The organism is Marinospirillum minutulum DSM 6287 (genome assembly GCF_000422325.1).
In the GTDB taxonomy this organism is placed as follows: Bacteria; Pseudomonadota; Gammaproteobacteria; order Pseudomonadales; family Halomonadaceae; genus Marinospirillum; species Marinospirillum minutulum.
In genome coordinates, this window is the sequence record NZ_KE383818.1 from 423,700 (window position 1) to 838,589 (window position 414,890).

Here is a 414,890-nt window from a genome sequence, read left to right on the forward strand (position 1 = left end):
TGAGTCCATTCGCACACTATCAAAACAAGTTCATCAGGGTGAAGCAACAACCCTATCCCTTAGCAAAATGCTAAATGATTTAGACGATGAAATGCTCTTACCTGTTGCGCGTGCATTTACTCAGTTTTTAAACCTAGCCAATGCTGCTGAACAGCATTACCGAGCGCGTGAACGCGTGGTAGAAGATTACCGTGCAGGTGAGCAGCCGGGCATGACGTTACTGCTAGATAAACTAAAAACAGCGGGCTTAGCACCTGATGTTATTTATAAATCCTTAACTGAACAACGTGTAGAGCTTGTTTTTACTGCCCACCCCACAGAAATTAGCCGCCGCACTCTAATTCAAAAGTACGATTTATTAGATGATTGCCTAACCGACTATGAAGCTAGTCCAAATGCAAAAGCTCGCCAAGTAGTAATAGAGCGTTTAGAGCAGTTAATTGCTCAAGCTTGGCATACGGATGAAATTCGTAGTCAACGGCCTACACCAGTAGATGAAGCTAAATGGGGTTTTGCTGTTATAGAAAACTCCCTTTGGGAAGCCGTACCTGCTTATTACCGTCAGCTAGATGAACAATTGATTTCTTTAACAGGTAAAACCCTACCCTTAGATGCTGCGCCTATTCGTTTTGCTTCTTGGATGGGTGGCGACCGTGATGGCAACCCACGAGTGACTTCAAGAGTTACTCAAGAGGTTTTATGGCTTTCACGCTGGATGGCAGCAGACCTTTACCACCGTGATATAGATCGTTTGCGTTCAGAGCTTTCTATGCATGAAGCCAGTGAAGCCTTAATTGAGCGTGTAGGCCCAGTGCGTGAGCCTTACCGTGTACTCTTAGGGCAAGTAAGAGAAAGGTTGCGAGCCACCCTAGACTGGTTAAAAGCCCAGCTAGACGGCAAGCCTTATGATGATGAGCGCATTCTTTTTGAAGTTGAAGGCCTGCGTGAGCCGCTAGTGCTTTGTTATGAATCTTTATGTGAAAAAGGAATGCGGGTAATTGCCGATGGTTTGCTCTTAGATGTACTCCGCCGTTTAGCAACTTTTGGCATGAATTTATTACGTTTAGATGTTCGTCAAGAAGCACCTCGTCATGCTCAAGCACTTGCGGAAGCAACCCGTTATTTGGGTTTGGGTGATTATGCCCAGTGGGATGAGCAGCGCAAGGTTGACTTTTTACTGCATGAATTAACTAACCCCCGTCCTTTATTACCTGAAAGCTGGCCATGCAGTGATGAAACACGTGAAGTATTAGATACCTGTAAGGTGGTTGCCCGTGAACGTGCCGATGCTTTAGGTGCTTACGTTATTTCTATGGCAGCTCAGCCTTCGGATGTGCTTGCGGTTGCTTTGTTATTAAAAACTGCAGGGCTAGAGCGCACCATGCGTATTGCGCCCTTGTTTGAAACCTTAGATGACCTAGAACGTGCGCCTAAAGTAATTGATGGCTTGTTGTCCTTGCCTTGGTATCAGCAATACACCAGTGGTCGCCAAGAAGTGATGATTGGTTATTCTGATTCTGCTAAAGATGCAGGTCAGCTAGCGGCTAGCTGGGCACAGTATAGGGCGCAAGAAGCGGTTACTCGTGTCTGTGCCGAGCACAAGGTTCACTTAACCTTGTTTCATGGCCGTGGGGGTACAGTTGGCCGTGGTGGTGGTCCTACCCAAGCAGCAATTTTGGCGCAGCCGCCAGGTTCGGTGCAGGGGCGTTTAAAAGTGACTGAACAAGGCGAGATGATTCGCTTTAAGTTTGGTTTACCAGCGTTAGCTGAACGTGCCCTAGAGGTTTATACCTGCGCTGTGTTAGAAGCAACGCTAGCACCGCCACCAGCCCCTAAGGATAATTGGCGCTTATTAATGGATAAACTCGCTAGCGATGCGGTGGAAGGCTACCGTGCTTTAGTAAAGGATAATGCTGATTTTGTTCGTTATTTCCGCCAGCTAACACCCGAGCAAGAACTGGCAAAACTACCCTTAGGTAGTCGCCCAGCCAAACGTAAAGGCAGTGGTGGAATTGAAAGCTTAAGGGCTATACCGTGGATTTTTGCTTGGACACAAGTGCGCCTAATGTTACCTGCCTGGTTAGGTAGTGACCTTGCTTTAGAGCGGGCGCAAGAAAGAGGCGAGGGTGATGCCTTGCGAGAAATGATTGATGGTTGGCCTTTTTTTGCCAGTAATATGAATATGCTGGAAATGGTACTGGCTAAGGCTGATTTATCGATAGTCGAAGAATACGAAAGCCTACTAGTGGAAGCAGGGTTGCGACCTTTGGGTGAGTTGTTGCGTGCTAGGCAAGAAGCTTTGGTTGTACGCCTTCTAGCCTTGCGTAAACAAAAAGCGCTTTTAGAACAAGTGCCTTTAACCCAGCAGGCAATTAGTGTTCGTAACCCTTATATTATTCCTCTGCATCAGTTGCAGTCAGAACTGTTAGCAAGGGTTAGAGCCTGCGAAGAACGGCAGGTTTGTAGCGCTAATCAAGACCTGTTGGAAAGGGCATTAATGGTTACTATGGCGGGTATTGCAGCAGGATTACGTAATACTGGCTAGTGCGCTAGGTGTTAATTTTCTGCTATCCTTGGGCGCTAATATTCAGTAAGAGTAATGTGTATGAGCGCCCAAGACGCTGTAATTTGGTTAACCGCCGCTATCGCCTTTATTATTCCTCTAGCAGGCTATGCCCTTCATCTACACTTTGAGGCTAAGCGCCAAGTCGTCTTAGCTGCCGAAACCCATGAACGTGAACGCCTTCAAGCACGCGCCAATGTTCTAGAAAACCTCTCTTTATTAGCCAAAGCCATTGAAGATCAGCAGGTAAACCCAACTGAAGGGTGTTTGCGTGTGCGGGTATTTTTAGACTTATTAGACGAAGGCATTCATGTACACAACCCAGATTTAGATGTGTTTGATAGGGTGTATCAACAAACTAAGCACCTAGCCACCCACAAAGAACGTTCAAAATTGGCTTCAGACCAAATTGCAAAACAAGACAAAGAGCGCGAAGCTGTTGAAGCTGAGTTTTCTTCACAAATTCAACAGGCAGCAATAAAACTGAGTGCTTTTTGTGAGGTGCAAACCAAACTAGGGGCTGAGCCGCTTTTTGTTAATGCTGCTGAGGGTAAGTAATTCATGCTACCCATTAATACCATGTTAAAAAACTTCCGCTCAGATCGCCAAAAAGGTCGGTCTACCAAAGCAGGAGGTTCTATTGGTAAAGATTCACCCAGCTTTAATGATCAATTAATGCAGCAAATTGCAACGGGTGGACGAGCAACACTTAAAGAAGAATTAGGAAAGCTACAAGAATTAATAGGTAAAGCGGGTGATCAATTAGAAAGCAACCCAACTATAGGTAACTTGGAAGTGTTTCGTGCACTTTTATCTAACCTAGTTAGTAAAGTAGTAAAAGCTGGTTTTCAGGTAGATAGTGTCGGGCCAGGCTGGCATCCAGCAGATAGGCATCAGGTTGTACGACGCATAGATGAAGAGTCGGAAAACTTAATGCAGTTGGTTATGAGCGAGCAGAAAGATCGCGTTGCTATTGCACGTAACCTAGTCAGTATTAAAGGTTTGGTCATCGACTTGGTGTCCTAACGTGAGAGTTCTATAAGTTTGTGAGGGCGTCATGAGTAAAGAATCTAGCCTATCCAAAACCTGGCCTAGTGTTGCAGATTTAGTAGGAAACACCCCCTTGGTGCGTTTGCAACGGTTAAATGCAGGGAAAAACAATACCCTCCTCGTTAAGCTGGAAGGCAATAATCCGGCCGGTTCTGTCAAAGACCGCCCTGCCTTTTCTATGCTACAGCGGGCAGAAGCTAGGGGCGATATAACCCTTGGCGATACCTTAATAGAAGCAACGTCAGGCAATACAGGCATTGCTCTAGCCATGGCTGCCGCTGTGATGGGTTATAAAATGATTTTAATTATGCCTGCTACAGCTTCTGATGAACGTAAATGGGCAATGCAGGCCTATGGTGCCGAGTTAATTCTAGTCAGCAAAGAAGAAGGCATGGAAGGTGCTAGAGATTTAGCCTTACAAATGGAACAAGACGGTAAGGGAAAAGTGCTTAACCAGTTTGGTAACCTAGATAACCCCTTGGCACATTACCAAACCACTGGCCCAGAAATTTGGCAGCAAACCTCGGGAAAAATTACCCACTTTGTTAGTTCTATGGGCACTACTGGCACCATTATGGGTACGGGTCGTTATTTAAAGGAACAAAATAAAAATATTCAGATTGTTGGTTTGCAACCTTCTGAAGGTGCCAGCATTCCCGGCATACGCCGTTGGCCAAGTGAATACCTACCCAGCATTTATGATGCTAGGGGGGTTGATACTGTCTTAGATATTACCCAGCAAGAAGCGGAAGTTACTATGCGGCGCTTGGCACTTGAAGAAGGCATTTTTGCAGGGGTTTCATCGGGTGGTGCTGTTGCTGGCGCATTGAAACTAGCAGCAGGTTTAGAAGATGCTGTGCTAGTTGCTATTATTTGCGACGGTGGCGACCGCTACCTTTCTACCGGCGTTTTTGCCGTTCCCGACCAGTAAAATAGCGAACAACTTATGGTTAAGGTAAGAGATGATCAGCCACTAAATGCCGATGGCAGTGTTAATTTAGATCAATGGATGGATCACCTACAGCTAGACGTTAAGTTAGTCGACCCTGCTCGAGTTAGAGCCGCAGCAGATTTAGCAGCAGCATTGGAAAAGCGAGCCGAAGCAGAAAATAGGCAATGGTATGAAGGGGCTAGTAACCTAAGAACCGGCTTAGAAATGGCGGATATTCTTGGTGAACTACGCATGGATGATGACACCCTAGTCGCGGCCATTCTTTACCGAGGCGTGCGTGAAGGTTTAGTTGGCCTAGAAGCAGTAGAAAAACAGTTTGGTAAGACAGTAGCAAAGCTGGTCGATGGCGTGCATCAAATGGCTAATATAAGTCAGATTACCACCAGTGATGCCCCTGCTTTTGGGCAACCACAAAACCAGTTAGAAAAGCTACGTAAAATGCTGGTTGCTGTAGTCGATGATGTGCGAGTTGCCCTAATTAAACTGGCTGAACGCACCTGTGCTTTACGGCAAATTAAAACAGCAACAAGTGAAAAACGCTTAAAAGTAGCGCGAGAAGTTTTTGATATCTATGCCCCCTTAGCACACCGCTTAGGCATAGGTCATATTAAATGGGAGTTAGAAGACCTTTCCTTCCGTTACCTTGAAGAAGATGCCTATAAATACATAGCGCGGCTTTTAGCTGAAAAGCGGATGGATAGAGCCGAGTACATCAAAAGGGTTATTCAAGAGTTAACCCTAGCAATTAAAGATCAGGGTATAGACGGCGCTGATTTACAAGGCAGAGCTAAGCATATTTATTCGATTTGGCGCAAAATGAAGCGCAAGAAGATCGACTTTTCCCAAGTTTACGATATACGTGCTGTGCGTGTACTCGTACCTGAAGTGCGTGATTGTTATGCCGTACTGGGTATCGTTCATTCCATGTACAAGCATATTCCTAACGAGTTTGATGATTATATAGCCACACCTAAAGAAAATGGTTACCGCTCTTTGCATACCGCCGTTATTACCGAAGGTGGCAAGGTTTTAGAAGTGCAAATTCGCACCTTTGCTATGCACGAAGAAGCGGAGCTAGGTGTTTGTGCTCACTGGCTTTACAAGGGCACTGATGCTGCTAATAAAAGCAATGCTTATGAAGAAAAGATTGCTTGGTTGCGTCAAGTGTTGGAATGGCAAGAAGAAGTGGGTGATCTGGCTGGGTTACGTGATGAACTCCAAGAAGATGTTGCACCTGATCGTATCTATGTATTTACCCCCGATGGGCATGTAATCGACCTGCCCCAGGGCGCTACCCCCATAGATTTTGCGTATCGTGTACACACAGAAATTGGTCATCGCTGCCGAGGTGCAAAAGTTAGTGGGCGCATAGTGCCGCTAAACTACACCCTTAAAACAGGCGAGCAGGTCGAAATTTTAACCACAGCGGGTGAAGGTGCGCCTAGTCGTGATTGGTTAAACCCTGCTTTGGGTTACGTGCAAACCCCACGCTGTAGAGCAAAAATTCAGCACTGGTTTAAGTTACAAGCCCGAGATAAAAACATTGAAGGTGGTCGCCAGCTTATTGAAAAAGAGTTCAAGCGTTTAAGCCTTGAAGGCTTGGATATGCTGGCCTTAGCTAAAGCCCACAACCTGCATAACGAAGATGACCTTTATGCCGCTTTAGGGGCGGGCGACTTACGCCCTGGGCAAGTTTTATCCATGGCACAACAGCTTTTTGGTGAAACCGAAGATGTCGATCAATTAGACAGGCTGCTAACCCGCCCTTCTAACCGTAAAGCAACAGCTAAGGATGATATTACTATTTTAGGTGTGGGCAACTTAATGACTCAAATGGCTAAGTGCTGCCAGCCTTTACCGGAAGATGAAATTATTGGCTATATCACACTAGGGCGGGGCGTAACCATTCACCGCCAAGACTGTTCTAATGTTAATCAGTTGCGGGCAGAAGACCCCAACCGTTTGGTTGATGTTGAATGGGGCAGTAAAAATGCTCAAATGTACCCTGTGGATATACGCATTAAAGCTTGGGATCGTTCAGGCTTATTAAGAGATATCACGGTTGTTTTAGCTAACGAAAAAGTTAATGTGGTTTCTTTTAACACCCTAACAGACGAAAAAGAAAACCTAGCAAATATTCTAGTTACCCTAGAAGTGTTAGGGCTAGAAGCACTAGGGCGGGTGCTAACTAAAATTAATCAGCTACCGAATGTTGTTGAAGTTCAGCGCTTCCGACAAAAATCTAAAAGCTCCAACTAGTTATCTAGAGGCGAAGTGTGGAAAGACCCTATTCTTTAAACGATTTACTTAATTTAATGGCTAGATTACGTGACCCTGAAACGGGTTGCCCTTGGGATTTAAAACAAACCCGAGAATCGCTAGTGCCTCATACACTTGAAGAAGTTTATGAGGTAGTGGAATGCATTGAACAAAAGGATGTAGACCACCTAAAAGAAGAATTGGGTGACCTACTCTTACAAATTATTTTTTATGCTCAGCTAGCTGATGAAGAAAAACAATACAACTTTGCTGATATTGTTGATGGTTTAACGAATAAATTAGTGACACGCCACCCGCATATTTTTCCTGAGGGTAAGCTTTATGGTGCTAGCAGTGCTGCAGTTGAAGCGCCCTCAAGTGCTGCTGAAGTAAGTCAGTTATGGGAAAAAGTAAAAGCAGCTGAACGCGAATCTAAAGGTGAACCACCAGCAGATTCTTTGTTAGCGGGTGTACCTTTGAACTTACCGGCTATGACACGTGCAGTAAAACTTCAAAAACGGGCAGCTAAAGTAGGTTTTGATTGGAAAGACCCCTTGATGGTTTTAGATAAAATAGAAGAAGAGTTAGCAGAAATACGTGAGGCCTTAGCCACGGGTAAACAAGCCGAGGTAGCAGAAGAAGTAGGCGATTTTATTTTTGCCACGGTTAACCTTGCTCGGCATTTAAAAGTAGACCCTGAAAGCGCAGTAAGGGCGACTAACCGTAAGTTTGAACGGCGTTTTAAAGTTATTGAAGAACTCTGTTTGTCTGAAGGCACACCCTTATCTTTAGAAAGACAGGCGAATCCTGATCAGCGTATTGATTTGCAGCAGTTAGACGCTTATTGGGAAGCTGCTAAATACCGCGAAAATCAGTAACCTACTAGCAAACAATAGGAAGCAAAGGATGCGTTTTTCTCTTAAAAACTGGATTATCTTTGGCTGCTTTTTACCGCTTTGGTTATTAACCTTGATTATGGGTGGTCTGCTGTTAAATGCCCACTTTAAATCTTTGGATGAGCAGCTATTAGAGCGCGGTCAGTTTATATTGAAAAACCTTAGTTCTAGGCTAGCGGTTAACCTAGATAAAGACGAATCGCTTGTAAGCATCCGAGTGATAGCTACAGAGCTGCTAGAAAATAGAAATGTACGTGCTCTCTCTTTATACGATTATCGGCAAATCAGCCTTTTGCATGCTGGGCCAAGTATGCAACCCCTGCTACTCAACCCTCATGCACGTTGGCAACTAAATTCCCAAGTAGCTAAAGAAGAAGAGTCCATTAGGTTTATTGAACCCATTTATGAGCCTCAATACATACAAGAAAGCGAAAGTAGCCTGCAACGCATAGAATCAAGAAAAAAGCTGCTTGGCTGGGTAGAGTTAGAGCTGAGTCTTACACCCTTGCTGCTCTACAAATACCGCTTTGTTCTATTAAGTGGTGGTCTGGTTGCTGTTTTATTTTTGCTCAGCCTAATGTTGACCCACCTATTAGTACGTTATTTACAAGAACATTTAGAAGCAACTCGCCTGTTATTAAAAAGCGCTGCGCGGGGTGATTATTCAGCTAGCTATAATTCTTCAAAAGTTGTTGAACTTGATAAGCTGCAATCAGATTCGATACGGCTTTTTAAGCAATTGGCGGAGCGTGAAGAAAGCTATCAACAAGCAATAGAAGAAGTGCGCGAAGACTCCTTGGGAAGCCTAGAAACCATTGAAATTAAAAACATTGAGCTAGACCAAGCGCGTAAAGATGCTCTGCAAGCTAGTAGAATTAAGTCTGAATTTTTAGCCAATATGAGTCATGAAATACGCACACCACTTAACGGCATTATTGGTTTTTCTAATCTTTTATCGCGCACGCAAATGGATTTACGCCAAAAAGAATACATTAATCATATTCTAGGCGCCTCAGAAACCATGTTGGGGATAATTAACGATATTCTCGACTTTTCTAAAATTGAAGCTGGCATGATGGCGTTAGAAGAAGCCCCCTTGAATTTACGCCACCACCTAGATGACTGCCTATCGATGTTTGCCCCTATGGCGCATCGACAAAACCTAAGCCTATTGGGAATGGTGTACGATGATGTACCGCTTAGAGTAAGCACAGACCCTTTAAGGCTAAGGCAGCTTATTAGTAATCTTTTAAGTAATGCGTTGAAGTTTACATCACAAGGTGAGGTGGTTTTACGTGTGATGCTAGATGATAGTGACAGCTTAGAAGAGTCAGAAGAATTACCTGTGCCAGAAGTGGGGCAACCCTGCTTTATTAAGTTCTCTGTTACGGATACCGGCATGGGGTTAAGCGAAGGTCAGCGGCAAAAGCTCTTTCATGCTTTTACACAAGCAGATACCACCCAAACACGCCAATTTGGTGGCACAGGTTTAGGTTTGGCTATTTGTAGGCAGCTAGTTCATCAAATGGGTGGGCAGATAGATTTAGAAAGTGTTGAAGGTGAAGGCTCTACTTTTTGGTTTACGCTACCCATGACAGTGCAAGAGACAGCACCCGAGCCAACGCCTTGGTTAATAGGCAAAACCTTGGGTGTATTAGAAAGCCACCGCTTGACGAATCAGGTTTGGTCTCACCAGTTAAGGGCTTGGGGAGCGCAGGTAGAATCTTGGTATTCACCAGAACAAATACCAGAAAAACTTTCCTCTAAAAATATAGCAGCTGTTTTAATCGGATTGGATGCTTTACAAGTTAAACAGCAGGTTTGGTTAAATTGTTTAACCCAGCTACGCACGCAAAAACTAGCCAACCTCTTGTTGGTTAATACTTCTGAACCAGAAACCCACGCTTATTTAAGGCGACAAAGTGCTGGTCAATTATTAACTAAGCCTTTGCCCATGCCACAGTTAAGGCAGGCAATACAGGAATTATTAGACCCAACGCTGCTACAAGCAAGCCAAGATGCTGTCGTTATAAACAATACCGCGCCTGTAATTTTGGTTGTTGATGACACCCCTTCTAACCTGTTGCTATTGGTTACTCTATTAAATGAATTAGGCTTTGCTACCCTAGAAGCGATAGATGGTGAACAAGCAGTGCTAAGTGTTAAGCAACAGAAGGTTGATCTGGTTTTAATGGATATTCACATGCCAGGTATTTCAGGTGTAGAAGCAACCCAGCAAATTCGTGCTTTAGGGCATCAGTACCGCACTCTACCCATAGTTGCCACTACAGCTCATGCTGCAGCTGAAGAACGCTCTGCTTGGTTGCAAGCGGGTATTAACGATGTGCTAATTAAGCCTATTAATGAAAAGCTATTAACCGACTTATTGCAGCGTTGGTTAGGTAGCCGTTTTTCGGTAGAACAAACGCAGGGGTTAATACCTGAAATTAGTCACAGCGAAGAATCTTGGCAAAGCTGCCCAGTTGATCATGAGATGGGTATAAAACTGGCGATAGGTAAAGCGGAGGTAGCAGATGAATTGTTAGATTTGCTTTTGGTTAGTCTTAATGAAAGTAGAGATAGCTTAGAGTTGGCTTTAAAAAATCAGGATGATAAGGCTTTATTAGAAGCAGTACACCGTTTGCATGGGGCAAGCCGTTATTGTGGTGTACCAGATTTAGCCCAAACCACTGAGGCCTTAGAAACCCAGTTAAAAGCAGGCCAACAGCGATTGGTTGCTAGTAGTTTAGAGCAGCTTTTTTATGAAATAGACCGGCTGCAAGATTGGTATGAGCGTGACTATACTGCAGATTGGCACCAGCAGAAGCAACTAAGTAGCTACTAGTCCTTAGCCTTTCCAGTAAAGTTAGGTTCTAAACAGCGAATCAAGCGAGACACTTTATCGAGTGTTTCTTGGTATTCTTGAGAGGCTTTAGAGTCTGCTACTAATCCTCCACCAGCAGAAATGTGTAGCTGGCCTTGGTAAGCAATAAAAGTGCGTATGGCTATATTAAAATCGATGCCACCACGCCTATCAAAATAACCGATAGACCCACAATAAACACTGCGCTGGCAGGGTTCGAGTTGATCAATAATTTGCATGGCACGTAGCTTAGGTGCGCCAGTAATGGAGCCACCTGGAAAACTGGCTTTTAATAAATCTAGGCTGTCTTTTCCTTTGGCAAGTTGCCCTGTAATGCGGCTAACTAAATGATGAACATTGGTGTAGCTTTCTAGCGTAAACAAGTTGGGTACTTGAATGCTACCTGGCTGACAAACCCGCCCCAAATCATTCCTTAACAAATCAACTATCATTAGGTTTTCAGCTTGGTCTTTCTTGCTGTTAAGCAGCGCTTCAGCCTGTTGTTGATCTTCTTGCTGAGTTTTCCCTCTAGGGCGAGTGCCTTTAATGGGTTTGGTTTCTACTTCACCTTTAGCCGTTGCTTGTAAAAACCTTTCTGGTGATAAAGATAAAATAGTAGCATCACCAAAATCCATAAAAGCAGAAAAGGGTGCAGCAATTTGTTCACGCAAGGCTTGCCAAGCTTGGTAAAGGTTTCCTTGGTAGCTGGCGGTAAAGCACTGAGCTAAGTTTACCTGGTAGGTATCACCGCTATGCAAGAAGTCTTGAACTTGATTAAAGCGACTAAGGTATTGGCTAGTACTTAAATTGCTGACAAAAGGTTGGGTTAATTTAAAGTTTGCTGGCGGCGGAGTGTTTTGAGTTGTTTGATTTATCACTTGGTTAAGGCGTTGGCTTAACTCCCTTGCAAGTTGCTTAGTGTATTCGCCCACTAGCCAAGTTTGTTCTAGTTGATGGTCAGTAACTAAGGCCCATTCATAGTAGCCCATACGAATTAACGGCAGTGCTATAGTTGGTGCTGCCTGTTGGGGCAAGGCTTCAAATAACCTGCCTGCATCGTAGCTCCAGTAACCTAGCCAACCACCAATAAAAGGCAGGTGATTAAAGGTGTCAGTTGATGGGTGTGTTTTATCCACCTGCCTAAGCTGTTCTAATTTAGCTAGGTCTTGGCGATTATTCACCTCTAGCTGTTTAGTGGGTGAAGCAACAGCAATAGAAAAACGTCCAGCCATTTCAGCGGGTGCGCCGCTATCTAATAAACAGGGCCAGCTTAGGTGCTTAATGGTTAAAAGCAGTTGAGTAGCGGTAGCTAGAGGTAGGCGAAGCGCCTTGATTGAAGCCAAGTTGTTGACACCTTGTGCTAAGTGTTGGTTTGTAAAGTTATTTTCTATAATAAAATTTCAGTAAAAACAGTGGGTTAAGAATTTATTAGGCATTTTAGACTAAGGTTTTAGTTGACCTAATCTCAAGGGTTGTCTACAGTGTTGCTTAATTCATAAATTGTCGACAATTGTATAAATGCGCCTTAACCCACAACCTTTAATCATAAACGATTCTGCTGAGAATGAGCAGCGCTGGTCAGTTGAATCAGCCGATGGGCAAACCTTAGCTGATCGTGTGTTTGAGGATATTCAAGAAGCCATAGTCACAGGCAGTATTGCTCCGGGCACTAAAATTACTGAGCCAGGTTTAGCTAAACAATATGGCATTTCACGTGGTCCTTTAAGAGAAGCCATGCGCCGTTTAGAAGGTCGCCATTTAGTTACGCGTATTCCTCATGTTGGAGCGCGAGTGGTTTCCTTAACCATTGCCGAACTATTAGAGCTTTATGAAGTGCGTGAAGCGATGGAGGGTATGGCTTGCCGTTTAGCAGCAAGGCAAATGCCACAAACTGAAATAGACAGTTTAAAAGCTTTATTACAAAAGCATGAAGAGCAGGCTGAGCTACAAGAGAATATTGCCTATTACCAAAAAGAAGGCGATTTAGATTTTCACTACCGTTTAGTACAGGGTAGCGGTAATAAAAAACTCATGGAGCTACTCTGTGGCGAACTTTATTACCTAGTACGTATGTACCGTTACCGTTTTAGTGCTACCAGTGGTCGTCCGCAACGTGCATTTACTGAACATTACCGCATAGTTGATGCCATAGAACAACGTGATGAAGAGCTTGCTGAAATGCTGATGCGCCGACACATTCGTGCCTCTAGAAACAACGTAGAGCAGCGTTTTCATGAAGCTGAAACCAAACAAAAGAACAGTTTATTAGCCCAAAATTGATAACCGAGGAAAACCAAAATGACTAAAAGATTAACCCCAGGCGGTCGTTTCCGCAAAGCCCTTGCCGAAAACAATCCTTTACAGATTGTTGGTGCAGTGAATGCTTACCACGCCATGATGGCTGAGCGTGTTGGTCACCAAGCTGTTTATTTATCCGGTGGTGGTGTTGCTAACGCTTCTTACGGTTTGCCTGACTTGGGTATGACCAGTTTGAATGATGTGTTAGAAGATGTGCGTCGTATTACCAGCGCTGTAGAAACCCCTTTGTTGGTTGATATCGACACAGGTTGGGGTGGTGCTTTTAATATCGGTCGTGCCATTCAACAAATGGAAAAAGCCGGTGCTGCGGCTGTTCACTTGGAAGACCAAGTAGCGCAGAAACGTTGTGGTCACCGTCCTAACAAAGAAATTGTTTCACTTCAAGAAATGGCTGACCGTGTTAAAGCGGCCGTTGATGCACGTACCGATGATGACTTCTTTATTATTGCCCGTACTGATGCTTTCCAAATGGAAGGTTTGGATGCTGCTGTTGAGCGTGCACAAGCCTGTTTAGAAGCGGGTGCTGACGGTATTTTTGCTGAAGCAGTTCACACCTTAGAAGATTACCAAGCCTTCTCTAAAGGTATTAATGGCGGTCACCTACTAGCCAACATTACTGAATTTGGTGCAACACCTTTATTCAACACTAAAGAACTAGCGGCTAATGGCGCAACCATGGTTCTTTATCCTTTATCTGCTTTCCGTGCTGCTAACAAGGCTGCATTGAATGTGTACCAACACCTATTAGATGATGGTGACCAGAAGGCAGTAGTTGATACTATGCAAACACGTATGGAACTCTACGATTTCCTTAACTACCACGATTTTGAGCAGAAGCTAGACCAGCTATTTGCTGAAGGTAAAAACAAGTAAGCACTTTTTTGATTGAGGAGAAAAGACTATGGCTGAAGCAAAAAAACTATCCGGTGCGGGCCTACGTGGTCAGTCTGCTGGTGAAACTGCACTTTGTACAGTAGGTCAAACGGGTTCTGGTTTAACCTACCGTGGTTACGATGTTAAAGATTTATCTGCAAACGCAACCTTTGAAGAAGTTGCTTACCTGCTTTTAAAAGGCAAGCTACCTAACCAAGCTGAACTAGATGCTTATAAAACTAAGTTGAAAGGCTTGCGTGATTTACCACAAGCACTGAAAGATGTTTTAGAGCGCATTCCTGCTGACGCTCACCCTATGGATGTGATGCGTACCGGTTGTTCTATGCTAGGTAACCTAGAAACTGAAAAGAGTTTTGATGAACAGCAAGAAGTAACTGATCGCTTGCTAGCTGTGTTCCCTGGTTTAATTAACTACTGGTATAACTTCAGCCATAACGGTAAGCGCATTAATGAAAATACCGATGCTGACACCCTTGCAGAACAGTTCTTGTGGACTCTGCACGATAAAAAGCCATCGGACTTACACGTTCAGGTTATGCAAGCGTCGTTAATTCTTTATGCTGAGCATGAGTTTAACGCTTCAACCTTTACCGCACGTGTGTGTGCTTCTACACTTTCTGATTTGCACAGCTGTATTACTGGTGCTATCGGTTCTTTACGTGGTCCTTTACATGGTGGTGCTAACGAAGCCGCTATGGATATGATTGAGAACTGGAAATCGCCAGAAGAAGCTGAAAAAGAAATTATGGGTATGCTAGAGCGTAAAGATAAAATCATGGGCTTTGGCCATGCTATTTATCGCACCTCTGACCCACGTAATGCCATTATTAAAGAGTGGTCTGAAAAACTGTCTAAAGACGTTGGCGATACGGTTCTTTACCCTGTATCAGCCAAAGTTGAAGAAGTTATGTGGCGTGAAAAGAAATTGTTCTGTAATGCTGACTTCTTCCATGCCAGTGCTTATCACTTTATGGGCATTCCCACTAAGTTATTCACACCTATCTTTGTTTGCTCACGCTTAACGGGTTGGGCAGCTCACGTATTTGAGCAGCGTGCTAACAACCGCATTATTCGCCCCAGTGCGGATTACACCGGTCCAGAACCACGTGAAGTAACACCGATTAGCGAGCGCGACTAAGCTCTGTGTTTACTAAGTCAGCCCTTCGGGGCTGACTTTCTTTATTTTAAGCTACCTATTGAGGGTTACTCAGATGAACAACACTGAATACCGTAAGCCCCTACCTGGTACTAAACTAGATTACTTCGACACCCAAGCAGCTGTTGAAGCGATTAAGCCAGGTTCCTATGCCACCCTTCCTTACACTTCACGCATCCTAGCTGAACAGCTAGTGCGCCGTTGTGACCCTGAAGATTTAACGGCTTCTTTAAACCAGTTGATTGAACGCAAACAAGATTTTGACTTTCCCTGGTACCCAGCCCGTGTCGTGTGTCACGACATTCTTGGCCAAACCGCTTTGGTTGATTTGGCTGGCTTGCGTGATGCCATTGCTGATATGGGCGGTGATCCTGCCAAGGTGAACCCAGTCGTCCCTACTCAGCTGATTGTTGACCACTCTTTGGCTGTTGAAGCGGCAGGTTTTGATCCTGATGCTTTTGAAAAAAACCGTGCCATTGAAGACCGTCGTAACGAAGACCGTTTCCACTTTATTGAGTGGACTAAAACAGCCTTTGAAAACGTAGATGTGATTCCTGCCGGTAACGGCATCATGCACCAGATTAACCTAGAGAAGATGTCGCCGGTTATTCAAGCGCGTGATGGCATTGCCTTCCCTGATACCTGCGTAGGTACAGACTCGCACACGCCTCACGTAGATGCGCTGGGTGTTTTAGCCATAGGTGTGGGTGGTTTGGAAGCTGAAACCGTGATGCTTGGTTTACCTTCTATGATGCGCCTACCCGATATTGTGGGTGTAGAGCTAGTGGGTAAGCGTCAGCCTGGCATTACTGCAACGGATATCGTTTTAGCCATTACAGAGTTCTTGCGTAAAGAGCGGGTAGTGGGTGCTTACTTAGAATTCTTTGGTGAAGGTGCTGATAGTTTAACTATTGGTGACCGTGCAACCATTTCTAATATGACCCCTGAATACGGTGCAACGGCTGGCATGTTCTACATTGACCAGCAAACCATTGATTACCTAAAACTAACCGGTCGTGAGCCTGAGCAAATTGCTTTGGTTGAAAACTACGCTAAAACGACCGGCCTTTGGGCAGACAGCTTAAAAGAGGTTGTTTACCCTCGTGTGTTGAAGTTTGATCTGTCTAGCGTTGTTCGTACCATGGCAGGCCCTTCTAACCCTCATGCACGCGTTTCTACAACTGATTTAGCAAGCAAAGGCATTGCTGGTGCTTGGGAAAAAGAAGAAGGCTTAATGCCCGATGGTGCGGTAATTATTGCGGCGATTACTAGCTGTACTAATACCTCTAACCCACGCAACGTAGTGGCGGCTGGCTTAATTGCTAAAAAAGCTAACGAGCTAGGTTTAACACGCAAGCCTTGGGTTAAGTCTTCTTTTGCGCCCGGTTCTAAAGTAGCACGCTTGTACCTAGAAGAAGCCAACCTAATGACCGAACTAGAACAGTTAGGTTTTGGCATAGTGGGTTACGCTTGTACGACTTGTAACGGTATGTCCGGTGCTTTAGACCCAGTGATTCAGCAAGAAATTATTGACCGTGACCTGTATGCCACGGCAGTGCTTTCAGGTAACCGTAACTTTGATGGCCGTATTCACCCCTACGCTAAGCAAGCTTTCCTAGCTTCGCCACCGCTAGTGGTTGCTTACGCCATTGCCGGTACCATTCGTTTTGATATTGAAAAAGACGCACTAGGTACGGACAAAGACGGTAACCCGATTACCCTAAAAGATATCTGGCCTTCGGATGAAGAAATTGATGCTTTGGTTAAATCCAGTGTTAAACCTGAGCAGTTTAATGAAGTTTACATTCCGATGTTTGACTTAGATAAAGGCGTGGCGGCGATTAGCCCACTTTATGACTGGCGTCCAAAATCTACTTATATTCGTCGCCCCCCTTATTGGGAAGGTGCTTTGGCAGGCGAGCGCACCATGAAGGGTATGCGTCCTTTAGCGCTTCTACCAGACAACATCACTACTGACCACCTATCGCCTTCTAACGCGATTATGATGGATTCAGCCGCTGGTGAATACCTGCACAAGATGGGCGTACCAGAGGAAGACTTTAACTCCTACGCAACGCACCGTGGCGACCACTTAACCGCCCAGCGTGCCACCTTTGCTAACCCTAAGCTGATTAACGAAATGGCGATAGTGGATGGCGAAGTTAAGCAGGGCTCGCTAGCGCGAGTTGAGCCAGAAGGCAAAGTGATGCGTATGTGGGAAGCCATTGAAACCTACATGGAACGCAAGCAGCCGCTGATTATTGTGGCAGGTGCTGACTATGGTCAGGGTTCTTCACGTGACTGGGCTGCCAAAGGTGTTCGCCTAGCCGGTGTTGAAGTTATCGCAGCAGAAGGGTTTGAGCGTATTCACCGCACTAACCTAATAGGTATGGGTGTTTTACCTTTGCAGTTTGAAGAAGGCACAACACGCAAAACTTTAGGCCTAGACGGTACTGAAACCTACGACGTTGAAGGCGAGCTAAAAGCGCGTGGTATGATGACTTTAGTGATTAATCGTAAAAATGGTGAGCAGGTGAAAGTACCTATGCATTGCCGTTTAGATACAGCCACTGAAGTTAGCGTTTATAAAGCTGGCGGTGTTCTACAACGTTTTGCACAAGACTTTTTAGCGACCGAAGCTTAAATGCTGATTAGTTAATGAATGTCGATAAAGGCAGGCTTAGTGCCTGCCTTTTTTATTTCTAAGCCAGTTTTTTTGAGGTGATTTATGAGTCAATCTAGTAACCCAGTTAAACAGATTAAAATTCCTGCCACTTATATGCGTGGTGGTACTTCTAAGGGTGTATTTTTTAAATTAAGCGACCTACCCGAAGCTGCCCAAGTACCTGGCGAAGCACGCGATAAAATTTTACTACGCGTAATTGGTAGTCCAGACCCTTACGGCCAACAAATAGATGGTATGGGTGCAGCAACTTCCAGTACCTCTAAAACGGTTATTTTAGATAAAAGCAGCCAGCCAGACCACGATGTTGATTATTTATTTGGTCAGGTAGCGATTGATAAAGCTTTTGTAGATTGGTCGGGTAACTGCGGTAACCTAACGGGTGCAGTGGGTGCATTTGCGATTACTAACGGTTTGGTGGATAAAAGCCGAGTACCAGATAACGGCGTTTGCATTGTTCGTATTTGGCAGAAAAACATTCAAAAAACCATAATTGCTCATGTGCCTATGCAAGATGGTGAAGTACAAGAGTTGGGTGATTTTGTGTTAGATGGTGTGGCTTTTCCTGCTGCCGAAGTGATTATTGAATTTCTAGACCCAGCCGATGGCGAAGGTTCTATGTTCCCTACCGGCAATTTGGTTGATGATTTAGAAGTGCCTGGTATTGGAACCTTTAAAGCCACCTTTATTAATGCAGGTATTCCAACCATCTTTTTAAATGCAGCAGATATTGGTTATACAGCCACGGAACTGCAAAAAGACATTAATGGTGATGCTGACAAGTTGGCTTGGTTTGAAACCGTGCGGGCACATGGCGCGGTTAAAATGGGTTTAATTAAAGACGTGAGCGAAGCCGCAGCACGCCAACACACGCCTAAAGTTGCCTTTATTGCTCCGGCACAGGGTTATACCACTTCTAGCGGTCGTGAACTAAAAGCTGAGGAAATTGATATCTGTGTACGTGCGCTTTCTATGGGTAAACTGCACCACGCTATGATGGGTACGGCTTCGGTTGCCATAGCAACAGCCGCTGCAGTACCGGGCACGCTAGTGAACCTGGCAGCTGGTGGTGGCGAACGTACTACACTAACTTTTGGGCATGCTTCTGGCACACTAAAAGTAGGCGCAGCCGCTAAATTAGTGGAAGGCGAATGGAAAGCAGAAAAAGCCATTATGAGCCGTAGTGCGCGTGTCATTATGGAAGGCTGGGTGAAAATACCGAGTGATACTTTTTAGTCAGAAGTTGGCAGTTAACTAAAGGGCGAGCAGTCTGGTGGTATTTCAGGCTGTCTGCCACATGGCATTTACTTGCTCCTTGCAGTAAATGCACTTCCACCCTCCTTGGTGGTCGGATGTGGCAGCCAGAGCTTACAGGGCAGTTTTATGCTCCTGCAAAAACTGCATTTCCGCCATCCTTGGCGGTCAGATGTGCTTGAACGGCCTGACGAAAACAGTTGCTAGGCTTGGAGTGCCACCAAACCTTACCTGACTTAGAGTATAAAGGAAGGCTATTTAGGGTCAGCGAGTTTGCGTAGGTAACGAAAAAGTTTACGTGAATTGGCTGGTGGTTTTTCTGCCGCTATTTCTTGGCGTGTATTACGAATAAGCTGGCGTACTAGCTGTACTTCACATTCAGGCCAAAGCTCTACAAATTCAGCCAAAGCAGTATCTTCGGCAATTAACCTATCACGCCAATACTCAAGGTTTTGGAAATGCTGCGCATGGGCGCTAGAGCTAGAATCATAAATATCCATAGCAGTCTGAATACTTTCGCTGTCGCGGCTACGCATCAGCTTACCTATACGCTGCAACTGACGCCGCCGTGCTTCATGTGACTTAATGCGCTTATGCTCGGCCAAAGCATCAAGCAACTCTTCATCAAGGTTAAGTGTTTTTAACTGAGTAGCAGTCAGATCTAATAGTTTTTTTCCTAACTCTTGCAAAGCCAACATCTGTCGCTTAAGTTCACTCTTGCTTGGTGGTAGGTCCTGCTCATCTTCTGCGTCGTAGTCGTACATGGCTTTAGTCTTCTTCATCAAAACGGTTAAGTACCAAAGCCTCTAAAGCTGCTAAGGCTTGGTGTTCATCTTCACCTTCAGCACGCAAAATTAACTCAGTGCCACAAGGGGCGGCAAGCATAAGTAATTGCATAATATTGCGTGCATTGGCGGTGCGCTCATTCAGGCAAACTTCAGTTTGAGCTTGGAACTGTTGGCTGGTTTGGACTAGACGTGTTGCAGCCCTAGCGTGTAAGCCGCGCTTATTAATTAGGGTGACTTTCTTTTCCTGCATTTAAATCTCTATGGCGAATTTGTACATCTGGCTGCTGTTGCATAAAGTGCTTACCTAAGCGCTCGGCAAGAAATACAGAGCGGTGGTGTCCACCTGTACAGCCTATGGCTACAGTAATGTAGCTGCGATTACTTTTTATGTAATGAGGTAACCAGCTCTCTATAAAGTTACTGATATCCTGAAACATTTTTTGAGGTAGGGGGTGTGCACTTAGAAAGTCGATAACTGCCTGATCTTGACCTGATTTTTCTCTTAGGCTGATATCCCAAAAAGGGTTGGGGAGGCAGCGCACATCATAAATTAGGTCTGCATCAAGGGGTACACCTTTTTTAAAGCCAAAAGATTGAAATAATAGGGTAGGTGCTTGTTGGGGTTTGCGTGCAACCTGTGTCGCTATGGTATCGCGCAACTCATGTACAGAAAGACGCGTGGTGTCTAGGTTGAGTTGTGCAAGGTTAGCTAAGGGGTTAAGTAAAGCTTGCTCTTCTTCTATGGCTTCGCTTAAAGATAGTCCACCGTGACGTGTTAAAGGGTGGCGTCTTCGCGTAGCGGAAAAACGCTCCATCAGTGTTTTAGCACTGGCATTGAGATAAACCACGAGCACTTCAACCCCTTCAGCAATGAGTTCCTGCATAATGGTAGGGAAGTGGTTTAAATCGTGCGATAGGTTGCGTGCGTCAATACTTACTGCAACTCGACTAAGGTTGTTTTGTATTGCTGCCTGTTGCGCTAGGGGAATAAGTAACCCCGCTGGTAGGTTGTCTATAGCGTAATAACCTAAATCTTCAAGTGCATGAAGTGCTGCACTTTTGCCGGATCCAGAGCGTCCACTAATAATGACAAGTTGCATACAGACCTCTTTGCTTACCTTGGGGTCAAGCATTGGTTGGGGTGCTAATGAGTTGATAGAGCAGCTCAGGTTGGTCGGTTTTACGTAATTCTTTGCGTAGTTCTTCATCTGAAAAACGCTCGGCTAGTAAAGCAAGAGTTTGCAGATGGGCTTCATTGGCTTCTTCTGGTACTAGAAGTAAAAAGATTAGATCTACGGGTTGTCCATCAATGGCATCAAAGTCAATTTTATCTCTTAGACGTATAAAAGTGCCAATAGCTTCAGTGCACTGGCTGCTGCGGCAATGAGGTAGTGCTACACCATCGCCTATACCGGTACTGCCCAAGCGCTCTCTTGCAATGAGCCTAGAAAAAATTTCCTCAGCATCTAGCTGAGGATTTTGTTGGGATATGAACCTACTGAAGTACTCAAGTACACGTTTTTTGCTGCCCCCAGGCACACCAAATAAGGTGCGCTCAAGGGTCAGAATTTCGTTAATCTGCATGTTGGACAGGTATGACCGTTCAGTGAGTGGCGCCTTGTTGGCGAGCCTGATTCTTTTCTTTATGTTTAATCAATTGACGCTCTAACTTGTCCATAAGTTGGTCAATGGAGGCATACATGTCTTCACTTTCAGACGAGGCGTGAATATCGCTGCCAGCAACTTTGATATCTGATTCAGCAATTTGGCGCAGTTTATCGACTGTTAGGGTAACTTGAATGCTGATGATTTGATCAAAGAAACGCTCTAACTTGGCGAATTTGTTTTCTACAAACTCACGCAGTGCTGGAGTTAATTCAACGTGGTGACCCGTAATGTTTATTTGCATGTTGCACTCCTTGGAATTGAGATATTACAAATTCATTGTAACGTTTTTTATCGTAAAGCAAACCCCTGATAAGGGGTGTTTGTAGCAAAATAACACTTGACATTCTATCATTAGCGAAGGCGCTTTCTTTCGCTGGAAGGTGGAATACTCATGGCTTCGCGGTACTTGGCAACGGTACGCCGAGCAATTTGTATTCCGCTTTCTGCTAGTAGATCAGCTAGTTTGCTATCGGATAGTGGTTTTCTTGGTGGTTCATCGGCAATGAGTTTTTTTAACATGGCGCGTATGGCTGTTGAAGAAGCTTCACCCCCTTCGCTAGTAGCAACATGGCTAGAGAAAAAATACTTCAATTCATAAATACCCCTTGGGGTATGGATGTATTTTTGGGTGGTTGCGCGTGACACTGTTGATTCGTGCATATCTATGGCATCCGCAATATCAGCTAAAACCATAGGCACCATAAACTCATCACCTTTTTCTAGGAATTCTTGTTGGCGCTCAACAATTTTACTGCCCACTTTAAGCAGGGTTTCACTGCGGCTTTGCAGGCTTTTAATTAGCCATTGCGCATCGCGGTGGTGGCCTTTAAGGTAATCTTTGGTAGCGGTTGAATCTGCTCGGTTAATTAAGTCGTGGTAGTTGGCTTGTACTCGTAGTTTAGGCTGGCTTTCTGGGTTGAGTTCTACTCGCCAGCCATTGGTTGTACGTGTTAGGAGTAGATCGGGAATAATATAGCTAGATGCTTCACTTTCTATGCTGTTCCCTGGGCGTGGGTTAAGCTGTTGAATTAGCGTAATTACTTGGTGTAACTCGTCTTCATTGGCTAGCTTTAAACGGCGCATTAAAAAACGGTAGTCTCGTGCAGCTAGAACTTCTAAATATTGGTCTACCAGTTTTTTTGCTGGGTTCAAATAGGGTGTTTCAACTGCTAGCTGCTCTAACTGTAAAGCTAGGCACTCTTTTAAGTCTCTGGCGCCGACACCGGGTGGGTCGAAGCGTTGAATCAGTTTTAAAACCGAGTGAACTTCTGCGGTGGTGAGTTCTGCTAGCTGGCTATTTTGTTTTTTGAGGCCTTCTGTTATGGCATCTAAATCATCACGCAAGTAGCCTTCCGCGTTAATGCTATCAATTAAGGCTTCACCAATTAAGTGATCGGTGGGGTTGTGAATGTTTAGGTTAAGCTGCCAGAGTAGATGATCTGAAAGCGTTGTTACTGCTGTATCGCGTGCATAGTCTTCGTAATCTTCTACACTGCCTCCGCTACTAGAGCTGGGGCTGTAGTCTTGGCTATAAACATCATCCCAGCCTGTATCAACGGCTAGTTCTTCTGGCAGGTTTTTTTCTTCCCACTGGCTCATTTCTGTGGGTGTTGCTTCTTGCTGTGCATCTGCCTTTTGAGCTTCACGTGTTGCGGTATCAAAGGGGTCTGTCGCTACTTGGGGTTCTTCTTCATTTTCTTCTAGTTCAAGTAGCGGGTTTGCTTCTAGGGCTTGCTGTATCTCTTGTTGTAAATCAAGCGTAGAAAGCTGTAACAGGTAAATAGCCTGTTGCAGCTGTGGTGTTATTACTAGGTTCTGTGAGACGTTCAGCCCTAGGCTGGGTTTCATAGACATAAGAATTTAGCCCATTGATGCGATCTAAGAAAGCAAGTTTTATGCCAGTATTTAGGAGAGGTTATATCTTAAATTGTTCACCGAGGTAAACCCTTCTAACGTCTGCATTAGCTAAAATTTGTTCTGCGTTACCTTGAGCAATAATTGCACCATCGCTCACTATGTAAGCTCTTTCACAAATTTCTAAGGTTTCACGGACATTGTGGTCGGTAATTAGTACACCGATATTTCTTTTTTGTAACTGACGAATAATCCCCATAATTTCTGCAACTGAAATAGGGTCGACGCCTGCAAAGGGTTCGTCTAATAGGATAAAGTCTGGCTCAGTCGCCAAGGCTCTTGCAATTTCTACTCTGCGTCTTTCACCACCTGAGAGGCTCATTCCCTTGCTTTTGCGTATGTGCGTAATTGAAAACTCGTTTAATAATTCTTCAAGTAGCTCTGTTCGCTGTGTTTTACTGAGCTCTTTGCGTAGTTCTAAAATAGCCATAAGGTTATTTTCTACGCTAAGTTTACGAAAAACTGAGGCTTCTTGTGGTAGATAGCCTAACCCTGCTCTAGCACGGCCATGCATGGGTAGTTTGGTAATATCTTTGCCATCTAAAAAAATACTACCAGCATCAGCTTTAACTAAACCAACCACCATATAAAAAGAGGTGGTCTTACCTGCGCCATTAGGACCAAGTAAACCGACTATTTCACCTTGGTTAATGGTTAAGCTGATGTCTTTAACTACCTTGCGTCCTTTATAACTTTTTTGCAAGTTATTGGCTTGTAAGCACTTACTCATTTGTCTGCTCCTTTAGGAGCGGGTGTTAAAATGACTTCAACCCTTGCATCACTGGATGATTTTTGTTCGGCTTGAATGTCTTGGGTTATTAGGTTGTAAGTGAGTTGGTGGCCAGTAAAACTGTCGGCACCCTGAATAAGCCGTGCTTTGCCGGTTAAAATAACTAAATCTTGCGAAGGCAGGTAATCAATAACCTCTCCCCAAGCCTCAACTTCTGGTTTTATTGGGTCTGGCAGATCACGCATATAGGCTTGGCCTTTGGGCGTTGTTGCAACAGCCTGTTTTAGTTCGCCAGTGGTTGTACGTAGTATTTTTAAGTTGGCTGCTTCTATGACTAGCTCGCCTTGATGCACTTCAACATCGCCTTGATAAGTTGCTTGTTGCTGTTGGTTATTCCATTGCATGCTTTGGGCTTTAACTTGCAGGGGTAGCTCCCGATCTTCTGGTAAGGCTTTAGCTTCAGTAACAATAAAAGCTAGGGCTAACAGTAAGAAGGAAGTAACTTTGCTAGCTTGATAAGCAGGTTTTGTCATGGTTCAGTGCCCTGTATGGCTGGTGAGGGTAGGTAACTGCCTTGAACTTCTTGAAGTATTTCTGCTAGCCCAGTATCCATGTTTAGCTGCAGTCCTTTGCCTGTGGTTTTACCGCTAGGGCTTATAAAGCTAACAGGGTCTTTTGTGTGAGCAATGTTGGTTTGTGTGTCTACCCATAGACGATCAGTAAAAAACTCGGGTAGGTAGGTAGAATCTGGATTTAACGGGGTAATAATGACTTCTTCTTCAAGATAGATGTCTTTCTTGGCTAAGTTTTCAGCCCGCTTAGCAACCACTCGCCATACCTGCCCTTGTTCACTGTAATGGTGCATTAAAGGGCTTTCAAATAGGGTTAGGTCTTTTTCTGGGTAATGGGTTGCTTGAACTGAATTGAGGGTTTGTAGGCGTTTACCTTCGGCATTAAAGCGAGTTAAGCGAGCGGCTTCAACATAGTAGTCTGGTTCACCGTATTGTTCCGGCAGGCTAGCATGAGGTGGTGGTAGGCTTAAATCTTGTATGCCTACCACTAGAATGCCGAGTGCAATGAGCGCTAAGAGGGCGCCTAGTTTGCGTAAGGATGGAAACCTACTCATTGGCTAGTTAATGAGCACGTAGGTTGTAGAGGTAGTGGTTGATGCAGTCTTGCCATGTGCCCTGTGCCTGCATAATTAAGTCGGTTATTTCTCTAACGGCGCCTTTACCACCTTCTCGCTGGGTGGTGAAGTCGCTGTACTGTTGTATATAGCTGGGGGCATTGGCAACACTGGCACCAAAACCAGCTTTGCGTATTGCGGCTAGGTCGGGTAAATCATCGCCACAATAGCCAACTTGAGACCAGTCTAAGCCGAGTTCATTTACTATTTCGCCAAGCGCAGTAATTTTATCTTCACGGCCTTGTAATACCTGCTCAATTTTTAATGCTTCTGCACGCAGGCTAACTACTTTAGAAATACGCCCTGTAATTATTGCAACCTGTACGCCGCTGGCTTGCAACAGTTTTATACCTTGGCCATCTTGGGTATTAAAAGCCTTACTTTCTTCGCCGCCTTGTGCATGAAAAAAAAGGCTGCCATCGGTTAGCACGCCATCTACATCTAAAACCATTAAGCGTATAGGGCGAAGTTTTTCTAATAAGTTTTCGGTGATTTCCATGGTGGCTCACTAACAAGGGGTATAAAAATGACTGTTTCTACTAGGGCAGCTACTATAGCAGATTAGCTAAAAATTAAATCACTCCAGCCTTAAGTAAATCATGCATGTTTAATGCTCCAATTACTCGCAAGTCTTTATCTATAACGGGTAGGGCGCTAATTTTATTCTCTTCCATTAAAAGAACTGCTTCGGCTGCGAGTAGATCGGCTTGGATCTGCTTGCTGCCTTGAGTCATGACATCGGCAACTTTTATATCACGTAAATCAAGGTTTTTATCTAGGGTGCGGCGCAAATCACCGTCGGTGTAGACACCAAGTAAATTGTGTTGTGTGTCTACAATGCAGGTAAAGCCTAGGCCTTTTTGAGTCATTTCTAGGAGGGCTTCTCGTAAGCTAGCGGTATCGAGTACTTTAGGTAGCGCATCACCTGTGTGCATGATATCGCTAACACGTAAAAGTAGTTTACGACCTAAGCTACCGCCTGGGTGAGAGAGGGCAAAATCATCTGGACCAAAACCTCTGGCTTGTAGAAGTGCTATAGCCAAAGCATCGCCTAAAACTAGGGCGGCCGTTGTGCTAGAAGTTGGTGCTAAATTTAAAGGACAGGCTTCACGGCTAATAGTTGCGTTAAGATGTATATTAGCTTCTTGTGCTAGAGTAGAGCTGGGTGCACCCGTTAGACCTATAATGGGAATGCCTAAGCGTTTTAGTAGTGGCAGTAAAGAGGTTACTTCGTTAGTCTCACCTGAATTAGATAAGGCTAAAACTAGGTCGCTACGGGTCACCATCCCTAAGTCACCATGACTGGCTTCACCTGGGTGCATAAAAAAAGATGGGGTTCCAGTACTGGCTAAGGTAGCAGCAATTTTATGGCCTATATGGCCAGATTTGCCCATGCCAGTAACTATAACGCGACCTTTGCAGCTTAAAATAAGCTCGCAAGCTGCAATAAAGCTTTGGTCTAATTGAGATGAAATTTCTTGCAATGCCTCTATTTCTAACTTAAGTGTACGGTGGGCTGATTCAAGGTAATCGGTAGTGACCATAAGTAACTGAGTGTCCGCGGGTATTTGCACTGGTGAATATGGGTGGCTAGCTTTAGCATTATAGCTTTTTTGAAGCTTACTTCTATGACTTCCGGCTGGAGAGTTTAATGCAAGATGATCTGGTTAAAGTTAATAACCTGCATTTTAGTCGTGGTGATAAGGCGATATTTTCTGGTGTTAACCTTAGTTTACGCAAAGGCAAGATAACGGCTATTTTAGGGCCTAGTGGTACGGGTAAAACAACCCTGCTGCACCTTATAGGAGGGCAGTTGCAGCCTGCTAGCGGCTCTGTTGAGGTTTTTGGTCAAGAAGTACCTAACTTAGGTCGCAAGGCATTATTTGAATTACGTAGTCGTATGGGTGTGCTGTTTCAGTCGGGTGCTTTGTTTACTGATATGACGGTGTTCGATAATGTCGCTTTTCCCTTACGTGTTCACACTAGCCTACCTGAAAGTATGATTAGAGACTTGGTATTAATTAAGCTTGAAGCTGTAGGTTTGCGGGGTGCGCGTAACTTGATGCCCGCTGAGCTTTCAGGAGGTATGGCTAGGCGAGTGGCTTTAGCTAGAGCCGTTGCCTTAGATCCTGAGTTATTAATGTACGATGAGCCTTTTGCTGGGCAAGATCCTATTTCTATGGGGGTTTTGGTACAGTTGGTTAAACGCTTAAATCAGGCTTTGGGTTTAACTTCGGTTATTGTTTCGCATGATTTAGCAGAAACGCTTTCCATTGCTGATTACGCCTATATTTTAGCTGATGGCAAAGTTATAGCAGAGGGTACACCTGCTGAGTTGGATGCGTCTATGCAAGATGAAGTGCGTCAGTTTATTGGTGGGCTACCTGATGGCCCCGTTGCTTTTAATTATCCAGCGGTTAGCTTTGCTGATGATTTATTTGCTCAAGAGGATTTAACTTATGCTTGATTGGCTTGCTCGTCTAGGGCGTCAAGGCCTGTTGCTTACTACTGCGCTTGGGCGGTCGAGTATCTTTCTTTTTCAATCTTTAGCTGGATTTCCTAAAAGTAGTGAAGCTTTAACTCTCTGGTTAAGGCAAGTTTATTCCGTGGGTGTTTTATCCTTAATCATTATTCTAGTATCAGGCTTGTTTATTGGTATGGTGCTAGCTTTGCAGGGTTATACCATCTTAGTTGATTTTGGTGCAGAACAAGCTTTAGGGCAGATGGTGGCGCTGAGTTTAACTCGTGAGCTAGCACCTGTAGTTGCAGCTTTGCTGTTTGCAGGGCGTGCAGGTTCAGCACTAACTGCTGAAATTGGTTTAATGAAAGCCACTGAGCAGCTATCGAGTTTAGAAATGATTGGTGTCGATCCTTTGCGTCGTATTATTGCACCTAGACTGTTGGCGGGGTTTGTAGCCTTACCGGTATTAACGATTATTTTTACCTTTGTGGGTGTTTGGGGTGGCTGGTTAGTTGGAGTTGATTGGCTGGGCGTTGATGAAGGTGCGTTTTGGAGCAATATGCAGTCATCGGTTTCTTTTCGAGAAGATGTGCTTAATGGGGTAATTAAAAGCTTGGTATTTGCTTTTGTTGTAACTTGGATAGCTGTGTTTCAAGGCTATGATTTAGTGCCAACATCTGAAGGTATCAGTCGTGCCACTACTCGAACGGTGGTTTATTCTTCTTTGGCTGTGTTAGGACTGGATTTTGTTTTAACTGCACTAATGTTTAGTAATTTATAAGTAGGTGGATTAAATAATGCGTAATCAACGTTGGGTAGAAGTGACTGTCGGTGCCTTTATGCTATTGGGTTTTGCCGCTTTATTATTTTTGGCTTTTAAAGTGAGTGGCTTAGCACAATCTTCTGAACAGGATGGTTTTGAGGTTGAAGCCTGCTTTGGCGATATAGGTGGGTTAAAACCAAGATCAAGAGTTACCCTAGCAGGTGTCACGGTTGGTCGTGTTGCTGCTATTGATTTAGATTTTCAGTGGTTTGAAGCCTGTGTAACCCTACAGCTTGATAAAAATTTAGCTAATAAACTAACGACTGATACTGCAGCTGCCATTCAAACAGCAGGCTTGCTAGGTGATAATTACATTAGCCTAACACCAGGTATTGATGAAACCTACCTTGCTGCTGGAGATAGCTTAAAAGATACCCAGTCAGCACTTATTTTAGAGCAGCTTGTTAACCAATTTATTTCTAACTCAAGCAAGGATTAGAGAAGAGTAATGAAGTCTTTTAGAATTATTTATATAAGTTTGCTATTTCTTGGGTTAATGACTAGCCAAGCTCAGGCTGAAGTTAGTAATTCATCGCAACAGGTGGTTAAGCAGGGCATTGCCGATTTAACCGAGGTTTTTGAGAGCAGTAAATCAATTTATGCAACTGATCCTCAGCAGCTTTATAACAAGCTAGATACCGCCTTGCAGCCTTATGTTGATTTTCGCTATATCAGTGCTCGAGTGATGGGTGGGCGTTATTTTCGTGCCGCCACACCAGCGCAACGTACTGAATTTGCGACTACCTTTCAAACAACACTGGTAAAAACTTTTGGACAGGGTTTGATGAATTTTGACTACCGAGAGTTTGATCTTCAGCTAGAAGAACGGGAGACTCGTTTTGAAGACCAAGATAATGTTGCTTTAGATGTGGTCGCTAAGGATGGAAAGCGCTACCCGCTAACTTTTACTCTGCGTTTAAGCGGGGGAGAGTGGAAGATTATTAACCTAATCGTTAATGGCGTTAATCTAGGGTTAACGTTTAACAGCCAATTTGATCGAGCCATGCGTGAAAATAATCGTGATTTTGATCTGGTTATTGCTAACTGGTCACCTGACCAAACCCTGGGAGAACTACAAAAGGGTGAGGTTGAATAATGGCTAAACTGCAGCAGTTAAGTTGCGGCAACTGGTCTTTAGTGGGCCAGGTTGAATTTGCCACTGCAGAAAAACTAGCTGAAGCGTTAAAAATAGAAGATAAAGCAAAAAAACTACAGGTTTCTTTAAAAGAAGCCAGTGGTGGCTCGGCTTTACTTCTAGTCTTGCTGGCTTGGCAACGCCGCTGCTTGGCTCTGGGTGCAGAACTCAGTTTAGTTGATGTGCCGCTACAGTTACAAAAAGTTGCTGAATTAAGCCATTTACAGAACCTACTACCCTTGGTGTTTAACACTAAAGTACTTAGCTAAGGTGCCCAAGCGCAGCCTTTTCAGTTATTATGCCTAAGATTAATAAGCTAAAAATATTTTAGGCAGCTGCTGTTTATTTATTAAGGAGTAACCATGCAAGCCCAGACCTTGAAAGAAATGTTAGAAAGCCGTATTCCCGAGTGTGAGTTTATAGTTAAGGGTGATGATGGGCGGCATTTTGAAGTAATCGCTGTTGGCGAAGTGTTTGCTAGTTTGCCTAGTCCTGTTAAAAAGCAGCAACTTGTTTTTTCTGCATTAAGTGAAGAGTTTGCGACAGACAAGCTTCATGCCATGGCATTAAAAACCTACACCCCAGAACAATGGGCAAAAGTTAAAGATTTACAGGCATTTTAAGGCCCTAATATAAGAATGGATAAACTACTAATTACTGGGGGACACCCCCTTGATGGCGAAGTGTGGATCTCAGGTGCCAAAAACTCAGCCTTGCCTATTTTAGCGGCAAGTCTATTAGTTGATGGGCCTGTATCTATCGGAAACCTGCCTCATTTACACGATATTACTACCATGATTGAACTCTTAGGTGGTATGGGCGTGCAGGCAGTAGTCGATGAAAAGATGTCCCTTGAATTAGACGCCAGTTACCTAGATAACTGCGTAGCACCCTATGAACTAGTTAAAACCATGCGTGCTTCTATTCTTGTGCTTGGGCCTTTAATGGCACGTTTTGGCAAGGCTGAAGTTTCTTTACCTGGTGGCTGTGCTATAGGAAGTCGCCCAGTGAATTTGCACCTTGATGGCTTAAAAAAGATGGGTGCTGAAATTCGTGTAGAAGAAGGCTACATTCGTGGCAAGGTTAGTGGGCGTTTACAAGGTGCACACATCTTATTTGATATGGTGACAGTGACAGGTACAGAAAACCTAATGATGGCTGCTGTGCTAGCTGAAGGTCGCACCATCTTAGAAAATGCCGCACGTGAACCAGAAGTAGTCGACTTGGCAGATTTCTTAAATGCCATGGGCGCAAAAATAACAGGTGAAGGCACAGATACAATAATTATTGATGGCGTAGATAAATTAAGTGGCTGTCATTTTAACGTGGTTGCTGACCGTATAGAGGCGGGAACTTTTCTAGTGGCTGGTGCTGCTACCCGTGGTCGAGTGAGAATTAAGCATACACGCGTTGATATTCTTGATGCTGTTTTAGCAAAATTGAAAGAAGCGGGCGCTGTTATTACCTCGGGTGATGATTGGATAGAATTAGATATGCAGGGTAAACGCCCTAAAGCAGTCAGCATTAGAACAGCACCCTATCCAGCCTTTCCTACCGATATGCAAGCTCAGTTTATGGCTTTAAATGCTATAGCCGAAGGTACAGGTACGGTTATAGAAACCATTTTTGAAAATCGGTTTATGCACGTACAAGAAATTCAACGTATGGGTGCAGATATTCAAGTTGAGGGCAATACAGCTATTATTCGTGGCGTAGACAAGCTAACCGGTGCACCCGTAATGGCCACCGATTTAAGAGCATCGGCCAGTTTGGTAATTGCTGCTTTAGTTGCTGAAGGTGATACGCTAGTTGATCGTATTTACCATATAGACCGTGGCTATGAGTGTATTGAAGAAAAGCTTATGTTACTAGGTGCTAAAATAAAGCGTATTGCTGCCTGATAAAAGATTAACGAGAGAAATAATGCCACTAAGTCTAACGCTAGCCCTTTCTAAAGGGCGAATTCTAGATGATACCCTGCCACTTCTAGCTGATGCTGGCATAGTGCCAGCAGAAGATATTAGTAAAAGCCGCAAACTAATATTTGATACTAACCTACCGGGTGTTCGTTTGCTGATTATCCGTGCTACCGATGTGCCTACCTATGTTGAGCTAGGTGCAGCAGACCTAGGTGTATCAGGTAAAGATGTGCTGATAGAGCATGGTGGTAGTGGTATGTATGAACCCTTAGATTTAAAAATTGCTGCTTGTAAGCTAATGACCGCAGCCATTAAAGGTTCAGTACAACCAGAAGGTCGTCGTCGTGTTGCCACTAAATTTGTGAATACGGCTAAGCGCTGGTATGCCGAACAAGGCATTCAAGTTGATTTAATTAAACTCTACGGTGGCATGGAATTAGCGCCCATTATGGGCTTGGCTGACGAAATCGTCGATATTGTTGATACGGGTAACACACTAAAAGCAAATGGTTTAGAGCCACGCGAATTTATTGCTGATATTTCTTCACGCTTGGTTGTTAACCGTGCTTCAATGAAAATGAAGTACCAGTTAATTCAACCGCTGCTAGATCGCTTACGTTTAGCAGTTGAAAAACGCTCAACTACTTCTACCTAATCAAATTTGTTGCTTGGAATTAAAAATGAGTTCGACTCTTGCTGTAAGAAGACTAAATGCAAATAATCCAGATTTTTCTACTACCTTAGATAAGTTACTTGCTTGGGAGGGGGTTTCCAATGCCAAGGTACAAGAACAGGTAGAGACAATTATTGCTGAGGTTCGTCAAAAAGGTGATGCCGCTGTCTTAGCCTTTACACAAAAGTTTGACCAGCATCCAGCAACCGAGTTTTCTCAGCTAGAAGTTTCTCAGCAGCAACTAAAAGCCGCTTATGAAAGCTTGCCTGCCAAAAGACGTGAAGCTTTAGAGGTAGCGGCTAAGCGTGTAACCAGCTATCACGAACATCAAAAACAACCCTCTTGGAACTACACCGAAGCAGACGGAACCCTGTTAGGCCAACAGGTAACACCACTCGACCGTGTTGGTGTTTATGTGCCCGGCGGTAAGGCAGCCTACCCTTCTTCCGTTTTAATGAATGTGCTGCCTGCAAAAGTAGCAGGTGTTAAAGAAATTATTATGGTGGCTCCAGCGCCCAAAGGTGAGTTAAACCCCTTGGTGTTAGGAGCAGCTTATTTGGCGGGTGCAACAAGGGTATTTGCACTAGGCGGTGCGCAAGCCGTTGCAGCCTTGGCTTATGGTACAGAAACCGTACCAGCCTGCGACAAAATAGTCGGTCCGGGTAATATTTATGTCGCCACTGCTAAGCGTGCTGTATTTGGCAAGGTTGGCATAGATATGATTGCTGGCCCCTCAGAGATTTTAGTGGTTGGTGATGGAGAAACAGATCCGGATTGGATAGCGATGGATTTATTCTCCCAAGCTGAACACGATGAAGATGCCCAATCTATTTTAATTAGTTGGAATGCTGCTTGGTTAGATAAAGTGGAAAAGAGTATTCGTAAACTACTACCCACCATGGAACGAGCAGAAATTATTAAGGCATCATTAGAAAATCGTGGTGCACTAATTCAGGTTGAAAATGAGGCACAAGCCGTTGAACTAATTAACCGCATTGCGCCAGAGCACCTAGAGTTATCGGTTGCCGACCCAGAGGCTTGGCTACCTAATATTCGTCATGCTGGCGCTATTTTTATGGGGCGTTACACGGCTGAGGCAATAGGTGATTACTGTGCTGGACCCAACCACGTTTTACCTACCTCAGGTACAGCGCGTTTTTCTTCACCACTGGGTGTGTATGATTTTCAAAAGCGTTCTTCACTTATTTTTTGCTCACCTGAAGGTGCTGCCACCTTAGGGCGCATTGCCAACGAGCTAGCAGAAGGTGAATCCCTGACTGCTCATGCTCGCTCAGCAGCTTACCGTATTAAAGACTAAAGCAAACTAGACCTTAACGCTGAGGGCTAGCAGGACGCTGGCCTATGGTTGCTGTTAACGCTTTACTGCGGCCATTACGGCTAAGGTTAAAGACAACTTGAGTGTTAGGTTTTAGTCCTGCTATGTAGTTAATGGCAGCTCTAGCGCCTTCTACCTTTCTATTGTTAATGTGAGTGATCACATCACCTGGTTTCAAACCTGCTTTATCGGCCGGGCCATTCCGTAACAACCCTGCTACTAGAATACCCTGAGTATCCTCTAGTTTAAGCGATTGTGCTAAAGCACTAGTCAACTCTTGCACCTCAATACCCATCCAACCACGTACTACAAAGCCTTCGTTAATTAAATCTAGCATGATCTGTTTGGCTAGATTAGAAGGAATAGCAAAGCCGATGCCTTGTGAACCACCTGAGCGAGTAAAGATAGCTGTATTAATACCTAATAATTGACCGTAAGGATTAACCAAAGCACCGCCTGAATTACCGGGGTTAATTGCTGCGTCGGTTTGAATAAAGTCTTCGTAAGTATTAATGCCTAAACTATTACGACCTAGCGCACTAATGATACCTTGGGTTACTGTTTGGCCCACGCCAAAAGGATTACCTATGGCTAGCACTACATCACCTACTTCTAAAGTGTCTGAAGAGGCAAGAGAAATCATGGGTAGGTTATCGAGTTCAATTTTGAGTACAGCTAAGTCTGATTCAGGGTCACTACCAATAATACGCGCAAAGGTTTCTCTACCATCCCTTAGCGCAACTCGAATTTCATCGGCATTATTAACAACATGGTGGTTGGTTAAAATATAACCTTCGCTACTCACTAAAACACCTGAGCCAAGGCTAGACTGCATACGTTTTTGAGTGGGTAGGTTTTCTTGTCCAAAAAAATGACGAAAGAAAGGGTCATTCATAAAGGGGTTGGTTTGTTGTGCTACTAGCTTGGTGGTATAGATATTAACTACAGCAGGTGCAGCCATACGTACCGCAGAAGCATAAGAAACTGGGCCTTCTTGGCGGGCAACTAGCAGTGGCTCGCTAGCATGAATTTCAGCTAAAGCTTGGTTGACTGCTGGTTGCCCCGTTAGGCTAGGAAAAGCTTGTAGCAATAAAGCGGCAAAAAGTAGACCGCTGATTAAGGGCCAGACAAGTTGTGGCTTTAAAAATTTCATGAATTAAAGTAACTCCAGCAAAGCTTAGGTAGACTAATTTTACCTGACTAATGAATGATTTGCTGAGTGAAATTGGGGCAAATTTTATATAAAACAAGTAACAGTAATTGAGGAAGAGGCATGACGGTTGAATTAAAAGTACTGATTACAGAACTAGATAACTATTTACAAATACAGGATTTTAAAGACTATTGCCCTAATGGTTTGCAAGTTGAAGGTAAAAGCCAAATCAAAAAAATTGTAACAGGTGTAACAGCATCCCAAGCACTAATTGAAAAAGCCCTAGCCAGTAAAGCCGATGCCTTGTTAGTACACCATGGTTATTTTTGGAAGGGTGAAGCGCAGCCGCTTGTTGGCATGAAAGGTAAGCGAGTAGCAACTTTAATGCGTAACGATATAAGTTTAATTGCTTACCATCTACCCTTAGATGCCCACCCAAAATTAGGCAATAACCAACAGCTAGCCGAGGTGATGGGTTGGAAAGTAACGGGGGTGATGGACTCGCCTAGCTGGCCTTTAGGTTTGGTTGGCGAGCTGGTTGAGCCCTTGGCAGCAAAAGATTTTTCTGAACAGCTAACAAAAACCTTGGGTCAGCAGCCACTCCACCTAGCCGGACATGAGCGGCCAATTAAAACCTTAGCTTGGTGTACTGGTTCAGCAGAAGGGGGTATTTATCGTGCTGCTGAATTAGGCGTAGATGCCTACATTAGTGGTGAGGTGAGTGAGCAAACACTGCATGCGGCTCAAGAGTTGGGTATAGATTATTTTGCCGCAGGGCATCATGCAACAGAGCGTTATGGTGTAAAAGCTTTAGGGGAGTGGATAGCAAGCAAGTGGCAGGTTGACTGTGAGTTTATTGATTTGCCTAACCCTGTTTAGCCAAGGTGGTTACCTACCTGTGCTAATAATTAAGTTCACAGGTAGGTTAAAGCTTATTTTGTTTTAGGTTCAAAAACTTCAGGCTTAAGGCCAAAGTCTTCAGCTAGTGTGCCGCCGGACTTATCTGCAGCGTAATCTCTAGGCGGTTCAAAGCTTGGTTGTTGGAAGTTTTCAGATAAAGTACCGCCTTCCTTATTAGAGGCATAGTCTCTAGGCGGCTGATAATCGTTAGCTGTCCATTGTTCTGCTGCTTGATCTAGCATTTTTTGATCTTCCGATTTGCCAGTTAAGCGTTTAACTATCCCTTCATCGCTGCAAAGCTGACTTGCATCGGTTGCTAGTTGATTTTCCATGTTTTGCAATTGTTTGCTAAGCGAAGAAATGCTATTAGCTGTACGTGAAAAATGATCATTTAAGCTTTCACGGACTTGGTTTAACTCTAGCTCCCGCTCAGTTAATTGGTGGCGAATTTTGGTGTTTTGCACAGCACTAGTATTCATCCTACGATAAACCAAAGCACCTATAGCCCCACCAACTAAAAAGGATGTAAGAAGATAAAACCATTGGATATCAGCAAAGTTCACGTGCAGCTCCTCAAATTGGTGGCGAGTAAATACCGCCCTACAGTTGTTACCGCACATTATATCGGTCAGATGTGACTAGAGGTCAAGCCTTGCTAGCTAGGTTCTAGGGTTTAATCGTCTCACAGGCTTTGGAAGAGCCTTCTAGCTAGCGTATAATCTGCCCGTTTTATGGTTAACCGTTTTAATTAGAAGGGTAAGGGTAAAAAGTACATGACTCCCATGGAGCGTTATCTACAAGATCTTAAGCGGGAAGGTTTTAAGTCTGATCCTGCCCAAAAGCTTGCCGTTGAGCACCTGCAAAGGCTACACGATGATTTAGTCAATTCTGAGCAGGCAACCTCTAGCGGAATTTTTTCACGGCTACTAAAAAAGAAAACAAGCCAACCCATTAAAGGCCTGTATTTTTGGGGCGGTGTAGGGCGTGGTAAAACTTATTTAGTTGATACCTTCTTTGAATGCCTACCTTTTAAGCAAAAGATGCGTAATCATTTTCATCGGTTTATGCAGAGGGTTCATGCAGATTTAAAAAAATACGATGGGCAGGCTAATCCACTTAAGTTAGTAGCCAAACAACTAGCCAGTGAAGTTAGAGTACTTTGTTTAGATGAGTTTTATGTAAAAGATATTACCGATGCGATGATACTTGGCAACCTAATGGAAGCCTTGTTTGAAGAAGGCGTAGTGCTGGTGACTACTTCCAATATTGTGCCTGATGAGTTGTATAAAAATGGTTTGCAGCGTTCACGTTTTTTACCTGCCATCGATTTGCTTAAACGTTTTACTGAAGTGGTTAACGTCGATAGCGGGGTTGATTACCGTTTACGTACTTTAACTCAAGCAGAGATATACCACTCACCCTTAGATGCCGCTGCGGATCAAAGTTTAAACAAAAGTTTTGATGCAATGGTAAGGGTTGAAGGGCTGAAAAATGAGCCTATAACGATTAATGGGCGTGCGATACTAGCCCGTCGGGTGCATGATGGTATTGCTTGGTTTGAATTTGATGAGTTGTGTGACGGGCCACGAAGTCAATATGACTATATTGAGTTATCTAAAATTTTTCATACTGTGTTTTTATCTGATGTACCTCAATTAGGTGTTGAAAAAGACGACCAAACTCGACGCTTTATCAATTTAATTGATGAGTTTTATGACCGCAGTGTGAAAGTAATTATTTCTGCAGCTGCCAGTATAGAAAACATCTATTCAGGTGGTAGTTTGGCTTTTGAAATGGATCGCACCAAAAGCCGTTTGTTGGAAATGCAGTCGCATGAATATTTGGCAAGAGAGCATAAGCCCTAGACTAAGTTAGCTAACTGGTATAAAATCCGCGCTCCTTAGAAAGGTGTTGTGTTTCTAAGGCAACTTGTTATCAGCTAGTTAGCTAGGTAACCAATAAAAATAGGTAATGATCAGTACGATCTGAAGTGTTAAGGACACCTCAAGTCGTGAAGATCCTACTAAGGTAGATAGTTAAATGAAAACCACTGTTTCTGCAAAACCAGAAAGCGTAAAACGCGACTGGTATGTGGTAGATGCCACAGATAAAACGCTAGGTCGTCTAGCTACTGAGTTAGCTCGTCGTCTACGCGGTAAGCATAAGCCTGAGTACACGCCTCACGTTGATACAGGTGACTACCTAGTTATCATCAACGCTGAAAAAGTACGTGTAACAGGTAACAAAGCTAAGGGTAAAATTTATTACCGTCACACAGGTTTCCCTGGCGGCATTAAAGAAATGTCCTTTGAAAAGCTGATTGACCATGCGCCTGAGCGTGTTATTCAGGGTGCTGTAAAAGGTATGCTTCCTAAAGGACCTTTAGGTCGTGCAATGTTTGCTAAGCTGAAAGTTTACGCCGGCGCGGAACATCCGCACGCTGCCCAGCAACCGCAAACTCTGAATATTTAACGGAAGGTCGTCATGTCTGCTAATCAAAACTACGGCACCGGCCGTCGCAAAACCTCTACTGCTCGTGTGTTTTTAAAGCCTGGTAGCGGTAAAATTTCTATTAATGGTGCTAGTCTGCAAGACTACTTTTGCCGTGAAACTGCGCAAATGATTGTTATGCAACCACTAGAGCTAACAGATAATGCCACTAAGTTTGATTTGAATATCACTGTTTCTGGTGGTGGTTCAAGTGGTCAAGCTGGGGCAATTCGTCACGGTATTACTCGTGCACTTATGGATTATGATGAGTCATTACGTGCTTCATTACGTACTGCTGGTTATGTAACCCGTGATGCGCGTATGGTTGAGCGTAAGAAAGTTGGTCTGCGTAAAGCGCGTAAGCGTCCGCAATACTCTAAGCGTTAAGACTCGGAGTTTTGGCTACGGCCAACCAAAGAAACGCCTGGCCGCTGTAGGTTGGGCGTTTTTTTTTGCGACATTAAATAGTTTTATAAAAAGGTTCTACCACTAAATCACTAGTGTTTATAAGGTTTCCTTTCTTGTGTTAGTGGGTGCTTTTTTTTAAGATTAACCATATTTAAAAAATGGTTCGGGTGACGAATAGCGCTCGGATGAAGTTTTGTCGATGGGGAGAACCTTTAATGAGTAATGATGGCGTAAACAAGGGGCGGCGACGTTTCCTTGTTGGTGCGACATCCGTCGTCGGGGCGGTGGGCGCAGTAGGGGTTGCGGTACCTTTCGTAGCCTCTTGGAATCCTAGTGCCAAGGCACGTGCTGCTGGTGCACCGGCTCGGGCTGATATTTCCAAATTAGAGTTTGGGCAGCAGATGACGGTTGAATGGCGTGGTAAGCCTGTATGGATTATTCGTCGTACACCAGAAATGCTGAAAAGCTTAGAAACTATTGAGGACCGTTTAGCGGATCCTAACTCAGATGTCATTAGTCAGCAGCCTGACTATGCCAAAAATCGTGAGCGCTCAATTAAACCTGAGTTTGCTGTGGTTATTGGTATTTGTACGCATTTAGGTTGCTCTCCAACCTATCGTCCTGAGGTGGCAGCTGCAGACTTAGGTAGTGATTGGGTGGGTGGTTTCTTCTGTCCTTGCCATGGTTCACGCTTCGACTTATCCGGTCGTGTTATGCGTAGCCAACCGGCACCAACTAACCTTGAAGTGCCGCCCCATAGTTACATTGATGACAACACAATAATAATTGGTGTCGATGAGGAGAACGCATAATGGCTGGTAACCGTAATAAGGGGAATCCAGGCCTAATGGGTTGGATTGATGATCGTTTCCCCGCAACAGCTATGTGGGAAGATCACCTAAGTAAATACTATGCGCCTAAAAACTTTAACTTTTGGTACTTTTTTGGCTCGCTAGCCCTATTAGTACTAGTTAACCAGATACTGACTGGTATTTGGCTAACCATGAGTTATAACCCTTCTGCGGAAGGTGCTTTTGCTTCCATGGAATACATCATGCGTGATGTGGAAATGGGTTGGCTTATTCGTTATATGCACTCAACGGGTGCTTCAGCCTTCTTCGTTGTTGTTTACCTGCACATGCTGCGCGGTATGATGTACGGCTCTTACCAAAAACCACGTGAACTAATCTGGATTTTTGGTATGGCTATTTACCTAGCGCTAATGGCTGAAGCCTTTATGGGTTACCTGCTACCTTGGGGACAAATGTCTTACTGGGGTGCTCAGGTTATTATTTCTCTATTTGGTGCTATCCCTGTTATTGGTGGTGACCTAGCCCAGTGGATACGTGGTGATTACCTAATTTCTGGTATTACCCTAAACCGTTTCTTTGCACTCCACGTAGCTGCACTGCCTATTGTTATTATTGCGTTGGTAGTACTGCACATTCTTGCACTACACGAGGTGGGTTCTAACAACCCAGACGGTGTTGAAATTAAGAATGAGTTAGATGAAAACGGCATTCCAAAAGATGGTATTCCTTTCCATCCCTACTACACAGTGAAAGATATAGTCGGTGTAGCGGTATTTGCCTTTGTATTTGCTTTAATTGTGTTCTACTTCCCAGAAATGGGTGGTTACTTTATTGAAGCACCTAACTTTGAGCCAGCTAACCCGCTGAAAACACCAGACCATATTGCACCTGTTTGGTATTTCACACCCTTCTACGCCATTCTACGTGCCATTACTTTCTCTATTTTTGGTTTAGAGGCTAAGTTCTTGGGTGTTATCTTCATGGGTGCGGCCATAGCAATTCTTTTTGTATTGCCTTGGTTAGATCGTAGCCCAGTCAAATCTATCCGTTATAAGGGTTGGATGAGTAAGTTGGCTCTAGTGCTTTTCTGTATTAGCTTTGTGGTTTTAGGTGTGTTGGGTGTTCTACCTTCTACGCCAGGCCGTACTACGCTAGCTCAGTTATGTACTGCAATTTACTTCTTGGTTTTCATTCTGATGCCTTTTTACACCAGAATTGAAAAATGCAAACCCGTTCCAGAGAGAGTGACAGGCTAATGAAAAAGCAATTACTAGCAGTTATATTTGCGCTGGTGCCTGCCCTTTCTATGGCTGCAGGTTCTCCAGCTAAGCTGGATGCAATGACTCCAGATTTGTACAACGTTGAATCTTTGCATAATGGTGCACGTTTATTCGTAAACTACTGCATGGGTTGTCACTCTGCTGAGCATCAGCGTTTTGCTCGTACTGCTGAAGACTTAGGTATTCCACAAGAAGTTATAGAAGAAAACCTAATTCTTAACCCGCAGACGGCTTATAACGACCAAATGCGTATCGCTATGACTAAAGCTGACTCAGCTGTATGGTTTGGTACACCACCACCAGACTTAAGCTTAATGGCTCGCTTGAAGAGTCCTGAGTATATCTATAGCTTCTTGCGTAGCTTCTACCTAGACAGCGGCAAGCCTTGGGGTGTAAACAACACAGTTTTTCCTGATGTGGGTATGCCTCACGTACTAGCAGATTTACAAGGAACTTACAGCCTGTCTTGTGACCCTAATGCGGTTGGAGCTGGCACTATCGACCCACTTAAAGGAAAGGTTGCTAATCCACGTGACTGTTTTAAAGAAGCCACGCCAGGTAGCCTTTCACCAGCGGAGTTCGACAAAGCCGTTTATGATTTAACTAACTTTATGGTCTATGTGGCTGAGCCAAGCAAGTATCAGGCTAATTCACTTGCCCCTAAAGTATTAATCTTTATTGTAATCTTCTTCTTCTTCGCTTACCTGTTGAAGAAAGAGTACTGGCGAGATGTCAAATCTTGATCCGTTTCGTAAAACGGTTGAAGGTGAATTGATGTAAAAGCTGGCAGGGGCGTACGGTTTCCGTGCGCCTTTTGCTATTTCAGGCCTAAAAGCGTTATAGTAGTTGGCTGAATGTATAATGAGGAATTATTAATGAGCGTTGCTACCAAGCGTTCTTCCATGACCTTTTTTTCCGATAGTGAAGATCACTACAGCCACCGTGTACGTGTTGTTCTTGCTGAAAAAGGCGTTACTTTCGATTTATTAGATATCGATCCTAACAAGAAACCGGAAGAGTTAGCGGATCTTAATCCCTATAATAGCCTCCCCACCTTGCTTGATAGAGACCTAGTGCTTTATGAGTCTAAGGTAATGATGGAATATTTGGATGAGCGGTTTCCCCACCCACCCTTGCTACCCGTTTTTCCTGTAGCGCGTGCACAAAGTCGTCTTTGGGTGTACCGCATTGAAAAAGAATGGAGCCCTTTGGTTGAGCAGTTAACCAATGAGCCTACTGGCAAGAAAGCCGACAAAGCACGTAAAGAGCTACGCGAAAGCATTATTGGTGTTGCACCTATTTTTGCTGATCGTCCCTTCTTTATGAGTGATGAGTTCAGTTTAGTTGATTGCTGCGTGTTGCCCATACTTTGGCGTTTAAAGCATTTGGGTATTGAGTTGCCTGAAAAACAAGTGAAGCCTTTGCTTGATTATATGGAACGTTGCTTCAGTCGTGATGGCTTTATTGATAGCCTGTCTGAAGTTGAACGAGAAATGCGTTAATAGGGAATTCTTATGTCTACTTCTAGCCGTCCTTATTTATTGAGAGCCATTTATGAATGGTTATTAGATAACAACTTAACGCCGCATATTGTTATTGCAGTTGATATGCCAGGTGTTGAAGTACCTTCCTCTCATGTTGAGAAAGGGCAGCTAGTCTTAAATATTTCACCTGATGCCTGCCGTGACTTATTGTTAGGTGATGAAGAATTAACTTTTAGTGCCCGTTTTAATGGTACGCCTAGGCAAATACGTTCGCCCATAGATGCTGTTATGGCCATTTATGCGCGAGAAAATAACCTAGGTATGGTTTTTGGCCAAGAGCCTCGGTTAGAACTTTTAGTAACTGAACCGACTCAAGTGCCTGAAGCTAGTTCACAAAAAGCTTCAGACACCAAAGTAACCAAAAAGCCTAGCAGTAAAAAAGCGTCTCACCTTACAGTGGTTAAATAAACCACTAACTTAATGGCCGCCAAAAAGCTGTTCATCTATTAAGTCGCATAAACAGTGGATGACTAGCAGGTGAACTTCTTGGATGCGTGCCGTTACGGTTGAAGGTACTCTAATTTCACAGTCCTCTGGCCCTAGCAGGGCTGCCATATTGCCGCCATCTTTTCCTGTTAAAGCAACCACACGCATATCCCGTTCATGAGCTGCTTGTATGGCTTGAATAACATTGGCTGAGTTACCACTGGTGGAAATAGCCAATAAAATATCACCGGGCTGACCTAAGGCTCTAATTTGCTTAGAGAAAATTTCATTGTAGCTATAGTCATTAGCAATGGATGTAATGGTGGATGTATCCGTACTTAAAGCCATGGCAGGCAGACTAGGTCTTTCACGTTCAAAACGGTTCAGCATTTCTGATGAAAAGTGTTGTGCGTCCCCTGCAGATCCACCGTTACCACAGCTAAGTACCTTGCCATCGTTTAAAATGGCTTCAACCATCATGCGGCTGCCATGTTCAATTAGCTCAGGTAAAACTTGGCTAGCTTGTACTTTGGTATCTATGCTGGCATGGAAGTGCTGCAGGATTCGATTATTAAAACTCATATTAACTCCCAGTTAATTTTTTGCTGACAGCTATTCAGAAAGCATTTTTAATCCAGTTTTCACAGATTAGCTGTTGGTTAGTATCTAAAGTCATAGCGACTACATCAAAGCGACAAGCGGGTTGATTTTGCCAGCGGCTAAGGTAGAAATTAGCTGCTCTTTGTAACTTTTGCTGTTTGGCTGGGGTAACGCTTGCTAGTGCGCCACCAAAAAGTTGGTTTTTTCTAAACCTAACCTCTACAAAAACTAATGTTTCTTGGTCTTTGAATATAAGGTCTAGCTCGCCGGTTTTACAGCTAAAGTTACGTTCAATTAGTACTAAACCCTGCTGCTGCAACATAGCTGCAGCGGCATCTTCTGCTTTTTGCCCAATTATTTGTTTTGCAGTTAAGTTTGTAGGTTTAGCAGGCATGTTTGCTAGTCCGCGGTTAGTTGATCTACTAGCTGTTCTTTATTTTCAAAAGCATTAGCTGCAAGGGGTTCAACACGACCTCTATTAAATTGTGCCCATTCTAATTCACGTATTATGCGGCGATTAGTATGACTTAAGCGCCCTGTTGCTCCTTCTATACGGCTTTCTGGTAGAGCATCAAATAAAGGCATACGTTGTGCTAATAAATAGGCATCGGCACCCATAGCATAAAGGCGACCATAACGGCTTATGTTCTCTGGCCAGGTTGATCTGATGGCGTTTTCTAAGGGGTTATCGGTTTGTAAATACCAGGGTATATCGCAAAAGGCTATACCATTCATGTCTTTGTCTTGGTTAGGGTTGCTGTTACCTGAATAGATAGATGAAGTTGCTAGTACGGGTAAGTTAGCTGCCCTTAAAAAACTTAATGCTGGTTTAATTTGTCTGGCAGTAGCGGGCGTTGCATGTATAAAAAGAAAGTCACTGTCTTCTCTAGGGCGGGGTGCAAAGTGAGGGCGTTGACCTAGCAGCCGAGTTAAGCGTTGGTGCCTTTGTTGGCTTAGTTGTACTTCGAGTAATTCACGTAAAGATTTATCTAGGGTTAAAGACTCGCCATATTGGCGGGAGTGGGTTACTTCACCCCCTAGTTTTTCCCAAGCAACAATAAAGCTTTCTTTGACTCGAGTTCCCCAACTGTTTTCAGGGGTGAGTATTAAGGCTCGTCTGAAGCCGCTTTGCCAAGCTTTTAAAGCTACCTGTACTGCTTCGTTTTCTGCTGAAAGCCCAAACTGATAAAGGCTTGTATTGCGGAAATTGATGTTGTTGCCATAGTTTAACGCTAGGGTTGGTAGGGGTAGCCTGCTACGATTTTCTATAAGGCCAACATTGGCTTTTGCCAGAGGCCCTATAACAACTTCTACACCTGCCGCTATTGCTTGAGTGTAGAGTTCATCTAAGGAAGCGCCTTGGGTATTAAAAAAGGTGATTTTGGGTGCAGGGTAGCCCTGTTTTAGTGCATCTAATTGCCGAGCAATTAATGCATCTCTTAGTACACTGGCTGGGTCAGCTAGTGGGCCAGTTTCAGGTAGAAAAACACCTAGATGTACTATTTGTTTTTCACTTAGCTTAACAAGTAATTGCATTTCTTCTGGCATAAAGGCTTGGGCAGGGTGGCGAGGCCAAGTGTTATGCCATTGATCTAGCCTTGCGACAAAAAGTTCAGGGTGGTCAACCACTGTTCTTCTAACCAAAGCTAAGTCTATCCAGCCTTGCAAAAGGGTTTGGCTTTGTTTTTGTAAGCTAAGCAGGGTTTCACTATTTATTTGCTGCATATTCAACCACAAAGCTTGGTAAGCAGCTTTTTGTTGCTGCTTGTTTAATGCAGCTCTGGCTTGGTTGTGACGATTTTCTAACGCATTGCTATAAAAGCCAGTTAATAAAAAAGCATCGGCACGGTAACCAAAGAGTTGGTATTGTTGCTGACGACTAAGGCTGGGTAGCGCTTGGCTAAAGTATTCAATTAAACGTAAAGCTTGCCAGCCGTTATCTAAGGCTAAGCTATTCGTTGCGGCTAGTTCAAGTGCCTGCCAATGGTACTTATTGGGTAGCAAGCCTAGTTGCAGTGTTTGTATTAGGTCGAGACTTTCCTGATGCCTTTGCTGCTGTGTTAAGATGTTTGCAGCATCTAATCTAACAAGCTGTGACTCAACCTCTGGGTTGGGGTGGGTTGTTCGCTGGCTTGTTACCTCTTGCTTAGGTGGTGCTTCAGTTACTTTTCCTGAGCAACCTGCAAGTGCCAAGAGCAGCAGACACACTAAGCCTAAGCGATAGAAGCCAAGCTGCAGAAAATAAGGCTTATTATAGGCTGATAACTTTAATATCACTCTGGTTGATCCTTTCATGACCCGTAAAACTCCAGTAATTGAGTCGGCTAACCTACAGGCTGATTGTTTACCTTCAAATAATGCTGCTGAGCATAGCAAAAAAATAGCTAGTTTGTATGTTGTTGCAACGCCAATTGGTAATCTTGACGACATCACTGCAAGGGCGTTGCTTATTCTACAACAGGTAGATTTAATTGCAGCAGAAGATACACGCCACAGTCGCCGTTTATTAGACCATTATCAAATTAAGAATCGACTCGTTTCTTTACACGATCACAATGAAGACTCACGAGCGCAACAAATTATTGACTTGTTGGCTAAAGGGCAATCGGTAGCACTTATTTCTGATGCGGGTACGCCATTAATATCCGACCCTGGCTACTCATTAGTTGCTAAGGTGCGTGAAGCGGGCTTTGCTGTTTTGCCTATTCCTGGTGTGAGTGCCTTAATTGCTGCTTTAAGTGTTGCTGGCTTGCCAACCGACCGTTTCTTTTTTGCAGGTTTTTTACCTGCTAAAGCGCAAGCACGAACTAAGGCTTTAGAAAATTTAATTCAGCAGCAAGGAACATTGATTTTTTATGAATCGCCGCATCGTTTGCTAGCAACACTAGAAACTATGATTGCAGTGCTAGGTGGCGAACGGCAAGCTTGTGTTGCCAGAGAAATTACTAAGCATTTTGAAACCTATTTAACTGCTAGTTTATCGGAGCTGTTAGCGCAGGTGACTGCCGACCCTAATCAACAAAAAGGCGAATTTGTTCTACTTGTTGAAGGGTTTAGTGGGCAAACACCTGATGCTGCTTGGAAAGAAGCTTGTCGTTGGTTAGAAGAATTAAAAGATGTTATGCCGCCCTCTAAAGCTAGTGCTTTAGTGGCGCGTATGACAGGAACAAAAAAGAAAGATTTATATCAATGGATGCTAGACAGAGGATTTGCTAGCAAAGCTTGAGTGCTAGGTCGTTTGTCTATATCCTTTTGCAGCGGAAGTCGGCTGGACAGTCGCCGCCACTGGTTACAGTGGGGGAGGAAAGTCCGGGCTCCACAGGGCAAGGTGCCAGGTAATGCCTGGGAGGCGCAAGCCTACGGAAAGTGCCGCAGAGAAGATACCGCCGATGGTTGCTTTCCTCGGAAAGCTTCACAGGTAAGGGTGAAAAGGTGCGGTAAGAGCGCACCGCACGGGTGGTAACACACCGTGGCAGGGTAAACCCCACTTGGAGCAAGACCAAATAGGAATCCATTAGGCGTGGCCCGCGCTGGATTCGGGTAGGTTGCTTGAGCCTTGGAGCGATCCAAGGCCTAGAGGAATGACTGTTCACGACAGAACCCGGCTTACAGGCCGGCTTCCGCCCTTAATTATGTATTTTTGCCTGTCTTTGAGTTCATTATGCCCACAAATATGCCAACGGCTGTACCTGATGTACATTTAACCGTACTTTTAGAGGAAGCCGTTGCTGCCTTAGTTACTGATCCTGCTGGCCAGTATGTTGATGGCACCTTTGGTCGGGGTGGTCATAGCCGTCATTTGTTAGAAGCATTAACACCCGAAGGCCGTTTATTGGGTATAGATAAAGACCCGCGTGCGCTAGAAACCGCAGCCCAACTTGCCCAAGAAGACAAGCGTTTTACGGTTTGTCATGGTTCTTTTATTCAGTTGGCAGAGTTTTTAGAAGAAAAAGGTTGGGCAGGTGTAAATGGCATTCTTTTAGACTTGGGCGTTTCTTCGCCCCAGTTAGACGATGCTAGCCGTGGTTTTAGCTTTATGAACGATGGCCCGCTAGATATGCGTATGGATACAAGTCGCGGCATAAGTGCAGCTGAATGGTTAGCTAAAGCAACTGAGGTTGAAATTAGTGATGTGCTTTACCATCTAGGTGAAGAACGCCATTCACGCCGTATGGCACGTGCTTTAGTGAAAGCCCGCCAAGAAGAACCCATTACCCGCACTAGCCAGCTAGCTGAAATTATTAAAGTGGCTAACCCTAGCTGGGAAAAACACAAGCACCCTGCTACCCGTGCCTTTCAAGCCATACGCATTCACATTAATCGTGAACTAGATGACTTAAAAGACTTGTTAGATCAGGCCATGGATTTGTTGCTGCCTGGTGGACGCTTGGTAGTTATTAGCTTCCATTCTTTAGAAGACCGTATCGTTAAGCGCTTTATGCGTGATGCAGCCCGTGGCGATGCGCATATTCCGCACAATATGCCTTTTCGTCAAGATGAGCTTAATATAACTTTAAAGTTGGTCGGTAAAGCGGTTAAACCTTCTGCTGAAGAAATTGCACGTAACCCTCGTTCACGTAGCGCTGTTATGCGTGTAGCCGAAAAACTTAATAACAAAAATTAAGTGAGGCAAGATGCTTTTTTCGACACTCAATAACTACTACCAATTAATAAAACAAGCCAAACCTTTAATTCAGCGTTACTGGTTTTTATTGGTGTTAGTTTTATGTTTGCTGGTGAGTGCGCATCTGCTTATACAAGTTACTCATCAATCAAGAAACCAACATGTGCGCTTACAAACCTTGGAGGGCGAAAGGGATGCTTTACAAGTTGAGTGGGGGCGATTGTTACTAGAAGAAAGTGCTTTGGTTTCCCCTGTGCGCCTAGAGCAATTAGCGCGTCAAAAGCTTGGCTTGCACCTTCCTGAAGGCAGTGATTTAAAGATTAAGCGAGTGACTCAACCATGAGTTCATCGGCTGCTTCTGCTTGGCGCTTGCGTTTAGTTGCCATTATTCTTATCCCGCTTTTGCTCCTATTAGTGGGGCGTATGATTCATCTGCATTTGTTGGATAGAGAGTTTCTTAAGCAGCAGGGTGATGTGCGTACCTTGCGTGTGGAACCTATTTCAGCGCATCGTGGCATGATTACTGACCGTCATGGCGAACCGCTTGCTATTAGCTCACCTGTAGCTACCTTGTGGGCTGATCCAAGTAAATTACCGCAAGATGGTGTGTTACTTAACGCCCTAGCTAGGGCGTTAAATGAAACGCCCCAAGACTTTTTTGCTCGTCTTAACCGCTATGCTGATCGAGAATTTGTTTATTTAAAACGCCAAGTAACCCCTGATATTGCCGAAGCCGTTAGGTCGTTAAAAATTCCGGGTGTTTATATTCTTGATGAATATAAGCGCTACTACCCTGCTGGCGAAGTAGCGGCTCATTTGGTTGGCTTTACTAATGTCGATGAACAGGGGCAGGAAGGCTTAGAACTTTCTTGGGATCATTGGCTTAAAGCAACACCCGGCAAAAAACGTGTTTTAAAGGATTTAAAAGGCCGTACTGTTCGCAATTTAGCTGTTCTACAAGCGCCTCATCCAGGCCAAACCTTAACGCTAAGTCTTGATATGCGCTTACAGTATTTAGCTTACCGTGAATTAAAAGCGGTTGTAGATCAGCATCAAGCAGTATCGGGTAGCATTATTTTACTCGATGCGCGCAGTGGCGAAGTGTTAGCTATGGTGAACCAGCCAGCTTTTAACCCTAATAACCGCAGTTATCTCGACCTTTCTCGTTTACGCAACCGTGCTTTGGTTGACTTGTTTGAACCCGGTTCGGTTATTAAGCCTTTAAGTGTGGCTGTGGCACTACAGTCAGGGATGTTTAAGTCTGATCAGTTAATTGATACTTCACCTGGGCGGCTTTATTTAGCTGGGCAAACCATTCGTGATTTTAAAAACTATGGTGATTTAACACCTGAGGGCATTATTGTTCACTCTAGTAACGTGGGTATTGCCCGCATGATTTTAGACTTACCTGAAACCATGTTGGTTGATTATTACAGTGAACTGGGATTTGGACGGCCTACAGGCACGGGTTTTCCAGGTGAGGCTTCCGGTGTTTTACCGGGCGGCTTTGGTATCAGTAAAATAAAGCGAGCCACTTTATCTTATGGCTATGGTTTGTCCATGACCTTAGGGCAGCTAGCGCAAGCCTATATGGTGCTGGCAGATAAAGGGCGCTTGCATCCTCTATCCTTGCTGAAGGTCAATGAACCAGTTACCTATCAGGTGTTTGATCCTCAAGTAGTGGCTGAAGTGTTAGAGATGATGGAAAAAGTTGTGCAGCCAGGCGGTACAGGAACGCGAGCGGCAATTAAAGGTTATCGGATTGCTGGAAAAACAGGCACAGTGCACAAGCTGGGTAGTGAAGGTTATGAGTCAGGTGACTACCTAGCTACTTTTGCTGGAATTGCACCAGTGAGTGACCCCCGTTTAGTGGCAGTTGTAATTATTGATAGTCCGCGAGGGCAGGAATACTTTGGTGGTGAGGTTGCAGCACCGGTATTTAGTCGAGTGGTGGGGCATGCATTAAGAATACTTGATGTGCCACCTGATGATCCGCAGCAGGTAGGGCAAGAGGTAAGCCAGTGAGTCTTTTAAAATTAGCTAAGCCAAAACAACTAACCGATTGGTGTGTTTTATGGCCAGAATTAGCGGCACTTTTGACTAACCACCCTCTAGCAACGACTCCTTTCTCTCGCCTAGTACACGATAGTCGCTTGGTTGAAGCAGGGGATGTGTTTTTTGCTTTAACCGGTACTCAACAACAAGGCTTGGCTTTTGTGGAGCAAGCTTGGCAAAAGGGTGCTTTGTTGGCAGTAACCGAAGGTGAGCTGGCTTTAGAAGCAAAGTCTACAGGCTGGTTACTTAAGCTACCTTTTTTGGCTGAACGTTTAGGTCAACTGCTTGCTTTAACTACCCAAGCACCGCTAGAAACAATTAAAACTCAGGCAGTGACAGGTACTAATGGTAAATCATCAGTAGCGCATTATTTGTGTCAAGTTTGGCAATTATTAGGTAAACGCTGTGCCTTGGTGGGCACACTAGGTACGGGTGAGTTAAATAACCTAGAAACAGCGACTCACACCACCCCTGATTTATTTACACTGCATCAGCTTTATGCTGATTGGGCAGCAGAGGGTATTCAGCAAGTGGCTTTAGAGGCTTCTTCTCATGCTTTAGATCAAGGGCGCTTGGCTGGTTTAATGATGACTAGTGGTATCTTCACTAATTTAAGTCGAGATCACCTAGACTATCACGGCAGCTTAGCTGCTTACGCCAGTGCTAAGCAGCAATTATTTTTACGTCCAGAATTACAGACCGCCATATTAAACCTAGACGATGCCATAGGTGCACAATGGTTAGCTAAGCTGCAAGCAGATGCTAAACCACCTAAGCAGGTGATTGGTTATAGTCTTAAACCACCTCAGGCCACTCCCAGTAGTTTAATCTCACTTAATGTGCTTCAAGCCAGTTATTCCCTTGCTGGTATTAATGCAAAGCTAGTTTATAAACAACAAACTTGGTCTTTGCACCTGCCTTTGTTGGGTGCTTTTAATTTGGCTAACGCTTTGGCTGTTATGGCTGCTTTACTCGCTGAAGGCGTTGCTATGCCAACCTTGTTGAAGGCTATGCAGCAATTAAAACCTGTGCCGGGACGAATGCAGCCACTCAGTCTTGCTACTTCTATAAATCAAGCTTTGCCACAATTGGTAGTAGATTATGCGCACACACCCGATGCTTTAGAGCAAGCACTCTTAGCCCTTAGAAAGCATTGTGAAGGCAAGCTTTGGTGTGTATTTGGTTGTGGTGGTAATCGTGATGCAGGCAAGCGGGCTTTAATGGGTGAAGTTGCCCAGCGTTTGGCAGATCAGGTGGTTATCACTGATGACAACCCTCGAAATGAAGACCCTGCAAGTATTCGCCAAGCCATTCTAATGGGTGCTGGCAGTACAGCTATAGAAGTAGCAGGTCGTCAAGAAGCAATTCAACAGGTAGTTAAACAAGCTGCTGCCAAAGATTGGGTCTTAATTGCAGGTAAGGGGCACGAAACTTGGCAAGAAATTGCTGGTGTGCGTATACATTTTAACGATGTTGAAGAGGCATTGGCTGCCTTGGAGTTAAGGGCTGAAACTAGCAGCCAAACGACTGAATGCTTGGATTTGCTGTCATGATACACCCCCTATCCCTTAAAGACTTAGCGACTTGTGTTGCAGGTGAGTTGAAAGGGTCGGCTAGCCGAGAGATTAGCAGCTTAGCAATTGATGCACGCCAAGTAGAAAGCGGTACTTTATTTGCCGCCCTAGTGGGGGAGCGAGTTGATGGGCATGATTTTTTAGACCAAGCCCAAGAAAATAAAGCCAGTGCAGCCTTGGTTGAATCTTGGCAAGCAAGTGGTTTGGCACAGATAAAAGTAAACTCAGTTATAGCTGCCATGGCTGCCTTGGCTAGTTATAATCGCCAAAACTTCACTGCGCCACTGGTTGCCGTGACAGGCAATAGCGGGAAAACAAGCGTTAAAGAAATTTTAGCAGCAATCTTAAATGCCCATTTGGGTGAGGTTTTAGCAACTCAAGGTAATTTGAATAATGAGTTGGGTGTACCTTTAACACTTACCCGCCTAAAGTCAGTACATAAGGCAGCAGTTGTTGAACTAGGCGCAAATCACTTAGGTGAAATAAATAAACTAGCCAGTATTGCCCAGCCAGATATAGGTATTATTACTAATGTCACAGGAGCCCACTTGGGTGAATTTGGCAGTAGGCAGGCAATTGCTCAGGCTAAAGCAGAAATAATCACTCACATTAAGCCTGAAGGTTATTTAATACTCAATGCTGATGATGCGTTTTATAGCTTTTGGCTGGAGCAAGCAAAAACTAAAGTGATTAGCTTTGGTTTTAAACAGGCCGATGTTTGTGCCACCCAAATAACTTTTAATAAACTGGGTGATTCCGAGTTTTGTGTGGTAACGCCTTGGGGCAAACAAAAAATTAGTTTGCAGTTACCGGGTAAGCACAATATTGCTAACGCACTTGCCGCTATAGCCGCAGCTGGCCAGTTAGGTGTGCCTTTAGCTTTGCAGGCCAAGGTGCTACAAAAAATTCAGCCAGTAAGTGGGCGTTTGGCAAGAGTAAAAGCTTGGGCCGATGCTCTATTGCTGGATGATAGTTACAATGCTAGTCCAGATGCGGTTAAGTCAGCTATCGACCTATTAGCAACACTTCCGGGTAAAAAGCTATTGGCGTTAGGTAGCTTGGCTGAGTTAGGTGATGCAACTAATGCTATTCACTCAGAGTTGGGTCGTTATGCTCGCTCGCAGGGTCTCGATGGTTTGTTTGCCCTAGAAGGTAAAGCAAGTTTAGCAGCCAAATCTTTTGGTGAGGGTGGTAAAATAGCAGCTAGTCATCAAGCCTTAGCTGAATTAATCAAACCAGAGCTAAATGCTGACACCTGTTTGCTGGTAAAAGGGTCGCGTAGCTCAGGTATGGATAAACTGGTTGCTTTACTTAGCAAAAAAGATACAAGTTAAAATACTATTTTCAAATTTTTCAGTTAAGGTTGTTTAACCTTAAAACTTTTAACCACTAAGATGAAATAACAAATGCTGCTCTGGCTCACCCAATACCTAGCACAGTTTAGTGCAATTTTTGAAGTGTTTAACTACCTTACCCTGCGTAGTATTTTGGGTGTTCTAACCTCCTTAGCCTTCTCCCTCTTATTTGGTCCTTGGATGATTCGTCGCTTAACTGAGCGGCAAATAGGTCAGGCTGTTCGTAGTGATGGGCCTGAGTCTCACTTTTCTAAAGCGGGTACACCTACGATGGGGGGAGCGCTTATATTGCTTTCTATTGCCCTAAGTACCTTGCTTTGGTCAGATTTAAGTAATCGTTTTGTGTGGTTAGTGCTTCTTGTTACGCTAAGCTTTGGCGCTATCGGCTGGGTAGATGATTGGCGTAAGGTAGTGGAAAAAAATCCGCGTGGTTTACCTGCTAGGTGGAAATATTTTTGGCAATCGGTGGTGGGCTTTATTGCAGCCTATGTATTATTTCAAACCGCTGCTGTGCCTGCAGAAACTCAGTTAATCTTCCCTTTCTTTAAAGGTGTTGCACTAGAGCTGGGCGTGTTTTTTATTTTGCTAACCTACTTGGTTATTGTTGGGTCAAGCAATGCCGTTAACCTAACCGATGGACTCGATGGCTTAGCTATTTTGCCAACAGTGATGGTGGCAGGTGCCTTGGGTATTTTTGCCTATGCCAGTGGTAATGTTAAATTTGCAAATTATTTATTAATTCCTTTTATACCTGGGTCGGGTGAGCTGGTTGTTTTTTGTACGGCAATTATTGGTGCTGGGTTAGGCTTTTTATGGTTTAACACCTATCCTGCCCAAGTATTTATGGGTGACGTGGGCTCTTTAGCCCTAGGTGCTGCGTTAGGTGTTGTGGCAGTTATAGTGCGCCAAGAAATTGTCTTATTTATTATGGGTGGGGTATTTGTGTTAGAAACCCTCTCAGTGATTATTCAAGTTGCATCTTTTAAAATGACGGGTAAACGGGTGTTTCGTATGGCACCTATCCACCACCATTTTGAATTGAAAGGTTGGCCAGAACCACGCGTAATTGTACGTTTTTGGATAATTACTGTGGTGCTGGTGTTAATCGGTTTATCCACTTTAAAACTACGTTAAATGGACTTATAGAACAATGAATTCTGCTTACCAAAACAAGGACGATTACCTAATTATTGGCTTGGGTAAGACAGGGCTTTCCGTTGCTAGGTATTTAACTGCAAGGGGTAAGCCTTTCTCTATTGCTGATACACGCCTTAACCCACCAGGTTTAGAAGCTTTTCGACAAGACTGGCCAGAGGTTTCTATTTGGCTAGGCCCTTTAGATATTGAGCTGACTTCATCGGTCAGCTGTTTGGTCGTAAGTCCAGGTATTAGCATTGCAGACCCAGCCATAGAAGCTGCTCAAAAGCTAGGTGTTGGTGTGGTGGGTGATGTAGAACTGTTTTGTCGTGAAGTAGAGCAACCAATTATTGCTATTACTGGTTCTAATGCTAAAAGTACGGTAACTAGCCTAGTGGGTGAAATGGCAGCTATAGCAGGCTTGCAGGTAGGGGTTGGAGGTAATATAGGCTTGCCCGTACTCGACCTTCTCGCTCAGGGTAAGCAAGACCTTTATGTGCTTGAGCTTTCTTCGTTTCAATTAGAAACCACCCAATCACTTAACGCCCTAGGTGCTGCATTGCTGAATATCAGTGAAGATCACCTAGACCGTTACACTGGGTTAGATGACTATGTTTTTGCTAAACAACGTATTTTTCACCGCTGTTCAACCGCTATTTTTAACCGAGATGATCCACTAACCCTGCCTATTCATGGTTTAAATGCAGCGAGACTCAGTTTTGGTTTGGCAGCCCCTAGTCAAACGAATGAACTAGGGCTGGTGATGCATAATAATGAGCGTTGGCTAATGAAGGGAGAAACGTCTTTAATGCCAGCGAGTGAGGTTTCTCTAGTGGGCGAGCATGGCCTAGCCAATGCCTTGGCTGCTTTTGCTTTAGGTTTTGCTGCAAAGCTACCTCTTGCAGCCATGCGCTCAGCCGTTACGCATTTTAAAGCCTTACCTCACCGGTGTGAACTTATTGCAGAGCGTAAAGGCGTTACCTTTTATAATGATTCAAAAGCAACCAATGTAGGTGCTATGTTAGCCGCAGTTAAGGGGTTAGCTAAACCAGAAGCACCTACTTGGGTAATTTTAGGTGGTGAAGGTAAAGGGCAGGACTTCTCTCCTTTAAAAACAGCCTTAGCTAAGAATATAGCTGGTGTAGCTTTAATTGGTAGAGATGCAGCAATTATTGCAGAACACCTACCAGAGGCATTGCTTCAAAAGAATTTTTCTCATTTGCAACAAGCAGTTGCTTGGCTAGCAGAAGAAGCAAAAATGGGTGAGCAGGTTCTCTTATCACCTGCCTGTGCGAGTTTTGATCAATTTAATAGTTTTGAACAGCGTGGTGAGGTATTTGCGCAGTGCGTATTCGACCTACCCAGCTAAAAAACTATTTACCTACCTTTTCTCTTCTTAAGAGGCAGAGCTACTTGCTACATCAAAGCTCTACTCATTTATTTGATGGCTGGCTAGTATTTAGTAGCCTCGCACTTTTAACACTTGGCTGGTTAATGGTTAGCTCTGCTTCAGTGGCTGTTGCAGAGTTCTGGACAGGTAATCCACAACACTTTGCTATCCGCCAAGGTGTTTTTGCTGTTTTAGCCTTATTTGCTGTTTTTGTTGTAAGCCAAATTTCTATGGCATTTAGCCAAAAAAATGGCCACTGGTTTTTATTACTAGCTTTTATACTGCTTGGTTTGGTATTGCTTATTGGACGTGAAGTTAACGGTAGCACCCGCTGGATTAACTTGGGGTTATTTAATTTACAAACCTCTGAAATAGCTAAAATTTGTTTAGCTATTTATATGGCTGGTTACTTAATGCGCCACCTCCGGCATGTGCGAGAAACGCTTACTGGTTTTGTTAAACCCTTGGCTCTAATGTTTGCCTATGGTGGTTTGCTTATTTTTCAACCCGATTTTGGCAGCCTAGTTGTTGTTATGGCGGCTGTAATGGGCATGGTGTTTTTGGCTGGTGTGCAGTTTAAGCACTTTTTTTTAGTTCTACTTATTGCCTTGGCTGGCTTGGCATTCCTTGCCATATTAGAGCCTTATCGGGTGCAACGTTTAACAACCTTTACAGACCCTTGGTCCCATCAGTTTAACTCAGGTTACCAGTTAACTCAGGCGCTTATTGCTTTTGGGCGAGGTCACTGGGTTGGCTTGGGTTTGGGTAACAGTGTTCAAAAACTTTTTTATTTACCTGAAGCGCATACTGACTTTATTTTTTCAATTATTGCTGAAGAGTTAGGCCTCATAGGTGGATTGTTCACCTTGGGGCTTTTTGTTTTATTTATTAGCCGTATCTTTCTTATAGCCCGTAAGTGTGAGCTGCTAGGTCAGTTTTTTTCAGCCTACCTTTGTTATGGGTTAGGTATTATTTTTGCTACACAAATACTGGTTAATTTGGGCGTTAATATGGGGGTTCTACCTACTAAGGGTTTAACCTTGCCCTTTATTAGTTATGGTGGTAGTAGCCTTATTTCTAGTGGAATTATGTTGGGTTTAATTTTTAGAGCTGATTATGAACGTCGTAAATTATTAGCTCAGGAGCAGGGCAATGAGTGAGTCTAAAGTTAAACCTACTTTGTTAATGGCAGGAGGGACAGGTGGCCATATTTTTCCTGCTTTGGCTGTAGCCAAACTATTAGAAGAAAAAGGCGAAAAAGTCGTTTGGCTGGGAAGTAAGAACAGTATGGAAGCTCAGCAAGTACCCGAGGCAGGGATTCCTTTTTTCGAGTTGGGTATTTCCGGTTTGCGCGGTAAAGGAGTTAAAACCTTAGTTTTAGCTCCTTTTAAGCTGGTGGCAAGTCTGTGGCAGGCAATCAAAATCTTGCGGCAGGTTAAACCGTCTCGTGTGATAGGTTTTGGTGGTTTTGCCAGTGGTCCAGGTGGCTTAGCTGCATGGTTATTAGGTATTCCTTTGTATGTGCATGAACAAAATGCATTGCCAGGAATGACTAACAAAAGCCTAGCCTTTTTAGCACAAAAGGTTTTTACCGCTTTTCCACAAGCTTTTGTTGGCAACAAAAAAGTTAGTTGTGTGGGTAACCCCGTACGTGCAAACCTTTTGAATTTACCACCTCCTGCACAGCGCTACGCTGAACGCAAAGGCCCTTTGCGCATTTTAGTTGTGGGTGGCAGCTTAGGTGCTCAAATACTCAATACAAGGCTTCCAGAGGCACTGAGTTTGCTTGCCAAAAATCAACTGCCTTTGGTGAAACACCAAACGGGTAAAAACCACCAAGAAACCACCCAAGCACTTTATGATAGCTACCCTGAAGTAGCTAAGCAGGTGGAGGTTACTCCTTTTATAGACGATATGGCTGCTGCTTTTAGTTGGGCAGATTTGGTTATTTGCCGTGCGGGAGCTTTAACTGTTGCTGAGTTGGCTGTTGTGGGCGTTGCTTCGGTTTTAGTGCCCTTTCCCTTTGCAGTCGATGACCATCAAACGCATAATGCCCAGTTTTTGGCTAATAAAAATGCAGCCTTACTTTTACCCCAACCAGAATTTACTGCTAAGGCCTTAGCAGAACTACTAACTAACCAACTAGCTGACCGTGATTGCTTAGCAAGCATGGCAGAAAAAGCCTTTCAACTTGCCTCTAGAAATGCTGGTCAGCAAATGCTTAATACAATTTTGAAGGATACCCAATGAAAGAACTTGCCTACCAAGTACCTACGATGCGCCGTATTCGGCATATTCATTTTGTTGGAATAGGTGGTTCTGGCATGTGTGGTATTGCCGAAGTGCTACTAACGCAAGGTTATAAAATTAGTGGATCAGACTTAAAAACAGGTCCAGTTGTAGAGCGCTTAGCAGAACTAGGAACTAAAATTTGCATAGGTCACCTTGCTGAACATATTGAGGGTGCCGATGTTGTGGTTGTATCTAGTGCTATTAATGAAAGCAACCCAGAAGTAAAGGCTGCTTTAGATGCACGTATTCCGGTCGTGCGTCGTGCAGAAATGCTGGCTGAGTTAATGCGTTTTCGTCATGGTATAGCGGTTGCGGGTACGCATGGTAAAACCACAACAACAAGTTTAATTGCTTCTATACTGGCTGAAGCGGGTCAAGACCCTACCTTTGTTATAGGTGGCAGACTAACTCAGGCAGGCACCAATGCTCGCTTGGGTGAATCACGCTACCTAGTAGCTGAAGCAGATGAGTCGGATGCGTCTTTTCTTCACCTGCAACCGGTTGTTTCTATAGTAACTAATATTGATGCTGACCATATGTCTACCTATGGCGGTGATTTTGAAAAGCTAAAACAAACTTTTTTAGAGTTTATACACAACCTGCCCTTTTATGGTTTAGCAGTGATGTGTACTGACGATGAGATAGTGACGGAAATAATGCCAAAAATTAGCCGCCCTATTATTACTTATGGCTTTAATGAGGCAGCAGATTACCGTGCTATCGATTTTAAGCAGGTGGGCCGTGAAATTAGCTTTACTGTTGTGCGTCCTGGGGAGTTACCCCCTTTGGCTATCAGCTTAAAAATACCCGGTCGGCACAATGTACTTAATGCTTTGGCAGCCATAGTGGTTGCAACGGATGAAGGGGTAGATGATCAAGCCATTATTGATGGTTTGGCAGGTTTTCAAGGGGTGGGCCGTCGTTTTCAATTAATGGGTAATTTCCCTGTAGGTGAGGGTGAAATTATGCTGGTAGATGATTATGGCCACCACCCTCGTGAAGTAGAAGCGGTTATTAAAGCAGTGCGTGAAGGTTGGCCAGAGCGTCGTTTGGTGATGGTGTATCAACCCCACCGTTTTTCACGTACACGTGACCTCTACGAAGATTTTGTTAAAGTGTTATCAAGTGTAGATACGCTCGTTCTTTTAGATGTTTTTGCAGCCGGAGAGCCAGCTATTCCGGGTGCGGATGGTCGAAGTTTAAGTGGCTCGATACGTCAGCGAGGTAAGCTAGATCCTATCTTTGTAGACAACAATGATGAGCTAGAAAACCTCTTAGCCAGTGTGTTGCGCCCGGGTGATTTATTGTTAACGCAAGGTGCGGGTGATGTGGGTGGTATAGCGCAACGTCTTACAGCAAGCAAGCTTGAATTTGTAATAGCTAACAAGGGTTAGAGGTGTTCATGAGCCTAAATAAAAAAGAGATACAAGCTTTTGGGCGTGTAGCTGTATTAATGGGTGGTTGTTCTGCCGAGCGTGAAGTGTCTTTGCGTAGTGGTAATGCAGTATTAGATTCTTTATTAAGGTCAGGCGTGAATGCTTTTGGCTTAGATTTAGGCGAACAAGCAGTTGCCCAATTAATAGCAGAAAAAATTGACCGAGCTTTTATTGCGCTGCATGGGCGGGGTGGAGAAGACGGTAGCATTCAAGGTGCATTAGAGTGGTTACGTATTCCTTATACTGGCAGTGATGTTCTGGCTTCCGCTTTAGGCATGGATAAGTTCAAATGCAAACAGGTGTGGCAAGGGCTTGGCTTACCTACACCCCCATCGAGTCTGCTTGAGCCGACAAGTAATCCTGATGAGTTAATTGCTAAACTAGGCTTGCCCTTAATGATTAAGCCTGCCCATGAAGGTTCAAGCATAGGGATGAGTAAAGTCACTTCAGCCGAACAGTTGTCAGCCGCCTATAAAGAAGCTAGCCGTTATGATACGCGCATTCTGGCTGAACGTTTTGTTAGTGGTCCTGAGTTCACGGTAAGTATTGTCGATGGTCAGGCTTTACCAGTCATAGGTTTAAAAACCAGTCATGACTTTTATGATTTTAATGCAAAATATAAAGCCACTGATACCCAGTACCTGCTGCCCTGTGGCTTAACAGTTGAGGAAGAGCAGGCAATACAGCAGCTAGCCTTAGAGGCTTACCATGCTGTTGGCTGTGAAAGTTGGGGTAGAGTCGACATTATGGTTGATGAAAATAAACAACCTTGGTTGCTTGAGGTGAATACTAGTCCTGGAATGACCGACCATAGTCTAGTGCCTCAGGCTGCTGCCTATGCAGGTATAACCTTCGATCAGCTGGTGTTAAACATTCTGGCAACGGCTAATCTAAAGGTATTCCGTGGCTAGGCTAGCATTTTGGGTTAAAGTTCTAGCTCCCTTAGGGCTACTGCTTTTACTGGTTGGTTTGTGGTTAAACTGGACTTTGGCAAGACCTGTTGGGCAGGTAGCTATTTATGGTGAAGTTCAATACACCGATTTAGAAAAGTTACAAAGCCGTTCGTTACCCTGGCTGGATGATGCCTTTTGGCGAGTAGACCTAAAAGGACTAAAAGCCAGTTTAGAGCAAGACCCTTGGTTGCGTGAGGTGCTAGTTCGTAGAGTTTGGCCAGATCAAATACGTTTAGAATTAATAGAAAGAGTGCCTTGGGCGCATTGGAATGAAAGTCACCTTATTGACGAACAAGGAAAGGGGTTTAACCCAGGCTTTGTTTATAGCAAGGAATTAGGGCGGCATATCTATTCAAAAAAGGATACACTTGCAGAAGCCGTGAAGTTTTGGCAAGATCTCGACGTTTTGTTACAAAAATCAGATTTAAAGCTTACAGAGCTTCGTCATGAACAGCGTGGAGCTTGGCAGTTAGAGTTAAACGCTAGTATTCGTGTACTCGTTGGTCGTGATAATATAACAAGTAGAATTAATCGTTTTTTATGGGCTTGGCAACATTGGTTAGCTTCTGAGGCTAGCAACCTTGCCAGCGTTGATTTGCGTTACCCTAATGGCCTGTCTGTAGCTTGGCAAAAAAGCTCGTTAATACATTTAAAGGAGTAGGACCTTATCATGGCTCTGCAGTCACATCGCGGTAACCTAGTTGTTGGCCTAGATATTGGTACATCCAAGGTGGTTGCCATTGTTGGTCAGCGCACTCCTGAAGGCAAGCTAGAGATTATAGGTCTAGGTTCTCACCCTTCTCGTGGCCTAAAAAAAGGCGTGGTCATCAATATTGACTCTACCGTCCAGTCGATTCGCCGTGCCGTAGAAGAAGCCGAGTTAATGGCTGGCTGCGAAATACATTCAGTTTATGTTGGTATTGCCGGTAGTCATGTACATAGCATGAACTCAGATGGCGTTGTATCTATACGTGATAGAGAAGTCGGTGAGGCAGATTTAGAAAGGGTTATGGATGCAGCCAGAGCTGTACCCGTTCCAGCAGATCAAAAAATTATTCATATTTTACCCCAAGAGTATGCTATCGATAATCAAGAAGGCATACGTGAACCTATGGGAATGTCAGGTGTGCGCTTAGAAGCCAAAGTGCACCTAGTTACCTGTGCAGTTAATGCTGTGCAAAATATTGAAAAGTGTGTTCGCCTGTGTGGTTTAGAAATAGAAGACATTATTTTAGAGCAGTTGGCTTCAAGCTATGCTGTGCTAACGGAAGATGAAAAAGAGCTAGGTGTTTGTATTGTTGATATAGGTGGTGGTACCACAGATATCGCTATTTTTGCTGAAGGTGCGATACGCCATACGGCAGTTATTCCTATTGCCGGTGATCAGGTAACAAATGATATTGCCATGGCATTAAGAACACCGACTGTTCATGCTGAAAGCATTAAAATAAAATATGCCTGTGCTTTAACTCAACTAGCTGGCCCAGATGAAATGCTGAAAGTACCCAGCGTAGGGGATAGAGAACCACGTGATTTGTCTCGTCAAGCTTTAGCTGAGGTAGTAGAGCCTCGTTATGATGAGCTATTTACTTTAATTCAGGCAGAATTACGACGCAGTGGTTTTGAAGAGCTTATTCCTGCTGGCATAGTGCTGACAGGTGGCACTTCTAAAATGGAGGGCGCAGTTGAACTTGCAGAAGAAATTTTCCATGCGCCTGTTCGCCTAGCAAGCCCACAATTTGTTGTTGGATTAGACGATGTTGTTAATAATCCAATTCACGCAACGGGGGTAGGTTTGTTACACTATGCCTTATTGCGTAATGAAACAGAGGGTTTGCCTGAAGTGAGTTACCGTAACGACACACTAAAGCAAGATTCGAGCACTGAAGGCTTAACTGAAAAATTAAAACGTTGGTTTCAACGCCAGTTTTAATTAAATAGTGCATTATTATGATGTATGGCTTTGCTTTAAAGGTTTATTTTTGCTAGACCGCTTTCATTTTAGCGCATGTATTTGTTAGTCTAGCAAAACTAAGTATAAATATAGATTTATTACAGGCAGCTTCTGTGACCTTAACTGGACACAGAGTTGGGTTTGGGAGAAGAATAAATGGCTTTTGAATTGGCGGACAGCTCACCTTCAGCATCTCCGGTTATTAAGGTAATTGGTGTCGGTGGTGGAGGTGGTAATGCGGTTAACCACATGGTTTCTGCAAAAATTGAAGGCGTAGAGTTTATTTGTGCAAATACAGATGCTCAGGCGCTTAAAAATGTTGCCGCCAAGACAGTGCTGCAGTTAGGTGGCGAAATTACTAAAGGCTTGGGTGCAGGTGCTAATCCTGAAATTGGTCGCCAAGCAGCCTTGGAAGATCGCAAACTAATAGAAGAAGTTTTGCAAGGCACTGACATGCTATTTATTACAGCTGGCATGGGTGGTGGCACGGGTACTGGTGCTGCACCAGTTGTTGCAGAAATCGCTAAAGAATTAGGCATTTTGTCGGTTGCAGTTGTTACCAAGCCTTTCCCTTTTGAACAAAGAAAAAGGATGATGATTGCTGAAGAAGGTATAGCTAACCTAGTACAGCATGTTGATTCTTTAATTACGATTCCAAACGAGCGGCTTTTAGCCGTTATGGGCAAAACAACAAGTTTGTTAGATGCCTTTGCTGCTGCTAATGATGTGCTCTTAGGTGCTGTTCAAGGTATCGCAGAGCTGATTACCAACCCTGGTGTTATCAACCTTGACTTTGCTGATGTGCGTACAGTTATGTCAGAAATGGGCATGGCAATGATGGGTGCAGGTTCTGCTAAAGGTGATCAACGAGCGCGTGAAGCTGCAGAGCAAGCGGTTTTCTCGCCGCTTCTTGAAGATGTGGATCTGAAAGGTGCACGTGGCATTCTGGTTAACGTTATTGGTAATGCCAATATGGGTCTACATGAATTCCAAGAAGTCATGGACACAGTTACCTCTTTTGCTTCAGAGGATGCTACCGTTATTGTTGGTACGTCGCTTGATAACAGTTTAGAAGAAGAACTACGTGTCACTATTGTGGCAACTGGTTTAGAGCCTTCTAAAAAATATGAAACAGCACCTCAGGCCGCAGAAAAAAAAGTAGCACAAAAACCTGTTAGGCCAGCTAGACCAGCATTAAAAGAAGTGAGTGGTGCCGAAACGCAAGCTATGGATGCTCGTCAACAGGGTTCAAGAGTGAATCCGAAAAGTGACTCAGATATGAGTTATTTAGATATACCCGCATTTTTAAGAAAACAAGCTGACTAGGTAATCATGCATAGTTAATACTTGTTTTTTGTAAGATAAAAAATTGCTAAGATTGGTCAATTAAAGCTTAATGACACGGTGTTTAGTGTTAAGTATTTTTACAAAGCAATAAGTCCTGTAGGGCAGAGATAAAGGCAATGATTAAACAGTGCACTTTAAGAAATACCATTAGAGCAACCGGTGTTGGTCTTCACTCAGGTGAAAAAGTTTACCTAACACTACGTCCAGCACCTGTTGATACAGGTATTGTTTTTCGTCGAGTAGATTTAGACCCTGTTGCTGAAATACGTGCCTGTGCTAAAAATGTTCATGAAACTACCTTATCGACTACCCTAAATGAAGGGGATGCTAAGGTAAGTACTGTAGAGCATTTGCTATCTGCTTTAGCTGGCTTAGGTATAGACAACCTTTATGTTGAAGTCAGTGCGCCAGAAGTTCCTATTATGGATGGTAGCGCTGGGCCTTTTGTTTTCTTGATTCAGTCAGCAGGTATTCAAGAGCAAGAAGCAGCTAAGCAATTTATTCGTATTAAGAAAAAAATTGAAGTAACAGAAGACGATAAAACAGCAAGCTTTGAACCCTATGATGGCTTTAGAGTTGGCTTTAGTATAGATTTTGATCACCCAGTATTTCGCGATCAAAAGCAAAAGGCAGTCATTGATTTCTCAACAACCTCCTTTGTGCGTGAAGTTAGTCGTGCACGTACCTTTGGTTTTATGCGTGACATAGAATATTTGCGTTCACGCAACCTAGCCTTAGGTGGCAGTATGGAAAACGCTATCGTGGTAGATGACTACCGTATTCTAAACGAAGACGGTCTGCGCTATGAAGATGAGTTTGTTAAGCACAAAGTGCTTGATGCCATTGGCGATCTTTATTTGTTAGGTAAAAGCTTAATTGGTGAGTTTAAAGGCCATAAATCAGGTCATGGTCTAAACAACAAACTTTTACGCGAGCTTCTTGATAACCCTGATGCTTATGAAGTTGTAACCTTTGAAGGTGAAAAAGAACGCGCACCTATCTCTTATACTTCAGCGATAGAAATGGCCTAGTTGCTAGTAGTTAAAACAAAAAAATCGACGTTTAGTCGATTTTTTTTGGTCTGAATTTAAGCTAGTGTTTAAAATTATTTGTTACTAAGCCGGATTAAAACTGCTTTAAGGCGAGGGTTATCAATTTCATCGGCTAAAAGCCTAAGTTGTTTTTGGTTGGCCGGTGGAATGTTTAGTTTTTTAAATACTTTTTTTGCTTTGGGTGGGTCAGGTCTAACCTTGATGTCAATGCATTTTAACTCAGGTATTTTTTGTTGTAGCTGATAAAGTAGTTTTGCTTCATAAAAACGCATGTGAGTTAGGTTGCTAGCACTGCCTGTAATAAGCACTAACCTATGGTCTTGATAGTTGCCTACCCTGAAGTTTTCACAAATTTCCTTGGGTAAGTAAGTATGCACCAGTGTTTCAATTTGTTTCAGGTAGGCTGCCTTGTTTAAAACCTGTCCTAAAATTGAAGCATCTTTGTTAATTAGGGCACTTAATGATTTTGTTCTTCCGGCTCTTGGCTTTATACTCACTACAGCCTCCACTAAGCTAATAGATGTTAGAGCTTAATCAATATTGATAAAAACACCAAGTGGCGCGAATGGGAAACAACCAATGAATTTGATTTTTTGCAGTAGTAAGCACAGTTCGAGTCGGTCAGTTCATCTATCATCAGGATTGATAGCCTTAATATTTGCCGTGGTTTTCTTTATTCCTGCTGCGCTAGGTGGCTCGTTAGTTTATTGGTGGGTCGACTTTAGTGAAAGGCAAATGAAGGATCAAGCTAGTAAAATGTGGCAGCAAGAGTTAGACGAACAGCGTGCTGAAGTTGAATTGGTTAAGCGTAAGTCACTTGAAAAAATTGATGCCCTAACACCTAAGGTTGGTGAGTTGCAGGCAAGACTAATGCGGCTTGATGCCTTGGGTAAGCGCCTAACTTCTGTAGCTAATTTAAGTGATGAGTTTGATTTCGACCAGCCGCCACCTATGGGTGGTCCTGAATATGTCTATGAAGAAGGCTCGGTTTATACTGATTCAGAGTTAATGGAAGCCCTAGATTCATTAACAAATAAAATTGAGCAGCGCCAACAGCAGCTAGAGCTTATTCACTCGTTATTAACTAAACGCAGTTTTGCAGATCAGGTCTATATAGCTGGGCGGCCAATACAACGTGGCTGGATGTCGTCAACCTTTGGGCGTCGTAGTGACCCTTTTACAGGTCGTACTTCTTGGCATGGTGGTATTGATTTTGCCGGTAAAGAAAATTCAGCCGTTTTGGCCACAGGTGCAGGTGTGGTAGTGCATTCTGCAGCGCGGAGTGGTTTTGGTAATCTGGTTGAAATTGATCATGGTGATGGTTATTTAACTCGCTACGCCCATCTAAATGACTTTGTAGTGAGTAAAGGCGATATAGTGCAGCGTGGTGATACAGTCGGCTTAATGGGCTGTACAGGTCGTTGTACTGGTCCTCATGTGCATTACGAAGTGCTACGCAATGGTCGAGCGGTCGACCCAATACGTTATGTATCACGATCTGCACCTTAAGTTAAAAATTAAAATAATGACCCGCTAAGGCGGGTTTTGTTGTTTTTATAGAGCCAAGAAATTATGCTACTAGCTTGTTTATCTCTTTGGTGTCAGTAAGCTGCAAACACTTTCTAATTAAAACGTGGTATGTTGTTCGGTCAAAAAATCCCACAGCCTAACCACGGGTAAGGACATTCGATGATTACCCCTTTGTTAAAGAAAATATTTGGTAGTAAAAACGAGCGTGAATTAAAGCGCATTCGTAAAGTAGTTGAACAGATCAACGCCCTAGAACCAGAGTTTAAATCCCTAGCCGATGCAGACTTTGCTTTACGCACCCAAGCTTTAAAAGAAAGAGCTGCTAAGGGTGAATCGCTAGATAAGCTTTTACCTGAAAGCTTTGCGCTAGTGAGAGAAGCGAGTAGCCGCTCACTTAATATGCGTCATTTTGATGTGCAGATGATTGGCGGCATGGTTTTGCATGAAGGCCAAATAGCCGAAATGCGTACCGGTGAAGGTAAAACACTTGTAGCAACTTTAGCCGTATATTTAAATGCTCTATCCAATAAAGGTGTTCATGTTGTTACGGTTAACGATTACCTAGCAAAACGTGATGCGGAGTGGATGGGTAAGCTCTACCGTTTTATGGGTCTGACTGTAGGCGTTATTTATTCTGGTCAAAGCCAAGAAGAAAAGCGCCATGCCTATCAAGCAGATATTACTTATGGCACCAATAATGAATTTGGTTTTGATTACCTGCGCGACAACATGGCCTTTTCTTTAGCTGACAGAGTTCAGCGTGATCTTAACTATGCTGTAATTGATGAAGTTGACTCAATTTTAATTGACGAAGCGCGTACCCCTCTAATTATTTCTGGTGCTGCAGAAGATAGTTCTGCAATGTACCGCTTAATAAATCAGCTTGTACCTGGGTTAACCCCTTGGGATGAAGAAACAGATACAGGTGATTTTATAATAGATGAAAAACAACGCAGCTTAGAATTAACAGAACAGGGTCACCAGCTAGTTGAAGAGCTATTAAGCAAAGAAGGTGTTCTAAAAGCAGGTGACAGCCTCTATGCTTCAGCTAATTTAAGTTTGCTGCATCATGTTCAGTCAGCTTTACGCGCTCACCACATGTTCAACAAAGATGTTGATTACATAGTGAGTGAAGGGCAGGTTGTTATTGTCGATGAGCACACGGGCCGTACTATGCCTGGGCGTCGTTGGGGTGAAGGTTTACACCAAGCAATAGAAGCCAAAGAAGGTTTGAATATTCAAGCCGAAAGCCAAACACTGGCAGCAACCACCTTCCAAAACTACTTCCGCCTATATACCAAGCTATCAGGTATGACAGGTACAGCTGATACTGAAGCCTATGAGTTTAATCATATTTATGGTCTAAATGTGGTGGTTATTCCTACTAATCGCCCCGTACAGCGTAAAGATTTAAATGACCTAGTCTTTATGAGTGCTGAAGAAAAATTCGAAGCTATCATTAAAGACGTGCAATACACAATAGAAAAAGGCCAGCCAGTATTGGTGGGTACTGCTTCTATAGAAACCTCAGAATATGTGAGTGGGCTACTAAAAAAAGCAGGCATTGCACATAAGGTACTTAATGCTAAACAGCACGAAAGTGAAGCAGAGATTATCGCTCAGGCAGGTCGACCCGGTGCCGTTACCCTTGCTACCAATATGGCAGGTCGTGGGACAGACATTAAACTAGGTGGTAACTGGGAAGTTGAAGCAGAAAAGCTAGATAACCCAACTGAGGCACAGTTAGAAAAACTCAAAGCGGCTTGGCAAGAGCGTCACGATGCAGTAGTGGCAGCGGGTGGTTTACACGTTATAGGTACTGAGCGTCATGAATCACGCCGTATCGACAACCAGTTAAGAGGTCGTTCTGGTCGTCAAGGTGACCCGGGTTCAACACGTTTCTTTTTATCCTTAGAAGATAGTTTAATGCGTATCTTCGCTTCCGATCGCGTTAAAAGCATGATGACCATGCTAGGTATGAAACGTGGAGAAGCCATAGAACATAAAATGGTAACTAATGCAGTTGAGAAAGCACAGCGTAAAGTAGAAGGGCGTAACTTTGATATTCGTAAGCAGCTACTTGAGTATGATGATGTAAATAATGACCAGCGTAGCGTTATTTATGCTCAGCGCTGTGAAATACTTGAAGCAGAAGAGATAGCTGAAGAAATTGAAGAAATGCGTGAAGACGTGCTAGATGCGGCTATTTCACAATTCATTCCACCTCAATCCATGCCTGAACAGTGGCGCGTGGCCGAATTAGAAAGCTACCTTGCAACAGAATTTAACCTAGATGCAGAAGTTCAACAGTGGCTAGATGAAGATAAGAGCCTGCATGAAGAAAGCTTGCGTGAAAAATTACAGCAGGCTTTACAAGAAGCCTATAAGGAAAAAGAAGCGCTGGCAGGTGGTGATTTATTAAGAAAGTTTGAACAGCAAATAATGTTGCAAGTGCTTGATACGCGCTGGAAAGAACACCTGCAAAGTATGGATCAGCTACGCCAAGGTATTCACCTAAGAGGCTATGCCCAGAAAAATCCTAAACAAGAGTACAAGCGCGAAGCCTTTGGCTTATTTGAGCACTTTTTATCTAATGTGCGCAGTGATGTGGTTCGTATTTTAAGCCATGTAAAGATACGCACACCTGAAGAAGTTGAAGCCATAGAGCGTCAACGCAGGGCAGAAGCCGATGCTCTAATGCAGCGCCAAACAGCACGCCATGACTCACCAAAAACGAGTAATGACTCAACGGCAGAAACAGCTAGTCAACCCTTTAAACGTGACTTCCCTAAAGTTGGTCGTAACGATCCCTGCCCTTGTGGGTCAGGTAAAAAATACAAGCAGTGTCACGGTAAATTGAATTAAAACTTGTCCCCTAGGTGGGAGGAGAAAAGTATGGCCGTAGGTCAATTAGTATTACCCGAATTTAATGCGATAGCAGGCTTGCGTATTGGTACTGCCAGTGCAGGAATTAAAAAAACTGGACGTAAAGATTTAGTTGTTTTTGAGCTAGCGGAAGGCAGTAATAGCGCGGGCGTTTTTACCTTAAACGCCTTTTGTGCAGCCCCTGTACAAGTTGCTAGAGAACATCTCAAAGCAACTTCACCTCGCTATTTAGTTATTAATACTGGTAATGCTAATGCGGGTACAGGTACTAAAGGTTTAGCTGATGCTAAAAAAACCTGTACAGCACTAGCAGAATTAACCCAGGTTAAAGAGCAAGCAGTACTACCCTTTTCTACTGGTGTTATAGGTGAGCCTCTCCCCATGGAGAAGCTACTAGCAGCTTTACCTAACGCATTGGATTCTTTAACAGAAAACGGCTGGGCAGAAGCTGCCACCGGTATAATGACAACAGACACCCTACCTAAAGGTGCTACTGCTAGCTGCATTATTAAGGGTCAAAAAGTTGCTATTAGTGGCATAGCTAAGGGTGCAGGCATGATTAAGCCCAATATGGCAACCATGCTAGGTTTTATTGCAACGGATGCTGCTATAGAACAACCGCTATTAAAACAGCTATTAAAAGAAGCCACCGATCTAAGTTTTAATCGTATAACGATAGATGGTGATACCTCGACTAACGATAGCTGTATGCTAATTGCTACAGCAAAATCAGCCACAGTCAGTGAAGCTGATTTGCAAGACCTAGCTACCTTCCGCCAGTGTTTAATTAGCGTTATGCAAGCGCTAGCCCTAAGCATAGTGCGTGATGGTGAAGGTGCAACCAAGTTTGTCACTATTCAAGTTGAACAAGCATTGAATACAACAGAAGCCCTAGAAGCTGCTTTTACCGTTGCCCATTCCCCCTTGGTAAAAACTGCCCTTTATGCTAGTGATGCAAATTGGGGACGTATTCTTGCGGCCGTTGGTCGTGCTCCCGGCTTAGAAAACCTTGATGTTGAAGGTGTAACTGTTTATTTAGGTGAAGTGCTTTTAGTTGAACAGGGTGGCCGAGCAGCTAGCTATACAGAAGAAGCTGGCGCAGCTGTTATGAAGCAAGAAGAAATTACGCTTCGTATTCTGTTAGGTCGAGGGCAGGTACAAGAAACTGTTTGGACATGCGATTTTTCTCATGATTACGTTTCAATTAATGCAGATTATCGTAGCTAAGGATTATTAAATTATGCCACAACCCCTGTTAGTTGCTGCTGCAGCCATAATGAATGATAAAGGCCAAGTTTTGATTGCCCGTCGCCCTGCGGGAGTTGATCAAGGTGGACTGTGGGAGCTGCCCGGTGGAAAACTAGCACCTTACGAAACTGGTTTTCAAGCCCTTAAGCGTGAAATTGGTGAAGAGCTAGGTATTGAAGTTATAAAAGCACGGCCCTTAATTAGAGTAAGGCATAGCTATGCTAATAAAACTGTTTTATTAGATGTTTGGAAGGTACTGGAATTTGCTGGCGAGCCTTGGGGAAGAGAAGGGCAACCAATTCGCTGGGTAGCAGTAGACGACTTAGTTAATTACACCTTTCCAGCAGCAAATAAGCCCATTATAAAAGCAGTACAGTTGCCAGATGAGTATTTAATAACGGGCAACTTTGCTGATGAGCAAGATGCACTTGTACGGCTAAATAGAGCCTTAGAACAGGGTATTAAGCTAGTACAGCTAAGAGCACACCAATTAGATGCAGAAGCTTACCGCTGCCTTGCTCAAGCCTTTTTAGGGCCATGTCAAAAGGCTGGTGCTAAATTAATGCTAAATGCAGACCCAGAATTGCTCAAGCAGGTAGATGCAGATGGTATCCACTTAACAGCAGCCCGTCTTGCAAACTATGATCAACGCCCAGTACCTGTTGATAAATGGCTAGCTGCCTCTTGCCACGATGCCAAAGCTATAATTCAAGCTGAGAACCTTAGGGCAGACTTTATAACCTTATCGCCCGTATTGGAGACACCCTCACATCCAAAGGCGCAAGCTTTAGGTTGGCATAACTTTAATACTTTAACTGATAACGCTAAGCTGCCTGTTTATGCATTGGGTGGCATGAACAGACAGCAGCTAGATAGAGTCTTTGGCTTGGGCGGTCAGGGGATAGCAGGTATAACTCAGTACTGGTCCTGATCATCTTGCTCAAGTAGCAGTTCATCACCCGCTATCTTGTGATCTTCTGCAGCCCAAGCACCTAAATCAATTAGCTTACACCGCTCGCAACAAAAAGGGCGGAAAGCATTTTCTTTGGTTAAGATGCTGGGTTTGCCACAAGTAGGGCAGGGAAAAATACGGGTAATCTCTTCGTTCATTGTTGCTTCTCTTGGTTAGTTTTAAGCTGAGCAAGTTCAAGGTACTTAGTATGAAGAGAGTTTACCTGTTTTTTTAAATGATTTAAGTCCCCAGAGTTGTCTATTATGTCATCAGCTAGCGACAATCTTGCTGAACGATTAATTTGCTGCTCAATTATTTTCTTAACTAGCTCAGGGGAATTATTATCCCTACTTGCAGTACGACTTATCTGAACAGCTTCGGGTAGATCGACAACCAATAAACGATCAGCTAACTTTGCTTGACCACTTTCAATTAACAGTGGCGAAGACAAGAGTGCATAAACGCTGGTTGTTTCATTTAGTGCATTAATAACACACTTTTTAACCCAGGGATGTATTAGGTTTTCTAGCCAAGTTTTAGCAGTTGAATCATTAAAAATTATACCCCTTAATGCTGCTCTATCTAAACTACCATCAGGCAATTTAAGCTGTTCACCAAAGTGATCAAATACTCTACTTAATAAAGGTGAGTTTAGATGTAATGCATTACGAGCAAGAACATCTGCATCAACTACATCTATACCTAAATTAGCAAAAAGATCACTAGCTGCAGTTTTACCTGAGCCTATACCACCTGTTAAGCCTACTAGGAGTTTAGTTTGTTTATTGTTTAATAGATTGTTGGGCACTTATTTACCTTTTTGAAGTCTTAATCGGTGTAAGTTTTATACAAGAAATGACTTAATAGGTTTAAATTTATGTTAATTAAACCATTTATTCAACATTAGACTTGCCAAATTTAAGATAATGTATAAAATTTACAAGGCCTGTTGAACTTCCCTATTGGAGTAATGTATGTCTATATTAGCAACTTATCGTGAAAAAGAAGAAATGCTGCGCAAGCTCACCGAAGAAATGAGCAAGATGCAAGAAAACCCTGAGCTTAAAAAAGAACTGAGCTTTAAAGAAGAAGTTCAAGCAGTTTTAAATAAGCATCAGCGTAGTGTTAGTGACCTAGCTGTTATCTTTGGCCTTAATCAGTCTGCTGCTACAGCTAAGTCAGGCCGTGGTAACCGTCGTACACGTAAACTTAAAGTTTATGTGAACCCTCATACCAATGAGACGATTGAAACGCGTGGTGGTAACCATAAAGAACTAAAAGAATGGAAAGCAGCCCACGGTTCTGATGTTGTTGAAAGCTGGGTAACAGAAGAACGCGATTAAACTTTAGGTTTATTTTAATCTGAAAAGCCCTGATAGTTTTCAGGGTTTTTTTTCGCCTGTATTTTTAGAGTTTCAAACAAAAAAAGTGGCTCCACAAGTTAATAATTAACTAACAGGAGCCACTTGAGTGTTGCTTCTAGCTAGGGTTAGTGCAACCCTAGCTTGGTTGTTCGATTAAACGTTATCGAACTGATTCATGGTGTTGTCTTCACCGCTTGCTTTTAGAGCAGCATCACCAGAGAAGTATTCTTTATGGGTATCACCAATATCAGAACCCGCCATGTTTTGGTGACGTACACACGCAATACCTTGGCGAATTTCTTTACGCTGAACACCTTCAACGTAAGCCAACATACCTTCTTCACCAAAGTAGCCTTTAGCTAGGTTGTCAGTAGACAGCGCAGCAGTGTGGTAAGTTGGTAGCGTGATTAGGTGGTGGAAGATACCTGCTTCACGTGATGCATCTTTCTGGAAGCTCTGGATGCGTGCATCTGCTTCATCACATAGCTCAGTACCATCGTAATCAGCACTCATCAAACGGTCACGATCGTAAGCAGAAACATCTTTACCTGCAGCTACCCAGTTATCGAATACTTGCTGACGGAAGTTTAAGGTCCAGTTGAAGGATGGGCTGTTGTTGTAAACCAGCTTAGCATCTGGAACCACTTTACGAATTTCGTTAACCATTTCAGCAATTTGACCAACGTGTGGCTTTTCAGTTTCGATCCACAAGAGGTCAGCACCGTTCTGTAGTGAAGTAATACAGTCAAGAACAACACGCTCAACACCAGTGTTCTCACGGAACTGGAATAGACCACTAGCTAAACGTGCTGGCTTCAGTAGCTTACCGTTAGACTTAACTACCACATCACCATTTTCAATTTCGCTCGCATCCTTGATGTATTCACCATCTAGGAAGCTGTTGTACTGGTCACCTAAATCACCTGGCTCGTTAGTTACAGCGATTTGCTTAGTTAAGCCAGCGCCTAAAGAGTCAGTACGCGCAACGATAACACCATCGTCTACGCCTAGTTCTAAGAAGGCATAACGTACAGCATTAATTTTAGCTAGGAAGTCAGCATGAGGAACGGTTACTTTACCATCTTGGTGACCACACTGCTTTTCGTCAGATACTTGGTTTTCAATTTGGATAGCAGCAGCACCGGCTTCAATCATCTGCTTAGCCATTAGGTAAGTGGCTTCTTCGTTACCAAAACCTGCGTCTATGTCAGCAATGATTGGTACTACGTGAGTTTCAAAGTTTTCGATCTGATCAAGAATAGATTTTTCTTCAGCCGCATCGCCCGCTTTACGTGCTTTATCTAAAGCTGCAAAAAGTAGGTCTAGTTCACGTGTATCTGCTTGGCGTAAGAAGGTGTATAGCTCTTCAATTAAAGAAGCAACAGAAGTCTTCTCGTGCATAGATTGGTCAGGTAGTGGGCCAAACTCTGAACGTAGTGCAGCAACCATCCAACCTGAAAGGTAAAGGTAGCGTTTGTTAGTTGTTTTAAGGTGCTTTTTAATGGCGATCATTTTTTGTTGACCGATAAAACCATGCCAGCAACCTAGTGATTGGGTGTAAACAGAAGTATCAGCGTCATACTCAGCCATGTCTTTACGCATAATAGCGGCAGTGTACTTAGCAATATCTAAACCCGTTTTAAAGCGGTTCTGGTAACGCATACGAGCAGCATACTCTGGATTAATTGCGCTCCAACCATTTCCGGCTTTTTCTTTAACAGCAGTAATTGCCTTAATTTGGTCTTTATAAGTTGACATGGTTCATCCTTATTAGAGGGGTAAATTGAATTTAGTGGGGCGTTTCAATGGAGCGAATGATGCCTTAGCAAGCATCAAGACCGCAAGCCACCATTGGTAGGGGGTGTTTGGTTGTAATTTGACTACAGTGAAATAAAACTACAAAGCGAGACTTTGCAATGCTTTTACAGCTAGTGATTTTTCCCAATGCAATTTAAATTGGGCACTAAGACGAAAAGCTTCACGGTGATCGCCAGAGTAAAGCTCTACTCTAGGTTGTTGATAGTCTTGCCACCAAAGTAAATGGCGATTATCAACTAATAAATAGGCTTGCTGCTTGGTTTGATAAAGTGAATGGCTTTGTTTTATTTCAATATAACTCGATGCGCGTTGGTAAAGTTTAAGTAGCGAATTGGTTTTACGTGAAAACTCACGTGTTTCAGCTAATAAAAAACGTACTCTACTGTGCTCATGCCTTCTGCCGAGTTGTATAAGTGGAGCTAAACTGGCTTCATCAAACCAAGTATCTAGGTAATTAGGTGTTTCTAAGCTAAAGTTACGGCTAGCTTGTTGAATTAATACTTTTATTGCTAGGTAAACTTGTTCCTGTCCTTGAATACGAAGTTGGCCTGTTGTTTTAAGTGCTGTTTCAAGGGTTTGTTCTGTGTGTTGAGTGGCATCTAATAGCTGACTATCAAAGTCGAGCAGCATAGGTACATGAACAATACCCACTTCATCATACTCATCACCGTTCACTTTAAAGCCAAGTTGCGCATAAAGATTGACAGCATTAATTTGTGCATTGAGGTGTACTTGCCTTAAATTTATACGGCGGCAGTGCTCTAATATTCTTAACAATAATTTTTTAGCTATACCTTTACCTCGTAAAGGTTTTAAAACAGCTAAACGGCCTAAATGCCCTTCTTGGGTTAAACGCGCAGTTGCAACTGCGCGTTCATTGATAAGTAGAAGAAAATGTTCACTCGTTGCATCTTTATCATCTAACTCATCTTTGGCTGGAATTTCTTGTTCTTCAACAAATACCTTATGCCGAATTTGACGGCAGGCTTCACCCAGTTGTTGCCAAGTGCCTTGCTTGGCCGTTAGTTTAGCGCCTTTATTTTGGCTTGAAGCAGCAAGGGGTGAAGTCATCGTTAAAATCCCTGTTATTGGTTAGTTAGTGCAAAAGATTTGAATCTTCGTCTTCTTCAGTTAAGTAAACGCTACCCTGGTTAATGAGTTTAACGAATAATTCACTTGCTTCAGGCAAAGCTAGGGTGTTTTTAATAAACTGCACATCAAATTCTCTATTAGAACAAAGGCGAGTTATCCAATCTTTAATGGTTAGTGAAAACTTTAAGGCTTCGCCATCAGCAAATAACCAGTTGCCTTCAGTTGAAATTCTAAAAGCTAAACGACTGCCTTCAGCAACCACTAACAAAGGTTCTTCTTCTGCCGCATATTCCACTAGCTCATGCAGGGTGGCGCTAGTCCAAGGGCTTTCTTGTGGTAGGAGTTGATCTGGGTATTTGGTTTGGGTCATGGCACGACCAAACCATTCACTTAATGCAGCTGGGTTGTTAATTACCTGATTAAGTAAGTTTTTTACACGCGTCATAGCTGCATCATCTATAACCGCTGGGTGTTCGGGTAAGGTTAGGTCTGCATCGGTATAACGTAGGTCTTCTTCGAGCGTTTCACCAATAAAATCGGCAACACCGCATAGAATTTCTTCAGCACTTAAAGCACGAAAGCCCACCGACCAGGTAGTACAGTCTTCACTTAATGAAGTGCCCCAATGGGCAAGCTGTGGTGGCAAATAAAGTAAATCGCCCGGCTCTAAGACCCAGTCTTGTTCAGGATTAGCTTCAAATTCAGTTAGAATTTTTAAGCGGGTATCACTTCTTAAGGGGCTAGATTCATCGCAAGGCTGTCCTAGCTGCCAACGCCTTTTACCTGAAGCTTGTAGCAAAAATACATCATAATAATCAAAGTGTGGTCCAACACTGCCCCCTTCGGGTGCATAGCTAATCATCAGATCATCAACTCGCCAGCTGGGTAAAAAGTCAAAGGCTTTGAGTAGCTCACCTACTTCAGGCAGAAGGTGGTCAACGGCCTGTACTAAAAGCGTCCAATCTTTTTCAGGCAAGTTTTGTAAAAAACTTTCTTCAAAAGGGCCGTTAAATAATTGCCAAGGGCTTTCAGGCCCTTGTTCCATCACTAGGCGAGCTTCTACGGTTTCTTCTAGGGTTAAACCGGCTAGTTCGTCAATATCTAAGGGCGGTGTAAAACCGGGGATAGCTTGACGTATAAGCAGTGGTTTTTTTTGCCAATAGTCGCGTAAAAATTCTTCGCGACTAATAGAGCCTAAAATTGAAACTGGCAAAGTGATGGAAGCTGTCATAATTAAATAGCCTTCGCTTGGGCAATGGCATTGCCAATATAGTTAGCTGGGGTTAGTGCCTTAAGCTCTTGCTTGGCTTGTTCAGGAATTTCTAAGCTATCTATAAATACCGCCATTCCTTCTTGAGTGATTGCTTTACCACGGGTTAACTCTTTTAGTTTTTCGTAAGGCTTTTCTATCTGGTAGCGGCGCATGACGGTTTGAATGGGTTCTGCTAACACTTCCCAAGCGGCATCTAGGTCATAGGCTAAACGTTCGGGGTTGGTTTCTAGCTTAGAAATGCCTTTTAAACTGGCTTGGTAAGCAATTTGGCTATGGCCCATGCCTACGCCTAAGTTTCTAAGCACGGTGGAATCGGTTAAATCACGCTGCCAGCGAGAAATGGGTAGTTTAACCGCTAGGTGATTAAAAATAGCGTTAGCAATGCCCAAGTTACCTTCGGAGTTTTCAAAGTCGATGGGGTTAACCTTGTGCGGCATGGTTGAAGAACCAATTTCGCCTTCCACGGTTTTTTGCTTGAAATAACCTAAAGAAATATAGCCCCAAACGTCACGGTCAAAGTCGATCAAAATGGTGTTGAAACGGGCAATGGCATCAAACAATTCGGCAATGTAATCGTGGGGTTCAATTTGCGTGGTGTAGGGGTTCCAAACTAGGCCTAAACTTTCTACAAAATCTTTAGCATTGGCTTGCCAATCTAAGGTTGGGTAGGCACTTAAGTGCGCATTGTAGTTACCTACCGCACCGTTAATTTTACCTAATAGTTCAACGGCTTTAATTTGCTTGATTTGACGTTCTAAGCGGTAAACTACGTTGGCCATTTCTTTGCCAACCGTGCTGGGGCTGGCGGTTTGGCCGTGGGTACGCGAGAGCAAAGGCACTTGTGCATTTTTATGGGCGAGGTCACGAATAGCATCAGCTACTTGCTGCATTTCTGGCAGAATTACTTTTTCTAAACCGCCTTTAAGCATTAAAGCATGAGACAGGTTGTTAATGTCTTCACTGGTGCAAGCAAAGTGTACAAACTCACTTACGGCGGCTAGTTCTGGCAAGACTTCAATGCGGTCTTTAATAAAGTATTCCACGGCTTTAACGTCGTGGTTGGTGACTCGCTCGTGGGTTTTAACCGCTTGGGCATCGTCTATCGAAAAGTTCGCTACTAAATCATTTAACAGTTGATTAGCCTGGTCAGAAAAAGCTGGTACTTCTTTAATTTCTGGGCGGTTAGCAAGGCACTGCAACCAACGTACTTCCACTTCTACACGCGCGCGAATTAAGCCATATTCAGAAAAATGCTCACGCAAAGCAACAGTACGGCTGCCATAGCGGCCATCAACGGGTGAAAGGGCGGTAAGTGAGGTTAGTGCTGAGAGGTGTTCAAAAGACATAGTAAGTTCCAGAAATTAAAGGTAGAAGGTAAGCGTGTTGTTAGGGTTAAAGCCCGAGTGAATTTAAATCTTGCAGAATTTTTTTGCGTGAGAATAAAAGCTTCCAACGCTTGCCACCCGACTGAGACCAGAGCATGGCAGAACGTATGCCAGCTAAGAGTAGGGCGCGAATTTTGTCGGCATTACCGGTTTGCTGTAAAATAGTAGGATCACCCTGTACCTGAATACGAAAAGAAAGCGTACTCAGTGTATCTTGGTAAAGGCCAGCAAGCGCAGCCAATACATTTTCATGGGTTGGATTAAAGTGCATAGCTTGTGATTTTACGGCATCTAAACGCTGACCTATAGCAGTCAACATTTGAGGGTTTTTAGCCAGCTTGGTGTTAAGTATTAAAATAGCCATGGCATAGCGAAGCACGCTAGGGTTAACACTAGAATCTTTAAGTAACACCTTGCGTAGGGTATTGGCACCCGCTCGCAGGTTAGACAATTCACCACCATAAATGTCGGCGGTTGTTTCAGGGTCAGTTACTAGAACGGAGTTAATACTTGTAGCAAAGGTTTGCTGGTCAACTAAACCACGCGTTGCTAAATCATTAACTAATTGAGCAACTTGAAAAACACCTGCCAAAGCTAAAGTTTGGCGTTGTCCATAATCTAAATTATTCATTCGACAGACTCAATTTCTAATGAGGGGCTAGCAGTTTTTAAAAAGGTGCTTTCAATGACACCACCACCTAGGCAGACTTCATTTTGATAAAAAACCATGGACTGCCCCGGTGTAACTGCTCTTTGTGGTTGATCGAATGTAACCTTACAACGACCATCGGCTAGCACCTCTACTTGGCAAGCCTGGTCATCTTGGCGATAACGCACCTTGCCACTACAGCTAAAGCTAGAGGCTGGCGCTTCACCTGCCACCCAATCGGGTGAAGAGCAAATTAGCCCATCGGTAAATAAAAGTGGATGATCTTCACCCTGCACTACAATTAGCTTGTTGTTGTCTAAATCTTTAGCAGCCACAAACCAAGGCGCTTCTGGATAGCCTTTAACGCCACCTATACCTAAACCTTGGCGCTGACCTAGGGTGTAATACATTAGCCCAGCATGTTGACCAATCAGTTCGCCCTTGTCGGTGATTAAATCACCCGGCTGGGCTGGCAAATATTGCTTTAAAAAGTCGGTAAAGCGGCGCTCACCTATAAAACAAATGCCGGTAGAGTCTTTCTTTTTAGCGGTAATTAAACCGTGTTCTTCGGCTAAGCGGCGCACTTCAGGTTTTTCTAATTCGCCGACAGGGAAAAGCGTTAAACCTAATTCTTTATGACCCACGGCATGTAAAAAATAGCTTTGGTCTTTATTGGTATCTAAGCCACGCAGTAATTGGGTTTTACCTGTTGAATCTTCACCACGCCTTACATAATGGCCGGTGGCAATATAATCAGCACCTAATACCTGCGCGTAATCTAAAAAGGCTTTAAATTTAATTTCACGGTTGCAAAGAATATCGGGGTTAGGGGTTCGCCCTGCCTGGTATTCAGCTAGAAAATGCTCAAATACATTGTCCCAATATTCAGCAGCAAAGTTGGCTGCATGTAGTTTAATGCCTAGCTTGTCGCATACGGCTTGGGCATCGGCATAGTCTTCTTTGGCTGTACAGTATTCTGTGTTGTCATCTTCTTCCCAGTTTTTCATAAACAGGCCTTCCACCTGATACCCCTGCTGTAAAAGCAAAATGGCTGAAACGGATGAATCTACACCACCGGACATGCCGACTATAACGCGGGTAGATGCTGGGTTATGCGCTGCTGTAGATGCCACTGAAGGACTCCGTGGAAACAAAGGATTTAAGTTTGCTATTATACATGACCAACCTAATTTTTTTTAGGTGAATTAACCTTGCCGCTTAACGGAAGTCTTGTATTAGCGTTAAGGGAAAAGATTTTCCCGCCAAAAAGTCATCAAAGCAGGGTCTTACCATGGGGCTACGAAAGCGACCAGCTGCCTCTGCGGCATCAATTTCTGCTAGGCTTAACCAGTGAGCAGCAAGAATGCCTTCATCAAGTTGTGCATCGGGTAATTCAGAAAGGGGGCGAGCAATAAAACAGTGGCGATGGTAGGTAACCTTATTGGGTGCAACATTAATGTACAAACCTAAATAAGCTTCTACTTCAACTAGCCAGCCAGTTTCCTCTAAGGTTTCACGCACTGCTGCCTCAATTAAACTTTCATCCACCTCAATATGCCCTGCTGGCTGATTAAGTACAGGTAGATCAGTGGCAGACAGTTTATCGTATTCCTCGACTAATAAAAATTTACCTTCATGATGTACTAGAGTGGCAACGGTACAATTGGGAGTCCAGCGTTCCATTAGCTTTCCTTTTTAACACCTTTTTTACGTGGCTTAAGTACAACCTTGTGTTGCTTCGTTGGCAGATGAATGCGTGTTTTTTTGATTTGTGTGGGGCGCAGATGTTCAAGCGACCAGTTGCCTATAGACCAGCGCACTAAGCGCAAGGTAGGAAAGCCAACATGGGCTGTCATCCGCCTTACTTGGCGGTTGCGGCCTTCTAATAGAGTGATTTCTACCCAACTAGTTCCTAAGCCTACGCGTGGATTAACCGGTTCTGCACGGGGCGGCAGTTTAGGCTCTTTCATTAAACGAGCGCGAGCTGGGCGGGTTTTACCATCGTTTAATTCAACGCCATCACTTAAAGCTTTTAGGGCTTCATCGGTAATTTGCCCTTCAACCTGCACCCAATAGGTTTTAGGTAGTTTAAATTCAGGGTGAGTAATGCGGGCTTGCAATGCGCCATCGTCAGTTAGCAGCAGTAGCCCCTCTGAGTCATAATCTAAACGTCCGGCAGGATAAATGCCTTCAGTTTTGATAAAGTCAGCTAAAGTGCTGCGGCCTTTATCATCAGTAAACTGCGAAAGAACCTGCCAAGGCTTGTAAAATAAAAAAAGGTCGCTCATGAGAATCTCAGAAAAGGTGTAGAGTTGATTTATGGCATTTTAGCCTTTAGACGCCACAAGTAGTAGCAACAATAAATTTATTTGCCTAGCTACCTTGTGATTTCATTAATTTACCCCTATTTACTAGTGAGTGATTAGTTTTTGCTTAGTGAATTAATTCACCAACTGGCAGACTAAGAAATGAGGGGATCGGATACAAGAGGGTTAGACCTTGAGTGAAGATGGGCAAGACGGGCACCTAAACGGTGATTTAGCAACGGCTGCAGCCAAGCCTAAACTGAAACAACCACCTAGGTATAAAGTGATTATGCTTAATGATGACTTTACACCCATGGAGTTTGTGGTAGAAGTATTGATGTTCTATTTTCATATGGATATGGAAAAAGCTTCGCAGGTAATGATGGATGTTCACCTGCAAGGGCATGGATTATGTGGCATATTTACTAAAGATGTGGCAGAAACAAAAGTAGCACTAGTAGTGGACTTTGCGCGTGAGAATGAGCATCCACTTATGTGTAAAGTAGAAGTAGCAGAGTAAAAAGACCAAATAGGTCATCATTGGTTCCCAGTCGGGTAAGTGAGGGTAGGCGCATGCTTAGCAAAGATCTTGAACATACGCTGAATGAGGCGTTCACCCTGGCAAGGCGACAACGCCATGAATTCATGACAGTAGAGCACTTGTTGTTATCTTTATTAGATAACACCTCAGCAGCTCAGGTATTAAAAGCCTGTGGCACAGATTTAGGTAGTATACGTAAAGAACTCAACGACTTTATTGAAGCCACAACGCCCATTATTCCTGATGATAATATGGAGCGTGAAACGCAACCTACACTCGGTTTTCAACGGGTACTGCAACGCGCTGTATTTCATGTGCAATCTTCAGGTAAAAACGAAGTAACGGGTGCAAATGTACTGGTTGCTATTTTTAGTGAGCAAGAAAGCCAAGCCGTTTATTTTCTTAAGCAGCAAGATGTCGCCAGGGTTGATGTGGTTAACTTTATTTCTCATGGCATTTCTAAGGTTGCTGATGACTCTGAGCAAACCGGTGGAGTATTTGGTCAAGAGCAAGATGAAACCGAAGCGATTAACAGCAACCACCCATTACACAGCTTTGCAACTAATTTGAACGCCCAAGCGGAAGCAGGAAAAATTGACCCGCTGATTGGTCGTGATCATGAGATAGAAAGGGTGGTGCAAGTTTTAGCAAGGCGCCGTAAAAATAACCCCTTGTTGGTGGGTGAAGCCGGTGTAGGTAAAACTGCTGTAGCCGAAGGTTTAGCTAAGCGTATAGTCGATGGTGAAGTACCAGAGGTTATAGCCGATGCTATCGTTTACTCCTTAGATTTAGGTGCTTTGTTAGCGGGCACTAAGTACCGAGGCGACTTTGAAAAGCGCTTGAAAGCTTTATTAAATGAATTGAAAAAAGAACCCCATTCAATTCTATTTATTGATGAGATTCATACCATTATTGGTGCAGGTGCAGCTTCAGGTGGGGTAATGGATGCTTCCAACCTACTTAAGCCAATGCTTTCTAATGGTGATTTGCGCTGCATAGGTTCAACCACCTTCCAAGAGTTTCGTGGCATCTTTGAAAAAGACCGTGCTTTAGCACGTCGTTTCCAAAAAATTGATGTGCTAGAACCTAGCGTAGAAGACACTATAGCTATCTTAAAAGGCTTAAAAAGCCGTTTTGAAGACCACCATAAACTTCGCTACGATGATCACGCGCTAGAAACAGCCGCACGTTTGGCTGAGCGTTATATCAATGATCGCTTTTTGCCAGACAAGGCAATAGATGTAGTGGATGAAGCCGGTGCTTATCAGCAACTATTACCCGAAACTGACCGAGTAGATGTAATAGGCGTGGCTGAAATTGAAGCCATAGTTGCTAAAATTGCGCGTATTCCGCCTAAAACCGTTTCTACTAATGACAAAGAAGTGCTACGCAATGTTGAGCGCGACTTAAAAATGCTGGTCTTTGGGCAAGATGCAGGCATTGAAGCCTTAGCCAATGCCATTAAGCTTTCTCGCGCTGGTTTAAAATCACCCGAAAAACCCATCGGTAGCTTCTTGTTTGCAGGGCCGACTGGTGTGGGTAAAACCGAAGTGACTAAACAGTTGGCACGTACCTTAGGTATTGAGCTAGTGCGTTTTGATATGTCTGAGTACATGGAAAGACACACAGTTTCTCGCCTTATTGGTGCGCCACCGGGTTATGTGGGTTTTGATCAAGGTGGCTTGTTAACTGAAGCTGTGACCAAAAATCCGCATTGCGTTTTATTGCTGGATGAAATAGAAAAAGCTCACCCAGAAGTCTTTAACCTGCTGTTGCAAGTGATGGATCATGGTTCGCTAACCGATAACAATGGCCGTAAAGCAGATTTTCGTAATGTGATTTTGGTAATGACCACTAACGCTGGCGCTGAAGCAACTAGCCGCCGTTCAATAGGTTTCCAAAACCAAGACCATGCAACCGATGGTATGGAGGCTATACGCAAATTGTTTACGCCTGAATTCCGCAACCGTTTAGATACAACCATTCAGTTTAAAGCGCTGGATATAGAAGTTATCAAAAATGTTGTTGATAAGTTCTTGGTTGAACTACAAGCGCAGTTGGATGATAAGCGAGTAGTGCTAGAAGTGGATAAAAAAGCGCGTAAATGGTTAGCTGAAGAAGGCTATGATGAAGCAATGGGTGCAAGACCTATGGCGCGCTTAATTCAGGAGCAGATCAAAAAGCCCATGGCTGAAGCGATTCTCTTTGGTGAGTTATCAGAAAAAGGCGGTACAGTGTTTGTAACTGCTAGCAAAAAAGGCTTGCAGCTAACTTTTGAAGCTGCTGTGGAAGCAACAGAAAAAGACGCAGTTTAAGCGCCTTACAACAAACGGGCAAAAGGAATTGCCCGTTATTTTTTTGCACTAATTACTTAATTAAAATAAACAACTAAACCGACTTGAAAGCCGGTCAGCAAAAATTAAGGCTTAGTACTTAAATGTGTACTTAGCGAGCGCGGTAGGTAATGCGACCCTTGGTTAGGTCGTAAGGTGACAACTCAACTTTAACCTTATCGCCAGTAAGAATACGAATATAGTTTTTACGCATCTTGCCAGAAATGTGAGCAGTCAGAACATGGCCGTTTTCTAGTTCTACACGGAACATGGTGTTAGGTAGGGTGTCGATAATAACACCTTCCATTTCAATATGATCTTCTTTTGCCATTCGGCATAAACCTCTAATATTTGAAAAAACCGCGTGCATTCTGCCTCATTTTTTCAAAAAGAGCAAAAATAAAGCGGATAAGTGAAATAACTTAGTCTTTAGAAAAAAGCTGCCATTGTTGTTTTTCAAGTATTTCCAATGGCTGATAGGCTTGTTTGTAACTCATTTTACGACAGGTTTTAATCCAATAACCCAAATAAACATAGGGTAATTCTAAGCTGGCAGCCTGTTCTAGCTGCCAGAGTACCGCAAATACGCCTAGACTGCGGCGTTTTTCTTCAGGATCAAAGAAAGTATAGATAGCAGACAGCCCATCTTTTAACTTGTCTAGGGCAGCAACTGCAACCAGTTTGCCACTAGAATTCCTGAATTCCACTAGCTTGGCCCAGTCTTTATTAACTAATAAAAAACTACGAAACTGTTCTTCACTGGCGGGGTGCATATCACCATCGGCATGACGGCTATTTATGTATTTTTCATAAAGCTGGTAGTGTTCATCACTATAAGTGGTGGGTAAAACTTGCCAGCTAAGGTCTTGGTTACGCTTTAAGGTTCTTAATTGTTGTCGTGAAGGTTTAAATTCAGCCACTCTAACCCTAACCGACTTACAGGCATCGCAAGTATCGCAGTGAGGGCGGTACATATGCTCGCCACTACGACGAAAGCCTACTTGGGTGAGGGCATCGTAAACCTCGGCTGTTACCCCCTGCTGGGGGTCTAAAAAAAGTGTGGTTGCTTCTTGGTCATCTAAATAACTACAAGCATGAGGTAGGGTTTGATAAAAGCGTAAAGCAAAGGTTTGTGAGTTGGGTGTATTCATAAAAAATTTACCTCGGCTCTGGTGGCTTTAGCCAAGGTTTGTAAAAAAAGTTCACGGCTTATTTCTTTGGCTCCTAAACTGGCTAGGTGGTCAGAATAAACCTGACAATCAATTAAACTAAAACCTTGCTTTTCTAAGTGCTGGGTTAATTTTACTAGTGCCACTTTAGAAGCATCACTGACTTTACTAAACATGGACTCACCAAAAAACATACCACCCAAAGCTAGGCCATACAAACCACCCACTAGTTGTTTGTTTTGCCAAACCTCAACCGAGTGAGCATAACCCTGCTGGTGAAGCTGAGTATAGGCGTTTTGCATGGCTGGAGTAATCCAAGTGCCTGTTGTGGCTTGCCGAGAAATGGCGCACTCTTCAATTACCTGAGCAAAACAGTGATCAAAGCTTAATTCAAACTCCTTACGCTTTAAACGCTTATTCAGGCTACGGCTGATTTTTATTTCTGTAGGATAAAGTACCATACGAGGTGCTGGTGACCACCAAAGTGGCGGTTCACCTTCATTAAACCAAGGGAAGATTCCCTGCTGATAAGCCAGTAACAGGCGCTCTGCAGAGAGATCACCACCAAAAGCAAGAAGACCATTAGGTTCTTCAAGTGCTAGGTGGGGAGGAGGAAACCAGAGTTCTTTGTCTAGTTGCCAAATTTCAAGCATGTATGACCCTGCCAGCTGTTATATAATAGAGACAAATCAAGTAACTCAGCGTTAACCCTATCATAAGGCTTCAGCTAACTCGGCAACAAGCCGTAGGTATTTTTAATTATGTCCCAACAACCTAACCTTTCTGACAAGTTAAGAAAAGCATTGCAAGAAGCAGGCATTCTTTTGTTGCTGCTGATTGCTCTTATGCTCTTGTTGGCACTTTTTAGTTTTAATCCAAACGACCCAGGTTGGAATGGTGCAACGCAAGAAATACCGACTAACCTAATGGGGTTATCAGGCTCTTGGTTGGCAGATTTATTATTTTCCTTAACAGGTGTGGCGGCCTGGCTCTTTCCTTTAGCCTTAGTTCATTTAAGCATCCAACTCTTTCGCCGCCCTTGGGAAAAAGAAGGCTGGGATCCTTACATCCCTTCTTTAAGATTTTTTGGTTTTGTGCTGTTGTTAATTGGTGTAGCTGCTACCGCAGCAGGGCATTCACTTGCCGCTCATCTACCCTACGGAGCAGGGGGCATACTAGGGGAAAGTCTGGCAAATTTAGCTAATCCAATTTTAGGCCAGCTAGGTGCAAGCCTTATTTTTATTAGTGGTGTGGTAGCAGGCCTATCTTTAATTACTGGCTGGTCTTGGTTAGTAGTGATGGATGAAATTGGTTATTTTTTACTTAACCTAGGTAAAAAAATTACCACAAGAATACAAAAGCCAAATGTATCCTTAGCTTGGCTACCTAAAATAAAAGAGCGCCTTCCTACCTTAGCTTCACCTGCTTATCAGCCAAGCAGTACAGAAGTAACCAAGGAAGAACCCCGCTTAGGCGGCTTTAACCCTGCGCCAGAAGCTACTTTGGATGAAGAAGAAAAAAATGCACCTAGGCTAATGACTCTGCAAGAATTACAACCTGAGCGAAATCATCAAAATGCCGCTTCCTTGGTTGGTGAAAAACCAGGTTTAGAATTGCTAGATAACCCTAAACCTCAAAAGGTTGGCTTTACTGCCAAAGCGTTAGAAGACCTAGCCAGCTTAATTCAACAAAAATTACATGAATTTGGCGTAAAAGCTGAAGTGGTCGATGTTCACCCTGGCCCAGTTATTACCCAGTTTGAATTGGATTTAGCCGCAGGGGTTAAGTCATCTCGGGTAGCAGGTTTAGCCTTAGATTTAGCCCGTGCTTTAAAAGTATCCAGTATTCGTATAGTGGAAGTAATTGCAGGCAAATCGACCATAGGCATTGAAATACCCAATAATCAAAGAGCGCTTATTTATTTAAAAGAAGTTTTAGATAACGAAGTGTTTTTAAAAGATAAACACCCACTACCTCTTGCTTTGGGTCAGGATATTTCTGGTCGTTCGGTGGTGGTCAACCTAGCTAAAATGCCGCATTTATTAGTTGCTGGTACGACGGGTTCGGGTAAATCAGTGGGTGTGAATGCCATGCTTTTATCCATGTTATTACAGCGCACACCAGAAGAATTACGCCTTATTATGATAGATCCAAAAATGCTGGAGTTGTCTATCTACGAGGGCATTCCACATTTATTAGCGCCTGTAGTTACCGATATGAAAGAAGCGGCCAACTCCCTACGCTGGTGTGTAGCAGAAATGGAACGCCGTTATCAACTAATGGCAGCTATGGGTGTGCGTAATCTAGTGGGTTATAACGACAAGCTAGCTGAAGCGGCCAAGCAAGGCGCTCAGGTGGTGGATCCCTTAAAAGAGCTTTTACCCGGCGAACAACCCACCTACCTAGAGCAACTACCCTATGTGGTGGTGGTGATAGATGAATTTGCCGACATGATGATGCTGGTTGGCAAAAAAGTAGAAGAGTTAATTGCTCGTTTGGCACAAAAAGCCCGAGCCGCTGGTATTCATTTAATTTTAGCGACCCAGCGCCCCTCGGTGGATGTTATCACCGGCTTAATTAAAGCCAATATTCCTACCCGTATTGCCTTTCAAGTTTCCAGCAAAATTGACTCCCGCACCATACTTGATCAAAGTGGCGCAGAACAATTACTTGGCAATGGTGATTTACTCTATTTGCCAACGGGTGCACCTCAACCAATTCGTGTACACGGCGCTTTTGTTTCTGATGATGAAGTGCATCGAGTAGTCGAAAACTGGAAACTGCGCGGCGAACCCGATTACGAAGATTCTATTTTAAATGGCAAGGTGGATGCTCAAGCGCTGGTAGGTTTAGAGGCCGAAGGCGTTGAGGGTTCAGCAGAGCAAGACGAGCTTTATGATGAAGCGGTTGCTTTTGTGATTGAAAGCCGTAGAGCTTCGGCTTCTGCTATACAAAGGCGTTTTAAAGTAGGCTATAACCGTGCTGCTGGCTTAATTGAAGGAATGGAACAAGCGGGCTTGGTTTCACCCTTGCAATCGAATGGACAACGCGAACTACTTCTACCCGAATAATAAGGAATACCCATGATTAAAAAAATAAGCCTGCTACTGGTTTTACTAATGCTTACAACTAGTGCTTTAGCTAACTCAGCTGCTAAAAAACTACAAGGTTATTTAAAACAAATGCAAACCTTAGAAGGCAGCTTCCAACAGCTAACCCTTGATGCTCGGGGTAATCGAATGCAAGAAGCGCAGGGTAGTGTGCAGCTAGCTAAGCCAGGGCGTTTTTATTGGAGCACCGAACAGCCCTTCCCACAGATTTTAATTTCCAATGGTATAACCCTTTGGGTGTATGACCCAGATTTAGAACAAGTCACAATTCAAACGCTAGATAAACGAGCAACACTAAGTCCTGCCATTATTTTAGCCGGTGAGGCCACTGATTTAACCAAGCATTTTTCTATTAGTGCAACTGAAACAGGAAAGCGAGTGGTGTTTGATTTAATACCCCTACAGCAAGACAGCCTGTTTGAAGAACTTAGCCTAGACTTTGTCGAAGGACGTATTAACGCCCTACAGCTAACTGACAGCCTAGGACAGAAAACACGGGTTGATTTAACCATTACACAGTTTAACCAGCCACTTGATAACCAAATATTTGAATTTGAAGTACCGCCTCATGTGGATGTGATTCAGGAATAACCATGCTTGACGATTTGTTTGCAGCTGAAGCTAAGCTTGCTTGGCAACCCCTAGCCGCCAGAATGCGCCCGCGTAATCTCGATGATTACCTAGGGCAAGAACACCTGTTAGGCAAAGACAAATCGCTACGCCAAGCTTTAGAAGCAGGTCAGTTGCATTCAATGATTTTATGGGGACCACCTGGGGTAGGCAAAACCACCTTGGCCCGCCTGTTAGCAGAATTAGGTGAGTTAAGCTTTACCAGCCTTTCAGCAGTCATGAGCGGCGTAAAAGAAATTCGTGAAGCGGTAAGCGAAGCACAAGAAAAACGCCGTTTTAGCAATAAGCCCACCCTGCTTTTTGTGGATGAAGTGCACCGCTTTAATAAGTCGCAACAAGATGCTTTTTTACCCTACATAGAGGATGGCACCTTTATTTTTATAGGTGCCACCACCGAAAACCCTTCTTTTGAATTAAATTCAGCGCTTTTATCCCGTGCCCGAGTCTATGTGTTAAAGCCCATTCCTACAGAAGTGCTAGAAGGCTTGTTAAGCAAGGCACTAACTGATTCTGAGTATGGGCTAGGGGCACAACAGTTAAGCGTTACTGAAGACAGCCTACAGCTGTTGGCCGCTGCTGCCGATGGGGATGCACGTCGGGCACTGAATTTTTTAGAAATAGCCGCTGACTTAGCCAAAGAAGGCGTAATAAGCGCTGCCACCGTTGCCGAAGTAGTACAAGAAAGTCTGAGACGTTTTGATAAAGGCGGCGAGCAGTTTTACGATCAAATTTCAGCCTTGCATAAGTCTGTTAGGGGTTCTTCACCCGATGCGACGCTTTATTGGTTTTGCCGTATGCTCGATGGTGGTTGCGACCCGCTTTATATCGCCCGCCGTGTGGTGCGTATGGCCAGCGAAGATATCGGCAATGCCGATCCTAGAGGCGTGCAATTGGCTTTAAATGCTTGGGATGTGCAAACCCGTTTAGGCAGTCCAGAAGGTGAATTAGCCATCGCCCATGCGCTGGTTTATTTAGCCGTAGCGCCTAAGTCGAATGCTGTTTACAAGGCTTATAATGCCGCTATGAAAACCGTTAAAAGCACGCCCAGCTATGAAGTACCTTTGCACCTACGCAATGCGCCAACTGGCTTAATGTCTGACTTGGGTTATGGCGAAGCTTACCGCTATGCGCACGATGAACCCCAAGGCTATGCCGCTGGTGAGGTTTATTTACCCCAGCAGTTAGAAGAGAGCAGCTTTTATCAGCCTGTAGAAAGGGGGCTAGAAATAAAAATTGCTGAAAAAATGCGCTATTTAAGGCAATTAGATGAACAAGCTAAACATTAACCTAAAGCTTAATGTTTAAAAGCAATGCTAAGCGTTAGTCCACCACCGGCTGTATCAACTAGGTTTAACTGGCCATTATGCCGTTCAATAATACGTGCCACTATCGCTAATCCCAGCCCAGCACCGCTAGAATTACCTTGATGGTAAAAGCGCTCCAATAATAGTGGTTTTAGCTGTTCTGCCACGCCACAGCCATGGTCAATAACTTCAAGAAGGCTGGTTGTTGAATCAAATAACCACCGAACTTGGATTGAGCTGCCAGAAGTTGAATGGCGTAAGGCATTGGTAACTAGGTTTTGCAATACGATTTCTAAGCTACCCACCTCTAGGGGAATTAAATGTTGGCTGGTTGTTTCCTCATTCAAAAGCTCTAGTTCAATCTTTTTTTGTAAGGCCAAGGGGGCTAGATCAGCTAAAACCTGACGGCTTACTCTTAAAGGATTAATCTTTTCTAAAGGAAAAATAGATTCAGGTTCAAGACGTGCAAGGGTTAGCAGCTGAGAAACAATTCGAGTGGTGCGTTGAATGCCTTGCTGTAACAGTTTTAAGGCTTCTTCTCTGTCTTGTGGGTTCTTTGCTTGTAAGGCATTTTGGCTGTGAAGACTAAGTACGGCAAGGGGTGTGCGAAGCTCATGGGCGGCATCGGCAATAAAACGCTGTTCACGTTCTCTTAACGCTCTTAGCTGTTGCAGTAATAAATTAATAGCTTCTTGAATGGTTTTTAGCTCTTGTGGCAAGTCAGTAAGGTGTAAAGCTTGTAGTGAATGAGGATCACGGTTTCTTAAAACTTCAGCTAAGTGTTCTAAAGGTTTTAAACCCTTACCAATAGTTAGCCAGATAAGTAGTGCTAAAGCTGGCACGCCTAATAAATCTGGCAGTAATGTTCTTAAGGCAATTTTATCAACTAGCTCACCACGCACATCTTCCCTTTCAGCCATAATGATTTGTTGCTGTTGAGGGTGATTCAATACAAAAACTCGCCAAATTTGGCCATCTACCTGCTCTAAGGCATAGCCAGTTTTTTGTTGTGTTAATCGGCTGCCCGGCGCATTACGAGAGCGTAAAATCAGTTCATTTTCTTGCCATACTTGAAAAACCACCTTGCTCTCATAGCGGTGGCCTTCTTGTGTTTTAGCTTTTAAAAAAGGTTGTTCCATTGAATTAAGTAAACGTAACTTTTCAACTGGATTTAAAGGTGCAGCTTCCAGCCCAGTTAACAGGCCGCTAATTAACCTAGCTTGTTGTGCTAAGTGTGCATCGTATAATTCTTCTACCTCATGAGCAGCATCATGGAAGCTGCTCCAAGCAATAAGGCTACTAACAGAAATAAAAAGTAGTAAAGCCCACTTAAGGGTTTGTTTGCGTATGGATGCGCCTTTTTTCATGGTTGAGCATCCTTGTCTAATACATAACCTATGCCCCTTAGGGTGCGTATTAAGCTAGGAAAGAGTTTTTTTCTTAGGTGGTGAATATGCACTTCTAAAGCATTGCTTTCGACATCTTCTTCCCAGCCATAAAGGAGTTGTTGCAGGTGGTCACGGGTGAATACATGGCCAGGCTGGTTGAGTAGTTCGTGTAATAAGGCAAACTCACGGCGGGTTAGATTAACTGGCTGTTGTTGAAAGATGACTTGTTGATTTTGTGGGTTAAGTTCTAGCTCACCCAGTTGCAAGCTTGTTTGTGCACGCCCTGCACTGCGGCGTAATAGGGCGCGTATCCTAGCTTTTAGTTCAGTAATATCAAAAGGCTTAATAAGGTAATCATCGGCTCCGGCATCTAACCCAGCAATGCGGTCTGCAATGGCATCACGTGCGGTTAAAATTAAAACGGGTAAGTTTTTGCCTTCCGCACGTATTTTCTTCAGTAGCGATAAACCATCTAAGCCGGGCAACCCTAAGTCTAACAAGAGCAGATCAAACACCTCATTTTTAATACCATGAAAGGCCTGCTGACCATCGGCCAACCAATCCACAGTATAACCTTCAGGTTTTAGAGCGGTGCGTATACCCTCAGCTAGCGAGGTATCATCTTCAATCAGCAATAGGCGCATAGCAGGAATCCTAGTTAGAAGGCTTAAGGGCGGCTATTTACTAGCGTTTGTAGTTGGTTTTGAAAAGTACTCAAACCTATTTCACCCAATGTTCTTAGTGCTACAACTTCAGTACCCTCACTAGAAAAATAAAGTAGAGCAGGTGGACCAAATAACTGATACTCCTCTAATAAAGCACTTTGTTCAGGCGTGTTTTTAGTTAGATCCAACTGCAAAAACACCAGCTGGTTAACAAAGTTTTGTGGGTTTATTTGGTTAAAAACCTGCTTCTCCATTACTTTACAACTAGCACACCAGTCAGCGTAAAAGTCTAACACCACAGGCAGAGATTGGTTTTTAGCCAGCAGCAGCTGTTGTTTTAGTTGTTTTACGCTGTCAGTTTTTGTAAATAAGGTTTGTTGTTCACCTGCAACAGTAACAAGGCTGCTTTTACCCATTAAACCAGCCAAGGGCTGTAAAGGATCATCTTGCCCTGCCAAAACGCCCATTAATAAAGCTACAGCGTAAATAGCTAAGGCGGCTGCTAACCCACGGCGAGTTTTTTGCCAACTTGTTTTAATTTCACCACTGCCTAAATGAACGGCATACACCAGTGCTAGTAAACCCCACAGCGTTAAACTAATGCTAGCAGGCAGAAAGCGTGCTAGCAGGCTAATAGCTAATGCCAGCAGAAGAACACCAAAAAAATTCTTTACCGCAAGCATCCACACGCCAGCACGGGGTAATAAGCGTCCACCCCCAGCACCGACAAGCAGTAGCGGTACACCCATGCCCAGGCTAAGAGCAAATAAGGCTGCACCTCCTAAAAGTGCATCACCCGTGCTACTAATATAAATAAGTGCGCCTGCCAAAGGTGCTGATACACAAGGCGAGACGACTAAGGCGGAAATAAAACCTAATAGGGCAAGCCCTGCATAGCGGCTTAAACCAGACGTTGATGCTTGCTGATTAGGCTTATTACCTAGGTTGTTTAGTTTATCTCTAAGAAAAGCAGGTAGCTGTAATTCATAAAAACCAAACATGGCCAAAGATAACAATACAAAAATAAGCGCAAATACACTAAGGGCAATGGGGTTTTGCATGGCTGTTTGTAAGTTCATACTGGCACCAAAATACCCCACCACTACGCCTGCTGCTGTATAGGTGGTTGCCATGCCCAGCACATAAGCCACTGACAAACCCAGACCCTTGCCAGTGCTGATCTTTTGCCCTTGACCAGCAATAGCCCCAGCCAAAATAGGCAACATAGGTAGTACACAAGGAGTAAAGGTTAATCCCAGCCCCAATACAAAAAAAGTACCAACTATCCACATCAGTCCAGAAGATTCTAATAAGGTCGCTAAAGCTCCGGCATCTTCGTTTGTGCCTTTAGGTGAAGAGCTAAGCTTAATAATTTGTTCAGTCTCTAAGGTAGTAGCCGTATTACCAGGCCATTGCAGTTGGAAAGTTTCAGTGCGGGGTGGATAACACAAGCCAGCTTCTGCACAACCTTGCCAGCTTAGCTCTACTGTTTGAAGGCCAGCTGGCAAATCGGGGCTAGCCGTTAATTCTAAGGTGTTATAAAAAACATCTACTAGCCCAAAGTTTGGATCATTTTTTGTTGTTGCTTGTGATAAAAAATTGGGCTGCAAAGCTTGTTCATTAGCTTGAATGCTAATTCGAGACTGATATAAATAATAACCTTCAGCAATTTCCCAATGAGCTAATAACTGCTGGTTTTCAAGCACTACACTGGCTTTAAAAGCTTGATTAGCAGGCAAAAAATCTACAGCAGCCTGTAAAAAACCACTGCTAAGCAGCGAGGTTAGCAATAACAGCAGAGTAGAGCGTTTCATTTTCTGATTCCTAATCACTAAATAATAGACCACTAGCCTGAAGCACAAAAATTAAGGCTAGCTTAAGGCGCACTTAAGAAAATCTTAAGTTAGGGCTGAAAGAATGACAGGACTAAAACTAGTCAGGAGCCAAGTAGCATGACAAGAGAACAGTCATTAATAACACCCAAAGGTTTAACACCTTGGTTTGCCGCTGCGGCTTTAATGTTAGGAATAACAGCCGTGAGTTTTATTCCTTCAGCTAAAGCAACAGAGCTAGTACCCATTACACAGTCACAAAAAGCACCGCTACTCAATCAGCGTCTGCCTGATATGAAAGGTGGTGAAATGGCTTTGGCTGATTTTAAAGGCAAGGTGGTGCTGGTTGATTTCTGGGCTTCTTGGTGTGGGCCTTGCCGTGAGTCTTTTCCTTGGATGAATAGCGTGCAAGAAAAATATGCGACACAAGGATTGGTTGTGGTAGGTATTAATTTAGATCAGCAGCCTAAAGAGGCAGAGACCTTTCTTAAGCAGGTGCCAGTAAATTTTACACTGTTACAAGACAGTAAAGCATTTTTGCCAGAAGCCTATGGCTTGATAGGTATGCCCTCTAGTTATTTGCTAGACCGTGAGGGGCGGTTACGCGCCACCCACACCGGATTTCATGCCAGCAGAGTAAAAGAATACGAAGCTAGCATTCAACAATTACTGGCTGAATAAGGAGACACACCATGAATAAAAAAAGGCTAGCACAAGTAAGTTTAGGGTTGCTTATTTTATTGTTTTTAGCGGGTTGCTCTAACTGGGGTGTTAAGCCTTGGGAACGTGACCTTTTAGCCCAGCCAAAAATGCAGCTGATTAATGAACCCGTAGAAGCTGGATTGGATGATCATATTTATTTCAGTAAAGAAGGTAGCAGTGGTGGTCGTAGTTTTGGCGGCGGCGGTTGTGGTTGCAACTAGGAGCAGAGCATGAGCGAATTAAGAAAAAAAGATTCAGCGTTAAACGCAAGTAAGTTGGGCGGAACACTGGCTGCAATAGGCTGTGCACTCCTTCAGGGTATGCCAAATCAGGTGCAAGCTGGCGAGCTAGAAAAATGGGATTTTGATGCAGCAGTGTTGCTTTATGCTGAAAGCGACAGTCGGGTACAAGCTATTGAGCCTGTTATAAGTGCAACGCGTAATTTTGATAGCGAAACAAAGCTTAATTTAAAGCTGGCGCTAGACACGCTCACTGGTGCTTCACCCAATGGCGCTTTTACTAGCGACCAACCACAAACTTTTACTCGTCCTTCAGGTGAAGGTCAATACAGTGCTGCTGCGGGGGAATTGCCGCTGGATGATAGTTTCCGTGATACCCGTATTGCTACCTCTGCTCAGTGGTCTGCACCCCTAGGTCGTGATTGGGCTTATTCTGTGGGTGGCCATTTTTCCACTGAACATGATTACTTGTCGATGGGCGGTAATGCCAGCGTGTCGCGTTACTTGAATCAAAAAAATACCACTTTAACGCTGGCGGGTGGTTTGTCTTTAGATACCATTAGCCCAGAAGGTGGTATTCCGGCTGGTTTAAGTCCAATGGCTGTGTGGGGCAGCAGCAATTTTGATAATGACTTTGCTGCTAGCCGTGTTGGTGGCGATGACGATAAAACTGTGACTGACTTGCTCTTGGGTGTAACTCAGGTTATTAACCGCAGCACCATTATGCAGTTTAACTACAGCCTTAATTTAAGTGATGGTTACCTGACTGACCCTTACAAACTAGTAAGTGTTTTTGATCAGGCTGGTGGTGGTTTACAGGGTTATCGTTATGAAGCACGACCTGATAGCCGTACTAAACAAGCGCTTTTTTGGCAGACTCGCCATCAGCTGGCTGGCGGTGATGTGGTTGATTTAAGTTATCGTTATCAGTTTGATGATTGGGGCATGAACTCCCACACCCTAGAAATGAAATACCGTTGGGATATAGGGCAGCATTACCTTGAACCTCAGGTGCGTTGGTACACTCAATCGGCAGTGGATTTTTATCAGCCCTATGCTACCTCTCAACAGCTAAGTGCAGGCAGCAAAGAACTAACAGCTGATTACCGTTTGGGCAATTTTGATGCTTGGACTTTGGGCCTGCGTTACGGTTATCAACTAACGGCTAAACAAGAAATTTACACGCGCTTGTCTTTATACCAACAAACCTCTAGCAACTTTAGCTCAGCAGTAACACCGGCTTCGGGCAGTGATTTACCTAAAACTACGGCAGTGATGATGATTCTTGGCTATAAGTTCTAATGCAAGCAATCAGGCAAGTAACCTGCAACTGGCAGGGCAGTTTTTTTGTGACGAGCTTTAAAGCCATGGCAAGCCTCTGTGAAATTTTGCTGGCCTTGCCTGAATCTCAAAAAACTTTAGCTGTCCATTTAGCAGAACAAATGGCGGCTGAAGTCTGGCGCATTGAAGATGCCTACAGCCGTTATTCTGGCAATAACTTATTTAGTGATCTTCATGCATCTTCTGGCAAAAAACAGCAGGTTAATGCTGAAACCGCTCGGCTGCTCAATTTTGCTGAACAAGCCTGGCATTTATCTGATGGTCTATTTGATTTAACTTCTGGCCTATTACGCAAAGTTTGGGTTTTTGATGGCAGTGATCGGTTGCCGGATCAATCAGAGATTGATGCACTCTTGCCTTTTATTGGTTGGCAAAAACTTAGCTGGCAGTCAGCTCCTCCCGATGCCCGTGGAGAAATTAAAGGTGGCTGGCTGACTTTACCCGAAGGAATGGAGTTGGATTTTGGCGGTATAGGCAAAGAATATGCTGCTGATCGGGCACTAGGTATGGGCTTACATCTGTTAGAAAAAGTAAAACAAAGCTTTGCTACAGAAGGCAATAAATGGCCTGGCTTGTTAGTTAATTTAGGCGGTGATTTAGCGTGTAGTGGGCCGCTGACAAAAGATAAACCTTGGCAAGTGGGTGTAGAGTCTTTAGCGATAGAAAATACAGCCAGTTTATTATTACAAGTTTCACGCGGTGGTCTGGCAACTTCAGGCGATAGCCGTCGTTTTTTATTAAAAAACGGTAAACGCTACAGTCATCTTTTAAACCCTTTAACAGGTTGGCCAGTAGAACAAGCTTTAAGATCCGTTAGTGTTGCTGCACCGAGTTGTGTGCAAGCAGGGCTAGTGGCTAGTCTAGCCCTACTGCAAGCTGCTAATGCCCGTAGCTTTTTAACGGCTACGGGTTTAAAACACTGGGTTTTAGATTGATTTTTTAACGTTCCACTTTATCTAAATTCAAATAGCTCTTGATGAAAGCGCAGGGAAACTGGCTGCTTTTTTAAACCACTTAGTAAAGCCTTAGCTAAGCCATTTGGTCCACAGAACCAGATATCGACTTGCTTAGAAGTAATCGCTAGCTGATCAGCAGTTAAACGCTGTCCTTGTTGGCTATCATAAATATGCAAGCTAATGTCTGGAGTACTTTCAACCAGCTGTTTTAAGCGTGCAACCAAAGGATCTGTCTCAGCAGCTGAAGTGCAATAGTACAAATTGATTGCTGTCTTATAGCGTTCAGGATGTTTGGTATGGCTTTCTAAGGCTGCTAAAAAAGGTGTAACACCTATACCGCCGGCAACCCAAATTTGCTGAGCATTTTTTCTACCCTTGGCAGGATTAAATCGACCATAAGGCCCTTCAATTAAAACTGGCTGACCACTATGTAAGTGCTGCGGTATTTTGCGCGTGTAATCACCTAAGGCTTTAATTTGAAAACTAAGCTGACCATTTGTTTTATCAGCACTGGATAAAGTAAAAGGATGAGCGCCTTCAAGCTTATTAAAGGTTACCAGAGCAAACTGACCTGCTTGATGCCCAGGCCACTGTTTTCCAAGATCACACACCACTTGAGTAACTTGATTGGAAAGTGATTCGACGCTTTTTATTATGCCTTGGTAACGGCGATTTTTACCTATACTACCAGTTAAAGATTGAATAGATCCGAATAATCCGCCCAGTATTAATAAAGCCATTACCCAGCCAGTTGATTGTTGCCACCAGCTAGGTGGTGCTAATAACAAGGCATGAGCGGCAAGGGTTAGGTAAATTAAAGGCATTGCCTTATGTAAGTAACGCCAATAGTGGTAGGGAATTAAGCGGAGCAGTGTAATAGCCACTAAAAATAATAAAATATACAGTCCAGGCTCGCCTAAGTCTTCTGCAGCATCTTGAAAAGTATCTAGCCAACCAGAGAACTTGCCTTCTTTTTGACTACGATCTCTACCCAAGATAGCTTTCAGCCCATCATCCCACATTTCTATCAACCAATGACTTAGGGCAAAAAAAACCGCGAATATTCCAGTCCATTTATGCAGCTGGTAAATACTATCTAAACCACCCAAAGGTGTTTCTAGCCAAGCTGGACGAGTAGCTAGTAGCAGAGTGAGCGACATAAAATTTATGGCTAGGTAGCCACTTAGGGTTAGAAAATGATCGTAACTTGTTCCTACTTGCCAAAAAACAAGTTGAATAATTAGCAGTAAAGCTAGGTTTAAGTTGGTGCGCTTAGTAGGCATAGGCCGATACCTTTTAATGATAGGTAGGATTGAATGCCTAGTTTGCAATGCAAAGCTTACGCCAAACTTAACTCATACAAAAAGAAGGGTTAAAACGCCCAACCAGTAATCTCTAACCAAGAAGCTAAACCTAATAAACCAGCTACTTCTTGCCCACCTATTAACAACACTAAACATCCAACCACTAGGTGAGGGCCAAAGGGTAAAGCCTGCCCTTGCCATTGAGCATTAAGCTTTAAAACTAACGCCACCAACAAACCAGAAATAGACGCCAACATAACCACAGGTATTAAAGCGGGCGCACCTAACCAAGCACCAATAGCGGCAAGCAGTTTAAAATCGCCATAACCCATGCCTTCACGCCCAGTTAATAGCTTAAAGACCCAAAACAAACTCCATAAAGATAAATAGCCCAGCAAAGCCCCTAAAAAGGCTTGGTCAAACATATTGCTTGAAGAAAACACCCAATGCCAAGTTAACCCAGCCCAAACTAGCGGCAGGGTAATTTTGTCGGGTAAAAGCTGGGTTTGTGAATCTATTACCGCCAAGACTAAAAGGCTTAAAGCAAAACCTAAATAGACTAAGCTGCTTAAATTAGCGCCAAAGCGCCAAGCAACCAGTAAAGCTAATAAACCACCGGTTAATTCAACCAAAGGGTAGCGCAGTGGGATTTTTACCTTACAGCTAACACAAGCGCCTTTTAAAACCAGCCAGCTAATTAAAGGTAAGTTATGCCACCAACGTAAGGGAGTTTTACAGCTAGGGCAGTGGGAAGCTGGCCAGCTAAGTGAAACTTCGGGCAAGTCTGCTTCACCCCATTCACGGCGTAAAATTAAAGGTAAGCGATAAATAACCACATTAATAAAGCTGGCAACCACTAACCCTAGCAGGGTAATAAAAGCCAGCCATAAACCAGTAGGCCAAAGGTGGAAGCTTAGGTATAGGTCTAGGTTCACAAAATATCGCCCATTTGGAAAATGGGTAGGTACATAGCAATAACTAAGCTACCCACAATAACCCCTAGCACAACTATAACCATGGGCTCTAAAAGGCTAGTCATATTGTCAACCATGGCTTCTACTTCTTCCTCATAAAAGTCTGCCACCTTGGCTAGCATGGTATCTAAAGCGCCTGACTCTTCACCTATGGCGACCATTTGATTAACCATAGTAGGAAAAAGGCGACCATTACGCATGGCAAAATTTAGCTGTTGACCCGTAGAAACGTCTTCACGAACCTGTTGAACATGACGATTATAAACCAAACTACCCGAAGCTTTACCTGCAGACTCTAAAGAATCGACTAGGGTAACACCGGCAGCAAAAGAGGTAGATAAGGTTCTAGCAAAACGTGCAACAGCCGATTTATGCAGCAATTGACCAATAACAGGCAAGCGCAAACCTAAATGACTTAAACGTAATTCAAAAGCAGGCGAGCGTTTTTTCATCATTAAAATAATGTAAACTGCTGCTACCATTGCGCCTAGAACCAAATACCACCATTCCTGCATAAAGCGTGACATATTAACCACTAGCTGAGTAAAAGCAGGTAACTCAGCACCAAAGCCAGCAAACATCTTTTCAAATTCAGGCACTACTTTAATAAGCAATAAAGCAGAAACCCCCATACCGATTAAGAGAACAAAAACTGGGTAATAAAGGGCTTTTTTAATTTTGTTTTTTAGGGTTTCCATGCGCTCTTTGTAAATGGCAACCCGCTCTAGCATGGTTTCTAAAGTACCTGAATTTTCACCCGCTTCTACTAGGCTACAAAACAACTCATCAAATACTTTGGGGTGGCGGCGTAAAGCTTGGGCTACAGGCGTACCGGCAGAGATTTGATCGCGTAAATCAATTAGCAGATTACGCATACTCGCTTTAGTTTGCCCTTCTATAGTGATAGAAAAGGCTTGAACAACAGGCACCCCTGCTTTAATCATGGTGGCTAGTTGGCGAGAGAAAAGCGTAATGTCACGCGCATTGATTTTATCGCCAAAACTAAAGCTTAAAGAAGATTTTTTTCTGACTCGCTTGGGGTTAATGCCCTGTTCTCTTAATTTTGCACGTACAAAATTAATGTCTTCAGCATCCATTACCCCTTTAACTTTTTCACGCCGAGAATTAACACCTTCCCAGTTAAAGGAGTAGACTTTATTGGCTTTCTTTTTCATTGTTTAGTTATCTATTCCTTGGTTTTTTATTCCATAGTTACGCGGGTAAGCTCATCAATACTCAATAAGCCAGCAAGCACTTTTTTTCTTCCAGCCATACGAAGATCAGGAAAACCCTGCTCACGTGCTTTTAAATCAATTTCCCGCACACTTGCACCCTGCATAATTAATTCAGCCAAGGCATCTGTAATTTTTACGACTTCATAAATCCCCGTTCTGCCTTTATAGCCTGAGGTACATTGATTACAACCCCCAGGCTTATAAATGGTGTGGTTAGTTAATTCATCTTCTGTAAAACCTAAATCAAGTAATACTTGTTTGGGCGTGTCGCTGGGAATTTTGCATTTGCTACACAGTTTTCTAGCAAGGCGTTGAGCAATAATTAATTGTAAAGAAGCTGCAAGGTTATAGGCAGGAATGCCCATATTGAATAAGCGATTTATCGTGGCTGAGGCAGAGTTGGTATGCAAAGTAGAAAGCACTAGGTGGCCTGTTTGTGCCGCTTTAATAGCAATTTCAGCAGTTTCTAAATCCCTTATTTCTCCCACCATTACTACATCAGGGTCTTGGCGCAAAAAGGCACGTAAGGCAGCAGCAAAAGTTAAGCCCACCTTGGGGTTAACATTAACCTGATTAATGCCTTCCATATTAATTTCGACTGGGTCTTCTGCACTAGAAATATTGCGCTCTGTCGTATTTAAAATATTTAAGCCTGTATAAAGACTAACAGTTTTACCGCTACCCGTAGGTCCTGTTACTAAAATCATGCCTTGCGGTCTGGCAAGGGCTGCTTCATAGAGTTTTTGTTGTTCTGGTTCAAAGCCTAGTTGTTCTATACCTAATTTAGCGCTACTGGCATCTAGAATACGCAATACCAGTTTTTCACCCCAAAGGGTCGGCAGGGTATTAACACGAAAATCTAGGCTACGCGTTTTAGATATTTTTAGTTTGATACTGCCATCTTGCGGTATGCGACGTTCAGAAATATTCATGCGTGCCATTACTTTAATGCGGGCAGCAAGTCGACCACGTAAAGATAAGGGTGGGCGAGTAACTTCATGCAAAATACCATCAATACGACTGCGAATACGGTAGCTCTGCTCAAAGGGTTCAAAGTGAATATCAGATGCGCCTTTACGCACGGCATCGAGTAAAATTTTGTTTACAAACTTAACAATGGGCGCATCTTCTTGGCTACCATCGAAGGAAAGGTTTTCATCTTCAACAGGGTTGTTGTCTATTTCAAGTGCTTCAAGTTCGGCGTTATCTAAATCACCTAGGGCGCTAATATCAGTTTCTAATGACCTTTCTAAAACGTGATGTAACTTTTCTTCAGAAACAATAATAGGGTTAATAATTAGCCCAGTTTGAAACTGTATTTCATCTATGGCTGCAAGATTGGTGGGTGTAGAGAGGGCTAGGTTAAGAATGTTTTCTCTTTGTAATAAAGGCAGTGCTTGGTGCTTACGCAATAGCTGTTCATCGACTATTTTTTTGGGCAAATAGCGACTGTCGAAGGTATCTAAGTCTAAGTAGGGTAGGCCAAACTCTTCTGCTACTAGGTAGGCTAATAAATCACTGTCTATTCTGCCTGTAGAGCTTAAATAATGAATGTAAGAAAGGTTTTTTTGTTTTGCGTCCGCCTGGGCAGATAAAGCTTCGTGCTCATCTAATAAACCTTCTCGTATTAAACGCCTAGATAATGAATTTAGAAGGTTAGCGTTAGTTGTATCCACCATAAAATCAAATCCTTAGTAAGAGCCATGAGTATGCTGTAGCCCTGTTATGACTTCAAGCTTTACCAAAGGTAACTTTAGTAGAGTAAAAGGTAAAATTAAAACACTTGTTTGACTAGAGCGCATAAATAAACTAATACTGTGCTATTAAGTCAGTGGAGTTAATTATGCCCCAGTCTACTTCTGTCAGTGAGCTAGCCAAGTTGCTAAGCCTTCAACAACAAGCGTTTATTCAGCAGCCTTTGCCCTCAGCAGCGCAGCGCAAAGTTTGGTTACAAAAATTACGTGGCCTTTTATTAGAAGAAAAATCAGCCATTGCTGCCGCTATAAGCGCTGACTTTAGCCACCGCAGTGTTGATGAAACTTATTTGGCAGAAGTTTTACCCAGCCTAGAGGCAATTGATTATGCCTGCAAACACTTAAAGCGTTGGATGAAGCCTTCGCGTCGCTCAGTTAGCCTAGCTTTTCAGCCTGCTTCAGCAAAAGTGGTTTACCAACCTTTGGGTGTGGTGGGTGTGTTAGTGCCTTGGAATTACCCCTTGTTTTTAAGCCTTGGCCCTTTAATTGGCGCTTTGGCGGCAGGTAATCGGGTGATGATTAAAATGAGTGAACACACGCCCCGAACAGCCCAACTACTTAAAGAGTTGCTAGCCAAAGTATTTGCTGAAGACTTGGTTGCACTAGTGCAAGGCGATGCAGAGGTAGCCATTGCCTTTTCACAGTTAGCTTTTGATCACCTGTTGTTTACTGGCTCCACCCAAGTGGGGCGGCAAGTAATGCAGGCAGCGGCACAAAACTTAACGCCTGTAACGCTCGAGCTGGGTGGCAAGTCACCCACGATTATTAGTGAAGAAGCGCCCATGCAAGAAACCGCCCAGCGCATCGCTTTTGGTAAAACAGTAAATGCCGGGCAAACCTGCGTTGCTCCCGATTACCTATTAGTGCATGAAAGCCGTTTAGATGAACTGGTTCAAGCTTTAAGCCAAGCGGTGCGGGAGTTTTACCCAAGCTTGGCAGACAATCCCGATTACACCGCCATAATTAACCCGCGCCAAGTTGAACGCTTACAAGCTTATATAACCGATGCCCAAGCTTTGGGGGCGGAAGTAATACAGCTACCCAGTGAAGCACAAGAAAGGCGTTTACCCCTTACTTTATTATTAAAAGTAACCGATACAATGCAGGTGATGCAGGAAGAAATTTTTGGCCCTATTTTACCGATTATTACTTACAAAACTTTTGACGAAGTCTTGAGCTATGTTCGTCAGCGCCCTAAGCCTTTAGCGCTTTATTATTTTGGCTATAACAAGGTGGAGCAGCAACAAGTTTTACAAACCCTACATGCCGGTGGTGTTTGTTTAAACGACACGCTTTTACACGTTGCACAACAAGATTTGCCTTTTGGTGGTGTAGGTGCTTCGGGCATGGGGCATTACCACGGTTACGAAGGCTTTTTAACTTTTAGTCATGCTAAAGCGGTGTTTAGTAAATCACGCTTTAATGCAGCTAAATTTATCTACCCACCCTATGGTGGCTGGTTACAAAAACTTATTCTTAGGTTCTTTTTGTGCTAGTTAGAAAACAAAATAAAAACAAAAATAAAGGAAGCCTTAATGCCAATAACGACTTCTAAACTAACCCGCCGTGGTTTTTTAAAGCTAGGTTTAGTCACTGGTGCAACTTTAAGCCTAGTGGGTGTAACGCTAGGTGTTACAAGCTGGGTTACTAATCAAACAGCCTCAGGCTTTAGTTATTTGCGTAGTCAAGATATTGCTATGTTAAAGGCTGTTTTGCCGGTGATTTATGCCGGTACTAGCAATCCAGAAAACCAGCCAGCGCAATTAGCTGCTTCTTTAACAATGATAGATTACAACCTTGCCCACCTTTCACCCAGTATGCGCAAGCTAACCTTACAGCTATTCGATTTGCTAACTAACCCAATAACACAAGGCTCTTTAACCGGTGTTTGGGGTGCTTGGTCGGCTGCTTCGCCAGAGACAATTCAAAACTTTCTTAACCGTTGGCAAGCCAGCCGCTGGACTCTCTTAAACCAAGGGCAAGCCGCTATTTTACAACTCGCTAGGCTGGCTTTTTACAGCCAACCTAGCTCTTGGCAAATCTGTGGTTACCCAGGGCCACCCAACTTAGGTTAAGAGGCATGGGGGTTAATAATCAGGGGGGGTAATCAGCATGGCAATTAGCGATGTTTTTTTAGAAGGAGTGCAAGCAGGCTGGCAAGTTCATAATGCCTCCTTGTTTGAAAAAGACCAGCAGTTAGAAGTGGATGTGGTGATTGTTGGCAGTGGTGCCGGCGGTGCAACCACGGCTGAAATTTTAACGGCTGCGGGTTTGCGTGTGTTGGTTGTGGAAGAAGGTCCGTTACGCACCAGTAGTGATTTTAAAATGCAAGAAGCAACCGCCTATGCAGAGCTTTACCAAGAAGGTATGGCAAGAATGAGCAAAGACGGTGGCATAAGCATTATGCAAGGCCGTGCTGTAGGCGGTTCAACGCTTATTAATTGGACATCTAGCTTTCGTACCCCACCTGCAACCTTAGAGCACTGGGCGGATAAGCATGAGGTGAGCGGTTTAAGCGAACAAACCCTAAAACCTTGGTTTGAACGTATGGAAAAACGCTTAGGCATAGAACCTTGGCCTATTGCTGCTAATGCCAATAACGAGGTCATTAAAAGAGGCTGCCAAACTTTAGGTTATGACTGGGCAGTTATACCCCGTAATGTACGTGACTGCCTAAGCCTAGGGTTTTGCGGTATGGGCTGCCCAGCCAATGCCAAACAATCCATGTTAGTTACCTGCTTGCCAGCCACTTTACAACAGGGTGGCGAACTCCTTTATTTAGCTAGAGCCGAGCGACTAACCTTTAAGCAAGGCAGGGTAGAACAGCTCGAATGTTTAGCCCTAGATGCTAGGGGTGTTGAAACAACTGGCAAGCGCATTGCTATCAAAGCAAAACACTATATTTTGGCGGGCGGCGCAATTAATACGCCAGCTATTTTATTGCGTTCTCAAGCCCCAGATCCTTATAAACTGTGTGGCAAACGAACGTTTTTACACCCAGTTAACTTTTCTGCGGCTCAGTTTGTTGACGAAATTAATCCTTTTTATGGTGCGCCGCAATCCATTTATAGCGATCATTTTCAGTGGCAAGAAGGTGCGGCTGGCGCTATGGGCTATAAGCTAGAAGTACCACCTTTACACCCAGCTTTTGCCGCCACTATTTTAGGTGGCAAAGGGCAGGTTAATGCCCAGCGTATGGCAAAACTGCCTAATACGCACATGATGCTAGCCTTAATGCGTGATGGTTTTCACCCAGCGAGTGCCAGCGGCAAGGTAGAGCTGCGTAGTGATGGCAGCCCAGTGCTAGATTATCAAATGACCGACTTTACTTGGCAGGCCATGCGACGTGCTTATCACAGCATGGCTGAAATTCAATTTGCAGCAGGTGCAGAAAAGGTTTTTCCAGTACATAATCAGGCTGATTACATGACCAGCCTCGCTGAAACCCAGCGTGTTATTGATGGTTTAGATTTAGCCATTCATCGAGCGCGTTTAGGTAGTGCGCATGTTATGGGCGGCTGTGCCCTGAGTGATAACCCCAAACAGGGGGTGACTAACAGCTGGGGAGTGCACCACCAATTAGAAAACTTGTCGGTGCATGATGGTTCAGTGTTTCCAACCAGTATTGGTGCTAACCCACAGTTATCTATTTATGCAATAGCGGCTTTGTTTAGCGACCAGCTATTAAAAATATGCGTCTAAAAATAGATTGGTCTTTTGCGCTCTAGCATTAAATTGCAGTTGCATAAAGTTACATTATCTTTCATAGTTAGCGCAGAGTAGGCAGTAGCAGCAAAAGGGTTGCTGTTAGTCTACTCACAGATTTTTTATTCTTAGGAGAGACAACAATGAAAGCAACACAACAAGGTTTTACGCTAATTGAATTACTCGTGGTTATTGCCATTATTGGTATTTTATCGGCTGTAGCAGTGCCCCAGTATCAGAAGTATGTGACTAAAGCAGAAGTAACGGCTGATCATGCGGCAGTACGCACTATGCAAACTGCAGTGGATGCGACCATTTTTAGCAATAGATCTTCAGCACCTACAGATATTGCAGACTACAACTTGGGACCTTCAGTTGCAGCGACTAAGGATGATGATAAAGGAATTGTTGGGTTTACTGTAGCGGCAACGGGTGTTGCAACTTTAGTTAAAGGTGATATCAGTCTTAAACGTAATGCTGAGGGTGGATGGACTTGTAAAAATACTAGTGGTACAGCTATTAAAGGCTGTACCACTACTACACCTTAAAAATCTAGTTTCCAATATTAAAAAAAGCCCTCAATAGTAGAGTACACTTTGAGAGCTTTTTTATTTCTATCTTTCTTTCCCTTCCCACCAAGAAAACTTCTTTTCTTAGACCAATGGTTAAAGTTTAACCACCACCAGCCGATAACTACCTCAAGCAGATTGACTTTACTTAAAAATATCCAACAAGAGGTTAGCTTATGGCTAGTGCAAATATTACCTTATCAAACGCTTCACCTAGCTCGTCTCAGTTAGGTAAAGCTCAGGCTTCAACAAAAAAATCCAACGCGCCTTTTGCCGCAAGTTTACAAACCACGGCTACAGATAAAAATCCTGCTGGCGTTAAAACTAAGCTAACAACGGAAGAAAAGGCTGAGTTTGCTAAACAAGCTGAAGCGACAACGCTAGAAAATAAAAGAACCCTGCTACAAACCATGTTTGCCCAGGGTAAAGAAGGCGATAGCAAAGCTATGCGCATTTTTTACCAAGAAGCCGCCAGTGCCATTGAAAGCGTGCTTCAAAAAGAATTTGGCGACGAAGACTTTAGCCTACAAAAGCTGATAGATAAAACATCAGGCATTGAAGGCCAAGAAGATTATTGGTCGTCAGAAAATACTGCTGAGCGCATTATGATTGGTGCAACCAGTTATTTTGAAACCTTTAAAAAGCAAAACCCTAATTTAAGCGAAGAAGAACTGGTAGAAAAATACACCAACCTAATCAAACCCGCTTTAGAAAAAGGTATGGGTGAAGCCATTGAAATACTCAAAGGCTTTGGTGCTTTTGAAGGCCATATAAAAGATACGGTAGAAGAAACACAAAGGCTAGTATTTGAAAAGCTAGAAGCCTTCCGCGATAGAATACTTGGCAAAACTGAACAAGACGATAAACCGCTATTTGATGATGCTAACCCTACCGAAGAAAGTCAGTAGTTTTTTATAGGTGTTGGTAGTTAAAAAAGGGTCGGGGACGACGCACAGCCCTCAAGTGTAAGAGAAATCCTACCTTGGGGGCTTTTTAATCGCTCAAGGTCGGGCTTCAGCCCGACTTGTTGGCCTAAAGACCAAACTACAAATTACCGAGTAAGTCGCTCTTTTAACACTGGGCGTAGTTTGTCAGCCATCTCAGTTAGCGCTTTTTCAGTGGTTTCCCAATCAATACAGGCATCGGTTACTGAAACACCGTATTTAAGTTGGCTTTTATCGGCTGGAATGGACTGATTTCCAAAGCCAATATTCGATTCAACCATTAAGCCTAGAATGGATTGGTTACCATCTAAAATTTGGTTGGCAACATTATCTAACACGAGTGGTTGCAGGTTGGCATCTTTATTAGAATTGGCATGGCTGCAGTCAATCATAATATTTTTATCTAAACCAGCTTTGGCTAGTTCATTTTCGCACAGCTTTACACTCACTGAATCATAGTTAGGTTTGCCATTACCGCCACGTAAAACAGCATGACCATATTTGTTGCCCTTGGTGCGGATAATTGCTACCTGACCTTGAGTATTGATACCTAAAAAATTATGCGGATGTGCCATAGATTTTAAAGCATTAATAGCAACCTCTAAGCCACCATCGGTACCGTTTTTAAAGCCAACAGGGCAAGATAAACCACTGGACATTTCACGGTGGGTTTGTGATTCAGTAGTACGTGCACCTATCGCACTCCAAGCAATGCAGTCTTGCATATACTGTGGCGAAATAGGGTCTAAGGCTTCAGTTGCTAAGGGCAAGCCTAACTCAGATAAATCAACCAAAAGCTGACGACCTATATGCAAGCCTTCCTCAATTTGAAAGCTATCATCCATGTGCGGGTCGTTAATTAAACCTTTCCAGCCAACGGTAGTACGCGGTTTTTCAAAATAAACACGCATTACTAAATAAAGGGTGTCACCTACCTTGGCAGCTAGGTCTTTTAAACGGCTAGCATAGTCTTTGGCTGCGTCTACATCATGAATAGAGCAAGGCCCGATAACAACAAATAGGCGCGGATCTTCACGATCTAAAATCTTTTGAATAACCTGACGACCTTCGTAGACTGTTTTTTCAGCTGCACCAGTTAAAGGAATTTTTTCTTTTAAACGATCAGGTGTAATTAAAACTTCTTGCGAAGCGACGTTAAGGTTGTGTACGCGCTTGTTATCAGACATGGGTTGTTTTCCTATTTTCCTTAAAATGAGTAATGCTTTTTAACATTGTATTTTATTGCACTGCATCTAAGCAATTGACTAGCCACTTATAAGCAATTATCTGGCTTAGGTAAGCCAGCATACCTAGCTAGGGCTTTGGCAGGGCTTTGACCAAAAAGCTGCATTAAATAAATACTGCTGGTTTTTTCGGCTGCTAAATGTTGGCGCAAATACTTAGTTAAAGGTCGCATAGCTGGAGATAATTGATAGGTTTGGTAAAAATCACGCAACAATAAAATAATCTCTAAATGTTCAGGTGTTAGCTTTATTTTATCTTGAGCAGCAAGGTATTCCGCCACTTGTGGTGACCAGTCTTGTAAATTTACTAAAAAACCTTCTGGATCTAACTCAGGTAAATTACCAGCTACAGACACGATCAGCCTCCAAACTTGCAGCTACCCATTCAGCATCAGAAAGCGGTTGAATAGCTGGTGAGCAGTTATTTAATAAACCTCGGGCTTGTAAATCACTGCTGAGTGCAAAAACACTGACCCCTTGAGGAAGCTGTTGTAGAAAATCTGCTTGAACAGCTAAAGCAACAGCAGCTTCAATTAAAACTAGGCTGTCTGTTTTAGCTAAAAGTTTTAAGCAGTTAGCTAGTTTATGTTGGGCGTTTAGTTGGTGAAGGCTAGCCATGGGGTAGGTGGTTCAACGAGTTAAGGAATTAAAAGGTTAAAACATTACGACTTGTTGCTAGTAGTTTTTGTAGCTGAAGCGGATTACAACTTTCTGTTGGTAGTAATAAATCAGCAGTGGTAAGGCTGTAATCTAGCAGTGCCTGTTCATCTACAAAGAGTTGGTTTATATCATAAAGCCCTAGGGCTTGAAGCATTGCTTGAGTACCTTTTAAAGCTAAAATATCAGGCTGCTGATTGGGGTGTAGTTGTAAAACCCCCGCTCCTAAAAAAATTAAGCCGGTTTGTTGCTCAAAGGTGCTATTAACCAAGCTTAAGTCTAAACCTTCTTTAGCTAAACTAGCGGTGAGGGGTGGTTGGGTAAAAACCACTAGCAGATCAAAAGAGTTACTGGCTTTCATGAGTTAAATGTCACTGTTCTGTCAGCATTTGCCATACCATCAACCAGCTGACCTAAGCCAGTTAGTACAAAACCTTCTGCTAAATTATGCTGCTCTAAGCCATAACGTGCCGCTTCTTTGGCGTCAATAATGCCGCGTTTAAGTGCCGCTGCAACACATACCGCAAGTTCTAACTGGTGTTCTGCTGCTAATTTTTGCCATTCTTTGGTGAGGTTTATTTCATCTTGGGGTGGGCAGCTTAAACCATTGGCTAGAGTAACGCCTTCTTGATAAAAAAATACCCGCTGAATTTTATGCCCAGTTGCCAAAGCGGCTTTGGCAAAACGCAAAGCAGAAAGGGGCGCCAAACTTGCGTAAGGTGCCCCAGTAACATTTAAAACAAAGGTTTTAGTTTTCACCTAGGTTTCGCTTAATCGTTGTTCATGCCAAGCAAAGACAACAAGCTTAAGAAAAGGTTATAGATAGAAACAAACAAAGTAACAGTGGCGCGTATGTAGTTGGTTTCACCGCCATTCACTATCTGCCCAGTTTGGAACAAAATTAAGGCAGAAGAGAAGATAACAAAACCAGCACTAATAGCTAGGTGTAGACCAGTTAAACCTAAGAAAAGGTTGGCTATTACACCGGCAAAGAGTACCAGACCACCGACCATTAAGAATTTGCCCATAAAGTCGAAGTCTTTTTTGGTAATTAGCGCAAAGGCTGATAAACCAAAGAAAACAAAAGCGGTCATGGAGAGTGCAGAAACAACCACATCACCCATGCCAGCACCTAGGTACATACCTAGAATGGGGCCAAGTGATAAACCCATAAAACCAGTGAAGGCAAAAGCACTGAGAATGCCCCAAGCTGAATCGGCTAGTTTATGCGTTAAAAACATGAGGCCATAAACACCCACAAAAAACACAATAATATTTAACTGTAGACCAGTAACTAAAGAATAGAAGGCAGTTAGCGCACTAAAAGCTAAAGTCATGCCTAATAGCATGTAGGTGTTGCGTAGCACTTTTTGTGCTGAGGCGCTAAGTGTACGTGAACCCGTTTGGGTAGTTGAAGCGTCGTAACGCATGGTGTTACTCCTACAAAGTTTAGGTTGAATACTTGTTATATGACCAACGCTTAGCTTAAGCGTTCCGTCTTAAAATGGCAAAGCCCTGTTTGTAGCCCAAACCACCATTGCCCTGTACACCGCCTAGGTGTTTATCGCTGGTGGCTAGAGCCTGAGTCATTTCAATTAAGCCACGTAGGGCAGGTAGATTCCAAGGTGCTCGGTTAAGGTTCATGCCACCTTTTAAGGTAAGCGAATGTTTTTGTAACCAAGCTGGAATAGCTTGCCAGCTAGTAACAAACTGACCCTGCAACAAAAGCGCTAAGGGTACAACAGGATAACAGGTGTAGGCTTCTAGCAGTGCTTTACCTTGATTAAATGCCTCAGCAAAGTTTAGCTCTGCTTCTAGGTTGGCATAATAAAGGGCTTTTTCTAAATGCCAGTAGGTTGCTAACTCATCTAGGTAATCAACACCGTCACCCTGAGCATAGCCTATGCCAACACCTGCAACTTCGATAGCGGCTTGAGGTAAGTTAAACTTTCCAAGTAAATCTTCACGCGTTAAGAGCAAGCCACCCGTATAGTCTGTGTAAGGGTTGGCACAATCTACACCACGAAAAAGTTCAGTTTGTGGTTGAAACCAAGTGTCATCAACAGATTTTTCAGGAGCGCTGCGGCGAAAGTTTTCAAAAACTAAGTCCCTAAGGTGACGAAATTGATCAAAAGTCATGCCCTGTTCGTGACAAAACTGCCTGGCTAAATCGGTGTAGGCTTCAGTAATGGGATAATCTTTGCCATAAATTTCCATTAGGGCTTGGCGTTCTTCGCGTGGATAGCCTGTTTTTACCGCATCAGTGCCTTCAATTAATACGGCATCAAAAGCACCTTCTCGTAACTGAGTTTGTGCATAGGCCAAGGCTTCTAAAGGGCCGCAACCAGAACGGTAATGATTTTTAGCAACAGGAGCGTCCCAGCCAACACTAAGAGGATCAATGACTAGGCGTTCTAGTTTAAGTTTGGCAGTAGCAACCTGTTCAGTTACAGCCTGGAGGGCTTCAAGGCTACCAACACCATCTTGACAGCCACCAGAGGCGATAATAAAAGCTCGGTGCATAATGAAGTCTCCTAGTTGTTCTTTTAGTTGCATTGATTGTAGATAAGCTAAGGGTAAGTTGCTAGCTGCTAGTGCTTGCTTCTAACCAAGCAAGGTTTTGTAAGGCCTCTTCACGACAAGTACCACAAACTTCTGCGTCAAAATTAAACGCACTACAAACTCTAGGGCGTGTTGCTTGATCAAACAACTCGCAAAGTAAGTTTTCATTTAAATGCACACAAATTTTGCCAGCAGGCTTACCTTGCGGCATGGCTGAGGTGGTGGAAGTAATAGAGGGTGCTATGCAGCAGGCAGCACAAGCAGAACGGCAAGCGTGGCTGGAGGTTTCTAGGTTTTTAAGAGGGATCATGTGTTTATTTGTTTTCTGCCTGTGTTAAAATTCTATTATTAATCCTAGTTGAATGGTCAGGTATACCTAATCTAATGAAATCTCCCGAACTTCTTTCCCCTGCGGGCACTTTCCGCAACATGCAGTATGCCATTGCTTATGGTGCCGATGCGGTTTATGCCGGTCAGCCACGTTATAGTTTGCGCGTACGTAACAATGATTTCAATCTACAAGGCTTAGCGGATGGTATTGAATACGCTCACCAGCGCAACAAGCTATTTTTTGTAGCCAGTAATATTGCACCCCATAATAGCAAAGTGCGCAGCTACTTAAAGGATATGGAACCCGTTATTCAAATGCAGCCAGATGCTTTAATTATGTCTGACCCTGGCTTAATTATGATGGTGCGTGAAAAGTGGCCAGACCAAGTGATTCACCTCTCGGTTCAAGCTAACGTAGTGAACTATGCCGCAGTAAAGTTTTGGGAAAAGTTAGGCGTACAGCGCATTATCTTATCGCGTGAACTGTCGCTTGATGAAATTGCAGAAATTCGCCAAGAATGCCCCACCGTAGAGTTAGAAACCTTTGTACACGGTGCCTTGTGCATTGCCTATTCTGGCCGTTGTTTACTTTCAGGTTATTTTAATCACCGCGACCCTAACCAAGGTTCTTGTACCAATGCTTGCCGTTGGAATTATAAAACCCATGATGTTGCTACCGATGATACGGGTGATTTAATTCCCTTGGCTCAAGCCAGTGCGCAAGGCATTTGGACACCCGGTCAAAAAGAAGCCAATAGCAAAACCGCAGGCGGTACAGAAGGCCAAGAAGTGCTTTCTGCACTAATAGAAGAAGCCAAACGCCCCGGCGAGTTTATGCCCATTTTTGAGGATGAACACGGCACTTATATAATGAACTCCCGTGATTTACGTGCTGTGCAACACGTAGCACGTTTAGCCGAGATGGGTGTAGATTCTTTAAAAATTGAAGGCCGTACCAAAAGCCATTATTACGTGGCGCGTACTGCCCAAGTTTATCGCCGTGCTATAGACGATGCGGTAGCAGGCAAGCCCTTTGATATGGACTTAATGGATGCACTAGAAAACCTAGCTAACCGTGGTTACACCGAAGGTTTTTACCGCCGCCATGTACACGATGAATACCAAAACTACGAAACGGGTAATTCAGTGGGTGTACACCAGCAATTTGTGGGTGAAGTGTTAGAAGCTAAAGACAACGGCTGGATAGACATAGAAGTTAAAAATAAGTTTGAAGTGGGTGATACGCTGGAATTAATGACTCCAGCTGGCAACCGCCGCTTTAAGCTAGATGCCTTAGAAAACAGCAAAAATGGTAAAGCCATGAGCGTTGCCCCAGGTACCGGCCACTTTGTACGCTGCCAGCTACCGGGTGAAATGCTGGAAGGCGATAACCTTAAATATGCCATGGTTATGCGCGACCTTAGCCACGGATAAAACGGATAAACAATCTTGTAGGTCAGTCTTTAGGCCGACGCTTTATTTTAGGTTGGTCTTTAGGCCAACTTGTCGGGCTGAAGCCCGCCCTACCTAAGGTCAACCTATATAATTAAGAGGCTTTAAGGTAAATAAAATGCTTTACGATGCCCACTGCCACTTAGATTTTCCGGTCTTCGATGCGGACCGTGAAGAAGTGTTGCAGCGGGCAAAGTTGGCTGGTGTAACTACCCTTATTTTAGCGGCAACCACCGCTGCTACCTGGCCAAGACTTTTAAACCTAGTAGAAAGCTCTGCTTCAACTAGCCCCCAGCTTTACGCCTGCTTAGGTTTGCATCCACTTTTTATTGACCAGCACCAGCCAGAAGATTTAATTCAACTTAAAGAGCAACTACTCACTTCACCTAAAGTTATAGCCCTAGGTGAAATCGGTATCGATTTACACAGCCCAGAGTCACAAGCCCAAGAAGCCAAGCAATGGCAGTTTTTTGATGCCCAGCTAAGGTTAGCTAAAGAACTTAACTTGCCGGTAGTAATTCATGTACGCCAAGCCATGGATTTAGTCATTCAGCGCTTAAGGCGCTTTCAACTGCCGCAAGGTGGTTTATTGCATGCTTTTTCTGGCAGTCAGCAACAGGCTGAACAGCTAGTTGAGTTAGGTTTTAAACTTGGCTTAGGTGGCGGTATTACTTACCCAAGAGCCAATAAACTAAGAAATATTGCTAAAACCCTGCCTTTAACTGCTTTTTTGTTAGAAACCGACAGCCCAGATATGCCTTTAAAGGGTTTTCAAGGCCAGCGTAACGAACCAGCTAGAGTGGCGCTAGTGGCAAAAGCCCTAGCAGAAGTGCGTGAAACTACAGTAAAAGCTCTTATACCTTCGCTTCATTCCAACCTGTTACAAACCTTTCCTAAGCTAAAAATTATTTAAGCATCACTAACCTTAGGGATGTTATTCCTTCCCAAATAAGAACAAACTTCACTAAATGATTGATTTAAGAGTAACCCGATGAAAAGAGAAAAAATTACTGTTGCTTTGGTCGATGATGATCCAGCAGTTAGATTAAGATTCAAAGCATCCATAGAGAAACACCCAGACCTACATTGGCTAGGTGAAGCAACCTGTGTACGTGAAGGAAAAGCACTTGCTTTAAATACTTGCCCAAGAGTATTGCTGGTAGATTTAGGCTTACCAGATGGGTCGGGGATGGAAATAATTCAAGAAATTAGCCAAAAGCAACCCAATACAGAAATTATGGTTGTTAGCATGTTTGGTGACGAAGGCCATGTAGTTCAAGCAATAGAAGCCGGTGCTAGTGGTTATATTTTAAAAGATACCGATGATTTAAGCTTAGCAGAGCACATTATTCAGCTATGTGATGGCGGTAGCCCCATGAGCCCAATGATTGCCCGCCATCTTTTAAAGCGAATGTAAACAGCCGAGGCGAATAATAAAAAGAAGCTAGATGATTTAAGTGCAGCAGCATCTTTAACACGCCGTGAAATGCAGCTATTAAAACTTTTAGCACGTGGTTATACCTACCGTGAAGTGGCTGAAGATTTAAACGTTTCTAGCCATACGGTTAATTCACATATTAAAAATTTATACCGAAAACTATCCGTTAAAACTAAAAACGAAGCAGTTTTTGCAGCAACTCGGCAAGGCTTGCTAGATATGCATGAGCTAGACTAATAATGCTAAAACTTCCCATTACCAAAAAGCTAAAAATACTTTGGAATAATTTAACGACCTGTGGTGGCAGTTTTTTTCCTGGCAGCCGCCATTATCGCAGAGTGTTTTTAATTAACGTTATGCTTATAGCGGCAATGGGAGTTTTTGGACTTTTTACTTTTTTGAACTTATTAGTTTTTAATGATTTTAAAGTTGCACTAGTCGATTTTGTTGCCTTTATTTCTGCTTTGCTTGCTTTAATTTACTTTCGCTTTAGTCGTGACGTAAGAAAAAGCGGCTTCATAACTACTGTTATAATTGGCTTGGCTCTGCTTAGTTTTCTTTACTTAACTCAGCATTATGAATATAGCCTATTCTGGCTGGCTACCTTCCCGCCTTTTGCTTACTTTCTTAACGGTACAAAACGTGGCACGCTAGCAGTTGCTTTACTGTTTATACCTGTGTTTATTACCTTAATTCTTAATTTAGGTGTATGGGAGCCAGCGCCCTATGATCAGGTATCCATTTATAATATTTCTATTGCCTTTATTGCCTTAGCTGTTTTGGTGTACTTTTATGAGAAAAGTCGCCATCAGGCACATCTGCAACTTCAATCTATTAAAGCACGAGAAGCAACCGAAAAAGAACGTAACCGTTTGCTAAGAGAAATGCATGATGGCCTTGGTGCACAGCTAACCACGGCGCTTTATGCCACACGTAATGAACAGGCCAGTGTTGATGAAATAGCAGACTACTTGCAGCTAGCCTTAGAAGACTTGCGAATTATGATGGACTCTATGCAAGCTTTTGATGGCGATGTAGCGACCTTGCTTGGTCAGCTTCGTTATAGGTTAGAAAGACCTATTCAACAAGCAGGTTTGACTTTAACTTGGCAAGTTGATGATTTGCCAGATTTTCCCAATATGACACCGCAAGATGCGTTAAACTTGCAGAGAGTAGTTCAAGAAACTTTAGTGAATACCATTAAACACGCTAAAGCCAGTAAAGTTAGCTTAATCGCTTGCATGACAGCACCCAACTGCTTAAAAATTCAAGTAAAAGATGATGGTTGTGGGTTTGATGAGCAGTCAGTAGAGTTTACCGGTAGGGGCTTAAGTAATTTGCACTATAGAGCGGTTGAGCTAAATGCTAGTTTAACCATTAATACCCAGCCAGGTCGTGGTTGCTCTATAGAACTACTCATTCCTGTTAGTAAAATAAGCGATAATTGGCTAGCAAAATTATAGGGTAAGAGTCCGCAATGAGTTCTAATGATACGGGTGGTTATACACCTACTTTTACTTCATCAGGTTCAGCATTACGCACCCTGCGTACAGGGAAAAGAAACCCTAACTGGAAGGCTGCAGCAGAATTCTTAATGGAAAGAGCAGCGCCCGATGTAAAGTTGTTGGTAGAAGCAGCGACACAAATTGAGTTAGAAAAAGAAGGGCTGCGAACAGATAAAAGAGAAGTAGTTACAAAAAAAAGCAGCTTTAACCTAAATTTAAATCTTAGCTGGTTGCAGTGGCTGTTGGCAGCCGCCGCAGGTGCAGGCTTTATCGCACTACTAGTGTGGATTATAAAAAATGCAAGCTTAAGGGTTTGTTAAAATCTACTAAAAACCATTTCAACCTATGAAGAAAAAAAGCAAAAGGTGTAGTAAACAGCTCTTTCTATTTTTACTTATGATGCTAACGAGTTGCATGTCTTTAGCCAGTATTAAGGCTTTGGAGCGCTTGGTTGTTGAACAACGTTTTCAAGAAGCTTATAACCTTGCATCACAACTGGTAATTGAAGAAGCTGGTAACCCTGAATTTGATATGCTCTATGGTTTAGCTGCTTTAAGAGTGAAAGAGTTTGACCAAGCCCTGTTTGCTTATGAGCGGGTGTTAATGTTCGATAGCAATGCAGTTGTGCCTAGGTTTGAGTTAGCACGTTTACACTACCTTCTCGGCAATTTGATTGCCGCCCGCCACCATTTTAACCTAGTACTAGCTAGCCAGCCCCAACCACCCTTAGTCATTCAAAGACGCATTCAATGGTATTTAGCAACTATAGATGCCAAAGAAGCAGGTAAAGCCCTAGCCACCAGTGGTGCAGTTAATCGTTTTTATGTGGGTGCGCGTTTTGGTCATGACAGTAACCCGCGCAACTTAACCCAAGAAGAAGTACTTTGGTTTGGTCAACCTTTAGTCGGTTTGCCTAAAGTTAAGTCAGATACTTTTCATGAGTTGAATTTAGGTGCTAACCGTTTACAACAGCAGTCATCACGCTGGGGCTGGTTTTTAAGTGGCAATGCAGATTTAAGGGGTTATCACAGTGCTCAAAAAAATATGGATAACCACAGCCTAGGTTTGCAAGGTGGGGCGATTATACTGGGAAGTAATTGGCGTTTAGCTATGCCATTACAGGTTAATAAACAAGCACGTAAAGATAATAATGAAGTGTTTGTTTTGGCTATTGCAACTAATTTTAATCAACGCCTTAGCGCCAAGGCAGATTACAGTATTTTTAGCCAGTTAGCTGATATAAGCAGTAAATCTACAACCACTGCTACAGACATCAATAGCTTCACTCTAGGTGCAAGCTATTCCTACCGCTTTAATGAGAGTCTAAAACTTAATGTCGACCCTCTTGCAACAACAGAAAACCCAAAAGCGAGAACTAGTAAACATAATGGACGTAACCTGCTTGGTCTAAGAGCGGGTATGAGCTACAGTTTTAGTGATGAGCAACGTTTAGATTTTAATTTTACTTATCTAAATGCTACGCATAAAGCTGATGACCCTTCGTTTCTAAACGAGCGTAGGAAAGATAATCAAGTAAATTATGGGCTTAAGTTTAGTCAGCGTTATCCCAATAACTTCTTAACAGATTTTGGAATTCAGCAGATTAATAACAGTTCGTCACTAAACTTGTATAGTTATCGCCGTACTCAGCTAAGCGCTGGTATCAGAAAGGAGTGGTAACACATGTTTAACCAAGCCCCAAAGGTTTCTTTTGAAAGTTACTTCAGGTTAGTGCTAATCGGTTTGCTACTTTGTTTATTAGCTAGCCCTGCTATGGCTAAAAAAACAGAGGTAGGTTTAGTATTAATGGCCACACTTGGTGTGACTGCGGAACAGCCAAACACTGAACCTAGAAAGTTGACTAGACGCTCAGCAATATTTTTAGGTGATACTTTAAAAACACCTAAGGGTGGTCGTGTGCAATTACGCATGGCAGACGGTGAAATGATTTCACTCATGGAGTCTAGCGAATTGGTTATAGAAGCCTTTAGTTATCAGTCCAAAATAGCAGATGAAAAAGATTCCAATGTTAAAAGCCTGGTTACCGGTGGATTAAGAACCATTACCGGCGCTGTAAAAGGTGACAACTATGAAATGAAAAGCCGTGCTGGAACCATAGGTATTAGGGGTACTGCCTTTGAAGCTTACACCCAGCAGGGGCAAAATCTTTTTGTACGTATGCAAAGCGGCCAAGTCGTTGTTAAAAATAATCAAGGCAGTGTTGCTATAGGTATGAACCTACCGTTAAGTGCTGCTCGTATTCTTGGTGCCAACCAGTCACCAGAGGCCATTCCTGCTACTCAATTACCTGCGTTCTTTCAGCAAGCATTTACCCAAGATGCTAGCCTTTCTTTAGCTGACGACCAACCACAAGATCAACAACAAGACCCAGAACCAACACCACAGAATCAGCCAGCAGAACCACAAGATCAAACTGATCAACCCACCCCTAGGCAGCAAAGATTAGCAATTAATCAGCCGTTAGTAACGGGCGGTGCGCCTACTTTTGCACCTTTAGCCTTAGATTCAGGTGATAGTGAGCCCTTTGAGGATTTAGCTAAAAAAGCAGTAGAAGCTGCTAAGCTAGCTTCAAATAGTAAACCAGATCAGCCACCAGTAACGCCACCGTCAGCGCTACCGGTAGTGCCACCAGTATTGCCACCGGCAGTGCCACCTTTACCACCACTGGAACCAATGGGCGACTTTGGGTATGTGTTTGTAAATAAAGATAGCCTAGCTTATGGCGGTGGTTTTGTCGGTATGCCTGATAATATGCAAGAAGGTGTTGGGGTTAAGGTAGTAGGCTCTGAAGGTAGTGCTCTAGCTAATCCTAATGTAAATTTAATCAATAGCTTTGATTTCCTTATTGGAACTAGATTGGTTGAATTACCCTACTCAGCTATCTATGTTGGAGGCGCTCCGCTTTTAGGTAGTGGTTCTGAGTTTAAAATAAATGGACAAGAAGAAGTGGCATGGGAGGGTGGCATTATTTTTGCTACCAATGTTCATAACACGATAGATACTTTGCCTACTCTAGATCACGACTATACCTATAGCTTACTTTCTGGGGTTTTAGAAGCTAATGGACTAAATACAGGGCTTATGCAGGTCAATTTTTCAACAGGAGATATGAGTGTAAGTTTAGATTCTTCTGGCTATGGTATCTATACTGGCCAAGGCAAGGTTGCTCAGTTTTACAATAACTCTATAAGTTTGCAAGACACACAAGATGAAATGCTTAAAGGGTCTATCACTGGACGTTTTGTAGGGCCTGATGCAGAAGGTGCAATTACCTTTTATAGTTTTGACTCTGGCTCTATAGATCCTGTAACAGGTGTTGGTTTTTTTGATAGAACAGGTGTTAACACACCACCACCTTAAAGTATAAAAGTTAACTAATTTAGAGTTAAAGTTTTATGAGCCCTAAACTTTCCCGTATTTTAGCCACCCTAGGTGGCTTTTTCTTAGTTACCCTCTTATTGCTTATTTTATCGGGCCTTGTGCCCGGTGCCAGTAATATTTATCAGCGTTTTGAGCTATTGGTTTATGACTTGCGTATGCAGCTGCACTTGCCAGAAGAAGTACAGGCTGCCGCAGCCCCTATAGTAATTATTGATATTGATGAAACCTCTCTCCAGCATGAGGGACGTTGGCCCTGGTCTAGAGCCAAGATTGCCAAGTTAGTAGAAAAACTAAATGAAGCGGGTGCAGCAGTTATAGGCTTCGATATTTTATTTGGCGAGGCAGAACGTAACCCAGCAGAAGAGGTGTTGGCAGGGCTAAATCAGCAATCTGGGCTTTATCAACAACTAAGCCAATTACAAATTAACTATGACCGCGACCAGCTTTTTGCAAACCAGCTAGCAGAATCAGAAGTAGTGTTAGGGTATCTATTTCATTATCAGTATGACTTAACCAGTGGTTTGCTACCTGAGCCTTTGCAACTAAAAAACCAACCTGAAAACCTAGTCAGCCAATTAGTTATACCTAAAATGACAGGCTATGCCGCCCCCCTAACTGAATTAACAAAAACTGCCAGAGGGGGTGGTTTTTTTAGCCTAGCACCCGATGCAGACGGTGTAGTCAGACGAGCGCCCATGCTAGCGCGTTATGAAAACCAGCTTTATGCTTCCCTCTCTTTAGAAATGCTACGCCAGTTTATGTTTTTAGACAGTGTTCAGTTGAATACTTCAACTATTGCTGGAAAAGAGCATATAGAAAAACTCTATTTAGATAAAAATCTAGCTTTACCTACAGATAGCAGTGGCCAGTTACTTATTCCTTTTCGAGGGCCAGCAGAAACCTTTCCTTATATACCTGCTTGGAAACTCTTAGCAGGTGAGGTGGCGATAGAGGATTTGCAAGGCGCACTAGTGCTTGTTGGAACAAGTGCACCAGGCTTATTTGATCTGCGTGCTACACCCGTTGCATCGGTCTATCCGGGAGTAGAAGTTCACGCTAACTTATTAGCAGCCATGTTAGATAAGCAGTTTTTACAGCAACCATCTTGGGCACCCGGTGCTAACCTTGTAATAGCGCTATTTGCAGGCCTAGTGCTTGCCATTTCACTGCCTTGGTTAACACCAATTCTACAGCTGCTTATAAGTACACTGCTTAGCCTAGCAATTATAAGCTTAACCGGCTGGTTATGGCTAACCCAAGGTATAGTCTTAGCATTGGCTGGACCGCTTTTGTTGGTGTTTTTGCTAACAGTATTTAACTTTGTCTGGGGCTTTTTCTATGAGTCTATGACCCGTCATCGGCTAGCAGATATGTTTGGTCAATACGTGCCCCCACAACTTGTAGAAGAAATGAGCCGTCATCCAGGTGATTTTAGTTTTGCAGGAGAATCGCGTGAGTTAAGCGTGCTCTTTTCAGATATTCGCGGTTTTACGACCCTATCTGAAGCTTTAGCAGCCGATGAACTGAAGCTATTATTAAACCGTTACTTTACCCCCATTACAGGTGTGATTTTTGATCACCGTGGCACGATAGATAAATACATAGGTGATTTAGTTATGGCCTTTTGGGGAGCGCCGGTTAAAGATCCAGATCATGCCCTGCATTCTATACAAGCAGCAATGCAAATGCTTAAAGCAACCGATGAAATAAGTGCTGTTTTTGTTTCTGAAGGCTTACCAGCCATTAGTGTTGGTATAGGTATTAACTCAGGTTTAATGAATGTCGGTGACATGGGATCTAAATACCGCAGAGCTTATACAGTATTAGGTGATGCAGTGAACCTAGCATCACGTTTAGAAAGCTCAACTAAATACTATGGTGTTAGTTTAATAGTAGGTGAACGCACACGTGAGCTAGCTTTAGAACATTTTTTATGGCGTGAACTCGATCTAGTTAAAGTTAAAGGTAAAGACTACGCTGTTAAAATTTATCAACCCCTTTGCTTGATAGAAGAAGCGACTTCAGAGCATCTAGCAGAGTTAGATAAACTAGATAAAGCATTGCAAGCATTTCGTAAACAAGATTTTGATCAAGCTGAAGGCCATTTTACACAACTGCATAAAGCACATCCCAATACCTACCAGTACAGTCAGTACTTAGAGCGTATTCAGCTATTTAAGCAAGAACCGCCTGCACAAGACTGGGATGGTAGTTGGACAAGAGTAGATAAGTAAATTTAAAATAGTTGTTTTAAGTTTTATGTTTAGTAGAATGTTTTTTTATTGCTTGGAATAAATAAAAAAGGAAGTCATGATGCAAGTCGATACAAAAAGCTTACTAAAACTTGGTTTGGGTTTAGTGCTAAGCACTAGCCTATTAACTGGCTGCTTTGATAGTGGTTCTAGTGGTTCTAGTGGTTCTAGTGGTTCTAGTGGTTCTAGTGGTTCTAGTGGTTCTAGTGGTTCTAGTGGTTCTAGTGGTTCTAGTGGTTCTGAAAGTACTCCAGTAGCAAGTATACCAATAAATAATACACCAGTTGCTATTACCAAAACTAATGCTGGCAATATATCAATAGCAGCGGTAGAAGCAGTTACTGGGCTAGATAGTGTGTTTGATATAGCAGATATTGATGAGTTCGTTAATTTGAGTTCTAAGAGTAATCAGGTGCAAGCTGCAGCTACAAAAACTAACTGCTCAGCTGGTGGTAGTGTTAACTATACTGAAGTAGGTGATTTTTCTAATCAAAATGGCTCCTTTATAGCTAACTATAACTCATGCAAAGAAGGTAGCTCAACTTTAAATGGTGAGTTATATGCGGAGATGTCAGAAAAGGAAGAAGGTAGCAAAAAAACTTATAAAAGTTTTTTTAAAGCAAGAGATTTTAGTGTTGCTAGCAGCCTTGCATCTATAAGCATTGACGGTTCACTAGAAGATTATTATGTTGAATATGGTTTAGCTAGAAAAGATGAGTCATATATTTTTGCAAATAAATTCACAGTTGAAGTGAACGGTAATTTTGAAGGTTATGCATATTCAGGTTATAATTTTATTAATGGAAGAGTAGATAGTAGTTGTGAATACAGCTCTCCTGAGGGGTATGAGGTTTGTATAGGTAGGTCAAATTTCTTAGAGGTTAAAAAAGATGATGACTGGTTTGTTATGAGTGATATAAATATAGCTGCTACTGAGGTTGGTTTTTTAGATAGTAGTGTTATGAATTCACCTTATGTATATATTCAGGATGGTGGTTATAATTTTAACTCTAAAAAGAATGAAGGTGGTCAGCTAGTTGTTGAATTAAATAAATTAAAGTTTGAAGAGGTATATGATAACTCTAAAGAAGAGTGGCTTAATGAGCCTGTAAGTGGTGCTTTTATAGTTTCTGGAAAAAATCAATCAAAAATAGTTTTTGAGCTTGAAAGTAAAAATAAAGCTAAGCTAAGTATTACTGCTGAAAATGGCTCTACTATATGCAATAATTTAGAAGTTGATCTAAGTGCTATAGAAAATATTAATACTCTGGTGGCAAATTGTAACTAATTTAAGTGATTTTGCTCAAGCTGTATAAAGCTAGTTTTTTATACTTTTAAATAGTTATTATATAGGTTTTACTTAGGAGGCTTCAGCCTCCTTTTTTGTTATCCTAGAAAAAAATATTTTAGGCATAAATAATGCATTTTCTAGTTGTTTTCTGCTTACTCTTTTCACCTCACCTTTTTGCACAAGGTGTTTTGGTGGCTTGGCATTTGGGTCAGGCGCCTGCTGTTGTTGAGTTAGCTGCTACTAACAACTTGCCAGCAAAGCAGATTACTGGTGAGCTTTTACCTAGTTTAACTGCAGCAGATTTTGAGCTATACCTTTATCAAGTAGCAGATAGACAACAACGCCTTAGCTTAATGCGTGAGTTAAGTGCTAATAAAAAAGTTAAGTTTGTTGAGCTAGATGCTGAGGTTTTGCAACAGAGTTATCCTTTATCGCCTAGTCACTTTAACCAGCTAAACCTTATTGATACCTCAGGTCAACCTATCCAGTACCCTTGTGAAAACTACCCTATTGGTATAATAGATACGGGGATTAATACCCAGCACCCCTCTTTAAGTAATATTATTTTCGGTTTTCAAAAAAACTATGTCAGTAAGCAGTCTACGACCAGTGCTGAAGATGATGATGGTCATGGAACGCATGTTGCTGGCTTGATAGCTGCCTTACCTACAGTGGTTGCTGATACCACTGGAAATAAAGTTGCCACTGTTGCTGGAATTTGTTCTTCAGCAACTTTGCACAATATGAAAGCTTTACCCAAAAATTCTAGTGGTAATATTTCTGATGTGTATGCTGCTTTTAAAGATGCCTTAGATAAAGGGCTAGCAGAATTCCCTATCATTAATGCTTCTATTCAAACTAGCCGTAGCATGACTTTGCAAAGTGTTTTAACAAAACTAAGTGAACAAGGGCATTTTGTAGTAGCCGCTGCTGGAAATAGTAGGGGTTTAGATGATATCAGCCCGAGCTATCCTGCAGCTCTTAGTAATAGCTTAGATTTGGTTGTAAGTGTTGCTAATGTACAAGAAAATAATCAGCTAGCTAAAAACAGTAAATTTGATTATCAACTAGTTGATTTTGCAGCGCCTGGTAAAAGCTTGCTGAGTACTTGGCTTAATTCTACTAGTGGTGAAGCCTTGTTTGAGTATTCTTCTGGTACTTCTATGTCAACTCCTTTAGTTGCTGCAACTTTAGCTGCACTAATGCAAAAATATCAAAGCTTTAACTTACCACCCGCTGCCTATAGAGCGGCACTAATAAATAGTTTAATGCCTCACCCTGAGCTTTTATTAGGCAAGCTTCGTTATCCTGGAGTTTTAAATACAGGCAAGGCTTTAGAAGCTGAGTTTGATGCTTTATTTAAACCTACTTGGTTTAACTTTGAGTGGGTTGAGGGTGCTGATGCACTTTATTTAAAAGGCTATCAGCTAGACCAAGTAAATAAGGTGGCTTTTAAACTTGATGCTATTAACTTCAGCCAAGAAGTCAGTTTTAGTTTTAATTCGCAAAAGCAAGCGCTTTTAATTGATCTTCCAGAGGGTTGGCAAAATGGTTATTTAGAGCTAAGTACTAGTCGGCAAAGCTTAGCCAAGCTAGACTTTACTTTAATGGCAAGTAAGCCACTGCCCTTAACTAGTGTTTGTGAGGGTGAGGTTTGTGGTATAAGTTTTGAGGATTATCAGGTACAAGTTACTCGAATAGACGGTGGGCAGGGTACTAGGTGGATGCTTACTAGTGATTTTGTAGATGACGAAGAAGTGCTTATTGTTACAGGAATAGATTTATCAGCTAACTGGCAGTTTCAGTTTTCTGGTCAGCCAAGGCTTAGGCTAGTTGCAATGCAAGCCGATAAAAAAGACCAAGGTATGCAAACCCTAACCAAGCAGGATGGTTTTACTAATAACCCCAGCGCTGGTTCAGCTAACTGGTATTTAGACAAACCAGAAAATTGGTCAGTTATATCAGAACCTTTGCAGCAGTTAGTTTTAAAGCCTCAGGTAGAAATATACGTAAAAAAATCTAGCTCTAGCCGTTGTTATATAGCTACTTCAGTTTATGGTGATGCTAACGCCCCAGAGGTGATAGCTTTGCGTGAATTTAGAGATGATTTTTTAATGGAGTTTTATTTAGGCCAAAAGTTTGTAGATTTTTATTATACTCATTCGCCTAGTTGGGTTGAGTGGATGCAAGACAAACCTAGGTTACAAAGCTTCATTCGTTGGTGGTTAAATTTATTTGTTTCTATTTACCAGTTTTTCTTGCTAGCTTTTTTACGCTAAACTAGGTTAGTTAGGAATGATTTCTATTTAGGAAATGCTTAATGCTCAATTTTTCACGTCGGCAGTTTTTGGCTGCTTCCGCTGCGGGTTTAGCAGCTGGCAGTTTGTCTGGCTGTGCGACAGGAACAAAAAATGCCCTTAGGCGTAAACCACCGGCTCAGTCGGCTTTGCAGCTGCTTTTTTATGCTGATACTCATGCCCAATGGCAGCCTGTTTATGTGCATCCGGCGGCTAATCATTTAGGGCCTATGTCTTTGTTAGGCCAAGCGCCTTATATCACCGAGCAATCACGTTTAGCTAGTTTAGGTTTGAAAAGCAATTCACTGGCAGCCAGTTGGTTAACCGCTCAAGGTGCTAGGTCTGTCGTTCAACCTTTTAAGCAAATGGGCGGCTATGCTGTTTTGGCTGAAGCTTTGGCTGAAAAGCGTAAGGCGTTTGGTAGCGAGGCAAGCCTTACCTTAGAAGGCGGCCAGTGCTGGAATGCCAGTGGTTTAGCCACGTTAACCCAAGGGCGTTACGGGCCTTTATCTAGCCATTGGTTAGGTGCCGAAGTGCGTGTTGCTAGTGAAGAAGCTGCTTTGTGGCCTGAAGCGGTAGAACAATTATATAAAGATTTTAAGCGCCCGGTGTTAACTGCCGAGCAACCGATACGTTATTTTACCAAGTCGGGTGTGCGTATTGCGGTGGTGGGTTGCGTTAACCCTTGGCAGCAATTTCCGCAAGGTTTTGATGAGCAAGCTTGGTTAAAGGGTTTGCAAGCGCAAGTTAACTTGGCAGCTAAGTCAGCTAGTTTGGTGCTCTTGTTAAGTGATGCGGGTACTAATCCTAATTTGTGGTTGTCTACGCAGTTACAGGGTGTTGACCTTATTTTATCCTCGCGTGGGCAAGATTTATGGCCGCAGCTGGTTAGGGTGCAAAGCAATCAAAATGCCATTCCAGTGTGTTTTGCGGGTAGCCAAGGGCAGGGTTTTGTTGAATTACACTTAACGGCTGAAGGCAATGACTGGCATTTTAATCTGCAATATCACGCCTTATTTAGCGATGCCGAGCCTGCTTCATCTGCGGTTAGCCAACAAATTACCCAGTTACGTGCTGCCTATGCTAGTTGGCTAGACCAACCCCTAGCCACTGCACCCGATTGGTTGTATCGGCGTGATGTATTGGCCGGCAGTTGGGACCAGATTATTGCCGAAGCCTTAAAAACCACCGGTGCAGAATTAACCCTAGCACCAGGTTTGCGGCATGGTGTGGCTTTGCCGCCTGGCGCAGTGATTACTCGTGACCATTTGCTTAGCTTAACCGCTGGCTACCCTGCCACCCTATTTAATCTGCCGGCTAATCGTAGTCAGCTGCAATCCCGTTTAGAAGTGGGTGCAGACCAACTACTGAGTGATGATTGGTTTTTGCATACTAGCGAAGATTTACCGCGTTTAACAGGCAGTCATTTTTTATTGCGTTACCAAGCTTTAGCGGGTCAAAGAATTTCTGAATTAAATTGGCCGGTTGCTTCCACCAGTGAACAAGTAAAAGTAGCGGGTTGGTCAACCCATTACCAAGGTGAAGGTGTGGCCTTGTGGCAGGTGATGGAAAACTGGTTAAGAGAACGCCCTAAAAATTGGCAGCTACCTGAAATAGAAAAGCCCAGTTTAGCTTTTGTAGACGGTCATCCGGGTTGGCATCCTGAGGCGCTTTTGTGAAGTTGGCATTATTAAAAAAACTAGGCTTTTGGCTAGGTTGGCTATTTTTAGCTATGGCTTTGGCTAGTTTGGTTTGGTCATTTTTGTTATGGCGCTATCCTTTGCCTGTGGCAGAAAAAAGTACTTCAACAAACCCAGTAGCTAGCCAAGCCATAGTGCTGAAGGGCTTAGAAAAACATTGGTTAGTTGGCGAACAAAAAGCACCGCAAAAGGTGGAAACCAACGAGCCTATTCAAGTAAGCCGTTTAGCAGTTAAAGTGCAGGGTATTTTGTTTTCTAACCAAGCCGAACGTTCTGTCGTTATGCTGAGTTATCGCAATAAAGACCTAACGCTTTCAAGCGGTGATGAATTAGAAACAGGCATTTTGTTGGTTAAAATAAAACAAGATGCTTTGGTGTTTGATCGTAATGGCCAGTTAGAGCAGGTGCTTTTAGATTTAGATAAAACCGCTCAGTTAGACCAGCAACTAGAAGAAAAACTAAGCAAGCCTGCCAGTGCAGCAAGCAATGAATTGCCTAGCCAAGTGACTGAACAGCGGGTGGGTAGTCGAGTTTTAGAAGAAACCTTTGGCCCTGAATTTCGTCAATCTTTGGTGCAAGACCCTTTGCAGTTAATGAGCTACATTAGTGTTTCGCCTTCGTCTAAAGAAGGCCAGCTGCAAGGTTTTGTATTACAGCCAGGTAGTAAGCCAGAGCTTTTTAAACACTTTGGTTTGCAAGCCGGTGATTTATTAGTTGCTGTCGATGGTGATTTGGTGAGTGATACTTCAGCAATGATGGACTTACATTCACGTTTAGCCACAGCGGAAGGTTTAGATATCGACCTAATGCGTGGTGATGAGCGTTTAAGAATTCGTATAGAAATGGAGTAGTGAGTGAAGCTGCTAAGAATACTAAGTTTGCTCTGGTTACTAATGTTGGTGATTCTTCCACTACAAGCCAGTGAAGAACGTTTTAGCGTTAACCTGCAAGATGTTGAGTTAAGCGAGTTTATTGACAGTGTTGGGCGAATTACGGCCACTACTTTTTTAGTTGACCCACGGGTGCGAGGCAAGGTGAGTATTCGCAGCCAGCAAAAGTTAACTGCCAATGAAGTTTATGAAGTGTTTTTATCGCAGCTTAGGGTGAATGGTTTTGCGGCTGTGGCATTAAATGATGGCACACAAAAAATTGTGCCTGAACAAACCGCACGTTTAGAAGCCATTCCTGTAGAAGGCAATGAGCAGCCAAATTCGGATGGTAAAGACTTGCTAGCAACCCGAGTTTTATCGTTACAAAATTCTGATGCTGCCCAGTTGGTGAATATTCTTACCCCTTTAATGGATAGGCGTATTGGCGTGATTACTCATTATGCGCCCACTAACCTGCTAATTTTAACCGACTGGGGAACCAACCTAGAGCGCCTAGCCAGCCTAGTAGAACGCATCGACCAAGTGAGTAGTGATAATTTAAGTTTGATTACTTTAGAGCACGCTTCTGCCTCTGAAATGGAGCAGCTTTTAACTCAGCTATTAAGACGTGAAGGGCGAGGGGGTCAGCCGCCGCAAATTATGTCGGATAACCGTTTAAATAGTTTACTAGTTAGAGCAGATAAAGCCACTCGCAAAGAAATTCAGCGTTTGGTAACCGAGCTAGACCAGCCCGTTGAGCGTTCGGCGACTACCCAAGTCTTTTATTTACGTCATGCTAAAGCCGCAGAAATGGCAACTTTATTGCAAGCCATGGCGGGTGAAGAAACGTCCGCTAAAACTGAAAATGCTAGCAGTAATCGTAAAACTTTAATTCAAGCCCATGAATCCACCAATGCGTTGGTGGTGGCAGGTAATCCTGATCAAATACGTGAAATGCGTTTGTTGGTTGATCAACTGGATATTCGCCGTGCGCAAGTTTTAGTCGAAGCCATAATAGTAGAAATATCCGATACCCAAGCTAGAGACTTAGGTGTGCAGTGGTTAATGGTTGATCAAAACTCAGGCTCTATACCGCTTGTTTCAAGTAACTTTACTGGCAATCAAGGTTTAGGGTCTATAGCTGCGGGTGCAGTAACCGGTGGAACCGAAGGTGCTTTAGGTGCTTTGGCTGGGTTGCAAGGCATTACCGCTGGTGTTGGGCGGTTAAGTAGTTCAGGCATTAGTTTTGGTGTGTTATTAAATGCCCTGCAAAGCAATACCAACTTTAATATTCTTTCTACACCCAGCATTTTAACCCTAGACAATGCCGAAGCGTCGATTTTAGTGGGGCAGGAAGTGCCTTTTGTTACTGGTTCTACCGCTGGCGATAATAATGCTAACCCTTTTACTACCATTCAGCGCAAAGAAGTGGGCGTGCGTTTACAAATTACCCCACAAATAAATGATGGTAATTCAGTTCGCTTAGAAATTTTGCAAGAAGTGTCTAATATCGAAGATTCAGTGACTGCCAGCGATATTATTACCAATAAACGTGAAATTAGAACCACGGTGATGGCGGATAATAACGATATTATTGTGCTGGGTGGTTTAATTCGTGAAGACGAAAAAGAAACGGTGCGTAAAGTTCCGCTTTTAGGCGATATTCCTTTTCTGGGTGCGCTGTTTCGTTCGACCAGTGTTAGCCGTGAAAAACGTAACCTAATGGTGTTTATTAAGCCGCAAATTTTGCATGACCGAGATTCTTTGGCTCAGTTAAGTTCTGAAAAATACCGCTATATGCGTGCAGCACATTTATTAGAAAGTGGTGACCAAGACCGCTTAGCGCCTTGGGATGCCGCCCCCACTAGCCAAGCTACTTCCTTAAGCGAGCTTTTCCCTTCACGCCGTGAACAACGTGCTGCCATAAAAGCAGGGCAGTCAAACTAATGGTGGTTCAAGTTGAACTACTGCCTTATCGTTTTGCACGCCGGTCGGGTGTTTTGGTTGAGCCTTTAACCGCAGGCCAATATCGGCTAGTTGCCAAAAAAACTGCCGAAGTGGCCGATTTGCATGAAGTGATGCGAATGCAAGGTGAACCGGTGAACTTGGAGTGGCTAGAAACTGATGCTTATGAAAGCCGTTTAGCGCAAACCTATGATGCCGGTCGTGCCAGCACATCTGAATTAATTGAAGGCATTTCAGATCAGGTAAATTTAGACAGCCTAATAGAAGAACTCCCCGCCATAGAAGATCTATTAGAAAGCGAAGGTGAAGCCCCCATTATTCGTTTAATTAATGGGCTGTTTGCAGAAGCTTTAAAACTACAAGCTTCTGATATTCATATAGAGACTTTTGAACAAGAACTAGTGGTGCGCTTTAGGGTTGATGGTGTTTTGTTAGAGGTTTTAAAACCTCCACGCAAATTAGCGCCCATGTTAGTTTCTCGTATTAAAGTGATGGCGCGTTTAGATATAGCCGAAAAACGTCACCCACAAGATGGCAGAATTACTGTTAGAGCTGCTGGGCGTGAAGTGGATATCCGTGTGTCCACTTTACCTGCTATTTATGGCGAAAGAGTGGTTATGCGTTTATTGGATAAAACAGCAGCTTTGCTAGGCATTACTGAACTAGGTATGCCAAAAAAAGTTGCCCAGCGTTTTCAAGAATTATTGCAGCAGCCTAATGGCGTTTTATTGATTACCGGCCCAACAGGTTCGGGAAAAACAACAACTCTTTATGCCAGCCTTACCCAATTAAATGATACCAGCCGTAATATTTTAACTGTAGAAGATCCAGTGGAATATGCCCTAGCTGGTATTGGTCAAACCGCAGTGAACACTAAAGCGGATATGACTTTTGCTAAGGGGTTAAGAGCTATTCTTCGCCAAGACCCAGATGTGGTAATGATTGGTGAAATACGAGATGTAGAAACAGCCAATATAGCAGTGCAAGCCAGTTTGACTGGGCATTTAGTTCTATCCACACTGCATACCAACTCAGCTTTGGGGGCTATTACTCGTTTACGAGATATGGGCATAGAACCTTTCTTGTTATCTTCCAGTTTAAAGGGTGTGATGGCGCAACGCTTGGTTAGGCGTTTATGCCGCCACTGCACTAAGAGCCGCCCTATTAGTGATTTAGAAAAAAAAGACCTAGGAGCAAGTGCCTCTCAACTAACCCAAGTTTACGAGCCGGTAGGTTGTGTCGCTTGCCAGCAAACAGGTTATCAAGGCAGGGTGGGCTTGTATGAATTTGTACCTATTACGCCCAGCCTTGCCGCTAAAATTCACCGCGAAGCAGCAGAAGCGGAAATGGCTGCTGAAGTATTTAACGACTGGCCTGATTTGTTAGCCGCTGGCGTAGAGCGAATTGCACGGGGTGAGACTTCGGTAGAGGATGTGCTGCGCGTTACTCGAAGCTAAGCGGCTTATTAACTAGTTGCAACTTCAGTAACGTAATTAAAAGGTTTTTAAATGGCTAGTTTCAAATATCAAGCGCTAGACAAACAAGGCAAGCTAGTTAAAGGCGTAATAGAAGCAGAAAGCGAACGCCATGCTCGCCAGTTATTGCGTGACCAGGCGCTTTTTCCACGTAAAGTGCAGGCCGGTGCTGCAGAAAAAGAACAGCCAGCTGGAGGTTTTAAAAGAGGCAAGAAATCAGCGGCTGGGTTGCTAAGCCATGACCAAAAAACGCTCTTTACTCGCCAGCTAGCGACCTTGGTATCCGCTGGTTTGCCTTTAGAATCCGCCTTAGAAACCCTAGCCAGACAAGCAGAAACTGACAAACAACGCAGTTTAATTCAAGGCGTTAGGTCAAGCGTTAGAGAAGGGCATAACTTAGCGGCAACATTACGCTCTTGGCCGAAAACTTTTGATAACCTTTATTGTGCTTTGGTAGCAGCAGGTGAAAAAGCCGGACGTTTAGACCAAGTGCTGATGCGTTTAGCCGACTATTTAGAAACCAGCCAAAAGCAACGCCAAAAAGCCCGCATGGCAATGGTTTATCCTTTGGTTTTAACTTTTGTTTCTTTAGGCATCGTTATCGCACTGATGAGTTTTGTCGTACCACGCATTGTTAGCCAGTTTGACCATGCAGGACAAACCTTACCAGCCATTACTCGTGGGTTAATTTGGCTAAGTGATGCGATTCGTGATTGGGGTGTGGCAGCCGCAGTGGTGATGGTTTTAGTAGTTATAGGTTTGCGTTTTTTACTAACTAAACCGGCGATAAAATTAAAATGGCACGGCAAACAATTAAGCTTACCTATGCTGGGGCGTTTGGTTAAAGCCTTAAATACCGCCCGTTTAGCCCGTACTGTAGCGATTTTAACTGCCAGCGGCATTCCTTTATTAGATGCTTTGCAGGTGGCAAGAAATACCCTGAATAATGTTTTTTTGCAGCAGGTGGTGGATGGTTTAATCGACCAAGTAAGGGAAGGGGTTAGCTTAAACCGTGCCCTAGAACAAAGTGGCCATTTTCCACCCATGATGACTTATATGGTTGCCAGCGGTGAGGGCAGCGGTGAGCTAGACCAAATGCTGGTTAGGGTTGCCGACTTGCAAGATAATGAGTTTCAGCAAAAAGTTGATCTGGTGCTAACTTTGTTTGAGCCCTTAATGATTTTGTTTATGGGTGGTGTGGTGTTAACCATTGTTTTAGCTATTCTGCTACCCATAATGCAGTTGAATGATGTATTAAAGATATAAAGATTGACTAATTGCCTCCTCATTAACGTAAATCAATTATTAATAAAGTTAAAAATTCAGTAATCGAAGTGAAGGAAATTGAAATGCTTAGAGATACAAAGCTAGCTGATAAGAAAAAAGTTCAAAAAGGTTTTACCCTGCTAGAAGTAATGGTGGTGCTGGTTATTATCGGTTTGTTGGTGGCGATAGTTGCGCCCAATGTGCTGGATAACCAAGACAAGGCGATGGTGCAAAAAGCCAAAGCCGATTTATCTAGCCTAGAGCAAGCCATGGAAATGTACCGTTTAGATAACTTTACTTACCCCACCACTGGGCAGGGTTTAGATGCGCTAGTTAAAAAACCAACGATTGCGCCTGAACCCCGTAACTACCGTGCTGATGGTTATATTCGTCGTTTACCGACTGACCCTTGGGGCAATGCTTACCAATACCGTTCACCGGGCGAAAAAGGCCGGATTGATATTTTCTCTTTTGGTGCAGATGGCCGAGTGGGTGGCGAGGGCTTAAATGCGGATATCGGCAACTGGGATTTATAAGTCTCCTATTTATAAGCCCTCTACAGCTTGTAAGTCTCAAGGTTTCACCCTTTTAGAAGTGCTGGTGGTGCTGTTCATTATTGGCATTACCGCTTCGATAGCTGTGGTCACTATGCAGCGCAGCGAGCAAGACTTAGTTGATAAGCAAGCAAGGCAACTATTAGAAGACTTTTCTTATGCAAGGGATTTAGCGTTAAACCGCTACCGTTTGGTGGGTTGGCAGGTGACTGAAAGCGGTTATCGCTTCACCCTGCGTGATGAGTTAGGTTTATGGCAGCCTTATATTAGTCGTGGCTTGCCAGAACGCCAGTGGCCAGAAGGAGTGCGTTTGCAGGGTTTATCAGAAGAGTCAGCCCTTTCAAAAGAGTTCAGTACAGAGTTTAGTGAAAACCTAGCGCCTTCTTTGGTGTTTTTTCCTGCCGGAGAAGTGACTGCTTTAAGCTTAACCCTGCAGCTAGGTGAAGCAGAGCGCAGTTTACGAGTACAAGCAGGGCATTTTGAATTATTAGATTTACCAGCCGAGCCTTCCCAATGAACAAGAGCCAAACGAATCAAAAAGGCTTAACCCTAGTTGAAGTGCTGGTAGCATTATTTATTTTGGCTTTAATGGCTGCTATTGCTGTGCAGGTGGTAGGCCATGCGGCCGATGTTCGCCAAGCCAGTGAAGAAAGGGCTTTAGGCCAGTTATGTGCGGATAATTTATTAGTGGAATGGATGCTGAGCCAAGAATGGCCAGAAGTGGGGCGGCGAGAAGGCGAAGCTAAAGCTGGCGCTACTAGCTGCTTTTGGCGAGTGGTCATTCAAGCCACACCTTTACCCACCATGCGCCGGTTAGATATTGAAATTTATGCTGAAGCAAAACGTGAAAATTTATTAACCCAAGTTTCTGGTTTTGTGGGTAATAAATGAACAGCCAGACTGTTAGCCAGTTTGCTAGGCAATTTTCTAGTAAAGAACAGGGTTTTACCCTTATCGAAGTGATGGTTGCCCTAGCAATTATGGCCAGTTTAGCGGTGGCTTTAACCCTGTTAGTTAGCCAAGTGTTAGATGCTCGTTCTCAGCTTAATGAAATTCGAGCCAATGGCCCTGAAAGGCTAGTCGATTTTTTAAGCCGTACCGACCGGCAGTTAAGCCAGCTAGTGGTTAGGCAAGCCCATGAAAGAGGGCAACCCTTAAACTCCAGCCCCCTGACCCTACAAAATAATAACCAAGAACTTTACTGGGTCGCAGCAGGGCAATGGGTTTTACCGCTAGAAGATTATGCTTCACGCTTACGTTTATGGCGTTTAAGTTGGGATGAAGAAGAGCAGCTTTTAGCTTTGCAATCCAGCGGTTTATTAGATGCTGCCGATGAGCAGCAGTGGACTCTAGTGGATGAGCTAACAGAAGTAACGGCTATTAATTGGGCTTTTTATCGAGATAATAGTTGGCAAAACACCCTTGAAGGATCTTTTCCTAAAGGTTTGCGCTTAGGTGTTACTTGGCGTGGTGAGGATTATCAGCGATTAATTTTATTGCCTGAGCTGATTTTTATTCGTTCCGCAACGCCCACTAATGCAGAAGGAAATTCAGTTAATGAAGCGATTAACAAGGATAGACGAGCTTCACCTAGAAGTTTACGTCGTTTAAGAAGCAGGCGTAACCAAGGTGAAGGAAATGATTAAAGCCAAGCCCCAAGCCAAGAATCAAAAGGGCGTAGCATTATTAATGGTGCTGCTAATTTTAGTGGTGATTACTATGGCACTCACCCAAATACAGTTAGCCAGCCGACAAGATTTAGAACGCATTGAAGGACGTTATTTACAGCAACAAGGCTGGGGTTATTTATTAGGTGCCGAAACCCTAGCAAGGCAAGTGTTAACCGATGGACGTATTCGGGAGCAACCCCGCTGGTGGGCAACTATTCGGGGTGAAGTGGTTAGCTACCCAGTTGATGAAGGCATGTTGACCATTCAGGTTAAAGACTTACGCACCTGTTTTAATTTGAATCATTTAGCTAGCATTAGCAGCCAAGAAGCCAGTGATCAACTGAGCGAGCTATTACCTTGGCGCTTAGCTATTAATAGAGCGCAAGAAAACCAAGCTGAAGATAAAAACCAAAATTGGACTGCTGATTTAGATTTAAATCAATTTTTAGATTTAGCCCGTGACTGGGTGGATAAAGATAACGAAGCCTTGCCAGAAGGTGCTGAAACAGGCCAGTATTTATTAGCCGACCCAGCTAGAGTTGCCGCTAACCAACCTTTTGCTGATCTATCAGAAGTGAACTGGCTAATGCCACAAAACCGCCAGCGTTTTCGTGGATTACCCTCAAGCATTTGTGTATTGCCGGATACCCGTTTAAGGCTGAATATTAATACCCTAGTAGAAGAAGATTTAGTTTTGCTTTGGAGTCTATTTGAAGGGCAGGTGCAACTAACAAGCCTAAAAAATTGGTGGAACACTCGACCTGAGATTGGCTATAAAAACCTTGACGATTTCTGGGAGGATTTAGGTGCAACTAATCTACCCCAAGACGACAGCTGGAAGCAGCGAGTAGGCGGCAGCCTAATGTTTGTCAGTGACTTTTATCAGGTCACTATTCATATGTTGTTAAATGATGTGCAGCTGGTATTTGAGTCAGATATTTACCTAGCCCCCGATGCCAAAACCCAAGTATATGCCAGACGCATAGGGCCAGTGGATGGGGCGGTTAAGGCTAAGATTCCATGAGTACAAAAGAGAGCATTCAATGAAATTAAAGCAGCCGCTTTTAGTGATACGTTTAGCTGTTGATTCATCACAAGATAAATACTGGCGGTTGGTGCCTAACGTACCGGCTTCTAGCTTAACCGCTGAGCAGGCCGCTAGTTTCAGCAAAACAAGCCCAGCCTTGGTGTTGTTAGATGCTGCTGCCATTCGCTTAGATAGCTTAGTTTTGCCGCCAGGTGTAAAAACTAATGAAGCTGCGTTATTGCTTGAAGACCAGTTAAGCCAGCCGCTTGAAGCTGTTGAGCTAGTCGTTTTAGAAAAAAATGGCCGCAAGCTTCAAGTGGCTAGTTTAGATAAGTTATTAGCTGAAAAGTGGCAAGCACGTTTAGCAGATAAAAATATTCGTGTGGCTCGTTGGATTCCAGAAGCCTTGTGTTTAGCTAAGTTATGGCAAGCGCCAGAGCAATTAGTATTAGTCGATGAACAACAAGCATGGCTATGGCAGGCAAGTGAGCAGAGTGTTTTAAAACTGCCTTTAGCTTGGCTTAATGCAGAGCAAGCTGAGCCTTTATTAGCTGCCGATGCCCAACAAATGAATGTTAAAGATTTACCCCAACAAGCTTTAGTGCCTTGGTTAGCAACGGGTATTCCTGCCAAACTTAATCTTTGGCCTGAATCTTGGTTAAACAAGCTGCCCATTAAAAATATTCTTATTAAAAACTTACAGCAAGCATTACAGCTAACCCCTAAGCAGTGGTTTCAGGCTTCGCCTTGGTTGTTATTAATGGTGGTTTTAATGAGTCAGCAAACCTTTAGTTGGTTGGCTAAGCCAAAAAATGTAACTAACCCAGTGGAAATTAGCCAGCAGGTTCAGCAGTTAGATAGACGCTTAGATAATTACACTAACCATTTAAATTATCAGCAGCAAAGGTTAGACGCTTGGGAAAAGCTGTTAAGCCAGCTGCAAACTAAACAGCATATTCAAGTGGCTGCTTTAGTGTTAAATGAACAGGGTTTAACGGCTAAATTACAAGGCGTAAAAACTACTGACCAAACTGCTTTAAAAAGCTTAACTGGGCGCTGGCAATTTACCGATGAGCAAGCAACTTGGGAGTTATCACTATGATGGCTAGTTTAAATAACACTTGGCTAGGTCAGCGTTGGTCAGGCTTAGAAGCCAGTGAACAAAGATTATTAAAAATTGCCGCGCCTCTAGTGTTATTAATGCTTGGCTATTTATTGCTATGGCAACCATTACAAACTTGGCGTGAAAACTCGGCTAATAATCAGCAGCAACAAGTACAAGATTTACAACGGTTAGAAGCGTTAAGTGGCCGTCTTGTACCTGTGGTTTTTTTAGAAGAGCGCCAGTGGTTAGCTTTAGCGGCAAGTGCGGGTTTACGCCAAGTTAAACTGGTGGAAGAAGGTGATTTAAGAAAAATTTCTGCAGAAGTTGCTAGCCCAGCCATGGTGGAACGCTTTCTTAATTCGGCGGCAGAAAAAGGTTGGCATTGGCAAACTTTAAATCTACAAGGCACGCCTATTCAGTTAGAAGTGGAGCTGCGTCCCCTATGAGTGGTATTTCCTTGATAAAAAAACTACGCACCTTCTTGTTAGGCGTGTTGTTTTTGCTGTTATTTAGCTGGGTGTTTTTAGTAACTTTTATTGCCCTAGCGCCGGTGGAATGGCTGTTGTTACAAACTGTGGCACAAACTACGGCACAAGCTAAACAACCACAAATGACTTGGCAAAAAATAGAAGGCACCTTAGCTAAAGGTAGTGCTGAACGCATTAATTTACCGGGTATTAGCCTAGAAGACGTTAGCTGGAATTTACCTATTTGGCGTTTAGCGCTAGCTTTGCCACAGTTGAATTTAAGCCTTGGTGATGAAAACTTAGCTAAGAATGGAGCTTGGCAGTTACAAGCCAGTTTAACCCCTTGGGGAAGTTTGTCGGCTCGTTTAAAAGCCGGTGACTTAGCCTTGTTAAGAAGTAACGGTTTACCTTGGGCTTTAGAAGGTGTTTTAGCTGGTGAGCTTAATTTACAAGCAAAACTGCAAGGGCAAATGCTTAGCTGCCAAAGCTTAACTGGCAGCTGGCAGGGCGATTTAGCCGTTTTACAACCCATGCCGCTAGATTTAGGGCAGGTTTTTCTACAACCCAGCTGCCCAGACAGCCAAACATTAGATTGGAAATTAACCGCCAAGCAAACCGGTGAGCATCAAATAACGCTTGAAGGGCAGGCTGAGTTAGCGAATCGGCGTTGGAGCTTTAGTGGCCAGGCTAAGTTAGAAGAACAAGCCCAACTGCGGCCAGCCCTACAAATGCTAGGCTGGCGCAGAAATAATCAAGGTGAGTTTCAGGGCAGGGGGTCGGGTAGATTTTAACTTTATCTAGCCTTAGCTTCATCGTAACGAATAACCAAAGTTCCTGATGGGTCAGAACCACTCTCTCCTGTATTGCTAACCACCTGCATTTTGTAGAAGTTATTATTGTCTTCTATTAGGTAAGTCGCAAAAGTCGGCCACATGGCGTGCCCACCACCCACAGCGTAATGAAGTGGTCCAAAGTCACCTGGCTTGCTTAAGCCACTTTGTGCACTGTCTGCAAAATACTTATAAACCTGTGCTGTGTTGGTGGGGTCAGTTGCATCATCAACTGAAGCGACTTGCAACGCACCATCTTTACCTGCTGCACCTGCCTGCCCAGTACCTGAAGCGCCACCATTTAATTGAATTAAAATGTTGCGACCTTCTTTAGAAAACTTTAGTTCCCAATCACCAGTACCCACTGTGGAAACAGTGTTAGTTTCTAAATCCCAATAGGCAGCACCTTTACTGAAGTCTAAAGGTGGAGTAGATACTTTACTTTTGAAGCTTTTGCTTGCTGCATCCCATAATTCGTAATCCAACTTTATTGTGTATTGACGGGTTGCAAATTCAGTAAACTTAATACGCGCATAGGCTTTGCCATCGGCAGATTTTAAAATCCAACCATTGGTATCATCACTATGCACTGTCACCTTGCCGCCAGCAGCTGGGTCAGGGTTATAAGTCCACCAAGCATCACTGGATATTTGTGTTTTTATGCTGCTTTCTATCGGAGTACAAATATCCGTATTATTAATATCAACCTGATTAAAACCTTCCAAGGTGTTGTCTTGGGTTAGTTTTTTAAACTCATCTGCAACAGGTTTGCCTGCCTCATCATAAAGGGTTTTTATTTCATGGGCTAAGCAAGCTTTTACTCCTTTTTTAAGGCTAAAGCCTACGTATTTTTCATAGGCAACTTGCCAGTTACCTTCTTCTGTAGTTAATTCACCTGTAGCTAAGTCAAGGCGTGCTTTCGCTTGGGTTGCATTTAGGGTTGCTAACTTTCCTGAACTAGAAGCTGGTGGCGTTGAGCCGCTAGGAGATGAGTCGCTATCATCCGATGAACTGCTGCAACCCTGCATGCCACCAGCAAATAATAATAGGGCTAAGCTGATAGCCAGCGGTTTTTTGTTAAATTTTAAAGGTTGCTTTCTACTAAGCTTCATAGTTATTGCCTCGTGTTGGTTATTAAGATGCTTGATTGGTAAACCTGAATTAGGTTTTAGTATTTCCAGCCCATGCCTAGGTAGATAAAACGACCTTCTTCAGGGCGGTTATCTGCTTGGGTGAAATCTTTTTGGGTGTTGGTGGCGTTGTTTATGCCACTGAAAATGCGCCAATGGGGGTTAAGCGTGTAGTTAGCTTTTAAATCTAAAACACTAAAGGCGGGTGTTTTGTTGATGTTTTCACTGTCTGTGAACTGTTGGGACTCATACTTGGCTTTGGCTGTAAGCACCAAACCTTCCAGTGGTGTTTGCCAATCTAAGCCCAGTTTCACCAAATGTTCTGGGCGGCTAGGCAGGTCTTTACCTGTTATGCGGTCAGTGGCTTCCATCCAGGTGTAGCCCAAGTCAAAACTAAAACCTAAACCAAGCGGTGTGTGTAAAACCAGTTCAGCGCCTTGTGTACGGGCTTTTTCAAAGTTTTGGTAGCGAAAAATTTGCAAGTTTTGAATGGCCGACTCAGATAAATCTTGGTCAGATTCAATTAAGTCAGTAATGTCATTACGAAATAGACTCAGTTCTAAACGGGCATTGTTGGATGCTTTTAACCATTCAATGCCTGCCTGATAACTGATTGAGCTTTCAGGTTCTAAATCTGGGTTACCCATCACCTTGTAGCCAAATTGGCTGTGGTCAAAAACAAAATAGCGTTCTTTTAAATTGGCGACACGGTAACCATTGCCTACGCCTAAACGCAGATTAATGCGGTCGCCTGAATCGAAGGTTGTGAAGAATAAACTATTCATCATGGGTGAAAGGTGAGTGCCTGCATCCTTGTCGTGATGTGCTCGAAAGCCGGGTAAGAGTTCTAAATGCTCACCAATAAACCAGCTGTCTTGCAGAAATACTTCTTGAGTACTGGCTGTGGCGTTATCCACTTCCACAAGGCGTTCTGTTGTACTGCCGGTACGTTTGTATTGCACTACATCCATGGTTTCTTCTGAAACCTGCCCTCCAAACGATAGGTGATGATTGCCTAACGGGTAGTTCATTTGCAGAGAAACTAATTGTTGGTCTATATCGGTATCACGCTGCTGGTCAACCCATTGGGTTACAGGTTTGTCTTGTGCGGTTTCGCCTTTAAAGTTTTCTGTTAAGGCATTAATTGACCAGTTGAATTCATTTTCACTCCCTTTTTCTAGTCTTGCGCCTAAATGTAGGGTGGTGGTTTGCTCTTTTTTATTGACCTTGACATTACCAATGCCCGGCGCAAATTCACTTAACCTGTTAGTTAGGTCTTCTTGGTAAATGCGGGGTGAAAGGGTGAACATAAAATCAGGTGAGAAACGGTATTGCACTTGGCTGGCTAAATTACGTTTATGCCCTTTAAAGCCTTCATTACTGATGCTATTCGGTGTTGCTGTCCAGCCATCTTGGTCACGCACATCGGCCATAAGGTTGAAGCTCCAAGCATCATTGTTAAGAGCAACTTGGCCTTTTAAATGCCGCTGCGCTAAAGCGTTACTTTTAAGGTCTTGGTCACCCCAACTGCCGCCGCTGGCAGTGATAGATGCTGTAACCGGTTGTGAGTGCTGACGGGTAATAATATTGACCACGCCGCCCATTGCCGAAGTACCGTACATAGCCGATGCAGCGCCTTTAATAATTTGGATGCGTTCGATATCGGTTACCGCAATTTGGCTGGTATCCACCGCAGAGCCGGTGCTGGCAGAAACAGGATTACCATCAACTAAAATAAGTACACGGTTAGCATCAATGCCTTGTAGCCATACGCCATAGCCGGTTTTGCCATGAATAGGGCGCAGCTGTAAGCCTGGTACATGGGAAAGAGCTTCTTGTAAATCTTTGGCGTGGGTTTTTTCAATGTCAGCGGCACTCACGACTTCGGTGCGAACAGGAATGTCTGCTAAAGCACGCTCAGTGCGTATGCCGGTGACTAAAATACTATCTAGCTGTTGGCTGGTGGCCTGAATGGGTGTTGCGGCCAAGGATGCAAACGATAGGTTTAACAGCAAACCAGCAAAAGTTAGGTGGCTAAAAGTACAGCAGCGCATTCAAAACTCCCTAAGCACAGAAATAAAAAATGGCTGGCTGGGAAATCTTGATAAATGTTAAGAACCTGGCTGGCTAGTCGAAGCAAATGATAACCAATCCCGATAACTTGTCAACAGTTAATGATAATCGTTGACATTATCATTTGTTTTTTAATAATATACTTGAGTAATTGTGCAAGCCACCCAGGTGTCACTTTACCAAGGCAGCCAGCACGTCATTTTTTTCTGCAACTATTTGGAGTGCATACAATGAACATGACGCTGGGTGCTCAAGATGAGCGAGCCATTCTTTTTTCTTCTCTACAACAATTGCGTGAATCTAAAGCACCAGGTTTTATGGTGGATTGGGCGGCTTTGCTGAAATCAAGTGAAGGTGATTTGCAAGCCTGCCGTGTGGGTCGCGAAAAAGTTTTTCCGTTAAAAGATATTTTTGCCGTTTTAAAAGCCTTGCCCTCGTTAGGCCGTGTGCTAGCACTAACCCGTAATCAGGGTGTGGTGAATGAATACAAGGGCATTTATCCAGAACCAAAACTGGGTGAGGCTGGGGCACATGCCGCAGGTATATTTTTAGATATTGGTGGTTTAGATCTGCGTATTTTTATGGGAGCGTGGCATTGGGCTTGTGCCATTGAAGAAGAGACACCTAAGGGTAAACGTATGAGCTTGCAGTTTTTTGATAAGCATGGAACAGCAGTTCATAAGGTGTTTTCTTTAGAGGAAACCAATTTAGGTGCTTGGCAGGCTTTACTAGATGAGCAGGCAGTTATTGCAGAAGAGGCTGTATTACCAACATTTATACAAGCAGAGCCCGAAGCACACCCAGAGCCTGCAAGCCCCTACCAGGTTGAGCAAGAATGGCGACAAATGAAGGACGTGCATCAGTTTTTTAGCCTGATTCGCCGCCACCGAATTACCCGCTTTTCGGCTGTAAAAGCCATGCCAGAAGACTTGTGTCGTCCCGTTGGTTTGGATGCCTTTCAACAGCTGGTGGATGCAGCGGCTGAGCAAGGTTTAGAAGTGATGTTTTTTGTAGGCAGTCGTGGCTGTGTGCAAATTTACACAGGCAAAACGCAAGGCATTAAACCGATGCGTGGTTGGCTCAATATCTTTGAAGAAAATTTCACCCTGCATGCCAACCCTGAAACCTTTGCTTATGCCTATGTGACCCGCAAACCACAATCAGGTGGCTGGGTAAGTAGCCTTGAAGTGTTTGATAAGCAAGGTTCATTGTTAATACAAATGTATGCTCGCCGTGAAGAAAATGGTCCAGAGCAAGCTACTTGGACAGAATTGCTTACTAACTTGCCAAGCCTAAAATAAAGCAGAGGGATTTGCCATGACTCAACTGTTTGCCTGGCTATTGGCTGGGCTAGCACTATTGCTGCCTTTAACGGGTTTTGCTGAACAAAGGGTTATAAGTTTAGGTGGCGATGTCACAGAAATTGTTTACGCCCTGGGTGCAGGTGACCGCTTAATTGCCAGAGACACTACTAGCATTTTTCCTGAAGTTGCTAATAATTTGCCCGATGTAGGTTACCTGCGTCAGCTTTCGCTTGAAGGGATTTTATCTTTCAAACCTGATTTAGTGTTACTAAGTGATGCCGCACGCCCTGCACCTTTAGCTGAAAGGCTTGAAGCAGCAGGAATTAAAGTAGCACGTATTCCTTATGAACAAAATTTAGCCGGTGTTGAATTAAAGATTAAAGCGGTTGCAAAAGCTTTGGAGCTAGACAAGGAAGGTAAGAAATTATTAGTCAGCCTAGCAGCACAACACCAACAATTAGCCCAGCTTAAAACCCTGCCGCATTTGAGCGGTATTTTTATTTTAAGCCATGCAGGTATGGGTGCACCCATGGTGGCCGGTGATGGTTCAAGTGCCGATTCATTAATGCAACTGGCGGGTTTGAATAATGCCATTCAAGGCATTAAAGGCTATAAGCCCATGAGTGCTGAAGGCATTATTGCGGCTCAGCCCAACACGTTAATTTTAACCGAAGCTGGTTTAACTGCTTTGGGCGGCGAAGAAAAAGTGTGGCAATTGCCTGGTTTACAGCAGACCCCCGCAGCAGCACACAAGCAGCTAGTGGTTGTTAATGACTTAGCCTTTCTTGGCTTTGGCCCACGTACTGCTCAGTCAGTATTAGACTTACGTACTGCAATGGAACAATTGGCACAATGAACCGCTTGCTAGCATTAAAGTCTGCGCAGCGCGCATTATTACTGCTGTTTATAGCGCTCTTTGTTGCCGTTTTGCTTGCATCCCAAGCAGGAACGCTAGCCTTGGGGCCTTGGCAGTTAATCACTGGCAACATGAGCAGTTACGATTGGCAAATTTGGTCAGCTGTGCGCCTTCCCCGTTTATTACTTGCCATGTTAGTGGGCAGTGGTTTAGCCCTTGCAGGTGCAGCCATGCAGGGGTTATTTCGTAACCCTTTGGCTGACCCTGGTTTGCTTGGGATATCAAGCGGCGCAAGTTTGGCGGTTGGTTTGTGGATTGTCTTTCCGCTTGCTGCCTTTTTACCCGACCAGTGGACTTGGCAAGGGCAAATGTTAATTGCCTGTGTCGGTGGTTGGTTAACCTGTTGGTTGATTTTTCGCCTAGGACAAAATGGTCACGGTAATATGCTGTGGCTGCTATTGGCAGGTTTAGCCATTAATACGCTGGCAGGTGCATTTAATGGCTTGCTTAGCTATGTGGCCGATGACCAGCAACTTCGCCAAATGAGTTTGTGGGGCATGGGTGGTTTGGGCTTTGTGCGTGGTAGTGAATTGGCCGTGGGTGCTTTGGTGATGCTACCCGGCTTGGTGTTATTGCTCTCAGTGCGTAAACAGTTGGATGTTTTACAACTGGGTGATTTAGCCGCCGCAGACAGTGGTTTAGATGCTAAAAAACTACGCCGAAAAGTAGTACTAGGCACCGCTTTAGCTGTTGGTGTCAGTGTGGCTTTAGCTGGCATTATTGGTTTTTTAGGGCTGATGATTCCGCACATGCTACGAATGATTTTAGGGCCGGGACACCGGCTTTTATTGCCTGCATCGGCTTTGGGTGGCGCTATTTTACTCTTGTTGGCTGACTCTTTAGCCAGAACACTGGCTGCACCGGCTGAAATCCCCGTGGGTTTATTAACCAGCTTATTAGGTGGGCCTTATTTCTTATGGATGCTGGCACGCGGGCGTAACAGGGGTGATGTATGAGGCAGCAAGCTTTTATCCAGCCAGTGCTTACGGCTAGGGAAATCAGTTTAGGAAAACCTAATGGCTGGCGCTTACAACCCCTAGATTTAGACCTTTATGGTGGCCAGATTCTTGCAGTGTGTGGCCCCAATGGTGCAGGAAAATCTTCATTACTGAGCCTACTGACCGGTGAAATCAAACCAACAAGTGGGCAAGTTATGATGGGTGACCGCCTTTTAAGTGCTTGGTCACCCGCAGAATTGGCTAGAAACCGTTCACGAATGGAGCAATCCAACCCGTTAAGCTTTGATTTTTTAACCCAAGAAGTGGTGGCTTTAGGGCGTTATGCTTGGGGTGATGACCAAGCCGATTCACCTTTAGTCATTCAGGCAATGCAGGCTGCCGGTGCTTATGAATTATTCGGGCGCAAAATTACCCGTTTGTCGGGTGGTGAGCGCCAACGCGTGCAACTGGCTAGGGTGTTAGCACAAATTTGGGCAGTACCTAGGGCTTTATTGCTGCTGGATGAACCCATGTCAGCGCAAGATTTAGGGCAACAGCAACAGGTTTTTAGGCAGTTGAAAACTTTAGTAAAACAACATAACTGGAGCTTGGTGTGTGTGCTGCATGATTTAAACCTTGCCAGTGTGTTTGCAGATCAGATATTGCTGTTAGATAAAGGCAAGTTACAAGCTTTGGGCAAGCCCGCTGAAGTTTTAGACTTGCAGCGCATTTCAAGCGTTTATAAAGCAGAACTTAGTGCTTATTTTCATCCAGAAAAAAACAGGCACTTGGTTATGTTGGATGATTAAAGCCTTACCTAAAGGCTAGTGCTTATTTATAACTTAATTTTAGGGGTGCTCCTATGCCGTTTCCTTTTAAAAAAATTACCCTCGGTTGCATTGCAGCTTTAAGTCTTCCTTTGCACGCTGAAACAGTTCAACTTGATGATCAAGTTATTACCGCTCGTGGTTATGCAAGTGATAGTTTTGATACACCTCAAGCAATTAGTGTAATTAAACCCAAAACTACAGACCAAGGAACTGCAGGTGACTTATTAGTAGGTCAGCCTGGTTTAGCCGTACAAAGTGATGGTGCTTGGGGTAAAAACCCTGTTTTACGTGGTATGAAAAAAGAAAGTGTGGTTGTAATGGTGGATGGTATTCGTGTTAATTCAGCCCAGCCACAAGGTGCTTTAGCATCTTTTTTAAATTTGGGCTTATTGGATCGAGCTGAGGTTATTAAAGGGCCTAATTCTGTGATGTATGGCAGTGGTGCCATGGGTGGTGTGGTTAACCTATTAACACCTTCACCTAAATTTACTAAAGAAAGCAAGTTAGGTGGCCGTTTTGGAGTTTCTGCAAGCAGTGTTGATAAAGGTTACAGCGGCGCAGTTTTATTGGAAGGTAGTAATGCAAAGCAGGGCTTTGTTGTTGGTTTAGCAGGTAGTGATATTGGTGATTACAAAAGCCCTAATGGCCGTGAAGAAAATACAGGCTACCAAGCGGCCAGTGCATTGGTAAAATATCACCATAAAATTGCAGATGATGTTGTGGTTCGTGCTAATTTACAGCGTCATAACGATGATGATGTATGGTATCCAGGTTCAGCACGTACGGGTGGTCAACCCGGAGGTGCAGGTGTACCGCCGCTACTTGGTAAAGTTACCATTCATTCCCCCAAGCAACACCGTGAATTGTATAGCTTAGGTTTAGATGCGCCATTAGCTGGGGGTACTTTAACAACAGATGTATATCATCAAGAAGTCTTTCGTCAAATAAGGGCTAATTCCCAAAACCTTAATCGTGATTATGTACGCAATGATGTCAGTTTTAAAACGAATGGTTTACGAAGTCAGTGGAATTCAACTTTAGGTGAGAGTAACTGGTTTAGTGTAGGTGTTGAAGGTTGGAAAATGACTGGTAATCCAGAAAGGTATATGGATAACAACCCACCTAATTTTAATAGTAATACACGTAATGACCCTTTCCGTGATGGTGAAATCACCTCTGTCGGTATTTTCTTACAAGATGAATTTGCTGTTGGTGATGCACTGATAACTGCTGGGTTACGCTATGACCAAGTTAAAGGTGATGCTTCAGTAAAAGGTGTTGGCCCGCAAGCACAAACAAAAGGCTTGGATAGTACCGATAACAACTTTTCTTGGTCTTTAGGCGCCGTACAGCCATTAACTAACACCGTTAATATTTATGCCAGTGTTGGGCAAGCTTACCGTGCAGCAGATTTACGTGAGCGTTTTGAAGACTCAGCCCGTGGTGATGGTTATTACCATGTCGGCAATCCACAACTCGACCCTGAGCGCTCTTCAAGCCTTGAGCTAGGTTTAAAAGCTCGTGATGGTTTACAAGCTTACCAAGTTGCAGCCTTTTACACGCAAATTGATGATTACATTGCTGGGCGAGTGACAGGACAAAATCATCCTAATGGTTTGCCTATCAAAAAGACTGAAAACCTAGATAAAGTAGAAATTTATGGCTTTGAAGGCAAGCTTGAATTACCCGTCAGTCTTATATTGGTTGATGCTGGCTTTACTTGGCTACATGGCACCAATAAAGAAGACAATGAGCCTTTATATGAAATGCCAGCTAATGAGTTGCGTTTAGGTGTTGGTCAACCCTCTGAGCAAGGTTTTAATTGGCACACGGGTATTAGGGCTGTAGCCAAGCAAGATAGAGTTGCTAGCAATTTCACCAATGGAAGTGAAGATGAAACGTCAGGCTTTGTTACGCTTGATGCGCGTTTAGGTTATAGCTTTGGTAAGGCAGCAGGTTTGCAATCAAGTCAGGTTAATTTAAAGCTAAATAACCTGTTAGATAAAAAATACCACGAACACCTAACAGATGGCATAAGTGGTCAAGAGCTAAAAGCGCCAGGTCGCGGAGTGGTTCTGGCATTTAGTGGGAGTTTCTAATGCGTATTAAACAATTTCTTGTTCTACTGATCAGCCTATTAATGGTTAATTTAAGTAGCAGTGTCTTTGCTCAAGAAAAATTGCCACACTTAGTGATTGCTGGTCCTTTTTCTGCCGTTGCCAATCCTTTAGTACATATGGTTGAGTCAGGTGCACTCGATGACCTAGCCGATAAAGTTGAATTTATTAGCTGGCGTGATCCTGATCATTTAAGAATGTTGGCTTTAAACGGTGAAACTGACGTGTTGGCAATGCCCGTTAACGTTGCTGCCAACCTTTATAATCGTGGTGCCCCAGTTCGCTTGTTGAATGTCTCCACCTGGGGCTTGTTGTGGATGGTGTCTCGCGAAAAAGGCTTAACGAGTATTGATGATTTTCGTGGTAAAGAAATTGCTATGCCCTTTCGTGGTGATATGCCAGATATTATCTTTGGTATTTTGGCAGAGCGGGCTGGTATTAATGTAAAAAAAGACCTTAAACTCCGTTATGTTGCTTCACCGTTAGATGCGATGCAGCTGTTGCTAATGAGGCGTGTTGATCATGCGCTGCTAGCAGAACCTGCTGTATCTATGGCATTACGCAAAAGTAACTCTTTCCCTATTGGAATTATTGCACCCGAATTATACCGAAGCTTAGATTTACAAAAAGCTTGGGGTATTAGCTTTAATAGAGAGGGGCGAATAGCTCAGGCGGGTATTACTTTAGTCGGCAAGCAACGTAATAATCCCGAATTGGCCGCACGCATAGCAGAAGAGTATGAAAAATCCTTGGCTTGGTGTATTGAAAAGCCAACTGAATGTGGCGAAATGATTGCTAAACGTGTTCCCATGTTGAATGCAGAAGCGGTAGCTGATGCTATGGCGGTAAGCCAAATGGATGCCGTTCCTGCAATGGATGCACGTGAAGAAGTTGAGTTTTTGCTGCAAGAATTATTTGATAAAAACCCATCTATGATAGGTGGGAAAATGCCTGACGAAGGTTTTTATTGGCAAAATCTTGAACAAAACTAAGGTAAAGAATGCCCTTAATTCGTAGTACCTTTCGTGAATTACCTAGCTACTTATGGAGTGGGTGGGGTGCTATTTGCAGCCTGCTTTTATTAATGGCTGCTTGGCAGCTAGTTAGCGAACATTATGGCTCTTTAGTTCTTGCTCAACCTTTAGAAACTTTTGCTAGCTTTAAGCAGCTCTGGAATGATCAAACCCTGCCCGAGGCCTTAATAATTACTGGGCGCAGGGCATTATCGGGTCTGTTTTTAGCTTTAGCTTTAGGTACAGGTTTAGGTTTATTGGCCGGTGTTTCCTTAACTGCATCTATGATGTCGAGGCCTTTGGTAACCGTCCTCTTGGGAATGCCACCTATCGCTTGGCTGGTTTTAGCAATGCTGTGGTTTGGTGCCAGCGATGGCACACCCATTTTTACGGTTTTTGTTGCCACTTTTCCTATGGTGTTTATTGGTGCATTGCAAGGTGCTCGTACGGTAGATAATCAACTTTATGAAATGGTACAAGCTTTACACCTACCTAAACGCATGATTTTAACTGAATTGTATTTACCCCATGTATTTTCTTATCTTTTTCCTGCTTGGGTCGCCGCTTTAGGTATGTCTTGGAAGATTGTTGTTATGGCTGAGCTGTTAGCTAATCAAGATGGTGTAGGCGCATCTTTAGCTGTCGCACGTTCACACTTAGATAGTGCGGCAAGTATGGCGTGGATTTGTGCGATTGTTCTCTTACTGTTAGGCATAGAGTATTTATTCTTAGAGCCTATTAAGCGGCAAGTTGAACGTTGGCGAGTAACTGAAGCATGATCCAAAAAAAGAATGGGTATTTAAAAGTTGATAAAGTCGATCATGACTTTGTTCGTACTCAAGTTTTGCAGAAGATTACCTTTTCAATTAAAGCAGGTGAGGTTTGCGCTTTAGTTGGGCCTTCTGGTTGTGGTAAAACCACCCTCTTGCACTTGTGTAATGGCTTATTAGATTTGCAAGATGGGGTTATTCAAAACACTTTTCAAAATACTGCCAGTATGTTTCAACAACCGCGTTTGCTACCGTGGAAAACCTGCCTAGACAATATGACCTTAGGTTTAAAAGCACGAGGATTTAAAAAGCAAGAACGCAACAATAAAGCACTCAAGCTGGCTTCATTAGTTGGGTTACAGCTCAGTGATTTAGAAAAATTTCCACATCAGTTATCGGGTGGAATGCAAAGCCGTGTTGCCCTAGCCAGAGTACTTCTTTTAGAGCCAGATTTACTCTTACTAGATGAGCCTTTTTCAGCTTTAGACATAGGCTTGAAAACAGAGTTATACCTATTGTTGCTTGAACAACAAACACAACGAAATTTAGCTGTTTTAATGATTACCCATGACCTAATGGAAGCGGTGCGCTTGTGCGATACAATTTTATTAATGAATAGTCAGCCAGGGCGCATTGCTGCACGCTTTAATCTGACTAGATCGACCAGCTTGCGGGATGATGCTTGGGTGTATCAAACCACGGCAGAGCTTTTACAGCAGACGGTAGTTCGCAAAAGCTTCGAGCTACCTGTTGTGACTAACTCTAGCCCTGTTGATTTGAGAAGTTGTGAATGGAGTTGTGAGTGTTAAATCATCCTGTTTGTTTATGTGCTTTTAGACCCTTCTTTTTACTCAGCTTAGCAAGTGGCTTAATCAGTCTATTTTTATGGCTGGGTTTTCTACAAGGCTGGTGGGTAATGCCTGCTAGCACAAGTGGAATTATTGTTTGGCATGCGCATGAATTGCTGTTTGGTTTTATTATGGCTGCCTTAGCAGGTTTTATTTTAACTGCTATGCCAGAATTTACCCGCACGCCAGATGTTGGTCGTCAGATTTTTATCGGTTTAGGCCTTCTTTGGCTACTGGGTCGAATAACCTTTTGGCTCAGTGGTTGGATAGGTATTCTTCCTGCCGCTATCACTAATATCGGTTTTTCATTCAGTTTATGGTTGTTTTTACAACCAAGATTATTAATTGACCCCTTACGCCGTCAGTGGCTTTTTTCAATGGGTTTAGCTGGAATGGCTGGTATTAGCTTAGGTTTTTATACCGATATCTTAAGAGATATTTATCCTATGCGTTGGATCCATGCTGGCATAGGAATGATGGTGGCTTTAATTGTGATAACCGCCAGTAAAATAGCTATGAGAATAGTAAACGAAGCGATTGATGCTTTACCAAAGCTAGCTAATGAAGATGCACCGGATGAATACCGTAGTACTCCACCGCGACGTAACCTAGCAGTGTTTTGTATTTTACTTTTTACCTTCACCCATTTTATTTGGCCAGAAGCTAGAGTAAATGGTTGGTTGGCTTTGGCAGCGGCAGCCAGTGTTTTTAATATTTTAAATGATTGGCATGTAGGAAGAGCATTATTAAGCAGGTGGCCTTTGCAATTTTATGCAACCTATTGGTTAATCGCTTTAGGTTATCTTGTGTTGGGCTTAGGGTATTTAGGTTTAGTTGTACCCGCATCGAGTGGTTGGCATTTATTGGCTATAGGCGGTATGAGCCTTTCTGTTTTCTCGGTGATTTGTATTTCTGGAAGAACCCATAGTGGCCATGAATTAGATGCACGTTCTTGGGTAAACCTTGTTGCTTTACTTATTGTTTTTTCGGCAATTAGCCGCGCTCTAGCAGGTTGGATTAACCTGTCCATCAATACCCTTTATTTTTTGAGTGCTAGTGCTTGGTTATTGGGTTTCTTAATTACTTTATATTACATGGCTCCCGTATTTATAAAGCAGCGACCTGATGGTGGCAAAGGCTGTGAAGAACCTATTGACCTTTAGGTTAAGCTAGCCCTAATTTTTTTATTAGGTCCTACTTTCACTAAACCTTCTGCCAAATTCCTTCTATTAAACGTACTTTACCAGCGGCTAAATTCGCCATTAGGTTTTTACCCATTTGTAAAAAGCGTGGACCAAAAATAAGCTGGGGCGTTAAAATACCAGTTTGCCCTCTGGCTTCTTTGTCGGTGTGTTTTTTGCGCCAGTTTAAAGCCTGTTCAGTGACTTCCTGCTGCCTAGTTTTAATAAAGCCTGCTGCTGTGAGCTGTTCTTCTAACTCGGCTGGCGTTATTAAATGGCTGGTCTTGGCGGTATCGGCCCAAGGCACAGGAAAGCTTAAAGGTTCTAGGTTATCGCCTTGTAAAACCTCATGGAGTAGCAAGCTACCCTTAGGTTTCAGTACTCGGTTTACTTCTGCCAAGCCCTTGGTTAAATCTGGCAGGTTCATTAAAGTGTGTTGGCTCCAAACCGCGTCGAAGCTTGCATCTTCTAAAGGTAGATTTTGAGCATCGGCACACACAAATTGAGTGCGGGCAGTTAAGCCCGTGGCTTGGGTTAGCCATTGGGCAACATCCACAAAGGGTTGGGTAATATCCACGCCTACCACTTGTAAGCCGTGCTCATCGACTAACAGGCGGCTGCTGCCACCTGTTCCGCAACCTAAATCTAGTACCTTTTGACCGGGTGAAAAACCGGCTTGTTCAGCAAGCTGACGGCTGGAGCGTCTACCGCCAACGTGCAGCTGATCTATTGCTGCGATAGCATCTAGGGTGAGTTGTTCTGGGTCTAAGCCTTCGGCAATAATCGCTTCACGTAAACGTGTGGCTAGGTGTTCATCCGCATAGTGGCTGGTTAACAAGTCTTGGTGTGTTGAATTCATAATAAAGCCTCTTTTTTGGCTTTTTGTACTTTTAAATAGGCTTCAATTAGCTTTTCGTGGGCTTCTAGTCCGTCTAACCCGGGAGCTGGTGCAAAACCTTGGAAAGTATCTTCGCCATTAATTAAACGTTCACCTGCCTCTACTTCATCTGCACCAAAATAAAGATTAAGTGCAGTGCGGTAATGATCAATGGACTCACCAGCTAGCGTGATCTCCAGCAAAGACTTAATACAGCGATAATGGGCAACACGGTTTTCATGTAGGTGTCCAAACAGTAATAAGCCATCTATTAAATCCAATGCTTCTTCTTGCTCACCTAAAGCTAGGCAAAGCATGGCACGGAGTTCACCTACACGGAGTTCTTTCCAAAAGGTAGAGCCACCAGGAACTAGGCCAATTAAAGCCGCGACTGGGTGTTGTTGGCTAAAGCCTGAATCATTAATGAGTTCGGCCACTTCATCTAGGTCTGGACGGTCAAGTTCTGGTAATTCTAAAAGCGCATCACGTAACTCGATACCTTGGTTATTATTATCCCAATGTAAATCATCGGCTGGGTAAATTTCAGAAAAACCTGGTACTAGAATACGGCAAGCATCTACACCTAGGTGTTGGTAATCCATAATGTAAACTTGGTGGCTGGAATCATGTAGTTGATTAAGTAACAAGTGGAACTGCTCTTCACTAGTACCAGGGAAGTTCCAATCGGTAAATGGAAAGTCAAAGCGGTCGCCAATTAAAGGCCAACCCACTAAACCGCTTGAATCAGTAAAGTGGGTTTCTAAATTATGTGGTTCTGCAACTTCGTTTAAGTCTAAAGTGGGAGCAGGGAAGACATCGAGCTGATCTAACGCACGGCCTTGTAATAATTCGGTTAAGGTGCGCTCTAGTGCTACTTCAAATAGCGGATGAGCTCCAAAAGAAGCAAAACAACCACCATCTTTAGGGTTTAACAAAGTAACGTTAATGACTGGGTAGCGCCCACCCATGGAAGCATCTCTAGCTTGTACATGAAAACCAGCTTCTTCTAAAGCGGCTATTGCTGTGACTACTTTAGGGTAGCGTGCTAAAACAGCTTGCGGAATAAGTGGGGGGCAAAGTCCTTCTACTAATAAACGGGCTTTAATGGCACGCTCAAAAATTTCTGATAAGGCTTGAGTATAAGCTTCGTAGCGGTTATTGCCTGCCGACATACCATTGGAAACAAATAGATTACCAATTAGGTTGACTGGAAACCATACAGGCTGCTGGTCGCTTTGGCGCACAAAAGGCAGCGCACAGATGCCACGATTGATTGAACCAGAGTTAATATCTACCAAACCCGCTGGTTCTAGCGTTTCTTCTTGCTGATAAATGGCTAAACAGTGTTCATCTAATAAGTCTGGGTGCAACTTATTGCTGTCGGCAGAAAACCAGCGTTCTTGTGGGTAGTGAACAAACTCACCCTGCGCAATTTCAGGCCCTAACCAAAAGTCTGCCCAGAAGTAGTTGCAGCTTAATCGCTCAAAAAATTCACCTAAAGCCGAGGCTAAGGCCGCTTCTTTAGTAGAACCCTTGCCATTGGTAAATAACTGTGGGCAATCTAGGTCTTGCAAATGAACCGACCAAACATGGGGAACAGGGTTTAGCCAAGACTTAGGTTGAACATTAAACCCTAGTTTTTTTAGTTGGAATTCTAATCGAGCAATGGTGCTTTCAAGTGGTGCATCTTTGCCAGGAATAAGGTTTGTTGCAGTTGAACTACCAGTCATATTTGTGCTCGTTTATTAAGTAATGTGCAGCAGAATAGCAGGCTGGACTAAGGCTTGCCAGAAGTGTTGGCGAGTTTTAGTTTTGTCAAGTGTCCACAGGCTGAGTATTAAGGTTATTTGTTACTAGTCGTTGGCTAACTAGTCCAAGCTTGGGTTGAGTGCAAAGGTTTTCTTTTACTTGGCTATGTCAAGTATTGACTTTAAATAAATTTCTAAAATTTAATAAAATCAATAAGTTATAAGCAAAAATTAGTTTAGTGTACTTTTGTCTTTATGCAGCCTACTGGGGACTGGTGCCTTTTTAGCCAATTTGTAGCTAGGCTTGTTTTAATGGGGGTAAGGGCAGTCTGCTACGAGCTTACTCACAAACTTATCCACAGCTAATGTGCATAAGTGAATAAAGAAATAAGTGAAAAATAAGCAAAAAAAAGGGTAGCTAATAAGCTACCCCCAGTGCAAATATCCGCACTCAATAATCGACCTTCAATTCTTTAAAGCATTTGCCAATTTCTTTATTACCAACCGCTGGCTCTTGCTAGTGGTTGTTGCGCCTGCTGATAAAGCTGAACGGTTAGTTGCACACCTGCATCACCATCTTCGTATAAAGAGTCAAGCAGTTGTCCATCTAAATCTTGGCGTTTTGCAACAGCGAGTCGTACAGCTGCTTCGTTATCTTCACTAAGTTGCTTTAAGGCACTAAAGCTTGGTTGACCGTGCCGTGCAATCATTAACCTGACGCGAGGATCTGGATGGCTGACTAGTTCATCAGCTAGTTCCTGCGGCAGATTGGAATTTTGTGCAAGAGTAAAAGCCAACTCTGGGTGCTTGCTGTAGATATAGTGCCAAGTTTCTGGTCTAGCGGTCATACTGAGTGCCAAGCGTTGCTCTAGATGATGCTTACTGACTAAAAGGTCTTGTAGCTGTTTTGTATCTAACATGATTGCCTCCAAATGCTGCACTTGCTAACTAGACGAAAGTATAATGCATTGAGTAGCGATACTACAAGTTGAATTTGCATTCAATTTGGTTCTTTAGGCTATTTCTTTTTGATGGATTAAGGGTAAGCTATCCGTCTTGTATTTTCTTAACTTGCGGTGGGCCTAAAACTGATGAAATTTCGCTTTCCTGTTGTGGTTGTTGATGAAGATTTTCGTTCTGAAAATATTTCAGGTTCAGGTATTCGTGATCTTGCTGAAGCCATTGGCAAAGAAGGTATGGAAGTTGTTGGCTACACCAGCTATGGCGACTTAACCGCTTTTGCTCAGCAGGCTAGCCGCGCTTCCTGTTTTATTGTTTCTTTAGACGATGAAGAAATTGGTGAGGGCACAGAAGAAGGTGCTAGCCGAGCATTAGAAGTTATCAGCAGCTTTATAACTGAAGTACGCAAGCGTAATAGTGATATTCCTATTTTTCTTTATGGTGAAACACGTACTTCACGGCACATTCCTAATGCCATTTTACGTGAGCTGCACGGCTTTATTCACATGTTTGAAGACACGCCTGAATTTGTGGCACGGCACATTATTCGTGAAGCCAAAAAATATTTAGAAGCCTTAGCACCGCCCTTCTTTTCTGCATTGATGGATTACGCTAGTGATTCTTCTTATTCTTGGCATTGCCCCGGTCACTCAGGCGGCGTTGCTTTTCTAAAAAGCCCTGTAGGGCAAATGTTCCACCAATTTTTTGGTGAGAATATGCTACGTGCCGACGTGTGTAATGCGGTAGATGAGCTAGGCCAGCTGTTAGACCATACTGGCCCGGTGGCTGCCAGCGAACAAAATGCGGCACGTATTTTTGGTGCCGATCACCTGTTTTTTGTGACTAACGGTACTTCAACTTCTAACAAGGTCGTTTGGCATTCTACCGTTGCCCCCGGCGATATAGTTGTGGTTGACCGTAACTGCCATAAGTCGATTTTGCACTCGATTATTATGACCGGCGCGATTCCGGTATTTTTAATGCCGACCCGTAATCACTACGGCATTATTGGCCCCATTCCTAAAAGTGAATTTGACCCTGCTACCATTCAGCAAAAAATTGCCGACAACCCTTTTGCTCGCAATGCCACCAACAAAAAGCCACGCATTCTAACCCTTACCCAATCCACTTATGACGGTATTGTGTATAACGTGGAAGAAATTAAGCAAATTTTAGGCAATACCATTGATACCTTACACTTTGATGAAGCTTGGTTACCGCATGCGGCTTTCCATGAATTCTATAAAGATATGCACGCCATTGGTGGTAGTGAGCGTGAGCGTTCAGATGAAACCTTAGTTTTTTCAACCCAGTCCACGCATAAGTTGCTAGCAGGTTTGTCACAGGCTTCACAAATTTTGGTGCAAGATAGTAAAAACCGTAAGCTAGATCGCTACCGTTTTAATGAATCCTACCTAATGCACTCTTCAACCAGCCCGCAATATGCGATTATTGCTTCGTGTGATGTAGCAGCAGCCATGATGGAAGAACCCGGTGGTCATGCCTTGGTAGAAGAGTCTATTTTAGAAGCTATCGACTTCCGCCGTGCTATGCGCAAGGTTGATGATGAGTTTGGTGATGATGATTGGTGGTTTAAAGTTTGGGGGCCAGACAAGTTAACCCAAGAAGAAGGCATAGGTGATCGTGATGATTGGGTGATTCATTCAGGTGATACTTGGCATGGCTTTGGCGAAATAGAAACCGGCTTTAATATGCTAGACCCCATTAAAGCCACTATTATTACCCCTGGGTTAGACGTTGATGGTAATTTTGATGAATGCGGTATTCCTGCATCCATAGTGAGCAAATACCTAGCCGAACACGGCATTATTATTGAAAAAACAGGGCTCTATTCCTTCTTCATTATGTTTACCATTGGCATTACCAAAGGCCGTTGGAATTCTATGGTAACGGAATTGCAGCAGTTTAAAGACGATTACGATAACAACCTGCCTATTTGGCGGGTGATGCCTGAATTTGCTAAACGCTTCCCTACTTATGAGCGCACTGGCCTACGTGATTTATGTAATGCGATTCATGCGGTTTATAAGGAATATAACCTAGCGCGTATTACCACCGATATGTATTTATCCAAAATTGAACCGGCCATGTTACCTGCCGATGCTTGGGCAAAAATGGCGCACCGCCAAGTGGAACGCTGCCCAATAGATGAGTTGGAAGGGCGTATAACCGCCATGCTGGTAACGCCTTATCCTCCAGGTATTCCATTACTGATCCCCGGCGAACGCTTTAATGCCACCATTGTTGGCTACTTAAAGTTTGTGCGGGACTTTAACCAACGCTTCCCCGGCTTTGAAACCGATGTGCATGGTTTAACCCATGAAGTGGTTAATGGCGTAGAAGGCTATTACGTGGATGTGTTGCTTTAATTTAGAACTGCTTTAAACAGCTATACCTAACCCCTAAAGTCAGTTTTAGGGGTTAGTTTTACTGCTTAGGCGTATTGACAGTAGTTTTTCAGCTATAGTAAGGTTTATTAATTATAAGTAATAAATAAGAAATGGATGTTTGAAGAATGGATAGTCTTCGTTGTATTTGTATTGCAAGTTTGTGCTTTGTTATATCCCCTGTCGCCATCGCTGATCTTCCTCTCATTGTTGAAGACCTTATTACTGATAAGGGAAAAATCAAGCTCGATACCTCTCTGTCTTACTCTAATAGTGATCGGCAAAAATTGCTAACGGATGAGCCTATTGTTGTTCAAACTGGCGAAACTTCGTTTATCACACTGCCAACAAAATTCGGGGAGTTCAAAGGTAACACTGATGTTCTTGTTGCCACGTTGGGTGTGAGATATGGGGTGACACGTGATGCGGAAATATATACGCGAGCCAGCTATTTATATCGAAGTGCGCGCTCCAGCGATCTGTCAGGGATAAACGATGATAGTGAAAATCGTTTTGTAGACTCTTGGGTTGGTTTGAACTACCAATTCTCGCAAGACAATGATACACCCGCGCTGCTTGGCTTTATTGAAGGCGCACTTTATGAGAAGAATCAGGAAAGCGGCTCTTCAGGTAAGTCCTGGTCGCTGGGCATGACGACCTATCGAGCGATTGATCCAGTCGTACTCTCTGTAACATCAGCCTTTCAATGGAATCAGAAGCGTAATGATGGTGATGTTAGCTTTCAGCCCGGTAATTATTTTTTACTAACGCCCTCGGTGGCGTTTGCGGTCAATGACCGAGTCACGCTTACTACAGGATTTCAATGGATGAACCGACAGGCAGACCGCTATGACGATAAACCACAAGGATTTCGCCGAACGAGCACGGATGTAACGCTCGGTTTGGGCTACGGAGTCTCGAAGGGAAATACGCTTAATTTTTCCTTCAAGGCAAACGTCTCGGGTCAAAATGGGGCAGACCTGAGACTTAATTGGCTATACGCCTTTTAAATCAGCCCCTTTGTTAATTTTACATGGAGTAAAAATAATGAAGAAAGCAATTATCGCAACCCTTTTGAGTGGTGCTATCTCTTTACCTGCATTCGCTGCCAATGGTAATGACCTGGCTGATGCTAACCTGATCTTCAATATGGACAATAGCCAATCTATGGAACTGGCTGTGTTGTCATCTGAAGAGATGAAGAGCACAGAAGGAGCATTCTGGCAATATGGTCTTGGTGGTTTAGCAGGTGCTTACGGTGCAGGTTATGGTTACTTGGCAGGTGGCGGGTCTAGTCCTTGGGGCTTCTTAGGCTCCATGGCTGCAGGTGGGGCAAGTGGCGTTCTATCACCGGTTAATGGTATCAGAGTCGGGGTAAAAGCTTTTGGACAATCCTTTGTCGGTGGAGCCGTAACTGGCTATGGCTCTTATAGTAATTGGTGGTAACAATGTTTGGGCTATCCGTATGGATGGCCCTCTTTATCGAATAGTATAACTGGCGATCAAAATGACTCTATTAAATGTATTGCTAACCTGTGCAGTTGCTATCTTATCAGCAGGGTTAGTCTATCTCCTGTTTTATCTTGCTTTTAAAGATCGATTAAAAAACAAGTACCTATTATTTATAAGAGCAAGCCTAATGACGTTAGCGGGCGGCGTCTCTGCTCATATGTTGCAGAGATTGATTGAGTAATTACTGTTTGCCACAATTCTTGTGTTAAGGTGGTCAATGAAAAATACTGTTGTGACGATTTTATTATCTGTATCTTTATTAGTTTCTTTTTCTGTTAGAGCATCAGATGCGGCATATGTAAATAGCTATAATTTGCGAGGCTCTATTCCTATTAATAGTTGGAAAACGATGCGTGATACAGAGATAGTAAAGCAAGACTTGGATTATTCATGTGGCGCAGCATCATTGGCGACTGTTCTTAATGAATATTATGGCTTGTCTGTTACCGAAGAAGAAATTTTAAAGATCATGGATAAAGAAGACATGCGGGCCTCCTTTGATGATATGGCTAATGCACTGAAGGAGCTGGGTTTTCGAGGTGTAGGGTATGCGGCGTCATTTGAGCAACTTACTAAGCTAAAAATTCCTGTTATCGTTTATACAAAGCATCGCAGGGATGATCACTTTTCTGTGTTACGAGGAATCAACAGCGACACCGTGTGGCTTGCAGACCCTTCGCAGGGTAATCGTACTTATAGTAGATACCAATTCCTTGAAATGTGGGAAACCCGTGAGGACTCAGAGTTAAAAGGCAAGATTCTAGCCATTATCCCCTTGGACCAAGAAGTACAGAGCGTGAGTGACTTTTTCACCAGCCAGCCAAGAAGGCAAACCGCGCAAGCGGTGCAACAACAGGTATTTCGAAATACTCATTAAGCCCCTAACTATCTGATACCTAGTTTCAAACATTAGAACAACAAGAAAGCCTGAAACACCTAATTAATCAGTGATTGCCGACCAAGATCGGCAACTGGCTTAAAGTATCTTCAGGCTTGTTTCCTTATCTTAAATAATTTTTAATTCCTTTAGCTTTTCTAATAATTGCTCTGCTGGTGTGTTTTCATTTTCCAGTAGGGCAATCTCTTGGTATTGATTTGGTTTGCTGAGTTCAGGGCTTTGAATTACAGCACTTATTATTTCGTTATCAGATGAGTTTTGCTGTTGGCTTGCCTGTGAAGTAATCAGCAGCAAACCTTTAGTCAGTAGCCAAGCTTCTAGTTGGGGTTGTTCTTCTGCTAAACCGCCTGCGAGTTCTTCTTCATCTATTACTAAGGCAAAACGTCCGGCGTTAAACACTAAGCGTTCTAGCTGAATGGCTAATTGCTGGCGCTGGGCTTTACTTCCACCTTGTAGGGTAACTTTTGCAGGAATTTGCCCTAACCTAGCGGCTCTTTCACTGCTAGTAACTGGGGTGAGTTCTATTGTTTTTGCTGTTTCTGACGGCGCTTCCTGATGACTGGCTTGAATCATACCTGCTGCAACGGTGGTGTTTTCATACCGGTCAATCAGAATAAAACTACCGGTGGTGGGATTGGTTAAATAATCATCGGCTAAAATAGGTTGTTCTAGTTGCAATTCAACACGAGCAATTTCATTCAGCTTAAGTTCAGCGGCTGGCTGGCGCTCTAAAGTGTTGACTTGGGTGGTGTAGTGAATGGCTAGAATACGTGCATTTACCAAGCGACTGGCGGTTTTAAGTAAATAGGTTTTGCCTTGTAAAGAAGGCGTTTCAGCCATCCACACCATGTCTGCGGTGATTCTGTCAGTAACAACCGAAATGTCATCGGCAGCCACTAAAATATCACCACGAGAAATATCAATTTCATCTTCAAGCGTAAGAGTAATCGCCATTTGTGGGTAGGCGTGTTGCAGTTCACCCTGAAAAGTAACGATGGATTTTACCTGACTGGTTAAACCTGAAGGCAGTACTCGCAACGTGTCGCCAACGCTGAGTTTTCCAGCAGCTAACGTGCCGCAATAACCACGAAAGTCACGGTTGGGGCGGTTAACGTATTGCACAGGAAAGCGCAGCGGTTGATTAGCACTGGCTGGCTGAATTGCCAAACTTTCTAGCAAAGCCATTAAAGGCAAGCCCTGATACCAGGCTAAAGAGGGGCTGGCATTGACCACATTATCGCCCTGCAAAGCAGAAAGCGGCACAAAATGCAGCTCTGGCAATTTAAGCTGGGTACGCTTAGCAAGTGATTGCGCAAAGGCTAGGTAGTCTTCACGAATTTGGTTAAACCTTGCTTGGCTAAAATCAACCAAATCCATTTTATTCACCACTACAACCAAGTGCTTTAATCCTAAAAGCGATACTAAATAACTGTGGCGAAAAGTTTGTACCTGCATGCCTTTACGTGCATCGATCAACACTAAGGCAACATCGGAATTGGAAGCACCAGTCACCATATTGCGGGTGTATTGTTCGTGGCCTGGTGTGTCGGCAATGATAAATTTACGCTTGGCGGTTGAAAAATAACGGTAAGCAACATCAATGGTAATGCCTTGTTCTCTTTCGGCCTGCAAGCCATCCACCAATAAGGCTAAATCCACCGTATCACCCGTAGTACCTTGGGTTTTACTGTCTTTTTGAATGGCTTCCAGCTGGTCTTCGTAAATCATTTTACTGTCGTGAAGCAAACGCCCAATCAGGGTTGATTTACCATCATCAACATTGCCGCAGGTTAGTAAACGCAATAGCTGTTTGTTTTCTTGCTGTAATAAATAACCTTGAATATCGGTGCTAATTAAATCGCCCTGTTCTTGAATATAACTGGCAGTCATTAGAAATAACCCTCCATTTTTTTCTGTTCCATCGAGCCACGCGCATCTTTATCAATCATCCGGCCTTGGCGTTCAGACGTACTGGTTAAGAGCATTTCTTGAATAATTTCTGGCAGGGTAGCAGCGGTAGATTCAATCGCCCCTGTTAGTGGGTAACAACCCAAGGTTCTAAAGCGCACTTGTTTGAGTTGCGGTTCTTCGCCCTCTGCTAAGGGTAGGCGTTTATCGTCAACCATTATCCAAGCGCCATCCCGCTTAACCACAGGGCGCAGCGCAGAAAAATACAGCGGCACTAGCGGAATTTTTTCCAGCCAGATGTACTGCCAAATATCCAATTCAGTCCAGTTAGACAGCGGAAAAACACGAATGCTTTCGCCTTTTTTTACTTCTGTGTTGTACAAGTTCCACAGCTCTGGCCGTTGGTTTTTAGGGTCCCAACGGTGGTTTTTATCCCGAAATGAAAAGACCCTTTCTTTAGCCCGCGATTTTTCTTCATCACGCCTAGCGCCACCAAAAGCCGCATCAAAACCATACTTGTCTAAGGCTTGTTTTAAGGCCGCAGTTTTCATTAAATCGGTATGCAAAGCCGAACCGTGAATGGCTGGGTTAATATCCATCGCCACGCCTTCTGGGTTGGTGTGTACCAGCAATTCCATACCCGCATCTTTGGCGGCTTGGTCACGAAAGCGAATCATCTCCTGAAACTTCCAAGTGGTATCCACATGCAGCAAAGGGAAGGGCGGTGTGCCCGGATAAAAAGCTTTACGTGCTAGGTGCAACATAACGGAAGAGTCTTTCCCTATGGAATACATCATCACAGGGTTAGCAAAACTAGCCGCCACTTCACGAATAATGTGAAGGCTTTCAGCTTCTAGCTGCTGTAAATGAGTAAGCCGTGATTCGGCAAGCGCAGGCATTTTTTATTCCTGTTAACAAAGTTTAAAAGAAGAATGCAGGAGAGTATGCAGCTTGCTGAGGGTAACTAAAAAGAATAAATAGATATTCTCTAATTCCTTTAAGGAATAAGGGGGCTGGGTAGTAGGGGGTAAGTAATTAGCTAGAGTGACAAGACTCGTAGAATTTACAAATGATGTTATACTCTGGTCATAACTAGTCAGAGGTTATGATAGTGGATGAAATTGACATCCTGTTAAGCATGCATGGCGAGCAAGTTCATCGTGATGATGGTTATTGGTGGAAAATTGAGGCTTGGGTTGTGCCACCGACTAAAGAGCGGCCTCATGGTATCCGATACAATCTTACTCTGCATAACAAGTTTAATAAGCGAGTATTTGGGCACGATAATGCACATGCAGTAAAACCACCGAAAGCTAAGAAATTTAGTGGTAAACGTTATGAATATGACCATTTACACAGTTCAGCAGTTGATTTAGGTACGCCTTATGAATTCTCTGATTGCTATGCCCTGCTACAAGATTTTTTTGAGGGTATTGATAAAACCATTGCTGCCATAGAAGGTAAATAATATGAAAATAAGAATTGGAATTATGTCTGAAAAGCTCATCCGTATGAGATTACTAGCCATTGCCCAACGTAAATACACGCCTCAACTAAATGAGCCAAAACTTTGGTATGCATCAATTAACGCAGTTTCACAGATCCTTCGCCCAGAAAATATTGAGTTATTGCGCTTAATAGACTCTGAAAGACCTGAGAGTTTGACACAATTAGCAGAGCTAACTGGTCGAGCTAAGTCTAATCTTTCTAATACACTTAAAACATTAAGCGATAAAGGGTTTGTGCGTTTAGAGCAGGGTAGCGGTAGATCAATCAAACCAGTAGCTCTTTATACAGACTTTGAAATTGTTACCAATTCAGAGCTTGAACACTATTTGTTGCAGCTATCTATTAGTCAGTCAGCAGCCTAATGTTTGAAGGTGTTTTGTTGTGTTAACATAAAATTAATCTTGTAGGAGCAGTTTGAAAGTGGTGAGGTGGTGACTATTGCTTCAAGTAAAGCAGTGAGTATCTAAATGGTCTTTACCAGCGCCGTGGCAGTGAACAATGCAACCTACCTTTAACGGTTTTCTTAATGTTAATTGTTTTTGACTTACCACGGCGATAGGCTTGTTCAGAGCCAGCTAAGGTGTCGCAATAACGACCGTAAGAGCTGCAAACCTTAACATTTAATCCATCAAAACTGGCTTCAAGATAAGTTTTTTGGCTGTTTCTATCGACATTGGCTAGAGAAAAACCAACACCTTTTTCACCACGTTGCAATTCAAAACTCACACTCTGAGCTGCTTGCCAATTTTTACCAAATTTTGCTGTTGCGTTGCTAAGGCTGCATTGAATAACATCACCGTAAGGAGCTAAGTGGCGTGTTGCTGCTAAACGCTCTTGCCTTTCATCTTCTTTTAATGATTCTGCTGCCCACTGACGGTGGCGCTCTGCTTGGATTTCTTGCCTACGTTTTTTTTCAGCAGCTTGGCGTATTGCTTTGGCTTCATCTAGGCGGGCCTGTTCTTTATAAGCCTCGTAGCGTTCTGAGCTGGACAGGGTATTCCATTCATCGGTACTCATGCCTAGGGGGTGGCTAGCACAACCAATAAGAAGAAGTACCACCCAAAAAACAACCGCTAATCTAGCAAAGTTCTTCACTTGTTCGCCTTTTTTTTACCATATAGTTTTTTATAACGCTTTTGCATTGCTTGCGCTTTAGTTAAGTCTGTGGAACTTAAATGCAGCAAGCCTATAAGCTAAATTTTTAGGAGTGTTTGGCATAAAGCACCTTGCTAGCAATGGAATAAAAGCACTGACTTAACCTTTGCCCTTAACTTTACCAACTTAAAAACAAACTTGTAGCCACTCTAAGCTATTGCTAAAGTAGCGGCCTCTTTGGGGAGTAGCCTGCTTCTATTATTTGGAAGAGTCCGTATCAACATACTTGGCCTTACGCCATGGTGCGGACACCGTTCGGTTGGCGAGACCATTGATCTATTCATGCCTTTAGTCGGGCGTGTGGATAGATCGTGGACTCAAACTGCCCGACCGGAGTTATTAGCATGAACCCTATCGCACTTCTTCTCTTGGCTTTTGCCATGTCCACAGATGCCTTTGCCGCTGCTATTGGTAAAGGCGCTAGTCTAAAAAAGCCTCAGTTTTCAGAAGCCCTAAGAATGGGGTTAATTTTTGGCAGCATTGAAGCAATAATGCCTTTAATTGGCTGGCTAATGGGTAAATCAACCCTTGCTTATGTAGAAACCTGGGCAGATTGGATTGCCTTCTTTTTGTTGGTTGCTTTGGGTTTGCACATGATTTATGCAGGGTTAAAACCCAGTTCAGAAGCAGCAGAAAAGCCTGCTAGACACTCTTTTCTTAAAGTTTCTTTAACCGCTTTAGGTACCAGCATTGATGCAATGGCGGTGGGTGTAGGCTTGGCCTTTATTAAGGTGAATATCTGGATAGCCGCAGGCCTAATAGGTTTAGCCACAACACTAATGGTGACGCTAGGCGTTATGATCGGCGGTGCGGTGAGTTCTTTGCTGGGTAATAGGGCTGAAATTTTTGGTGGTTTTACCCTAATAGGGGTGGGTGTTTGGATTTTGATTTAGGTTATAAGTAAACAACTATTCAGTATTTTAAGTTATAAGTAATTCTCGCTACTCTAGCCAGCAATAAGTTCTTAAAGAATAAAATTGTTGAGGTGTGAGAGAGCGATGTATAGCTACAATCAGGTTGACCAGCAGTTGGTTGATGAGCGGGTAGAGCAGTTTCGTGACCAAACGCGCCGTTATTTAGCCGGTGAATTGCCTGAAGAAGAGTTTTTGGCACTGCGTTTAATGAATGGTTTATACATTCAACGCCAAGCGCCTATGCTGCGTGTGGCGATTCCTTACGGTACTTTTTCTGCACCCCAGTTGCGTAGCTTAGCGCATATCGCCCGCACTTGGGATAAGGGCTACGGTCACTTTACTACCCGTACCAATATACAGTTTAACTGGCCTAAGCTAGAAGATGTGCCGGATATTCTAGCGGAACTGGCTAAGGTACAAATGCATGCCATTCAAACCTCGGGCAACTGCATTCGTAATACCACCACCGACCCTTTAGCAGGCGTGACCGATGATGAAATTGCTGACCCACGCCCTTGGTGTGAATTGATTCGCCAATGGTCAACTTTGCACCCTGAGTTTGCCTACCTTCCTCGTAAATTTAAAATTGCTGTCAGCGGCGGCCCTAATGATAGAGCTGCTAGCCGTGTGCATGACATAGGTTTAGAGCTGGTAAAAAACGCTGCTGGCGAAGTGGGCTTTAAAGTCTTGGTGGGCGGTGGTTTAGGTCGTACGCCCATTATTGGTAAGGTGGTGCGTGACTACCTAGAAGCAGAAGAATTGTTTTCTTATTTAGAAGCCATTCTGCGTATTTATAACCTAAAAGGCCGCCGTGACAATAAATACAAGGCACGGATTAAAATTTTAGTAGCGGCTTTAGGTATAGAAGAGTTTCAGCGTTTGGTTGAAGAAGAATGGCAGCACCTTAAAGGGGGTGAGCTGCGTTTAACGCCTGAAAAAATTAACCAAGTTGCAGCTCACTTTAAGCCTTTTACTTATGTTGAACAAAATCCTACCCAAGCAACGCAAACGGCAGCAGATTTAGCAGCGGCTTTTGCTGAACACCCTGACTTTAAAGTTTGGTATGAACGCAACACCCAAGCCCATAAAGTAGCGGGTTATCGCATTGTGCATATTTCACTTAAGCCTTTATTGGGTGCGCCGGGTGATATTTCTGACCAGCAGATGGATGCGGTTGCCAACCTAGCCGAAGCTTTTAGTTTTAATGAAATTCGAGCCACGCAAGACCAAAACCTAGTGCTAACAGATGTTCAAGAAAAAAACTTGTTAGCTGTGTGGCAGGGTTTGGTGGCTGCCAACTTAGCCAGAGCCAATATTAATACCCTAACCGATAGCATTGTTTGCCCCGGCTGGGACTTTTGTGCGCTGGCGAATGCTAAAACGCTGAATATTAATGAGCAGATTAACCAAGCTTTTGATGATTTAGATTACCTCTACGATTTAGGCGATATTCAGCTGAATATATCTGGCTGTATTAATGCCTGTGCCCATCACCATATTGGGCATATTGGTATTTTAGGTGTCGATAAAAAAGGCGAAGACTGGTACCAAATTACCTTGGGTGGTTCTGCGACTGAAGAAGCCCGTTTAGGTAAGGTGTTAGGTAGAGCCGTGCCAGCCGATACCGTGGCAGAAACGCTTAAAACCATTTTAGCGACCTACCTTACAGTGCGTAAAGCCGATGAAAGCTTTATTCAAGCCGTAGATAGGCTGGGTATTCAACCCTTTAAAGAAGCCGTTTATCACTAGGTTTTAGGAGTGAAAAAAATGCCATTAATTATTAATCGACAAATTCAAAATGAAGATGCTTGGCAGTTTATTGATTCAGAAGATTTTCAAGCCGAACAAGTAAGCGCATCTGCCAATCAAGCCTTAGTTTTACCCGCAGAAAAGTTGGCAGACGTTTCACCAGAAACCTTAGAGCAGCTAGGTGCAGCTAAAAAACTAGGCGCTTCTTTAACCACGGAACAAGACCATGAATTACTGCTGCCTTACTTAGATAAGCTGGCTTTAATTGCCATAGAATTTTTGGTGTTTCGTGATGGGCGAGGTTTTAGCCAGGCGCGCTTATTACGCCGTGCGGGTTTTAAAGGCGAGTTAAGAGCAGTAGGGGAAGTGGCGCGTGACCGCTTGGCGCACTTAGAAAGCTGTGGTTTTGATGCTTTTGTTATTCCAGAAGAGCGCTTTAAAGCAGAAGATTTAACCGCCTTTGTTGAAGTAGGCGTGAGTTATCAGCAGCCTAATATTCAGCAACCTTTAAAAAAGGAGGTTGCAAGTGACATCGCTTGAAGACTTTTTAACTTCACCAAAAGAACAGCCTAGCCAACCTTTAACGCCTGAGTTAGAAAAAAAGCTAGCGACTACGCTGGAACGCTTAAAAACAGCCCTTGCTGACTATGGTGAAGGCTTAACTTTTGCTAACAGCTTGGGAGCGGAAGATGCTTTGCTCACTGGCTTAATTGGCAAGTATTTAACCACCGATAAGCAACCAAGCATTCAGCAATTTGTATTGGATACAGGGCGCTTGCCAGAAGAAACCCTGACCTTGTTAGCTAAGGTGCAAACTAAGTGGCCGCAACTGAACATTAAAATTTATTACCCCAACAATGAACAGCTGCAAGGTTGGGTCACTAAAGAAGGTGTGAATGCTTTTTATCGCACTCAAGAGTTACGCCAAAGCTGCTGCCAAGTGCGAAAATTAGAACCTTTACGCCGTGCGTTAAAAGGCAAAACAGCTTGGATTACTGGTTTAAGGCGAGAGCAGTCGGTAACCCGTGAAGCCCTAGATTACAGCCAGTGGGATGCCACCAACGGTTTACAAAAGCTTAGCCCTTTATTTGATTGGAGCGAAGCCGAAGTTTGGGCAGTGATTCACGCCTTAAAATTACCTTATAACAGCCTGCACGATAGCCATTATCCCAGCATTGGCTGTGCGCCTTGTACACGAGCGGTTCAGCCCAATGCTGACCCACGTTCTGGGCGTTGGTGGTGGGAAAACCCCGAAACCCGTGAATGCGGTTTGCATTCAGCCGCTAGTCTTATTGCGGTGGAAGGCTAAGCATGGATTACCTACCCTTATTTTTTAACTTAAAAAACCGCCCAGTATTATTGATTGGTGGCGGTGAGGTGGGCTTGCGTAAAGCACGCTTATTAGTGCGTGCTGGCGCTAGGTTGCAAGTAGTTAGCCATGAAGTTCACCCTGAGCTAGAAGAATTATTAGCTGCTAGCCAAGGCAAGTTAGTAGCAAATGATTACCATAAAGACCAGCTAGAGGGCGTGGTATTGGTGGTGGCGGCTACCGATGATGAAGCCGTGAATCAACAAGTGCATACCGATTGTGTGGCAAGAAATCTGCCAGTGAATGTGGTGGATAATCCCGCCCTGTGTAGTTTTATTGTGCCAGCGATAGTGGATAGGTCACCGGTGGTGATAGGTATTTCTTCAAGCGGCCAAGCGCCTGTTTTAGCCAGGTTATTAAGAGCCAAATTAGAAAGTATTCTACCCACTCGCTACAGTGATTTAGGCCAGCTAGCAGCGCGTTTTCGTAATGCTGTAAAAACACGTTTTAGCGATATCAACCAAAGGCGCAAATTTTGGGAAACGGCTTTTCAAGGCAGCGTTGCCGAAAGGGTGTTTAATGGCCAAATGCCAGAAGCTGAAAAACTCTTACAGCAACAGTTGGAAGACAGTGATACCCGTCGTCCCGTAGGCGAAGTTTATTTAGTGGGCGCTGGGCCAGGCGACCCAGAACTATTAACCTTTAAAGCCTTGCGCCTAATGCAACAGGCTGATGTAGTGCTTTATGATCGGCTGGTGTCGGCTGAGGTGTTAGATTTATGCCGCCGAGATGCCGAGCTGATTTATGTCGGTAAAAAGCGTGATAAGCATGCTGTTCCCCAGCCCGATATTAACCGTTTATTAGTTGAAAAAGCCCTAGCAGGGCAGCGAGTAGTGCGCTTAAAAGGCGGTGACCCTTTTGTGTTTGGGCGAGGTGGCGAAGAGTTGGAAGAGCTTAAAGCCGCTGGCGTACCTTTTCAAGTCGTGCCGGGAATTACTGCCGCCAATGCCTGTTCTGCCTATGCCGGTATTCCCTTAACCCACCGAGATTATGCCCAATCGGTTAAGTTAATTACCGGCCAGCTAAAAAACCGTACCAGCGATTTAAACTTTGCTGAAATGATAGCGCCTAACCAAACCTTGGTGTTTTACATGGGGCTACACACCTTAGAACTTCTGGTTGCTGGCCTAGTAGAAAAGGGCAAACCTGCCAGCACGCCCATAGCCTTAGTTTCACAAGGCAGCACACCCCAACAAAGGGTTTTAACTGGCAGGTTAGACAGCATAGTCGCTAAACAAGCGATTGCACAATTACCCGCACCGGCGATTATTATTGTCGGCGAAGTAGTGGCACTGCATGACAAATTGGCTTGGTTTAATACAGGGAAGAACACAGAAAATAAGGAAGAGAACAAAGAAGAGATAGTTGCTTAAGGCTAGTCTCCTTGTTTTGTAACAAAAATCCTGACTCTTATTTGATATGTCCATATTATTGGAAATATAGATATTTGAGGAGTGTTAAATGAAAACTGAACAAGCGATGGCGAGTTTTGCAGCACTGTCGCAACCAACACGTTTAGCGGCTTTTAAGTTGTTGGTTCGCCATGAGCCAGAAGGGTTGCCAGCGGGTGAAATAGCAACGCTGTTAGATATACCACACAACACCTTGTCTGCGCATTTGTCGGTGCTTGCCCGTGCAGAATTGGTACTTTCGCAACGCCAAAGCCGTTCCATTATTTACCGCGCAAACCTTGATGCTATTCAAGCGGTTATTCAATTTTTAGTGAATGACTGTTGTGTTGCAGATTCAGTGACTTGCACACCTTTGGAGTCGACCAGGAGTTTTTGCCAACCCCAACAAAAGAAGCCTGAAAACTTATGAAAGTACAAATTTATCACAACCCCAACTGCGGTACGTCACGCAATGTTTTAGCCATGCTAGAAGCCTCTGGTAAAACGCCTGAAGTGATTGAATACCTTGTAACGCCACCTAGCCGTGAACGCCTAGAAGCATTACTTGCAATGATGAAAATAACACCGCGTGCGCTATTGCGTCGTAAAGGCACGCCTTATGATGAATTAGACCTTGATAATGCTGTGTTAAACGATGAACAACTTATTGATGCGATGATGGCACACCCCATTTTGATTAATCGCCCGATTGTGGTGATGGGTGATAAAGCGAGTTTATGCCGCCCATCTGAAAGTGTTTTAGCGTTACTTGAGCAATCTTCCATTTAATTAATACCAAGGGTTTTTATGATGACTGAATCGGTCAATTTATCAGCGCCTAGCACGGCAGAAGGTATGGGCATTTTTGGGCGTTTTCTTACGCTTTGGGTCGCTTTAGCCATTGTGGGTGGCATATTGATTGGGCAGTTTATACCCGCTGTTCCCGAGACTTTGGTGCGTTTTGAATATGCCCAAGTGTCTATTCCCGTTGCGCTATTAATTTGGGCGATGATTTTCCCTATGATGGTGCAGGTTGATTTTACCTCTGTTTTAGCTGTGCACCGTCAGCCTAAGGGGCTGATTATTACCACAAGCGTCAATTGGTTAATCAAGCCTTTTACAATGTTTGCTATTGCTTGGTTCTTTTTTACCGTTGTTTTTGCGTCTTTTATTCCTGTTGAACGGGCTAGCGAATACCTAGCCGGTGCCATTTTACTGGGTGCGGCGCCTTGTACGGCAATGGTTTTTGTTTGGAGTTATTTAACTAGGGGGGATGCTGCTTATACTTTAGTTCAGGTGGCGCTCAATAATTTAATTATGCTATTTGCCTTTGCACCGTTAGTGATTTTCTTATTAGGTATTTCTAACATTCAAGTACCTTGGAATACAGTTTTATTATCGGTGCTGCTTTACATAGTTATACCGTTAAGTGCCGGTTATATAACACGCCAATTCATTATAAAGCGTCGTGGTATTGATTGGTTAACGAATGTTTTTTTAAAGCATTTAGAACCGATTCCACAACTGGGTTTAATTATTACCTTGGTCTTGCTGTTTTCTTTTCAGGGTGATGTGATTGTTGCTAATCCGCTAGATATTTTATTAATCGCTATTCCGCTAACCCTTCAAACATTTTTTATTTTCTTTATTGCCTACGGTTGGGCGAAAGCTTGGAAAGTACCGCATAACATTGCTGCACCGGCCGGTTTAATTGGTTCCAGTAACTTTTTTGAATTGGCTGTTGCCGTTGCTATTGCACTGTTTGGTTTACAGCCTGGTGCTGCTTTAGCCACGGTGGTAGGTGTTTTGGTAGAAGTACCGGTGATGCTGGCTTTGGTGCGTATTGCTAACAAAACCCGTTATCAGTTTTTGGTGAATTAAATCCTCGCTCTATTCAGAACAGTGGTTGATGAAGCCGAGCACCAGTTACGCTTTTTTGACACCTCCTTACTGTACCTAAAAAAAACCAATATTTTATTGTGTAGATTGTTTACAATAAGCAACTGGAAGGTAATTTTTTTGGGTGTTTTGTTGATAAGAAGGAGTTGTCATGAAGGCTATGTTTGCGCTAGGTGTCGCATTATTAAACCGTTTGCGTTATCCACGTAAGTTTTTGTTTATTGGTATTTTGTTTCTTGTACCGCTTCTGCTCTTGGGCTATTTGCTAATACAAGAAGTGAACGAGCGTATTGATTTTATGGAGCAGGAGCAACCTGGTATTGAGTACATAGCCCAGCTGCGTGAAATTATTCAACCCATGCAACAACACCGGGGTATGTCGTCTGCAATACTCGGCGGTGACAACACATTGCGTGGCGAGTTAACTAAACAAGCCGCTAATATTGACCAAGCTATGGCTAGGTTGCAGGCGTTAGATCAACGCTATAATTTACGGCTTAAGACTGAAAATCGTTTTGCCAGCTTGCAGCGTGATTGGACCGCATTAAAGCAAGAATTTAATGGCTTAACTCAAGCCCAAAGCTTTCAAAAACACACAGCACTGATTACTAATATGCTGGAGTTTATTCACCACCTTGCCAATACTTCCAATCTTATTTTGGCATCTAAAATGGATACCTACTATCTAGTTGATACGCTAGTAAACCATTTACCAAAGCTAACTGAAGATACAGGCCAATCACGGGCGCTAGGTTCAGCTATTATTGTTGAAGGCAGGTATACACCAGAGAACTGGCAGCGCCTTTTAGGTGCTTCGCAACGTATAGCTGAGGCAGAAAAAAACCTATTACGTGGTATACAAGCTGTACTAGATGAGAACCCTAGCTTAACCAGTCGCTTACAACAGCCCGCCGATAAAATGTTTCTTGCAACCAGCACCTATAACACTAGCCTAAGAAATATGCTGGAAAAAGATGAAGTAACGGCTAACTTAGATGTGTTTTTTAACCAAGCAACTCAAACAATCGACAACGTATTTCATTTGTTTGATCTAGTTGCACCTTCCCTTGATGGCTTATTAACCCAGCGTATCGCCGATTACAAACTTATTCGAACCCTTACGCTTACAGTTATGTTGCTTGTGCTAGTAGGTATTATTTATATCTTTATCTCTTTTTACTTATCGGTTATGCAATCCATTACCGAGTTGCGTAAGGGTATAGAGCAGCTAGCCACGGGCGATTTAACTACTCACATTAAACTTGCTACCTGTGATGAAACCCACCTAATTGCTCAGCAAGCCAATGCTATGGCACAGCAGTTTCGTGAGCTAGTGAATAAGGTTATAGATTCAACACAACTCGTTGCAGCCGCCGCAGACCAGTTAGCTGAAACGAGTGAAAAAACCAATCAAGGACTGAATGAGCAAAAGCTACAAACCGATCAGGTTGCCACAGCAATGAATGAAATGAGTGCCACAGTGCAAGAAGTGGCACAAAGTGCCGCAGCGACTTCTGAAGCAACGCATAGTGCGCAACAAGAAGTTAACCGTGGCAATGAGGTGGTTAGTAACACGGTGCAAACCATCAATACGCTAGCCAGTGAAATACAAGCAACGGCTGAACTAGTGCATAAGCTAGGAGAGCAGAGTGATGATATTGGACAAGTAGTGGATGTGATTCGAGGTATAGCAGAACAAACCAATCTCTTGGCTTTAAACGCAGCCATAGAAGCAGCCCGAGCGGGTGAACAGGGCCGAGGTTTTGCAGTAGTAGCGGATGAAGTGCGTACCTTAGCGGGCCGTACTCAGCAGTCCACCCAAGAAATTCAGCAGATGATTGAACAGCTGCAAGCAGGCGCACAAAAAGCCATGCAGGCAATGCAAGCCAGTGAAAACAGAACAAATGAGGGTGTGGCCAAGGCAGCCAGTGCAGGTGATTCCTTAGGGTCTATTCACAGTTCGGTAAATACCATTACCGATATGAGTGCACAAATTGCTAGTGCAGCCGAACAGCAGTCGGCAGTTGCTGAGGAAATTAACCGCAATATTATTGAAATTGCTGATATTGCTGACCAAAACTCAACGGCATCTAACCAAACGGCTAGCGCTAGTGCTGAATTATCACGCTTATCGAACGAGCTTAAAAAAATGGTGGCTGTATTTAATACCTAGTTAATTTTTTAGACTCTACAGTCTTGCAAATTCAACGCCTTAACTATACTCTTAGTACTTACTGTACCAAATGGTATTTTTTAGGGGTTGAAGATGCAAAAAACTAGGCGTAGCAATAATTCGCATGAAGTAATTTTAGATGCTGCCCAAAAGGTAGCGGTTGAAAAGGGTGCAGGTAAAGTCAGTTTAGACTCGGTTGCAAAAGAAGCCGGTTTAACTAAAGGCGGTGTACTGTATAACTTCCCTAGTAAAGAAGCGCTAATTGGTGGCATGTTAGAACGCTTAATGGCAACCTACACGCCTAGGGTTGCTGAGCAAGAAGCAAAGTTGCTGGATCAGCCCAACCCAACACTTCAGTCAGTTTTTCATGTTATTAGAGAGCTTGAAGAAGTTGATCATAATATACCTATGGCAATTCTGGCGGCAGCAGCACACAATTTAGACCTACTTAAACCTTTAAGAGAAGAAACCGACCGCCGTTTACAAAAAATCCGCAACCAAGCCACCGCACCAGACGAAGCAACCCTTTTGTGGGCAGCAGGAGAAGGTTTAATGTTGATGGATATGCTGGGTTTACTTCCCTTTGATGCTAAGAAAAAAACACAACTTCTCGAAGTCTTAGAATTAAAAGCCCAGGAAAAACTCTAATGAACAAAACACTTAAGTTAGCTTTTTTTGTTTGTACTCTAAGTTTATTAGGGCTAACCACCAGCCAGGCTAAGGATAATCCCAGCCTTTCTACTAGCGCTCAAGCAGTATCCAGTGTACGTGTTGAAACCCTTGGTGAACTTGCACCGGCTATCAGTCGCCGTTTTGTTGGTCGAGTTGATGCTGTCAGTAATGTCAATTTGTCTTTCCAAGTAGCGGGTCGTTTAATTAACCTACCTGTTAAACAAGGGCGTTTGCTGCCTAAAGGTAGCTTGTTGGCTGAGTTGGATGCCACCGACTATAAGCTAGCTTTAGAGCAGGCAGAGGTTCGCTTAAAGCAAGCCCAACGGGATGTTGACCGTAAGCACTCACTATTAAAAACTAACTCTATTCCTCGTGCAGTGGTTGATGAGGCAGAAGATCAGCTACGCCTAGCAGAGCTAGCAGTAGAAGCCGCAGAACGTAATTTATCTTACACTCGCTTAGAAGCACCCTCCGATGTGTTAATTACACGCCGCCTAGCTGATCGTTATGGCAATTTAGCAGCAGGTACGCCAGTTGTTAGAGTGCAAGATGTAACGGAATTTCGTGCGCATATTAGCGTGCCAGAAGACTTGGTTCGCTTGGTAAGTAATCCTGATTACATTAAGGCTAAGTTACTCTTACCTAATGATGAAGAAACCTCCATTCCACTTGAATACCGTGAACATGCGACTGAGCCAGACCAAGTAGTTCAAACCTACCAGGTTACCTTTGGTTTTGAGCGTCCTAAAGACTTAAATTTGTTGCCAGGTATGACAGTTACGGTGGTAGTAAATGCTGATCCTCTTCTTTACCCAGCCGATCAACTCGATGTAGCACTGTCCGCTTTAAATACTGCTAATGATGGAAGCTACTTCCTTTGGGTTTTTGATCCAGCGCTAGGGCAGGTAACTAAGCGCCAAGCTAAGGTGGGGCGTGTTAGTGGTGATAGGGTAGAGCTTCTTTCTGGTGCCAAAGCCGGTGAGCAGGTAATTACTTCTGGTGGTTCACACTTACGTGAAGGCATGAAGGTTAAACCCTTCAGCCACTTTTAGGGAGTGCTTTAATGGATATTGCACGTCTTTCAATTCAGCGGCCAATCAATACTTGGTTGCTCATTTTACTTTGTTTATTGGGCGGTATCTGGGCGTTAATGACGCTAGGGCGTTTAGAAGACCCAGCTTTTACCATTAAGCAAGCGGTAGTGGTAACTGCCTACCCTGGTGCTACGGCACTTGAAGTAGAAGAGGAAGTAACCGAGCTAATGGAGTCTGCGATTCAGCAGCTACCTCAGCTAGATTTTATTGAATCTCGCTCTATGCCCGGCATGTCAGAAATTACGGTCGAAATTAAAGATACCTACAAAGGCCATGAAATAGAGCAAATTTGGGATGAGTTACGCCGTAAGGTGAATGATGCTCAGGTTTCCTTGCCGTCTAAAGCTTACCCTCCCAAGGTTGTTGATGACTTTGGTGATGTGTTTGGTATTTTTTACGCGGTTACAGCCGAAGGTTTTAGTGACAGTGAAATACGAGACTTAGCACGCTTTTTACGCCGAGAATTATTAACTGTACCGGGGGTTGCCAAAGTTAGTACAGCAGGTGAACCTAAAGAAAGTATTTATATTGAAATTTCTCACGAAAAACTGGTACGCCTTGGTTTACCTATAGAGCTAGTCCTTAATACTTTGCAAACCGAAAATTCAGTTGAAGATGCGGGTGAAGTAAGAGTCGCAGACCAGCAGGTGCGTTTAGTAACGCCCCCTGGTTTAGATACCCTAGCCAGTTTAGAGGCATTAAGGGTGGGTCGCCCCGGTACTACAGAACAAATTAGTTTAATTGATCTAGCTAAGGTCAATAGAACAGCAACAGAAAAGCCCAGCCATCTTATTCGATTTAATGGAAAAGCAGCCTTTACCCTAGCAGTGGCAGGGGTAGCAGATACCAATATTGTTAAAGTTGGGCAGGCAGTTGATGCACATTTAGCCAGCTTGCAAAGCCGTATTCCTTTGGGTGTAGAGCTTCAGCCTATTTATGAGCAGCATCAGGTTGTTGAAGAAGCAATAGATAGCTTTATGCTCAATCTAGTGTCTTCGGTTGCCATAGTAATAGGTGTCTTGTGCATTTTTATGGGCTGGCGTGTTGGTGTGGTGGTGGGTATGACACTACTGCTAACCGTATTAGGCACTACCTTCTTTATGAAAATCTTCCACATAGAAATGGAGCGTGTCTCTTTAGGGGCATTGATTATTGCCATGGGGATGTTGGTTGATAATGCCATAGTGGTTGCTGAGGGTATGCTAATTAATATGCAGCGGCGTATTAAAGCCATAGATGCTGCAAGTGATGCGGTCAAACGCACTCAGCTACCATTATTAGGGGCAACGGTTATAGGCATTATGGCTTTTGCTGGTATCGGTTTATCACCCGATGCAACAGGTGAGTTTTTATTCTCTTTATTTGCCGTTATAGGTATTTCACTGCTACTAAGTTGGTTGTTAGCCGTGACAGTGACGCCCTTATTGGGTTTTTACCTTTTTCGTAGTGTGTCCTCCGAAGGTGATCAAAAAGACCCCTATGCAGGCAAGGTGTATGGCTGGTATTTGAGTTTGCTAGATAAGGTTTTAAAAGCACGACGTACAACCCTATTGGTTTTGGTTGCCATTACCTTGGGTAGTTATGCTGGTTTTGGTTGGGTAAGTCAGGTGTTTTTCCCTACCGCTAATAACCCGATGTTCTATTTGAATTACCACCTGCCCCAAGGCACTGATATTCGTGCTACAGCTAGGGATATTCAGGCAATAGAGCAAAGGGTGTTAGAAAAGTCAGAAGTCGTTAGTGTGGCTAGCTTTATAGGCCAAGGTGCCAGCCGCTTTATGCTGACTTATGTACCCGAGCGGTTAGATTCTTCCTATGCTCAATTAATTATACGTGTCACTGACCGAGATTTAATTGATGGTTTAGCTGATGAGCTAAGAGCAGAGTTAAGAAAGGATTACCCTAGCGCAGAAATTTACACTGAACGCCTAGTCTTTGGGCCAGGAAGTGGTGCAAAACTACAAGCAAGGTTTGCTGGTTCTGATGCTGCTGTATTAAGGGAGCTAGCAAAGCAAGCGGTGGATATTTTGGAGTTGGATCCAAAAGTTACTGATATACGCCATAACTGGCGAGAGCAAGAGCTAACGCTGGTGCCTAGCTTTAATGAAGAGCGTGCTCGCTATGCTGGTATAAGCCGTAAAGATTTAGCGACTACCTTAAAGTTCTCTACTGAAGGTGTTAGGGCAGGGACTTACCGTGAAGGGGTTGAGCAGCTACCTATAGTCGCTCGTCCGCCAGAAAGTGAGCGTTTAGATGCTGGCCGTTTACAAGATCGCTTAATTTGGAGCAGTGTTGATGGTGCTTATGTACCCTTGGCACAAGTGGTTGATAGCTTCGATCTGTTACCTGAAGAAGCGCGAATTAACCGCCGTAATCGCCTAAGAACCTTAACAGTTGAAGCTGAACCGAGTAGTAGCGCAACGGTTAATGAGGCGTTTGAAGCAATTAAAGCGAAGGTGGAAGCCATTCCTTTACCTGAGGGCTACCATTTAGATTGGGGCGGTGAATACGAAAGCTCTGGCAAGGCACAAGCTTCTTTAGCCTCTCAATTACCACTTAGCTTTGTAGTAATGCTAGTGGTTACTGTTTTGCTTTTTGGTCGTTTAAAGCAACCTTTAGTTATTTGGCTAGTTGTACCCATGGCGGCTACAGGGGTAATTATCGGTCTACTTGTTACTAGCTTACCTTTTAGCTTTACAGCCCTGCTAGGTTTATTAAGCTTGTCTGGTATGTTAATGAAAAACGCCATAGTGCTAGTGGATGAAATAGACTTGCAGGTGGCTGCAAAAGATGATGCCCTAGCAGCATTAAAAAATGCCAGTGTTAGTCGTTTGCGCCCAGTCTTTTTAGCTGCTGGTACTACCATTTTGGGTATGCTGCCTTTATTAACGGATGCTTTTTTCTCTAGTATGGCTGTCACAATTATGGGTGGTTTGCTTTTTGCTACCTTGCTAACCCTAGTGGCTGTTCCCGTTTTATATGCCAGTTTAATACTTAAAAAATAAGGGTAACTAATCACTAAAACCTAGTAACTTTAAGGCTGTCATGCATAATTTAATATTATGTACTGGCAGCTTTTTAATGTTTAAAAATTATTATTTCTTGCCTTGCTGTAAATAGCTGCGTAGTATTGGCGGCCAATTTTAAAATCACGTTGGAAATAATGCCCGATACTGCTACAGCTTCTCCTCAAACTCATGTACCTCCCACCTATAACCGCTACGGCGATCCAGTTGTTTTAACCTTAACCATGGGCTTTATTGGCCTGTTTCTTGGCTGGTCTATTTTTGACACAGCTGGGCTAACTGCTTTTATTGGCGAAGGTTTTGCTTGGACTGCTAAGTATTTAGGTTCATTTTTTCAAGCCATATTAATTGGAACCTTTTTTATTGCTTTGGGCGTTGCCGTGTCACGCGCTGGTCAAGCCAAGGTAGGTAATTTAGATAAGCCAGAAATTAGCACCTTCCGCTGGTTATCAATGATTATGTGTACTCTTCTAGCCGGTGGTGGGGTGTTTTTTGCTGCAGGTGAGCCGGTTTATCATTTTGTGGTTACACCACCGGCCTTTACTACGGAGGCTGGTACGGCAGAAGCGATAGCACCTGCTTTATCACAGGCCTTTATGCATTGGGGCTTTTTAGCTTGGGCAGTTTTAGGCTCTTTAACAGCCATCGTCTTGGCACATGCTCACTATGTACAAGGCAAGCCGTTACAGCCACGTACGCTTTTACACCCAGTATTTGGTGATTGGATACTGACTAGCTGGTTAGGTGGTGTGGTTGATGCGCTTTGTGTTATTGCCATAGTTGCGGGCACAGTTGGCCCCATAGGTTTCTTAGCTACTCAAATGAGTTTTGGTCTACAACAACTTTTTGGTTTGGCCAATGGATTCACAACGCAGCTTATTATTTTAATGCTGCTAGCGGTTATCTACATCACCTCCGCTATGACGGGTGTTCATAAAGGCATTCAAATATTAAGCCGTTTCAATGTATTTCTAGCCTTGGGTATAGGTGCGGTTATTTTTATTTTTGGCCCCACGCTCTTTTTAACCAATGTTTATTTACAGTCCATGGGTGAGTACCTTACTTCTTTTATGGCTATGGCAACCATGACGAATGAAACCGCCCCTGACTGGTGGATGAAATGGTGGACGGTCTTTTTCTTTGCTTGGTTTATTGGCTATGCACCACTGATGGCAATTTTTGTGGCACGTATTTCTCGTGGTCGTACTATTCGTCAAATGATAGTGGCAGTTGCAGTGCTAGCGCCCATAGCGACTACCATTTGGTTTACGCTTTTAGGTGGTTCAGGTATTTATTATGAGTTAACAGGTGTTGTTAACCTGTCTGAAACCTTGCAAGGCTTTGCCTTTGATAAAGCCACCATTGCTGTTGCACAAGCTTTACCTGGCGGTACTTTTATGGCTGTAGCTATTTTGTTGCTAACTACCATTTTTGTAGCAACTACCGGTGATTCAATGAGTTATGCCATTGCTGTAGTCAGTGCTGGGCATGATCACCCTCATACTGCTATCCGTGCTTTTTGGGGTGGTGCTATGGCGATTATGGCGGGTGTGCTGCTTTATATGGGGGCTGGTCAAATAGGTGTGCTGCAACAGTTTATTGTTATTAGTGCAATACCTGTTTCATTAATTATTCTACCATCGCTTTGGGCAGGCCCTCAGGCTGCTTTTGCAATGGCAAGAGAGCAGCAGATTATTAACTAGTTGGCTTTTACTTAGTGACTAGCTGAGGTGATTAAAAAGCTCCAAGAATTTTGTTCTTGGAGCTTTTTTTGTAAGCGCCAGCTTAGCTGGTAACTTTAGTTTTCTATTCAGCTAATAGGTGTCTGGTTTCAAAGCCCATAATTAAGGAGCCCCAGCGTCTGCCAGAAATATATAAGGGAATAGATAGGTCGTTTAGGATTTCACCAGTATCACGTATAAAGGTTTGTAATAAGAAGGGACTGTCGTGGGTACAGCGGCGCTTTTCTGCTCTAGAGTCGAAGTAGATTCGCATTTGTCTTGAATTTAGGTTATCAACTGCTGGGTCACCGGTTCTTGGTTTAGATACTTTGGCATGGTGAATAGGAACATAGCCTTCGCTGGTAATCCCTACGGCATAAGCAAACTCGGGGTGTTTTTTTAAGAAGCCATCATACAAAGGCTGTAATACGCCTTCGGCAGCTTTAATGTAGCTGGTCATATAATGAATGTGCTTTTCATCTGGGTTAATGGCTTGGTAATTGGTATCAAATAAGTTAACGCCTTGTGCAGCTAAGCCCTCAAGTTTTTGGGTTATTTCTTCTGCGTAACTCAAACCAATTTGGGTAATGCGTTCAAATCCACCATAGCCAATAATAAAGCGAGATAGAAGTTCCTGAGTGCGCTGAGTTGCTGTTTCTAATTCATAGGCACTTTCACGCGAGAGTTCCATGTCTTCTTTTACTGAATGGGAGAGGTCAGCAATACTGGTAACATTTTGGTGGGTTAGGCGGTTGGTGTTGGAAAGTTGTTCTATGGCTGCAGAAATGGTGGTGAGCTGTTGGCTCATTTGTTCAAAGCCTGCAACCATTTCTATAAACTGATCACTGGTTCGTACCATAAAACCTTCGGCTTCTTGTACGTCACCTAAAATGGTATTAGACCCTACTTCTGTTTTCTTAACCAAGCCGGTCATTTCGGTAATGTTAGTATTAATTTGCTGCGTTGCTTGGCCAACTTTTTGCGCTAGGCTACGTACTTCATCTGCTACTACAGCAAAACCTCTACCTGCATCGCCAGCACGGGCTGCTTCAATAGAAGCATTGAGTGCTAAAAGGTTGGTTTGTTCTGAGAAGTCTTCGACCAGTCTAAGAATGGTGATGATGTTTTCTGAGTTTTGACTAAGAGTAGCTACGGTTTCTTGGAAACCTTTAGCGAGTTTGGTGACACCTTGGATTTGCTCAGAAACATCTTTTAATTCAGTGCTGGATTGGTGTATTTCTGCAAGGTTACGCTGAGTTTGATCACTGATATGGCTGGTATTTGAGGAGATTTCTTCTATAGCTTGGGTAGATTGGCTACTCGATTCAAATATTTGCTGGGCTTGCTCTTCTTGATGTAGAGAGGAAGCATTGGCTTGGTTGACCATTTTTTGCACTCGGGCTGCGTTGAGTGCCACATTAACTGAGTGATCCCTTGCTTCGTTAATCATCTCTTTTAACTGTCCAGAAAAATCATTGTAGCTGCGCGCCATTTCAGAAATTTCATCGTGGGTATAGTCAGGCAGGGTGGCAGAGATATCGCCATTTTTTTCGCGTATAGCCTGTAAAACCTTGGTGATATCTCGTACTGGTTTTACAAACAAGGAACGCATAAAAAATACAGTGAAGATGCCAACGGCTAGGGCTATTAGGCTAGATACACCCAGTAGCACCCAAAAGTTCATTAACATGGGGTAAAGCGCTGCTTGTTGCCCCACTGCAGTGATTTCTTTTTCTAACTTACCCAGCAAAACAACAGCTGAAATAACTAAAATGGCTTGGGGTAATAGCAGGGCAATAACATTGCCGACAATTTTTCGGGTAAGGGTGTACCAGAAGGCTTTTTCAATTGTTCGATATAAACTCATGGTCAATCTACTCTTGTTTTTGGAATTTGTAAGACCAGATCAACAATATGCCAGTTTATAACATGAATAAGAAGTGGGTTTAGACTAACGGGCTAGTGATTATTTGGAGCTTGTTATGTTATGTGTCGCCCGTAGTTTTTTGTGTGAAGAAAGGTTTTGTTAATGCTGCCTAATGAATGCACCTTTTATGATTTATGTTTAGTTTTAGGCAGTTTTTATCAAAAGTTGTTCTTTCGTCCAGCTAATTGCTAGGGCTTGGTTTTCATTGCTAGTAAATAACTGCCCAGCCTGAGGTTGAGCAAAGCAAGTATCACCTCTTTGCGGTTGCCAGTGGTTGTAGTGAGAATGGCTAATCACTACTTCCCATAAATCTTGGCTGTGCCAGCCTAGTGGTTCTAATTCAACACGCACTTCAGCACCAATTAAACTCACTGCTTTAATTTTTAGCGGCAGGTGGGCTGTTGCTGAAGGTTGGTTGCTTAGGCTGAGTTCATGGGAACGCAAGTAAAGCTGCCCAGCTTCTGCTTTGTACCCATCAGGAAAAGCCACCCAAGCCTTGCCTTGCTCTAGGCGATTGCTTTTTAAAGAAGACACTTCGCCTTCAAACACATTCACGCCCCCTAAAAAGTCATACACAAAACGGCTAGCAGGCTGCTGGTATAAATCTTGGGGTGTGGCTTCTTGTTCTATTTGCCCTTGGCTCATGACTACCACCCGATCAGAAACCTCTAAGGCTTCTTCTTGGTCGTGGGTAACAAACACGCTGGTAAAACCCAGCTCATCATGTAGGTTACGCAGCCAACGGCGCAGCTCTTTACGTACTTTGGCATCCAGCGCACCAAAGGGCTCATCCAGCAGTAGCACACGCGGTTGCATGGCTAGCGCACGCGCTAAAGCAATGCGCTGTTTTTGACCACCCGAAAGCTGGGCAGGGTAGCGGCTGGCTAAATGGCTCAGCTGAACTTTATCTAGCAATTCTGCGACCTGCTGTTTAATGGTTGCTTTAGTCGGGCGCTGCTTTTTAGGCAGTACATCTAAACCAAAAGCAACATTTTCGGCTACGGTCATGTGGCGAAATAAAGCGTAGTGCTGAAATACAAAGCCTACTTTGCGGTCTCTAACGTGCAGGTTAGTTACGTCTTTGCCGCTAAATAAAATTTGCCCTTGGTCGGCAGTTTCTAAGCCAGCAATAATACGCAGTAGGGTAGTTTTACCAGAACCCGAAGGCCCTAATAAGCCCACTAGCTCACCTTCGTTAATGGTTAAATCTAGCGGTTTAAGGGCTTGGAAATCACCAAACTGCTTACTAATCTGTTTAATCTGAATGCTCATAGAGTTTCACCTAAAACTAGCTGGCGCTTTGTTGTTGCCGCCATTCTAAAAAAGTTTTTACAACCAAGGTTAATAAAGCCAAAGCAGCTAATAGAGTGGCGCTAGTAAAAGCACCGACTAGGTTATAGTCCTGATATAGCAGCTCGACATGCAGTGGCAGGGTATTGGTTTCACCACGAATGTTGCCCGACACCACGGATACCGCACCAAACTCACCTACGGCACGGGCATTGGTTAAAACCACGCCATACAAAAGCGCCCATTTAATATTAGGAAGCGTCACACGGCGAAACATTTGCCAACCACTAGCACCTAAGCTGAGTGCTGCTTCTTCTTCAGAACTGCCTTGTTGCTGCATTAAAGGAATCAGTTCACGCGCCACAAAAGGGCAGGTAATAAATACGGTCACCATAACTATGCCCGGCCAAGCAAACATCAGCTGTAGGTCGTGTTCCATTAACCAGCTACCTACCCAACCATTGCTGCCATAAAGCAAAAGGTACATAAGGCCAGCAACCACAGGCGAAACCGCAAAAGGAATATCAATAAGCGTCATTAAAATGCGCCGACCCGGAAATTCAAAACGAGTCACTAACCAAGCTAAAAACACCCCAAAAACCAAATTTAAAGGCACGGTTAAAGCGGCTACTAATAGGGTTAAACCTATGGCATGTAGCGTGTATTTATCGCTAACATTGACCCAGAAAACATTTAGGCCAGCACTTAAAGCTTGAGCAAAAATTGCTATCAAAGGCACGACCAACAAAACACCCACCAGCAAAAAAGCTAAACCAATCAATAATCGCCTTAACCAAGGTTGGTCGCCAATGCGTTGTTGATGGCTGATTTTATGGTTACTCATTATTGACTGCCTTTTAGCCGTTTAAGGTAGCGTGTCTGCCAAATATTCACTGCAAACAACAACACCAAAGAAGCCATTAAAATAACTGACGCTATGGCACTGGCAGCGGCGTAATCAAATTCTTGCAGACGCACAAAAATCATTAAGCTGGTCACTTCACTTAAATAGGGCATATTGCCAGCAATAAAAATAACTGCGCCAAACTCGCCTAGGCTACGAATAAAAGATAACACCACGCCCATTACTAAAGCTGGCCAAAGGGCTGGAAAAATAACCCGACGAAACACTGTCCAATCCTTAGCACCTAGACTAAGTGCGGCTTCTTCATCACCTGAATTTAAGTCTTCCATCACTGGCTGAACATTACGCACTACAAAGGGCAGGCTGGTAAAAAGCATGGCAATTAAAATGCCCAACGGCGTATAAGCGACTTGAATGCCCAGCTTAGCCAAACCTTGGCCGTACCAACCTTGTGCAGAAAATAAGGTAGCCAAAGTAATACCAGCCACTGCGGTAGGCAGTGCAAAGGGTAAATCGACTAGCGCATCTATTAAGCGTTTACCGGGGAAGGTGTAGCGCACCAAAACCCAAGCCAGCAATAAACCCACTACACCATTTAGCAAGGAAGCACCTAAAGCCATTAACAAGGTGACTTGGTAAGAAGCCATGACTCTGGAATCAGTAACCACTGCCCAATAATCTGCCCAGCTCATACCCGCGGTTTGTACCAGTAGGCCGCTTAAAGGTAAAAGTAATACCAAGCTAATAAAAAATAGCGAGATACCAAGGCTTAAAGCAAAGCCCGGCAGCACTTGCCTGCCGGTAACTTTGAAGCTTTTGCTGATTAGGTTTTTAGGAAGCAGGCTAGCAGGTGTCATGGTTATTTACCGGCGCTGCAACTGGTCTAGTTTACCGCCACTAGCAAAGTGAACCTGCATGGCGTTTTTCCAATCGCCAGCAATTTCTTCAATGGTCAGTAGCTTTAAGTCAGGGAAGTTAGCCGCAGTTTCTGCTTTAACCACTGGGTCGTGCACACGGTAGTTAAAACTAGCTAATAAGCGCTGGCTGTCTTGGGTATAAAGGTGCTCTAAATAGGCAGTGGCTAGTTCAAAGTTACCATTACGCTTTGCAGGTTTTTCGACCACTGCAACGGGGAACTCAGCTAAGAAGCTGCTAGAAGGCACAACGATTTGGAACTCTTGATCTGGGAAGGCTGTAATAACGCCTTGAATTTCTGATTCAAAAGTTAGCAGGGCATCACCAATACCCCGTTCTACAAAGGTGTTGGTGGCACCGCGTCCACCGGTATCAAACACAGCCACTTGGCCTAAAAACCTGCGTAAAAAGGCATCGACTTTGGCTTCATCTTTATTAAACTTTAATTGTGCATAACCCAAGGCTGCTAAATAGCTGTAACGGCCATTACCTGAAGTTTTAGGGTTAGGAAGCACTAGATCAACGTCATCACGGATTAGGTCGTCCCAGTCTTTAATATTTTTGGGATTATCTTTGCGAACTAAAAACGCCATGGTGGAATAATAAGGTGAGCTGGCATTAGGCAGCTTTTGACGCCAATCTTTAGGTAATAGCTTGCCTCTTTCGTGAAGAATATCCACATCGGTGACTTGGTTATAAGTTACCACATCGGCACGTAAGCCTTGAATAATGGCTTGGGCTTGGCGTGAAGAGCCAGCGTGAGATTGTTTGATTTCAACTTTTTGCCCCGTTTTTTCTTGCCAATGGTCGTTAAAGTGTTCGTTGTAGCTGGCAAACAATTCACGGGCAATATCGTAAGAAGAATTGAGCAGGCTAGGCTGTTCAGCTAAAACAGTTGGGCTGGTTAGGGCTAAAGTAAGGCCACTAGCAATTAGTGTTTTGCCTAGGCGTTTGAATTTTAAAGACATCTTGTATTCCTTTTGAAAGTTATTCTAAATCTTGTGATTAGACTAATCTTCATAGATGGTTATAACAAGAGTGTTCAATATATCAAATAAGAATATGCAAAAAACTAAAGGAAAATTAGCAATTGCTTAAAGTGGAAAAGAGAGCAGATAAACAGTATATTTTACGGCTTATTAGAAAAAATTAACCTTAAGTGGATTAAAAATGGCTGCCCTTATACTGCTTGGAGTCGTAGTTTTTTTAGCTTTTACAACGATATTTTTTGTTCATCATCGTAAGGTTGTAGAAGAAAAACGCATTCAAACGGAACGAAAAATTTACGATATTAAAACTCAGGTAAAACGCCTTGAGCCACTAGTTACGCGAATTCGTCCTCACCTACTTCCTTATGATTTACGTTCTGCATTAGCTGAGCGTTGGATAACTTTATTACACCTACAGCAAGATGCGGGCGATAAAAGTGAAGATTTTATACAAGAGTTGCAAAATGCCGAACAGGTTGTAAGAGAAGTTAAGGCTAACCCCAACCCTAAAGTAGAGCCAATTGAAAGCCAAGCTAAAGGGCAGGAAGCCATGAATCAGCTTAAAAATGTGCAGTTTTTAATAATGAAAGAATACCGTGAAGGCCGCTTAAGCGAAGCACGTGGACAGCAGTTTTTAACCTCTATTCGTTATGCTGCAACTCAAGTAGTAGTAGAGATGAACAAGTCTTTAGCGGCGGCTCAATTAGAAAACAAAAAATACCGTGCAGCACTTATTTACTATCAAAATATTATTAAAGAATTAAAAAAATATCGCGGCACCGAGCAAGAGCATTTTAGTGGTATTTATGACGAAATTCGTAAGACGATAGAGCAAATTAAATCTAAGGCTCAACAAGAGTTAGCAGCCACACCCAACATTTTGGCAGACAGCATGGATGAGTTAGAGGAAGAAGATGGCTTTAAGTCAGATATGCAGCGTGCAGTGATGGCAGGTAAAGCTAAAGCCCGTAATCAACGTGGATAATTAGATGACTGCTACTCGTTACTTTATGCCCGCAGAATGGGCCAAGCAAAAACAAACTTGGATGCTTTGGCCAGAACGTCCTGATAATTGGCGTTTAGGCGCTAAGCCTGCACAGGCGGCTTTTACCCTAGTTGCTAGAGCCATCGCCCGCTTCCAACCTGTAACGGTTGGGGTGAATGCTGATCAGTATGACAATGCTTATAACCGCTTAAAGCACCCTAATATCCGTGTAGTTGAGCTATCAAGTGATGATGCTTGGGTTAGAGACACTGGGCCAACTTTTGTTCTAGACCAACAAGGCCAACTAGCCGGTATAGATTGGGAATTTAATGCTTGGGGAGGCTTGCAAGGTGGATTGTATTTTCCTTGGCAGCGTGATGACCAAGTAGCACGTAAAATTCTACAGTTAGAAAACTGCCAGTCTATTCGTACCGAGGGCTTGGTTTTGGAAGGTGGTGCGTTTCATGTGGATGGTGAAGGCACTTTGCTAACCACAGCCGAATGCTTATTAAACCCTAATCGCAACCCTAATTTAACGGCCGCTGCCATAGAAGCAAAACTTAAGCAGTATTTAGGCGTAGAAAAAATTATCTGGCTGCCTGAAGGTTTGTTTAATGATGAAACCAATGGCCATGTTGATAATTTCTGCTGTTTTGTTTGCCCTGGCGAAGTGCTTTTAGCTTGGACAGATGACCCACAAGACCCCAACTATGCGCGTTGCCAAGCAGCCTTAGCGGTTTTAACCAGCACCCAAGATGCCAAAGGGCGCAGTTTAAAAGTTCATAAAATGCCTTTGCCCCAAGCAGTTTATGCCACTGCTGAAGAGTGCGCCGGTGTTGATTGGGTGATTGGTAGCCAGCCGCGTGAACCTAGTCAGCGTTTAGCTGCTAGTTACGTTAACTTCTTGCTGGTTAATGGTGGTGTTATAGCGCCTAGTTTTGGCGTTGCAGAAGATGTTTTAGCAGCCAATTTACTAGAAAAGCTTTTCCCAGAACGCAAAGTAATCTTGTTGCCTAGCCGAGAAATATTGCTGGGTGGTGGCAATATTCACTGCATCACCCAGCAACAGCCTGCTGTTACTGGCTAGTTAGCTTACCATCTTTGGTTAACAAGGTGTGGTAGCTAGAGGGGCGGCGGTCACGAAACACGCCCCAACTTTCTCGGGTGAAGGCTTGCTGGTCTAAATCGAAGCGAGCAAGAATTACCCCCTCTTCTTTTCTACCTAATTCTGCAACCTTGGCTCCAAACTCATCGGTAATAAATGAACAACCGTAGAAGGTAGTGGTTATTTCATCTTCTTGTTCAACACCCACGCGATTAGCAACCACCACAGGGGTTAGGTTAGCTGCTGCATGGCCTTGCTGGGTTCTTTGCCAGTGAGCGCAGCTATCTAAGCTCGGGTCTTGTGGCTCATTGCCTATGGCGGTGGGGTAGAAAATAATTTCTGCCCCTTTTAAAGCTAATGCACGCGCTGTTTCAGGGAACCACTGATCCCAACAAATACCAACGCCTAGGCGTGCATAGCGAGTTTTCCATACTTGAAAGCCAGTATCGCCAGGAGAAAAATAAAACTTTTCGCTATAACCTGGCCCATCAGGAATGTGTGTTTTACGGTAGGTATTAGGGTGCAAACTACCGTCAGCATCGAGCATAACCAAGCTATTAAACCTTGCCTGCCCAGCCAGCTCATAAAAACTAATGGGCAAAACAACCTGTAATTCTGCCGCTAGCTTTTGAAAGTGCTTTATTGCTGGGTTATCTTCAAGGCGAGTTGCTAGTTTAAGGTGTTGATAAATCTGCTTTTTACAAAAGTAGGGCGTTTCAAATAACTCTTGCAGTAAAATAATCTGCGCACCCTGCTTTGCCGCTTCACGAACAAAGCGTTCGGCTTTATTAATATTGGCTTGCAGGTTGTTAGAGCAAGCCATTTGTACTGCGGCGACAGTGACTTGGCGAGGCATAATTATTCCTTATCTAGTTTTAAATAGCGCAGACGGTTAGCATTAGTCACTACCGTTACCGATGACAAGGCCATAGCGGCGGCAGCGTAGGTAGGGCTTAACAACCAGCCAGTTAAGGGATAAAGCACCCCAGCGGCCAGCGGAATACCTAAGGAGTTATAGATAAACGCGCCAAACAGGTTTTGCCAGATATTGCGCACCGTAGCGCGTGATATCAGCATGGCATCGGCCACCCCATGCAACGAACCACGCATTAGGGTTAAGTCCGCACTTTCTATCGCAATGTCTGTGCCTGTTCCTATCGCAAAACCCACATGGGCTTGAGCCAGTGCTGGCGCATCATTAATACCATCGCCCACCATGCCCACTTTTAAGCCTTTGGCTTGTAATTCTTTTACCTTGTCAGCTTTTTCGTCGGGTTTTACTTCCGCAAACACTTCTGTAATACCGACTTGCTTAGCAACTGCCTGAGCGGTTCTTGGGCTGTCGCCGGTTAGCATCACTACCTGCACGCCTGCTTTTAATAGGCGTTGAATCGCAGAGGCGGAATCGTCTTTAATCGGGTCGGCAATGCCCACCAAAGCGGCCAGTTGCCCAGCCACAATTAGATGCACACAGGTTTGCCCTTGGTCTGCCATGTTTGCCGCTTCTTCAACTGCCGCATCGCTTAGGCTAATACCTTCTGCTTCCAATAAAGAACGGTTGCCTACTAACCAAGTTTGGTCGTTAATTTTGCCTTTTAAGCCCAAGCCAGCCAGCGTTTCTGGTGTGCTAGTTTTAGGGATTTCTAAACCCTGCTCTTTAGCGGCAGCAACGATAGCAGCGCCTAGGGGGTGTTCTGAAGCTTGTTCCAAGGAGGCTAGGTTAGCAAGGAGTTCATCTTTAGACAGGCTGTTAGCGCCTTCTAAGTAAGCTGCTTGCAAGGCAAAGTTGACCATCTTGGGTTTGCCTTGGGTGATGGTGCCGGTTTTATCTAAAATAATCGTATTTAGCTTAGAGGCTTCTTGCAGTGCATCGCCTTTGCGAATCAGCACACCTTTACCTGCGGCACGACCCACCCCCACCATTATCGACATGGGCGTGGCTAAACCTAAGGCACAGGGGCAAGCAATCACTAACACTGCCATAGCTGAAATCAGCATATAAGCGGCTTGTGGCTCGGGACCGACTAACCACCAAACAAAAGCAGTGATAATAGAAATTAGAATAACCACGGGTACAAACACCGCGCTGATTTGGTCAACTAGGCGACCAATGGCAGGTTTTGAGCCTTGGGCATTACGCACTTGGTTAATAATTTGCGCTAGGGCAGTGTCTTCCCCCACTTTACGCACACGCATTTTAATACTGCCGCCTTGGTTGACGGTTCCAGCGGATAACCAATCTTTTTTGCTTTTGTTAACCGGAAGGGGTTCACCCGTTAGCATGGATTCATCCACTTGGGTTTCACCTTCAGCAACAATACCATCGACAGGAATACGCTCGCCCGGGCGAACTCTTAATAAATCACTGGCTTGAATAGAAGCCAAGCGCATTTCTTTTTCTTCACCCTCTGGGGTGATAAGTGTTGCGGTGTCTGGCTGGAGTTGCATTAACTGACGTATAGCTTGGGAGGCGTTGCCACGGGCACGGGTTTCTAAGGCTTGACCAAGATTCACTAAACCAATTATAAAGACTGCGGCTTCATAATAAACATGGCGACCTTCAGGCGGCACAATTTCAGGCCAAAGCACCATTAAGGTGGAATAGAGCCAAGCAGCACCGGTACCTAGGGCAATTAAGCTGTCCATATTGGCACGGCGATTTTTTAGAGAAACCCAAGCGCCACGATAAAAATGACCACCGGAATACACCATAGTGGCTAGGGTGGCTAAACCGATGAGCCCCCAAAGCAGACGGGCATCTTCCAGCATGGGTAAGTGCCCGGTCATCATAAACAGCATTTGCGGCGCACCCACCGCCAAGGCGACCCAAGTTTTTATCCAAACTTTTTTAAGGGCAGCACTTTCTTCGGCTTGGCGTTCAGTATCGCCATAATCAGCACTCATGGGCGTCGCACCAAAGCCAGCATCTTGAACGGCTTTGATTAAATTTTGCGGGTCGGCACTACCGGTAATTTCAGCACTGCGGTCAGGTAGGTTTACGGAAACTTGGTCAACACCGCTGACGCCTTTAAGCGCCTTATCGACACTGGCAACGCAAGCGCCACAGGTCATGCCTCTAAGGGCTAGGCGAAGGGGTTTGGACATGATTACCTCCATAGGTGCTAACAAGTAACCAAGTGCTACTACGCAGGCCGCGTGAATACGTCCCTGTAAGCTCTGGCTGCAACGTCCTGTTGCAGACAGCCTGCTTTAGCAGAACACTTGGTTATTTTGCCGATCAGTTATGTAGAGTTGTTGAGAGCTAATTATCTAAATTCTAGTGAGAAGTTGAGTGTCCTGCGTAGCAGCACCTAGGCTCATCAAAGCCATAGAAGTATTTGTGCGTCTTTTCTGCGTAGCAATACTTCGCTCCAAGTTTTGCTGCCAGACTGCTAGATTTTACTCTTCTGCCTCAAAGCCTAGCCCTTCGATAATTTCGATGGCTTGATCGGCGCTTAGCTTGCCAGTAATGCTGGCAGTGTCTTGGCTGACTTCCACGCTTTCTACGGCTTCGTTCATCATCAAGGCTTCAGTTACCTTGTTTACGCAGCCGTTGCAGGTTAATCCCATGAGTTTTAGTTCTAAAGTAGGCATAGTTTTCTCCAATAATTTAATCGTTGCTAGCTAGGCTTCAGCACCATGCAATGCTTTTCTACCGGTTGGATCGTAGGGTAGTTTATGCAAAATAAGTTTGATTTTTAAATCAGGGTCAGCAAATAAAGTAGTGTCGCTTTCGATAGCTTTTTGATTTATAACAGCCAAGGCTTCTAACTCACCGCGTCGATCAGCGGCTAGGGTTATTATGTCACCCTGCTGCTTACCTTCTGTATCGTAGACTCCGGCAGGCAAGCTAAGTTCACCCGTAGTTAAGTGGGCACGATGCAAACGCTTTTTAACCTGTCCACGGAACTGGGCACGAGCAACAATTTCTTGTCCTATATAACAGCCCTTTTTAAAGCTAACCGCACCAGTGGCTTGGTAGTTAAGCATTTGCGGTAAAAACTGATCCGTTAGACCTGCATCAACCACTGCACGCCCCATTTTAATATCTAACAAATGCCAGCAATCCGTTTCTACTTGGTTGGTTAGGTTTTGAAGTTTAGTCAGAGTTTTAGCAAAGTTTTCAGTATCACGTTTTAACATTACCAGCGCACGGGGTAGTGGGCCGGGTAAATTAAGCACTAAACCTTGTTCAGTGATTGCCTGCTGGTACTCATTTTTTGGCCAAGCACCCACTAGGCTACTTGTTAAAGCCGGTACTTCTTTACCGGAAAGCCCGATTAATTGGTAATCACCAGTGATTTCTTTTAACTGGGTTTTAAAAAAAGGCTGGTATTTAGCTAGGTGGGTTTGCACTACATCTAAACTGCTAGCTGGCAGAATAAGCGCTAAATGATCACTGGCTAGCGCGATAATTTCAAAGCTACTCACCACCCGACCTTTGAGGTTACAAAGTAAGCCAGGCAAAGCTTGTTCATTAGTAACTAAGCGTAAATCAGCAGTAATTTGGCCTTGTAATAGCTTGTCTGGCTGACCACCCTTGAGTTCTAGAACGGCTAGGTGATCTAGAGAAGTTAAGAATACATTAGACATGGGTAGATACCTTAAATTTATTGCACTGCAGTAATGTGATTGATCTGTATTATTAATGCAAGTGAGCAGATGTAGCTTAACAATAAAAAGCCCGCCACTGCTAGGCAGGGCGGGCTGGTAAAACTTTAGCTAGTTAAAGCGTTAAGTTTTTTTGAGCTGCTTAGGACTCTTGAACAACAGGAATCACTGAAGAAGCTGCTTTCTGGTATTCATCCATCTGATCAAAGTTTAGGTAGCGGTAAACGTCGCTAGCCATAGTGTTGATCTGCTCTGCGTAAACTAGGTATTCAGCAGTGGTTGGCAGTTTACCTAAAATAGAGGCAACGGCTGCTAACTCTGCAGAAGCTAGGAATACGTCCGCACCATCACCTAAACGGTTAGGGAAGTTACGGGTAGAGGTGGATACCGCAGTAGATTTAGCGGCAATACGTGCTTGGTTACCCATACACAAGGAACAACCTGGCATTTCCATACGTGCACCGGCACGGCCAAAGGTACCATAGTAGCCTTCTTGTGTTAGCTGGTGCTGATCCATTTTGGTGGGTGGTGCTAACCATAAACGGGTAGGTAAGGAACCCTTGTATTGCTCTAGTAGTTTACCAGCGGCACGGAAGTGACCTATGTTAGTCATACAAGAACCGATGAATACTTCATCAATTTTGGTGCCAGCAACGTCAGACAGTTTACGTGCATCATCAGGATCGTTAGGTGCACAAAGAATAGGCTCTTTGATTTCGTTTAGATCAATTTCGATGATGTGTGCGTATTCTGCATCTTTATCAGCACGCATTAGCTGCGGGTTAGCTAGCCAATCTTCCATCGCTTTAGCACGACGTTCGATAGTACGCGCATCGCCGTAACCATTAGAAATCATCCAGCGTAGTAGCGTGATGTTAGATTTTAGGTATTCAGCAACTGATTCTTCTGACAGGGTAATAGTACAACCGGCAGCAGAGCGCTCAGCAGAAGCATCAGAAAGCTCAAACGCTTGCTCAGCGGTTAGGTGCTCTAAACCTTCAATTTCTAGTACTCGACCTGAGAAGGCATTTTTCTTACCTTTTTTCTCTACAGTCAAAAGACCTTCTTGAATGGCTTGGTAAGGAATGGCATGAACTAGGTCACGTAGTGTGATACCTGGCTGCATTTCACCCTTGAAGCGCACTAGTACAGATTCAGGCATATCTAAAGGCATAACACCTGTGGCTGCTGCGAAAGCAACTAGACCCGAACCGGCTGGGAAAGAAATACCTAGTGGGAAACGTGTATGTGAGTCACCACCAGTACCTACGGTGTCTGGCAGTAGCATACGGTTCAACCAAGAGTGGATGATACCGTCACCAGGACGTAGAGAAACACCGCCACGGTTCATAATGAAGTCTGGTAGGGTGTGGTGAGTATCCACATCAACAGGCTTAGGATAAGCTGCTGTGTGACAGAAAGACTGCATAACTAAGTCTGCAGAGAAACCTAGGCAAGCCAAGTCTTTTAGCTCGTCACGGGTCATAGGGCCAGTGGTATCCTGAGAACCAACTGTAGTCATTTTAGGTTCGCAGTAGGTACCTGGGCGAATACCTTCAACACCACACGCTTTACCAACCATCTTCTGTGCTAGGGTGTAACCCTTGCCAGTATCTTCAGGCTGTACAGGCTTTTTGAAGGTATCGCAAGGGCCAAGGCCTAGTTCGCTACGGGCTTTTTCAGTTAGACCACGACCGATAATTAGAGGAATACGACCACCGGCACGCACTTCATCTAACAGCACTTGTGTTTTAAGTTCAAAAGTAGAAAGCACTTCATCAGTGCCGTGCTTGCATACTTTGCCTTCATAAGGATAAACGTCGATAACGTCACCCATGTTTAGGTTTTCAACATCCATTTCGATCGGTAGTGCACCAGCATCTTCCATAGTGTTGTAGAAGATAGGTGCAATTTTGTTACCAAAGCAGAAACCACCTGCACGCTTGTTAGGTACGTTAGGAATGTCATCTCCAAAAAACCAAAGCACTGAGTTGGTTGCTGACTTACGTGAAGAACCTGTACCTACAACGTCACCCACGTAAACAACGGGGTAGCCTTTAGCTTTAACTTCTTCAATTTGCTTAAGTGGACCAATAACACCTGGCTCAACTGGCTCGATACCGTCACGCGCCATTTTAAGCATGGCATTAGCGTGAACAGGAATATCAGGACGTGACCAAGCATCAGGCGCAGGAGATAAGTCATCCGTGTTGGTTTCGCCAGGCACTTTAAATACGGTTAAAGTAATTTTTTCAGCTAGCGCTGGGCGGTTAGTAAACCACTCTGCATCAGCCCAAGATTGAATCACTTCTTTAGCGTTAGCATTGCCTTCTTTGGCTTTGTCTGCAACGTCGTGGAAAGCATCAAACATTAGTAGGGTAGATTTAAGCTGGGTAGCAGCAAGCTTAGCTAGATCATCGTTATCTAGTAGGTCTACTAGGGTTACAATGTTGTAACCACCCTGCATAGTGCCTAGTAGCTCAACAGCATGTTCTGCGCTAATAAGTGGTGAAGAGCTTTCGCCTTTAGCGATAGCTGCTAAGAAGCCAGCTTTAACATAAGCAGCTTCATCCACACCGGGTGGCACACGGTTGGTAATTAGGTCAACAAGAAATGCTTCTTCGCCTGCTGGTGGGTTCTTTAGCAGATCAACCAAAGATGCGGTTTGGTCTGCATTAAGGGGTGTAGGTGGTACGCCTTCTGCGGCGCGTTCTTCGACATGTTTGCGATAAGCTTCTAGCACGATTTTATACCCTCATCTGTTGGCGATTCTATCTACTGCAAAAAAACTTTTTTTAAAATCTAAGCAAACGAATAAAATTTCGTTGTCTTTGAAAAGGCGCAGGCATTGTAGTTTAAAGTGTCGACAAAGTTAAGTTAGCTAGTTACAAGAAAGCTTCAACTTTGGTCGTTGATGGCAAGTATTTAAGCTAAATGCTCATTTTTTACAAGGACACTTTAATAAGCTCTCTGAAACTGCTGGCATTTCAGTTACAATCCAATTCATTTAATTTAGCTAATTTTGGAGCACTTCATGGATAAGCAACTTTTAGCTTTGCTAGTCTGCCCTGTATCTCATGCGCCTCTTCACTATAACAAAGAAGCTCAAGAGCTAGTTTGTCGTCCAAGTGGTTTGGCTTATCCAATTCGTGATGGCCTGCCAGTTATGTTGGAAAGTGAAGCAAGGCAACTCACTACTGAAGAAAAGCTAGAAAAGAAATGAGTTTTACAGCCATTATTCCTGCCCGCTTTGCTTCATCACGCCTGCCGGGTAAGCCGCTTTTGCCCCTAGCTGGCAAACCCATGATACAGCATGTATGGCAACAAACCTGCCTAAGTGCTGCTGATCGAGTGGTGATAGCTACGGATGATGAACGCATTGCTGAAGCAGCTAGTGCCTTTGGTGCCGAAGTTTGTATGACAGCGGCAGATCACCCCAGTGGTACCGATCGCTTGCAAGAAGTCGTCAGTAAGCTAAGCTTAGCTAAAACGGCACAGGTAGTAAATGTACAGGGTGATGAACCCATGATTCCGCCTGAACTCATTAACCAGGTGGCAGCCAATCTAGCTAATAATCCACAAGCCAGTATTGCTACTTTAAGTGAGCAAATTACCAGTGTGGAGGCAGTGTTTAATCCTAACAACGTAAAAGTGGTGACGGATAAAAATGGCTTAGCGCTGTATTTCAGTCGTAGTCCTCAGCCTTGGGCAAGGGATTACTTCTTAAAAAATGAAGCAGGTGATTTTAAACCACAATTTTTACCAGCTGGCATTAAATTTCAGCGGCATATTGGTATTTATGCCTACCGTGTCGATTTTTTGGATGAATACGTTACTTGGCAGCCCGCACCGCTTGAACAAGCCGAGCAGCTAGAGCAACTTAGGGCACTATGGAACGGCCATAAAATTCATGTTGCAGAAGCTTGTCAGCAACATCCACAAGGTGTTGATACACCAGAAGATTACCAGCGGCTTCAGGCTTTGCTGGCTAATTAAACTACTTGTTGAGTGAAGAATGATTAAGGTTCTATTTGTTTGTTTAGGTAATATTTGTCGTTCCCCTACGGCTGAAGGGATTTTTCGTACCTTGGTAGAGTCTGCAAATTTACAAGATAAAATCTTGATAGACTCTGCGGGTACTAGCGATGCACATGTGGGTAAAGCGCCTGATGAGCGCGCTCAAAAAATAGGTTTAGATAGAGGTTATGACATCTCTAATTTAAAAGCCCGCCAGTTGGTTGCAGAAGACTTGGATGCCTTTGATTATGTGTTAGTAATGGACAAACAAAACCAAGCCGATGTTGAAGACTTGGTGATGGAATTAGAACAACTAGAAAAAATTCGCTTGTTGCTAAGCTTTAATCCTTCTGCCATTAAAGAAGTACCTGACCCTTATTATGGTGGTGATACTGGTTTTCATCAGGTAATTGATTTGGTGGAATCTGCCTGTAAGCGTTTACTTATTCAAATTCGTAAAACCCACGGTTTGTAACGCGAATGGTTCATAAAACAGCCAATGCCCAGCTAGACCAGCTAAATACCTTAGGTTTCACTGCCCAGGCTAGCTGGCTAGTAACCGCTGAAAAACCTGAAGAATTACCAGAAGTTTTTGACTTTGCCCTTTCACAAGCCTTGCCGGTATTTCCCTTGGGTGGTGGCAGCAATGTTATTTTTCAGGGTAATTTAGAGGCGGTGGTGTTACAGCAAAAACCACACGCTTTAGACTGGTCTGAGAATAGGGTAAGCGAATTATTACCTAATGAGGTTTTGTTAAGAGTTCCTGCAGGTTACGCTTGGCAACAACTGGTTTTAGATACCACCAATAAAGGCTACTTTGGTTTAGAAAACCTAGCTTTAATACCTGGACAAGCTGGCGCTGCACCCATTCAAAATATTGGTGCTTATGGCGTAGAGCTAGCTGATAGCTTGCAGGCAGTCGAAGGTTATTGGTTACCAGAAAAAGGCCAGCCAGCTAAGTTCGATATTCTTGCAGCTAAAGACTGTGGCTTAGGCTACCGAGACAGCCGTTTTAAACAAGATTGGAAAGGCCGTTTTGTTATTACCGCCTTGCAATTACAACTCTCTAAACAAGCCGAACCCCGCTTAAATTATGCCGATTTAAAAGCACGCCTAGCCATAAAAAAACAACAGCTTGAAGCAGTGAATCAACCCCTACCTGCTTTAATTGCTGAAGTTGTAACCGAGTTACGCCGCTCTAAACTCCCCGACCCAGCCAAATTAGCTAATGCTGGAAGCTTCTTTAAAAACCCTGTGATTTCTAAGCAGCAAGCAGAAGAATTATTAAAACTTTACCCTGATATACCGCATTACCCTGCCACTAATGGCTGCAAATTAGCCGCCGCTTGGTTAATAGACCAGTGTGGTTTTAAAGGTACCAAACGTGGCAATGTTGGCGTACATGACCAACAAGCTTTAGTGCTAGTGCATACCGGCGGTGGCACAGCAAAAGACTTATTAGCCCTAGCAGAAGAAATAACCAGCGCAGTTAAAAGCCGTTTTAATGTGCAGCTAGAAAGAGAGCCAGAGTTGGTAGCTGTTTGATTCTTTAAATTACCTGGATCCAACTCTCAAGTGCAACTCAGTAAACTAGGATTGGATAGCAAGCTGCTGTAGCTGAACTTCCCCTAAACTACTGGACACTCTTAAGTTAGAATTACGTATAAATAGAAAGTAATTAGTTGCCTTGTTAATATCACATGTTCAACTTGCTGTACAAGTGGGTTGGTGATAACTATACTTGTTCCATTAAATGTACATGTGGAGGTTCTTATGAGAATCGTATCTTTTACTGAAGCTAGGAATGGTCTCAAAGCTGTTTTGGATGGCGTAGTTAATGATGCTGACACAACAATTATCACACGCCGTGATTCTGAAGATGCTGTGGTTATGTCTTTAGACTACTACAATAGCCTTATGGAAACAGTTCATTTACTACGCTCCCCTCAAAACGCTGAACACTTAAACCGTTCAATTGCACAGTACCGTGCTGGTAAGACAACAGCACGAGAGTTAATTGATGAGTAGTAGTCAGCGTTTACTGTCGTGGACTGATGACGCTTGGGATGATTACCTGTATTGGCAAACTCAAGACAAGAAAACACTCAAGCGTATCAACAAACTCATTAATGATGTTAAGCGCTCTCCATTTGAGGGCGTCGGTAAACCAGAGCCTTTAAGAGAGAACTTATCTGGTTTTTGGTCTCGTCGTATTGATGATACTAATAGGCTTGTTTATGCAGTCGATGATCAAGCGATAACGATAATTTTGTGTCGTTACCACTACTAAATCAGGCTCAGCGATCTGGCATCTAATAAATGATTCGCTAGCTTATGAACCTCGAGCTGAAGGCTGTGTAAAACTTTCAGCACAAGAAGTCTATAGAGTTAGGCAAGGTCTTTATCGTATTGTCTATGAGATACGTGATGACACGCTTATTGTTCATGTCGTCAAAGTTACATAGCGTTCAAGTGTGTACAAAAACAATTAACAAAGCATTCATGAGCTAAAACGGAGTTTAGCTCAATCCTTCCCCCATCAATAAAGCTTGTTGTTCTTCTACTAACCTTCTTAATTCCAACCAAACGGCTTCTACTCTGGCTAGGCGTTTACGTTCTGGTTGGGCTGCTAGCCAAAAGCTGCGTGTTAAAGTCAGTTGGTCTTCTAAAATGGGCTTTAGTTCTGGGGCTTCTTTTGCCATAAAGCAGGGCAGTATAGCTACGCCTAAATTGGCTCTTGCCATTGAATATTGGGCAATAACGCTGGTGCTACGAAAAACTTGCTGAGCTTCAGGCAGTAATCTATCCATATAATTAAGCTGGTCTGAAAAGAGCAGGTCGTCGATATAACCCATTAAACGGTGGCGGTTTAAGTCTTCTATTTTATTCAGCGGTGGCGCACTTTCTAAGTAGGTTTCAGTGGCATAAAGTTTGAGCCGATAATCACACAGCTTGGTGACAACTAAACTGGTGTGCCTTGGGCGTTCGATAGTTACGGCCATGTCTGCTTCATGTCGAGTTAGTTTAATAAAGCGTGGCATAGGCAAGAGCTCAACTACTAGGCGCGGATTTTGTCGACAAAACTCACTGAGTTGAGGCGCAATAAAAAAGCTACCAAAGCCTTCGGTAGAACCTATTCTTACCGAACCTATGCGTTCTTCACCTAGTCCTTGCAGAATTTCACTGGCAGTGAGTGCTTGTTGTTCCATTTGCCTTGCTGTTGCTAAAAGGAGCTGCCCTTGGCTAGTTAATTGGTGTCCGTCTGGTCCTCGTTCAAATAGCTGTATTTCTAATTGTGTTTCTAAGCGGTGTAAACGCCGTGATACAGTAGAGGCATTGATGCGTAAGCGTTTTGCGGCTTCACTTAATTTTTCTGTACGGGCTAGTTCTAAAAAAATTCGTATATCATCCCAATCCATTTTTTGCCCTTTTATAATTATTAGCTAGGTGCTTTGCATTTATGCAATCCTGCCTTGCACTCAGATAGCTTGTCAAGAAGGGATATGGGTGTCTAAGATGTAAACCAAGTTATTAATGCGAACATAATAAATATTCTAACTGAAGAGGTAAGCCATGACTGTACGTCAAACTCCTATGATTATTGGTGGTAAAGAAGTGATCTCCCAGTCAACTGATTGGCGTGATGTTCTTAACCCCGCTACGCAAGAAGTGGTTGCTCGTGTACCTTTTTGTACACTGGATGAAGTAGACGCAGCGATTGAAAATGCGAATGAAGCCTTTAAAACCTGGCGCAATACCTCTTTAGCTGCGCGTATGCGTATTATGCTTAAGTTCCAACAGCTAGTGCGTGAAAATGCTAAAGAGCTAGCCGCTTTAATTACTGAAGAACATGGTAAAACTTTGCCAGATGCTGAAGGTGAAGTGGGTCGTGGTTTAGAAGTAATTGAACACGCTTGCTCTATTCCTACACTACAAATCAGTGAAATGGCTGAAAACGTAGCAACAGGTGTTAACGTTTACACGCTAAAACAGCCTTTAGGTGTGGGTGCAGGTATCACTGCATTTAACTTCCCTATTATGTTGCCTTGCTTTATGTTCCCCATCGCTATTGCAACGGGTAACACCTTTGTACTTAAGCCTTCTGAGCAAGATCCTACCTCTAGCCTACGTTTAGTTGAACTAGCGCACGAAGCTGGCTTGCCACCTGGCGTATTAAACGTAGTTCATGGTGGCCCAGAAGTAGCCCAGCGTTTGTGTGAACATGAACACATTAAAGCCGTATCCTTCATTGGTTCTAGCCACGTTGGTAAAATTATTTATGACCATGCTGGTCGTGCTGGTAAGCGTGCTCAGTGCATGATGGGCGCTAAAAACCACGCGGTTGTTTTGCCTGATGCCAACAAAAACCAAGCCATTGATGCACTGCTAGGTTCTGCCTTTGGTGCTGCGGGTCAACGTTGCATGGCTAACCCAGTGGTTATTTTAGTGGGTGAAGCGCGTGAATGGTCTGCCGATATAGTTGAACGCTCTAAAACGATGAAAGTTGGCCCAGGTACAGACGTTAAGGTTGATGTTTGCCCAGTGGTTTCACCGCAAGCTAGAGACAGAATTGTTAAGCTAATTGATTCTGGCGTTGCTCAAGGTGCAACTTTGGCGCTAGATGGCCGTAACCCAGTGGTTAAAGGTTATGAAAAGGGTAACTTTGTTGGCCCAACAGTGTTCACCGATGTAACCCCAGAAATGGATATTTATTCACAAGAAATTTTTGGCCCTGTCCTTTGCATTGTAGGTGTTGAAACCTTAGAAGAAGCGATTGCTTACATTAATGCGAATGAAAATGGTAACGGTACTTCAATCTTTACCGCTTCGGGTTGGGCTGCGCACAAGTTCCAAAACGAAATTGATGTAGGTCAGGTAGGTATTAACATGCCAATTCCTGTGCCAGTTGCTTACTTCAGCTTCACTGGTTCACGTGCTTCACGTTTAGGTCCATTAGGTCCTAATGGTAAAGAAGCAGTGAAGTTCTGGACACACAGCAAGACAGTAACCGAGCGTTGGTTCCAGCCAGACAGTATTTCAGAAGGCGTGAACACCACTATCTCCATGAAGTAAATGTAACACCCCTCCCGCTTTAACTTAACCCCAACTAGTGCAAACTAGGCGGGGTTTTTTTTGGCTTTTATCTTACCCTGCATACAAGTCAGTTAATCTATCTGTTAATCTGCTAAAACTAACGAGTAGGGCAAATGAGGTGCAGCAAATGATTAAATCATCTTTGTTAAAGGGTGAGCTGCAGGGATGGGCTGAATTTCAAACAGGTGACTGTAACGCTATTATTTTGGTTAGCTCTAAAGGGTTGGTTGCACTAGAGCCATTTTTTAATGATGCCGATTTTGCAGAACAGTTGACTGCTTTTTCTTTAGCTGGAATAGAGCCTTTATCGGCTGGACAGCGTATAAGTTGGTCACAACGCCTTAGCGCGGCCTTAGTAAATTCTGCTTTAATTAAAGACTTGCCTCTGGATTTAAGAGGCACTGCTTTTCAGTTGGCGGTTTGGTCAGCTTTATTAGAGATTCCCAAGGGTAAAACACTCAGTTATGCACAACTAGCAGCAGCCCTAGGTAAACCTAAGGCTGTTAGAGCTGTTGGTACGGCCTGTGGTGCCAATCCCATTCCCTTTTTAGTGCCCTGCCACCGTGTGCTACGTAGTGATGGTAGTTTAGGTGGCTTTGCTTTTGGTTTAACGATGAAACAACAGCTATTGGAACGTGAAAACGCTTTATGAGTACCTCTGAAAATACACAGCCCGCCAATAAAGTACCCGTTCACCTAATGAGTGGTTTTTTAGGGGTTGGTAAAACTACGGCAATTAATCATTTAATTAAAAATAAGCCAGAAGGCGAGCGCTGGGCTTTGGTGGTGAATGAGTTCGGGCAAATTGGCGTGGATGCCAGCCTGTTAGAAGCCGGTGAAGATTTACAAATTAAAGAATTACCCGGTGGCTGCATTTGTTGTGCCTTGGGTTTAACGCTTTCTGTCACCTTAGTTAATCTTTTACAACGCTTTAAGCCTGATAGGTTGATTATTGAACCTACTGGCCTAGGCCACCCAGCTGGTATTATTGATCTACTAACGGGCGGGCAATTTAACGATGTTTTGGAATTGCGTCCGCTGGTTACTTTGGTTGATCCTCGCTTGTTAGACGACCCTAAAGTAGTGGCGCATGAAAGCTTTCAAGACCAAATCGCTTTAGCAGATATTTTAGTTTTTAATAAAACCGACCTTGCTACCCCAGCGCAAACCCAAAAAGCCTTAGCAGAAGCCCAGCAAATGTTTCCACCTAAGTTGGCTTTGTTAACTTGTGAAAAGGGTGAGCTGCCGCTGAGTGTTTTAGATTCTGCTGCCCAGCTTATTAGCCAACAAAGCAAGCCAAAAACAACGCCTAGTCATCACCCTAAAGCCAATTTTTTAGCACCACAAACCGCTGGTTTAGCTTTTTTAGCCTTGCCTGAAGTGGGTAAGCCTGTTTGCCAACAAGGTGAAGGTTTGGGTGCTTTTTCGGTGGGTTGGGTGTTTCATCGGGACGATGCTTTTGATGAAGACAAGCTGTATCAATGGATAGATCAGCAGCAAAACTTGCTTAGAATTAAAGGTGTATTTCGTGTGGGAACCAAACAATGGCGCAGTTTTAACAAGGTAGGATCAGAAATGTTGATGCAAGCAATTACCTATCGGCGTGATTCACGGTTAGAATTGCTAGCAGATGAACCTTTAGATGTTGCTAACCTGCAAGCACAATTGCTGGCGCTTACTTTCAAACCTAAAGAAGCCACACTATTTGATGCTTAATTTATTATTCTGAGACTGTAATTTTGACTACTTCTGTTGAAGCACCGGCCACACCTGAAATTGATGCTTTTTTATTGTGTAGCACACCCCAAGCTTGGGTAGATTATGCCCTACAAAACCTAGATACCGTTTTAATCGACCATGCCCTGTGCGAAAAGAAAGCCGCTTCCACAGCGATTAGCTTAATGCACCGTTATCCTCAATATGACGAGCTGCTCGATAAAATGACCCCGCTTGCCAGAGAAGAATTGCAACACTTTAAGCAGGTAATTAATTTATTGCGTGACCGTGGCATTACCTACCACAACTTATCACCAGGGCGTTATGCAGGCGAGTTGTTTAAACACCTAAGAACCAGCGAACTAGGACGCTTTGTAGATACCTTAATTGTTGGTGCCATTATTGAAGCCCGCTCTTGCGAACGTTTTTCTTCATTAATACCTAGTTTGGTAGTGCAAGGAGAGATTGAACTAGCTAGTTATTACTGCTCGTTAATTAAAGCAGAAGCAAGGCACTTTGAAGGCTATTTATACCTAGCTAATCTTTATACAGACAAGCCCATTACAGAAAGAGTAGCGGCACTCTTAGAAGCAGAAAAACAACTGATAGAAAGCCCAGACCCAGTGTTTAGATTTCATTCGGGCGTGCCAAGTTAAATTTATAGTTTCAATCTAACTATTTAAAAGGTTCAATATAAAAGTATAAAGGAGGCATAGCTTGGCTGTTCCAGACTTTCAATCATTAATGCTACCGTTGCTTAATTTTTCTGCTGATGGTAAGGAATAATCTATGCAGGAAGCTCGCAATGGACTGGCAAAAATACTGAACTTATCAGATGCGGATTTGGCGGAAAGATTACCTAGTGGTAAACAAACAACTTTTGCTAATCGGGTTGCTTGGGCGAAAGTTTATCTTACCCAAGCTGGTGCCTTAGAATCACCAATGAGAGGTATATTTAATATTTCTGCTCGTGGATTAAAAATTGTTGAAGAAGCTCCTGAGCAGGTTACTGTTAAATTTTTATCAAAGTTCAAAGAATTCCAAGAGTTTCGCCAAGGTAGTCAAAATAATATAAAAGAAACTAACAGAGTCACTAATAATGTAGCAGCTCAAGAAATTACTCCAGAAGAAGCGTTAGAACAGGCTTATCAACAATTACGAGAAGAAGTGGCTAATGAGTTGCTTTATCGAATTAAAAACAATACTCCGGAGTTTTTTGAAAAGTTAGTTGTTCATCTTATTGTTTCTATGGGCTATGGAGGTTCAGTTAAAGAAGCTGGTATGGCAACTAAAAAAACAGCAGATGAAGGTATAGATGGTGTAATAAAAGAAGACCGTCTTGGCTTAGATGCTATTTATCTACAGGCTAAACGCTGGGAAGCACCAGTTGGGCGACCTGAAATTCAGAAATTTGTGGGAGCATTACATGGTCAGCGAGCAAAGAAAGGTATATTTATTACTACTAGTCGGTTTTCTAAAGAAGCCATTGAGTATGTAAAAAACATTGACCCCAAAGTTGTTCTTTTGGATGGTACAGACTTAGTACAACTGATGATGGATTACAATGTTGGTGTTAGTTCTGCAGAGACTTACACGGTTAAAAAAGTGGATACAGATTTTTTTATTGAAGAGTAATTAACTAGTTTTGCTAGACGCTACAAACTCCCCTATTCAAAAAAGACTAGCTAGGGGAGTTATACAGGAAGACAGTAATTAACCCTTAACTGGCACTACAACCCGGCCTCTAACCTTGCCTTCCATCAGTTGCCCTGCTGTGTTGATTACTTCATCAAAAGCAATTTCTGTGGTTAGGCTGTCTAGTAAGGCAGTATCTAAAACTTCAGCAAGGCGTTGCCAAGCTTCTAGGCGTTTAGCTTTGGGAGCCATAACGCTATCTATGCCATAAAGGGTAATACCACGTAATATAAAGGGCGCTACGCTGGAAGGAAAATCCATACCAGCAGCAAGGCCACAAGCAGCAACAGCACCTTGGTATTTCATGCCAGCACACACATTGGCAAGTACATGGCTACCAGCTACATCTATGGCACCCGCCCAAGTTTCAGCGGCTAAGGGTTTACCAGGGCTGCTTAATTCGGCACGGTCCATAATTTTGCTGGCACCTAAAGATTTTAAAAATACAGCTTCTTCAGGGCGACCAGTCACGGCGGTTACGCTAAAGCCTAGTTTTGCCAGCAAGGCAACGGCTACACTGCCTACACCACCTGCTGCTCCAGTGACCAGAATTTCACCGTCTTTGGGGGTGAGGCCGTGTTTTTCCAGTGCCATAACGCAAAGCATGGCGGTGTAGCCAGCGGTACCTATCGCCATAGCCTGTTTAGCAGTAAAACCAGTGGGTAGATGAACCAGCCAATCACCGGATACGCGGGCTTTTTCTGCTAAGCCACCCCAGTGTTTTTCACCCACACCCCAACCATTTAGAATAACTTGATCGCCTGCTTTAAAGTCAGAGCGACTAGAGCTGGTTACTGTGCCTGCAAAATCAATACCTGGAATCATGGGGTAGTGCTTTGCAATGGGGGCTTTGCCTGTAATTGCTAACGCGTCCTTGTAGTTAATAGTAGAAAAAGCCACATCAATGCTGACATCCCCCTCGGGCAATTGTGTGTCATTGATTGATGCGATAGAGACTTTTTGATCGCTTCTACTGCCCTCAATTAAGATTGCTTTAAACATTGTTTATCTCCAGTTTTTTTTACTAATTTATTTGTTGAAAGACTCAAATCTAAAGCTGCTTAGGTGAAAATTGCGCTAGCTTGACCCTAGGTAAGATAACCTATTTAGTTGGTTTTACACAAAATATCCCCTTTGAAAGCTTTCCTTTAATTATTCCTAGTACGCTATTTTTAATCTAGCTGCTTGACAACTTCTGCTGAATGGACGAACCTTAGTGAAGTTCAAACGGCCGTATGAAAGTTTGTTAGGTAACAAGCTAGCAGTGCCCGATGAGTTTTCTACAACAAAAAGCTGGAGATCATACGATGATTTACCAAGGCAAAGCCATTCAGGTACACGCCCTTAGTGACGGAAATGTAGAGTTAATTTTTGATCGCGAAGGTCAGGCAGTTAACGTACTTAGTACAGACACCATTAAAGAGTTAGGTGAAGCAGTTGCAGCCATACAAGCTAAATCCGATATAAAGGGTTTGCTTATGAGTAGTGCCAAGGAAGCTTTTATTGTTGGCGCTGATATTACTGAGTTTCACGGTATTTTTGGTGAAACCGAAGAATTCCTTGTTGAGATGAACCTAAAGGTTCACGAGCTATTTAATAGAATCGAAGATTTACCCTTTCCTACCGTAACCGCAATTAACGGCCTAGCCTTAGGTGGTGGTTGTGAGATGCTACTAACCACCGACTTTCGTGTCATGGCAGATACGGCAAAAATTGGTTTACCCGAAACCAAGCTAGGTATTATTCCTGGTTGGGGTGGTTGTGTACGTTTACCCCGCTTGATTGGTGCCGATAATGCCATTGAGTGGATTGCTGGTGGTACTGAAAACCGTGCTGATGTTGCACTTAAAATGGGTGCTGCTGATGCGGTGGTCAGTAATGACAAATTGCGTGACACAGCTTTAGATCTTCTTGCTGAAGCCCAAGCGGGCAACTTAGATTGGCAAGCGCGTCGTGAACAGAAAAAAGCACCGCTTAAACTGAACCCGATTGAATCCATGATGGTATTTGAAACAGCCAAGGGTTTTGTAGCAGGCAAAGCAGGTCCGCATTACCCAGCGCCTGTTGAAGCCATTAAAGCCATTCAAAAAGGTGCCACGGCTTCACGCGAAAAAGCACAGCTAGTTGAAGCTAAGTCCTTCGCTAAAATGGCTAGAACGGATGTTTGTTTTAACTTGGTTGGCTTGTTCTTGAATGATCAGCTAGTTAAGAAAAAAGCCGCAGCCTATCAAAAACAGGTTGATCCGGTTAAGAAGGCAGCCGTTTTGGGTGCAGGTATTATGGGTGGTGGTGTTGCTTATCAGTCGGCCTCTAAAGGTACGCCGATTATGATGAAAGACATTAACGAAGCAGCCCTTCAGCTAGGTTTAAAAGAAGCCAGTAAATTGCTAGGTGGTCAGTTAAAGCGCAAACGCATTACTGCTGAGCAAATGGCTGAGTCCTTAGGCCGTATTCGTCCTACGCTTTCTTACGGTGATTTTGGTGATGTAGAGCTAACCGTTGAAGCGGTGGTAGAGAATGCCAAGGTTAAAGCAACTGTTTTAGCCGAGCTAGAAAACCATGTGGCTGAGGATGCGATTATTGCTTCTAACACTTCAACCATTTCAATTAACAGCCTAGCTAAAAACCTAAAGCGCCCAGAAAACTTCTGTGGTATGCACTTTTTTAACCCTGTACACCGTATGCCTTTGGTGGAAGTGATTCGTGGTGAAAAGTCATCTGAAAAAGCCATAGCCGCAACAGTGACCTACGCTAAGCAAATGGGTAAAACCCCCATTGTTGTGAATGATTGCCCAGGCTTTTTAGTTAACCGTATTCTTTTCCCTTACTTTGGTGGTTTTATTGGTCTAGTTGAACAGGGCGCAGATTTCCGCCGTGTTGATAAAGTCATGGAAAAATTTGGCTGGCCTATGGGTCCTGCCTACTTATTAGACGTGGTGGGCTTAGATACAGCGGTTCATGCTAATGATGTTATGGCTGAAGGCTTTCCTGACCGTATGAAGCGTGATGGTAAAACGGTACTGAATGCTATGTACGATGCTGGCCGTTTAGGTCAGAAAAACTCGACGGGCTTCTATAAGTACGAAGAAGACCGCAAGGGTAAGCCGCAGAAGAAAAATGATGAAACCACTGATGCGCTAATTCAGCCTTTAGTAAAAGCTAACGAAGAACTAACCGATGAGCAGATTATCGCTCGTATGATGGTTCCTCTTTGTTTAGAAACGGTTCGTTGCCTAGAAGATAATATTGTGGGTACACCTGCCGAAGCGGATATGGCGTTAATTTACGGTATAGGTTTCCCTCCTTTCCGTGGTGGTGCGCTACGTTACATAGATGCCATGGGTGTACAAGCCTTTGTTGATTTGGCTGACTCCTTAGCTGAGTTAGGTCCTCTTTATGTTGCGACCGATAAGCTACGTGCTATGGCCGCTAATAACGAACGTTTTTACAGTTAAGGTTTTGTCACCGAATTCAGGAGAATAACAATGAGTCTGCAACCACGTGATATCGTAATCGTAGATGGTGTACGTACTGCCATGGCTAAGGCCAAAAATGGTGCCTTTCGTAATGTACGTGCTGAAGAATTATCCGCCGATATTATGCGTGCCTTATTAACGCGCAATGCGGGTTTAAACCCAGCAGAAATAGATGACATTATTTGGGGCTGTGTTAACCAAACCCTAGAACAGGGTTATAACGTAGGCCGTAATGCGGCTATTTTGACCGACATTCCTAAAACAGTACCAGCACAAACCGTTAACCGCTTGTGTGGCTCTTCTATGAGTGCCATTCATATTGCTGGCGCTAACATTAAAGCTGGCTTGGGTGATATTTACCTAGTCGGTGGTGTAGAGCACATGGAGCACGTCAACATGATGCACGGTGTTGATGTTAACCCTTCGGCCAGTATGCAAAATGCTAAAGCAGCCATGATGATGGGTTTAACCGCTGAACTGCTCGGTAAAATGCACGGTATTACCCGTCAGCAGCAAGATGAAATGGGTGCACGTTCACACCGTTTAGCCCATGACGCTGCTATCAATGGCCGTTTTGATAACGAAATCATTGGTGTAGAAGGCCACGATGCTGAAGGTCGCTTAAAACTGATTCTTAAAGATGAAGTGATTCGCCCTGAAACCACAGTAGAAACCCTAAGCCAGCTTAAGCCAGTGTTTGATCCACGCAGCGGTACGGTAACCGCAGGTACTTCTTCTGCCTTGTCAGTGGGTGCTTCAGGCATGTTAATGATGAGCTATGAAAAAGCGCAGGCGCTAGGTCTTAAACCAATAGCCAAGGTAATTTCTATGGGCGTTGCCGGTTGTGATCCTTCCATTATGGGTTACGGTCCTGTTCCAGCCACTAAGAAAGCACTAAAAGCGGCAGGCTTAACCATTGACGATATTGATATTGTTGAATTGAACGAAGCCTTTGCAGCACAAGGTTTGCCAGTGCTAAAAGACTTGAAATTAATGGATAAGATGGATGAAAAAGTTAACCTAAACGGCGGTGCAATAGCCTTAGGTCATCCACTGGGTTGTTCAGGTACACGTATTAGCACCACGCTACTTAATGTGATGCAGCAAAAAGATGCAACCCTTGGCCTAGCGACCATGTGTATTGGTATGGGGCAGGGTGTGGCTACAATTTTTGAGCGTGTTTAATTGAATTACTAGCTACCTAGACATAACGGCGTTAAAAACAAAAACCGGAGATTAATCTCCGGTTTTTTTATGGGCTGAGTTTTAGTTAGGCTATTTTTGTAAATCGGGTAAGTCCGCAAATAAGGCTAAAGCTTCTGGGTTGGCTAAAGCATCTTGGTTTTTAACGGGGCGGCCATGCACTACTTCTCTAACCGCTAGCTCTACAATTTTGCCCGATAAAGTGCGTGGAATATCGGCAACCTGTATGATTTTGCTAGGTACGTGGCGTGGCGTGGTTTCAGCTTTCACTGTGTCTCGAATGCGCTTGCGGATTTCATCATCCAGTGTAAAACCTTCCTTCATGCGCACAAAAAGTACCACTCGCACATCGTCCTTCCATTCTTGACCTATGCACAGCGCTTCTAACACTTCGTCTACCTTTTCTACCTGACGGTAAATCTCTGCTGTACCAATACGCACACCGCCTGGGTTAAGCACAGCATCGGAGCGACCATGAATAATCATGCCGTCTTCAGCGGTAATTTCTGCATAATCGCCGTGCGCCCAAATGTTGTCAAAACGATCAAAGTAAGCAGCTTGGTACTTGCTACCGTCTTCATCATTCCAAAAACCGATTGGCATGGAGGGGAAGGGCTGAGTGCAGACAAGTTCGCCTTTTTCTTCTATAACCGGCTGACCTGCATCATTAAAAACTTGCACCGCCATGCCTAAACCACGGGCTTGAAGTTGCCCACGGTACACAGGGCGAATAGGGCAGCCTAGCGCAAAGCAGGAAACGATATCGGTACCGCCAGAAATAGAAGCAAGCAGTAAATCTTGCTTAATATCACGGTAAACGTAATCAAAGGATTCGTGCGATAAAGGCGAACCAGTAGAAAGAATGGCACGTAGCTTAGATAAATTATGCGTAGAACCGGGCGTTAAACCGGCCTTTTCACAAGCGGCTATGTATTTAGCGCTGGTACCAAAAACCGTAACGCCTTCATTTTCAGCCATATCCCACAGGGCTTTAGGCGCTGGCGCAAAGGGCGAACCATCAAAGAGCACCAAGGCTGCGCCCGCAGCTAGGCCAGTGACTAGCCAATTCCACATCATCCAACCGCAGGTGGTGTAATAAAACAGGGTGTCATCACGGGTTAGGCTGGTGTGTAAAAGGTGTTCTTTAAGATGTTGTAATAAAGTACCGCCGGTGGAATGTACGATGCATTTAGGTACGCCAGTAGTACCGGAGGAGTACATAATATAAAGCGGGTGATCAAAAGGTAGTTGAGCAAACTCAATTTCTTGAGCTTCAGGAACCCTAAAATCATCCCATAAGCAGGCCTTTTTAATTTTGCTTAGGTTTGGGTTGGCTTCTAAGTAAGGGAAAACAATGGCTTGTTGTAAATCATCCAAAGATTCAACAATTTCAGCCACTAAAGGCAGGCTGTTAATGCGCTTACCGTTATATAAATAACCATCGGTCGCAAATAAAAACTTAGGTTGAATTTGACCAAAGCGATCGAGTACGCCATTAAAGCCAAAGTCGGGTGAGCAAGATGACCAAATAGCACCTAGGCTAGTTGCTGCTAACATAGCAATTAGGGCGTAATGGCAGTTGGGTACAAAGCCTGCCACTCTATCACCTGGTTTGACACCGGCTTTTTGCAGGCCAGCAGCAACTTGCGCTACTTGCGTATAAAGTTGTGCATGGGTTAAAGAAGTGCGTTGACCATTTTCATGCAAAGAAATAATTGCAGGGCGATCATCACGAAACTTTAGCAAGTTTTCAGCAAAGTTTAATCTGGCTTCAGGAAACCAACGTGCACCAGGCATTTTGTGAGCATCTACCAAGGCTTGGCTACCCTGCTGTGCGGAAACTACCCCACCAAACTCCCAAACTTGGGCCCAAAACTCGCCAGAGTTAGCATTGCTCCATTCAAAAAGGTCTTCATAAGATGCTAGTTGTAATTGGTAACGCTCATTAACCTGCTGCATAAAAGCAGCTAAAGGGCTAGCTGCAATACTGCTAGGGGAAGGTTGCCAAAGGGGTTGGTTTACAGGCATAAAAAGCCTCCATATTATTGTTGTTAACTTAGATTGTTGATTATTAGACTAAGGCTAGTCGAATTAAAGCCGTTAGTTATACAGGTTTATCCATTTATACCTGCTAACATAGCACCAGAGGAAGTTGACGTAAACGTAAACTTGTTGCTTTTTTGCATTCTTTAAAGAAGGTTTTTAAAACTACACCTCCCTTTTATAGTGTCTTTGCGGTAAGCTTCGCCTTTAACCTTTTTATTTTTGGGTAGCTGTTATGCGCGCAGATTTTATCAATCCCTTTCTTCATGCCATGGTCAATGTATTACGCACTATGTGTGAGTTACAGCCACAAGTGGGTAAGTCAGTATTGAAGGAAGATAATATTGCCCGTGGTGTGGTAACCGGTTTTATAGATTTAATGGGTGAACAAACTTCTGGCTCTCTTGCCATTAGTTTTACTGAGCCAGTCGCCATAGATTTAGTTGAGCGGATGTTAGGTGAGCGCCCTACTAAAATAGACGATACGGTGCGTGATTTAATTGGTGAGATTACCAATATGGTATCAGGTGGTGCTAAAAAGATATTGGCAGAGAAAGGCTATAATTTTTACCTTTCACAGCCAGTCACTTTTGTAGGTGAAGGGCATAAAATTCTGCACAGTGTTTATGGCCCTAAAATTTTAATACCCTTTCATGTAGAAAGTGGCGATTTTGTTGTTGAGGTGTGTTTTAGAGATTAACTAGAGGCCGAACATGGCCTGTACCTCGGCTACCTGCTCCGCAGCATCTTCTACCAAAGCAAGACTAAAATCTTCTGTTAAGCCTTGTTTGGCTAACTTTCTAAAAGCAGGAAGTTCATCTAAGCGTGGATAGCGGTATTGGTCTGCAGTACCTATTAAGCTGTGTAAGCGTGCCACTTTTAGTAGGTCATCTAGGGTGGCTTGGGGGTTGTTGGAATCTTTTTGCCAATGGTTAATTTGACGAATGCTTTCAATTATTTCTTCATCAAAATTCCAGCTACTTAATAACAAGCCGCCAGCCTCTGGCATTAACTCTTCTAAGAGGGGCTCCATTTCTTTAGGATCAAGTTCTCCTTGCTGATCCATAAACTTTAAAATAGCCAACTCACCTAGGTTATGAATTAAACCAATTAATAAAGCTTGATCGCCTGATAAATGGGGATGGTGAAGTGTTAAAAGTTGGCTAATAGCAGCAACCCTAACCCCTTGTGACCAGGTGGCTACCATGCGTTTTTTTACCCAAGCTTGCTTAGCTTTGAATAGCTGACGTAAAGAGAAAAGCATAACCAGTTGCGAAGTGGTTTCTAAGCCTAAGCGCATAATGGCATCGGCTGAAGTTTTGCAATAGCTACCTCGGTGATAAAGCGGGCTATTTGCAGCTGCAACTAATTTTGCACTGATAGATGGGTCATGGTTGAGTAGCTTGTCTAACTCAGCTATTTCTGGCTCTTCTTGTTCGAGTACTTTTCTAACCTTAAGCGCAACACTGGGTAGGCTGGGTAGGGTAAAGTTTTTTGCCTCTAGTGCCGTTTTTAGGCGGTTATAAAATACCTGTGCAGCAGGTGATAACTCACCTGTATCAAAGTTAGCAATAATAGATGCTTTAACCTGCTGGGTTAGAAGTTTGCCAGGTAGTGCAATTAATACGGCTGGTGAAGCACTGTTCACCTTGTAGATGCTTGGCCTTAATCTAGCAATACTTAGCCTAGCTTCAGGAGTACCGGCTTTAATCTCTTGCTCTCTACCATCTTCAGCAACGAGCTGTACTTTTCCTTTAAGCAAAAAGAACTCTAAGTCTGAGTTAGAGCCTAAGGGCAGGATAGCTTCATTAGCGGCCTCGCAGCGCTTTATTCTCATGCTAGGTTTAAGCAAAATTAACTGCTCATCGGATAGCTGGGAGAATTGTTCAAACTGATGTAGGTCACTAAGCTTCATATTGCCGCTCTCTAAAAAGGCTAGTTGAAATTTAAAGGTATCATACAAGATGGTTTGTTTGGCAGTTAGTTTTATCTTAGTAGGCTAGACTTGAGATACTAGCAAAGCCACTTAAAAATAGAGGGAAATCATGCTTTACCTGCATTTTGGTGATGAACGAGAAGAGGGTTACTGGTTAAAGTGCTTTAAACAGCAAGCACCTGGGCTTCAAGTAGTAACAGCAAAAGATAAGCTAGCTCCTGAAGCAGTGAAATGGGTAGGCGTTTGGAATCCTAAGCCTAATTTTTTTAAAGCTTTTCCAAATTTACAGGGTGTTTTTGCACTAAGCGCAGGGGTTGATGCCCTGGTTGCTCGAGATGACTTGCCTTCTAGCCTACCTATTATGCGCTTATTGGATGCAGGCATGGCGCAGCAGATGATTGATTACCTTTTATGGGTAGCACTGACTTTACAGGGTGACTTTGATCTCTACTTGCAGCGTCAAAAGCAAAAAAATTGGCAGCCTGAACTCAGTAAAAACCCAACTAAACCCAGAGTGGGTATTTTAGGGTTGGGTACGCTGGGTATAAAGGTGGCGCAAAAATTTAGCCAGCTAGGGTATTCCGTCAGTGGTTGGAAGCGAACAGCGGCATTTGTAGAGGGTGTTGAAGTTCTTGTTGGGGATGAAGGTTTTGTGAACTTGTTGAAAAAAACAGATTTATTGGTAAACCTGCTACCTAACACAGCAGCGACGAATAAAATTTTAAATAAAGCTAATTTAGAGAAATTACCCCAGGGTGCCAGCTTGGTTAATATTGGGCGAGGCCAGCAGCTAGTTGATAAAGATTTAATTAGCCTGCTAGACACTCAGCATTTAAGGTTGGCAGTTTTGGATGTGTTTTCTACTGAACCTTTACCAGAAAACCATCCTTTTTGGGCTCATTCACAAGTGATAATAACGCCTCACATAGCTGCTTATACTTTGCCTGAATTGGCTGTTGAGCAGGTGGTGAACAACCTTAAACGTTTAGCCAAAGGTGAAAAGCCCACGGGTTTGGTTGATTCAACTTTAGGTTATTAGTTCGTTTGGCGTTTTCGGGTGCGTAGCAGTAGATAAAGCGCACCTGTGCCACCATCCTTAGGTAAGGCAGAACAAAAAGCCAAAACCTCAGGCATTTGCCTTAGCCAAACGTTAACGTGTGATTTAATGCTAGGTACTTCACCTTCACGGTTGTAAGCTTTGCCATGAACTAAGAGTAAGCACCGGCTTGAAGATTGGTAACCATCACGAATAAACTCACTAAGCGCTGCTCTAGATTTTTCTATAGTGAAGCCATGCAAATCTAATCCTTCTTGCCAAGCTAGCTGACCTTTTTTTAATTCTTGTAAGGTGCGTAGAGGAAGATCAGGCACATGAAAAAGCAGGCTTTCACCTGGATTAACTGGCCTAACTTGGCCATCAGAGATGCCTAAGTCAGCCAAGGCGCTGGGTTCGCTAGTAGCAGCCTGACGACGAGCTTGGTGATTAATGTCTTTAATTCGACGTGGCTTACCAAGATCCGCAAGGTTTTGTTTAACGGGTTTAACCCCTTTCATTAACTCACGAAATAAATTTTGATCATCTTTAGAGTTATTCTCAGGGCTCACTTTTTACTCCTTATGTTAAACTGAGATAATGCTAACACGCCAACCTAGGAAATTACCCAGCGATGAGCCCAACTACTAATCAGACCACCACTTCGCTAGTGCAAGAATTACAAACCCTAAGAGACTTTGTTCGTTGGGCGTTAACTAACTTTAACCAAAACCACCTTTATTATGGTCATGGAACAGACAATGCGTGGGATGAAGCGCTACACCTAGTTTTGGGTAGTTTACATCTACCTTGGGATACAGACGAACGTTTATTAGATGCACGCCTTACACAATTAGAACGTGAAAAACTTATTCGGCTTGTTAAACAGCGCTGTGAAAACCGTACCCCCTTGCCATATTTGTTAGGTGAAAGCTGGTTTGCAGGCTTGCCTTTTAAAGTTGATGCTAGGGTGCTTATTCCCCGTTCGCCCATTGCAGAATTAATTTTAAACTGTTTTGAGCCTTGGTTCGATGAAACTCAGCCACCCGCCAAAATTTTAGACCTTTGTACAGGAAGTGGCTGCATCGGTATTGCCTGTGCCTATGCTTTTCCTACCGCTCAAGTGACTTTAAGCGATATTTCACAAGATGCTTTGGAAGTAGCCAAAGAAAACATTGCCCGCCACCATTTAGAGCAGCGAGTAACTGCTTTAGCCTCTAACTTATTTGCAGGCTTAGAAGTGGATGAAAAATTTGATTTAATCGTTAGTAATCCACCCTATGTTGATCCACAAGATTTAGCTGCCATGCCTGAAGAATACCATCAAGAACCCGAGTTAGCTCTAGCAGCGGGTGATGATGGTTTAGACTTGGTAAGAGTAATTTTAGTAGAAGCAAGACGCTACCTTAATGATGGTGGTTTATTAGTTGTTGAAGTGGGTAATAGTGAAACCCACCTAGAAGCTTTATTTCCACACGTACCTTTTTTATGGGTTGAATTTGAATCTGAAGCCCGTGGTGTTTTTGTATTAACTGCTGAACAACTAGATAAATATCAAGCAGATTTTAATGCCGCTTTAACAAACATTTAAATTATATAAACGGAAGCTGATTTATGTCGGGTAATACCTTTGGAAAACTATTTACTGTCACCACCTTTGGTGAAAGTCACGGTTTAGCTTTAGGCGCTATAGTCGATGGTTGTCCGCCTGGAATGGCGTTAACAGAAGCTGATTTGCAGCTAGATTTAGATAGACGTAAACCAGGTACTAGTCGCCATACCACGCAAAGGCGTGAGGCTGATCAAGTTAAAATTCTATCGGGTGTATTTGAAGGTAAAACAACGGGAACACCCATAGGTTTGTTGATAGAAAATACGGACCAACGTTCTAAAGACTACGGCAAAATTCAAGAGCAGTTTCGTCCTGCCCATGCCGATTACACCTACCAGCAAAAATATGGCATTCGTGATCACCGTGGCGGTGGTCGTAGCTCAGCCCGCGAAACAGCCATGCGGGTAGCGGCCGGTGCTATAGCTAAAAAATACTTATTTGAGACACATGGCATTACCGTGCGCGGTTATTTGTCGCAGCTGGGGCCAATAAAGGTAGAAAAAATTAACTGGGATGAAATTGAACGCAATCCTTTCTTTTGCCCCGACCCAGATAAAGTGCCAGAAATGGAAGCCTATATGGATGCTTTACGCAAAGAAGGCGACTCCATAGGTGCACGTATAGATGTAGTGGCGGAAGGCGTACCACCGGGCTTAGGTGAGCCTATCTTTGATCGCCTAGATGCTGAATTGGCACATGCCATGATGTCGATTAACGCTGTAAAAGGCGTTGAAGTAGGTGCTGGCTTTGCTTCTGTGGAACAAAAGGGCAGTGAACACCGTGATGAAATGAGTCAGGCTGGTTTTTTAAGCAATCATGCCGGTGGCATTTTAGGTGGTATTTCTAGTGGTCAGGCTATTACTGTTAGCATGGCACTTAAACCTACATCAAGTTTACGCTTGCCAGGGCAAAGTGTTGATATTAAAGGTGAAGCCTGCGAAATAATTACTACAGGTCGACACGACCCTTGTGTAGGTATAAGAGCAACACCTATTGCTGAAGCTATGATGGCGCTAGTATTGGTAGATCACTTATTACGCCACAGAGGTCAAAATGCAGGTGTAAAACAGTTAACACCTGTAATACCGCCTAGTGTTATTTAGTTTTATAGGTGCCTAATGATTACTCTTAGGAGAAAATCGTTGATTATTGACTTTAGCTAGATAAAAACACTAGCTAGCTCCTTGCTTCTTTTATATTAAGGCTAGAGTCTTATATCGCAGTTGCATTATATATGCCATACTGCTTAAATAGTTAATGAAGGACTCACAGATAAAGGCGGAGGGCGCTGGTGAAGGTCAATATAGAATTAGAAATGACTCCTGAAGAATTTCGCAAAGCCATGGGTTTACCCGATGTGCAGCCTTTTCAGGATGAGTTGATGAGAAAAATAAGGGAACAGATGGAAGCAGGGGTTGATGGATATGACCCTTTATCACTCCTGAAACCTTTTGTTTCGCAAGGCTTTGACTCAGTAAGTAGTTATCAAAAGATGATGATGGACTTGGTTTCAAGTTATGGTCAAAGCAGTAGCTAAGCTGCCTAGCCTGAAGTTATAACAAAAATAATTCTCGATGGATTGAGAAAAGTAAAATATATAAATCTTTAAATGCGTAGATGAAAATCTATGAAAAAATAGCAGAGGCTTAGGTCTCAAAAGAAAATTTAATTAAAGGAATCAATAGTATGCAAGATAAAAACATGCAAGAAAAAATGATGAATGCTTTCACTGAACAGACTAAAAACATGTACAACCCTATGCGTAAAATTAATGCGCTTTTGGTTGAAAACATGGAAAAAATGACTGACTTTCAACTAGAAGCATTAAAAGCTTACAGCCAAATGGGTTTAACCCAGATGAAGCAAGCTACTGCTGTTAAAGATGCTGACGGTGTTCGTGATTACAGCGCATCACAAGCTGAAATGATGAGCTCACTTAGCAAGAAAGTGCTTGAAGATGCTAAAACTATGGCTGACATGAGCATGGAATTCAAAGGTGAAATTGAAAAAATTATGGAAGAGTCACGTGCTCAAGCTTTCAGTAAAACCTCTGAAGACAAAGCAGCTAAGCCTGCTGCAGCTAAGCCTGCTAAGTAAGAAATCCAACTAGTTTTAACGCTTTAGAGTGTTAAAATAAGTTAAAAAAGGGGCTGCGTGCCTCTTTTTTTATAGCTAAATAAAAGGGAGATGGTGAATGACTGAAGAAAAGAATGATCAGCAACCAGATCATAACCTGTTTGATCCCGCTGAAATGTTTGAATGGATGACAGAAGCTAATGAGCGCTACCAAGCGGTAATTCAGCAGTTTATTAGCCAAAACGAAGGCGGAACAAGTGAAACGTCTTCATCTATATTTAACGATATGGGTGAAAACTTTCAGCAGTTAGGACAGCAGCTAGCTGCAAACCCTATGGTGATGTTTGACGAGCAGATGAGCTTAATGCAAGGTCAAATGCATCTATGGCAGAACACTGTACGAGAGCTTTTAGGTCAAAAGGATGTTGAAGCGGTAATTGAACCAGCCAGAGATGATCGTCGTTTTAATGATCCTGAATGGTCAGAAAACTTAATTTATAAATTTATTAAGCAATCTTACCTACTTCAGTCACGCGGTGTATTAAACGTAGTGAATGGTGTTGAAGGTTTAGAAGATCATACACGTCAACAGGTTGACTTCTATACTCGTCAGCTAGTGAATGCACACTCACCTTCTAATTCTCTATTTACTAACCCAGAAGTTATTCGCCGTACACTAGAAACGCGTGGACAGAATTTACTTAAAGGAATGAAGCAGTTAAGTAGTGATATGAAGCAAAGTGCTGAAGGGCTTAATGTCACTATGACTGATGCTAGTGCTTTCACCCTAGGTGAGAATGTTGCCACTACACCTGGTCAAGTGGTTTTTCAAAATAAGCTGATTCAGTTAATTCAGTACCAGCCAACGACTGAAAAGCAATACAAGACCCCTTTGTTGATTGTTCCACCTTGGATTAACAAGTACTACATTCTAGATTTGCGTGAGAGCAACTCCTTGGTTAAATGGTTAACTGATCAGGGTCATAGCGTATTTATTATATCTTGGGTTAACCCAGGTCCAGAAATGCGTGATTATGGTTGGTCTGAGTATATGAACCAAGGTACTTTGGCAGCGATGGATGCTGTTAAAGAGCAAACAGGTGAAGCAGATGTAAACCTACTTTCTTACTGTATAGGTGGTACTTTAACTGCTTCAACTGTTGCTTACCTAGCAGCAACTAAGCAAGACAAGCGCGTTAAATCAGTAACCTATATGGCTACTCTGCAAGATTTCTCAGATCCAGGTGAAATCAGTGTATTTATTAATGAAGCAAGTTTGCGTGGAATGGAAAAGCAGCTAGATACTACCGGTTATTTAGATGGCCGAGTTATGGCATTTAGCTTTAATCTACTACGTGAGAATGACCTGTTTTGGTCTTTCTATATTAATAATTACCTTAAAGGTGAACGCCCAGCTGCATTCGATCTGCTTTACTGGAATACTGATGGCACTAATATGCCAGCAGCCATGCATAAGTTTTACTTACGCAATATGTACCAGCATAACCGCTTGATTCAACCAGGTGGCATAGAAGTTGATGGTGTTAAGATAGACATTAGCCAGATAAAAACACCGGCTTATTTTATCTCTACTATTCAAGACCATATCGCTAAATGGAAATCAACTTATACAGGTGCACAGGTTCACTCTGGTCCAGTTAAGTTTGTTTTATCTGGTTCGGGCCACATTGCTGGTGTAGTTAACCCACCTAATAAAGTTAAGTACGGTTACTGGACTAACGATCTAATCGCTGAAACACCTGATGCTTGGTTTGCTGGTGCAGACAAGCATGAAGGCTCTTGGTGGCCAGATTGGCAAGAGTGGATTACCAGTAACAAGTATGCTGATCCTGCTAGCCAAGTTGCTGCCCGTGACCCAAATAAGGGTAAGCTAAAGGTTATTGAAGCAGCGCCTGGTAGTTATGTTAAGCTTAAAATTACTGATGTAATAGGCACTAAAAAAGCCCAAGCAGAAAAGCCAAAAGCTGAAGAAGCTAAAGCCGAAGAGCCCAAGGTTACTGAACCTAAGACTAGTGAAGTGAAAGCAGCTCAGCCTTCTACTGCTAAGCCTAAAGCCAAAACAGTGAAAGCTAAAATGCCTAAGGCAAAATAATTTCTAGCTTAGTTGGCTTATAGATGTAAATATTTATAAAGGGTCACTCTTTTAGAGTGACCCTTTATATTTTGTATAAAAAAACTAGCTGCTAATTGAAAAGACGGGAAGAGGAGGGTGAGTTATTAACAATAACGATGTTTTGCGCCGAGTGCGCTATATCTTTGATTTTAGTGATCAGCAGATGTTGGCAAAATTTGAGCTAGGTGGCTACAAGGCTAATAAACCGGAATTACTAGCTTGGCTAGCACGAGAAGAAGAAGCTGGTTTTGTTTTATGTGAAGATGCCATGCTTGCACGGTTTTTAAATGGGTTAATCATTAAAAACCGAGGCCCTAAAGGTGATGGAATACCTGAGCCAGAAAAGCTGCTAAGTAACAATATTATATTAAGAAAACTTAAAATTGCGCTGAATCTTCAGGCAGAAGACTTGCTTCAAATGCTTCAACTCAATGGGTTTACCTTGAGCAAACATGAATTAAGTGCCTTATTTCGTAGCCCAGAGCACAAAAATTACCGAAGGTGCTTAGATCAGCTGCTACGTAATATTCTGGATGGCATGGAAAAGTACTATAGAAAAAAATAAACAAAAAACTCGCCTTGTGAGCGAGTTTTCTGTAGTTACCGCTAACTAGAGGTAGTTGGCTAGCGGTTAATCTGCTGGTGGGTTTTAATTACCCTATTGAGCCTTTAATTCTTCTTCCAACTTCTTACGACGGCGCACTTCACGTGGGTCGTTAGGCGCTCGGCCTGGTAAGGGTTGGTAGCCAGGCAAGTGAGGGAAGGGGTTGTTGCTTGCTTCTTCTTTAGGTGCAGCAACTTCTTCCACTTGGGTAGGCTCAGGTGTTGGTTCTGTAGCGGTTACACTAGGCTCAGCCACAGGCGCTTCTGTTACAGACGCTTCTGTTACAGGCACTTCTGGCGCTTCAACTTTAGCCTCGCTCACTTTAGTTTCTTCAGTAGCAGGGGCTTGGCTTTCAACTGGAGTTTCAGCCTTAGGTTGCTCTGTAACGGTTGCTTCCGTTGTTAGTGGCGCTGTAGCAGCTTCTTGCGTAACGCTAGTTTCTGTAACAGCTACTTCTGCTTCTGTAGTTGTTGATTCAGCCTTAGCTGGGCGACCGCGACCACGTTTAGGTTTTTCTTCTACTGCTTGAACTTCATTGTCTGTTGCTTCACTTGCACTTGGTTCAGGCTGTTTTGCTGGGGGCGTTGCTTGTTGCTCAACACTTGCTGCTTCAGTTTTAATTTCAGGTGCTTTGTCGACTGGTGCAGCAGTTGGTTGGTTATTGCTATTTGTTTCTTCCACAGCAGGCTGTGCACTTGCTTTTAGTTTTTCAAAATCAGGTGCGACGGCTGCATCACCTGTAACTGCCTTATTGCGGCGGCGGTTACGTGGATTAGTGCGTGTAGGCTTAGGCGGTGTGTTGCTATCCTGAGCTGCTGCTGTTTGCTGACGCGTTTCCTGACGGTTGTTATCGTTCTGATTAGTGCTTTCATCACGATCACGGCGCGTACTAGTACGACGGTTATCCGTGCGTTGACGCGGGTTCCGTTGGTTGTTTTCTGCACGTGGGCGACTAGTACGGTTAGTGCGTTCGTTAGGCTTTTTATCAGTAGCTGTACGGTTTGCTGTGTTAGCTGCTGGCTTTTTAACTTCAGTTTTTTCAGTCGTAGTGGCTGGTTTACTAAAGAGAAGTTTAACCAAACGATTTACCAAACTAGGCTTTGCAGTTTTTTCTGCGGTAGTTGCTTGGTCGTTATTGCTGGTACTAAGGGTTTTAGCCTGTTCTTCAGTAGGTGCTGGTGTTGTGCGTATCACATTTTGTACGGCTGCTTCCGCAAAACCGGTTGCTTTATCGTTATTACTAATAGGTTCTTTATCGTTACTCTTGCTAACGTCTAGCTCATAACTAGCAACCTGAATATCTGTTTCGGCTAACTCATCTTCACGTACACGGAACACATCGTAATGGGGTGTGTGCATATCCGGATTAGGAATAACAAGCACTTCAACGTTTTGACGTTTTTCTATGTCATTTAGTGGTGAGCGCTTTTCGTTAAGCAAGAAGGTGGCGACGGTTACAGGCAATACGGCACGAATTTGTGCGGTATTTTCTTTCATGGCTTCTTCTTCAATTAAGCGAAGAATAGAAAGTGCGATGGATTTAACGTCACGAATGGTGCCTTGACCTTCACAGCGTGGGCAAACCATGCCACTGGTTTCGCCTAGTGATGGGCGTAGGCGCTGGCGAGACATTTCTAACAAACCAAAACGTGAGATACGACCAATTTGTACGCGGGCGCGGTCAATTTTTAGCGCATCACGCATACGGTTTTCTACTTCACGCTGGTTTTTAATCGGACTCATATCAATAAAGTCGATAACCACTAGGCCACCGATATCACGCAGGCGTAGTTGACGAGCTACTTCATCGGCTGCTTCTAGGTTAGTTTGTAGAGCCGTTTCTTCTATATCGCTACCACGGGTGGCACGTGCTGAGTTGATATCAATAGAAACTAGCGCTTCAGTGTGATCTATAACAATGGACCCACCGGAAGGTAGTTTTACTTCACGCTGGAAAGCTGTTTCTATTTGACTTTCTATTTGAAAACGAGAAAAAAGCGGTACATCGTCTTGGTAGAACTTAATTTTGTTCTGATAAGAAGGCATTACCTGTTGAATAAAGGTTTGTGCTTGGTCGTAAACTTCTTGGTTATCAATAAGCACTTCACCAATATCTTGACGTAGGTAGTCACGCATGGCGCGAATAATAACGTTAGATTCACGGTAAATTAAGAAGGGTGCTGGTTTTTCTAGTGCGGCTTGATTTACTGATTCCCAGATTTTAACTAGGTAATCTAAGTCCCACTGTAACTCTTCACTAATACGGCCTATGCCCGCAGTACGAACAATAACGCCCATTTGACTAGGGACATTTAGGTTGCTCATGGCATCTTTTAAGGCGGTACATTCCTCGCCTTCAATACGGCGAGAGATGCCGCCAGCACGCGCATTATTGGGCATTAAAACCAGGTAGCGACCTGCTAGGCTAACATAGGTTGTAAGTGCAGCGCCTTTATTGCCGCGCTCTTCTTTATCTACCTGAACAATGACTTCTGTGCCTTCTTTTACCAAGTCACGAATGTTGCCACGGCCTTCACTCGGGCTTTTGGCAAAATATTCTCGACCTATTTCTTTTAGCGGTAAAAAACCATGGCGTTCAGCACCATAGTCAACAAAGGCAGCTTCTAGGCTGGGTTCAACACGGGTAATGCGTCCGCGATAAATATTGGCTTTTTTGGATTCTCTAGATCCAGATTCTATGTCGAGATCGTAAAGTCTTTGTCCGTCTACAAGCGCTACCCGGCGTTCTTCTGGCTGGGTAGCATTAATTAGCATGCGTTTCATGGTGTTTCCGTATGTTCTGGCAGTCCAGACATGGCGGGTTGTTTACATTATGTTTCTTTGTGCTGTTACACCAAAAGCCAATTGGGGTTTTGGTTTTCTGCTTAACCTGAGAGACCGTTCGCTTCATTTAAACTACTCACTTAAATGGTGAGCTACGCATAAACAACTATTTTATAGGATCGAAACGTTACAATTTCTACTAGTTAGCACAAGGTAAAAATAAATAATTCACAACTCGCGAGCCTGTGCCGCGGTTTCTTCTTGCCTGATAAGGGCATCGGGCGTTCTTAAAATTTGTTTTGTGCTGGCCTGCGTGTCGCCCACCAAGATCTACTATGGGTGCAGGCGCTCCATGAGGGTATTACCCTTTTTCGCACACCGCATCATACCAGCAGTCATGGGGCTGAGCAATCAGTCAGAAAAAGACCTGTAAGCTTGTTATACTGAGCTGATTTTTTAATAGCTAACCTAGGTAATTTGATTTATGTCGAGTCCCGCTGGCACCCCTTTAGCAGTCAGTTATTTAGAAGTAACCGCCAATGCTGTAGGTCAAAGGTTAGATAACTATTTGTTGAACCAGCTTAAAGGTGCACCAAAAACACTTGTCTACCGCATTATCCGTAAGGGCGAGGTAAGAATTAATAAAAAACGAGCTAAAGCAGATACACGTTTAAACCTAGGCGACTCAATAAGAGTGCCACCTATACGTTTAGCAGAAAAAGCGTCGCAAACACCAGTAGGCAAGAGTTTGCGTGAGTTGTTGTTAGGTGAGGCATTGCTTTTTGAAAATGAAGAAATCATGGTTTTTAACAAGCCTGCTGGTTTGGCTGTGCATGGTGGAAGCGGTGTACGCATAGGGCTGATTGAAGCTTTAAGGCAGGTCAGACCTGAACTAACCGCTTTGGAATTAGTGCATCGGTTAGATAAAGATACTTCTGGCTGTATTCTGCTGGCAAAATCTCGCCAAGCTTTGAATTTTTTGCAAGATCAATTACGTGAAAAAAGCATGGGAAAGTATTATCAAGCTTGGGTGCTAGGTGATTGGCCGAGTAATTTACAAGAAATAAACGCCCCTATAGATCGTGCTTCTTCACCCTCAGGTGAACGCCGCATGAAGGTTGCAGAACACCTAGAAGGTAAGGCTTCCCTGACACGCTTCAAAATTATTAAGAAGCAACAAGGGCTTACGCTAATTGAAGCAGAGCCAGTAACAGGACGAACGCACCAAATTCGTATTCATGCTACTTCAGCAGGTTTTCCTTTAATTGGCGACCCAAAATATGGTAAAGACACAATTAATGAACATTTTCGTCGTGCGGGTATCCCAAGAATGTTCTTACATGCGCGTCGATTAGAATTTTTAGACCCTGTAACGCAACAACGCTTATCAATAGAAGCACCCTTAGAAGAAAGTTGGCAGAAAGTTGAACAGGTTAAGGTAGGAAAACTATGAGTGAGCAACAAGACCCTTGGACTAGCCAAGCTAAGCCAGTTGAAGAGCATAAAAAAACAGGTGAGCCAGAGCAGTGGATGCAAGCCTGGGCGAAGGAAGTTTTATTGGAGCAGCGCCGTGCTAGAAGAGGCCGTTTAATTGGTGGTATTTTTCGTGGTGTATTAACTCTGGCGGTTTTATTGCTAGTCTTTGGTTCAGGAAAGCAGCTTTTATCACCTGCCAAAGAGAGTAACACTGGTGGGGCGCATTTAGCCTTGGTAGACATTAAAGGAACAATTGAAGCAGACGGACGCGCCAGTGCGGTACAAGTATTGCAAGGTGCGCAACGTGCTTTTAAAGCCCCAGGTGCTAAGGCTGTGGTGTTAAGAATTAATAGCCCAGGTGGTAGTCCAGTACAAGCTGGTCAAATTTATGAGGGTATTCTTAAACTGAAGCAAGCTAATCCCCAGTTGCCAGTTTATGCTGTTATTGAAGACTTAGGTGCCTCTGGTGGTTATTACGTTGCAGTTGCTGCGGATACTATTCTTGCTGATCGTGCTAGCCTTGTTGGTTCTATAGGCGTTGTTTCTGGTGGTTTTGGTTTTAAAGAAGCCATGGAGCGCTTAGGCATAGAGCGGAGGGTATTTACTTCAGGAGAAAACAAGGCTTTTTTAGACCCTTTTACTGAAATGAGCACTGAACAGCGCGCTTTTTGGCAAACAATTCTTGATTCAACCCATCAGCAATTTATTCAGCGAGTGAAAGAAGGTCGTGGTGAGCGTTTAGCCAACAACCCACAAATTTTTTCTGGATTAGTTTGGAATGGTGAGCTGGCCTTAGAGCAAGGACTCATTGACGACCTAGGTTCAGTGTTTAGTCTTCAAAGCAGCTTAGGCCTAGAGCGTCTAGTTAATTACACACCAGAACCTAACCCTTGGCAGTTAATAGAAAAACGTTTAGGAACAGCGTTTAAATCAGCTTTTATCGAGCTTGCTGCACCGAGTTATTAGTAGGCAAGTAAATGAAAAAATCTGAGTGTTTAGTGTTACTTTATTTTAAATCTATGTAGAATAGAACGGTCAGTCTAATTTGCCATAAGATAGCCAGGTTTTTGGCATCACCATTTTTATACGAGGTTGTTATGCGCATGCCTTTTCGTCCTGTATTTCTTGTTACTCTGCTAGCAAGTGCCCTGCTAGTGGGTTGTGATAAACAAGAAAACCCTGCTGCAGCCCCTATGGCTGCACCTGCTCAAGAAGTTTCTGTTGTAACCCTGGAGACACAAGCAGTAACTTTGCATCGTGAACTTTCTGGGCGTACTCACCCCTTTTTAATTGCAGAAGTTCGCCCCCAAGTCAGTGGGCTAATTGAACAGCGTTTATTTACTGAAGGGGCGCTAGTTGAAGAAGGTCAACCGCTTTACCAGTTAGACAATGCCCTATACCTAGCCGAATTAAATAGTGCTAAGGCTTCATTGCAGCGTGCTAAAGCCTCTTTAAGTTCTGCACAACGTGTGGCTAAGCGAGCAGAAAGCTTGCGTGCTACTGGCGCAATTAGTCAGCAGGGTTACGATGATGCCATTACTGGTTTAGAGCAAGCGCAAGCAAGCCTAGCTGTAGCAGAGGCAACGGTACAAAGTCGTCAAGTAACACTAAGCAATGCCCGTATTACCGCACCGATAAGCGGCAGAATTAGTATTTCCACAGTAACACGTGGTGCTTTGGTTACGGCCAATCAGCCTCAAGCTTTAACAACAATTCAGCAGTTAGACCCTCTGTACATTGATGTTAACCAATCTTCTAATGAATGGTTAAGATTACAGCGTCAGCTTGAATCTGGCGCTTTATCTCGTTCCGAAGACGTTGATGTGGTTATTACGCTGGAAGATGGTAGTGAATACCCTCACCCAGGTCGAATGACACTAGCTGATGTAACTGTTAACCAAAGCACAGGTAGTTTTGCCTTACGTGCTGAAGTGCCTAACCCTGATCACCTACTTCTACCGGGTATGTATGTAAGAGCACGTATCAATATGGGTACGCGTGAAAATGGCTTGCTAGTACCTCAGCGCAGCGTTGCACGTGATGCGCGTGGCGATACCTTTGTAATGCTAGTGAATGGCAGCAACCAAATTGAACGCCGCACGATAGTAGTTAATCAAACCATTGGCGATCAGTGGTTAGTCGATTCAGGTCTTGAAGCAGGTGATCGTGTTGTTGTTGCAGGCCTGCAAAAAATTCGCCCAGGTGCAACGGTAACCACCGTTAAGGCCGAATAAGGAGTAGCTTCATGGCTCGTTTTTTTATAGATCGTCCTGTTTTTGCTTGGGTGATCGCAATTATTATTATGTTGGCAGGGGGATTAGCAGCCTTAAACCTGCCTGTTTCTATGTATCCACCGATTGCGCCGCCAACCATTGATATTCGTGCTTCTTACCCAGGTGCTTCAGCGCAGGTCGTTGAGAACTCAGTTACTCAGGTGATAGAGCAAAACTTAACGGGTTTAGATGGTTTGCTGTATTTTTCATCTAACAGTTCATCTAATGGTGCAACGCAAATTAGTCTGACCTTTGCTAATGGTACTGACCCTGATACTGCACAAGTGCAGGTACAAAACCAAGTACAGGTTGCTATGCCGCAGTTGCCACAAAGTGTGCAGCAGCAAGGTGTAAGGGTAAACAAATCAAGTACAGGTTTCTTGCAGGTACTGGCTTTTGTTTCTAGTGATGGAAAAATGTCCCGTGCAGATATTTCAGATTATGTTAGTACTAACCTAGCTGAACCTTTAAGCCGTGTTCCCGGTGTAGGTAGTGTTCGGGTGTTTGGTGCTAAGTATGCCATGCGTATTTGGCTTAACCCAGAAAAACTGGATACCTACCGTTTAACCACAAATGAAGTGATTGCTGCTATCAAGGCACAAAATGCTCAGGTGGCTGTGGGGCAATTAGGTGGTACGCCTGCAAGAGAAGGTCAGCAGCTTAACGCAACCATTAATGCACAGGATCGTTTACAAACGGCTGAAGAATTTCGTGACATAGTGATTCGTGCTAATACCGATGGCTCATTACTGCATTTAGGTGATATTGCCAAGGTGGAATTGGGCGCTGAAAGTTATGACTACCTAACCCGCTATAATGGCAAAGCCGCTAGCGGTGTTGCTATTTCCTTGTCGTCTGGAGGTAATGCACTTTCTACCTCTGATAACGTTGCTAAGTTAATGGAAGAGCTAAAACCTTTCTTTCCTGAAGGTTTAGAAGTGGTTATTCCTTTTGATACCACGCCTTTTGTACGTGTTTCTATTAAAGGGGTTTTCACCACTCTGGTAGAAGCTATCGTACTAGTATTCCTGGTTATGTACCTTTTCTTACAGAATATACGTGCCACGATCATTCCTACTATTGCAGTACCTGTCGTTCTTTTAGGTACCTTTGGGATACTTGCAAGCTTAGGCTTCTCTATTAACATGCTTACCATGTTTGCCATGGTGCTAGCCATAGGTTTGCTGGTTGATGATGCCATCGTTGTTGTAGAAAACGTGGAAAGGATTATGGCTGAAGAGGGCTTGTCGCCTTTGGAAGCTACACGAAAATCGATGGATCAAATTACTGGTGCACTGGTAGGTATTGGCTTAGTTTTATCGGCCGTATTTGTACCCATGGCCTTTATGACGGGGTCGACTGGGGTTATTTACCGTCAGTTCTCCGCCACCATTGTTTCAGCTATGGGTTTGTCGGTACTGGTTGCTATTGTCTTAACACCAGCCCTCTGTGCCACCATGTTAAAGCCCATTAAAAAAGGCGATGAACACGAAAAGAAAGGCTTCTTTGGCTGGTTTAACCGTAACTTTGAGCGCAGTAGTGCTACCTACCGTCGTGGTGTGAAAGGTATGCTGGTTCGTCCTGCGCGTTTTATGCTGGTATTTGCTTTGTTAGTGGTATTTATGGGTTGGATGTTTATTCGTCTACCTAGCTCCTTCTTACCGCCAGAAGATCAGGGTGTGCTTATTTCACAGATTATTGCCCCCGTTGGTGCAACACAAGAACGCACCATGGAAAGCATTTATAAGCTAGAAGACCACTTTATGAATAATGAGCCAGACAGTGTTAAGTCAGTGTTCACTATTCAAGGCTTTAGTTTCAGCGGTGTAGGTCAAAATGCTGGTATTGCTTTTGTTAAGCTTAAAGACTGGTCAGAGCGTACTACACCCCAAACGGCTGCAGGTGCAGTTGCCGGGCGTGCTATGGGTGCATGGCAAGGTTTGAAAGATGCCATTGCCTTTACCTTCCCACCACCAGCTATGCCTGAATTGGGTGTTGCAGCAGGTTTTAGTTTCTTCTTAAAAGACAATGCTGGGCAGGGGCATGAAGGCTTGTTAAATGCGCGTAATCAGCTGTTAGGTATGGCTAACCAAAGTGAATTGCTAACACGTGTAAGGCCTAATGGTCAGGAAGACACACCACAATTTAGAATTGATATAGATACCGCACGCGCTTCTGCTTTGGGTTTATCTATGGCAGAAATCAACGCAACCCTTTCAACGGCTTGGGGTGGTGCTTATATAGATGACTTTATTGATAGAGGCCGTGTTAAGCGTGTTTATATGCAAGCAGAAGCCGAATTCCGTATGTCGCCTGAAGACCTTTTGCTTTGGTCGGTTAAAAACAATCAAGGTGAGATGGTACCTTTTGCAGCCTTTGCTTCTACACGTTGGGATTATGGTTCACCCCGTTTAGAACGCTTCAATGGCATAGCCGCTATGGAAGTACAGGGTGAAGCAGCACCTGGGGTTAGTTCAGGTGAAGCCATGGCAGAGGTTGAGCGTTTAGTAAGGCAGTTACCGGCAGGATTTAGTGTGGATTGGAGTGGTTTGTCTTATCAAGAGCGTGAAGCAGGTTCTCAAGCACCCTTGCTTTATGCCTTATCCTTGCTCGTTGTATTCCTTTGTTTGGCAGCACTTTATGAAAGCTGGATAGTGCCTACTGCAGTTATGCTAGTGGCACCGCTAGGTATTCTAGGTACTGTGCTAGCCAATACTGCGCGTGGTATGGAGCAAGATATTTATTTCCAAGTAGCCATGTTAGCAACGGTAGGCTTAACCAGTAAAAACGCGATTCTTATTGTTGAGTTTGCTAAGGCTAATTTAGAGCAGGGTATGGAGCTAATTGAAGCAACCCTAAGTGCAGTTAAAGACCGTCTACGTCCCATTATTATGACTTCGCTTGCCTTTGGTTTAGGTGTCTTGCCTTTAGCTATAGCAACAGGTGCAGGTTCTGGTGCGCAGCGTGCCATAGGTACAGGTGTACTTGGCGGTATGTTAATTGGTACTTTCTTAGGTATTTTCTTTATTCCTTTGTTCTTTGTCGTTGTACAAAAGCTCTTTGGAAAGAAAAACCTAGTTAAAAGTAAAGAAGCTTAAGCTGGAATAAAGGTGACTTGTGCTCTATGAAAGCATAGAATAGTCGCCTTTACAGGCTTGCCCTGTTAGTTTTTGCGCTGAAGTGTCTTTGTGCTTTGACACTTAGCTTAAGTCACTCTATTATTACGCGCTTGAATTTTATGCAAAACGAATACTTGCGTCACCCGCTGGATCCTTGGAAGCTATGTACTGCAGAAGGTGCAATCAGTGTTGATGTGCCCATGCAAGACATGCAAAGGCTGCAGGAAATGTTAGTGAGTGCTGAAGGTAAGGCTCATTATGAGTTGCACTTCAGCTTAGGCCAACACCGCCTGTTGCAAGTTCAAGGAAAAGTTAAGGGTGAAGTGACACTGGAATGCCAGCGTTGTCTGGAAGCAGTAAGTCAGACACTTGAGAGCGAATTCCTGTGGGGACTGGTGACCAGCGAAGAAGCGGCAGTTAACTTGCCACGAACGCACGAGCCGGTATTCATAGAAAATGAGACACTCGACCTTCTGCCTGCTTTAGAAGATGAATTGATCCTAGCCTTACCTTTGGTGGCTTACCATCCAGAGGGTAGTTGTAAGGTTCCAGGTCAGCTCACTGAGCAGCAGCCTGAAGTTCAAGTATCTACAAAGAAACACAACCCTTTTAGTGCTCTGGCTGATTTGAAAAAATCACTTAAATCCGGGCAATGAATGTTTAAGTTTGGCTTAGTAAACCTGGGAGTAAATCATGGCTGTCCAAAAATCTAAAAAAACCCGTTCTGCACGTGGCATGCGTCGTGCACACGATTCTCTAACCGCTCCAGCACTTGCTGTTGATGCAACAACTGGTGAAGTTCACCGCCGTCACCATGTGACTGCAGAAGGCTTTTACCGTGGCAAGCAAGTTATTAATAAAGACGAAGATTAAGTATTGATCTGCACGGGTAATTGTTGTGCAGATTAACCTAGCTATAGATGCTATGGGCGGGGACTTAGGTCCCCGTACTAATATCGCCGGTGTGTTATTAGCCCTACTGCAAGACCCCCTCCTAAGCGTTACCCTTGTTGGTAAAAAAGAACAACTTCAAACCCTTCTTCTACAGCATCACTTAAGTAGTGAATTTGCTGAGCGCATTCATTTGTTAGCTAGTGATGATGCCATAGGTATGGATGAAGCGCCTGCTTCTGTCCTGCGTAGCCGTAAAAACTCCTCTATGCACCTTGCTGTTAAGCTAGTTGCTGAAGGCCAGTGCCAGGCAGTGGTGAGCGGTGGCAACACGGGTGCTTTAATGTTAATTAGCCGCCATTATTTAGGAATGCTACCGGGCATAGAAAGGCCTGCAATTAGTACAGCCATTCCAACCTATAAGGGTCGAAGCTACCTACTGGATTTAGGTGCTAATATCGACTGCCAACCCGAGCACTTGTTGCAGTTTGCTCTAATGGGTTCGGTGATGGTGAATAGTATTGAAGGTAAGGCTAAACCCAGCGTTGCTCTCCTTAATGTGGGGCATGAAGCGATTAAAGGTAATAGCTTGGTAAAAGCTGCGGCACAGTTAATAGAAGAAGACGCTAGCCTTAACTATGTTGGTTATGTCGAAGGTGACAAAATTTTTAGTGGTGAAGTTGATCTAGTGGTTTGTGATGGTTTTACCGGCAATATTGCTTTAAAAACCAGTGAAGGCTTAGCGCGTTACTTATCAGGTCAAATTCAGGGTTTATTCCATAAAAATCTTTACAGTCGTCTTGTTGGTTTAATGGCTCGTCCGCTTTTGCGACAGCTTAAACAACAAATGGATCCTGTACGCTATAATGGCGGTAGCTTCCTTGGTTTACAGGGCTGTGTGGTTAAAAGTCATGGCAATGCCGATGCCAAAGGTTTTTCCTTTGCGATAACACGCGCAGCCACTGAAGCCAGACAAGGGTTAGCTGACCAACTTCAAACGGCTATGCAAAAACTTACCCCACCGCAAGACTAATGTTGAAAGCTGATCCACTAACAGGCTATAGCCTCTTGGCAATGCTACTTCTAGCCTTGCTAGCTAGTTTTGGTTGGCCTTACTTAGCCAGCTTAGCTGGGTGTTTTGCTTGGTTTGCGGCCAGCCGTATGTTTACCCGCCTACTGCCATTACAAAGAGTCCAAGTGCTAATTATGTTTGCTTTAGGCACTGCTGGCTTAGTTTATGGGCAGTTTCAAGAAGGAAAGGTGCTCTGGTGGCTAAAAGCACTGGAAGGCAACCAAGGGCTAATTAGTATGCTGCTATCAGTTAGCTTTTTAAGACTAATAGCAATTACCGAGCTAGCTGCAAAAGAAAAACTTCCCCTTGGTCGGACGGCACTTTGGAAAACCCTTTTGGGTGTACATGCATTTGGTGCCGTTATTAACTTTTCTGCAATGATTATTATGGCAGATAGGTTAGCTGCCAAGCAGGGTTTAACACCCTTGCAGGCCTTGGTCATTACACGTGGTTTTACCCTAGCAGCTCATTGGTCACCCTTTTTTGCCTCTATGGGGGTAGTGTTAATTAGTGCGCCTGGGGCAAGCTTATGGAAGCTAATGCCAGTAGGTTTAGTGTTAGCTGCGCTAGGCTTGGTGATTGCTGGCTCTCTGCTACTGCGTAAGCCTGAAGCAGAGTTAACTGCTGCCTATCCTATGCATTGGCAGGCATTAACCCTGCCCTTGGTGTTGGCGGTTAGTGTGTTAAGTATTCACCTAGTAAAAGAAGACATTCCAGTTTTAACGCTGGTTTCTTTATTATCTTTATTATTTACCCTGGTATTATTGCTAGTGCGCTACCGTTATAAGACTAAACAGTATTTACGCCAACATATTGAGATTACTTTACCTAGTATGTCAGGTGAAACCCTTTTGTTTTTGGCTGCTGGTGTTCTAGCTGCAGGTTTGGGTTCGGCACTAGAGGCGGCAGAGTTTTCGTTGCAGTTAGATGTTTTTGGACCTTGGCAGGCTTGGCTGCTGTTATTAGTTTTGGTGGTTATTTCAGGTTTGGGCGTTCACCCTGTTATTAGTATTGCAACTGCTGGTGGCTTGTTTTCGCCTTGGGTTACAGACCCTAACCTGCTTGCGTTAGTGTTTTTAATGGCTTGGGCTTTGGGTGTTAGTCTTTCGCCTTTGTCTGGTACACATTTAGCAATGCAGGGACGTTATGGCTTGTCTTCCTATGCTTTTACCCGCTGGAATTTAGGTTACGTTGCTATCTTACTACTAGTACAGTTAGCGGCATTACACTTTTATGCATTTTTAAACTAACGTTACCTAGTGCTAACATTATTTACAGTATTTAGATTACTCATTCAGTAGAGTAATTGGAGTAAAATCAACAGGGAGTGCGGCATTGAATAACAATTATCGACGTATGTTGCAGTTATTAGAAGGTATTAAGCAACCTGTTCCTATTCCTCTAGGTAGCGCAGGTTTTTATACGGATATTAAGCGATCAGAGCTAGGTTTGAACTTTGCAGCTAAGCTTAATGGGCAGGTGCACCGAGCAAGAATGAGCTTAACTTTAACTGCTGATCAGCAAATTAAAATTCTTGACCTAGTCGGAACGCAACCTCTTATTGATTTAGAAAATGCCAACCCCTTGTCAGGGCAGGGCGTTTCTAGTTTTCTTGTAAATACCCTAATTAACACGTTAAGTAATGTGCTGCCAGAAACAGCAATAGTGACCGGTCGTTTAAAGGCACCACAATCCCTTGTACTTGAACCCTTAGCAGCCAGACGAAATTTTTGGCGACGTTTTGGGTTTGATATTGAGGGTTGGGGAGAAGGGCGAGAGCGGGTAATCTGTGAATTGGGTAATTTAGAAACCTATCCAGAGCGTTTGTTAGGCTCAGAACTTACTCGTGGGCTAGACTTAATGCATCAGCATTTAATTGATTAGCTAGTATTTTATAGCCAAAAAAAACCCCAACATTGCGTTGGGGTTTTAATCTTAGGCGCTAAAATTAACCAGCAAAGTTCTGGTTAACAAAGTCCCAGTTAACCAGTGCCCAGAAAGCTTCTAGGTACTTAGGACGCGCATTACGGTAGTCGATGTAATAAGCGTGTTCCCATAGGTCTACTGTAAGTAGTGCAGTGTGACCTTCAGTCATAGGTGTGCCAGCGTTAGAAGTGTTAACGATTTCTAGTTCGCCCGCTGCATTTTTTACCAGCCAAGTCCAAGATGCACCAAAGTTATTCACTGCTTTGTTATCAAATTCTTTTTGGAACTCAGCAAAAGAACCCCATTTAGCGTTAATTGCATCTGCAATAGCGCCAGTTGCAGCACCGCCACCCTTAGGGCTTAGGCTATTCCAGTAAAAAGTATGGTTCCAAACTTGAGCCGCATTGTTAAATACAGGGCCAGCAGGTGCAGACTTAATGATATCTTCTAGGCTTTTGCCTTCAAACTCAGTACCTGGTACTAGTTCGTTTAACTTAGTAACGTAGGTTTGATGGTGCTTGCCATGGTGGAAGTCTAGTGTTTCTGAAGAAATGTGCGGCTGAAGCGCATCTTTTGCAAAAGGTAGTGCTGGTAGTTCAAAAGCCATGGTGAATCTCCTTTTTATTGCTCATCAAGTGTGGTTATAACTATTAGATGGTGTCAGTATCAGCAAATTTCAAGGGGTGCTGATACAAATCAATCAACAGATGAATAGTAACATTCACTTGCAGATCTGACAAACCCGAGCTTTTTAGTTGGTTATACCTAGATTGATAAATAAAGGATAAACTATTTTCTTTAAAGTGTTGCTGTGGCTAGTAGCAGTAGTTCTTGGCAAAATAGATAAAAGTTTTTTAACAGAGTACAACCACTGGTGAATTGAGTTATGCCTAACCGTAAAGAACCTCGCTTAGAAATAGAAGAAGCGCAACCTGCAGCTAAGGCTAAACCTGAAATGAATCAATCTGAAGCTGATACGCCTAAAGCCAGTAAAGGCCATATAAACAATGGGCCTAGCACTAGCAAGCAGATTTCAAGTGAGGCTGCTAGCCCCAGTCAAAGCGGTAGTTCCTTTAAAAGCTGGTTAGCCATTTTACTTGCGCTAGTGGCTTTAGGATTATTGGCTTGGCAATACCTGGAAGCTCAACAGCAGCAAGCGTCGATGCAGGTGTTAGCAGAACGAATTCAAGAGCTGGAAATACGCCTTTCTGAAACAGGCGAAGATTTATCCACCGCTGGTAGTAGCTTTAATGAAAAATTGGTAGAAGCAAAAGCTGAAATAACTGAACTCTGGTCAGAAAACGACAAACTATGGAAAGTGGCTTATCGTACTAACCGACCTGCAATCAGCGCATTAGAAAACCAAACTAAAACGCTAGACAAAAACCTAAGTAAAATAGAGCAACAGCTAGCCACTAGCCTTGCCGCCAGTAATTCAGCAGTAGAGCAAAATAAAAACTTAGCGGCTAATCTGAAAAAAAATAGCGATGAACTTAATGTTCAGATTAAAGAATTAAACCAGCAGTTAGTTGTAGTCAACCAACGCCTAACAGAGGTTAGTCTAAACACTAGTACCCTAGACCAACGCTTACGTGATCAAGACCAGGGTAAACAGCTAGCAACTTTACAAAAACAGCTAACAGATTTAAGCACCAAAGTTAGCCAAATACTGCCAGATGATTTGCAAGCCAAGCTGGTTGAACAAGAAGAAATATTGGCCTCGCTTGAAGCTAGCCGTGGACAGCTAGTCAGCCGAGTCACACGTTTAATGGAAGAAGTGCGTGAATTACAGCAGGCAAAATAAACCCTGTTAGGAGGCTAGCTAAAAAGTTGTTATGATAGCTCGCCTTATAAGGAAGTTAGTTATTTTTACCTATTTAGTTGAGGTTGTGTTTTGACAAATACCCCTGCCGCCCCGTCCGGATCAAAAAGTCCTACCAATAAGCGCCGTCGCCGCAGAAGCCCGTCGAAACGTCGTCCTAACGCATCCCGTGTTGCTCCAAATACACCTACTAGTCAGCAACAAGGAAAAGATTTTATGGCCGACTGGAATCCAAAAGACCATCAGGTTGCCGCAATGGAAGGCAAACTACGCTTCCAAGATTTAAAGCTGCCTAATGCGTTACTACGTGCAATAAGTGAGCAAGGGTTTGATTACTGTACGCCCATTCAAGCTCAATCTTTATTTTATACCCTGCATGGCATAGATTTAATTGGTAAAGCACAAACAGGTACGGGTAAAACAGCCGCCTTTTTAATCGCTATTCTTACCTATTTGTTAGAAGAAGAAGTACCAGCAGGACAAAAAATAGGTGCACCTAGAGCATTAATTTTAGCGCCTACCCGTGAGCTAGTAATTCAAATTTGTAAAGATGCCGAAACACTCATGCGCTACACACCCTTTAAACTACTTTCAGTAGTGGGTGGTATGGATTACGTTAAGCAGCGTGATCAGCTAAGGGGTGAAAAGATAGACCTGCTGGTTGCAACTCCCGGGCGACTACTCGATTTCCACAGCAAGCGCGATGTTGATTTGCGTGAGGTTGAAGTCCTGGTATTAGATGAAGCCGACCGCATGTTAGACATGGGCTTTATCCCTGATGTGAAGCGCATTATTCGTGCCACACCCAATAAAGAACAACGTCAAACCTTATTGTTCTCGGCAACCTTCACCCAAGACATAATGAATTTAGCAGATCAGTGGACTATAGCACCACAAACGGTTGAAATTGCTACCAAAATTCAAGCGTCAGACAATATTGAACAACATGCTTTTTTAGTGGCTGATACCGACAAAACAGCACTTTTAACTCGCTTAATTAAACATTGGGGCTTAACCAAGGTATTAGTTTTTGCTAACCGCCGCGATGCAACCCGCAAAGTTTATGAAGCACTTAAAAAAGCAGGCATTAACGTTGATATGCTGTCAGGCGAAGTAGAACAAAGAAAACGCATTACCACTTTAGAAAACTTCCGTTCTGGACGTATAGAAGTACTAGTAGCTACCGATGTGGCAGGTCGGGGTATTCATATTGATGATATTAGTCATGTCATTAACTACAACCTTCCAGAAGACCCGCAAGACTATGTTCACCGCATTGGTCGTACAGGTCGAGCCGGTGCACTAGGTACTTCCATTAGCTTTATAGGCGAAGAAGACGCTTTTGCTTTACCAGCAATTGAAGGGCTAACTAAGAATAAGTTGCCTTGTGTTTATCCCCCTGATGAGCTGTTAAAAGAAGAGGCATGAATCCTCAGTGGCAGGCACAAATTCAGCAAGCCTATCGAGACTTCTTAGCCGGTAGAGGAGCCAAGGCGCGTCGTGGTCAAGCACACATGATTGCCGACATTGCCAAAAGTTTTGCTGCCATCACCGAAGATGATGAGGGCAGGCGTACAAGCCAACAACAACTTATTGCTATAGAAGCAGGTACAGGCACAGGAAAAACCCTTGCCTACCTGCTAGCAACCCTACCCATTGCACAAGCGCGCGAAAAAAAACTGGTTGTAGCAACGGCGACCATAGCCCTGCAAGAACAGTTATTACTTCGTGATTTACCCGACCTAGCCAAGCTCACCAGCATCAAGTTTACCTATGCTCTTGCTAAGGGGCGTGGGCGCTACGTTTGTACTGCACAATTAATTAAAGCTTTAGACAAAAATCAGCCAGAAGAAGATGAAACATTGGATTTGTTTCAGGCAGAACTAATGAAGCAAACCAGCAGTTCAGGACAAGATAGATTAGAAAAATTGGCAGAAGACCTTTCTTCTGGTGCTTGGGATGGTGATAGAGACGCACTAAAAGAAAACCTACCCAATGAAGTGTGGGAAAGGCTAACCACAGATCATCAACGCTGCACTAATCGCCGCTGCCCATATTTTACAGGGGCTTGTCCTTTTTTTAATGCGCGGCGAGCCATGGAGCAGGCAGACTTAATCGTTGCTAACCATGACTTGGTATTAGCAGATTTAGCCTTAGGTGGCGGTGTTATTTTACCGCCACCGGAACAAACCTATTATGTGTTTGATGAGGCTCACCACCTGCCAGATAAAGCCATAAATCATTTTGCGGCCAACTTTAGATTTAATGCTGCTCTAAATTGGTTGCGATTATTAAAAAAATCTCAGCCAGAAGTTTTAAAAAAGCTAGGAGCAACTAGCCCAACAGCCGCTAGTCTACTTAAACAGTTGAATGCACCCTTAGAGGTTTTAGAAAGAGACTTGGGTGCACTTTATAGCCAACTGTATGAACTAGTTGAAACCCTTCCTAGAGACTCAAGCCCTGCAGTCCACCGTTGGCCTAAGGGTGTTTTATCGCCTAATTTGCAGGCTTTTTCTGAACAGCTAGTTATTCACTTTGCTACCCTCTGCCGTATTTTAGAAAGCTTGGTTAATCTCTTAAAAGAAGCGCAAGACCCAGAAAAAAACTCCAGTATTGATGCAGAACTCGCCGGAGAATGGCAGCCACTTTTGGCCGTGCTGCATACTCGTTCTCAGTCGGCGCATCAGCTATGGATGCTTTGCGCCCAGCAAGACCCACCTAACCAAGCACCTTTAGCACGCTGGTTAGTTAGACACAGTTTAAGCGAAGGTGATGAAGACCTAGAGCTTTGTGCTAGCCCAGTAACTGCGGCGGGAGATTTAGCGTATCGGCTTTGGTCACGCTGCTATGGTGCTACCCTTACCTCGGCAACGCTTACAGCACTAGGCAAGTTCGATAGGCTACGCCAAAGAGCCGGATTAACGGCTGGTACGCCTTGTAAAACCTATGAAAGCCCTTTTAACTACCCTGAGTTAGGGGTGTTTGAAGTGCCTAAACAAGCGTGTGACCCATCACAAGCTGAAGCCCACACCGATGCTATTTTAGACTATATGCAGGAATACCTAGACCACCCAGAAGTTGCAGCTTTGGTGCTGTTTAGTTCCCGCCGACAAATGAATGAAGTGTATGACGGTTTAGCAACTCAGTTGCGTAAAATAACGCTAACCCAAGATATGCTGTCTAAAAATAGACTAATTGAAAAACACCGTCAGCGTATAGATGAAGAAAAACCCAGCATTATTTTTGGTTTAGCCTCTTTAGCCGAGGGCATTGATATGCCAGGTAAATACCTAACGCATGTGGTGATAGTGCGCCTGCCTTTTTCTACACCCGATGACCCTGTTGATGCCACCTTAGCAGAATGGATAGAAGCCAGTGGCGGCAACCCTTTTATGCAAATTAGTGTACCCGATGCCAGCATCCGCCTAGTACAAGCCTGCGGTCGTTTAATTCGCACTGAGCAAGATATTGGGCGGGTTACGCTGCTAGATAGACGCATTCTAACCAAGCGCTATGGTAGCCAACTACTGAATAGCCTCCCACCCTTCCGACGTGAAATAAACTAGCCAATGTAAAGTTATATTTCATTAATATTTCTAAATGAAACGGAATTGATGTTTTTGTCTTTCTAACTTAAATATGTACTTTTAATAATGCTATTCCTTCCCTATGCTGTAGGTAATGAAGATGAAGGCACATTAAGCATGAACAAAAGTACAGCTCAGAAGTTGGCCACTAAAATATCGACTTGCCTTTACTTGCTACTCTTAGTCAGTGGCATGGGCTTGGCTTCAGAAAAAGTTGTTATTCAGCTTAAATGGCTACATCAGTTTCAGTCGGCTGGTTATTATGCCGCTTTAGATCAAGGTTATTTTGCTGAAGAAGGCCTAGATGTAGAGCTAAAAGAGCGGGATCTGGAGCAGAGTAATGTTGACCTAATCTTAGAAGGTAAGGCTCATTATGGTGTAACAGATTCCATAGTGCTTTTAGATCATCTAAAAAGGAATGGCATTGTTTTAGTTGCACCTATTTTTCAGCACTCACCTAATGTTTTAATTAGCTTAGGTACTTCAAATATTACCCGCCCTAAAGACCTAGTTGGTCGCCGCTTAGCCTTCTATGACAATGATACCGATGGCATTTCTTTATTGGCTATGCTGGCTGAACAAGGCGTGCTAGAACAAGGTTTGATTCGTGATCAGCTTAAAAATCGAATTAATCGCCTAATTAACGGTGAAGTAGATGCCATAGCCGCTTACAGCACTAATGAACCCTACCTTCTCAGAGAAATGGGTTACTCAGTGAATGTTATAGACCCTAAGCACTACGGAATGGATTTCTATGGTGATATTTTAATTACGTCCAGTAAAGAAGCAGAAGAAAACCCACTAAGAGTTGCTGCCCTAAAGCGTGCCGTTTTGCGTGGCTGGGAATATGCCTTAGATAACAAAGAAGAAATAGTTAACTTAATTCTTGAAAAATATAACACCCAAAATAAAACTGCCAAAGCTTTGATGGCAGAAGCTCAAGGTTTAGAACCCTTAATTGCAAGGCATACCACAGAGTTAGGTACTTTAGTTGAAGGCAGGCTAGAGTATATGCTTGCTCTCTTAGCCAAAACAAAAATAATTAATACAGAATTAACCCAATCAGAGTTAGAACAGAGTGTTGGGCGACTTGTTTTTGATAGTCAGCCAAATAAAGAGCTAAATTTAAGCCCAGAAGAAAGAGCGTTTTTGGCTTCTAACCCCATTTTAAAAGTTGGTATAGATCGTAACTGGCCACCTTTTGAGTACCTAGATACTAACGATGCAGCCTTGCAGGGTATTAGTAGAGATTACATAAAACTACTAGAGGAGCTATTGCAGCTCAAGTTTAAAATTCAAGACCAGCTTAGTTGGCCAGAAACCTTGGATGAAGCCAAAGCAGGCGGTATAGATTTTTTTCCAGCCATTACCAATACCCCAGAACGTAGAAGGTATTTGAACTTTACACAGCCTTATATACGTTCTCCGATGATTATAGTGACGGATAATCAGGTTAGCTTTATTTCTAACATGAGTGAGTTGAATGGTAGGCGAGTAGCTGTAGTAAAAGGCTATGCATCACATGAAATGCTAGAAAAAAACCATCCGTTGATTCAACTCGATTTAAGAGACAGTGCCATAGAAGCATTAAAAGCTGTAGCCGCAGGTGAGGTTGACGCATTTATTGATAACCTTGCTGTTGCTAGTTATTTAATACGTACACAGGGTTTGGCAAACTTAAAAATTTCCGGTCAAACACCCTATTCTTTTGATTTATCTATGGCTGTACAAAAAGATCAACTAGTACTTAAATCTATTTTAGCTAAAGCACTAGCGCATATTTCAAGGCAGCAGCACACCAGTATTTATGATAGCTGGGTTACCTTAGAGGTAGAAAAAGGTTTTCCTTGGAGCAAATTTTTACCACCATTTATTGGGCTAGGCTTAGTTATGCTACTGCTCTGCTATTACACCTTGCATTTATTTAAGCTGAATCAACGCATTCGAGTAGCGAACTGTAAATTAAAGAAAGCAGAACTAGCACTAAAAGAAAAAAATGCCCAGTTAGAAAAAGTCTCAATTACCGATAAACTGACGGGCGCTTACAATCGCCATTTCTTAGATAAAGCGTTGAGTGATCAACTGGCGCTAGCACTAAGGCATAAGCGACCTATGTCGATAGCTTTATTTGATTTAGATTTTTTTAAAAAGGTTAATGATAATTTTGGGCATCAGGTTGGTGATAAAGTGCTACAAACCTTTGTTGAATTGGTCAAAAAAAATACCCGATCAACAGATATGTTTGGTCGTTGGGGTGGTGAAGAATTTCTACTGATTTGTCCAGAAACTAATAAACAGCAAGCTTGTTTGGTTGTTGAAAAAATTCGCTTGGCTTTAGAAAAACAGTTATTTGAAGAAGGTATAAAACAAACGGTAAGTGCCGGTGTAGTAGAAGCTAAGCAAGGTATAACCGTTGATAATATGCTTTCTTTGGTAGACCAAAAGTTGTATCTAGCTAAAGAGGCTGGGCGTAATAAAATCATGAGCTGAGTCTTATTAGAAACAGCTCATGAAGTGTTAAATAAAAACGGTTAAGTTTTAAACTGACTTACTTGATCGTTTAGTGTTTCTGCTAAACGTGCTAAATCGTGGCTAGCTTGGGTTGTGTGTTCAGAACCTTCTTTCGTTTGACTAGAAAGCTCATTAATATTCACCACATTGCGGTTTATTTCATCTGCTACTGCGGCTTGCTGTTCTGCAGCACTGGCAATTTGAATGTTCATATCAGCAATTAAATGAATTGCCTCACCCACCTGGTCTAATGCTGCTGAAGTTTCTTTGGCATGGTTTACTGTTTCAGCGGCTTTTTTACGGCTTTCAGACATGGCTGTATAAGATTCACTTGCTTCTTTAACTAAACGCTCAATTGTTTCATGAATCTCGGTAGTGCTTTCTTGAGTACGAGCCGCTAAACCTCGGACTTCATCAGCAACAACGGCAAAACCTCGACCATGTTCGCCTGCACGTGCGGCTTCAATGGCTGCGTTGAGTGCTAAAAGGTTGGTTTGTTCTGCAACTGAACTAATAACATCCATAATAATACCGATGTTTTCTGTACCTTCTTTTAAGCGGTCAAGTGTGACTGCTGTTTCCTCAATGCTCTCATCTAAGTCGGCCAAGGTTCTTAAAGTTGCATTTAAACGCGTCTGGCCTTTTTGTGCTTGCTCAGTCGCCTCACGTGCTGCACCAGCAGCTTGTGTTGCATTGGTTGCTACTTCTTGAACAGTAGCAGTCATTTCGTTCATGGCTGTTGCCACTTGGTCTGTTTCTTGGCTTTGTTGGTGAACGGTTTGTGAGCTTTGTTGTGTTACAGCAGAAAGTTCTTCAGCAGCGGCAGAAACGGATAAAGATGACTGATGTGTTTGCTGCACTAGCTCTTGAATTTTACCAATAAAGCGATTAAAAGCGCGATTTATTTGTGTTAACTCATCATTACCATCTAAGGGAAGTCTATGAGTTAAGTTGCCATCACCTTCTGCAATATTAAACATTTCTTTACGCATGGCATTTAAGGGGCGTTTAATAGAGCTAATAACTACTAAAATTAAGCCAGCCATAACTAAGCCCGCCACTATAAAGCTAACAAAAAGCTTCATAGCATGGTGCCATAATAAAGTGCTCATAGTGTCTAGATACACACCATTAACAATGACTAGCCCCCAAGGCTCAAAGGTTTGGTAGCCTGCAAGTTTAGCAACAGGGTCTGAAAAACCTGGTTTTTCCCAAGTGTAAGAAGTGTAACCCTGACTGGCAGATGCAGCTTTATTTAAAATATCTTGAATAAACGCAAAGCCCTCTACATCCTTGGTGTTTAGCATGTTGGTGTTTTCTATAGAGGCATTAGGGTGCATAACTGCTAGGCCCTGTTTGTCAAAAATAGAAAAATAGTCTTTATCTTGACCATTAGTAAAGCGAAACTCTTTAATAATCGCAAAGGCTTTGCTTTGTGCTTCGTTAGGAGTGAGTTGGCCGTTTTGTGTTTGTTGGTGAAAATGCTCTAGCGTATTGTGGCTTAGCTCGAGCAGCTGCTTAAGCTGAAGGTTTTTTTGGTTTAGAATAGCGTCGCGCTCTTGCTTCATAGCAAGAAAGCTGACTAAACCTATTGCGAGTAAAGCAAAGGCTAAAATTAGCCATAGACGTAAATTTATTGTTAGCTGTCTGAGCAAGAGCTGCATACGAGTAAGATCTCCATAAAAACGAATGGTTTAAGTTAAAAGTAGCACGGAGATCTTTATTGTTATGAAGCCGCGATTTAGAAGTTTTGTTAAGCTAGAATTAGCTTTAATTTATTTTTGTTGGGATTTTAAGGTTAAGGATTATCCTTTCAAGCTACTGTATCCGCAAGTGCTATAGTTTAGCTAATTGTAGATATATGTTCTTTACTGTTTTAAGGAGTAATCAATGAGCTTTTCTTCCAGCCTCTACCCTGAAACCTTAGGGTGGGTTGCTTGGGTTATTTACCTTCTTTTTTTAATTGTTGCTTTGTGGCAGGTGCCTTGGCGAATTCTATTAAGAGAAAAGGGTTTGCAGCACCTTTTTTTAGGTAGCATTGTTTTAGTCGCTTTTTTATGGCAAATGCGCGCAGGTATTAGTTCACAAGTAGCTATTCATCTTATTTTAGCTACCAGTTTAACGCTGATGTTTTATTGGCCTATGGCGTTAATTGCTACTAGCATTGCACTGGTCAGTGTAACTTTAACCGGCAAAGCAAGCTGGGATATGTTTGGCGTTAATGCGTTGCTGATTTGTGTTTTACCCGTTTTTGTTAGTCATTGGGTGTGGCGTTTTGTGGAGTGGAAACTACCAGCCAACTATTTTATTTTTGTGTTGGTTGCTGCAGGTTTAGGCAGTGTATTAGCTGTTCTTAGTACGGGTTTACTAGTGATAGCCATTACTTGGTTTTACACTTCTAGCTATCAGTTTAGTCACCTAGCACAAAATTATTTCTTATTTTTACCACTAACCTTGCCACCAGAAGCCGTGGTAAATGGCATGATTATTAGCGGTTTAACTGCCTATCTGCCCGATTGGGTAAGAGCTTTTGACCCTAAAAAATACCTAGATGAAGCTTAATTAACTAAAGCGGTTAGCGCCTTACTGGCCGTTTTTGTAACTTGCGCTGTAAAGTACGACGGTGCATACCCAAAGCACGGGCAGTAGCAGAAATATTACCATCATTCTCATGTAGCACTTTTTGTATGTGTTCCCAAGTAAGGCGGTTAACCGACATGGGCTGTTCTGCTAGTGGCGTGTCGGGATTGCCTTCTTGTTTTTGGAAGGCAGCAAGAATTTCATCAGCATCAGCAGGCTTGCAAAGGTAGTTAACGGCACCTAGCTTTATGGCTTCTACTGCTGTCGCTATGCTGGAATAACCGGTTAGCACCACAATTTTAGACTGTGGTGATGCTTCAACCAACTGAGGTAGAAGGTTTAAACCTGAGCTGCTCTCTAGCTTTAAATCTAAACTAATTAAGTCGGGTTCAAAGGCGTGGGTTTTTTCTAAGGCTTGCGCTTCATCAGCGGCAACTTCTACCTCATACCCTCTTTTTATAAAGGCGCGATGTAAAACATGAGTAAAAATCTCATCATCATCAATGATTAAAATTCGTGTGTTTTCATCCTGGTGTTCATCACTACACATTAAACTACTTCTCCTGCTTTCCTGTCTTGGGTAAAACTGATTTAACTGGGATTCTGACTTCCGTCAAGGTTCCACCGTGTTTGTGATTATACAGCTGTACGGTGCCACCAAGTCGATTAATTGTGGCATGAGTTAAAAATAGCCCCAAGCCTAGGCCTTTACTTTTAGTTGACAAAAAGGTTTGCCCTAAACGCTCAGCTATTTCCATTGGAATCCCTGGCCCTTGGTCATGAATATCAATTTGTGCTTCTTGGGCTGTCCAGTGAATAATGATATTAACGGGTTCACTGCTTGCATCAGCGGCATTATTTAATAGATTAATTAATGCTTGCTGTAGGGTAATGTCATCAGAAATACGGGGTTCATCCTGATTGTTATCTGGCCAATCTATGCAATAACGTACATCAGGGCGTAATACTTCCCAGTGCTCTAGCACTTGTTTGCAAAAGCTTTTTAAGGGTTTGCATGCAGGGTTTAATAGTTTGCTACGGTCAGCATTACTTACTAGCGATTGGAGAGTTACCTTGCAGGTGTCTACTTGGTTACGTAATAAAGCCAAGTCTTCACTTAGCTGGGGATTGTTTTTATGCTCGTTACTTAACTCTTTTAATATAACGGCCATAGTGGAAAGGGGAGTGCCTAGCTCATGTGCTGTACCAGCCGCTTGGGTTGCCACTGCCATAATTTGCTCATCGCGCAAGGCATGTTCGCGTGTCTGAGATAAATCAGCGTCTCGCTGGCGTAAAGATTGCGCCATTTTAAAAACAAAGACCGTAATTAAGCTGGTACTTAAAACAAAATTTACCCACCTGCCTAACAGGTGAAGGTTAAGTGGGCTACTGCTTGCAGGCTGGGCTAGTTGAGGAACAGGGTGATGAAAAAGCATGAGTAGTGGGTAGGCTAATAAAATATAAGCAGCAATAATCCAAGTTGAACGCCAAGGTAGAGTGGCTGCAGAAATGGTTAGAGGAACTAAAAAATAAGAAATAAAAGGGTTGTTTGCACCACCGGTAAAATAAAATAGTAGGCTTAACCCTGCTACATCAGCTAATAGATGCAAAAGGTATTCTGTATCTGTTACAGGGCCAGGCCAGCTAAGTCGCCACCAAGTCAGTAAGTTAACTAAGGCCATGGCAAGAATAACGGAAAAAACAGCAATAACTTGTAACTTGAAATTTAGAACTTCCAGCCCAAAAATTATCCCACCTAAAAAGCCTGTCCAAGTAATGCCACGCACTAGCGTTAAGCGTAAAAGGTTACGTCCTGGAGTAGAAAGGGGTAGGGGTTGGGTTGGATTGTTGTTCGGCAAGTGATTGTTCCTAAAGGGCTATTGGTTAAGTTGTAATGAGTTTAAGTTGCAGGCTTTTAAATAAAGTAACTCACTAGCTTATCTGATTGATAGTTTAATTATACTTAGGTATAACCTTAAATTGCTTTAGAAGTCGATACTTTAGTCTAGGCTTGCCTTTTTTAGTTGTTCGGGCGAGTATCTATGACTTAAGTCAATGTTATTTTAAATCAATAAATATCATGAGGTAAACAACCTATGAGCTCAATAGTCTTAATGCTTTTAGGGCTTGGTGGCATGGCATTAGGTTTTTTTGTTTATTCAAAATTCCTTGCACTTGTTGTATTCAAGCTAAGCGATACTTTTATTACTCCGGCCCATGAGTTTGAAGATGGGGTCGACTTTGTGCCTACCAACAAGTTTGTATTGTGGGGGCATCACTTTACCTCAGTTGCTGGTGCAGCACCTATTGTAGGGCCAGCCATTGCCGTTATTTGGGGCTGGTTACCCGCTTTTTTATGGGTCACTTTTGGCACCATCTTCTTTGCCGGTATTCACGACTTTGGTGCCATTTGGGCCAGTGTGCGGAATCGTGCTAAATCGGTGGGTACTTTAACGGGAGAAGTTGTAGGTACGCGTGCACGGGCTATCTTCTCTATTGTTATCTTCTTAGTTTTATTAATGGTAAACGCTGTCTTTGGTGTAGTAATTGCTCGCCTACTCATAAACAACCCAAGTGCAGTTGTTCCTGTCTGGGGCGCTATTATTGTAGCGCTAATTATAGGCCAAGCGATTTACCGCGCTAAAATCAGTCTGCCACTGGTATCTTTATTAGGCGTAATTGCACTTTATGCGCTTATTTATATTGGGCCTGATGTACCTCTAGCTTTACCTGCAGAGGGTGTTATAGGTTTATCGCCAAGTGCTGCTTGGATACTCATTCTTTTTGCCTATGCAGCCATAGCTTCACTTTTACCTGTATGGGTGCTGTTACAACCCCGTGACTACATTAACGGCTTACAGTTATTTGTTGGCTTAATTGCACTTTATGGTGCCATTTTAGTGGCTAACCCAACTGTGGTTGCACCCATGATTAATATGGATGTTCCCGCTGGAACGCCTTCGATGATTCCCTTGCTCTTTGTAACCATTGCCTGTGGTGCTATTTCTGGTTTCCACGGTTTAGTTGCCTCAGGCACAACTTCCAAACAGTTAAATAAAGAAACCGATGCACGTTTTGTTGGTTACTTTGGTGCTACCGGTGAAGGTGCACTAGCTTTAGCCGCCATCATTGCTGCAACTGCAGGCTTTGCAACCTTTGCCGATTGGCAGGGCATCTACCATTCCTTTGGCCAAGGTGGTGTACAAGCCTTTGTTACTGGCGGCGCGAATATATTAAGTGCTGGCACAGGCTTAGATATTGCTGTGGCTGGTACGATGTTAACGGTAATGGCTGCTTTGTTTGCCGGTACTACTATGGACACAGGCCTGCGTTTACAGCGTTATATTTTTCAAGAGTGGGGCGAAATTTATAACATTAAGTGGATGGCTAAACCGCTACCTGCAACCCTTTTGTCGGTAGGTTCCTGTTTAGTGCTAGCCTTTGGTGCCGGTGGTGCAGAAGGTTCAGGTGGTCTACTCATTTGGCCTTTGTTTGGTACGTCTAACCAGCTGTTAGCCGGTTTAACCTTGCTGGTTATTACGGTTATGTTGGTGCGTCGTGGTTCACCCACTGTTTTCACTTTAGTTCCTTTAGTGTTCATTCTAGTCATGAGTCTTTATGCCTTGCTTGAACAGCTAAGAGGCTTCTACTTAAAAGAAAACTGGTTCTTACTTGGTTTGGGTGCAGTAGTACTTGTTGCTGCAGTCTTTGTGACGCTGGAAAGTGTTGCAGCCCTTAAACGTGCCAAAGCAGAACGTAAGGAAACTGAAGCAAAAGAAGCTAACTAGGCTTTTATATTAGTAAGCAGCCACTCATCAAATTTAGGTTTGGTGGGTGGCTAGTTTTTAGCAAAACTCTTTGGCCCTAAAAACTGTTGAACTTATAACGAGGGCTTTATGAAAAATACCTTTTCACGCCTTAAATATATCTACAAAAAAGCCAGTGCAGCTGGCGCTGAATATTATAATGCGCCTTATCGTGCCGCCATTGCCCGTGCCCAGCGTGATGAAGATGATTTGTTTATGTTGTTAATCTTCAGCGAAATGATGGGCATTCCTAATCCTGCTAGCTGGTACTGTTTAGAGCTACAACCCCTATTGTTAGAACGCTTTCATGCTTGGCATCTGCGTATGGGCATGGAGCGCTCACCCTACGATCATTTCCGCTGCTGTTAATCATTCAATTTAATGCTGGAGCTAAACATGCTAAACCTACCCCAATTACTGGCAGAAAAAAAACTCATTATGGTGGGTGGTAAAGGAGGCGTGGGTAAAACCACTACTGCAGCAGCCCTAGCCGTAGCAGCAGCAAAAATGCATCGCCGTGTTTTGTTGATTTCTACTGACCCAGCCCACAGCCTAGCCGATGCGTTTGATCAGCCGATTGGTGGCAAAATCACTAAGATGGCGCCCAATTTAGATGCTTTAGAGTTAGACCCCAATGAAGAAGTAGAAGCTTATTTAGATAGAGTATTGCGGCAAATGCGCCGTTATGCCGGGCCAGATCAGGTGAATGAGCTAAGACGGCAGTTACGTTTAAGCAGTCAATCACCAGGTGCTCAAGAAGCGGCAGTTTTAGAGCGTATGGCCAATTTAATTGAAGAAAGTGATGCCGATTATGACTTGGTTATTTTTGACACAGCACCTACTGGGCATACACTTAGGCTACTTGCATTACCAGAAATTATGGCCGCTTGGACAGACGGACTGTTAAAGCATAACCAGCGCTCAGAAAAACTAGGCAAAACACTAGCACACTTAACGCCTAATCGAAGCCTAGACACACCTTTTGAAGATCCCACCAAAAATGCCACGGAAGGCTTAGATAAACGCAGCCAAGAATTGACTGAAACACTCTTGGTTAGACAAAGCCTGTTTCAGCGTACTCGACGCAGATTAAATGACAGCAAAAATACGGCTTTTATCTTTGTGTTAACACCCGAAAAACTACCCATTTTAGAAACTACCCGAGCCATCAATTCTTTAAAAGAAGCCAAAATTCCTGTGGCTGGTGCGGTGATCAATCGCATTATGCCAAACCCTGGGCAAGATCCTTTTTGGGTGGCTCGCTTTGAACGCCAACAAGCACAATTAAAAGAAATAGCTGAAAAGTTAGCCGGTGTTGAAACTTTAGCCATGCCTTTAATGGCCAGTGATATTCAAGGCATGGATCAGCTAGTAAGCTTTGCAGAGCTATTTAATTAATAAATTCAATAGCTACTGTTAAAAATAAAATCCCTTGGCATGGTTAATGGCAAGGGATTTTTATTAGCTAAAACTTAGCTTAGTTGGACAAGGCTAGGGAATTAAAAAGTAGCGCAATGCCCACCTGTGGGCGCTTGGCCTGAACCTATGGCGATAATTGGTGCTTCTAAACGTAGGTTAACGGGTTGCGCTGTTTGCCAATCCCATACAAAGAAACCCACTAAAACCGCCCAAAACACGACTACTCTTACACTGGTTAATTTATTCATAACGAGCAACTCTTGTTTAAATTCTGTACTAAAAAACAGTATTAATAGTTAAAGTAGCGGCGAATACGCACACCCACTAGCGAACCAGCAAAAGCCATTACTACCCAAATCCAACCATGCAGGCTACCGGTAGAAATACCACTGACCATAGCACCCACGTTACATCCAAAGGCAAGACGTGAACTGTAACCTAATAAGAAGCCAGCAATAATACCGACTATCCATTGTTGGGTATTTAACTTATCTGCCTTGCCGCTTTTATTACGTGAGAAAATCCATAAAGCACCGGCTAAAATACCGATATTAGTAATGGAAGTTAGGTCTAAAAATACCGATTGCTGTAAGGCTGTAGCATTAACAGGTTGGCTCCAAAAGGCATTGGTGGTTGGGTCGAATAGATTACCTGCCGTGGCAATTTTTGCTGCCCATAAACCAAAACCATAAACCACGCCCCAAGGCTGCCCAGCAATAACAAAGTTGAGTACGGCTAATAACGCCAGAAGCACCGCACCAATAATTAAGGTTTTATTAAATAAGATGCGTGAGCCGCCTCTAGTTTTTGACCAAAACCAAGCCGCTAAACCAATAACAATTAAACCCAAATAGGTTAAGCCTAAAGCACCAGTTAACCCCACTTCTTGTACCAAGCCAACGGGCTTAATATTGCCTAACTCTAACCACCAACCTAAATGCGCTGAACCTAAAAAACTACCTAGTGCAAATACAGGCAGAATAGCCATATTCAAAGGAATACCCAAACCGGCTTTATATAAAGTACCCGAACCACAACCATCGGCAATTTGCATAGCACCACCAAATACCAAAGCGCCAATAAGCAGACTAATACTGGGTGGCCCAAGGGCAGCACTGAGTTCGGTTGGGAAAAAAGCCAGTAGTGGTAAAGAAATACCGGCGGCTATGGCTAATAAAAGTAACTGAGCAAACACACCACTGGCATCACGCTTTTCAATCAAATTACGCCAGCCAGTAGTAAAGCCAAAACGCGCACCGGCTAACACACCACCCAAACCTAAACCCACAATAAAAAGTAGGCTTTGGCGAATGGAAACAAACCAAAATAAAAAGGCTGTAAATACAGCAAAAACCAGCGTTAATGCAAGACGATTATTCATTTTATTCACTTACCAACTTAGAAAATTTAGCCTGAATTTGTTCCCAACGGTTAGGGGTGTTTTCCATAGGTAAACCGACAGTCGATTGCGTCCATTCAGCTAAAGAAGCTGGGTAAAGGCGTACATCAGGCAAGCCAGCCACTTCAGATAAAACAAACCAGTTGGTTGCCGCCCAGTGGCCGGTATTGCAGAAAGAAACCGTTTCTGCTGCTTGGTCTAACCCTTGTTCTTTAACTAGCTGTTGAATTTCATGAGCGGAACGCAGGCGAGTGTCATAGCTATTAAACCACTGCTGAAAAGGAATGTTTTCTGCCGTGGCAATAGTACCGCCAGTGGTTGCCATAGGGGCTTTTTTCTGGCCGTTGAAAAAGCTAGGTGGACGCGCATCTAACAACTGATAGCTAGTATCTTGCTGGTTAATTCTTGCTAAAAGCTCATCTTTATCTATCGCTAAACGGTCTTTTACTTGTACTGCATACTGGCTGGGTTCAACCTTATTTGCAGTTGTTTCAACGGCTTGCAGTGCTTGTTGCCACTGCTTAAACCCACCATTTAAAAGGGTTAAATCCGTTAAGCCTAAGTATTTAAGTGTCCAGTACACCCTAGCTGTGGCACCAAAATCAGTTTCATTAGCACCACTAGAATAAACCACGATAGGCTGTTTATCGGTTAAGCCTAGTTGCTGTACTAGCTGTTCAAAATGGGCTTTATCCGCTAATTGACCTGGGCTGTTAGCAGGACCGCGCCACTTGCCATAGGGGGCAGAAACTGCACCAGGTATGTGGCCTGCTGCATAATCGGCTGGGCTACGAATATCAATAATATGCAAGGCAGTATTCGTTTCTAGCGCAGCACTTAACTGCTGCACTTCTAGCAAAGGCTGAAAACTGGCAGCCTGAAGGTTGCCTATCACTAGGCTAAACAAAAACACCCCAAGGGTGGTTATATATCTCATAGTAATAACTCCACGATTAATGGCGCAATTTTGGCATAACAACGATTAAGCCCCAAAGAACAAAACGCGATATGGTTATAAGGAAAAATATTTTGATAACCAAGCTGTAGGGGAGGGTGCACTTCTAAGCGCTATTGATTGTTAAAAATACTAATATCAGCGAAAATAGCGCCCAAACTTATCACCCTCACGGGAAAGAACAATTAATGACTGACCAGAATTTTCTTAAAGAAATAGAGAGTCGCCGCACTTTCGCGATTATCTCTCACCCCGATGCGGGTAAGACCACCATTACTGAAAAACTGATATTGCTAGGTAAGCTGATTCAAACAGCTGGCATAGTAAAAGGTAAGAAAGCCGATAAACATGCCACGTCTGATTGGATGACCATGGAGCAAGAGCGAGGTATTTCAATTACTTCCTCAGTGATGCAGTTCCCTTTTAATGGCCGCACCGTCAACCTGCTAGATACCCCTGGGCACGAAGACTTCTCAGAAGATACTTACCGTACCCTAACGGCTGTTGATTCTGCTTTAATGGTGGTAGATGGTGCCAAGGGTGTAGAAGACCGTACCATTAAGCTAATGGATGTTTGTCGTCTACGTGCCACGCCTATTTTTTCTTTTGTGAATAAGTTAGACAGAGACATTCGTGACCCAATAGAGCTGCTAGATGAAATTGAAGAAGTTTTAAAAATTAAAGCCGCACCTATTTATTGGCCTATTGGTTCAGGCCAGTGGTTTAAAGGCATTTATAATCTTTATACCGATGAAATTTTAGTTTTTACACCGGGTCAGGGGCATACGCTTTACGATTTTGAAACCCTTCAAGGCTTAGACTCCCAAGCAGCACGTGACTTTTTAGGTGATGAATACGAAGACCTAGTCGAAGAATTAGAGTTGGTTAAAGGTGCGACTCATGCATGGGATGAAGAAGCTTATTTAGCAGGTAAGCTTACGCCTGTTTATTTTGGAACTGCTTTAGCCAACTTTGGTGTTCAGCAGATGTTAAGCGACTTTGTAAAGTGGGCACCTTCTCCGCAGCCAAGACCGACAGAAACACGTGAAGTTGCAGCAACGGAAGAAAAGTTCAGCGGCTTTGTGTTTAAAATTCAGGCCAATATGGATCCTAAACACCGTGACCGCATCGCTTTTATGCGTGTTTGTTCTGGTAAATACACCCGTGGTTTAAAAATGCGTCATTGCCGTACCGGTAAAGACGTTCGTATAGCCGATGCCGTAAACTTTATGGCGGGTGACCGAGAACTACTAGAAGAAGCCTGGTCGGGTGACATTATCGGTTTGCACAACCACGGCACTATTCAAATTGGTGATACTTTTACTGAAGGTGAAAACTTAAAGTTTGTGGGCATTCCACACTTTGCGCCTGAATTGTTTCAACGGGTGCGTCCTAAAGACCCATTAAAAATGAAGCAGCTCCAAAAAGGTTTGCAGCAGTTATCTGAAGAAGGTGCAGTGCAGTTATTTATGCCTTTCAAAAATAATGACTTAATTTTAGGTGCGGTGGGTCAGTTACAGTTTGAAGTGGTGATGTACCGCTTGCACGACGAGTATAAGGTTGACTGCATGTATGAGCCAGTGAGTGTTCAAACTGCGCGTTGGGTAGAAAGCAAAGATGCCAAGAAACTGGCAGAATTCCGCCTTAAAGCAGAAGAAAATTTAAGTGTTGATGGTGCAGGGTTGTTAACCTACTTAGCGCCAACACGTGTAAACCTACAACTAACTCAAGAGCGCTACCCAGATATTGAATTCCATTCTACCCGGGAGCACTAAGCAGTTAAAAAGTTGTTACTAAACAGCATGAGACCAAGTTTTACGCTCAAAACTTGGTTGCTGTTTTGCGTCTTTAACCTGGTGTTCGTGTACTGGAATTAAAAGCTCACGCTGCTTGTTGTCTACTTCTAAAATAGCGCGTCCTAGGCTTTCGGCTGGAATGCTTTCAAGCATACGGCAAGAAATTCTGTAAGCCAGCTCACCGCTATCTAAACGAAAAGGTATCCAAAGGCTATCCATCCAGCGGTAGCCCGAATGAAGGGTGGGTGTTGGCATAGTAATTTTTGCCCAGCTAATGCCTTCAGTAAAAGCACCTGATTCTTTTAACCACTGATAAAGCCTTTGCCAGGTTTTATCTAAAAGGGGTGCGTAGCTGCTGCCAACCAGTTCATCACGGTTGCGACAACCATTAACTGCAAGCGTTACTTCTGAGGCAGCCAATACACAGAGGTTGGCGTCTACTAACAAAGAAAAATGTAAATCTCGGTTAACGCTTTCAAGTAAAGGACGGTCCATTTCCATTAACGGCGCATCTAAAATTACTTCTAGCTCTTGTCGGTAACGTGCTGAAGGGGTTATATGACAACGTTCCCAGCGTGATACAGCACCTTGGTCTATACCTAGTTTTTCGGCTAGTTGCTGCTGAGTTAAGTGTCGTGATCGTCGAAGACTTTTGATACGCTCGCCAATTTTTCTCATAGTTATTCCCGCCGTTGTAGTTATTTGTGTTTTTTTGTACTTGACTAACGGTATTGTAAACTTCTGAAGTGAGTTCGCTATGCCATAAATCTGTGATCTGATTCAATGTATGAACTAGATCACAGGTATAGCAAACTTTAAGCCTTGAGTGTGATTTAAATCACATAAAATGTTTAGGTTTTACTTATCCAACCAGTATAAAAAAACTGCTTCAGCAGTAATTTTATTTAGCCTTTTTAAGGCGAGCAGGCAGGCTAAACGGGCTTCGGCATACTCAGGCGTCATCTTGCCTAAAGCAACTAAACCTGTTTTTTGTAGCGCTGCAGAAGCAGCATAATTTTGATTAACACCCCCCTGCCAACACTGACTGGTTAAACCGACTGCCAAGCCTTGAGTTTTATGTAGTTCAGTAATTCGTTTGAAAGTTAAAGGCAGGTGAGGTGAATTACCGCTACCTAAGCCCTCTAAAATTAAGCCATCTAACCCTTCTAGCTGTTGCGCTAACCAAGCATCCTTTAGGCTAGGAATTAAGGGTAGGCGTAGTAGGTTAGGTTGAAAACTACCCGCTAGTTGGTTTAGTTCTTTAGCTGTTAACTGGCCAGAAGAAGGCCAGAAGTGACTGTTAACTAGGTCAGTGCTTACAGCAGTGAAAGCATTAAAGCCTTCAGAATCAAATTTACGTGTTGCTTTAGCTGGCAGTAGTGCATTAGCAAAAGCAATATAGCAGCCCGTTTCAAGCTGTAGTGTTTGTTCTAGGGCAAATTTAATGTTGTCTAAAGCATCACTCTTTGGGCTAGCTAAGGGAAGTTGAGAAGCGGTAAGAATTACAGGGGGTGAGAAGTTAGCTAGTAGGCAAGTAAGTGCTGCCGCAGTCCAAGCTAGGGTATCTGTACCCTGTAAGAGTAGAAAGGAATTATAGTCATTTTGTTCATCTAGTAGCTGTGCCGCCAAACTAAACCAGTGGCTAGCATTCATGGCAGAAGAGTCTAGCAGTGGGTTAAGTTCACAAAAACTAAGTTCGCAGTTAAGTTTGTTAAGCCAGGTTTTATCTAACCAAGGGAGGAGGCGAGCAGCAAAATTACTGCCAGGTTCAAGTCCGTTTTCACCTGGTAGCATGCCGATGGTGCCACCGGCATAAATGACTCTAACTTTATTTTTTACCGCACACACTGGCAATGGCTTCGCACAGGTAGGGTAGGTTTTGTTCGTTATAACCAGCAATATTCATACGGCCCGTTTTAACCATATAAATTCCAAAGTCTTTTTGTAGCTGAGCTACTTCATTAGGCTTTAATCCGGAATAAGAGAACATGCCACGCTGCTCGGCAACACAAGCAAACTTTTCAGCTAAACCATAAGGTGCTAAAGCGGCTACAAACTGCTGGCGTAGCGTGTTAATACGGTTACGCATTTCGTCAACTTCACTACGCCACAAGTTGTCTAAATCACTACTTGCAAGAATAGTCGCAACAATGGCACTGCCATGAGCGGGTGGGTTGGAATAGTTAGCACGTGCCACACTAGCCATTTGACTACGCACTTTTTCCATATCGGTCGCATCTTTGGCTACAGCAATAAAAGCACCAATACGCTCGCGGTATAAACCAAAATTCTTAGAACAAGAAGAAGTAATCATTACTTCAGCTAGTTGTTCTGATAATAAGCGTACCGCTGCGGCATCTTTATCTAAGCCTTCACCAAAACCCTGGTAAGCAAAGTCAATTAAAGGTAAAAGCTCACGCTCTTGTAAAACAGCTAGCACTTCTTGCCACTGAGCAAGAGAAAGATCAAAACCTGTTGGGTTATGGCAGCAAGCATGAAGCAGTACCACATCACCTTGAGGAATTTGTTTTAAATCAGTAAGCATGGCTGGGAAATCTAAGCGGTTAGTTTCGCTGTCTACATAAGCGTAACTTTTATGCTGAATGCCGACTGAATCGAAAATGGCATAGTGGTTAGGCCAGGTAGGGTTAGAAATCCATACGGTTTTATTTGGCGAATTACGCTTTAAAAAGTCTGCAGCTAGGCGCAGTGCACCAGTACCACCAGGCGCTTGGGTTAAGGTTGCCCGCTTTGCTTCTAAAACACTGGAGTCTGCACCAAACACTAAGGGTAGTAGGTGCTTGGCAAATAATGGATCACCATGAGAACCAATGTATTTTTTAGTAGTTTCACGGGTTAAAAGTAGGGCTTCCGCTTCACGCACCGATTTTAAAATAGGTGTATTGCCTAGTGCATCACGGTAAACCCCCACCCCTAAATCAATTTTAGAAGGGTTGGTGTCTTGATTAAACGCTTCAATCAAGCCAAGAATTGGGTCAGCAGGCAGAAGTTCTACTTGTGTAAACATAGTTATTACCTTTAATAAGGAGTTATTAAGTATTTAAAGCACGCATGGCTTGGCCTTTGCCTCGGGCTTTGGCCAAATACATAGCGTTATCAGCACTTTTCATCAGTGCTTTAGGTGTATCACCCTGTTGCGGCCATAAAGCAATACCAATACTGGCACCTACTTGCAATTTTTGCCCTTGCCAGACAACAGTTTCTGCTAAAACACCGCAGAGGTGATTAGCAAACTCAAGCGCTTGGTCACTCGCAGTAATGCTAGGTAACAAGGCAACCATTTCATCGCCACCTAAACGAGCAGCCAAGCCTAAACCTTTACTAAAGCTAGCTAAAGCATTTTGTAAACGTTCAGCTAAAACTTTAAGAACAAAGTCACCAGCTTCGTGTCCATGACGGTCATTAACTAACTTAAAGCCGTCTAAATCAACAAACAACAAAGCAAAGGGTTGCTGATTTTTAGCAGCAAGGTCACAGCGTTTTTGTAACTCTAGTGTTAGTAAAGAACGGTTAGCCAAGCCTGTTAGGGTATCGTGCTGTGCAAGGTAGCGTACTTGCTCCATAGCAGCACGTAAATGTTGCTCACGTCTAACTGTGCTGGTTACATCAGATATTTGCAGCAAGCAGGCGGCTTGTTGTTCGTAAACCACTGGCTGAACAAGAATCGAATGATGCAAAGGCTGTTTGTTGTTAAGCTGCACTAAGGGTAATAAAGCAGGATGTAACTGATGGGATAAGCGGCGAGCTAGCTTCATCTCAATGCATTGCTCTATAGCATCTGTTAGCGCAGGGTCTATTGAAGCATTAAAAATAGCATTCAGTGAGTGGCCTAAAGCTAAGTTTTCACTGATGCCTGTAATACGGGCAATGAAAGGGTTCCAAAGCAAAATTTTTCGAGCAGCATTTACAACGATTATGCCCGTGTCTAATAAATTAACTAGGTTCTTAAAATCTTGTTGCAAAGGCATCTGATTTTTAATATCCAATATTAACTAATTGCTTAGCTTAATAGCTTCTCTAGGTATTCTGTTAAAGCATCATGAAAACTGCTGGCAGAATGTAGGTCGATAATAAAGGCTAGGTAGCCTTGTAGTTCGCGCTGACTTAAAGAAAAGTCAACCTGCACTAGCATAATTAACGAATCATCACGGTCACAAAGCCGCTTTAATATGTTGTGGCAGTTGCCCGTGTAAGCCTCAGGCAGCGAGGTTTTAATTTCTCTGTGTAAAATATTGGCTAGGGTTGCTAAACAAGAATTTAATAAAATATTGCCTAGTTCGGCAAGGGTGTCTTGCTCTAACTCAGAAATTTCACTAGCAGAGAGTTCGTTGCCAACAATTAAGCGTACTAACTCTAGGCTGCGCTCTTCAGGAAAAATTAATGCTGCCTTACCGCTAATAAAACCCTCAAAAGCTTGAGTAACACCAGCTAAAGCTGAGGGAAGTAATTTAGCAAAGTGTATCTCAGCCGTTGGAATATCAACAAAGTCTACCTTGGGTACAGAAAGTAAAACTTCATCATGAACCAGTTTTGATAAAGCTGATGCAGCACGACCAACACCAATATTCATCAACTCAACAATGGTATCTTGCTGGTCTTGGTTAATAGCGTTAATCATGGCTTATCTCTTTAATAGGCTAGCTAGCTGCTCAGAATCGACTGGCTTACCAAGAAAATCTAAGCCCATGCTTTTGGCTCGATCAATAATAGTATCTTGGATATTAGCAGTAACGAGTACTAGATGAATTTTACTATCTTGCTCACGAATTAATTGTGCCAGCTCTAAACCGTCAATGCCCGGCATATTAAAATCTAATAAGGCTAGGTCGAAGCCACCAGGTTGAAAAGCAGCCAAAGCTTCATCGCCATTAGCCGCTTGAGTAATTTCAACGGAATTATCGGTTGAGGTAATTAAGTGTTGCAGAGTTAAACGCGCAATACGGCTATCATCAACCAATAAAATTCTTTTAGTGACTTGGGACATAGGAAATTCCTAATTTAAGCCTAGTGATTGCTCATAGGCTTGTAGGGTGTTTTCTAGCAAGGTAGCAACTGTCATGGGGCCAACGCCACCAGGTACAGGTGTTATCCAAGCGGCTCGTTCTAAGGCCGATTCAAACTCAACATCACCAACTAAAGCACCATTATCAAGACGGTTAATGCCAACATCAATAACAATTGCGCCAGGTTTTACCCATTCACCTTTAACTAGGCCAGGAATACCAACACCTACCACTAGAATATCAGCCTGAGCAACTTCAGCGGCTAAATCTTTAGTAAAGCGGTGCGTAACGGTGATAGTGCAACCAGCTAGCAATAACTCTAAAGCCATGGGGCGGCCAACAATATTTGAAGCGCCAACGATGGTTGCCTTTAAACCATGTAAGTCCACATCTAACCCTTCTAACAGAGTCATTATGCCTTTGGGTGTACAAGGACGAAGTAAAGGCTGGCGCTGTGCAAGGCGACCTAAATTAAAGGGATGAAAGCCATCAACGTCTTTTTCAGGGCGAATGCGCTCTAATAGTGGGCTAGCATCTAGGTGTTTAGGTAGAGGTAGCTGTAATAAAATACCATCGACTTGGCTGTCATCATTAAGCTGATCAATGAGGTTTTCTAAATCTGTTTGGCTGGTACTCGCTTCAAGGCTATAAGAGTGGGAAGTAACCCCTGCTTTCTCACAGGCTAGGTGCTTGTTACGCACATAGACTTCAGATGCTGGGTCAGCACCTACCAAAATAACAGCCAAGGCAGGTTTGCGGTGTCCTGCTTCTACATAATGACTAACTTTTTTGGCAATTGATTCGCGAAGGTTTAAGGCAACCTGCTTGCCATTAATTAATTGGGCGCTCATTTAAACGTAATTTTCCATAACAACTAGAGATAGGCTATTGTCGCACGACTTAACGCTAAGAGGAATGCTGGTAAGAACTTTGTTAGTCGAGTTGGACAAATTCCTTACTAAGCCACTGTTTTAAAAAATAATTTCAAAAAAGGGTTGACGGGTTTTAAATATGCCCTATAATGCGCTCCACATTGATCGGGACTTCCAAGAAACAGCGAGAAGCAACCCAGTTAATGCAAGTAGTAGAAATAAGTCGGGGTATAGCGCAGTCTGGTAGCGCGCCTGCTTTGGGAGCAGGATGTCGGGGGTTCGAATCCCTCTACCCCGACCACTTATTTCAAGCTTCTACATGCAGGCAATAATCACCCAATGCGCCTATAGCTCAATCGGATAGAGCAACGCCCTTCTAAGGCGTAGGTTGCAGGTTCGATTCCTGCTGGGCGCGCCAAAGCGCTCTGTAGTGGCAAAAAACTATTTGCAAATAAGTTTTTGATGGTGAGCGTAGCTCAGTTGGTAGAGCTCTGGATTGTGACTCCAGCGGTCGTGGGTTCGAGCCCCATCGTTCACCCCAGATTTTAAAAAAAGGCATCCGTAAAGGGTGCCTTTTTTGTATTAAGGCTTGCTGCAAGCGACAGTAACTCTTAAAATTCCCCCTTTGCTTACTATTTACTTTGATAAAACCAATAAGTGTTTAACGAGGATTGTCCATGCAAGTTTCCGTAGAAACGACTTCCGCGCTGGAGCGTCGAGTAACTATTCAGGTACCAGCAGAGCAGGTAGATACCGCTGTTGAAGCACGCCTTAAAGACACCGCACGTAAGGCTAAGGTCGATGGTTACCGTCCTGGCAAGGTGCCAATGAGTGTTGTTAAACGTCGTTTCGGTGAAGGCGTACGTCAAGATGTATTGTCGGAACTAATGCGCAATCATTTCATTGAAGCCGTAACTCAAGAAAAACTAAACCCAGCGGGAACACCTGAAATTCAACCAGGTGCAACCAATGAAGCGGGTAAGCCTTTTGAATTCACCGCAACCTTTGAAGTTTATCCAGAAATCGAACTTAAAAGCCTAGAAGGTGAAACCGTTGAACGCCCTGTTGCAGAAATTAACGATCAAGATTTAGAAGACCTAATTGTTGATCTACGCAAGCAGCGTGCAGAGTGGGCAGATGCAGACAAAGCAGCTGAAACTGGCGACCAGGTAAATATTGATTTTGAAGGCTTTATTGATGGCGAAGCTTTTGAAGGCGGTAAAGGTGAAAGCTACGACCTAGTACTGGGTTCTAGTTCATTCATTCCAGGTTTTGAAGATCAGCTAGTGGGTACTAAAGCAGGCGAAGCTAAAGATGTAGAAGTAAGCTTCCCAGAAGACTACCAAGCAGCCAACCTAGCTGGTAAAGCAGCAACCTTTAAATGTAAGGTAAATGCGGTTAAAGCACAGCAGCTACCCGAGCTAAACGAAGCGTTTTTCACTCAGTTTGGTGTAAGTGAAGGCGGTGAAGAAGCTTTCCGTAAAGAAGTGCGTAAAAACATGGGTGCTCAGTTAAAGCAAGCAATACGCAATACAACCAAGCAAGCTGTATTTGAAGCGCTAATGAAAGCCAACCCCATTGAAGTACCAAGTGCGTTAATTGCTAATGAAGTCGACAACCTACGTCGTCAAGCTGCACAGCAGTACAACCTAGGTGAAGATTTCGACATTAGCCAAATTCCAGGCGACCTTTTCCAAGATCAAGCCAAAAACAACGTAGTCCTTGGTTTGCTTGTTGGTGAGGTTATCAAGGCTAACGAAATTAAAGCAGACACAGCTATAGTAGATGAGCTACTTAATGAAATGGCCCAGTCTTACCAAGAGCCACAAAAAGTAGTGGATTACTACAAAACCAACCCTGAGATGCTTCGTCAGGTTGAAGGCGCAGCTTTAGAGCAGCAGGTGGTTGAAAAGCTTTTAGCAGAAGCAGAAGTTACAGATGTAACCAAAACTTTTAAAGAGCTAGCCATGCCAGCTCAGCAGTAAAAGTTTTAAATAAAACAGCGTTGTAAACTGATCCGGCGCCAAAACGCCGGATCTTTTTTTTACACTCAGGCTAAATCTTGGTGGAATTTATCTTCAACCTCGGTTAGTTTAGTTGGCATTATGTAAATTAGGGATGCAAAATGTTTAATAAATCAGATATACAAAACGCAGGTGGCCTAGTGCCCATGGTAGTAGAGCAATCTGCTCGTGGTGAACGCTCCTACGATATCTACTCGCGCCTCCTGAAAGAACGCGTTATCTTCCTTGTAGGACAAGTAGAAGACTACATGGCCAACCTAATTGTGGCACAAATGCTATTTTTAGAGTCTGAGAACCCAGATAAAGACATTCATCTTTATATTAACTCACCCGGCGGTTCAGTAACGGCAGGTATGTCTATCTACGACACCATGCAGTTTATTAAGCCCAACGTTTCAACCATGTGTATTGGTCAAGCGGCCAGTATGGGTGCATTTTTACTTGCTGGTGGTACTAAGGGTAAGCGTTTTTGCCTACCCAACTCACGTATGATGATTCACCAGCCGCTAGGTGGTTTCCAAGGGCAGGCGTCAGATATAGAAATTCATACCCGTGAAATTCTAGGCATACGTGACAAGCTAAACAAACTTTTAGCACTGCATACAGGTCAAAACATTAAGACAATTGCCAAAGATACTGACCGTGATAACTTTATGGACGGTGAAACAGCGGTAAACTATGGCTTAATTGATGCAGTACTCGACAAACGTCCAGAATAAACCTATAAAGCCTGCAGAAAAAACTAGCAGGCTTGCTTAGGGCAAGTTTTGAAGTCAACGGGGTAAATAATGGCCGACGGCAAAAAAAGTAAAGAAAAGCTTCTATACTGCTCCTTCTGTGGCAAAAGCCAAGATGAAGTGAAAAAGCTAATTGCAGGCCCATCCGTCTATATATGTGATGACTGCGTAAGCCTTTGTACCGATATTGTTAGTAATGAATTTCAAGAAGAAGCACTAGAAGAAGAAAGCGAAAAACTTCCAGTGCCTAAAGAAATTCGTGCACAATTAGATGACTATGTTATAGGCCAAGATCGCGCCAAAATGGTGCTAGCTGTAGCAGTTTATAATCACTACAAACGCCTTAAGTCACAACTAAAAACGGACCAGGGTGTTGAGCTAGGCAAAAGTAATATTCTGCTAATAGGTCCAACCGGTTCAGGTAAAACACTGCTAGCCGAAACCCTAGCGCGCATGTTGAATGTGCCTTTTACCATGGCAGATGCCACTACCCTAACCGAAGCAGGTTATGTGGGTGAAGACGTAGAAAACATTATTCAAAAGCTACTACAAAAGTGTGACTATGATGTAGAACGTGCCCAGCGCGGCATAGTTTATATTGATGAAATCGACAAAATTTCACGCAAGTCAGACAACCCATCCATTACCCGAGATGTATCGGGCGAGGGTGTGCAGCAAGCACTACTAAAGCTTATCGAAGGAACGGTTGCTTCTGTTCCGCCTCAGGGTGGTCGTAAGCATCCCCAACAAGAGTTCCTACAAGTAGACACCAGCAATATGTTGTTTATTTGTGGCGGTGCTTTTGCAGGCCTAGATAAAGTCATTCGTGCCCGTACTGAAAAAGGCGGCATAGGCTTTAGTGCTGAAATTAAAAGCAAAAAAGAAGATGAAGCTTTAGGTGAAGCGCTACTAGAAGTAGAGCCAGAAGACCTAGTACGCTTTGGCTTAATTCCAGAATTTATTGGCCGTCTACCCGTAGTAGCAACGCTAACTCACCTAGACGAAGATGCCCTAATTCAAATTTTAACTGAACCAAAAAATGCCCTAACCAAGCAGTATGGTCAGCTATTTGAAATGGAAGGTGTCGAGCTAGAATTCCGTGAAGAAGCCCTACGTGCCATAGCAAAAAAAGCACTCGAGCGTAAAACAGGTGCGCGTGGTTTGCGTTCTATTATGGAAAGCATTCTGCTCGATACCATGTATGAAATACCTTCGCTTAAGCAGGTTATTAAAGCAGTGGTTGATGAAAGCGTTGTTAAGGGTGAAGCAAAACCGCTACTTCTCTATGAAAACGACGAGGTAGAACAGCTAGCTGCCAACCGTGATTAAGTAAAAACGCATTGGTAAATCAAGCAGTTACAAAAAAAAGGGCCTAGTGCCCTTTTTTTCTTAGCTTCTAGCCTCCATATCTTTGCTTTAGAATCAAACTAGCCGAATTGAAATTTAAGAGGTCCACTGCAATGTCGCAGCCAACAGAAACAAATTTGCTTGCTCCTACAGAGCTGCCTTTATTGCCCCTCAGGGATGTAGTGGTCTATCCACAAATGGTTATTCCACTTTTTGTGGGCCGCGAAAAATCCATCCATGCGCTTGAAGCCGCTATGGCACAAGACAAAAAGGTATTTTTGCTGGCCCAAAAAGATGCAGAAAAAGACGATCCGGAATTAGGTGATCTCTACAGCATCGGTACCCAAGCTAATATTTTACAGCTATTACGCCTACCCGATGGCACAGTGAAAGTGCTTATTGAAGGTAGTCACCGTGCAGAAATTACCCGTGTTTACAACCAAGACAGCACCAACGCTGAAGGTGAAGCGGTTAGCTATGTTATGGCCGAAGGCCAGCCGCTAGAAAGTGAAACACTGACCGAGCGTGAACAAGAAGTACTAACGCGTGTGCTCTTAGGTCAGTTTGAGCAGTACGTCAAGCTTTCCAAAAAAATACCAGCAGAAGTTGTCACTAGCCTAGAAAGCATTGCCGACCCAACTCGCATGGTCGATACCATTTCTGCACACATGTTGCTCAGTGTAAAAGACAAGCAGCAACTCTTAGAGTTAGACAAAGTTCGTGAGCGCATCGAACGCCTCATGACAAAAATTGAAGAAGAAATAGATCTGCTGCAAGTCGAAAAACGTATTCGTGCGCGTGTAAAACAGCAGATGGAAAAAACCCAACGCGAGTATTATTTGAATGAGCAGATGAAAGCCATTCAAAAAGAAATGGGTGATTTAGACAGTGGTGGCAATGAAATAGATCAGTTGACCAAAAAAATTGAAGAAGCAGGTATGCCTGTAGAAGCAAAAGAAAAGGCATCAACTGAACTGAATAAATTAAAAATGATGTCACCCACCTCAGCCGAAGCCACAGTTGTTCGTGGTTACCTAGATTGGATGGTTAGCCTGCCTTGGAAAAAACGCTCCAGAGCCAGCATAGACCTTAAAAAAGCCAGCGAAATTCTAGATGCTGATCACTATGGGTTAGAAGAAGTAAAAGAGCGTATTCTTGACTACCTAGCCGTACAGCAAAGGGTTAAGAAAATTAAAGGCTCGGTACTTTGCCTTGTAGGGCCACCGGGCGTAGGTAAAACTTCTTTAGGTCAATCCATTGCCCGCGCAGTTAACCGCAAATACGTGCGTATGGCCTTGGGTGGCGTAAGAGATGAAGCAGAAATTCGTGGTCACCGCCGCACTTACATAGGTTCTATGCCCGGCAAACTCATTCAAAAAATATCCAAGGTGGGCGTTAAAAACCCGCTTTTCTTACTCGATGAAATCGACAAGATGGGTATGGATCACCGTGGCGACCCTTCTTCAGCGCTACTCGAGGTGTTAGATCCTGAGCAAAATAGCAAGTTTAATGACCACTACCTAGAAGTGGATTACGACCTATCAGAAGTTTTGTTCATCTGTACGGCTAACTCAATGAACATTCCTGCACCGCTTTTAGACCGTATGGAAGTAGTGCGCCTACCGGGTTACACCGAAGATGAAAAAAGCAATATTGCTGAGCGCTACCTAGTACCTAAGCAGATGGAAAACTCAGGGCTAAAAGCTAAAGAAGCAGAGTTTACGCCAGAAGCCATATTAGAAATTATTCGCTATTTCAGCCGTGAAGCCGGTGTACGTGAGCTTGAAAGGCAAATTACCCGCGTGTGCCGCAAGGTCGTGCGTGAATTAAGCGAAGGCAAGGCAGAAGCCCCTGTTAAAATTGATGCGGCTGCGGTAGAGCACTACCTAGGCGTGCGTAAATACAACTATGGCCTAGCCGATGCCGACAACCAGGTAGGTCGTGTTACTGGGCTGGCTTGGACAAGTGTGGGTGGTGAGCTATTAAGCATTGAAGCCGCCATTATGCCAGGTAAAGCTAAACTAGTTAGAACAGGCTCCTTAGGCGACGTGATGCAAGAGTCTATCCAAGCAGCACTAACGGTGGTACGTAGCCGTTGTCAGAGCTTAGGGATAGATCCAGAGCTATTTGAAAAGCGTGATATTCATATTCACGTACCAGAAGGCGCTACACCCAAAGATGGCCCTAGTGCTGGTATCAGTATGTGTACAGCCCTAGTGTCTGCTTTTACTGGCATTCCAATTCGTGCTGATGTTGCTATGACAGGTGAAATAAACCTGCGTGGTGAAGTGATGCAAATTGGTGGCTTAAAAGAAAAGCTACTGGCAGCGCGTCGTGGAGGCATTAAAACAGTCTTGATTCCACAAGATAACGAAAGAGATCTGAAAGAGATTCCAGATAGCATTAAAGGGCCTTTAGAAATTTTGCCGGTACAATGGATAGATCAGGTGTTAGATGTAGCTTTAGAAGCCATGCCAACACCTTTGCCAGCAAAAGTGGCTGCACTTGCAGATGAGAAAAATACAGAATTGCGGCCTGGAACGCATTAAAAGTTCAAATAATTGCTTTTAGGTATTTCCATACGGCTGTATTAAAGGCTAAGATACCGGCCGTATGGTTGATTTAATATAAATTGTGAGTCCTGCATTCTGAACCTTGAGCCAAGTCTTTATGGAACAGAAGCTTGTTAAAACCAAAAAAAGGGGTGGAAGTGTGAATAAATCAGAACTAATTGATGCAATAGCAACTAAAGCAGATCTTCCTAAAGCATCTGCTGGCCGTGCGCTTGATGCCTTAATTGATGCCGTAAGCGAAGCGCTACAGCAGGGTGACAGCGTTTCTTTAGTTGGCTTCGGTACTTTTAGTGTTAAAGATCGTGCAGAACGTCAAGGTCGTAATCCAAAGACCAGCGAACCCATTACTATTAAGGCTGCTAGAGTGCCTAGCTTTAAAGCAGGTAAAGGTTTGAAAGACGCTGTTAACTGATACTAAATCAGACGACACATCAAAGCGCACCGACTAGGTGCGTTTTTTTTATCAAAAAGCTATAATCCACCGTTAAACGACATCCAATAACCTTTGCCTGAATTGAGAGCTACATGCTGGTAAAAATTAGAGAAAGATCCAAAGGAATAGTTGCCTACTTCCTAGTAGGTCTAATCGCCATTGCCTTCTCCTTATGGGGAATGGACTCACTCTTCACTGCCATGCGTGGTGATCCCAATGAAGTGGCAAAAGTAAACAGTGAATCAATCAGCCAGTTTCAGGTTGATCAAGTTGCTCAGCAGCAAATGCGGCAACTCCAGCAGCAGGGTCAAATTGATCTAGACCAGATAGATATGAATCTACTGCGCCAATTTGCCCTTAATCAAATTATTCAAGAACAGCTAGTTCAGCAAACAACGCAACAGCTGAATATGCAAATTGCTGATCGCCAGTTAGAAAGGCAAATTGTTCGTATTAGCGCCTTTCAAGATGAAGAAGGACGTTTTCTGCAAGACAGGTTCGCTCAATTAATAGCTCAGCAAGGTTTATCACCACAAGCCTTTCGTGCACAGCTAAAACAAGACCTGCTAGCCCAGCAGCTATTAGGTGGTTTGGCAGATAGTGAATTTATACTGCCCAACGAAGTGAATGATTTTCAAGTTTTGGTCGGTCAAAAGCGTGATTATCGCTACAAGCTTATAAGTGCTAAAGACTACCTAAAACAAGTTGAAGTAACCGCTGAAGAAATAGAAAGCTTTTATCAGCAGCAAGCACTCAGCTTCCAAACACCAGAGCAGCTACGTGTTAACTATTTAATTTTTGATCCAAAAAAGCTTGCTCAGCAATTCACAGCCAGTGAAGAAGAACTGAAAGCAGAATATGATCGCTACCTAAGTAATCTTCAAAACCAACAAAGCGACTATTCGGCAGCCCATATATTACTTACCTACGCTAATGCTGAAGAAAAACAGCAAGCCATTGCACGTTTAGAAGCGGTTAAGCAAGAAATTCAAGCAGGTACAACCGACTTTGCCAGTAAGGCAGCCGAGTTATCAGAAGATATTGCCACTGCTAAGCAAGGCGGTAAGCTGGGACGTATTCAAGCAGGTAGCCTAAACAATAATTTTGAAGAAGCCTTGTTTGCGTTAGAACAACCGGGCGATCTATCTCAAGTTGTTGAAACCGAGTTTGGTCTGCACCTAATTCAGCTTACCGACAAAAAAGATCCTGAATTACCCAGCTTTGACAGCCTAAGAGAAGAGCTGGCTCAGCGCGTTATTGCTCAACCCTTACGTAATGCAACCAGTGAAAAACTAGAACAGCTAACTAATCTAAGTTTTAGCTCAGACAATCTAAAAGACGTTGCCCAAGCAGCCAACTTAGATATTCAACAAAGTGACTGGTTAGTAAGAGGTCAGTTAGAAGGTATTTGGGCCGAATCAACCGTAAGTAAGGCAGTGTTTGCTGATGATTTAGTTAAAGATGGTTGGCTAACTCAGCCGCTACGTTTAACAGATGGACGTTACTTAATTGCTGGCCGTGAAACCTATCAACCACAGCAGCAACAAGCCCTAGAAGAAGTTAAAGACCAAGTAACGGCTGAACTTAAACAGCAAAAAGCAGCAGAGTTAGTCAGCAAGCTTGCACAACAACAGCTAGATAAGTTGCAAGCCAAAGAAGAAGTTACAGGTGAATGGCTGCTAGCAATAAGTGCTACAAGAAATGACTCAAGAGTTTTGCGTGATGTAAACCAAGCAGCCTTTCGTCTTAGCTTAGCTAACCCTGCAAGCTCACTTCGTCTTATTAATGGTGATTCAGTGATTATTGAGCTGCAAAAAATTACTGAGGGTGAAGTAAGCAGCAATGAAGCAGAAGTGGCTCAGCTTAGTTTGGCTTTGCAAGAAGACCAGAGTTACCGTATGCAAAACAGTTTTGTGCAGCAGCTTGAGCGTAACGCCAAGATAATCTTACGTTAGGTTAAGCAAGCCATGTCTAAATTAATGCTTGATCTGCAAGGCTTAAGCCTTACGCCTGCAGAAGAGCAACTGCTACTAAGGCCAGCTGTTGGCGGCGTTATTCTCTTTTCTCGTAATATACAAGATGCAGCCCAAGTGGCTGCATTAAGTGCAGAAATACGCTCCATTCGCCCTGATCTACTTTTAGCAGTAGATCAAGAAGGAGGGCGAGTACAAAGACTTAAACAAGGCTTTACTCGCTTACCCCCCATGCGTGAATTAGGCAGACTCTACGAACTTAATCAAGCCGCAGCCCTAGATACAGCACGCTTAATTGGCCAGCTAATGGCAGCAGAAGTTATTCAGGTTGGCTTAGATATAAGCTTTGCACCTGTGTTAGATGTTGACTACCAAAGGAGTGAAGTTATTGGTGACCGTGCCTTTGCTAGCGATATTAATACACTCATAGCCTTAGCTCAGTCCTTTATTAAAGGTATGCAGCTTGCCGGTATGGCTGTTACAGGCAAGCATTTTCCAGGGCATGGCTATGTAGCCGGTGACTCTCACACCTGCATACCTGTCGATGAGCGTAGCTTAGAAACCCTACAAGCCAGTTGTTTAAAACCTTTTGTTGCCCTAGCCAGTCAGCTGCAAGGCATAATGCCAGCCCATATTATTTATACCTCGGTTGATTCTCAGCCAGCAGGTTTTTCTAAAGTATGGTTAAAAATGCTCCGTAAAGAACTGAATTTTACTGGCATGGTATTTAGTGATGACCTAGCAATGGAAGGTGCTAGCCAAGCAGGCAGTTTTCCACAACGCGCTGCCGCAGCACTTGAAGCAGGCTGTGATCAGGTTCTAGTTTGCAATAACCCTACGGCTGCCCTAGAAGTTTTAGACTGGCTAGAAACGCAAGACCTAGAGCCTTGCACTAAAATTGCTGCCTTAAAAGCCCAGCCAGCAACAAGCAATAATTGGCTAAACTCTCCCGAAGCCTTGTTAGCAAGACAGCTAGCAGATCACCTGGTTACTAAAGATTTGCAGTCGGTATTACACCTGCTTACTTAACATTGAAAAGGTAAGATTATGAATAAGATTTTAGAAACAGTCTCTTCATTAGGTGGCGTTATACCCATAGATTATGCTTGGATTATTCAAGTATTTATTGTTGTTTTATTAGCCTTAGTAATTAACTTCTTTGCTAATCGCTTTATGGATAAACTGCATCTAAGGTTTGAAAAAACTACCAATGTGTGGGACGACCTTTTTCTAGATGCTGCTCGCAAACCCATTAGCGTTTTTATTTGGGCGCAGGGTTTATTGCTAGCCCTTAATATACTAGATATTCACTCAACACTTGAAATGGCAGAACTTATTGAAGTTCTTCGTCGTTCTGTTGTTGTTATCTTGTTTACCTGGTTAATTTTTCGTTTTATATCAGGTATGGAATTACGCTTAACGCGCCCTGGTACCCTAAAAAAGCCCCTCGATTTAACCACCGCTAAGGCAATGAGCAAGCTGCTTAAAGCGGCCACCTTTATTACTGCCTCTCTGGTTTTATTGCAAACCCTCGGCTTCTCAGTATCAGGTGTACTCGCTTTTGGTGGTATAGGCGGTATAGCCGTTGGTTTTGCAGCCCGTGATCTACTGGCTAACTTCTTTGGTGCCATTATGATTTACTTAGATAGACCTTTTGTAGTGGGTGATTGGATACGCTCACCTGATAGAGAAATAGAAGGCACGGTAGAAGATATTGGCTGGCGTTTAACCCGTATTAGAACCTTCGATCAACGTCCGCTCTATGTTCCTAATGCTGTGTTTGCTAATATAGCGGTAGAAAATCCTTCACGCATGTTCAATCGTCGTATTAATGAAACGATAGGAATACGTTATAGTGATGCCGACAAAATGCCCGCAATTATTGAGAAAGTACGCCAATACCTCATTAACCATGAAGACATAGAAACAGAAGAGCGTACCCTTATAGTTAACTTTAATACCTACGGCCCGTCTGCTTTGCAGTTTTTCATTTATACCTTTACCAAAACCACTAACTGGGTTGATTTCCACGGTATAAAACAAAATGTACTGCTAGGAATTTACGAAATTATTAGTAATGAAGGTGCAGACATAGCCTTCCCAACACAAACTTTGTATTTGCATGAGGATCCTGCATCCTCTGCCCTAGGACAGGTAGACCCTTAATGAACGATGATTTACCTAGTGAAATTGAACGAATTCGTAAGGTGTCTCAGGATGCTGACTGCTTAGCTACTGAAGAAGAAGTAGCAGCAGCCTTTGATAAAATGGCTAAGGCGATAACCCTGCGTTTAAAAGATAAGCTTCCTGTGGTTTATTGCGTAATGAATGGCGGCATGTTTACCACTTCAGAGTTGCTTAAACGCTTAGATTTTCCCTTGGAAGTAGACTACCTCCACGCTACCCGCTACCGCCGTAAAACAGAAGCGGGTGACTTGCATTGGCGTGTAGAGCCTGAAGTAGCTATGAAAGGCCGAAGTGTTTTAGTGATAGATGACATTCTTGATGAAGGTGCAACCCTAGCGGCTATTCTTGACCATTGCCGAACCCAAGGTGCTAAAGAAGTGACCTGTGCCGTGCTAGTCGACAAAAAACACAACCGCAAAGCCGTTGAAGGCTTTAGTGCAGACTTTACAGGGCTAGAAGTTGAAGACAGGTATTTGTTTGGCTGTGGTATGGATTACCAAGGCTACCTACGCAATTTACCTGCTATCTATGCACCCCAAGGTTTGTAGAAGTGTAAAATGCTTAAAAAAAAGGGGTTACTTTTGTTAGTAACCCCTTTTTTATTTAGCTAGGTTTTTTTACCTAGTTAAGTCGTCTTCATCTGCGGCTCTTTCTATTTTAATTAATAAGCCTAAATAGGGGCTATCAATAAAATGCAGATCACCACTGCGCATTCTGCGCCGTTGGTGCATACCTGCTGAATCTTTAACCTGATAACGGCCGGCAATTAAACTGGAACCATGACGCAGTGCATCAGCTTCTAAGGCTTCAACACTAACAGGTAAATCATTTAACTTTCTTGCCAAGGGGTTAGAACGCCCTGACTGTAGAATTTCTTCAACTGACCCTTCAGCAGCTTCAGGTAAAGGCTCAAAAGTGTTTAGGTATAAATCGGTTTCTAGGTGCAAATAGCGTGCAACGCTTAGTTTTAGTTTGCCTTGCAGTTCTGGCATTCCATCAAAATAATCCCCCCCTTCTACTAATAAAGGCAGGCTATTTGCTTCTGCTACTAAGCGCATTCGCCAAGCTTCATGAAATAACAGGCGGTAATCTTTATTACGCTCTAGGGCAGCGGCTTCTCTAACCAGCAATACTTCTTGTGGTTGGTAGCTAGGCCCAAGCACCTTGCTTAATTGCGTCCAAGCGGGTGAAGGGCCAATTCTTAAGGCTGGCTCTTCAACAGGCAAATAACTGTGTGGGCGACCTGGCAGCTCAGTAGAACCCTGACCAGGCTTTTGTGAAAAAATCAGCACTTCAATAATATAATCTCGCTCATTGCGGTGTGGCTCTTCAACTTCAGCCGCAACAACAAGCGAGGTTAGTAGGCTAGCTAGTAGTAAAGCTAATAATCGCATCACCAAGTTATCCCTATTGTGTAAATGTTTAAGCAGCATTACTGCAAAGCATCTAAGAGTTTTTCTAAGGCCGCAAAACACTTGTCTGCGGTACTCATATCCAAATTAAACTTCAAAGATTGGGCGGAATCCAGTCTATAAACCAAAGGTTGGCGTTGCATTAGCTGAACTAGCTTAATGGGTTCAACACTGGTTTGACCACCAAAGTGCAAAATGCCCTTATCTTTCCCTGCATCAATACGCACTATACCTAGTGCTTCTGCACGTTGCTTTACTTCTGTTAGGCGAAAGAGGTTTTTAGTTGCCTCGGGTAGTAGACCAAAGCGATCAATCATTTCTACCTGTAAATCCCTTAAAGCTGCTGCATCTTTACAGCTAGCAATGCGTTTATATAGCTGCAAGCGGCCATTAACATCGGGTAGGTAATCATCAGGAATTAAGGTGGCTAAATGCAAGCTGATTTCTGTACCCGTGTGTAAGGGCAGTTCAGCACTGGGCGTTTTACCACTGCGTATGGCTTTTACAGCATCTTCTAATAAGTCCATATACAAGCTAAAGCCTAGGCTAGCAATTTGACCACTTTGTTCTTCACCTAAAAGTTCACCCGCACCGCGAATTTCTAAATCTTGCGAAGCTAGAATAAACCCTGCACCCAAATCTTCATTCATAGCGATAGCTTCAAGGCGTTTCTGGGCATCTTTGGTTGGCTTTTTACCCTCAGGCGTTAGCAAGTAGGCATAGGCTTGGTGGTGGGAGCGCCCAACACGCCCTCTTAGCTGGTGCAACTGCGCCAAACCAAATTTATCGGCACGTTCAATAATAATGGTATTGGCATTGGGTATATCAATACCTGTTTCAATAATGGTAGAGCACAATAAAAGGTTGTAGCGTTTATGGTAGAAGTCTTGCATCACCTTTTCTAGCTGTCGCTCGGGCATTTGCCCATGGGCTACACCCAAACGCACTTCTGGAATAATTTCACGCAGCTTTTCAGCGGCATTTTCAATGGTGCTTACATCGTTGTGCAAAAAGTAAACCTGTCCACCACGCAATAATTCACGCAATACCGCTTCTTTAATAATTGATTCATCACGCTGGCGAACAAAAGTCTTAACCGACAAGCGCCTTGCAGGTGGTGTAGCAATTATGGATAAATCACGAATACCCGACATGGCCATATTTAAGGTGCGTGGAATAGGCGTAGCAGTCATAGAGAGTAAATCGACATTGGCCCGTAAAGCTTTTAAGGCTTCTTTTTGACGCACACCAAAACGGTGTTCTTCATCAATAATGACCAAACCTAAATCTTGGAATTTAACCGAAGATTGTAAGAGTTTATGTGTGCCAATAAGAATATCGACCTTGCCTTCTTCTAAACGGTTAATGCTTTCTTGTTGCTCTTTGGCAGAACGGAAACGTGAAAGCAGTTCAATATTCACCGGCCAGTCAGCAAAGCGGTCTTTAAAGTTATCGTAATGCTGCTGGGCTAAAAGGGTAGTGGGCACTAAAATAGCCACCTGTTTGTGGTTATGAACGGCAATAAATGCTGCCCGCATCGCTACTTCAGTTTTACCAAAGCCCACATCACCACACACCACTCTATCCATAGGGCGGGTGCGTGCCATATCGCCTATGACCGCATTAATGGCCAGTTGTTGATCTACCGTTTCTTCAAAAGGAAAGGCAGAAGCAAATTGCTCCCATTCTTCATCGTCTAACTTAAAGGCATAACCTTTTTGTGCTTCACGCCTTGCATAAATATCTAACAGCTCGGCGGCAGTATCACGAATTTTTTCAGCCGCTTTTTTACGCGCTTTATCCCACTGATCAGAACCCAAACGGTGCAAAGGCGCATTTTCATCGTTATTACCACTGTAGCGGCTAATTCTGTCTAAGGAAGCAACCGGCACATAAAGGCTAGCATCATCGGCATAAACTAGTTTTAAAAACTCTTGGGTTTGACCGCCTGAAGTGAGGGTTTCTAAACCCATATAACGGCCAACACCATGATCAATATGTACCACGGGTGCGTTTAAAGTGAGTTCAGATAAACTGCGAAACGCCAGCTCTTGGTTAACGGCAGAAACTTCACGGCGGCGGCGCTGTAAAATGCGTTCACCAAAGAGTACCGATTCAGTGATGAGTAATAATTCAGATTGAGGCAAAAACAAGCCTCTATCTAAGGGAGCTAGCGTAAGTGCGAGCGGTGGTTTTTGGTTTAAGAAGGCTTGCCAGTCCGCCACATCTTGTGGCACTAGGCCATGCCGACCTAACAACTCCATTAAGGCTTCGCGGCGACCCCGTGATTCCACGGTTAATAAAATGCTAGCTTGAGGGTTGGCGGCAATAAAATCTTGCAAAGCACCTAAAGGCCGTTTGGCTTTGGCGGCAACGGCTAAATTAGGTAGGGGTAGGCTTAAAACTTCTTGATCGCCAGATAAAGTATCGCTAGGTGCTTGAGCATGTACTTCAATACGCGCAAATAAATTACGCTGACGGTTTAAGGCTTCTAAAGGTAAATACAGTTCGTTAGGTGCTAAGCAGGGGTGACGAATATCATGGCGTAGGTTTTCATAACGGCGTTCAATTTCATCCCAATAGTGGTTGGCTGCTTGTTGTACGGTTTGAACTGGCGTTTCGGTTCCTGTCATTTCAGCAACAAGTGTACCTACCGGCAAGTAATCAAAAAGGGTGGCTGTATGGGTAAAAAACAGCGGTAAAAAGAACTCTAACCCTGGTGTTACTTGGCCTTTAAGGGTGTCTTGATAAATATCGCAGCGGGGTAAATCTACATCAAAGCGGGTTTGAAATTCAGTACGAAAAATCTTTAATGACGCTTCATTTAATACAAATTCATGCGCTGGTAATAAAGAAACGGCATCAGTTTTTTCTTCTGTGCGCTGGGTTTCGGCATTAAAAAAACGCAATGATTCAATTTCATCATCAAAAAGTTCAATACGCAGTGGCTGTTCACTGCCCATAGGGAATAAATCGAGCAAACCACCCCTAACTGTAAACTCACCCTGCTCATAAACGGTATCTACCGCACGGTAGCCCGCTTCTTCTAGTTGTCGACGAAAGGCATGTAAATCGAGAGCTTGACCAAGTTTTAGATCAATCGCATGGCTAGCAACAAACTCAGCAGGGGGTAAGCGTTGCATTAGGGTACTAATGGGTACAACCAGCAAGCCTTTACGTTGTTTGGGTAGGGCTAATAAAGTTTTTAATCGTTCAGAAACTATGTTCTGGTGCGGTGAAAAACGGTCATAAGGCAGCACTTCCCAATCGGGCAGGCTTAATACGGGCAAATCTTTGGGCGCAAAAAAAGTTAACTCATCGGCTAGTAGTCGGGCGCTGGTCGTATCAGGGCAAACGACCAGTAGTGGCGCAGCATGTTGCTTGGCAGCTTCAACCAAAGCCACAGCAGCAGCGGCATCATAAACATTTAACCAACGCTGCAAAAAGCCTGCTTTTGTTGGTGGGTTGCTGGCTAAAAGTTGATAACGACTGACAGCTTTGTTCATGAGTAAAATAACCAAGTTAGCAAAAATTAAGGCGCATGATACCAGTCAAAGAAGATATTAAAAAATGCCTTTAACCCTGCGAAGGTCTAAAGCCAATAAGGCTTAGTAATTTGCCTAAAAGCAGGTCAACAAGCATAATAGCGGCAAATTTTCACACCCCTTACTTTACAGTTAATTATAGAGAGAGGCTTCGCCTGTGACCGACAACAAATTAGATTCCTACTTTGAAGACTGGCAGGAACGTGAAACCATTGCCGAGGCAATGATTCCACTGATTGGTCGTTTATACCGTAAATACAACGTAGTGACTTCCATTTATGGTCGTGCATTGGTCAATCGTTCTGTTATTCGTATTCTAAAAGACCACCGTTTTGTGCGTCAGGTTGAAGGTTCCGAGCTAGATGTACGTGACAGCCATCAGTTGGTAGAAACCCTACTTAAGTTAAAGCCTGGTCCTTGCCATGTAGATATCGGCAAATTGGCTGCTCAATTCCGTAAAGAAAACGGCACCGACATGGAAGCTTTCCTAAAAGCTGAAATGGGCGATGTGTTGGGCAAGCATAAAGAAGCCGATATGGGCGGTGCACCACAAGACGTAGTGCTTTATGGTTTTGGTCGTATTGGTCGTCTACTTGCACGCATTATGGTTGAAAAAGCCGGTGGTGGTAGCTTGTTACGCTTGCGTGCAGTGGTAGTACGTGGCGGTAAAGAAGGTGACTTAGAAAAACGTGCTAGCCTCTTGCGTCGTGATTCAGTACACGGTCCTTTTGACGGTACAATTACAGTAGACAAAGAAAACAACGCACTCATAGTTAACGGTAATTACATTCAGTTTATTTATGCAAGTTCACCGGCTGAAGTTGACTACACCCAATACGGCATTACCGATGCGCTAGTGGTCGATAACACAGGCATGTGGCGTGATGAAGAAGGCCTAGGTCAGCATTTAGCCTGTAAAGGTGCGGCACGTGCAGTGTTAACAGCACCAGGTAAGGGCGATATTAAAAATATTGTTTATGGTATTAACCACGGCGATATTAAAGACAGCGACAAAATTATTTCTGCTGCTTCCTGTACCACCAACGCAATAGTGCCTGTTCTAAAAGCGGTGAATGATAAATACGGCATTATCAGTGGTCACGTAGAAACCGTACACGCTTACACAAATGACCAGAACCTAATTGATAACTTCCACAAAGGCGATAGACGTGGACGTTCTGCTGCCATGAACATGGTTTTAACAGAAACAGGCGCAGCAAAAGCCGTTGCTAAAGCACTACCAGAATTAGCAGGCAAGCTAACGGGTAATGCTATCCGTGTTCCTATCCCCAACGTTTCTATGGCTATTCTTAACCTAAGCATGGAAAAAGACAGCAGCGTTGCAGAAATGAATGATTACCTAAGCTGGGCTGCGCTTTATTCACCCATGCAAAAGCAAATTGACTTTGTTGACTCTAACGAAGTGGTTTCTTCCGACTTTGTTGGTAACCGCCATGCCGGTATTGTTGATGCTAAAGCGACGATAGTAAATGGCAAACAAGCCGTACTTTATGTTTGGTACGACAATGAGTTTGGTTACAGTTGTCAGGTGGTTAGAATTTTACAAGAAATTTCTCATGTGAAGTTCCCTTACTTCCCTGCAGACCGCAGTTAATCAGGGTTTTAACATAAAAAAGCTGTGTGCTTCGGTGGGCAGCTTTTTTTGCTAAACCTAGTTAAATGACCCTAGAATCGGGTAGCCTTTGGTGCTTAGGGTCTTTATAATGCACACATTTTTAAGTAGCCGCTTGTGCGACAAAAAGACGCAGAATTTTTCAAAGTTTTTTCAGATGTAAAAACCTTAGCTTTAAAAAGCTTTATCTTTAACTTGGTGATTGGGCGTGACCTATGATAAAAATCAAGCGTGGCCTTGATCTACCCATCGCCGGTGCACCTAAACAGTCCATTACGGACGGTAATAAAGTGCGCTCCGTTGCAGTTCTAGGACCAGACTATGTTGGTATGAAACCAACCATGCTGGTTCAAGAAGGCGACAAGGTGAAATTGGGTCAGATCCTCTTTACGGATAAAAAAACCGCTGGTGTGAACTACACAGCACCCGCAGCAGGAACGGTAGTAGCCATTAACCGTGGTCAACGTCGTGTACTGCAGTCCGTAGTGATAGAAATAGCAGCAGAAGAAGAAGCCGAAGAATTCACTGCCTACAGTGAAGCTCAGCTGGCTGAACTAACAGGTGAACAGGTAAGAGAACAGTTAGTTAAATCAGGCTTATGGACAGCACTAAGAACAAGGCCTTTTAGCCGTGTTCCAGCACTCGATGCTAAGCCTAGTTCAATATTTGTAACCGCAATCGACACCCACCCTCTAGCTGCAGACCCTGCAGTGATCATCGCAGACCAAAAAGAAGCTTTCTTAGCTGGTCTAAAAGTGGTGAGCAAACTAACCGAAGGCAAAACCTTCATCTGTAAAGAAGCTGGCAAAGAACTACCTACAGTAACGGGTAGCAACTTTGAAGTAGCTGAGTTTGCAGGTGTGCACCCTGCTGGTTTGGTTGGTACACACATTCATTACCTAGATCCAGTCAGTGCGACTAAGCAAGTTTGGCATTTGAATTACCAAGAAGTAATTGCCTATGGTCAATTATTCCTTACCGGTAAAATCAATCCCAACCGTGTTGTTTCTCTAGCTGGCCCGCAGGTTAAAGAGCCACGTCTAGTACGTACGCGTGTGGGTGCAAACCTAGACGAGTTACTGGCAGGTGAGCTAACAGCCGAGACTAAATCTCAGCCTATTTCTGGTTCAGTTTTTAGTGGTAGAGCAGCCGAAGGCCCACTTAACTTCTTGGGCTATCACCACAAGCAGGTGAGTGTGCTGCAAGAAGGCAGTGATCGCCATTTCCTAGGCTGGTTAACACCCGGTATGCCTAACAGCGGCAACCACTCAGTAACGGGTATTTTTGCATCAGCCTTTTTAGGTTTAGGTAAGCGTTATGCTCCTACTACCTCTACCAATGGTTCAGAACGTGCCATGGTACCCATTGGCTCTTATGAAAAAGTAATGCCGCTAGATATTCTGCCCACCCAACTTCTTCGCTCACTAATCGTGGGTGATATAGAAGTTGCCATGCAATTAGGTTGTTTAGAACTCGATGAAGAAGACCTTGCCCTGTGTACTTACGTGTGCCCAGGTAAATACGAATACGGTCCAATTCTGCGTGATAACCTAACGCTGATAGAGAAAGAGGGCTAATGAATGAAAGCATTACGTAATCTTCTCGACAAAATGGAGCCGCACTTTGTAAAAGGTGGACGTTACGAAAGCTGGTATGCGCTCTATGAAGCTGTCGACACAATCTTTTACACACCACCCAGTGTTGCCAAAACAACAGCCTTTGTGCGTGATGGTATTAACCTTAAGCGCATGATGATTACCGTTTGGTTATGTACCTTCCCAGCCATGTTTTTTGGTATGTGGAATACCGGTTTACAAGCCAACCAAGCCATAGATGCAGGTTTTGCATCCATGGGCGGCCTGCGTGAAAGCTTTATTGTTCTGTTTGGTGCGGGTAACTACGACCCAACCAGCGTGTGGGACAACATAGTTCACGGTGCAACCTTCTTTATTCCTATTTATGCCACAGCTTTTATTGTTGGTGGTTTCTGGGAAGTGCTTTTTGCCATGCGTCGTGGCCACGAAGTAAACGAAGGCTTCTTTGTTACTTCTATTCTTTTTGCACTGATTCTTCCTGCAACCATTCCACTTTGGCAGGTAGGTTTAGGTATTACCTTTGGTGTGGTTATCGGTAAGGAAATTTTTGGCGGCACAGGCAAAAACTTCCTTAACCCAGCACTTACGGGTCGTGCTTTCCTCTACTTTGCTTACCCAGCACAAATCTCGGGTGATGCCATTTGGGTAGCAGCCGACGGTTTCACTGGTGCAACCGCGCTTTCAGTTGCTTACAGCGAGGGTGTAAATGTACTAGCGCAAAGCCTTAGCTGGTGGGATGCTTTTGTTGGTGTTATGCCAGGTTCAGTGGGCGAAACTTCAACCCTAGCTATCTTTATTGGTGGCGCAGTATTACTACTAACCCGTATCGCCTCTTGGCGCATTATGGCCGGTGTAATGCTAGGTATGATGGCAACCGCCACGCTATTTAATATGATTGGTTCAGAAACCAATAACATGTTTGCAATGCAATGGTACTGGCACCTAGTCACCGGTGGTTTTGCCTTTGGTATGGTGTTTATGGCGACTGACCCAGTTTCAGCCTCCATGACAGATAAAGGTAAGCTCGTATTTGGCGCACTTATCGGTGTAATGACCGTTCTAATACGTGTGGTTAACCCAGCTTTCCCAGAAGGCATCATGCTAGCCATACTATTTGCTAACCTGTTTGCCCCACTGATAGACAGCCTAGTGGTTAAAGCCAACATCAAGCGGAGGGTATTGCGCAATGTCTAAAAGTAATGACTCCATCTCAAAAACACTAACGGTTGCGTTTATCCTCTGTTTAGTTTGTGCGGTTATTGTTTCAGTATCCGCTGTAGCACTTAAACCGCTACAAAATGCTAACCAAGAAGATTTTCGCCGTAGTAATATTTTGGTTGCTGCTGGTTTAATTACCGCTAATGAAGCAACTAAAGATCGCATTGCCGAAGAATTTGCCAAAATTCAGGTAAAAGTAGTTGATTTACGTACAGGTGAATTCACCCAAGACGTAAGCGTAGAAACTTACGATCAGCTACGTGCGGCTAAAGACCCTGCGCAAAGCTTTGAACTAGATGAAGTAGCTATAGGTGTAAAGCGCCTAGAAAACTACGGTTTAGTTTACCTAGTGGGTGATGAAGCCAATCCAGATCGCATTATTATTCCTGTGCGTGGTCCTGGCTTGTGGTCAACCCTTCACGGCTTCTTAGCCCTAGAAGGTGATGGCAACACCATTGCAGGTATGGGTTTTTATGATCATGCTGAAACCCCCGGCTTAGGTGGTGAAGTAGACAACCCTAACTGGAAAGCTCAGTGGCCTGGTAAAAAGGCTTACCGAGAAGACTCTATGCAACCACTTTTGGGCCTTTCAAAAAACCCCGATGGTGTGCATGAGGTAGATACGTTATCGGGTGCTAGCTTAACCGCACGTGGTGTAACTAACCTATTGCAATTCTGGGTTAGCGAACAAGCCTATGGGTCATTCCTAGCTAAATTCCGTCAGGGAGGCGCTTAATCATGGCCAATGATACAACTAAAACGGTATTAATCAGCCCTATCTTCAAAAACAACCCTATTGCCTTACAGGTACTAGGTATTTGCTCGGCGCTGGCTGTTACCACCAGTATGCAAGTTGCAGTGGTTATGACGATAGCGGTTATGTTTGTAACTGCCTTCTCTAACTTCTTTGTATCTTTAATTCGTAACCATATTCCCAGCAGTATTCGTATTATCGTGCAAATGACGATCATTGCATCCTTGGTAATAGTGGTAGACCAAGTACTTAAAGCCTATGCCTATGAAATTAGCCGTCAGCTATCGGTATTTGTGGGTCTAATCATTACCAACTGTATTGTTATGGGTCGTGCCGAAGCCTACGCCATGAAAAATGGCCCCGTCATCAGTTTCTGGGATGGTATAGGTAACGGTTTTGGTTACGGTGTTGTACTTATGCTAGTGGGTGCGGTACGTGAAATCTTTGGTGCGGGTAGCTTCTTTGGTTATCAAATTCTATCCCTAACTAAAGATGGTGGCTGGTATTTAGCTAACGGCTTAATGCTACTGCCACCCTCAGCCTTCTTCATTATTGGTCTACTGATTTGGGCGTTACGCTCATGGCAGCCAGAGCAAAATGAAATTCCTGAGTTCAAAATTACCGAAAACACTAAATCTGAAGGAGCGATGTAAGCATGTTAGAACATTACTTATCGCTATTTATTACTGCCGTGTTTGTAGAAAACATGGCGCTAGCCTTCTTCTTGGGTATGTGTACCTTCTTAGCCCTGTCTAAAAAGGTTGATGCAGCCTTTGGTCTAGGTGTTGCGGTGATAGTTGTACTGGCCATCACCGTACCGGTAAACAACCTGATTTATAACCTGCTACTGCGTGAAGGCGCTCTAGCTTGGACAGGTATTGAAGGTGCAGAAAAAATCGACTTATCTTTCCTAGGCTTGTTGAGCTATATCGGCGTAATTGCTGCCTTAGTTCAAATTCTAGAAATGTTCCTCGAAAAATTTGTACCAGCACTCTATAACGCCCTAGGCGTATTCCTACCACTAATTACCGTGAACTGCGCCATTATGGGTGCGTCACTCTTTATGGTAGAGCGTGACTACAACTTCGCTGAATCCGTTGTTTACGGTACAGGCGCAGGTTTGGGTTGGGCACTGGCTATAGTTGCACTAGCCGGTATACGTGAAAAGCTGAAGTACAGCGATGTGCCAGCAGGGCTACAAGGTCTAGGCATCACTTTTATCGTGGTGGGCTTAATGTCACTAGGCTTTATGTCCTTCTCCGGCATCCAGCTATAAAAGGGAAATAACATGGTCGACACTACAATTATTCTGCTCGGCGTCGTCATGTTCACCATAATCGTGCTTAGTCTCGTTATGGTGATCCTGGCAGCGCGTAGCAAACTGGTAAGTACCGGTGATGTCACTATTGAAATTAATGGTGATCCAGAACACACACTCGTAACAGCCGCTGGTGGCAAGCTACTTAACACCCTAGCAGCCAATGGCATCTTCTTATCATCAGCCTGTGGTGGTGGTGGTAGTTGTGCCCAGTGTACTTGTAAGGTAATTGAAGGCGGTGGTTCTATACTGCCTACAGAAGAATCAGCTTTCACCATGCGTGAAAAGAAAGAAGGCTGGCGCTTATCTTGCCAAGTACCTGTTAAGCAAAACATGAAGATAGAAGTAGACGAAGAAATCTTCGGTGTTAAAAAGTGGACTTGTGAAGTGGTTTCTAACCCCAACGTAGCCACTTTTATTAAAGAGCTAACGCTTAAACTACCTGAGGGTGAAAACGTAGACTTCCGTGCTGGTGGTTATGTACAGCTCGAATGTCCTGCCTATGAAATTCCTTATAAGAATTTTGATATTCAAGAAGAATTTCACGGTGATTGGGACAAGTTCAACATCTGGCGTTACGTGGCAGTAAACAGCGAAACCACCATTCGTGCTTACTCCATGGCTAACTACCCAGAAGAGCGTGGTCTAGTGAAGTTCAATATTCGTATTGCAACACCACCACCAGGCCGTGATGATGTGCCACCGGGCATTATGTCTTCTTACGTGTTTAACCTTAAGCCAGGCGACACCATCGATGTTTACGGTCCTTTTGGTGAGTTCTTTGCTAAAGATACCGATGCAGAAATGGTCTTTGTTGGCGGTGGTGCAGGTATGGCACCTATGCGTTCGCACATTTTCGACCAGCTTAAGCGTTTGAAGTCTAAGCGTAAAATTAGCTTCTGGTACGGTGCACGTTCATTACGTGAAGCCTTCTATGTTGAAGAGTTCGACAAGCTAGCCGAAGAAAATGAAAACTTTACTTGGCACTTGGCTTTGTCAGATCCATTACCTGAAGATAATTGGGAAGGTGCTACTGGTTTTATTCATAACGTGCTTTATGAAAACTACCTAAAAGACCACCCAGCGCCTGAAGACTGCGAATTCTACATGTGTGGACCACCCATGATGAACGCTGCGGTTATTAAGCTACTAGAAAACCTTGGTGTAGAACCTGAAAATATTCTACTCGATGACTTTGGTGGCTAATGAAGGCAACTAACTTTTTCTTCTTATGGAATTGTTAGTCTACTTGGGTTGTCTCTATTTATAAGAGGCAACCCATTTTTACTTTAGAGGAATTTAATTATGCAAATCTTCTTACTCAGCGCACTTGTTCTTGGTGTCATCATGTTAATCATGTCCGTAGGCGTTATTATGGGTCGTAAACCCATTGCAGGTTCTTGCGGTGGCATGAGTGCTTTAGGTATGGATACAGCCTGCGATATTTGCGGTGGTGATCAAACTGTTTGTGAAACAGAATCACAAAAAAGACTAGCTTACGACGCAGCAGCTAAGTAGTTATTTATTTTAAGGAGTAGTGAATGGCAGTCTACAACTATGACGTAATAGTGATTGGAACCGGACCTGCTGGTGAAGGTGCTGCTATGAACGCTGTAAAGCACGGCAAAAAAGTTGCCGTTGTTGAAGAGCAGCGTTCAGTTGGTGGCAACTGCACCCATAAAGGCACTATTCCATCTAAAGCACTGCGTCACGCGGTAAAACAAATTATTCAATTCAACACCAACCGTATGTTCCGCGACATAGGTGAACCACGCTCTTTTTCTTTTCCCAAAGTGTTAGCACGTTCACAAAGGGTTATAGAAAAACAAGTAGCGCTACGCACGGGTTTTTATGCACGCAACAGAGCCGATGTTTTTTTTGGTAAAGCACGTTTTGTAGACCCTAATACAGTTGAAGTTAAAGACCGTCATGATGGTATAGAATTTTTAAAAGCCCAAAAAATTATTATTGCCACAGGCTCCAGACCCTACCGCCCCGATGATATTAACTTTGACCACCCACGTATTTACTGTTCAGACTCTATTTTAGAACTCTCCCACACCCCCCGTTCCATTATTATTTACGGAGCAGGTGTTATAGGCTGTGAATACGCTTCAATCTTCAGCGGCCTAGGTGTAAAAGTAGATTTAATCGACAACCGTGATCGCCTGCTTTCTTTTTTAGATGATGAAATTTCCAACAGCCTTAGCTACCACCTACGCAATAACGGTGTACTGGTAAGGCACAACGAAGAATACGAAAAAGTAGAAGTAGTTGAAGGCGGCGTAACCCTACACCTAAAAAGCCGCAAAAAAATACGCGCCGATGCCTTTATGTGGTGTAACGGTCGTACTGGTAATACCGCGGACTTGGCACTAGAGAACATAGGCTTAGAAGCCAATTCACGCGGGCAGCTACAAATAGATGAACACTACCGTACAGCGGTTCCACACATTTATGCCGTGGGTGATGTAATTGGTTGGCCTAGCTTAGCTTCGGCTTCTTATGACCAAGGGCGTTCAGCCGCAGCAGACTTTTTAGATGAACCAGAGTTTAGGTTTATTGATGATGTACCCACAGGGATTTACACCATTCCTGAAATTAGCTCCATAGGTAAAACAGAGCGGGAACTAACCAAAGAAAAAACGCCTTACGAAGTAGGTCAAGCTTTTTTCCGCACCCTAGCCAGAGCACAAATAACCAGCGAGCCGGTGGGCATGTTAAAAATACTTTTCCACCGAGAAACCCTAGAAATTTTAGGTATTCACTGCTTTGGTGACCAAGCCGCAGAAATCATTCATATCGGCCAAGCCATTATGGCGCAGAAGGGTGAAGGCAATACAATTAAATACTTTGTTAATACCACCTTTAACTACCCTACTATGGCAGAAGCCTATAGGGTGGCAGCTATTAATGGACTAAACCGTGTCTTTTAAGTTTTGTACCTGAATACCCTGATGCTTGGTAGAAAAGCTTCATCTTCTAGTTGAGCATCAGAGCGTTTAGCCCGACTCCGCTTTTCTGGTGGTGTTAGGCTAGGTAGATTAAACGCAGGTAATTTGCCATCGTCTGTTAGCACAAACAAAGGCATGGCTAAATTCATTGCCTGACGCTCAGGTAAGCCAGGTAGTTGCTTGTCAAAAAATAAGTTAGCTCGCATTAACGGTGCTTGATCCTGCACCTGCGCCAAAGGCGTACTTTCCGTAATACCTGCCAATTTTTGTAGCTGTATTTTTATATGTGGTGCTTGAGTATTCATCTGCTCTAGGCGATACACCGCTTCTTTATAACTAATACGGCGAATGCTACGACCACTGGAATACCAACTAAACCTAACCTGCTTTAAAGGTGTAAGGCAGCCAGGAATTTGCCGCCACGTTTGCTTTAAATGCAGCCTAGCTAAACCTTCTTCAGCTAAATGCGCATGTAGCTTTGCATGTCTGGCAGCCAACCCTAATCTGGCTTCAGGCAGCATTGCTGGGCTTTCTTTGCGTATGGCATCTAGCGCACGCGAAAAAGTAACCTTGCAAAAGTTAACACTACCTAGCTGTTGCCAAATGGCTTCATTGCAAACCACCAAACCTGGATAACTGCGTGTAACTCGCCCATCTTGGCCATCTAAATACCAAAGGTCTTGCAAAGCATAAGCCAGTGCTGAACGGCTAGCAGCCTCGGACTCACTTCCCAGCATCCAGCAGGGCAGGCCTGCTTCATCAAGCAATTCAGCAAGGTTAGCTAGGCTATTAACCAGCAATTCAAAGCAGCTGTCTAGCTGAGAAAGCAGTCGGTAGTGTGTACTCATTCAAATTTCCATTACAATAGCGCCACAACTTATAAGGAAGCAGTAACTCATGGCATCTATACCACTATTAATTGGGCTGCGTTACACCCGCGCAAAACGCAGAAACCACTTTATTTCGTTTATCTCGCTCACCTCCATGCTAGGCATGATGTTAGGTGTAGCGGTACTTATTTTGGTTTTATCTGTTATGAACGGTTTTGACCGTGAACTTCGTGAACGGATACTCGGCATGGTGCCGCATCTAGCCATTAAAAACTATCAAGATTTTACTCACTGGCCAGAAGTTGCCGACCAACTCAGCCAGCGCCCAGAAGTAATCGGTGTAGCACCCTTTGTTAATGGTCAGGGTATGTTAATCCATGATGGTTATAACCGTGGCGCCTTGGTAGCTGGTATTCTGCCAGAATACGAAAACCAAGTATCCATTGTAGGACAACACCTAGAAGAAGACGTTACCCTAGATATTTTACAGCCTGGGGAATACGGCATTTTATTGGGTGATCTACTCGCCCGCTTTTTAAGGGTCGGTACAGGCGATAAAGTAACCCTGCTGCTTCCTGAAGCCTCTATCACCCCAGCAGGGGTCTTTCCACGTCTAAAACGCTTTACTGTACTAGGCACGTTTAAAGTGGGTGCTGAACTCGATGGTAATTTAGCCTATGTACACCTAAACGATATGCAAACCCTAATGCGCATGGGCGACAATATAGAAGGACTAAGACTCGAACTAAACGACCTTTTCCAAGCATCACAGCTAACCCAAACCCTGGTTAACGAACTAGGTTATCCCTACCGAGGCACTAACTGGACCCAAACCCAAGGCAACCTTTTTCAAGCCATTCAAATGGAAAAACGCATGATTGGTCTGTTGCTGATGATTATTGTGGCTGTTGCTGCATTTAATATTGTTTCAACCCTAGTGATGGTAGTTACTGACAAACAAGCCGATATTGCTATTTTACGCACCCTAGGCGCAAGCCCTGGCACGATTCTTAGAATATTTATGGTGCAGGGTTTAACCATCGGCGTGATAGGAACACTCGTAGGCGTAGTGTTGGGCGTGGTATTAGCACTGAATGTGAGTGATTTGGTTTTATGGTTAGAAGGGCTGTTAGGTATTCAGTTTTTAGATGCTAATGTCTACTTTATTAGCTACCTGCCTTCAGAGCTACGCTGGGAAGACGTGCGCTTTATTACCCTAGCCGCCTTGTTGCTTAGCCTGCTTTCCACCCTTTACCCAGCTTGGCGTGCCTCAAAAATTCAGCCAGCCGAAGCCCTGCGCTACGATTAATTAAAAGGATATAACCATGACACCTATTAACACAGAAGAATCCCCTAGGGAGCAGGCTGTACTCAGTTGCCAAGCACTGAACAAAACTTATACCGAAGGCCCGCAAAAAGTACAGGTGTTAGCCAACATTAACTTTGAAATTTTTTCAGGCGACAGACTAGCCATCATTGGCAGTTCAGGTTCGGGTAAAACCACCCTACTAAATATGCTAGGAGGGCTAGATTTACCCACTAGCGGCAGCGTAAAACTGGCAGGAAAAGACTATGCCCAGCTAAACCAAAAACAACGTGGCCAACTAAGAAACCAACACCTGGGTTTTGTCTACCAATTTCACCACCTACTAGCCGAGTTTAGCGCCCTAGAAAACGCAGCTATGCCACTTTTAATTGCCGGTAAAAGCATGAAGCAAGCCAAAGCCCAAGCTTTAGAACTGCTTAAAAAAGTGAATATGGAAAAAAGAGCCGAACACAAACCAGCCGAGCTTTCAGGTGGCGAAAGGCAAAGAGTCGCCCTAGCCAGAGCCCTAGTTACTAACCCTAGCTGCGTCTTATTAGATGAACCCACAGGAAATTTAGATCAGCAAACAGCCGCTCAGGTACAAGCGTTAATTAGGGAACTAGCAGAAAATTCAGGAACGGCTTTTGTAATAGTGACCCACGATATAGAACTAGCAGAGCAGCAAAACCGCGTTTTACGCCTAGACCAAGGCCAGCTATTAGCCGTTTAATCGTCTGGGTTATTTTTTTTAGGAGAAGAGGGCAGCAAACGACTTGACTGCCTTCTATTCCAACTTTGCGAAACATGCCAGCGCCACAACAACCTCACCGCCACATTAGCAACCAGGGCAAAGCTAGCACCCAAAATGACACAGCCCAACAACAAAGGCGGCCAAACCTGATTAAAATGGGTCAGAATCCAATCTAAGGTACCATCACTTGAATGCCGAGAAATAGGCAGGTTCAATAACCAAGCCCCCAAGCGATAGCTGGCAAAAAACATAGGAGGCATGGTTAAAGGGTTACTCACCCAAACTAAACCAACTGAAATAGGCAAATTAACCCGCAACAAACCCGCAAAAAACGCCGCCACCAGCATTTGCATAGGAAGGGGCATAAAAGCAACAAACAAACCTAAACTAAACGCACCCGAAACACTGGTACGGGTTAAAGTCCACAAGCCAGGGTCAGCCAAGTGGGATGCCATAAAGCCTAAAGACTTTTGCGCCCGAATTTTTTCAGGCTTAGGCATAAAGCGTTTTATAAGTTTGCGAGGCATGATCTATCCCAAGTCTCCCCCTAAAAAGTGCGCGTATAGTAGCCCAAAATAGCTCGTATAGAAATGAAACTAATGCCCTATAAATTTTCACTTCTAGCAGGAGGGTTATTGGTTGGCATTTTAACAGCACTTTATTTAAGTCAATGGCCACCAACCGAAGCTTTGACCCTTCTACTGCTAATCAGTTTAAGTCTAGTCAAGCGCCAATATTTTTTTATAGGTGCAGCAGTTTTTGGCTATTGCTGGCTAATTCTTTTTTTAGCTTGGCGAATGGACACTGCCCCCTCAACCACCCAACCCAGCAGTTATAACAGCTTAATAAGCGGTGAAATAACCCCAAGCCATGCAACCGCCATTCAAATAGGAACAACACGCCTTAACTGGTATGCCAAAACCCCAGAGGGTAAAAACCAAGCCTTACCCCAGCAGGGTGAATACTGGCAGCTAGAAGCTAGACTGCGCCCCTTGCGTAGCCTACAAAACTTTGGTCAGGCAGATTCAACCGGCAGAAAACTAGCCGCAGGGCAGCTAGCCGGTGGTTATGTACCCAGAAAAGCCCAAATAAAACGCCTAAAAAAAGCCAACCCCCTTAACCAATGGCGCAATAAACTTGTTAGCCAAATAGAAAACCAACCTGTAGAAACACAAAGAGGCTGGCGTTTTTTAGTTGCCCTAGGTTTGGGTGCAAAGCAACAACTAACCCAAGAAGATTGGCAACTTCTACAACAAACTGGAACCCTACACCTTTGGGTGGTATCGGGTTTACATTTAGGCCTATTAGCTGGCCTAGTATTATGGCTAGCAGCAAAATACCACTGGCCACCAGCCCTAGCTTTACCCTTAGCCGCTAGCCTTGCTCTGGGTTATGCGCAACTAGCAGGTTGGGGGCTAGCCGCAGAAAGGTCTGCCCTTATGTTACTGCTAGGCTTATTAATGCTTAGCGGCTGGCGCAAACTCGGTGTTTGGTTAGCCTACAGCCTAGCCCTGATTATTTTACTGCTAGCCAACCCTTTAATAGTCTTAAGCAAAGGGTTTTGGCTTTCTTTTGCAGCGGTTGCCATTTTAATAGCGGATTTTTATGGTAAAACAGTAAGTAAAGGCTTACTAACCTTAATAAAAGTCCAGTTATTGCTACTTCTAGCTTTTACGCCCTTTTTAGTTTGGCAAGGCGGCTGGTTTACCCTTTTATCCCTACCCATTAACCTAGTCTTAGTACCCTTGGTGGGTCTGTTTTTACTACCAGCTACCCTTATTGGTTTAGTGTTTAGCAGCCTAAACTTTTACCTGCCGTTAGAGTTATTAGCCAGCCTATTCAACTTCATTGCTAAGGGGTTAGAACAAGCCAGCCAGTTTAAGCAACTTAGCACGGCTAATATGTATCAACCCGCTTACTTAGGCTTAGGTTTATTAGCCCTTTTACCAGCAGGAATTCACCTAAGGCATTGGGCTTGGCTAGGTTTATTCCTAGCTTTTTTACCCCAGCAAAGTAATTCCACAAAAGAAGGCTGGCAGGTAAGAGTGCTCGATGTAGGGCAGGGTACAGCGGTGCTAGTAGAAAGCCAGCTTGCAGGAAAAACCGAGCGTTTGCTTTATGATACAGGGCGCAGCTATAACTCAGGCTGGGCAGCAGTGCTACCCGCCTTAAAACCTTGGCTAACACCCAGCAAAGCACCCAAGGGAATAAATCAGTTAGTAATAAGCCACGATGACCAAGACCACGCCGGTGGGCTGCAAGCAATAAAAGAACATTGGCAGGTACAACAAGAATACAGCGCCCAACAACACAACTGCTATGCAGGACAAAACTGGCAACTGGGGCAGTTGCAGGTATTTGCACTCTGGCCACCCAAGCCACCTTTAACAGAGCAGAAAACCAAAGCAGACAATAAAGACTCTTGCGTACTACTCATTAAAGAAGAGCACCAAGGCAGCATAATTAGCCTGCTACTTACCGGTGATGCAGACCTAACCGCAGAAGCTTTTTACAGCCAAAGCCTGCCACAACTTCTCACCAACCAACAAGGCCAACAGCAGCCACTCACCCTTTTAATAACCGGCCACCACGGCAGCAAAACCTCCACCGGACTACCTCTACTACAAGCCACCACACCACAATATGCAGTGCATACCAACGGCTGGCGCAACAGCTACGGCCATCCTCATATAAGCGTGGTACAAAAATTAAGGCAAGCCCAAGTAATGCAATACAGCACCGCAGCCCACGGCGCAGTGCATTTTGATATGCGAAAAAAAGAAGTGAACTACAAAAACCAACAACCACCGTTATGGCAGGGGTTGGGGTACAAACCTTAAAATTAATTGTTTGATTAGCCACAAATTCATCTGTGTAATCAGTGGCTTAAATTCTTTAAGAGTCTATTAGTTTACGATCAATTTTGCGTTGGTCTTTTATTTTCTTGTAGAAGTTTTCATGCGACCCAAGTTGAAGTAGGTAAATTTCTAGCTTAGTTTCCACCCAAGAATAACCTAAACGAGCCAATTGATTGCTCAGCTTAAACTTATGAACTCTAAGGTAAGCTAAATCGCCCTTTTTCTGCTCACCTATTTTTGGGTTTTTAATAATTTCATCTATTTCATCTTCAACAGTTTTGAGTAAAGCTTCTGACAACTTGCTAATTGCCTTTTCAAACCACCGAGACTCATAAACATCAATCTTTTTTTGTTCTTCTAACATAAGGCTTAGTTAATCCTTGTTTGACTTCTTCCGCTGCTAATAAAGACTCACGCACAAACTCGTAAGATAAGTCAGGATTATCAATCATTATCTGCCCAATTTTTTCCCAATATTCTATTTGTTTAGGCAAAGAACGACTTTCCGCTTCTGCATAAACTCTAGCATTGGCAACAAACTCATTATTTAGTCTTACGCTAACGGCCATGGTTTTTCCCTTGATCTCACTATTTAAACAAGACTCAGAAGGTGTTTTGCAACAAATTGTTGCATTTAGCAATCTTTTGCTTGAGTTTCTTGATTAGCAAATCGTCTAGGTGTACAGTTTATTACCTATTAAGTAACCTAATGTAGACCTTGATGACTAAATCTGAGCAACTCCTCTCTGTATTTTCTAACACTGTAAAAGCTGGTGGTGGTATTCACACTACAGCCGAGTTAGCTTTTATGATGGGTGAAAAGCAAACTTCTGCTTTCACCAAGTTTCTAGCTGTTTGTGTAAAAAAAGGGGTGCTACGCAGGGTTGCAAAAGGGATATTTGAAAGCACACTGACACCACCTGACCCGACTACGGCAATTTATAAAATAATAAAAAAGCTACGCAGCCAAGTGCTAAGCTACATTAGCTTAGAAAGCCAGCTCAGCTCTACTGGTGAAATTTCGCAACTGCTTATGGACAGAGTAACGGTTGTAACCAAAGGTCGAAGCGGCACCTTCACCACTCCTTATGGTGTTATTGAGTTTACCCATACCAAAAAGTCGGTGCATAAAATTGCGCCTAACCTGTACTTTGATAGCGAAATAAAAATGTACCGAGCCAACACAGCACAAGCAATACAAGACTTAAAAGACTGTAATAGAAACTTGCAAATGCTGGAGAAAAGTGATGCTTAAAAACCACTTACAAAATATAGTAAAGGCTAACCCAGACTATGCACCCATAACACCCGTTATTGAAAAAGAAATTCTTCATCACGATATTTTAGATGCTATGGTTAAACACGGTGCTATCCAGACGCTTACCTTTATAGGCGGAACCTCACTTCGTTTATGCTACAACAGCTCTCGCCTATCAGAAGACTTAGATTTTAATGGTGGTCACAACTTTAAACCCGCAGACTTTAATGGTTTAGACACTGATATTCAGCAGTACCTACAAAATAAATACGAAACTGAAGTAGGGGTGAGAAAGCCAAAAGAGGATAAGCAAGGAAACACCTCATCTTGGAAAATAAGTGTAGAAAAAGAAGCTAACCGCCCTGATTTGCCACGCCAAAAAATGCACATTGATGTTTGCTCTATTCCATCTTTTGCTATTGAAAAAAGAGCACTTATTAATCACTACAACCTAGTTTTACCCACTGAAGGTATGTTGATATCTGTTCAGTCCTTAAAAGAAACTTTGGCCGACAAGTTTATAGCTGTTGTTTATCGTGGTAATCGTATTAAGCCACGAGACTTGTGGGACCTAGTTTGGATAAAGCAAAGAGGCGTTGGTTTAAGCATTGAACTTATTGAAAGCAAGCTGGATGCAAGAAAAAAGACTAACAGTGATTTTAAAGAAGCCCTAGCAAGTCAGCTAAATAAGCTAGAAAAAGATGATAAGGTACGACAAGACTTCACCAAAGAAATGAGCCGTTTTGTTCCAATGCACATAAAAGAGAGAACCATCGACAACCCAGACTATTGGGCGTATTTGCAAGCTGAAATAATTAGCCTAGCAAAACCATTAATAAGCTTAAGCGAACCAAAAAAACCATTTGATATGGGGCTTTAACTGCTAAACTCTACTTTTAATTTTCTACCAAGGCTACCCAAGTGTTTGAATTTATAAAAGCGGGCGGTTGGCTAATGCTGCCACTATTACTCAGCTCCATTCTTGCCCTAGCCATTATCCTAGAGCGCCTCTGGGTACTGCGTACTAACCGCATACTTCCCCAGGCTATACAGCGCATAGAACAAGCAGGCATAAGCCGCGCAAGCCAAGGTGCACAAAGAATTCGCGAAGCCATGCAAGCCGCTGGCGCTCATGAAGTTCACCAGCTAGAAAAACACCTTAGCCCACTGGGTACCATTGCCAGTATTACCCCCTTATTAGGTTTACTCGGTACAGTGGTTGGTATGATTGATGTTTTCCAACAGCTAGACTTAGCCGCAGGCAACGCCCAACAATTAGCGGGGGGGATTTCCCTAGCACTAATTACCACCGCCACAGGTTTAAGCATTGCCATACCCAGCGTTGTAATGCACCGCTACTTTATAAGAAGGGTAGGGGACTTAGTGGTTATTTTAGAAACCCAAGCCCAAAAAACACTAGACCAACTTGCACCAGGCACAGAACTATGCAATTTAAGCGTCAATCCTTAGGCCGTGTTAACCTAGCTAATTATGACTAATCTAAAAAACCACCTGAAGCGTGTTCAAGTAAATGGCTTTAAGTCTATCGCTGACTTAGATTTAAAAATGAACCCAATCAACATTCTTATTGGTGCCAATGGTTCAGGGAAATCCAACTTTATTTCTCTGTTTTCATTTTTACGGCACTTATCTGAAGGCAAGCTGCAAACCTATATTGAAAAAAATGGTTTTGCTAATACCTTTTTCCACTTTGGCGCTAAAAAAACAGAAGTTATAAGTCTAAAATTAGACGTGGGTGATAACGGATACCATGTTGACTTTGTTCATGGTGTGGCAAACGATACCTTAGTTTTTCAGCAAGAGTTTTGTACTTTTACTGGCTCACTAAAAGCGTTTCAAATAAAAGGAAAACTGGGTGAAAGTGGTTTATTGCCAGACGGTGAAGCAGATAGCGTTCATGTAAGAAAATACACCCGAGAATATCTAAGTCAATGCCGTGTTTATCATTTTCACGACACCAGTCCAACAGCTGCATTCAAACAAGCACAAAAACTTAGTTTAAACACCTATCTACTGAATGATGCTGCTAACTTAGGCCCATTTTTATACCTACTTAAGCAAAGTTACCCAGCCAACTATCAAGAAATACTTGCAGCTATACAAACTGTTGCACCATTTTTTCACGATTTCTACCTAGTGCCACAAGGGCAAAAAGGTGATGAATCAATATTATTGCGCTGGATGCACCGCGATCATGATACTCCATTCTCTGCTAACCAGCTCTCAGATGGTACAGCCCGTTTTATCTGCTTAGCTACACTATTTTTACAGCCAGAAGAGTTAAGACCTAACACAATTGTTTTAGACGAACCTGAGCTTGGCTTACACCCAGCAGCATTAGAAGTGCTGGCAGAAATAATAGAGGTTACCGCTAAAAAAACACAGGTCATTTGTTCAACTCAGTCCGTTACTTTTGCTAACTTCTTTGAGCCAAAAAGTTTTATTGTAGTTGACCAAAAAAAGGGTGTATCCAAATTTGCTAGGCTTGAGAAAGATCAGTTACAAGAATGGTTAGAAGACTACGGTATGGGTGACTTATGGATGAAAAACCTAATTGGAGGGCGGCCAGAATGGTAAGAATAGGCATTTCTGTTGAAGGTACAACCGAAGAACGCTTTGTGGAAATGGTTCTGTCGCCCTACCTAGTTCAAAAGCAAATTTATGTAACACCTATCTCAATGGGTGGTGACGTTAAGTTAGATAGAGTAAAAAGCGAGCTAAAAAAAATGGCTAATAGTTTTGACTATGTAACTACTTTTTATGATTTTTACGGTTTCAAAGGTAAGCTACAAGAAGATACAAAAGGCTCACTAGAACAAAAAATGTTTAATCATGCACATAAAAGTATTCAAGCCAAGCTTGTGCCTTATGTGCAAATGTATGAGTTTGAAGGGCTACTTTTTACCAGTCCAACAGCAATGCACGCATCTCTTAATCAATTAAACTCAGATGCAGATGTTGAAAGCTGGGCTAGCGAAATATTAAGCCAGTTTGGACATGACCCAGAAAAAATAAATGACTCACCACAAACTGCACCCTCTAAACGCTTAGAAAACAATACTAACTACCGAAAAACCACACATGGTCCTAATATCGCTAAACAAATTGGAATAGCGCAGCTAAGAGAAAAGTGTGAAGGATTTGATCAATGGTTAGATAGCTTAGAAGCACTAGAAAATAATCAGCACTTATAGACTTGTCCGTGTTTCATCCGTGTAGTCCGTGGCTAAAAGCTTTAACCCAGAGTACCAACAACTATGCAATTTAAGCGTCAATCCTTAGAGCCTGCCGATGTAAACATAACGCCACTTATCGACGTGGTGTTTTTGCTATTAATCTTTTTTATGGTTAGCACCACCTTTCCCAACCAGCAAATCAGCCTAAACCTACCCACGGCAAGTACAGCAGAACCCCAGCGCGACCCTCTGCCGCAGGTTAGCGTGCTTAGTTTATTTGCCGATGGGCGTATCCTATTCAATGAACAAGAACAAACCAGCCTTAAAGCCCTAGAAGCCGAGCTAGCCCAACAACCAGCGCTAGAAGCCTTGTTAATTCAAGCTGAAAGTACCACCGAACACCAGCAGCTTGTTTCAGCGCTAGACTTAGCAAGACGGCTAGGAGTCGAAAAGGTTAGACTAGCCACCCAACCGCTATAAATTCAGCAACAGACAATAAGAGATACCAGTGAACCAACCAACCAGCAAAACACCAGCCAAGGGCATACAAGCTTACTTACGTTTATTAGCCTACGTTCGCCTCTATTGGGGTGCATTTATTCTTAGTGTTATTGGTTACGCAATTTACGCTGGCTCCAGCACCGCCTTTGCTCAGGTAATGAAGCTGCTAATCGATTCCATACAAGAAGGCATGAATGAAAAGCGCCTATTTTTTCCCTTATTAGTGGTAGGAATATTTGTTTTACGAGGGGTAGGTACTTTTTTAGGCACTTATTTTATGAGCTATGTCGCCAGACAACTAGTGCACTACCTAAGGCTAGATTTATTCAAACGCTTTTTAGTTTTACCCGCCCGCTTTTACGACCAGCATTCCACCGGTCATCTAGTTTCACGCCTCACCTTTAATGTAGAACAAGTCACTGGCGCAGCCACCAATGCGGTTACCGTGCTACTAAGGGAAGGGCTTTTAGTTATTGGTTTAATGGGCTATTTATTATGGGTGAACTGGAAGCTAGCCCTGGTTTTTGTTGCGGTTTCGCCCATCATCGGTTTAGTGGTTAGCTACGCTAGCAAACGTTTTCGTAAAATAAGCCACCGCATACAAAACTCCATGGGCGATGTAACCCACGTTGCCTCAGAAACCCTACAAGGCTACCGAGTAGTGCGTAGCTTTGGCGGCAAAGATTTTGAGTTTCAACGCTTTGTAAAAGCCAGCCAATACAACCGCACCCAAGCCATGAAAATGGCACTCACCAAAGCCATTAGCACCCCAGTAGTGCAAACAATCGTTGCCCTAGCCTTGGGTATTTTAGTTTGGTTAGCCCTATCGCCAAATTTAATGGGCGAAATGACCCCAGGTGAATTTATTGCCTTTCTAACCGCCGCCTCTTTAATGGCCAAACCCCTGCGCCAACTCACCGAAATTAACAACACCATTCAACAAGGCCTAGCTGCCGCGATGGATGTGTTTAACTACCTAGATGCGCCAGAAGAAGAAGACCAAGGCACCAAAACCCTTGAACGTACCAAAGGAGAAGTTAGCTTTAACAAGGTTAGCTTTCGCTATAGTGAAGACTCACCCCTAGCGCTAAATAAAATAAACTTCACAGCCCAAGCGGGTGAAATGATTGCGCTGGTAGGCCGTTCAGGGGGTGGTAAATCAACCCTAGCCAGCCTAATTCCACGTTTTTACAACGCTACCGAAGGGGAAGTGCTGCTAGATGGAATTCCCATAACAGAACTCACCCTAGCCAGCCTGCGCGAACAAATTGCCCTAGTAACCCAGCAGGTAACCCTTTTTAACGACACCCTAGCCGCAAATATCGCCTATGGCATAAAAAACCCCAACCCCCAAGCCATAGAAGCCGCTGCAAAAGCCGCCTATGTAATGGATTTTGCAGAAAAACTACCCCAAGGTTTAAATACCCTAGTGGGTGATAACGGTGTACTTTTTTCTGGTGGTCAGCGCCAAAGAATTGCCATAGCCCGAGCAATAATGAAAGACGCACCCATTTTAATTTTAGATGAAGCCACTTCAGCCCTAGATACCGAATCAGAACGCTATATTCAGCAAGCTTTGCAAGAAGTAACCAAAAATCGCACCACCTTTGTAATCGCACACCGCCTTTCAACCATAGAACAGGCCGACCGCATTCTAGTGATTGATAAAGGTGAAATAGTTGAAGAGGGCAGTCATCAAGCGCTATTAGCTAAAAACGGTGCCTATGCACAATTACACCAAATGCAATTTCATGAACAGGTCACTAATCTGTAATGAACAAACTACAAGCCTGGGTAGAAAAACATTGGTATGCCACTGAACCCGGTGGCTTAAAATGGTTATTACCCTTAGAAAAACTCTACCTAAAGCTTTTTAATCGCCACCAACAAGCCTACAAAAGCGGTAAAAAAACCAGCCATCATCCAGGTGTGCCAGTCATAATAGTGGGCAATATTCATGTAGGCGGTAGCGGCAAATCCCCCCTAGTTGCTGCCCTAGCTAAACACTTTGCTGGCCTAGGTTATAAGCCGGGCATTGTTAGCAGAGGTTATGGCGGCAAAGCCAAACACTACCCACAGCGAGTTACCAGCTATAGCAACCCTAAAGAAGTTGGGGACGAACCCCTAATGCTAGCCCAGCAAACCAAACTGCCCCTAGCAGTAGACCCTAACCGAGCCACCGCCGCTAATTTATTAGTAAAAGAAGAAGGTTGCGATTTAATTATTGCCGACGATGGGCTGCAACACCTAGGTTTAGCTAGAGATATAGAGCTAGTCGTAATTGATGGTGCTAGAGGCATGGGTAATGGTCATTGCCTACCTGTTGGGCCATTACGTGAACCACGTCACAGATTAAGTGAAGTAGATTGGGTAGTTTGCCAAACCCAAACCTTGCCACTGAATTTACCACTAAAAAATACCCAGCAAAGTTACACCTTAGAATTTTCAGGCTGGCGCAGGGGCGACGGTCACTGGCAAAAAGACTGCCCCTTTAAAGCAGGTGAAGCCATTAACGCCCTAGCAGCCATAGGTAACCCACAAAGGTTTTTTAAACAGCTAGAAGAACTGAACCTAAAAGTAACCGGCTACCCCCTAGCAGACCATGCAGAGCTAAACCAACAGCATTTAACCGCTTTCGACCAAAAGCCACTAGTCATGACCGCCAAAGATGCCGTAAAGTTACAAGAATGGATGAACGAAAAGCACTGGATAGCAGAAGTAACCGCAAATTTGCACCCAGAATTTCTCTGCCAGTTACAAGAAGAAGTTGCAGATATTTACAAAAGTTATGTAAACTCAACTGGCAGTACACATAAAAAATAACAGGCTACCGCCGAGGAACTACCATGAAAAACCTACTTAAACCCAGCCGCCTTGCCCTAGCGGTAGCAGCAATAGCGCTACCCTTAACTGCTACAGCTAACCAATCACTTAACGCTGCAGGCTACTCAGGCACTATTGGTGGCGTAATAAATGAAGGCAGCGTTCATTCCAGCAGCTTTAACCCAGCCGGTAACAACCTATTAGTTAATAAAACCGACAAATTTCGTTTTGGCTATTTAGGTAACCTAGGTGGTTACTTTGAAATTGGTGAATCAGACGACCTAGATAAAAAAGTTGATGGTTTGGTTGATGATATGGATGCAGTTGACAGCTTTTCAAATCAAAGCTCTAAAAACCACCTGGCCGCACGCTACCCAACGATTAATGCTAATTCACCAACCGCCGAAGCCGACTATTACGAAGCCATAGCCAAAAAAGCCAACACGGAAATTATTGCCGACCTAGAAAAAGGCGGGCAATTTAGAGCGGGTGGGCAACTGCAAGTACCACTAACGCCCTTCTTAATTCGTAGCAATTCAGCACGTGGTACTTTTAGTATTAATGCTGCTGCCAGTACTCAAATAAAAGGTGCTTTCCTGAGCGGTCCTTTAGGAGTTAAAACAACTTTTAAAACGACTAATAATCAAGACCTAGGCTCATTAGACATCGATTTAGTCAAGGCAGCAGGTGCATATAAAGATATTGAAACGATTGTAGATGGTAGCGATACAACAGCAAACAAAATTGCAGACATAAAGGCAAAGCTACTAGCTAGTGGCATTTTGACTGAACAAAATAAAACAGTAATTGAAGACCTACAAAACAACCCAACAAAGCTTAACTCTATAGACACTAGTAAAACAGAGTCGACTATTACTACTGACTCAGGCCTAGACATTAAAGCTGCAGTTGTTACGCACTTAGGCTTTGGTTATGGCACTAACCTAACCAACTGGTTAGAGCTAAATGATAAACACGGTCAGTTAGAAGCAGGTGTGCGTTTAAATATCTACAATGTAGAAGCGGGGCGTAACTTTGTTTCACTGCAAGCAGAAGCTAATGATAACAATGAAGATAGTGATACAAGTGACAAGCTTACCGAAGATTTCTTAGACAATACAACAACCACGACAGGTGTAGGTCTAGACTTAGGCTTCTTATGGCACAGTGATAACTACCAAGCAGGTATCACCTTCTACAACCTAAATGAACCCAGCTTTGACTACCCAGACCTAAATACCTACCTAAGTAAAACCGATGGTACACTAACCGCACTACAGGGTTTAGAAGCCGCAGGCAAAACTAAAGTAGCTGACTCAGTAAAACTAACCCGCCATGCTGTAATAGAAGGCGCTTATTACACAGATAACCGCAACTGGATGATTCAAGGTGCTTACACCCTAGGCACAGCCACCAACTTTGTGGGTGATGAATTCCAAAACCTACACCTTTCAGCTGGCTACTACCCTAAGTCTGCTTGGTTACCAGGTTTGCGTTTTGGTTATAGCCAAAACATGAAAGGTGCTGAATTAAGCAAAATACACGCAGGCGCTACTTTGTTTGGTATCATGCACCTCGATGTTGCGGTATCACCTGATACATCAAGCTTTGATGACTCAGACTACCCACGCTATGTAGCTTTCAGCCTAGGCTTTGAAGAAAAGTTCTAAGCTAAGCGTTTTACACTAGGAAAACTAGAGCACACAACTAAAGTGTGCTCTTTTTTGTAAAAGTAATTGTCTAGGTACAGCAACCTTTATGAACACCCCGCAAATTCGTGATGCACAATTCCAACAGCACCAACACTATGATGATGAAATCTCCTTGGTCGACCTAGCCAAAACCCTAATAAAACGCCGCTGGTGGGTTATAGGTACAGGTTTTGTAGTAGTAGCCCTAGCCCTAGCTTTTGCCTTAGTTAACCGAACTGGCCCAGCTTATAACTACATAAGTATTTATGAACTAGCAGAAAAAAACTCAGCAGAAAAGCTAGAAACCACTAGCAGTGTGTTAGAAAAAATTAACAGCATGCATTGGCCTAGTTATCGCCGCAACTATATGCAAGAAAAAGGACTAAAAGGTTTTGGTGAACTACCTTTTACATTCGAAGTAACTAACCCAACTGGTACTAACCTTATTCTTTTAAAATCAGTTGTATTAGAAGCTGAAAAAAATGAAGCCAAACAGCTACATCAAGCACTTTTAAATGAAGTGATAGCAGACCAAGATGCAGCATTTAAGCGTGAAACAACTAAGTTAACTAAGCAAATAACCCTAATTAAAAGCTTGTTAGAAGACTTAGCTAAAAACAGCAATCAATCTACAGCGCAAGAACAGCAGATAGCTACCCAAACACAAAGGCTGTTTGAATTAGAAGATGCGCTTATTGAATTAAAAGAAGGCAAGCTAATTCAGCTTTCAGCACAAGATGAAAGAGCAAAACTTAAAAAGCTAAGCGGCTCACTGGTATTGGCTTTAGGTATAGTGCTAGGTGGAATATTAGGTATTATGGCAGCCTTTTTTGCAGAGTTTGCCAGCCAGGTTCGTAAAAGCCTTCAAGAAGAAACAGAATAACTATTACCACCAAGCATTATTAAAAATCTAAGCAACACCGCCCCGAGGACTGGCCTAAAACCTCCGGGCGGTAGCGTGTCTAATTTGTGATTAATTAATAACTATCATCAGCAGAAACCCAATGAAAATTCTTGTTACTGGCGGCGCAGGCTTTATTGGCTCTGCGGTTATTCGCCATATTATTAACAACACCCAAGACAGTGTTGTGAACCTAGACAAACTCACCTATGCAGGCAATTTAGAAAACCTACTAGAAGAAGGGCGGGTTGGCACGGACTAATTTTTGTTAGACTGCTTGTATGTATTGTGCTTAAGTCATTTGTACAAGACTAATTATTTAGGAGGGGGCAATGGATAACGTTTTTTTACGACCTAAACTGGTTGGCAAGCGTTTTGCTGCCCATACAGTACCGCTTGACCTGCTAAAAGACTTTTCAGCTTTTGAAGAAATGCTATTAGAAATTGCTAAGCGTAATTACTTTGCAGAGTTTCCTGACCGTAAAAGACTACCCAAAGGCTTTGGTAAAAATATTTCAATCAACCTAGCAGCTGTTGATGAAGGTAGCGCAATTTTAGCCTTAACTCTAAGTAGCCATTTGGCAACGGCTGCGTTAGTGCCATCAATAGAAGAAGTGTATTTTAATCAAGCTAAAGACACAGTGATTGAAACAATAGCACTTGTAGAGCAGGGTAAGGATGTTTTATTAGACCCTGTTCTTTTACGGTATTTTGATCGTTTTGGACGTAGCTTAAGAGATGATGAAAGCATTGAGTTTTCTTTATCAGAAGGTAAAGCAACACTTAACCATAAAACTCGTAAAAAACTATTAGAAATTTCAAAAGTTAAAAGCTGGAGTGAAGATTTAACTTTAAAAGGTTATGTTTCAGCAGTTGATAAAAACAATCAAACCTTCGATCTGGAATTAATAAGTACTTATAAAATTAAATCTAGCTATTTAGAACAATATCAAAATACTATTTTAGAAGCTTTTGATGGGTATGAAAACAAAGCCTTAATAGAAGTGAAAGGTGTAGCTATTTTAGATAGAGCCAACTCAATTAAAACCTTTGAAACTTTAGAGCAAGTAACATTATTAGACCCGTTAGATATAGACGCAAGGCTTGAAGAACTAAGCTTGCTAAACAATGGTTGGCTAAATGGTAAAGGTAAAGCTTTAGACAAAGATGAAGCTAAACGTTTTAGTGAGAGCTTTTACAGTTTTTATGATGACAGTTTACCATTACCTTATTTATACCCAACGGCAGAAGGTGGTCTACAAGCTGAATGGCTTATAAAGGATTGGGATATAAGCTTAGAAATTGAATTATCGAATTTATCAGCTGAACTTCATGCCTTAAACTTACAAAGTGATGAAGAAAAAGAGCTTAACCTTAATCTTGCAGAGCACAATGACTGGCAAACACTGAATGAAATGCTAGAAGGCTTTAATAAGGAGCAGGCATGAACAACAACACCTTATTATTACGTCAAATTCATCCAGCATTCATGCAGCAAGACAAAATAACTTCACAAGCATTCCGCCCAACTCCAAAAGATGAAAAACTACTGTCTGTTGATAATGGCGACAAAATAAGCGCTGCAGAAGCTTGGGCAAGATTTATCGAAAACCCACAATGTCAGTCGGCAGGTGTTATGGCAGTTTCTTACCAAGAATGCACCAGTGAAACACTTAACGTCATTGAAGATGGAACACCCTACCCAGAACACTGCTCTATTGATTTTAGTGACTTGTCGAATGGCCAGATTAATAAAAAATCAAAAAAACTTAAGTCCTATGCGGAGAAAAGAGATTGGATTTATAAAAACTAATGAATCAGATGCCCCCATGTCCAAAACCAGTCTTCTTGAAGCGCTTTACACTTATTTACTAATGAATACCACTAAAGCTATTTGCCCAGCGATATCATCATTACCCTAGACTGCCACGTCACATCGCTTCTCGTAGTGAAGCAATCCATAACTAGCCTTGTAATCCCCTTCTACTTAGTTCAATATCTTCAACCTTGCGAAACAACTAAGCGACAAAACCATGGTAAATGATACCCAGCTGCGTATTATGCGCATCTTAGAAAACAACCAAAGCATCACCCAGCGTGAGCTAGCCAAAGAGTTGGGGCTTAGCCTAGGCCGTACTAATTTTCACCTACAAGCCTTAGCAGAAAAAGGCTGGATGAAAATGGGGCGTTTTTGTAAAAGCTCTAATAAAAGAGCTTACCTTTACCAGCTAACCCCCAAAGGCTTAAGAGAAAAGGCTGCTATAACGCTAAACTTCCTACGCCGTAAAGAAGTAGAATACCAACAGCTTTCAGAAGAACTAGAAAAACTACGCCAGCTAGCAGAAGAAGACCAACTAGCAGCTAAATAAACAGCAACACCCATTCAAAACCATATAAAGCAGCACCAGCTCTTAGGGAAAAGCACATATCCTTAGGGCGGTAGCGTGTTTAAGCAAAAATTAACCAATGTAAGCCCTTGTTTTCGTGCCTTTAGTGGATTTAGTGGCAAAACCATTCTTAGTTATTTAACTACCCAAGTTTTCTGTGCTCTTTAACGGACTAAAAATGAAATACATCTGCTCAGCTACAATAAAAACCCTACCTGAACAGCCTGAAGAATGGCTAGGCTATTTAGCTAAAATTCTACAGCTAAACCCTGCACAAACAGACTGCATAAACCAAGCGGAAGTTTTTCAAGACAAAGACGGCCAACACATCCAGGCCAGTCGTTTTTTTCGTACCGCTTTCAATGCTTTCTACCATTTAAGAAACACCAAAGCCCTTGATATTCAGCTAAGCCCAAGCTTTCAAATTAAAGACATTTCAGTACGCTTTACCCGTTACGAAAACACAGTGTTCTTCTTCTTTTTAATAGAAACACCCAAAGCACCAGCCAGTGACCAAGAACTAAACCAACAGCAAGATGAACTGCTAGAACTCCTTAATAACAACTTCTCCGAATACCTAAGCTTTGACTTTCATGTAACCGCCAAAGTAGAACAGTTTAAAGAGCTACTACGCTATCAGTCCATCACCCCAGTATATGACTTAGGCGAAGAAGCCAGCCAAAACCTACTCGATAGCTACGTTAACCAACATCAAGGCGAAGGCTATATAAGACACTACAAAATTGCCTACTCTACAGCCACAGCCAGAAAACACACCAGCGAAGGCAACTCTAGCTTTGTGCGCGAACAACGCTCCATACTCGCCCTAACCACCCAGTTAGAAAGCCTACAAGATGGTCAAAACCCAGATACCCAACGCAGTCAGTTTTACAATATTATTCAAACCGAAGCGGCCTTCTTTTCACGCACCCGCGCCCTAGAAGAAAGCCTAAAAAGCACTTATGAACGCATCGATTTTTTAAGCGACTTGGTTGATATTATGCAAGAGCAATGGGTGAAAATACGCTCACTATTTTCTATTTCACCCAAGTTTTCATTAGTCAACCGCAGTCACACTTCGCACCTATTTTTTAACCTGCTAGAAGTAAATGCGCAAATAACCGCTTTAGAAAGCCAAATTACTACCCGGTTAGATAAAGAATTTGGCTCCATGCAAGAACGCTACGAACGCCTTCACTTTAACGCCAGCAACGCCCAAACCGGCGAACAGGAATATTTTAAAAGTATTCACCAGCTAGTACTAAAAAGCTTTGAAGCCTACAACGAACGCATGAAAGTCGTTAGCAACTCCATTGCACGTTTAGACAAAGGTATTTCACAACTGCGCGAAGACTTTGACTCCAACACCAACGTCATAGTACAAATGCTGATGTTCCTCTTCTCAGTGGTTATGGTACTTTGGGGTCTATTTGTATTCCTAGCTGACAAAGGCACAGGCGTAACCCCTTATGCATTTTCCTTCCCACTGTTAACTGGCGTAGGAGTCGCATCACTGGTAGGTATTTTTATCGCCTATATGGTGGTGGCCAATGTGTACGCCAACCGCTCCGCTAAAATAATGGAAAACACCGTGCACAAAGGCATAGAACACTGCTTAATAGGCTGCCCAAAAACACCCGCCCTAGTAGATGAAATAGTCGAACGTTATGTAAATACCACCGGCCCACAACGCAGAGCTAGCACTTGGCATAAATTTAAAATACGCAATAATGATTCTGCAAAAAAATCACTGACTTACCTATTTAAAATGACTCAATGCCTAGAAGTATTTAACACCCTATTACCAGCAGTTGCCCTAGAAATGTACTCAAGCGAAAAGGGTAAAGAAGGCTTACAGAAAATAAGTTCAAAGCTGGAAGGTGGCTTATGAATAAACTAATAACCCTCTCAAACAAAAAAAAAATTCAGTCAAATATTAATGAAATTATCCTAACTGCTGCATCTAGACAAAACCTAGTTTTAGAACACAGTTGCCGAACTGGACGATGCGGAGTATGCAAAGCTAGTGTGCTCAGCGGCGATACGAAAGCAATCAAAGAGGAAGTGTCGTTAACAGATGATGAAAAAGAAAAAGGACTCATTCTAACTTGCTGTCGAACTGCCATAACTGACATAACACTGGATATAGAAGATCAGGCAGAATTAGCAAACATAGAAATAAAAACACTACCTTGTAGAGTTAATAAAATAACCAAGCTTAATAATGACGTTTTAGAAGTAACATTGCGAACACCACCTAATAACACTTTAGAATATTTACCAGGGCAATATATTGATGTGATTGGTGCAAAGGGTTTAAGGCGTAGCTACTCAATTGCCAATGCTCCAAGAAACGATAAAAAGATAATTTTAAATATACGAAAAGTTGAAAATGGTGAAATGAGTGACTATTGGTTTAACCAAGCCAAGGTAAATGATCTTTTACGTTTAGAAGGCCCCTTAGGTACTTTTTATTTACGAGATAAAGCTGCACAAAACCTTATTTTAATTGCTACAGGTACAGGAATAGCCCCCATTAAAGCCATTTTAGAAAAACTTGAACAATACGAAACACAACAGTTCAAGAATATTTACTTAATATGGGGCGGTCGTACTCAGCAAGATATCTATTGGCAACCAGTTTTTAAAAATCTCCTGCTAAAGTTTATCCCTGTGCTATCAAGGGCAGAAGACTCATGGCAAGGTGAAAAAGGTTATGTTCAAGAAATTGTATTAAGAAATTCAATTAATTTAACAGAAAGTATTGTTTATGCATGCGGTTCAGATAGGATGACTCAGTCTGCAAAACTGCTTTTAACACAAAATGGCTTAAACGAAAAAGACTTTTATTCAGATGCTTTTGTAAGCAGCAACTAATTAAGGAATAACAATGAAAGCAGTTATTTTAGCCGGTGGTTTAGGTACGCGACTAAGTGAAGAAACCAGTACACGTCCCAAGCCAATGGTCGAAATTGGTGGTAAGCCAATTTTATGGCATATCATGAAAATGTACTCTTCACATGGCATTAATGATTTTATTATTTGTTGTGGTTACAAAGGCTATGTAATTAAAGAGTATTTTGCTAACTATTTTTTACACATGTCTGATATCACCTTTGATATGCAAAATAATACCATGGAAGTACACAATAAGCGTGCTGAACCTTGGAAAGTAACACTTGTTGATACAGGTGAAAAATCCATGACAGGTGGTCGATTAGGTCGAGTTGCTGAACATATTAAAAATGAAGAAGATTTTTGTTTTACTTATGGTGATGGTGTAGGTGATATAAATATTTCAGAAAGTATAAAGTTTCATCAAAATCATGGCAAATCAGCTACCTTAACAGCTACTTATCCACCCGGTCGTTTTGGTGCTTTAGATATTAAGTCAGGCAAAGTAAATAGCTTTAAAGAAAAGCCCAAGGGTGATGGAGCTATGATTAACGGTGGATTCTTTGTACTTAAACCTGCGGTTTTAGATTATATAACCGATGACAGCACCATTTGGGAACAAGAACCTTTAATGAACCTAGCCAAAGATAATGAGTTAATGGCATTTGAGCACCAAGGCTTTTGGCAACCAATGGATACCCTTCACGATAAAAACCTGTTAGAAAACCTATGGGAAACTAACCAAGCACCTTGGAAAACATGGGAATAAAACCAATGGTTGATGCAAAGTTTTGGCAAGATAAGCGTGTTTATCTAACAGGCCATACAGGTTTTAAAGGAAGCTGGTTAGCACTTTGGTTAGCGAAAATGGGAGCAACAGTGAAAGGTTATGCTCTTACCTCACCAACTAAACCCAGTCTATTTGAGCAAGCCAAAGTTAGTGAGTTAATAGAGTCTGAAATAGGCGATATACGTAATTTAGATCAAATCACCGCCTCCATACAGAATTTTAATCCTGATATTTTAATTCACATGGCTGCGCAACCTTTAGTGCGCTTGTCTTACAAAGAGCCTTTAGAAACCTATGAAACTAACGTCATGGGTACTGCCAAAGTGTTAGAAGCCGCAAAAGGCTGCAAAAACCTAAAAGCCATTGTCAACGTAACCACCGATAAGTGCTATGAAAACAAAGAATGGGTTTGGGGTTACCGTGAAGATGAACCTATGGGTGGTTATGACCCTTACTCCAGCTCTAAAGGCTGTTCAGAGTTAGTAACTTCAGCTTACCGCCGTTCATTTATGCAAGAGCTAGGCGTTGGCTTAGCAAGCGCAAGAGCAGGTAATGTGATTGGTGGTGGTGACTGGGCAGAAGATAGGTTGATCCCCGATATACTAAAAGCCTTTGAAAACAACCAACCAGTCATTATTCGTAACCCAGCCTCAACACGCCCTTGGCAGCACGTATTAGAGCCTTTATCGGGTTACTTAATTTTAGCGCAACACCTTTACCAAAACCCACAAGCCTATGCAGAAGGCTGGAATTTTGGGCCTAATGAAGACGACGCTAAGCCTGTTGATTGGATTCTAAACCACATGGTTGCCAACTGGCCCGGTACGAGTTGGCAGTTAGATACCAATGCTCACCCCCATGAAGCAGGTTATTTAAAGTTAGATATCTCTAAAGCTAAAGCCAGATTGAACTGGCAACCCACTTGGCATCTAGAAAATACCCTCGCCAGAATTATTAAATGGCACCAAGCTTGGCTTAATAAAGAAGAAATGCAGCAAGCTTGCCTTACTGAAATTAATGAATTTATGAGTGACTTTAACCATGCAGACCACTGATTCCCTAAGAAAACAAATTTCTGAACTTGTCGAGCAGTACGCTGAATTACAGTACCAAGAAACACCTTTTGAACCAGGTAAAACAGTTGTACCACCATCTGGTAAAGTTATTGGTGCAACTGAACTACAGTACATGGTTGAAGCATCTCTGGATGGCTGGCTAACCACAGGTCGCTTTAACGCCGAATTTGAGAAAAAGCTGGCTGAGTTTATCGGTGTAAAACACCTGATCACGGTTAACTCAGGTTCATCCGCTAACCTGGTTGCCTTTAGCACGCTGACCTCTCCTAAACTGGGCGAGCGCTCCATTAAAAAAGGTGATGAAGTAATCGGTGTGGCGGCGGGTTTCCCGACCACCGTTAATCCTATTGTACAGTTTGGTGCCGTACCGGTATTTGTTGATGTGGATATGCAAACCCACAACATTAACGCCGACCTAATTGAAGCTGCGATTACGCCAAAAACCAAAGCCATTATGCTGGCTCATACACTGGGTAACCCTTTTAATCTGGAAAAAGTTAAAGCGATCTGTGAAAAGCACAACCTTTGGCTGGTAGAAGATTGCTGTGATGCACTAGGTGCAACCTTTAACGGCAAAATGGTCGGTACTTGGGGGGATATCGCTACCCTAAGCTTCTACCCTGCACACCATATCACCATGGGTGAAGGCGGCGCTGTATTTACCAACAACCCAACCCTTAAAGTGATTGCTGAATCCTTCCGTGATTGGGGGCGTGACTGCTACTGTGCCCCAGGTTGTGATGACACCTGTGGTAACCGTTTTGGTCAACAGTTTGGCACCTTGCCCCAGGGGTATGACCATAAATATGTTTACGCACATCTAGGTTACAACTTAAAAATCACCGACATGCAGGCAGCTTGTGGCTTAGCACAGCTAGAGCGCGCTCCAGAGTTTATTACCACCCGTAAGCGTAACTACCAACTACTGAAAGATCGTTTGTCTAGCCTATCAGAGTTTTTAGAAGTGGCAGAAGCAACTCCAAACAGTGATCCTTCCTGGTTTGGCTTCCCGGTAACCCTAAAAGAAGAAAGTGGTGTGCAGCGCGTTGACCTGCTTAAATATCTGGATCAGCACAAAATCGGCACCCGTTTACTGTTTGCCGGTAACCTGATACGCCAGCCTTATTTCAAAGATGTTGAATACCGAATTGTAGGTAACTTAATCAATACCGACCGCACCATGAACCAAACCTTCTGGCTGGGTGTTCAGCCATCACTGGGTGAAGAGCATTTTGATTTTGTAGCTGAGAAGCTAGAAGAGTTTTTTGGTATAGGTTTTTAATTATGAAGGCGTCAGATGCAGTTGCAAAAGTTTTAGCTGAAAACAATGTGACTTATGGTTTTGAACTAATTGGCGGAATGATTACCCATCTCGTTGATAGCATTAATCAATTAGGAGTGACTAAACTGATATCTATGCATCATGAACAAGGTGCAGCATTTGCAGCAGGCGCCATTGCAAGGGCAACTAAAAATAGACAGCTTGGTGTAGCCTTGGGTACAAGCGGTCCAGGAGCAACTAATCTTATTACTGGTATAGCAGATTGTTGGCTCGACAGTCATCCTTGTATCTTTATAACCGGTCAAGTAAATACACATGAACTGAAAGGCGACCTAGCTGTTCGCCAACAAGGCTTCCAAGAATTAGATAGTGTTAGTTTAGTTAGTAGCATTACTAAATATGCAGTTCAGGTAACAGACCCCAATCAGCTTGTTAATGAGCTTAAAAAAGCGATTAAGATAGCTTTAGAGGGTAGACCTGGACCTGTACTACTTGATATTCCGATGGATGTTCAACGAGCAGAGATTAATATCTTAAATGAACAGTGCCTAAAAGTAGAAGAAAACAGACAAGTTGATACTAAATATGACCATATAATCGAAAACATTGTCTCTGAAATTAATAAAGCAACTAAGCCATTAATTTTGATTGGTGGGGGAGCTGTAAACTGTAGGCTTTTTGATGAATGGCTTTCTATTATTATTGATAAAAAAATACCATATGTCAGCAGTTTAAAAGGTTCAGAGAAGACGACGAACTCAGACTGTTATATGGGAATGCTTGGTGCATACGGAACACGAATAGCAAATTATGCTGTTCAGAATTGCGATTTACTGTTGGTTTTAGGTAGTCGACTTGATGTTAGACAAACAGGCGCTAACCCTGATGTATTTGCAAATAATGCAAAGATAATTCAAATTGATCTAGACGATTCACAGCTTAATAATAGAGTGAAATGTGATTCTTATCACATGAACATAAGTTATTTTTTTGATTCTTTTGAAAAAAATATAGCTCAATATAACGAAAAGTTAGATTGGATAGATGATTTAAAATTAAGAAAAGAGAAGCTATTTGTCGATGAGTACGAAGAATGGAAAATCAGTCCTTATCAATTATTTGGTACTCTGAATAAGGCATTCTCAGGTCATGAATTTGAGTGCGTTGCTGATGTGGGCAACAACCAAATGTGGACTGCTCATACTTTAAAGCTAGAAAAAGGTCAGCATTGCCATCATTCTGGTGGATTAGGTGCAATGGGCTTTGCTTTACCTACAGGAATAGGTCTTCACTATCCAGAAAAAAAGTCTGTTGTAGTTATAACTGGTGACGGAGGGCTACAGCTTAATATTCAAGAGCTAGATATTATAGCAAGAGAGAAATTGCCCATTTTAACCTTAGTGTTAAATAACCAATCATTGGGGATGGTTAGAGGCTTTCAAGAATTGTACTTTGAAGGCCGGAATACATCAACATACTGGGGTGGTTATAGCTGTGATTTTCTAAAGATTGCAGAAGGATATAATGTTGACTCAATAAGAGTTGAGAGTATAGATGACTTTGAATCTGAGCTAAAAGATTTTATAAAAAATCCTAGACCAAAACTGATTGAAGTATGCATGCCTGATGCAAGAGAGTGTAGGCCTCGCCTAGAGTTTGGCAATGTACTAGATAATCAATCGCCAATTATGGATATCTGAGAATATGAACATCGCAATCCTAGGTGCAACGAGCCAGATAGCAAAAGATCTCATTATCTCATTTTCGGAGAGTGATAGTAATTATAAGTTATGGATGTTTTCAAGATCACCTGTAAGGGTAAAAGAGCAATTTGATGCACTTAAAAAATTAATAGAATATCCTAATTTAAGTTATGAAGATTTTGATAATCAAGATAAATACGATGTAGTGATTAATTTCGTAGGCGTAGGTGATCCTGCTAAAGCAAAAAGCATGGGCAGCCGCATATTTGAAATCACAGAAATATATGATAATTTGGCGTTAGATTACCTTAAAGTAAACCCAAACTGTAAGTACATTTTTTTAAGTAGTGGGGCAGTTTACGGTGATAACTTCGATAGACCTGTAGATGCATCGTCAAAAAGTGTGGTTGATATTAATAATTTGAGTGCTAAAGATTGGTATTCAATTGCCAAAATTTACGCAGAAGCAAAACATCGAGCATTAAGTGATTTTGCTATCACGGATATTCGTGTTTTTAACTACTTTAGTCATACTCAAGATGTGACTGCAGGTTTTTTTATTACAGATGCAGTTATGGCAATCAATAATAAAACGACTTTAAAAACTGCAGAGTATGAAATGGTTAGGGATTATATTGCACCATATGATTTTTTTAACTTAGTTTTATGTGTCATTTTGAAAGATGAGAAATCAAACTGGGCAGTCGATTGCTACTCTAAAATACCAGCTAAAAAATCTGAAATTCTTAGTGTACTTCAGATGGAGTTTGGTCTTAATTATGAATTTGTTACTGGCTCAGGTATTAACGCCACGGGTATGAAATTAAATTATTACTCAGAAAATAAGCGGGCAAGTAAAATTGGCTATGAACCAAGCCTAACTTCTATTGAAAGTATAGTAAAGGAGATCAGCTTTGCTACCAATTGAAGAATTTTCAATTATTGTTGATAAAACTCCATTGGTTTCTATTGATCTACTGGTTTCATATCAAAATAGGTATCTTTTGGGTAAGAGAAGTAATGCACCTGCACAAGGTTTTTGGTTTGTTCCAGGTGGTAGAATATTTAAGAATGAAAAAATTGATGATGCTTTGGGAAGGATTGCTAAGAAAGAAATTGGTATTGACCTGAAAGAACAAGAAACTGATTTTTTAGGTATCTATGAACATTTCTATAATAATAGTTTTTGTTCATCAGAGATAACGACTCACTATGTTGTTGCTGCATATCATATTATAAAAGAAATCGACATAAAAAGTTTGCCAAATAATGAGCATGAGTCTTACAAACAATTTGAAGTAAATGAAATACTAAACAACGAATATGTTCATCAATATACAAAAAACTACTTTAGGAGTTATCATCGGTGAAAAAGGCACTTATAACCGGAGTTACCGGTCAAGACGGTTCTTATTTGGCAGAATTACTGCTTGAAAAAGGGTATCAGGTTCATGGTATTAAGCGCCGTGCTTCCTCTTTTAATACCCAGCGGGTAGATCACATCTATCAAGATCCACATGTTGATAACCAAAACTTTATTCTGCATTACGGTGATTTAACGGATTCTTCTAACCTGACCCGTATCTTGCAAGAGGTTCAGCCAGATGAGGTCTACAACCTTGGAGCTCAGTCTCATGTTGCTGTTTCCTTTGAATCCCCTGAATATACTGCAGATGTGGATGCTATGGGGACATTACGTATTCTTGAGGCGATCCGTTTGTTAGGTTTAGAGAAAAAAACAAGGTTTTATCAGGCATCTACGTCTGAGCTATATGGCTTGGTTCAAGAAACCCCACAGAAAGAAACTACACCGTTTTACCCACGCTCGCCTTATGCAGTAGCTAAACTTTATGCATATTGGATTACTGTAAATTACCGAGAATCATATGGTATGTTTGCCTGTAACGGTACCCTGTTTAATCATGAGTCACCACGTCGTGGAGAAACTTTTGTTACCCGTAAAATTACCCGTGGACTTGCTAATATTGCACAAGGTTTAGAAACTTGTATTTATATGGGTAATTTAGATGCGCTCAGAGATTGGGGGCATGCGAAGGACTATGTGCGTATGCAATGGTTGATGTTGCAGCAAGATAAACCAGAAGATTTTGTAATTGCAACAGGTGTGCAGCATTCTGTTCGTCAATTTATTGATTGGTCTGCCAAAGAGCTAGGCATAACCTTGCGTTTTGAAGGAAAAGGCTTAGATGAACAGGCAATTGTTGAGAAAATTGAAGGTGGTTGTGCTCCTGCAGTTAAAGTGGGTGATGTACTTGTACGTATAGATCCGCGTTACTTCCGCCCTGCAGAAGTTGAATCTCTATTGGGTGATCCTAGTCTTGCTAAAGCTAAGTTAGGCTGGGAGCCAGAAATTACTGTGCAAGAAATGTGTGCAGAAATGGTAGCGGAAGACCTTAAAGTAGCTCAACGTCATGCTCTATTGAAGCAGCATGGTCATGAAATTCCTGTATCGGTTGAAAGTTAATGAACCAACGTATTTTACTTACTGGCTCTAATGGGATGGTTGGTAAAAACATCCTTGAACATCCTAAGTCTAAGGAATATGAATTTTTAACTCCTAGTAGCCAAGAGCTTAACCTGCTTGATCAGAAACAGGTTAGACAGTATTTGCTACTGCATAAACCAGATATGATCATTCACGCGGCGGGACGTGTTGGCGGTATCCAGGCAAATATGAAAAACCCAGTCGCATTTTTATCAGAAAATATGCAAATGGGTCTGAACCTTATTTCGTCAGCTTATGATTTGGGTGTTAAGAGCTTGATGAATATGAGCAGCTCTTGTATGTACCCCAGAGATGCTGTCAATCCTCTAAAGGAAGAGATGATTTTGCAAGGTGAGCTGGAGCCTACCAATGAGGGTTATGCGTTAGCAAAAATTGCATCAACTCGGCTTTGTGAATACATCACAAGAGAAAACCCAACCTTACAATATAAAACTGTCATACCCTGTAATTTGTACGGTCGCCACGATAAATTTGATCCTTTACACTCCCATATGATTCCGTCCGTTATTCGCAAAATTTCTGAAGCGAAATCTAACGGATACAATAATATTGAAATCTGGGGAGATGGAACAGCCCGACGGGAGTTTATGTATGCAGGAGATCTGGCAGACTTTGTTTTCTTCGCAATGAATAGATTCGGGGAGATGCCACAAAACCTAAATGTCGGACTAGGGTTTGATTACTCTATAAGTGAATATTATAAAGTCATAGCGTCCTCAGTAGGTTTTGGTGGAGGCTTTACATACGATCTTAGTAAGCCGACGGGGATGAAACAAAAGCTGGTTGATAGCAAAAAGCTACATACTTTTGGATGGCAGCATACAACATCCTTAGAGCAGGGTGTTGAGAAAACTTTACAATTCTTCATGGATAAAAAAAATGACTAAATACTCTTTAGCCAGTTCAACTTGGGATGAAAAAGAACTTTCGGCTATCCAAAATGTAATAGATTCTGATATGTACTCAATGGGTAAACATGTCGAAGAATACGAAAAGCAGTTTGCTGATTTTTTTGGTTCCAAATATGCCGTGATGGTAAGTTCAGGCTCAACAGCAAACTTATTAATGATCGCTTCAATGTTTTTTACCAAAAAACCTAAGTTAAAACGAGGTGATGAAGTAATAGTACCTGCAGTATCTTGGTCGACTACATATTTCCCCTTGCAGCAGTACGGGCTTAAAGTAAAGTTCGTAGATATTGATAGGGAAACACTGAACATTGATTTGGATAAGCTAGAAAGCGCTATAACAGATCAAACTAGAGCTATTTTGCTTGTTAATCTCCTAGGTAATCCTAATGACTTTGCTGCTATTAAGTCGTTGGTAGAGGGGCGCGATATTACAATATTAGAAGATAATTGTGAATCTATGGGAGCCACTTTTCAAGGTAAACAAGCAGGTACATTTGGCTTGATGGGCACCTATAGCTCCTTCTTTTCGCATCATATTGCAACTATGGAAGGTGGTTGTATTGTTACAGATGATGAGGAGTTATATCACATACTTCTCTGTATTCGTGCTCATGGCTGGACCCGGAATTTGCCCAAAATCAATCATGTTACAGGTGAGAAAAGTGATGATCCGTTTGATGAGTCATTCAAATTTGTATTGCCTGGCTATAATGTTCGACCTCTAGAGATGAGTGGAGCTATTGGTAAAGAACAGTTAAAGAAACTACCAGGCTTTATTGACGCAAGGCGAGAAAATGCTGCATATTTCCAGTCTTTATTTAAAGATCATCCCCATATTCAAACACAAAAAGAAGTTGGTAAAAGTAGCTGGTTCGGTTTCTCTTTAGTAATTAAAGAGAATGCACCATTTAGTCGTAAAGATCTTGTTAAAGTTCTAAATGATAATGGTATTGAGTGTCGGCCGATTGTGACAGGAAACTTTTTGAAAAATGAAAATGTTCTTAAGTTTTTTGATTATGAGGTCGCGGGAACGGTTGAATGTGCTGAGTTTATAGATTCTAATGGGTTGTTTGTGGGTAATCAGCAAAAGAATATCCAAGGACAGATAAAGTATTTATATGATGTTATCGCTGATATGTGATATTAGTTTGAGTACATTATGTACCCCAATTTTTAATGCGTGATTACTATTTGAGAAACGAATTGAAAATTTTATATGTGGACTTGCTTTATGACTACGGAATAAAGTCTCGTGGTATAAATAGTATAGGTCAGGATGGTTTTAAAGCATCGTTTGAAAATCTAGGGCATGATGTTCAGACTTTTTATTATGATGATTACTTTAATGATATCTGTTTGCTACAGAGTGATCTAATTGAAAAAGCTGAGATTTTAGCGCCTGATATTATTTTCTTTAGTATTTTTAAAGATCAAATTATGCAAGAAACTTTATTAAGGCTAAAAGAAAGATTTATCACAATAAACTGGTTTGGAGATGATCAGTGGCGCTTTGACAATTTTACTAATAAATATTGTAATTTATTTACTTATTGTATAACTACAGATGTTTTTTCTATACCTAAATATTATGCTTTAGGCCAAAAGAATGTCATTTATAGTCAGTGGGCTGCAATAGACAAGCACTCTATCCCTGTAAGTGAAGATTATGTATATGATGTATCTTTTGTAGGTGGGATGCATCCACACCGTAAGTGGTTCATTGAGCAGCTTAAGAAAAATGGTATCCATGTAGAGGCATTTGGTCATGGCTGGCCAAATGGCCCACTCGAATCCAAAGAAATGAATGAAATTTTTTCAAAAAGTAAAATAAATCTTAACCTATCAAACAGCATAAGTTATGACTTTAGGTTTATTTTTCACAGTATTAAATCTTTTATAACTTTTTTTAGGTCAAAAAAAGATAAGAGTCAAATCAAAGCAAGAAATTTTGAGATTCCATATTTCAATGGTTTTCAACTAACGGACTATGTTCCATCCCTCGATGAATACTTTGTAATAGGTAAAGAAGTCGCTTGTTATACAAATGTAGAGGAAGCTGTACTACAAATTAAATATTTTCTTGAAAATGATGAGTTGCGTGAAAAAATAAAAAAAGAAGGTCACCTTAGGGCAGTTTCTGAGCATGGATATATTAGTCGCATAGAAAGTATATTAAAGGAGATTCAGTGAAAAAAGCATGCTTAGTTGTTGATTCATTTTACGATAAAAATAAAATTTTTGATTTAAATGATAAGATAAGAAATAGAGATAACTGTTTGTATCAATTCCATATGCTGAAAGATAAATTCAGTGAACACGGAATAGATCTGTCTACAAGTGATATAAATAGCATCAAAGAATCTGATATTGTTATTTATAATGAGATGCCTAAATGTTTACCTAAATGTGAAGACAAGGAAAAGTCTCATCTTATACTTTTTGAAAGCGAACTTATCCGCCCCGATAACTGGGATAAAAATAAATTCAATAGATTTAACAAAATATTCACTTGGAATGACGAGCTAGTAGATAATCATAAGTTCTTTAAAATAAACTTTTGCTATAACCCTCCAAAAGAAATCAATGCAAAGTTCGCTGCTAAAGAAAAATTCTGCACGCTTATATCTGGTAATAAAAAAGTAAATCATCCTTGGGAGCTTTATTCAAAGCGGATAGAGGCAATAAGATGGTTTGAGAAAAATAATCCAGATCAGTTTGATCTTTATGGGGTTGGATGGGATAAGTATCGGTTTCATGGCCCGAAGCTCATTCGCGCTCTTAATCGCTTTCAGTTTTTGACATCAGTGCTTTCTGAAAGTTACCCATCGTACAAAGGTAAGGTAGACAGTAAAAAGGCTATACTTGAAAAATACAAGTTTGCGATTTGTTTTGAGAATGCGCAATCAATTCCTGGATATGTAACAGAAAAAATATTTGATTGCTTCTTTGCTGGCTGCATCCCTATTTACTGGGGGGCATCGAATATAAAAGACCATGTACCACAAGACTGTTTCATAGATTTTCGCGAATTTGAAAGCTATGAAAATCTTTACCAGTATTTGTCTGAAATGTCAGAAAATGAATTTGATCAAAGGATTGATAGTATACAGAAGTTTCTTTCAAGCTCTAGCTTTGATCAATTTAAAGCCGAAACTTTTGCTCAAACAATTTTAGATAAAATAATTGAGCAGTGATAATTTATCGTTACGGTATAGGTTCGTAACATTATGTCTTTTTTTAAGTCTGATTTATTTATATTAGCATTTGGCAAGTTGATACATCTTGTTTTCATGTTTTCTGCGATCAAGGTCTATACTACACTTTTGCCTGATTCTGAAGTGGGTAATTTAATCCTTATTCTATCCGTTACAATGTTTTTCAGCTTAGTTTTTATTAATCCAGTAGGGGTTTTTATAAATAGAAAGTTGAATAAATGGGTGGCCGAAGATACAGTTTGGGTTGCTTTATTTGCTTTTAATTTTTACGTTTTACTGATTTCTATATTTTCACTATTTGTACCTGCTGCTTTAAATTATTTTAAAATAGGCAGCAATATAAACAGTCTGTATTTTTCTTTTATATTGTTCTTTTTTATTATATTTAATACGTGGAATCAAACGATAATACCAGCATTAAACCTTCTTTTTTATCGTAAGGAATTTGTGTTTTTTACTTTATTTTCGGTTTTTATGTATGTTTCTCTAGCGGCAATTTTTGTATATTTTATTGAAGCCAAAGCTCATTTTTGGCTGTTAGGGCAAATTATTGGTTTAGGTTTAGGAGCAATTATTTCCACAGTCTACCTTTATCGAAAGATTCCTAATACATCAGTCCAACTGTTTAGAATTTCCACTGAAGGCATTTCAGGTGTTTTTAGATTTTCTTCATTTATTGCCATTTCCACAGTATTGCTGTGGTTTTCAGGGAACGCGTATAAGTTTGTTATTGAATATAATTATGGTCCGGAAGCTCTGGCATATATAGGATTGGCATTAACATTAGCCTTCAGCCTAGTCGGTGCTATAGAAACAGTTGTCCTTCAGGTCTACCATGCTCCCTACTATAGTAAAATATCATCGACTAGCTCTTATTTGGAAAGGTCTGCAGCTTTTCAGGAACTAATTAACAATACCATACCTGTTGTTTTTGGTTCGATCCTAGCTTTAATAGCGGCTTTACCATACCTGCTTGTTTTTCTCACAGACCCTAGGTTCTATTCAATTTTAATATATGTAATACCAGCGACTATTTTCGAGTTTTTTCGTGTAATGACAAATATACTTGGTCATGCCGCTCAAAGTGAATACAAAACGTCCCAGAATATAAAGTCTTATTTTCTAGGTTTCTTAGTCGTGGTTGTTGGTCTTGCTATTTCTATCAGTACTGTTGAATGGCAGTTTGCAATCATTTTGACATTATTAATTTCATGGGTAACGTCATTTTTCTTTATGTACTTTACCAGTAAGAAGTTATTGGATTTTTCATTCCCATACCATGAAATTATCTTAATAGCAGTTATTTTTTTTCCGGTTTTATTGTTATCTTATTGTTTTAATGAGTTGGCTTTCAATTTGTATTTTTCATTTGCATTCATTTTTGTTATAGCTGCTTACTCACTTTTGGTTTTGTATAAACGTTATTTTATAAGGGCTTGATTTTGAAAAGCAGGCAACCATTAGTATGCATTTGCATACCTTTATATAACAATGAAAAAACTATCAGATGTACTCTTGATAGTTTGTTAGATCAGGATTACGAAAATTTAATCATTAAGGTATTTGACAATGCTTCCATTGATTCAAGTTTAGCTATAGCTCATGGTTATGCTTTAAACAATCCCAATGTAATTGTGTTTTCTCGTGAAGAAACCGTATCGGGAGAAGATAACTTTAATACTTGCATTGAAAACGCAGATGGTGACTACACGGCAATATTCCACTCTGACGACGTATATGACTCTCGTATTATCTCAGCTCAGGTAGCTTTTTTAGAGAAGCATTTGCAATCAGGAGCAGTATCGACACATGCAGATGTAATAGATAAAAATGGTGTGTTAATTTCTGAACGCTTTATTCCTAATGAATTACGCAACTGCGATGCTTCAGGAGTTGAATTAACTAGAAACGAGCTTCTAACACTAATTTTTGGTTATGGTAATTTCGTAACATGTCCCAGCGTCTTGTTTAGAACAAAAATACTAAAAGAAGATATCAAAAAATTTAGGGGGGATCTTTTCATGTCTTCTTCTGATTTGGATGTTTGGCTTAGAATCTCAGAGGTATCAAATTTCGGTTTTATACCACAAAAGTTAATACGTTATAGAAAGTCAGATGCTAGCTTTTCATATAATCTTGCTAAAGTTAGGATTGAAGATCACGATATGTTTCTAGTGTTAAATTATTATCTTGATAAATTTAATGATAATAAAAAAGATTTAAATAAAAAATTAGATTTTCTTTTAATGAAAGATAGAGCAAACACTAACCTTAATCGAATGGCTTTAAATAGTGGCGATTTTAAGCTTATTAAAATGTCATGGTGTGGTTTTAGTGTGTTCCATGCTAAATATTATCTGATCGCCTTAATGGTTAAATTTATTTTAAAAGTACCATTTAAAGAGAAGCTTTTTGGTTTTCTGATAAGAGAGTTGAAAATAAAAAATGCCTAAAATAAGAGTACTGCAAATTGTTGGTGATCCCGTTGGCGGTATTAGAAAGCATATCCATGATATAATACTTGGTCTAGTTGATGAATTTGATTTTTATTACGTTTCATCCAATAAAGGTGATAAAGTTTACGATAATCAATTGCCAGATATTTTAAAAGCTACCAAACTGCATTGTAATTTAAAAATCTTTAAAAAGCCCGCTGTCTCTGATATTTCTAATATTTATAAGATATATAGAACAATAAAAAAAAATAAAATCCAGGTAGTTCATGGTCATGGTGCAAAAGGTGGTTTATATGCGCGTGTTGCAGGAAGGCTTGCAGGTTGTAAAGTAATTTATACCCCACATGGTGGAGCTGTCCATAGCATGTTTTCACCTACTTTTTCTTTAATTTATAAGTGCGTTGAAGTAGTTTTATCATATTTTACAGATTTATTTATATTTGAATCTCAATATACTTTTCAAAAATTTAAAGTAAAATTTGGTATTGGTAGATCCAGCTTTATCGTTAACTACAATGGTGTTAGAGCCCCGAAAATACCAGCAACATTCAATTATAGTACAAAAAATGAAAAAATTAAGTTTGGTATATTTGGTATGTTTCGCTTTGAAAAAGGCCAAGATATTGCTGCACAGGCTATCTCTGAATTAATTGATATGGGTAAACCGATTGAGCTTCATTTCTATGGAGATGGTGATTTAAAAGAAAAATTAGAAAAAAAATATCTTATTAAGAAATATGGCTTATCTATAAAGTTTCATGGTGAGGTTGATAATGTTAATGATCATATGATGAATATGGATTTTATACTAATTCCTTCACGTTTTGAATCATTTGGCTATATTGCAGTTGAGGCAGCCTTGATGAAATTACCTATAATATCTTCTGATGCTGGAGCGTTAACTGAAGTATTAAATATAAATAACACGTTCTTTTTTGAGAGCGGTAATATTGACGATTTGAAAAGAGTAATTAGTGTTGCTTTAGATGCTGAGTTAGAAGTTATTCAAGAGTTTGTGAAAAAGAACTATTTATATAGCCAACGTTTTTCAATTGAAAATATGTTAAATAATTTAAAGAGCAAATATGAAGCTTAGCCGTGATCTTTTTAAATTAAATGATTTTATTGTCTTTTTTCTTGTTTTTATAGTTTTTGTTGTACTTTATATTGTTGTTATTTACTTTGAGGAGTTTTTTACAAACAATGTATTTGTTGATGGGGTAAACTGGTACTTTATTGTTAAGGATTTAAGTTTTGGACTTATCTCATACGAAGAAATAAGATCATCTTGGTTGCTTTTCTTTATATATGAGCTGTTATATGACGAGCTATTGGTTTTAACCTTTTTATTTAATTCACTTTTTGTTGTATTTTCATTTCGAATATTGAGGATTCATCTTGTAGTAGCTTTTTTATTTCTTCCATTTTTTATTATTAATTTACCGCTACCTTCTAAAGATATTTTGGTGCTTTTATTTTTTTGCAGTTACATTTTTTTTCTCTCTAAGAGAGAGCACTTTAAATGTGTTTTAGTATCCTTAGCTGTATTGTTTGTTAGGGATGCGGCTGGTGTATTTCTTTTTATGTTTGTCTTTGTTTCTTACTTTAATGTTAGTCTAAGGTTTTTGGTTATTTTTTTATTTTTTTTGGCTGCTTTATTTTCTCAATATATTCATGAAATACACGAAATAACTGGTTGGTTTTTTTTAGAGAGAACACTGTATTTTTTTGTCGCAAATGAAGATATGCATATTAATGGCTATTTCATTAGGGTGATAGGTAATATTTCCAATTTTATATCTAGAATGGTTTTTTTTAGTGAGAGTAATCGGTTTTCTTTAACTGGACTTTCATTGTACTTTTCAGGACTTGGTATATTTACTTCTTTTCTAGCATCTTTAAATGTGCTATTTCTTAAAAAAAATACTAACACATTGTTTTTAAATGAGGTTGCAGGTCTTTTTTTATTAGTTGTTTTTGCATTTTCGATCTCTCCAATTATTCAGCCGCGTTACTTAATACCTTTTAGTATGGTTTTTTTATCATTTTATATATATAGCTTCGGGTTTAGGTATTCTTTAAAGTTTTTCTTTTTGTCAGTTTTCTTTGGGTTATTTTTACGGTTGGTATATTTGTATATTGATATTGATTTGCCAGTGCTATCTGATTTCTGGTTTTTTTTGTAGTGCTGGATTTTAATATAATAAAATACATGAATTATTAAGTTTTTATAATCTGTGCGCGCTTCATTATTTCATAATGTGCTAGAGTGTTTTTTAACTTTAAAGGTCTGTAATGAAAATAATACCTGTTGTTTTATCTGGTGGTTCAGGGAGCCGTTTATGGCCGCTCTCCCGTAAACACTTGCCTAAGCAGTGTTTACCCTTAGTTGATTGCCACTACAGCCTGTTGCAGCAAACCCTACAACGTGTCAGCCCTGGGAACTCGCAAGCAACAGTTATTGTCTGTAATGAAAACCACCGTTTTTTGATCGCCCAGCAGATGCAGGATATTGGCCAGCAAAATGCCACCCTTATCTTAGAGCCTGAAGGGCGTAATACAGCACCTGCTATTGCACTGGCAGCACTGGAGCTTACCCAACGTGAAAATTCTGATGCGCTAATGTTGGTATTACCGCCTGATCATGTGATTCGTGATATTACGGCCTTTGAACAGGCGGTTAACAAGGCGGTAGAGCTGGCAGAAGAGGGTACCTTGGTCACTTTTGGTATTAAACCTACCCGTCCTGAAACCGGTTATGGCTATATTAAGTTCGGTCAGAATTATGCGGTTGAGCAGTTTGTAGAAAAACCTGACATGGAAACGGCCAAAACTTATCTTGCCTCTGGTGATTACCTTTGGAATAGCGGTATGTTCCTGTTTAGCGCTGAGACTTTTCTGGCCGAACTTAAAGCTCTGCAACCAGCAATTTATGATGCGGTTAGCGAAGCTTATAAGGGGCGTAGTGAAGATATGGATTTTGTTCGGGTTGATAAAGACGCTTTTGCCACTTGCCCTGACGATTCTATTGATTACGCAGTAATGGAAAAAACCCAAAAAGCCAAGGTTGTGCCCTACTCAGGTGATTGGAGTGATATTGGGGCTTGGGATGCACTGTATGACTTCGCTGATAAAGACGATAATAAGAATGTACTCACCGGTGATGTTATCGTTGAAGATACAACTAACTGCCTAATCCGTTCTGAGTCGAAACTGGTAGCTGCAGTGGGTATTTCTGATCTTGTGGTAGTAGAAACTGCCGATGCGATTCTGGTGATGGACAAAACCCAGTCTCAGTCTGTTAAAAAGATCGTTAAGCGTATCCAAGAGCAAGGGCGTGCGGAGCACGAGTTTCATACTGAGGTTCATCGACCGTGGGGTACCTATGAAACAATGGACTTGGGTGAGCGCTATCAAGTAAAACGCATTGTGGTTAAACCGGGACAAAAGTTGAGCGTGCAAATGCATCACCACAGAGCCGAGCATTGGATTGTTGTATCTGGCACTGCCAAAGTTTATAAAGGCGACCAAGAAGAGCTGCTGAGCGAAAATCAATCTACTTTTATTCCGTTAGGTACAGTTCATGCCTTGGAGAACCCGGGCAAGATACTGCTGGAGCTAATTGAGGTTCAGTCAGGTAGCTATCTTGGTGAAGACGATATTGTACGTTTCAGCGATCGGTATGGGCGTTAATTTTTTGGAGAAAAGATTGTATATAGTCACTGTAGAAATAGTATTTTATTAATTGTTTAGTTAGCATGTCTCGTGATTAACAGTCTTCCCATTAATAGTTATGGACTTTTAGATAGGTTCTAATCATCAATTAGATTTAGGTTGTTACATGTCAGGATCTAAACGTTTTATTACTGAGCGCTACCCTGTCCAGTATTTTGTTGCGCTTTTTGATCTTGCCTTAGTCGCTTTATCTGGCTGGCTAGTTCATTGGCTGCGCTTTGATGACCCAGTATTCCATGAACGCTATATCTGGGCGATATCGGTTATGTCGCTGTTAGTAGTGGTGCTTAACACGGCTAATCAGGGCTATAGCCGCTGGCGTACCACTCAGCTGATGCAAATGATGGGGCGTTTAGCCTTTGTCTGGCTAATGGTAGGTTTGATTTGTGGCACGTTAATATTCTTTGCCGATGCCTCTGAGCGCTATTCACGGCTTTGGATTGGCACCACGTTGCTTAGTTCATTTATTGCTGTCGTGCTGCTTAGGGTTTTGATTTTACTATTACTGCTCAGTTACCGTGCCCGGGGTAAAAATCGTCGTCATGTGTTTTTAGTTGGCCCCGGGCAAAACCTACTGAAAATTGCTCGCCAGATGCGAAAGCACCAGGAAGAAGGCTTTTCTATTGCCGGTGTTCACCGTTTTGATGAGGCGCCGGATCAGGCTTTACTGGAGCTTATTCGTGATCGGGTTGCAGCATCCAACGCCAAAGAGGTCTGGATCTGCCTGCCGCTGGATATGGGGCGTGTGGTGCGTAGCCTGATGTATACCTTGCGAAATGAAACCGCAGAGGTGCGTTTTCTACCGGAAATGAAAGATATTCCACTGCTTAATCATCGAGTCAGTGAGGTCGCTGGTATGTACGCTATCGATCTGAGTGTAACCCCGATGACAGGCTTTGCACGGGTACTAAAGCGCCTAGAAGATATTATTGTGGGTGGTGCTATTAGTCTGATGATACTGCCGGTATGTGTGTCTATTGCTGTTGCCATTAAGGTGACATCGCCAGGACCTGTACTGTTTAAGCAGTATCGCACGGGTATCAACGGTAAGCGCTTTAGAGTGTATAAATTTCGCTCTATGAAGGTACATCAGGAGAAAGCGGGGCAGGTGACCCAGGCCACTAAGGGGGATAGCCGTATTACCCCTATTGGTGGTTTTTTACGCCGTACCTCATTAGATGAGTTGCCGCAGTTTTATAACGTGCTGCAAGGGCGTATGTCGATTGTTGGTCCACGGCCTCATGCTTTAGCCCATAATGAGCATTATAAAGATCTGGTTGAATCCTACATGCGCCGCCACAAGGTAAAGCCCGGTATTACAGGGTGGGCTCAGGTCAGCGGTTATCGGGGCGAGACGGATACGCTGGATAAGATGCAGAAGCGCGTCGAGTATGATCTCTGGTATATCGACAACTGGTCTTTGTTGCTGGATATTAAAATAATCTTTCTGACTGTTTTTAAAGGGTTTATTAATAAAAATGCATATTAAACGGTTTACAATAAAGCTAATTATTAGCTGTATTGTTTATTTTAAAATGCTTTTTTGTAGCTCTGGTATTAGGTAGTATAAGAATCAATTGTGGGTAAATATGATTATGCTTCTAATGAGTATGTATACATGAAACCTAAGGCAAGTAGTTTTCGTCGTTTAATTCATGCCAGCCGTTATTCTTGGTTAGGTTTAAAAGCTGCATGGAAAAGTGAAGCAGCAATACGCCAAGAAGTAGTAGCTTTAGCCGTTTTACTGCCCATTGCTTTATTTTTGCCTGTTAGCCCTGTAGAAAAAGCACTCCTAATTGCGAGTGCTTTTTTGGTTTTATTGGTTGAGCTAATTAATTCAGCGCTAGAAGCCGTAGTTGATAGAATAGGCCCAGAACACCACGAGCTAAGCGGCAAAGCAAAAGATATAGGCTCAGCTGCTGTTGCGGTTGCTTTAATAATTGCGGTGAGTGTTTGGGCAATTATTTTGTATCCTTGACTTGGGTTCTACCCGTAAAGTATTTCAAGCTATAGCATGGTAAGAAAACAAGTTATGAGGTGCAATATGACTTACCCTAACTTTATTCATCATGGTGGTGCATCGGGTGTTACGGGTTCTTGCCACCAGCTAGTAGCAACGGCTGAGCATAGCTTGCTGGTTGATTGTGGCTTGTTCCAAGGTGAAGATGCTGAACTTGATAGCCTTCAACAGCTAGAGGTTAAGTTTGATTTATCAGCAATCAAAGCATTAGTGGTGACTCATGTACACATTGATCATGTCGGTCGCTTACCCTATTTACTAGCAGCTGGCTTTACTGGACCCATCTTTTGTAGTCAACCTTCAGCACATTTATTACCGCTTGTTATAGAAGATGCACTAAAAATTGGCTTTACGCGGGATGAGCAGTTAATTGAACAGTTTTTAGAGCGGGTTCAAAGCCAGTTAGTGCCTTTAGATTATAAGCAGTGGTTTACCCTAGTTGATGATAAAAACTTACGTTTAAAAATTAAACTGCATAGAGCTGGGCATATTTTAGGTTCTTGTTATGTGGAAGTGGCCTTATATTACAAAGCTAAGAAGCTTAAGAAACGTGTGGTTTTTTCTGGTGATTTAGGCGCTCCTTGGTCACCTTTATTGCCTGCACCCAAATCACTCTATAAATGTGACTATTTAGTTTTAGAAAGCACTTACGGTGATAGACTGCATAGCAATAGGCAGAATAGGCTAAAGCGTTTACAACTTGCCATAGAAAAAGCCTTACAAAACCAAGGGACAGTGCTAATTCCGGCTTTTAGCATTGGTCGCACTCAAGAGCTGCTTTATGAATTAGAAGGTTTAGTGCATAATGCCAGCGGCTTGTGGCAAGACTTGGAAATAATTGTGGATTCGCCCTTGGCAGCCAAGTTTACTCAAGTGTATCGGCAGCTAAAGCCTTATTGGGATAAAGAAGCCCAAAGGCGCTTACAAGCAGGGCGGCATCCACTGAATTTTGATAACTTATACACGATTAATACGCACCAAGAACATGAAGCAACGGTCGCTTACCTAGCAAAAACAGGCAGGCCTGCGGTAGTTATAGCTGCCAGTGGTATGTGTGCAGGCGGGCGGATAGTGAATTATTTAAAAGCCATGTTGGGTGATGCTAAACACCAAGTACTGTTTGTTGGTTATCAGGCTTCTGGTACACCTGGTCGCAAAATTCAGAAATATGGGCCTACAGGTGGTTATGTAGAATTAGACGGCCAGCGTTACACCATAAAAGCAGGGGTAGACACCATTACCGGTTACTCAGCCCACGCCGACCAAAAAGATTTAGTGAATTTTATTAAGAGAATGCGTTACTGGCCAAAAGAAGTACGATTAGTGCATGGGCAAGAAGAAGCAAGGCAGGCGTTAAAGGCCAAGATAGACGCGTTGTATGCTGGTAAAAACTACCTAGTACAAGTTTTTTTACCTGTTACAAAAAATACATAATGGCTCATTTTATTTATTTTAAGGTATAAATGAAAATATCATTGGTGATTACAACCTATAATTGGGCAGAAGCATTAGCTGTCGTTCTGGATAGTGTGATTAATCAAACAGTTTTACCTGATGAAGTAATTATTGCAGATGATGGTTCAGCAGAGCCTACTTGGAAGTTAATTAAAGAATACAAGAAAAAGCTTCCTATACCATTAATTCATAGCTGGCAAGAAGACAAAGGGTTTCGTGCAGCAATGAGTAGAAATCGTGCCTTTGCTAAATCGTCTGGTGACTATATCATTATGATTGACGGCGATATGGTTCTTGATAAGAAATTTGTACAATCATATAAAGATGCTATTTTACCCGGCTTTTTTATACAGGGTGGTAGAGTTATAACTAACAAGAAAATCACAAAACGTATAATTGAAGGTGGTTATAAGCCCTCCTTTTTTAGTCCTGGGTTGAGGAATAGAAAAAATGCAATTAATAGTAACTTTTTGTCGAAGCTATTTTCTTATGAAAGAAATAATGACAAAGCAACTCGTAGTTGTAATATGGGCGTGTGGCGCAAAGATATAGTTGAGGTTAACGGCTTTAATAATGAGTTTGTTGGTTGGGGAAGAGAAGATAGTGATTTTGTTGTTCGTTTATTAAATGCTGGTAAAAGACGACTATATTTCAAGTTTGGTGGTATTGCTTATCATCTTTATCATAAAGAAAATGTTAGGAACTCTCTACCAGAGAATGATGCTCTACTCAAGTTGACAATAAAGAATAAATTAATACGTTGTGTAGATGGTGTGGGGAGGTTTTTTAATGATAATAAATAATGCTCTTACAGTTTTTATTTTTTTGTTTTTTGCTTTAATTACAGTGTTTAAGATTAGTGTTGCACTAGGTTATTTTAGTTTTTTGGCTGCAATTATATTGTTGCTGTTAAATAAGGGTAACAATTTTGATTTATCAGCTAAAGATAAAGTCTTTAGTAAACTCTGGTTTGTTGTTGGCTCACTTTGGTGTCTCATTGTTTTTTTTGATAATTTCGATTTTTCAGATATTGATAAACCAGTTCGTATAGTTTTTATATCTCTAGCCTTACTAGCATTATTGAAGTTTAACTTAAATAAGCACCTTGTCATCTGGGGTGTTTCTTTAGGTGCTGTCTTATCCTTTATTATTGCATTCTATGGCAAGTATATTCTGGGGCTAGGCCGCCCTACAAGTGATTTTCTTCACCCTATTATATTTGGTGATTTTTCTATGGCATTAGGTTTAATGTCAATTTGCTTAGCTTATTTTTATAAAGAAAGAGCAAGATACTTTTATTATTTTATTTTGATTGCAGGTGCTCTTGGTGTATTTAGCTCATTTCTTTCTGGTTCTCGTGGTGGTTGGATAGGGCTTCCATTTATTTCTTTTTATATGTTTGTAAGCTTGAATCCTGATATTAATAAATTAGAACTGCTTAAGAAAACTCTACTGGTTTTCATTATTTCTATCATTGCAGTTATTGCTATTCCAAATTCCGGAGTTTATGAGCGTGCTTTACATGCCGTGTCAGATGTTGACCAATATTTTAATAATGATAATAAAGCAACATCTGTAGGTGCAAGGTTAGAAATGTGGAAGTTTTCAATTTTAACTTTTAAAGAAGCTCCTTTACTTGGTGTTGGTGCAGAAAACATATTAAATAATAAAGAGAAATTAGTTGAAGATGAAATAATTGATTCTATTGTTCTTCATTTTTCTCATAGTCATAATGATTATATGGATAGTTTGGCTGAAAGAGGCTTGTTAGGTTTTATCTTATTAATTTTTCTATATCTCATTCCTATTCTTTTATTTAGAAGTCTTAATAATGGTTTTTTTAATCCTTTTGCAATCTCTGGTTGTGTGATTTCATTTTGTTTTATTGATTTTAGTTTAACAGAATCATTGTTAACAAAGAATATTGGAATATCTTTCTATTTAATTTCAGTTACTATAATGTATGTTCTTGCTAATCAATACCAGAGAGGAAGGTGTATAGGTTAGTTTACTAAATTAGAGTTTTTAAGTTATGTTTATGCGTAAAAAGATTTTAGTAGTTGGCCCTTCTTGGGTGGGTGATATGGTGATGGCGCAGAGCTTATTTAAGTTGCTGCGCTTTCGTTTTTCTGGATGTCGTATTCATGTATTGGCTCCTGCTTGGTCTGAGCCTATTTTATCACGCATGCCAGAGGTCACTAAAACACTGGTTCTGCCTTTTGGGCATGGGCATTGGGGTATGGTGGAACGCTGGAAGCTAGGGCGTAGTCTTGTTAATGAAGAGTATTCTCAAGCTATTGTACTACCCCGTTCATGGAAATCTGCTTTGGTTCCTTTTGCTGCAAAAATTCCGCTCCGCACTGGTTTTTTAGGTGAACAGCGTTATGGCTTACTGAATGATCATAGACCGTTAGATAAAAAGCTTTTAGACCAAACCGTTAAACGTTATACTTCGCTAGGTTTATCTGCCATAGAAGAGTTTACTTCAGATTTAGTTAGTTTTCCTAAGTTAGAGGTAGATTCTCTGAATCAGCAGTCACTTTTTCAAAGCTTGGGTTTAAATAGTAACCCAGTAGTAGCTTTAATGCCCGGTGCAGAATATGGTACGGCTAAACAATGGCCTTTAAGTTATTTTCGTGTATTAGCTGAAAAATTAGTTGCGTCAGGTATGCAAGTCTTAGTTTTAGGTGGTCCTAAAGATGCAGCCGCTGGTGCTGAAATTGCTGCGTCTGGTTTATCAGACTTGCATAATTTATGTGGTAAAACACAGTTAGCTGATGTAGTAGATTTGCTTGCAGCGTCCCAAGCTGCGGTTACTAATGACTCAGGTCTAATGCATGTTGCTGCTGCCGTAGGTACTAAAGTTCATGCAATTTACGGGTCCTCTTCACCAGCTTTTACACCACCCTTAACTGTTAATTCTCAAATCTATTATTTAAATTTAGACTGTTCTCCTTGTTTTAAACGTACCTGCCCTTTAGGGCATACCAATTGCTTAAATAATATTTTAGTTGAACAGGTTTTAAGTAGTATTAATTAATAATTATCTTTTGTGTTTTGGAGTTTTTTATGGGTAACTTGATTTTAACACCCTTGCGTATATTGTTTTTTTCTTTTTTTGTTTTTGCACTCATACGTCTAATTTTTTTATTCTATTATCCTGACTATTTTTCAACGTTAAGTTTTTTTGAAATATCTAGATCTTTTTTAGTTGGAATGCGTTTTGATGCTGCTATTACAACTGTTTGCATTTCGTTTTTTTTATTGCCAATAATTTTACCTTTTAATTTTGAATGGCGTGCCAAGCTTGTTAAGATTTTATTGTGGTCGACTTTTGTTGTTCTAGTTATTTTATGGACAATAAATTTAGGTGATATGCTTTATTTTGGTGAGGTTTATCGTCATGCGGGTAGAGAGTTATTACTATTAACTCAAGATTTTGGTATGTTTTTCGAGTTGGCGTTAAGCTCACGTTTATTAGTTTTACTTATTTCTTTGCCAGTTTTACTTGTGCTTGCATTACTTTGGAAAAAATTGGTGGTTTTACCTTCAACAGTTAACTTAAGTGGAAGTTTAGTCCTTCGCTCATTTGGGAGCATTTTAATTTTTTTGATAATGGTGATTGCTGGACGAGGCGGGGTTTTAACTAGCAAGCCTCTAAGTTTTATTGATGCAAATAAAGCAGGAAACGAGCAGCAAACTGCGCTTGCTTTGAATGGTGCCTTTGCGGTTATTCATGCTGTACGGCTTGGGTTAGATAATAAGTTGCTTCCTCTAAGCTTTTACACCGAGGAAGCGCTAACTGAAAAAACTTTTGAGTATGCTTCTAAGGGAGAAGACCCTTTTGTACAACACCTAGGTTCTGAGATTTCTTTGGCTGCAAATAAAAATATTGTAATAATTTTACTAGAAAGCTGGAGTAGCGCATATATTGATGGTTTAGCTGCCAGTAACTATGGTGTAACACCTAATATGGATAAGTTAATAAGTGAGTCTCGCGTTTGGGAAAATGCTTTTGCAGCAGGCCAAAGGAGTATTGAGGGGATTCAAGCTGTTTTAACTTCCGTACCTCTACTAGTTAGTCAACCCGTTATTGGGTGGGGCCTAGAGCAAAATAGAATGACGAGTTTGGCAACCTTGTTGAGAAGTCGTGGTTATCAAAGTGTGATGATGCAGTCTTCTAATCGCCGTTCTTATCATATGGATGGAGTTGCTGCTGCCATGGGCTTTGACTACTATTTTGGTAAAGAAGACTTAGGTCTTCGTCTTAACTACCCAGTTGAGGTGCCATCATTTGGTTGGGATTATGAAGCTTTAATGCACCTAGCGGATTTCCTCGAAAATAAGCCTGAAAAAAAACCCTTTCTAGCGTTTCTTTTTACGGGAACAACCCACGAACCTTTTCCTGATCCTGGTGAAAAATTTCACCGCTATGAGCACACTAAAAATGCAGAATCTGCTTATTTAAATACTTTGTTTTACAGTGATTGGGCGCTAGGTGAGTTTATGCAGAGTGCTTCTAAGCAGGCTTGGTACCAAGATACGGTTTTTGTTTTTGTTGCTGATCATGTACTAAGAGCTTCTGCAACAGAATTAGATAAATCCTTCCGTATTCCCTTGGTTATTTATACACCGGATCAATCTTTACAGCCTGGTCGTGAGGCAGCTTATGCTTCCCAGTACGATGTATTACCTACACTGGTTGACTTGCTTGGTATTACGGAGCCTATTGCTAGTTTTGGTCGTTCATTATTAAGACCTGTCGAAAAGGAGCTGGATGGAGTTATGGTGCAACGTGGTCAAATGACAGGGTGGCTGTCACCTCTAGGTTGGTTTGGTTTTAACCGTCATTCAGAACAAGGTGCTTTTGGTGCTTATGTACAAGATGAAATAAAAAAGCCCATAGCAAACTGGTTAAAATGGCGTATGCAATTGGCTGATCAGCGTTTAATACAAAATGAATGGTTGCCAAGTGAACCAGCAAGCTTGGTTACCTATGAAAAGTAAGCTTTAAGTAGCCCTAGATTTAATTTTATTAGGTTTTCTTGATATATGAAAAATTTTAGTAGTCGTTTAAGTTACTTGTCTTGGTTTATTTTAGTTAATGGCATATTACTTGCACTTATTGGGTTGAGGTACTTTCATTGGATGTCTTGGCCTGAAAGCAATTTAGGGTGGGTGTATTTTATTACAACCCTACCATCACATTACTGGCTTTTATCTTTTATTGCAATATTGCCTTTGTTTTTGATAGCAACTATACCAGCACCACGATTGCTTTTATTAATATCTTCTTTGTTTTTGTCACTGTTTTCAACTTTGTTATTTATTGATACCTTGGTTTTCGATCAGTATAGATTTCATATAAGTTATTTTGTTATTGATTTGATGATAAATGATACTGATGGTCAGATTATTTCTTTTTCATGGGATATGTGGGTTCTGTTATTTTCTGGTTTGTTAATATCTTTTATGGTCTCCCTTTTTATATGCCTTTTGATTTTTCGTTATCTAGCTGGTCGAAAAAGTAAATATTTTCATATACTACTAGCAGTTTGTTTACTTAGCAGTCATTTTTTGCATGCCTTTTCTGATGCTAACAGTATTCATGATGTGACAAGCCAAGCACGTTTTTATCCATTAATGCACGCAACTACTGCTCAGAGATTTATGCTTAAGCATAATCTAGTTGACAAAGAAAAACTTAAGAATTCAAGAGTTAGTGTAACTAAAAATACTGGAGATTTAGTCTATCCAAAATCGCCGCTAGAGTGTAAAAAACCTGAACAGCCCAAGAATATCCTAGTTGTTGTAATAGACTCATGGAGAGCAGATGCTTTTTCCGATGAAATAACACCTAGTATCTTTGATATTTCAAAAAATAATGCTATTTCATTTAACAAACATTTTAGTGGTAGCAACAGTACACGCGGTGGCATATTTTCACTTTTTTATGGTGTGCCTCCAACTTATTGGCACTCATTTTTAAACAATGGAATTCCCAGCCCTCTTATAACTGAGTTACAAAACCAGAATTATGAAATTGGCGTATTTTCTAGCGCTCATCTTCGTAAACCTGAGTTTGATCGAACAGTTTTTGCAACTGTAAATAACCTAAGAACTGAGTCAATAGGCAACTCTCCCTCGGAACGAGATATCAACTTAACGGATGATTGGTTGGTCTGGTTAGCGACACAGCAAGATAATGTTACTAACGAACCTTTTTTTGGTTTTTTGTTTTATGATGCACCGCACGGTTATGACTATCCAAAAGAATATCCTGAAGTTTTTCAGCCTGTATGGGAAAAAGTAAACTATTTTCAGCTTAATCAAGAGTTTGAACCTACACCATTTATAAACCGTTATTTGAACTCAGTAAATTTTGTTGATTCTCAAATAGATAGAGTTATTAAAGATTTAGAAAAAAGAGGGTTGCTTGATAATACTTTGCTAGTTATTACTGGAGATCATGGTCAAGAGTTTAATGACTTAGGTATGAATTACTGGGGACATAATAGTAACTTTTCTAGCTGGCAGTTATCTGTTCCATTTATTCTTTATGATTCTGATTTAGGCTCAAAAAGTATAGAGTCTATGACTACCCACTATGATGTACTTCCTATGCTTTTTTCAAACTATATGGGCTGTATTAATAAGACAAGTGACTATAGTGTTGGGCATAATAGTCTAAAAGAAGAGGAGCGTAATAGTGCGTTTTGGTTTATCGCTGCTAGTTATTCAGATTATGCATTTATTAATGATGATCGCATTGTAACGGTAGATGAGTTTGGTCGCTCTATAATTCGAGATAATAATTATCAATCTTTAGCAAAAGAAAATTTTCCCTCATGGGTCTTAGAAGCAATGAAACAACTTTCCTTTTACTTTAAAAGTGAAAAAAAATGATAGTCTAAAGTCTCTTGGCTTGGTTTATTTTCTTAGGTATTTATTTAGTGGTTTTTATGAGGTTTCTATGTCGGTAACACCTGTGTCAAGTTCTTCTTTCCGCTTTCTCCGCAGCGAAGCCGTAGCTTCGTTAAATTTAGAAGTGCAAGAGTACGAGCATATTCAAACCGGTGCTAAGCATTTCCACTTGGCGGCGGCGCAGGAAGAGAAGGTGTTTTTGGTAGCGTTTCGTACTATGCCGCAAGACTCGTCCGGCGTGGCGCATATTTTAGAGCACACGGCTTTATGTGGTAGCGAGCGTTTTCCGGTACGTGATCCGTTTTTTATGATGACTCGTCGTTCGTTAAATACCTTTATGAATGCTTTTACTAGCAGTGATTGGACGGCTTACCCTTTTGCCAGCTTGAACCCAAAAGATTTTGATAACCTGTTGGATGTGTATTTAGATGCGGCGTTTTTCTCACGTTTAGACCCGATGGATTTTGCCCAAGAAGGCCACCGTGTTGAATTTGCAGAGCCAAATAATCCTGAATCGGACTTGGTTTACAAGGGTGTGGTATTTAATGAAATGAAGGGTGCGATGAGTTCGCCCACTTCTACGCTTTGGCAAACCTTTACTAAATATTTATTTCCTGAAACCACTTATCACCATAATTCCGGTGGTGAGCCTGCTTCCATACCTGATTTAACCTATGAGCAGTTGCGTGAGTTTTATGCCAGCCATTATCACCCCAGCAATGCGGTGTTTATGACTTTTGGTGATTTAGATGTGGCGGCTTTGCAAGAAAAAATTCACCAGCAGGCGTTAAGCAATTTTGAGCGCAGCGATATCGAGCTGAAGGTGCCGGATGAAAAGCGTTATTTTGCGCCGGTGCGGGTGGAAGAGGCTTATGCGCTAGACCAAGAAGATTTGTCTAAGCAAACCCACCATGTTTTGGGTTGGTTATTGCCGCGTTCGATTGATGTCGATGCCTTGATGAAGGCGCATTTATTAGAGCGGGTGTTGTTGGATAATTCCAGTTCACCCTTATTAGCGGCTTTGGAATCGAGCACTTTAGGTACTGGTCCTTCGCCCTTGTGTGGTTTGGAAGATTCTAACCGTGAAATGAGTTTTGTCTGTGGTTTGGAAGGCAGTGAGCCGGAAGATGCCGCAGCGGTTGAACAGTTAATTTTAGATACTTTGCAAAAGGTGGCTGATGAAGGCGTTGACCCTCGAAGCGTAGCGGCGCAGTTGCATCAGTTGGAATTAAGCCAGCGTGAAATTACTGGCGATGGTATGCCGTTTGGTTTGCAGTTAATTTTGGCCGGTATGTCAGCGGCAATTCACCGTGGCGACCCTGTTTCGGTATTGAATATTGACCCTGCCTTAGCAAAGTTGCGTGAAGCGGTTAAAGATGCGGACTTTATTCCTAATTTAATTCGTGAATGATTGTTAGATAACCCACACCGTGTACGACTAACTTTGCGCCCCGATAACCAGTTAACCGCTAAAAAAGATGCGGCTGAAGCGGCACGTTTAGCGGCAATGAAAGCAGAACTAACGGCGGAACAAAAGCAGGCAATTGTTGAGCAGGCCAAAGCTTTAGAAGCCCGTCAGCAGCAGGTGGATGACGATAGTTTATTACCTAAAGTAACCCTGCAAGACGTGCCTTTAGAAATGCACCTACCAACCGCTGAAGCTGTGGCTGCTGGCAAGGTAAAAGGCCAGTGGTTTACTGCCGGCACGAATGGCTTGGTGTATTTGCAGGCGGTGTTAGATTTGCCGCAACTGAATGAAGCTGAACAGCAGTTAATGCCTTTATTTGCCCACTGCATGACTGAATTAGGTTGTGCCGAGCGGGATTACCGAGCCAACCAAGCTTTACAAAGTGAAGTGTCGGGTGGTTTAAGTGCTTCCTTTACGGTGCGTGGCGCTAAAGAAGACGAGCAACAGGTTAGCGGCTACTTGGTATTATCGGGTAAAGCTTTGGCGGTGAATCAACAGGCTTTACAAGCTTTAATGGCTGAAACGCTAGAAAAAGCCCGTTTTGATGAATTGCCCCGCATTGCAGAAATTGTTGCCCAGCGTAGTTCACGTTTAGCTAATTCTATTACTGGGCGAGGCCATGCCTTAGCCATGCAAGCTGCGGCTGCTAAATTTAGCCCAGTGGCTAATTTTACCCAGCAAACTTCGGGCTTAGTGGCAATTCAAACTGCTAAAGCACTTGCACAAGAAATTAAAGCTGAAGGTGATAAGGCTGCTGCAAACACAGTGCTAGCAGATTTGTCGGCTCGTTTAGTGGTTTTGCATAATAAAATTAAACAAGCGCCTAGGCAGTTTTTGCTAGTGGCAGAAGCTGACCATCAGCAAGCTATGTTAGATGCCTTACAAACCCACTGGGCAAGTTTACCCGTGGCAACGACTTGGCAAGCTTTGCAGTTACCCAAAACTCGTGAGCCTGTAAAGCAATTATGGCTAACCAGTACGCAGGTTAATTTCTGTGCCTTAGCTTTCCCAACCGTTCCCGGTGGTCATGCTGATGCAGCCGCTTTAACTGTGTTGGGTGATTATTTGCGTAATGGCTTTTTACACCGTGCGATTCGTGAACAGGGCGGTGCTTATGGCGCTGGTGCTGGGCAGGATAACGGCGATGCAGTATTCCGTTTCTTCTCTTACCGTGACCCTAGAGTAGAAGGCACGCTTGCAGATTTTTATGCTTCTTTAACTTGGTTGCAGGAACAGCCGGTAGACCAACAAAAGCTAGAAGAAGCCATTTTAGGCGTGGTGTCTTCAATAGACAAACCTGGTTCACCGGCAGGCGATGCAAGGTCTACCTTCTTCTCTAGCTTGTTTGGCCGCACACCCGAAAGCCGTAAAGCCTTCCGAGCCAGTATTTTAGCCGTAACGGGCGAAGACTTATTGCGAGTTGCCGCTGCTTACCTAAAACCAGAATTAGCCAGTGTGGCCGTGATAACCAACGCCAAAACAGCAGAAAGCTTAGATGCAAGTTATGAAAGGCTAGAGGTGTAGTTTCAGAGCTTGTGTGGCAGGTATTAGTTTTTCAGGGCGCTGTAAATACGTCCCTGTAAGCTCAACATCTGCATCCCTGCAGATGAAGCCTGAAAAACTAACAACCTGCCTGCCTGCTTGTAAGCTCAACATCTGCATCCCTGCAGATGAAGCCTGAAAAACTAATAGCCTGCCTGCCTGCTTGTAAGCTCAGCATCTGCATCCCTTTAGATGAAGTTTAAAATTAATAATCTACTTGTATATTGGTAAATAAACATATCAGTTGTCAGTTGACAACTGGGGGGCATGCAAGAATAATGACTCGTCCACGCCATTCAAAGAAAGAGGTTGAAGAGGCTATCCGGTATGCAGAGCAAAATAACTGGAGAGTCGAGGTGGGTGGTTCTCATGCTTGGGGAAAAATGTACTGTCCTATAAATGATAAAGATTGCCGTTGTGGTGAGTTTTGTATTACCTCGATTAACAGCACACCAAGAAATGCTGTTACGCATGCAAAGCAAATACGGCGTGTTGTAGATAAATGCAAGCACCAACAATCCACTCGTGAAGAGGGGTAGTTATGACTAAAGAATATGAGTTTACTTTAAAATACAAGTTACCTGGCCAAGAGTATGATGCAGATAAGCTAGCCGCTGAGCTTTATGAAAATGGCTGTGATGATGCACTTATTGGTATAGGTGTTGCTGGAAAAATAGCTTTAGAGTTTGTGCGCGAAGCCACTAGTGCTGAAGTAGCAATTCTAAGCGCCCATCAGGATGTCTTAAATTTATTGCCAGAAGCTACGCTAATAGAAGCCATGCCAGATTATGTAGGCTTAACCGATATAGCTGAGATAGTAGCTGTTTCACGCCAACAAGTGCGCAAACTTTATGAGAATAACGCTGGTTTTCCAGCGCCTTTACATGAAGGTAAAAGTGGTCTTTGGCATCTTGCTGAAACATTAAATTGGATAGAACAAAATAAAAGCTACAGTTTTGATCCATTGGTTATGGAGGTGGCTAAAATAAATCTAGAATTAAATTTAGCTAGCCGAGCAAAACCAAGTTCTACAAAGCTAATCAGCAATTACACTAGTAACAGCCAAGTGATAAAAGAGTATCTAGTTACTACTAGTGCTACTTTTTCTGCTAAACAAGCTTTATCAAGTACGGCAGAGGTTGCCTGATGAAATTTCAATTGGTCAAAACGCTGGCAAAAGAGCTTTCAATACATAGTTCTAATTCTACTCAGCTAGTAGTCAACACAGGGTTAATAATTGATTCTTTTAAAGTCAGTGTTCGTTCATCTGAAGTTAAAGAATCACAGGGTTTTGCTGTCTGTTTTCAAATTAAGTTAACTGCAAGTCTAGATGTTAACTTAGTAATAAGCTGCGAATATTGGGCTTTTTTTGAAGGTGAAGAACCTTTATCTAAAGAGTTTCTTGAAGGATCTTTTGCCAGCATTAATGCACCAGCAATTGCTTACCCTTATCTAAGAAGCTTTATTACTAATACTTTGGTAGGTGCTGGTTATCCAGCTTTATATCTACCAACAGTAAACTTTGTTGAGCTAAATGAAAACAATTCTAAAAATAAATAAAGCAATAGCTTTTAATCAAACCCTGCTGCCTTAAACACCGCTTTCCCTTTAGCCCCATGAACAAACCGCCAGAAGGTTTTCACTTCTTCTCTAGCATTACCCGCATTGGTTAGTGCTATGCCATGTACGATAGCACCATGGTGGTCTGCTCTTAGTTTTAATACTTCCCTCCGTTGACTTACCCCACCCTGCACTAAACGATTCCAAGGTAAAAACCCCATAGGAATTTCATTTTCTTGTATTTGTGCAAAAAGGTCTTGAAAAGCTGTCATGGTGGTTAAGCGGCTCTTTACTTTTTTATCCAGCTCATTACGCTCAAGCACTTCTAAGGCGGCTCGGTGGTAAACACTGCCTTCTGGCATTAAACCTATCGCACCGTTTTGTAGGCTAATCACGCTGGTACTGCGTACCGTTTCTCTTGGCGCCCAAAGCCCTAACCGACCTAGGGCAAGCACTTGCACCTGAGATGCCGCTTTGCGGTTATACAAGCTTTGCACATAGTCCATTTCTGCGCTAATGACTAGGTCGAAAGTATAGCCATCATCTAGCAGGTTAGAATGGTCATCACCCTTGCCCTGATGAATTCGAAACGGGCTAGGGTGTTCTAGCTGAAAATTGTCGATTACCTGATTAAGCACCCAGTAAAGATCAGGGTCAACGTGAATTCTAATGAGGTTAGGGTCTTCATCTTTATTGCGGCTTTCTTTGCTTTCAGGTACATAGCCTTGGAAATTAAACTGACTCATGGGCAGCTTAGACTCAGATCGCAAGGTGTTGGCCCAAGCGGGTAAGGCTAAGAGTAAAGCAATAAGAAGGCTGCTTAAAATTCTAAATCCGTTAGTCATCTATTTATACTTTTGTCTGTTCTAATAAAGGCTAGTAATCTTACCGTTTGAAATACGCTTTGCCTATCGCTCTTTTGTTGTAGGGCTGTTAATCTGCCAGCCTTTTAATAGATAAATGTAAAATGGATTACCAAGACCCCTAATGAGAACTCCTAAGCCCCTGCCGCTAAGTAAACTGTACAAAGCTTGCCGTGTGAGCGATTTTAGTTTTGAAACGACTCAGACTATTCCACCCTTAGATACCTTTATTGGTCAAAAACGTGCTGAAGAAGCCTTGTGTTTTGCTACAGCCATTAACCGTAAGGGTTATAGCATTTTTGCGGTAGGGCACGATGGTTTAGGTAAACGAACCATGGTGCGGCGCTTTTTAGAGCAGCGGGCAGCCAAAATGGAAGCGCCTTCTGATTGGATGTACCTGCACGATTTTGTAAACCCACGCAAACCTTGGGCAGTACGCTTGCCCTGTGGTTTGGGGCAGGTTTTTAAAGCCGATTTACAGGCATTTATTTTAGATTTAAAACAGTCGATCCCCGCCGCTTTTGATAACGAAGGCTTTTTTGAGCGGGCTGAAAAAATTAAAGACTATTATTCTGAACAACAGTCAGATGCTTTAAAAAAGCTAGCCCTAGAAGCCGAGCCTTTGCAATTAAAGCTGGTGCTGCAGTCCCCAGGCGGTTATATGTTTGTGCCTGCAAATGAAGAAGGTCAGCCGATGGAGGCCGATACTTTTGCGGCTTTAGATGATGAACAGCGCAAAGCTTTTCGTGAAGCCATTGAGCAGATGGAAAAGAAACTGCGGGTTTTACTACGTCACCTAGCCCAGCTAGAAAAACAAAGCCGCTTAGAACAACAGGCATTAAACGAAGAAGTAACTAATGATGCCTTGGGTGATGACCTGCAAGAGTTATTAACTAAGTATGCTGAGTTTCCACGCATTGAAGCTTATCTAAAAGCAATGCATAAAGATTTGTTAGATAATCTGGCTATTTTTTTAGACCTAGACGAAGACGATGAAGATGCCATAGCAAGCGTGTCACCGGATAAACGCATTCCAACCCGCTATCAGGTGAATTTGGTGATTAGCCATGCAACCAGTGACCATGCGCCTGTTATTGAAGAAGCCTTGCCGACCCATAACAATATTGTGGGTCATATAGAAAATGTCACCTATCAGGGAACAGTTGCCACAGATTTCTCGTTAATTCGCCCGGGTGCTTTGCATCGTGCCAATGGTGGTTTTTTATTATTGAATGCAGAGCGTATTTTAAGCCAACCCTATGCTTGGGATGGTTTAAAACTAGCACTACGTACTGGTAGCTTGCGAATTGATACGTTAGAGCGCCAGTTGTCGGTTTCAGGCAGTGTGTCTTTAGAGCCAGAGCCTATTCCACTAAGTTGTACCGTGGCTTTATTGGGTGATTACGATGTATTAAATGCCTTGCAGGAACAAGACCCTGAGTTTATGGAGCTGTTTAAGGTGGTAGCCGAGTTTGAAACTGAAATGCCACGCAGTGTACCTAACCAGCGTTTATACACTCGCTTGGTATCAAGCATGGTTGCTAGCGAAAACCTTTTACCCGTTAGTAAGCAGGGTGTAATGCGTATGATTGAAGAAGCATCACGCATGGCTGAGCATCAGGGCAAAATTTCTTTGAATGCTGCTGAATTAAGCCATTTATTGCGTGAAGCCGATTATATTGCTACCCGTCAACTTAAACCCTGCATTGAAGTCGATGATGTGCGTGAAGCCTTACAAGCCCGTCGTCGCCGTGGTGGTCGCTACCCAGAGCAAATGCTGGAGTCGATTACTGAAGACTTCATTATGATTAGCAGCAGTGGTCAGCAGGTAGGGCAGGTGAATGGTTTAACTGTGGTAGGTGGGCATGATTTTTACCACGGCCAGCCCTCACGCATTACCGCTCGGGTACACTATGGCAATGGTGAAGTGCTAGATATAGAGCGCAGTGTGCACCTAGGTGGTTCTATGCACTCTAAAGGTGTGATGATTCTAACTGGCTTCTTATGTGGCTTATTTGGCTCGGAAGACAGCCTACCCTTAGATGCTAGCCTGGTGTTTGAGCAGTCTTATGCAGGTGTTGATGGTGATTCGGCTTCTTTGGCTGAATTGGTTTGTTTGTTGTCAGCTATGGCCGAAGTGCCAGTTAAACAAAGCCTTGCGGTAACAGGTTCGATTAACCAGTTGGGTGAAGTACAACCCATCGGTGGTGTGAATGAAAAAATTGAAGGTTTTTTTGAAGTTTGCCAAGCACGTGGCTTAACCGGTGAACAGGGGGTGATTATTCCCCAGCAGAATGTGATGCAACTCATGTTGCGCGAAGAAGTATTGGAAGCAGTCAAGCAAAAGCAGTTTCATATTTGGGCGGTAAGCCAAGTAGAAGAAGCCGTACAGCTATTGCTAGGTTTGCCCGCTAAAAAGGTTTATGAAAAAATAACGGATCGCTTGGATCGTTTGCGTGAAAAAGACAATGATGATGACGAAGAAGATTCGAAAGATGCTAAAGAAAAAGATATTAAAGAAAAAGACACTAAAAGTGAGCCAGTAAAGAAATGATTGATGCAAAATTATTACGAACAGAATTGGATGCTGTAGCAGCCAGCTTAGCCAAGCGTGGTTTTGAGCTAGATAAAGCCGCTTTTATCGCCCTAGAAGAAAAACGCAAAAACCTACAAGTGCAAACTGAAAGCCTGCAAGCCGAGCGTAATGCCAGTGCCAAAAACATTGGTAAAGCCAAAGCTGCCGGTGAAGACATTCAACCCTTGTTGGCTGCCGTGGCTGACTTGGGTGAAAAACTGGATGCTGCCAAAGCTGAATTAAGCCAAGTACAAACCCGCTATCAAGATTTAATTGCTAATTTACCTAACTTGCCGCATGAGTCAGTACCGGTGGGTAAAGATGAAGACGATAACTTGGAAGTGCGGCGTTGGGGTGAACAGCCAAGTTTTGCTTTTGAAATTAAAGACCATGTGGATTTAGGCGAAAAAAGCGGCCTGTTAGATTTTGAAACTGCGGCCAAGTTAACCGGTGCAAGATTCAATCTAATGCGCGGTGGTATTGCGCGTTTACACCGAGCGCTGGCACAGTTTATGTTGAATACGCAGGTTGATGAACATGGCTATGAAGAGTGCAATGTGCCCTTAATCGTTAACCAAGACAGCTTGTTTGGTACGGGGCAGTTGCCTAAGTTTTCTGAAGACTTGTTTAAACTGCATGCCGACCATGAGTATTACTTAATTCCAACGGCTGAAGTGCCGCTAACCAATATTGCCCGTGATGGCATTCTTGCTGCGGATCAGTTGCCGGTTAAGTTAACCGCTTTAAGTGCCTGTTTTCGTTCTGAAGCGGGCGCTTATGGTAAAGATACTCGTGGCATGATTCGCCAGCACCAGTTTGAAAAAGTAGAAATGGTGCAGTTGGTTCATCCAGCCACTTCTTATGCTGCTTTAGAAGAAATGGTCGGCCATGCAGAAACTATTCTACAAAAGCTAGGCCTTCCCTACCGAGTAATTACCCTTTGTACCGGTGATATGGGCTTTGGTGCCAGCAAAACTTATGACCTAGAAGTATGGATACCTAGCCAAAACACCTATCGAGAAATCTCTTCAGTGTCTAACTGTGAAGACTTCCAAGCCAGACGTATGCAAGCCCGTTTTAGAAACCCAGAAACCAATAAACCAGAGCTTCTACATACCTTAAACGGCTCAGGCTTGGCCGTGGGTCGCTGTTTAGTAGCAGTGATGGAAAACTACCAGCAGGAAGATGGCCGGATAAAAGTACCTGAAGTGCTCAAAGGGTATATGGGTGGGTTGGAGTACGTTTAGGCTATTGATTCTTTCTTGTCTGTCAATTGGCAATTACCTAGCTTTGCTGTAAGAATAAGTAAAGTGAATATCAAAAAAAGTAGGGGGGAAACACTATGCAAACTGAATCTTTATTCAAAGAAGCACTTCTCCTTTCTCCAGTTGATAGGGTAAAGCTGATGGATTTATTGATAGATAGTTTTCAGCATGATGAGGCATCTTCAAAACATGAATTTGTTTGGGCCGAACATGCTGAAAATATCTGCACAGAAATTGATAAGAATAGAGTCAAGCTTCATTCTTTGGGAAGTGTGTTATCCGAGCTTAATAAATGAAAATCTTTGTTTCTGAATATGCTCGCCAGAGCTTGATAGAGACAAAACACTATTACAATGATGAAAGAGCAGGCTTAGGTTACGAGTTTGTACAAGAGTTTATGGCTACATTGGAGCGTATTCAAGCCCAGCCAGAAGCTTGGACACCCTTATCTAAAAGAACACGTCGCTGCTTGATGAAACGCTTTTCTTACTCAGTTATTTTTAGAGTAGTTAAAGAGCAACAGCAAATACAAGTTATTAAAGTTATTGCTGCGTTTTTATGACCCCAGCCAAGGGCGTATTCTGCTAGATGGTATTGATTTACGTGCGTTACAGCCGAGCGATTTACGCCGCTGCATGGCGTTAGTCGCGCAAGAGCCAGTTTTGTTTACCGGCACAGCAGAAGAAAATATTCGTTATGGTCGCCCAGATGCTTCGGATGAAGAAGTTCTACAAGTAGCTGAGCAGGCGCAAGCTTTGGAATTTATTCAAAAATTACCTGAGGGAATGCAAACCTATTTAGGGCCAGGTGGTGTGCAGTTGTCGGGTGGGCAAAGGCAGCGTTTAGCCATAGCTAGGGCTTTATTACGTGACCCGCAAGTTTTGCTGTTAGATGAAGCCACTAGCGCTTTAGATGCGGCTAGCGAGCAACAAGTACAGTTGGCTTTAGATAAGCTAATGTTAAACCGCACTTCTTTGGTGATAGCGCACCGGCTTTCGACCATAGTATCAGCCGATAGAATTTTACTTATCGACCAAGGGCAGTTAGTGGCTTCAGGTACGCACGAAGAATTACTAGAAAGTTCAGCGCTTTATCTTAAATTAGCAAGATTGCAGTTTAGAGATTAGTTTTAAACCATGCTTAAGGTTTGTGCTATAACCACACCCACAAAAAGTAGGTTGGTGATGAGCGAGCATTTTACGATAACCGGTAGCATAGGCGCTATTTGTGCGGGTTTAGAAGTTTTCCACACGGCTTTACCGTGTTGAATAACTACCACTAAGCTAAGCAAAAATGGCAGGCTTATCCAAAGGGGTTTGTCTTGGCTAAGTAGGTAGCTGCCAAAAGCTAAGATAGCCCCAGCAAGCAGTACAAAGTGGTATTTCTTGGCTTTTTCTTGTCCTAGACGCACGGCAACTGTGTACTTTCCGCATTCTGCGTCATTTTCAATATCCCGCATATTATTAACATTTAATACGGCTACCGCCATTAGACCGCAGCCGATGCTGGGGAGTATTAAGCTAAAATCTAGCTTACCCGTTTGTAGAAAACAGCTGCCAAGCACACCTAATAAACCAAAAAATATAAATACGGATAAATCGCCTAGCCCAACGTAGCCATAGGGGCGATTACCGACGGTATAGGCAATGGCTGCGGTAATGGCCAGCACACCAAGCAATAAAAAAATTAGAATGCTTTCTAAGGAATCTAGGGCGTAAAAAATAAGCGCCAACCCTGCGAGTAGGGTGAGTAATACATTAATAATAATCGCGTTACGCATAGCAGTTAGGTTAATTTTGCCAGTCTGTAGGGCGCGAATAGGACCAAGGCGTTGGGCATTGTCGGTGCCTTTTACGGCATCGCCATAGTCGTTGGCTAGGTTAGATAAAATTTGCAGTAACGTAGCGGTAATTAAGGATAAAAAAGTAATTGTCCAAGAAAACTGGCCACTAGCAAAAGCTAAGGCACTACCGGTTAGGATGGAAACTAAAGCTAGGGGAAGGGTTTTGGGGCGGCTAGCACTAAGCCAGATAGTTACGGAGTTTTTCATGCCAAGTCCTTTAGGTAAGAAAAGCATTATACACCAGCTACTGTTTTTTTCCTGAATATTAGGTGGGAGCTTAAATAACTTAAGTTAGCCACGAACTTAAAGTTCGTGGCTAAAGTACTTTTGACTTAGTTATTAATCAGCTTACGCAATACATAGTGGAGTATGCCGCCGTGGCGGTAGTAATCCAGTTCATTGCCGGTATCAATACGGCAAAGGGTATTGATCGTTTCTTGGCTGCCATCTTTGCGGGTTAGTTGAACTTGCAGGGTTTGTCCTGCTTCCAGCTGGTTTAGTCCACTAATACTAAAACTTTCTGTGCCATCAAGTTTTAGGGTTTGGCGGTTTTGTCCGTTAGTAAACTCTAGGGGTAATACGCCCATACCCACTAGGTTAGAACGGTGAATACGCTCGTAGGATTCAGCAATTACTGCACGCACTCCTAAAAGTAGTGTGCCTTTAGCTGCCCAGTCACGTGATGAGCCTGTACCATATTCTTTACCTGCTACTACCACTAGAGGGCGATCTTCTGCTGTGTAGCGCATAGCTGCATCGTAAATGGCTAGTTGCTCACCGGAGGGGTAATGACGTGTTTCACCACCTTCAACGCCTTCTAGCATTTCGTTTTTAATACGCACATTGGCAAAAGTGCCGCGCATCATCACTTCATGGTTACCGCGTCTTGAACCATAGCTATTAAAGTCGGCTATTCCTATGCCTAATTCTTGTAGGTAGCGCCCCGCAGGGCTAGAGGGTTTAATCGCACCAGCCGGTGAAATATGGTCAGTTGTTACTGAGTCACCCAAAATAGCGAGTAAGGCTGCGTTGTCTATATCTTTTATAGGCGCAGGTTCACGGGTTAAGCCTGCAAAGAAGGGTGGGTGCTTAATGTAGCTAGAGTCTGGCCAGGTGTAGGTTTTTTCTTGAGGTATTTGAATTGCTTGCCAACTTGCATCGCCATCGAATACAGCAGCGTATTCTTCTCGGTACATTTTACTGGTTACAGAAGTGGTTGCTTGAGCAATTTCAGCATTGCTAGGCCAAATATCTTTTAAATAAATGGCTTTACCGTCTGGGTTGTAGCCAAGCGGTTCTTGGGTAAGGTCGATAGTAATATCGCCAGCTAGAGCATAGGCAACTACCAGCGGTGGCGAGGCTAGCCAGTTGGTTTTTACAAGTGGGTGAATGCGCCCTTCAAAGTTACGGTTGCCAGATAACACGGCGGCTACTGTTAGCCGTTGCTCTACTATGGCTTTTTCTATTTTAGGATTCAGTGGTCCTGAATTGCCTATACAGGTGGTGCAACCATAACCCACCAGATTAAAACCCAGTTGGTCTAGGTAGGTATCAAGTCCTGCTGCTGCTAGGTAGCTGGTCACTACTTTGGAACCTGGCGCTAGGGAAGTTTTTACCCAAGGCTTAGTTTTTAAGCCTAGCTCGACTGCTTTTTTAGCCACTAAACCTGCCGCCAGCATTACACTGGGGTTGGAGGTGTTAGTACAGGAGGTAATGGCAGCAATGACAAGAGCGCCATGATCTAGGTCTGAGCCGGTGGATAGCTGGTTGCCACCTTCTGCCTGGAGGTCTTTTTCTGCACTGCTGACTGGAATTTGTTTGCTAAGTAGCTGTTGGAAGGTGTTTTTAATTTGGCTAAGTGGCACTCGGTCTTGGGGGCGTTTTGGTCCTGCAAGACTGGGTTCTACGCTAGTTAAGTTAAGTTCTAAACTGCTACTAAAGCTAGGTTCTTGCTCTGGGTTATGCCATAAACCTTGGATTTTACAGTAGCTTTCTACGCGATCAATAACGGCTTGATCTCTTCCGGTTAGTTTCAAATAATCTAGCGTGATTTGATCTACTGGGAAGAAACCACAGGTTGCACCGTATTCGGGTGCCATATTGGCAAGGGTGGCACGGTCGGCTAGGGGTAGTTCGGCTAAGCCTGGGCCATAAAATTCTACAAACTTACCTACCACACCGGCTTGGCGCAGCATTTGAGTCACGGTTAATACTAGGTCAGTGGCGGTAATGCCTTCGGCTAGCTTGCCAACCAGTTTAAAACCCACAACTTCGGGTAGCAGCATGGAAATAGGCTGGCCTAGCATGGCAGCTTCGGCCTCTATACCGCCCACGCCCCAACCGAGTACACCTAAACCATTAATCATGGTGGTGTGTGAATCGGTACCGACTAGGGTGTCTGGGTAAATTAGGGTTAGGTCACCAACTTTTTGGCTCCAAACGCTTTCTGCTAGGTATTCTAAATTAACCTGGTGGCAAATACCGGTACCCGGGGGAACTACCTTAAAGTTATTAAAGGCTTGTTGTCCCCAGCGTAGAAAGGTATAGCGTTCACCATTACGTTGCATTTCTATAGCAACATTCTTGGCAAAAGCTTCATCGTTGGCGTATTCATCAACCATGACTGAGTGGTCAATAACCAAGTCAACAGAGGTAAGCGGGTTAATTTTTTCTGGGTCATCACCTAGTTCTGCTACAGCAGCACGCATGGCGGCTAAGTCAACTACACCAGGCACACCAGTAAAATCTTGCATTAATACCCTTGCAGGGCGAAAAGCAATTTCAAGTTTTTTGCCATCCACTAAATTTTGTATGTCTTGTTGAGTGATGGTTTTGCCGTCTTCAAATCTGAGTAGGTTTTCTAAAAGAATTTTAATTGAAATGGGCAGATGGTCTAACTGGCCGTAGGTTTTGGCAGCTTCGACTAGGCTAAAATAACCGTAGGCTTGTTGACCTACTTGTAATGTTTTAAAGCTCTTGGCATTAAGATTCATAAAGTTTGCTCCTAGTAATTAAGGATAGACGTGCCTTTCAGTCTAGCTTAGTTGGCACAGAATAGGTGGATGTTTTGTTGACCTAGACTTCTACTCGAAGGATAATGTTTGAAACACCTGTTTAACTTGGAGTAGGCATGGCACAGTCCGATACCGTTGTTCGAATTCTTGATACCGCTGAGGCGCTTTTTGCTGAGAAGGGGTTTGCTGAAACCTCTCTGCGGGTTATTACTAGTCGTGCTAAGGTTAATTTGGCAGCGGTTAATTATCACTTTGGTTCTAAAAAGGCGCTTATTCAAGCCGTTTTTGCACGTTATTTAGACCCGTTTTGTGAAGAATTCAATAAGGAATTGGCTAGCTTAGAAAAAAAATCGGAGGTGACGCTAGAAGAGCTGCTAGAAGTTTTAGCGCGTTGCACTGTAAGTGTGCCAGCTACCAAAGGTAGTTTATCGGTATTTATGCGCTTATTAGGTTTGGCCTATACGCAAGCCCAGGGTCACATGCGCCGCTACCTTCAAGAACATTACGGGCAAACCTTTTTACGCTTTACTAACTTATTAAAATTAAGCTCTGCCGATTTGCCTGATGCAGAGCGTTTTTGGCGCATTCATTTTATGTTAGGCGCGGTGGTTTTTACCATGTCTTCTTTAGATGCCTTACGAGACATAGCTTTAAGTGACTACAATGAAAAAACACGCATTGCTGATTTAGTTGCCCGTTTGCTGCCAGTAGTAACTGCAGCCATGCAAGCGCCAGTTCCTGAGCAGCCAGAGTTGGTACACTAGTCAGTTATGTCCGTTAGTTATTTACCTAGCTCTGAATGGTTAAAAGTCGATATTGCTAAGCAAACTTTAAGCTGGATGTCAGCTAAAAATGAATTGCTAAATGCTTGGCCTGTTGCTACTGGTCTAGCGGGTGCGGGCGAGCTAGAAGGTAGTGGTTGTACGCCACGTGGTTGGCATAGGATTAGAGCAAAAATAGGTGCAGGTGAAGATGCAAGGGCGGTGTTCCGAGGTCGTCGTCCAACGGGTGAAATTTGGTCAGCTGAGTTAAGTGCTCAGTTTCCTGAAAGGGATTGGATTCTAGGTCGAATTTTATGGCTGTGTGGCGAAGAAACGGGTTTTAATCGGGGTGGGAGAGTAGATACCCAGCGGCGCTTTATTTATTTGCATGGCGTACCTGATTCTAAACCCATGGGTGTGCCTACTTCAGCTGGTTGTGTGAATTTGTTGCCAGAGGCCATGTTAGAAGTTTTTGACTTGGTGCCAGTTGGCACCAAGGTTTTAATTGGCTAGTTTATTGTTTGTTAACACTTAAAGGCACTAACCTGCTGGCGCATTCTTTCTAGTTGGTTGCCCAATTCATTGGTTGCAGAAGTCGCTTGGTCTGCCATGGCATTTACTTTCAACCCTTCTTGCGATAGTTCTTGTAGCTTGTAATGCACTTCTTCAACGGCAGTTAGCTGGGCTTGGGTGCTTTGGGCTATATCAGAATTCATATCAAAGACTAGGGTTAAATGCTCAGTCATTACGCCTAGCTCATGGCGTGTTTCACTAAGGCTAGCAAGGCTTCCTTGGCTACTTTTAGAGCTGATTTCCATTTGTTCGGCTACCTGCCCACTGGCTGTGCGTAGGTTGTCGATCATTTTTTGAATTTCAGATGTAGAGCTTTGGGTACGCTGGGCTAGCTGGCGTACTTCATCAGCAACCACGGCAAAGCCTCGGCCATGTTCACCCGCACGGGCGGCCTCTATAGCGGCGTTAAGTGCTAAGAGGTTGGTTTGTTCAGAAATGCCACGAATAACATCTAAGACATGCAAAATATCGTCGCTATGTTTAAGTAGGCCATCTATCCGACTGCGAGCTGTAGTCATTTCTTCTTCTAGCTTGGCTAGGGCTTTATGGCTGCTGTCAAGGCGGTCTTCAGCTTCAACAAGAATGGTGCGGCCTTGGTCTGAATGTTGACCTGCTTCCATTGCTTTATCTGATATTTGCGAAACACTTTGGGTAATGCTTTGCATCACCTGTTCGATAGCTTCTACTGAGCGTTGTTGGTGATGGAAGGAGTCGGTGGCTAGCTGGGCACCCGCTTGTAGTTGCTCAGCAAGTTCATCGGTTTCTTTGGTGGCCTGCATAACTTCGCGTAGGGTGCTGCTAATGCGTTCCATTAATTGATTAAGCTGCGAGGCTAGGTCACCAATTTCTGCTTGGTCTGAGGTTTTAAAGCGTGTTTGTAAATCTAGCGAGCTGGCAGTGGTACGAATTTGTCTGCCTAAATCGGCTAGGGGTTTAATCATTAAGCGAGTCATAAGAAAAAGAATAGCCATTCCCGCCAGTATTAAGAGACTACCTAAACCGAGTGCAACCCACTGGTTTTTACGTATTTGGCTTTGTATTTCGGCTACAGGCATTTGAGCAATTAAAAAACGCTGTAGGCTAGGTATCCATAAAGAACCAACAAAGTGTTCTTCACCATCCCAATTGGCACGCAAAATTAATGTTTGTCCCCCAGTGTTACTGAGTAAGGCTGGGGCTTTTTCTAACTGGCTGATATTAAGTTTACCGGCTAGCGCTGGGTCGGGGTGAACATCGGCTAGGCCCTTGGGTAGTACAAGCATTACTCGGCCTTGCTCACCTATGCGGTATTGACTGATGCTATTTGAAATAGCAGCCATATCTATGGCACCACCAGCAACAACGAGAGGCTGACCTTGGCTATTTTTAGCCTTGCTACTGTAGTTAACAAAAATACGTAATGCATCGCCACCAAAGGCATTGGTGTCTAAATTAAGTTCGTAGGGTTGGTTGGTTTTTAGGTAGTTAAAGAACCAGCTATCATCTGAGTTGCTGCTGGTCATACTACGCCAGTTTAGCTGGTCATTTTCGTAATGATGATAACGTGTATCTTGAAAGTTATTTGTGGCAATAAAAACGCCTGAAGCGCCAGTAGATAGACGTACTTGAGCCATTAGCTGAGCAATTTGCTCTAGTTCATTTTCAGGTGTGCCGCGTTTTACCCAGTCGAGTAGGCTTGGGTTTTGGGCTAGGGCTTCTGAACCCGCTAATGCGGTATTAAGTTCGGCTTGAATACCGTTAACAACAGAATGAAGCGCGGTGGGAAGTTCGTGTTTTTCTAAGCGTTCTAGCTGGTCCTTTTCAGCCAGGTAAGACTGTAAAAATATAACTAGAATTAAAGCAGTTAGAAAAATAAAGGCTGAACCGAAAAAGAGTCTGGTTGGTAAAGAAAGGCGATTCCAAAACATGTGAGTTTATTCCTTGGTTTCTTATAGTTACCCTGTAAATTGCAAGGGTAACTATAAGTTTAAAACATTTTATAACCAAGAAAAATAACTACAATATGCGTTGTAACCAGCCGTGTTTATCTTCTGCTTTACCCCATTGAATGGCATTTAAAGTCTCGCGTAGTTTAACCACAGTTTTACCTATACCGCCGTTACCCACTGGGTATTCTTTGCCGTTATGAATCAGTGTACCAACGGGGGTAAGAACAGCAGCAGTACCCGATAAAGCGGCTTCACAACCCGGTTTAGCTGCTCTTTCTAGAAGTTCAGTTACGCTTAGCTGGCGTTCAGAGACAGTCATACCCAAGTCTTTAGCTAGAGTAAGAATAGTGTCGCGAGTTACGCCGTGTAGGAAGCTTTCATCTAGGGCTTTGGTAATAATTTCGTTGCCATCAATTAGTAGAAAGTTAGCTGCACCGGTTTCTTGTACGTCGCCATTAGGGCAGAAAAGCACTTGATCGGCTTGTACTTCTTGCTTGGCTTTTAAAATGGGTTGTAAGGCACTGGCGTAGTTACCACCACTTTTAATCATGCCCATGTGGGGTGCACAACGCATACCGTTTTCTTCTAGCAACAAGCGCAAAGCTTGGTCGCCACCTGCAAAGTAATCACCCACGGGGCTAACCAAAACGTAGAAGCAGGAGGTGACTGAAGGCGCTGCTGCTTTACCTACCGCCGCCTCAGTACCGATATGGGTGGGGCGAATGTAGAGTGAGCCGGGGGGGGCAGGAACTTCATCAGCAAAGCGGGCAACGGTTTGCCTAATCATGTCTGCTGCTTTAGCAATATCGAGTTCTGGCAAAGCAAGTAGGCGGGTGCTTTGTGCCATACGTGCTAGGTTTTTATCCATGCGAAAAACATTGACGGAACCATCTTCGTGGCGAAAAGCTTTTAAGCCTTCAAAGCAGGTGCTTGAGTAGTGAAGCACATGCGCACCTGGGTGAAGGGTAAGGCGATCGCTGGGTACCATTTCTACTGGACTCCAACTTTTACCATCGAACCAAGTAATTGCCATTTCAGGCATAAAAACCGTACCAAATGCAGTTGCCATGCTGTGTGTTCCTTAAAAATTTGGAGATTACTTATTAAATGCCTAGGTCGTTCATTAGGTCATCGTGTTGATTGCTTGATGAGCTATCACTGCTTGGTTTGTCTGTTGGACGTGCATTTTCAGCAAGAATGTCATCAGGGTTTTCTAACTCGGCTTCGTCAAAGTCGTGTAGTTTAATAAATTCAGTTTTATCCATGGATAATTCTAGATAAAAAATATTGTTTTTAGCGGTATTAAAAGTAACACGACGCGACTGGGGTTGGTCTAGCGTGGTGTTTACAGAAATTTGTACCTGCTTATTAATTGCCATCATCTTAGGTTGGCTTTGGGTGATGGAGGTTTTTAATTGGTGGCGAATTTTATTGGTAAAATCGCCAACTATCTGGTTCATAATTTCACCCATAACATTACCCACTTCATCGGCGGTATGGAATAGGGCGAGTTCATTTTCTGGCATACCCATACTCAGCAGATAATTGCGGTAAATCTCCATGGCTGATTCGGCAGTAAAGTTAATTATCACCAAGCCTGAAAAGCCACCATCAAAAAGTACAAAACAGCCTATCTGCTTAGCCCCGTTGCGTTGTCACTGACTTCAACTAGTAGGTAGGGTGTAGCATTCGAGTTTTCAGTCTTTGCACTATTTTTTTCTGGTAACCTACCTTCAAGTTTAAGCTGTAGGTAGTTATCATCATTTAGGTTGTTGATTAATAAATTGGCTTCTATTACCTTTTCTACTAGCTGGTGTATTAAAGTAAAAACACACCGTCTTATTGGCTGACTTAACCCCTGTGCCTGCATAAACTCATTGCATAAGGCTGCTAGCGATTGCTGGGTTATTTTTTCACCATAAACCTTCATTTGCCATTCAAAAGGGGTGGTAAAACCATCGATTAGTAGGCTTTTATGATTGCTAAATAGTGGCTCACTAGTAATTTTATTAAAGTCTATTTGGCAGATAGAAATATCATCGTCTGGTTCATCTAGCTGAGCAAAGTTAAGTACGCTATTTATAAGATTATTTAAAGCATTATTTTTTGTTGGATGCTGCAAAGCATGAATTAACTTTTTATAACCAAAGGCTTTTTGGTCTGGGTTTTCTTGTTCTATTAGGCCATCTGAATAAAGAATTAACTGCCCTTCTTGGGGAAGGGGCAGTGTTTCTGGGCTGGATTCAAAAAGGGTTTCATCAAGAATACCTAGCGCCATGTGTTTCGAGTTAAATTTTTCTATTAACTGCCCTTCAGAGTTCATTAGAAGGGCAGCAGGCATAGCACCATTCCATATACTGACTTCTTGCTGGCTGGGGTTAATCTCAATAAGCAAGGCTGCCACAAAGCGGTCATCGGGCAAGTCTCTAACTAGGTGCTTATTCATTTCGCTTAGAATAAAAGGCAGCTGGTAGCCTTTTTGAACCATGGCATTAAAAACGGAGATTACTGGCATTATAGTAATCGTGGCACTCAGTCCATGGCCTGTTGCATCGGCAACTAGAATAAACGTGCTTCCTGTTGGGGAGCGTTTAACTTGAATTATGTCGCCACTGAAACGGCTAGATGAACAAATTTGGTAATTAATACCCGCTAGTTGATCCGTATTTTTAACTAAGAGATGACCATAAAGTACCTCGGCTGCCATGGCATTTTCTTGTTCAGTAAGGTCAATTGCCATTTCTAGCTTGTGGGTATAACCACTGATTGCCCTTGAAGAGCCTAGCAGGTTAAGCAGTAGCACCAAGAGGCTATTAAGTCTTAAGCGTAGGCTAAGGTCATGGTGGGTAATTTCCAGTTTATTGAGCGGGTCACTTGTATTGCTGGTGAGTAAAAACTGCAAGGTTAGTAGCTTTTCGGTTTCAAGTTTTGCTGCTGGGTCGGTTTCACCAAACCAGTAAATTATTAATTTGGGTTGGTTGTTATCTGTTAAGTAGACACTGATAAAATCGAAAGGCAGTGTTTTATGAATATCAATAAAAATACCTTGAATGTAGTCTTGCCAGTTGTCTAAACGAGTGTTTTTTATGACCAATTTGCTGAGAAGTTTGGCCTCAACTTCAAGCTGGCTTTTATCATTCAGCACCTGACCTAGCTGACGAGCTAGCGCACTAATATTGCTAAAGGCATCATTGAGTTCATTGAATATAAAGTTTAATTTGCTTGGGTTAAATTTCTGTAAATCTTGACCTGTCTGAATTTGGTTTATCTGCTGGCTAAAGTCTTCAATAGATAGGTTGATACGGCGTATTGCAAAATGAGAAAAAATAAAGGCAATGGTAAGAAAAATAAAAGAATAAAGAACAAAAGCGCCAATGTAAGTGAGGCGAACTTCGCTAGTGATGTTGGGAAGAGTAATTTCTGGACGTTTTTCAATCGGCAAGGCTTTTAATTGCTCAGCTAGATTGCTAGCTTGCTCAGCCATTAAGTTTTCATAGAGTAGCGATGAAATACTTGTTACACCAAGAAATACAATGGATGTGCTAAAGAAAACGGCTAAAAAGATAAACCACCGTAGGGTACGGATCTTTTGTAGTAGGAAGTTAATCAACAGAAGCTCCGCTTGGGTAAACTAAATAAGGGTTAATTATCCGTTGCTTACCTTCGCTTGTCCAATACTCTGCTGTTTAGAGACTGAGTCAGTTTGCCGCGCTATAAAAAAGCAGCTTAAAAAAAGCTGCTTTAGGTGTTTTCTAACTATTTAAGGCTTAAACCGGGAAAAGTGCACTGAGTTTAGTTGCTAGCATCATATCGCCTTCAGCACGTAGTTTGCCTGCCATAAAGGCTTGCATACCATCTTCTTCGCCTGTTAAAACATCTTTTAGTGTTTCTTCGCTCATGATGAGTGTAACGGATGGGTCATCGTGACTGCCTTCAGCAATTTCACACTGGCCATCTTTAATGACTAGATAGTAGTTCTTACCATCTTCTACATTGAACTGAAATACATCGTCCATGCCTGCGGCAGCAGTGGCATTAAATTTGTCCTTCAGTCCTTCAATAATTGCGTTAAGATCAGCCATGGTTTTATCCTCTTTGTGAGCTGGTTAATGAGTTCAGCTTATTTCAAACGTATGTTTAATTCAAGCTTTTAATGGAGAATTTCTAAGTGTGGGAATTACTTGCTGAGTATGTGGGTTTTTTATTGAGAATAGTAACGCTCTTGGTTGCGCTAGTTATTTTGATAGTTAGTGTGACAGCCATTAAGCGTAGCCGTGAAGGCGATGAGCAGCTTCAAGTACAAGAGCTTAATGAACGCCAGCAAGATTTGCGCTTGTCGCTACAAGAGGAGTGGCTAGACAGCAAAGCTATAAAAAAGCTTCATAAAGAAAGAGAGAAAAAAGCTAAAGCAGATTTAGCTAGCCAATCTACTAGACCAAGAGTGTTTGTTTTAGATTTTAAAGGCGATTTAGATGCCAGTCAGGCACCTGTACTGGGTAGAGAAATTAGCTTGCTATTAGGTTTGTTACGCCCAGAAGATGAAGTGGTGGTGCGTTTAGAAAGTGCAGGCGGTTATGTGCATAGCTATGGTCATGCCACGGCACAATTACAACGCTTAAGAGATAAAAACCTAGCTTTAACGGTTTGTGTTGATCGAGTTGCCGCTTCGGGTGGTTATATGATGGCTTGTACAGCCACTAAGCTGTTGGTAGCACCCTTTGCAATTTTAGGTTCAATAGGTGTTGTAGCTGAAGTACCTAATGTGCACCGTTTATTGAAAAAGCATGAAGTTGATTATGAGGTTTTAACCGCAGGTGACTATAAACGCACCTTAACAGTTTTTGGTGAAAATACGCCGGAAGGTAAACAGAAGTTTTTAGATGACTTAGAGCAAACACACCAGATGTTTAAGTCTTATGTAAAGCGTTGTCGCCCGCAATTAGCTATAGATAAGGTCGCTAAGGGTGAGGTTTGGTATGGTGAGCAAGCCTTAGCGTTGCAGCTAGTGGATGCTTTGCAAACTAGTGAGGCTTATTTGCTAGAACGTCAAGCTGAAGCAAGGGTATTTAAAGTGCGTTTGAAAAAGCCTTTGAACTTCACCGAAAAAATTGCTGGCTCAACAGCGGGTATTTTAGAGGGGCGCTTGCTAAGTTGGTGGCCTAAGCTACAAGCCACCTTCTTTCATCGGTAGAGTTTTTACCTTGGGCTAGGCGAGTTATACCTTGCAGTACATATTATGTAGGGTACGAATAACTTGCTTAGCTTCTTCACCATTGAGTGAATAATAAATGGTTTGTGATTCGCGGCGTGTTTTTACTAGCTGATCACGCCTTAGTACCGCTAGATGTTGAGAAAGCGCTGATTGGCTTAAATCTAAGCACGCATTTAATTCACTAACCGAAAGCTCGCGATCATCTAGGTAGCACAAAATAAGAAGGCGGCTCTCATTCGCTAGTGCTTTTAATAGGGTGGTAGCCTGCTTGGCATTATTGCGTAAGTCATCAATGAATTCGCTTGGATTTTCTTGCTTTGCTTCTGCAGTCGTTGCCATAGTTTTTTACTCAAGTTTCGCTTAAGTTAATCAGTTTTGCATTATGTTACCTTTTTTTAGAGCCTTTGTTGATATTCATTGATAAATATTTAAAAAGCTGGCACGTTTTCAAAAGTTTGTAAAAGGCTGATTGTCGGCAATCCTTTGCCAAATTCACTTGGTTTGCTTGAATAAACCTAGCCTAATTGCTGATGTTTGCGCCTTTTGTATTAGTTGCAAATTGTTAATCTTGCATTAAAGTGGTGCTAGATTTTTACAAAGTGTCGACACTTGACCTGATGAATACCAGTCGTTAAGCAAAGAATTTCTTTGTTTGCTGGGTGTAGCAGGCAGGTGTCGACAAAATAATAATACCCACAGAGGCGTAAGTGATGAGCTATAAAGCTGAATTTGAGCGTTCTATTAATCAGCCAGAAGATTTCTGGCGTGAACAGGCCGATAAATTACCTTGGCATAAAAAGCCAACCCAAATTTTAGGTAAAGATGAGCAGGGTGCTTACCGTTGGTTTATGGATGGTGAGCTAAACATTAGTTATTGTGCCTTGGATTACCACGTTGAAAATGGTCGTGCTGAGCAAACGGCGGTTATTTATGACTCGCCTGTCACTAAGACTAAATCTAAACTGACCTACCGTGAAATGCGTGACCAGGTAGCTAAGTTTGCTGGTGGTTTACGTAAGCTAGGCGTTGAAAAGGGTGACCGGGTAGTTATTTATATGCCCATGGTGCCTGAAGCCTTAATAGCTATGTATGCTTGTGCGCGTTTAGGTGCTATTCACTCAGTTGTTTTTGGTGGTTTTGCACCTAGCGAACTGGCTGTACGCATTGATGATGCTCAGCCTAAGGTGATTGTTTCAACTTCTTGCGGTATTGAAGTAGAAAAGGTTATTCCTTACAAAGGCTTGCTAGATGATGCAATGGATCAAGCAACCCACAAGCCAGATCATTGTGTTGTTTTACAGCGTCCTCAGCACCCTTGTGAGCTTGATAGTGACCGTGATGTAGACTGGAATAGCTTAATGGAGTCTTCCGAGCCTGCTGATCCTGTGAAGGTTAAATCAACTGATCCTCTCTACATTCTTTACACTTCAGGCACTACGGGTAAGCCTAAGGGTGTTGTTCGTGATACGGGCAGTTATGCTGTTGCGTTGCACTACAGTATGAAAACCATTTATGACATGAACCCTGGTGAAGTCTTTATGGCGGCATCTGATGTAGGCTGGGTTGTTGGCCACTCTTACATAGTTTATGCGCCGCTACTAGCCGGTTGTACCACCATTGTTTATGAAGGCAAGCCAGTTAAAACGCCCGATGCGGGTGCTTTCTGGCGTTTAATTGAAGAATACAAAATTAAGTCTTTCTTCACTGCGCCAACCGCTTTCCGTGCGGTTAAAAAAGAAGACCCCGAAGGTAAGCTGCTAGCTAAGTATGATATTTCTAGCCTAAAAATTATGTTCTTGGCCGGTGAGCGTTTAGATCCACCGACCTACCACTGGTTGAATGAATTGTTACCCGTACCAGTGATTGACCACTGGTGGCAGACAGAAACAGGCTGGCCAATTGCCGGTAATATGATGGGCTTAGAGCCAGCTAAACCCAAAGCCGGTTCTGCTACCTTCCCAACACCGGGTTACAACGTACAAATTTTAGATGTACAGGGTGAGCAGGCGGCAGCAGGTGAAGAAGGCAGTGTAGTGGTTAAATTACCCTTACCGCCAGGCTGTTTAACAACCGTTTGGGGCGACCACGACCGTTATAATTCTTCTTATATGGATGCCTACCCAGGTTATTACCTAACCGGTGACGGCGGTAAGATTGACGAAGATGGCTACCTATTTATTATGGGTCGTACCGATGACGTGATTAACGTTGCGGGTCACCGTTTGTCTACGGGTGAAATGGAAGAAATTGTTGCCAACCACCCAGCAGTAGCCGAATGTGCGGTTATAGGTGTGGCCGATGAGCTACGTGGTCAGTTACCGGTAGGCTTGGTAATTACTAAAGATGGCTGGGATGGTGATGCTGAAAAGCTTCAGGCAGACCTAGTGGCGAGTGTGCGTAAAGAAATTGGTGCCATTGCTTGCTACCGTCAGACTTTAATTGTAGACCGCTTACCTAAAACACGTTCGGGTAAGATTCTGCGTAACGTACTGCGTAATATCGCCGATGGTAAAGACTATGTTGTACCTTCAACCATTGATGATATGTCGAGCATTACTGAAGTTGAAGATGCGATTAAAACAAGGCTAACCACGTCTTAATAGACTTGCGTTAATCCTGGTAAAAGAAGCAAGGCGTTTGTTTGGCTAGGGGTTATACTAGCAGGCAAGCGTCTTGCTTTTATTTTTGGGCTGTTTTTTATTCATTCAGGGTTCCCTCGCCCCCTGCTAAAAAAAGGTATCTAGTATTATGTTGTCTCTTTCTGCTGTGCAATTTCGTCGTGCTTTATTCTGGCTTGCTTTAGCCCATATCATCATAATTGCTGCTAGTAATTACCTAGTGCAATTTCCCTTTGAAGTCTTAGGTTTACACAATACTTGGGGTGCTTTTACCTTCCCATTCATTTTCTTGGCAACCGACTTAACGGTTAGGGTCTTTGGTAAAAACTTAGCAAGACGCATTATTTTTGTGGTGATGTTTCCTGCTTTATTGGTCTCTTATTTAGTGTCTATTATCTTTGCAGGTGGGCAGTTTGCAGGTATAGCCGGTTTGTTTGAAGTAAATAGCTTGGTAGCACGTATCGCTTTAGCTAGCTTTATGGCCTATTCATTAGGTCAGCTTCTAGATATTAAAATTTTTGATCAGTTGCGAGAGGTTAAAGCTTGGTGGGTAGCACCTGCCGCTTCTACCTTGTTGGGCAATGCCTTAGATACCCTCGTGTTTTTTATGATAGCTTTTTATGCCAGTAGTGATGCTTACATGGCAGTGCATTGGCCTGAAATAGCATTTATGGACTACAGTTTTAAATTATTGGTTAGTTTAGTGTTCTTTTTACCTGCTTATGGTTTGGTTTTGGCAGGGCTGCAAAGGCGCTTACTTAGAGTTAAAGCAAATCTAACTGAAGTTTAGTTAGCAATTACCCAGCGGATGTTGGCATAATCAGAAGAAGAAATTTTTGTAAGCAAGGAGCCTAGTATGAGTATTTTGGCGCATCAGCGTAATGGTCAAGGCCAGCCGCTGGTTGTAGTGCATGGTTTATTTGGTAGTGCCAGTAACTGGCGTAACGTTGCTTTAAAGTTGGAAGATGACTTTGCTGTTTGGGGTGTGGATTTACGCAATCATGGCAATAGTTTTCACCGTCAAGGCATGGATTACGCCCAGCAGGCTAGAGATTTACTTAATTGGCTAGATAACACTGGGCTAGAGAAGGTTTCCTTATTAGGCCATTCCATGGGCGGCAAGGTCGTGATGGAATTTGCCTTACGCTACCCTAGCCGTGTTGAAAAGCTCATTATTGTTGATATCGCACCTATTCAATACGAAGCCAGCCATAATGAAATTATTGCTAGTTTAATTGCTTTAAAAGCACAAGAACCTTGGCATGATCGTCGTCAGGCAGACCGCTTGTTAAATGAGCATTTAGGTGAGGAAGCCATTCAAACACGCCTCTTCTTATTAACTAACCTGCGCCGTACAGATGATGGCTTGCGCTTGCGTGTGGGTATTGAAGAAATAGAAGAAGGTTATGCTGAAATTTTAGCTGCGCCTGAGTCCATTACTGCTGGAAAGTCCTTTGCTGGACCTACCTTGGTTATTCGAGGTGTTCGCTCTAATTATGTGCCCGATAGCACCTTGCCCGTATTTAAGCAGGCCTTTCCTGAGTATCAGCTAGTGGATCTTGATGGTGGTCATTGGCTTCATGCTGAACAAACCGATGCTTTTGCCGCAGCGGTAAGTGACTTTATTAAGTAGTTGATTAACTTTTGGAAAGGAAGTTGGTTTAAAGGAGTTGGTTTTGTCACGCATTCTACCTTTTGATTGGTCTTCACTCTTGGCAGAGCAACCTTTGTTACCCGTATGGGCAAAGGTTGATGTGCTTGCTGCCCCCAAGTTGGCAACAACGCTATTGGAAGCAGGCTATAAGGTGCTAGAGGTAACGCTTAGGCAAGAGCAAAGCTGGGAAGTTTTAGAAGCTTTACAATCCTCTAAACTTACTTTGGTTGCTGGAAGTTTAAGGCATCCAGACCAGCTGGCGCGTTTACAAACCTTGGGTATTCGTTGGGCGGTTTCACCTGGCTGGTGCCCTGTTTTAGCAGAAGCGGCTGAACAATCAGGTATAGGTTTGTTACCAGGAATTAGTACGCCAGGCGAAGCAATGCAAGCCAGCCGTATGGGCTATCAGCAGGTAAAACTTTTTCCTGCCAAGGCGTTAGGTGGCCCAGCTTATTTGCAGGCAATAGCCGCCCCTTTACCCGAATTAGCTTTTGTTGCTACGGGTGGGGTAAGTGAAGCGAATATGGCTGAATGGTTTGCTTTGCCACAAATTGCTGCCGTTGGTGGCAGTTGGATGCTACCTGAAGATTTAATTCAGCAGCAAAATTGGCAAAAAATTAGAATGCTAGCTAAAACCTCCTTAGAAACTGCTAAAAGCCTGCGTGAAAAGACTTTACAACAAGGAGTGGATCGTTGATTTACGCTAAAGATAATAGTGATTTTAAAGCGCGGCGCTTAAGGGCTGTTAAGGAAGACTTAAACAGTGGTGCAGCAATTCTAGCGCGTAAAGCACTAGAAGATATGATTGATTATGCTGATAGTTGTCAGGTAGAAACGACAGCAGAATTATTAACTGAATTAAAAGATTTGGCCGAACAATTAATTGCGGCTCGTCCTAGCCGTTTAGTGGTAGGCAACTTATTGCGTTATTGGCTAAATAGTCTGCCTGAATTACCCGATGATTTAGACCGTGCCAGAGGTAGAGCAGGGGCACATGCAGAAGAGGTAATTGACCTGCTGCAAAGCGCTCAAAATGAAGTAGTTGCTAGGTGCTTAGAAGAAATTCAACCCGGCATGACACTAATGACCCACTCAAGTAGCTCTAATGTCATGGCATTGTTTCGTGCTTGTCATCTAGCTAATTTAAATGTGCAAGCCATAGTTACTGAGTCTCGTCCGGGTATGGAAGGGCGTAAGCTAGCCCGCTACTTAAATAAATTGGGTATTCCTTGTCAGTTTATAACAGAAGCGCAAATGGCAAGTTTTGTAGTGCAGGCTGATAAAGTAGTTTTAGGTGCAGACAGTGTTTTGCGTGACGGCTCACTTATTACCAAAGCGGGTAGCCGCTTACTGGCGCTGGCAGCAAAAGATGCCGGTATTCCTTTCTGGGTGTTGGCAGAAGGATTTAAACATGCCCTGGTCTTGCCCGAAGATGCAGTGTTAGAAGAAGTTGACCCTGACGAGCTACAACTAGAAGCCATGCCACAGGTTGAAGTACGTAATATTTATTTCGACTTGGTTCCAGCACGTTTAATTACTGCTTGGGTTGATGAAGAACGTGTTGCGGTTACTTTCCGCTCACTTGCAGAAACACGCCCCGAAACCCTACCTAGCGTTCAATAACCCGCTTATATTTCTTTTTTTAACTTTAGTTTGCTAACTGTGTTGGCAAACTTTTGTTTCCTTTTCATATTATTCTCTATTTATACCGTTACCTTAATTGTTTGGTAGAGTAAAAAAACACAGTTATTTAGCCGATCCAGATGAGTTTTGCGCAACTATTTGCATTTGCTTTATTTTACGCAAATAGATTTGCTTTTATTTTGGCAAGGTTTAAACTCTTCCTATTATTAAGAATTGGATAAGAGTGATTGTTGTGGCTCCTAGAACACTTGAAGAACTGAAACGTAAGCTGCAAAAGCTTAATTCTCCAGACAGTGACTTAAAGTTGGGTAAGCGTGCTTTGGCTGCCTTAACCCAAATGATGGATAACCCAGAGAAGGTCGCCGTAACCAGTATCTCTATTCTAGCCAAAGAGGCAGAGGTGAATGCTTCAACGCTCAGTCGTTTAGTACGCAAGCTAGGTTTTGAAAGCTTTGCTGAGTTTCAACTGGTATTTCGTAAGCACTTAGCGCGTGCTAGTCACACTAGCTTTTACAGTGACCTTGCTGGGCGCTTTGTTGACGAAGATGAAGATGAAACAATCGATTTAGCACCCACTTCCTTAGCGTTAATGACGCAGGTTGCAGAAGAAGAAACAGGCAATATTGCCCAGATGCTCAGTAGCTTAGATGTCGGTGCTTTAGAAAAAACCGTTAATTTATTAGCTAAAGCGCCCAGAGTTAGGGTTTATGGCTTACGCCAAGCCAATACGGTAGCTAACTTTTTTGCTTATGCCTTGGGTTTGTTGCGGCCTGATGTCAGCTTGCTGGGTAATCCGCATCATGGGGTTGCACATGGTTTAAATGAGTTAACCCAAGAAGATGTATTAGTGGTTATTGGGGCTGCACCCTATACACGAGCCACCATCGCTGCGGCACGTATTGCCGCTAATCATGGTATGCAGGTGATAGCGATTACTGATTCGCATGGTTCCCCTTTAGCAGCAGAAGCAACTTTAAGTTTTATCGCACCAACAAGCAGTACTTGGTATAGCAATTCCATGGCTGCTTTTTTGGTGTTTATTGAAGGGTTAATGGCAATGATGGCAGGCCGTTTAGGAAGGCGTGGGTTGGCTAGTTTAAAACGTCACGAACAACTGATTGATGAGGTAAGTCATGAGCTTTAATTCTGATTCTGATAAGGAAGTAGATGTTGCTGGCCAAGTGGTGCTAAGTGAGCTTAAAGAAGGTGTTTTGTGGCTAACCCTCAACCGCCCTGAACGGCTTAATGCGGTAAGCAAACCCATGTATGACCTGCTCTGTCAGTTGCTAGATGAAGCAGAAGCCAACTCTGAAGTAAGAGCCGTTGTTTTAACGGGTGCAGGGCGTGCCTTTTGTGTGGGTGCTGATATGAAGGCCCATGGTGCAGGTACACGCACGCCTTATGAGCGCCGTGAATACCTTAGGGGTGAGCAAGAAGTTTGTCGTCGTTTATTTAATTTAAAAAAACCGGTGGTTTCAGCGGTTAATGGTTATGCATTAGGTGCAGGTGCAGAGCTGGCCTTAGCCGCTGACTTTATGCTAATGCGTGATACAGCTCAGTGGGGATTACCTGAAACAGGTTTGGGGGCCTTTATTGGTGGCGGTATTTCCTGGCTGCTACCCGCACGCTTAGGTTTGGCTAAAGCTAAAGAGCTGGTTTTGTTGGGTGAACGACTCAAGGGTGAGCAAGCTTTAGCCATGGGTTTAGCGCAGCGTTGTTTTACTGTTGAATCTGACGGTGAATTTCAACAAGAGGTCCAAGCTTTTGCTTTGCAGTTAGCTTCTAAAGCACCTGTTTCTGTGGCTTTGGCTATACAGCAGCTTAATTCAGCCGGGCAAAGAAGCTTTGATGATGCCTTAATTGCAGAATTAGAAGGCATGATGTTTTGTTCAACAACGCAAGATTGGCAAGAAGGGGTGGATGCCTTTGCCGAGAAGCGTGCACCTAAGTTTATTGGTCAGTAGAGGTTAGCTATGAGCTTATTATCGAGTTTTTATCCTAATGCTTTAATGGTCATAGGTGCTTCTTCTGACCCAACCAAGCGAGGGTTTCAATCCATACGCTCTTTATTGCGTGATGGTTTTGCAGGTGATATTTATCCAGTTAACCCACGTTTAAAAGCACTACTAGGTTTAACCTGTTATGCCTCAATTGAAGAGGTCCCAGCTAACCCTGAATTAGCGCTTGTTTGTACACCAGCGGCTAGCTTATTGGATGTGCTACAAAGCTGTGGTTTAAAGGGGGTTAAAACGGCTATAGTGCTTGCCAGTGGTTTTGCTGAATCAGGTGAAGAAGGTAAAGCCTTACAAAAAGAAGCGGTGGCTTTAGCTAAACGCTTTGGAATGCGTTTAGTTGGGCCTAATACTTCGGGTGTTTTTAATACCCACGCTAAAATGAACCTAGTCGGTTTTGCTAATTTAACTCCAGGGCCATTAGGGATTTTATCCCAATCGGGCAATATGGCTTTATCTTTGGTGACCGAAGGTTCAACCCACCTACATTCTGGGTTTAGTAGCTATGTAGGACTAGGTAATGCGGCTGATTTAGCTTTTCATGATTACTTAGATTACTTTGCTGCTGACGAAGGTACTAAAGCACTGATTACCTACATGGAAGGCCTAACCGACGGTCAGGCTTTTTTACAAGCAGCTAGGACTTTTACGGCAAATAAGCCTTTAGTTTTATATAAATCGGGTAAATCTGAGTCTGGGCAGCGTTCAGCTAAATCGCATACGGGTGCTTTAGCAGGTAGTTATCAAGTGGCTAAAGGGGTGATGCGCCAAGCCGGTGTGGTACTAGTTGACCAACCAGATCATCTTTTACCTGTTGCCGAAGCCTTAGCTACTCAGCCGTTACCAGCTGGACGAAGAATAGCCATTCTTGCTGATGGCGGTGGTCATGCCACCATTGCTGCCGATGAACTAGATGCTTTGGGCTTACCCTTGGCAGAATTATCAGCCACTACCCAAGCGGCTTTAAAAGCGCTATTGCCTAAAGGAGCGGCGGTTAGTAACCCGATAGATGTAGCTGGTGGCACTGATAGTGAGCCTATGAACTTTGCTCTTTGTGTTGAGTTGCTGTTAGCTGACCCAGGTGTTGATCAGTTGTTACTGGTGGGTTTATTTGGTGGTTATGCATTACGTTTTGATGCCAGCCTTGCCGAAGCTGAATTACAAGCGGCCAGTGCTATGGCTGAATTGGCTAAAGCCAGTGGCAAACCTTTGTTGGTACATAGTTTATTTACGCTTAATAAACCGGCACCCTTGCAACAGCTAGTTGAAGAAGGTATCCCCGTTTATGCCAGTATAGAAACTGCCTGCGCCTCTCTTAAAGCTTTGGTTGACTATGCGGCTTATCGTAAACGCATTAGCGAAGATGACTGGTTGACTGGGCGAGGTGAGTCTAGCCTAAGGGTTGATCGTTTGCTGCAAAAAGTGCGATCAGCAGGGCGTACAGCCTTGTTAGAGCCAGAAGCTAAACAAATGATTAGTGCTTTTGAAGTTGCCTTACCTGAACAGCAGTGGTTAACCAAGCCAGAAGAACTGGCTAATTTGCCAGCTGAATTTTTGGCACAACCCCTAGCCATGAAAATTGTGTCGCAAGACATTTTGCACAAGTCAGATGCCGGTGGTGTTCTGCTTAACCAACAAGGTTTAGAGGCCTTAAAAGCAGGTTGGCAAACCCTTTATAAAAACTCGCTGCATTATGCTGCCGATGCACGTTTAGAAGGTGTTTTGCTAAGCCCTATGGCAGACCCTAAGGGTACTGAAGTAATTTTAGGGGTAACCTACGACCCACAGTACGGGCATTTATTGATGTTCGGCTTAGGCGGTATTTTTGTTGAAGTCTTAAAAGATGTGGTTTTCCGTAGTCTGCCATTAGCGCGTTCCGATGCTTGGGATATGTTGGCGGGTATTCAAGCAGTTAAAGTGCTAGAAGGAGTACGTGGCCAGCCACCGGTAGATAAAGGTGCTTTGGTCGAGCTTTTATTAAAAATTTCTGCTTTAGTTACCGCTCACCCTGAAATAGCAGAACTAGACCTTAACCCCGTGCGCTGTTATCGCGAGGGTTATGCAGTATTGGATGCACGAGTGGTATTGTTTTCTGCCACGGCAAAGGGTTTGCAGCAGCAGGGAGCGTTGAAAAATCAGCCACAAGTTGTTCATTAAACGAGCGTAAACTCTATTCATCTGCCCAAGGAAGGGCGGGTAGGTAGTTTTCTGGTGGTACTGCTAGGCCAGCTTCACGCAATTCAAAATAAATACCGGGCTTGTTAATTTGCCGTTGTTTACCTGCTGAACAAACAGGGTGACGTCCAGAAAGGTTGTCATCCTGCTCTACAAAAAGTGCGTGACAATAAGCATAGATAGATTGCTGATCATTTTTATGCTTAATAATAATGACCCTGCCCAAACTTCGTACCTGCCCTGCAAAAATAACTTTACCTGGCGCAATAGGAAAGATCTCTTCACGTTTTTTAGTTGCCAAGGCTAGACCTTGATGCAAACCCCAGCGTTGCCATGAAAAATTAATTTTTACGTCTGGTTTTTCAACAGGCCAGCGATAGTCGTGACGGTGGCGTTCAGTTATGGGAATAACAATGCGTTGACCAATACGTAATTTTTCAGGTTTTAATGTTGGATTCGCTTCTAACAGGCTAATTAATGCTAAATGAAAGTGTTGGGCTAACACACCAAAAGTATCGCCTGGTTGAATACGGTAATAAAAAGGACCATTTTTAGGTGCATCCTTGTTGTGTTCTGGAATACGTAATTGACGCTTATTTGAGGGTGGGTTTTGTTGGCTGCGTGGATTAAAGCGTTTTAGAACCGCCTCATCGAGATTAAACTTTGCGGCTATTTGAGCAAAACTCTCTTGCCCTGAAGGCTTATAAAAAGCTTGGTGGTCAGGTGGTTGTGGCAGGTTTAAACGATTTTTTGAGCTGCAGCCAAGTAGCTGTAACACTAGGCACAGGAGGATTAGCCAGCCATAGCTTGTTCGCCTGTTAATTATCAGCACATCCAGCACCTGAAGGGTGAAATAAAGCCTTTAGTCTAAACAGCATCTAGGGCTAATAAAACCCTTTTTGAAATAAAGTTGCTTAGGAATTTGTGTAGCAGTGGTAAAAATGGCTAGAATGCGAAGTTCATTCATCTACTACAGGGTTTACCTATGCAAGTTGCAGCCAATAAGGTCGTCGCCATTCATTACACTTTAACGAATGGTGAGGGTCAGGTTCTTGATTCATCTCAGGGCGGCAACCCACTTTTTTATCTGCATGGTCACAACAATATTATTCCAGGTTTAGAGAAGCAGTTGGAAGGTTGTAGTGTCGGTGATGATTTTGAGGTGGCTGTTGAGCCAGCCGAAGGTTACGGCGAGCGTGACGATAACCTAAAACAACAGGTTCCGCGTGAAGCTTTTCAGGGTGTAGAAAGCATTGAACCAGGTATGCAGTTTCAAACTGAGGGTCCTGGTGGCGCAATGGTCGTAACAGTAACTGAAGTTGAAGAAGCAACGGTTACGATTGACGCTAATCATCCATTAGCTGGTGTAGCACTTAACTTTAAAGGCAGCGTAGAGTCTGTACGCGATGCGCGTGAAGAAGAAGTTGAGCATGGTCACCCGCATGAAGGTGATATGGCTGACCACTAAGTTGGTTTTTTAACCTCTTAGAAATAAAGCTCCCTCTAGTAGTTAACTGCTAGAGGGAGCTTTTTTGTCTTTATTTGATAAAAAAGTTGTATAAAGTTTGATCTCTAGGCGCCAATTGTCTAGTCTAGAAGGTAGATTAAACTAGCTGAGGTGCAATTATGATTGAATCTAACATTAACAATGTGGCGGCAGCAGCAACACGTCAGGATGTGCGTAGTGTACAAGGTCAGCGAGAAGCCAATACAACTGAAGTAGCAGAACAAGCCTCTAGCAATCCTATGGCAAGTAGTGGCGTTGAAACAGCCGACTCTTCTGTTGCAGCTGTATCTAGTCAACCAGCGGGTGTTGTTACACGTTTAGGTGAAACAACCGAGCAGGTACCACTTTATGAAGCTAACCGTCCTGCGGGTAGCATTATTCGCCCAGCGATTGAAATTGCTGAAGGCGCAGGTCAAACAGCAAGCAATAGAAATACGAGTGAAGCGGTAGCTCAGCAGCCTCAAGAAGTAAACCTAACTCAGGCTGCCCAAACAGCACCTAAAAGTAGTGCTCCTGGTAATGATACTAGCTTTAATGATTTGCAGAAGCTGGTTTAAAACTAGGCTTAATTTTAAAGCGCTTTTTTAGTTATTAGCCCTGCTAAGGCAGGGCTTTTTATTGCCTCAAAAATGCACTAACTTCTTCTGCCCTGCCATGATAAATAATTTGACTGGCTTTCTTTTTACGCTGGTATTGATACATAGGATCGTAATAACTTTCTAGCAGCAGCCTTATCCATTCTCGATGAATACCTAGGCTAGTGCTTAAATCAGTCTTATTAAGTGCTGCCTGCATTAGCTGTTGCAGTTGTTGATAGCGCTCCATGCCTAAACGCTTAGTTATACGGTTTAAACTAGCTAGTAGGTGCTCAGCAAACGCTTCTTTACCTTTGTCCTCGCCTTGAAGATTAATAAATTCTTGCTGTAAGTTGATAACATAATCTTTTAATACCCGCTCTATACGCTCTTCTAAAGGGGCTTCTAGCCAAACAAGTTTGGCTAGTTTCATTTGTTTAACAAGCTTCATTGGTAAGGCGCAGCGTCCAATAATATGGCCTTCATCTTCTAAAATTAATTGTTTTGCACCCTGCTGACGTTTTTTTAGTAGGTCAATACTTAGGTTGTTTTCAAAATTAATTTGACTAGGTTGAGGTTTGGCATGGCGACCAAAGCTAGAGCCTCTATGGTAGGCATGGCCTTCCAAGTCGATACTGTTACTTAGCTGGCTAAGAATTTCTGTTTTGCCGCAACCGGTCATACCACCAAGTATTAGTAGGGGTAAAGCTTGGAGGCTTTGCTCGGTATTTTGGATTAAAAACTGCCTAAGTGCTTTATAACCACCCTTAATGCGTGGGTAATCCACTCCCGCTTGATGAAGCCACTCTTGGACTAGCTGCGAACGCATACCGCCACGAAAACAGTAGAGGTAGCCCTTAGGGTTGGCTTTTATATAGCTTAACCAAGCTTCTAAACGTGCTTGTTTGGTTTCACCGCTTACCAGTTGATGCCCTAGCTTAATAGCTGCTGCTTGCCCCTTTTTTTTGTAACAGGTGCCAACGGCTGCTCTTTCTTCATCATTCATTAGTGGCAGGTTGCTGGCTGTGGGGAAGCTACCCTGAATAAACTCGATGGGTGCTCGAGTATCCATAAGGGGAGCATTGCTTAGTAGAATATTTTTATAGTCATCGGTTTGCTCAAGCACTGAGCACCTCTACGGCAAACTCGCTAGCTGAGTGGAACTCACCAATAGATTGAAGGTTTAAACCCTGACTAGCGGCTAGGTCTAGAAATTCTTTTTCTGCAGTGGGTGCTAGAGCGATTAGAAGTCCACCACTGGTTTGTGGATCACAAAATAGTAGTTTTTGCTGCTTTGTTAGGGGTGCAATACGATGACCATAACTAGCAAAATTACGTTCTGTACCGCCTGGAATACAACCTTCTGCTAGGTAATAGTCGGTCGATTTTAGGCGAGGAATTGCAGAGTCATTTAATTTAGCTGTTAAACCACTGCCATCGGCCATTTCTATTAGGTGGCCGAGTAGCCCAAAACCTGTCACATCAGTCATGGCATGAACACCCGCAATGCCAGCAAAGTCTGTACCTATTTTATTTAGGGTACACATGAGTTCACAAGCAACACCTCTATCTTCAGGTTTAAGCTTGTTTTGCTTTTCTGCAGTGGTTAATAAACCTATGCCTAGGGGTTTAGTAAGGTAAAGTTTATCACCAACTTTAGCCGTATCATTGCGCTTCATGCGTTCTTTTTGCACTAAGCCGGTAACAGCTAAACCAAAAATGGGTTCAGGTGCATCAATGGAATGGCCGCCTGCAAGCGCAATGTTAGCAGTATCGCAAACACTGCGAGCACCTCGTATTACTTCGCTAGCAACTTCAGCGGGTAGTTTGTCTATTGGCCAGCCAAGAATAGCAATGGCCATTAAGGGTGTTGCACCCATGGCGTAGATGTCGCTAATGGCGTTGGTTGCAGCGATGCGCCCAAAGTCATAGGCATCATCAACGATGGGCATAAAAAAGTCGGTAGTCGAAACTACACCCTGTTCAGCATTTAGTTCAAAAACAGCGGCGTCATCTTTGGAACTATTGCCAACCCAAAGCCGTGAATCGGGTAACTGGCTACCAGCGGTAGCCAGAATGGTATCAAGTACTTGGGGAGCAATTTTACAGCCACAGCCTGCGCCGTGGCTGTATTGGGTCAAGCGGAGGGTTGGTTGCATTATTAAACCGGTGCTTGAGTGTTAGAACCTGTGATAAGGAATTCGAGCAGGGCTTTTTGGGCATGAAGGCGATTTCCCGCTTCTTGCCAGACTACCGAGCGGGGATCATCAAGCATATCTTCGCTAATTTCTTCACCACGGTGTGCGGGTAAGCAATGCATAAAGAGTGCATCTTTGGCTGCGTAATCCATTAAGCTAGGAGAGACTTGGTAGGGTGCAAAGTCACGCATACGCTTGGCTTGTTCTTCTTCTTGCCCCATGGAAGCCCAAACATCAGTAACTACTAGCTGTACACCTTCAACTGCGGCTTTAGGGTCACTTACCAGTGTGACACGGTCAGCATGGTCTTCTAATAATTGTGCATCTGGCTGATAGCCTTCTGGTCCACAAACCCTTAGCTGAAAGTCAAACTGGCGGGCAGCTTTCATGTAGGAATTGCACATGTTGTTGCCATCGCCTATCCAGGTTACGGTTTTACCTTGCAGGCTACCACGGCATTCTACAAAGGTTTGTACATCAGCTAACAACTGACAAGGATGGTAGTCATCAGTCAGTGCATTAATCACCGGTACACTTGAATAGGCTGCTAGTGTTTCAACATCTTGGTGGGAATAAGTACGCACCATGATGGCATCAACCATTTCTGATAGTACGCGTGCTGTGTCTTCTAAAGGCTCACCACGACCTAGCTGGCTATCTCTGGGTGATAAAAAAATAGAACCACCACCCAGTTGAATCATGCCGGCTTCAAAAGAGACTCGAGTACGAGTCGATGATTTTTCAAAAATCATCGCTAACACACGGTTTTTTAAGGTTTCATCAATTATGCCTTCTTTATGCCGACGCTTAAGTAAAATTGCACGTTGGATAAGGCGTTCTAGTTCTTGTGGTGATAGATCTGTCAGGGTTAAAAAATGTCTGACGCTCATGAGTTAGCTCCGTGATGCTAGCCAATTTATAATGAGTTGGCTTAACTTGCTGATAAGTAGCTCAGCTTCTTCGTCGGTAAGTGTAAGTGGCGGCAAAAGCCTAACGACCTGTCCGGCAGTTACATTAATCAGTAGGCCTTCGTGCAGGGCAAGTTCTACTAGTTCGCCACAAGGCTGGTCTAATTCAATACCCATCATTAGGCCACGTGCACGTATGGCTTTTACGCCTTGGATAGCTTCAAATGCTTTTGTAAAACGTTTAACTAGGTAGTCACCCAACTCACCAGCGCGTTTAGCAAGTTGTTCTTTTTCCAGGGTTTCTAGTACAGCTAAAACAACAGCACAACCTAAGGGTGTTCCACCATAGGTTGAACCGTGGTTGCCTGGTTGGAATAGATTAGCTGCTTTACCCTGTGCCATAACAGCACCTATAGGGAAGCCGTTACCCAAGCCTTTAGCGGTAGTTAGCACGTCTGGCTTCCAGTCATAGCGCTGGTAAGCATAAAAATAACCAGTACGGCAGTTGCCCGTTTGTACTTCATCAAGCATTAGCAGTAGGTCATGTTTATCACAAAGCGCTCGCAAACCATTCATGAATTCATCGGTAGCTGGTGTCAAACCACCTTCGCCTTGAATCGGTTCAACCAAAATCGCGGCAATATCGTTACGGCGCTCAACTAGGTTAGTGACGGCGGCTAAATCATTGTAGGTGCTGCGAACAAAGCCACTAACTAGCGGTTCAAAGCCTGCTTGTACCTTACGGTTGCCCGTTGCAGTTAAAGTCGCTAGTGTGCGGCCGTGGAAGGCGTTTTCCATCACTAACACGTGAGGTACATCTATGCCTTTTTTATGGCCGTGTAAACGCGCTAGCTTAATTGCCCCTTCGTTGGCTTCTGCACCGGAATTGCAAAAAAAGATACTTTCCATGCCCGAAAGCTGACTTAGCTTACTAGCGGCAGCTTCTTGCATAGGAATTTGATAAAGATTGGAGGTGTGCACTAATCGGTTAGCCTGGTCACAAATAGCCTGAGTAACCGCAGGGTGCGCATGTCCAAGGCCACATACTGCGATGCCTGCAAGGGCATCTAGGTAGGTTTTGCCATTAGTGTCAGTCAGCCAAGCCCCTTTGCCTTCAGCAAAAGCGATAGGTAGGCGACCATAGGTGTGCATCAGGGCGGAGTTAGCCATGGTGCAAATTTCCTCCATAGATAAGCGGGCGAACCCGAAAAACAATCAGTCTAAGCACTTGCCTAGTGACTGGCAAGGTGCACTTAATTTTTTTATCTTGCTTGTTAATCAGTTGGTTTGAGCGGTAAGATTGACTAACTTGGTCGGGTATAAGCCCTAAGTATTTTTTAATCTGCAGAAAGGTAAGTTAAATGTCTTCTACAATCGATACCATTAAAGAACAAATTGCTAGCAACCCTGTTTTACTTTACATGAAAGGCACACCGCAACTGCCTCAATGTGGTTTTTCTGCGCAAACTGTACAAGCTTTAATGGCTTGTGGTCAAAAGTTTGCTTTTGTAAATATTCTAGAGCACCCAGATGTGCGTGCTGAGCTGCCTAAATATGCTAACTGGCCAACCTTTCCACAGCTTTGGTTAAACGGTGAGCTGGTTGGTGGTTGCGATATTATTGGCGACCTACACCAACAGGGTGAATTACAACCCATGGTAGAAGCAGCAGCGCAAGCTCAAGCACAAAGCTAAAACTATTCTGGCATGGTTTTTAATGCCAGATCCCAACCGCCGAGCTGGTGCCAAGTATTAATAATGGTACAAAAAAGTTCGGCGGTTTTTTCTGTATCGTAACAAGCAGAATGTGCTTCACGGTTATCAAAGGGTATACCAGCGGCTAGGCAAGCCCGTGACAACACGGTTTGACCGTAAGCTAAAGCAGCTAGGGTTGCAGTGTCAAAGCTAGAAAAAGGGTGGAAAGGGTTGCGTTTAATATTGCAGCGTTCCACAGCAGCATTAATAAAACCTAAATCAAAGCTAGCGTTATGACCTACCAAAATAGCACGAGTACAGTTATGGGCTTTTACAGCCTTGCGAATGGTTTTAAAAACCTCATCTAAAGCCTGATGTTCGTCTACCGCTATACTATGCCGAAAAGAATTGTTTAAATCGATTTTAGTGAAATCTAAAGCTGCCTGTTCAATATTGGCGCCAGCAAAGGGAATTAAATGCTTGGTAATGCTATGGTCAGGTAAGATAATGCCATTTTCATCCATGGTTAGGGTGGTGGCAGACACTTCAAGTAGGGCATCGGTAGCTGCATTAAAACCTGCGGTTTCAACATCCACTACTACGGGCAAATAACCACGAAAACGATTGGACATGGGATGTTTGACATTCGACTGACTGTTCACGCAATGCTCCTGACCGGCGTGTAAATGAAAGACTTGGGTTACAGCAGCAACTAGCTTAACATAGCTGCAAGGTATTTCATTTTTTTACCTAAAGTTTAACTTGCCTAGGTCGACAATTGTTTAACCTAGTTAATTAAAGGATTTAAGTGTGCCTTCTCTAACAGCCTTGCTACAGCCTAGTGTTAAACGCTTGCAACAATTTGCCCTAGTGGGTTTAGGTGTGTTGGCAGCAGCTAGTGGTGCTTACGCAAGTAGTTGGCAGGCGGGTTATGAAAATGCTTTATGGCAAACCAGTGACCCTTCTAAGCTTAACTGTGAGTTAACTCACTATATTCCTAATTTTGGTGAAGCTCGCTTTATTCATCGTGCTGGTGAAACAGTACGCATGGAAATTCAACCCTTTCGTAATGCTTTTCGTGGCGGTGTGGTTAAGTTGGTTGCCCTTGCACCTCAGTGGATGCCCGGTGCGAATACTCGCTCTTTAGGTGAGTATGATTTCCAAAAAACAGACCTACCTATTCGTATTGCTACACCACAAACAGAGCTTATTCTTGAAAGTTTGCGTCAAGGTTTAATGCCTTCGATGCTGCAAGAAGATAAAGACCAGCGTATTGAGCACCGTCGTGCTAGCTTAACCCCCGTTAATTTTCACCGTGCTTTTGCAGACTTCCAGCTTTGCCAAGCACAACTCCTACCCGTTAATTATGATCAAATTCGCGATGTGGTTATTGGTTTCAACCTAGGTGGCGCTAAATTAACTCAAGCAGACAAAGACCAACTCGACTTATTAGTGCGTTATACCTATGCCGACCCAGAAGTTGTTCTAGTAATGGTTGATGGTCACTCAGATTCATCGGGTACACGTCGTGATAACCGTGAACTATCAAGCCAGCGAGCTAACTCAGTTACTGAATACCTAGTGGCACGAGGCATGCCGCAAGAAATGATTAAAAGCCAGTACCACGGTCAGCGCTACCCTGTAGCAAGCAACCGCACCACTGAAGGTCGTAGTAAAAATCGTCGAGTCACCATTAAGTTAGAGCGTGAATTAGAAATCAAACCTATTTTTTAACTAGTTTCTCTATCTTTTTAAGTGGTTTCTAAGCGCTAATCGCTGACGCTTAACTTTCCTTGCGCTATAATCCCTTTTATAAGTTTTCGGGCTGCTTAGGCAGCCTTTTGCAGTTTACTGTTCCTGCTTCTGGCCTTCAGGCTGGGGTAGTCTAAGGAGAAACTATGTCTGATGTAAAAAAAGTTGTTCTGGCTTATTCCGGTGGCCTAGATACTTCCATTATTCTTAAATGGCTTGAAGATACCTACAAGTGTGAAGTGGTTACCTTTACTGCTAATCTAGGTCAGAATGATGAGCTAGAGCCTGCCCGAGCTAAAGCAGAAGCTATGGGTGTTAAAGAGATTTACATCGAAGACCTACGCGAAGAGTTTGTTCGTGATTATGTTTTCCCTATGTTCCGTGCTAATGCTATTTATGAAGGCGAATATTTATTAGGTACTTCCATTGCACGCCCGTTAATTGCTAAGCGTTTGGTTGAAATTGCCAATGAAACCAATGCCGATGCCATTTCTCATGGTGCAACCGGTAAAGGTAATGACCAAGTACGTTTTGAGCTAGGTGCCTATGCACTGAAGCCAGGTGTCAAAGTAATTGCCCCTTGGCGTGAGTGGGACTTGCTATCGCGTGAAAAGCTGATGACCTACGCTAAAGAGCACAATATTCCCATTGATTTTGCTAAAGCAGGCACTAAATCGCCTTACTCTATGGATGCTAACCTGCTGCACATTTCTTATGAAGGTGGTTTGTTGGAAGACCCTTGGGCAGAGCCAGAAGAAGCCATGTGGCGTTGGAGTGTTAGCCCAGAAGCTGCACCTAACGAACCAACCTATTTAGAACTAACCTATGAAAAAGGCGATATTGTAGCCATAGACGGTGAAGCACTTAAGCCACATGAAGTGCTAGAAAAGCTAAATAAAATTGGTGGTGCTAATGGTATTGGCCGTTTAGATATTGTAGAAAACCGCTATGTGGGTATGAAAGCTCGCGGCGCTTATGAAACACCCGGCGGTACTATTATGTTAAAAGCGCACCGTGCTATTGAGTCCATCACTTTAGACCGTGAAGTTGCTCACCTAAAAGATGACCTAATGCCTCGCTATGCTGAGCTAATCTATAATGGTTACTGGTGGAGCCCAGAGCGTAAAATGTTGCAAACAATGATTGATGAGTCGCAGGAATTTGTGAACGGTAAAGTGCGTGTTAAGCTTTACAAGGGCAACGTTATTCCTGTCGGTCGTGAGTCTGCAGATACTTTGGTTGATGAAAGCATCGCTACTTTTGAAGATGATGCAGGTGCTTACGACCAAAAAGACGCCGAAGGCTTTATTAAGCTAAATGCGCTACGCTTGCGTATTGCCGCACAAAAAGGCCGTAATCTTTTATAGCCCGTAACAAGCTATAAAAAGCACACGCTACTAACTTAAGCCCTGCTTTCTAAAAGAAGCAGGGCTTTTTTATTGGGTTTTCATTTTTCTTATGGCTAGAATGAAAGGAAGCTTATAAATAATTAGTGAGCCAAATAAATACAAGGAGTTGTTATGCAAATTCTAACCCGAGCATCACCTTGGCGGCGTCTTTTAGACAACCCACAGCAGCCGTTTCTAAATCACGCAGTTTTATTGGCTCCCTTGCAAGAAGTTTTTGCCGATTTTCCTCACCAGCTAGATGTAACTGAAATTAAACCCTGGCAATTACGTTTTGTTAAAGCATTACAACAAATGGATGTACCTGCTTGGCGTATTAGTCAGTTAATTAGCGATCATAATGATTGGTTGTATCGCGAAACAATTATTAAAAGCCTAGCAGAAATGCAGGCCAATGGCTGGGGCGAACCACCAGTCGATTTTTGTATTTTGCAGTTAGGTTCAGCCGCACGTCACGAAAGTTTGCTTCGTCCAGACCAAGATAACGCCATGATTATTGAAGATTTTCCTGTTTCGCGTTATTTAGAAATTGATACTTGGATGCAGCATTTAAGTGAAGAGTTTACGCAGCGTTTAGCTAAGGCAGGTATTCCTTTATGTAATGGCCATGTGATGGCACGTTGGCCTTTATGGCGTAAGCCAAGTAGTGAATGGTTAGAGCAGATGCGCTTATGGACAGCAGGGCGCATAGTTAAAAAAGTACAGCTATCCAATATTTTGCTAGATTTTAATCCCGTTTTTGGTAACTCAAACCTAGCCAAAAACTTTCAAGCTGAACTAAGCCAGTTACTACCTAAAGCCCACGGCTTTTTAAATCAAATGGCTAGTTTGTTGGATGAGATTCCAGTAGCGCTGGATAGTTTTGATCGTTTACAGGCCAGCGCTAAAGATGCACCGCATAGCCATGCCCTAAACTTAAAACAACAAGGTTTACTGCCTTTGCAATCAAGCACTAGGCTACTTTCTATCTTGCATGGAGTTACTGCTGTAGGGACTAGAGAGCGTTTAATTGCTTTGGTTACACGGCAGGTTTTATTGCCCCTAGAAGCAGAAGATTTGATTCAAGCCTTGAATCAGTTGCAAGACTTGTTGCTAGATGCCCAGTTAGAAAGTTTAGATGCAGGGCGTTTGGCAGATAGTTGGGTCGACCTTCAGAAGCTAAGTGAAAGGCAAAAGCAGCTACTGAGGATCGACCTTAAATTGATTAAAAGTTTTATGCGAAAAGTGCGTAAAAACTTTGCTGATTAGTGGTGGTGACCTTGCATGTGACCTTGAGTCGCCACTTTGCGTACTGGAAGATTCAGCTCTATTAGGCTGCCATCATCCAATTTTAAGCTAACTAGCACCTTAGCATCTGTTTTTAATGGTGCTTTTAAACCGATTAGCATGATATGTAGGCCGCCCGGTTGTAAGTGGGTAGTGCTTTTGGCTGCTAGGTCTATTTTGTCGACCTGACGCATTTGCATCACGCCCTCGACCTGGGTGTGGGTGTGAAGCTCTACAGCTTTAGCAGCTGGGCTACTTGCACTTATTAACGCACGCGCCTCACTGCTTGGGTTATGAATTTCCATAAAAGCAGCAGTGACTGGGGTGCTTGGGGGTACGGCACGCACGTAGCCACTTTGTATTTGAATTTCGTTTGCCTGAGCAGAAAAACTCAGTACAAAAGTTAAAGCTATTAATAAACGTAAAATTTGCATCTTAAATTCCTTAAAGTTGGTTTTCTAGGGCTTTGCTAAGTACAGCTTGCAGTTCTTCACCACTAATAGAATGGGGGAGCGTTGCTAGCAGTTTGCCACTTGAGTTCACTAGGTAAAAATCTGAAGTATGATCGACGGCATAGCCCATGGCTGAGTCAATTTCGACATAGCGGTAAAACGCACCATACTGCTTAGCCAGCTGTGCAAGGTAAGCTTCTTCGCCAGTTAAACCGATAATGCCTGCTTCAAAAAAATCGACATAATCAGCAAGCCTTGCAGGGCTATCCCTTTTTGGGTCAACCGAAATAAAGATGGGTTGTAGCTGATGCTGTAAGTTTTCTGGCAAGTAATTTACGGCTTTAGCCATAAAAATCATTGAAGTGGGGCAGATATCTGGGCACCAAGTATAGCCAAAGTAGATAAGTGCTAACTGCCCTTCAAAGTCACTTAATGAAACCTCACCTTGTTGGCTAGTTAGCGTAAAAGGTGCGCCTGTTGGCTTACCACTTGTAGTAGAAGGACTAGGCTGGTCTAAGCCACTTTTTATTTGAAAAAAAGCCAAGCTTAAAAGCAGTAGCGCACCGATATACAGCAGTGAGCGATTAGTTTTCATGTGTTTTCCTAATTAGCGATCAAAATAGTTCTATTGATTGTTAGCTAATTAAAGGCGGTGCTCTAGGCGAAGGGTTTAAAAGGTTGGGGTGTTGGGTTTGTTGGTTGGTTATTACAGTAAAGAGAAGCAGTTGAGCAGGTAGGTCGCTTAAATAGGCTAGGTCCGTTACGCTAGAAAGGGCAATAGCCGGTAGACAGGCAGGGCAGTAGTTAAGGGGCTGTAGTGATTCGCTAAGCTCGCCATCTGTAGCAATTAGGCGTTTTTCAAAACCACCATGCCAGGAACACACTTCGATATAACCATTGGCATGAACTTGAATAGGCGCAACTAAAAAAGGTGTTACCAGCCGTTGCGAAATAACCAGCAAGGCTAATAATAGCATTAGGGTATTAAACAAAGGGCGTTTTACAAGCATGCTTCAACCTTTAAAATAAGTGCGGTCAATATACCAGTAAACACTGGGTTCAACCAGTGAGCTAGCTACTCGTTGGTGGCTTAATCGCAGGAAGCTCTATAACAAACCTTGCTCCTTTTAAAACCTTGCCAGCTTGAGCATACAAACACCCATTATGGTGGGAAATTATACCTCGACTAATGGGTAAGCCTAAGCCAGAGCCTTTAGGTCTTGAGCCACTGGTATCTTTATGTTGTTGAATCTGATGAAATTTTTCAAATATTTTGTCACGTTCTTCTACGGCAATACCTGAACCATTATCTTCCACTGCTAGCTGCCAGTTTTTAGCGTGTGCATGAATGCTCATTACTACTTGTGCTGAGTCGGGTTCAGTAAATTTACTAGCGTTATCTAACAGATTAATAATAACCTGCTGTAGTCTATCTGGGTCGGCTGTAACCCAAGCTTGCTCCTCGGGTAAAATTAGTTTTAGGTCGACTTGCCGATCATCATAAAGCTGGGTAATCGCATCAGCAGAATCTTTAGCCAATTCAATTAGGTTTATGGGTTTAAGGTCTAAACGCATCCGCCCAGATTCTAAACGGGCTAGGTCTAAAATTTCTTCTATTAAGCGCGAAAGGCGTTCACTTTCTTTAACTATAACGTCTAAAAAATGACTTTTTTGTTTAGGGGTTACTTCAGGACTATCCCTGAGTATTTCTGCAAAAGCACGAATAGAAGTTAAAGGTGTGCGTAATTCATGGCTGACCATGGCAACAAACTCATCTTTTAGTTTGTCGAGTTCACGCAGTCTTACGTTAGCTGCTCGTAATTCTTCACCAATTTGTGCTAGTTCAGTTGATTTTTGTTCAAGGCGCTTATTGTATTCTAAGGCTTGGGAGGTGGTATCTAAGATACTGAGTACTGCCTCTATATCTAAGGCTTCGCCCCGTACAACGGAGTTAATTAACACCCTAGCTGAAGCACTACCTAAAGCCCCAGTTAAAGCTTGTTCAGTTTGGGCAATTAAGGCAGGTGAGGCGGGTGTTTCATCTGCTGCACTGGGGGCTTCTGTATGACCTAGGTGTGCAAAAACTTTTAGGGTGGCGACCTTGCCTAGGTAGCGGTTAGCGAGTTGATACAGCTCGCCCTTGGTGGTTTGTCCAAGCCAAAGCGGTGTTTGCATTACATCGGGTCGCAAGGCTTCAGTGAATAAAGCCGCTTGGGTTTGTTCTAAGCTAGATCGCTGTGTAAATAGTGACACACCTACTAGCAGACCTATATTAACAAGTAGACTCCAAAATAAAGCATGGGCATAAATATCCCAGCCTTCTAACCCAAAGAGTGCATAAGGCTTTAGCCAGACAATACCCCAAGGACCTTGGTTAATTAATGAAGAATCTAGCCAGCCAGACAGTGCAAAACCCGGTAAGAGGAGTGTGTAGGCCCAAACAATAAAACCACCGATTAAGCCAACTGCCGTTCCCTTGGCATTGCCACCACGCCAATAGAGACCAAGCAATAAGGCTGGTGCAAACTGACTCACAGCGGTAAAAGAAACCAGCCCAGTTGTTACTAGGCTGTAAGACTCACCAATTAAAGCGTGATAGAGGTAGCCAAGCAAAAGAATAAGCAAAATAGCAATGCGGCGAATACCTAACAGCCAGCCACTTAAATTACGGGTTGGATCTAGGTGCAGCCATTTCCAGCGTAACAATACTGGCATTACCAAGTGGTTACTGACCATGGTGGAAAGGGCAATGGTTTCAACTATTACCATGCCTGTTGCAGCCGATAAGCCACCAATAAAAACAAATAAAGGTAAAAACTCTAAGCCAGCGGCAAGCGGTAGGGTAAGAACATAGTCATCGGGTGAACCATCGCCCAGCAGTAAGCCAGCTAGAGCAATAGGTATCACCATAATATTGATAGCAAAAAGGTAAAGAGGGAACATCCAGCCAGCACGTTTTACATGACGTTCATCGACATTTTCTATGACTAATACCTGAAACTGTCTGGGTAGCGTTATAAAAGCCAACGTAGAAAGAATTAAAGTACCTACCCACCCAACAGCACCGCCTGGAATTACATCAATTCCTAAAGTGCCGATTAAGTCAGGCCTACTAGCGGCTTGGGCTAATAAATCCATTGGGCCTTGATAAAGCCAAAATACAACAAAAATACCTGCCGCTAAAAAGGCCAACAACTTAACAATGGATTCAAAAGCAATCGCTGCCACCATGCCTTCATGCCGCTCACTAGCATCTAGGTGACGAGTACCAAAAAGAATAATAAAAATAGCTAAAACAATTGCAACCCAAAATGATTTATCTATTAAAAAGGTTTTTTCTACTAGGGCTTGTGTTGGAACAAGTGGGTAGCCAGTTAATAAAGCATGGCTGATGGTTATAGCTTTTAATTGAAGCGCTATGTAAGGCATAACGCCAATAACGGCTATAAGAGTAACAAGAACACCTAGGCGAGTGCTTTTACCATAGCGGGCGCTAATAAAGTCAGCAATGGAGGTGATTTTTTGAGCTCGCGAGATGCGAATCATCTTGCGAATCATAAACCAGCCTAAAAGCATGGCCAGTGTTGGACCCAAATAAATCAACAAAAAGCTTAAACCAGTTTCTGCGGCTCTACCCACACTGCCGTAGAAAGTCCAGGCGGTACAGTAAACAGCAATGGAGAGGGTATAAACCAAGGGGGAGTTAATAATGGAGCGCCCTTGGCTAGAGCGTTTATCACCCCAGGCTGCAACTAAAAATAAAATACCTAGGTAACTAAAGCCAACAGCGAGTGAAACTAACTCAGTTCTCATCTTTGCGCTCCAGTATCCACGCAGCTAGCCCAATAATAAGCAGCCAAGCACTGAAAACGTAAACGGGGAGAATGGATAAGCCTAAACGCCCCGGTCTATCAAAGAGTAATAAGATGGGTGGCAAAAAAAGCACTAAAGCTAAAAGCGTTAAGCCGACCAGCCTAGAGCGGGTAGGTGAGCCTTTCATAACCGCCTCCTTTAGTTTTCTTAATTAGCTGGTCTTAGATTGCATAAGGCTAGCTTGTAGTTCTAAAGCAGCTTGTAGTGTATTTATGCCTCTTGCTTCTAAACGTGGCAATAAAGCCAGCAACAGTTCTGCTGTGACTCGTGCATCACCTAAAGCTGTATGACGTGTATTGGGTGGAAAAGTGAGCTGAAAGCGTTTAGCTAGCGCATCTAAACCATGCCCTTCTAGGTTTTTATCTAAACCACGGGATAAAAGCAAAGTATCAAGCACTGGCATGGTGAACTCTACACCTGTTTCAGCTCCTTCAAGCGTAACGGCAAGTAAATCGAAGGCAGCATTATGAGCCACTAGCACACCATTGCCTACAAACTCTCTAAAGCGGGGTAGAACCACACTCATGGGTGGGCTTTTTTCTACATCAGCATCAACAAGGCCATGAATTTTTGTACTAGCCGGTGGAATGCTACGCCCTGGGTTAACTTTTTGATCAAAAACTTCTTGAGCTAACAAGCGTCCATTAACAATACGGCAAGCACCAATACTAATAACCTTGTCACCTTTACGCAGTTCCAAGCCTGTGGTTTCAGTATCAAAAACAACCAGCTCTAATTGATTCAGTGCCAGCTGACCTAGTTCACTGGTGGGTGGTGGTAAGTCTGCAATGCTAAAATCATGAAATTCTGGACGGGCTTCAATGGTTGGTAAAGGTGGATACACACGCGTCGCTGCGGGTAAGGGTATACGTAAGCGAGCAAAGTTTTGGTCTGCATCTGCTAGGCTCCACCAATCACTGGAATGGCGACGCAAAATATCCCCCAGTCTTGGTGATATTTCTTCATTGGCTAGGGGTAGTTCACCCCATTCTTTTAGCTGTTTTAAATGCAATGGCTGGCCTTGCCAAATAAGGTCTAGGTAAACACGGTTATTGCCTAATTGTATTTCGGCTTCAAAAGCTTTTTTACCCGTAACCTCGGTTAAAAGTAGTAGAACGCGCTGTAATAAGCCTAGTAAGCTAGGTGTGTCTGCTTTTAACCAGAGAGGAATGCCGATGGGTGTAAGGCTGATTTCCAGTTGAGTAAGGCTAGGCGTTAAAGCCTGCCACAAGTCATTGGACCAAGTATCCGTTAGCTGGCCTTGATCTAGGTGTAGCGCTTCGAGTAGTTTTGCTAATTCGTTAATTAAACTACTCAAGGCTTGGCTATCTTCTTGCATGGCTAGCTGTAAACGCTGATTTAATTCTGCTGTAGTACCGCCATTGCTTAATAACTCGCCTGCTGTAGCTAGATTGGCAGCATGGCCACGTAAGGCTGGTAAAAGTGTGGAAAGCGGCTTGCGCCAACGTGTATCAGATTGCTGGCGCTCGGTAGTGTCTTCAAGCATTAGCAAAGCTTCACCTTGACTAGCGATAACCCGACGCAAATCACATAGATACCAGCGGTTACGATGAGGGAGTAATAATTGACGTGCACTGCCATCTTTAGGCAGGTTTTGTAAGGCATCAATTAAGCTGGGTGCAGGTAGTAGCTCTTGAAGTCTGCGACCTAAACCTAAAGCAGGATTACCAGCAAAAAGCTCTTCTGCTGCTGGGTTAAATAAAAGTAGGCGTTGATGCTGATCGCAAAGTAGTAAAGGCAGTTTTAATACCTGCAATAAGGCTTCTAGTTCTTGTCGAATACGGGCGGCATCTTTGGCGCCTTGAATACGTGCATCGGTGAGTAGACCACGATCTTGCCGCCAACCTTGGCGTAGGTGGTTTAGGTCGGGCTGTAGTGTTGCTAACCATCCTTCGGGTGGGTAATCATCTTTTGCGTCAGGGTTGGCTGCCATACGCGCTACTTGTACTTGTAAATGGCGTAAAGGGCGCATTAAGCGCACTTCTAAAATTAAACCCAGCAGAAATACAAGCAGGCCACTTGCTAAAGAAGCACCCCAAATAACAATACGCAGGTTGCCGGTTGGTTGAATTTGGCTTTCTAACCAAGCAGCACAAAATAAGCCAGCAAAAAAGGTAATGCCGCTGAGCAGTAACCAAAGGCTTAATAGCTTATGGCGTGCTGGCATAGTTAGTCTTCCTGAGAGCTTGGCGAGCTTTCGTTAAGTAGAGCTTGAACTTTTTCAACCAGTTGTCGGGTAGAAAAGGGCTTGGTGATATAGTCATCAGCACCCAAGGCTAGGCCTTTTTCACGCTCAACTTCGCGGCCATGCGCAGTGAGCATAACAATGGGTAGTCGCTTGAAGCTAGGCTGGTTGCGTAGTTGTTCAAGCACCTCAAAACCACTAATACCTGGAAGGCTAATATCAAGTAATACTAGATCGGGCGGATTTTCGTTGACTAGTGCAAGTGCCGACTCGCCATCGAGTGCAGTGGTTACATCAAAGCCTGCTTGTTGCATTAAAAACTCTAATGACAAAACAATGTTTGGTTCGTCATCGACCACTAGAACCTTAGCCATAAACTATCCTCTAAGCAGAATTGCCTTTCTATGAGTCTAGTGGTTTAGCTATTTCCTGCAACCCGACTAAGGGCGTAAGTGATCAAGTATTAAATAAAGGTAATACCTACAGTGAATAGTTTTTCTACTTCACGAACCTTGCGCTTGTCTACTAAGAAGAGAATCACCTGATCGCCAGTTTGAATAACCAGCTTATGATGGGCAATCATAACTTCTTTATCTCTAACCACCGCACCAATGGTAACGCCTTCGGGTAAGGCTATAGCTTCAATGCTACGCCCAACAATTTTTGAGCTTTTTTCATCGCCTATTGCTACTGCCTCTATGGCCTCAGCAACACCACGGCGTAGGGAGTGAACGTTTTTAACCTGTCCACGCCTTACGTGGGTTAAGAGACTGCCTATGGTGGCCTGTTGTGGTGAAAAGGCAATATCGACTTCACCTCCCTGAACCAAATCTACATAGGCTGCATTGTTAATTAACGTCATTACCTTGCCAGCACCCATACGCTTAGCCAGCATGGACGACATAATATTGACTTCATCATCATTGGTAACTGCACAAAAAATATCGACATCATCAATGCTTTCTTCTTGCAGCAAGCTTTTGTCTGTAGCCGAGCCATGTAATACCACAGTACGTTCTAGCTTTTCAGCTAGTTCAATGCAACGCTGCGGGTTATTTTCAATTAGCTTAACTTGATATTCATGCTCAAGACTTTCTGCTAGGCGCTCACCTATATTGCCTCCACCGGCAATAACAATGCGCTTATAACTATGGTCAATTTTGCGCATTTCACTCATTACGGCACGTATATCTTTACGAGCCGCAATAAAAAACACTTCATCATCAACCTGTACTAGGGTGTCACCTTTAGGAATTAAGGCTTGATTTTGGCGGTAAATAGCAGCAACCCGTGTTTGAATATTAGGAATATGCTTGCGAAGTGCAGCAAGCTCTTGACCAATAAGTGGGCCACCATAATGGGCTTTTACTGCCACCAACTGTACTAAGCCACCAGCAAAGTCGAGCACCTGCAAAGCACCTGGGTACTCAATTAAGCGACGAATATGATTGGTAACCACCTGTTCAGGGCTAATCAGTACATCAATATCAAAGCCCCTACCGGGTTGAAATATTCCTTTACGTGATAAATAGGCAGCTGAACGTACACGTGCAATTTTAGTGGGCGTGTTAAATAAAGAGTGGGCTACTTGGCAAGCCACCATATTGACTTCATCAGAACTGGTTACAGCAATCAGCATGTCGGCATCTTCACAACCTGCCTGACGCAGTACCGAAGGGTAGGAGGCTTTACCTTGAATAGTGCGAATTTCCAACTTGTTTTGTAAGTCGCGAAGGCGATTAGGGTCACTATCAACAACAGTAATGTCGTTTTCTTCACCGGCTAGGTTCTCTGCGAGGCTGCCACCCACTTGACCTGCACCTAGGATAATAATTTTCAAGGTTTAAGCTCCTTAAGTCCGCCAGAAAGCACGAGTGAAGAGAATCATAAAGGTCACAATTTCCAAACGGCCTAAAATCATACCAAGGCTCATCAACCATTTGCCCAAGTCTGGCAAGCTAGAAAAATTACCTGCTGGCCCAACAGTTTCACCTAACCCCGGACCAATATTAGCAACCGCAGTTACCGCAGAAGTAAAGCTAGTAATAAAATCTAACCCCATAAAAGAAAGGGCTAAAGCTAAGGTGCCTATGGTTGCAAAAAAGAAAAAAGCAAAGGCTACCATAGAGCGAATAACATCATCGGGAACAGGGCGACCATTATAATTTTGTGAAAAAACGCCACGGGGATGCAATAGAGTCATCATTTGGTTACGCATTAAAATGACAGATAATTGGTGACGAAATACTTTAAATCCACCACTGGTTGAACCAGAGCAGCCACCAATAAACATAATGTATAAAAAGAAAAGAACAGCAAAATTACCCCAACCATTGTAATCGGTTGAAGAAAAACCCGTAGTACTGACTATAGAAACTATATTAAAGCTAGCTTGTGTAATGGCTGTTGACCATTCCCAGTTAAGTTGTGTAACTAGGTATAGGGTCATAATTAACACGGCGCCTAACAGAATTTTGGCTAGGGCTCTGACCTGACTGTCTTTAAAAATGGGTAAAGGATTGCCTTGAATCATGTGTACAAAAAGCACAAAGGGCAAAGAACCAAGAAACATAAAAACAATACCTATCCACAGAATACTGCTGGTTGCTGCAAATTGCCCCATTGATGCATCGTAATTAGAAAACCCACCCGTCGCTGAGGTGGTCATACCATGCACCAGTGCATCAAAAGGTGCCATGCCTGCTATCCAGTAACTAAGAATACATAGCGTGGTTAAGCCGACATAAACCTTGCCTATGGCTTTAGCCAGCGTACCAGAGCGAGGTAAGGCTTTTTCAGACCAGTCAGATGATTCTGATTGGAAGAGACGCATTCCCCCTACCTGCAAGAAGGGTAGGATAGCCATGCCAAGTACGATTATTCCTATGCCACCTAACCACTGCAAAATAGCCCGCCAGAGTAAAATGCCCTGAGATGTTGTATCTAAACCACTGAGAATGGTTGCTCCTGTTGTGGTTAATCCAGAAACACTTTCAAAAATAGCATCGGCTAAAGGCAGTTGCGTGGGACCAAAAATAAAGGGTAAAGCAGAAAACAAACTAAGAACTATCCAGCTAAGGCTAGTTAATAAAAATATTTGCCTGCCACGTAAATGGAAAGGCGCAAACGAGCCAAGGAGCACCATGATGCCGCCGCTAGCCAGTGTAACTAGCATTGATGAAAAGAAGATTTTAGTTTCAACTTCGTTGCCCTGAAAGGCTAAAAGAAGTGTTGGTGCAAGTTTGAAGCTACCTAAAAGTAATAGTAGCAAGCCTAGCAGTTTGATCAGCGGTGCTATCCACTCAAACCCTTGACGCAACAAAGAGATTTCTTGGCGACGTTTAGAGCGGCTAACTTTATGAGCAAAACTGACTCTTGAAACAGGTGGCATAGAAGTCCTTGAAAGGCACTTGGTTTAGGCCTGCAAGGATAACGCTAGTGCAGCAAAGTGACCAGTCACTAGAAAGGATTTTATGCTAAAAAAATGAACGCCTGTTTGAAAGTATTTTTAAAAAGCCTAAACTGCCAACTGAATTTTTGAAGCTAGGAGTAAAATAAATGCAAACTCGTACCCCAATTAAAGTACGTGGTTACCATCTAGACCTTTATGGACATGTAAATAATGCCCGCTATTTAGAGTTTTTAGAAGAAGGGCGCTGGAATTTTCTTGAGCAGCAGCCAGGTTTAGAAGACTTAATGAAGTCTGGTTTAGGTATGGCGGTAGTAAATATTAATATTAACTTTCGCCGTGGTGCTTTTATGAATGAAGAGTTAGAAGTGCTAACAGAATTAACCAAAGTAGGTAATAAAAGTGCATTAATTCAACAAAAAATTTTACTCAAAGGCACCGATACACTCATTGCAGATGCGGATGTAACCTTTGTGGTGACAGATCAAAAAGCACAAAAAGCAGTACCTTTTGAAGGTGAGCTGTTAGAGCTAATGCAGGCTTGGCAAAAAAAACCTGAGTAATGCAATTGTAACCTTTAGGCGTATAATAGCTCTCACTAAAAGGCAGCGTTAAGATGGTTTGCTGCTGAGTCACTTGGGAGTAAATTAATGAAGGCTTCAACAACTAATGCGCCAATTATTACACTTGATGGTCCAGGCGGTGCAGGCAAGGGCACTGTTAGCATGCGCCTTGCCCAAGCTCTGGGCTGGCACTTGCTAGACTCAGGAGCACTCTATCGCCTAGTAGGTTTAGCTGCTGAACATCACGGGGTTGCATTAGACAATGAGCCTGCACTTAGTGTTTTGGCAGAACATCTAGATGTACAGTTTCTTACCGGCAAAGATGACTTAGTTCAAGTTATGTTAGAGGGAGAAAATGTAAGTAGAGAACTGCGTACAGAGCGTGTGGGTGGTTTAGCTTCACAGGTTGCTGCTTTAGAGGGGGTGCGTAATGCACTGTTATCTAGGCAGCGTGACTTTGCCGACTTGCCAGGTTTAATTTGTGATGGGCGGGATATGGGTACGGTGGTTTTCCCTAATGCCCCTTTAAAAATCTACCTAACTGCCAGTGCAGACGAGCGAGCTAGGCGCCGTTTAGAGCAGTTGCGGTCTAAGGGTGTGACTGCTAAACTATGCGACCTAAAAAATGATATTTTAGAGCGTGATGCGCGGGATATGAATCGTATAACTGCGCCGCTAAAGCCTGCAGAAGATGCATTGCAGCTTGATAGTACGCTGTTAAGTATAGAGCAGGTTGTAGAACAAATTCTTGCTGAGGCCAAAAACCGAGGCTTGGTGTCTTAAGCCCCTCCGCTTAAGGCGACTTTAGTAGTCGAAGCAGTATGGAGGTTGTGTAGGGTAGGTGTCACAGTTTGTCAGAATCCACTTTTGAAAGTTCTGCCAAGCTTAACTAGCGTTAACACTCCTACATAAAAATAATCAGGCCCGCGTTTGCTGGTGGCGCGGAGGGCGGCAATTTCGCCGCATTAAAGACATTTAAAATCGAGTAAATAATACATGACACAATCCTTTGCCGAACTCTTTGAAGAAAGCTTGCAAACAGTCAATATGGAAGTGGGCTCTATCATTAAAGCCACTATTGTTGATGTTGATGGTGACTGGGTTACCGTTAACGCTGGCTTAAAGTCGGAAGGTGTTATCCACCGCAATCAGTTTGAAAGCGGTGAAGATCTAACCGTTGGTTCACAAGTGCTAGTAGCACTAGAAACCGTAGAAGATGGTTTCGGTGAAACCCGTCTATCCCGTGAAAAAGCACGTCGTGCTGAGTCTTGGATTGAGCTAGAAGAAGCTTTCGAGAAGAGCGAAATCGTCAAGGGTATTATCAATGGCAAGGTCAAGGGTGGCTTTACAGTTGATATCAATACCATCCGTGCCTTCCTACCAGGTTCACTTGTTGATGTACGCCCAGTGCGTGACACAGCACACCTAGAATACAAAGAACTCGATTTCAAAGTTATCAAGCTAGATGCTAAGCGTAACAACGTGGTTGTTTCTCGCCGTGCCGTACTAGAAGCAGAAAACTCAGCAGAGCGTGAAGAACTGCTTGCTAACCTAGCTGAAGGCCAAGAAGTTAAAGGTATCGTTAAGAACCTTACTGATTACGGTGCCTTCGTTGACTTGGGCGGCGTAGACGGTCTACTACACATCACTGATATGGCTTGGAAGCGTATTAAGCATCCTTCTGAAATTGTTGCTGTGGGTGATGAAATCAACGTTAAGGTTCTTAAGTTTGATCGCGAGCGTAACCGTGTATCATTAGGTCTTAAGCAGTTGGGTGAAGATCCATGGATTCAAATTAAAGCACGTTACCCTGAGTCTTCAATCATTAAGGCACGTATCACTAACCTAACCGATTACGGTTGCTTCGCTGAGCTAGAAGAAGGCGTTGAAGGTTTAGTACACGTTTCTGAAATGGACTGGACTAACAAAAACGTTAATCCTAAGCAGGTTGTTAACCTAGGTGACGAAGTAGAAGTAATGATTCTAGACATCGACGAAGAACGTCGTCGTATTTCTCTAGGTATCAAGCAGTGCCGCGCTAATCCTTGGGAAGAGTTCTCAAGCAAGTACAACAAAGGCGACAAAGTTTCTGGCGCTATCAAGTCAATCACTGACTTCGGTATCTTTGTTGGCTTAAATGGCGGTATCGATGGTCTAGTTCACCTGTCTGATATTTCTTGGAATGATACTGGGGAAGAAGCCGTACGTAAGTTCAAGAAAGGCGAAGAAGTTGAAACAATCATTCTTTCGATTGACCCAGAGCGTGAGCGTATCTCGCTAGGTGTTAAGCAACTTGAAAGCGATCCTTTCAATGAGTTCTTAGCACTAAACGACAAAGGCTCTATCGTTAAAGGTAAGGTTTCTGCAGTTGAAGCTAAAGAAGCCGTTGTTGACCTAACAGATGAAGTGCAAGCGATTCTAAAAGCATCTGAAATTAGTGCTGAGCGTGTTGAAGATGCGCGTAATGCTCTAAAAGAAGGCGATGAAGTTGAAGCACGTATTATCAACGTTGATCGTAAGAATCGTGTGATTAGCTTGTCTATTAAAGCCAAAGATAAAGTTGAAGCTGAACAAGCGGTTGCTACTCAGCGTGAAGCTCAGGCTGAACTTGCAGGTCCAACCACTATTGGTGACCTAATCAAGCAAAAAATGGAAAATAACTAATACTAATCTTTGATTAATTTTAGTTACCAAAATCCCCGCCTAGGCGGGGATTTTTTTGTTTTAAAGCTATATTTTTTAATTATTTTTAAAGCTCTACGGCTTTACGTACATGCACACCCCAAAATAGAAATGGCTGTAAAGGCTTAAGTAGGTCACTGGATAACACTTCGGTTATTTCATACTCAGGTAAACGTGTATCGCGAGGCGGTGGGTGCATATACACTTGACCACTTATAGCACGAATACCAGCACAAATAGGTTGAGAGGCAGTTTCACCCCTTTGTGTAACCACAGCCGTATCACCATTCTTAAGTTTTACTGCAGTGCCTGGTGGGTAGATACCTATTTGGCTTAAAAACATTTTAGTTAAAGCAGGGCCAACTAGAGTGCCTCGTTCACTGAATATTTGTTTTAGAGCAAACTTAACCGGTAAAGCTTGACGGTATTCGCGTCTACCAATGAGTGCAATATAAATGTCGGCTAAAGCTACTAGCTTTGCTTCATTAGAAATATCATCCCCTTTAAGGCCTTGAGGGTAGCCGCTACCATCTAAGCGTTCATGGTGATGTAAGACAGCCCGAATCCACATAGGATCACGGATGCCCATGGATTCAAGCATCAATACAGATTTATCAGGGTGGCTACGTACCGCCTGAATTTGTTCTTCGGTTAAGGGTGTTTTTTGTTTGTTGAGACGGTCTTGTATGGCTAGCATACCTAGGTTGGCAGTTAAGGCTGCTGCTAGAATACTAAAAAGTTGTTCACCATGAATTTTTAAGCGTAGTGCAACAACAGCAATAAGAATAGCGCATTGAATCGGGTGGTAAAGGCTGTAGTCGCCTTTTTCTTCGCGTGGCCAATGCACCGTGCCTAGTAGTGCCTCAGGCGATCTTTCGGCTAGGCCTAGGAGTTGGCTGCAGATATTGCGTATATCTCTGTAAAAGACTTCAGGCGCAGCTGCGTTGCCACTTTTAATGTGGCTAAAAGCTTTACTTAACTGGTCTTCTAACTCGATAACTTCTAAAAAGGGGTTAACATTATTAGTGTAACGAAAGGGTTTGAACTCACTACTGTAATCAACGCGGTCGTTAGGGTCTCTTTTAACTAGACCACGCTGCATAAGAATTTCTATTTGCTGTTCGTTACTTATCATTGCCCCACGAGACAGCAACAAACGCCCACCCCTAGTGTAAATATCTAGCGTGGTTCTTTTGCCTACCGTTAATTCACTTGGGCGAAGTTTTTCAAGCATTTATTTCTTTCTCAATAAAAAAATACATCTTGCTAGACAGACTAGCGACTAACCTACATTGGAGCTGTATTTTTTTCCTTGATCCGTGTTTATTTTTTTAGTAATTCTAGTTTAGAGAACTTAATGTCAAAAAGGTGCATTTAGTAAGCTTCTTTATGCAACTTTGTGTTAAGTGATGTTATAGATTAATGGATTTATATTTTATATACTCGTTTAGGTTAATTAGAGAAGCCTGAAGTGAGTTGGCAATTAACTGTTTGTTTTTTCTTGCAATTACTCCAAGCTTGCAGCAGGCAGAAAAATGAATGAAGGAACAAAGGATGTTGAATCTGTGACTGAAGAAAATTACTGTATTGCATTGCAACCTATTTGTGATGCAAAAATGAAACATGTTGCTGATGAGCTGCTTTATCGTTCCAGTGCTACGGCAACCTTTGCTCAAGTTGATGATCAGCTAATGGCAACAGCTAGGGTTATTAATGCCACTTTTTTAGAAAGTGGTTTAGAAAACCTGATAGGTAACCGTAAGCTATTTTTTAACGCACTTAAAGAATGGATTCTTAAGCCAGAGCTATTGCCACCTCATCCTGAACAGGTAGTGGTTGAAGTATTAGAAAGCGTAACAGGTGAGCCTGAAATAGTTGAAGCATTAAGGAAAATACGCAAGCTAGGTTATGACGTAGCCTTAGATGACTTTATTCTGAATGATGAAACCCGACCCTTGTTAGATGTTGCAAGCATTATCAAGGTTGATCTATTCGAGCCTATCCTAGAAGAAGATATTGCTGAATATAAGCAACGGGGTATACGTTTGCTGGCAGAAAAAGTAGAAGACCTAGAAACCTTTAATCGCTTTAAAGCCATGGGTTTTGAGATGTTTCAGGGTTATTTTTATGCCCGCCCTGAAGTTCACAAAGAAACCTCCCGCAAAGGCCGCGCTAACAACCACAGCGCACAAATTCGTATTATTTCAGAGCTACAAACAGAAGAGCCAGATTACGAACTACTAGAAAACTTTATTGCGCAAGACCCACAATTAACCTTTATGTTGCTTAAATACGTTAACTCAGCAGCTTTTCGTCGTCGAAACGAAATAACGACCATTCATCAAGCTTTAAACACCCTAGGTTTAGACAGGGTTCGCAGTATAGTTACTACGGTTATGCTTGCTAACAATGGGCCTGCAAGCCGTTTGCTGTTACCTCAAGCCTTAACGCGAGCACACATGTGTCAACTCTTAGCTGATGATACCAGCGATATCAACCCACGTTCTGCGTTTATGTTGGGTCTAATGTCTATGATGGATTTGCTTATGGCTATGGAAATGTCTGAGCTAATGGCACAGCTTCCTTTATCTATAGAAATAAAAGATGCCATTTTGCTGCGAGAGGGTCGCCTAGGCAAACTACTTAACCTAGTGGTTGCCTTTGAACATGCCCAGCTGAATGCTCGATCTCCTGAGCTAGTTATTAAGTTAAATAAAGCTTGGATAGAAAGCCAAAAGTGGACAAACGAAGTAATGAGTCAAGTCGAATACTAGAAGCAAGCTTAAGCTTTTTTAAGCCAGTAACGGTATTGCTGCTGATCTTCTTCTTGGTTGACTAAACAGTGTTTAAGAAACTGACAAAATTTAGGCACATCTCTAGTGGTGGCTGGATCAGTAGCAATTAATAACAAGACTTCACCTGTTTGCATTTCATCAAGTTGCTTGTGTAGTAGCATGATTGGCTCAGGGCAAAAAAGTCCTGAAGTGTCTAGCTGGTATTGATGTTCTAAGCTTGGCTTGTTCATAAAACCTAATCCAAAAAAACTGCGGCTTGTAAGCCGCAGGTGTTAAGCTGTTACTGTTTTAATAGGTTAGAGATGCGATTTAGCTTTTTTTACCAACTCTAACAGCAAGCACGTCACAAGGTGCGCCGTGTAAAACACCGGTAGATACTGAACCTAGCAGCAGTTGGAAACCATGACGGCCATTACTGCCCACAACAATTAGGTCGATACCCTTCTCATTGGCTAGACGGTGAGTTTCTGTATCTGGCATACCAACGAGTACATGCTGGTTTTCTTCTGGAATATCGATATCTTCTAACAATTCTTTTAAACGCGTTCGGGCATGGGAGTCTAGCTGGTCTTGAATGCTGGTTAAGTCCATAGGAATATCACCACCATAAGCAAAACCTAAAGGCTCTAGCGTATGTACAACAGACAGCTTGGCGTCTTGGTTTCTTGCAGCAATTTCTTTGGCGCGCATTAAAACTTTGCGTGAATCTTCAGATAGGTCGATAGCGACTAAAATATTTTTGTATTCGTTGCTCATAGTGTTTTTTTCCTGTAACTGACTGAGTAGTATAACTATAAACCAAACCTGTAGGAGATGTCATTGAGTGGATTCTGGTGGGTGTTACTTATTATTGTATTAATACTTTTTCCTATGAGTATGTTAAAACCCAGTGTTAGACAAAAAGAGTTAATAAGATTAAGAGATAAAGCCCGTGAGCTAGGCATTAAGGTGGATGTAGTGCCCCATAGGGTTAACGATGAAATTAAGTTAGAAGGTGCAGGTTACCGTTGGTTGCGACCTGCTGACGCACCACCTTTAGCTGGTTACCTTTGCCTACTAAAAAAAGAGGTAGGTAGAGACAGGGGTGACTTAGTTTTTCCTAATTGGCAATTAGCAAGTGGCAAACTTGATTTTTTATCACCCAAGCAACAAACCAATCTAGGTGAATGGTTAGATCAATTACCAGACGATGCGTTTGCCGTGGAGTGGGGGTCTGCAACCCTTGCACTTTGGTGGCATGAGCGAGAGGTTAAATTAGACTTAGAAGCTTTAAATGCAAGTGCTTTAGCTTTATTAGGGCTTAAAAACTAACCAAAAAAAACCGCCTTGAATACTCAGGGCGGTTTTTTGCTGGGCTAACTTAATACAGGTTAAGAAAGTTATACAGCGCCTTGTTGAATCATTGCATCGGCTACTTTGCGGAAGCCTGCAATATTAGAGCCTAAAACTAGGTTGGTTGGATCATTAAACTCTTTGGCAGTTTCTGAACTACGCTCAAAAATTCCACGCATAATGGCTTGTAGGCGACGGTCAACCTTTTCAAAACCCCAACAGGTCATACTAGCGTTTTGTGCCATTTCTAGCTGGCTAGTTGCTACACCACCTGCGTTAGCCGCTTTGCCTGGTCCATAAGCAATTTTAGCTTCAATGAATAGATCCATTGCTTTAGCAGTAGAGGGCATATTTGCACCTTCGCTAACACAGATAACACCATTGGCTAGAAGTGCTTTAGCATCTGCTTCGGTTAATTCATTCTGTGTTGCTGAAGGGAAGGCTGCCTGAGCTTCAAAGCGCCATACGGCATGACCATCTTTAGGGTAATCGGCAACAGGAATGTACTGTGCTTTTGCATGGGTTTTTAAGTATTCTTTTAAAGAAACGCCACGCACTTCTTTTAAATCTTTTAGTAGTTCTAAATCAATACCTTCTGAGTGATAAATTGTACCTTGTGAATCTGAACAGGTAATAGGTTTAGCACCCACTTGATAAAGCTTTTCAATCGTATAGATAGCAACATTACCTGCACCAGAAACAAGGCAAGTTTTACCATCTAGGCTATCGCTAACACTATTCAGCATATTCTCAGCAAAATAAACGGCACCATAACCAGTCGCTTCGGTACGTACTAAAGAACCACCCCAGTTTAAACCTTTGCCTGTTAAAACACCTTCATAGCTGCCCGTTAAGCGCTTGTACTGACCGTATAAATAGCCAACTTCACGGCCACCAACACCTATATCACCTGCGGGTACATCAATGGTTGCACCAATATGACGATAAAGCTCGCTCATAAATGCTTGGCAGAAACGCATGATTTCAGCATTAGAACGGCCTTTGGGGTTAAAGTCAGACCCCCCTTTACCACCACCTATGGATAGACCGGTTAAGGCATTTTTAAAAATTTGTTCAAAGCCTAAAAATTTAATAATACCGGCATTAACGCTAGGGTGAAAACGCAAACCACCCTTGTAAGGGCCAAGCGCAGAGTTAAACTGAATACGGTAGCCTTTGTTAACCTGTACTTTTCCTTGGTCGTCTAACCAGGTAACACGAAACAGGATTTGGCGCTCAGGCTCAATAATGCGCTCTATAATATTGGCATCAAGGTAGCGTTTGTCCGCTTCAAGAAGCGGTCGTATAGATTCCAAAACCTCTTCCGCAGCTTGGTAGAATTCAGTTTGTGCAGGGCTGCTTTTTTGCAGACGGTTTAAGGTCTCTTGTACGTAAGGCATGATGTTTCCTTGATGACTTGATGAAAAGAAATTTACTAGTGTGTTGACTTAGAAGAAGCTTTATTAAACAGCTTATTGGAAGTGCTACTAATTTTTCGACGCTGCAATATAGCTTATAAAGGAGTTATGCGTCTAGGGTATGCGCTATGCCGATTCGGTATAGTTTGATGTAAAAAAACTCAGGCTAACCAAGATTAAAGCCTGAGTTTTAACGTGCTAATTATTTACTAGCTCGGTAAGCAACTGAATTAACAAAGTGTTTTGTTCTTCTGTGCCTAGCGTGATACGTAAAAAACTACTGATGCGTGGTTGGTTAAAATGGCGAACAAGCAGTGCTTTTTTACGTAACTTTTGTGCTAACCAAGCACCTTCATGTTGAGGGTGGCGTGCAAAAACAAAGTTAGCGCTGGAAGGTAAAACTTCAAAGCCTAACTGGCTAAGGGCTTGAGTTAGTTTTTCTCGCGAAGTGATTACCTTGTTACAGGTGCTTTTAAAATAGTCTTGATCTTCCACCGCTGCTTTAGCACCCGCCAAAGCTAAGCGATCTAAGGGGTAGGAGTTAAAGCTATCTTTAACACGAATTAAAGCTTCAATTAGTTCAGGCTGGCCTACTGCAAAACCTACCCTTAACCCAGCTAAAGCCCAAGATTTAGAAAAAGTTTGGGTCACTAACAGGTTGGGATAGTCTTTGACTAAAGAAACGGCAGATTCTGTACCAAAATCAACATAGGCTTCATCAACCAAGACAACTGAGTCTGGGTTATTGTCGAGTAGCTGACGAATTTCACCTAGAGGTAAAGCTATACCTGTGGGTGCATTAGGATTAGGAAAAATAATGCCGCCATTAGGTCGCTGATAATCGGCTAGATTAATTTTAAAGTTTTCATCTAACGGAAGTTGTTCATAGTCAACCTGATACATCTTGCAGTAAACAGGGTAAAAACTATAGCTAATGTCAGGAAAAAGTAAGGGTTTATCTTGTTTTAGCAGCGCCTGATAAGCCAGGGCTAAAACCTCATCAGACCCATTGCCCACAAAAATATGGTTGGCAGGCAAGCCCGTATAATCTGCCAAGGCTTGCTTTAAGTCTTGTGCTTGCGGATCTGGGTAGAGTCTTAGGGTATCATTAGTCGCTTGCTTAATGGCCTCATATACTTTAGGCGAAGGGCCGTAAGGACTTTCGTTGGTATTAAGTTTAGTTAAATTAGGGATTTTAGGTTGTTCGCCAGGCACATAGGGTGTTAGCTGGTGAACAAGGGGACTCCAAAAGCGGCTCATAGCAAACCTTTAAAATTAAGTGAGTCAAATTAGACAAAGAGAGAAGATTAAACCCTATGTCAGCAAAAACTCAACGGCTAGACAAATTTTTAACTGCAACAACAGATCTTACACGTAGTTTAGCTAAAAAAGTGCTACATCGTGGTGAGGTAACAGTAAATGGCGAGGTGGTTAAAAATTCTGCACTGCAAATACAAGCCACAGATAAAGTTTGCTGGTTAGACGAACCCTTAGAATTGGTGGGTTTGCGCTATATAATTATGAATAAACCTCTAGGTTATGAGTGCAGTAATAAAAGCAGCCACAACCCCCTAGTCACCGATTTATTAGAGGGCTTAGTTAATAAAGAGTTGGTTCAGCCCGTTGGCAGATTAGATGTTAACACTTCAGGTTTGTTGTTATTGACCGATGATGGTCAATGGTTGCATCGAATTATCTCTCCAAAATACCGCAAGGCAAAAGTTTATCGTGCAAGCTTAGCAGAACCTTTGGTGGCTGATGCAGAAGCTAGGGTGGCAGAGGGGTTGCAGCTAGATGGAGAAGAGCAACTTACCCTACCAGCAAAGCTAGAACGCTTGGAGCCACAATTAATACACCTAACTTTAACAGAAGGGCGTTACCATCAAGTAAGGCGTATGTTTGCTGCTTTAGGTAACCATGTGGAAGCGCTGCACCGTGAAGCAGTAGGTAACCTGTGGCTAGATGAACAGCAATTAGCACCAGGGCAATGGCGAGAGCTAACCGAAGCAGAAATGGCTTTAATTGCTGCAAAATAGAAGGAATAAAAATGAAAAATCGTCTCCTGCTAGAACTAGAAGGTCTGCGCAAAGACATTAATCGAAGCATTATTAATCCACTAGTGCCAGAGCTAGGTTTGCATGATTTAGAGCCCATAATCAACATGGTTGCTCGTGCGCGTGCCGATTACGTTAAAGCGTTAATTGACCTAGCTGCCGAGGTGAAGGATGCTGCGCCTAGTATTGAGCAAGCAAAAGAATTACGTGATAGACGCGTTGTTTTTGAAGAGCTAGTCGATGCAATGAATGCCTTAGAGACAGTGATTCAGCGCGAATATATGGATGTAATAACCAAGCCAAAACCTAATGTAAATCAAGGTTAGAGCTAGTAGTTAACAAGTTAAAGCTAAGATTGCGTAGTCTAAACTCTAGCCTTCTAGTAAAGCTATGTTAGAATGCGCGCCGATAATAACGACCTAAGTACAGGACTAGATGACTTATGGCTTCAACCCTAGCCTTTATATTTCCCGGGCAGGGCTCCCAGCAATTAGGGATGCTCTCAGAGTTAGCTGAGCGTTATGCTGTTGTACGCTCAACTTTTGAAGAAGCGTCGACCGCGCTTGGATACGACCTTTGGCACTTAGTACAAGAAGGGCCAGCTGAAGAGTTGAATCGAACCGATATAACTCAACCAGCTATACTGGCCGCAAGTGTTGCTGTATGGCGCGTTTGGAAAGAGCTAGAAGGCGCTCGTCCAGCTTGGCTTGCGGGCCACAGTTTAGGTGAGTACTCAGCCTTAGTTTGCAGTGGTGCAATGAGTTTTGCCGATGGTGTGCGTTTAGTGCGTACCCGTGGTGAGTTTATGCAGCAGGCTGTGCCGAGTGGTCAGGGCGCTATGGCAGCCATTCTAGGTTTAGATGCAGATAAAATTGAAGAAGCTTGTGCTTCAGCGGCACAAGGTGAAATAGTTTCGGCTGTTAACTATAATGCACCGGGACAGATAGTCATTGCTGGGAATGTTGCTGCGGTTGAGCGTGCAATTTTAGCCTGTCAGCAAGCCGGTGCACGTAAAGCCATGCCTTTGCCTGTTAGCGTACCTTCGCATTGTGAATTAATGCGTCCAGCAGCTGAAAAACTAGCCGATGAACTAAACCTTATTCAGCTAACTAAGCCGCGTGTGCCTGTAGTACAAAATGTTCATGCAGCACCAGAGACTGAAGTCGCAGCAATACGTGATAACCTAGTTGCACAGCTTTATCTTCCAGTGCGCTGGATAGATAGTATTGAATTCATGGCTGAACAGGGTGTTGATACCTACGTTGAGTGTGGGCCAGGTAAAGTATTGGTTGGTCTAAATAAGCGTATTGTTAAATCAGCTAAATCCTTAGCGGTGAATGATCCAAACTCAGTTCAAGCAGCTTTAGATTTATTGCGCGCTGAGTAATAGGGGAAAGAGTATGAGTCAGCAAAGTCTTGCAGGAAAAGTTGCACTAGTCACCGGTGCCAGCCGTGGTATTGGTCGTGCAGTTGCCTTAGAATTAGGCCGTTTAGGTGCTACCGTTATTGGTACAGCCACCAGTGAAGCCGGTGCAGCAAGTATTAGTGAAGGCTTAGCAGCCGCCCAAGTAACGGGTCAAGGCATGGTACTTAATGTTACTGATGCCGCTTCTGTAACAGAGCTTCTTAAAGCCATTGCTGAAGAGTACGGCGCACCTTTAATACTGGTTAATAATGCAGGTATAACCAAAGATAACCTGATGATGCGCATGAAAGATGATGAATGGGATGCTGTTATAGATACCAACCTGAAATCTGTATATCGCACCAGCAAAGCTTGCCTAAGAGGCATGACTAAAGCTCGCTGGGGTCGCATAATCAATATCAGTTCAGTTGTTGCCACTATGGGTAACATGGGGCAGGCTAACTATGCAGCTTCCAAAGCTGGGGTAGAAGGTTTTACTCGTTCACTGGCAAGAGAGCTAGGTTCGCGTAATATTACTGTAAACTCAGTAGCCCCCGGTTTTATTGCCACTGATATGACGGAAGTGTTACCAGAAGCTCAAAAAGAACTTCTGGTAAATCAAATACCTTTAGCTCGTTTAGGTCAGCCCGAAGAAATAGCAGCTGCCGTTGGTTTTTTAGCTAGCGAACCAGCCGCTTATATCACCGGTGAGACGCTACACGTTAATGGCGGCATGAATATGCGCTAAAATTCATCGAAGTGGATTGTTTAAACTAAAAATAAATAATTTTTTGGTTGCAACAGCCTGCTTCGGTTTATAAACTACTGTGCAATTTTAGAGCAATAGCACAGCAAGATTTTAACCAGGAGTAATTAAACATATGAGTACCATCGAAGAGCGCGTAAAAAAGATCGTCGCTGAACAACTAGGTGTTAAAGAAGATGAGATTCAAAACTCTTCCTCTTTCGTCGAGGATCTAGGCGCTGATTCTCTGGACACTGTTGAGCTGGTTATGGCTCTTGAAGAAGAATTCGAGACCGAAATCCCAGACGAAGAAGCTGAAAAGATTACTACTGTTCAAGAAGCTATGGACTACGTCACAGCTAACCAGTAAGTTTTCGCAGACATTAGTCTGATACAAGTAGCTGGCTATTACTTTGTTGCTTGTTAAAAACCGCTTCGCCTTTTGGTGCAGCGGTTTTTTATTTTATGGGATATAATCCCCGACAATTTTAAGAATTATTGAATTGCAGAGGAGAAGGGCATGTCGCGCAGACGAGTTGTGGTGACAGGTATGGGGTTAGTCACCCCGTTAGGAACTAACCTAGAAGATTCCTGGCAAGGTATTCTAGCTGGCCGCAGCGGTGTAGCGCCCATTGAAGGATTTGATACATCTGCTTTTACCACCCGCTTTGGTGCTCAGGTTAAAGACTTTGATGTTGAAAATTTTATGTCCAAAAAAGATGCACGTAAAATGGACTTATTTATTCAATATGGCATGGCAGCTGCAATTCAAGCCATAACTGACTCAGGTTTAGAAACCACAGAAGAAAATGCTGACCGTATTGGTTGTGCCATCGGTTCTGGTATAGGTGGTTTACCCATGATTGAAAAAAACCACGAACTACTACAAAAGGGCGGTCCACGTAAAATCTCCCCCTTCTTTGTGCCTGGCTCAATCATCAATATGATTTCTGGCAACCTTGCTATACGTTTTGGTTTTAGAGGCCCGAACATTGCCATTACCACCGCCTGTACTTCAGGTACGCACAATATTGGTTATTCAGCCCGTACCATTGCTTACGGTGATGCCGATGTTATGGTTTGTGGTGGAGCAGAAGCAGCCAGTACACCTTTAGGTTTAGGTGGTTTTGCCGCAGCTCGCGCACTATCTACTCGTAACGATGACCCTCAAGCCGCCAGTCGTCCTTGGGATAAAGACCGTGATGGTTTTGTACTAGGTGATGGTGCTGGTGTGTTGGTACTAGAAGAGTACGAACATGCTAAGGCGCGTGGCGCTAAAATTTATGCAGAGCTAACAGGCTTTGGTATGAGTGATGATGCCTACCACATGACCCTTCCACCTGAAGATGGTCGTGGAGCAGCGGCAGCTATGCGTAATGCATTAAAAGATGCCAGCTTCAATGCTGAAGTAATCAACTATATCAATGCACATGGTACCTCTACACCGGCTGGTGACTTAGCAGAAAGTCGTGCTGTTGAATCAGTATTAGGCGCAGCTGCTGACAAAGTGGCGGTTAGCTCAACTAAATCGATGATTGGTCACTTGTTAGGTGCTGCTGGTGCAGTGGAGGCCGTCTTTTGTATTTTAGCTATCCGTGATCAGGTCGCACCCCCCACTATCAACCTTGAAAACCCTCAAGAAGGTTGCAACCTAGATTATGTGCCTAAAGAAGCGCGTCAAATGAAAATTGACCACGCACTTTCTAACTCCTTTGGATTTGGTGGTACCAACGGCAGCTTAATTTTTAGTAAAGTTTAATTTTATGACTGCTTTGCCGCCGATGTTGCTCGATGGACGCTCCCCTACAGCCAGTGATCTAGATTGGTTATTGGCTAGTAGGGCCTTAGCTTTTGGTGAAGGTGTATTCACCACCCTAAGAGTAACTAAAGGGCAAGCCATTTTTGTAGGCGATCACCTATGGCGCTTACAAAAAGGTTTGGGTGCGTTGCTTTATCCGCCTGAAACCTTTGATTGGTCTTTGCTGCAACAAGAAATAGAGCAGCTAAGCAAAGCACTGCAAGAAGGCATGTTAAAAGTTATGCTCTTAGCAGGCCCAGGTGGGGTAGGTTACCGCCGAGCCAAACAGCAAAGCTGGCACCGCCTAATTCATCCCCGCTCCTTAACGCTTAATAGTGCAGCTTATCAAGGTATTGCCTGTTGGTGGCAAGCTTGCCCAGGCAGCAACCCTGAACCTGCTAGCAAGCACCTTAATCGCCTTAGCCAAATTCTAGCCAGTGAAGGTTGCCCAGATAAGTTTGTTGAAGCAATACAGTACAACAGCAAGGGTGAGGTGTGCGAAGGCATTGCACGCAATGTGTTTTGGTATAGCCAAGGTTGTTGGCATACCCCCTCACTAGAAACAGGTGCTTTAGCTGGGGTAATGCGACGCCAACTGCTAACACATTTAGCAGCTAATCAAGTAAAAGAAACCATCGCAGGATTAGCAGAGCTTCAACAGGCAGAAGAACTTTTTGTTTGTAATAGCTTGCAAGGTATTTGGCCAGTGACCCGCCTTGAAGACACCAGTGGCACACTCGCTCATTGGCCAGTCGGTCCCCAAACCCAACAACTTATGGCAGTTTTTCATCCCCTGTTAGGACTGCCACTTAACTAACTGGCAAAAGATGATAAAAAAAATAGCGTTAGTATTGGTCGTTTGTTTTTTACTGCTAGGCACTGCAACCACCTATTGGTTTAATCAGCAGCTAAACCAGCCGCTTAAGCTAGACACTGCGCGTTTATTAGAGATAACACCAGGTCGAAGTTTTATTAGTCTGCTTAACCAACTAGAGCAAGAAGGTGTTATTCAAAGCAGCCTACCAACACGCATTTGGTTAAGACTTACTGGTGATGAAGGCATTATTCGTACTGGCGAATACCAGTTAGAAGCCCCAATAACCCTAGCCCAGCTTTATAAAAAATTACAACTAGGTGAAGTAGTAACCTACCGAGTTACCTTAGTTGAAGGCTCCACTTTTAGTGAAATGCGCCAAACCTTAGCTAAGGCAGAAAAATTAATCTCTACCACTGCCGATTGGTCAGAAGCTAAAATTATGGCTAGCTTAGCCATGCCAGAACAAGCTGCAGAAGGCTGGTTTTTTCCTGATACCTACACCTACAGCAAGGGTATGCAAGACCTAGACCTAATGCGTCAAGCCAACACAAGAATGCAAAGCTTGCTTGCAGAAGTGTGGGAGAGTCGTATTGAAGGCTTACCTTATAAAACACCCTATGATGTATTGATTATGGCATCCATAGTCGAACGCGAAACCGGTGCACCGCAGGAGCGCGAAGACATAGCAGGCGTGTTTGTAAGGCGTTTACAAAAAGGCATGCGCTTACAAACCGACCCAACCGTTATTTATGGCATGGATAAAAACTACCAAGGCAAAATTACCCGTCGCAACCTACGCGAACCAACCCCTTGGAATACTTACACTATCTACGGTTTACCTTTAACACCCATTGCTTTGCCAGGTGAAGCCGCTTTAAGAGCCAGTGTTAACCCTGCAGAAGGTGATGCCTTGTATTTTGTTGCCCGAGGAGATGGTACGCATAAATTTTCTGCTACCCTAGCTGAACATAATCAAGCGGTAAAAAAATACCAGCTTAAGCGTCGTGAAGATTATCGCTCATGGCCTGCACCCACTAGTGAACAGGAATCCAAGAATGACTAAGCCAGCCGGTTATTTTATTACGCTAGAAGGGGGTGAAGGTGTTGGTAAAACAACCAATGTTGAATTTATCACTGCCCAGCTAGATGCCGCCGCTATTCCTTGGATAAAAACCCGCGAGCCGGGTGGAACTCCTTTAGCAGAAGCAATTCGTGGTTTATTGCTAAGCAAAGATACCGATACCCCCAGTGATTTAACCGAACTATTATTAATGTTTGCCGCTCGCGCACAGCACCTAGACAAAGTTATTAGACCTGCCCTAGAAAAAGGCACTTGGGTAATTTGTGATCGTTTTACCGATGCTAGCTATGCTTATCAAGGTGGTGGTCGTGGGCAAAGTGAAACAAAGTTAGAAGTGCTTGAGCAGCTAGTTCACAGTGATTTACAGCCAAATTTAACCTTTTTACTCGATATGCCAGTGGAAGCAGCCTCGTTAAGAGTCGACAGCCGAGGTCAACAGCGAGATAGGTTTGAACAAGAACAGCTCGACTTCTTTCAACGTGTTAGAGATGCCTATTTAAAAAGAGCACACCAGCATCCATTACGCTTTAGAGTGGTTGATGCCTCCTTAAACTTACAAGCAGTACAAAAGCAAGTAAAAGACTACTTGCAGCCATTAATAGATGAAGCCCTAGCAACAAGAAGCCGCGCATGAAACCCTTTCAGTCTATGCCCTGGCACGCACTTATTTGGCGGCAGTGGCAGCAACAAATACAAGACCAGCAGCTACCCCATGCTTTATTGCTAACAGGTTTAGCAGGCTTAGGTAAACGCACTCTAGCCAGAGCGCTGGCCTATTTTGTGTTGTGTACTAATCATCAAGGCCAACAATCTTGCGGGCATTGCCGCTCATGCCATTTTATAGAAGCTGGTTTTCACCCAGACTTGCTTATTTTAGAGCCAGAAGCAGAAGGCAAAGCCATTCGAGTGGATCAGGTACGTGAAATGACCACCCAAATGCAAAAAAGTGCACAGCAGGGTGGTTATAAAGTGGTGCTTATTTGGCCAGCCGAAGCCTTAAATATTAATGCTGCTAATGCGCTTTTAAAAACCTTAGAAGAGCCAGAACCACTGACCCAATTTATTCTAGTCAGTGATCAACCTTCTAGCCTACCGGCAACACTACGCAGCCGTTGCCAAATATGGCCGATTGCACCGCCCAGTTTAGAACAAGGTGAGGCTTGGCTAAAACACCAGCTAAGTGAAGAACAACAACCACAAGTGCTATTAAAAGCAGCCGGTGGACGACCCCTAGCTGCACTTAAACTAGCAACACCAGAGGCAGAAGAAAGACGCCACCTACTAGGGCAGGTGATGGAAGGTTTGGTTAGGGGAGTGAACCCTATCGAACAGGCTACCAAGCTAAAAAACCTCCCTTTACCCGCCTTATTAAACAGCCTACAAAGTTGGTTAGCTGATAGCCTAAGGTTTGGTTTGCTAGGTGAAACGTCAGTACAAGATACACGGCAACTGCCCCTTTATAGGCAGTTATATCAGCTATTGGGTCCGCGCAGTTTGTTAAATTTAGAACAAGAACTACAAGCCATGCACCATCAACTGCACACCAACCCTAATGTCGACTTGTTTTTAGAAAGCTTGCTTATTAGGTTAACGCAGGAGCTACATCATGAGTGAAAGCAAACCTTTAACCCTAGTGCTAAAAGACAAACAAGCCCTTAAAGCCCATTACATGCCTTTTTTAAAGCGGGGCGGGCTTTTTATACCCACCAGCCGAGTTATTCGTCCAGGAGCTACAGTGCAAATTAACCTCCAGCTACCCGATGAATTAGAGCCACTTTTGGTGGTAGGTACACTTGCTTGGCGCACACCTGTTGGCGCACAAGGGCGCAAGCTACCCGGCATAGGCGTGCACTTTTCAGAAGATGAAGATTCACCCAGACATTACATAGAAGAACTTTTAGCAGGCTTACCCGGTAACGATAAGCCGACTCACACGATTTAGATTTAAGAGGCGTTAATATGTGGTTGGTCGATTCCCATTGTCATCTAGATATGCTGAAACTTGCTAAAACCTCCAGTGGTGAAGCAGCAGGCATAGAGGGCGTTTTAAATGCAGCCAGACAAAGGGGTGTGAAGCACTTTTTATGCATTAATGTTAATCCTTGGCATATTCAGCAACTACGCGAGCTTACCGCGCCTTTTGACGACGTAAGCCTAACCTTAGGGCTACACCCCTTGCACCAGCCAGATCAGCCAGTCACGACTGAACAGCTTATTGAGTGGGGACAAGCCGAGGATATTCTTGCACTAGGTGAAACCGGGCTAGATTATCACTACGCAGGGCAAGAAAGAGACGTTCAGCTAGATTACTTTCAGCGTCACCTAGATGCAGCACTAGAACTCAATAAACCCGTTATAGTGCACACCCGAGAAGCCAGTGAAGATACCTTGGCGTTACTTAAGCCTTTTACAGAAAAAGGTGGTCAGGGCATTATTCATTGTTTTACAGAAGATTTAGCCTTTGCCAGACAAGCCGTAGGCATGGGGCTTTATATTTCCTTTTCTGGCATTGTTACCTTTCATTCCGCCGATGCGCTAAGAGAAGTCGCTAAAGTTATGCCACTAGACAGGCTGTTAATTGAAACCGATGCACCCTACCTAGCCCCTGTACCTCACCGGGGTAAACAAAATGAGCCAGGCTATGTGCGTGATGTGGCAGAATTTCTAGCCAACTTACGTGGTTTAGAGGTTGAGTTCTTAGCTCAACAAACCACCGAAAACTTCTTTCGTTTGTTTCCAAAATTATTAGCAAAAGTAGCTAAGCAAGAGGCTTCACTTGCTTGAATAGCAAAAGGTGTTTACTCTTGTGACTAAAAGAACGATATGGGTCATATTTTTAGGAGCAGGTTATGGCTGAGACACCGGTAGAAAAACAGGCGCGGCGTGTTAGAGATTTTAAGCAACGTGAAGCCCGTATACTGGAAATTGCACTCGATTTGTTCCTGGAACTGGGTGAAGACAAGGTAACAGTAGAAATGATTGCCGAAAAAGTAAACATCGGCAAGGGCACTATTTACAAGCACTTCAGCACCAAGGCAGAAATTTTCCTGCGCCTAATGTTAGATTACGAGCTAGAAATGGCAGAGCTTTTTAATCTGCCAGAAATAGCAGAAAACAAAGAGGCATTATCCCGTGCCTACTTTGAATTTCGTATGCAGCAGCCAGATAAATACCTGTTATTTAATCGCCTTGAAGAAAAGCTAGTTAAAGCCAACGTTATTCCAGAAATGATTGAAGAACTCCACCGCTTCCGCGCCAAAAACCTAGAAAGCCTGTCAGGTTTAATTACTGGCCGAATGGAAGAAGGGTTACTAGAAGATGTGCCGCCCTATTTCCATTACTGTGCTTCTTGGGCTTTTGTGCACGGAGCCGCAGTACTTTATCAGTCAGAGTTTTTCCAAGATGTTATTCAAGACAAAGAAGAGTTTTTCCGCTTTATGATGGATATAGGCGTGCGTTTAGGTAATCGTGGTCAGCGTGGCCGCAAACATAATGCTGAATCAGCACTACCCAAGCCTTAAAATGCCAACGTCTAGCAGATTACTACAGCTTGTATCGCAAATAAGCCTTAACCCTAATGAAAAAGGCTTGCCGCCCATTCATTTGTGGCAGCCGCTGCAAGTTGTAGATATAGATTTAAGTATTGATCATCAAGGACAGTGGTTTCATCAAGGCAACCCTTTTATACGCACAGAATTAGTAAGGCTTTTTTCTACCCTGTTACGACTAGAAGAAGATGCTAACTACTACCTAATTACCCCAGCAGAAAAAGTGCTGGTTAAGGTAGCGGAAGTGCCTTTTTTAATAGTGAGTGCCAGTGAAGTTAGTCAAGCTGGTCAGCCTTGCTTGGTGTTAGAAACCAATGTTAGCGATACCTTTACGCTGGATGAAAAGCACCCATTACGCCTAATAACTCAGGAAAATGGTGAGCCTCGACCTTATGTTAAGGTGCGTGATCAGTTAGAAGCACGTATTTTGCCCCAAGTGTTTTATCAGCTAGTTGACCTTGCCGAAACACGGCAAGAAAACCAACAAACCTGCCTTTATTTAAACTCTGCTGGCGCTGAATTTCAGCTAGGTTGTTTTGATTAATGTTGCAACAGCTCACCCAAGAACAACAGTCGGTTATTACCCATCAGCAAGGCCATGCAAGGGTTAGAGCCGTTGCTGGTTCAGGTAAAACCACCACACTAGTTGAAAGAGTACTTCACCTATTGCGCCAAGGCGTACCAGCCAAACGTATGCTAGTGGTAATGTATAACCGCGCAGCCCGTGAAGACTTTATGGCTAAGTTGCAACGGCGTGCCCAGCAAATTAAAACCACAGAAGGCTTGCAACTTAACCTACCCGATGTACGCACTTTTCACTCTTTAGGCCATCGCCTAACCCAAACCTTTGGTCGCTGGGGCGTATTAAAAACACGCCAGCTACAGCAAGAAGAGTGGATGGTTGACCGTTTAACCCGCCAAGCCTTAACCCAGTTAGCAGAAGAGCAGGGGCAAGAAAGCCAAGCCTGGCTTGAAGAAGATGCCCTAGATGCGTTTAAAAGCTTCTGCACCCTAGTTAAAAGCGGCTTAAGTGATGCACAGTTTGTATTCGAAGCCCTAGACACCACTGCCAACCAAAAACACTTCCCGCAAGCTTTTGAGCAGCTAGAGCAGCTTCTAAGCGAGCAAAGATTGATGTTCTTTGATGACTTGTTGTGGCGACCTTTAAAAGTGCTAGATAAACAACCAGAACTGTTAAAACGCTTACAGGGATTTTTAGACTACCTAATTGTTGATGAATACCAAGACATTAATGAAGTTCAACAAGCCTTAATTAAAGCCTTGGCAGGCAAAGCGCAGGTCATGGTTGTTGGTGATATAGACCAATGCATTTATGAATGGCGAGGTGCACGCCCTGAATACATGCTGCGCCGTTTCCAACAAGATTTTAAGCAGGTACAAGATTACCCGCTTACGCATACTTTTCGTTTTGGGCATAGCCTAGCCTTGGCAGCGAACCAAGCCATTAACCATAACCGTGAACGCCCAGAACAAATTACCCTAGCCGCAAAAAGCGCCCAGCCAACTTTTTTACAGCAAGGGCAGGGCAGTGGTTGGTTGTTAGAACAGCTTGCTGCTTGGCAAGCAAAACAGGCTGAAGGTAAAGCTGCAATTTTAGTACGTAGCTGGTCACAAAGCCTAGATGTGCAGTTAGAACTGTTAAAAAGTCACCAGCCTTTTCAGCTAGCAAGGCAAGAACACTTTATTTTTAACCGACCACAAATACGTGGTTTACTAGCCTATGCACGTCTAGCATTAAACAGCCAAGTAGGCATAACCATTAACTACCAGCACCCAGACGCTCAGCAAGATTTTTATCAGTTATTAAGTTTTCCTACCCTTTATTTAACCGAGCAAGAACGCCAAAGCCTAGTACAAGGCAGAATACAAAGTGATTCCGCTTTAATGGCAGCTATGGACCGTATGCCACAAGGCAAAAGAAACCGTGTTAAAAACAGATTAGAGCTAGTTAATAAACTAGCCAAACACGCTAAACAACTAAAACCAGCTGCTTTTATAAACTTCACCCTGCGTGAAACCAACGCCCTAGAAAAAATACGCAAAACAGCACCCAGCAAAGAAAGTGCCGAAGAAGCCTTACGACTAATAGAAGGTTTAAAACGCTATGCAGAAAAAAGTAACACCAATGACTTAGGTGAATGGATAAACCAGCTAGAGATAGCACGCCAAGAAGGTGCTGCCAGCCAAGCAGCCAATACCACCGCGCAACAGCAGCTAGTAATATTAACGGTACACGCAGCAAAAGGCTTGGAATGGGATTGGGTCGGTGTTTATGGCTTGAATGAAGGGGATTTTCCCTACACTTCAGGCTTTAGCCGTTTAACACCAGCCGGTGAAGAAGCAGAAAGGCGCTTGTTCTATGTAGCAATTACGCGAGCAAAACATTGGCTAGTGCTGGCGCGTAGTGAAACCTCTAACCAACCTAGCCGCTTTTTAGAAGAAGCGGCGCTCTATGATGCCAAAAAGCTAGCGGAACTTTTAGAAGAATCATCAGAACAACCACCAAAAACACCGCCACTTATAAAAGCACATCAACCAGAACTCTTACTTAGGTATTGGCAGTCGGTTAGCTCGCTAGAACCGCCAAAATTCATTGCCTATGAGTTTCAAGCTTAAACACTAATAATAGCCTTTAACCAGCACCTAAGCGTTTTAAATTGTCACAAATAACCGCCGCAGCCACACCCACATTCAAAGACTCAGCAGCACCAAAAGCTGGAATGGTGATTTTACGCGTTACCCTTGCAGCTAAGGCTTGGCTAATACCCTGCGCCTCACTACCTAATAAAATAACACCACCCCTAGGGCAAGCTTCTAGCTGATGAATGGACTCACCCTCTAAATAAGCACCTAAAATAGCCGTATTAGCAGGGAGTTGGTTAAAAAAGTCATCTAAGGGCTGGTAGCTAAGGGCAACACGCAAAAAAGAACCTTTAGACGCAGCAATAACCTTAGGGTTATACACTTCAGCCGTGGTCGGCGAACAAACCAACTGCCCAATACCATACCAATCGGCAATGCGTAACAAACTACCTAAGTTTCCTGGGTCATTAATAGCATCTAAAGCCAGTATCCAAGTTTGCGAAGCGTCTAGGGATTTAAACTTTTGCTTGGGAATTTTAACCACCGCTAAAGCAGCCGTGTTACTGACTAGCGTACTAACTGAAGTCAGTTCGGTTGCAGAACACTCCACCAAAACCACCTTAGATAGCTTAATTAAATCTTGGTAAGCAGTAATAAATTCAGGCGTTGCATAAAGGCTTTCTACTTGCCAATTAGAAGCTAATAACTCAGCAACCACCTTTTCACCTTCCACCAAAAACAAACCCAGTTCACGGCGCGTTTTCTTACGATGTAAAGCACGAAGGCTTTTAGCCTGATTTTTACTAAGCATGAGCAACCCTAAAATAAAGCAAGAAGCTGGGTATTATACTGAAATATTGCTAAAAAACTCCCAAGGTATCTAAGGGGCTGGCTGTTCCTGCAAAATGTTGCCCAATAACATGCGTATAAATTTGTGTGGTTTTAACATCGCTATGACCTAGTAATTCTTGCACAGTACGAATATCTCGCCCTGCCTGTAATAAATACGTTGCACTTCAATTATAGAAAGCACAACAGGTAAGTTTCTAGGTATTTAATCCAATACAAGTAAGTTTTTTCAGTTTTAAGTGCGTACCCTTTTTGGCGCATATCCATGCGTATAGAACTTAAAAATGGACTTTTCAGCATAAAAATCACCTCACCTTAAAAAGCTGGTTTTTTATACAGTCTATTTTAGTTGGGGTTTTGAAATGTGCCTGTTTTAAACCTTGACCCTGCTCAATCTTCTGCTAGATATTTATTTAAAGCTTTAAGAAACAGATGCTTACAGAATTATAG

Annotated in this window: 385 protein-coding genes, 3 tRNA genes, 1 other RNA gene, 3 pseudogenes and 1 riboswitch (1 of these 393 running past the window's edge); of the genes and pseudogenes, 271 read left to right on the forward strand and 121 right to left on the reverse strand. The window is 43.0% G+C overall.

The window, feature by feature from the left end; genetic code table 11:
- The 7 genes in view from ppc to H571_RS0111635 are tightly spaced (at most 60 nt apart) and all read left to right on the forward strand, a layout consistent with a single transcriptional unit that may run on beyond the window.
- A protein-coding gene (ppc, locus tag H571_RS0111605; protein ID WP_027849450.1) for a phosphoenolpyruvate carboxylase crosses the window boundary here: on the forward strand, nucleotides 1–2,545 show its 3' portion. The gene continues 104 nt to the left of window position 1, outside the view; 2,545 of the gene's 2,649 nt are visible here — the last part of the coding sequence; its start codon lies off the left edge, out of view; it ends in the stop codon at nucleotides 2,543–2,545.
- Between the two features lie 60 nt (nucleotides 2,546–2,605).
- Nucleotides 2,606–3,121 (forward strand): DUF2489 domain-containing protein, encoded by a 516-nt coding sequence (locus tag H571_RS0111610; RefSeq protein ID WP_027849451.1) that lies wholly within the window; start codon nucleotides 2,606–2,608, stop codon nucleotides 3,119–3,121.
- Nucleotides 3,122–3,124: 3 nt separating this feature from the next.
- Entirely contained in the window at nucleotides 3,125–3,589 is a 465-nt protein-coding gene (locus H571_RS15060; protein WP_051168308.1) for a YaaR family protein, read from the forward strand.
- A 31-nt stretch (nucleotides 3,590–3,620) separates the two neighbouring features.
- Nucleotides 3,621–4,544, forward strand: coding sequence for a cysteine synthase CysM (gene cysM / locus H571_RS0111620; protein WP_027849452.1), 924 nt, complete (start codon nucleotides 3,621–3,623; stop codon nucleotides 4,542–4,544).
- A gap of 15 nt (nucleotides 4,545–4,559) precedes the next feature.
- The gene (gene relA, locus H571_RS0111625) at nucleotides 4,560–6,824 is read left to right on the forward strand and encodes a GTP diphosphokinase (protein ID WP_027849453.1); all 2,265 of its coding nucleotides are present in this window, start codon (nucleotides 4,560–4,562) and stop codon (nucleotides 6,822–6,824) included.
- 17 nt (nucleotides 6,825–6,841) lie between these two features.
- Nucleotides 6,842–7,702, forward strand: a complete 861-nt coding sequence (gene mazG / locus H571_RS0111630) for a nucleoside triphosphate pyrophosphohydrolase (protein ID WP_027849454.1) — start codon at nucleotides 6,842–6,844, stop codon at nucleotides 7,700–7,702.
- A gap of 28 nt (nucleotides 7,703–7,730) precedes the next feature.
- Nucleotides 7,731–10,565, forward strand: a complete 2,835-nt coding sequence (locus tag H571_RS0111635) for a response regulator (RefSeq protein ID WP_027849455.1) — start codon at nucleotides 7,731–7,733, stop codon at nucleotides 10,563–10,565.
- Here the strand turns inward: H571_RS0111635 and pabB are convergent.
- Nucleotides 10,562–11,926, reverse strand: a complete 1,365-nt coding sequence (gene pabB / locus H571_RS15065) for an aminodeoxychorismate synthase component I (RefSeq protein ID WP_084482816.1) — start codon at nucleotides 11,924–11,926, stop codon at nucleotides 10,562–10,564. The two genes, H571_RS0111635 and pabB, sit on opposite strands and share 4 nt — an antisense overlap.
- Before the next feature lie 175 nt (nucleotides 11,927–12,101).
- Here pabB and H571_RS0111645 point away from each other — a divergent pair, with 175 nt between their 5' ends.
- The 5 genes from H571_RS0111645 (at nucleotide 12,102) to prpF (ending at nucleotide 18,871) form a co-directional block, all read left to right on the forward strand.
- Nucleotides 12,102–12,863: a GntR family transcriptional regulator gene (locus H571_RS0111645; protein ID WP_084482818.1), complete on the forward strand. Its 762-nt coding sequence runs from the start codon at nucleotides 12,102–12,104 to the stop codon at nucleotides 12,861–12,863.
- Nucleotides 12,864–12,881: 18 nt separating this feature from the next.
- Nucleotides 12,882–13,775: a methylisocitrate lyase gene (gene prpB, locus H571_RS0111650; RefSeq protein WP_027849457.1), complete on the forward strand. Its 894-nt coding sequence runs from the start codon at nucleotides 12,882–12,884 to the stop codon at nucleotides 13,773–13,775.
- A 28-nt stretch (nucleotides 13,776–13,803) separates the two neighbouring features.
- On the forward strand, nucleotides 13,804–14,934 hold the full coding sequence (prpC, locus tag H571_RS0111655) for a bifunctional 2-methylcitrate synthase/citrate synthase (protein WP_027849458.1): 1,131 nt from the start codon (nucleotides 13,804–13,806) through the stop codon (nucleotides 14,932–14,934).
- Between the two features lie 73 nt (nucleotides 14,935–15,007).
- Nucleotides 15,008–17,596, forward strand: coding sequence for a Fe/S-dependent 2-methylisocitrate dehydratase AcnD (gene acnD / locus H571_RS0111660; RefSeq protein WP_027849459.1), 2,589 nt, complete (start codon nucleotides 15,008–15,010; stop codon nucleotides 17,594–17,596).
- A gap of 84 nt (nucleotides 17,597–17,680) precedes the next feature.
- Nucleotides 17,681–18,871, forward strand: a complete 1,191-nt coding sequence (gene prpF, locus H571_RS0111665) for a 2-methylaconitate cis-trans isomerase PrpF (RefSeq protein ID WP_027849460.1) — start codon at nucleotides 17,681–17,683, stop codon at nucleotides 18,869–18,871.
- 272 nt (nucleotides 18,872–19,143) lie between these two features.
- On the opposite strand, the gene yjgA is transcribed toward prpF, so the two are convergent.
- The 11 genes from yjgA to H571_RS0111720 form a co-directional block, all read right to left on the reverse strand.
- Nucleotides 19,144–19,653: a ribosome biogenesis factor YjgA gene (yjgA, locus tag H571_RS0111670; protein ID WP_036218172.1), complete on the reverse strand. Its 510-nt coding sequence runs from the start codon at nucleotides 19,651–19,653 to the stop codon at nucleotides 19,144–19,146.
- Between the two features lie 4 nt (nucleotides 19,654–19,657).
- A complete protein-coding gene (locus H571_RS0111675; protein ID WP_027849462.1) occupies nucleotides 19,658–19,927 on the reverse strand; it encodes an HPr family phosphocarrier protein in 270 nt (89 codons plus the stop codon).
- Nucleotides 19,899–20,777, reverse strand: a complete 879-nt coding sequence (gene rapZ / locus H571_RS0111680) for an RNase adapter RapZ (RefSeq protein WP_027849463.1) — start codon at nucleotides 20,775–20,777, stop codon at nucleotides 19,899–19,901. The genes H571_RS0111675 and rapZ overlap by 29 nt, the downstream gene beginning before the upstream one ends.
- 25 nt (nucleotides 20,778–20,802) lie before the next feature.
- On the reverse strand, nucleotides 20,803–21,261 hold the full coding sequence (gene ptsN, locus H571_RS0111685; protein WP_027849464.1) for a PTS IIA-like nitrogen regulatory protein PtsN: 459 nt from the start codon (nucleotides 21,259–21,261) through the stop codon (nucleotides 20,803–20,805).
- A gap of 19 nt (nucleotides 21,262–21,280) precedes the next feature.
- Nucleotides 21,281–21,586, reverse strand: coding sequence for a ribosome hibernation promoting factor (hpf, locus tag H571_RS0111690; protein WP_027849465.1), 306 nt, complete (start codon nucleotides 21,584–21,586; stop codon nucleotides 21,281–21,283).
- A gap of 110 nt (nucleotides 21,587–21,696) precedes the next feature.
- Nucleotides 21,697–23,199 carry an RNA polymerase factor sigma-54 gene (locus H571_RS0111695; RefSeq protein ID WP_342664345.1) on the reverse strand — a complete coding sequence of 501 codons (1,503 nt, stop codon included), beginning with the start codon at nucleotides 23,197–23,199 and terminating at the stop codon, nucleotides 21,697–21,699.
- Nucleotides 23,200–23,260: 61 nt separating this feature from the next.
- The gene (gene lptB / locus H571_RS0111700) at nucleotides 23,261–23,989 is read right to left on the reverse strand and encodes an LPS export ABC transporter ATP-binding protein (RefSeq protein ID WP_027849467.1); all 729 of its coding nucleotides are present in this window, start codon (nucleotides 23,987–23,989) and stop codon (nucleotides 23,261–23,263) included.
- Nucleotides 23,986–24,522: a lipopolysaccharide transport periplasmic protein LptA gene (gene lptA, locus H571_RS0111705; RefSeq protein WP_027849468.1), complete on the reverse strand. Its 537-nt coding sequence runs from the start codon at nucleotides 24,520–24,522 to the stop codon at nucleotides 23,986–23,988. Before lptA ends, lptB begins: the two co-directional genes overlap by 4 nt.
- Nucleotides 24,519–25,115 (reverse strand): LPS export ABC transporter periplasmic protein LptC, encoded by a 597-nt coding sequence (lptC, locus tag H571_RS15595; protein WP_084482820.1) that lies wholly within the window; start codon nucleotides 25,113–25,115, stop codon nucleotides 24,519–24,521. Before lptC ends, lptA begins: the two co-directional genes overlap by 4 nt.
- A 7-nt stretch (nucleotides 25,116–25,122) precedes the next feature.
- The gene (locus H571_RS0111715) at nucleotides 25,123–25,674 is read right to left on the reverse strand and encodes a KdsC family phosphatase (RefSeq protein WP_027849469.1); all 552 of its coding nucleotides are present in this window, start codon (nucleotides 25,672–25,674) and stop codon (nucleotides 25,123–25,125) included.
- Between the two features lie 73 nt (nucleotides 25,675–25,747).
- Nucleotides 25,748–26,719, reverse strand: coding sequence for a KpsF/GutQ family sugar-phosphate isomerase (locus H571_RS0111720; protein WP_027849470.1), 972 nt, complete (start codon nucleotides 26,717–26,719; stop codon nucleotides 25,748–25,750).
- Between the two features lie 107 nt (nucleotides 26,720–26,826).
- Between H571_RS0111720 and H571_RS0111725 the strand changes: the two genes are divergently transcribed.
- The 9 genes from H571_RS0111725 to hisD all read left to right on the forward strand — a co-directional run bounded on the left by H571_RS0111725 (nucleotide 26,827) and on the right by hisD (nucleotide 33,504).
- Nucleotides 26,827–27,642, forward strand: a complete 816-nt coding sequence (locus tag H571_RS0111725) for an ABC transporter ATP-binding protein (RefSeq protein ID WP_027849471.1) — start codon at nucleotides 26,827–26,829, stop codon at nucleotides 27,640–27,642.
- Nucleotides 27,635–28,417 (forward strand): lipid asymmetry maintenance ABC transporter permease subunit MlaE, encoded by a 783-nt coding sequence (gene mlaE, locus H571_RS0111730; RefSeq protein ID WP_027849472.1) that lies wholly within the window; start codon nucleotides 27,635–27,637, stop codon nucleotides 28,415–28,417. Before H571_RS0111725 ends, mlaE begins: the two co-directional genes overlap by 8 nt.
- A gap of 16 nt (nucleotides 28,418–28,433) precedes the next feature.
- The gene (gene mlaD, locus H571_RS0111735; protein ID WP_027849473.1) at nucleotides 28,434–28,898 is read left to right on the forward strand and encodes an outer membrane lipid asymmetry maintenance protein MlaD; all 465 of its coding nucleotides are present in this window, start codon (nucleotides 28,434–28,436) and stop codon (nucleotides 28,896–28,898) included.
- A 9-nt stretch (nucleotides 28,899–28,907) separates the two neighbouring features.
- Nucleotides 28,908–29,555, forward strand: coding sequence for an MlaC/ttg2D family ABC transporter substrate-binding protein (locus H571_RS0111740; RefSeq protein ID WP_027849474.1), 648 nt, complete (start codon nucleotides 28,908–28,910; stop codon nucleotides 29,553–29,555).
- Nucleotides 29,555–29,863 (forward strand): STAS domain-containing protein, encoded by a 309-nt coding sequence (locus tag H571_RS0111745; protein WP_027849475.1) that lies wholly within the window; start codon nucleotides 29,555–29,557, stop codon nucleotides 29,861–29,863. Before H571_RS0111740 ends, H571_RS0111745 begins: the two co-directional genes overlap by 1 nt.
- A gap of 93 nt (nucleotides 29,864–29,956) precedes the next feature.
- A complete protein-coding gene (locus H571_RS0111750) occupies nucleotides 29,957–30,217 on the forward strand; it encodes a BolA family protein (RefSeq protein ID WP_027849476.1) in 261 nt (86 codons plus the stop codon).
- A gap of 15 nt (nucleotides 30,218–30,232) precedes the next feature.
- On the forward strand, nucleotides 30,233–31,495 hold the full coding sequence (gene murA / locus H571_RS0111755; RefSeq protein ID WP_027849477.1) for a UDP-N-acetylglucosamine 1-carboxyvinyltransferase: 1,263 nt from the start codon (nucleotides 30,233–30,235) through the stop codon (nucleotides 31,493–31,495).
- 22 nt (nucleotides 31,496–31,517) lie between these two features.
- The gene (gene hisG, locus H571_RS0111760) at nucleotides 31,518–32,168 is read left to right on the forward strand and encodes an ATP phosphoribosyltransferase (protein WP_027849478.1); all 651 of its coding nucleotides are present in this window, start codon (nucleotides 31,518–31,520) and stop codon (nucleotides 32,166–32,168) included.
- A gap of 25 nt (nucleotides 32,169–32,193) precedes the next feature.
- Nucleotides 32,194–33,504, forward strand: a complete 1,311-nt coding sequence (hisD, locus tag H571_RS0111765) for a histidinol dehydrogenase (protein WP_027849479.1) — start codon at nucleotides 32,194–32,196, stop codon at nucleotides 33,502–33,504.
- A 13-nt stretch (nucleotides 33,505–33,517) separates the two neighbouring features.
- Here the strand turns inward: hisD and H571_RS0111770 are convergent, their stop codons facing one another.
- A complete protein-coding gene (locus H571_RS0111770) occupies nucleotides 33,518–34,675 on the reverse strand; it encodes a Do family serine endopeptidase (protein WP_027849480.1) in 1,158 nt (385 codons plus the stop codon).
- 120 nt (nucleotides 34,676–34,795) lie between these two features.
- Here H571_RS0111770 and H571_RS0111775 point away from each other — a divergent pair, with 120 nt between their 5' ends.
- Nucleotides 34,796–35,554 carry a Nif3-like dinuclear metal center hexameric protein gene (locus H571_RS0111775; protein ID WP_027849481.1) on the forward strand — a complete coding sequence of 253 codons (759 nt, stop codon included), beginning with the start codon at nucleotides 34,796–34,798 and terminating at the stop codon, nucleotides 35,552–35,554.
- Between the two features lie 53 nt (nucleotides 35,555–35,607).
- Here the strand turns inward: H571_RS0111775 and H571_RS0111780 are convergent, their stop codons facing one another.
- Nucleotides 35,608–36,138 (reverse strand): Z-ring associated ZapG family protein, encoded by a 531-nt coding sequence (locus H571_RS0111780; RefSeq protein WP_027849482.1) that lies wholly within the window; start codon nucleotides 36,136–36,138, stop codon nucleotides 35,608–35,610.
- 210 nt (nucleotides 36,139–36,348) lie between these two features.
- Between H571_RS0111780 and zapE the strand changes: the two genes are divergently transcribed.
- The 8 genes from zapE to H571_RS15075 all read left to right on the forward strand — a co-directional run bounded on the left by zapE (nucleotide 36,349) and on the right by H571_RS15075 (nucleotide 42,517).
- Nucleotides 36,349–37,440, forward strand: a complete 1,092-nt coding sequence (zapE, locus tag H571_RS0111785) for a cell division protein ZapE (RefSeq protein ID WP_027849483.1) — start codon at nucleotides 36,349–36,351, stop codon at nucleotides 37,438–37,440.
- A 175-nt stretch (nucleotides 37,441–37,615) separates the two neighbouring features.
- Complete coding sequence (gene rplM, locus H571_RS0111790) at nucleotides 37,616–38,047, forward strand: 50S ribosomal protein L13 (RefSeq protein ID WP_027849484.1); 432 nt, start codon at nucleotides 37,616–37,618, stop codon at nucleotides 38,045–38,047.
- A 12-nt stretch (nucleotides 38,048–38,059) separates the two neighbouring features.
- A complete protein-coding gene (gene rpsI, locus H571_RS0111795; RefSeq protein ID WP_027849485.1) occupies nucleotides 38,060–38,452 on the forward strand; it encodes a 30S ribosomal protein S9 in 393 nt (130 codons plus the stop codon).
- A 236-nt stretch (nucleotides 38,453–38,688) separates the two neighbouring features.
- The gene (petA, locus tag H571_RS0111800; RefSeq protein WP_027849486.1) at nucleotides 38,689–39,285 is read left to right on the forward strand and encodes a ubiquinol-cytochrome c reductase iron-sulfur subunit; all 597 of its coding nucleotides are present in this window, start codon (nucleotides 38,689–38,691) and stop codon (nucleotides 39,283–39,285) included.
- On the forward strand, nucleotides 39,285–40,541 hold the full coding sequence (locus H571_RS0111805; protein ID WP_051168311.1) for a cytochrome b: 1,257 nt from the start codon (nucleotides 39,285–39,287) through the stop codon (nucleotides 40,539–40,541). The genes petA and H571_RS0111805 overlap by 1 nt, the downstream gene beginning before the upstream one ends.
- Nucleotides 40,541–41,308 carry a cytochrome c1 gene (locus tag H571_RS0111810; protein WP_027849488.1) on the forward strand — a complete coding sequence of 256 codons (768 nt, stop codon included), beginning with the start codon at nucleotides 40,541–40,543 and terminating at the stop codon, nucleotides 41,306–41,308. Before H571_RS0111805 ends, H571_RS0111810 begins: the two co-directional genes overlap by 1 nt.
- A gap of 132 nt (nucleotides 41,309–41,440) precedes the next feature.
- Nucleotides 41,441–42,067 (forward strand): glutathione S-transferase N-terminal domain-containing protein, encoded by a 627-nt coding sequence (locus H571_RS0111815; RefSeq protein ID WP_027849489.1) that lies wholly within the window; start codon nucleotides 41,441–41,443, stop codon nucleotides 42,065–42,067.
- 12 nt (nucleotides 42,068–42,079) lie between these two features.
- The gene (locus H571_RS15075) at nucleotides 42,080–42,517 is read left to right on the forward strand and encodes a ClpXP protease specificity-enhancing factor (RefSeq protein ID WP_036218176.1); all 438 of its coding nucleotides are present in this window, start codon (nucleotides 42,080–42,082) and stop codon (nucleotides 42,515–42,517) included.
- Nucleotides 42,518–42,526: 9 nt separating this feature from the next.
- Here the strand turns inward: H571_RS15075 and H571_RS0111825 are convergent, their stop codons facing one another.
- Genes H571_RS0111825 through H571_RS15600 form a run of 3 tightly spaced genes read right to left on the reverse strand, consistent with a single transcriptional unit; the run spans nucleotide 42,527 to nucleotide 45,430 of the window.
- Nucleotides 42,527–43,117 (reverse strand): phosphoheptose isomerase, encoded by a 591-nt coding sequence (locus tag H571_RS0111825; protein ID WP_027849490.1) that lies wholly within the window; start codon nucleotides 43,115–43,117, stop codon nucleotides 42,527–42,529.
- A 34-nt stretch (nucleotides 43,118–43,151) separates the two neighbouring features.
- The gene (locus H571_RS0111830; RefSeq protein ID WP_027849491.1) at nucleotides 43,152–43,529 is read right to left on the reverse strand and encodes a YraN family protein; all 378 of its coding nucleotides are present in this window, start codon (nucleotides 43,527–43,529) and stop codon (nucleotides 43,152–43,154) included.
- A gap of 5 nt (nucleotides 43,530–43,534) precedes the next feature.
- On the reverse strand, nucleotides 43,535–45,430 hold the full coding sequence (locus tag H571_RS15600) for a penicillin-binding protein activator (RefSeq protein ID WP_051168312.1): 1,896 nt from the start codon (nucleotides 45,428–45,430) through the stop codon (nucleotides 43,535–43,537).
- Between H571_RS15600 and rsmI the strand changes: the two genes are divergently transcribed.
- The 17 genes from rsmI (at nucleotide 45,429) to lpxC (ending at nucleotide 64,283) form a co-directional block, all read left to right on the forward strand.
- The gene (rsmI, locus tag H571_RS0111840) at nucleotides 45,429–46,361 is read left to right on the forward strand and encodes a 16S rRNA (cytidine(1402)-2'-O)-methyltransferase (protein WP_084482826.1); all 933 of its coding nucleotides are present in this window, start codon (nucleotides 45,429–45,431) and stop codon (nucleotides 46,359–46,361) included. The genes H571_RS15600 and rsmI overlap by 2 nt on opposite strands.
- A gap of 34 nt (nucleotides 46,362–46,395) precedes the next feature.
- Nucleotides 46,396–46,760: RNase P RNA component class A (gene rnpB / locus H571_RS15660), an RNA gene on the forward strand.
- A 36-nt stretch (nucleotides 46,761–46,796) separates the two neighbouring features.
- The gene (gene rsmH / locus H571_RS0111845; RefSeq protein ID WP_245562349.1) at nucleotides 46,797–47,759 is read left to right on the forward strand and encodes a 16S rRNA (cytosine(1402)-N(4))-methyltransferase RsmH; all 963 of its coding nucleotides are present in this window, start codon (nucleotides 46,797–46,799) and stop codon (nucleotides 47,757–47,759) included.
- A gap of 10 nt (nucleotides 47,760–47,769) precedes the next feature.
- The gene (gene ftsL, locus H571_RS0111850) at nucleotides 47,770–48,102 is read left to right on the forward strand and encodes a cell division protein FtsL (RefSeq protein ID WP_084482828.1); all 333 of its coding nucleotides are present in this window, start codon (nucleotides 47,770–47,772) and stop codon (nucleotides 48,100–48,102) included.
- A complete protein-coding gene (locus H571_RS0111855) occupies nucleotides 48,099–49,784 on the forward strand; it encodes a peptidoglycan D,D-transpeptidase FtsI family protein (protein WP_027849495.1) in 1,686 nt (561 codons plus the stop codon). Before ftsL ends, H571_RS0111855 begins: the two co-directional genes overlap by 4 nt.
- Nucleotides 49,781–51,367 (forward strand): UDP-N-acetylmuramoyl-L-alanyl-D-glutamate--2,6-diaminopimelate ligase, encoded by a 1,587-nt coding sequence (locus H571_RS15085; RefSeq protein ID WP_051168313.1) that lies wholly within the window; start codon nucleotides 49,781–49,783, stop codon nucleotides 51,365–51,367. The genes H571_RS0111855 and H571_RS15085 overlap by 4 nt, the downstream gene beginning before the upstream one ends.
- Nucleotides 51,364–52,722 carry a UDP-N-acetylmuramoyl-tripeptide--D-alanyl-D-alanine ligase gene (locus H571_RS0111865; RefSeq protein ID WP_036218179.1) on the forward strand — a complete coding sequence of 453 codons (1,359 nt, stop codon included), beginning with the start codon at nucleotides 51,364–51,366 and terminating at the stop codon, nucleotides 52,720–52,722. Before H571_RS15085 ends, H571_RS0111865 begins: the two co-directional genes overlap by 4 nt.
- A gap of 72 nt (nucleotides 52,723–52,794) precedes the next feature.
- A complete protein-coding gene (gene mraY / locus H571_RS0111870; RefSeq protein ID WP_027849497.1) occupies nucleotides 52,795–53,877 on the forward strand; it encodes a phospho-N-acetylmuramoyl-pentapeptide-transferase in 1,083 nt (360 codons plus the stop codon).
- A 16-nt stretch (nucleotides 53,878–53,893) separates the two neighbouring features.
- On the forward strand, nucleotides 53,894–55,249 hold the full coding sequence (murD, locus tag H571_RS0111875) for a UDP-N-acetylmuramoyl-L-alanine--D-glutamate ligase (protein ID WP_027849498.1): 1,356 nt from the start codon (nucleotides 53,894–53,896) through the stop codon (nucleotides 55,247–55,249).
- Nucleotides 55,250–55,293: 44 nt separating this feature from the next.
- Nucleotides 55,294–56,430, forward strand: coding sequence for a putative lipid II flippase FtsW (gene ftsW / locus H571_RS0111880; protein WP_027849499.1), 1,137 nt, complete (start codon nucleotides 55,294–55,296; stop codon nucleotides 56,428–56,430).
- Nucleotides 56,423–57,520 carry an undecaprenyldiphospho-muramoylpentapeptide beta-N-acetylglucosaminyltransferase gene (gene murG / locus H571_RS0111885; RefSeq protein WP_027849500.1) on the forward strand — a complete coding sequence of 366 codons (1,098 nt, stop codon included), beginning with the start codon at nucleotides 56,423–56,425 and terminating at the stop codon, nucleotides 57,518–57,520. The genes ftsW and murG overlap by 8 nt, the downstream gene beginning before the upstream one ends.
- Nucleotides 57,517–58,956 carry a UDP-N-acetylmuramate--L-alanine ligase gene (gene murC, locus H571_RS0111890; protein ID WP_027849501.1) on the forward strand — a complete coding sequence of 480 codons (1,440 nt, stop codon included), beginning with the start codon at nucleotides 57,517–57,519 and terminating at the stop codon, nucleotides 58,954–58,956. The genes murG and murC overlap by 4 nt, the downstream gene beginning before the upstream one ends.
- A gap of 8 nt (nucleotides 58,957–58,964) precedes the next feature.
- Complete coding sequence (locus tag H571_RS0111895) at nucleotides 58,965–59,909, forward strand: D-alanine--D-alanine ligase (RefSeq protein ID WP_027849502.1); 945 nt, start codon at nucleotides 58,965–58,967, stop codon at nucleotides 59,907–59,909.
- The gene (locus tag H571_RS0111900) at nucleotides 59,902–60,612 is read left to right on the forward strand and encodes a cell division protein FtsQ/DivIB (protein WP_027849503.1); all 711 of its coding nucleotides are present in this window, start codon (nucleotides 59,902–59,904) and stop codon (nucleotides 60,610–60,612) included. Before H571_RS0111895 ends, H571_RS0111900 begins: the two co-directional genes overlap by 8 nt.
- Before the next feature lie 9 nt (nucleotides 60,613–60,621).
- Nucleotides 60,622–61,884 carry a cell division protein FtsA gene (gene ftsA / locus H571_RS0111905; protein WP_036218182.1) on the forward strand — a complete coding sequence of 421 codons (1,263 nt, stop codon included), beginning with the start codon at nucleotides 60,622–60,624 and terminating at the stop codon, nucleotides 61,882–61,884.
- Between the two features lie 177 nt (nucleotides 61,885–62,061).
- The gene (gene ftsZ / locus H571_RS0111910) at nucleotides 62,062–63,231 is read left to right on the forward strand and encodes a cell division protein FtsZ (protein ID WP_027849505.1); all 1,170 of its coding nucleotides are present in this window, start codon (nucleotides 62,062–62,064) and stop codon (nucleotides 63,229–63,231) included.
- A 137-nt stretch (nucleotides 63,232–63,368) separates the two neighbouring features.
- Nucleotides 63,369–64,283 carry a UDP-3-O-acyl-N-acetylglucosamine deacetylase gene (lpxC, locus tag H571_RS0111915; protein ID WP_027849506.1) on the forward strand — a complete coding sequence of 305 codons (915 nt, stop codon included), beginning with the start codon at nucleotides 63,369–63,371 and terminating at the stop codon, nucleotides 64,281–64,283.
- A 74-nt stretch (nucleotides 64,284–64,357) separates the two neighbouring features.
- Here lpxC and H571_RS0111920 read toward each other — a convergent pair whose 3' ends face one another.
- Nucleotides 64,358–64,801, reverse strand: coding sequence for a DciA family protein (locus H571_RS0111920; protein ID WP_027849507.1), 444 nt, complete (start codon nucleotides 64,799–64,801; stop codon nucleotides 64,358–64,360).
- A gap of 82 nt (nucleotides 64,802–64,883) precedes the next feature.
- Between H571_RS0111920 and H571_RS0111925 the strand changes: the two genes are divergently transcribed.
- From H571_RS0111925 to H571_RS0111940, 4 genes are all read left to right on the forward strand, one after another.
- Nucleotides 64,884–65,813, forward strand: a complete 930-nt coding sequence (locus H571_RS0111925) for a M23 family metallopeptidase (RefSeq protein WP_027849508.1) — start codon at nucleotides 64,884–64,886, stop codon at nucleotides 65,811–65,813.
- Nucleotides 65,814–65,993: 180 nt separating this feature from the next.
- Nucleotides 65,994–68,699: a preprotein translocase subunit SecA gene (gene secA / locus H571_RS0111930; protein ID WP_027849509.1), complete on the forward strand. Its 2,706-nt coding sequence runs from the start codon at nucleotides 65,994–65,996 to the stop codon at nucleotides 68,697–68,699.
- Nucleotides 68,700–68,729: 30 nt separating this feature from the next.
- Complete coding sequence (gene argJ, locus H571_RS0111935; protein WP_027849510.1) at nucleotides 68,730–69,947, forward strand: bifunctional glutamate N-acetyltransferase/amino-acid acetyltransferase ArgJ; 1,218 nt, start codon at nucleotides 68,730–68,732, stop codon at nucleotides 69,945–69,947.
- Between the two features lie 13 nt (nucleotides 69,948–69,960).
- Nucleotides 69,961–70,899 (forward strand): Nudix family hydrolase, encoded by a 939-nt coding sequence (locus H571_RS0111940; RefSeq protein WP_156887873.1) that lies wholly within the window; start codon nucleotides 69,961–69,963, stop codon nucleotides 70,897–70,899.
- On the opposite strand, the gene H571_RS0111945 is transcribed toward H571_RS0111940, so the two are convergent.
- Nucleotides 70,884–71,078, reverse strand: a complete 195-nt coding sequence (locus H571_RS0111945; protein WP_027849512.1) for a DNA gyrase inhibitor YacG — start codon at nucleotides 71,076–71,078, stop codon at nucleotides 70,884–70,886. The two genes, H571_RS0111940 and H571_RS0111945, sit on opposite strands and share 16 nt — an antisense overlap.
- Nucleotides 71,075–71,728, reverse strand: a complete 654-nt coding sequence (gene coaE / locus H571_RS0111950; RefSeq protein ID WP_027849513.1) for a dephospho-CoA kinase — start codon at nucleotides 71,726–71,728, stop codon at nucleotides 71,075–71,077. The genes H571_RS0111945 and coaE overlap by 4 nt, the downstream gene beginning before the upstream one ends.
- Nucleotides 71,729–71,894: 166 nt before the next feature.
- Here coaE and H571_RS0111955 point away from each other — a divergent pair, with 166 nt between their 5' ends.
- Complete coding sequence (locus H571_RS0111955; protein WP_027849514.1) at nucleotides 71,895–72,263, forward strand: histone-like nucleoid-structuring protein, MvaT/MvaU family; 369 nt, start codon at nucleotides 71,895–71,897, stop codon at nucleotides 72,261–72,263.
- A gap of 174 nt (nucleotides 72,264–72,437) precedes the next feature.
- Here the strand turns inward: H571_RS0111955 and H571_RS0111960 are convergent, their stop codons facing one another.
- From H571_RS0111960 to H571_RS15095, 8 genes are all read right to left on the reverse strand, one after another.
- Nucleotides 72,438–74,042: an isocitrate lyase gene (locus H571_RS0111960; RefSeq protein WP_027849515.1), complete on the reverse strand. Its 1,605-nt coding sequence runs from the start codon at nucleotides 74,040–74,042 to the stop codon at nucleotides 72,438–72,440.
- A 138-nt stretch (nucleotides 74,043–74,180) separates the two neighbouring features.
- The gene (locus H571_RS15610; RefSeq protein WP_051168315.1) at nucleotides 74,181–75,173 is read right to left on the reverse strand and encodes a GNAT family N-acetyltransferase; all 993 of its coding nucleotides are present in this window, start codon (nucleotides 75,171–75,173) and stop codon (nucleotides 74,181–74,183) included.
- 25 nt (nucleotides 75,174–75,198) lie between these two features.
- Complete coding sequence (locus tag H571_RS0111970) at nucleotides 75,199–76,425, reverse strand: cupin domain-containing protein (protein ID WP_027849516.1); 1,227 nt, start codon at nucleotides 76,423–76,425, stop codon at nucleotides 75,199–75,201.
- A gap of 2 nt (nucleotides 76,426–76,427) precedes the next feature.
- Nucleotides 76,428–77,813, reverse strand: coding sequence for an adenylosuccinate lyase (gene purB, locus H571_RS0111975; protein ID WP_027849517.1), 1,386 nt, complete (start codon nucleotides 77,811–77,813; stop codon nucleotides 76,428–76,430).
- Nucleotides 77,814–77,859: 46 nt separating this feature from the next.
- Nucleotides 77,860–78,483: a high frequency lysogenization protein HflD gene (hflD, locus tag H571_RS0111980; RefSeq protein WP_027849518.1), complete on the reverse strand. Its 624-nt coding sequence runs from the start codon at nucleotides 78,481–78,483 to the stop codon at nucleotides 77,860–77,862.
- A complete protein-coding gene (gene mnmA / locus H571_RS0111985; RefSeq protein ID WP_027849519.1) occupies nucleotides 78,480–79,634 on the reverse strand; it encodes a tRNA 2-thiouridine(34) synthase MnmA in 1,155 nt (384 codons plus the stop codon). Before mnmA ends, hflD begins: the two co-directional genes overlap by 4 nt.
- An 85-nt stretch (nucleotides 79,635–79,719) precedes the next feature.
- Nucleotides 79,720–80,184: an NUDIX hydrolase gene (locus tag H571_RS0111990; protein ID WP_027849520.1), complete on the reverse strand. Its 465-nt coding sequence runs from the start codon at nucleotides 80,182–80,184 to the stop codon at nucleotides 79,720–79,722.
- The gene (locus H571_RS15095; protein ID WP_036218186.1) at nucleotides 80,184–80,789 is read right to left on the reverse strand and encodes a pseudouridine synthase; all 606 of its coding nucleotides are present in this window, start codon (nucleotides 80,787–80,789) and stop codon (nucleotides 80,184–80,186) included. The genes H571_RS0111990 and H571_RS15095 overlap by 1 nt, the downstream gene beginning before the upstream one ends.
- A 211-nt stretch (nucleotides 80,790–81,000) precedes the next feature.
- Here H571_RS15095 and clpS point away from each other — a divergent pair, with 211 nt between their 5' ends.
- Together clpS and clpA are read left to right on the forward strand one after the other, a co-directional pair.
- The gene (gene clpS / locus H571_RS0112000) at nucleotides 81,001–81,327 is read left to right on the forward strand and encodes an ATP-dependent Clp protease adapter ClpS (protein WP_027849521.1); all 327 of its coding nucleotides are present in this window, start codon (nucleotides 81,001–81,003) and stop codon (nucleotides 81,325–81,327) included.
- Nucleotides 81,328–81,380: 53 nt separating this feature from the next.
- Nucleotides 81,381–83,663, forward strand: coding sequence for an ATP-dependent Clp protease ATP-binding subunit ClpA (gene clpA, locus H571_RS0112005; protein WP_027849522.1), 2,283 nt, complete (start codon nucleotides 81,381–81,383; stop codon nucleotides 83,661–83,663).
- 130 nt (nucleotides 83,664–83,793) lie between these two features.
- On the opposite strand, the gene infA is transcribed toward clpA, so the two are convergent.
- The 3 genes from infA to aat form a co-directional block, all read right to left on the reverse strand.
- Nucleotides 83,794–84,012 carry a translation initiation factor IF-1 gene (infA, locus tag H571_RS0112010; protein WP_027849523.1) on the reverse strand — a complete coding sequence of 73 codons (219 nt, stop codon included), beginning with the start codon at nucleotides 84,010–84,012 and terminating at the stop codon, nucleotides 83,794–83,796.
- A gap of 91 nt (nucleotides 84,013–84,103) precedes the next feature.
- Nucleotides 84,104–84,832, reverse strand: a complete 729-nt coding sequence (locus H571_RS0112015) for an arginyltransferase (RefSeq protein ID WP_027849524.1) — start codon at nucleotides 84,830–84,832, stop codon at nucleotides 84,104–84,106.
- Nucleotides 84,829–85,503, reverse strand: coding sequence for a leucyl/phenylalanyl-tRNA--protein transferase (aat, locus tag H571_RS0112020; protein ID WP_036218189.1), 675 nt, complete (start codon nucleotides 85,501–85,503; stop codon nucleotides 84,829–84,831). Before aat ends, H571_RS0112015 begins: the two co-directional genes overlap by 4 nt.
- Nucleotides 85,504–85,611: 108 nt before the next feature.
- Here aat and H571_RS0112025 point away from each other — a divergent pair, with 108 nt between their 5' ends.
- From H571_RS0112025 to H571_RS0112035, 3 genes are read left to right on the forward strand one after another with little or no spacing between them, the layout of a single operon-like run.
- Nucleotides 85,612–87,921 carry a DNA translocase FtsK gene (locus tag H571_RS0112025; RefSeq protein WP_036218192.1) on the forward strand — a complete coding sequence of 770 codons (2,310 nt, stop codon included), beginning with the start codon at nucleotides 85,612–85,614 and terminating at the stop codon, nucleotides 87,919–87,921.
- A 12-nt stretch (nucleotides 87,922–87,933) separates the two neighbouring features.
- On the forward strand, nucleotides 87,934–88,551 hold the full coding sequence (gene lolA / locus H571_RS0112030) for an outer membrane lipoprotein periplasmic chaperone LolA (protein WP_051168316.1): 618 nt from the start codon (nucleotides 87,934–87,936) through the stop codon (nucleotides 88,549–88,551).
- Between the two features lie 2 nt (nucleotides 88,552–88,553).
- Complete coding sequence (locus H571_RS0112035) at nucleotides 88,554–89,876, forward strand: replication-associated recombination protein A (protein ID WP_027849528.1); 1,323 nt, start codon at nucleotides 88,554–88,556, stop codon at nucleotides 89,874–89,876.
- Between the two features lie 8 nt (nucleotides 89,877–89,884).
- Here the strand turns inward: H571_RS0112035 and H571_RS0112040 are convergent, their stop codons facing one another.
- Genes H571_RS0112040 through dsbD form a run of 3 tightly spaced genes read right to left on the reverse strand, consistent with a single transcriptional unit; the run spans nucleotide 89,885 to nucleotide 93,761 of the window.
- A complete protein-coding gene (locus tag H571_RS0112040; RefSeq protein ID WP_027849529.1) occupies nucleotides 89,885–91,261 on the reverse strand; it encodes an ATP-binding protein in 1,377 nt (458 codons plus the stop codon).
- Nucleotides 91,258–91,926, reverse strand: coding sequence for a response regulator (locus H571_RS0112045; protein ID WP_027849530.1), 669 nt, complete (start codon nucleotides 91,924–91,926; stop codon nucleotides 91,258–91,260). The genes H571_RS0112040 and H571_RS0112045 overlap by 4 nt, the downstream gene beginning before the upstream one ends.
- A 23-nt stretch (nucleotides 91,927–91,949) precedes the next feature.
- Nucleotides 91,950–93,761, reverse strand: coding sequence for a protein-disulfide reductase DsbD (dsbD, locus tag H571_RS0112050; protein ID WP_036218196.1), 1,812 nt, complete (start codon nucleotides 93,759–93,761; stop codon nucleotides 91,950–91,952).
- A gap of 138 nt (nucleotides 93,762–93,899) precedes the next feature.
- On the opposite strand from dsbD, the gene H571_RS0112055 reads away from it, so the two are divergent.
- From H571_RS0112055 to H571_RS0112070, 4 genes are read left to right on the forward strand one after another with little or no spacing between them, the layout of a single operon-like run.
- Entirely contained in the window at nucleotides 93,900–94,460 is a 561-nt protein-coding gene (locus H571_RS0112055; protein ID WP_245562350.1) for a TlpA family protein disulfide reductase, read from the forward strand.
- An 11-nt stretch (nucleotides 94,461–94,471) separates the two neighbouring features.
- On the forward strand, nucleotides 94,472–94,702 hold the full coding sequence (locus H571_RS0112060) for a DUF4266 domain-containing protein (RefSeq protein ID WP_027849533.1): 231 nt from the start codon (nucleotides 94,472–94,474) through the stop codon (nucleotides 94,700–94,702).
- Between the two features lie 9 nt (nucleotides 94,703–94,711).
- Entirely contained in the window at nucleotides 94,712–96,022 is a 1,311-nt protein-coding gene (locus H571_RS15100; RefSeq protein WP_051168317.1) for a DUF3570 domain-containing protein, read from the forward strand.
- Nucleotides 96,022–96,996, forward strand: a complete 975-nt coding sequence (locus H571_RS0112070) for an FAD:protein FMN transferase (RefSeq protein ID WP_027849534.1) — start codon at nucleotides 96,022–96,024, stop codon at nucleotides 96,994–96,996. Before H571_RS15100 ends, H571_RS0112070 begins: the two co-directional genes overlap by 1 nt.
- Before the next feature lie 17 nt (nucleotides 96,997–97,013).
- Here the strand turns inward: H571_RS0112070 and H571_RS0112075 are convergent, their stop codons facing one another.
- From H571_RS0112075 to pilB, 4 genes are all read right to left on the reverse strand, one after another.
- The gene (locus tag H571_RS0112075; protein ID WP_027849535.1) at nucleotides 97,014–98,300 is read right to left on the reverse strand and encodes a ferredoxin reductase family protein; all 1,287 of its coding nucleotides are present in this window, start codon (nucleotides 98,298–98,300) and stop codon (nucleotides 97,014–97,016) included.
- An 89-nt stretch (nucleotides 98,301–98,389) separates the two neighbouring features.
- A complete protein-coding gene (locus tag H571_RS0112080) occupies nucleotides 98,390–99,256 on the reverse strand; it encodes a prepilin peptidase (RefSeq protein ID WP_027849536.1) in 867 nt (288 codons plus the stop codon).
- Complete coding sequence (locus H571_RS0112085; RefSeq protein WP_027849537.1) at nucleotides 99,253–100,470, reverse strand: type II secretion system F family protein; 1,218 nt, start codon at nucleotides 100,468–100,470, stop codon at nucleotides 99,253–99,255. The genes H571_RS0112080 and H571_RS0112085 overlap by 4 nt, the downstream gene beginning before the upstream one ends.
- A gap of 26 nt (nucleotides 100,471–100,496) precedes the next feature.
- Nucleotides 100,497–102,209 (reverse strand): type IV-A pilus assembly ATPase PilB, encoded by a 1,713-nt coding sequence (gene pilB, locus H571_RS0112090; protein WP_211219791.1) that lies wholly within the window; start codon nucleotides 102,207–102,209, stop codon nucleotides 100,497–100,499.
- 164 nt (nucleotides 102,210–102,373) lie between these two features.
- Here pilB and H571_RS0112095 point away from each other — a divergent pair, with 164 nt between their 5' ends.
- The 5 genes from H571_RS0112095 (at nucleotide 102,374) to H571_RS0112115 (ending at nucleotide 107,466) form a co-directional block, all read left to right on the forward strand.
- Nucleotides 102,374–103,780 (forward strand): coniferyl aldehyde dehydrogenase, encoded by a 1,407-nt coding sequence (locus tag H571_RS0112095; RefSeq protein ID WP_036218200.1) that lies wholly within the window; start codon nucleotides 102,374–102,376, stop codon nucleotides 103,778–103,780.
- Between the two features lie 39 nt (nucleotides 103,781–103,819).
- Nucleotides 103,820–104,359 (forward strand): hypothetical protein, encoded by a 540-nt coding sequence (locus H571_RS0112100; RefSeq protein ID WP_027849540.1) that lies wholly within the window; start codon nucleotides 103,820–103,822, stop codon nucleotides 104,357–104,359.
- Between the two features lie 37 nt (nucleotides 104,360–104,396).
- The gene (locus tag H571_RS0112105; RefSeq protein WP_027849541.1) at nucleotides 104,397–105,986 is read left to right on the forward strand and encodes a GMC family oxidoreductase; all 1,590 of its coding nucleotides are present in this window, start codon (nucleotides 104,397–104,399) and stop codon (nucleotides 105,984–105,986) included.
- A 146-nt stretch (nucleotides 105,987–106,132) separates the two neighbouring features.
- Nucleotides 106,133–106,537: a prepilin-type N-terminal cleavage/methylation domain-containing protein gene (locus H571_RS16260; RefSeq protein ID WP_027849542.1), complete on the forward strand. Its 405-nt coding sequence runs from the start codon at nucleotides 106,133–106,135 to the stop codon at nucleotides 106,535–106,537.
- Nucleotides 106,538–106,734: 197 nt separating this feature from the next.
- The gene (locus H571_RS0112115) at nucleotides 106,735–107,466 is read left to right on the forward strand and encodes a DUF5610 domain-containing protein (RefSeq protein WP_027849543.1); all 732 of its coding nucleotides are present in this window, start codon (nucleotides 106,735–106,737) and stop codon (nucleotides 107,464–107,466) included.
- Between the two features lie 143 nt (nucleotides 107,467–107,609).
- Here H571_RS0112115 and H571_RS0112120 read toward each other — a convergent pair whose 3' ends face one another.
- The 8 genes from H571_RS0112120 to H571_RS0112155 all read right to left on the reverse strand — a co-directional run bounded on the left by H571_RS0112120 (nucleotide 107,610) and on the right by H571_RS0112155 (nucleotide 112,275).
- Entirely contained in the window at nucleotides 107,610–108,689 is a 1,080-nt protein-coding gene (locus H571_RS0112120; RefSeq protein ID WP_027849544.1) for a 3-deoxy-7-phosphoheptulonate synthase, read from the reverse strand.
- An 86-nt stretch (nucleotides 108,690–108,775) separates the two neighbouring features.
- Entirely contained in the window at nucleotides 108,776–109,102 is a 327-nt protein-coding gene (locus H571_RS0112125) for a TusE/DsrC/DsvC family sulfur relay protein (RefSeq protein ID WP_211219792.1), read from the reverse strand.
- Nucleotides 109,086–109,364: a sulfurtransferase complex subunit TusB gene (gene tusB, locus H571_RS0112130; RefSeq protein ID WP_027849546.1), complete on the reverse strand. Its 279-nt coding sequence runs from the start codon at nucleotides 109,362–109,364 to the stop codon at nucleotides 109,086–109,088. The genes H571_RS0112125 and tusB overlap by 17 nt, the downstream gene beginning before the upstream one ends.
- 28 nt (nucleotides 109,365–109,392) lie before the next feature.
- A complete protein-coding gene (gene tusC / locus H571_RS0112135) occupies nucleotides 109,393–109,764 on the reverse strand; it encodes a sulfurtransferase complex subunit TusC (protein ID WP_027849547.1) in 372 nt (123 codons plus the stop codon).
- Nucleotides 109,761–110,162, reverse strand: coding sequence for a sulfurtransferase complex subunit TusD (gene tusD, locus H571_RS0112140; protein ID WP_027849548.1), 402 nt, complete (start codon nucleotides 110,160–110,162; stop codon nucleotides 109,761–109,763). Before tusD ends, tusC begins: the two co-directional genes overlap by 4 nt.
- Nucleotides 110,163–110,173: 11 nt before the next feature.
- Nucleotides 110,174–110,833 carry a Bax inhibitor-1/YccA family protein gene (locus H571_RS0112145; RefSeq protein WP_027849549.1) on the reverse strand — a complete coding sequence of 220 codons (660 nt, stop codon included), beginning with the start codon at nucleotides 110,831–110,833 and terminating at the stop codon, nucleotides 110,174–110,176.
- 55 nt (nucleotides 110,834–110,888) lie between these two features.
- Nucleotides 110,889–111,926, reverse strand: a complete 1,038-nt coding sequence (locus tag H571_RS0112150; RefSeq protein WP_027849550.1) for a hypothetical protein — start codon at nucleotides 111,924–111,926, stop codon at nucleotides 110,889–110,891.
- A 61-nt stretch (nucleotides 111,927–111,987) separates the two neighbouring features.
- Nucleotides 111,988–112,275 carry a hypothetical protein gene (locus H571_RS0112155; protein WP_051168318.1) on the reverse strand — a complete coding sequence of 96 codons (288 nt, stop codon included), beginning with the start codon at nucleotides 112,273–112,275 and terminating at the stop codon, nucleotides 111,988–111,990.
- A 74-nt stretch (nucleotides 112,276–112,349) separates the two neighbouring features.
- Here H571_RS0112155 and trhP point away from each other — a divergent pair, with 74 nt between their 5' ends.
- From trhP to gspN, 24 genes and pseudogenes are all read left to right on the forward strand, one after another.
- Entirely contained in the window at nucleotides 112,350–113,729 is a 1,380-nt protein-coding gene (gene trhP / locus H571_RS0112160; RefSeq protein WP_027849552.1) for a prephenate-dependent tRNA uridine(34) hydroxylase TrhP, read from the forward strand.
- Between the two features lie 136 nt (nucleotides 113,730–113,865).
- Entirely contained in the window at nucleotides 113,866–114,660 is a 795-nt protein-coding gene (locus tag H571_RS0112165; protein WP_027849553.1) for a TatD family hydrolase, read from the forward strand.
- Between the two features lie 78 nt (nucleotides 114,661–114,738).
- Nucleotides 114,739–115,164: a response regulator gene (locus tag H571_RS15615; protein ID WP_051168319.1), complete on the forward strand. Its 426-nt coding sequence runs from the start codon at nucleotides 114,739–114,741 to the stop codon at nucleotides 115,162–115,164.
- A gap of 54 nt (nucleotides 115,165–115,218) precedes the next feature.
- Nucleotides 115,219–115,422 (forward strand): annotated as a pseudogene (locus tag H571_RS15620) (response regulator transcription factor); the annotation flags it as partial.
- 2 nt (nucleotides 115,423–115,424) lie between these two features.
- Nucleotides 115,425–116,648 carry a sensor histidine kinase gene (locus H571_RS0112175; protein ID WP_027849554.1) on the forward strand — a complete coding sequence of 408 codons (1,224 nt, stop codon included), beginning with the start codon at nucleotides 115,425–115,427 and terminating at the stop codon, nucleotides 116,646–116,648.
- Nucleotides 116,649–116,662: 14 nt separating this feature from the next.
- Nucleotides 116,663–117,010: a hypothetical protein gene (locus H571_RS0112180; protein WP_027849555.1), complete on the forward strand. Its 348-nt coding sequence runs from the start codon at nucleotides 116,663–116,665 to the stop codon at nucleotides 117,008–117,010.
- A gap of 94 nt (nucleotides 117,011–117,104) precedes the next feature.
- Nucleotides 117,105–118,370 carry a surface lipoprotein assembly modifier gene (locus H571_RS15110; RefSeq protein ID WP_156887874.1) on the forward strand — a complete coding sequence of 422 codons (1,266 nt, stop codon included), beginning with the start codon at nucleotides 117,105–117,107 and terminating at the stop codon, nucleotides 118,368–118,370.
- Between the two features lie 3 nt (nucleotides 118,371–118,373).
- Nucleotides 118,374–120,071 (forward strand): FecR family protein, encoded by a 1,698-nt coding sequence (locus H571_RS0112190; RefSeq protein ID WP_027849556.1) that lies wholly within the window; start codon nucleotides 118,374–118,376, stop codon nucleotides 120,069–120,071.
- Nucleotides 120,072–120,106: 35 nt separating this feature from the next.
- Entirely contained in the window at nucleotides 120,107–122,326 is a 2,220-nt protein-coding gene (locus H571_RS0112195; RefSeq protein ID WP_027849557.1) for a CHASE2 domain-containing protein, read from the forward strand.
- A 76-nt stretch (nucleotides 122,327–122,402) separates the two neighbouring features.
- On the forward strand, nucleotides 122,403–123,632 hold the full coding sequence (locus tag H571_RS0112200; protein WP_156887875.1) for a hypothetical protein: 1,230 nt from the start codon (nucleotides 122,403–122,405) through the stop codon (nucleotides 123,630–123,632).
- Between the two features lie 131 nt (nucleotides 123,633–123,763).
- On the forward strand, nucleotides 123,764–125,914 hold the full coding sequence (locus H571_RS0112205; protein ID WP_027849559.1) for a S8 family peptidase: 2,151 nt from the start codon (nucleotides 123,764–123,766) through the stop codon (nucleotides 125,912–125,914).
- Between the two features lie 41 nt (nucleotides 125,915–125,955).
- The gene (locus H571_RS15115; RefSeq protein WP_051168322.1) at nucleotides 125,956–127,611 is read left to right on the forward strand and encodes a bifunctional UDP-sugar hydrolase/5'-nucleotidase; all 1,656 of its coding nucleotides are present in this window, start codon (nucleotides 125,956–125,958) and stop codon (nucleotides 127,609–127,611) included.
- Nucleotides 127,608–128,483: a type II secretion system protein GspC gene (gene gspC / locus H571_RS0112215; RefSeq protein ID WP_027849560.1), complete on the forward strand. Its 876-nt coding sequence runs from the start codon at nucleotides 127,608–127,610 to the stop codon at nucleotides 128,481–128,483. Before H571_RS15115 ends, gspC begins: the two co-directional genes overlap by 4 nt.
- 3 nt (nucleotides 128,484–128,486) lie before the next feature.
- Nucleotides 128,487–130,448 carry a type II secretion system secretin GspD gene (gspD, locus tag H571_RS15120; RefSeq protein WP_051168323.1) on the forward strand — a complete coding sequence of 654 codons (1,962 nt, stop codon included), beginning with the start codon at nucleotides 128,487–128,489 and terminating at the stop codon, nucleotides 130,446–130,448.
- A complete protein-coding gene (gene gspE / locus H571_RS0112225) occupies nucleotides 130,448–131,923 on the forward strand; it encodes a type II secretion system ATPase GspE (protein ID WP_027849561.1) in 1,476 nt (491 codons plus the stop codon). The genes gspD and gspE overlap by 1 nt, the downstream gene beginning before the upstream one ends.
- A gap of 51 nt (nucleotides 131,924–131,974) precedes the next feature.
- Entirely contained in the window at nucleotides 131,975–133,207 is a 1,233-nt protein-coding gene (gspF, locus tag H571_RS0112230; RefSeq protein ID WP_027849562.1) for a type II secretion system inner membrane protein GspF, read from the forward strand.
- Nucleotides 133,208–133,290: 83 nt separating this feature from the next.
- The gene (gene gspG / locus H571_RS0112235) at nucleotides 133,291–133,743 is read left to right on the forward strand and encodes a type II secretion system major pseudopilin GspG (protein WP_027849563.1); all 453 of its coding nucleotides are present in this window, start codon (nucleotides 133,291–133,293) and stop codon (nucleotides 133,741–133,743) included.
- The gene (gspH, locus tag H571_RS15125) at nucleotides 133,715–134,278 is read left to right on the forward strand and encodes a type II secretion system minor pseudopilin GspH (RefSeq protein ID WP_036218205.1); all 564 of its coding nucleotides are present in this window, start codon (nucleotides 133,715–133,717) and stop codon (nucleotides 134,276–134,278) included. The genes gspG and gspH overlap by 29 nt, the downstream gene beginning before the upstream one ends.
- Complete coding sequence (gene gspI, locus H571_RS0112245) at nucleotides 134,275–134,652, forward strand: type II secretion system minor pseudopilin GspI (RefSeq protein WP_027849564.1); 378 nt, start codon at nucleotides 134,275–134,277, stop codon at nucleotides 134,650–134,652. Before gspH ends, gspI begins: the two co-directional genes overlap by 4 nt.
- The gene (gspJ, locus tag H571_RS15625) at nucleotides 134,649–135,407 is read left to right on the forward strand and encodes a type II secretion system minor pseudopilin GspJ (RefSeq protein WP_027849565.1); all 759 of its coding nucleotides are present in this window, start codon (nucleotides 134,649–134,651) and stop codon (nucleotides 135,405–135,407) included. The genes gspI and gspJ overlap by 4 nt, the downstream gene beginning before the upstream one ends.
- Nucleotides 135,400–136,455 (forward strand): type II secretion system minor pseudopilin GspK, encoded by a 1,056-nt coding sequence (gene gspK, locus H571_RS15135; protein ID WP_051168324.1) that lies wholly within the window; start codon nucleotides 135,400–135,402, stop codon nucleotides 136,453–136,455. Before gspJ ends, gspK begins: the two co-directional genes overlap by 8 nt.
- A 19-nt stretch (nucleotides 136,456–136,474) precedes the next feature.
- The gene (locus tag H571_RS0112260) at nucleotides 136,475–137,560 is read left to right on the forward strand and encodes a type II secretion system protein GspL (RefSeq protein WP_027849566.1); all 1,086 of its coding nucleotides are present in this window, start codon (nucleotides 136,475–136,477) and stop codon (nucleotides 137,558–137,560) included.
- Nucleotides 137,557–138,009, forward strand: a complete 453-nt coding sequence (gspM, locus tag H571_RS0112265; RefSeq protein ID WP_027849567.1) for a type II secretion system protein GspM — start codon at nucleotides 137,557–137,559, stop codon at nucleotides 138,007–138,009. Before H571_RS0112260 ends, gspM begins: the two co-directional genes overlap by 4 nt.
- Nucleotides 138,006–138,821 (forward strand): type II secretion system protein N, encoded by an 816-nt coding sequence (gene gspN, locus H571_RS0112270; protein ID WP_027849568.1) that lies wholly within the window; start codon nucleotides 138,006–138,008, stop codon nucleotides 138,819–138,821. The genes gspM and gspN overlap by 4 nt, the downstream gene beginning before the upstream one ends.
- 2 nt (nucleotides 138,822–138,823) lie before the next feature.
- Here the strand turns inward: gspN and H571_RS0112275 are convergent, their stop codons facing one another.
- Together H571_RS0112275 and H571_RS0112280 are read right to left on the reverse strand one after the other, a co-directional pair.
- Nucleotides 138,824–139,972 (reverse strand): HmuY family protein, encoded by a 1,149-nt coding sequence (locus H571_RS0112275; protein ID WP_027849569.1) that lies wholly within the window; start codon nucleotides 139,970–139,972, stop codon nucleotides 138,824–138,826.
- 56 nt (nucleotides 139,973–140,028) lie between these two features.
- Nucleotides 140,029–142,044 carry a TonB-dependent receptor plug domain-containing protein gene (locus H571_RS0112280; RefSeq protein ID WP_027849570.1) on the reverse strand — a complete coding sequence of 672 codons (2,016 nt, stop codon included), beginning with the start codon at nucleotides 142,042–142,044 and terminating at the stop codon, nucleotides 140,029–140,031.
- A 249-nt stretch (nucleotides 142,045–142,293) separates the two neighbouring features.
- Here H571_RS0112280 and H571_RS0112285 point away from each other — a divergent pair, with 249 nt between their 5' ends.
- The 9 genes from H571_RS0112285 to H571_RS0112325 are packed head-to-tail and all read left to right on the forward strand — an operon-like array spanning nucleotide 142,294 to nucleotide 151,962.
- Nucleotides 142,294–143,364: a hemin-degrading factor gene (locus H571_RS0112285; protein WP_051168325.1), complete on the forward strand. Its 1,071-nt coding sequence runs from the start codon at nucleotides 142,294–142,296 to the stop codon at nucleotides 143,362–143,364.
- A gap of 16 nt (nucleotides 143,365–143,380) precedes the next feature.
- Complete coding sequence (locus tag H571_RS0112290; protein ID WP_027849572.1) at nucleotides 143,381–144,223, forward strand: heme/hemin ABC transporter substrate-binding protein; 843 nt, start codon at nucleotides 143,381–143,383, stop codon at nucleotides 144,221–144,223.
- Complete coding sequence (locus tag H571_RS0112295) at nucleotides 144,220–145,239, forward strand: FecCD family ABC transporter permease (protein ID WP_051168326.1); 1,020 nt, start codon at nucleotides 144,220–144,222, stop codon at nucleotides 145,237–145,239. The genes H571_RS0112290 and H571_RS0112295 overlap by 4 nt, the downstream gene beginning before the upstream one ends.
- Complete coding sequence (locus H571_RS0112300; RefSeq protein ID WP_027849574.1) at nucleotides 145,236–146,030, forward strand: heme ABC transporter ATP-binding protein; 795 nt, start codon at nucleotides 145,236–145,238, stop codon at nucleotides 146,028–146,030. Before H571_RS0112295 ends, H571_RS0112300 begins: the two co-directional genes overlap by 4 nt.
- 53 nt (nucleotides 146,031–146,083) lie before the next feature.
- On the forward strand, nucleotides 146,084–148,150 hold the full coding sequence (locus tag H571_RS0112305; protein WP_027849575.1) for a TonB-dependent receptor plug domain-containing protein: 2,067 nt from the start codon (nucleotides 146,084–146,086) through the stop codon (nucleotides 148,148–148,150).
- On the forward strand, nucleotides 148,150–149,160 hold the full coding sequence (locus H571_RS0112310) for an ABC transporter substrate-binding protein (RefSeq protein ID WP_027849576.1): 1,011 nt from the start codon (nucleotides 148,150–148,152) through the stop codon (nucleotides 149,158–149,160). The genes H571_RS0112305 and H571_RS0112310 overlap by 1 nt, the downstream gene beginning before the upstream one ends.
- Before the next feature lie 8 nt (nucleotides 149,161–149,168).
- Complete coding sequence (locus H571_RS0112315; protein ID WP_027849577.1) at nucleotides 149,169–149,960, forward strand: ABC transporter permease; 792 nt, start codon at nucleotides 149,169–149,171, stop codon at nucleotides 149,958–149,960.
- Nucleotides 149,957–150,760, forward strand: a complete 804-nt coding sequence (locus tag H571_RS15140; RefSeq protein ID WP_051168327.1) for an ABC transporter ATP-binding protein — start codon at nucleotides 149,957–149,959, stop codon at nucleotides 150,758–150,760. Before H571_RS0112315 ends, H571_RS15140 begins: the two co-directional genes overlap by 4 nt.
- Complete coding sequence (locus H571_RS0112325; RefSeq protein ID WP_027849578.1) at nucleotides 150,754–151,962, forward strand: NnrS family protein; 1,209 nt, start codon at nucleotides 150,754–150,756, stop codon at nucleotides 151,960–151,962. Before H571_RS15140 ends, H571_RS0112325 begins: the two co-directional genes overlap by 7 nt.
- A 40-nt stretch (nucleotides 151,963–152,002) precedes the next feature.
- On the opposite strand, the gene H571_RS0112330 is transcribed toward H571_RS0112325, so the two are convergent.
- The 3 genes from H571_RS0112330 to H571_RS0112340 form a co-directional block, all read right to left on the reverse strand.
- Complete coding sequence (locus tag H571_RS0112330) at nucleotides 152,003–152,839, reverse strand: class I SAM-dependent methyltransferase (protein WP_027849579.1); 837 nt, start codon at nucleotides 152,837–152,839, stop codon at nucleotides 152,003–152,005.
- The gene (ycaO, locus tag H571_RS0112335) at nucleotides 152,836–154,587 is read right to left on the reverse strand and encodes a 30S ribosomal protein S12 methylthiotransferase accessory factor YcaO (RefSeq protein ID WP_027849580.1); all 1,752 of its coding nucleotides are present in this window, start codon (nucleotides 154,585–154,587) and stop codon (nucleotides 152,836–152,838) included. Before ycaO ends, H571_RS0112330 begins: the two co-directional genes overlap by 4 nt.
- A gap of 515 nt (nucleotides 154,588–155,102) precedes the next feature.
- The gene (locus H571_RS0112340) at nucleotides 155,103–155,525 is read right to left on the reverse strand and encodes a hypothetical protein (protein ID WP_027849581.1); all 423 of its coding nucleotides are present in this window, start codon (nucleotides 155,523–155,525) and stop codon (nucleotides 155,103–155,105) included.
- Between the two features lie 171 nt (nucleotides 155,526–155,696).
- On the opposite strand from H571_RS0112340, the gene H571_RS0112345 reads away from it, so the two are divergent.
- The 4 genes from H571_RS0112345 to H571_RS0112365 all read left to right on the forward strand — a co-directional run bounded on the left by H571_RS0112345 (nucleotide 155,697) and on the right by H571_RS0112365 (nucleotide 160,362).
- A complete protein-coding gene (locus H571_RS0112345) occupies nucleotides 155,697–157,955 on the forward strand; it encodes an arginine/lysine/ornithine decarboxylase (protein ID WP_027849582.1) in 2,259 nt (752 codons plus the stop codon).
- Between the two features lie 146 nt (nucleotides 157,956–158,101).
- The gene (locus H571_RS0112350) at nucleotides 158,102–158,983 is read left to right on the forward strand and encodes a hypothetical protein (protein WP_027849583.1); all 882 of its coding nucleotides are present in this window, start codon (nucleotides 158,102–158,104) and stop codon (nucleotides 158,981–158,983) included.
- A 37-nt stretch (nucleotides 158,984–159,020) separates the two neighbouring features.
- Entirely contained in the window at nucleotides 159,021–159,419 is a 399-nt protein-coding gene (locus H571_RS15630; RefSeq protein ID WP_051168328.1) for a hypothetical protein, read from the forward strand.
- Nucleotides 159,420–159,702: 283 nt separating this feature from the next.
- Entirely contained in the window at nucleotides 159,703–160,362 is a 660-nt protein-coding gene (locus H571_RS0112365) for a C39 family peptidase (protein ID WP_027849585.1), read from the forward strand.
- Nucleotides 160,363–160,491: 129 nt separating this feature from the next.
- Here the strand turns inward: H571_RS0112365 and cysN are convergent, their stop codons facing one another.
- Both cysN and cysD read right to left on the reverse strand, forming a co-directional pair.
- Nucleotides 160,492–162,273 (reverse strand): sulfate adenylyltransferase subunit CysN, encoded by a 1,782-nt coding sequence (gene cysN / locus H571_RS0112370; protein ID WP_027849586.1) that lies wholly within the window; start codon nucleotides 162,271–162,273, stop codon nucleotides 160,492–160,494.
- The gene (cysD, locus tag H571_RS0112375; protein ID WP_027849587.1) at nucleotides 162,273–163,190 is read right to left on the reverse strand and encodes a sulfate adenylyltransferase subunit CysD; all 918 of its coding nucleotides are present in this window, start codon (nucleotides 163,188–163,190) and stop codon (nucleotides 162,273–162,275) included. Before cysD ends, cysN begins: the two co-directional genes overlap by 1 nt.
- A gap of 212 nt (nucleotides 163,191–163,402) precedes the next feature.
- On the opposite strand from cysD, the gene H571_RS0112380 reads away from it, so the two are divergent.
- Together H571_RS0112380 and H571_RS0112385 are read left to right on the forward strand one after the other, a co-directional pair.
- Nucleotides 163,403–163,759, forward strand: a complete 357-nt coding sequence (locus H571_RS0112380; protein WP_156887877.1) for a toxin-antitoxin system TumE family protein — start codon at nucleotides 163,403–163,405, stop codon at nucleotides 163,757–163,759.
- A gap of 1 nt (nucleotide 163,760) precedes the next feature.
- A complete protein-coding gene (locus tag H571_RS0112385; protein ID WP_027849589.1) occupies nucleotides 163,761–164,162 on the forward strand; it encodes an HVO_A0114 family putative DNA-binding protein in 402 nt (133 codons plus the stop codon).
- A 112-nt stretch (nucleotides 164,163–164,274) separates the two neighbouring features.
- Here the strand turns inward: H571_RS0112385 and H571_RS0112390 are convergent, their stop codons facing one another.
- Nucleotides 164,275–164,895 carry a hypothetical protein gene (locus H571_RS0112390; RefSeq protein ID WP_027849590.1) on the reverse strand — a complete coding sequence of 207 codons (621 nt, stop codon included), beginning with the start codon at nucleotides 164,893–164,895 and terminating at the stop codon, nucleotides 164,275–164,277.
- A 232-nt stretch (nucleotides 164,896–165,127) separates the two neighbouring features.
- Nucleotides 165,128–165,289: riboswitch (yybP-ykoY riboswitch) on the forward strand.
- Between the two features lie 10 nt (nucleotides 165,290–165,299).
- On the opposite strand from H571_RS0112390, the gene H571_RS0112395 reads away from it, so the two are divergent.
- The 13 genes from H571_RS0112395 (at nucleotide 165,300) to H571_RS0112455 (ending at nucleotide 180,945) form a co-directional block, all read left to right on the forward strand.
- The gene (locus H571_RS0112395) at nucleotides 165,300–165,848 is read left to right on the forward strand and encodes a manganese efflux pump MntP (RefSeq protein ID WP_027849591.1); all 549 of its coding nucleotides are present in this window, start codon (nucleotides 165,300–165,302) and stop codon (nucleotides 165,846–165,848) included.
- Between the two features lie 105 nt (nucleotides 165,849–165,953).
- A complete protein-coding gene (locus tag H571_RS0112400; protein WP_027849592.1) occupies nucleotides 165,954–167,618 on the forward strand; it encodes a nitrite/sulfite reductase in 1,665 nt (554 codons plus the stop codon).
- A gap of 18 nt (nucleotides 167,619–167,636) precedes the next feature.
- The gene (locus H571_RS0112405; protein ID WP_027849593.1) at nucleotides 167,637–168,158 is read left to right on the forward strand and encodes a DUF934 domain-containing protein; all 522 of its coding nucleotides are present in this window, start codon (nucleotides 167,637–167,639) and stop codon (nucleotides 168,156–168,158) included.
- Nucleotides 168,145–168,927, forward strand: coding sequence for a phosphoadenylyl-sulfate reductase (locus tag H571_RS0112410; RefSeq protein WP_084482836.1), 783 nt, complete (start codon nucleotides 168,145–168,147; stop codon nucleotides 168,925–168,927). Before H571_RS0112405 ends, H571_RS0112410 begins: the two co-directional genes overlap by 14 nt.
- A 2-nt stretch (nucleotides 168,928–168,929) precedes the next feature.
- Complete coding sequence (gene cysG / locus H571_RS15150) at nucleotides 168,930–170,360, forward strand: siroheme synthase CysG (RefSeq protein WP_051168329.1); 1,431 nt, start codon at nucleotides 168,930–168,932, stop codon at nucleotides 170,358–170,360.
- An 88-nt stretch (nucleotides 170,361–170,448) separates the two neighbouring features.
- The gene (locus tag H571_RS0112420; RefSeq protein WP_027849595.1) at nucleotides 170,449–170,808 is read left to right on the forward strand and encodes an ArsR/SmtB family transcription factor; all 360 of its coding nucleotides are present in this window, start codon (nucleotides 170,449–170,451) and stop codon (nucleotides 170,806–170,808) included.
- Complete coding sequence (gene arsC, locus H571_RS15155; RefSeq protein ID WP_051168330.1) at nucleotides 170,805–171,167, forward strand: arsenate reductase (glutaredoxin); 363 nt, start codon at nucleotides 170,805–170,807, stop codon at nucleotides 171,165–171,167. The genes H571_RS0112420 and arsC overlap by 4 nt, the downstream gene beginning before the upstream one ends.
- Nucleotides 171,168–171,188: 21 nt before the next feature.
- Nucleotides 171,189–172,259 (forward strand): ACR3 family arsenite efflux transporter, encoded by a 1,071-nt coding sequence (gene arsB, locus H571_RS0112430; protein ID WP_027849596.1) that lies wholly within the window; start codon nucleotides 171,189–171,191, stop codon nucleotides 172,257–172,259.
- A 169-nt stretch (nucleotides 172,260–172,428) separates the two neighbouring features.
- Nucleotides 172,429–174,450: a methyl-accepting chemotaxis protein gene (locus tag H571_RS0112435; protein ID WP_027849597.1), complete on the forward strand. Its 2,022-nt coding sequence runs from the start codon at nucleotides 172,429–172,431 to the stop codon at nucleotides 174,448–174,450.
- A 93-nt stretch (nucleotides 174,451–174,543) separates the two neighbouring features.
- Entirely contained in the window at nucleotides 174,544–175,098 is a 555-nt protein-coding gene (locus H571_RS0112440) for a TetR/AcrR family transcriptional regulator (protein WP_027849598.1), read from the forward strand.
- A complete protein-coding gene (locus tag H571_RS0112445; RefSeq protein WP_027849599.1) occupies nucleotides 175,098–176,174 on the forward strand; it encodes an efflux RND transporter periplasmic adaptor subunit in 1,077 nt (358 codons plus the stop codon). The genes H571_RS0112440 and H571_RS0112445 overlap by 1 nt, the downstream gene beginning before the upstream one ends.
- An 11-nt stretch (nucleotides 176,175–176,185) precedes the next feature.
- Nucleotides 176,186–179,221, forward strand: coding sequence for an efflux RND transporter permease subunit (locus H571_RS0112450; RefSeq protein ID WP_027849600.1), 3,036 nt, complete (start codon nucleotides 176,186–176,188; stop codon nucleotides 179,219–179,221).
- A 158-nt stretch (nucleotides 179,222–179,379) separates the two neighbouring features.
- The gene (locus H571_RS0112455; protein ID WP_036218212.1) at nucleotides 179,380–180,945 is read left to right on the forward strand and encodes a BCCT family transporter; all 1,566 of its coding nucleotides are present in this window, start codon (nucleotides 179,380–179,382) and stop codon (nucleotides 180,943–180,945) included.
- Between the two features lie 103 nt (nucleotides 180,946–181,048).
- Here H571_RS0112455 and H571_RS0112460 read toward each other — a convergent pair whose 3' ends face one another.
- From H571_RS0112460 to cysP, 5 genes are all read right to left on the reverse strand, one after another.
- A complete protein-coding gene (locus H571_RS0112460; protein WP_027849602.1) occupies nucleotides 181,049–182,830 on the reverse strand; it encodes a methyl-accepting chemotaxis protein in 1,782 nt (593 codons plus the stop codon).
- A gap of 204 nt (nucleotides 182,831–183,034) precedes the next feature.
- Nucleotides 183,035–184,162, reverse strand: coding sequence for a sulfate/molybdate ABC transporter ATP-binding protein (locus H571_RS0112465; RefSeq protein WP_027849603.1), 1,128 nt, complete (start codon nucleotides 184,160–184,162; stop codon nucleotides 183,035–183,037).
- A 16-nt stretch (nucleotides 184,163–184,178) separates the two neighbouring features.
- The gene (gene cysW / locus H571_RS0112470) at nucleotides 184,179–185,024 is read right to left on the reverse strand and encodes a sulfate ABC transporter permease subunit CysW (RefSeq protein WP_027849604.1); all 846 of its coding nucleotides are present in this window, start codon (nucleotides 185,022–185,024) and stop codon (nucleotides 184,179–184,181) included.
- The gene (gene cysT / locus H571_RS0112475; RefSeq protein ID WP_051168331.1) at nucleotides 185,024–185,902 is read right to left on the reverse strand and encodes a sulfate/thiosulfate ABC transporter permease CysT; all 879 of its coding nucleotides are present in this window, start codon (nucleotides 185,900–185,902) and stop codon (nucleotides 185,024–185,026) included. Before cysT ends, cysW begins: the two co-directional genes overlap by 1 nt.
- Before the next feature lie 6 nt (nucleotides 185,903–185,908).
- On the reverse strand, nucleotides 185,909–186,928 hold the full coding sequence (cysP, locus tag H571_RS0112480) for a thiosulfate ABC transporter substrate-binding protein CysP (protein WP_027849606.1): 1,020 nt from the start codon (nucleotides 186,926–186,928) through the stop codon (nucleotides 185,909–185,911).
- A 202-nt stretch (nucleotides 186,929–187,130) separates the two neighbouring features.
- Here cysP and H571_RS0112485 point away from each other — a divergent pair, with 202 nt between their 5' ends.
- Nucleotides 187,131–187,934, forward strand: coding sequence for a hypothetical protein (locus H571_RS0112485; protein ID WP_027849607.1), 804 nt, complete (start codon nucleotides 187,131–187,133; stop codon nucleotides 187,932–187,934).
- A gap of 4 nt (nucleotides 187,935–187,938) precedes the next feature.
- On the forward strand, nucleotides 187,939–189,021 hold the full coding sequence (gene aguA, locus H571_RS0112490) for an agmatine deiminase (protein WP_027849608.1): 1,083 nt from the start codon (nucleotides 187,939–187,941) through the stop codon (nucleotides 189,019–189,021).
- Here the strand turns inward: aguA and aguB are convergent.
- The 5 genes from aguB to acnB form a co-directional block, all read right to left on the reverse strand.
- Nucleotides 189,011–189,895, reverse strand: coding sequence for an N-carbamoylputrescine amidase (gene aguB, locus H571_RS0112495; RefSeq protein ID WP_027849609.1), 885 nt, complete (start codon nucleotides 189,893–189,895; stop codon nucleotides 189,011–189,013). The two genes, aguA and aguB, sit on opposite strands and share 11 nt — an antisense overlap.
- Nucleotides 189,896–189,897: 2 nt before the next feature.
- On the reverse strand, nucleotides 189,898–192,144 hold the full coding sequence (locus H571_RS0112500; RefSeq protein ID WP_027849610.1) for a heavy metal translocating P-type ATPase: 2,247 nt from the start codon (nucleotides 192,142–192,144) through the stop codon (nucleotides 189,898–189,900).
- A 294-nt stretch (nucleotides 192,145–192,438) separates the two neighbouring features.
- Complete coding sequence (locus tag H571_RS0112505) at nucleotides 192,439–192,633, reverse strand: cation transporter (RefSeq protein WP_027849611.1); 195 nt, start codon at nucleotides 192,631–192,633, stop codon at nucleotides 192,439–192,441.
- 30 nt (nucleotides 192,634–192,663) lie between these two features.
- Nucleotides 192,664–193,632 carry a CAF17-like 4Fe-4S cluster assembly/insertion protein YgfZ gene (gene ygfZ / locus H571_RS15635; protein ID WP_051168332.1) on the reverse strand — a complete coding sequence of 323 codons (969 nt, stop codon included), beginning with the start codon at nucleotides 193,630–193,632 and terminating at the stop codon, nucleotides 192,664–192,666.
- A gap of 160 nt (nucleotides 193,633–193,792) precedes the next feature.
- Nucleotides 193,793–196,393, reverse strand: a complete 2,601-nt coding sequence (acnB, locus tag H571_RS0112515) for a bifunctional aconitate hydratase 2/2-methylisocitrate dehydratase (protein ID WP_027849612.1) — start codon at nucleotides 196,391–196,393, stop codon at nucleotides 193,793–193,795.
- A 291-nt stretch (nucleotides 196,394–196,684) separates the two neighbouring features.
- Here acnB and H571_RS0112520 point away from each other — a divergent pair, with 291 nt between their 5' ends.
- The 7 genes from H571_RS0112520 (at nucleotide 196,685) to H571_RS16355 (ending at nucleotide 200,132) form a co-directional block, all read left to right on the forward strand.
- Nucleotides 196,685–196,873, forward strand: a complete 189-nt coding sequence (locus H571_RS0112520; RefSeq protein ID WP_027849613.1) for a Trm112 family protein — start codon at nucleotides 196,685–196,687, stop codon at nucleotides 196,871–196,873.
- The gene (gene kdsB / locus H571_RS0112525) at nucleotides 196,870–197,646 is read left to right on the forward strand and encodes a 3-deoxy-manno-octulosonate cytidylyltransferase (protein ID WP_027849614.1); all 777 of its coding nucleotides are present in this window, start codon (nucleotides 196,870–196,872) and stop codon (nucleotides 197,644–197,646) included. The genes H571_RS0112520 and kdsB overlap by 4 nt, the downstream gene beginning before the upstream one ends.
- A gap of 19 nt (nucleotides 197,647–197,665) precedes the next feature.
- Nucleotides 197,666–198,142, forward strand: a complete 477-nt coding sequence (locus H571_RS0112530) for a low molecular weight protein-tyrosine-phosphatase (RefSeq protein WP_027849615.1) — start codon at nucleotides 197,666–197,668, stop codon at nucleotides 198,140–198,142.
- 5 nt (nucleotides 198,143–198,147) lie between these two features.
- Entirely contained in the window at nucleotides 198,148–199,212 is a 1,065-nt protein-coding gene (gene murB, locus H571_RS0112535; protein WP_027849616.1) for a UDP-N-acetylmuramate dehydrogenase, read from the forward strand.
- A gap of 228 nt (nucleotides 199,213–199,440) precedes the next feature.
- Entirely contained in the window at nucleotides 199,441–199,695 is a 255-nt protein-coding gene (locus tag H571_RS0112540; RefSeq protein ID WP_027849617.1) for a type II toxin-antitoxin system Phd/YefM family antitoxin, read from the forward strand.
- Nucleotides 199,688–199,957 (forward strand): Txe/YoeB family addiction module toxin, encoded by a 270-nt coding sequence (locus H571_RS0112545; RefSeq protein ID WP_027849618.1) that lies wholly within the window; start codon nucleotides 199,688–199,690, stop codon nucleotides 199,955–199,957. Before H571_RS0112540 ends, H571_RS0112545 begins: the two co-directional genes overlap by 8 nt.
- Before the next feature lie 25 nt (nucleotides 199,958–199,982).
- Nucleotides 199,983–200,132, forward strand: a complete 150-nt coding sequence (locus tag H571_RS16355; RefSeq protein WP_425411359.1) for a type II toxin-antitoxin system RelE family toxin — start codon at nucleotides 199,983–199,985, stop codon at nucleotides 200,130–200,132.
- A gap of 54 nt (nucleotides 200,133–200,186) precedes the next feature.
- On the opposite strand, the gene H571_RS0112550 is transcribed toward H571_RS16355, so the two are convergent.
- Nucleotides 200,187–201,086 carry a LysR family transcriptional regulator gene (locus tag H571_RS0112550; RefSeq protein ID WP_036218216.1) on the reverse strand — a complete coding sequence of 300 codons (900 nt, stop codon included), beginning with the start codon at nucleotides 201,084–201,086 and terminating at the stop codon, nucleotides 200,187–200,189.
- 154 nt (nucleotides 201,087–201,240) lie between these two features.
- Between H571_RS0112550 and H571_RS0112555 the strand changes: the two genes are divergently transcribed.
- The 5 genes from H571_RS0112555 (at nucleotide 201,241) to H571_RS0112575 (ending at nucleotide 206,112) form a co-directional block, all read left to right on the forward strand.
- Entirely contained in the window at nucleotides 201,241–202,740 is a 1,500-nt protein-coding gene (locus tag H571_RS0112555) for a CoA-acylating methylmalonate-semialdehyde dehydrogenase (protein ID WP_027849620.1), read from the forward strand.
- 148 nt (nucleotides 202,741–202,888) lie between these two features.
- Entirely contained in the window at nucleotides 202,889–203,413 is a 525-nt protein-coding gene (locus H571_RS15165) for a methylated-DNA--[protein]-cysteine S-methyltransferase (RefSeq protein WP_051168333.1), read from the forward strand.
- Nucleotides 203,410–204,477, forward strand: coding sequence for a CobW family GTP-binding protein (locus H571_RS15170; RefSeq protein WP_051168334.1), 1,068 nt, complete (start codon nucleotides 203,410–203,412; stop codon nucleotides 204,475–204,477). The genes H571_RS15165 and H571_RS15170 overlap by 4 nt, the downstream gene beginning before the upstream one ends.
- Nucleotides 204,478–204,500: 23 nt before the next feature.
- The gene (locus H571_RS0112570; RefSeq protein WP_027849621.1) at nucleotides 204,501–205,133 is read left to right on the forward strand and encodes a tRNA isopentenyl-2-thiomethyl-A-37 hydroxylase MiaE; all 633 of its coding nucleotides are present in this window, start codon (nucleotides 204,501–204,503) and stop codon (nucleotides 205,131–205,133) included.
- 133 nt (nucleotides 205,134–205,266) lie between these two features.
- Entirely contained in the window at nucleotides 205,267–206,112 is an 846-nt protein-coding gene (locus H571_RS0112575) for a restriction endonuclease (protein WP_027849622.1), read from the forward strand.
- 78 nt (nucleotides 206,113–206,190) lie between these two features.
- Here H571_RS0112575 and acuI read toward each other — a convergent pair whose 3' ends face one another.
- Entirely contained in the window at nucleotides 206,191–207,174 is a 984-nt protein-coding gene (acuI, locus tag H571_RS0112580; protein WP_027849623.1) for an acrylyl-CoA reductase (NADPH), read from the reverse strand.
- Nucleotides 207,175–207,479: 305 nt separating this feature from the next.
- On the opposite strand from acuI, the gene fadB reads away from it, so the two are divergent.
- Both fadB and fadA read left to right on the forward strand, forming a co-directional pair.
- Nucleotides 207,480–209,627 (forward strand): fatty acid oxidation complex subunit alpha FadB, encoded by a 2,148-nt coding sequence (fadB, locus tag H571_RS0112585; RefSeq protein ID WP_027849624.1) that lies wholly within the window; start codon nucleotides 207,480–207,482, stop codon nucleotides 209,625–209,627.
- Nucleotides 209,628–209,657: 30 nt separating this feature from the next.
- Complete coding sequence (gene fadA, locus H571_RS0112590) at nucleotides 209,658–210,833, forward strand: acetyl-CoA C-acyltransferase FadA (RefSeq protein ID WP_027849625.1); 1,176 nt, start codon at nucleotides 209,658–209,660, stop codon at nucleotides 210,831–210,833.
- A gap of 90 nt (nucleotides 210,834–210,923) precedes the next feature.
- Here the strand turns inward: fadA and H571_RS0112595 are convergent, their stop codons facing one another.
- A complete protein-coding gene (locus tag H571_RS0112595; protein WP_036218218.1) occupies nucleotides 210,924–212,879 on the reverse strand; it encodes an acetoacetate--CoA ligase in 1,956 nt (651 codons plus the stop codon).
- Nucleotides 212,880–213,129: 250 nt separating this feature from the next.
- Here H571_RS0112595 and H571_RS0112600 point away from each other — a divergent pair, with 250 nt between their 5' ends.
- Nucleotides 213,130–213,594: a chemotaxis protein CheX gene (locus tag H571_RS0112600; protein ID WP_027849627.1), complete on the forward strand. Its 465-nt coding sequence runs from the start codon at nucleotides 213,130–213,132 to the stop codon at nucleotides 213,592–213,594.
- On the opposite strand, the gene H571_RS0112605 is transcribed toward H571_RS0112600, so the two are convergent.
- Nucleotides 213,595–214,809: an HDOD domain-containing protein gene (locus H571_RS0112605; RefSeq protein ID WP_156887878.1), complete on the reverse strand. Its 1,215-nt coding sequence runs from the start codon at nucleotides 214,807–214,809 to the stop codon at nucleotides 213,595–213,597.
- Nucleotides 214,810–214,939: 130 nt separating this feature from the next.
- Here H571_RS0112605 and H571_RS0112610 point away from each other — a divergent pair, with 130 nt between their 5' ends.
- The gene (locus tag H571_RS0112610) at nucleotides 214,940–215,869 is read left to right on the forward strand and encodes a 2-hydroxyacid dehydrogenase (protein WP_027849629.1); all 930 of its coding nucleotides are present in this window, start codon (nucleotides 214,940–214,942) and stop codon (nucleotides 215,867–215,869) included.
- Here the strand turns inward: H571_RS0112610 and H571_RS0112615 are convergent.
- Nucleotides 215,866–216,435 carry a Smr/MutS family protein gene (locus tag H571_RS0112615; RefSeq protein WP_027849630.1) on the reverse strand — a complete coding sequence of 190 codons (570 nt, stop codon included), beginning with the start codon at nucleotides 216,433–216,435 and terminating at the stop codon, nucleotides 215,866–215,868. The two genes, H571_RS0112610 and H571_RS0112615, sit on opposite strands and share 4 nt — an antisense overlap.
- 62 nt (nucleotides 216,436–216,497) lie before the next feature.
- Between H571_RS0112615 and prmB the strand changes: the two genes are divergently transcribed.
- The 6 genes from prmB (at nucleotide 216,498) to H571_RS0112645 (ending at nucleotide 222,250) form a co-directional block, all read left to right on the forward strand.
- Entirely contained in the window at nucleotides 216,498–217,454 is a 957-nt protein-coding gene (gene prmB, locus H571_RS0112620) for a 50S ribosomal protein L3 N(5)-glutamine methyltransferase (protein ID WP_027849631.1), read from the forward strand.
- Nucleotides 217,455–217,477: 23 nt separating this feature from the next.
- Complete coding sequence (gene aroC, locus H571_RS0112625) at nucleotides 217,478–218,578, forward strand: chorismate synthase (protein WP_027849632.1); 1,101 nt, start codon at nucleotides 217,478–217,480, stop codon at nucleotides 218,576–218,578.
- 188 nt (nucleotides 218,579–218,766) lie between these two features.
- Nucleotides 218,767–219,012: a DUF6489 family protein gene (locus H571_RS0112630; protein ID WP_027849633.1), complete on the forward strand. Its 246-nt coding sequence runs from the start codon at nucleotides 218,767–218,769 to the stop codon at nucleotides 219,010–219,012.
- Between the two features lie 149 nt (nucleotides 219,013–219,161).
- Nucleotides 219,162–219,572: a phasin family protein gene (locus H571_RS0112635; RefSeq protein WP_156887879.1), complete on the forward strand. Its 411-nt coding sequence runs from the start codon at nucleotides 219,162–219,164 to the stop codon at nucleotides 219,570–219,572.
- Between the two features lie 97 nt (nucleotides 219,573–219,669).
- Nucleotides 219,670–221,664 carry a PHA/PHB synthase family protein gene (locus H571_RS15175; protein ID WP_084482840.1) on the forward strand — a complete coding sequence of 665 codons (1,995 nt, stop codon included), beginning with the start codon at nucleotides 219,670–219,672 and terminating at the stop codon, nucleotides 221,662–221,664.
- 142 nt (nucleotides 221,665–221,806) lie between these two features.
- Complete coding sequence (locus H571_RS0112645; protein WP_281167287.1) at nucleotides 221,807–222,250, forward strand: YehS family protein; 444 nt, start codon at nucleotides 221,807–221,809, stop codon at nucleotides 222,248–222,250.
- A 93-nt stretch (nucleotides 222,251–222,343) separates the two neighbouring features.
- On the opposite strand, the gene rne is transcribed toward H571_RS0112645, so the two are convergent.
- Nucleotides 222,344–225,073, reverse strand: coding sequence for a ribonuclease E (gene rne / locus H571_RS0112650; RefSeq protein WP_027849636.1), 2,730 nt, complete (start codon nucleotides 225,071–225,073; stop codon nucleotides 222,344–222,346).
- 484 nt (nucleotides 225,074–225,557) lie between these two features.
- Here rne and H571_RS15180 point away from each other — a divergent pair, with 484 nt between their 5' ends.
- From H571_RS15180 to H571_RS0112695, 9 genes are all read left to right on the forward strand, one after another.
- Nucleotides 225,558–226,526 (forward strand): RluA family pseudouridine synthase, encoded by a 969-nt coding sequence (locus H571_RS15180; protein WP_036218220.1) that lies wholly within the window; start codon nucleotides 225,558–225,560, stop codon nucleotides 226,524–226,526.
- Nucleotides 226,523–227,515 (forward strand): S49 family peptidase, encoded by a 993-nt coding sequence (locus H571_RS15185; RefSeq protein ID WP_051168336.1) that lies wholly within the window; start codon nucleotides 226,523–226,525, stop codon nucleotides 227,513–227,515. The genes H571_RS15180 and H571_RS15185 overlap by 4 nt, the downstream gene beginning before the upstream one ends.
- 131 nt (nucleotides 227,516–227,646) lie before the next feature.
- Nucleotides 227,647–228,783 carry an efflux RND transporter periplasmic adaptor subunit gene (locus tag H571_RS15190; protein WP_051168337.1) on the forward strand — a complete coding sequence of 379 codons (1,137 nt, stop codon included), beginning with the start codon at nucleotides 227,647–227,649 and terminating at the stop codon, nucleotides 228,781–228,783.
- A gap of 11 nt (nucleotides 228,784–228,794) precedes the next feature.
- Entirely contained in the window at nucleotides 228,795–231,920 is a 3,126-nt protein-coding gene (locus H571_RS0112670; RefSeq protein ID WP_027849637.1) for an efflux RND transporter permease subunit, read from the forward strand.
- Nucleotides 231,921–232,060: 140 nt separating this feature from the next.
- Nucleotides 232,061–232,597: a YceD family protein gene (locus H571_RS15640; RefSeq protein WP_156887880.1), complete on the forward strand. Its 537-nt coding sequence runs from the start codon at nucleotides 232,061–232,063 to the stop codon at nucleotides 232,595–232,597.
- A gap of 37 nt (nucleotides 232,598–232,634) precedes the next feature.
- Nucleotides 232,635–232,814, forward strand: a complete 180-nt coding sequence (gene rpmF / locus H571_RS0112680; protein ID WP_027849638.1) for a 50S ribosomal protein L32 — start codon at nucleotides 232,635–232,637, stop codon at nucleotides 232,812–232,814.
- 25 nt (nucleotides 232,815–232,839) lie between these two features.
- A complete protein-coding gene (gene plsX / locus H571_RS0112685) occupies nucleotides 232,840–233,865 on the forward strand; it encodes a phosphate acyltransferase PlsX (RefSeq protein ID WP_027849639.1) in 1,026 nt (341 codons plus the stop codon).
- Nucleotides 233,865–235,154: a hypothetical protein gene (locus tag H571_RS15200; RefSeq protein WP_036218225.1), complete on the forward strand. Its 1,290-nt coding sequence runs from the start codon at nucleotides 233,865–233,867 to the stop codon at nucleotides 235,152–235,154. The genes plsX and H571_RS15200 overlap by 1 nt, the downstream gene beginning before the upstream one ends.
- Nucleotides 235,155–235,239: 85 nt before the next feature.
- The gene (locus tag H571_RS0112695; RefSeq protein WP_156887882.1) at nucleotides 235,240–235,788 is read left to right on the forward strand and encodes a hypothetical protein; all 549 of its coding nucleotides are present in this window, start codon (nucleotides 235,240–235,242) and stop codon (nucleotides 235,786–235,788) included.
- Nucleotides 235,789–235,852: 64 nt separating this feature from the next.
- Here H571_RS0112695 and H571_RS0112700 read toward each other — a convergent pair whose 3' ends face one another.
- Complete coding sequence (locus H571_RS0112700) at nucleotides 235,853–236,437, reverse strand: Fe-Mn family superoxide dismutase (RefSeq protein WP_027849641.1); 585 nt, start codon at nucleotides 236,435–236,437, stop codon at nucleotides 235,853–235,855.
- 279 nt (nucleotides 236,438–236,716) lie between these two features.
- On the opposite strand from H571_RS0112700, the gene H571_RS15645 reads away from it, so the two are divergent.
- The 4 genes from H571_RS15645 to H571_RS0112720 all read left to right on the forward strand — a co-directional run bounded on the left by H571_RS15645 (nucleotide 236,717) and on the right by H571_RS0112720 (nucleotide 243,729).
- Nucleotides 236,717–237,634, forward strand: coding sequence for a hypothetical protein (locus H571_RS15645; protein WP_027849642.1), 918 nt, complete (start codon nucleotides 236,717–236,719; stop codon nucleotides 237,632–237,634).
- Nucleotides 237,635–237,724: 90 nt separating this feature from the next.
- Nucleotides 237,725–239,080 carry a DEAD/DEAH box helicase gene (locus H571_RS15210; RefSeq protein ID WP_036218228.1) on the forward strand — a complete coding sequence of 452 codons (1,356 nt, stop codon included), beginning with the start codon at nucleotides 237,725–237,727 and terminating at the stop codon, nucleotides 239,078–239,080.
- On the forward strand, nucleotides 239,077–241,218 hold the full coding sequence (gene dinG, locus H571_RS0112715; protein ID WP_027849643.1) for an ATP-dependent DNA helicase DinG: 2,142 nt from the start codon (nucleotides 239,077–239,079) through the stop codon (nucleotides 241,216–241,218). Before H571_RS15210 ends, dinG begins: the two co-directional genes overlap by 4 nt.
- 138 nt (nucleotides 241,219–241,356) lie before the next feature.
- The gene (locus tag H571_RS0112720) at nucleotides 241,357–243,729 is read left to right on the forward strand and encodes an ABC transporter substrate-binding protein (protein ID WP_027849644.1); all 2,373 of its coding nucleotides are present in this window, start codon (nucleotides 241,357–241,359) and stop codon (nucleotides 243,727–243,729) included.
- Between the two features lie 41 nt (nucleotides 243,730–243,770).
- Here H571_RS0112720 and H571_RS0112725 read toward each other — a convergent pair whose 3' ends face one another.
- Nucleotides 243,771–245,414 (reverse strand): methyl-accepting chemotaxis protein, encoded by a 1,644-nt coding sequence (locus H571_RS0112725; protein WP_027849645.1) that lies wholly within the window; start codon nucleotides 245,412–245,414, stop codon nucleotides 243,771–243,773.
- A gap of 226 nt (nucleotides 245,415–245,640) precedes the next feature.
- Between H571_RS0112725 and H571_RS0112730 the strand changes: the two genes are divergently transcribed.
- On the forward strand, nucleotides 245,641–246,312 hold the full coding sequence (locus H571_RS0112730) for an energy-coupling factor ABC transporter permease (RefSeq protein ID WP_027849646.1): 672 nt from the start codon (nucleotides 245,641–245,643) through the stop codon (nucleotides 246,310–246,312).
- Between the two features lie 13 nt (nucleotides 246,313–246,325).
- Here the strand turns inward: H571_RS0112730 and H571_RS0112735 are convergent, their stop codons facing one another.
- The gene (locus tag H571_RS0112735; RefSeq protein ID WP_027849647.1) at nucleotides 246,326–246,880 is read right to left on the reverse strand and encodes a response regulator transcription factor; all 555 of its coding nucleotides are present in this window, start codon (nucleotides 246,878–246,880) and stop codon (nucleotides 246,326–246,328) included.
- A 4-nt stretch (nucleotides 246,881–246,884) separates the two neighbouring features.
- Nucleotides 246,885–248,189, reverse strand: a complete 1,305-nt coding sequence (locus H571_RS0112740) for an ATP-binding protein (protein ID WP_027849648.1) — start codon at nucleotides 248,187–248,189, stop codon at nucleotides 246,885–246,887.
- Nucleotides 248,190–248,426: 237 nt separating this feature from the next.
- On the opposite strand from H571_RS0112740, the gene H571_RS15215 reads away from it, so the two are divergent.
- From H571_RS15215 to H571_RS0112755, 3 genes are all read left to right on the forward strand, one after another.
- Entirely contained in the window at nucleotides 248,427–250,118 is a 1,692-nt protein-coding gene (locus H571_RS15215; RefSeq protein ID WP_036218232.1) for a carbon starvation CstA family protein, read from the forward strand.
- Nucleotides 250,119–250,226: 108 nt separating this feature from the next.
- The gene (locus H571_RS0112750) at nucleotides 250,227–250,505 is read left to right on the forward strand and encodes a cory-CC-star protein (protein WP_027849649.1); all 279 of its coding nucleotides are present in this window, start codon (nucleotides 250,227–250,229) and stop codon (nucleotides 250,503–250,505) included.
- A 27-nt stretch (nucleotides 250,506–250,532) separates the two neighbouring features.
- Nucleotides 250,533–251,534, forward strand: coding sequence for an ArsA family ATPase (locus tag H571_RS0112755; RefSeq protein ID WP_036218235.1), 1,002 nt, complete (start codon nucleotides 250,533–250,535; stop codon nucleotides 251,532–251,534).
- A gap of 101 nt (nucleotides 251,535–251,635) precedes the next feature.
- Here the strand turns inward: H571_RS0112755 and H571_RS15970 are convergent, their stop codons facing one another.
- From H571_RS15970 to H571_RS0112770, 3 genes are read right to left on the reverse strand one after another with little or no spacing between them, the layout of a single operon-like run.
- Complete coding sequence (locus H571_RS15970) at nucleotides 251,636–251,803, reverse strand: hypothetical protein (RefSeq protein WP_169445777.1); 168 nt, start codon at nucleotides 251,801–251,803, stop codon at nucleotides 251,636–251,638.
- Between the two features lie 41 nt (nucleotides 251,804–251,844).
- Nucleotides 251,845–252,936, reverse strand: coding sequence for a YeeE/YedE thiosulfate transporter family protein (locus H571_RS0112765; RefSeq protein WP_036218238.1), 1,092 nt, complete (start codon nucleotides 252,934–252,936; stop codon nucleotides 251,845–251,847).
- Nucleotide 252,937: 1 nt separating this feature from the next.
- The gene (locus tag H571_RS0112770; RefSeq protein ID WP_027849652.1) at nucleotides 252,938–253,891 is read right to left on the reverse strand and encodes a sulfurtransferase; all 954 of its coding nucleotides are present in this window, start codon (nucleotides 253,889–253,891) and stop codon (nucleotides 252,938–252,940) included.
- A gap of 206 nt (nucleotides 253,892–254,097) precedes the next feature.
- Between H571_RS0112770 and H571_RS0112775 the strand changes: the two genes are divergently transcribed.
- Nucleotides 254,098–255,684, forward strand: a complete 1,587-nt coding sequence (locus H571_RS0112775) for a peptide chain release factor 3 (RefSeq protein ID WP_027849653.1) — start codon at nucleotides 254,098–254,100, stop codon at nucleotides 255,682–255,684.
- A gap of 18 nt (nucleotides 255,685–255,702) precedes the next feature.
- Here H571_RS0112775 and H571_RS15220 read toward each other — a convergent pair whose 3' ends face one another.
- The 7 genes from H571_RS15220 to folD form a co-directional block, all read right to left on the reverse strand.
- A complete protein-coding gene (locus tag H571_RS15220; RefSeq protein ID WP_036218239.1) occupies nucleotides 255,703–256,383 on the reverse strand; it encodes a helix-turn-helix domain-containing protein in 681 nt (226 codons plus the stop codon).
- A 180-nt stretch (nucleotides 256,384–256,563) separates the two neighbouring features.
- Nucleotides 256,564–257,553: an asparaginase domain-containing protein gene (locus tag H571_RS0112785; protein ID WP_027849654.1), complete on the reverse strand. Its 990-nt coding sequence runs from the start codon at nucleotides 257,551–257,553 to the stop codon at nucleotides 256,564–256,566.
- The gene (locus H571_RS0112790) at nucleotides 257,534–258,733 is read right to left on the reverse strand and encodes an amino acid aminotransferase (protein WP_027849655.1); all 1,200 of its coding nucleotides are present in this window, start codon (nucleotides 258,731–258,733) and stop codon (nucleotides 257,534–257,536) included. Before H571_RS0112790 ends, H571_RS0112785 begins: the two co-directional genes overlap by 20 nt.
- A 25-nt stretch (nucleotides 258,734–258,758) precedes the next feature.
- Nucleotides 258,759–259,694, reverse strand: coding sequence for a diguanylate cyclase domain-containing protein (locus tag H571_RS0112795; protein ID WP_027849656.1), 936 nt, complete (start codon nucleotides 259,692–259,694; stop codon nucleotides 258,759–258,761).
- 32 nt (nucleotides 259,695–259,726) lie between these two features.
- Complete coding sequence (locus H571_RS0112800; RefSeq protein ID WP_027849657.1) at nucleotides 259,727–260,344, reverse strand: chemotaxis protein CheC; 618 nt, start codon at nucleotides 260,342–260,344, stop codon at nucleotides 259,727–259,729.
- 3 nt (nucleotides 260,345–260,347) lie between these two features.
- Entirely contained in the window at nucleotides 260,348–260,710 is a 363-nt protein-coding gene (locus H571_RS0112805) for a response regulator (RefSeq protein ID WP_027849658.1), read from the reverse strand.
- Between the two features lie 9 nt (nucleotides 260,711–260,719).
- Nucleotides 260,720–261,580, reverse strand: a complete 861-nt coding sequence (gene folD / locus H571_RS0112810; RefSeq protein ID WP_027849659.1) for a bifunctional methylenetetrahydrofolate dehydrogenase/methenyltetrahydrofolate cyclohydrolase FolD — start codon at nucleotides 261,578–261,580, stop codon at nucleotides 260,720–260,722.
- A gap of 245 nt (nucleotides 261,581–261,825) precedes the next feature.
- Here folD and H571_RS0112815 point away from each other — a divergent pair.
- The 12 genes from H571_RS0112815 (at nucleotide 261,826) to H571_RS0112870 (ending at nucleotide 273,423) form a co-directional block, all read left to right on the forward strand.
- A tRNA-Pro gene (locus H571_RS0112815) sits at nucleotides 261,826–261,902 on the forward strand.
- A gap of 40 nt (nucleotides 261,903–261,942) precedes the next feature.
- Nucleotides 261,943–262,019 (forward strand) — tRNA-Arg (locus H571_RS0112820).
- Between the two features lie 47 nt (nucleotides 262,020–262,066).
- A tRNA-His gene (locus tag H571_RS0112825) sits at nucleotides 262,067–262,142 on the forward strand.
- Between the two features lie 136 nt (nucleotides 262,143–262,278).
- On the forward strand, nucleotides 262,279–263,586 hold the full coding sequence (gene tig / locus H571_RS15225) for a trigger factor (protein ID WP_036218415.1): 1,308 nt from the start codon (nucleotides 262,279–262,281) through the stop codon (nucleotides 263,584–263,586).
- A 140-nt stretch (nucleotides 263,587–263,726) separates the two neighbouring features.
- Complete coding sequence (gene clpP, locus H571_RS0112835; protein WP_027849660.1) at nucleotides 263,727–264,344, forward strand: ATP-dependent Clp endopeptidase proteolytic subunit ClpP; 618 nt, start codon at nucleotides 263,727–263,729, stop codon at nucleotides 264,342–264,344.
- 69 nt (nucleotides 264,345–264,413) lie between these two features.
- Complete coding sequence (clpX, locus tag H571_RS0112840) at nucleotides 264,414–265,691, forward strand: ATP-dependent protease ATP-binding subunit ClpX (protein ID WP_027849661.1); 1,278 nt, start codon at nucleotides 264,414–264,416, stop codon at nucleotides 265,689–265,691.
- A 131-nt stretch (nucleotides 265,692–265,822) separates the two neighbouring features.
- A complete protein-coding gene (gene lon / locus H571_RS15230; RefSeq protein ID WP_051168339.1) occupies nucleotides 265,823–268,258 on the forward strand; it encodes an endopeptidase La in 2,436 nt (811 codons plus the stop codon).
- Between the two features lie 121 nt (nucleotides 268,259–268,379).
- A complete protein-coding gene (locus H571_RS0112850) occupies nucleotides 268,380–268,694 on the forward strand; it encodes an HU family DNA-binding protein (protein ID WP_169445778.1) in 315 nt (104 codons plus the stop codon).
- A 113-nt stretch (nucleotides 268,695–268,807) separates the two neighbouring features.
- The gene (locus H571_RS0112855) at nucleotides 268,808–270,670 is read left to right on the forward strand and encodes a SurA N-terminal domain-containing protein (protein ID WP_084482844.1); all 1,863 of its coding nucleotides are present in this window, start codon (nucleotides 268,808–268,810) and stop codon (nucleotides 270,668–270,670) included.
- Between the two features lie 12 nt (nucleotides 270,671–270,682).
- Nucleotides 270,683–271,717 (forward strand): beta-N-acetylhexosaminidase, encoded by a 1,035-nt coding sequence (gene nagZ / locus H571_RS15235; protein WP_051168340.1) that lies wholly within the window; start codon nucleotides 270,683–270,685, stop codon nucleotides 271,715–271,717.
- A gap of 18 nt (nucleotides 271,718–271,735) precedes the next feature.
- On the forward strand, nucleotides 271,736–272,854 hold the full coding sequence (locus H571_RS15240; protein ID WP_051168341.1) for a mechanosensitive ion channel family protein: 1,119 nt from the start codon (nucleotides 271,736–271,738) through the stop codon (nucleotides 272,852–272,854).
- Nucleotides 272,854–273,423, forward strand: coding sequence for a hypoxanthine-guanine phosphoribosyltransferase (locus H571_RS0112870; protein ID WP_027849664.1), 570 nt, complete (start codon nucleotides 272,854–272,856; stop codon nucleotides 273,421–273,423). The genes H571_RS15240 and H571_RS0112870 overlap by 1 nt, the downstream gene beginning before the upstream one ends.
- Before the next feature lie 69 nt (nucleotides 273,424–273,492).
- Here H571_RS0112870 and H571_RS15650 read toward each other — a convergent pair whose 3' ends face one another.
- Together H571_RS15650 and mfd are read right to left on the reverse strand one after the other, a co-directional pair.
- Complete coding sequence (locus H571_RS15650) at nucleotides 273,493–274,269, reverse strand: CsiV family protein (protein ID WP_027849665.1); 777 nt, start codon at nucleotides 274,267–274,269, stop codon at nucleotides 273,493–273,495.
- 38 nt (nucleotides 274,270–274,307) lie between these two features.
- A complete protein-coding gene (mfd, locus tag H571_RS0112880; RefSeq protein WP_027849666.1) occupies nucleotides 274,308–277,793 on the reverse strand; it encodes a transcription-repair coupling factor in 3,486 nt (1,161 codons plus the stop codon).
- 196 nt (nucleotides 277,794–277,989) lie between these two features.
- On the opposite strand from mfd, the gene H571_RS0112885 reads away from it, so the two are divergent.
- The 9 genes from H571_RS0112885 to sthA all read left to right on the forward strand — a co-directional run bounded on the left by H571_RS0112885 (nucleotide 277,990) and on the right by sthA (nucleotide 287,286).
- Nucleotides 277,990–279,447 (forward strand): glyceraldehyde-3-phosphate dehydrogenase, encoded by a 1,458-nt coding sequence (locus H571_RS0112885; RefSeq protein WP_027849667.1) that lies wholly within the window; start codon nucleotides 277,990–277,992, stop codon nucleotides 279,445–279,447.
- 233 nt (nucleotides 279,448–279,680) lie between these two features.
- Nucleotides 279,681–281,042 (forward strand): Na(+)-translocating NADH-quinone reductase subunit A, encoded by a 1,362-nt coding sequence (locus tag H571_RS0112895; protein WP_027849668.1) that lies wholly within the window; start codon nucleotides 279,681–279,683, stop codon nucleotides 281,040–281,042.
- A 3-nt stretch (nucleotides 281,043–281,045) separates the two neighbouring features.
- On the forward strand, nucleotides 281,046–282,254 hold the full coding sequence (locus tag H571_RS0112900) for an NADH:ubiquinone reductase (Na(+)-transporting) subunit B (RefSeq protein ID WP_027849669.1): 1,209 nt from the start codon (nucleotides 281,046–281,048) through the stop codon (nucleotides 282,252–282,254).
- Complete coding sequence (locus H571_RS0112905; RefSeq protein ID WP_027849670.1) at nucleotides 282,247–283,014, forward strand: Na(+)-translocating NADH-quinone reductase subunit C; 768 nt, start codon at nucleotides 282,247–282,249, stop codon at nucleotides 283,012–283,014. The genes H571_RS0112900 and H571_RS0112905 overlap by 8 nt, the downstream gene beginning before the upstream one ends.
- Before the next feature lie 2 nt (nucleotides 283,015–283,016).
- Complete coding sequence (locus H571_RS0112910; RefSeq protein WP_027849671.1) at nucleotides 283,017–283,685, forward strand: NADH:ubiquinone reductase (Na(+)-transporting) subunit D; 669 nt, start codon at nucleotides 283,017–283,019, stop codon at nucleotides 283,683–283,685.
- Between the two features lie 2 nt (nucleotides 283,686–283,687).
- Complete coding sequence (nqrE, locus tag H571_RS0112915) at nucleotides 283,688–284,308, forward strand: NADH:ubiquinone reductase (Na(+)-transporting) subunit E (protein ID WP_027849672.1); 621 nt, start codon at nucleotides 283,688–283,690, stop codon at nucleotides 284,306–284,308.
- Between the two features lie 12 nt (nucleotides 284,309–284,320).
- Complete coding sequence (gene nqrF / locus H571_RS0112920) at nucleotides 284,321–285,556, forward strand: NADH:ubiquinone reductase (Na(+)-transporting) subunit F (RefSeq protein WP_027849673.1); 1,236 nt, start codon at nucleotides 284,321–284,323, stop codon at nucleotides 285,554–285,556.
- Nucleotides 285,557–285,655: 99 nt separating this feature from the next.
- Nucleotides 285,656–285,868 carry a (Na+)-NQR maturation NqrM gene (gene nqrM, locus H571_RS0112925; protein ID WP_027849674.1) on the forward strand — a complete coding sequence of 71 codons (213 nt, stop codon included), beginning with the start codon at nucleotides 285,656–285,658 and terminating at the stop codon, nucleotides 285,866–285,868.
- A gap of 23 nt (nucleotides 285,869–285,891) precedes the next feature.
- A complete protein-coding gene (gene sthA / locus H571_RS0112930) occupies nucleotides 285,892–287,286 on the forward strand; it encodes a Si-specific NAD(P)(+) transhydrogenase (protein ID WP_027849675.1) in 1,395 nt (464 codons plus the stop codon).
- On the opposite strand, the gene H571_RS0112935 is transcribed toward sthA, so the two are convergent.
- Nucleotides 287,283–288,152: a hypothetical protein gene (locus H571_RS0112935; RefSeq protein WP_027849676.1), complete on the reverse strand. Its 870-nt coding sequence runs from the start codon at nucleotides 288,150–288,152 to the stop codon at nucleotides 287,283–287,285. The two genes, sthA and H571_RS0112935, sit on opposite strands and share 4 nt — an antisense overlap.
- Nucleotides 288,153–288,201: 49 nt before the next feature.
- On the opposite strand from H571_RS0112935, the gene H571_RS0112940 reads away from it, so the two are divergent.
- Both H571_RS0112940 and lolD read left to right on the forward strand, forming a co-directional pair.
- On the forward strand, nucleotides 288,202–289,443 hold the full coding sequence (locus H571_RS0112940; RefSeq protein WP_027849677.1) for a lipoprotein-releasing ABC transporter permease subunit: 1,242 nt from the start codon (nucleotides 288,202–288,204) through the stop codon (nucleotides 289,441–289,443).
- A gap of 16 nt (nucleotides 289,444–289,459) precedes the next feature.
- Nucleotides 289,460–290,170, forward strand: a complete 711-nt coding sequence (gene lolD / locus H571_RS0112945) for a lipoprotein-releasing ABC transporter ATP-binding protein LolD (RefSeq protein ID WP_036218241.1) — start codon at nucleotides 289,460–289,462, stop codon at nucleotides 290,168–290,170.
- On the opposite strand, the gene H571_RS15250 is transcribed toward lolD, so the two are convergent.
- Nucleotides 290,167–290,718, reverse strand: coding sequence for a DUF2062 domain-containing protein (locus H571_RS15250; RefSeq protein WP_051168342.1), 552 nt, complete (start codon nucleotides 290,716–290,718; stop codon nucleotides 290,167–290,169). The genes lolD and H571_RS15250 overlap by 4 nt on opposite strands.
- A gap of 72 nt (nucleotides 290,719–290,790) precedes the next feature.
- On the opposite strand from H571_RS15250, the gene H571_RS0112955 reads away from it, so the two are divergent.
- On the forward strand, nucleotides 290,791–293,031 hold the full coding sequence (locus H571_RS0112955) for a DNA internalization-related competence protein ComEC/Rec2 (protein WP_169445779.1): 2,241 nt from the start codon (nucleotides 290,791–290,793) through the stop codon (nucleotides 293,029–293,031).
- 55 nt (nucleotides 293,032–293,086) lie between these two features.
- On the opposite strand, the gene H571_RS0112960 is transcribed toward H571_RS0112955, so the two are convergent.
- On the reverse strand, nucleotides 293,087–293,413 hold the full coding sequence (locus tag H571_RS0112960; RefSeq protein WP_027849680.1) for a type II toxin-antitoxin system RelE/ParE family toxin: 327 nt from the start codon (nucleotides 293,411–293,413) through the stop codon (nucleotides 293,087–293,089).
- On the reverse strand, nucleotides 293,388–293,618 hold the full coding sequence (locus H571_RS0112965; protein WP_027849681.1) for a TA system antitoxin ParD family protein: 231 nt from the start codon (nucleotides 293,616–293,618) through the stop codon (nucleotides 293,388–293,390). The genes H571_RS0112960 and H571_RS0112965 overlap by 26 nt, the downstream gene beginning before the upstream one ends.
- A gap of 152 nt (nucleotides 293,619–293,770) precedes the next feature.
- Here H571_RS0112965 and abiEi point away from each other — a divergent pair, with 152 nt between their 5' ends.
- The 45 genes and pseudogenes from abiEi (at nucleotide 293,771) to H571_RS15655 (ending at nucleotide 341,366) form a co-directional block, all read left to right on the forward strand.
- Nucleotides 293,771–294,304 carry a type IV toxin-antitoxin system AbiEi family antitoxin gene (gene abiEi / locus H571_RS0112975; RefSeq protein ID WP_027849682.1) on the forward strand — a complete coding sequence of 178 codons (534 nt, stop codon included), beginning with the start codon at nucleotides 293,771–293,773 and terminating at the stop codon, nucleotides 294,302–294,304.
- The gene (locus tag H571_RS0112980; protein WP_027849683.1) at nucleotides 294,297–295,187 is read left to right on the forward strand and encodes a nucleotidyl transferase AbiEii/AbiGii toxin family protein; all 891 of its coding nucleotides are present in this window, start codon (nucleotides 294,297–294,299) and stop codon (nucleotides 295,185–295,187) included. The genes abiEi and H571_RS0112980 overlap by 8 nt, the downstream gene beginning before the upstream one ends.
- Before the next feature lie 41 nt (nucleotides 295,188–295,228).
- Nucleotides 295,229–295,777 (forward strand): MotA/TolQ/ExbB proton channel family protein, encoded by a 549-nt coding sequence (locus tag H571_RS0112985; RefSeq protein ID WP_027849684.1) that lies wholly within the window; start codon nucleotides 295,229–295,231, stop codon nucleotides 295,775–295,777.
- A gap of 21 nt (nucleotides 295,778–295,798) precedes the next feature.
- Nucleotides 295,799–296,905 (forward strand): AAA family ATPase, encoded by a 1,107-nt coding sequence (locus tag H571_RS0112990; protein ID WP_027849685.1) that lies wholly within the window; start codon nucleotides 295,799–295,801, stop codon nucleotides 296,903–296,905.
- Nucleotides 296,899–297,522, forward strand: a complete 624-nt coding sequence (locus H571_RS0112995) for a DUF4276 family protein (RefSeq protein ID WP_027849686.1) — start codon at nucleotides 296,899–296,901, stop codon at nucleotides 297,520–297,522. Before H571_RS0112990 ends, H571_RS0112995 begins: the two co-directional genes overlap by 7 nt.
- A 63-nt stretch (nucleotides 297,523–297,585) precedes the next feature.
- Nucleotides 297,586–297,984: an ExbD/TolR family protein gene (locus H571_RS0113000; protein ID WP_027849687.1), complete on the forward strand. Its 399-nt coding sequence runs from the start codon at nucleotides 297,586–297,588 to the stop codon at nucleotides 297,982–297,984.
- 28 nt (nucleotides 297,985–298,012) lie between these two features.
- Nucleotides 298,013–299,779 carry a lipid A export permease/ATP-binding protein MsbA gene (msbA, locus tag H571_RS0113005; RefSeq protein ID WP_084482848.1) on the forward strand — a complete coding sequence of 589 codons (1,767 nt, stop codon included), beginning with the start codon at nucleotides 298,013–298,015 and terminating at the stop codon, nucleotides 299,777–299,779.
- Nucleotides 299,779–300,828: a tetraacyldisaccharide 4'-kinase gene (gene lpxK, locus H571_RS15255; RefSeq protein WP_051168343.1), complete on the forward strand. Its 1,050-nt coding sequence runs from the start codon at nucleotides 299,779–299,781 to the stop codon at nucleotides 300,826–300,828. Before msbA ends, lpxK begins: the two co-directional genes overlap by 1 nt.
- 23 nt (nucleotides 300,829–300,851) lie before the next feature.
- Nucleotides 300,852–302,498: a conjugal transfer protein TraF gene (traF, locus tag H571_RS0113015; RefSeq protein ID WP_027849689.1), complete on the forward strand. Its 1,647-nt coding sequence runs from the start codon at nucleotides 300,852–300,854 to the stop codon at nucleotides 302,496–302,498.
- Nucleotides 302,499–302,586: 88 nt separating this feature from the next.
- Nucleotides 302,587–303,402: a GumC domain-containing protein gene (locus tag H571_RS0113020; protein WP_027849690.1), complete on the forward strand. Its 816-nt coding sequence runs from the start codon at nucleotides 302,587–302,589 to the stop codon at nucleotides 303,400–303,402.
- A gap of 121 nt (nucleotides 303,403–303,523) precedes the next feature.
- Nucleotides 303,524–303,655: pseudogene (locus tag H571_RS15865) on the forward strand (NAD-dependent epimerase/dehydratase family protein); the annotation flags it as partial.
- 97 nt (nucleotides 303,656–303,752) lie between these two features.
- Complete coding sequence (locus H571_RS15260; protein ID WP_051168344.1) at nucleotides 303,753–304,868, forward strand: hypothetical protein; 1,116 nt, start codon at nucleotides 303,753–303,755, stop codon at nucleotides 304,866–304,868.
- On the forward strand, nucleotides 304,865–305,233 hold the full coding sequence (locus H571_RS0113035; protein ID WP_027849691.1) for a hypothetical protein: 369 nt from the start codon (nucleotides 304,865–304,867) through the stop codon (nucleotides 305,231–305,233). The genes H571_RS15260 and H571_RS0113035 overlap by 4 nt, the downstream gene beginning before the upstream one ends.
- 220 nt (nucleotides 305,234–305,453) lie before the next feature.
- Nucleotides 305,454–305,789, forward strand: a complete 336-nt coding sequence (locus H571_RS0113040; RefSeq protein WP_027849692.1) for a MarR family EPS-associated transcriptional regulator — start codon at nucleotides 305,454–305,456, stop codon at nucleotides 305,787–305,789.
- A 196-nt stretch (nucleotides 305,790–305,985) separates the two neighbouring features.
- Nucleotides 305,986–307,698 carry a hypothetical protein gene (locus H571_RS0113045; RefSeq protein WP_027849693.1) on the forward strand — a complete coding sequence of 571 codons (1,713 nt, stop codon included), beginning with the start codon at nucleotides 305,986–305,988 and terminating at the stop codon, nucleotides 307,696–307,698.
- Nucleotides 307,695–308,684: an FAD-binding oxidoreductase gene (locus H571_RS0113050; protein ID WP_027849694.1), complete on the forward strand. Its 990-nt coding sequence runs from the start codon at nucleotides 307,695–307,697 to the stop codon at nucleotides 308,682–308,684. The genes H571_RS0113045 and H571_RS0113050 overlap by 4 nt, the downstream gene beginning before the upstream one ends.
- 13 nt (nucleotides 308,685–308,697) lie before the next feature.
- Nucleotides 308,698–309,471, forward strand: coding sequence for a glucose-1-phosphate cytidylyltransferase (gene rfbF, locus H571_RS0113055; protein WP_027849695.1), 774 nt, complete (start codon nucleotides 308,698–308,700; stop codon nucleotides 309,469–309,471).
- A 5-nt stretch (nucleotides 309,472–309,476) separates the two neighbouring features.
- Nucleotides 309,477–310,547 carry a CDP-glucose 4,6-dehydratase gene (rfbG, locus tag H571_RS0113060; RefSeq protein ID WP_027849696.1) on the forward strand — a complete coding sequence of 357 codons (1,071 nt, stop codon included), beginning with the start codon at nucleotides 309,477–309,479 and terminating at the stop codon, nucleotides 310,545–310,547.
- Entirely contained in the window at nucleotides 310,534–311,850 is a 1,317-nt protein-coding gene (rfbH, locus tag H571_RS0113065) for a lipopolysaccharide biosynthesis protein RfbH (RefSeq protein WP_027849697.1), read from the forward strand. The genes rfbG and rfbH overlap by 14 nt, the downstream gene beginning before the upstream one ends.
- A gap of 2 nt (nucleotides 311,851–311,852) precedes the next feature.
- On the forward strand, nucleotides 311,853–313,550 hold the full coding sequence (locus H571_RS0113070; protein ID WP_027849698.1) for a thiamine pyrophosphate-binding protein: 1,698 nt from the start codon (nucleotides 311,853–311,855) through the stop codon (nucleotides 313,548–313,550).
- A gap of 4 nt (nucleotides 313,551–313,554) precedes the next feature.
- Nucleotides 313,555–314,481 carry an NAD-dependent epimerase/dehydratase family protein gene (locus H571_RS0113075; RefSeq protein ID WP_027849699.1) on the forward strand — a complete coding sequence of 309 codons (927 nt, stop codon included), beginning with the start codon at nucleotides 313,555–313,557 and terminating at the stop codon, nucleotides 314,479–314,481.
- The gene (locus H571_RS0113080; RefSeq protein ID WP_027849700.1) at nucleotides 314,468–314,923 is read left to right on the forward strand and encodes a GDP-mannose mannosyl hydrolase; all 456 of its coding nucleotides are present in this window, start codon (nucleotides 314,468–314,470) and stop codon (nucleotides 314,921–314,923) included. The genes H571_RS0113075 and H571_RS0113080 overlap by 14 nt, the downstream gene beginning before the upstream one ends.
- Complete coding sequence (gene gmd / locus H571_RS0113085) at nucleotides 314,920–316,038, forward strand: GDP-mannose 4,6-dehydratase (RefSeq protein WP_027849701.1); 1,119 nt, start codon at nucleotides 314,920–314,922, stop codon at nucleotides 316,036–316,038. Before H571_RS0113080 ends, gmd begins: the two co-directional genes overlap by 4 nt.
- Complete coding sequence (locus H571_RS0113090) at nucleotides 316,038–316,967, forward strand: GDP-L-fucose synthase family protein (protein WP_027849702.1); 930 nt, start codon at nucleotides 316,038–316,040, stop codon at nucleotides 316,965–316,967. The genes gmd and H571_RS0113090 overlap by 1 nt, the downstream gene beginning before the upstream one ends.
- Nucleotides 316,960–318,132 carry a DegT/DnrJ/EryC1/StrS family aminotransferase gene (locus H571_RS0113095; protein WP_027849703.1) on the forward strand — a complete coding sequence of 391 codons (1,173 nt, stop codon included), beginning with the start codon at nucleotides 316,960–316,962 and terminating at the stop codon, nucleotides 318,130–318,132. Before H571_RS0113090 ends, H571_RS0113095 begins: the two co-directional genes overlap by 8 nt.
- Before the next feature lie 62 nt (nucleotides 318,133–318,194).
- Nucleotides 318,195–319,181 (forward strand): CgeB family protein, encoded by a 987-nt coding sequence (locus tag H571_RS0113100; RefSeq protein WP_027849704.1) that lies wholly within the window; start codon nucleotides 318,195–318,197, stop codon nucleotides 319,179–319,181.
- Entirely contained in the window at nucleotides 319,178–320,185 is a 1,008-nt protein-coding gene (locus H571_RS0113105) for a glycosyltransferase family 10 domain-containing protein (protein ID WP_027849705.1), read from the forward strand. Before H571_RS0113100 ends, H571_RS0113105 begins: the two co-directional genes overlap by 4 nt.
- Nucleotides 320,186–320,218: 33 nt before the next feature.
- On the forward strand, nucleotides 320,219–321,646 hold the full coding sequence (locus tag H571_RS0113110) for an MATE family efflux transporter (RefSeq protein ID WP_027849706.1): 1,428 nt from the start codon (nucleotides 320,219–320,221) through the stop codon (nucleotides 321,644–321,646).
- 2 nt (nucleotides 321,647–321,648) lie between these two features.
- On the forward strand, nucleotides 321,649–322,659 hold the full coding sequence (locus tag H571_RS0113115) for a glycosyltransferase family 2 protein (protein ID WP_027849707.1): 1,011 nt from the start codon (nucleotides 321,649–321,651) through the stop codon (nucleotides 322,657–322,659).
- Nucleotides 322,652–323,758: a glycosyltransferase gene (locus H571_RS0113120; protein ID WP_027849708.1), complete on the forward strand. Its 1,107-nt coding sequence runs from the start codon at nucleotides 322,652–322,654 to the stop codon at nucleotides 323,756–323,758. The genes H571_RS0113115 and H571_RS0113120 overlap by 8 nt, the downstream gene beginning before the upstream one ends.
- Nucleotides 323,748–324,848: a hypothetical protein gene (locus tag H571_RS0113125; protein ID WP_027849709.1), complete on the forward strand. Its 1,101-nt coding sequence runs from the start codon at nucleotides 323,748–323,750 to the stop codon at nucleotides 324,846–324,848. The genes H571_RS0113120 and H571_RS0113125 overlap by 11 nt, the downstream gene beginning before the upstream one ends.
- Nucleotides 324,849–324,957: 109 nt before the next feature.
- Nucleotides 324,958–326,355, forward strand: coding sequence for a mannose-1-phosphate guanylyltransferase/mannose-6-phosphate isomerase (locus H571_RS0113130; RefSeq protein ID WP_027849710.1), 1,398 nt, complete (start codon nucleotides 324,958–324,960; stop codon nucleotides 326,353–326,355).
- Nucleotides 326,356–326,503: 148 nt separating this feature from the next.
- Nucleotides 326,504–327,886, forward strand: a complete 1,383-nt coding sequence (locus H571_RS0113135) for an undecaprenyl-phosphate glucose phosphotransferase (protein WP_027849711.1) — start codon at nucleotides 326,504–326,506, stop codon at nucleotides 327,884–327,886.
- A 129-nt stretch (nucleotides 327,887–328,015) separates the two neighbouring features.
- Nucleotides 328,016–328,375, forward strand: a complete 360-nt coding sequence (locus H571_RS0113140) for a diacylglycerol kinase (protein ID WP_027849712.1) — start codon at nucleotides 328,016–328,018, stop codon at nucleotides 328,373–328,375.
- Nucleotides 328,376–328,441: 66 nt separating this feature from the next.
- Nucleotides 328,442–329,851: an MBL fold metallo-hydrolase RNA specificity domain-containing protein gene (locus H571_RS15265; RefSeq protein WP_036218251.1), complete on the forward strand. Its 1,410-nt coding sequence runs from the start codon at nucleotides 328,442–328,444 to the stop codon at nucleotides 329,849–329,851.
- A 29-nt stretch (nucleotides 329,852–329,880) separates the two neighbouring features.
- Nucleotides 329,881–330,675 (forward strand): glycosyltransferase family 2 protein, encoded by a 795-nt coding sequence (locus H571_RS0113150; protein ID WP_027849713.1) that lies wholly within the window; start codon nucleotides 329,881–329,883, stop codon nucleotides 330,673–330,675.
- Nucleotides 330,662–331,879 carry an O-antigen ligase family protein gene (locus tag H571_RS0113155; RefSeq protein WP_027849714.1) on the forward strand — a complete coding sequence of 406 codons (1,218 nt, stop codon included), beginning with the start codon at nucleotides 330,662–330,664 and terminating at the stop codon, nucleotides 331,877–331,879. The genes H571_RS0113150 and H571_RS0113155 overlap by 14 nt, the downstream gene beginning before the upstream one ends.
- Nucleotides 331,880–331,910: 31 nt before the next feature.
- Complete coding sequence (gene waaF / locus H571_RS0113160; RefSeq protein ID WP_245562352.1) at nucleotides 331,911–332,912, forward strand: lipopolysaccharide heptosyltransferase II; 1,002 nt, start codon at nucleotides 331,911–331,913, stop codon at nucleotides 332,910–332,912.
- A 29-nt stretch (nucleotides 332,913–332,941) separates the two neighbouring features.
- Nucleotides 332,942–334,879, forward strand: a complete 1,938-nt coding sequence (locus H571_RS15270) for an LTA synthase family protein (RefSeq protein ID WP_051168346.1) — start codon at nucleotides 332,942–332,944, stop codon at nucleotides 334,877–334,879.
- Between the two features lie 45 nt (nucleotides 334,880–334,924).
- Complete coding sequence (locus H571_RS15275; RefSeq protein WP_051168347.1) at nucleotides 334,925–336,778, forward strand: DUF3413 domain-containing protein; 1,854 nt, start codon at nucleotides 334,925–334,927, stop codon at nucleotides 336,776–336,778.
- Between the two features lie 67 nt (nucleotides 336,779–336,845).
- Nucleotides 336,846–338,207 (forward strand): insulinase family protein, encoded by a 1,362-nt coding sequence (locus H571_RS16265; RefSeq protein ID WP_342664349.1) that lies wholly within the window; start codon nucleotides 336,846–336,848, stop codon nucleotides 338,205–338,207.
- On the forward strand, nucleotides 338,208–339,788 hold the full coding sequence (locus H571_RS16270; RefSeq protein ID WP_342664350.1) for an insulinase family protein: 1,581 nt from the start codon (nucleotides 338,208–338,210) through the stop codon (nucleotides 339,786–339,788).
- 296 nt (nucleotides 339,789–340,084) lie between these two features.
- The gene (locus H571_RS0113185) at nucleotides 340,085–340,345 is read left to right on the forward strand and encodes a hypothetical protein (protein ID WP_027849716.1); all 261 of its coding nucleotides are present in this window, start codon (nucleotides 340,085–340,087) and stop codon (nucleotides 340,343–340,345) included.
- A 2-nt stretch (nucleotides 340,346–340,347) separates the two neighbouring features.
- A complete protein-coding gene (locus H571_RS15285) occupies nucleotides 340,348–340,953 on the forward strand; it encodes a helix-turn-helix transcriptional regulator (protein WP_245562353.1) in 606 nt (201 codons plus the stop codon).
- Entirely contained in the window at nucleotides 340,953–341,366 is a 414-nt protein-coding gene (locus tag H571_RS15655) for a protein-export chaperone SecB (RefSeq protein WP_051168348.1), read from the forward strand. Before H571_RS15285 ends, H571_RS15655 begins: the two co-directional genes overlap by 1 nt.
- A gap of 11 nt (nucleotides 341,367–341,377) precedes the next feature.
- Here H571_RS15655 and H571_RS0113200 read toward each other — a convergent pair whose 3' ends face one another.
- Nucleotides 341,378–342,211 (reverse strand): substrate-binding domain-containing protein, encoded by an 834-nt coding sequence (locus H571_RS0113200; protein ID WP_027849717.1) that lies wholly within the window; start codon nucleotides 342,209–342,211, stop codon nucleotides 341,378–341,380.
- Nucleotides 342,212–342,404: 193 nt separating this feature from the next.
- Here H571_RS0113200 and H571_RS15295 point away from each other — a divergent pair, with 193 nt between their 5' ends.
- The 5 genes from H571_RS15295 to H571_RS0113225 all read left to right on the forward strand — a co-directional run bounded on the left by H571_RS15295 (nucleotide 342,405) and on the right by H571_RS0113225 (nucleotide 347,196).
- The gene (locus tag H571_RS15295; protein ID WP_169445780.1) at nucleotides 342,405–344,783 is read left to right on the forward strand and encodes a Lon protease family protein; all 2,379 of its coding nucleotides are present in this window, start codon (nucleotides 342,405–342,407) and stop codon (nucleotides 344,781–344,783) included.
- The gene (serS, locus tag H571_RS0113210; RefSeq protein WP_027849718.1) at nucleotides 344,780–346,051 is read left to right on the forward strand and encodes a serine--tRNA ligase; all 1,272 of its coding nucleotides are present in this window, start codon (nucleotides 344,780–344,782) and stop codon (nucleotides 346,049–346,051) included. The genes H571_RS15295 and serS overlap by 4 nt, the downstream gene beginning before the upstream one ends.
- Before the next feature lie 95 nt (nucleotides 346,052–346,146).
- Nucleotides 346,147–346,365, forward strand: a complete 219-nt coding sequence (locus H571_RS0113215) for a hypothetical protein (protein ID WP_027849719.1) — start codon at nucleotides 346,147–346,149, stop codon at nucleotides 346,363–346,365.
- Nucleotides 346,362–346,631 carry a type II toxin-antitoxin system RelE/ParE family toxin gene (locus H571_RS0113220; protein ID WP_027849720.1) on the forward strand — a complete coding sequence of 90 codons (270 nt, stop codon included), beginning with the start codon at nucleotides 346,362–346,364 and terminating at the stop codon, nucleotides 346,629–346,631. The genes H571_RS0113215 and H571_RS0113220 overlap by 4 nt, the downstream gene beginning before the upstream one ends.
- Nucleotides 346,615–347,196: an ATP-binding cassette domain-containing protein gene (locus H571_RS0113225; protein ID WP_027849721.1), complete on the forward strand. Its 582-nt coding sequence runs from the start codon at nucleotides 346,615–346,617 to the stop codon at nucleotides 347,194–347,196. Before H571_RS0113220 ends, H571_RS0113225 begins: the two co-directional genes overlap by 17 nt.
- A gap of 2 nt (nucleotides 347,197–347,198) precedes the next feature.
- On the opposite strand, the gene H571_RS0113230 is transcribed toward H571_RS0113225, so the two are convergent.
- Complete coding sequence (locus H571_RS0113230) at nucleotides 347,199–348,119, reverse strand: 1,4-dihydroxy-2-naphthoate polyprenyltransferase (protein ID WP_027849722.1); 921 nt, start codon at nucleotides 348,117–348,119, stop codon at nucleotides 347,199–347,201.
- Between the two features lie 125 nt (nucleotides 348,120–348,244).
- Complete coding sequence (acnA, locus tag H571_RS0113235) at nucleotides 348,245–350,905, reverse strand: aconitate hydratase AcnA (RefSeq protein ID WP_027849723.1); 2,661 nt, start codon at nucleotides 350,903–350,905, stop codon at nucleotides 348,245–348,247.
- Nucleotides 350,906–351,042: 137 nt separating this feature from the next.
- On the opposite strand from acnA, the gene H571_RS0113240 reads away from it, so the two are divergent.
- Both H571_RS0113240 and H571_RS0113245 read left to right on the forward strand, forming a co-directional pair.
- Entirely contained in the window at nucleotides 351,043–351,690 is a 648-nt protein-coding gene (locus H571_RS0113240) for a TetR/AcrR family transcriptional regulator (RefSeq protein ID WP_027849724.1), read from the forward strand.
- Between the two features lie 6 nt (nucleotides 351,691–351,696).
- Complete coding sequence (locus H571_RS0113245) at nucleotides 351,697–352,200, forward strand: L,D-transpeptidase (RefSeq protein ID WP_027849725.1); 504 nt, start codon at nucleotides 351,697–351,699, stop codon at nucleotides 352,198–352,200.
- Between the two features lie 11 nt (nucleotides 352,201–352,211).
- On the opposite strand, the gene H571_RS0113250 is transcribed toward H571_RS0113245, so the two are convergent.
- The 5 genes from H571_RS0113250 to H571_RS0113270 form a co-directional block, all read right to left on the reverse strand.
- Nucleotides 352,212–354,167 (reverse strand): methyl-accepting chemotaxis protein, encoded by a 1,956-nt coding sequence (locus H571_RS0113250; protein ID WP_027849726.1) that lies wholly within the window; start codon nucleotides 354,165–354,167, stop codon nucleotides 352,212–352,214.
- An 88-nt stretch (nucleotides 354,168–354,255) separates the two neighbouring features.
- The gene (locus H571_RS0113255; RefSeq protein ID WP_027849727.1) at nucleotides 354,256–355,257 is read right to left on the reverse strand and encodes a branched-chain amino acid aminotransferase; all 1,002 of its coding nucleotides are present in this window, start codon (nucleotides 355,255–355,257) and stop codon (nucleotides 354,256–354,258) included.
- 34 nt (nucleotides 355,258–355,291) lie between these two features.
- Nucleotides 355,292–355,822, reverse strand: coding sequence for a DUF3334 family protein (locus H571_RS15300; protein ID WP_084482854.1), 531 nt, complete (start codon nucleotides 355,820–355,822; stop codon nucleotides 355,292–355,294).
- On the reverse strand, nucleotides 355,819–357,672 hold the full coding sequence (locus tag H571_RS0113265) for a PP2C family protein-serine/threonine phosphatase (RefSeq protein ID WP_027849728.1): 1,854 nt from the start codon (nucleotides 357,670–357,672) through the stop codon (nucleotides 355,819–355,821). The genes H571_RS15300 and H571_RS0113265 overlap by 4 nt, the downstream gene beginning before the upstream one ends.
- Before the next feature lie 283 nt (nucleotides 357,673–357,955).
- The gene (locus H571_RS0113270; RefSeq protein ID WP_027849729.1) at nucleotides 357,956–358,270 is read right to left on the reverse strand and encodes an SCP2 sterol-binding domain-containing protein; all 315 of its coding nucleotides are present in this window, start codon (nucleotides 358,268–358,270) and stop codon (nucleotides 357,956–357,958) included.
- Between the two features lie 86 nt (nucleotides 358,271–358,356).
- Between H571_RS0113270 and sohB the strand changes: the two genes are divergently transcribed.
- On the forward strand, nucleotides 358,357–359,379 hold the full coding sequence (gene sohB / locus H571_RS0113275; protein ID WP_027849730.1) for a protease SohB: 1,023 nt from the start codon (nucleotides 358,357–358,359) through the stop codon (nucleotides 359,377–359,379).
- 24 nt (nucleotides 359,380–359,403) lie between these two features.
- Here the strand turns inward: sohB and H571_RS0113280 are convergent, their stop codons facing one another.
- A complete protein-coding gene (locus H571_RS0113280; protein WP_051168350.1) occupies nucleotides 359,404–359,739 on the reverse strand; it encodes an ArsR/SmtB family transcription factor in 336 nt (111 codons plus the stop codon).
- Between the two features lie 371 nt (nucleotides 359,740–360,110).
- Here H571_RS0113280 and H571_RS0113285 point away from each other — a divergent pair, with 371 nt between their 5' ends.
- The 8 genes from H571_RS0113285 (at nucleotide 360,111) to H571_RS15310 (ending at nucleotide 369,485) form a co-directional block, all read left to right on the forward strand.
- Nucleotides 360,111–362,000: a propionyl-CoA synthetase gene (locus H571_RS0113285; protein WP_027849732.1), complete on the forward strand. Its 1,890-nt coding sequence runs from the start codon at nucleotides 360,111–360,113 to the stop codon at nucleotides 361,998–362,000.
- A 148-nt stretch (nucleotides 362,001–362,148) separates the two neighbouring features.
- Complete coding sequence (locus H571_RS0113290; RefSeq protein WP_027849733.1) at nucleotides 362,149–362,808, forward strand: 7-cyano-7-deazaguanine/7-aminomethyl-7-deazaguanine transporter; 660 nt, start codon at nucleotides 362,149–362,151, stop codon at nucleotides 362,806–362,808.
- Between the two features lie 66 nt (nucleotides 362,809–362,874).
- The gene (locus H571_RS0113295) at nucleotides 362,875–363,651 is read left to right on the forward strand and encodes an alpha/beta fold hydrolase (protein ID WP_027849734.1); all 777 of its coding nucleotides are present in this window, start codon (nucleotides 362,875–362,877) and stop codon (nucleotides 363,649–363,651) included.
- A 43-nt stretch (nucleotides 363,652–363,694) separates the two neighbouring features.
- Nucleotides 363,695–364,369: a bifunctional 4-hydroxy-2-oxoglutarate aldolase/2-dehydro-3-deoxy-phosphogluconate aldolase gene (locus H571_RS0113300; RefSeq protein ID WP_027849735.1), complete on the forward strand. Its 675-nt coding sequence runs from the start codon at nucleotides 363,695–363,697 to the stop codon at nucleotides 364,367–364,369.
- Entirely contained in the window at nucleotides 364,366–365,295 is a 930-nt protein-coding gene (locus H571_RS15305; protein ID WP_051168351.1) for an eIF2B alpha/beta/delta subunit family protein, read from the forward strand. The genes H571_RS0113300 and H571_RS15305 overlap by 4 nt, the downstream gene beginning before the upstream one ends.
- A 253-nt stretch (nucleotides 365,296–365,548) precedes the next feature.
- Complete coding sequence (locus H571_RS0113310; RefSeq protein WP_156887884.1) at nucleotides 365,549–366,460, forward strand: MurR/RpiR family transcriptional regulator; 912 nt, start codon at nucleotides 365,549–365,551, stop codon at nucleotides 366,458–366,460.
- Complete coding sequence (locus H571_RS0113315) at nucleotides 366,450–367,280, forward strand: enoyl-CoA hydratase/isomerase family protein (protein ID WP_051168352.1); 831 nt, start codon at nucleotides 366,450–366,452, stop codon at nucleotides 367,278–367,280. The genes H571_RS0113310 and H571_RS0113315 overlap by 11 nt, the downstream gene beginning before the upstream one ends.
- A gap of 9 nt (nucleotides 367,281–367,289) precedes the next feature.
- Nucleotides 367,290–369,485: an acetate--CoA ligase family protein gene (locus H571_RS15310; RefSeq protein WP_051168353.1), complete on the forward strand. Its 2,196-nt coding sequence runs from the start codon at nucleotides 367,290–367,292 to the stop codon at nucleotides 369,483–369,485.
- 13 nt (nucleotides 369,486–369,498) lie between these two features.
- Here the strand turns inward: H571_RS15310 and H571_RS0113325 are convergent, their stop codons facing one another.
- A complete protein-coding gene (locus tag H571_RS0113325; RefSeq protein WP_036218262.1) occupies nucleotides 369,499–370,335 on the reverse strand; it encodes a M23 family metallopeptidase in 837 nt (278 codons plus the stop codon).
- 153 nt (nucleotides 370,336–370,488) lie between these two features.
- On the opposite strand from H571_RS0113325, the gene H571_RS0113330 reads away from it, so the two are divergent.
- Nucleotides 370,489–370,971, forward strand: a complete 483-nt coding sequence (locus H571_RS0113330) for an FKBP-type peptidyl-prolyl cis-trans isomerase (protein WP_027849739.1) — start codon at nucleotides 370,489–370,491, stop codon at nucleotides 370,969–370,971.
- A gap of 158 nt (nucleotides 370,972–371,129) precedes the next feature.
- Nucleotides 371,130–371,567 (forward strand): hypothetical protein, encoded by a 438-nt coding sequence (locus H571_RS0113335; protein WP_027849740.1) that lies wholly within the window; start codon nucleotides 371,130–371,132, stop codon nucleotides 371,565–371,567.
- 58 nt (nucleotides 371,568–371,625) lie between these two features.
- On the opposite strand, the gene mnmH is transcribed toward H571_RS0113335, so the two are convergent.
- Genes mnmH through H571_RS0113355 form a run of 4 tightly spaced genes read right to left on the reverse strand, consistent with a single transcriptional unit; the run spans nucleotide 371,626 to nucleotide 375,861 of the window.
- The gene (gene mnmH, locus H571_RS0113340) at nucleotides 371,626–372,711 is read right to left on the reverse strand and encodes a tRNA 2-selenouridine(34) synthase MnmH (protein ID WP_027849741.1); all 1,086 of its coding nucleotides are present in this window, start codon (nucleotides 372,709–372,711) and stop codon (nucleotides 371,626–371,628) included.
- A complete protein-coding gene (gene selD / locus H571_RS0113345) occupies nucleotides 372,704–373,744 on the reverse strand; it encodes a selenide, water dikinase SelD (RefSeq protein ID WP_027849742.1) in 1,041 nt (346 codons plus the stop codon). Before selD ends, mnmH begins: the two co-directional genes overlap by 8 nt.
- Before the next feature lie 2 nt (nucleotides 373,745–373,746).
- Nucleotides 373,747–374,673, reverse strand: a complete 927-nt coding sequence (gene argF, locus H571_RS0113350; protein WP_027849743.1) for an ornithine carbamoyltransferase — start codon at nucleotides 374,671–374,673, stop codon at nucleotides 373,747–373,749.
- A 3-nt stretch (nucleotides 374,674–374,676) separates the two neighbouring features.
- A complete protein-coding gene (locus H571_RS0113355; protein ID WP_027849744.1) occupies nucleotides 374,677–375,861 on the reverse strand; it encodes an aspartate aminotransferase family protein in 1,185 nt (394 codons plus the stop codon).
- Between the two features lie 191 nt (nucleotides 375,862–376,052).
- Here H571_RS0113355 and grxD point away from each other — a divergent pair, with 191 nt between their 5' ends.
- A complete protein-coding gene (gene grxD / locus H571_RS0113365; RefSeq protein ID WP_027849745.1) occupies nucleotides 376,053–376,385 on the forward strand; it encodes a Grx4 family monothiol glutaredoxin in 333 nt (110 codons plus the stop codon).
- Nucleotides 376,386–376,387: 2 nt separating this feature from the next.
- Here the strand turns inward: grxD and rnt are convergent, their stop codons facing one another.
- On the reverse strand, nucleotides 376,388–377,017 hold the full coding sequence (rnt, locus tag H571_RS0113370; protein WP_084482860.1) for a ribonuclease T: 630 nt from the start codon (nucleotides 377,015–377,017) through the stop codon (nucleotides 376,388–376,390).
- Nucleotides 377,018–377,195: 178 nt separating this feature from the next.
- Here rnt and H571_RS0113375 point away from each other — a divergent pair, with 178 nt between their 5' ends.
- From H571_RS0113375 to H571_RS0113385, 3 genes are all read left to right on the forward strand, one after another.
- Nucleotides 377,196–378,119, forward strand: coding sequence for a MotY family protein (locus tag H571_RS0113375; RefSeq protein ID WP_027849747.1), 924 nt, complete (start codon nucleotides 377,196–377,198; stop codon nucleotides 378,117–378,119).
- Nucleotides 378,120–378,283: 164 nt separating this feature from the next.
- Entirely contained in the window at nucleotides 378,284–379,504 is a 1,221-nt protein-coding gene (locus tag H571_RS0113380; RefSeq protein ID WP_027849748.1) for an argininosuccinate synthase, read from the forward strand.
- Between the two features lie 153 nt (nucleotides 379,505–379,657).
- Nucleotides 379,658–380,791 (forward strand): DUF294 nucleotidyltransferase-like domain-containing protein, encoded by a 1,134-nt coding sequence (locus H571_RS0113385; protein WP_027849749.1) that lies wholly within the window; start codon nucleotides 379,658–379,660, stop codon nucleotides 380,789–380,791.
- On the opposite strand, the gene H571_RS0113390 is transcribed toward H571_RS0113385, so the two are convergent.
- The 9 genes from H571_RS0113390 to H571_RS0113430 all read right to left on the reverse strand — a co-directional run bounded on the left by H571_RS0113390 (nucleotide 380,788) and on the right by H571_RS0113430 (nucleotide 390,731).
- Entirely contained in the window at nucleotides 380,788–381,243 is a 456-nt protein-coding gene (locus H571_RS0113390; protein ID WP_027849750.1) for a copper chaperone PCu(A)C, read from the reverse strand. The two genes, H571_RS0113385 and H571_RS0113390, sit on opposite strands and share 4 nt — an antisense overlap.
- A 10-nt stretch (nucleotides 381,244–381,253) precedes the next feature.
- Nucleotides 381,254–381,856 carry an SCO family protein gene (locus H571_RS0113395; protein ID WP_027849751.1) on the reverse strand — a complete coding sequence of 201 codons (603 nt, stop codon included), beginning with the start codon at nucleotides 381,854–381,856 and terminating at the stop codon, nucleotides 381,254–381,256.
- 40 nt (nucleotides 381,857–381,896) lie between these two features.
- Nucleotides 381,897–382,271, reverse strand: coding sequence for a hypothetical protein (locus H571_RS0113400; protein WP_027849752.1), 375 nt, complete (start codon nucleotides 382,269–382,271; stop codon nucleotides 381,897–381,899).
- A gap of 61 nt (nucleotides 382,272–382,332) precedes the next feature.
- Nucleotides 382,333–385,074 carry a sensor histidine kinase gene (locus tag H571_RS0113405; protein WP_027849753.1) on the reverse strand — a complete coding sequence of 914 codons (2,742 nt, stop codon included), beginning with the start codon at nucleotides 385,072–385,074 and terminating at the stop codon, nucleotides 382,333–382,335.
- On the reverse strand, nucleotides 385,064–385,261 hold the full coding sequence (locus H571_RS0113410) for a hypothetical protein (RefSeq protein WP_027849754.1): 198 nt from the start codon (nucleotides 385,259–385,261) through the stop codon (nucleotides 385,064–385,066). The genes H571_RS0113405 and H571_RS0113410 overlap by 11 nt, the downstream gene beginning before the upstream one ends.
- Nucleotides 385,262–385,285: 24 nt before the next feature.
- Nucleotides 385,286–387,322: an exonuclease domain-containing protein gene (locus H571_RS0113415; RefSeq protein WP_027849755.1), complete on the reverse strand. Its 2,037-nt coding sequence runs from the start codon at nucleotides 387,320–387,322 to the stop codon at nucleotides 385,286–385,288.
- Between the two features lie 2 nt (nucleotides 387,323–387,324).
- On the reverse strand, nucleotides 387,325–387,714 hold the full coding sequence (locus tag H571_RS0113420) for a response regulator transcription factor (protein WP_027849756.1): 390 nt from the start codon (nucleotides 387,712–387,714) through the stop codon (nucleotides 387,325–387,327).
- 89 nt (nucleotides 387,715–387,803) lie between these two features.
- A complete protein-coding gene (trkA, locus tag H571_RS0113425) occupies nucleotides 387,804–389,180 on the reverse strand; it encodes a Trk system potassium transporter TrkA (RefSeq protein WP_027849757.1) in 1,377 nt (458 codons plus the stop codon).
- 12 nt (nucleotides 389,181–389,192) lie between these two features.
- A complete protein-coding gene (locus H571_RS0113430) occupies nucleotides 389,193–390,731 on the reverse strand; it encodes a TrkH family potassium uptake protein (protein ID WP_084482862.1) in 1,539 nt (512 codons plus the stop codon).
- 167 nt (nucleotides 390,732–390,898) lie between these two features.
- On the opposite strand from H571_RS0113430, the gene H571_RS0113435 reads away from it, so the two are divergent.
- The 3 genes from H571_RS0113435 (at nucleotide 390,899) to rpsA (ending at nucleotide 393,976) form a co-directional block, all read left to right on the forward strand.
- Nucleotides 390,899–391,312: an acyl-CoA thioesterase gene (locus H571_RS0113435; RefSeq protein WP_027849759.1), complete on the forward strand. Its 414-nt coding sequence runs from the start codon at nucleotides 390,899–390,901 to the stop codon at nucleotides 391,310–391,312.
- A gap of 87 nt (nucleotides 391,313–391,399) precedes the next feature.
- Nucleotides 391,400–392,095: a (d)CMP kinase gene (gene cmk / locus H571_RS0113440; protein ID WP_027849760.1), complete on the forward strand. Its 696-nt coding sequence runs from the start codon at nucleotides 391,400–391,402 to the stop codon at nucleotides 392,093–392,095.
- Nucleotides 392,096–392,308: 213 nt separating this feature from the next.
- Entirely contained in the window at nucleotides 392,309–393,976 is a 1,668-nt protein-coding gene (gene rpsA, locus H571_RS0113445; RefSeq protein WP_027849761.1) for a 30S ribosomal protein S1, read from the forward strand.
- Between the two features lie 85 nt (nucleotides 393,977–394,061).
- Here the strand turns inward: rpsA and H571_RS0113450 are convergent, their stop codons facing one another.
- On the reverse strand, nucleotides 394,062–395,228 hold the full coding sequence (locus tag H571_RS0113450) for an HD-GYP domain-containing protein (protein ID WP_027849762.1): 1,167 nt from the start codon (nucleotides 395,226–395,228) through the stop codon (nucleotides 394,062–394,064).
- 301 nt (nucleotides 395,229–395,529) lie between these two features.
- Here H571_RS0113450 and H571_RS0113455 point away from each other — a divergent pair, with 301 nt between their 5' ends.
- Nucleotides 395,530–396,768 carry an EAL and HDOD domain-containing protein gene (locus H571_RS0113455; protein ID WP_051168354.1) on the forward strand — a complete coding sequence of 413 codons (1,239 nt, stop codon included), beginning with the start codon at nucleotides 395,530–395,532 and terminating at the stop codon, nucleotides 396,766–396,768.
- Nucleotides 396,769–396,776: 8 nt separating this feature from the next.
- Here the strand turns inward: H571_RS0113455 and tusA are convergent, their stop codons facing one another.
- Both tusA and H571_RS0113465 read right to left on the reverse strand, forming a co-directional pair.
- The gene (tusA, locus tag H571_RS0113460) at nucleotides 396,777–397,019 is read right to left on the reverse strand and encodes a sulfurtransferase TusA (RefSeq protein WP_027849764.1); all 243 of its coding nucleotides are present in this window, start codon (nucleotides 397,017–397,019) and stop codon (nucleotides 396,777–396,779) included.
- A gap of 79 nt (nucleotides 397,020–397,098) precedes the next feature.
- On the reverse strand, nucleotides 397,099–397,545 hold the full coding sequence (locus H571_RS0113465) for a universal stress protein (protein ID WP_027849765.1): 447 nt from the start codon (nucleotides 397,543–397,545) through the stop codon (nucleotides 397,099–397,101).
- A gap of 63 nt (nucleotides 397,546–397,608) precedes the next feature.
- On the opposite strand from H571_RS0113465, the gene H571_RS0113470 reads away from it, so the two are divergent.
- A complete protein-coding gene (locus H571_RS0113470; protein WP_156887885.1) occupies nucleotides 397,609–398,100 on the forward strand; it encodes a hypothetical protein in 492 nt (163 codons plus the stop codon).
- Between the two features lie 68 nt (nucleotides 398,101–398,168).
- On the opposite strand, the gene gdhA is transcribed toward H571_RS0113470, so the two are convergent.
- Complete coding sequence (gdhA, locus tag H571_RS0113475; RefSeq protein WP_027849767.1) at nucleotides 398,169–399,521, reverse strand: NADP-specific glutamate dehydrogenase; 1,353 nt, start codon at nucleotides 399,519–399,521, stop codon at nucleotides 398,169–398,171.
- Nucleotides 399,522–399,737: 216 nt separating this feature from the next.
- On the reverse strand, nucleotides 399,738–400,799 hold the full coding sequence (hisC, locus tag H571_RS0113480; RefSeq protein ID WP_027849768.1) for a histidinol-phosphate transaminase: 1,062 nt from the start codon (nucleotides 400,797–400,799) through the stop codon (nucleotides 399,738–399,740).
- Nucleotides 400,800–400,855: 56 nt separating this feature from the next.
- Between hisC and H571_RS0113485 the strand changes: the two genes are divergently transcribed.
- From H571_RS0113485 to H571_RS15320, 15 genes are all read left to right on the forward strand, one after another.
- Nucleotides 400,856–401,575 carry a pseudouridine synthase gene (locus H571_RS0113485; RefSeq protein ID WP_027849769.1) on the forward strand — a complete coding sequence of 240 codons (720 nt, stop codon included), beginning with the start codon at nucleotides 400,856–400,858 and terminating at the stop codon, nucleotides 401,573–401,575.
- Between the two features lie 11 nt (nucleotides 401,576–401,586).
- Complete coding sequence (locus H571_RS15315) at nucleotides 401,587–401,919, forward strand: hypothetical protein (RefSeq protein ID WP_036218268.1); 333 nt, start codon at nucleotides 401,587–401,589, stop codon at nucleotides 401,917–401,919.
- A gap of 116 nt (nucleotides 401,920–402,035) precedes the next feature.
- Nucleotides 402,036–402,980 carry an ACP S-malonyltransferase gene (fabD, locus tag H571_RS0113495; RefSeq protein ID WP_027849770.1) on the forward strand — a complete coding sequence of 315 codons (945 nt, stop codon included), beginning with the start codon at nucleotides 402,036–402,038 and terminating at the stop codon, nucleotides 402,978–402,980.
- A 13-nt stretch (nucleotides 402,981–402,993) separates the two neighbouring features.
- Complete coding sequence (fabG, locus tag H571_RS0113500) at nucleotides 402,994–403,746, forward strand: 3-oxoacyl-ACP reductase FabG (RefSeq protein WP_027849771.1); 753 nt, start codon at nucleotides 402,994–402,996, stop codon at nucleotides 403,744–403,746.
- A gap of 133 nt (nucleotides 403,747–403,879) precedes the next feature.
- Complete coding sequence (gene acpP / locus H571_RS0113505; RefSeq protein ID WP_027849772.1) at nucleotides 403,880–404,113, forward strand: acyl carrier protein; 234 nt, start codon at nucleotides 403,880–403,882, stop codon at nucleotides 404,111–404,113.
- A gap of 150 nt (nucleotides 404,114–404,263) precedes the next feature.
- Entirely contained in the window at nucleotides 404,264–405,502 is a 1,239-nt protein-coding gene (fabF, locus tag H571_RS0113510; RefSeq protein WP_027849773.1) for a beta-ketoacyl-ACP synthase II, read from the forward strand.
- A gap of 4 nt (nucleotides 405,503–405,506) precedes the next feature.
- Complete coding sequence (locus H571_RS0113515; RefSeq protein WP_027849774.1) at nucleotides 405,507–406,358, forward strand: aminotransferase class IV; 852 nt, start codon at nucleotides 405,507–405,509, stop codon at nucleotides 406,356–406,358.
- A 10-nt stretch (nucleotides 406,359–406,368) separates the two neighbouring features.
- A complete protein-coding gene (mltG, locus tag H571_RS0113520; protein WP_036218272.1) occupies nucleotides 406,369–407,421 on the forward strand; it encodes an endolytic transglycosylase MltG in 1,053 nt (350 codons plus the stop codon).
- Nucleotides 407,414–408,073: a dTMP kinase gene (gene tmk / locus H571_RS0113525; protein ID WP_027849776.1), complete on the forward strand. Its 660-nt coding sequence runs from the start codon at nucleotides 407,414–407,416 to the stop codon at nucleotides 408,071–408,073. Before mltG ends, tmk begins: the two co-directional genes overlap by 8 nt.
- The gene (locus tag H571_RS0113530) at nucleotides 408,070–409,053 is read left to right on the forward strand and encodes a DNA polymerase III subunit delta' (protein WP_027849777.1); all 984 of its coding nucleotides are present in this window, start codon (nucleotides 408,070–408,072) and stop codon (nucleotides 409,051–409,053) included. Before tmk ends, H571_RS0113530 begins: the two co-directional genes overlap by 4 nt.
- Nucleotides 409,046–409,381, forward strand: coding sequence for a PilZ domain-containing protein (locus H571_RS0113535; protein ID WP_027849778.1), 336 nt, complete (start codon nucleotides 409,046–409,048; stop codon nucleotides 409,379–409,381). The genes H571_RS0113530 and H571_RS0113535 overlap by 8 nt, the downstream gene beginning before the upstream one ends.
- A 17-nt stretch (nucleotides 409,382–409,398) precedes the next feature.
- The gene (locus H571_RS0113540; protein WP_027849779.1) at nucleotides 409,399–410,223 is read left to right on the forward strand and encodes a TatD family hydrolase; all 825 of its coding nucleotides are present in this window, start codon (nucleotides 409,399–409,401) and stop codon (nucleotides 410,221–410,223) included.
- Nucleotides 410,224–410,288: 65 nt separating this feature from the next.
- Nucleotides 410,289–410,960 (forward strand): TetR/AcrR family transcriptional regulator, encoded by a 672-nt coding sequence (locus tag H571_RS0113545; RefSeq protein WP_027849780.1) that lies wholly within the window; start codon nucleotides 410,289–410,291, stop codon nucleotides 410,958–410,960.
- Complete coding sequence (locus H571_RS0113550) at nucleotides 410,917–411,531, forward strand: DUF1285 domain-containing protein (RefSeq protein ID WP_156887886.1); 615 nt, start codon at nucleotides 410,917–410,919, stop codon at nucleotides 411,529–411,531. The genes H571_RS0113545 and H571_RS0113550 overlap by 44 nt, the downstream gene beginning before the upstream one ends.
- A complete protein-coding gene (locus tag H571_RS15320) occupies nucleotides 411,531–413,624 on the forward strand; it encodes an ATP-dependent helicase (protein WP_051168356.1) in 2,094 nt (697 codons plus the stop codon). Before H571_RS0113550 ends, H571_RS15320 begins: the two co-directional genes overlap by 1 nt.
- Before the next feature lie 16 nt (nucleotides 413,625–413,640).
- Here H571_RS15320 and H571_RS0113560 read toward each other — a convergent pair whose 3' ends face one another.
- Both H571_RS0113560 and H571_RS16160 read right to left on the reverse strand, forming a co-directional pair.
- Nucleotides 413,641–414,402: a TrmH family RNA methyltransferase gene (locus tag H571_RS0113560; RefSeq protein WP_027849782.1), complete on the reverse strand. Its 762-nt coding sequence runs from the start codon at nucleotides 414,400–414,402 to the stop codon at nucleotides 413,641–413,643.
- A gap of 49 nt (nucleotides 414,403–414,451) precedes the next feature.
- Nucleotides 414,452–414,604: pseudogene (locus H571_RS16160) on the reverse strand (tyrosine-type recombinase/integrase); the annotation flags it as partial.
- Nucleotides 414,605–414,890 lie beyond the last annotated feature (286 nt).

Excerpts from the sequence above, each read along its gene's own strand:
- H571_RS0111610 (WP_027849451.1), top strand. The coding sequence starts at position 2,606 with ATGAGCGCCCAAGACGCTGTAATTTGGTTAACCGCCGCTATCGCCTTT.
- H571_RS15060 (WP_051168308.1), top strand. The coding sequence starts at position 3,125 with ATGCTACCCATTAATACCATGTTAAAAAACTTCCGCTCAGATCGCCAA.
- cysM (WP_027849452.1), top strand. The coding sequence starts at position 3,621 with ATGAGTAAAGAATCTAGCCTATCCAAAACCTGGCCTAGTGTTGCAGAT.
- relA (WP_027849453.1), top strand. The coding sequence starts at position 4,560 with ATGGTTAAGGTAAGAGATGATCAGCCACTAAATGCCGATGGCAGTGTT.
- H571_RS0111635 (WP_027849455.1), top strand. The coding sequence starts at position 7,731 with ATGCGTTTTTCTCTTAAAAACTGGATTATCTTTGGCTGCTTTTTACCG.
- H571_RS0111645 (WP_084482818.1), top strand. The coding sequence starts at position 12,102 with ATGCGCCTTAACCCACAACCTTTAATCATAAACGATTCTGCTGAGAAT.
- prpB (WP_027849457.1), top strand. The coding sequence starts at position 12,882 with ATGACTAAAAGATTAACCCCAGGCGGTCGTTTCCGCAAAGCCCTTGCC.
- prpC (WP_027849458.1), top strand. The coding sequence starts at position 13,804 with ATGGCTGAAGCAAAAAAACTATCCGGTGCGGGCCTACGTGGTCAGTCT.
- acnD (WP_027849459.1), top strand. The coding sequence starts at position 15,008 with ATGAACAACACTGAATACCGTAAGCCCCTACCTGGTACTAAACTAGAT.
- prpF (WP_027849460.1), top strand. The coding sequence starts at position 17,681 with ATGAGTCAATCTAGTAACCCAGTTAAACAGATTAAAATTCCTGCCACT.
- yjgA (WP_036218172.1), bottom strand. The coding sequence starts at position 19,653 with ATGTACGACTACGACGCAGAAGATGAGCAGGACCTACCACCAAGCAAG.
- H571_RS0111675 (WP_027849462.1), bottom strand. The coding sequence starts at position 19,927 with ATGCAGGAAAAGAAAGTCACCCTAATTAATAAGCGCGGCTTACACGCT.
- rapZ (WP_027849463.1), bottom strand. The coding sequence starts at position 20,777 with ATGCAACTTGTCATTATTAGTGGACGCTCTGGATCCGGCAAAAGTGCA.
- ptsN (WP_027849464.1), bottom strand. The coding sequence starts at position 21,261 with ATGCAGATTAACGAAATTCTGACCCTTGAGCGCACCTTATTTGGTGTG.
- hpf (WP_027849465.1), bottom strand. The coding sequence starts at position 21,586 with ATGCAAATAAACATTACGGGTCACCACGTTGAATTAACTCCAGCACTG.
- H571_RS0111695 (WP_342664345.1), bottom strand. The coding sequence starts at position 23,199 with ATGTCTATGAAACCCAGCCTAGGGCTGAACGTCTCACAGAACCTAGTA.
- lptB (WP_027849467.1), bottom strand. The coding sequence starts at position 23,989 with ATGAGTAAGTGCTTACAAGCCAATAACTTGCAAAAAAGTTATAAAGGA.
- lptA (WP_027849468.1), bottom strand. The coding sequence starts at position 24,522 with ATGACAAAACCTGCTTATCAAGCTAGCAAAGTTACTTCCTTCTTACTG.
- lptC (WP_084482820.1), bottom strand. The coding sequence starts at position 25,115 with ATGAGTAGGTTTCCATCCTTACGCAAACTAGGCGCCCTCTTAGCGCTC.
- H571_RS0111715 (WP_027849469.1), bottom strand. The coding sequence starts at position 25,674 with ATGGAAATCACCGAAAACTTATTAGAAAAACTTCGCCCTATACGCTTA.
- H571_RS0111720 (WP_027849470.1), bottom strand. The coding sequence starts at position 26,719 with ATGGTCACTACCGATTACCTTGAATCAGCCCACCGTACACTTAAGTTA.
- H571_RS0111725 (WP_027849471.1), top strand. The coding sequence starts at position 26,827 with ATGCAAGATGATCTGGTTAAAGTTAATAACCTGCATTTTAGTCGTGGT.
- mlaE (WP_027849472.1), top strand. The coding sequence starts at position 27,635 with ATGCTTGATTGGCTTGCTCGTCTAGGGCGTCAAGGCCTGTTGCTTACT.
- mlaD (WP_027849473.1), top strand. The coding sequence starts at position 28,434 with ATGCGTAATCAACGTTGGGTAGAAGTGACTGTCGGTGCCTTTATGCTA.
- H571_RS0111740 (WP_027849474.1), top strand. The coding sequence starts at position 28,908 with ATGAAGTCTTTTAGAATTATTTATATAAGTTTGCTATTTCTTGGGTTA.
- H571_RS0111745 (WP_027849475.1), top strand. The coding sequence starts at position 29,555 with ATGGCTAAACTGCAGCAGTTAAGTTGCGGCAACTGGTCTTTAGTGGGC.
- H571_RS0111750 (WP_027849476.1), top strand. The coding sequence starts at position 29,957 with ATGCAAGCCCAGACCTTGAAAGAAATGTTAGAAAGCCGTATTCCCGAG.
- murA (WP_027849477.1), top strand. The coding sequence starts at position 30,233 with ATGGATAAACTACTAATTACTGGGGGACACCCCCTTGATGGCGAAGTG.
- hisG (WP_027849478.1), top strand. The coding sequence starts at position 31,518 with ATGCCACTAAGTCTAACGCTAGCCCTTTCTAAAGGGCGAATTCTAGAT.
- hisD (WP_027849479.1), top strand. The coding sequence starts at position 32,194 with ATGAGTTCGACTCTTGCTGTAAGAAGACTAAATGCAAATAATCCAGAT.
- H571_RS0111770 (WP_027849480.1), bottom strand. The coding sequence starts at position 34,675 with ATGAAATTTTTAAAGCCACAACTTGTCTGGCCCTTAATCAGCGGTCTA.
- H571_RS0111775 (WP_027849481.1), top strand. The coding sequence starts at position 34,796 with ATGACGGTTGAATTAAAAGTACTGATTACAGAACTAGATAACTATTTA.
- zapE (WP_027849483.1), top strand. The coding sequence starts at position 36,349 with ATGACTCCCATGGAGCGTTATCTACAAGATCTTAAGCGGGAAGGTTTT.
- rplM (WP_027849484.1), top strand. The coding sequence starts at position 37,616 with ATGAAAACCACTGTTTCTGCAAAACCAGAAAGCGTAAAACGCGACTGG.
- rpsI (WP_027849485.1), top strand. The coding sequence starts at position 38,060 with ATGTCTGCTAATCAAAACTACGGCACCGGCCGTCGCAAAACCTCTACT.
- petA (WP_027849486.1), top strand. The coding sequence starts at position 38,689 with ATGAGTAATGATGGCGTAAACAAGGGGCGGCGACGTTTCCTTGTTGGT.
- H571_RS0111805 (WP_051168311.1), top strand. The coding sequence starts at position 39,285 with ATGGCTGGTAACCGTAATAAGGGGAATCCAGGCCTAATGGGTTGGATT.
- H571_RS0111810 (WP_027849488.1), top strand. The coding sequence starts at position 40,541 with ATGAAAAAGCAATTACTAGCAGTTATATTTGCGCTGGTGCCTGCCCTT.
- H571_RS0111815 (WP_027849489.1), top strand. The coding sequence starts at position 41,441 with ATGAGCGTTGCTACCAAGCGTTCTTCCATGACCTTTTTTTCCGATAGT.
- H571_RS15075 (WP_036218176.1), top strand. The coding sequence starts at position 42,080 with ATGTCTACTTCTAGCCGTCCTTATTTATTGAGAGCCATTTATGAATGG.
- H571_RS0111825 (WP_027849490.1), bottom strand. The coding sequence starts at position 43,117 with ATGAGTTTTAATAATCGAATCCTGCAGCACTTCCATGCCAGCATAGAT.
- H571_RS0111830 (WP_027849491.1), bottom strand. The coding sequence starts at position 43,529 with ATGCCTGCTAAACCTACAAACTTAACTGCAAAACAAATAATTGGGCAA.
- rsmI (WP_084482826.1), top strand. The coding sequence starts at position 45,429 with ATGACCCGTAAAACTCCAGTAATTGAGTCGGCTAACCTACAGGCTGAT.
- H571_RS15600 (WP_051168312.1), bottom strand. The coding sequence starts at position 45,430 with ATGAAAGGATCAACCAGAGTGATATTAAAGTTATCAGCCTATAATAAG.
- rsmH (WP_245562349.1), top strand. The coding sequence starts at position 46,797 with ATGCCCACAAATATGCCAACGGCTGTACCTGATGTACATTTAACCGTA.
- ftsL (WP_084482828.1), top strand. The coding sequence starts at position 47,770 with ATGCTTTTTTCGACACTCAATAACTACTACCAATTAATAAAACAAGCC.
- H571_RS0111855 (WP_027849495.1), top strand. The coding sequence starts at position 48,099 with ATGAGTTCATCGGCTGCTTCTGCTTGGCGCTTGCGTTTAGTTGCCATT.
- H571_RS0111865 (WP_036218179.1), top strand. The coding sequence starts at position 51,364 with ATGATACACCCCCTATCCCTTAAAGACTTAGCGACTTGTGTTGCAGGT.
- mraY (WP_027849497.1), top strand. The coding sequence starts at position 52,795 with ATGCTGCTCTGGCTCACCCAATACCTAGCACAGTTTAGTGCAATTTTT.
- murD (WP_027849498.1), top strand. The coding sequence starts at position 53,894 with ATGAATTCTGCTTACCAAAACAAGGACGATTACCTAATTATTGGCTTG.
- murG (WP_027849500.1), top strand. The coding sequence starts at position 56,423 with ATGAGTGAGTCTAAAGTTAAACCTACTTTGTTAATGGCAGGAGGGACA.
- murC (WP_027849501.1), top strand. The coding sequence starts at position 57,517 with ATGAAAGAACTTGCCTACCAAGTACCTACGATGCGCCGTATTCGGCAT.
- H571_RS0111895 (WP_027849502.1), top strand. The coding sequence starts at position 58,965 with ATGAGCCTAAATAAAAAAGAGATACAAGCTTTTGGGCGTGTAGCTGTA.
- ftsA (WP_036218182.1), top strand. The coding sequence starts at position 60,622 with ATGGCTCTGCAGTCACATCGCGGTAACCTAGTTGTTGGCCTAGATATT.
- ftsZ (WP_027849505.1), top strand. The coding sequence starts at position 62,062 with ATGGCTTTTGAATTGGCGGACAGCTCACCTTCAGCATCTCCGGTTATT.
- lpxC (WP_027849506.1), top strand. The coding sequence starts at position 63,369 with ATGATTAAACAGTGCACTTTAAGAAATACCATTAGAGCAACCGGTGTT.
- H571_RS0111925 (WP_027849508.1), top strand. The coding sequence starts at position 64,884 with ATGAATTTGATTTTTTGCAGTAGTAAGCACAGTTCGAGTCGGTCAGTT.
- secA (WP_027849509.1), top strand. The coding sequence starts at position 65,994 with ATGATTACCCCTTTGTTAAAGAAAATATTTGGTAGTAAAAACGAGCGT.
- argJ (WP_027849510.1), top strand. The coding sequence starts at position 68,730 with ATGGCCGTAGGTCAATTAGTATTACCCGAATTTAATGCGATAGCAGGC.
- H571_RS0111940 (WP_156887873.1), top strand. The coding sequence starts at position 69,961 with ATGCCACAACCCCTGTTAGTTGCTGCTGCAGCCATAATGAATGATAAA.
- H571_RS0111945 (WP_027849512.1), bottom strand. The coding sequence starts at position 71,078 with ATGAACGAAGAGATTACCCGTATTTTTCCCTGCCCTACTTGTGGCAAA.
- H571_RS0111955 (WP_027849514.1), top strand. The coding sequence starts at position 71,895 with ATGTCTATATTAGCAACTTATCGTGAAAAAGAAGAAATGCTGCGCAAG.
- H571_RS0111960 (WP_027849515.1), bottom strand. The coding sequence starts at position 74,042 with ATGTCAACTTATAAAGACCAAATTAAGGCAATTACTGCTGTTAAAGAA.
- H571_RS15610 (WP_051168315.1), bottom strand. The coding sequence starts at position 75,173 with ATGACTTCACCCCTTGCTGCTTCAAGCCAAAATAAAGGCGCTAAACTA.
- H571_RS0111970 (WP_027849516.1), bottom strand. The coding sequence starts at position 76,425 with ATGACAGCTTCCATCACTTTGCCAGTTTCAATTTTAGGCTCTATTAGT.
- purB (WP_027849517.1), bottom strand. The coding sequence starts at position 77,813 with ATGTCTTTTGAACACCTCTCAGCACTAACCTCACTTACCGCCCTTTCA.
- hflD (WP_027849518.1), bottom strand. The coding sequence starts at position 78,483 with ATGAATAATTTAGATTATGGACAACGCCAAACTTTAGCTTTGGCAGGT.
- H571_RS0111990 (WP_027849520.1), bottom strand. The coding sequence starts at position 80,184 with ATGGAACGCTGGACTCCCAATTGTACCGTTGCCACTCTAGTACATCAT.
- H571_RS15095 (WP_036218186.1), bottom strand. The coding sequence starts at position 80,789 with ATGAGCGACCTTTTTTTATTTTACAAGCCTTGGCAGGTTCTTTCGCAG.
- clpA (WP_027849522.1), top strand. The coding sequence starts at position 81,381 with ATGCTTAGCAAAGATCTTGAACATACGCTGAATGAGGCGTTCACCCTG.
- infA (WP_027849523.1), bottom strand. The coding sequence starts at position 84,012 with ATGGCAAAAGAAGATCATATTGAAATGGAAGGTGTTATTATCGACACC.
- H571_RS0112015 (WP_027849524.1), bottom strand. The coding sequence starts at position 84,832 with ATGAATACACCCAACTCACAAACCTTTGCTTTACGCTTTTATCAAACC.
- aat (WP_036218189.1), bottom strand. The coding sequence starts at position 85,503 with ATGCTTGAAATTTGGCAACTAGACAAAGAACTCTGGTTTCCTCCTCCC.
- H571_RS0112025 (WP_036218192.1), top strand. The coding sequence starts at position 85,612 with ATGTCCCAACAACCTAACCTTTCTGACAAGTTAAGAAAAGCATTGCAA.
- lolA (WP_051168316.1), top strand. The coding sequence starts at position 87,934 with ATGATTAAAAAAATAAGCCTGCTACTGGTTTTACTAATGCTTACAACT.
- H571_RS0112035 (WP_027849528.1), top strand. The coding sequence starts at position 88,554 with ATGCTTGACGATTTGTTTGCAGCTGAAGCTAAGCTTGCTTGGCAACCC.
- H571_RS0112040 (WP_027849529.1), bottom strand. The coding sequence starts at position 91,261 with ATGAAAAAAGGCGCATCCATACGCAAACAAACCCTTAAGTGGGCTTTA.
- H571_RS0112045 (WP_027849530.1), bottom strand. The coding sequence starts at position 91,926 with ATGCGCCTATTGCTGATTGAAGATGATACCTCGCTAGCTGAGGGTATA.
- dsbD (WP_036218196.1), bottom strand. The coding sequence starts at position 93,761 with ATGAAACGCTCTACTCTGCTGTTATTGCTAACCTCGCTGCTTAGCAGT.
- H571_RS0112055 (WP_245562350.1), top strand. The coding sequence starts at position 93,900 with ATGACAAGAGAACAGTCATTAATAACACCCAAAGGTTTAACACCTTGG.
- H571_RS0112060 (WP_027849533.1), top strand. The coding sequence starts at position 94,472 with ATGAATAAAAAAAGGCTAGCACAAGTAAGTTTAGGGTTGCTTATTTTA.
- H571_RS15100 (WP_051168317.1), top strand. The coding sequence starts at position 94,712 with ATGAGCGAATTAAGAAAAAAAGATTCAGCGTTAAACGCAAGTAAGTTG.
- H571_RS0112070 (WP_027849534.1), top strand. The coding sequence starts at position 96,022 with ATGCAAGCAATCAGGCAAGTAACCTGCAACTGGCAGGGCAGTTTTTTT.
- H571_RS0112075 (WP_027849535.1), bottom strand. The coding sequence starts at position 98,300 with ATGCCTACTAAGCGCACCAACTTAAACCTAGCTTTACTGCTAATTATT.
- H571_RS0112085 (WP_027849537.1), bottom strand. The coding sequence starts at position 100,470 with ATGAAAAAGAAAGCCAATAAAGTCTACTCCTTTAACTGGGAAGGTGTT.
- pilB (WP_211219791.1), bottom strand. The coding sequence starts at position 102,209 with ATGGTGGATACAACTAACGCTAACCTTCTAAATTCATTATCTAGGCGT.
- H571_RS0112095 (WP_036218200.1), top strand. The coding sequence starts at position 102,374 with ATGCCCCAGTCTACTTCTGTCAGTGAGCTAGCCAAGTTGCTAAGCCTT.
- H571_RS0112100 (WP_027849540.1), top strand. The coding sequence starts at position 103,820 with ATGCCAATAACGACTTCTAAACTAACCCGCCGTGGTTTTTTAAAGCTA.
- H571_RS0112105 (WP_027849541.1), top strand. The coding sequence starts at position 104,397 with ATGGCAATTAGCGATGTTTTTTTAGAAGGAGTGCAAGCAGGCTGGCAA.
- H571_RS16260 (WP_027849542.1), top strand. The coding sequence starts at position 106,133 with ATGAAAGCAACACAACAAGGTTTTACGCTAATTGAATTACTCGTGGTT.
- H571_RS0112115 (WP_027849543.1), top strand. The coding sequence starts at position 106,735 with ATGGCTAGTGCAAATATTACCTTATCAAACGCTTCACCTAGCTCGTCT.
- H571_RS0112120 (WP_027849544.1), bottom strand. The coding sequence starts at position 108,689 with ATGTCTGATAACAAGCGCGTACACAACCTTAACGTCGCTTCGCAAGAA.
- tusB (WP_027849546.1), bottom strand. The coding sequence starts at position 109,364 with ATGGCTAGCCTTCACCAACTAAACGCCCAACATAAACTAGCTAACTGC.
- tusC (WP_027849547.1), bottom strand. The coding sequence starts at position 109,764 with ATGAAAGCCAGTAACTCTTTTGATCTGCTAGTGGTTTTTACCCAACCA.
- H571_RS0112145 (WP_027849549.1), bottom strand. The coding sequence starts at position 110,833 with ATGCGTTACGACGCTTCAACTACCCAAACGGGTTCACGTACACTTAGC.
- H571_RS0112150 (WP_027849550.1), bottom strand. The coding sequence starts at position 111,926 with ATGCACCGAGCTTTTATTATCGCCTCTGGTGGCTGTCAAGATGGTGTT.
- H571_RS0112155 (WP_051168318.1), bottom strand. The coding sequence starts at position 112,275 with ATGATCCCTCTTAAAAACCTAGAAACCTCCAGCCACGCTTGCCGTTCT.
- trhP (WP_027849552.1), top strand. The coding sequence starts at position 112,350 with ATGAAATCTCCCGAACTTCTTTCCCCTGCGGGCACTTTCCGCAACATG.
- H571_RS0112165 (WP_027849553.1), top strand. The coding sequence starts at position 113,866 with ATGCTTTACGATGCCCACTGCCACTTAGATTTTCCGGTCTTCGATGCG.
- H571_RS15615 (WP_051168319.1), top strand. The coding sequence starts at position 114,739 with ATGAAAAGAGAAAAAATTACTGTTGCTTTGGTCGATGATGATCCAGCA.
- H571_RS0112175 (WP_027849554.1), top strand. The coding sequence starts at position 115,425 with ATGCTAAAACTTCCCATTACCAAAAAGCTAAAAATACTTTGGAATAAT.
- H571_RS0112180 (WP_027849555.1), top strand. The coding sequence starts at position 116,663 with ATGAGTTCTAATGATACGGGTGGTTATACACCTACTTTTACTTCATCA.
- H571_RS15110 (WP_156887874.1), top strand. The coding sequence starts at position 117,105 with ATGTCTTTAGCCAGTATTAAGGCTTTGGAGCGCTTGGTTGTTGAACAA.
- H571_RS0112190 (WP_027849556.1), top strand. The coding sequence starts at position 118,374 with ATGTTTAACCAAGCCCCAAAGGTTTCTTTTGAAAGTTACTTCAGGTTA.
- H571_RS0112195 (WP_027849557.1), top strand. The coding sequence starts at position 120,107 with ATGAGCCCTAAACTTTCCCGTATTTTAGCCACCCTAGGTGGCTTTTTC.
- H571_RS0112200 (WP_156887875.1), top strand. The coding sequence starts at position 122,403 with ATGATGCAAGTCGATACAAAAAGCTTACTAAAACTTGGTTTGGGTTTA.
- H571_RS0112205 (WP_027849559.1), top strand. The coding sequence starts at position 123,764 with ATGCATTTTCTAGTTGTTTTCTGCTTACTCTTTTCACCTCACCTTTTT.
- H571_RS15115 (WP_051168322.1), top strand. The coding sequence starts at position 125,956 with ATGCTCAATTTTTCACGTCGGCAGTTTTTGGCTGCTTCCGCTGCGGGT.
- gspE (WP_027849561.1), top strand. The coding sequence starts at position 130,448 with ATGGTGGTTCAAGTTGAACTACTGCCTTATCGTTTTGCACGCCGGTCG.
- gspF (WP_027849562.1), top strand. The coding sequence starts at position 131,975 with ATGGCTAGTTTCAAATATCAAGCGCTAGACAAACAAGGCAAGCTAGTT.
- gspG (WP_027849563.1), top strand. The coding sequence starts at position 133,291 with ATGCTTAGAGATACAAAGCTAGCTGATAAGAAAAAAGTTCAAAAAGGT.
- gspH (WP_036218205.1), top strand. The coding sequence starts at position 133,715 with ATGCGGATATCGGCAACTGGGATTTATAAGTCTCCTATTTATAAGCCC.
- gspI (WP_027849564.1), top strand. The coding sequence starts at position 134,275 with ATGAACAAGAGCCAAACGAATCAAAAAGGCTTAACCCTAGTTGAAGTG.
- gspJ (WP_027849565.1), top strand. The coding sequence starts at position 134,649 with ATGAACAGCCAGACTGTTAGCCAGTTTGCTAGGCAATTTTCTAGTAAA.
- gspK (WP_051168324.1), top strand. The coding sequence starts at position 135,400 with ATGATTAAAGCCAAGCCCCAAGCCAAGAATCAAAAGGGCGTAGCATTA.
- H571_RS0112260 (WP_027849566.1), top strand. The coding sequence starts at position 136,475 with ATGAAATTAAAGCAGCCGCTTTTAGTGATACGTTTAGCTGTTGATTCA.
- gspM (WP_027849567.1), top strand. The coding sequence starts at position 137,557 with ATGATGGCTAGTTTAAATAACACTTGGCTAGGTCAGCGTTGGTCAGGC.
- gspN (WP_027849568.1), top strand. The coding sequence starts at position 138,006 with ATGAGTGGTATTTCCTTGATAAAAAAACTACGCACCTTCTTGTTAGGC.
- H571_RS0112275 (WP_027849569.1), bottom strand. The coding sequence starts at position 139,972 with ATGAAGCTTAGTAGAAAGCAACCTTTAAAATTTAACAAAAAACCGCTG.
- H571_RS0112280 (WP_027849570.1), bottom strand. The coding sequence starts at position 142,044 with ATGCGCTGCTGTACTTTTAGCCACCTAACTTTTGCTGGTTTGCTGTTA.
- H571_RS0112285 (WP_051168325.1), top strand. The coding sequence starts at position 142,294 with ATGAACATGACGCTGGGTGCTCAAGATGAGCGAGCCATTCTTTTTTCT.
- H571_RS0112290 (WP_027849572.1), top strand. The coding sequence starts at position 143,381 with ATGACTCAACTGTTTGCCTGGCTATTGGCTGGGCTAGCACTATTGCTG.
- H571_RS0112295 (WP_051168326.1), top strand. The coding sequence starts at position 144,220 with ATGAACCGCTTGCTAGCATTAAAGTCTGCGCAGCGCGCATTATTACTG.
- H571_RS0112300 (WP_027849574.1), top strand. The coding sequence starts at position 145,236 with ATGAGGCAGCAAGCTTTTATCCAGCCAGTGCTTACGGCTAGGGAAATC.
- H571_RS0112305 (WP_027849575.1), top strand. The coding sequence starts at position 146,084 with ATGCCGTTTCCTTTTAAAAAAATTACCCTCGGTTGCATTGCAGCTTTA.
- H571_RS0112310 (WP_027849576.1), top strand. The coding sequence starts at position 148,150 with ATGCGTATTAAACAATTTCTTGTTCTACTGATCAGCCTATTAATGGTT.
- H571_RS0112315 (WP_027849577.1), top strand. The coding sequence starts at position 149,169 with ATGCCCTTAATTCGTAGTACCTTTCGTGAATTACCTAGCTACTTATGG.
- H571_RS15140 (WP_051168327.1), top strand. The coding sequence starts at position 149,957 with ATGATCCAAAAAAAGAATGGGTATTTAAAAGTTGATAAAGTCGATCAT.
- H571_RS0112330 (WP_027849579.1), bottom strand. The coding sequence starts at position 152,839 with ATGAATTCAACACACCAAGACTTGTTAACCAGCCACTATGCGGATGAA.
- ycaO (WP_027849580.1), bottom strand. The coding sequence starts at position 154,587 with ATGACTGGTAGTTCAACTGCAACAAACCTTATTCCTGGCAAAGATGCA.
- H571_RS0112340 (WP_027849581.1), bottom strand. The coding sequence starts at position 155,525 with ATGTTAGATACAAAACAGCTACAAGACCTTTTAGTCAGTAAGCATCAT.
- H571_RS0112345 (WP_027849582.1), top strand. The coding sequence starts at position 155,697 with ATGAAATTTCGCTTTCCTGTTGTGGTTGTTGATGAAGATTTTCGTTCT.
- H571_RS0112350 (WP_027849583.1), top strand. The coding sequence starts at position 158,102 with ATGGATAGTCTTCGTTGTATTTGTATTGCAAGTTTGTGCTTTGTTATA.
- H571_RS15630 (WP_051168328.1), top strand. The coding sequence starts at position 159,021 with ATGAAGAAAGCAATTATCGCAACCCTTTTGAGTGGTGCTATCTCTTTA.
- H571_RS0112365 (WP_027849585.1), top strand. The coding sequence starts at position 159,703 with ATGAAAAATACTGTTGTGACGATTTTATTATCTGTATCTTTATTAGTT.
- cysN (WP_027849586.1), bottom strand. The coding sequence starts at position 162,273 with ATGACTGCCAGTTATATTCAAGAACAGGGCGATTTAATTAGCACCGAT.
- cysD (WP_027849587.1), bottom strand. The coding sequence starts at position 163,190 with ATGCCTGCGCTTGCCGAATCACGGCTTACTCATTTACAGCAGCTAGAA.
- H571_RS0112385 (WP_027849589.1), top strand. The coding sequence starts at position 163,761 with ATGAAAATAAGAATTGGAATTATGTCTGAAAAGCTCATCCGTATGAGA.
- H571_RS0112395 (WP_027849591.1), top strand. The coding sequence starts at position 165,300 with ATGAACCCTATCGCACTTCTTCTCTTGGCTTTTGCCATGTCCACAGAT.
- H571_RS0112400 (WP_027849592.1), top strand. The coding sequence starts at position 165,954 with ATGTATAGCTACAATCAGGTTGACCAGCAGTTGGTTGATGAGCGGGTA.
- H571_RS0112405 (WP_027849593.1), top strand. The coding sequence starts at position 167,637 with ATGCCATTAATTATTAATCGACAAATTCAAAATGAAGATGCTTGGCAG.
- cysG (WP_051168329.1), top strand. The coding sequence starts at position 168,930 with ATGGATTACCTACCCTTATTTTTTAACTTAAAAAACCGCCCAGTATTA.
- H571_RS0112420 (WP_027849595.1), top strand. The coding sequence starts at position 170,449 with ATGAAAACTGAACAAGCGATGGCGAGTTTTGCAGCACTGTCGCAACCA.
- arsC (WP_051168330.1), top strand. The coding sequence starts at position 170,805 with ATGAAAGTACAAATTTATCACAACCCCAACTGCGGTACGTCACGCAAT.
- arsB (WP_027849596.1), top strand. The coding sequence starts at position 171,189 with ATGACTGAATCGGTCAATTTATCAGCGCCTAGCACGGCAGAAGGTATG.
- H571_RS0112435 (WP_027849597.1), top strand. The coding sequence starts at position 172,429 with ATGAAGGCTATGTTTGCGCTAGGTGTCGCATTATTAAACCGTTTGCGT.
- H571_RS0112440 (WP_027849598.1), top strand. The coding sequence starts at position 174,544 with ATGCAAAAAACTAGGCGTAGCAATAATTCGCATGAAGTAATTTTAGAT.
- H571_RS0112445 (WP_027849599.1), top strand. The coding sequence starts at position 175,098 with ATGAACAAAACACTTAAGTTAGCTTTTTTTGTTTGTACTCTAAGTTTA.
- H571_RS0112450 (WP_027849600.1), top strand. The coding sequence starts at position 176,186 with ATGGATATTGCACGTCTTTCAATTCAGCGGCCAATCAATACTTGGTTG.
- H571_RS0112455 (WP_036218212.1), top strand. The coding sequence starts at position 179,380 with ATGCCCGATACTGCTACAGCTTCTCCTCAAACTCATGTACCTCCCACC.
- H571_RS0112460 (WP_027849602.1), bottom strand. The coding sequence starts at position 182,830 with ATGAGTTTATATCGAACAATTGAAAAAGCCTTCTGGTACACCCTTACC.
- H571_RS0112465 (WP_027849603.1), bottom strand. The coding sequence starts at position 184,162 with ATGAGCATTCAGATTAAACAGATTAGTAAGCAGTTTGGTGATTTCCAA.
- cysW (WP_027849604.1), bottom strand. The coding sequence starts at position 185,024 with ATGAGTAACCATAAAATCAGCCATCAACAACGCATTGGCGACCAACCT.
- cysT (WP_051168331.1), bottom strand. The coding sequence starts at position 185,902 with ATGACACCTGCTAGCCTGCTTCCTAAAAACCTAATCAGCAAAAGCTTC.
- cysP (WP_027849606.1), bottom strand. The coding sequence starts at position 186,928 with ATGTCTTTAAAATTCAAACGCCTAGGCAAAACACTAATTGCTAGTGGC.
- H571_RS0112485 (WP_027849607.1), top strand. The coding sequence starts at position 187,131 with ATGGCTGCCCTTATACTGCTTGGAGTCGTAGTTTTTTTAGCTTTTACA.
- aguA (WP_027849608.1), top strand. The coding sequence starts at position 187,939 with ATGACTGCTACTCGTTACTTTATGCCCGCAGAATGGGCCAAGCAAAAA.
- aguB (WP_027849609.1), bottom strand. The coding sequence starts at position 189,895 with ATGCCTCGCCAAGTCACTGTCGCCGCAGTACAAATGGCTTGCTCTAAC.
- H571_RS0112500 (WP_027849610.1), bottom strand. The coding sequence starts at position 192,144 with ATGTCCAAACCCCTTCGCCTAGCCCTTAGAGGCATGACCTGTGGCGCT.
- H571_RS0112505 (WP_027849611.1), bottom strand. The coding sequence starts at position 192,633 with ATGCCTACTTTAGAACTAAAACTCATGGGATTAACCTGCAACGGCTGC.
- ygfZ (WP_051168332.1), bottom strand. The coding sequence starts at position 193,632 with ATGTCTAATGTATTCTTAACTTCTCTAGATCACCTAGCCGTTCTAGAA.
- H571_RS0112520 (WP_027849613.1), top strand. The coding sequence starts at position 196,685 with ATGGATAAGCAACTTTTAGCTTTGCTAGTCTGCCCTGTATCTCATGCG.
- kdsB (WP_027849614.1), top strand. The coding sequence starts at position 196,870 with ATGAGTTTTACAGCCATTATTCCTGCCCGCTTTGCTTCATCACGCCTG.
- H571_RS0112530 (WP_027849615.1), top strand. The coding sequence starts at position 197,666 with ATGATTAAGGTTCTATTTGTTTGTTTAGGTAATATTTGTCGTTCCCCT.
- murB (WP_027849616.1), top strand. The coding sequence starts at position 198,148 with ATGGTTCATAAAACAGCCAATGCCCAGCTAGACCAGCTAAATACCTTA.
- H571_RS0112540 (WP_027849617.1), top strand. The coding sequence starts at position 199,441 with ATGAGAATCGTATCTTTTACTGAAGCTAGGAATGGTCTCAAAGCTGTT.
- H571_RS0112545 (WP_027849618.1), top strand. The coding sequence starts at position 199,688 with ATGAGTAGTAGTCAGCGTTTACTGTCGTGGACTGATGACGCTTGGGAT.
- H571_RS0112550 (WP_036218216.1), bottom strand. The coding sequence starts at position 201,086 with ATGGATTGGGATGATATACGAATTTTTTTAGAACTAGCCCGTACAGAA.
- H571_RS0112555 (WP_027849620.1), top strand. The coding sequence starts at position 201,241 with ATGACTGTACGTCAAACTCCTATGATTATTGGTGGTAAAGAAGTGATC.
- H571_RS15165 (WP_051168333.1), top strand. The coding sequence starts at position 202,889 with ATGATTAAATCATCTTTGTTAAAGGGTGAGCTGCAGGGATGGGCTGAA.
- H571_RS15170 (WP_051168334.1), top strand. The coding sequence starts at position 203,410 with ATGAGTACCTCTGAAAATACACAGCCCGCCAATAAAGTACCCGTTCAC.
- H571_RS0112575 (WP_027849622.1), top strand. The coding sequence starts at position 205,267 with ATGCAGGAAGCTCGCAATGGACTGGCAAAAATACTGAACTTATCAGAT.
- acuI (WP_027849623.1), bottom strand. The coding sequence starts at position 207,174 with ATGTTTAAAGCAATCTTAATTGAGGGCAGTAGAAGCGATCAAAAAGTC.
- fadB (WP_027849624.1), top strand. The coding sequence starts at position 207,480 with ATGATTTACCAAGGCAAAGCCATTCAGGTACACGCCCTTAGTGACGGA.
- fadA (WP_027849625.1), top strand. The coding sequence starts at position 209,658 with ATGAGTCTGCAACCACGTGATATCGTAATCGTAGATGGTGTACGTACT.
- H571_RS0112595 (WP_036218218.1), bottom strand. The coding sequence starts at position 212,879 with ATGCCTGTAAACCAACCCCTTTGGCAACCTTCCCCTAGCAGTATTGCA.
- H571_RS0112600 (WP_027849627.1), top strand. The coding sequence starts at position 213,130 with ATGCGCGCAGATTTTATCAATCCCTTTCTTCATGCCATGGTCAATGTA.
- H571_RS0112605 (WP_156887878.1), bottom strand. The coding sequence starts at position 214,809 with ATGAAGCTTAGTGACCTACATCAGTTTGAACAATTCTCCCAGCTATCC.
- H571_RS0112610 (WP_027849629.1), top strand. The coding sequence starts at position 214,940 with ATGCTTTACCTGCATTTTGGTGATGAACGAGAAGAGGGTTACTGGTTA.
- prmB (WP_027849631.1), top strand. The coding sequence starts at position 216,498 with ATGAGCCCAACTACTAATCAGACCACCACTTCGCTAGTGCAAGAATTA.
- aroC (WP_027849632.1), top strand. The coding sequence starts at position 217,478 with ATGTCGGGTAATACCTTTGGAAAACTATTTACTGTCACCACCTTTGGT.
- H571_RS0112635 (WP_156887879.1), top strand. The coding sequence starts at position 219,162 with ATGCAAGATAAAAACATGCAAGAAAAAATGATGAATGCTTTCACTGAA.
- H571_RS15175 (WP_084482840.1), top strand. The coding sequence starts at position 219,670 with ATGACTGAAGAAAAGAATGATCAGCAACCAGATCATAACCTGTTTGAT.
- rne (WP_027849636.1), bottom strand. The coding sequence starts at position 225,073 with ATGAAACGCATGCTAATTAATGCTACCCAGCCAGAAGAACGCCGGGTA.
- H571_RS15180 (WP_036218220.1), top strand. The coding sequence starts at position 225,558 with ATGTCGAGTCCCGCTGGCACCCCTTTAGCAGTCAGTTATTTAGAAGTA.
- H571_RS15185 (WP_051168336.1), top strand. The coding sequence starts at position 226,523 with ATGAGTGAGCAACAAGACCCTTGGACTAGCCAAGCTAAGCCAGTTGAA.
- H571_RS15190 (WP_051168337.1), top strand. The coding sequence starts at position 227,647 with ATGCGCATGCCTTTTCGTCCTGTATTTCTTGTTACTCTGCTAGCAAGT.
- H571_RS0112670 (WP_027849637.1), top strand. The coding sequence starts at position 228,795 with ATGGCTCGTTTTTTTATAGATCGTCCTGTTTTTGCTTGGGTGATCGCA.
- H571_RS15640 (WP_156887880.1), top strand. The coding sequence starts at position 232,061 with ATGCAAAACGAATACTTGCGTCACCCGCTGGATCCTTGGAAGCTATGT.
- rpmF (WP_027849638.1), top strand. The coding sequence starts at position 232,635 with ATGGCTGTCCAAAAATCTAAAAAAACCCGTTCTGCACGTGGCATGCGT.
- H571_RS15200 (WP_036218225.1), top strand. The coding sequence starts at position 233,865 with ATGTTGAAAGCTGATCCACTAACAGGCTATAGCCTCTTGGCAATGCTA.
- H571_RS0112700 (WP_027849641.1), bottom strand. The coding sequence starts at position 236,437 with ATGGCTTTTGAACTACCAGCACTACCTTTTGCAAAAGATGCGCTTCAG.
- H571_RS15645 (WP_027849642.1), top strand. The coding sequence starts at position 236,717 with ATGCCTAACCGTAAAGAACCTCGCTTAGAAATAGAAGAAGCGCAACCT.
- dinG (WP_027849643.1), top strand. The coding sequence starts at position 239,077 with ATGAATCCTCAGTGGCAGGCACAAATTCAGCAAGCCTATCGAGACTTC.
- H571_RS0112720 (WP_027849644.1), top strand. The coding sequence starts at position 241,357 with ATGAACAAAAGTACAGCTCAGAAGTTGGCCACTAAAATATCGACTTGC.
- H571_RS0112725 (WP_027849645.1), bottom strand. The coding sequence starts at position 245,414 with ATGCAGCTCTTGCTCAGACAGCTAACAATAAATTTACGTCTATGGCTA.
- H571_RS0112730 (WP_027849646.1), top strand. The coding sequence starts at position 245,641 with ATGAGCTTTTCTTCCAGCCTCTACCCTGAAACCTTAGGGTGGGTTGCT.
- H571_RS0112735 (WP_027849647.1), bottom strand. The coding sequence starts at position 246,880 with ATGTGTAGTGATGAACACCAGGATGAAAACACACGAATTTTAATCATT.
- H571_RS15215 (WP_036218232.1), top strand. The coding sequence starts at position 248,427 with ATGAGCTCAATAGTCTTAATGCTTTTAGGGCTTGGTGGCATGGCATTA.
- H571_RS0112750 (WP_027849649.1), top strand. The coding sequence starts at position 250,227 with ATGAAAAATACCTTTTCACGCCTTAAATATATCTACAAAAAAGCCAGT.
- H571_RS0112755 (WP_036218235.1), top strand. The coding sequence starts at position 250,533 with ATGCTAAACCTACCCCAATTACTGGCAGAAAAAAAACTCATTATGGTG.
- H571_RS15970 (WP_169445777.1), bottom strand. The coding sequence starts at position 251,803 with ATGAATAAATTAACCAGTGTAAGAGTAGTCGTGTTTTGGGCGGTTTTA.
- H571_RS0112765 (WP_036218238.1), bottom strand. The coding sequence starts at position 252,936 with ATGAATAATCGTCTTGCATTAACGCTGGTTTTTGCTGTATTTACAGCC.
- H571_RS0112770 (WP_027849652.1), bottom strand. The coding sequence starts at position 253,891 with ATGAGATATATAACCACCCTTGGGGTGTTTTTGTTTAGCCTAGTGATA.
- H571_RS0112775 (WP_027849653.1), top strand. The coding sequence starts at position 254,098 with ATGACTGACCAGAATTTTCTTAAAGAAATAGAGAGTCGCCGCACTTTC.
- H571_RS15220 (WP_036218239.1), bottom strand. The coding sequence starts at position 256,383 with ATGAGAAAAATTGGCGAGCGTATCAAAAGTCTTCGACGATCACGACAC.
- H571_RS0112790 (WP_027849655.1), bottom strand. The coding sequence starts at position 258,733 with ATGTTTACACAAGTAGAACTTCTGCCTGCTGACCCAATTCTTGGCTTG.
- H571_RS0112795 (WP_027849656.1), bottom strand. The coding sequence starts at position 259,694 with ATGCCTTTGCAACAAGATTTTAAGAACCTAGTTAATTTATTAGACACG.
- H571_RS0112800 (WP_027849657.1), bottom strand. The coding sequence starts at position 260,344 with ATGATTAACGCTATTAACCAAGACCAGCAAGATACCATTGTTGAGTTG.
- H571_RS0112805 (WP_027849658.1), bottom strand. The coding sequence starts at position 260,710 with ATGTCCCAAGTCACTAAAAGAATTTTATTGGTTGATGATAGCCGTATT.
- folD (WP_027849659.1), bottom strand. The coding sequence starts at position 261,580 with ATGAGCGCCCAATTAATTAATGGCAAGCAGGTTGCCTTAAACCTTCGC.
- tig (WP_036218415.1), top strand. The coding sequence starts at position 262,279 with ATGCAAGTTTCCGTAGAAACGACTTCCGCGCTGGAGCGTCGAGTAACT.
- clpP (WP_027849660.1), top strand. The coding sequence starts at position 263,727 with ATGTTTAATAAATCAGATATACAAAACGCAGGTGGCCTAGTGCCCATG.
- clpX (WP_027849661.1), top strand. The coding sequence starts at position 264,414 with ATGGCCGACGGCAAAAAAAGTAAAGAAAAGCTTCTATACTGCTCCTTC.
- lon (WP_051168339.1), top strand. The coding sequence starts at position 265,823 with ATGTCGCAGCCAACAGAAACAAATTTGCTTGCTCCTACAGAGCTGCCT.
- H571_RS0112850 (WP_169445778.1), top strand. The coding sequence starts at position 268,380 with ATGGAACAGAAGCTTGTTAAAACCAAAAAAAGGGGTGGAAGTGTGAAT.
- H571_RS0112855 (WP_084482844.1), top strand. The coding sequence starts at position 268,808 with ATGCTGGTAAAAATTAGAGAAAGATCCAAAGGAATAGTTGCCTACTTC.
- nagZ (WP_051168340.1), top strand. The coding sequence starts at position 270,683 with ATGTCTAAATTAATGCTTGATCTGCAAGGCTTAAGCCTTACGCCTGCA.
- H571_RS15240 (WP_051168341.1), top strand. The coding sequence starts at position 271,736 with ATGAATAAGATTTTAGAAACAGTCTCTTCATTAGGTGGCGTTATACCC.
- H571_RS0112870 (WP_027849664.1), top strand. The coding sequence starts at position 272,854 with ATGAACGATGATTTACCTAGTGAAATTGAACGAATTCGTAAGGTGTCT.
- H571_RS15650 (WP_027849665.1), bottom strand. The coding sequence starts at position 274,269 with ATGCGATTATTAGCTTTACTACTAGCTAGCCTACTAACCTCGCTTGTT.
- mfd (WP_027849666.1), bottom strand. The coding sequence starts at position 277,793 with ATGAACAAAGCTGTCAGTCGTTATCAACTTTTAGCCAGCAACCCACCA.
- H571_RS0112895 (WP_027849668.1), top strand. The coding sequence starts at position 279,681 with ATGATAAAAATCAAGCGTGGCCTTGATCTACCCATCGCCGGTGCACCT.
- H571_RS0112900 (WP_027849669.1), top strand. The coding sequence starts at position 281,046 with ATGAAAGCATTACGTAATCTTCTCGACAAAATGGAGCCGCACTTTGTA.
- H571_RS0112905 (WP_027849670.1), top strand. The coding sequence starts at position 282,247 with ATGTCTAAAAGTAATGACTCCATCTCAAAAACACTAACGGTTGCGTTT.
- H571_RS0112910 (WP_027849671.1), top strand. The coding sequence starts at position 283,017 with ATGGCCAATGATACAACTAAAACGGTATTAATCAGCCCTATCTTCAAA.
- nqrE (WP_027849672.1), top strand. The coding sequence starts at position 283,688 with ATGTTAGAACATTACTTATCGCTATTTATTACTGCCGTGTTTGTAGAA.
- nqrF (WP_027849673.1), top strand. The coding sequence starts at position 284,321 with ATGGTCGACACTACAATTATTCTGCTCGGCGTCGTCATGTTCACCATA.
- nqrM (WP_027849674.1), top strand. The coding sequence starts at position 285,656 with ATGCAAATCTTCTTACTCAGCGCACTTGTTCTTGGTGTCATCATGTTA.
- sthA (WP_027849675.1), top strand. The coding sequence starts at position 285,892 with ATGGCAGTCTACAACTATGACGTAATAGTGATTGGAACCGGACCTGCT.
- H571_RS0112935 (WP_027849676.1), bottom strand. The coding sequence starts at position 288,152 with ATGAGTACACACTACCGACTGCTTTCTCAGCTAGACAGCTGCTTTGAA.
- H571_RS0112940 (WP_027849677.1), top strand. The coding sequence starts at position 288,202 with ATGGCATCTATACCACTATTAATTGGGCTGCGTTACACCCGCGCAAAA.
- lolD (WP_036218241.1), top strand. The coding sequence starts at position 289,460 with ATGACACCTATTAACACAGAAGAATCCCCTAGGGAGCAGGCTGTACTC.
- H571_RS15250 (WP_051168342.1), bottom strand. The coding sequence starts at position 290,718 with ATGCCTCGCAAACTTATAAAACGCTTTATGCCTAAGCCTGAAAAAATT.
- H571_RS0112955 (WP_169445779.1), top strand. The coding sequence starts at position 290,791 with ATGCCCTATAAATTTTCACTTCTAGCAGGAGGGTTATTGGTTGGCATT.
- H571_RS0112960 (WP_027849680.1), bottom strand. The coding sequence starts at position 293,413 with ATGTTAGAAGAACAAAAAAAGATTGATGTTTATGAGTCTCGGTGGTTT.
- H571_RS0112965 (WP_027849681.1), bottom strand. The coding sequence starts at position 293,618 with ATGGCCGTTAGCGTAAGACTAAATAATGAGTTTGTTGCCAATGCTAGA.
- abiEi (WP_027849682.1), top strand. The coding sequence starts at position 293,771 with ATGACTAAATCTGAGCAACTCCTCTCTGTATTTTCTAACACTGTAAAA.
- H571_RS0112980 (WP_027849683.1), top strand. The coding sequence starts at position 294,297 with ATGCTTAAAAACCACTTACAAAATATAGTAAAGGCTAACCCAGACTAT.
- H571_RS0112990 (WP_027849685.1), top strand. The coding sequence starts at position 295,799 with ATGACTAATCTAAAAAACCACCTGAAGCGTGTTCAAGTAAATGGCTTT.
- H571_RS0112995 (WP_027849686.1), top strand. The coding sequence starts at position 296,899 with ATGGTAAGAATAGGCATTTCTGTTGAAGGTACAACCGAAGAACGCTTT.
- H571_RS0113000 (WP_027849687.1), top strand. The coding sequence starts at position 297,586 with ATGCAATTTAAGCGTCAATCCTTAGAGCCTGCCGATGTAAACATAACG.
- lpxK (WP_051168343.1), top strand. The coding sequence starts at position 299,779 with ATGAACAAACTACAAGCCTGGGTAGAAAAACATTGGTATGCCACTGAA.
- traF (WP_027849689.1), top strand. The coding sequence starts at position 300,852 with ATGAAAAACCTACTTAAACCCAGCCGCCTTGCCCTAGCGGTAGCAGCA.
- H571_RS0113020 (WP_027849690.1), top strand. The coding sequence starts at position 302,587 with ATGAACACCCCGCAAATTCGTGATGCACAATTCCAACAGCACCAACAC.
- H571_RS15260 (WP_051168344.1), top strand. The coding sequence starts at position 303,753 with ATGGATAACGTTTTTTTACGACCTAAACTGGTTGGCAAGCGTTTTGCT.
- H571_RS0113035 (WP_027849691.1), top strand. The coding sequence starts at position 304,865 with ATGAACAACAACACCTTATTATTACGTCAAATTCATCCAGCATTCATG.
- H571_RS0113040 (WP_027849692.1), top strand. The coding sequence starts at position 305,454 with ATGGTAAATGATACCCAGCTGCGTATTATGCGCATCTTAGAAAACAAC.
- H571_RS0113045 (WP_027849693.1), top strand. The coding sequence starts at position 305,986 with ATGAAATACATCTGCTCAGCTACAATAAAAACCCTACCTGAACAGCCT.
- H571_RS0113050 (WP_027849694.1), top strand. The coding sequence starts at position 307,695 with ATGAATAAACTAATAACCCTCTCAAACAAAAAAAAAATTCAGTCAAAT.
- rfbF (WP_027849695.1), top strand. The coding sequence starts at position 308,698 with ATGAAAGCAGTTATTTTAGCCGGTGGTTTAGGTACGCGACTAAGTGAA.
- rfbG (WP_027849696.1), top strand. The coding sequence starts at position 309,477 with ATGGTTGATGCAAAGTTTTGGCAAGATAAGCGTGTTTATCTAACAGGC.
- rfbH (WP_027849697.1), top strand. The coding sequence starts at position 310,534 with ATGCAGACCACTGATTCCCTAAGAAAACAAATTTCTGAACTTGTCGAG.
- H571_RS0113070 (WP_027849698.1), top strand. The coding sequence starts at position 311,853 with ATGAAGGCGTCAGATGCAGTTGCAAAAGTTTTAGCTGAAAACAATGTG.
- H571_RS0113075 (WP_027849699.1), top strand. The coding sequence starts at position 313,555 with ATGAACATCGCAATCCTAGGTGCAACGAGCCAGATAGCAAAAGATCTC.
- H571_RS0113090 (WP_027849702.1), top strand. The coding sequence starts at position 316,038 with ATGAACCAACGTATTTTACTTACTGGCTCTAATGGGATGGTTGGTAAA.
- H571_RS0113095 (WP_027849703.1), top strand. The coding sequence starts at position 316,960 with ATGACTAAATACTCTTTAGCCAGTTCAACTTGGGATGAAAAAGAACTT.
- H571_RS0113110 (WP_027849706.1), top strand. The coding sequence starts at position 320,219 with ATGTCTTTTTTTAAGTCTGATTTATTTATATTAGCATTTGGCAAGTTG.
- H571_RS0113120 (WP_027849708.1), top strand. The coding sequence starts at position 322,652 with ATGCCTAAAATAAGAGTACTGCAAATTGTTGGTGATCCCGTTGGCGGT.
- H571_RS0113125 (WP_027849709.1), top strand. The coding sequence starts at position 323,748 with ATGAAGCTTAGCCGTGATCTTTTTAAATTAAATGATTTTATTGTCTTT.
- H571_RS0113130 (WP_027849710.1), top strand. The coding sequence starts at position 324,958 with ATGAAAATAATACCTGTTGTTTTATCTGGTGGTTCAGGGAGCCGTTTA.
- H571_RS0113135 (WP_027849711.1), top strand. The coding sequence starts at position 326,504 with ATGTCAGGATCTAAACGTTTTATTACTGAGCGCTACCCTGTCCAGTAT.
- H571_RS0113140 (WP_027849712.1), top strand. The coding sequence starts at position 328,016 with ATGAAACCTAAGGCAAGTAGTTTTCGTCGTTTAATTCATGCCAGCCGT.
- H571_RS15265 (WP_036218251.1), top strand. The coding sequence starts at position 328,442 with ATGACTTACCCTAACTTTATTCATCATGGTGGTGCATCGGGTGTTACG.
- H571_RS0113150 (WP_027849713.1), top strand. The coding sequence starts at position 329,881 with ATGAAAATATCATTGGTGATTACAACCTATAATTGGGCAGAAGCATTA.
- H571_RS0113155 (WP_027849714.1), top strand. The coding sequence starts at position 330,662 with ATGATAATAAATAATGCTCTTACAGTTTTTATTTTTTTGTTTTTTGCT.
- waaF (WP_245562352.1), top strand. The coding sequence starts at position 331,911 with ATGCGTAAAAAGATTTTAGTAGTTGGCCCTTCTTGGGTGGGTGATATG.
- H571_RS15270 (WP_051168346.1), top strand. The coding sequence starts at position 332,942 with ATGGGTAACTTGATTTTAACACCCTTGCGTATATTGTTTTTTTCTTTT.
- H571_RS15275 (WP_051168347.1), top strand. The coding sequence starts at position 334,925 with ATGAAAAATTTTAGTAGTCGTTTAAGTTACTTGTCTTGGTTTATTTTA.
- H571_RS16265 (WP_342664349.1), top strand. The coding sequence starts at position 336,846 with ATGTCGGTAACACCTGTGTCAAGTTCTTCTTTCCGCTTTCTCCGCAGC.
- H571_RS0113185 (WP_027849716.1), top strand. The coding sequence starts at position 340,085 with ATGACTCGTCCACGCCATTCAAAGAAAGAGGTTGAAGAGGCTATCCGG.
- H571_RS15285 (WP_245562353.1), top strand. The coding sequence starts at position 340,348 with ATGACTAAAGAATATGAGTTTACTTTAAAATACAAGTTACCTGGCCAA.
- H571_RS15655 (WP_051168348.1), top strand. The coding sequence starts at position 340,953 with ATGAAATTTCAATTGGTCAAAACGCTGGCAAAAGAGCTTTCAATACAT.
- H571_RS0113200 (WP_027849717.1), bottom strand. The coding sequence starts at position 342,211 with ATGACTAACGGATTTAGAATTTTAAGCAGCCTTCTTATTGCTTTACTC.
- serS (WP_027849718.1), top strand. The coding sequence starts at position 344,780 with ATGATTGATGCAAAATTATTACGAACAGAATTGGATGCTGTAGCAGCC.
- H571_RS0113215 (WP_027849719.1), top strand. The coding sequence starts at position 346,147 with ATGCAAACTGAATCTTTATTCAAAGAAGCACTTCTCCTTTCTCCAGTT.
- H571_RS0113220 (WP_027849720.1), top strand. The coding sequence starts at position 346,362 with ATGAAAATCTTTGTTTCTGAATATGCTCGCCAGAGCTTGATAGAGACA.
- H571_RS0113230 (WP_027849722.1), bottom strand. The coding sequence starts at position 348,119 with ATGAAAAACTCCGTAACTATCTGGCTTAGTGCTAGCCGCCCCAAAACC.
- acnA (WP_027849723.1), bottom strand. The coding sequence starts at position 350,905 with ATGAATCTTAATGCCAAGAGCTTTAAAACATTACAAGTAGGTCAACAA.
- H571_RS0113240 (WP_027849724.1), top strand. The coding sequence starts at position 351,043 with ATGGCACAGTCCGATACCGTTGTTCGAATTCTTGATACCGCTGAGGCG.
- H571_RS0113245 (WP_027849725.1), top strand. The coding sequence starts at position 351,697 with ATGTCCGTTAGTTATTTACCTAGCTCTGAATGGTTAAAAGTCGATATT.
- H571_RS0113250 (WP_027849726.1), bottom strand. The coding sequence starts at position 354,167 with ATGTTTTGGAATCGCCTTTCTTTACCAACCAGACTCTTTTTCGGTTCA.
- H571_RS0113255 (WP_027849727.1), bottom strand. The coding sequence starts at position 355,257 with ATGGCAACTGCATTTGGTACGGTTTTTATGCCTGAAATGGCAATTACT.
- H571_RS0113265 (WP_027849728.1), bottom strand. The coding sequence starts at position 357,672 with ATGGCTGAGCAAGCTAGCAATCTAGCTGAGCAATTAAAAGCCTTGCCG.
- H571_RS0113270 (WP_027849729.1), bottom strand. The coding sequence starts at position 358,270 with ATGGCTGATCTTAACGCAATTATTGAAGGACTGAAGGACAAATTTAAT.
- H571_RS0113280 (WP_051168350.1), bottom strand. The coding sequence starts at position 359,739 with ATGGCAACGACTGCAGAAGCAAAGCAAGAAAATCCAAGCGAATTCATT.
- H571_RS0113285 (WP_027849732.1), top strand. The coding sequence starts at position 360,111 with ATGAGCTATAAAGCTGAATTTGAGCGTTCTATTAATCAGCCAGAAGAT.
- H571_RS0113290 (WP_027849733.1), top strand. The coding sequence starts at position 362,149 with ATGTTGTCTCTTTCTGCTGTGCAATTTCGTCGTGCTTTATTCTGGCTT.
- H571_RS0113295 (WP_027849734.1), top strand. The coding sequence starts at position 362,875 with ATGAGTATTTTGGCGCATCAGCGTAATGGTCAAGGCCAGCCGCTGGTT.
- H571_RS0113315 (WP_051168352.1), top strand. The coding sequence starts at position 366,450 with ATGAGCTTTAATTCTGATTCTGATAAGGAAGTAGATGTTGCTGGCCAA.
- H571_RS15310 (WP_051168353.1), top strand. The coding sequence starts at position 367,290 with ATGAGCTTATTATCGAGTTTTTATCCTAATGCTTTAATGGTCATAGGT.
- H571_RS0113330 (WP_027849739.1), top strand. The coding sequence starts at position 370,489 with ATGCAAGTTGCAGCCAATAAGGTCGTCGCCATTCATTACACTTTAACG.
- H571_RS0113335 (WP_027849740.1), top strand. The coding sequence starts at position 371,130 with ATGATTGAATCTAACATTAACAATGTGGCGGCAGCAGCAACACGTCAG.
- selD (WP_027849742.1), bottom strand. The coding sequence starts at position 373,744 with ATGCAACCAACCCTCCGCTTGACCCAATACAGCCACGGCGCAGGCTGT.
- argF (WP_027849743.1), bottom strand. The coding sequence starts at position 374,673 with ATGAGCGTCAGACATTTTTTAACCCTGACAGATCTATCACCACAAGAA.
- H571_RS0113355 (WP_027849744.1), bottom strand. The coding sequence starts at position 375,861 with ATGGCTAACTCCGCCCTGATGCACACCTATGGTCGCCTACCTATCGCT.
- grxD (WP_027849745.1), top strand. The coding sequence starts at position 376,053 with ATGTCTTCTACAATCGATACCATTAAAGAACAAATTGCTAGCAACCCT.
- rnt (WP_084482860.1), bottom strand. The coding sequence starts at position 377,017 with ATGTCCAATCGTTTTCGTGGTTATTTGCCCGTAGTAGTGGATGTTGAA.
- H571_RS0113380 (WP_027849748.1), top strand. The coding sequence starts at position 378,284 with ATGTCTGATGTAAAAAAAGTTGTTCTGGCTTATTCCGGTGGCCTAGAT.
- H571_RS0113385 (WP_027849749.1), top strand. The coding sequence starts at position 379,658 with ATGCAAATTCTAACCCGAGCATCACCTTGGCGGCGTCTTTTAGACAAC.
- H571_RS0113390 (WP_027849750.1), bottom strand. The coding sequence starts at position 381,243 with ATGCAAATTTTACGTTTATTAATAGCTTTAACTTTTGTACTGAGTTTT.
- H571_RS0113395 (WP_027849751.1), bottom strand. The coding sequence starts at position 381,856 with ATGAAAACTAATCGCTCACTGCTGTATATCGGTGCGCTACTGCTTTTA.
- H571_RS0113400 (WP_027849752.1), bottom strand. The coding sequence starts at position 382,271 with ATGCTTGTAAAACGCCCTTTGTTTAATACCCTAATGCTATTATTAGCC.
- H571_RS0113405 (WP_027849753.1), bottom strand. The coding sequence starts at position 385,074 with ATGAGAACTGAGTTAGTTTCACTCGCTGTTGGCTTTAGTTACCTAGGT.
- H571_RS0113410 (WP_027849754.1), bottom strand. The coding sequence starts at position 385,261 with ATGAAAGGCTCACCTACCCGCTCTAGGCTGGTCGGCTTAACGCTTTTA.
- H571_RS0113415 (WP_027849755.1), bottom strand. The coding sequence starts at position 387,322 with ATGCCAGCACGCCATAAGCTATTAAGCCTTTGGTTACTGCTCAGCGGC.
- H571_RS0113420 (WP_027849756.1), bottom strand. The coding sequence starts at position 387,714 with ATGGCTAAGGTTCTAGTGGTCGATGACGAACCAAACATTGTTTTGTCA.
- H571_RS0113430 (WP_084482862.1), bottom strand. The coding sequence starts at position 390,731 with ATGCCACCTGTTTCAAGAGTCAGTTTTGCTCATAAAGTTAGCCGCTCT.
- H571_RS0113435 (WP_027849759.1), top strand. The coding sequence starts at position 390,899 with ATGCAAACTCGTACCCCAATTAAAGTACGTGGTTACCATCTAGACCTT.
- cmk (WP_027849760.1), top strand. The coding sequence starts at position 391,400 with ATGAAGGCTTCAACAACTAATGCGCCAATTATTACACTTGATGGTCCA.
- rpsA (WP_027849761.1), top strand. The coding sequence starts at position 392,309 with ATGACACAATCCTTTGCCGAACTCTTTGAAGAAAGCTTGCAAACAGTC.
- H571_RS0113450 (WP_027849762.1), bottom strand. The coding sequence starts at position 395,228 with ATGCTTGAAAAACTTCGCCCAAGTGAATTAACGGTAGGCAAAAGAACC.
- H571_RS0113455 (WP_051168354.1), top strand. The coding sequence starts at position 395,530 with ATGAATGAAGGAACAAAGGATGTTGAATCTGTGACTGAAGAAAATTAC.
- tusA (WP_027849764.1), bottom strand. The coding sequence starts at position 397,019 with ATGAACAAGCCAAGCTTAGAACATCAATACCAGCTAGACACTTCAGGA.
- H571_RS0113465 (WP_027849765.1), bottom strand. The coding sequence starts at position 397,545 with ATGAGCAACGAATACAAAAATATTTTAGTCGCTATCGACCTATCTGAA.
- gdhA (WP_027849767.1), bottom strand. The coding sequence starts at position 399,521 with ATGCCTTACGTACAAGAGACCTTAAACCGTCTGCAAAAAAGCAGCCCT.
- hisC (WP_027849768.1), bottom strand. The coding sequence starts at position 400,799 with ATGAGCCGCTTTTGGAGTCCCCTTGTTCACCAGCTAACACCCTATGTG.
- H571_RS0113485 (WP_027849769.1), top strand. The coding sequence starts at position 400,856 with ATGTCAGCAAAAACTCAACGGCTAGACAAATTTTTAACTGCAACAACA.
- H571_RS15315 (WP_036218268.1), top strand. The coding sequence starts at position 401,587 with ATGAAAAATCGTCTCCTGCTAGAACTAGAAGGTCTGCGCAAAGACATT.
- fabD (WP_027849770.1), top strand. The coding sequence starts at position 402,036 with ATGGCTTCAACCCTAGCCTTTATATTTCCCGGGCAGGGCTCCCAGCAA.
- fabG (WP_027849771.1), top strand. The coding sequence starts at position 402,994 with ATGAGTCAGCAAAGTCTTGCAGGAAAAGTTGCACTAGTCACCGGTGCC.
- acpP (WP_027849772.1), top strand. The coding sequence starts at position 403,880 with ATGAGTACCATCGAAGAGCGCGTAAAAAAGATCGTCGCTGAACAACTA.
- fabF (WP_027849773.1), top strand. The coding sequence starts at position 404,264 with ATGTCGCGCAGACGAGTTGTGGTGACAGGTATGGGGTTAGTCACCCCG.
- H571_RS0113515 (WP_027849774.1), top strand. The coding sequence starts at position 405,507 with ATGACTGCTTTGCCGCCGATGTTGCTCGATGGACGCTCCCCTACAGCC.
- mltG (WP_036218272.1), top strand. The coding sequence starts at position 406,369 with ATGATAAAAAAAATAGCGTTAGTATTGGTCGTTTGTTTTTTACTGCTA.
- tmk (WP_027849776.1), top strand. The coding sequence starts at position 407,414 with ATGACTAAGCCAGCCGGTTATTTTATTACGCTAGAAGGGGGTGAAGGT.
- H571_RS0113530 (WP_027849777.1), top strand. The coding sequence starts at position 408,070 with ATGAAACCCTTTCAGTCTATGCCCTGGCACGCACTTATTTGGCGGCAG.
- H571_RS0113535 (WP_027849778.1), top strand. The coding sequence starts at position 409,046 with ATGAGTGAAAGCAAACCTTTAACCCTAGTGCTAAAAGACAAACAAGCC.
- H571_RS0113540 (WP_027849779.1), top strand. The coding sequence starts at position 409,399 with ATGTGGTTGGTCGATTCCCATTGTCATCTAGATATGCTGAAACTTGCT.
- H571_RS0113545 (WP_027849780.1), top strand. The coding sequence starts at position 410,289 with ATGGCTGAGACACCGGTAGAAAAACAGGCGCGGCGTGTTAGAGATTTT.
- H571_RS15320 (WP_051168356.1), top strand. The coding sequence starts at position 411,531 with ATGTTGCAACAGCTCACCCAAGAACAACAGTCGGTTATTACCCATCAG.
- H571_RS0113560 (WP_027849782.1), bottom strand. The coding sequence starts at position 414,402 with ATGCTTAGTAAAAATCAGGCTAAAAGCCTTCGTGCTTTACATCGTAAG.